A 444,198-nucleotide genomic window follows, 5' to 3' on the forward strand; every position below is an offset into this window, starting at 1 on the left:
GTCGAACGCCTCGGGCGCGTCCTCAGGCCGAATACCCAACCGGTTCATACCGGTGTCGATCTGCAGGCCGCAGGTCCCGCCGCCCGCCGCCCTCCAGGCCTGGATCTGCGCGGGATGGTTCAGCACGGGCCGCAGGTCAGCCGCCTTCAGCATCGCCGCATCGTCGCCGTGGCAGCCGTCGAGCACATAGATGACGGGACCGTCGGCGCCCAAGGCCGCCCGCAGCCGCACGCCCTCCGCCGCCCGCGCCACGAAGAAGGTCCGCGCCCCCTCGGCCATCAGCCGCGTCGCCACAGCCTGTGCGCCCAGTCCATAGCCATCCGCCTTGACCACCGGATGCACCGGCTGGCCGCTGACGGCCTCCAGCGTGTGATAGTTGCGCGCCAGGGCGTTCAGATCGACGGAGAGGACGGCGGGGGCGGTCATGTCGCCCTTATGATCCAAGTTCGGCGTGATGGAAGAGGGAGGCGGGCGCAATCGATCACCCATCCTTCTGAAGGCTGCAATCTCACAACATAAAATTCTACCCTGGCGCGCGTTGAGTATCATTCAGGTTGTTTTGCCGAGCGATGAGCATATCGTCGGCTGGCTCAGCCAATCCGGTGAGCTTTTGGAGTCGAAGCCATGCAGAAGTTTTCGTCTGCCGCAGCGCGTCTTGCTGCGGGTTCGGTGATCGCCGCAGCAGCCTTGGTCGGTTGGTCGACCGCCGGCGCCCAGACAAGTCAACCGACGAGCTATTATCAGACCGCCCAACAATGTATTCGCGACGGCATCGCCTATTGCACGGCCACCTATCCAGTAGGTGCGGACCGCCAACAGTGCATCGCCGACATTCGCGCGGCCTGTAACGGCTCCTGACCACGAAATGTCCGTCGCTCCGCATCGGCGGGGCGGCGGACATAGGTGCTACTCGTAGCTGACCTCTTCATAGCCGTGCGCTAGGTTGCCGAAGCGGACGGTGTCGGCGTCGAAGGCCAGTTTGACGATGCCGATCGGGCCGTGGCGCTGCTTGCCGATGACGACCTCGGCCTGACCTTGCAGACGGTCCATGTCCTGCTGCCATTGCAGGTGTTCCTCGGTCCCCTCACGAGGCTCGGCCCGGCCCAGGTAGTAGCTTTCGCGATAGACGAACATCACGCAGTCGGCGTCCTGCTCGATCGAGCCGGATTCACGAAGGTCGGACAGTTGCGGGCGTTTGTCGTCGCGCTGCTCGACCTGACGCGACAGCTGCGACAGGGCGATGATCGGCACCGACAGTTCCTTGGCTAGGGCCTTCAGCCCGCCGGTGATTTCGGACACCTCCTGCACGCGGTTCTTCTGGCCGCCGCTGTTGCCGGTCGTGACCAGTTGCAGATAGTCGACGATGATCAGGTCCAGCCCATGTTCCATGCGCTTCAGGCGGCGCGCGCGGGCCGCCAGCTTGGAGATGGACAGGCCGCCGGTGGCGTCGATGTAGAGGGGGCTTTCGCCGATCTCGACCGCCGCGTCGCGCAACTTGCCGAAGTCGGTGGCGTCGATCTCGCCCTTGCGCAGCTTGTCCGAGGACACGCCTGACGCGTCGGCCAGAATACGCATCGCCAGCTGTTCGGCGCTCATTTCCAGCGAATAGAAGGCGACGACGCCGCCGTTGACCGTCTTGCGGCCCTCCGGTGTCGGCTCCCACTGATAGGCGCGCGCCACGTTGAAGGCCATGTTGGTCGCGAGCGCCGTCTTGCCCATCGACGGACGGCCGGCGAGGATCAGCAGGTCGGACGGGTGCAGGCCGCCCAGTTTGCGGTCCAGATCGTTCAGGCCGGTGGCCAGACCGGCCAGCTTTCCTTCGCGCTGATACGCTTCGGCCGCCATCTGAACGGCGCCGGACAAGGCGTTGGAGAAGCTGACGAAACCGGACGAGGGCTTGCCCGTCTCGGCCAGCGAATACAGGGTCTGTTCGGCCTGTTCGATCTGCTCGTCGGCGGGCGTCTCCGGATTGGGCGCCTCCTTGATCATGTCGCCGCCGATGCGGATCAGGTCGCGGCGCAGGGCCAGGTCATAGACGACGCGGGCGTAGTCGGGCGCGTTGGCGGCGGGCGGCGCGCGGTCGACCAGATCGGCGAGATAGCGCAGGCCCCCGAACTCCTGGAACGCCGGGTCCTGCTTGAACCGCTCCATCAGGATGGTGGGCTCGGCTAGCAAGCCTTGGCGGATATGGTCCTCGATCGCGTCGAACAGCCGCTGGTGGAAGGGTTCGTAGAAGTGCGAGCCGCGCAGCCGGTCGTTCAGCCGCTCGAAGACGGCGTTGTCGAACATCAGCGAGCCCAGCAACGCCTGCTCGGCCTCCAGATTGTGCGGCATCGAAGTGACGCCGCCGGAGTCCAGCGGAGACGACGAAAAGGGCATGGGGGCGAAGGCGTTCATCGATTAACGCTTTAGCCCTCTCACGCCCCTGCGTCAGACGCGGACGCCGCCTGGACCGTGGACAGATCGTCCCGCCTTGGGGACGAACCGAAATTCCTTAATCGGCGGGGGTCAGGAGCAGGGATAGTCGTGCGCCATCCATTCGCGGAAGGCCTGGGTCACGCTGATGTTGCGACGGCTCTGCGGAATGGCGTTGAAACGGCTCAGGATGGCGTTGGGCGAGACGCTGACCTTGTCGGGCATGCAGGTCGCGGGCTGACGGCCGGCGGCCTTGTCCTGGTTCTGTTCGGCGCGCACGGTGCGAACGGCGGTGCGGAACTCGGCCATCAGGCGACGGGTGTCCGAGCGCAGCAGGGCGGTGGGATTCTGAGGAATGGCGTTGGCGGTCGTCAGGAATTCCTGAACCGTCATGGCGTTGGCCGCGCCGGCGAAAAGCGTCAGCGCCAAGACGCCGGCTGCGATCGATCTGGTCTTCATCTGGTCCCCTCCAAAGCCCCCTCTGGCAGCGCCCAGGTTGAACGGCGATATGTGTCGCAACTGGGGCAAAGCGGAACGGTCAAGCTGAAGATTTCGTAATGCGAACAAGGAAAAGGGCGCTCTGAGGAGCGCCCTTGCCCGGCTGGCGTTCAGCCCGACCTCACCATTTCAGGCTGAGGCGCGCATAGCCGTAGCGGCCGTTGAAACCGAAGGGCGAATAGTAGGGGAAGCCCAGAACGCCGTTGGAGTTCAGCGACGCCGGGACGAAGTCCGGATATTCATCGAACACATTGTCCACGCCGATCGCCACGCCCACGCGCTCGGTCAATTGGAACCGGCCTTCCAGATCCACGACCGTCTTGGCCCCGGTGCTGTAGTCGTTCGCCGCCGTCGAGCCGGGTTGCAGCACGTCTCCATAGTAGGTGGCGCGAACCGTGGCGCCCCACCTGTCCCGGCTCCAGTCCGCCGACGCCGAGACCTTGGTGTCGGGCGTGCCGTCTTCGATGGTCAGGATGCGTTGGCGCGCGAACAGGGTCGGGACCGGGTTCAGAACCGAGGAGGACGTCGGCACGCGGTTGACAGACACATCGTTGAAGTTCGCCGCGACGGTGAAGTCGAAATCGCCGAGCGTATCGGTCGGAAGGCGATAGCGTCCAACGATGTCCACGCCTTCGGTCGAGGTCGAGACCCCGTTCAGGAAGAAGCGCGCGGCCTGGACGCCTTGCGGATCCAGCAGGCTGGCGACCTGGCCCGAGAACGTCCGGTTGATCAGCTCCGACAGCACGATCTGGTCTTCGATGTCGATCTTGTATGCGTCGACCGTCAGGTCGAACCGGCCCAGACGCACCACGGCGCCCACCGAGTAGTTGGTCGAGGTCTCAGCCTTCAGCGGACGCGCGCCAAGAGCCGTCGCGACCGCGCTGGTGGCCGGGAATGTGCCGGTTTCGACGACGGCGCCGTTCTGGATCACCGAGGCGGTGGAGGTGAAATACGACTGCTGCAACGACGGCGCGCGGAAGGCGGTCGAGACCGAACCGCGCAGGGCGAAGCTGGGTGTGAAGTCATAGCGGGCCGACAGCTTGCCCGTCTGGGTGTCGCCGAAATCGGAGTAGTCCTCGAACCGAACGGCGCCCTCGACACGCAGCTTGTCAGTCAGGGGGATTTCAATGTCGGCATAGGCGGCGAAGTTGTCGCGATCAACATCGACGGCGTTCGAGGGCTGGAAGCCGACGAAGCCCTGGGCGCCGCCGGTCAGGGCGGTGTTGGCGCCCAACGGCCCGCGGTTGTAGCTTTCAGGCTGGCCGGCCTCGATCTTGTAGTTTTCCCAGCGCTGCTCCAGGCCCCAGGCGAAGTTCAGCGGGCCGCCGGACAGACCGACCTCGAACTCACGGGTGAAGTCGGCGCCCAGCACCAGTTGATCGTAGATCAGGCTGCCGGAATCGAAGCTGCTCGGCGAAGTCGCGCCGTAGGTGGAGTTCAGCGAATCCTCGGTGCGGAAGTCCAGGGCGTTGCGGCCATAGGTCAGGCTGATGTCCGTGTTCCAGCCCGCCAGTTCGCCGCGCAGGCCGCCGGCCAGTGAAGCGTCTTTCGAATTGATGGCGACCTTCGGCAGGAAGCCGTTCGGGTAGATCGAGGCGACATTGTTGACGTTGTCGGACAGGCGAGGGAAGGCGGCGCCTTCGCTGTCACGGTCCTGATAGCCGGCCCAGCCATAGGCCTCCCAGCCGTTGCCCAGCCCCTTGCCGGCGTTGGCGAAGACAGTCCACTGCTCCACATCCGGGTCGCCGAACCGGGCGGTGATCGCGCCGTTCGCCGCCGCGCGGGGGTCATAGTCCGAACGGTTGGTCGACTCGCGGTTCAGATACTCCGCCGACAGGGTCAGAAAGCCGTCGTCGCCCAACGAAAAGCCCTGCCAGGCCGAGGCCGTGACGGTGCCGCCGTCGGTCTCGTCGCGTTCGCCGCGCGCGGTCTTCACCGTGGTGAAATACTGGCCGTAGGTCACGCTGGCGCCGCCGCCGCTGGAGGCCTCCTTCAGGCGCAGGTTCACCACCCCGGCGATGGCGTCCGAGCCGTACTGGGCCGAGGCGCCGTCACGCAGCACCTCCACCCGGTCCAGAGCGCCGGTCGGAATGGTGTTCAAGTCGACGGCGGCCGACCCGCGCCCCACCACGCCGTTGACGTTGACCAGGGCCGAGGCATGGCGACGCGTTCCGTTGACCAGCACCAGCGTCTGGTCCGGCGACAGGCCGCGCAAGGTGATCGGGCGGATCGAGTCCGAGCCATCGTTGGCGGACGGCCGCTGGAAGGTCAGCGACGGCACGGCCTGGGCCAGGGCCGTGGCGAACTCGGTCGTGCCGCGCGTCTGCAACGCCTCGGACGTCACGACATCGACGGGCGCCAGGGTGTCGAGACGCGAGCGGTTCTGGACCCGCGTGCCGGTCACGACAATGTCGTCCACCTGCGCCGCCTCATCGGCGACGGGTTCGGCGTTTTGAGCAAAGGCCGGGGCGGCGCTCAGCAGGGCGAAGGTCGAAACGGTTGCGAGCAGGGCCGGTGCGGCGGCCCGTTGGGAAAGAGAGCGCATTGAGAGATTTCCTAAAGTCTGTTTTTGGCGCGAGCGCGCATCGCCGCCGCTGACCGCGACGGGCTTTTTATGATCGGCTTGGGATTGGGTATGGCGTGCGGTCTCAGCCGCAACATCGCGCGACGACGCGCCGAACAGCCTCTGAATCTGACAATATCATTATCACCATCTCCGACCGCAGGGCGGGGAGGCCCAGCGGTCATGGCGATATCAGGGCGAAGATGCGGCGGGTCAATCGACGCAGGCGGCCATGTTTTATTGCGGCAGTCAGTAGGAAATCTATTGACACGCAAAATGGGGCGCTCCGAAGAACGCCCCATTCGAGTGGGATATCAGTTGGCTTAGAAGTTGTAGCTCAGACGGCCGTAGAAGAAGCGGCCGTTGAAGCCGTAAGGCGAGTAGCTCGGGTAGCCCACCGAACCGGTCGCGCCGTTGATGTTGGTCGGCGTGGCGGTTGGATATTCATCGGTCAGGTTGTTCACGCCGACAGCGAGCGACACGCCGAACGGTAGGGTGTAGCGGCCCTCCAGATCCACCAGCAGCGCGTCGCCCGTTTCGTAGTCCAGGGTAGCGTTGTTGTTGGCGACCAGAACGCTGTCGTAGCTGGTGCCCTTCAAGGTCGCACCGAAGTCGCCCAGCGACCAGTCCACGCTGGCGACAATCTTCTGTTCCGGCGTGCCTTGCTCAAACGACAGTTTGGAAGAGCGGTCGAAGAGGAAGGCGTCGGACGGGGCAATGGCGAGGTTGCTGGGAACCGCTGGCGTCTTGGTCACTTCGGTGGAGTTGAAGTTGCCCGCCAGTGTGAAATCGAACCGCCCGAAATCCTGCTGCGTCCGATAGCGCGCCACGACATCGACGCCGCTGGTCGAGGTGTCCACACCGTTAAGGAAGAACCGCGCGCCGGTCACGCCGAACGGAGCGAGCAGAGCCTGAATGGCAGCCGTGGATTGCGCCGTCTGGCTGGGCCGCGACACGCCGAGCGTCTCGGAATAGATGATCCGGTCAGCGACATCGATGCGGTAGGTGTCCACCGTCAGTTCGAAGCCTTCATGTCGGAAGACCGCGCCGAGCGAGTAGTTGGTCGAGGTCTCGGGCTCCAGCGGCTTTGAGCCCAGGGCGATCGCGATAGGATCGTCGACCCGGTACGAGCCGTTCTGCTGCAGCACCACGCCGCCCGCTGTGGCGACAAGGTTGGTGGCGATGTAGCTGAAGTACTGTTGCTGAAGGGCTGGCGATTTGAAGCCAGTCGATATGGCGCCACGCAGGGCGAAGGCCTCGGTGAAGTCGTAGCGTCCCGAAATCTTGCCCGTGAACTGATCGCCGAAATCGGAATAGTCCTCGTAGCGCCCGGCCAGACCGACACTGAACTGCTCGGAGAATTTGCCCTCCAGGTCGATGTAAGCGCTGATGTTGTTGCGATCGACATCGACCGCATTGGATGGCGCAAAGCCAGGGAAGCCCTGCGATCCGGCGCCGCCGGCCGTGACGGGGCCCTTGTTGTAGGATGTCGGCTCGCCTGCGGTGACGTTGAAGTCCTCGCGTCGGTATTCGACTCCGAAGGCGACGTTGAGCGGTTCATACAGGTTCGCTTCGATCTGTTTGACCGCATCCACGCCGATGGTCAGTTGACCGTAGCTGAGGCCGCCGGCGTCGAACTGGGTCTGAGACGCGGCGCCATAGGAGGCGTTCAAGGAGTTCAAGACGCGATAGTCCAACTCGTTTCGGCCGTACCCGACCGAGATATCCCAGTCGAAGCCGGCGGCGGGGCCTTTCAGGCCGCCGTATATATTGTAGTCGTCGATGTCGGCGGCGATGATTGGCAGGAAGCCATTGGGATAGATGGCGGTGACGTTGTTTGAGTTGTTGAAGGCGCGGGCGGTCGCCGCAGCCTCGGACTTGCGCTTCTGATAGCCGCCGAAGGCGTAGGCTTCCCATTCGCCGCCAAGCGGTTTTCCGGCGTTGAAATAGCCGGTGTAGGCTTCGGTATAGGGATCGCCGAAGCGACCGATGACTGTGGTCGCACTGCCTCCGTTGACGGCGGTGGTCGCGGCGTAGTCGGAGCGATTGGTGGGCTGGCGTTTCTGGACTTCGCCCGAAAGGGTCAGGAAGCCGTCGCCAAACAGGGGCAGGCCGACCCAGCCGGCGAGCGAGGTCTGTTCGCCGTCGCGGCGGCTGTGCTCGCCGCGCGCGGTCGTGAAGTCGGTGTCGTAGATGCCGTAGTTGGCGGTGATGCCGCCGCCGCTCGACGCCTGGCGCAGACGCAGATTGATGACGCCGGCGATGGCGTCGGCGCCATATTGCGCCGAAGCGCCGTCACGCAGGACTTCGACCGAGCCAAGGCTGATCGACGGAATCGTATTCAGGTCGAAGGCTGTGGAGCCACGGCCAAGCGCGCCGTTGACGTTCACCAGGGCGCCGACATGGCCGCGCTGACCGTTGATCAGGACAAGGGTCTGGTCAGGAGCCAGACCGCGCAGGGTTGCCGGACGAACGTGATCCGAGCCGTCGGAAATGGCGGGACGAGGGAAGTTGATGGACGGGGCGGTGGCGGCGAGGGCGGCGGCCAATTCTGTGCCGGTGCCCTGTTTCGCCAGAGTTTCGCCGGTGATGACATCGACGGGCGCGACGCTGTCGAGCCGGCTGCGCCCAACGGTGCGCGTGCCGGTGACGACGATCTCATCGACATCGGTGGCTTCACTTGGCGGAGGGGTTGTCTGGGCGAACGCCGATGAGGCGATGAAGAGCGCGCTGGTGGAGGCAAAGGCCAATAGGGCCTGACGACCGTATCCGATTTTCATTGATAGTCCCCGACGATGCACGACAGCCCTCTGTGTCGGCGCTCGGCAGGCCGCCATGCCGTCGCCCTCGGCCGGCGTCTCGGAAAGCGCAATAATCTTGCGCATATAATCGAAACGCAGGCCTCGATTGCAGGCTGTGACCGCAATGTGACTACGTCAAGCAAGCTTAATGTCTAGATGTCCGTTTGGGAGATCAATGATTTGGATTTGTTGTAATCTTGTCATAGGTCGATGTGACGATCGGCCGTGGGGTGGCTGATCACATCACGCGCAGCAAAAAGGGCGCGTCCCTTGCGAGACGCGCCCGTGATGTGTTTCGCGATCCGGTCGGATCAGGCTTCGTCGCCGAAGCCTTCTTGTTGACCGGCGCCGCCTTCGATCAGTTCCTGGGCCGATTGCTCGGCGGCCTGGCGCTCATCGTCGAACTGGCTGCGGATCACGTCCTCGCCCTTGGCTTGGCGCTCGGCCTCGTCCATCGAGCGGGCGATGTTGATCTTGACCGTGGCGCGGACCTCGGCGTGCAGGCGAACCGGCACTTCGTGGACGCCCAGGCTCTTGATCGCCGTGTTCAGGACGACCTGCGAACGCTCGACCTTGCCGCCTTCGGCCTGGATGGCCTCGGCGACGTCGCGACCGGCGACCGAACCGTACAGGTGACCGGTTTCACCGGCCTGACGGATCATGACGTAGGTCTGGCCGTCGATCTTGTCGGCGACCTTCTGTGCGTCGGCCTTGTTCTTCTCGTTGCGCTGCTCGATGGCGGCGCGGTCGAGTTCGAACGCCTTCAGGTTGGCGGCGGTGGCCCGGCGGGCCTTGTCGCGCGGCAGAAGGAAGTTACGGGCGAAGCCGTCCTTGACGGACACGACGTCGCCGATGGCGCCGAGATTCTCGACGCGTTCAAGCAGAACGACCTTCATCTCACTTCACCACGTAAGGCAGGAGGGCCAGATAGCGAGCGCGCTTGATGGCCTTGGCCAGTTCACGCTGCTTCTTCTGGGAGACGGCGGTGATGCGCGAAGGCACGATCTTGCCGCGTTCGGAGACGTAACGCTGCAGCAGCTTGACGTCCTTGTAGTCGATCTTCGGCGCATTGGCGCCCGAGAACGGGCAGACCTTGCGGCGACGATAGAAGGGGCGGCGGCCGGCGGCGCCGGAGCCCGCCGGTGCGCCCGGGGTCGGGGCGGTGGTATCGGTCATGTTCCGGGTTCCTTATTCGGCGTCGGCGGCGGCGTCGTCGCGCGGGGTGCGCTCGCGCTCACGCTCGCGTTCACGCTCGCGGCGGGCCAGTAGCGGCGACAGTTCCAGGTCGAGTTCCTCGACGCGGACGGTCAGCCAGCGCAGCACGTCTTCGTTGATCGACAGCTGACGCTCGACTTCGGCCATGGCGGCCGGAGGGGCGTCGACGGCCAGCAGCGAATAGTGAGCCTTGCGGTTCTTCTTCACGCGGTAGGTCAGGTTGCGCAGACCCCAGTATTCGATCTTGGCGACCGAGCCGCCACCGGCGACGATCAGATCCTTGATGGTGTCATTCAGCGCTTCGGCCTGTTGCGCCGAGATATCCTGGCGCGTCATGACCGTGTGCTCGTAAAGAGCCATGCGGTAGTCTCCCTTGTGGGCGTCGGCGCGGAAACGACCGGGTAAGTCGGTCTCCACGATGGCTCCTGGCGCGGCGGCCGGACCGAACGTCCAACCCTTTGGTGCTCCGCGACAGGACCGAAGCCCTGGAAAGGCGGGGCCTATAGGGGAAAAGGGGCGAGGAAGCAAGGATGGCCGCAGACGCTTGTGGCGCCCCGCGACCCCGCTTAAACCAGCCCCATGCCGAAGCTGACGTCCGCGGTCGATCCGCAAAGCCAAAAATACAAGTCCCTGCACGCGCACAACAGCGCCTTGGTCGCCGAGCTGCGCGACCATGTGGCCAAGGCCGCGCGCGGCGGGTCCGACAAATCTCGCGAGCGTCACGTCGCTCGCGGCAAGCTGTTGCCGCGCGACCGCGTCGAGCGCCTGCTGGATCCCGGCTCGCCCTTTCTGGAGATCGGGCAACTGGCTGCGCACGACATGTATGACGGCGAGGCCCCGGCGGCCGGCGTCATCGCCGGCATCGGCCGGGTTTCGGGCCGCGAGGTCATGATCGTCTGCAACGACCCGACGGTGAAGGGCGGCGCCTATTTCCCCATGACGGTGAAGAAGCACCTGCGCGCCCAGGAAATCGCCGAGCAGAACCGTCTGCCGTGCGTCTATCTGGTGGATTCCGGCGGGGCCAATCTGCCGCACCAGGCCGAGGTGTTTCCCGACCGCGACCACTTCGGCCGCATCTTCTTCAACCAGGCCCGGATGAGCGCCAAGGGCATCGCCCAGATCGCCTGCGTCATGGGCCTGTCCACCGCCGGAGGGGCCTATGTGCCGGCCATGTCGGACGAGACGATCATCGTCAGAAACCAGGGCGCCATCTTCCTGGCCGGGCCGCCCCTGGTGAAAGCCGCAACCGGCGAGGTCATCTCGGCGGAGGAGCTGGGCGGGGCGGAAACCCACGGCCGTCGCTCGGGCGTGGTCGATCATGTCGCCGAGAACGATGAGCACGCGCTGGAGATCGTGCGCTCCATCGTCGCCAATCTGAACACGACCAAGGCCGTCGAGATGGATGTGCGCGAACCGCGCGCGCCCGCCTTCGACGCGGAGGAGCTGTACGGCCTGATCCCAGACGACGTGCGGGCCCCCTATGATGTGCGCGAGGTCATCGCCCGGCTGGTGGACGGGTCGGAGTTCGACGAGTTCAAGAGCCTGTACGGCTCGACCCTGGTGTGCGGGTTCGCGCGCATCTGGGGCTATCCGGTCGCCATCCTGGCCAACAACGGCGTCATCTTTTCCGAGAGCGCCCAGAAGGGCGCGCACTTCATCGAACTGGCCTGCAAGCGCAAGATTCCGCTGCTGTTCCTGCAAAACATCAGTGGCTTCATGGTCGGCGGCAAATACGAAGCGGGCGGCATCGCCAAGGACGGCGCCAAGCTGGTGACGGCCGTGGCCTCGGCCGAGGTGCCCAAGTTCACCGTCCTGATCGGCGGCAGCTTCGGAGCCGGAAACTACGGCATGTGCGGCCGGGCCTATTCGCCGCGCTTCCTGTTCACCTGGCCCAACAGCCGGATCGGGGTCATGGGCGGCGAGCAGGCCGCCAGTGTGCTGGCCACCGTGCACCGCGACGCCGAGACTTGGTCCCCTGACGACGCCGAGGCCTTCAAGGCGCCGATCCGCCAGAAGTATGAGGACGAGGGCAATCCCTATTACGCCACCGCCCGCCTGTGGGACGACGGCGTCATCGATCCGGCCCAGACCCGTGATGTGCTGGGCCTGGCCATCAGCGCCAGCCTGAACGCCCCCATCCCGGAGACGACGTTCGGCCTGTTCCGGATGTAACCTATTGGTCCGCGCCTCGTTGTGAGCGGACACGCAGTTTGGAGACCCCCATGGCCGATCAACCGACCGAAGCCGACCTCAACGCCCTGGACGTCACCGACGCCGAGGCGGCCGAGATCAACAGCATCGCCCAGCCGCTGGTGCCCGATGCGGCGCCGGACGCCGACGATGATCTGGTGCAGATCGATTCGACCACCGACGGCGTCGTCTTCGTCACCATCAACCGTCCGCAGAAGAAGAACGCCTTCGACGCGGCGACCATCTCGGCCCTGCACGAGGCGTTCGAAACGCTGCACGGCGCGGACCGGGTGCGGGCCGTCTTCATTCGGGGGGCGGGCGGCACCTTCAGCGCCGGGGCCGATCTGAACTGGATGCGCGACGCCGCCGGCTGGTCCGAGAGCGACAACCGCGACGACGCCATGGGCCTGGCGAAAATGCTGAAGGCCCTGCACGACATTCCCGCCCTGACGGTGGCGGTGGTCGAGGGCAACGCCATGGGCGGCGGAGCGGGCATCGTCGCCGCTTGCGACATGGCCGTGGCGGTCGAGGGCGCGCGCTTCGCCTTCTCCGAAGTCAAGCTGGGTCTGATCCCGGCGACCATCGCCCCCTATGTGATCGAGGCCGTCGGCGCGCGCCGCGCCCGCCAGTTGTTCCTGACCGCCAACGCCTTCGACGCCGACTACGCCGCCCATGCCGGCCTGATCGACTTGGTCCTGCCCGAGGGATCGGTGGACGAGTTCATCTCGATGCTGAGCGACAGCCTGACCAACAATGCGCCGGGCGCGATGGGCGAGGCCAAGCGTCTGGTCAACGACATCGCCCACCACAAGATCGACAACGGTCTGATGGATGAAACCGCCAAACGCATCGCCCGCGTCCGCGTATCAAACGAAGGCCGCGAGGGCGTCGCCGCCTTCCTGGAAAAGCGCAAGGCCAGCTGGACGGTTTGAATGCGCTGATCGGCCGCCGGAAACGGCGGCCGATTTCAGGCGTAGTTGAAGCTGATCGAAATCCGGTCGGCCTTGGCCAGATTGGTCGGCACCTCGTGCCGCAGCCAGCTTTCCCACATCAGCACCGTGCCTGCCTGAGGCTGCAGATAGACGAACGGCCGCTCGGCCTCGCTCGCGTCATCGGTCACCGACGGGCGGGCCATCATGAAGGGCAGGCGGGGATCTTCCAGCTTCAGCGATGAGGCGCCGTCTGGCACGGCGATATAGACGGTGCCCGACAGGAAGGCGTGCGGGTGGATGTGACCTGTATGGCCGCCGCCGGGCTTCAGGATGTTGACCCACAGATTGTCGAGGCGGGGTTTGCGCGCCAGGTCGAAGTTCAGGGCCTTGGCATAGGCGACGGCATGGCGATCCAGGTGACGCTTCAGCTCGGCGAACTCGGGGAACCGCTGCGGCAGGTCGTCCAGCGAGCCGTAGGAGGTATAGCCGCGATAGGCGTTGGCCTTGCACCACCGGCGGCCGGCCTCGTCCTCCACGGCCATCATCCGGATGACGTCGATCAGCTGTGCGTTGAAGTCGGACCAGCCACGCCCTTCGGCGAGGGAGGCTTCATAGACCTGGGTGACGAAGAGGGGGCGCAGGGGCATCGGAGGGGCTTAACGCCTGCCGCGTCGCGTGAGAAGGGTCGTGCTCTGCCTCTCGCCTGATGCGCACGATCCGGCTAAGACCGCTTCATGTTCAAGTCCGTCCTTGTCGCCAATCGCGGCGAAATCGCCTGCCGTGTCTTCCGCACCGCCAAGCGGATGGGGATTCGCACCATCGCCGTCTATTCCGAGGCGGACGCCAACGCCTTGCATGTGCGCGAAGCCGACGAGGCGGTGCTGATCGGTCCGGCGGCGGCGCGCGAATCCTATCTGGACGGCGCCAAGGTGCTGGCGGCGGCCAAGGCGACCGGCGCAGAGGCGATCCACCCCGGATATGGCTTCCTGAGCGAGAACGCCGACTTCGCCGAGGCCGTCGCGGCGGCGGGCCTGATCTGGATCGGGCCGGACCCGTCCTCGATTCGCGCCATGGGCCTGAAGGACGCGGCCAAGGCGCTGATGATCCAGGCCGGGGTGCCGGTGACGCCAGGCTATCAGGGCGCGGACCAGTCGGAGGAAACCCTGACGGCCGAGGCGGCGCGGATCGGCTATCCGGTGCTGATCAAGGCGGTCGCGGGCGGCGGCGGCAAGGGGATGAAGCGGGTCGATGATCCGGCCGATTTCGCCGCCGGTCTGGCCAGCGCCAAGCGGGAAGGGGCGGCGGCCTTCGGCGACGACCGGGTTCTGATCGAACGCTACATCACCCGCCCACGCCACATCGAGGTTCAGGTGTTCGGCGACAAGCACGGCGAGGTCGTGCACCTGTACGAACGCGACTGTTCACTGCAACGCCGCCATCAGAAGGTGATCGAAGAGGCCCCGGCGCCGGGCATGAGCGATGACGTGCGCGCGGCCGTGACCGGGGCTGCGATCAAGGCGGCCCGGGCGGTCAACTACGTTGGGGCTGGGACCATCGAGTTCATCGCCGACGCCTCGGACGGGCTGAAGGCGGACGGCGTCTGGTTCATGGAGATGAACACCCGGCTGCAGGTCGAGCATCCCGTGACCGAGAGCGTGACGGGCGTCGATCTGGTCGAATGGCAGTTCCGCGTTGCCGCGGGCGAGCCGATCCCGTTGAAGCAGACCGAGATCCAGCTGAACGGCTGGGCCATGGAGGCGCGGCTGTATGCCGAGGATCCGGCCAACGGCTTCCTGCCCTCCATCGGCAAGCTGGAGCATTTCGTCATGCCGGACAGCATCCGCGTCGACACCGGCGTGGAGCAAGGCGGCGAGGTCAGCCAGTTCTATGACCCGATGATCGCCAAGCTGATCGTCCATGAGGACACGCGCGAGGCGGCGGCGGCGCGTCTGGCCGAGGCGGCCGGCGAGGTCGAGGTCTGGCCGGTCAAGGCCAACGCCGGCTTCCTGAAACGCTGCCTGGAGCATCCGCGCTTCGTCGCGGGCGACGTGGACACGGGCTTCATCGCGGCGGAGGAGGCGGCGTTGCAGCCGCAGCCGTCCGACGAAGCGACGCTTGCGGCCCTGACCCTGATTGCGGAAGCGGCGGCGGATGCGGTCGAGGCGCGTTCGGACCGGTTCAGCCCTTGGGGCGGCCAGCCGGGTCTGTCCTATGGCGTGCGCCTGAATGCGCCGGCGCAGACAACCGTCTGGGCCCATGTCGACGGTCAGGGCGTGTCCGCTGCGGTGACGCCGGTCGAAACGGGCTGGCGCGGTTCGCAGGGCGAACTGGCCCACGTCGGGTTCGATCAGGTCCAGGCCGGGGATCGCCTGTTCGGCTATCAGGCCGTCGACGACGGTTTCGTCCTGTTCGTCGATGGCGAGGCGCGTCGCGTCACCCCCTATCGCGCCGCCGTGGGGTCAGGCGCGGGCGCGGTGTCGGACGGTTCCCTGCGCGCGCCCATGCCGGGCAAGATCGTGGCTACGCCGGTCAAGGCCGGCGATGCGGTGACGAAGGGCCAGCCGGTCGTGGTATTGGAAGCCATGAAGATGGAACACGCCCTGACCGCGCCGTTCGACGGCGTGGTGGAAAGCGTCGCGTCTCTTGGCGACCAGGTCGTCGAGGCGGCCGTGCTGGCGGTGGTGAAGGCGGACTAAAGCCCCACGCCGCCGATCGGGCGCGTCACGACCGTGTCGCCCCATAGCGCGATCAAGCCGAGCGCCGGACGCATCACTCTGGATTCGCGGATCGTGTTGAACCAAGCATCGTGCGAGGCCTTGCTCATCCAGACCTCTGTGACGAGCAGGGCGTCGGCGTCATTCACATCGTGCGCCACGACGTAGCTGTGGCAGCCCGGTCGCTTCACATTGGGATCCAGCAGGCAGAGGCCCAGTTCGTCGCGGCGGCCGGGATGGGCCGTCAGGCGGGTAATCAATCCGTACATACTGGTCCTAAAGGCGCTGGGCGAACTGAGCGGCGCGAGCCGATGGTTAGCCCTCTAAGATTAAGAATCTGGCCAATGCGTTTAAGGGGCACTACGTGGTCGCCATGCCGCTTCACATGATCAAGCTGGGCGTCGGGGTGCCGGACGTCGAATGGCTGGAAACCCGCGCCGCCAAGGGCGGGCCGCTGGTGGTTCATACGCGAATGACACCGAAACGGGCGACCGAGATCGAGGACGGCGGCTCGCTTTACTGGGTGGTGAAGGGAACGATCGTCTGTCGACAGCCGGTGCTGGACATCACAACCTTGGGCGAGGGCAAGCAGAGCCGATGCGAGATCACGCTCGAACCCAAAGTCATTCGCACCGCGCCCATGGCCCGGCGACCCTTCCAGGGTTGGCGATATTTCGAGCCAAAAGATGCGCCGGTCGATCTGACCGACCTCGACGCTGGCGAGGCTCCGGAAGAACTGGTGCGTCAGCTGCGCGAACTGGGCGCCTGGTAGGCCAAGCCCTCAACGTTTTTGGGAGTTGACCCCGGCGAGTCGGCGTGGCCTGTGCCGCGTCCGATGATCGCGCTCAGCCCCCAGACCCGTACCGCCTTCCGCGACCTGCTGAACCTGGCATGGCCGGTGATCCTGGCGCGCATCGGCATTATGACCATGGGGCTGACCGACGCCATCGTGGTGGGCAACTATTCCAGCCAGGAACTGGCGTTCCATTCTCTGGCCTGGGCGCCGACGTCGATCGTGGTGACGACGGCGGTGGGCCTGATGCTGGGCGTGCAGGTGATGACGGCGCGGATGCTGGGCGAGGGGCGTCGGCACGCGGTCGGCTCGGTGCTGCGTCGCGGCCTGACCTATTCGTTGCAGATCGGCGTCGTGTCGATGATCGCCCTGATCGCCATTGGCCCGTGGGGACTGGGCAAGCTGGGGCTGGAGGACGGTCTGGCGGAGGGCGCGGGGCCTGCCCTGGTCGTGTTCGCCCTGTCCATGCCCTTCTATCTGATCTCGGTGACAGGCCAGTTCTTCCTGGAGGCTCTGGGCCGGCCCAAGCCCGGCATGGTGGCCATGTGGGTGGCGAACGGGGTCAATCTGGCGCTGAACATCGTACTGGTCCCGGACCTCCTCGGCTTCGGCTTCGACGGCGCCTTCGCCTCGGCCTGGGCGACGTTCGGGGCGCGGGCGGCGCTGGCGATCTTCCTGGTGATCTACATCCTGCGTCTGCCCGAGGCGCGGGCGCTGGGCATCTTCGACAAGCCCGAGCGCGATCCCAAGGCCGCGCGCGAGCAGGTCAAGGTCGGCCTGGGCGCCGGGGCCTCCTATTTCATCGAGGTCGGGGCCTTTTCGGGCTTCACCTTCTTCGCCGGTCAGATCGGCACGGCCGAGACGGCGGCCTGGGCGGTGGTTCTGAACGTCTCGGCGATCGTCTTCATGCTGCCGATGGGGCTGTCGTCGGCGACGGCGGTGCTGGTGGGCCGCAGCTATGGCGCTGGCGACGGGCGAGGGGTGATGCGCGCCGGGCTGGTGGGGCTGGGCGTCGTGACGGCCCTGACATTGGTTGTCGCCCTGCTAGTCTGGCCCAGCGCCCATCTGATCGTCGGCGCCTATAATCGCGATCCGACCCTGCTGGCCATCGCCGCGCCGGCCCTGGTGCTGGCGACCCTGTTCTTCGTCGCGGACGGTATTCAGGTCGTGGCGGCCCAGGCCAACCGCGCGGCGGGCGACGTCTGGTGGCCCACCATCATGCATTTCGCGGCCTACGGCGCGGTGATGATGCCGCTGGGCTGGGTGCTGGCGCATCAGATGGGCGTCAACGGCCTCGTTTGGGCCGTGGTGATTGCCAGCCTGGCGTCCTCGACCCTGCTGACCGGGCGTTTCATCCGTATTGCGCGCCGTCTGCCGCAAGGCGTTTGAGGAAACCGCGCCGCCGCTCTATATCCCTGCGCTTCCCCGAACACCTGGACGATCATGGCTCGCATCCTCATCACCTCGGCGCTGCCCTACATCAACGGCATCAAGCACCTGGGGAATCTGGCGGGCTCGATGTTGCCGGCCGACGTCTGGGCGCGGTTCAAGCGGGCCCAGGGGCATGAGGTGCTCTATATCTGCGCCACGGACGAGCATGGCACCCCGGCCGAGCTGGCCGCCGCCGCCGCCGGACAGGACGTGCGTACCTATTGCGACGAGCAGCACGAGATCCAAAAGGCAGCCGGCCAGGCGTTCGGCCTGAGTTATGACTGGTTCGGCCGCTCGTCGAACCCGCAGAACCATCGCCTGACCCAGCATTTCGCCGAGGCGCTGGAGAAGAACGGCCTGATCGAGGAGCGTGTGGATCGGATGATCTATTCGATCGACGACGCCCGCTTCCTGCCCGACCGCTATGTCGAGGGGACGTGTCCGCACTGCGGCCATGTCGGCGCGCGCGGCGACCAGTGCGACAATTGCGGACGCCTGCTGGACCCGACCGACCTGATCGATCCCTATTCGTCGGTGTCGGGCTCCAAGAATCTGGAGGTGCGCGATACGCGTCACCTCTATCTGCTTCAGACCAAGATCGAGCCGGAAATCCGCGCCTGGGTCGACGGCAAGACGGGCTGGCAACAACTGGCCAAGTCCATCGCCTACAAACATCTGGACGAGGGGCTGATCGACCGGGGCATCACCCGCGACCTGGCCTGGGGCGTGCCGGTGACCAAGGACGGCTTCCCGCGTCCCGGAATGGAGGACAAGGTCTTCTACGTCTGGTTCGACGCCCCCATCGAGTACATCGCCGCGACCGAGGAATGGGCCGAGGCGACGGGCGGGTCGTGGCATGACTGGTGGCGTCTGGACGGGGGGGCTGAGGACGTCCGCTATGTCCAGTTCATGGGCAAGGACAACGTCGCCTTCCACACCGTCAGCTTCCCCGCGACCATCATCGGCTCGGGCGAGCCGTGGAAGACGGTGGATCAGCTGAAGGCGTTCAACTGGCTGAACTGGTACGGGGGCAAGTTCTCCACCAGCCAAAAGCGCGGCGTCTTTATGGATCAGGCGCTGGAGCTGCTGCCGGCCGACTACTGGCGCTGGCGCCTGACGGCGTATGGGCCGGAGCACGCGGATTCGGCCTTCACCTGGGAGGATTTCCAAGCCTCGACCAACAAGGACCTGGCCGATGTGCTGGGCAATTTCGTCAACCGCATCGTCAAATTCGCGGAATCCCAATTCGACGGCGTGGTGCCCGAAGGCGGCGAGGCCGGACCGGTCGAAATGCAGCTGGAGGCCGATATCAAGGCAGCCGTCGCCGAGGCGACCGAACAGCTGGAGGCGATGGAGTTCAGAAAGGCCGCCGTCGCCATCCGCGCCGCCTGGGTGCTGGGCAACGAGTATCTGCAGGTCGCGGCACCCTGGACGGCGCTGAAGACCGATCGCGACCGCGCGGCGGTGGGGGTGCGCACGGGTCTGAATCTCGTCGCCTTGTTCGCGCGTCTGGCCGCGCCGATCCTGCCCTTCACCGCGCCCAAGATCGCGGCGTCGGTTGGGGTGGACGACCTGAGCTGGCCAAGCGCCGACGAGGGTCTGCTGAACCGTCTGCCGGTCGGCGGCAAGGTCGAAGCTCAGGGCGTCTTGTTCGCCAAGATCGAGGACGCCCAGGTCGCGGAATGGTCCGAACGCTTCGGCGGCGCGGACGCCTGATCCGAAGGGAATAAGCGATGACGCCGACCCTGACGCCCCTAACCGACGAAGCGCGCGCCGTCATTCGCGAGCGGCTGGCGCGCACGGGGCGGGCGCAGATCGACGGCGTCTTGGCTGTGACTGACGCGCAAGCGCTCCACGACGCGGCGACGGCCGCTGGCTACAACGTCGTGACGCGACGCGGGACCGGCCATGTCGATCTGCCCGCCGCCTGGCTGGCTTCTCTGACGCCGGATCAGAAACAGGCGCTGGGTCAGGCGGTGCAGGTCTCGGCCCAGGCCGACTTCCAGTATCTGTACGACAATCATCCGATCTACGATCTGGTCCAGGCGGGGCAGGCGGCGCCGGTGTGGGCCGATCTGTTGGCCTTCCTGAACGGCGAGGCCTTCCTGGGCTTGATGCGGGACGTGACAGGCGAGCCGCGGCTCGCCTTGGCCGATGCGCAACTGACCCGTTATCGCGCCGGCCATTTTCTGACCGAGCATGACGATCACGCCCAGGGCAAGAATCGCTTCTTCGCCTATGTGCTGAACCTGACGCCGGTCTGGCGGATCGAGTGGGGCGGTCTGCTGGCCTTCCATGGCGCCGACGGCAATGTGGCGGAGGCCTTTACGCCGCGCTTCAACACCCTGAACCTGCTGAAGGTGCCGACGCCTCATTCGGTGACGCAGGTCGCCCTGTCGGCGGCGGCGGACCGGATTTCGGTCACCGGCTGGCTGCGCGGTCGCTGATCAGCCCTGTTCGGCGAACACGACCGGAAGCCCCGCCGCATTCCAGGCCTGGATGCCGCCGGTCAGGTTGAACAGCGGCTGGCCCTCGGGGCCGGTCGGCCCGACGAAGGCGCAGACCTGGTGGCTGCGGCCGCCCTTCAGGCATTGAACGATGATCTTCTTGTCGGCCGGAAGGTCCAGCGCCTCCCATGCGGCGGGCATCTGACTGAGCGGGGCCAGGATCGCGCCGTCGATGCGGGCGGCGGCGAACTCGTCCGGCTCGCGCACATCGATCAGCACTGCTTCGCCGGCCTGCAGCCAGGCGGCGGCCTCTTCGACGGTGACGGTGGCGACGATCATGGCGCGACCGTCGGTTCTGCGGGCGCCGGCGTCGGGCTGTCCTCGGTGCGCTTCTGGCCCAGGTGTTTGGCCGCTTCCTCGGGACCGATCTCAAGGAAGGCGGGGGCCGAGGCGTTGAACTCGTCCATATGGCCGGTGCGGACCACCACCTGACGGGCGCCGTCCCAGATCATATGCAGGGCGACATACAGGACGACGACGAGACCGATGTAGCCGATCCAGCTGAAGCGGTGCAGCAGCTTGGCGATATAGGTGGCGGCGACGCCCATCAGGGCGATCGACAGCACCAGGCCGAAGACCATGATCCAGGGGTGTTCGTGCGCGGCGCCGGCGACGGCCAGCACATTGTCCAGCGACATGGTGATGTCGGCGACCATGATCTGAATCAGGGCGGCGCCGAAGCTCTTGCGCTTGATACCCAGTTCCTCGGGCGACGGACCAGAGCCGTGCTCGATGCTCATAGCCAGTTCGAGTTCCTTCTCAGCCTCGGCCTGGTCGTGGGTCGCCTGCTCGCGCAGTTCGCGCCACATCTTCCAGCACACCCAAAGCAGCAGCAGGCCGCCGGCCAGCAGCAGGCCGACCAGAGCCAGAAGCTGCACGGTGATCAGCGCAAAGCCGATTCGCATGACGACGGCGGCGGCCAGGCCGATCAGAATGGCCTTCTTGCGCTGGTCCTGGGGCAGGGCGGCGGCGGCCAGGCCCACGGCGACGGCGTTGTCGCCGGCCAGGACAAGATCCATCAGCAGGACCTGGCCGAGGGCCGTGGCCTGGCTGGCGAGTTCGGGAGACGAGAGGAATTCCATTTCCGCTCCTTAGCCTCGGTGCGGCGTTCTGTCAGCCGCGTTGCGCGCGCGCCGCTTCATAAAGCGCGACCGCCGCCGCATTGGACACGTTCAGGCTCTCGAATCCGCCCGGCATGGGGATCTTGGCCAAGACGTCGCAATGTTCGGCGACCAGGCGACGGATGCCGTCGCCTTCGGACCCCATGACCAGAACGGTCGGCTGATGATCAAGCGCCTCCTCCAGCGTCTGTTCGCCCGTTCCGTCCAGGCCGACCGCGCGCCAGCCCAGATCGGCCAGCCGCTCCAGCGCACGGGACAGATTCGTGACGCGCGCATGGGGCAGGCGTTCGGTGGCGCCGACGGCCGCCTTGGCCAGGGCGCCCGCGAGGGCCGGAGCGTGACGGTCCTGAACGATGATGCCCCGCGCGCCGAACGCCAGGGCCGATCGGAAGATGGCGCCGACGTTCTGGGGGTCGGTCAGCTGATCCAGCATGACGATGACGCCCTCAGCCGGCTCGGCCAGCTCTTCCAGCGACACGCCTTCCAGCGGCTGGACCTTGAAGGCCAGTCCCTGATGCACGGCGCCGGGGGGCAGCATCCGGGTCAGGGTCTGGATATCGACCACCTCGATCCTGTGACCGTTTGCGAGAGCATTGTTCTCGATCTCGGCGGCGCGCTCGGCTGTGGCCAGCAGACGACCCATGCCGCGACGGGCGGGACTCGCCAGAGCGGCCAAAACCGGATGTCGGCCCCACAGAAAATTATCGGCGTCCGACTTGCCCCGATCGGGCGAACGGGGCTGGCGAGGGGTTTCCTCGCGCCGGCCAAACCCTTGCGCAGCGGGCTTTTGGCCCTTGTCGCGGGGGCCATCGGGACGGTTTCCGAAGACCGGTTTTTTACCGCTTTTACGGTCGTTGCGTTCTGATTTCGACGACACTATAAGACGCCCTCCGATTTGGAGCCCCAAGGGCTTTCGGGTCTGGGCGCCCCCTCTATCCTAGAGGAGGCGACAAGCCGAAGGCTTTTGTTTCGTCCCGCTTCTTTATGGGCGGAAACGAGGGGTCCGACGGTTCGACAAGGCGCGCTGGGGGAATGTCCCGAGTGGCAAAGGGGGGGGACTGTAAATCCCCTGCGTAAGCTTCGAAGGTTCGAGTCCTTCTTCCCCCACCACGCGCCTTGACGGATACGACGGATCAGGACGACGGAGAGGAACCGGCTGCGGCGTTCCGAAAGAACTTCCGCAGTCTCCGCGCGGGTATAGCACAATGGTAGTGCAGCAGCCTTCCAAGCTGAGGATGTCGGTTCGATCCCGTCTACCCGCTCCAGGTTTTTAAAAAGATCAGCATCGCGCCCCTCCGCTGACGGACCCGGGCCATCAGGAGTTTGGCCATGGCCAAGGAAAAGTTCGAACGGACGAAGCCGCACTGCAACATCGGCACGATTGGTCACGTTGACCACGGCAAGACGACGTTGACGGCAGCGATCACGATGACGCTGGCGAAGGCCGGCGGCGCGAAGGCGATGAACTACGCCGACATCGACGCTGCGCCGGAAGAGAAGGCGCGCGGCATCACGATCAACACCGCGCACGTGGAATATGAGACGGCCAACCGTCACTATGCCCACGTCGACTGCCCCGGCCACGCCGACTATGTGAAGAACATGATCACCGGCGCCGCGCAGATGGACGGCGCGATCCTGGTGGTGTCGGCCGCTGACGGCCCGATGCCGCAGACCCGTGAGCACATCCTGCTGGCCCGTCAGGTCGGCGTGCCGGCCCTGGTGGTCTTCATGAACAAGGTCGACCTGGTCGACGATGAAGAGCTGCTCGAGCTGGTCGAGATGGAAGTGCGCGAGCTGCTCTCGTCGTACCAGTTCCCCGGCGACGACATTCCGATCACCAAGGGTTCGGCCAAGGCCGCGACCGACGGCGTGAACCCGGAAATCGGCGAACAGCGCGTTCTGGCCCTGATGGAGACCGTCGACGCCTACATCCCGCAGCCGGAGCGTCCGGTCGACCTGCCGTTCCTGATGCCGGTCGAAGACGTGTTCTCGATCTCGGGCCGCGGCACCGTGGTCACGGGCCGCGTCGAGAAGGGCATCGTCAAGGTCGGTGAGGAAGTCGAGATCGTCGGCATCCGTCCGGTCCAGAAGACGACCTGCACGGGCGTGGAAATGTTCCGCAAGTTGCTGGACCAAGGTCAAGCGGGCGACAACGTCGGCGTGCTGCTGCGCGGCACCAAGCGTGAAGACGTCGAGCGCGGCCAAGTGCTGTGCAAGCCGGGCTCCATCACCCCGCACACCAAGTTCCTGGCCGAAGCCTACATCCTGACCAAGGAAGAAGGCGGTCGTCACACCCCGTTCTTCACGAACTATCGCCCGCAGTTCTACTTCCGCACGACGGACGTGACCGGCATCGTTCACCTGAAGGAAGGCGTCGAGATGATCATGCCGGGCGACAACGCCGAGCTGAACGTCGAGCTGATCACGCCGATCGCGATGGACCAAGGCCTGCGCTTCGCCATCCGTGAAGGCGGCCGCACCGTCGGCGCCGGCGTCGTGGCCAAGATCGTCGAGTAAGAAGACATCCTTTCGGCCTAACGCGCTCACGCGCTGCATGAGGCCCGTTGGATACAGAGTAGCGTAACAGAACGGCCTCCGGAGCGATCCGGGGGCCGTTTTGCTGTGGGGGCGACCACAGGCGCCCGCAACGGGCCTGCCGTTCGGGCGTTAGGATCGTCTGCCCAAAAGCCAAGGTCCACGATGCGTCTGATCTCGTTGCTAGCGTGCCTTGTCGCCCTGTCGGCCTGCGCCACCCATCCCGGCAAGGTCGATCAGGTCCGGTTCGCCAAGGACGCCCAGCCGGTGTTGGCGACGACCGAATCCGGGACGGTGCGCGGCGTCGATGGGGCGGGGACGCGAGCGTTCCTCGGCGTGCCGTTCGCGGCGCCGCCGGTCGGCGAACGGCGCTGGCGCGCGCCGCAGCCGGTCGCGACATGGCAAAGTGTTCGGGATGCGACGCGGATCGGTGCGGACTGCACCCAGGCGATCGGGCGACGCTCGATCCTGGGCGGCGGCGGCGGGATCGTCGTCGGGTCCGAGGACTGTCTGTATCTCAACATCTATGCGCCAGGCGGAGACGCGGCCGAGGCGCGGCCCGTGATGGTCTATATTCCGGGCGGCGCCTTCACCGTCGGGGCGGGCGCCAACTACGACCCGTCGAAACTGGCGCGCGAGCAGGGTCGGGTGGTCGTGACGATGAACTATCGGCTCGGCGCGCTGGGCTGGCTGGCGCATCCGGGGTTTCAGGCGACTGGCGAAGGCTTCGGCGGCAACTTCGGCCTGATGGACCAGCAGGCGGCGCTGAAGTGGGTGCATCGCAACATTGCGGCCTTCGGCGGCGATCCCGCCGACGTCACCCTGTTCGCTGAGAGCGCCGGGGCCTGGACGGCCTGTTACCTGATGGCGTCGCCGCAGTCGCAAGGACTGTATCAGCGCGTCATCATGCAGAGCGGCGGGTGCCTAGAGCCGTCGTCCCTGGTCAGGGCGCAGGATGCGGCCCAGTCGGGGCCGATGTTCAGCGAAAGGCTTGGCTGCACCGGCGAGGATCAGATCGCGTGCCTGAAGGCTCTTCCGGCCTGGCGGCTGTCGCGGGCGGCGTCATTGAGGGCGGGCATCAACGGGCCGGGATCATGGGGCCCGGTGCACACGGACGCCACTGTGCCGGAAAACCCGGCGGTCGCGATCCGCGAGGGGCGGTTCACGCGCGTGCCCGTCCTGGTCGGGACGAACCTCGATGAGGGGCGGCTGTTCGCCAACGAGGTGCAGGACATGGATCGCTATCAGAAGGAGACGATCTGGATGTACGGCGATCAGGGCGAGCGGGTGCTGAAGCGCTATCCGGTGGGTGAGGACGGGCCCGCCTACGCCATAGCTGCGAACTTCACGGACCAGAGGTTCGCCTGTCCGTCACAGGCTTTGCGACGACTGCTGGCCCAGCATGTCCCGGTGTGGGGCTATGAGTTCGCCGATCGCGAGGCGCCGTTCGTCTTGCCCGACTGGATTGTCGGTCTGGACCTGGGCGCCTATCACGCCAGCGAACTGGCCTATGTGTTTGGAACGCGCTGGGTGTTTGCTGATCCCAAGCGGTTCACGCCTCAGCAGAAGGCGTTGTCTGAGCGGATGCAAAGGCTGTGGGCGACGTTCGGACGTTCGGCCTTCGCCGCCGAATGGCCCCGCGTCGAGGGTGCGGGGCCGGTGCGGGTGTTCAAGCCGGAGGGCGATGTGATGGACGACGGCTTTTTCGAACGCCACCACTGCGACTTCTGGGACGGGACGCCGTTCGGCGCCGTTCACTAGATAAAGCGGACGGTGACGCCCGGCTTGACCTTGTCGGCCAGCATCCAGGCGTCCCAGTTGGTCAGGCGCACGCAGCCGTGCGAGGCCGTCTTGCCGACCAGATGCGGGTCCGGCGTGCCGTGGATGCCGTAGCTGGGCTTGTTCAGATCGATCCACACGACCCCCACCGGATTGTTCGGGCCGGGTTTGACGACGACCTTCTTCTTGCCGTCGCCATAGCTGAGTTTCGACGGGTCGTAGGTGTAGTCCGGGTTTCGCGCCACGCCATTGACCTTGACCGTGCCAGTCGGGGTGGGATTGTCGCCGCTGCCGATTGTGGCGGGGAAGTAGGCGATCAGCTTGCCGTCGGCGTCGAACGCCTTGACCGAACCTTCGCTCTTGTCGACGTCGATGTGGTCCACGTCCGCGCGCAGGGGCGCTGTGTTGACGGCGGGGACAAGCAGGCCCTGGCCCACGCGATTGAAGTCGGCGCCGGGGTTCATGGCGCGCAGCAAGGCCTCGGTGACGTGGAAGCGCTCGGCCAAGGCCTCGACGATATTGGCGTAGCCCATGTGGGCCGCCTGACCCTGAGCTTCCAGCTCCGTGGGGACGACGCCGAGGTAGGGTCCGGCGATGTCCTGCTGGGTGATGGTGTAGGTGGTGGTCACCGCGCCCGGTCCGGCGGCGGCGCGCAGTCTTCCCATCACGTCGGCGTTCAACTCGCCATTCACAGTCATGCCGTTCGCTTCCTGAAACGCCGAGATGGCCTGGCGCATGTTCGACCCCGCCAGGCCGTCGATCGCGCCGGGCGAGAAGCGGGCGCGTTCCAGAAGAACCTGGGCGCGGATCAGGGCGGGCTGCGGCTGCTGCTGGGCGGCATTCGGGCTGGCCGGCTGGCCCTCTTGTGCGGCCGGCGGCGGCGCATAGGCGGTGTTTTCGATGGCGTCTCGGGAGAGCGGGCCGGTTTGGCCCACTTGCGCGGCCTCGGCCGTCTGCGCCGCTGGGGCGGCTGTGTTCTCTTCCTTCGGCGAACAGGCGCCCAGAGCGAGAACAGCGAGTGCGGCGAGGTAGGCGGTACGATTCATAAGAGACTTTCGAGACGGTGAGTGCAGGCGGTCGGTGTTCAGTTGGGTTCGCCGGTCGCGGGGTCGGTTTCGGTTTCGCCGGAGTTGGACGAATCCTTTGAACCCTTGGGCTCGGTCGCCGGGCGCGGCGGCTGGCCGTCGGCGTCCGGCCGCAGGTTCTCGTTCTCGACGGCTTTGCTGTCAGGGCGTTGATCGGTCATGGTCTTCTCCTTGGGTCACTCAAACGCGCCAGGGCGACCGCGGCTCCTTCAACGTGCATTCACCATGACGGTGAACCCTGATGAAACGCGCATAGGGCAGGGTGCGATGTGGAACGGACCTTGCTGCGTAAGGCCCCGAGAGGATGCGTATGGCCGGAATGCTGCAGGTCGAGATCATGGACGCGGCGGCGATGGATGCTGCCGCCGTCGCCCTGTGGCGTGCGTGGACGGCTGGCAATCCCGTTCTGGCCAGCCCCTATTTCCGCTGGGACTATGCCGAGATCGCTTCGCGAGTCTGCCCCGGCGCGGCGATCGCCGTGTTCCGACGGGACGGTGAGATCGTCGGCTTCTTCCCGCATCAGCGACGCGGCGGAGCGGTGCAGCCGCTGGGCGCGCCCATGAACGACTATCACGGCGTGATCGCCCCGGCGGACGAGACGATCACGCTGGAAGAGGTGGCGCGGCTGTTGAACGCCAAGCGGCTGAACGTGCCCGGCTGGATCGGCGCGGGCGAAACAGGCCAGGCGCGCGAGACGGTGCAGGTGGCCATGCCCGAGGCGGGCTATGACGATTGGTACGCCGAGCGTCGCAAGACCTTCGGCAAATACTTCAAGGACAAGGAGCGGGCGCGCCGCAGCCTGGAGGCCGAACTGGGGCCGATCCGGGTGGAGCGGGGTCTCAGAGATCCGGCGCTGCTGGATCATCTGATCGCGCTGAAGGCGGCGCAGTATCGGCGCTCGGGCCTGCATGACATCTTCGCCTGCGGCTGGACGCGGGATCTGCTGCACGCTCTGATGAGCGAGCCGCGAGAAGGATTCGGCGCCTCGATGGCGGCCATGCATGCGGGCGACAAGCTGGTGGCGATCGAGTTCTCGCTGCACGCCGGGCGGCATTACCATTTCTGGTTCCCGGCCTATGAGCCAACGCTTGCGCGGTGCTCGCCGGGCATCCTGCTGAGCATGGACACAATGCGGCTGGCGGCGGCCGAGGGCTTCCGGGTGTTCGACTTCGGCTTCGAGGGCGAGACCTACAAGAAGTATTTCGTCAACGCGCGCCAGACGGTGCGCGAAGCCGTGGTGATGCAGCCGGGCGTGACCCAGGCGTTGGGCGACATCACGGTGGCGGCGCTGAACAGGGCGGGCGGACGCGGCGAGGCGGTGCGGGCGTCCCTGCGTCGGCGCTGGGCCACGATCGAAGCTTGCGAGGCGACGCCGGTCGGGCGGCTGAGGGGCGCGGCGGTCGCCGCACGGTCGGCTGTCCAGAAGGCGGCTGCGAAGAAGAAGACGCCGGCGCGCGTCGCCCACGTTTGAGGACATCGGCATGACCCAACGCCGCACACGCTATCCGGGCCCGATCGCCGAGGCCAAGACCCACGCCCACACCCTGATCGAGCAAGGGTTCGCCGAGGACGCGGCGCTGGCCGCCGTGCTGGATCGCTATCCGGCCGAGCTGTTCGACATCAACCTGTATGACTACGACGAGGAGGGGCAGGTGTCCTTGCGCACCGGCGCGCGCGGGCGGCTGTCAGGTGAGGAGTTGCTGGAGGCGATCAAACAGGGTCGGCTGTGGGTCAATCTGCGCGGGGTCGAGACCGGCTGGCCCGAACTGTGGGCGGCGGCGATGAAGGATTTCGCCGCGATCCAGGCGACCTATCCGGGGATGCGGGCGGTGCGAAACGCGGGGCAGCTGATCCTGTCGTCGCCCAAGGCGCGGGTGCCCTATCATTTCGACGCGGCGGGCGTGGTGCTGTTCCATCTTCGTGGGCGCAAGCGGCTGTTCGTCTATCCCGGCGACGAGAGGCATCTGCCCGAGCGGAATATGGAACAGGTGGTCGCGCGCCAGACGACCGAGGAACTGCCTTACACGCTGGCGTTCGAACAGGATGCGCAGGTCATGGATCTGGAGCCAGGCCGCGCCCTGACTTGGCCGCTCTATGCGCCGCACCGGGTGGAGAACCTGGACCGCTTCTGCGTCAGCCTGTCGATGGATTTCCAGACCTGGCCGTCGCGGTTCCGCAACGGGGCGCTGTTCACCAATGCGGTGATCCGCAGCCGGGGCGGGCGGCCGCGCTTCACCGACGGCATGACCACGCCGGAGCTGGCGGCGCGCTGGGCCGCGTCGCTGGCGCTGAAGAAGGCGGGCGCAATAAAAAGTAAGATCGCCAACTTCGAGCGCGACTTCGAGCCGGAGATCGGCGCGGCGGACGGCGCGGGCGCGCTGAACGCGACGTCATAAGCTCGGGGCGTTAATTCGAGTTCATGACCTCGAGTTAAAATGACTTGGGCGCGGGCGGCGCGCACCTTCTCCTCACATTTGGGAAGGGAACACCGCTCATGAAAACCGCACTGATCGCCGCCGCCGCCGTCGCCACCCTGACCGGGTTTGTCGCGGCGCCCGCTTCGGCCGCCGAGGTCGAGATCCGCAACGCCGTCGCCCGTGTGGTGGTCATCGTCGAGGATCGTCAGGATATCGGGGTCGAGGTCACGCAAGGCCAGACGCGCTTGCCGGCCATTCAGGTTCGCCGCGACGGCAATGACGTCAAGATTGACGGCGGCCTGCGCCGTAACGGCATGTGGGGCGGCAACAGCGCCATTCGCGGCTGCAACTCCGGCCGCAGCGATGCGGGCCAGCCGGGGCAGGGCGCGACCGTCGAGGTGCGTGACCTGGGCCGCATCCGCCTGGAAGACGCGCCTCTGATCGTCGTGCGCACGCCCCGCGCGGTGGATGTCAGCGCCAGCGGCGCGGTCTTCGGCTCGGTCGGACGTGGCGCGCGATCGGTCGAGTTGGACAATGGCGGTTGCGGCAACTGGAACGTGGCCAATGTGGACGGCGATCTGGAACTGGGCCTCGGCGGCTCGGGCGCGATCCGCGCGGGCACGTCACGATCGCTGAACGCCAGCGTCGGCGGATCGGGCTCCATTTCCGCCGGAGCAACCGGAGCCCTGAAAGCGGCCGTCGGCGGATCGGGCAATGTCGAGGTGGCCAGTGCCGGCGGACGCAGTGAACTGTCCATCGGCGGCTCGGGTGGTGTGAACGTGCGGCAGGGCCGAATGGACAAGCTGTCGGTCGCCATCGGCGGCTCGGGCGATGTTCGCTACGGCGGCGCAACGCGCGACCTGGACGTTGCGATCGCCGGATCGGGCAGCGTCCGCGTCGCCTCGGCCACGGGATCGGTTTCTCGCTCCGTCGTCGGATCGGGAACCTTGCAGATCGGGCAGTAAGACCCGAGCGACGAGAAGGCCTCCGGTCGTGGAACCCCGGGGGTCTTTTCCGGCCAAACAAAAAGCCCCGGCGGATCGCTCCGCCGGGGCTTTTCGCATGGATCAGGTCCGAGACGCTTAGAAGACGTTCAGGACGCTGGAGATGGCCGAGACGCCCAGGTTGGCGCCGGCGCGGTCACGCGCTTGCAGACCGCCGCCGAACGAGTAGCGCAGGCCGACCGACCAGGTGTCGACGTCCAGCGAATCGATGTCGGCGCGGGTGTAGGCGGCGCCCAGCGAGAACGGGGTGTTCTCGAACTCGTATTCGGCGCCCACGCCGTAGGTCCAGGCGTCGGTGTCGCCGCCCGAGAAGTCGACGTTGTTGTAGGCGACGCCCGCGTTCAGGCGCAGGTTCGGCATGACGTAGAAGGCGGCGTCGGCGCCGACGGTCCAGATGTCGGCGTCCACGTTGTCAGCGGTCGTGTAGGCGACTTGGCCGGTCAGGGTGGCGTTCGACAGATACTTCTGCGCTTCAGCGCCGACGGTCCAGATCGGCTCGTTGCCGCTGCCGATGCCGTTGGCGGCGACAAAGGCGCCGGCGCGAACGTCGGAGGACCACATCTTGGTCAGGTGAGCGGCGGCGGCGCCGGTGACGTCTTCTTCGCCAAAGGCCTTGGTGTAGTCGATCGCGCCGTTCAGGGTCACGGTCCAGTCCTGGGCCGGCAGGGCGACCGAGCCGTCAACGGTCCAGACGTCGGCGTCGACATCGTCGCCGGCGACTTCGATCGACGGGTTGGAATAGGTCACGCCGACCGAACCGATGGCGTCTTGGGCGAAGGCCGGGGCGGCGAACAGAGCGGCGGCGGCCGTGGCGAGGAGGATCGTCTTCATTTTTCTTTTGTCCTTAGCAGTCTGCACCCGGATGGGGGTCCGGGGAGGGGCGCTGCTATCAGCCTAAGACGAAGCGGAGCAATAAACCGACGTTCGATTGGCTTGGGATGGCAAGGTTGTTGCGCAACAGCCACGCGTTGCGGCCAGAATGTGTCACGACTTGGCGATCTGTGGGGCAAGTCGTTAATCGCGCGCCGCAGTCGCGCTCATGCACTATAAAGAGGCGTCCGACGCCGCCGGCGTCACCGACGAATGTGTCGTCGCGCCGTGCGCAGCCCTCGAGGAAGACCGCGTCGAAATCCTGTGTCAGCCCGGGTTTGCGCGCTTGACGAAATCAGAATCGATAGGCATAAGCCACCACTCTTGTTGGACCGGCTGTGCAGTTCGCTGCAAACGCGGTTCGCAAGAACGACCTAAGTCACTGTTCTTTGCAGCTTCTTGGGATATCAACGGCCTTCGCGGGCGACTGCGTGGGCCGATCGTTTTTGCGGATTTGCGTTCCCTGAGGGCTTTTTGCCCGAAGGCCTTCGGTCTTTGAAATGGTTCACAGGGACGCGGTCCTCCGACCGCATTGGAAGTAAGCACCGATATGGATCAAAGCATCCGCATCAGGCTCAAGGCCTTTGATCACCGCGTCCTCGATTTTTCGACGCGCGAGATCGTTAATACCGCCAAGCGCACCGGCGCGACCGTTCGCGGTCCGATTCCGCTGCCGACCCTGATCGAGAAGTTCACCGTGAACCGCTCTCCGCACGTCGATAAGAAGTCGCGTGAGCAGTTTGAAATCCGCACGCACAAACGCGTGCTCGACATCGTCGACCCCACCCCGCAGACCGTGGACGCGCTCATGAAGCTCGACCTGTCCGCCGGCGTGGACGTCGAGATCAAGATTTAAAGTAGAAAGAGGCGGGATCCGATGCGCACGGGCGTGATCGCCAAGAAGCTGGGCATGACCCGCGTGTTCGCCGATGACGGCGCGCACGTACCGGTCACTGTGCTGCAGCTCGACGGCTGCCAAGTCGTCGGCCAACGTACCCAGGAGCGTGACGGCTACGTCGCTCTCCAGCTGGGCGCTGGCACGAAGAAGGCTAAGAACACCAACAAGGCTCAACGCGAGACCTTCGCCAAGGCGGAAGTCGAACCGAAAGCCTATGTGACCGAGTTCCGCGTCGATGCGGACGGTCTGCTGGACGTGGGCGCCGAACTGTCGGCCGAACACTTCCTGGTGGGCCAGAAGGTCGACATCCAGGGCGAGACCATCGGTAAGGGTTTCGCCGGCGCCATGAAGCGCTGGAACTTCGGCGGCCTTCGCGCCACCCACGGCGTTTCGGTCTCGCACCGTTCGCACGGTTCGACGGGTAACCGTCAGGACCCGGGTCGCACGTTCCCCGGCAAGAAGATGGCCGGCCACTACGGCACCGAGACCGTCACCACCCAGAACCTGACCGTCGTCCGCGTGGACGCCGAACGTGGCCTGATCCTGATCAAGGGCGCTGTCCCCGGTCACGACGGCAGCTACGTCAAGGTTCGCGACGCCATCAAGAAGACTCGCCCGGCCGACGCCCCGTTCCCCGGCGCGCTGAAGTCGAGCAAGTCTGCTGCTCAACCCGCTTCGACCCCGGCTGAAGAAGCCCCCGTCGAAGCGACCGAAGGCGGTGAAGCGTAATGAAACTCTCTGTCATCCAACTCGACGGCAAGGCTGCTGGCGACGTGGAACTGTCGGACGCCGTCTTCGGCATCTCGGACATCCGCGGCGACATCCTGGCCCGCACCGTCAACTGGCAACTGGCCAAGCGCCGCGCCGGTACGCACAAGGTTCAAACCCGCAACGAGAACTCTCGTACGGGTAAGAAGATGTACAAGCAAAAGGGCACCGGCGGCGCTCGTCACGGTTCGCGCCGTGCACCGCAGTTCGTCGGCGGATCGCGCGCCTTCGGCCCGATCGTTCGCGATCACGGCTTCTCGCTGCCGAAGAAGATCCGCGCGCTGGCTCTGCGTCACGCCCTGTCCTCCAAGGCCAAGTCGGGCGACCTGATCGTGGTCGACACCGTCTCGGTGAAGGAAGCCAAGACCGCTTCGCTGCGTGAAACGCTCGGCAAGCTGGGCTGGACCAAGGCTCTGATCATCGCGGGTCCCGAAGTCGATACGAACTTCGGCCTGGCCGCACGCAACATCCCGCACATCGACGTGCTGCCGAACGCCGGCCTGAACGTCTATGACATCCTGCGGGCTGACAAGCTGGTGCTGACGAAGGCCGCCATCGAGGCCATCGAAGCCCGCTTCAGCGATAAGGAAGCCGCGTAATGGCCGCTCAACCTACCGCCAAGCACTACGACACCATCCTGGCCCCGGTGATCACCGAAAAGGCCACGATCCTGTCCGAGCAGAACAAGGTCGTCTTCCGCGTCGCCGACACGGCGACCAAGGACGAGATCGCCGCTGCGGTCGAAAGCCTGTTCAAAGTCAACGTCCTGAAGGTCAACACCCTGGTTCAAAAGGGCAAGACCAAGCGCTTCCGGGGTATCCTGGGTCGCCGGGTCGACATCAAAAAAGCGATCGTGACGCTGGCTGACGGCCAGTCGATCGACGTCACCACGGGGCTCTGATCAGATGGCCTTGAAACATTACAATCCGACCTCGCCGGGCCGTCGCGCCCTTGTGCTGGTTGACCGTTCGGAACTCCACAAGGGCCGTCCGGAAAAGTCGCTGACCGAAGGCCTGACCAAGTCGGGCGGACGCGGGCAGGGCGGTCGCATCGCGGTCCGCTTCCGTGGCGGCGGCGCCAAGACCCTGTATCGCAAGATCGACTTCAAGCGTCGCAAGTGGGACATGGTCGGCACGGTCGAGCGTCTGGAATACGATCCGAACCGCACGGCCTTCATCGCGCTCGTGACCTACGAGGACGGTGAAAAGACCTACATCATCGCGCCGCAACGCCTTAAGGCGGGCGACACGATCGTGGCGGGCGAAAAGACCGACGTAAAGCCGGGCAACGCCATGCCGCTCCGTTCGATGCCGGTGGGTACGATCATCCACAACATCGAAATGAAGCCGGGCAAGGGTGCCCAGCTGGCCCGTTCGGCCGGCGCCTACGCCCAGCTGGTCGGTCGCGATCAGGGCTACGCCCAGATCCGTCTCGGCTCGGGCGAACTGCGCATGGTGCTGGACGGCTGCATCGCCACGGTGGGCGCGGTTTCGAACCCCGACCATATGAACCAGAACCTGGGCAAGGCCGGTCGTAAGCGTCACATGGGCTGGCGTCCGCACGTTCGCGGCGTCGCCATGAACCCGATCGACCACCCGCATGGTGGTGGTGAAGGCCGGACCTCTGGTGGTCGTACCCCCGTCACGCCGTGGGGTAAGGACACCAAGGGCACTCGTACCCGCAAGAACAAGGCTACGGACAAGTACATCATCCGTACCCGCCACGTTAAGAAGGCTCGCTAAGAATGGCCCGCTCCTCCTGGAAAGGCCCGTTTGTCGACGGGTATCTGCTCAAGAAGGCCGACGCCGTTCAATCGTCGGGCCGCAAGGACGTGATCAAGACCTGGTCGCGCCGCTCCACCATCCTGCCGCAGTTCGTCGGTCTGACGTTCGGCGTCCATAACGGTCAGAAGCACGTGCCCGTGTCGGTCTCGGAAGAGATGGTCGGCATGAAGCTCGGCGAGTTCGCCCCGACCCGGAACTTCCCGGGTCACGCGGCGGACAAGAAGGCCAAAAGGAAGTAACCGATGGCCCAGACAAAAAACGAGCGTCGGGTCGCCCCGACCGAGGCCCGCGCCAAGCTGGTCAACGTGCGTATCAGCCCGCAAAAGCTGAACCTGGTCGCCGCTTCGATCCGCGGCATGCCGGTCCAGAAGGCGCTGAACGAGCTGGAATTCAGCCGTAAGCGCATCGCTGGCGACGTCCGCAAGGTCCTGTATTCGGCGATCTCGAACGCCGAGAACAACCACAACCTCGACATCGACAATCTGGTCGTCGCCGAGGCCTTCGTGGGCAAGAACCTGGTGATGAAGCGTTTCGCGAGCCGTGCTCGCGGTCGTTCGTCGCGCATCCTGAAACCGTTCAGCGAGATCACCATCGTGGTCCGTGAAGCCGGCGAGGCCGCCTGATGGGACAGAAAATCAATCCGGTCGGTCTGCGCCTCGGCGTGAACCGCACGTGGGACAGCCGCTGGTTCGCCGCCGGCGCCGACTATTCCCGCCTGCTGCACCAGGACCTGAAGCTGCGCGAGTGGCTGCGGGAACGCCTGGCCGCCGCCGGCGTGTCGCGCATCATCATCGAGCGCCCGCACAAGAAGTGCCGCATCACCATCTACGCCGCCCGTCCGGGCGTCGTGATCGGCAAGAAGGGCGCTGACATCGAGAAGCTCCGCAAGGACATCTCGGCGCGCACCGAGGGTGAAGTTCACCTGAACATCATCGAAGTCCGCAAGCCGGAAACCGATGCGCAGCTGATCGCCGAGAACATCGCGCAGCAGCTGGAGCGCCGCGTGGCCTTCCGTCGCGCCATGAAGCGTTCGATGCAGTCGGCCATGCGTCTGGGCGCCAAGGGCATTCGTATGAATGTCTCGGGTCGTCTGGGCGGCGCCGAAATCGCACGTATGGAATGGTACCGCGAAGGTCGCGTGCCGCTTCACACGCTGCGCGCCGACATCGACTATGGTTTCTACGAAGCCAAGACGACCTACGGCATCATCGGCGTGAAGGTCTGGGTCTTTAAGGGTGAAGTGCTGGAGCACGATCCCATGGCGCAGGACAAGCGTTGGGCCCAGGAAGCTTCGGGTCCGTCCTCGAACGAAGGCCGCGAACGCGGCGGCCCCCGTGGCGACCGCGGTCCGCGTCGCGACCGGGGACGTGAGAACTAAGTCATGTTGCAACCGAAGAAGACCAAATACCGCAAGGCCTTCAAGGGCCGGATCCATGGCTCGGCCAAGGGCGGTTTCTCGCTGAACTTCGGGTCGTATGGCCTGAAGACGCTGGAGCCGGAACGCATCACCGCGCGTCAGATCGAAGCGGCTCGCCGCGCGATCACTCGCCAGATGAAGCGTCAGGGCCGCGTCTGGATCCGCGTCTTCCCCGACCTGCCCGTCACGGGCAAGCCGGCCGAAGTCCGGATGGGTAAGGGCAAGGGCGCCGTGGACCACTGGGCCGCGCGTTGCCACCCAGGCCGTATCCTGTTTGAAATCGACGGCGTGCCGGACGATGTCGCCCGCGAAGCACTCCGTCTCGGCGCCGCCAAGCTGCCGGTCCGCACCAAGGTCGTGACCCGTATCGACGCCGGCGTCGCGCATGTGGAGGCTGCCGCCTAATGACCAAGATCGCCGATCTGCGGTCGCAAACGACCGACCAACTGTCCGACGAGCTGCTGAAGCTCAAGAAGGAACAGTTCAACCTGCGCTTCCAGGCGGCCACCGGCCAAATGGAAAAGACTCACCGCGTTGGTGAAGTCCGCAAAGACATCGCTCGCATCTCGACGCTTCTGCGCGAGAAGCGTGCGGCCTCGTAAGGAAACGAATATGCCCAAGCGAATTCTTGAAGGCGTGGTCGTGTCCGACAAGGGCGAGAAGACTGTCGTTGTGAAGGTGGAGCGCACCCTGCTTCACCCGCTTCTGAAGAAGACCGTCCGGTCATCCAAGAAGTACCACGCGCACGACGAAGCCAACGCGCTCAAGGTCGGCGACATCGCTCGCATCGTCGAGTGCGCCCCCAAGTCCAAACTGAAGCGCTGGGAAGTCCTTTCCAACGCCTCCGCCTCGTAATCAGAAGGATCTGATCTTATGATCCAGATGCAAACTAACCTGGAAGTGGCCGATAATTCGGGCGCCCGCCGGGTCATGTGCATCAAGGTGTTGGGCGGCTCCAAGCGCCGCTACGCCTCGATCGGCGACACAATCGTCGCCTCCGTGAAGGAAGCCATCCCACGCGGCCGTGTGAAGAAGGGCGACGTCGTTCGCGCCATCGTCGTGCGCACCGCCAAGGACATCCAACGCAAGGACGGCTCGGTCATCCGCTTTGACAAGTCGGCCGCCGTCATCGTCAACAAGCAGAACGAGCCTGTCGGCACGCGGATCTTCGGCCCGGTTCCTCGCGAACTGCGCGCCAAGAACCACATGAAGATCATCTCGCTGGCTCCGGAGGTCCTGTAACATGGCCGCCAAGATCAAGAAGGGCGACCGCGTCGTCGTCCTCACCGGCAAGGACAAGGGCCGCACGGGCAACGTGCTGAAGGTCCTGCCCACCGAAAACCGCGTCCTCGTCGAAGGCATCAACATGGTTCAGCGCCACACGCGCCCGAGCCAGGCTGACCCGCAGGGCGGCATCAAGAACAAGGAAGCCTCGCTTCACCTGTCGAACGTCGCGATCGCCGACGCCAACGGCAAGGCGACCCGCGTCGGCTTCAAGATCGATGGGGACAAGAAGGTCCGCATCGCCAAGACGACGGGGGACGTCATCTGATGGCTACCGAAAAGTACACCCCGCGCCTCAAGGACGAGTATCACGCTCGCATCCGCCAGGTGATGAAAGAAAAGTTCGGCTACACGAACGAGATGCAGGTGCCCAAGCTGGACAAGATCGTCCTGAACATGGGCATCGGCGAAGCCGTCGCAGACTCCAAGAAGGCGAACACCGCCCTCAAGGATCTGACCGCCATCGCCGGTCAGAAGGCCGTCGCCACCAAGGCCCGTAACTCCATCGCCGGCTTCAAGCTGCGCGAAGGCATGGTCATTGGCGGCAAGGTCACCCTGCGTGGCGACCAGATGTACGAGTTCCTGGACCGGTTCATCACTATCGCGCTGCCGCGCGTGAAGGATTTCCGTGGTCTGAAGGGCACGTCCTTCGATGGTCGCGGCAACTACGCCACGGGTCTGAAGGAGCACATCGTGTTCCCGGAGATCAACTACGACCAGATCGATCAGATGTGGGGCATGGACATTGTCGTCTGCACCACGGCCAAGACCGATGAGGAAGCCAAGGCTCTCCTCACCGAGTTCAAGTTCCCGTTCGTGAAGAACTGAGCGGGAAGGGAAGAGCACAATGGCTAAGAAAAGCGCCGTAAACCGCAATGAAGCCGTCAAGGCCCTGGTTGCGAAGTATGCCGCGAAGCGGGCCGCCCTCAAGGCGACCGCCAACGACGAAAACCTGCCGCTGGAGGAGCGCTTCGACGCGCGCCTGAAGCTGGCCGAACTGCCGCGCAACTCTGCGCCGAGCCGCATTCGCAACCGCTGCGAAGTGACGGGTCGTCCGCGGGCGTTCTACCGCAAGCTCAAGATGAGCCGGATTGCGCTGCGTGAACTGGGCAACCTGGGCCAGATTCCCGGCCTGACGAAGTCCAGCTGGTAAGGGGAGCGAACAGACATGATGATCAACGATCCCCTGAGCGACATGATCGCTCGCATCAAGAACGCGGCGACCCGCAAGCGTTCCAAGGTGCTGACCCCGGCTTCCCGTCTGCGCCAGCGCGTCCTCGACGTGCTGCAGGACGAAGGCTACATCCGCGGCTACAACCTGGTTCAGAACCCGGGTGAGTTTCCGCAGTTCGAGATCGAGCTCAAGTACTTCGACGGTCAGCCCGTCATCGCCGAGATCGCGCGCGTGTCCAAGCCGGGCCGCCGCGTCTATTCGGCGATCGGCGATCTGAAGCCCGTCAAGAACGGCCTCGGCATCTCGATCCTCTCGACTTCGAAGGGCGTCATGTCCGACGCTTCCGCCCGCGACGCTAACGTCGGCGGCGAAGTCCTCTGCAGGGTCTACTGATATGTCCCGTATTGGCAAGAAAACCATCGCCGTGCCGAAGGGCGTGACTGTCACGCTCGACGGCCAGAACGTCACCGTCAAGGGACCCAAGGGCGAGAGCGCCTGGACCGTCGCCGACGAGATCGAAGTCAAGCAGGAAGGCGACGAACTGTCGCTGACGCCGCGTTCGGACACGCCTCGCGCTCGCGCGATGTGGGGTCTGTCGCGCACCCTGGTCGACAACATGGTCGTCGGCGTCACCACGGGCTTCGAAAAGTCGCTGGAGCTGGTCGGCGTGGGTTACCGCGCCGCGATGAAGGGCGACGCCCTTTCGCTGCAACTCGGCTTCTCGCACGAAGTCGATATCGCTCCGCCGGCCGGCGTCAGCTTCGCTGTGCCGAAGCAGACCGAGATCAAGATCTCGGGCGCTGACAAGCAAGCCGTCGGTCAGATCGCCTCGGTCATCCGCAAGCTGCGTCCGCCGGAGCCCTACAAGGGCAAGGGCGTCCGTTACGCGGGCGAGAAGGTCCGTCGCAAGGAAGGCAAGAAGAAGTAAGTCATGGCTCTTTCTCTTCGACAACAAGCCAAGCGTCGCTCGGAGCGCACGCGTCGCCGCCTGAAGGCTGTCGCCAACGGTCGTCTGCGTCTGTCGGTCTACCGTTCGGACAAGAACATCTCGGCCCAGATCATCGACGACGCCCAGGGCGTGACCGTCGTGGCTGCCTCGTCGCTGGAAGGCGGCAAGGGCAAGCGCGGTTCGGACACGGCTGCTGCCGCCGCGATCGGCAAGCTGATCGCCGAACGCGCCATCGAGAAGGGCGTCAAGGACGTCGTCTTCGACCGTGGCGAGTACATCTATCATGGACGGGTGAAGGCGCTGGCGGAAGCCGCGCGTGAAGCCGGCCTGAACTTCTAAGGGACGCGACAGATGGCGCAACAACCCCAACGCGGCGGCGGCGGCAACGATCGCAACCGTCGTGACAACCGCAACGGTCCCGCTGCTGATGGTCCGGATTCCGACATCGTCGAGAAGCTGGTGCACATCAACCGCGTCGCCGCCACCGTCAAAGGCGGCCGTCGCTTCAGCTTCGCAGCCCTGATGGTCGTCGGCGACGGCAAGGGTCGCGTCGGCTTCGGTCACGGCAAGGCGCGCGAAGTGCCGGAAGCCATCCGCAAGGCGACTGAAGAAGCCAAGAAGACGATGATCCGCGTTCCGCTGCGCGAGAACCGCACCCTGCACCACGACGGCAACGGCCGTTGGGGCGCCGGCAAGATCATGATGCGCGCCGCCCCTCCCGGGACCGGCGTCATCGCGGGCGGTCCGATGCGCGCCGTGCTCGAAACCCTCGGCGTCCAGGACGTCGTGGGCAAGTCGACCGGTTCGTCGAACCCCTACAACATGATCCGCGCGACGTTCGAAGCGCTGAAGGTCCAGTCCTCGCCCCGTCAAGTCGCGTCCAAGCGCGGCAAGAAGGTCGCGGATCTGATGGGCCGCCGCAACGACGGCGCCTCGGCGCCCGAAGCCGTGGAGTCCTAAGTCATGGCTGAGAAGAAAACCCTCACCGTCAAGCAGACCGGTTCGCCGATCCGCCGCAAGAACAACCAGCGCGCCACCCTGGTCGGCCTCGGTCTGAACCGCCTGGGTCGTGAATCGACCCTGGAAGACACGCCTTCGGTTCGCGGGATGATCGCTAAGGTCGCCCACCTGACCGAGATCGTCGAAAAGTAAGCCGTTTCGCCCTCTCCCGCACCCGGGGGAGGGCGTTTCTGCACTTGCGAATACCCAGAGGGTCGCCTATCAGCGGCCCTTCATTTTTTCCAAGCCGAGTCCGGATGATGTCCGGGCGCTAGCACCCGAAAGGATCAGGCACATGAAACTGAACGAAATCCGCGACAACGAAGGCGCCCACAAGAAGCGCATGCGCGTCGGGCGTGGCCCCGGTTCGGGCAAGGGCAAGACCGCTGGCCGTGGCGTCAAGGGTCAGAAGTCGCGTTCGGGCGTCGCCATCGGCGGCTTCGAAGGCGGCCAAATGCCGCTGTACATGCGTATGCCCAAGCGCGGCTTCAACAACGCCAATGCTCTGAAGCTGGCTGAAGTGAACCTGTGGCGCCTGCAAGACGCCGTCGACGCCGGCAAGCTGGACGCCAAGTCCGAACTGAAGGGCGACGCCCTGGTCGCCGCCGGCGTGATCCGTCGCGTCAAGGACGGCGTGCGTCTGCTGGGCACCGGCGAGCTGAAGCAAGCGCTGAACCTGGTCGTCTGGTCTGCCACCGCCGGCGCCAAGAAGGCCATCGAGGCCGCTGGCGGCTCGGTCGTCGAGCAACGCATCGAAGCCGAAGCCAAGGCCGCCGCGCGCGTCGAGAAGCGCAACGCCGCCAAGGGCAAGGCTCCGGCTCCCAAGGCGCCGCGCGGCGACGAGAACAAGATCTCGGCCCGTACCAAGCGCACCGCCGCCAAAGCCTAAGTCACGCGTCGTCGCGGCGATTAGGTCGTGACCTGATTACATCTGCGACGACGAAAGAACGGAAGCGGCCCTCGCATGAGGGCCGCTTTCCGCCTATCTGACGACTCAATCAGTCGTGGGGACGCATAATGGCTTCGGCCGCAGAACAACTCGCCGCCAATATGAATATGGGCTCGTTCGCGAAAGCGACCGAGCTGCATAAACGCCTGCTGTTCACGCTGGGCGCGCTTCTGGTCTATCGTATCGGAACCTATGTGCCGATCCCGGGCATCAACTCGCAGGCCTTCCTGCAGTTCTTCCAGAACCCGGACGGTCAGCGCGGCATCTTGGACATGTTCAACATGTTCTCGGGCGGCGCGGTCGAGCGTATGGCCATCTTCGCGCTGAACGTGATGCCCTACATCTCGGCCTCGATCATCGTGCAGCTGATGGGCACAGTGTATCCGCCCTGGGAGAAGCTGAAGAAGGAAGGCGGCGAAAGCGGCCGCAAGCAGCTGAACCAGTACACCCGCTATCTAACGGTGTTCCTGGCGCTGGCGCAGTCCTTCGGTATCGCGGCGGGCCTGAACAGCACGGCCGGCCTGGTCGACAACCCCGGCATCTTCTTCATCATTTCGACGGTCGTGACCCTGACCGGCGGCACCATGTTCCTGATGTGGCTGGGTGAGCAGGTGACGGCGCGCGGCGTCGGCAACGGGATCTCGCTGATCATCTTCGCCGGTATCGTGGCGGTCCTGCCGTCCACCATCGCCCGCCTGCTGGGCCTGGCCCAGCAAGGCCAGATGTCGGCCTTCGCCCTGCTGTTCATCGCCATCCTGGCCGTGGCCACCGTGGTCTTCATCGTCTTCATGGAACGCGCTCAGCGCCGTCTTTTGATCCAGTATCCGAAGCGCCAGGAAGGCAACCGCATGGCCGGCGGCGAGCGTTCGTTCCTGCCGCTGAAGGTCAACACCGCCGGCGTGATCCCGCCGATCTTCGCCTCGTCGCTGCTGATGCTGCCGACGACGGTGGCGACAATGACGGCCAACGCCGACCTGCCCAGCTGGATGAGCTGGCTGCCGCTGGTGACGGCGCAGCTGACGCACGGCCAGCCGCTGTTCATGGCGCTGTATGCAGCCCTGATCGTCTTCTTCTGCTTCTTCTACACCTCGATCACCTTCAATCCCGAAGACACGGCCGAAAACCTGCGTAAATACGGCGGCTTCCTGCCGGGCATCCGTCCGGGCAAGCGCACGGCGGAATATCTGGACTATGTCCTGACCCGCCTGACCGTGATCGGCGCCGCCTACATCACCGCGGTCTGCCTGCTGCCGGAGTTCATCGTCAGCCAGTTCGGCAACAGCCTGTACTTTGGCGGAACGTCTATCTTGATCGTCGTCTCGGTCACCATGGACACTGTGGCCCAGATCCAGTCCCAACTGCTGGCGCACCAGTACGAAGGCCTGATCAAGAAGGCCAAGCTGCGTGGTCGTGGCGGTCGCGGCGCTCCCACGCCCGTTCGCCGCTAAGTCTTAGGTTGTCAGACGCCCAGGGGAGGGCTGAAGCATGAACTTGATCCTGTTCGGACCGCCAGCGGCGGGCAAGGGCACCCAGGCCAAGCGGCTGGTGGAAGAGAAGGGCATGGTCCAGCTCTCCACCGGCGACATGCTGCGCGCGGCCATCGCCTCGGGCTCGGAGCTGGGGCTCAAGGTCAAGGACGTGCTGGCGCGCGGCGATCTGGTCACCGACGAGATCGTCATCGCCCTGATCGAAGATCGCCTGACGGAGGCCGAGGCCGCCGGCGGCGCCATCTTTGACGGCTTCCCCCGCACCGTGGCCCAGGCCGAGGCGCTGGACGAGATGCTGGCCAAGCGCGGTGTTCAGATCGACGCCGTCGTCCGCCTGAAGGTTGACGACGCCGCCCTGACCGAACGGATCGCCAAGCGCTTCGCCGAACAGGGCCGTCCAGACGACAATCCCGAATCCTTCAAGGTCCGGCTCGAGGCCTACAATCGCAACACCGCGCCTCTGCTTCCCTACTACGAAGCCCAGGGCAAGTTGACAGAGGCCGACGGCATGGGCTCGATCGAGTCCGTCGCCAAGGCGATCGACGAGGCCCTGGCCTGATTTGCGTTTTCGGGCGTTGATCGCCTGATGACTGAGTTGGACGATCCTAAACCCCAAAAGACCCGCCTGCGTCGCTGGCGCATGGCGGGCATATTCGTCGGCGTCGCCGTCGCGGAAATCGGCTTGTTCCTGTGGCTGGGACAGGTGAGGGGCCCGGCGCCGACGCCCGTGGTTGAGCCACCGCCGTTCGAGGTCGTTCTCTACGACCCGCCGCCGCCGATTTCCGCCGAACCCCCGGCGCCCGAGACGGGCGGCGGCGCCCCCGCTGCGCCATCCGTCATTCACACGCCGCCGCCTCCGCCCAAGGAACGCCCCCGCGAAGTTCCCGCCCCGCCTGTCAAGGTGCCGGAGCCTGCGCCCGTCGTCGGGATCGCACCGTCGCCGGCGCCGCAACCCGGCTTCGGCCAGGGCGGGCAGGGGACAGGCAGCGGATCCGGCGTCGGCTCTGGATCCGGCCCCGGCAGCGGCTCGACCGGACCGCGTCTGGTCACAGGCCCCACCATCGGCCAGATTCGCGCCAACCATCCGCCGGGCGCCCGCAGCCGGTACGGCCGGGTCGAACTGTCCTGCGTCATTCGCCTGGACAGCCGGCTGGACGGTTGCCGCGTCGTTCAAGAGACGCCCCCCGGCCTGGGCTTCGGCGTGGCCGGCCTGCAAGTGTCGGGCTATTTCCGCTTTCAGCCCCCGACCGAAGACGGTCGCCCCGTCGACGGGCAGCGGGTCACGGTCGGTATCGATTTCGGCCGCCCGCCGAACAGAGGTTGACGGCTGCAACTGTGGATTTCATGTTGGTGACCTGGAGGGAAGGTCATGGTCGTCACACCGTCTGTGTTCCAAGCTCGACGCACCCGGTGGATGGCGATCGTCCTGGTTACGGCAGTGCACATTGCCGCTTTTTGGTTGTTTGCGCGGACGAGGACTGAAGTCAGCATCCCGGTCTCGCCTCCAATCTTCAACGTCGTTCTCTTGCCGCGTGTCGATCTCGGCAGCCAGCCAGATGTTGGCAAGACAGGCGGCGCTGCGACAGCGCCGTCTCGCACGCACAAGCCGCCAGTCCCGCACAAAGTTGAGCAAGAGCTTGAACAGGCTCGTATCCAAGCCGACGAGCAACCTCATGTGATCGGTTTGGCTAACATTGAAAGCGAGCAGCCGGGGCTGGGGCAGGGCGGAAGCGGTGATGGCAGGGGCGCAGGTGTGGGTGATGGTGACGGCGGCGGAGGCCGCACCGCTCCAATCTTGATCCAAGGCCCCGCCAACGCTGCGATATCGGAGGCTGTATCGCGAGCATCGCTTTACGAATCAACCGGGGCTCATGTGGTGCTACGCTGCCAGCTAAGGCTGACGGAGAGATTAGAGCGGTGCCGCGTGGTGGGGGAGCACCCCCGTCCATCCGGCTATCGACGTGAGGCGTTAGCGCGGGCGCGCGAGTTCCGGATCAAGCCTCCCACGAGCAGCGGGCGCGCCTTGGATCGACAAGCAATGACGATCGCCTTGGCTTTCCCCGCGCCGCCAAAGGACGCCGACAAGCCCTCTGGTTGACGCCCGGTGAATCATCTGTATAAGGGCGCCTTCCCGCGAAGGGCGCCACGCTCCTGGTTTGTTAACCGGAGCGTTTGTTGCGTCTGACTAACGCGTATCTGGAGAATTTCGTGGCCCGTATTGCTGGCGTCAACATCCCGACCAACAAGCGCGTAGAGATCGCGCTTCAGTATATCCATGGCATCGGCCCGGCCGCCGCCAAGGACATCACCGAAAAGGTGGGCATCGAGCCCGCCCGCCGGGTGAACCAGCTGACGGACGCCGAAGTCCTGTCGATCCGCGAAACGATCGACAAGGATCACACTGTCGAGGGCGACCTTCGTCGCGAGACGTCGATGAACATCAAGCGTCTGATGGACCTGGCCTGCTATCGCGGCCTGCGTCACCGCAAGGGCCTGCCGGTCCGCGGCCAGCGCACCCACACGAACGCCCGCACCCGCAAGGGTCCCGCCAAGCCGATCGCCGGCAAGAAGAAGTAAGATAGACACATGGCCAAGGAACCGGGTCGCGTAAAAAAGCGCGAGCGCAAGAACATCACCTCGGGCGTCGCCCACGTGAATGCTTCGTTCAACAACACCATGATCACGATCACCGATGCCCAGGGCAACGCGATCTCGTGGTCTTCGGCGGGTCACATGGGCTTCAAGGGTTCGCGTAAGTCGACCCCTTACGCCGCTCAGATGGCTGCGGAAGACGCTGGCAAGAAGGCCCAGGAACACGGCGTGAAGACGCTGGAAGTGAACGTTTCGGGTCCGGGCTCTGGCCGTGAATCGGCCCTGCGCGCGCTGCAGTCTGTCGGTCTGACGATCACGACCATCCGCGACGTCACTCCGATGCCGCACAACGGTTGCCGTCCGCCCAAGCGTCGTCGCGTCTAAGCGACACCGCCTAAAGCACCCCCATCTCCGTCCGCTCCATCATGGCCTCGTCGACAAGGCCGGAGCAGGCGAAACCCGTTCGAGGGACAAAATGATCGAAAGAAACTGGCAAGAGCTGATCCGTCCCGAGAAGCCCCAGATCGAGACCGGTTCCGATGCCCAGCGCAAGGCGCGCCTGGTGGCCGAACCCCTCGAGCGTGGCTTCGGCGTGACGCTCGGCAACGCGCTCCGTCGCGTTCTGCTGTCCTCGCTGCAAGGCGCGGCCGTCACGGCCATCCAGATCGACGGCGTCGTTCATGAATTCTCGTCGCTGGAAGGCGTGCGGGAAGACGTGGTCGACATCGTCCTGAACATCAAGCAACTGGCGCTGCGCATGCACGCCGAAGGCCCCAAGCGCATGACCCTGCGCGCCACGGGCCCCGGTCCGGTGACGGCCGGCCAGATCGACGTGCCGGCGGACATCGAGGTTCTGAACCCCGACCACGTCATCTGCACGCTGGACGACGGCGCATCGGTGCGCATGGAACTGACCGTCCAGAACGGCAAGGGCTATGTCGCCGCCGAGCTAAACCGTCCGGAAGATGCGCCGATCGGCCTGATCGCCGTCGACGCCCTGTATTCACCGGTCAAGAAGGTGGCTTACCGCGTTGAGCCGACCCGTCAGGGGCAGTCGCTGGACTACGACAAGCTGTTGCTGGAAGTCGAAACCAACGGTGCGGTCACGCCGGTTGACGCCGTGGCCTATGCCGCGCGCATCCTGCAGGACCAGCTCCAGATCTTCATCACCTTCGAAGAGCCCAAGAAGGCTGTCGAGCAGTCGGACGGCAAGCCCGACCTGCCCTTCAACCCGGCGCTGCTGAAGAAGGTGGATGAGCTGGAACTGTCGGTTCGTTCGGCCAACTGCCTGAAGAACGACAACATCGTCTACATCGGCGACCTGATCCAGAAGACCGAGGGCGAAATGCTTCGCACCCCGAACTTCGGCCGCAAGTCGTTGAACGAGATCAAGGAAGTTCTCACGACGATGGGCCTCAGCCTCGGCATGGACGTGCCGAACTGGCCGCCCGAAAACATCGAAGATCTGGCCAAGAAGTTCGACGACCAGATCTAAGTTCAACCCTCCGCCCGTCTCCTTCGGGAGAATGTCGGGGCGGTTAGAAGATTACGGTTCCAGGTCCGCTTGAGGATACCGGTTCCGGAGTAGGAGAGACCCAGATGCGCCACGGCGCCGCCCATCGTAAACTCGGTCGCACGAGCAGCCACCGCACCGCCATGTTCGCCAACATGGCCGCCTCGCTGATCAAGCACGAGCAGATCACCACGACCCTGCCCAAGGCGAAGGAACTGCGTCCCTTCGTCGAGAAGCTGGTCACCCTCGCCAAGAAAGGCGACCTGCACGCGCGTCGTCAGGCCATCAGCCAGGTTCGCGACGTGCCGCAAGTCGGCAAGTTGTTCGAAACGCTTGGCCCGCGCTACAGCGAGCGTAACGGCGGCTATATCCGCATCATGAAGGCTGGCTTCCGCCACGGCGACAACGCCCCGATGGCCGTCATCGAGTTCGTCGACCGCGACGTCGAAGCCAAGGGCAAGGACTCCGGTCCGGTCCTGGCCTTCGAAGGCAACGACGAAGACTAAGATTTGGTCGTTTGACCAAACGCCGGAAGGGCGGTCGGAGCGATCCGACCGCCCTTTTGCTTTGCGTGGAAACCGGACATGAGGTCTGAATGACCGTCGCCATCGTCGATTTCCGTCCCGATCACGCCCCCGCCTGGGCGCAGTTGAACACCGCCTGGCTGGTCGAGGGCGGCTTTGCGATCGAGGCCAAGGATCGGGTCGCGATCGATGATCCGCAGGGCGTCTTCCTGGACAAGGGCGGGCGCATCTTCATCGCGGAGAGGGATGGGGAGCCCGTGGGCTGCTGCGCCATGGTACCGACCGTCGACGCGGTGGAGGTCTGCAAGATGACGGTCACGCCCGCCGCGCGCGGCCTGGGTTTGGCGCGACGCCTGCTGGACGCCTGCGAAGCGGCGGCATGGCAAGCGGGCGCTGCTCGGCTCTATCTGGAAACCAACAGCGCCCTGAAGCCCGCGATCGCTCTGTATGAAAGCGCCGGCTTCATGCATCTGCCGCCACGCCCCACGCCCTATGCGCGCGCTGATGTCTTCATGGAGAAGTGGCTTTAGCCGTCCCAGAACGCAGCGATCGCCATGCCCCATATGAGCAGAATGCACAGGCCGTAGGCGATCTGATCATGAAGCGAGCGGCGGGGCGGTTTGGGCGGTGGGTTCGGATTCGGCATCGCCAAGCTTGAAGCCGATAGGCGAAGGCAGCGAAATCGATTAAGCGGGTGGCGGTCTGTGAGGAGAGGTCACATGTCGGGTCGCGCGTCGCCGCCGCTGAATGCGCTGCGAACCTTCGAAGCGTTCGCGCGTCACGGCAGCATGACCCGTGCAGCAACCGAGTTGTGTGTCACTCACGGTGCTGTCAGCCGTCAGATCGCGGCCTTGCAGGCTTCGCTGGGCGTGGCTCTGGTGGCCGGGCCACGCCATGCGCTTACGTTGACGGAGACTGGCGCTAAGCTGGCCGAGAGCCTGACGCCAGCGTTCAGCGTGATCATGGACGCGGTCGATGGGGCGCGGCAGGGTGCGGTGCGGGCGATCGAGATCTCCTGTCTGGGGACGTTCGCCCTGAAATGGCTGATCCCACGTTTGCCGTCCTTATTGGAGGCCCATCCTGACGTGCGCGTGAGGCTGTCGGAATCCTATGCGCCTGTCGATTATCGGCGCGACCGCTTCGACGGCGCCATCCGCATCCTGGAGCCGGATCAGGTCCATGCGCGAACCGAAGCGACACCCTTTTTGGCTCAACATCAGGGACCTGTCGGATCGCCATCCATGATGGCTCAGCTGCAGACGATGGAAGCCTTAACTGGCGCGCCGCGGCTGCATTCGGCGACCTTCCGTCGGGCTTGGTCGGTCTGGGCTGAACTGGCCGGCGTGACCCTGCCGCCGGCGGCGATGGAGCGAGAATTCGCGCACAATCATTCGCTGGTGGAGGCGGCGATCGCTGGCCTTGGCGTGGGGATTGCGCCCTGGGCTTTCGTGGCGCCGGACGTAATGGCAGGCCGGTTGGCCGCGCCGTTCGGCTTTGTCGAGCGACCGTCCCGGTTCGTCTTTCTGCGGCCGGAAGGCCGCAAGGACGCGGCGGTGGACGCCTTCCGCGACTGGCTCGTTGCGGAAGGCGCGCGTAGTCCGTCGCCGCCTATTCCTTGGACAAATCCTGGCGGTTGAACCAAGCGACGGCGGCGGCGAAGGGGACGCCGATCCAGAAGGCCAGGCTGAGAACGCCCTTGAGTACGGCATGATCGGGTAGTTGCGCCGCCGATGCGCCGCCTTCGATAGCGGCCTTCAGCAGGTCGGTGGCCATGCCGGGTGACAGCAGAGGCAGAAGCCAGCCGTCTGGCGTCACGCCCATCGGCAGCAGCAGTTGGGGCAGGAAGAACTGGGCCACGCCGATCACCAGCGGCGCAAACAGGGCCGCCAACAACGAGCGCGTCACCACGGCCGCCAGGAGGCCGAGCATGGTGAACTGCAGGATGCGCGCCCAGGACGTAAGGGTCAGAAGGCCGAAGTCCGCCGCCGCTTCGCCGTTCATCGAGAAGGTGAGGGGGCGGCCGAACACCGCCGCCTGGATCACACTGGCGATCACGTCGGAGATCAGGGTGGCGATGGTCGCCAGCACGATCACCAGACCCACCACCGCGACCTTGCCGGTCAGCAGGTTCGGCCGGGTGTTGCGCGCGCTGATCAGCCGCCAGGTTTCCCAGCGGTAGTCGCCGGCGTAGATCGTCGCCGCGCCGATCAGGACGAACATCAGGATGGCCGGATTGGCGAAGTCGCCCGCGCTCTTGACCAGGGCCATCCCCAGATCGAGCGGGCCGCCCTTCATCATGTCCGGCGGCAGCTTGCCCGCCAGTTTCGCCTCATTGGCCTTGGCGACGACGAAGCCCAGGGTGGCGAGGATTACACCCATGATCGGGATGAACAGCACGCTCCAGAACAGGGCGGTGCGGTTCTTGGATAGGCGGTAGGTTTCGGAACGGATCGCGTCAGCTAGCACGGTTTTGCTCCTGCACGCCGGTCCAGCCGGTTTCGCTCATGAAGACGTCTTCCAGGTCCGCGCCGATCCAGCGGGCCTCTTCGATATCGACTCCGCCCTCGACCAGAGCCTTGATGGCGGCGGCGGCTTCGCTACGCGGCACGGCGGCCACAAGTGCATCGCCCTCCAGCGTCGCGCGCTCGCCCAGCACGGACATGGCCTTCGCCAACGGCGTGACCGACAGGCGCAGACGCTCGCCCGAGGCGGTCAGATCGGAGACGCGGCCCTCGGTGATCACCTTGCCCTTGTTGAAGATGGCGACGCGGTCGCAGACGCGCTGGACCTCCTGAAGCTGGTGGCTGGCCAGGATGACCGTCACGCCGTCGTGGTCGGCCAGGCTGCGGATCAGGGCGCGCATCTCCTGGATGCCGGGCGGATCCATGCCGCTGGTCGGTTCATCCAGGATGACCAGGTCCGGCTTGGTCATCAGGGCGGCGGCGACGCCCAGGCGTTGCAGCATGCCGACGGAAAAACCCTTCACGCGGCGATTGGCGGCCTCGGTCAGGCCGACGCGTTGCAGCCAGTCAGCGATCTCGGCCGAGGACACGCCGCCATGGGCGCGGGCCAGCCATTCCAGCACCTGGCGGGCGGTCATGAACGGCGGAAAGCGCGGCGTCTCGATCATCGAGCCCATGCGCCGCATCGAGGCCGGATCGCCGATCCGACCGCCCATCACAGTGGCCTCGCCCTCGGTCGGACGAATCAGACCCAACAGGGTGCGAAACAGCGTCGATTTGCCCGCACCATTGGGCCCCAGAATGCCGTAGACCCCGCCGCGCGGGATCGACAAGGTCAGGCCGTCCAAGGCCTTTACCGTCCCGTAGGTCTTGGTCAGGCCGCGAATGTCGATGACGGTTTCCATACGCCAAGCTTGGCGAGTGAACGCCGGTCGCACAAGCCGTCGCGTGGCTGTCGTCCATTAAGTTTAGGCAATGGTTCAGTATCGCCTTGGAGTAAGCTCATGTCTCGTTTCGTCGCCGCCAGCCTGGCCGTGGCCGCCGCCTTCGCCGTCGCGTCCTGCGCCGGGGCCCCGCAACCCGCCCTTACATCTCCGATTGTCGAGCAGGCCGCGCAGACGACCCGTCCCGATCTGGTCATCCTGGTGTCGATCGACGGCTTCTCGCCGGACTATTTGGGTAAGGGGCAGACGCCGGTGCTGGACGGACTGGTCGCCGACGGCGCGTTCGGCCCGATGCGGCCGTCGTTCCCCAGCGTGACCTTCCCCAACCACTATACGCTAGTGACGGGCCTGCACCCGGACCATCACGGCGTGGTCGGCAACCGGTTCACCGACACGCAGCTGGGCGCTTTCACCATGGCCAGCAAGGAAAGCGGCTTCTGGGATCAGGGCGAGCCGATCTGGGTCACGGCCGAAAAGGCGGGCGTGCGCACCGGCACCATGTTCTGGCCGGGATCGGAGGTCGAGATCCACGGCGTGCGGCCCAGCCAGTGGGCGCCGTTCGACCAGGGAATGCCGGGCGATGCGCGCGTGGATCGTCTGCTGTCGTGGCTGGACCTGCCGGTGGATCAGCGGCCGAAGCTGGAGACGCTGTATTTCGACATCGTCGACACCGCCGGTCACCGCAACGGCCCTGATGCGCCCGAGACGCGCGCCGCCGCGGCATCGGTGGACGCCTCGATGGCACGGTTGATCGAGGGGCTGAAGGCGAGAGGGCTTTATGATCGCACGATGCTGGTCGTGGTGTCGGATCACGGCATGGCCGCGACCTCGCCGGACCGGGTCGTGTGGATCGACGACATCATCGATCCGGCGGCGCTGAAGATCGGCTATGGCGGAGCGGTCCTGACCGCTGATCCGGCGCCAGGCCGCGAGGCCGAGGTGCAGCAGAAGCTGGTTGGACGCCATCCGCATATGGAATGCTGGAACAAGGCCGATGTGCCGGCGCGACTGTTCTATGGATCCAACCCCCGTGTGGCGCAGATCGTCTGTCTGGTCGAGACTGGCTGGTTGACGGCGACGCGGGATCGGCCGGTGACGCGAGCGGGCGGCGCTCACGGTTATGACAATCAGGCGCCGGAGATGGCGGCGATCTTCATCGCCCATGGGCCGGGCGTGGTCGCCGGGCGTCGGCTGACCGATATGGACAGTGTCGATGTGCAGCCCTTCCTGGCGCGGATGCTCGGGATTGCGGCGCCGGCCGGCGACGGGCGGGCGCAAGACACCTTGCCCGTCACCATGCCCTGATGGGGTGATTGGCGAGCCGACGATTTGAGCGCACACTGGTCGCCAAAGGGAGAGGGGCGAAGATGCGCAAGAGTCTGTGGGTCGCGACGGTTTCGGTCGCCTGTCTGATTGCGCCCGTGGCGGTCGCCGACGCCACGGCGACGGCGGCGACCCTGGCCCTGATCACCAATCCGCAGGTCTGCGGTCGGGTCGGCGCCGTCGGCGATGTCCAGTCGACACGCGACATGGTCATGGCCCCGGGCTTCGGCGACGAGGGCTTCGCGGTTGATACGCAGAACCCCGAGGCCCAGGCCTGGTTCGACCATGGCGTGCGGCTGCGCTGGGCGTTCGAGCATTCGGAATCGGTGCGGGCGTTCAGGAAGGCGAGGCAGTTGGACCCGTCGTGCGGCATGTGCGCCTGGGGCGAGGCTTGGGCGATCGGGCCGAACCTGAATGGCGGCGGCGGCGATCCCGAATCGATCGCTACAGGCCTGCGCGTCGCGCGTGACGCGCGGCGTCTGGCCCGCGACGCCACGCCGATGCAGCGCCAGATGATCGACGCCCTGATCCAGCGCTATTCCGGCAAGGAGAAGACCCGCGCGCTACGCTTCGCCCGCGCCATGGACCGGATCGCAAAGCGTCACGCCGACGACGTATCGGTCGCCTCGATCACCGCCGACGCCTGGATGCTCCAGCCCGAGGGCGAATGGTGGGACAAGGACGGCAAGGCGACCGATCCGGCCGTCACCCGCGCCATGGCGATTCTGGAGCACGCCCTGACGGTCAAGCCGAACGATCCGGGCGCCATTCACCTGTACATCCACCTGACCGAATGGTCGGACGATCCGCACAGGGCGCTGGCCTATGGCGAGCGGCTGGCCCTGCTGGCGCCGGGCGCCAGCCATCTGGTGCAGATGCCGTCGCACACCTTCTATCGGGTCGGGCGCTACAAGGATGCGATGATGTCCAACGTCAACGCCGTGGCGCTGGACAAGAGTTACGACCAACTGGTCGGCCCGCCCGGGGGGATACGCGGCATGCGGCTGCATGCCCACAACATTCATTTCGGCATGGGCGGCGCCCTGATGGCGGGCGGGGCCGAGCGGGGGCTGGAGCTGGCCGACTGGTATATGGCGACCTATCTGCAGCTGGCGGGACCGCCCGAGGCGGGCGAGGACGGCTATGTCGTCTATCGTCAGGTGATGGCGGCGGACGCCTATGCGCTTTACGGCCGGTTCGGATCGGACGCCCAGGTCGCGGCGCTGGCCGAACCAGACGTGGGCCGTCCGCTGATGCGGGTCGGTTGGCGCTATGCACGGGGCGAGGCGGCGGCGCGGCGCGGCGATGCGGCGGCGGTTCGGGTCGAGGCCCAGGCCATCGCCGGCCTGCTGGCGGACAAGGCGTTCAAGGGCCCGATGGCGGATCGTCAGACCGGTTTCGCCGAACTGTTCCAGAATGTGCTAGAAGGCCGCGCGGCCATGATCGATCAGGACTATCCCGCCGCCATCGCCGCCTATGGGCGGGCGGCGGCGATCCAGGCCATGGCGCCCGAGGGCGGCGATCCGCCAATGATCTGGTACCCGACGCGCCGAAGCCTGGCCGCCGCCATGCTGGCGTCCGGCGATGCGGCCGGGGCCAAGGCCAAGATCGGCGAGCTGCTGAAGGATTGGCCGAACGATCCCTACAGCTATTACGTCCTCTACCGCGCCGAGCAGGCGCTGGGCGACGAGACAGCGGCCAATGACGCCCTGCGTCACGCCGGCGTCGAATGGATCGGCGGGCAGATGAGTTTGGCCGAGGCCTGAAGCCTCGGCCGCAGGTTGGTCAGCGCTTCGCCGCTTCGATCAGTTTGCCGATCTCGGCCGGGTCGATGCCGGGGCTGGCCTTGCCGTTGACGAAGAAGGTCGGCGTGCCGCGCAGACGCAGGGCGGCGGCCGTGGTGTGAATGTCGGCGATGTGGCGGGTGGTGTCGGGCGCGGCGATCGCGGCCTTGGCGCGGGCCATGTCCAGGCCGTGCGCCGCCAAGATGGCGTCGATCGCTTCGATCGATAGCGCCCGTTCGGTCATCAGGGCGTCATAGACCTCCAGATACTTGCCCTGCTGGTGCGCGGCGAGGGCGGCGCGGGCGGCGTATTGCGAGGTGATGTCGTCGCCGCGGTCCAGGATGGGCCAGTCCTTGAAGACGAAGCGGACTTCCGGATGGGCGGCCATCAGGGCGCGATAGTCGTGGGCCACGGCCTTGCAGCCGGGGCAGCGGAAGTCGAAGAATTCGATCACCGTGACCTTGGCGTTCGCTGGACCGAAGGCCGGATCGCGGGCGTCGGGCGCCAGGAGGCCGGCGTTGGCGGCGGCGGCCTGGTTCGTCTCCTCGACGGCGGCCTCGGCGTCCTTGGTCTGGAGCGCCATCTGCGCCTCCTGCAAGACCTCGGGATGCTCCAGCAGATACGCACGCACGTTCGATCCGCCGGTCAGATAGGGCGCGGCTGAAAAGCCCAGGGCGATGACCGACAGTCCCAGGGCCAGATAGCCGGCGCGGCCGCCGCTGAGCCATCCTGGCTTGGCGGTCTTGGGTTCGGGCGCAGGCGTGGGGGCGTCGTCGGTCATTCAGGCTCGCAGTCGGCGTAAGGGGTCAGTTGAGGGTGGCGGGCCGGCGCGCGGCGTCACGGCGGTCCAGGTCGTTGAGGTCGTCGGGCGTGGCGCCCGAGGCCAGGACGATATCGACGGCGCGGCGCCATTCGATCGAGCCCGGATCCAGCATGGAGCGGGCGCGCAGGGCGAATTGGGTGGCCTGTTTCTCGTCCCCGCCGGCGAAATAGTATTCCGCCGAGGCCAGGCGCGCCTCGCCCTCCTTGCCTTGCGAGGCATAGGCCTGGGCCAGCAGTCGCCAGGCCATGGTGTTGTCCTTCTCGGCGACGACGGCGTGTTTCAGCTGATCGATGGCCTCGTCCAGCTTGGCCTTGTCGTTGGTCTCGATCAGGGCGTGGGCCAAGTTGACGCGCAGCAGGGGGGCGTCGGGCTTCAGGCGGACCGCCTCGCGGTGGGCGGCGACGGCCTCGGCCGGGCGACCTTCCTCGAACAGGATCTGGCCCTTCAGTTCCTGGAAATAGGGGTTGTTCACGTCGCCGGCGATCAGCGCATCCACCGCCGTCAGCGCCTTGTCCGTCTGGCCGTCGCGATACCAGGCGATGGCCCGCGCATAGCGGCCGGGCAGGGAGTTGTCGGTTGACGGATAGTCGCGCAGGGTGGCGTTCGGCGCATCCATGAAGGCGTGGATCTTGGCCAGGATCAGCGCGTGCTGCGCCATACGCTCGGGGCTGTCGCGATGGTCGTAGTGCGGCTGCTCCTGCACGTAGCGACGCAGGCTCTCAATCCGGTTCGACGACAGGGGGTGGCTGCGGAAATAGGGATAGCGGCGGGCGTCGGAGAAGACCTCCTGCGAGCGGAAGTTCTCGAAGAAGGACACCAGCCCGGCGCCGGATTCGCCGGCCGCCTCCAGCGCCCGCGCGCCCGAGATGTCGGCCTCGCCCTCTTGGCTCTGCATGTAATGCAGCGCGCCCAGAGCGCCGAAATACTGGCTGGAGCCCAGCAGGGCCACGCCTGCGTCCGGCGCGCCGGCGGCGATCGCCAAGGCGCCCAGCGCCATGGTCATGAACATCGGCTGTTTGCCGGCGTTCTCGGCCCCGTCGCGCAAGGTGTGGCGGTTCTTGATGTGGCCCGCCTCGTGCGCCATCACGCCCAGCAGTTCACCGGGCGTCTTGGTGCGCAGGATCAGGCCGGTGTTGACGCCCATGATCCGCCCGCGTGTCGCAAAGGCGTTCAGGTCGTTGTCGTTGACCAGCAGGACTTCGATGTCGTTCGGGTTCAGCCCCATGGCCACGAAGACCGGGTCGGCCCATTCGCGCACGATGCCCTCGACCTCGGTGTCGCGGATCAGGCTTTGCGCGGAGGCCTGGCCGGCGACGGAAACAGCCATCAAGGCCGTCGCCGCCGCCGCCAGAACGCGGGATGCAGATCGAGGAAGCCATCTCATGGCTCTACTCCAACAACGACCGGCCCCCGCCTGTATCCAGACAGTCTAATCGTGACCGATCAGCGGCGCCACCACCCGCGCTTGGGCTTTTCGGGCGGTGCGACGATCTGGTTCGGGTCTTCGGCGATGATGGCCTGAACGTCGATCTCCGGCGTGGGGGCGACGAAGGGCTCGGCCAGGACGGCCTCGGTCACTGGAACCGCGGTCGGGGCGGCGACCGGGGCGACCTCCGCCGGTTCGGCGGCCAGCGCCTCGTGCGGGGTCACGTCCAGCTCGGCCGGTGCGCCTTGGACCGTCGCCTCGTTCGGCTCGATGGCGGTGTCGGGATGCGGTTCGGCCGCGATCTCGACATTGGCGCTGGCCGACTTGCGGCGCACGCGACGACGCTGAGGCTCGGGCGCGATGGCCGGGGCGGCTGTCTCGACGGCCTCGGTCGGCTCGACCATGACGGCCATCGGCGTCTCGGGCGAGCCGTCGGGCGGCATGCCTTCGTTGGTGGCGCGGTTCTCGACCTTGATCTCGTGGCTGACGGAACCGTCACCACGGCCGCGACCGCGACGACGACGACGGCGCGAACGGCCGCCTTCCTCGCCGGAGCCTTCGCCAGGAACGACGTCCAGGCCTTCGCCCTCGGACTGAGCAACAGCAGGGCGTTCAGCCCGCTCGGGGCGCTCGCCGCGTTCCGGACGACCTTCCGAGCGGCCAGGGTTCAGCGGGTCGAACCAGACATAGGGGTCGTCCAGCGACGGCGTGCGGCCGCGAACCCAGGTGTAGACGTCGCGCTCGCCATCCTCGCGGACGCGGCGACCGCCACGGCGGCCACGGCGACGACGGCGGCCGTTTTCGTCTTCCTCATCGTCCGAGGCGTCGTCGGCGCTGACCGTATCGACGGCCTCGACGTCGGAGGTCTCCTCGTCGCGACGACCGCCACGACGGCGACGGTTGCGCCCACGACCACGATCGCGACTGCCTTCGTGACGCTCCGAGCGTTCGCGCGGTTCGTCGTCGTCGCTGTCTTCGCGATCCAGGGATTCGACCGTGTCGTCATCGTCGTCGACGATGATCTCCTCGTCGTCTTCCTCATCCTCGTCTTCGTACAGCGAGGCGTCGAAGTCGTCGTCGAGGTTGGGCATCTCGATCTCGGGCGCGACGAAGTCCTCGTTGGTCTCGGTGCGCTCGATATTGTGTTCGCCCTGACCCAGGCTGTCGTCGATCTGGACGATGACGTTCAGGCCGCGACGTTCAAGCAGCGACTGCAGATAGGCGCGCTTGTGGTTCAGGATGTACAGGCCGACGGCGGTGCAGACCTTCAGCACCACGACGCCTGCGCCGTTCTTGCCGGCCTCGATGTCGACCGCGCGCAGGGTCATCAGGGCGGCGGATTCGGCAGAGCGGATGCGGCCCGTGCCCTGGCAGTGCGGGCAGGCTTCGGTCGCACCCTCGATCACGCCCAGTCGGCGACGCTGGCGGCTGATCTCCATCAGGCCGAAGGGCGAGATACGGCCCATCTGGATGCGGGCGCGGTCGGAGGACAGGGCCTCCTTCAGCACGCGCTCGACGGCGCGGTTGTTCTTGCCTTCATCCATGTCGATGAAGTCGATGACGACCAGGCCGGCGAGGTCGCGCAAGCGCAGTTGGCGGGCGGCTTCTTCGGCCGCTTCCATATTGGTCTTGAAGGCCGTCTGCTCGACGTTGCGTTCCTTGGTGGCGCGACCCGAGTTGACGTCGATAGCCACCAGGGCTTCGGTCTGGTTGATGACCAGATAGCCGCCGGATTTCAGCGGCACCACCGGTTGGTGGATCTGCGTCAGCAGTTCCTCGATGCCGTTGGCCGCGAACAGGGGGCGCGAGCCGCGATACAGGTGAACCTTCTTGGCCTGGGCCGGCATCAGCACGCGCATGAAGTCGCGCGCTTCCTTGAAGCCCTCGACGCCCTCGACCTGAATGCCGTCGAAATCCTTGTCGAACATGTCGCGCACGGCGCGGCGGACCAGGTTCTCTTCCTCGTAGATCACCGAGGGGGCGTGAGAGGCGAGGGTGGTCTCGCGGATCGTTTCCCACAGGCGCAGCAGATATTGATAGTCGCGCTTGATCTCGGCCTTGGTGCGCTTGGCGCCCGCCGTGCGGATGATCAGGCCCATGCCCTTGGGCACTTCCAGGGCCGAGACGGCGCTCTTCAGGCGACGACGGTCAGAGGTGTTCGTGATCTTGCGCGAAATGCCGCCGCCCTTGCCGGTGTTAGGCATCAGCACGCAGTAGCGGCCGGCCAGCGACAGCCAGGTGGTCAGGGCCGCGCCCTTGGCGCCGCGCTCGTCCTTGACGACCTGGACCAGCAGGATCTGGCGGCGCTTGATGACGTCCTGGATCTTGTAGCGACGCATCAGGCGGCGCTTCAGCCGCTCTTCGTCGGCCAACGCCGATTCGGGATCGACATCGTCGCCGGTCGATTCGCGGTCGAGATCGTCCTCGTCCTCGTCGTCGTGCGCCTCGGCCATGATGGCTTCGCGGTCGGCGACGGGGATCTGGTAGTAGTCGGGGTGGATTTCGTTGAAGGCGAGGAAGCCGTGGCGATTGCCGCCGTATTCAATGAAGGCGGCCTGCAGGCTGGGCTCTACGCGGGTGACCTTGGCGAGGTAGATGTTGCCGCGAAGCTGGCGCTTCGCACGGGATTCGAAATCGAATTCCTCAATCTTGCGCCCGTCCACGATGGCGACCCGGGTCTCCTCGGGATGCGCCGCATCGATCAGCATTGTCTTTGACATGGAAAGTCTCTCTCTGGCGCGCGCAGGCCGACCGTCCCGGATCTCCGGACAGGGTCATGGCGGCTCGCCGAATGAAGGTGAGGGCCGGCGCGCGCGACATCCCCTCGCCGAGAACGGCGAAGAAGGCTTGATCAAGCCGTTGGGGAACGCAGGCGGAAAGGCCCATTAAGTCGTCGGTCCTGAACCGGGCGCGCCAATCCCTTGGGAAGGCCGCGTCCCTGGTCCGCTCTTCGAACCATCGGCCAGGCCGGGGCGGTTCTAGGATTGGTGAAAGTCAACGCCGCGAGGAGGGCGCGCCAAGATCCGCAAAGGCGAAATCGGCGCGATCGGTTCGCGAGCGGTCACAGCATAGTCATGCAACGGGAGAATTAAAAGGCGCTCGCCTTAACCCCCTGAATACGAGCCTCTGTCATGATGGGGTTCAAGTAGGCTTAAACCGGGTTCGCCGACGCAGATGAGCGGTCGCGTTTTGACAGGTCTGATGCGCTGGGGCGCGAAGGAGTGGGCGATGACCGCCCTGGCCTTCGTGGTCATCTGCATGGTCGGTCTGTCCGCAACGCGCGGTTTCGCCTGGGGCGCGCAGGGCGATGTGCTGGCGGTGCGCTTCGGCGCTGATGGCGATCGGACCCGCGTCGTCATCGATCTGAACAAGACGGCGCAGGGTCGCGTCATCGACGCGGGCGGCGAAGGCCGGGTGGTGCTGGCCCTCAGCGGTGTTGCGCCAGGGCGTGGTCTGAACGGTGGCGGTTCGGGTCTGGTGCGCTCCTATGAGGTCACTTCGTCCGGCGGTTCGTCACGTGTTCAGCTGGAACTGGCGCGCGGCAGCGAGATCGAACGGCGCTTCCTTCTGCCGCCCGGCGACGGCGTCAGCCATTATCGTTATGTCGTGGACCTGAAGGCGACGGGAGCCGCCGCGCGCGCCTCGACCACGCCGGCGCCGCGCGCCAGCGCACCACCGCGTCGCGCCGAACGCCCCCTGATCGTCATCGACGCCGGCCATGGCGGCAATGATCCGGGCGCCAGCGGCGCGAGCGCGCAGGAAAAGCAGGTCACCCTTGCCGCCGCCCTGGCGTTGAAGGCCGAGCTTGAGAAGAACGGCCGCTATCGCGTGCGCCTGACCCGGACCGACGACCGCTACGTCGATCTCTATCGCCGTGTTTCCATCGCGCGTCAGGCCGACGCCGATCTGTTCATTTCCTTGCATGCCGACGCCGGCGCCGATCCGGCGCTGCGCGGGGCCAGCGTCTATACCTTGTCGGAGCAGGGCGCCGGACGGGCCGTGCGCGAGTTCACACGTGGCGACAACTGGCACCGCGAGCTGCATCTGCCGGGCCGTGATCCGTCGGTGGATCGCATCCTGCTCGACATGACCCAGCGCGCGACCCAGAACCGCTCGGCCCAGTTCGCGCGTGTCCTGCTAACCCATCTGGAGGGCTCGGATCATCCTCTGCTTCGCCGCAGCCATCGCGATGCGGGCCTGGCTGTCCTGTTGGCGCCCGACGTGCCGGCTGTCCTGCTGGAAATGGGCTTCATCACCAATCCCGAGGACGAGCGGCTTCTGACCGACGAGCGCGCGCGCCGTCGCTTGATGAAGTCGGTCGCGGACGGGATCGATCGCTATTTCCGCGAGCCGTCGAGCCCGATGATGGCCGCCGCGAACAGCCAGGCCGCCGGTCAGCCCTGATTCGGCGCAACCAAGCCGGCCGTCGCCGGTTTCGGCACCATGAAAAAAGCGATTGTCACAGGCGGATCAGGCCTGATCGGAACGGGCGTCTGTAAGGCCCTGCTGGCTAAGGGATGGGAAGTCGCCTCCTTCGACCTGAAGCCGGGCGATGGCGAGGCCCGTCATATCGACTGCGATCTGGGCGATGAGGACTCGGTCAAACAGGCGTTCGAGACCCTGGGCTGGTCGTCGCTGGACCTGCTGGTTAACAACGGGGGCATCGCCGATCCGGTGAACGGCCCGCTGGCTGAGCTGTCTCTGGCGGACTGGCGCAAGACCATCGACAGCCATTTGACCGGCGCCTTCCTGATGACCCGCGCCGCCATTCCGCTGCTGAACGAGGGCGGCGCTATCGTGAACATGATCTCGACGCGCGCCTTCATGTCCGAGCCGCACACCGAGGCCTATGCGGCGTCCAAGGGCGCGCTGTTCGCCCTGACCCACGCCCTGGCGATCAGCGAAGGCCCTCGAATCCGCGTCAATGCCATCGCGCCCGGCTGGATTTCGGACGGCGATGATTTGCGTTCTGTCGATCACGAACAGCATCCGGTCGGCCGCGTCGGCCGCGCCAAGGATATCGCCGGGGCCGTGCTCTATCTCGCCGACGCGGGCTTCGTCACGGGCCAGGTGCTGACCGTGGACGGCGGCATGACGCGCAAGATGATCTACGCCGACTAGACCGTCAGGCCAGGCCGGCCTTCTTCAGCGTCTTCCAGGCCTTGATCACGCGTTGCAGCTTGGCCTCGGCGCTGCGGTCGCCGCTGTTGGTGTCGGGGTGAAACCGCTTCAGCAGCTCATGATACTGGGCCTTGATCTTCGCCTTGTCCGCGCCCGGATCCAGATCGAGGTCGGCGAGGGCAGCGCGTTCCAGCTTGCCGATGCGGCGATCCTCGGTCGCGGACTGCGGCGCTTGATCGCCCTTGCGCCCGAACAGGCCGAAGCTGTCGCGCCATGAGCCGGCGCCGGTGGTGTTCGACGTGCCCATCTTGGCGGCGAAGGCGGCGGCCTCGCGCGTGAACTTGCCGGCCTGCATCTCCCAGGTCGGGCGACCGCCGGTCATGGCCTCGTTTTCCTGAGCGGCGCGGATCTGGCCTTCGGTCATGCCGGCGTAGAAGTTCCAGCCCTTGTTGTATTCGCCGGCGTGCGGCTGGCAGAACTCATAGAAGTCGTTCAGACGCTCGCGCGACTTGGGCGCCTTGGCCGCAGCAGCCCGACGGCAGTCGGGCCACTGGCACGGCTTTTCGCCCGGCTTCAGGTGCAGGACGTCGGCCTTCGCCGCCTCTTCCTCGGGCTTGGGCGGCTTCACACGAATGTCGGTGAAGCGCGGCTTGTATTGAAAGGAGGCGGACATCAGTCGAAGTGTAAGCCCGATTGGGACAGCATCAAGGAATCGATCATGTCTGAAGGCCCGGTGGCGACGATTATTCGTGCAAAACTGACGGCAGGGCTGTCGCCCCTGCGTCTGGAGGTCGAGGACGACAGCTGGCGCCACGCCGGTCATCATCATGAAGGCGGCATGGACGCCAAGCCTGGCGGCGAAAGCCACTTCAATCTGGTGATCGTGTCCGCCGCTTTCCAGGGGCAGTCGCGGCTGGCGCGACAGCGCGCGGTCAACGCCCTGCTGAAGGACGAGATGGCCGGACCGGTCCACGCTCTTTCGATCAAGGCGCTGACGCCGGAGGAGGCTGGCTGAGCGAAAGAACTGCGTTCACATCGTCTTAGAACCTTCGTCTTAGCGTCATCCGACCAAACAGAACGTGGGGATCTGGGCTTATGGTGGAATCAGACGGCGTCGCGAAGGCGCTCGAAGGCGAGCAACGCGCCGGAGACGCGGCCCAGGCGCTGACCGCCATCCTGCAGACGCAGTATCTCCGCTACATGATCATCGCCTCGTGGGGCGTGGGTCTTCTCGGCACCGTCGGCTTGTGGCCAGCGCTTCTCTGGTTCGGCGGCACCCTGGCGGCCGGGTCGCTGCGGGGAATTGTCGAACATCGCCTGAGCCATCGCGTCGGCACCAACTGGGGCGTGATCTTCCCGATCGTGGCTACGGTGACGACCGGCGCCTGGGCTATTGCGCCTTTGATGGCCTGGTTCTCGCCCACCGAGTTCGGACGGCCTCTGGCCCTCGCCCTGCTGATTTCCGGCTATGTGCTGGTGTTCGCCCAGCTTCGCAGCTCGCCGCGTCAGGCCCTGATCATCTCTTCGCCTTACGGCGCGGCCGCGACGATCATTCTGTTCAGCCTGTGGGGCACCAACGCCTTCTGGTCGATGCTGGCGGTCCTGCCGTTCACAGCTGCGGGTCTGTTCGTGCTGGTGACCATGACCCTGCTGCGCGAAGACCGCATCCGGGCCTTCCAGTCGCACCAGGCGCATCTGATCGAGGAGCTGGAAGCGGCCCGCGACAAGGCCAACGCCGCCAATGACGCCAAGTCGAACTTCCTGGGCGTGATCTCGCACGAACTGCGCACTCCCATGAACGGCGTGCTGGGCGCGGCCCAACTGCTCAGCGCGACACGACTGGAGACGACGCAGCGCGAATATCTGTCGATCATTCGCAACTCCGGCGACAATCTGTTGTCGCTGCTGAACGACATTCTCGACATGACCAAGATCGAGGCCGGCAAGATGAACTTCGAGGTCGTCGATGTCGCCGTCGACGGTCTGAACAAGCGCATCACCGGCCCCTTCGAGGCCCAGGCCGAAGCCAAGGGCTTGACGTTCGTCACGACCGTGGAAGGCGACATCCCGACGGTGGTGCGCGGCGATCCGCTGCGCGTCTGCCAGGTGGTGCAGAACCTGTTGTCCAATGCGGTCAAGTTCACCGAGGCCGGCGAGATCCACTATCTCGTGCGCGGACACCGCGTGTCGGATCAGCGCGTGCGGTTCGAGTTTGTCGTCCAGGACAGCGGCGCAGGCATTGCGGCGGCCGATCTGGAGCGGTTGTTCATGCCCTTCACCCAGGTCGACACCTCGTCCACGCGCCGCTTTGGCGGCACGGGTCTGGGCCTAACTATCGCACGGCGCATGGCCAATATCATGGGCGGCGACATCACCGTGACGTCCAAGCTCGCCGAGGGCTCGTGCTTCACCTTGGAAATCGAGGCCGAGGTCGTGGAATGGGCCAAGTCCGTCGCGGCGGCCGAGGTTCATGCCGAGATCGAAGGCGGCGAGTCGCTGCGCGTCCTGGTGGTCGAGGATCACCCGGTGAACCGCATGATCTTGGAGGCCTGGATGAGCTCGGCCAGCCACGTCACCTCGACGGCCGAGAACGGCCAGATCGCAGTCGATATCGCCAAGGACCAGCCGTTCGACCTGATCATCATGGACGTGAACATGCCGGTGATGGACGGACTGACCGCGACCCGCATGATCCGAGAGGGCGGCCAAAACGCCGGCACCCCCATTGTGGTCCTGTCCGCCTCGGCGCGTCATGAGGATCACGCGGCCGGTCTTCAGGCCGGCGCCGACGCCTATCTGAACAAGCCGATCGATTTCGGCGCCCTGGCCGCCCTGATGGGGCGCGTCGGCGGCGGTCGCGACGCGGTCGCGCAGATGGCTCTGCCGTCGTCGGAGACCTCGGTCGCCGCCTGATTGCGGCGATCCTGTGTTCCCGACATGAACCTGGGCCGATGACGCCGGTTCAGGTGCGCCTCAGTCGCCGTGCTCCATAACTGCATCCAAGCCGATGGTCTTCGGCGCAGATGGAGACACGATCATGAAAAAGATCCTGACCACCGCAATCGCTTCGGTCATGGCCGCCGGCGCGCTGGGTGCCGCTGGCGCAGCGTCGGCCCAGCCCATGCCGCCCCACGGTCCGCATGGCCCCGCCGCACGCCACGGTCCGGGTCCTGACCACTACGATCGTCGGGACTATCGCCAGGATCGCCGCGACTACCGCCGCGAGCTTCGTGAGGATCGTCGTGACTATCGCCAGCAGCAACGCGCCTATGAGCGCTGGCAGCGTGCGGAACGTCGTTACAACGCACCGCGCTATGTTCCCCCGCGCGGCTATGCGGTTCGGACCTGGAGCTATGGTCAGCGGATGCCGTCCTACTACCGGACCAACGCCTATGTGGTGAATGACTATAACCGCTATGGCCTGCGTGCGCCGCCTCGTGGCTACCAATACGTCCGCAGCGGTAATGACGTGGTGCTCGCCGTCGTCGCCGGCGGCCTGATCACCGCCGTGATCGCCGGACTGTTCAACTGATCCATCAGGGATTTGATATGCGCCCCGGAGGGAAACCTCCGGGGCGTTTTTCGTTCTGAAGAGGACGGAGACGCCTCCGGCGCCCAAGATGGATGACGATGCGCGCCTTCGCCGAGCTTCTGGACCGCCTGTCCCTGACGGCTTCGCGCAATGCGAAGCTGGTGCTGGTGCGCGACTATCTGAGAGCGACGCCCGATCCGGATCGGGGTTGGGCGCTGGCGGCCCTGACCGGCGACCTGACGTTCGACGCGGCCAAGCCGGCCATGATCCGAAAGGCGGTCGAAGGCCGGGTCGACAGCGTGCTGTTCGGCTGGTCCTACGACTATGTGGGTGATCTGGCGGAGACGGTGGCCCTGATCTGGCCCGTGACGCCTGACCATCGGCCGAACCGCGAGCCCGAGTTGGCCGAGGTCGTCGAGGCGCTAAGGACCGCCACGCGGACGGAGGTGCGCGGTCTTCTGGAAAGCTGGCTGGATGCGCTGGAGCCGAAAGGGCGCTGGGCGCTGCTGAAGCTGATGACCGGGGCCTTGCGCGTGGGGCTGTCGTCGCGGCTGGCCAAAACGGCGGCGGCCATGATGCGCCCGGACGCGGTGATGGCGCCGCCTTCGCCGGAGGGCGACGAGGAGCAGATGACGCTGGAGGCGTTGGACGCCTCGGCAATCGAGGAGGTCTGGCACGCGGTCGAGCCGCCCTACGCCGACCTGTTCGCCTGGCTGGAGGGCAGGGCGGAGCGGCCCAGCCCGGATGCGCCCGGCCGTTTCCGACCCGTCATGCTGGCGGTCGCCATCGATGAACCGGTCGATCTTCCCAAGTTGTCGCCGGCCGACTACGCCGCCGAGTGGAAGTGGGACGGCATACGGGTTCAGGCGGTGCTAGAGGGCGAGGTCCGCAAGCTCTATTCGCGCACCGGCGACGAGATTTCGGCCGCCTTTCCCGATGTGATGGAGGCCTTGGCGTTTCAGGGCGCGATCGATGGCGAGCTGATCGTCTGGCGCGACGGGGCGGTCGCGCCGTTCGGGGACCTTCAGCAGCGACTTAATCGCAAGTCGGTGGACGCCAAGGCGATGCAGGCCTTTCCGGCGGCGGTGGTCGCCTATGACCTGTTGGCCCAAGACGGCGAGGATCTGCGCGGCCTGCCGCTGCGCGAGCGTCGGGCGCGCCTGGAGGCCCTTGTCAATGGTCATACCGGCGAGCGACTGCATCTGTCGCCGGTGGTCGATTATGCCGATTGGGATCAGTTGGCGCGGTTGCGAGCCGATCCGCCGGTTGGGGCGGCGGCAGAGGGGCTGATGCTGAAACGCTGGGACAGCCCCTATCTGGCGGGGCGACCCAAGGGGCCGTGGTTCAAGTGGAAGCGCGACCCCCACGTCATCGACGCCGTCCTGATGTACGCCCAGCGCGGGCACGGCAAGCGCTCCAGCTTCTATTCCGACTACACCTTCGGCGTCTGGACGCCGGAGGGCGCGCTGACGCCGGTGGGCAAGGCCTATTTCGGCTTTACCGACGAGGAGTTGAAACAGCTCGACAAGTTCGTGCGCGATCACACCATCGACCGATACGGGCCGGTGCGGTCTGTGCGAGCCGAGCGGGACTTCGGCCTGGTGCTGGAGATCGCCTTCGAAGGACTGAATCGCTCGACCCGGCACAAGTCCGGCGTGGCCATGCGCTTCCCGCGCGTCAGCCGCATTCGCTGGGACAAGCCGGCGCGAGAGGCCAACACCATCGACGACGTAATGGACCTGCTGGACGCTATCGAAAGCGGCGGCGGACGGATCGCCAAGGCCTGAAATCGGGCTTTCGGGGGTTCCAATCGTCGCGTCAAGCGTTAGACCCGACCTCATGTCTCTGCCTCTTTCCAACGAAGTCGCCGACGCGGTGGCCGCGGGCCGTAAGGCCGTTTCGATCGATGCCGCCGTGATCGCCAAGCTGACCGACATGGCAGGTGATTTCGCGATCAACCTGACGATCGCCATCCTGATCTTCGTCCTCACCGTCTTTGCGGCGAAATGGGCGGCGCGCGGGGCGCGCAATACGCTGTCGAGGGTCAAGGGATTCCGCCACGATCCAACGGTCCTGAGCTTCGCGGTCCAGGTCGTGCGGGTGGTGGTCTTCATCATCGGCATGATCGCCGTGCTCCAGCGCCTGGGCGTTCAGACGACCTCGATCATCGCCGTGCTGGGCGCGGCGTCCTTGGCGGTGGGTCTGGCGTTGCAGGGCACGTTGTCGAACGTGGCGTCGGGTATCATGCTGCTGGTGCTGCGGCCCTACCGGGTCGGCGACGTCGTCGATGTCGGCGGGATGAGCGGCACGGTGCAGCGACTGGACCTGTTCACGACCCAACTTTCCAACGCCAACAACCACAAGATCGTCATTCCGAACTCCAAGGTTCTGAGCGACCCGTTGACCAATCTGACCGGCCAGCAGACGCGCCGGATCGAGATCAACTTCACGGTCGGCTATGGCGACGATCTGAACCAGGCGCGTTGCGTGCTGGCGGATATGGCCGCCGCACACGACAAGGTGCTGCACGATCCCCATCCCTGGACCGGCGTGACGGGCCTGCTGGACAGCTCGGTGCAGGTGACGCTGCACGCCTGGGTCAAGGTCGGCGACTGGTGGCAGACCCAGGCCGACCTGATGCAGGGCGGCAAGGAGGCGCTGGACGCCGCCGGGATCGAGATTCCGTTCCCGCATCAGGTCGCCGTGCCCTATGGCGATGAGGATGTGGTTCCGGTCGTGCGCGTCCGCACGGTCGATGACGATAATGCCGAGCTGAAGGCGACGAACCGTTGATGCGTTACGATTTCGGCTCCGACAACACCGCCGGCATGGCGCTGAGCGCCATCGAAGGCCTGGTGCGCGCCAACAAGGGATTCGCGCGCGCCTATGGCGCAGACGAGGTCACCGCCCGCGCCGCCGACCAGATTCGCCAGCGTCTGGATGCCGACGCCGAGGTGCGTTTTGTTTTCAGTGGGACGGCGGCCAACGCCATCGCTCTGTCGATGCTGGCCCAACCCTATGAGGCGGTGCTGGCTCACCATGCGGCGCACATCTGCACAGACGAGACGGGGGCACCGGGCTTCTTCGGTCACGGCGTCGGCCTGATCGGGCTGCCGGGGTTCTCGGGCAAGATCGATCCGCTGGCCTTGCAGGCGCAGTTGGGCGAACCCGAAGTCGGGCATCGTCAACCGCCCGCCGCCCTGTCGCTGACCCAGGCCACGGAATATGGCTCGGTCTACACCGAGGAAGAACTGCGTCACCTGATCGAACCGGCCAAGGCGCTGGGCTATGGCGTCCACATGGACGGAGCGCGCCTGACCAATGCCGTCGCCGCCGGTTTCGATTTGAAGGACATTCCGCGCCTGGGCGTGGACGTGCTGGTGTTCGGCGGGGCTAAGGCGGGCGCCAACTGCGCCGAGGCGATCGTGCTGTTCGACAAGACCCTGGCGCGGCGACTGGACAATCGGCTCAAGCAGGCGGGCCAGACGTCATCCAAGACGCGTTTGTTGTCGGGTCCGATGCTGGGCTTGCTGGAAAGCCGCGATTGGGAGTCGGGCGGCGCCCACGCAAATCTAATGGCGCAGCGGTTGGCGGCTGGCATCGCGGGGCGGTCGCCCTTCGTCCTGGCCCATCCGGTGGAGGCGAACGCCGTCTTCGTGCGGATGCCGCCAGAGGCGCATGCCCGCCTGAACGAAATGGGCTGGGCCTGCTACGCCTTCGATGACGGCTCGGTGCGCTTCGTCTGTTCGTGGGCGACGCAGGAAGCGGCTGTGGACGAGTTGATCGATGCGGTCGCCGGTCTGGGCTGAGCGACTAATCCCCGTTCGCGCGCCAGCGTGGCCTTTCCCCGGTCGCATTGGCTTTCCATATGCGGATCATGGCGATACGAGGCGAACGCTCCGGCGGCAGGCGTGACCCGATGGTCAAGGCGCAGCAGGCAGGGAGCCCACAGGACAAGACGGACGGACCCCCGACGCTGACGGCGCTGGCGGATTTGGCGCGGCTGGTGGTCCGATCAGGCGCGCCGCACCTGAGATTGCGGCTGATCTCGGCCATCCTGCTGACGCTGGCGGGCAAGGGACTGGGCGTCATGGCGCCGCTGGTGCTGGGCGCGGCGGTCAACCGTCTGGCGGCGGGGCAGGGTGCGGCGACCGCCGTCGGCCTGGGCTTTGCGGCCTTCGCCATCGGCTGGACCGTCGTGCGGTTCCTGTCGGCGGCCTCACCTCTTATCTCCGACGTCGTATTCGCGCCGGTGCGCGCCGCCGCCCAGCGCGCGACGGCGGCCGAGGCCTTCGCTCATGCGCTGAGCCTGTCGCTGGATTTCCACCAGACCAAACGCTCAGGCGCCCTGTCGCGGACGATGGACCGGGGATCGCGCGCGGTCGATTTCCTGCTGCGCATCCTCGCCTTCAACCTGGTTCCGACGGGGGTGGAGCTGGTGCTGGCGGCCGGGGTGCTGGGGGCCAAATACGATTGGCGTTTCGCCGCCGTCGCGGTGGTCGTGGTCGTCATCTACACCGCCGCCACCTTCGCCATGTCCAACTGGCGGCTGGAGCATCGCCGGATCATGAATGCGGCCGATTCCGAGGCCGCCGGCGTCTCGGTCGACGCCCTGCTGAACTATGAGACGGTGAAGTCGTTCGGGGCCGAGACGCGCGCGGCCCAGACCTATGACCGGGCGCTGGGCGACTATGCCGAGGCGTCGCTGAAGGCCAACAGTTCGCTGAACATGCTGAACGGGATGCAGGCCCTGGTGATGAACCTGGGGCTGGGCGTCATGGCGGTGATGGCTGGGTTCGAGGCGGCGGCCGGAAGGATGGGGCCGGGCGACGTGACAGCGGCGGTGCTGATCATGATCTCGCTATATGCGCCGCTGAACATTCTGGGCTTCGCCTATCGAGAAATCCGTCAGTCCTTCATCGACATGGAGGAGATGCTGAAGGTGACGCGACAGACGCCGCAGGTCGCCGATTCGCCGAACGCCTTCGCCCTGCCGCGGCCGGTCGATGCGCGCGGCGCGTCGGTCGCGTTCGAGGCCGTCGGCTTCCGCCACGACGCCCGGGCCAATGGGCTAGAGGACGTCAGCTTCTACGCCGCGCCGGGCACCACGACGGCGCTGGTCGGGCCCTCGGGCGCTGGCAAGTCCACCATTGTCAAACTGGCGCTGCGTCTGCTCGATCCGCAGGAAGGGCGCGTGCTGATCGACGGCCATGACGCACGTGAGGTGACCCAGGCCTCGCTGCGATCAGCGGTGGCGCTGGTGCCTCAGGATGTGGCGCTGTTCAACGACACCCTGGCCGCCAACATCGCCTTCGCCCGGCCCGAGGCGGATGAGGCGGAGGTGTGGGCGGCTGCGGAGGCGGCGGAACTGGCCGACTTCATTCGCGGCTTGCCGGACGGCATGCAGACCAAGGTCGGCGAGCGGGGCCTCAAGCTGTCGGGCGGCGAACGTCAGCGGGTGGGCATCGCCCGCGCCCTGCTGGCCGATCCGTGCATCCTGATCCTGGACGAGGCGACCAGCGCGCTGGACAGCCGAACCGAGGCGGCGATTCAGAAGACGCTGCGCAAGGCCAGGAACGGTCGCACGACCCTGGTGGTCGCACACCGGCTGTCGACCGTGGCGGACGCGGACCAGATTCTGGTGCTGAAGGCCGGGCGGATCGTCGAACGCGGCGGTCACCACGAACTGGTGGCCCGACAAGGCGGGGAGTATGCGGCGCTGTGGCGCAAACAGACGCGCGGCGGCAAGACGCCTCAGATGGCCGACTGATCGGCGGCCGGGAGCTTCTTGCGTAGAACCTCATGCAGGTTCGTCAGGATGGCGGTCCGCGCGGCCTGCTCTTCCGGCGGGAGCGCCAGCAACAGCTTCATCGCCTGGGCATGGACCGTGGCGATGCGCCAGTCGAACCCGCCCTGGCGCGGCGCGGCGTCCAGCAGGTCGCATAGGCCCTTGGCCGCCGTGCACAGGTCGTCCATCTCGAACGGGCTGGCCGCATCGATGATCTGGCTTGAGGCGGAATAGGCCAGATCCAGCCGCATGGGCTCGATCAGGTTCGGATCGGGCTTGGCCAGCAGGGCCGCGATATTGTCGCCGATGATGGCGCGGGCCTGATCCTGAAGTCCGTCCAGATTGGCGCGGGCCTGGGCCAGGGCGACCCCGACGCTGACACCGCCGGGGCGATCCAGCATCTCTGCCAGGCGAGACTTGCGCTGAGTGTGGGTGATGACGGTCATAGGGCCAGACTCTCCATCCCCTTCGCCTTGCGAATCATGTCGGCGCGGCGTTCCACGCCTTCATAGCCGGTGTGTCGGAACCGGCGATCCGGGCCCAGATAGTCGCCGACCTCCAGGAAGGGCCGGCTGTCGCGCGCCACCCACAGGATGCGCTCCAGCAGAAGCGCCGGGCTGAAGGGCTTGGTGACGACGAAGTTGGCGCCGCAGTCCCGCGCCTCGGCGACGCGCCCGCGACGAATGTGGCTGGCGGTCATGATGACGGGGGTGAAGGCGTTGGGATTGGGGCCGGAGCGGCGCAGCCAGCGCACCAGTTCGAACCCGTCGATGTCGGGCATGTCGGTGTCGACGACCAGCAGATCGACGGGTTTGTCGGTCAGCAGCTTCTTGGCTTCCATACCCGTGCCGCACGCATAGGTCGGGCGGATGCCGAAACCGGTCAGGGCGTTGGACGTCAGCGTCAGCGAAAACGGCGAATCGTCGACGATCATCGTGATCGCGCCAGCCAGATTGAAGACGGCGCTTTCACGCAGGGACTCGCCGCCGCTCATGGCGCAAAGGCCCCAGTCTGTCGCGCCGCTGAACTCATGGCCGGTCGCAAACCTCGATGCCCTTGAACGAAGCGCCGAGCTTGGCAGACGAGGGTGGATGCTGCGTTAACGCTGGTCGCCGGAGCGACCGGGCGTCAGAGGGCGCCGATGGCGTAGAAGCGATCCGCGCGACGCTTCTTGATCTGCTGGGGCGTCAGGCCGTCGAAGCCCTTCAGTTCTTCGGCCAGAACGTCGCCGACATTGGCCATGGCGGCGTCGCGATCGGTGTGGGCGCCGCCGACAGGCTCTTGGATCAGGCGGTCCACGATCTTCAGCTGCATCAGGTCAGGGCCGGTGATCTTCATCGCCATAGCAGCATCCTTGGCCCGCGCGCCGTCGCGCCACAGGATGCCGGCTGCGCCCTCGGGCGAGATCACCGAATAGATCGAGTGTTCCAGCATCAGCACGCGGCTGGCCGCTGCGATGGCGATGGCGCCGCCCGAACCGCCTTCGCCCGTGATGGTGGCGATGGAGGGCACGCCCAGGGTCAGGCAGCGCTCGGTCGAGCGCGCGATGGCCTCGGCCTGGCCGCGCTCCTCGGCGCCCAGGCCCGGATAGGCGCCGGCGGTGTCGATGAAGCTGAGCACGGGCAGGCCGAACTGCTCGGCCATGTCCATCAGGCGCACTGCCTTGCGATAGCCCTCAGGCCGGGCCATGCCGAAGTTGTGGGTGATGCGGGTCGCGGTGTCGTGACCCTTTTCGTGGCCCATGATGACGACTGGACGACCGCGGAACCGGGCCAGGCCGCCCAGGATGGCCTGATCGTCGCCGAACTGACGGTCGCCGTGCAGTTCGTTCCAGTCGGTGAACAGGCTTTGGACGTAATCGATGAAGTGCGGCCGCTGCGGATGGCGCGCGACCTGGGTCTTCATCCAGGGGTCGAGGCCGGCGTAAGTCTTCTTGCGCAGCTGCTCGGCCTTTTTGCGCAGGCCCTCGATCTCATGGTCGATGTCGCCCGAGGTGTCGGCCAGCAGCGAAAGCTCCTCGATCTTGGCTTCCAGATCGGCGATCGGCTTTTCGAAGTCGAGATAGTGCGTGGCCATCAAGGCGTCCGGGAACTGCAAACGGGCGAAAGCGCCCTTGGGGAAGGCGCGCGAACCTAGAGAGGTCAACGCCGCCGGGCAAGCGGGGGTTCAGAACGCTTTGGGCAAACCGGCCTGTTTGAGGACGGTGTTGGCGGTGTGGCGGCTCTTCGAGCGCGGCACGATGACGGCGTGCGGCTGGTTCGGGTGTCGCCATTTTTCGTGACTGCCCTTGGCGTTGACGACACGACGCCAGCCGGCGGCGGAGAGGAGGGCGGTCAGTTCGGGGTAGAAGTCCTTGGGCATTTTGTGTCTGCGACCTCAGTGGCTAGGTCTTATCAGACCACCATTTGGCCTACAGCGCGGGGCGGTTCGAATAGCCAAGTATCTATGCCGCGATGACGTCAAACCCGCCCACTGCTTCAAAGCGAACGGGAACTTCGCCGTGGATTCCGAGATTTTCCGCCAGAAGCTCAGGCGCGAAATGGCGCGCGAGGTTCTCGAACTCTCCGAGCGTCGCCGTTTCCAGCACCAGCCCAACAATGTTCGACTCGCTGCACCAGACCCCTGCCTCGGGATCCCAGATCGCCTTGACGTAGAACTCTTCAGCCATAGCCGGAATATGCGCTGTCAGTCGTCGCGCGCCAAGGGGTGGTTTTGTTGGACGACCTGGGCCAGGCGATCGGTGGCGACGTGGGTGTAGATCTGGGTCGTGGCGATATCGACATGGCCCAGCAGGGTCTGGACGACGCGCAGGTCCGCGCCGCCTTCCAGCAGGTGGGTGGCGAAGGCGTGGCGCAGGACGTGGGGGCTGACGCGGGCGGAGTCGATGCCGGCCGTGATGGCGGCCTCGTCCAACAGTTGGGCGAAACGGCGCGGGGTCAGATGGCCAGTGCGGCCGGAGGAGGGAAACAGCCAGGGACTGTCGGGCGCCTCGGGCTTTCGCCCATCCTTGCCCTTGAGCTTGGCGTCGCGGGCGGTCAGCCAGGCCTTGATGGCCTCGCGCGCGGCGGTGTTCAGGGGCGCGAGCCGTTCCTTGCCACCCTTGCCGCGCACGATCAGATAGGCGGGGTCGCGGCGGATGGCCTCGACCTTGAGCCCCAGCAGTTCCGACACCCGCAGGCCGGAGGCGTAGGCCATCTCGACCAGGGCGACCAGGCGCAGACCCGCCGCCGCGTCACGGGCGGCCGAGGCGGCCAGCAGGGCGTCGATCTCGGCGCGGCTCAACACCTTGGGCAGGGACCGGCCCTGTTTGGGGGCGTCGAGGCGGCGCGAAGGGTCGTCGGTGCGCCACCCCTCGGCCAGGGCGAAGCGATAGAACTGACGCGCGGACGAGCGGCGACGGGCGGCGGTGGCCGCCGACAGGCCGCGCCGCGACAGGTCGGCGAACCAGGCCTCGACCGCTTCGGCGTCGGCCTTCATCAATCCGCCGGTATCCGACAATGCCATCTCCGCGTCCGCCAGATCGCGGCCATAGGCGGACAGCGTATGGGGCGAGGCGTCGCGTTCGACAGCCATCATTTCCAGAAAGGCCTCGATCTGGGGCGTCATGCGGTGATCCACAGCCTGAACGACTGGCGCAAGGTCAGGCTTGGTGTAGAGGTTTTCTGGATCATGCCTGCCCGCGCCGCCGCCTTCGCCTTCCTCTCGACCGACCGTTCCGCCGGAGCCGCCGGATGAGGCGGCGCGCGAATCCGGGTCCGACCCGCACCATAGCCCTGGTCGGCCTGATGGGGGTGGGCAAATCGTCGGTCGGGCGTCGGCTGGCCAATCGGCTGCGACTGCCGTTTGCGGACGGGGATGTGGAGATCGAGGCGGCGGCCGGGATGACGGTGTCGGAAATCTTCGCCGCCCTGGGCGAGGCCGAGTTCCGGGCAGGCGAGGCGCGGGTGATCCGCCGCCTGCTGGAGGGGCCGCCCATCGTCCTGGCGACCGGCGGCGGGGCGATGATGAACCCGGAGACGCGGGCGCTGTTGAAGGCCAAGGCCGACACGGTTTGGTTGAGGGCGGATCTGACGGTCATCGCGGAGCGGGTGGCGCGCCGCGACACGCGGCCCCTGCTGCGGGGCAAAGATCCGCTGGAGGTGCTGACGGGCCTGGCCGAGGCGCGCTATCCCATTTACGGCGAGGCCGATGTGACCGTGGACGTCGGGCAGGGCTCGCACGGCCAGGCGGTGGACGCCATTCACAAGAACCTGCGCCGACACTGGCGCCAGAGACGACGCACGGAGACTCCGCAATGACGATCATTCCGGTCAGCGGCGGGGCCTTTGCCGCCTATGACGTGGTGGTGAGACGCGGGCTGCTGGCGCAGGCCGGCGCACACATCGCACCGTTGGCAAAGGGGCGGACGGTCATCATCACCGACGAGACGGTGGCGGCGATCCACGCCCAGACCCTGACCGCGTCGCTGACGGCGGCGGGCGTGACCAGCGAGATCGTGGCGGTGCCGGCAGGCGAGGGCTCCAAGTCCTTCGCCGAGCTGGAACGCGTGCTGGACCGGCTGCTGGAGATCGGTCTGGATCGCAAGGACGTGGTCATCGCCCTGGGTGGTGGTGTCGTCGGCGATCTGGCCGGCCTGGCGGCGGCCCTGTTCATGCGCGGCATCGACTTCGTGCAGATTCCGACGACCCTGCTGGCCCAAGTCGATTCGTCCGTCGGCGGCAAGACAGCCATCGACACGCCGCGCGGCAAGAACCTGGTCGGCGCCTTTCATCAGCCGCGTCTGGTGCTGGCGGACATCGACGTGCTGGCGACGCTGCCGGAACGCCAGGTGAGGTCCGGCTGGGCCGAGGTGCTGAAGCACGGGCTGATCTGCGACGCGTCGTTCTTCGACTGGCTGGCGGGCGAGGGGGCTGCGGGCGCCAAGGGCGACCCGGCGGCGCTGGAACGGGCGGTGATCCGCTCGGTCGAGATCAAGAGTGCGGTGGTCGGCGAGGACGAGAAGGAGGCGGGGCGGCGCGCCCTGCTGAACCTGGGTCACACCTTCGGCCATGCGATCGAGACCGAGGTCGGCTTCGACGAAGGGGCGCTGGCGCACGGCGAGGCGGTCGCCTTGGGCTGCTGCATGGCCTTCCGCTATTCGGCGCGCGAAGGACTGTGTTCGGCCGCCAATGTCGAACGGGTCGAGGCGGTGGTTGCGGCGGCTGGGCTGCCGACGCGGCTGGATCAGGCGGGATCGTTCGCGGCCGATCGTCTGCTGGCCCTGATGGCGGGCGACAAGAAGGCCGAGGGCGGGGCGCTGACCCTGATCCTGGCGCGCGGCATCGGCCAGGCCTTCGTCGCCAAGGGCGTGGATGCGGCCAAGGTGCGGGCCTTCCTGATCGAGGAGGGCGCGACCGCATGATGCGGATCGGCGCGGAGCCGCTGGAGGATCGTTTCGTGCGGCTGGAGCCGTTCGAGGACGGGCTGAAGGCCGAGGTGCAGGCGGCGCTGGACTGCGACGCGGCCGCCTGGAACATCATGGTCGCCCCGGCCTATGGCGCGCATTTCGAGGGCTGGTGGGACAGCGCCCTGGCGGCGATGCAGGCCGGTACACGGATCGCCTATGCGGTGCGGCGACTGTCCGATGGGGCGGTGGTCGGGACGACCAGCCTGTATGAGATCAACCCCGCCTATCGCCGCTGCGAGATCGGCTCGACCTTCTATCGACCCGAGGCGCGGGGCGGCGCGATCAACCCGGCCTGCAAGCGGCTGTTGCTGGGGCATGCCTTCGACGCGGGCGCGGTGCGGGTCGAGATCATCACCGACGCCGTCAAGGTTCAGAGCCAGGCCGCCATCCTGAAACTAGGCGCCAAGGCCGAGGGCGTCCTGCGCAAGCACAAGATCACCTGGACCGGCCGGGCGCGCGACACCGCCATGTTCGCCGTCATCGACGACGACTGGCCCTCGGTGCGCGACGGGCTGGATCGGCGACTGGCGGCGTTGGTCTAGGCCCGCATCTCCTCGATCAGACCCGCGATCAGGTCGGCGGCGGGCATGGCGCGCGCTAGCGGGGCGCCTTGACCCGCCCATTGGGCGCCGAAGCCGGTCTCGCCAGCGGCCTTTGCGGCGGCGTTCAGGGCCTTGCCCGCATCATAGGCGACCGGGTAGTCCGGGATGACCGCCGTCGTCTGCTCGCCCCACTCGGTGAAACGATTGCGCAGACAGCGGGCAGGGCGGCCCGAGACGGCACAGGTCATGGTGGTGTGGTGCGCGGCGTCGCTGCTCAAGGCGGCGCGATAGCCCGCGTCGGCCGCGCTTTCTGGACAGGCGATGAAGGCGGTGCCGAGCTGAGCCGCGACGGCGCCGAGGTCGAGGGCGGCGCGGACGCCTCGCCCATCCATGATGCCACCGGCAGCGATGACTAGAAGGCCGGCGCGCATCACCAGAAGACGCGTTAGGGCCAGCGTCCCCAGGCGGCTGTCGTCGGCGTCGGGATCGAACATGCCGTGATGACCGCCGGCTTCCCAGCCCTGGGCCACGACAGCGTCCATGCCGGCTGCTTTGCAAGCCAGGGCTTCGTCGAGGTTGGTGGCGGTGGCGAGCAGCAGGCAGCCGGCGGCCTTCAGGGCGCGGATGCGGGCGACGTCGGGCAGACCGAAGTGGAAGCTGACCACGGCGGGGGCGTCTGCGACCAGTCGGGCAAGCATGGCGTCGTCGTCGGCGAAGCTCTGGTAGATCGTGTTCAGCGCGACGGGCGGGACAGCGCCGAAAGCCTCGAACTGCGGGGTCAGAGCTTGAAGCCAGGCGGTTTCGACAGCGGCGTCCCGGCGTGGCGTGGCATGGACGAAAAGATTGACGTTGAAGGGGCGGTCGGTCAGCGCCCGCGTCTCGGCGATCATCCTGCCCGCGCCGTCCGTGTCCGTCGCGCCGACGGCGATGGAGCCGAGAGCGCCAGCGTTGCAAATGGCGGCGGCCATTCGGGGCGTCGAGACGCCGGCCATCGGCGCCTGGATGATCGGAGCGGTCAGGCCGAGCTGTTCGATCAGGGACATGAGGTTGACGTATGCAGCCGCGCCGCCTCTCGCAACGCGATCAGTCGACCGCGCGGCATTCCGTCGGCTGGCGACCCTCGACAGACCAGGTGGCCAAAACGCCCTTGCCGCGCAGTTCGACGTTGGAAGCGCGGTACCAGATGCCGTCGGCGGCGCGCTCCTGATACAGATCGATGGCCTCGCCGGACGAATTGCGGATTGTGGCCATCTGGCGCGGGTTGTCGAAATCGACCGACAGGCGCTCGCCGTTGTCGCACAGATAGACGGTGTGGACGACGCGGTTCAGGGTGCGGTCCTGGATTTCGGCGCCGGTGCGCTGGCGGGCGGTCTGAGCCTGGATGGCGCGTTCCTTGACCTCGTCGCCGGTGCGCGGAGCCTTGTCGGGATCGGCGCCGCAGGCGGTGAGGAGGGCCAGGGCGGCTAAGCCGCTGAAGACGATCGACTGCGGCAGATCCGGTTTGAACAAGGTCTTTTCCCTCCACGGCCCCGCCCAACGGCGCAGCTTTTCGCGGCGTTCTAACGTGCGCCGCCTGTCGCCGTTCCCCGTCGCAGACGGAAGAACGACTTGAGCAGGCTGGACGCCTCGTTCGCCAGAAGGCCTGAGTCCGTGCTGGGACGCCAGTGGCAGGTCGGCTGTTCGAACAGACGGGGGCCGTGGATGACGGCGCCGCCCTTGGGATCGTCGGCGGCCCAAACGACCCGGCCGATGCGGGCATGGCTGATGGCGCCGGCGCACATGGCGCAAGGCTCCAGCGTCACATAGAGGGTCAGGCGGGTCAGGCGGTAGTTGTCCAGCGCCGTCGCCGCGCGCCGCATGGCGACGATCTCGGCATGGGCGGTGGGGTCGCGGGCCGCAATCGGACCATTGGCGCCGGTCGAAATTACCTCACCTGAGGCAGGATCGACAAGAATTGCGCCCACGGGCACCTCTCCTGCGTCCGCCGCCGCTTGCGCTTGGTCCAGCGCCATGCGCATGAACCGCTCATCATGGTCCGCCATACAGACGACAACGACAAGAAGCCCCGCGCCCGTCAAGACGAACGGTCGCCCCGGCCCTTTAAATCCTCCGGTCCCCGCAAGAGCGGCGACGGGACGAGATCATTCGGCGACAAGCCGCGCGGCCCTCGCGAAGACGGCGCCATGCGGTTCGGCGACAAGGCCGACCGCCCCCGCAGCGACAAGCCCCGCAGCGACCGGCCCCGCACCGACAAGCCGCGCAGCGACGGGGGCGGCAAGGACGGCAAGTCCAAGACGCCGGACACGCCCCTGCGCGCCGAGCGAATCGCCAAGACCATGGCCCGCGCCGGCATCGCCTCGCGCCGCGAGGTCGAACGGCTGATCGGCCTGGGCAAGGTCGCGGTCAACGGCCGCATCCTGGACACGCCCGCGACCCTGGTGACGCGCGACGACGTGATCACCGTGGACGGCAAGCCCATCGGTTCGACCCAGGCGACGCGGGTCTGGCGCTATCACAAGCCGGCGGGCCTGTTGACCAGCCATAGCGATCCGACGGGACGACCGACGGTGTTCGACGCCCTGCCGGCCGGTTTGCCGCGCGTGATTTCGGTCGGACGGCTGGACCTGGCGACCGAAGGGTTGCTGCTGCTGACCAATGACGGCGAGCTGAGCCGGGCGCTGGAGTTGCCTTCGACCTCGCTGGTGCGTCAGTACCGGGCGCGGGCGCGGGGCAAGATCACCCAGGAGCAGCTGGACGCGCTGAAGGACGGCGTGGTCGTGGACGGCGTGTCCTATGGTCCCATCGAGGCCAAGCTCGACAAGGCCAAGGAGTCCAAATCCGAAGACGGCAAGGCGCCGGCGAACCTGTGGATCTCGGTATCGATCACCGAGGGCAAGAACCGCGAAGTCAGGAAGGTGCTGGAGTCCGTCGGCCTGACGGTTAACCGGCTGATCCGCCTGGCCTACGGCCCGTTCCGCCTCGACGTCCTGCCCATCGGCTCGGTGGAAGAGGTCGGGCCGCGCGTGATCCGCGAGCTGCTGGCCGACTATATCCGGCCCGAGAACCTGCCGACCGGCAATACGGTCGAGACGCCCGCGCCCATCCCCGGCCGTCGGGTCTCCACGCCCATCGTCAAGGGCCGGTCGGGTTCGGCCATGTCGGACCCGTCGCGCAAGCCCAGCCGCGTTCGCGCCGCCGAGACGGCCCAGGCGGACGCGGTCGAGCGCCGCGAGCGTCCGCCCAAGAAGGAAGGCTGGGCCAAGGCCGCGCCCAAGTTCGAGCATTCCAAGAGCTTCAAGCCGCGCGAACGCACCGCGCCCGCCGGTGATCGTCCGGCGCGTGAGGATGGAGATCGGCCAAAACGCGCCTTCAAGCCGCGCGACGACCAGTTCATCGACGACCGGCGCGGCAAGCCCGGCGCCAAGCCGGCGGGACGCGCCGGCTCCGGCCCCCGCGCAGGCGGTCCCGGCGGAAAGCCGGCCGGCGGCCGCGACTTCAAACCTCGCACAGGCGGCGGCAAACCGGCCGGTCCGTCCGGAACGAGCGGACGCGGGCCAGGCGGCAAGCCGCGCACGCCCCGCTGAGGCTCGCCGCCGAGGACTGAGCGATGACGATCTCGACCGGGCGGTGCCTGTGCGGCGCCGTCACCTTCACCGCGACGCCGAACGGCGGGATGCACGCCTGCCACTGCCCGACCTGTCGGCGGCAGTCGGGCGGCATCCTGTTCAGCGTGGACTGCGGCGACAGCGTCGCGGTCACGGGCGAGGTGGCGACCTATGTGTCGTCCGACTGGGCGACGCGGCAGTTCTGTCCCGCCTGCGGGACGGGCCTGTTCTGGCGATCCAACGACGGGGCGATCACCATGGTCTCGGCCCAGGCGTTCGACGATCCGTCGGTCTTCGCCCTTGAGGACGAGTTCTGCATCGAGAGCAAGCCGGCGACCTATGCGCTGGCGGGCGAGCGGCCGCGCCTGACGACGGACGAGCTGTGGGCGCAGTTCGCGCCGCCGCAGGATTGACGACAAGGGTTGCGACAGGGGGAATGGCGATGACGACGACAGCGGACCTGAGCCCGGCGAAGGGCGATCACAGCCTGGAACGGCTGCTGCTGTTCTCGGACGGGGTGTTCGCCATCGCCATCACCCTGTTGGCCATCGAACTGCATGTGCCGGAAGGCTGGGACGGACAGTGGGCCAGCCTGTGGGCCGAGCGGTGGCCGATGTTCAGCGCCTTTGCGCTGAGCTTCGCCATCATCGGCGTCTTCTGGAACACGCACAGGCGAGTGTTCGCCCGCATGAGCGGCTTCAGCAACGGGGTGATGCTGTTCAACATGCTGGCCTTGGCCGGGGTGGTGTTGATGCCGTTCGCCACGACCCTGTTGTACGAGCAGCCTCGCAACGGCGAGGGGGCGTGGATCTATCTGAGCCTGGTGGCGCTGATCGGCGTGATGCATGCCGGCGCCTATGGCTGGGCCGCCTTCGTGACCGATGCGATCCGGCCGCGACCGCATTGGGCGGTGCGCGCCACGGTGGTCGTGACCCATGCCCTGATGCCGGGGCTGGCCTGCGCGCTGAGTTTCTTTCTGATGGCCAGAGGCGTGGGGCTGCTGGCGGCCGTGACGGCGCTGGCGCTGGGTCTGTTGATCGCCGGCCGGGTCTGGGTCGGACGGCGCTTTGGCGGAGCCGCCTGATGCGGATCGTCGCGGGCAGCCTGAAGGGCCGGGCCATTGTCGCGCCGGAGGGGCAGGGCACGCGCCCGACCTCGGACCGCGCGCGCCAGGCCGTGTTCAACGTGCTGGAACACGCCGCCTGGGGCGAGAGCCTGCAGGGCGCGCGGGTCATCGACCTGTATGCCGGGTCGGGCGCCCTGGGGTTCGAGGCGGTCAGCCGGGGCGCGGGCTTCTGCCTGTTCGTCGAGACGAACGACGGGGCGCGCGGCGCGATCCGCGAGAACGCCGACGCCTATGGGCTGATGGGACGCACGCGGGTGCATCGCCGAAGCGCGACGGACCTGGGCGTGCGGCCCGGCCCGATCGCCGAGGCGTTCCACCTGGCCTTTCTGGACCCGCCCTATGGCAAGGGGCTGGGGGAGCAGACGCTGGCGCGGCTGATCGAGGGAAGCTGGCTCAAGCCCGGCGCCCTGGTGGTGTTCGAGCGCGGGTCTGACGAGCCGGAGATCGACACCCCCGGCTATGAGCGGCTGGACGCGCGCGACTATGGCGCAGCCAGGGTGCTGTTCCTGAAGGTTTCGCCGACAGCCGAGTGAGTGGCGACGCTGCCCGTCTCCCAACGGGAGAGGGGAGGGTTACAGTTTGGCGACCAGGCCGCGCGCGGCCGCCGTCACCTCGGCCCAGGTGATTTCGAACCCGTCGTCGTCGCCGAAATAGGGGTCGGCGACGGCCTGACCCTCGCGGCCGGGGACGTGGTCGAGCAGCAGGCTGAGCTCGGCGGTCGCATCGTCGGGCCGCAGACGGCGCAGGTTTTTCAGGTTCTCGTGGTCCAGGGCGATCACATGGGTGAAGCGGCGAAAGTCCGCCTGCGTCACCTGCCGCGCCTTCAACCCCGAAATCTCGACCCCATGCCGCCGCGCCGTCGCCTGCGCCCTCGGGTCCGGCGCCTCGCCCGCATGCCAGTCCCCGGTCCCGGCGGAATCGACGATCAGGTCGAGCCGGAGCCGCTCCGCCTCGGCGCGCAGCGCGGCCTCGGCGAGGGGGGAGCGACAGATGTTGCCGAGGCAGACGAAGAGTATGGAGGGCATGGGTTTGAAAATTGCTTAGAGTTTTAACGAACGTGATAATCGCGCTTTCGGCAGCACTTCCACAGCAGATAGGTAGAGCTCAATTTCGTCCGCAATGTCATCTACAGGCATTCCGATCATTGCGAGATCAAGGATGTGCTTTCTTCGTTTGTCTGAAAGGTGATCCCACCAGTCAATGTTAAAGGCCAAGTTTTCTGCATTCGAAACGGACCATCGTAGTATATTGCTAGGATTTCCAATCAATAAGTCTTCTAGCTCTGAGGACAGAAGGTCCATTAGATCTTGGTCTGTAGATGATATTACGAATCCCGATTTTCCATCAAAATTTACCGAAGAGAACGAAACGCCTTTTAATATTTCTTCTGACCAGTCCTGTATTTTATCTCCAGCAAAGGAAAATTTCGGAGTTGCCGAAAAGGAGCCGACGAAAGGGAGTTGGTTTTCGAATTCAATAAAATAGAATGATATTGATGAGAAATCTTTGGCAATCCAGTATGCATTAAGCTGGTCGCGACTGGCTTCTAATTCCTTTTCGGCCATTGACGCGCCGAAGTTCATGTCGGCGGCCTGCTGCTGTGCGAGAAATTGATCAGACTTTCCACGACCAGAATCAATTATACTGAGTATATGTTCGCCGAACTGCATAGACTTTTTCGCATGCAGCTCGCTGCATACATTTCGATAGTGAAGCAAGAAGCAGTTTTCCCGTGTGATCTCAAATTTGCCATTCTCAATGGGCGAGAAAAACGCATTGTCGTGATGCGCGCAAAATCCGGGAAATACAGAAACTGTTGAAATGCCTTTCTTCTGGGGAATAAGTTTCCCCATATTTTCGACTAATCGATCTCCGGCACCCTTCATGCTGTAAACTTCGCCATTCTTAGCAATAGTTTTCAGAGGACCAGATTTTTGTATCGTGTGCGAATTTATGATCTTTCCAGAACAACCTTCCGGTGAATTTGGATGCAGGCAGCCTATTTTCTTCCGAAACTGCTTAGCCAATATATCAAGAGCTTGTTTTGGATTGGCTTTTTTCTGTTTTTCTCGGTTTTTGTGGCATTCACTATACGGCTGCCCGGATAGACACCAGCATAACTCTTCATCGGTCGGATGAGCACGGGGATGGAGCGTAGGAGGTAATTCCATGGTTTGTCCCAATTAGTCGTGCTGCTCACCGCCGCCCGAACAGCTTCTCCAGATCGTGCAGCTTCAGCTCCACATAGGTGGGGCGGCCGTGGTTGCACTGGCCGGAGTGGGGGGTGGCTTCCATCTGGCGGAGAAGGGCGTTCATCTCCGGCGCCGAGAGGACGCGGCCTGAGCGGACGCTGCCATGGCAGGCCATGGTCCCGCAGATGGCGGCGAGGCGTTCCTTGAGCGACAGGGCCTGGCCGTGTTCGGACAGGTCGTCGGCGATGTCGCGGATCAACCCTTGCACGTCGGTGTCGCCCAGCATGGCCGGGGTCTCGCGCACCAGGACGGCGCCGGCGCCGAAGGCCTCGACGATCAGGCCCATCTCGGCCAGTTCCTGAGCCCGCCCGGCGACGCGCTCGGCCTCGGCAGGGTCTAGATCGACCACCTCGGGCGTCAGCAGGGCCTGGCGGGTCACGGCCCCCTCAGCCATCTGGGCCTTCATCCGCTCATAGACCAGGCGCTCGTGCGCCGCGTGCTGATCGACGATGACCAGGCCGTCGCGGGTCTGGGCGACGATATAGTTGGCGTGGAGCTGACCCCGCGCGGCGCCCAGGGGGTAGTCGAGGGGGTCGGCGGGAGCGGGGTGAGGAGTGAGTCGTGAGTCGTGAGCGGACGGGTCGCGCGCGGTCGGCTGCTGGGGCCATGACGGGCCGTCCCACGACGGTTCGACGCGGGCGCTGCGTTCGTTGAGGCCGGGCAGGATCTGGGCGGCGGCGGCGGGCTGGGACCAGCCGGTCCAGCCGCTGAAGCCTTGCGCCGACGGGGCGCTGGGGCTGTAGGCGGGGCCGGATGCGACGCCGGTGTGGGGCTGGAAGCCGGACAGGGCGTCGGCGGCGACGGTGGTGCTGGCGCGGTGGCCGGCGGCGTGGAGCGCGTGGCGCAGGGCGCCGACGATCAGTCCGCGCACCAGGGCCGGATCGCGGAACCGGACCTCGGCCTTGGCCGGGTGGACGTTGACGTCGACATAGAGCGGATCGATGTCGAGGAAGAGGACGGCGGCCGGGTGCCGGTCGCGCGCCAGGAAGTCGGCGTAGGCGCCGCGCAAGGCCCCCTGCAGCAGACGATCCTTCACCGGGCGGCCGTTGACGAACAGATACTGATGCGCCGCATTGCCGCGCGAATAGGTGGGCAGGCCCGCATAGCCGGACAGGCGCACGCCGTCCCGCTCTTGATCGATCAGCAAAGCGTTGGCCTCGAAGTCGCGACCCAAGAGGGCGGATAGGCGCTTGAGCCGGCCTTCATCGCCCGGATGTTCGGCGGGCAAGCGTAGGGTGACCTTGCCGTCCAGCGACAGGGTGAAGGCGACGGCCTCGTGCGCCATGGCCTGGCGCTTGATCTCTTCGGAGATGGCCATAGCCTCGGACCGTTCGGACTTCATGAACTTGAGCCGGGCGGGGGTGGCGTAGAAGAGGTCGCGCACCTCGACCCGCGCGCCGTGCGAGCCGGGGAAGGGGGCGGGGGCCAGGGGACGCGTCTCGCCGCCCTCGACCGTGATGGCCCAGGCCTCGGTCTCGTCACGGGACCGGGTGGTGATCGACAGCCGGGCGACCGACCCGATCGAGGGCAGGGCCTCGCCCCGGAAGCCCAGGGTGTGGATGCGCAGCAGGTCCACGTCGCCGGCGTCGTCAGGCTCCAGCTTGGACGTGGCGTGGCGTTCGATGGCCAGGGGCAGTTCGGCTTTCGGAATGCCCTTGCCGTCGTCGGCGATCAGGATGCGCGACAGGCCGCCGCCGTCGGCCTGGATCTCGATATTGCGACCGCCGGCGTCCAGGGCGTTCTCGACCAGTTCCTTGATGGCGCTGGCCGGCCGCTCGACCACCTCGCCGGCGGCGATGCGGTTGACGGTTTCGGGGGAAAGGCGGCGGATGGGCATGAGCAGGCGAAGATAGGGCGCGGGGAGGATTCGCGCCATGCACGATCCTTTCCCTCTCCCGTTGGGAGAGGGTGGCCCGAAGGGTCGGGTGAGGGTCGGGCGGTGGGCTAGTTCGCAACACCGCGACCCTCACCCTTTCACGCGAAGGCCGATCGCTGGCGCTCTCGGGCGCTCAAGCCCTCTCCCAACGGGAGAGGGATCAATCCGCCGCCTTGGACTTGGCGGCCTTCTTCGCCGGAGCCTTCTTGGCGGCCGGTTTCTTGGCGGCGGCCTTCTTGGCGGGCGCCTTCTTCTTGGGCGCGGCGCCGGCCTTGGCGGCCAGAAGAGGCAGGGCGTCTTCCAGGGTCAGGTCTTCGGGCGCCGTGCCCTTCGGCAGGGTGGCGTTGATCTTGCCGGACTTGACGTAGGGACCGAAGCGACCGGCCATGACGTGGATCGACTCGCCCGTTTCCGGGTGGGCCCCCAGGTCCTTGAGCGGGGCCGTGGCGGCGCCACGACCGGGACGACCGGCGCGCTTCTCGGCCAGCAGGGCCACGGCGCGGTTCAGGCCGACCTCGAACACCTCGTCGATGTCCGAGACATTGGCGTAGGTCCCGGCGTGCAGGACGAAGGGGCCATAACGGCCCAGGCCCGCCGTGATCATCTTGCCGTCCTCGGGGTGGACCCCGACCTCGCGCGGCAGGGCCAGCAGGCGCAGCGCCTGGTCCAGCGACAGGGAGGCGGGCGACCAGTCCTTGGGCAGGGACGAACGTTTAGGCTTGTCGCCCTCGGGCGGGGTGATTTCGACATAGGGGCCGAAACGGCCGATCTTCAGTTGGACCGGCTGGCCCGTCTCCGGATCGATGCCCAGTTCGCGGTCGCCGCTCTCGGCCGAGCCGTCCTCAGCCGACGGGCTGGCGACGGGGCGGGTGTATTTGCACTCGGGATAGCGGTCGCAGCCGATGAAGGCGCCGAAGCGGCTGGTCTTCAGGCTGAGCTGGCCCTGGTGGCACAGGGGGCACTCGCGCGGATCGGTCCCGTCGCCCTTGTCCGGGAAGATGTGGGCGCCGAGGCTTTCGTTCAGGGCATCTAGGATCGCCGTGGTGCGCAGCTCGCCGGCGGCTTGCGTCGCGGCGTGGAAGTCCTGCCAGAAGTTGCGCAGCAGCACCTTCCAGTCCAGCTGACCGGCCGAAACCTCGTCGAGCTGGGTCTCCAGAGCGGCGGTGAAGTCGTATTCGACCCACTTCTTGAAGAACTGCTCCAGGAAGGCCGTGACCAGCCGTCCCTTATCCTCGGGATAGAAGCGGTTCTTGTCGACGCGGACGTATTCGCGGTCGCGCAGGGTCGATAGGGTCGAGGCGTAGGTCGAGGGGCGACCGATTCCCAGTTCTTCCAGCTTCTTGACCAGGGTGGCTTCCGAATAGCGCGGAGGCGGTTCGGTGAAATGCTGGTCGGTGCGGATGGCGTCGACCTTGGCCTTGGCGCCTTCCTTGAGCGCGGGCAGGCGGCTGGTGTCGTCGCTCTCGTCGTCTTCGGCGCCCTTCTGCTTTTCGTCGCGGCCTTCCTCATAGACGGCGAGGAAGCCGTCGAAGGTCACGACCTGGCCGGTCGCGCGCAGACCCGTCTGGCCGTCGGTGGTCTCGATGTCGACGGTGGTGCGGTCCATCCGGGCCGCCTCCATCTGCGAGGCGACCATCCGCTTCCAGATCAGTTCATACAGGCGCTGAAGATCGGACTCGAGGCGCAGACTGTCGGGATGGCGCGCGATGTTGGTCGGCCGGATCGCTTCGTGCGCTTCCTGAGCATTCTTGGCCTTGGTCTTGTAATAGCGCGGTTCTTGCGGGACGAAGGCCGGACCGAACGCCTGGCTGATGACCTCGCGCGCCTGGGCTATGCCCTCGGGCGTGGTCTGGACGCCGTCGGTCCGCATATAGGTGATCAGGCCGCCGGTCTCGTCGACCCCCTCATACAGTTTCTGCGCCGCCTGCATGGTGCGCTGGGCCGAGAAGCCCAGCTTGCGCGCCGCCTCCTGTTGCAGGGTCGAGGTGGTGAAGGGCGGGGCCGGATTGCGACGGACGGGCTTCTTCTCCACCGCATTGATGGTGAAGTCGCCGGCGGCGATGGCCGCGCGGGCGGCGGAAGCCGTGGCCTCGTCCTTGATGTCCAGACGCTGGATGCGCTTGCCGGCGTGCTTGACCAAGCGAGCGGTGAAGGGCGGGCTGTCGGCGTTCAGGTCGGCCTCGATGGACCAATATTCCTGAGCCTTGAACTTCTCGATCTCCATCTCGCGATCGACGACGATGCGCAGCGCCACGGATTGGACGCGGCCGGCCGAGCGCGCGCCCGGCAGCTTGCGCCACAGGACCGGCGAGAGGGTGAAACCGACGAGGTAGTCCAGCGCGCGGCGAGCCAGATAGGCCTCGACCAGCTCCATGTCGATCTGACGCGGATTGGCCATGGCCTCGAGCACGGCGGACTTGGTGATGGCGTTGAAGGTGACGCGTTCGACGTGGGTGTCCTTCAACGCCTTCTTCTTGTTCAGCACCTCCAGCACGTGCCAGCTGATGGCTTCCCCTTCGCGGTCGGGGTCGGTCGCCAGGATGACGCGGTCGGCGCGCTTGGCGGCCTCGGCGATTTCGGACAGGCGTTTGGCGCCCTTGGCGTCGGCCTCCCAATGCATGGAGAAGTCGTCGTCAGGCAGGACCGAGCCATCCTTGGACGGCAGATCGCGGACGTGGCCGTACGAGGCCAGGACCTCATAGTCCGAGCCCAGATACTTATTGATGGTCTTGGCCTTTGCGGGGCTCTCGACGATGACGAGGTTCATAACGGTCCGGTCTCGGGAAGGGGCGCGAACGTGGTTGGAGCGGAGCCGTGAGTCAATCGCACCTGTCGTCTTACACCCTAGGGTAGTTGCGTTTTAATACGGCCCGGTTAGATTGCAGGCCTGACAACGGAGACGATCATGGCGACGGCGCAACCTCAATCGGCCTGCGAAACGGATCGCCAGGCGCATATCGAAGCGGCGGCCTTTCCGACGCGGGAATATATCGGCGCCATGGCGCTGGAAATGGCGCGGCTGGCACGGGACGAGGGCGACGTGCGGCTGGCCGGCTTGCTTGAACAGGCGGCGAGCGTTGCAGGTCATCCGCAGGCCTAGAGCGAAGCTAGGCCGCCGGACAGTAGATCAGCGCGGCCGGTCAGGCTGAGCTCCAGCAGAGCGGCGGCGACCTGCGACACCGGGGCGTTCAGGGCGCGGGCGATCTCGTCGCGCGGCGTCGGGGTTGGCGACAGCAGGGCGGCGACGCGGTCGAGGAAGGCGTCGTCGATGTCGCCGTCGAATCGCATCGGATCGGCAGGCGGCTCGCGCAGGGTGCGCAGGGTGTTGAAGGCGCGGTCGATGTCCTCGATCCCCTCGCACAGAATGGCGCCCTGGCGCAGCAGTTCATTGGGTCCGCGCGCGCGGGGATCCAGGGGCGATCCGGGCACGGCGAAGACATCGCGACCCTGTTCGGCGGCGAGACGGGCGGTGATCAGCGAGCCGGACCGGACCTCGGCCTCCACCACTACGACGCCGCGCGACAGGCCCGAGATGATGCGGTTGCGGCGCGGGAAATCGCGCGCCTGGGCGCGGGCGCCGACCGGGCTTTCGGAGACGACGCAGCCTTGTTCCGTCAGGCGGGCGTAGAGGTCGGCGTGTTCGGACGGATAGATGTCGTTCACTCCACCGCCAAGGACCGCAACGGTCCCGGTCGCTAGGGCGCCTTCATGGGCGGCGGCGTCGATGCCGCGCGCCATGCCTGAGACGACGACATGACCGGCCTGACCGAGTTGCTGCGCCAGACCGCGTGCGATCCGCTGACCGCCCGCCGAGGCGATGCGGGCGCCGACGATGGCGACCGAAGGCTGGTTCAGCAGATCGACGCGACCGCGCGTCCACAGGATCGGCGGCGGCGGATCGAGCGCGGCCAGCATCTCGGGATAGTCGGGATCGCCCAGCACCAGCAGGCGGGCGCCGATGGCCTCGCCGGCGGCGATCTCGCGTTCGACCGTCTCTACGGGGGGCGGAACGGAGGCGGAGCCGGATTTGCGCACCAGATCGGGCAGGGCGTCCAGCGCACTGAGGGCCGAGCCGTAGCGGCCGATCAGTTGAGCGAAGGCGACGGGGCCGATGCGGTCGGTGCGGGCGAGCCGAAGCCGGGCGAAGCGTTCGGCCGGGTCCAGGCTCACGCCTTCTTGGCCCCGATGCGCGGTTCCTCGCCCTTCAGCAGCCGGGCGATGTTCTGGTGATGTCGAACCCAGATCAGAACGGCGGCGAAGACGGTCAGGGCGAGGATGGGAAGGCTGACCGGCAGGCCGACGACGGCGAGCGGCAGAAGCGCCAGCAGAGGCGCGGTCGCTGATGAGATGAGCGCCGCCAGCGACGAATAGCGGAACAGGAAGGCGCAGAGCAGCCAGACCGCGCCCGCCATCAGACCCAGCGGCCAGGCGGCGGCCAGCAGCAGGCCGTAGAAGGTGGCGACGCCCTTGCCGCCCTTGAAGCCCAGCCAGACGGGAAACAGGTGGCCCAGGAAGGCCGCGCCGCCGGCGATGGCGCCGGCTAGTTCGCTGCTGAACAGATGACGGGCGATCAGCAGGGCGACCGCGCCCTTGCCGGCGTCCAGCAGCAGGGTGGCCAGGGCCAAATCCTTGCGGCCGGTGCGCAGGACATTGGTCGCGCCGATATTGCCCGAGCCGATGTTGCGCACGTCGCCGGCGCCGGCTGCACGTGTGATCACCACGCCGAAGGGAATCGAGCCGAGCAGATAGCCGCCCAGCGCCACCAGCGCCAAGGTCCCGAGAAACGGGGCCACTAGATCCTGCACGTTGATTCGCTCCCCGCGTGTCGTTGCGGCAAAATGCGTCGCGGGGCGGTCGGGAGCAAGGGCGATCCGACCTCTTGACCCGATGATCGGCGCAGCGTTTGGTCCGCGCGTCTTTCCGGAGCCGATCCATGACCCGTATTTCCGCCGCCGCCGCGACCCTTCTGCTGCTTTCGACGACAGGTTGCGTGGGTGCGCCGCCGATGGCGCCTGCGCCGTCATCGGGGCCGGCGATGGCGGCCTATTTCGACTGCGTGCGGGACGGCGGCGTGGCGATCTCGGCGCACCGGGCGGTTTCGGCGCTGGACCAGCCCGAGAATTCCATCGCCGCCATCGAGGCGACAGGCCGAGCGATCCCCAATGCGATCCTGGAACTGGACGCTGTCCTGACCAAGGACCGGCAATTGGTTCTGATGCACGACGACACCATGGACCGGACGACCACGGGGCGCGGGCGGGTCGCGGACCTGACGCTGGCCCAGGTGAAACAGGCGCGGCTGAAGGCGTCGGACGGCGCCCTGACGCGCGCCGCGCCGCCGACGCTGGGCGAGGCGCTGGACGCCGCCGGACGCGTGGAGGCCATCGCCAGCATCGACCTGAAACCCGCGGACGGCGAGACCACGGTCGATCTGGCGCGAGCGGTGATCGATCAGGTGCGTCAGTCGCGGGCCGGAAACCGGGTGATCCTGATCACCTATAACGACGCCGACGCGCGGGCGGTGGCGGCCATGGCGCCGGAGATGATGATCTCAGCCGGGCTAAGCGGTGTGGAGGATCTGAGCGGGCTGAACCCGGCGCAGATCCTGGCCTGGACCGGCACGCGCGAGGAGCGTCCTGCGCTTTGGCGCGCCCTGCGCGAGGCCGGCGTCGAGGTTCAGTTCGGCACACTGGGCGCCGAGGGCGTGCGCCGTGACGACCGCTACGCCTCCGACGGGGACGTATCGGAATACCGCGATCTGGTGCGCCAAGGCGTCACCGTGATCGCCACCGATACGCCGCTGGCCGTCAAATCGGTGCTAGGCGCCGAGGTGGCCAAGGCCGCGACGTGCGCGCGGCCGCGCTGATCTGTGCCTTAGAAGACCTTGCGACCGCCCACCCAGGTTCCGATCAGCTTGCCCTGAAGCCGGCGGCCGTCGAAGGGTGAGTTCTTGGATTTGGAGTGAAGGGCGTCGGCGTCGATGATGACGGGGGCCCCGGCGTCGAACAGGATGACGTCGGCCGGCGCGCCCTCGGCCAGGACGCCCGCGTCGAGGCCGAGCAGGGCGGCGGGGCCTTGGGTCAAGGGACGCAGGACGTCGAGCAGGTCCAGACCGTCTTCGTGATGCAGGGTCAGGGCGGCGGGCAGCAGGGTCTCCAAGCCGATGGCGCCGGGCGCGGCCTCGGCGAAGGGCCGGCGCTTGTCCTCGGCTGGGGCGGGGGCGTGGGCGGAGGTGATGACGTCGATCAGGCCTTCGCGCACGGCTTCGATCAGGGCCTGGCGGTCGGCCTCCGAGCGCAGCGGCGGGTCCAGCCGGTAGAAGGTGCGGTAATCGCCGATGTCCACCTCGTTGAAGCACAGGTGGTTGATCGAGACGCTGACGGCGACCTCCAGCCCCTTGGCGCGGGCGCGGGCCAGGGTGTCCAGGGCGCCCTCGGTCGAAATCTGATCCACCAGGAACCGCGCGCCGGTCTGTTCGACCAGGGCCAGGTCGCGCTCCAGCCCGATCCGCTCGGCGATGGCGGGGCTGCCGGACAGGCCCAGGCGCGTGGCCAGTTCGCCGGAGGCGGCGACCGCGCCTTCCGTCAGCCAGGGGTCGGCCGGGCGGCACGCGATCAGGGCGTTGAAGGCGGCAGCGTAGCTCATCACCCGTTGCAGGGTCCGGCTGTTGACGATGACCTTGTCGCCGTCGGTGAAATAAAGGGCGCCGGCCTCGTCCATCAGGCCGATCTCGGCCATGCGCTGGCCGTCCAGAGCCTTGGTCGCGGCGCCGGCGGCGCGGACGTTGACGAGGTTCAGGGCCGCGCCGCGCCGCTGGATGAAGTCGATCATGGCCGGGTCGTCGACGGCGGGATCGGTGTCGGGTTGGACCACGATGGTGGTCACGCCCCCAGCGGCGGCGGCCAGGCTGGCGGACTTCAGCGTCTCCTTGGGCTCGGCGCCGGGTTCGCCGGTCTTGACCCGGATGTCGATCAAGCCGGGCGCGAGGCACAGGCCGTCAGCGTCGATGATCTGATCCGCCGCCAGGTCCGGCGTCGGGCCGTGGATCACGCGGCTGATGCGACCGTCCTGGATTAGCAGACCGCCGGGGCCGTCGTAGTCGGACGCGGGGTCCAGCAGACGGGCGTTGATGATGGCAACGGTGGTCATCGGGCGTCTCCCCAACGGGCGGAGAGGGAGGCCAACACGGCCATGCGGGCGGCGACGCCCATCTCGACCTGATCCTGGATCAGCGAGACGTCCAGGTCGTCAGCCACGTCGGAATCGATCTCGACGCCGCGGTTCATGGGCCCGGGGTGCATGACCCGGGCGCAGGGATTGGCCCAGGCAAGCTTCTCGCGATCCAGACCCCAGAAGCGGAAATATTCGCGGGTCGAGGGGACCAGGGCGCCGGCCATCCGCTCCAGCTGAAGCCGCAGCATCATGACCACGTCGCAGCCTTTCAGACCCTCGCGCATGTCATGGAAGACCTCACAGCCCCAGCGGTCGGCGTCGCCAGGCACCAGGGTCGGCGGGCCGATCAGGCGGACGCGCGCCCCCATCATCTGCAACAGGGCGACGTTAGAGCGCGCCACGCGGCTGTGAGTGATGTCGCCACAGATGGCGACGGTCAGGCTGGTCACATCGCCGAATGCGCGGCGCATGGACAGCAGATCCAGCAGAGCCTGGGTCGGGTGTTCGTGGCGGCCGTCACCGGCGTTGACGACGGCGCAGCCGACCTTCTGGCTCAGCAGTTCGGCCGCGCCCGAGGCCGAGTGGCGGATGACTAGGATGTCGGGCTTCATGGCGTTCAGAGTGACCGCCGTGTCGATCAGGGTTTCGCCCTTCTTCACCGACGAAGAGGCGACCGGCATGGTGACGACGTCTGCGCCCAGGCGCTTGGCGGCGATCTCGAAGGAGGAGGAGGTGCGGGTCGAGTTCTCGAAGAACAGGTTCACGACCGTGCGGCCGTGCAGCACGTCCAGGGCCTTGGACGACTGGCGATTAAAGTCCACGAAGGCGTCGCCCAGATCCAGCAACTGCGGCGTCACATACGGATCGAGGTCCGATGCGGCCAGGAAGTGCGGTTTGGGGAACGGAACCAGCCGGTCGCGGATGGTCTGATCGGTGACTTGAGCGGGCTGGGTCATCGAGACGCGGCTATAGGCGTGACTCGCCCTGAACGCCAGTCAGGTGAAGTGGAACAGGGCCAGCAGGATGGGAATGACCACGGCGCTGCCCACGGTGGTCAGGGCGATGACGCCGGCGATCAGGGGGGCGTCGCCGCCCATTTGACGCGCCAGGATGTAGGAGGCGGCCGAGCCGGGCGCGGCGCCGCAGATTAGGGCGATGCCCTGCGCCAGGCTGTCGCCGCCCAACGCCCAGGCGATGAACCACATCAGCGGCGGCATGACACCTAGTTTGACCAGGCTGACGGCGGCGATGGTGGTGCGGCGACGTTTGACCTCGGCGAAGGACAGTCCCGCCCCGGCGACGATCAGGCCCAAGGGCAGGGCGGCGGCGCCCAGCAGGTCCATCGCATCCGACAGGCCCGGGATCAGCGGCACATGCATTAGATTCAGCGCCAGGCCGATCAGGCAGGCCAGCAGGATCGGATTGGCCAGCATCGACTTGATCAGCCCGACAACCGACGGCTCGCGCCGCAGAGATCCCCATTTCGCCAACACGGCGACGCAGGCGATGTTGGTGACGGGAATGATGAAGGCGATGGCGACCGCGGCCAGCGCCGTGCCTTCCGAGCCATAGACCGACTGGATCACCGGCACGAAGACGAAGCTGTTCCAGCGGATCACGCCCTGAAAGACGCTGGTGTAGGCCGGGCCGTCCAGGGTGATCAGAGGCTTGGACGCCAGGGTCGCGGCCGCCACGATCAGGGTCGCGCCCACCGCCGCAGCACCCGCCACGGTCGCGCCGCCGCCGGCGAGGTCGGCGTGCCAGATCGCGGGGATCAAGAAGCTGGGGTAGAAGATGTTGATCGACAGCTTCTCGATCGGCCGCCAGGCCTCGTCGGGCAGGAAGCCGGACTTTCGCAAGCCGTAGCCCAGGGCGATCATCAGAAAGACCGGCAGGACGCCGGCGATCAGGGCCGTCAAACCCAGGTCGCCTGGTCCCGAACCCGATCCAGCGCCCCTTGCAGAATCCAGGCGGCGGCGGTGCGGTCCACGACCTGGGCGCGGCGTTTGCGGTTCAGATCCAGATCCTCGATCAGGAAACGCTCGACCGCGCTGGTGGACAGGCGCTCGTCCCAGAAGGCGATGTTGACGGGCCGCAGCCGCTCCAGGTTGCGGGCGAAGGCGCGGCACGACTGGGCGCGCGGACCTTCCGTGCCGTCCATATTGGCGGGCAGGCCGATGACCAGGGCCGAAACCTTGCGATGCGCCATCAGTTTGAACAGGTGTTCGGCTTCCTGCGTGAACTTGGACTTGCGGATCAGCTCCAGCGGCGAGGCGATCAGCCGGGTGGAATCCGACACGGCGACGCCGATGGTCTTCTCGCCCAGATCCAGCCCCATCCACGGCGTGTCGGGCGGGCAGGCGGCGGGTAGGTCGAGGAGGTCGAGGACGGGCACGGCCTGCGGTTAGGACTGGCGCGCACCGAAGTCAAAGGCGATGGTGACAATGATGGACAGGAAGGACGATGACATGCGCATAGCGACAGCGGTGATGACGGCTTTCGGGCTTGTGCTGAGCGGTTGCGGACAGTCCGACGCGCCGGCGAAGACCCCGGCCGCACAGGATACCCAGACTGCGGCAGCCGCGCCGACGCCGGCCGCCATCACACGCGCGGTCACGCCCCCGACCACCGAGCCGGTCGGGCCTGCCGAACGGCGCGCGGCCGCTGCACGCGAAGAGATCGGCACGGCGGCCGATGTGTCGCAGTTGCAGGCCCTGCCGGATCAGAACGCCAAGGTCTTCAGCCTGTCGGGCGGCGATCCGGCGGTGAATGGTCTGGTGACCTATTTCGCCCTGTTCGGCGGTTCGGCCGAGGGCTGGCGCGCCTATCCTTTAGGCGACTACGCTGAATGGAAGGTCGTCGAGGCAAGGGCCGGTCGCGTGGTCCTGGCGGTGCGTCAGGACACGGCGGGGCCGAACGGCGACATCCTGAAGGTGGAGCGGACGGTTCAGATCGACTTCACCCCGAGCGGCGAGACGCCGCCGGACGCGGTGTCCGTCAGCACGTCGCAGTGACATCACGCCTGACGACGGGCGGCTGATCCTTGTGAATCCCAGTGCGGGCGGCTAATCCGACCGCTTCGTTTTCATTTTGTGTGTTGGAGGGCCGCATGGCCATCGACGCTGCGACGGTGCGCAAGGTTGCGCATCTCGCCCGCATCAAGACCCCCGAGGACCGGCTGGAGCCGCTGGCGCAGGAGCTGAACGGCATACTGGCCTGGATCGAGCAGTTGGATCAGGTGGATGTCGAAGGCGTGGAGCCGATGACTTCGAACGTCGCCCAGCCGCTGCGCCTGCGCGACGACGTCGTCACCGACGGCGCCAAGGTCGATGCGGTCCTGTCGAATGCGCCCAAGTCGGCGGACGGCTTCTTCGTCGTGCCCAAGGTGGTCGAATAGTCATGAGCGACCTGACCAAATTGACCCTGAAGGGCGCCGTCGACGGGCTGAAGGCCAAGGACTTCACCTCGGCCGAAATCACCCAGGCCTTCCTGACCACGATCGAAGCCGCCAATCCGACCCTGAACGCCTATGTCGAGGTGACGGCGGACAAGGCCATTGACATGGCGCGCGCGTCGGACGCCCGTATCGCCTCCGGCAAGGGCGGGGCGCTGGAAGGCGCGCCGTTGGGGATCAAGGACCTGTTCTGCACCGAGGGCGTGCAGACGACGGCAGGTTCCAACATGCTGCGCGGCTTTGTCCCCCCCTATGAATCGACCGTCACCGCCAATCTGTGGCGCGACGGGGCGGTCATGCTGGGCAAGCTGAACATGGACGAGTTCGCCATGGGCTCGTCCAACGAGACCTCGGCCTTCGGCCCGGTCGTGAACCCGTGGAAGTCGACCGGCTCGAACGCCGAGCTGACGCCGGGCGGTTCGTCGGGCGGTTCGGCCTCGGCCGTGGCGGCCGACCTGTGCCTGGCCGCGACGGCGTCGGACACCGGCGGGTCGATCCGCCAGCCGGCCGCCTTCACCGGCACGGTCGGGATCAAGCCCACCTATGGCCGCGCCAGCCGCTTCGGCATGGTGGCCTTCGCCTCGTCGCTGGACCAGGCCGGGCCGATCACCAAGACGGTCGAGGACGCAGCCTTGCTGCTGCAATCCATGTGCTCGTTCGACGCCAAGGATTCGACCAGCCTGGACATCGCCACGCCCGACTGGACCCAGTCGGTCGGCAAGTCGGTCAAGGGGCTGCGTATCGGCGTGCCGCGCGAATATGTCGTGGACGGGATGCCGACCGAGATTCAGGCCCTGTGGGACCAAGGCGTGGCGTGGCTGAAGGACGCCGGCTGCGAGATCGTCGAGATCAGCCTGCCGCACACCAAATACGCCCTGCCGACCTATTATATCGTGGCGCCGGCTGAGGCCTCGTCGAACCTGGCGCGCTACGACGGGATGCGGTTCGGGCATCGGGCGGAGGACTTCAAGTCGCTGGACGACCTGTATGCGACCTCGCGCGCCGAGGGCTTCGGCAAGGAGGTCCAGCGTCGCCTGACCATCGGCGCCTATGTGCTGTCGGCTGGCTTCTACGACGCCTACTACGTCAAGGCGCTGAAGGTGCGTCGCCGCATCGCCGAGGACTTCGACAACGTCTGGGGCCAGGTGGACGCCATCCTGACGCCGTCGACGCCGTCGGCCGCCTTCGCGCTGGGCGACAAGCAGATCGACCCGCTGACCATGTATCTGAACGACGTCTTCACGGTGACGACCAATCTGGCCGGACTGCCGGGCATTTCGGTGCCGGCGGGCGTTGACGCCGGCGGCCTGCCGCTGGGGCTTCAGGTCATCGGCAAGGCGCTGGACGAGGCGACGGTCTTCCAGGTCGGCGCCGCGCTGGAACGGGCGGCGGGCTTCACGGCCAAGCCGGGCAAGTGGTGGTGAGCATGAGCGACAATACCAAGACCATCAAAGGCCGCACCGGCGATTGGGAAATCGTCATGGGGCTGGAAATCCACGCCCAGGTGGCGTCGAAGGCCAAGCTGTTCTCGGGCGCCGCCGTCGGCTTCGGCGCGGGACCGAACGAGCAGGTGTCGCTGGTCGATGCGGGCTTTCCCGGCATGTTGCCGACGCTGAACAAACACTGCGTCGAACAGGCGGTGAAGACGGGCCTAGGCCTGCGCGCGCAGATCAATCGCCGCAGCCAGTTCGACCGCAAGAACTACTTCTATCCCGACCTGCCGACCGGCTATCAGATCAGCCAGCTCTATTACCCCATCGTGGGTGAAGGCGTGGTCGAGGTGGAGGCCGAGGACGGCAGCTTCTTCAACGTCGGCATCGAGCGCCTGCACTTGGAGCAGGATGCGGGCAAGCTGATCCACGACCTGTCGCCGACCGAAAGCTACGTCGACCTGAACCGGGCCGGCACGGCGCTGATGGAGATCGTCTCGCGTCCCGACCTGCGCACGCCGGACGAGGCGGTGGCTTATGTGAAGAAGATCCGGACCATCCTGATCTATCTGGGCACCTGCGACGGCGACATGGAGAAGGGCAATCTGCGGGCGGACGTGAACGTGTCGGTGTGCCGGGCAGGCAACTACGACAAGTTCAAGAAAACGGGCGACTTCAGCTATCTGGGGACGCGCTGCGAGATTAAAAACGTCAACAGCTTCCGCTTCATTTCTCAGGCGATCCAGTATGAGGCGCGCCGCCAGATCGAAATTCTGGAGGACGGCAGTTCGATCACCCAGGAGACGCGCCTGTACGATCCGACGGCCGGCGAGACGCGCTCGATGCGGTCCAAGGAAGAGGCGCAGGACTATCGCTACTTCCCCGATCCCGACCTGCTGCCGTTGGATCTGGAAGAGGCCTGGATCGCCGAGATCAAGGCGTCGCTGCCCGAGTTGCCGGACGACAAGCGCAAGCGTCTGATGGCCGACTATGGCTTATCGCAGTACGACGCCATCGTGCTGATCTCGGAACAGGCGAAGGCCGACTACTTCGAAGCCGCAGCGAAGGGTCGGGACGCCAAACTGGTCTCCAACTGGGTCACCAACGAGGTTTCGGCGCGCCTGGCCGCCGAGGGCAAGGACTTCAGCGAGAATACGCTGCCGGCGGCGCACGTCGCGCAGCTGGTGGAGTTGATCGAGACGAATGTCATTTCGTCCAAGATCGCCAAGGAGGTTTTCGATCACGTCTGGAACGGCGAAGGCTCGCCGGCCGAGGTGGTCGAGAAGCACGGCCTGAAACAGGTCACGGACACTGGCGCCATCGAAAAGGCTGTGGACGAGATCATCGCCGCAAATCCGGACAAGGCGGCGGCCGTCGCCGAAAAGCCCCAGGCCATCGGCTGGTTCGTCGGTCAGGTCATGAAGGCCACGGGCGGCAAGGCCAATCCGGCGGCGGTCAACGACATCCTGAAGGCCAAGCTGGGCCTGTAGGGCGAGGCGTCGAACGAAAAGCAAAGGCCCCGCGGAGCGATCCGCAGGGCCTTTTCCATTTCCAGGCTCAGGCCGACGGCGGGACGGGCGGCGCCGGCGGTGCGGGGGGAGCCGGAGGCGCGGGCGGGACGGGGGCGTCCGGGTCGGTTGGCGCTGGCGGAGCAGGCGGGGCAGGCGGCGCAGGCACGGCGGGATCGATCGGCGGCGGGGCCGGATGGTGCGGAGTCTGATGATCGACCGGCGGGGGCGGCGGAGGCGGCGGCGCGCTGGGCGCTTGCTGGGCGGTTGCGGCGCCGGCCAGCAGCATCGAGGCGGCCAGGGCGGTCAGTGCGATCTTCATCGGGACATGTCCTTCGGTTGAAACGCCATCCGGAAACGCTTCCGGACGTCATCGTGAATGGCGACGAAGACCAGCGTCGGAGCGCATCGCGGCCGATTTTCGTCCGGCGGGTCTCAAGTCGTTTCAAGCGCTGATTGCTGAAGCTGATCTCGGCTGAACGGCGTTTGTGGCGCAGCTGAGGGCTTCGAATACCTGGCGATCCAATGACGCATGACAAGATGTCGCACCGGAACAAGGTCACGGGAAGGTCACGGTTCGCAATCCTTTAGCGAAGCGGGGCAATAAAAAAGCCCGACGGCGCGGGGCCGTCGGGCGGATGTGCAAAATCGTCAGGCTGTTACCAGCGCCAGGCGTCGCGGACGACGTCGATAATATAGCCGTCGTATTCGTCGATCAGATACAGAGTGTTGTCGACGGAAACCCAGCGCGTGCCCTCGGGCGGATAGCCCAGGCCGTAGGTGCGCCAGTCGTTCAGCTGATAGCGCCAGAAGGCATCCGGCAGATACTGGCCGACCGACCACGACCGACCCCAGTAGGAGCGCGGCACGCTGTAGTAGCCCCAACCCGGCGCGAAGTAGAAGCCGACGCGCACGCCGTTGTAACCCCTGAAGCGCCGATCATTGCGCCACCAGTCCGAGCGGTGGTTGCGATAGAAATCCCGCCGCCATTGATCGCCGTTGAAGCGCTGGCGGAACTCGCGGTGCTGACGGTCGCGGTCACGACCGTTGTTCCACCCCGAGCCTGGACGGTCGGGACGGTTCCAGCCGTTTCCAGGACGGTCGGGGCGTTGACCGCCAGCATTTGGGCGGTCGGGCCGATCGGGTCGGTTCCAGCCGCCTTCGGGCCGGTCGGGACGCTGGCCGCCGGTATTCGGACGATCGGGTCGGTTCCAGCCGCCTTCGGGCCGGTCCGGACGCTGGCCGCCTGTATTCGGACGATCGGGCCGGTTCCAGCCGCCCTCGGGTCGGTCCGGACGCTGGCCGCCGGTATTCGGGCGATCGGGTCGGTTCCAGCCCCCTTCGGGCCGGTCCGGACGCTGGCCGCCGGTGTTGGGGCGATCAGGCCGAGACCATCCGCCTTCGGGACGATCCGGACGTTGGCCGCCTGCATCGGGACGTTCGCCACCCGACGGGCCCTCGGGACGGGGCGTATCGTTTGCGGGTCGGCTGGGACGTTCGGGGCGAGGCTCGCGCGGTCCGTCTTCACGACCCATCTGCGGACGCTCGGGCCGGTTCATGCCGCGGGCGCGGCCTTCACGCTGAGGCCGTTCCTGCTGAGCCTGGTCCTGTTCCTGGGCGAGGGCTTGCATCGGAGTTGCAAGCGGGCCGGCGACGGCGGCGATGGCGGTGAAAGCCATCAGGAGGCGTTTCATGGTCTTTGGTTCCTGCACGCCGGGTCTCCGGCGGCTTGAGGCAATCATCGATCGGTGGCGATGAACCCAGGCTGAACACTGTTCGCAATCAAGGGACTGTCGGAAAAAGCAGAACCCCGCAGGCAAGACCTGCGGGGTTCGATCGTCCGGTTATGGCGGGGCTTAATAGACGCCCGAGAGGACGCTGGCGATCAGACCGCTGGCCACGGCGATCAACAGGATGTCGTTGCCGGCGTGGACGTAGCGATAACCGCGCGGCGCTTCGCGAAGACCGTAAACATAGGGGTCGCGGACGTAGTAGCTGCGATACTGCGCCGGCAGATAGCCGCCGGTGCGCCAGCGATAGCCGCTGTAGCGCGGCTCGACCCGGTAGTAGCCGTAGCTGGGCGCATACCAGTAGCCTGAGCGCGGACCGTTGTAGCCACGGAAGTCCGAGCGGCCGCGCCACCAGTTGCTGTTGTTGCGGTCCCAGCGGTCGTTGCGCCAATCGCGACGGTCATCCCGGCGTTCGTCGCGATAGTCACGACGGTCGTCGCGGCGATCACGACGATAGTCTTGGCGGCTGTCATAGCGACCGTCGCGCCAGTCGCGGCGATCTTCACGGCGTTCCTGGCGGAAGTCGCGGCGGTCGTCACGGCGATCCTGACGATACTCGCGGCGGTCGCGGTCCTGGGCCTGAACGAGCATCGGCACGGCCGTGGTCGACAGGGCGAGGGCGACGACGGCGGCCTTGGTGAGGCGGTTCATCTTCGTGCTCCATTCTGGGCCGCCGACGGATGTGCCGACCCGACCCGTTAATGATGAGCAAGGTCGGATTTCGCGCCTGAATGCCCGCTGAACGATCGCGTCAGGTTTGCGGAGCGCTGATCGTGTGCGGAGTTGAGGCGTAAACGAGAGATTTCCGAGAGATTTCCGAGGTCTGAATCCCGTTGAAAGTATTCATTTCTGCTTTACTGAAAAGTCCGTGCGAGGCTTTACACCGTTAACTTTAACTTCAAACCACCGGTATTTGATGGCGTCTCAGAGGCGGGCCCAGAATGGCGCCCGATCAGGAGATACGGTGATGAACGCGCAAGAAATGGCGCACGACCTGCAGGCCAACGATGAAGGTCTGCCGCTGCCGACCCCGGACATGTCCGGCGACGACCTGTTCAAACTGGGCATGATGTATTCGGCCGGATCGGGCGGTTGCCCGATGGACCGGGTGTCGGCTCACATGATCTTCAACCTGGCGGCCATGAAGGGTTCGATCGAGGCGCGCGTCTATCGCCGCGAGATGAGCCTGGAGATGGAGCGTGAGGAGATCGCCGAGGCCCAGAAGGCCGCGCGGCGCTACATCGATCAGGGCGTGGTTCGGCTGGTCGCCTAAACGACCATCTAGAACTGGGCGTAGCCGTTGCCGTTCGATCCGTTGATCGAATAGCTGAAGCCGATAGGCAGGGCGGCGCGCACCTGGGTGAAGAAGGCTGCCAGTTCGCCCAGCGTCGAACGCGGCACGAAGACGATGTCGCCACGCCGCAACGGCACGACCTCGCCGCGACGCGGACGCAGGTCCACCACCCGCATCATGCGTGATCCGCCGGGGCCGCGACGAATCAGGGCCACGCTGTCCTGACGCGACGTCGGGGCGAAACCACCGGCCTGGATCACCGCCTGATAGGCGTCCAGACCGCCGATCATTTCGAAGACGCCCGGGTTGCGCACCTCGCCATCGACCCAGACGCGGATCGGGCCGGCCTGGCGCAGGGTGACCTCGACAACAGGGCGCACCAGCTGGGTAGCATAGGCCGCAGAGACGACCTGCTGAAGCTGGGGCAGGGTGCGATCCGCCGCCATGACCGATCCGATCAGGGGCAGGGCGATGCGACCATCAGGACCGACCTTGAGCGTGCGCGTCAGCTCCGAGGCCGTCGGCGTCGCCACCTCAATCTCGTCGCCGGGATACAGCAGATATTCCGGCTCCTGGTCCGTCCAGGGGGCGAAGGGCAGGCCGGCGAGCTCGTCGTAGGGCGACCGGTCGGCGCGCCGAGGATCGGGAACGCCGCCGGCACCGCCGCAGGCCGCCAGCGAGGCGGCGATGGAGGCTGAACCCAGGGTCAGCAGAAACAGGCGGCGATCGGTCAGCATGGGAATCGGTCGGCCTCGACGAGGGATATCAGGCAACCTCGCCGGTTATGGGTAATCATCGGTTAACGCCGGTGGGCGAAGGGTGACGACAACACGCCTTTCAAGGGATTCGGCCCGCCCGATGCGCTCCACCGCACACGTCACCACAAGGCCGCGCTACGGCGTTCTGGACGTGATCGGCCTGTTGTTCCGCGAACTGCTGCTGATGATCGTCGTCTTCGTGGTGATCCTGGGGCTGGGGTTCGCCGCCGCCATGACGCTGAAGAAGAGCTACACCGCCACCGGCTCGGTCTTCGCAGGCGTGGGGCAGGAATACGTCTATCAACCGCGCGTCGGCACGGCCGAGCGGGGCCAGGCGCCCCAGGGCGACGAGGTCGCCAACTCCGAAGCCGCCATCCTGGGCTCCAGCGCGGTGCGTCAGAAGGTGGTCGAGGCGCTGGGTCCCGCCGCCATCCTGGGCGAGCCGCCCAAGGGCAGTCCGCAGGCCGCACGTTCCGCTGCGCTGAAAGCCGTCGGCGGCGGCCTGGGCGTCGCCACGGCGCCGGGCAGCGCGGTCATCCACCTGACCTACAAGGCCGACGATCCCGAACGGGCGGCCCGGGTGCTGAACACGATCATCGAGCAATATCTGATCTATCGCCGCGAAGTCTTCCAGGACAAGACGCCGGCCATCGCCAGCCAGCGCATCGCTTTCGAGGATGAACTCGGTAATGCGGATCGGGCTTATGAGGCTTTCCTGGCGTCCAATGATATCGGCGACTTCACCGCGGCCAAGGCGACGCTGGCGGCGACCTATCAGACGGTCTTCACCGACCGGATGTCGACCCAGAGCCAGCTGAACCAGACCGCTCAGCGGCTTAACACCCTGGTGGCGCAGCAGGCGGGAACGCCGGCGGAGGTGGCACTGCAGCAGGATCTCAACATCTCGGCCCAGGACCAGGTGCTGCAACTGCGCACCGAGCGCGAGCAGTTGTTGTCGCGCTATCAGCCCGACGCCCAGCCGGTGAAGGACATCGAGGCGCGGATCAATCAACTGCAAGCCTATGTCGCGACCGGCACGGCCGTTGGGGCGAAGGAAGTCCGCACCGGGCCGAATCCCGTCTGGACCGAGCTGGAGACCACGCGGATCAACACCCGGGCCGAGCGCGACTCGCTGGCGGCGCGTCTGGCGGTTCTGGACCGGCAGCTGGCCGATATCCGTTCGCGGCAGGCGCGGTTGACGGCGCTGGAATCCGAGAACACGACCCTGGCGGGCAATCGCGAAGTGCTGAGCGCCTCCATCCGGGAATTCCAGCAGCGCGAGACGCAGAGCCGCGCCGACAACGCCCTGGTCGCCGCCGGCGCCGACAACGTCACCGTCATCGAGCGCGCCCAGCCGCCGGCGACGGGCAAGAGCCTGAAGATCCCGCTGCTGGCGGCGGTCTTTTTGTTTGCGGGCTTCACCGCCCTGTGTGTCGGCCTGCTGCGCGTGTTCACGCGGCGCGGCTTCACGACTCCGGCCTCGGTCAGCCGCACGCTGGACATGCCGGTCTTGGCCGTCGCGCCGGCCAAGGCGGCCTAGCGAAACTCGTGCTAGGCTGAGGGCTTAGGGAGCGCCTTGGCGATTCGATGGTCGATCTGACTTCAGAAATGGCGGGCCTGTGGGCGGCGCTGGGACCGGCGCCGGCGCACCGCGCGCGCGTGATCCAGTTTGCCTCCGCCGCGACCGGCGAGGGTGTCTCGACCGTTGCGCGAGAGTTCGCCCGATTGGCGGCGGTGCGGGCGCGCAAGCCCGTCTGGCTGATCGACGGCGATCTGGCGCAACAGGGGCAGTTGGAGACGGTGTCGGCCGAGCCGGATCGGTTCGGGCAGGTCGGAAAGGCCGCGCAAGGCTCGCCCGACGGCTCAAGCTTCTACGCCGTGACGCCGCGCGTGACCGGGCGCGACGGCAAGCCGGTGCCGGATTCGCGACTGCTGACGGCGCGGTCCTGCCTGGGCGGCCGCCTGTGGGTGACGCATTTCCACATGGAAGCGCTGCGGTCCGGGCACCGGGTCGAGGCCGTCGGCGAGCCCCGATATTGGGAGGCGCTGCGGCCCCACGCCGACACCATCGTGATCGACGCGCCCGCCGCCGATCGCAACGACATGGCGATCATCTTGGCGCCCTTCGTGGACATGACGGTGTTGGTGATCGCGGCCGAAAGCACGGCCGCCCATGCCCCGGTCATCCTGCGCGACGAGATCGAAGCGGTGGGCGGCAAGATCGCCGGCGTGGTCATGAATCGCTCGACCTACAAGGCGCCGGGCTTCCTGCGGCGATTGATGGGCTAAAGCCTTCCGAAGCGCTTTTTCGGCGTCCGCTTTCGTACATTCGGCAAGAAAATGAAGCATTTGCGGCGAAGCTCGGCGTGGATGCGGTGCCTTTCCGCGTCTTGCGCATTGTGTGGCCATGACAAAGTCCGTCGCATTCGTCGGAGCGGGGCCGACGACGCTCTACGCTCTTCATGCCCTGCTGTCTCAAGGCACCGTTTCGGCGCGGGTGACGGTGTTCGAGGCGCGCGAGACGGCCGGTTGCGGCAGCCCCTACAGCCCGGACTGGAACGACGCGGCGATGCTGTCCAACATCGCCAGCATAGAGATCCCGAAGTTACAGGACACGTTGGCCGACTGGCTGTCGGCACGAACGCCCGCCGAACTGGCAGAGCTGGACGTGGATGGGGCGTCGCTCGATGAGCGCACCTTCGTCCCACGCGTCGCCCTGGGACGATATTTCGAAAATCAGTTCGCCGCCCTGGTTCAGCAGGCCCGCGCGATGGGCGTCGTCATCGATGTGCGGACGGGATGCCGGGTCATCGACGCTGCGAACCGCAAGGACGGTATCGAGCTGACCTACACGTCGCCGCCGTCGCGGAAGGTCGCCAAGGCTGTATTCGACCACGTGGTTCTGGCGACGGGTCACCAGTGGCCGTCGCGGCCGGACGCCCAGCCCGGATATTTCCTCAGCCCCTGGCCCGCATCTGACCTCGCGGATGTTCCGGCGACGCAGATCGGCATTCGGGGGTCGTCGTTGACGGCCATCGATGCGGCCGTCGCCCTGGCCACGTCGCACGGGGACTTCGTTCGACAGGATGATCGGCTGATCTATCAGCCCGCGTCCGATACCGAAGATTTTCACATCGCCATGATGTCGCGAAAGGGACTGTTGCCCGAGGCGGATTTCTATTTTCCGCTGCCGCATCGCCCGCTGACCTATTGTACGCCCGAGGCTGTCGCTGCGGCTGCGGCGTGCGGTCCTGACGGGCTGCTGGACGCCGTGTTCGACCTTTTTCGAGCCGAACTGATCCATCTGGATCCGGACTACGCCGCCGAGACGGGACTGCATGACGCGACGCTGGAAACCTTCGCCGAGAGCTATTTCGCGCGGCGGGCATCGGTTGATCCCTTCGTCTGGGCCGCCGCGAACCTGAAGGAGGCGCAGGCGAACCATGCCGCAGAGGTGACGGTGGCCTGGCGCGACGGCATCCTGCGCATGCATGAAATCGTCGCCGTCATCGTGCCCCATCTGGACAGCATCCAGTTCGAGCGGTTCAGCCGCGCCTTCAAGCCGATCTTTGTCGATATCTACGCCGGTGTGCCGCACGAATCGATCGAGCGGATGCTGGCGCTGCACACCGCCAGACGGCTGGATGTCATCGCGCTGGGCGACGACCACGATGTCGATACGCGTTGTCCCCAAGGCGGCGCGCGGGTGACGATCGGCGACACGACGCGCCACTTCCCGATCTTCATCGAGGCGACGGGGCAAGCGGCTCTGAGCGGCATCCAGTTTCCTTTCCTGTCCTTGTTGGAGCAAGGGATCGTGCGTGATCAGGTTGCGAATGACGCGCCCGATGTCATCCGGGGGATTGCGGTCGATGACCTGTTTCGGCCGGTCGACGCACCTCTGCCGATGGATCGGCTGTTCTGTCTCAGCCTGCCGTTCATCATGGGGCGGCATCCCTTCGCGCAAGGGATCACCAGTTCGCACGAAATGGGCGGGATCGTCGGTCGGCGACTGGCGTTGATCCTGAATACCGCAAAGCCTGCGGTCGATCTTGCCGATACGGCGGCCTGACGCGAGGACGAATGAAGCTGTTTGCGATCTACATCGGCGGAGAGCACCCCGGCGCCAATATCGAGGTGCACGATATGCGGTTCCTCGTCGCCCCCACGATCGAAGTGACGAAAGACGCCTTGCTGGCGCAGTGGTGGGGACGTGAAGGGACGCTGCACATCGACTGCTGGTCTGAGATTTCGCAGGCAGACGGCTATGAGGTCAGTCTTCTGCCCACGCCCTATCAGGGCAAGGAGAAGCTCTATTACGTCAACCTGGGCGGCTACGACGGCGTGGCGTTCGCCGAGCAGCACCGCAATGTCTTCGTCGTCGCCGATAGCCTGCCGGCGGCCAAGGCGCGCGCTATCAAATTGGCCAGGGGTTGGACGGACGCGCACCGGGACGAGATGTATGAGGCCGAACAGGCGTTTGCGCTGGACGACGTTGCGGGCGGCGAACGCCTGTATATTCACCTCAAGCCCAGCCTTATGAGGGGCGATCCTGACTTCACCTGCCGCTACATGCCAATCCCCTGATCAGGCCCTAAGGCGCTTCAGCATCGCCGCGCCGTAGAGTTTCGGCTCGAAGCCTTTCGTCCAAAGGACCTTGCCGAGACCACGCGCGCAGCGGTCATAGGTGTGGGCGCGGTCGGGACGACGAAGGAGGGCGGACATCAGGGACGCGGCGCCCCAGACACCGGCTTGGGCCAGACCGACCAGCATCCATTTGATGACGCCGGGCCAGTCGCGACGGTCGGCGGCCATCTGGCTCGGGCTCTGGCCATAGGCGAAGGCGCGGGTGAGGGCGTAGTTCAGCGTGGCGCGGTGGGGCGGGGCGAACTCATCCACCCAAGCGTCGGCGGCCCAGCCGAAGCGGCCGCCGCGCGCCGACAGGGCGGTGAACAGCCGGTCGTCCTCGCCGCCCGTCTCGTTCATGGCGACATCGAAGGGGGCCTCGCCGGGCAGGGCGGTCGCGCGCACCATCAGGCTGTTCCCGCAACCGTGGATGTCGTCGGTCAGGCCGGTCTCGCGCGGGCCTTCGCGGCCGAAGAACCGCTCCAGATAGGCGGTGGTCCAGCCGGTGTTGTCCGGCACGCGCCCGCGAATGGGGCCGAAGACGACATCGGCGCCGGTCTGGCCTTGCGCGTCCAGCATGGCACTGAGCCAGCCGGGGGAGGCGGCCTCGTCGTCGTCGAGGAAGGCGATCAGGGAAGCGTCCGTGGCGGACAGGCCGACGTTGCGTGCGGTCGCCACGCCGGGGACGGGGGCGTGGGCGTAGGACAGTGGGACGGGCGCCTCGGCGCGCAGTCGCTCGATCAGGGCGGCGGCGGACCCTTCCGGGTCGTTGTCGGCGATGACGATGGCGGCGACGCGGTGCAGCGATCCGGTCTGGGCGAACACCGAACGCAGAGCCCGCTCCAGGCTGTCGGGGCGGCGCAGGGTCGGGATGATGACGGCGACATCGCGCATGGTCAGACAGCGTCCGCATAGACGGCGGCGCGGTAGAGCCGCAGTGCAAAGGCGCGGGCCTTGACCGGCAGGGCCGTCGTCAAGGCGGCCTGTTTCATAAGGCGACGCGCCAGCAGCAGGGCGGGCAGGCGTTTCAGGGCGCGCGCCGCCTTGTAGCTGGGATAGGTCCGGACGATGGCGGGGTGCAGGGCGACGACGCGGGCGAAGTTGGCGGCGCCCTGATCGAACTTGCGCGCCAGATCCTCGACCGTGTCCAGGCCCATATGGGTGGCTGGATTGTCGACATGGACGACGGGAAAGCGGCGCGAGACACGCATGGCCCACTCCACATCTTCCCAGCCCCACCCGCTGAAACCGGGATCGAAGGATTCGGAGGCGAAGACGTCGCGGCGGACCAAGAGGTTGGAGGTATAGACGTATTTCTCGGGCGTCAGGGCGCGCTGCGACGCCGGCAGGCATTCCGAGGCGCCGGACAGGGCTCGGTGAACGGCGAACCGCGCGTCGGTCGGCGCTTGATCCAGCGAGAAGCCGCCGAAAGCCACGGCGGGCGCGTCCTGGGCCACCAGTCGCAGCCAGTTTTGCAGGAAGACCGGCGTGTCGGGCCGCATGTCGCTGTCGAGGAACAGATAGGACTCACCCCGCGCGGCGGTGGTCAGGCGGTTGCGGCCCCTGGCGCGGCCCTCGTTGGCGGCAAGGGTGATCAGGCGGACGGGCAGTCGCAACGTACTGATCGTCGTTTGCAGCTGCTGGGTCAGGTCGGAGTCGGCCGTGCCGTCGTCCAGCAGAATTAGCTCGACGGCGCCTGCGAGGGCGGAGGCCTCGGTGTCCAGTTGGCGCAGCAAACCTTGCGGTTCGTCACGCAGGAAGGGGATCAGGACCGAGATCGTCGGCGTCGCCTGCGACCAGGCGGCGTTGTCGTGGACATAGGCGCTCATGCCGTCACGCTCCGACGCGCGCGGATCAGGCGCAACAGCACGTCACGCACCCCGGCGGCGTTCAAGGTCAGGGCCACGGCCGCATAGACGACCCCACCCACGCTCGCGTCCAGCATCAGCTCCACGAAACCGCCGATGGGCGGCAGCATCCAAACGATTGCGGCCATGACGGCGGAGGCGATCCCGCAGCGGATCAGCGCCTCCCAAGGCATCGGCAGGGCGATGGCGCGGCGGCTGAGCAGGATGCAGGCGATCAGGCCGATAGCGAAGCTGGCGGTGGTGGAGACGGCCGCGCCGGTCACGCCCATGCGGGGGATCAGCACCAGGTTCAGCGCGACGTTGCACAGGGCCGGGATCGCCATCGTCACCAGCAGCAGGCCGGTCTTCTTGCCCAGGGTGAAGCCGAAGCCGAAATAATAGGCGATCATGCCCGACAGAAAGGACGAGGCGGCGATCCACGGCGTGACCAGGGCGGCGGCGGCGCGCAGATCCTGGCCGATCATCAACTCCGCCAGCGGCCTCGCGACCAGCGACAAGCCGACGGCGGCGGGCAGGCCGATCAGGATCAGGGTCGAACCCTGCTCGATGGCCGTCTGACGCAGCGCCTCACGCCCGCCGCGCTCCAGCGCCATGACCATGGCCGGCGCCCCCGCCGCGCCCAGCCAGATGAAGATGACGTCCAGTGTCCGGTTCGCCAGGCTGTAGCTGGCGTGATAGGCGCCGACCGCCGCCGCATCCATGAAGGCGGCCAGCAAGAACCGATCGGTCGAGGCCAGCACCAGCGCAAGCGTCAGCGACGCCGCAATGGGATAGCCATAGAGGGCGTAAGCCTTCAGCCGCGTGCGATCCACGGTCCCGCCCGTCGACTGACGCAACTCGCCCGGCAGGATGAAGGGCAGGGCGAACAGGGGGGCGATGGCCAGACCCAGCAGAGGCGAGGCCGCGCCGGCGCCGGCGAGCGCAAATCCTGCGCCGACTAGAAAACCCAGTATGGCCACGCCGATGTCCACGGCGGCGGATTTCGACACCTCGCCCGCCGCGCGATACCGCTCCTGCGCCAGTTTGGCGAGGTTGCGCACCGGCGCGCCGGCCAGGCCGAAGGCGACGGCGATCTTGAACGCGGGCGTCAGGGGCGCCAGCCAGACGATCAGGGCCGCGATGGGCGTGAAGACGGCGATGATGGCGAAGGAGGTGCGGTACAGGCTGGCGAAATGGGTCGCCAGACCCTCAGGCGTGCGCTCGGCCGCCCAGAACCGCGCCATCGACGCCTCCAGCCAGGTGAAGGTGACGGTGTGCGCCAGGGTCGTGACCGAAAAGGCCAGGGCGTAATGGCCGAAGTCATCGGCGCTGAGCAGGCGCGTGAAGACGAAGATGGTCAGGAAACCGACCACCCCCTGGACGATCTGGGCCGGCAGATAGCCCCAGACGCCGCGCCAGAACATGCGCTTCTCGCTCAACGCACGGCCGCCCGGTCGCCCAGCAGGACGGGGATAGTGACGGCGATGACCCACAGGTCCAGCCAGAAGGACTGGCGTTCGATATATTCGATGTCCAGCTGCACGCGCTCGCGCACCTGGGCCTCGGTGTCCACCGGCCCGCGCGAACCCTTGATGGCGGCCCAGCCGGTCATGCCGGGCTTGATGCGATGGCGGTGGGCGTATTCGGCGACCAGCAAGGCGGACTCGGTCTCGCCGGTCTTCATGCCGATGGCGTGGGGCCGGGGGCCGACTAGGGACATCTCGCCGGACAGGACGTTGAAGATCTGGGGCAGCTCATCCAGGCTGGTGGCGCGAATGAAACGGCCCACGCGGGTGACGCGGTCATCGTCGGCGCAGACCTGTCGGCTGGCGGTGGCGTCGGCGGCGGCGTGGCGCATCGAGCGGAACTTCCACACGACAATAGTCTCGTGATTGAACCCATGACGACGCTGGCGGAAGAAGACGGGGCCACGGCTGTCCAGCTTCACCGCCAGTGCGACCAAGGACATGATGGGGGCAGCAACCACCAGGGCTGCAGCGCCGATTACCAGATCCTGCATCCGCTTGTTGAAGGCCCGGCGGTCCGGGTCGGCAGGACCATCCAGAGACGCAAGCGGCGCATTCGCCAGCCTGTTCAGCAGTCCATCGCGACCCAGTTCTGAATCAACCAGGACCGTCAGCGGATTGGGCAGGGCGTTCAAGGTCTGCGTCAGGTCGCGCACGCGCTGGCCGGCCTCGGGATCTATGGCCAGCACGATCCGGTCGACATAGGGCGTCAGTCGGTGGGTCAGCAGGGCCTTCGCGTCGCCCAGCACCGGTACGCCGGCGACGCTCTCTGGCGATCTGGCCAAGCGGTCGTCGAACACGCCGAGCACATTCATGTCGCGCCGCTCCAACGCCTGTTCGATCAGACGTCGCGCGTTTCGGGTCGCACCGACGATGACGATGTTGGGCGACAGCACGCCCAGCCGACGCCACCGTGCAATGACGACCAGCCACAGGCCGTGCAACAGCGCCAAGGCGGCCGTCGTCGTCAGCGCCCAAGGCGCAATGACGTCCAGCGCCGGGCGGTCCAGCAGCCAACCCAGAACGAGCGCCACGCCGGCCGAGACGACTCCCACGCCCACAACGCCCGCCATGTGCAGAGGCCAGGGCGTGTCGCGTCCGAATCGATAAAGCTGAAGCGCGCGCATCAGCTCGAGCACCAAAACGGCGCCGACGACCACGGGCGCGGCGTCGCCGACCGTGATCGAGGCCAGACCCGTCGGCTGGATCGCCAGGACCGCGCTGAAAGCCAGGCCGCACACCATCAACACGTCGATCAGCCGGAAATAGTGCGCCGACAAGCGCACGGACGATCGCTCGCGCGCATTCAGCCAGATCTCCGGCCGGAACGGCCCGCGCGACGGCCGGCTCTTGAGCGGCGTGTCGGCGGCGAGACTGGCGGGACGGTCGAGCAAGAGGCGATCCAGGAGCGATCCGGGGGGCGAATGATGGCCGCGATATTGCCGCTGTGGCCTCTATGTCGCGTTAACGTGGACGCTTTCTCTCGAACCGGATTGCGCGACGCATCAGCCTCCGCTATCGACGCCCTCGCAGGAGACGTGGCCGAGTGGCTGAAGGCAACGGTTTGCTAAATCGTCGTACCCCGTAAGGGGTACCGAGGGTTCGAATCCCTCCGTCTCCGCCATTCCTCTCAGAATATAGGCCGATCAGCAGACGCCCACGGTGCGGCGGGGCAGAGGCTTCGTGCGTTATGTTGCCATTGAAAACGACCGCCGGGGACGCCTAGCTGAACAAACTCCACCAGGGCTTCCAGGGGGTCAGGTGGTGTTCGTGGTGGCGGCCGAAGTGGAAGCAGGTGAGCAACGACAGGACCGGGCCGAAGGGGCTGGTGCGGGCGTTGTGGTTGTCGGGGAAGGCGTCGTCGGTGTGCCTATGAGGCAGCCAGGTGCCGAATGTGAAAAGCTGTAGCGCCGAGAGCAGGGCGGGCGCGGCCCAAAAGACCAGAAGATTGGGTATACGGGCGCCGAGGATCAGCACCGCAACGGCCACGAGCACCGTCAGAACGGCCAGTTCTCGCCAGCCGAAATAGGTGCGGAAAAAGCCGTAGAACCAGGGCAGGAAGGCGCTAGGGGAGTCGGCGTGAAAGTCGGGATCGTCCGCCGTACCGGGCGCAGCGTGATGGGCGTGGTGTGCGGTCTTCAAAGGCGCGAACCGAAAGCCGGCATAGAGGGCCAGCGCCAGGCTGCCGATCGCCGTGTTCAGCCGTGGGCGTCCCGGGGCCAGCGAGCCGTGCATGGCGTCGTGGGCGACGATGAACAGGCCGACGGACAGCCAGGTCTGGACGGCGACGATCAGCGGAACGGTCAGGACGCTCCAGATCGTCCAGCGATGAAAATAGACGCCGTAGATATGCAGGGTCAGCCAAGCCGCCGCGATCAGGCCAGCCAGCGTCAGACCGATCAGGGCCTGGTTCGGGACGACCCGTGACATTGGCGTGACGGCGGACATGGCGCGACACTTAGCGCATCGCGGCCCGGTAAGCATCCTGTTCGCTTGCCGCATGCCTCCGCGCGTGCCACCTGTCTGGAATGCAGGTCGACGCCTCTGACACTTCCGCGCCGGACCTTTTGCTGGTCGGCGGCGGCCTGGCCAATGGTTTGCTGGCGTTGCGGCTGTCGCAGGTCCGCCCAGATCTGGACGTGCGAATCGTCGAGGCGGCGCAGACCCTGGGCGGGGTCCATACCTGGTCCTTCTTCGACAGCGACCTGACGCAGGCGCAGCGCGACTGGATCACGCCCTTGGTTGTGCATCGCTGGCCGGAATACAGCGTCCGTTTTCCCCAGTTCCAACGCGCGCTATCGACCCCCTATTGCAGCGTCACGGCCGAACGGTTCGCGGCGGTGGTCGAGGCGGCCTTGCCCGGAAAGGTCATGCTGGGCGCGCCGGTCGCCTCGGTGTCGCCGACCGAGGCGGTGCTGGCTGATGGACGGCGTCTGAGCGCCAAGGCGGTGATCGATGGGTGCGGGCCGACCGCGACGCCGGATCTGGCGCTAGGTTTTCAGAAGTTCGTCGGGCTGGAGGTGCGGCTGGCGGCGCCGCACGGTCTGACCATGCCCATCGTCATGGACGCCTGCGTCGATCAGGCCGGGGGCTACCGGTTCCTCTACACCCTGCCGTTCGATGATCGCACGCTGCTGATCGAGGATACGCGCTACACCGACGGCGATGCGCTGGATCGCGCGGCGTTCCGGCAGGGCGTGCTGGATTACGCCCACGCGCAGGGCTGGGAGATCGAGACGGTGCTGCGCGAGGAGGACGGCGTCCTGCCAGTGGCGCTTGACGGGGACATCGCCGCGCATTTGTCGCGGATGGGGGCGACGGCGCTCAGCGGCCTGCGCGCCGGGCTATTTCACCCGACCACCGGCTATTCCCTGCCAGACGCGGTGCGGCTGGCCGACCGGTTGGCGCGGGATTTCGAGCCGGCGACGATCGCCGAAGACATCCGCCGCCATGCGCATGACGTATGGGCCGGACGAGGCTTTTATCGGTTGCTGAACCGGATGCTATTCCGTGCGGCGCGGCCTGATGAGCGATACAAGGTGCTGGAGCGGTTCTATCGTCTGCCCCAGCCTTTGGTCGAACGCTTCTACGCTGCGGGATCCACACTCGCCGACAAGGCGCGGGTTCTGAGCGGAAAACCCCCGGTGCCGATCGGCGCCGCACTGACCTGTCTGGTCGAAAGAGGACGTGCGTGATGCGGGCTGCTGTAATCGGATCGGGCTTCGGAGGCTTGTCGCTGGCCATACGGCTGCAGTCGGCGGGCATCCAGACCACGGTGTTCGAGGCCCGCGATCTGGAGGGCGGCCGGGCATATGTGTTCAAGGACAAGGGCTATACCTTCGACGCCGGTCCCACCGTCATCACCGACCCGTCAGCGCTGGAGGAACTGTTTGAGGCCAGCGGGCGCAAGCTGTCGGACTATGTCGAACTGCTGCCGGTCGCGCCCTTCTATCGGCTGTGCTGGGAAGACGGCGACGTCTTCGACTACGTCAACGATCAGGACGAGCTGGATCGCCAGATCGTGGCGCGCAATCCGGCCGACAAGGAAGGCTATCGCAAGTTCCTGGCCTATTCGCAGGACCTGCTGAAGGAAGGCTATCTGAAGCTGGGGGCCGTGCCGTTCCTGGACTTCGCCAGCATGGTCAAGGCCGCGCCGGAGCTGATGCGGCTTCAGGCCTGGCGGTCGGTCTATGACAAGGTCGCCAGCTATATTCAGGACGAGCACCTGCGTCAGGCGTTCAGCTTCCACTCCCTGCTGGTCGGCGGCAATCCATTCGCCACCTCGTCGATCTATGCATTGATCCATGCGCTGGAGCGGCGCTGGGGCGTGTGGTTCCCGCGTGGCGGCACCGGAGCCCTGATCCAGGCCATGGTGCGTCTGCTCAAGGATCTGGGCGGGGAAGTCCGGCTGAACAGTCCCGTTCAGCGCATCACCATGGCGAACGGTCGTGCGACCGGCGTGGTGGTGAACGGCGAGACGCTGGCCTTCGACATGGTCGCCTCCAACGCCGACGTGGTTCACACCTATCAGCGCCTGCTGGGTCAGGAACCGCGCGGTCAGAAGGAGGGCGCCAAGCTGGCGTCGCGGCGTCACTCCATGTCGCTGTTTGTCATCTATTTCGGCCTGAAACGCGTCCACCCGGAGGTGCGACACCACACGGTGCTGTTCGGGCCGCGCTATCGCGAGCTGATCGCCGAAATCTTCAAGGGGCCGGACCTGCCCGATGACTTCTCGCTGTATCTGCATGCGCCGACGCGGACCGATCCGTCACTGGCGCCGGAAGGCTGCGACGCCTTCTATGTCCTGGCGCCCGTGCCGCACCTGGCCTCGGCGGACATCGACTGGGCGGTCGAGGGACCGCGCTATCGCGACCGGATCCTGGCCTATCTGGAAGAACGTTACATCCCCGGTTTGACGGCGGACCTGGATACCTGCCGGATCTTCACGCCGGTCGATTTCCGCGACCAGCTGAACGCGCACCAGGGTTCTGCCTTCTCGCTGGAGCCGATCCTGACCCAGAGCGCTTGGTTCCGGGTGCATAACCGCGACGACCAGATTCCCAATCTGTATTTCGTGGGCGCCGGCACCCATCCTGGCGCGGGCGTGCCGGGCGTGGTCGGCTCGGCCAAGGCCACGGCCGTCCTGATGATCGAGGACGCGAGGCAGCCGGCATGAACGACGCCGTCCTGGATCACAGCCGCCAGTCGATGGAGCAGGGGTCCAAGAGCTTCGCCGCCGCCGCGCGCCTATTCCCGGCGGCGATCCGCGACGACGCCTGGATGCTGTATTCCTGGTGCCGGCACTGCGACGACGAGATCGACGGACAGGTGTTGGGCCACGGCGCGGTCGGCATCGATCCGGTGCTGGCCGGCGAGAAGCTGGACGAACTGCGTTTGCGCACCGCCGCCGCCCTGGCCGGTGAGCCGCAGACGGACCCGGTCTTCACCGCCTTCCAACGCGTGGCCATGCGTCATGGCATTCCGGCTGACGAGGCGATGGACCTGTTGCAGGGGTTCGAGATGGACGTGGTCGGCCGGCGTTACGATACGCTGGAGGACACGCTGGACTACGCCTATCACGTCGCCGGCGTCGTCGGGGTGATGATGGCGCGGATCATGGGGGTGGACGATGCGCCGACCTTGAGACGCGCCCAGGACCTGGGGCTGGCGTTCCAGCTAACGAACATCGCTCGCGACGTGGTCGAGGATGCGAAGGGCGGACGCGTCTATCTGCCCGGCGCCTGGCTGGATGAGGCGGGCGTGCCGCGCGATCAGGTCGATCAGCCCCAGCACCGCGCGGCTGTGGCCAAGACGGCGCAGCGTCTGGTGGCGGCCGCCGAGCCCTTCTACGCCTCGGCGCGGTGGGGTTTGCGCGATCTGAACCCGCGTTCGGCCTGGGCCATCGCGACGGCGCGCGGCGTCTATCGTTCGATCGGCCGCCACGTGTCGCGCGCTGGGGTGAGCGCCTGGGACGGGCGGACGTCGGTCGACAAGGCGGGTAAACTGATGCTGCTGGGGCGCGGTGGCCTGATCGCCCTGTGGTGCAAGACGCTGGACGCTTGGCGCGAGCCGCCGCCGCGCCCGGCGTTATGGACCCACGTCTGACGATCAGCGAGCCGCGCGCCGCCGCTCCAACATCAGGGCGACGCCCAGGCCGCCTGCGCCCAGGTTGGCCATGACCGCCCAGGCGGCGATGACCGTCGAAGTAAATTCGCCCCGCCAGATCACGGCCTGATAGGCCTCGATGGCCCAGGCGTGGGGCGTGATCCAGCCGAGATTGCGGAAGGCCTCGGGCATCAAAAAGCGCGGCGCCATCGATCCGCCCAGAGCGGCCAGCAGCAGGACGACGAAGGTCGTCAGCGGCTGGGCCTGCTCACGCGATCGACACGCTGCTGTCAAAGCAAGGGCCAGGCCGGCGGCGCAGAAACCGACCGCCAAGGCGGTCATCGCAGCCGCCGCCATCTGCCAGGGCGCGAGGTCGGGCAGCTTGACCCAGGCGGCGACGAACACAGCCGCCGACTGCATCACGCCCACCGCCGTCAGCCAGACGGCCCGCCCGCCAAGGATGGGCGCAAGGCCGCCGCGGGCCAGGGCCAGGCGTGATTGGAGGCCGGACCGCCGCTCGTCCAGCCCGCCCATGGCCCCGTGCATGGCGGCGAAGAAGACGAACATGACGCTGACCGCGCCCGCATAATAGGTCGCCTGCACATCACCCTGGGGACCGATCTGGAGGGTCTGAACGCGCGACGCGGGTCGTGCGACCTGACCCGACAGGGCGGCGGCCATCGGCTCCAGCCGCGCCTGAAGCGCCGACGCCGCCACGTCCCGGCCGGCGGCGGAAACGATCACCAGCTTCGGCGGTCCCTGCGTCGAGGGACGGATCAGTATGCCCGCGTCGGCGCGACCGTCGATGACGGCGCGATCGAAGGCCTCGCGATCGTCGACGACACGAAGACGATCGCCTATGTCTTTCGACACCGCCTCGCGGATCGCTGCCGTCGCGGGCGTGCGCGACGCGTCGTGCAGCACGACGGTGGTGTCGATGTCGCCGCGCGCGCCCGCGCCGAAGATCGCTGCGAACAGCAGATAGACCAGGGGTGGCAACAGTAGGGTCAGGATCACGCCGGCGCGGTCGCGCCAAAACCCTCTCGCCCAGGCGCCCGCCACCGCCATCATGATGGAGCCTGCGACAGCTGTGCGACCAGATCGTCCAGGCCGGGGCGGCGCACGGCGACCTCGCCATCCTCCCCATCGACGACGGCGGCCAGCATCTGGGCGATGGCCAACGCGTCCTCGCAGAGCCGCCGCCACTCCAGCCCGTCCTCGGACGCTGTCAGCCCCGCCTGGGCGAACCATTGGGCGGCGGGGTCCGATGCCGGTCGGGTCAGGCGAATGCTGAGCAGCCGGGCTGAGCCGAACGCGCGATGAAGCAGGGCGTGCGGCGCGCCTTCCGCCAGAAGCCGTCCCTGCGCCAGGACGCCGATCCGGTCGGCCGTATCGGCGACGAAGATGGCGTCATGGCTGATCAGAAGGCAGCCGGCGCCCGCCTTTGCGGTTTCGCGCAGGGCTATGGACAGCACACTGCGGGTCGCCGCATCCACCCCTTCAGTCGGTTCGTCTGCGATCAGCAGGCGCGGTTGCCCGACCAGGGCGGCGCTGAGGTTGGCTCGCCGTTTCCAACCGCCGGACAGGGTGCGCACCGGCTGGTCCGCGCGCGGGCCGCAGCCGGTCAGGTCTAGCGCGCGGTTCACAGCGGCGCCGCGATCACGCTTGGGCACGCCGCATAGCCGCGCCATCACATCGACGTTCTCGCGCGGCGACAGGGCCGGGAACAGGGCGCTGTCCTGCGGCGCCAGCCCGATGCGCCCGCGTGGTCCGCCGCCTTCGCCCAATACGACACGCCCGCGACGAGCGGGCAGCAGACCCGAGGCGACGCGCGCCACCGTGGACTTGCCCGCGCCGTTCGCCCCGAGCAGGGCATAGACCTCGCCCACAGCGATGCTGAGGCTGAAGTCACGCAGCACGGGTCGGCCGTCGTAGCCCGCATCGATCCCGCTCAACGACAAGGCCGGCGTGACCTCAGACCCCAAGTTCGGCCTGCTGGAAAAGGTCCAGGACATAGAGGGCCAGGGGGCTGTCATGGCCGACCGCCTCGACCGCCTTGGCCAAGGATTGCCGCACCGCCGCGCGGGTTCGGCATTCGCCCCACAGATCGACGAAGGTGGTGGTGTCGTCGTCCTGACCCACGTCCTTGCCGACGGCGTCGACGGTCGAACAAACATCCAGCAGATCGTCGCAAAGCTGGAAGGCGAAGCCGATCGCCTCGCCGAAGACCGACAGCCGCGCCAAATCCTGCGCATCGCCGCCGCCGAGCAGACCGCCGCCGCGCACGGTGGCGACGAATAGGGCGCCGGTTTTCAGGTCATTGATCTGGCGCAGTGCAGTTTCATCGCGATCCCGTGCGTCGTCGCGCAGGTCGCGCATCTGACCCTCGGACAAGCCGTCGAAGCCGATCGCCTGCGTCAAAAGGTCCAGGGCCGCCAGACGCGTTTCCGCCGACGCCGGGGTCTGCAGCACCAGACGCGTCGCCTGGTTCAGCAGGGCCACGGCCGCCAGAACGGCCGTATCCTCGCCGTGGCGACGGTGCAGTGTCGGCTGGCCCCGACGCAACGAGGCGTCGTCCATGCACGGCAGATCGTCCAGAACCAGCGACGCGGCATGAACCATCTCCAGCGCGCAGGCATAGTCCAGGGCGTCTTCCGGATCTCCGCCGACATGCGCCGCCGCCAGCATGGCCAGCACCGGCCGGACGCGTTTTCCCTGGCCCAGCAAGGCCTCGCGGGCCGCCGTAGACAGCAGGCCGTCGTGCGCCGGAGCCAGCTCAGCCAAGCGCGACTGAACCAGAAGGCGCAGATCGTCGGGGTCGCAGGATGCGTCCGCCAGGGGCGGTTGGCGCCGGATGCCGACGATCGCCATACAGATCTCCCATACTCGCCGGCGTCGCGTTGCGACCACGCGCCGAACCTTTATGATGCCATACGGCATCACGACCGCGTCGGATGCAACCCGCCAGGAGCCGTTTGCGATGTCCACCGACGCCGATGCCTTGATCCGGCGCAAGGACGAACACATCGACCACGTGCGGGCCGGACGAGGCGTCAGCCAGACGACATCGGGTCTGGACGCCGTCCGTTTCGCTCATGACGCCCTGCCAGATATCGATCACGACGCGATCGATCTGGCGACGCGCTTTCTGGGGCGGCGGGTCGCCTTGCCGTTCCTGATCAGTTCGATGACCGGCGGGCCATCGCGGGCCGAGGCGATCAATGCGCGGCTTGCGGAGGCCGCCCAGGCTCTGGGCGTCGTTCTGGCTGTCGGCTCGCAGCGTGTGGCGCTGGAGACGGACGGCGGTTTGGGTCTGGGGCTGGATCTGCGACGCCGGGCTCCGGATGCGATGATCCTGGCCAATCTGGGCGCCGTGCAGTTCGCCCTGGGCTATGGCGTGGACGAGGCGCGGCGGGCCATGGAGATGATCGGCGCCGACGCCCTGATCCTGCATCTGAACCCGTTGCAGGAAGGCGTTCAGCCCGAGGGCGATCGCGACTGGCGTGGCGTGGCGCGAGGCATCGAGCAGATTGCGGCGGCTTTCCCGGGCCGTCTGATCGTCAAGGAGACCGGCGCCGGCCTGTCCGGCGCGGTGGCGCGTCGTTTGGCGGACATGGGCGTCGCCGCGCTGGACGTGGCCGGGGCGGGGGGCACCAACTGGGGCCTGATCGAGGGTGCGCGAGCGACGGGAGGTCGGGCGGAAGCGCTGGCCGCGCCCTTCGCCGGCTGGGGCGTGCCGACGGCGCGCAGCCTGGTAGACTGCGCCCAGGCCGCGCCGGAACTGGATCTGATCGGGTCGGGCGGCATCCGCGACGGTCTGGATGCGGCGCGCGCGATCCGGCTGGGCGCCTGTCTGGTCGGCCAAGCGGCGGGCGTGCTCGAGGCGGCGCTGACTTCGACCGGGGCCGTGGTGGGTCATCTGGATCTGATGGCGGCCCAACTGCGGCTGGCCTGCTTCTGCACCGGGTCGGCGGACCTTGCCGCCCTGGCTCAGGCGCCGTTGCTGGAAGCGCCGCGCTTCTGAGACAGTTCGGCCTTCAGCGCGCGCGCCGACCGCACCCACAGGAAGCCGAACGACACGCAGCCTTCGCGCGTCCGCACTGCGTGATGCAGTCGGTGGGCTTGAATGCGTCGCGTCCAGAACCCCGAGCGTCCGACGATTCCCGTCGGAAACCGGCGATGCACCAGTCCGTCGTGAAAGAAGAAATAGATCAGTCCATAGGCTGTCACGCCCATGCCGATCGGCAGCGCCCAAGGCCACAGATGCAGACCCAAGGCGACGAAGACGATGGCCGGGGCGGCGAACACCACGGCGAACAGGTCGTTTTTTTCCAGCACGTCGTCGTGCGGCTCATGATGGCTGCGGTGCCAGGTCCAAAGCAGGCCATGCATGACATAGCGATGCATCGCCCAGGCGAAGACCTCCATCCCCAGGAAGGTGGCGAGGAACAGCAGGATCATCGTCGGCCAGGACATGACCCATCATAGGCGCTTTACGGACCGCGCGTCACGACTTGACCCGGCGCGACGTTTCGCCGTCTGTGCGCCCATGTTGAAGGACCTGTTCGTCACCACCCTCGCGCTCAGCCTGATCATCGGCGTGCGCTATCTGCTGGTCGGTGTCGTGACCCATGGCTTGCTGTGGGGCGGAGCGGGACGGGGGCGTCAGCTGAACCACAGGCCGCCAGCGGCGAAACGCATCCGCGCCGAAGTCATCGCGTCCTTGATCGCCTGCCCGATCTACGCCTTGCCGGCTGCATTCGTCATCGAACTCTGGAAGCGCGGCGGGACGGCGATCTATGACGATATCCATGCCTGGCCGCTATGGTGGCTGCCCGTCAGCTTCATCGTCTACATGCTAGCCCACGACGCCTTCTACTATTGGGTTCACCGCGGACTGCACTATCCGCGCGTCTTCCCCTGGGCCCATGCCGAGCATCATCGGTCGCACGATCCCAGCGCCTTTGCTTCCTTCGCCTTCGATCCGGCTGAAGCGATCGCCACAGCCTGGTTCCTGCCGGCCCTGACCCTGTTCATTCCTATTCATTGGGGCGTAGCGCTGGCGCTGCTGACTCTGATGACCGCCACGGCCGTGCTGAATCATGCGGGTCGGGAGGTCTGGCCCGCGTCCTGGCTGAAACGCGCCCCCCTGCGCTGGATGATCACCGCCACCCACCACGACGCGCACCACAAACGCTTCAACGGCAACTACGGCCTGTATTTCCAGATGTGGGACCGATGGGCAGGCAGCGAGATTTCTTCCGCTCGAAGGAAGAGAGGCTGAGACGCCACCGCTTTGAACCAGGATTGTCGGGCGTCCTCAGCGGAAGTCAGCGGGTTTTAGGCCATGCCGCTGCAGCTTGTCGTACAGCGTCTTTCTCGGAACCTGCATTTCGGCGAGCACTGCGGATATGTCCCCACAATGGGACTGTAGCGCGTCGCGCAGCAGTTCGGCTTCGAATCTGTTGACGCGGTCGGGAAGGCTCAGGCCTTCATCGGGCGGGCGGGTCGTGTCGTCGAGCGACAAGGCGACGCGTTCGGCGAAATGCGCCAGTTCGCGGATATTGCCGGGCCAATCGGCCTCGACCAACAGGCGTCTTACGCTGTCGCTTATAGAGGGGGTGTCGACGCCGTGGCGGTCCGCAGCGCGACGCAGGAAGTGGGCGAATAGCAGGGGAATATCTTCTCTCCGTTCGCGCAGAGGCGGTACGCGGAGTCTCACCACGTTCAGACGGTAATAGAGGTCTTCGCGAAAGGCGCCCCCGCGCGCGGCTTCGCCCAGATCGATCTTTGACGACGCCAGGACACGCAAATCTAAGGCGCGGGGCTCATTGGCCCCGATGGGATGGACCTCGCGTTCCTCCAGGACCCGCAAAATCTTGACCTGAACGGCCAGAGGCATGCTCTCGACCTCGTCCAGAAACAATGAGCCGTTGTGCGCCCGTTCGACGTGTCCGACCCGTCGGCGCAAGGCTCCGGCGAAGGCGCCGAGTTCGTGGCCAAACAGTTCGCTCTCGATCAGCCCGTCGGGCAGGGCGCCACAGTTGACGGCGACGAACGGCGCCAATCGTCGCCGGCCGCCGTTGTGCAGGGCGCGCGCAACGGCCTCCTTTCCTGTCCCGGTTTCACCTTCGATCAGCACGTCCATCCGGGCGTCGGCGATCTGAGCGATGGTGGCGCGGAGGGCGGTGATGGCGCGAGACGAACCGGCCAGGGGCAGTTCCTGTCCGCTGTCGGAGGCCATAGCCAGCAGGCGACGGTTTTCCAGCACCAGGCCGCGTTTTTCCAGCGCGCGGTTCATGCTGTCCTGAAGGCGCTCAAACGGAAAGGGCTTGGCGACGAAGTCGTAGGCGCCGTCCTTCATCGCTGCGACGGCGTCGGTGATATCGCCATGGCCAGTGATCATGATGATCGGCAGGGCCGCGTCCAGAGCCTGGAGGCGGCTGAGCAACTGGCGGCCATCAAGGCCGGGCATCCGCAGGTCGGTGATGACAACGCCCGGGAAATCGGCGTCAATCGCTCTCAATGCAGGTTCGGCCCCCGGAAAAGGGCGGACGTCGTAACCTTCCAAGGTCAGGCGCTCGACCAAGGCATGGCGGAAATCGGCGTCGTCCTCGATCAGAGCGACGGCAGTGGGGCGAGCGAATTCCATCACGCGATCCTAAGCGTGGCGACAAAGGTCGCTCCGACGTCCTCGTCGACCAAGTCAAGCTCGCCGCCGAAACCGGCGACCAGATCTCGACAGATGACCAAACCCAAGCCGAGGCCATTTGCGCGTGTGGTGACAAAGGGCGTGAACAGTTGGGCGCGCACAGCGGGAGGGACGCCAGGACCATTGTCGGAGATGCTCAATCGAACACGGTCCTTATCGCGCGAGACTTTCAGCGTTAGTCGCGGCCGATCGCAGTCTTCCAGCGCTTCTGAAGCGTTCTTGACCAGATTGACGATCACCTGTTCCAAGCGAAAGCGGTCGGCGCGCACTGTGACGTTTGCGTCGCCTTCGCGGATCAATTTGACGCCGCCCTCGTCCAATCGGCCGCGCGTCAGCAGCAAGGCCCCGTAGATCGCGTCCTCCAGGCGGACGATGCCGATTTTGGGATCTGACTTTCTGGAAAAGACACTTAGGCCCTCGGTGATGGCGCCGATGCGCTGGGTCAGGTCGCTGATCCGCGCCAACGCGCCACGCGCCTTGGCGGGCTCGTCGCGGTCAAGCAGAACGCCGGCAGTCTCTGCCTGGGTCTGGATGGCGGCGACGGGTTGGTTGATCTCGTGCGCCACGCTGGCGACGATCTGCCCCAGGGCGGCGAGTTTGCTGGCTTGAACCAGCTCGTCACGCAGCAGTTCGCGTGCGGTCTCGGCTCGGCGGCGTTCCTCGATCTGACGATTGAGGGCGGCATTGGCGTTACGAAGCTCGTGGGTCCGTTCGTCGATCAGCCTTTCCAATTCCAGCCGCGCCTCTTCCTCGGCACGAGCGCGGACAAGGGCCTGATGCCGACGACGCAGGAGCACGACGATGACGCCTGCCAGCAGGGTGACGATCAGGGCCGCAAGCGCCCGCGCGGTTGCGACGGCCGTCCCAATGGATCCGCGATCCGGCGACAGCAGGTGCAGAGTCCAGCCGGGCGTCTCCGTTGGGATCGCCGCATGCATCCAGCGCTGCTCGCGGCCATCGACTGGAGCCTGGATCAGACGCGGTCGATCATTGGGGGGCGTGACGAAGGGGAGGGGGCGCAACGCCTCGGGTTGAAGCGTCTGATCGGTCAATGTCAGCCGCCGTCGACGTTCGTCCAGCGCTTCTGTGGTGCGGAAACGCCATGCGGGCACGCTGGTGATCAGCACGACGCCGCCGGGATCGACAACATAGGCCGGCTCACCTGACGCGCGCCATTCGGCCTCGAGAGTGGCGAACTCGACCTTGACCACAACGACGCCCACGGCGGAGCTGCTCGACCCGTCAACGCGCCGCGCCAGATAGAGCCCGGGTCGGCCGGACACGGTGCCCAAGGCGAAGAACTCCGCCTGGCCCTGGCGCATGGCGTTGATAAAATAAGGGCGAAACCCATAGTCGGCGCCGACGAAACTGGTCGGCAGGCGCCAGTTGCTGGCGGCGCGGGTCCGGCCGTTGGCGTCGATGATATAGATGGCGGCGGCCCGTGTCTGACGCGCCAAAGTCTCCAGTTTAAGGCTGACAGGATCGCCCTTGGCAGTCTGCGGGGCGCTCAGCAGGGCAGCGATGTCGGGATCGCTCGCCAACGCTAGGGGCAGGGAGCGGTGCTTTTCCAGTTCGCTGCGTAGCACGGCCGCGTGCAAGGCGGCGGCCGCCTCTGTCTGCCGAGCCAGTTCGATCTGAGCGTCACGCCGAGCCACCTCGCCCGCCCCGAAAGCCGCCAGGACGGCGATCGTGAACCAAGCTCCCGCCGTTATCAGCCAACGGGAGCGCCAAGGTTTTCGAGCCGAGCCTATGACAGGTGAATGCTGCACATTCCTAGTGTGCGGATAATCGCACGTAAGGGCTAGTCGCCTGGGTGAAAAACCGCACAGATATCTCGATAAACACTCCGGCTTTCATAGAAAGTGCTTGGTTATCATAAAGATGGAGACGTTCGATCAATCGCTTTCGCGATGATGGTTCTCGTTGGAAGCTCTATCCAACGGAGCGTGGCGAAGATCGCGCCCATCGAGGAGACTGCGGGATCACCCCCGCACATCAGGAGCCCTTCGTGATCTCAATACCGTCAGAGGCCGCGCCGGTCGTTCGCCGGCCGTTCTATCGCCACCTGTATTTCCAGGTGCTGATCGCTATCGCGCTCGGCGCTCTGATCGGTCATTTCTGGCCGACATTCGGCGAAAGCCTGAAGCCGCTGGGCGACGGATTCATCAAACTGGTGAAGATGGTCATCGCGCCAGTCATCTTCCTGACCATTGTGACCGGCATCGCCGGCATGCGCGATCTTGGAAGCGTCGGTCGCGTCGCCGCCAAGGCCTTCGCATACTTCCTGGTCTTCTCGACTCTGGCTCTGATCGTGGGCCTGATCATCGCCAATCTGGTGCGTCCGGGCAATGGTCTGAACATCGACCCGGCGACGTTGAACGCCGGCGCCGTCGAGCAGTATGCGGCGGCCGCGCACGAGAGCACGATCGTCGGCTTCCTGATGGGCGTCATTCCCGACACGCTGGTCAGCGCCTTCTCGACCGGCAACATCCTGCAGGTTCTGTTCGTGTCGATCCTGTTTGGCCTCGCCCTGGCGTTGGTGGGAGAGCGGGCCCAGCCTGTGGTCGATCTGTTCGAGACGCTCAGCCTTGCCGTGTTCAAGCTGGTCGCCATCGTGATGAAGGCCGCGCCCATCGGCGCCTTCGGAGCCTTCGCCTTTACGATCGGCGCCTACGGCATCGCATCGATCGCCAATCTGGCCGCCTTGATCGTGACCTTCTACGTCACTGCGATCATCTTCGTCGTGGGCGTGCTGGGGCTGGTGGGCGTCGCCAACGGCTTCAACATTCTCAAGCTGATCCGTTACCTTAAGGAAGAGCTTCTGCTGGTGCTGGGCACTTCCAGTTCAGAGGCGGCCCTGCCCAGCCTGATCTCCAAGATGGAACGCGCGGGCGCCGCCAAGTCGGTCGTCGGCCTGGTCGTGCCGACCGGCTATTCGTTCAATCTGGACGGCACCAACATCTATATGACGATGGCTGCTCTGTTCATTGCTCAGGCGCTGAACATCGAACTCACCATCTGGCAGCAGATCACGCTTCTGCTGGTCGCCATGCTCAGCTCAAAAGGCGCAGCGGGCATTACGGGCGCAGGCTTCATCACCTTGGCGGCGACCCTGTCGGTCGTGCCGGATGTGCCAGTCGCAGGCATGGCGCTGATCCTGGGCATCGACCGCTTCATGAGCGAATGCCGGGCCCTGACCAACTTCATCGGCAACGCCGTGGCCACTATCGTCGTGGCCCGCTGGGAGAACGCGCTGGATCGCGACGCCCTGAAGGCCGCGCTGGGCGGACATCCCTTGCCGGTGGCGGCGCTGCCTGACCCTGCGGCGGGGCCTGGAGACGATCTGGTTCTCGCCAAGGACTGACGGCGAGGACGACTTTTGAATGACGGGACCGCCGACATAACGACGGCCCGGGAGGAGGAAACATGAAGATGCAATCCAAGTTCGCACTGATGGCGGGCGCGGCCTCGGCTGTCCTGCTGATCTCGGCGGGAGCGGCTCTGGCTCAGGACGCCACGCCTCAGTCCACGCCAGCGCAGGAGGGCGAGGCGGCGCAGGTCGAGGACATCGTCGTCGTCGGCTCTCAAATCCGCGGCGCCTCCACCACGGCGGCTCTACCGGTAACCGTCGTCACGCAGGAAGAAATAATCGCGACCGGCGCCGTCAGCGGCGATGATCTGCTGCGGTCCATTCCCCAGATGGGTGATGTGCTGTTCTCCAGCGCCAACAATCCTCAAACCTCGAACGCAGCGCGAGGCGACGTCAACTCGGTCAATCTGCGCTCGCTGGGCGTGGGCAACACCCTGGTGCTCTTGAACGGACGTCGGATCGTTCAGCACCCTACCAGCCAAGGAACGTCAGACACCGGCACGGTGCCGGTGCTCAGCTACAACTCCAACGCCATTCCGGTCTCGGGGTTGGAGCGGTTAGAGGTTCTGCTGGACGGCGCCGCCGCCATCTATGGCGCGGACGCCGTTGCGGGCGTCGTGAACACTGTGCTTCAGCAGGATTTCGATGGCTTGGAGATGAAGGCCCAGTACGGCGGTGCGGAGGGCACGCATCGCCGAGAGTTCACCTTCGGAATGTTCGCCGGCAAGGATTTCGAGCGGGGCAATCTGTCGGGCTTCCTCGACTACACCAACCGCACCGCCCAGCAGGCCAGCGACGAACCCTATACCGCCTCTGACGACCGCCGCAGCCTGTTCGCCAACGTGCCGGGCTATGAGAATTCGACCGACACCGACGGGCGCTCTTCCTATACAGCCTGGGCCAACTTCCAGACGCCGTTCCAAGTCCGTCGGGGCACAACGGCCCTGACGACCGGCGCCGGCGCCTTCCACAATCAGCCTTCCAGCTTCGGCTGCACCGCGCCGGTTGGGGGTGATGTTTGCCTGGCCAGCGGCAATATCAGCTACAGCGGCGCCGGCCGCGAGTTGCGCTATGACGCGGCGCGGGGCACCACCCAATCGCCGGATATCGAACGGTTGAACCTGTTCGTGTCGGGTCACTACGATCTCGACAACGGCGTCACGGCCTTTGGTGAACTCGGCTATTACACGGCATCGACCCAAAACATTCAGCCGCCGACCATCCTGCTGAACCCGCTCTGGATCCCAGCCAGCAACTACTGGAATCCGTTCGGTCCCGTCACCTTTGCCGACGGCACGCGCAATCCCAATCGTCTCGCTGGCCTGACAAACGTCCCCACAGCCGGGACGGCCGTTAAGCTGGTTCGGTATCGCTTCAACGATCTGGGCGCCCAGGTGGTGGATGTCGACAACTGGCAGTCCCGCTTCTTGGGCGGCCTGCGGGGCGAATGGCGCGGCTTCGATTGGGAAAGCGCGCTGCTGTATTCGGAAGCCGAGGCCACCGACAGCTCGAACGCCGTCAATCTGACCGCGCTTCAGGCCAATCTCGCCCTGTCGACGCCCGACGCCTACAATCCTTTCAGCGGCGGATGTGTGAACGACACCAGCTTTGGCGACTGCACGCCCAGTTCTCAGGCCGCGATCGACGCCATCACGACCGACCTGACGCGGGTGTCCAAGACCACGCTTGCGCTGTGGGACTTCAAGGTCAGCCGTCCCGATGTCTTCACCCTGCCGGGCGGACCTGTCGGTATGGCCCTGGGCGTCGAGGCGCGCCGTGAGACCCAGCGTGACGACCGCGACGCCGATTTGGACGGCACCAACGTCTTCCGCGACAGCGTGTCGGGCGAGATCAGCCAGTCCAACATCGCTGCGGTCAGTTCAAACCCCGATACCTACGGCAAACGCGAGGTCTATTCGGCCTATGTCGAGTTTGCGGTGCCTGTCGTTTCGCCGGAGATGAACATCCCGCTTGTTCGCAGTCTCGATTTCCAACTGGCCGGTCGATACGAGCACTATTCCGACTTCGGCGATGTGGCTAAGCCCAAGATCGCCATGGCCTGGGATTTGGTCGAAGGCGTCCGCGTCCGAGGCTCCTATTCCGAGGGTTTCCGCGCCCCGAACCTGGAACAGACCAACGCGGCGCAGTACGGGCGTCTGTCCACCAATAACGATTACATCCGCTGCGAGGCCGATCTGCGCCTGGGTCGGATCACCAACTTCAATCAATGTTCGCAACCCGCCAGCGCCTCGCTGCTGGTATCGGGCAATCCCGAGCTTCAGCCCGAGGAAAGCAGGAACCAGTCCATCGGCCTGGTTTTGCAGCCTTGGTTCATTCCCGAGCAGTTTGGCCGCTTCACCTTCACGCTGGACCGCTGGAAGATCGAGCAAGAGAAGATCGTCGGTCTGCTGGGCGCGCAGTCGAACGTCGTGCTGGACTACCTGAACATCCTGAACGGCACGCGGAACGACAACGTCAACCGGGCGGCGGTGACGGCCGACGACATCGCCTTCTTCCAGGGGAGCGGAATCACTCCCGTCGGACAGATCGTCTCGGTCGAAGACCAGTTCATCAACCTGCTGCCGCAGACGGTGGAGGGTCTCGACATCGGTCTTCAGTGGCGACTGCGCGGCACGCCCTGGGGCAACTTCCGCGCCAGCGTGAATGCGGCGCATCTGACGAAGTTCGACCGTTCTCCCGGCCCTTTGGTCGAGTCGCTGTTCGCGGCGCGTGAAGCCGGTCAGATCAACGCGAATACACCGCTGCCGATCTCTCAGACCCTGCTGGCTCGCAACGGCCGGCCGGAATGGCGGGTGACGGGCTCGTTCACCTGGTCGCAAGGGCCATGGCAGGTGGGCGCATTCACCCAATACAACAGCGCCGTCACCGAAACCGGCTTCCTCAGCGCCCAGGGCGATCCCTGGCAGGTCGATAGTCAGATCACTGGCAATCTGTATGGTCAGTATGAGTTCGGCGACAACGCTGGCTTTGCGTCCGGCACAACGGTTCGCCTGGGGGCTCGTAACATCACTGACGAGCAGCCGCCGTTGACTTCATCGGGCTATCTGGGTGCGCTCTACAATCCCTACGGCCGCTACTGGTACGCCAACATCTCCAAGACGTTCTAAGAGGGGAGAGGCGCGATGACCGACCGTCTCGTTCGATCTCTGGGTGCGCTGGTCGCAGCCTGGGCAGGCATCGCGCCGATGACGCAGGCGCAGGAAACGCAGACGGCCGTCACGGCGGTTGTCGATCCTGCGCCCGCGCCAGCCGATTGCCCGGACTTCGTGCCGCAGCAGACGCGGTGCTGGTCGGGCAGGGCGGTTAAAGGCGGCTATTATTGGATCGCCGTGCCTCAGGACTGGAATGGCGCCCTGATCGTTCACGCGCATGGCGGACCCCGCACCAGCGCACCAGAACCAAACGATCCGCTGGAGGACATGGAGCGGTTCTCCATGACGGTGAAGGAAGGTTTCGCCTGGGCGGGCTCGACCTATCGCCGTGGCGGCTATGGCGTACGGATGGCGGCGGAAGATACGGACGATCTGCGCCAGATTTTCTGGAATGCCTTCGGCAAGCCACGTCGAACTCTGGTGCATGGCCAGTCCTGGGGCGGCAACGTCGCGGCCAAGACGGCTGAGCTCTACGCCCGCGATGCCGAGGGACAGGTCATGTGGGACGGCGTCGTCCTGACCAACGGCGTAATCGGCGGCGGGACTCGCACCTACCGCTTTCGCGCCGATTTGAGAGCGGTTTATCAGTTCTACTGCAACAACCATCCGCTTCCGAACGAGCCCCGGTATCCGCTTTGGCAGGGGCTGCCGCTAGAAAGCGATCTAAACCGGGCGCAGTTGGCGGAGCGGGTCAAAATCTGCACGGGCGTGGGCCTGCCGCTTGCTGAGAGGTCGGCTGAGCAGAAGCGCAATCTGGCGAATATCCTGGCCGTGACGGGCGTGAACGAGGAACAGTTGGTTCCGCATCTAGCCTGGGCGACCTTCCTGTTCCGCGACATGGTTTTGCGCCGTCTTGACGGGCTGAACCCCTTCGACAACAGCCGTACGGTCTATCAGGGTTCGCACGACGACGAGGCGTTGAACGCTGGCGTTCAGCGTTTCGCGGCCGATCCGATGGGTGTGGCGCGCTTGGCCTACGACGCCGATCTCAGCGGTCTGATCGTGGCGCCGACGCTGACGATCCACGCCAAGAACGATGCGACAGCCTTCGTCTCCAACGACGCGCTTTACAGGGAGACGGTCGCCGCGGCGGGACGATCGGACCTATTGGTCCAGACGTTCACAGACGAGTCCGAACATAGCCGCCTATCGCCGCCAGAGTACGTCGGTCTTTTCCAGGCGATGATGCGCTGGCTGGACGAGGGCGTGAAGCCGACGCCCGCTGACGTTGCCAGGCTGTGTCAGGTGGCGGCTCCACGCTACGAGGACGGCTGTCATTTCGACACCACCTTCAAGCCGTCGACGGACAGCCGCGCCAACTGAAGCTGCCGCTGCACTTCACAACGATCCGCCCCAAACGCAACACGGCCCGCAGGCGACTGCGGGCCGTGTCTTTCTGTGGGCGACCTAAACGATCAGGCCGTCTTGGCGCGGTCTTTATCTGAGGAGCTGCGGGCCAGTTCGCGATTTAGCCACAGTGCCACGAGGGTGCAGATGGCGCCCGACAGCAGATAGGCGCCGGCGGCGATCAGGCCGAATTGGCTGGAGATCCACAGGGCCGCGAGGGGCGCAAAGCCCGCGCCGAACAGCCAGGCCAGGTCCGAGGTCAGGGCGGAGGAGGTATAGCGGTTGGTCAGGCTGAAGCTGGACGCCACGGGGCCAGAGGCTTGCCCGAACGACAGGCCCAGCAGGATGAAGCCGGAGATCATGAAGGTCAGCTCGCCGACCGGGCCGCCGTTCAGCAGTTGCGGCGCAAAGCCCGAGAAGGCGGCGATGCCGGCGGCTGTGATCGCCAGCAAGGTGCGGCGGCCGTAGCGGTCGGCCAGAATGCCCGAGGCAAGGATGGCCAGCAGACCGAAGACCGCGCCCACCATCTCGATCAGCAGGAAGCGCACCGGCGTTTCCTTTGTGAACAGGAACACCCAAGACAGCGGGAAGACGGTGACCATGTGGAACATGGCGAAGCTGGCCAGCGGGGCGAAGGCGCCGATGGCGATCTTCGGGCCTTCGTCGCGCAGCGCCTGAGTGATCGGCGTGGGCTGAAGCTCGCGCGTCTCAAACAGCTTCTGGAAGGCCGGCGTCACCACGATGCGCAGGCGCGCGAACAGGGCCACGACGTTGATCGCAAAGGCCACGAAGAACGGATAGCGCCAGCCCCAGTCCAGGAAATCGGGCGCCGACAGCGTGTTCAGGAAGAAGGCGAACAGGGCGGAGGCCACCAGCAGGCCGATGGGCGCGCCGAGTTGCGGGATCATGGCGTACCAGCCGCGCTTCTTCTCCGGTGCGTTCAGCGCGAGCAGCGAGGCCAGACCGTCCCAGGTGCCTCCCAAGGCGACGCCCTGGCCGATACGGGTCAGGGCCAGCAGCACCGGCGCCCACATGCCAATGCTCTCATAGCCGGGGATGAAGGCGACCGACACGGTGGATGTGCCCAGCAGCAGCAGGGCGGTCGTCAGCTTGGCGCCGCGCCCGAACTTGCGGTCGATGGCGATGAACAGGACGGTCCCCAGCGGCCGAGCCAGGAAAGCCAGGGCGAAGACGGCGAAGGAGAGCAGGGTGCCGCCCACCGCGCCCGCATAGGGGAAGATCAACTGCGGGAAAACGACCACCGAAGCGATGGCGTAAACAAAGAAGTCGAAAAACTCGGAAGTTCGGCCGATAATGACGCCGATGGCGATCTCGCCGGCGTCAACCTTGCCATGGCCCGTGTGAAGGGCGGCGGCGTCGCGTTCCAGCGACTCTGACGAAGGGGTCGTCGAGGCGGACATGGGCTTGGTCGCTCCGTGTGAGACTGAATTATCGGCCGTACGGCAGGTCGCCGCATTATGACCGGGCGCCCTTTGCGATGAAAGCGGCCTCGTGAGGATAGGACATATTGCCCAATGTCGTTCCTGATTGAAGCTGAGTATCCCGCCGCCTACGAACGCCAACCGTCGCGGCGCCTCCCCCTCGCCCGACGCTTTTCGATTGGATCCGCCTTGCGCCGTCTGCGCCTTCTTTTGCTCGCGCCCATCGTGGCCCTGCTGTCGGCCTGCAACCTGGTCGTCCTCAACCCTGCCGGCGACGTCGCGTCCCAGCAGGGCGATCTGCTGATGATCTCGACCCTGCTGATGCTGATCATCATCGTGCCAGTGATGGGTCTGATCGTCTTCTTCGCCTGGAAGTATCGGGCGTCGAACAAGGAGGCCGAGGCCGACTACCGTCCCGATTGGGACCACTCCACGTCACTGGAGTTGGTCATCTGGGCCGCGCCGCTGATGATCATCATCTGCCTGGGCGCCCTGACCTGGGCCGGCACCCACCTGCTGGACCCGTATCGTCCGATCGACCGGATCAAGCCGGGCCAAGCCGTCGAGGAGAGCGTCGAGCCGTTGCAGGTCAATGTCGTCGCGCTCGACTGGAAGTGGATGTTCATTTACCCGCAGTACGGCGTCGCCACCGTCAATGAGCTGGCCGCGCCGGTTGACCGTCCGATCCGTTTCCACATCACCTCGTCCTCGGTGATGAACAGCTTCTACATTCCCGCCCTGGCCGGTCAGATCTACGCCATGCCGGGCATGGAAACGAAGCTGCACGCCGTTATCAACCGTCCGGGCGAATACGAAGGCTTCTCGGCCAACTATTCCGGCGACGGCTTCTCGCACATGCGCTTCGCCTTCCACGGTCTGGATCAGTCCGGGTTCGACCAATGGATCGCCGGCGTGCGCCAGGACGGCCAGACGCTGGACCGCGATCGCTATCTGGAGCTGGAAAAGCCCAGCGAGAAGGTGCCGGTCATGCGCTTCGGCGCCGTGGATGGCGCGCTGTGGGACGCGATCCTCAACATGTGCGTCGAGCCGGGCAAGATGTGCATGGGCGAGATGATGGCCATCGACAAGCAGGGCGGCCTGTCCATGGCGTCGGTGCGCAACACCATGCCGCTGGTCTATGACAAATACGCCGGTCGCGGAAAATCGCCCGCCTACTTCGGCTCCAACGACAGCTACGTCATGACGATCTGCACCCCGCTGCAGGCCGAGGCCGCCGCCGCCGACCGCATGCGCCGCGCCGAGCTAGATACGGTCGCCGGACCGACCAGCTTGGAGCGCCTGACCGGGCAGGGGTTGTCGCCCGGTCAGACTCCGATGGCCTCGCTGACGACGCTGGCCCGCAATCCCTTCGCCACGGGGCCGGTTCCGACCGACGTCCGTTCCGCCCCCAACGCCTGAGCGAACACAGTCGATGAACGCTGATCAACTCATTCCGCTAATCTTCGGGCGCCTCACGCTTGAGGCTCTGCCGTTGCACGAGCCGATCCTGGTCGTGACCATGTCGGTCGTGCTGCTGGGCGGTCTCGCCCTGTTTGGCGCCCTGACCTATTTCAAGCTGTGGGGCTATCTCTGGAAGGAGTGGTTCACCACCGTGGACCACAAGAAGATCGGGATCATGTACATGATCCTGGGTCTGATCATGTTCGTGCGCGGCTTCGCCGACGCCATAATGATGCGCCTGCAACAGGCGATGGCCTTCGGCGGGTCCGAGGGTTACCTGAACGCGCACCACTATGACCAGATCTTCACCGCCCACGGCGTGATCATGATCTTCTTCGTGGCCATGCCGCTGGTGACGGGCATCATGAACTATGTCGTGCCGCTGCAGATCGGCGCGCGCGACGTGTCCTTCCCCTTCCTGAACAACTTCAGCTTCTGGATGACCACGGCCGGCGCCATCATCGTCATGGCCTCGCTGTTCGTGGGCGAGTTCGCGCGCACCGGCTGGCTGGCCTATCCGCCGCTGTCGGGCATCGGTTACAGTCCCGGCGTCGGCGTCGACTATTACATATGGGCGCTGCAGATCGCGGGGGTGGGGACGACACTGTCCGGCATCAACCTGATCGCGACCATCGTGAAGATGCGCGCGCCCGGCATGGGCATGATGAAGATGCCGGTCTTCACCTGGACCTCGCTGTGCACCAACGTACTGATCGTGGCGTCCTTCCCGGTCCTGACCGCCGTCCTGGCCCTGCTGACGCTGGACCGTTACGTCGGCACCAACTTCTTCACGAACGACTTCGGCGGCAACCCGATGATGTACGTGAATCTGATCTGGATCTGGGGTCACCCCGAGGTCTACATCCTGATCCTGCCGCTGTTCGGCGTCTTCTCGGAGATCGCCTCGACCTTTTCGGGCAAGAAGTTGTTCGGCTATACCTCCATGGTCTACGCCACGGTCGTCATCACGATCCTGTCCTACCTGGTCTGGCTGCACCACTTCTTCACCATGGGCTCGGGAGCCTCGGTGAACAGCTTCTTCGGCATCACGACGATGATCATCTCGATCCCGACGGGCGCGAAGATCTTCAACTGGCTGTTCACGATGTACCGCGGGCGCATCCGGTTCGAGCTGCCGATGATGTGGCTGGTCGCCTTCATGCTGACCTTCGTGATCGGCGGGATGACGGGCGTGCTGCTGGCGGTGCCGCCGGCCGACTTCGTGCTGCACAACTCGCTATTCCTGGTGGCCCACTTCCACAACGTCATTATCGGCGGCGTGCTGTTTGGCCTCTTCGCGGCGATCAACTTCTGGTGGCCCAAAGCCTTCGGCTTCAAGCTCGACAAGAAGTGGGGTCTGATCAGCTTCTGGTGCTGGGTGCCCGGCTTCTGGCTGGCCTTCCTGCCGCTGTACGTGCTGGGTCTGATGGGCGTGACGCGCCGGATGCGGGTGTTCGACGATCCCTCGCTTCAGATCTGGTTCGTCATCGCCGCCATCGGCGCCGGCGTCATCGCCCTGGGCATCGCGGCCATGTTCATCCAGTTCGCCGTGTCGATCATCAACCGCGACAAGCTGCGCGACACAACGGGCGACCCGTGGGGCGGCCGCACGCTGGAGTGGGCGACCTCGTCGCCGCCGCCGGCCTACAACTTCGCCGCCACGCCGTACGTCCATGACGCCGACGCCTGGTGGGACATGAAGAAGCAGGGCTATCAGCGTCCGCTGAACGGCTACAAGGCGATCCACATGCCCTCGAACACCGGGGCGGGGATCATCATCTCGGGCCTGTGCCTGGTGATGGGGCTGGCCTTGATCTGGTACATCTGGTGGCTGGCCGCCATCAGCTTCATCGGGGTGCTGGCCGTCTCGATCGGCCATACCTTCAACTACAAGCGCGACTATTACATCCCCGAGGATGAGGTCCGCGCGACAGAAGAGGCGCGCACCCGCGCCCTGGCCGGAACGGAGGCCTGATCATGAGCGCGACTGCGACCGAGATCGACCGGACCGTCTTCCACCTGGAAGAGGAGCCGCACCACGAGGAAGGCTCCAGCACCATGCTGGGCTTCTGGCTCTATCTGATGAGCGACTGCCTCATCTTTGCGATGCTGTTCGCCGTGTTCGGCGTGCTGGGCGGCAACTACGCCGCCGGGCCGGGGCCCAAGGAACTGTTCGACCTGGAACTGGTGGCGATCAACACCGCCATGCTGCTGTTCTCGTCGATCACCTATGGCTTCGCCATGCTGGCGATGGATCGAAACAACCAGCGTCAGACGCTCGTTTGGCTGGCGATCACCGGCCTGTTCGGCCTGGCGTTCCTGGGGATCGAACTCTACGAGTTCGCGCACCTGATCCATGAGGGCGCGACGCCGCAACGCAGCGCCTTCCTGTCGGCCTTCTTCACCCTGGTGGGCACCCACGGCCTGCACGTCACCTTCGGCATCATCTGGCTGGTGACGCTGATGGTTCAAGTCAGCATGAAGGGCCTGATCCCCGCCAACAAACGCCGACTGATGTGCCTGTCCATGTTCTGGCACTTCCTGGACGTCATCTGGATCGGCGTCTTCACCTTCGTCTATCTGCTGGGCATGCTGCGATGAGCGCCGACATGAACGACCATTCGCCGGAGTCTCACGAGACCGACCACCTGGGTCACGAGGGGCACAATCACGGCTCCTTCAAGAGCTACATGATCGGCTTCGTGCTGTCAGTGATCCTGACGGCCATCCCGTTCGCCCTGGTCATGACCGGCGTCCTGCCGACCCAGGCGACGGCCCTGATCGTTATGGGCTTCGCCGTGGTGCAGATCGTGGTGCACATGATCTACTTCCTGCACATGAACTCCAAGTCCGAGGGCGGCTGGATCATGCTGGCGCTGATCTTCACGATCATCGTGGTGGTCATCGCCCTGTCGGGTTCGCTGTGGGTCATGTACCACCTGAACACCAATATGATGCCCATGACGCACGACATGGCTCAGATGGGCGGCTGAGGTCGAGATCACGAACCCGTCCTCAGTGCCGGCCGGCGGCAAGGCCAGACGTTCGCTATCCTTCCGCATGGCGGTCGTGGTCGCGGGCCTGGCGCTGTTCGTCGGCTTTCTGGCGCTGGGCGGGTGGCAGGTTCAGCGCCTGGCCTGGAAGACCAATCTGATCGCCCAGGTCGATGCTCGCGTTCACGCGGCCGCCGTCCCATCGCCTGGCCCGACCCAATGGGCCGGCGTGACGCGCGACAAGGATCAGTACCGCCGTGTCGTTGTTCGCGGTCGATTCCTGCACGACAAGGAAACCCTGGTTCAGGCGGTGACCGACGCCGGCGGCGGCTTCTGGGTCGTGACGCCTCTGGTCGACGACCGGGGCTTCACCGTCCTGATCAATCGAGGCTTTGTGCCCGCTGGCCGACGCGATCCGGCCGTTCGCGCCGATGGTCAGGTCGGGGGGGCGCAGAAGGTGACCGGACTGCTCCGGATCACCGAGCCCAAGGGCGGCTTCCTGCGCGCCAATGATCCCGCCGGTGATCGCTGGCGGTCGCGCGACGTCGCGGCGATCGCTGCGCGGCGCGGCCTGACGACCGTCGCGCCCTATTTCATTGATGCGGACGCCAGTCCGAACCCGGGCGGATGGCCGCGCGGAGGGCTGACGGTGATCCGGTTCGCCAACAGCCATCTGGTCTATGCCCTGACCTGGTTCGGCATGGCGCTGCTGACCTTGGTCGGTCTGTGGCTGTTCCTGCGCGACGGCAGGCGCAACCGGTCGTGACGACGACAACTGTACAAAGGCTGCTGGGCCTGGGGCTCAGAGGTGGTGTCGCGACCCACGGCGGGGCCAACCGCCGCAACATGCTGCTGCTGATCCAGTTGCGCTGGCTGGCGGTCGCCGGGCAGGTGGCGACGATCCTGCTGGTCCAGTACGTGATGCGGATCCCGCTGCCGGTGCTGTGGCTGTTGGCGGCGCCGGCGGGTCTGGTGCTGGTCAATCTGGTCAGCGCGCCGTTGACCGTGCGCACGCAGGAGGTCGAGGATCAGGCGCTGATGATCGCCCTCCTGGCGGATGTGGCGGCCCTGACCTGGCTGCTGTTCCTAACCGGGGGCGCGGCCAATCCGTTCGTGGCGCTGTATCTGCTGCAAGTCGTTCTTGGGGCCGTGCTGCTGGCGCCGGTCTATGCTTGGGCGCTGATCGCCATCACCAGCCTGTGTTTCGCCGGGCTGGGCCTGCATTCGCGGCCGTTGAACCTGCCGCCGGCGCGCGAGGATTCGCTGCTCAGCCTTTATCTTCAGGGCAGTCTGATCTGTTTCGTGCTGATGGCCGTGCTGTTGGTGCTGTTCGTCACCCGGATCAGCCAGAACCTGCGCGAGCGCGACGCCTCCATGGCCGCCCTGCGACAGCAGACGGCCGAGCATGATCATATCGTCCGCATGGGCCTGCTGGCGTCGGGCGCAGCGCATGAGCTGGGAACACCATTGGCTTCGCTGTCGGTGATCCTCAGCGACTGGAAGCGGATGCCGGCCCTGACCCGGGACGCCGACCTGGCCCAGGACATGACGGTGATGCGGGCCGAGGTCGAACGCTGCAAGGCCATCGTCACCGGCATCCTGATGTCGGCCGGCGAGGCGAGGGGACAGGCGCCCGAGCGCACGACCTTGCGCGCCTTTGTCGCCGATGTGGTGGCCAGTTGGAGCGGCGACGGTGTGGCGGTGCAGATCCGCGACGAACTGGCCCAGAACCCGTCCATCATCGCCGACCCGGCCCTGCGTCAGGTGCTGGGCGTGCTGTTCGACAATGCGGTCGAGGCCGGAGCGAGCCGCATCACCGTGACCACGACGCGCACGGACGAAGATTTCGGCATTGTGGTCCGCGACGACGGACCGGGCTTTCCGCCGGCGATCCTTCAGGCCTGGGGCAAGCCCTACAACTCGACCAAGCCCAGGCCCGGCGCCGGTCTTGGGCTCTTTCTACTTATGAATGTGATCCGGTCGCTGGGCGGAAGGGTAGAAGCCTCCAATCCCCCGGCGGGCGGCGCAGAAGTGCGTCTCACCCTGCCGCTTTCGGCGTTGGCCCCGACACACGAGATCGCGCATGACCGATGACGCCAGATTGCTGCTGATCGTCGAGGACGACGAGTCGTTTTCGACCACCCTGCGACGCTCGTTCGAACGGCGTGGCTATATGGTCGTCAGCGCCGCCAGTCCCGACCAGATGACCGAGGTGCTGAAGACGCATCGCCCCGGCTATGCGGTCGTCGATCTGAAGCTGGGCGGGCATTCCGGCCTGACCTGCGTCGAGGCTCTTCACGCCTTCGACCCCGAGATGAATATCGTCGTCCTGACTGGCTTCGCCAGCATCGCCACGGCGGTCGAGGCGATCAAGCTGGGCGCCCGGCACTATCTGGCCAAGCCCGCCAGCACCGATGACATCGAAACCGCGTTCGGCCGGGCGGACGGCGACGCCGAGACGCCGCTGGGCACGCGCCCCACTTCGATCAAAACGCTGGAGTGGGAGCGGATCCACGAGACGCTGGTGGAGACCGACTTCAACATCTCCGAGGCGGCGCGGCGGTTGGGCATGCACCGCCGCACCCTGGCCCGGAAGCTGGAAAAGCGCCGCGTCACCTAGTCCAGTTCGGCCGCGATCTGGTCGGCCAGCGCCCGCAAGGTCGCCGTATCCGCCATCGGCGCATGGCCGTGACCCTTCATCTCACGATCGGCCCAGCGCGGCACGATGTGGAAATGCAGATGGAAGACCGTCTGTCCGCCCGCCTCGCCGTTGAACTGCAGGATCGACAGGCCTTCAGGCTTCAGCGCTTTCTCGACCGCCTTGGCCGTGCGTTGCAGGGCGGCGGTCATGCGGGCCAGCACCTCGGGCTCGATCTCCAGCAGATTACGCGCCTGGGAGTGTTTGGCGATGATCAGGACGTGGCCTTCCGACTGGGGAAACACGTCCATGAAGGCCAGGACGTGGTCGTCCTCCCACACCTTCACCGACGGAATGTCGCCGCGCAGGATCTTGGCGAAGATGTTGTTGGTGTCATAGGCGCCGTGCAGGCTCATGAGCGGTCTCCGTGCGGTTCGAACCTTCGATAGCAGCGCTGTCCACGGAGGGGGAGCCTTCGCCCACGCCATGCATTATGGTCACGCTTGAACGTAACGAGGCACGTCATGATCCGTTTCATCATCCAGGCGCTGGTCACTATGGCGGGCCTGTGGCTGTCCGCCCAGGTCGTGCCGGGCGTGGACTTCACCAGCACGGGGTCGCTCATCGCCGCCGCCATCATTCTGGGCCTGGTCAACGCCTTTGTGCGGCCGATCCTGGTCGTGCTGACCTTCCCGATTACCGTCGTGACCCTTGGACTGTTCCTGCTGGTCGTGAACGCCGCAATGATCGGGCTGACCTCCATCTTGCTGGACGGCTTCCGCGTCGACGGCCTGTGGGCCGGCATCGGTGCGGCCATCGTGACCGGCGTCGTCAGCTGGATCGCCGGCGCCTTCATCGGCGGGGAAGAGGGGCTGGGTTAACTTCTCCAACAGCTCGACATGGTGATGCAAGCCCGAGAAGATTCAAAACCTCAGTTCGGCCGGTCTGGGCTTGCTTCCTGACGCCCGCGGAAAAGCATATCTGTCGTCGCGCGGGCCCTTTGTTCGATAAGTCGCTGACGGTCGGGATCGGGGTGGGGCTCCTGCGTGGTCGCCCAGCGTGCTCCGGCCGGCGCCGCCAAATCACGGCATACGCTCAGCGCAAGGCCCCGCTGGTAGGCGTTTGCATTACGCTTTCGGCGATCGGCTTCCCCAGTGACACTGGCCGTTTCGACGGGCGTGAACGTATTTGACTTCCATTGCGCCGGCGGGACCGGCACAGGGCGACCGTTCTCGATAATCCGGATGGAACTGGGCTCTTCCCAGATCGTGTAGGCCGCAAATGGCTCGATCGTGTCCACATGCTGCACAAGACCACAAATAACCCGTCCGCCGTTTCGAACGTCACGAGCAGTGTGCTCGAGGATGACTGCGGAAGGTCGCTTTTCGAAGACTGTCTGAAGGATGGCCTCGTCCGATGGTCGGGGCGGACGAGCGGTCTCCGTAGCCGAAGCCTGGCTAGCCATGATCACGATAGACATCGCCGCCAGAAACATAGGCTTACCCCACCTTCACCCGCGTCGCCGCCTCGGGCAGATCCTCGCCGAAGGCGCGCTGGTAGAACTCAGCGATGGTCGGGCGTTCCAGCTCGTCGCACTTGTTCAGGAAGGTCAGGCGGAAGCTGAGGCCTAGGTCGTCGTTGAAGATCTGGGCGTTCTGGGCCCAGGTGATGACGGTGCGGGGCGACATGACAGTCGAGATGTCGCCGTTCATGAAGGCGTTGCGGGTCATGTCGGCGACGCGGACCATGGCGGCGATCCGGCGGCGGCCTTCGGCGTCCTTCCACTCGGGCACCTTGGCGGCGACGATCTCGGCCTCCACGTCGTGATCGAGATAGTTCAGCGTGGTGACGATGTTCCAGCGGTCCAGTTGGGCCTGATTGATCTGTTGCGCGCCGTGATACAGGCCCGTGGTGTCGCCCAGCCCGATGGTGTTGGTCGTGGCGAACAGGCGGAAATGGCGGTTCGGGCGAATGACGCGGTTCTGGTCCAGCAGGGTCAGGCGACCCTGGGCCTCCAGCACGCGCTGGATCACGAACATCACGTCGGGCCGGCCGGCGTCATATTCGTCGAAGACCAGGGCGATGGGGCGTTGCAGCGACCAGGGCAGGATGCCCTCGCGGAACTCGGTGATCTGCTTGCCGTCCTTCAGGACGATGGCGTCCTTGCCGATCAGGTCGATCCGGCTGACGTGGCTGTCCAGGTTCACCCGCACCAGGGGCCAGTTCAGGCGGGCGGCGACCTGTTCGATGTGAGTCGACTTGCCGGTGCCGTGATAGCCCTGGACCATGACGCGGCGGTCGAAGGCGAAGCCGGCGCAGATGGCGATCGTCGTCTGGGGATCGAACCGATAGGCCTCGTCGATCTCGGGCACATGGCTGTCGCGCTCGTCGAAGGCGGGCACGGTCATGTCGCTGTCCACGCCGAAGGCTTCGCGCAGGGTCACGCGGCGATGCGGTTCGAGCGTCAGCAGGGGATCGGGGGAGGCGTCGAGCGGGGAGGTCATGGACCTCATCTAGAGGCGCGGCGCGCGCGGCTCAACACGCGCGCGGCCCTCGGCGTCGGTTATTTCGCGCTCAGGCGAACATCGACGTTATTGCGGGTGGCGTTGGAGTAGGGGCAGACCTGGTGCGCCTTCTCGATCAGGTCGTCGATGACGGCCTGGTCCAGGCCGTGGTCGGTCACGGTCAGGTCGACAGCCAGGTTGAAGCCTTCACCCTTGAGGTTCTTGCCGAAGCCGACGCCGGCGGTGACCTTGGTGTCGGGGCTGACGGGCGTGCCGGCCTTGCCGCTGACCAGACGCAGGGCGCCGAGGTAGCAGGCGGCGTATCCGGTCGCGAAGAGCTGCTCCGGGTTGGTGCCGTCGCCGCCCTTGCCGCCCATCTCGGTCGGCGTCGACAGTTTGACGTCGATCTTGCCGTCGTCGGTGGCCGAACGGCCGTCTTCACGGCCTCCGCCAGACGCCGTCGACTGGGCGCGATACAGAACTTCCATGGCAGGCTCCTTGGGTTGGGATGCTTGAGATGGGAGCCTAACGGCGGACGGGAAGGGGGCGTTGCATCGCAGCTCTAGCCATCGACCGGCGACGCGGGCTAAAGCACCTGCTGGGGCGCGTCGTCGGAGTACGCAGTGAAGATTGCCGAACGCTGGTTCGTGTGGGCGGGCATGGTTCTGCTGGGCGGCATCGCCCTGGCGGGGTTGGTCGTCGCCGTCTATGCCGCGTGGCTGTTCCACGACCTGCCTGATGCGTCGGAGCTGGCGGACTATCGCCCGCCGACCGCGACGCGCGTCTATGCCGGCGACGGCACCCTGATCGGCGAGTTTTCGGACGAGCGCCGGATCTATGTCTCCTACGACCAGATTCCCCAGCCGGTGATCCACGCCTTCCTGGCGGCTGAAGATCGCAACTTTTTCCAGCATGGCGGCATCGATGTGGGCGGCATCGGTCGCGCGTCGCTGAAGAACGTCTTCAACCTGGCGTCGGGACGCCGGCTGGAAGGCGGTTCGACCATCACCCAGCAGGTGGCCAAGAACGTCCTGCTGACCAACGAATCCAGCCTGAACCGCAAGCTGAAGGAAGCCATCCTGGCCAATCGCCTGGAGGCGACCCTGTCCAAAGAACAGATTCTCGAGCTGTACCTGAACGAGATTTTCCTGGGTTATCGCTCGTTCGGCATCGCTTCGGCGGCCTACAACTACTTCGGCAAGTCGCTGGCGCAGCTGACGCCCGACGAAGCCGCCTTCCTGGCGTCCCTGCCCAAGGGGCCGAACAACTATCACCCCAAGCGTCACCCCGGCGCGGCCAAGGGCCGTCGTGACTGGGTGCTGGGCGAGATGGAACAGAGCGGCTGGCTGACGCCTGAACAACTGGTCGAGGCCCGCGCCAAGCCTCTGGTCACGCGCGATGCGCCCCAGCGGTCGGATTACAAGGACGCCGACTTCTTCGTCGAGGAGGCGCGGCGCCAGGCCGCAGCCAATCCCCAGTTCGGCGAGCAGCTGCGCGCCGGCGGCTTCTATATGCGCACGACCCTGGACCCCACGCTGCAGACGGCGGCGCGCCGGGCCCTGATGCAGGGGCTTGAGAATTATGACCGTCGTCACGGCTGGCGCGGCGGGTGGGGCACGACCGACTTCGCCGACGGCTGGCAGGCGGTCGCGCTGAAGGAACAGGCGCCGCCCGAGCGCCGCAGCTGGCAGGCCGCCGCCATCGAAAGCGTCAGCGGCAACACGGTCCGCATCCGCACCGCCCGTGACGACAAGTCCGGCACGCTGCTGGCGTCGGACGCGGCCTGGGCCAACGCCAATCGTCAGCTGAAACGCGGCGAACTGATCTTCGTGGAGCCGCAGGGCGGCCAGTTCGCCCTGAAGCAGGTGCCGCGCGTCAACGGGGCGCTGGTCGCCATCGAGCCGCAGTCCGGCCGCGTGCTGGCGATGGTCGGCGGCTATTCCTATGCGCTGTCCAGCTTCAACCGGGCGACCCAGGCGCGGCGCCAACCGGGTTCAGCGTTCAAACCGTTCGTCTATGCGACAGCGTTGGAGGGCGACTTCACCCCGGCCTCGATCGTGCTGGATGCGCCGATCAGCTTCGCCGGAGGGCCGAACGGCCAGCGCTGGACGCCCGAGAACTACAGCCGCCAATACTATGGCCCTCAGACGCTGCGGCGCGGGCTGGAACTGTCGCGCAACGTGATGACGGTGCGGTTGGCCCAGTCGGTCGGGATGAAAAAGATCGTCGATCAGTCGGCCAAGATGGGTCTGCCGGGCATGACGCCGAACCTGTCGGTGTCGCTGGGCGCTGGCGAGGTCACGCCGCTTGAGATCACGGCCGCCTATTCCGCCTTCGCCAACGGCGGGCGGCGGGTGACGCCCTATCTGATCGACTATGTGCAGGACCGCGACGGCGAGACCATCTTCCGCGCCGACAATCGCAGCTGCCGCGAATGCGGACGGGGCTTCTCGGGTCAGGAATCCCCGCGCCTGCAGCAGCGCGGCACCCAGGTCATCGACCCGATCACCGCCTATCAGATGAGCTCCATGCTGGAAGGCGTCGTTCAGCGCGGCACCGCCGCCAGCGCGCGCGGCCTGGGCCCCTGGGTCGCGGGCAAGACCGGCACGACCAACGAATATCGCTCGGCCTGGTTCGTGGGCTTCACCACCGACATCGTGGTCGGCGTCTTCATCGGCTTTGACGACAACCGCTCTCTGGGATCCGGAGAAGCCGGCGCGTCGGCCGCCGTGCCGGTCTTCACGGAGTTCATGCAGACGGCGTTGAAAGAAAGGCCGGCTCGCCCGTTCGTGCGGCCCAAGAACGCCATCTTCCGGACCGTCAACGGCATCGAGGAGGCCTTCCGCCCCGGCACCGAACGCCAGGCCCCGCCGCCACGCCCGACCGGGCCGGCTCAGCCCGTCGGACCGCAGAACTACTATGAGGTGATCCGCCGCGAGCAGGAGGCCGCCAGCGGCGCGCCCGCCTCGTCGCCCGCGCCCACCGCGCCGCCGCCGCCCAAGAAGGCGCCGGCCGAGGACTTGAGCGGATTGTACTGAGGCTCTAGGTAGGCCTTTCGAACGGCGCGTCCTCGTGGCGCGCCGTTTTCCATTAATCCTGCCCTGTCGCGCGTCCTGCGGACCGCGCTGCTTCAGGGCGTTGTGTCGCGGAGATTGCGATGAGACCGGATGTCGAGGCCATGAAGGCCGACATCGAGCAGAGCGTCGCTCTGCTCAGGAGGCGTCTTTGACTGGGATGTCGCTTTAAGAAAGCTCGATGAGCTGAATGCGCGGGTCGAGGATCCGACACTGTGGGACAAGCCCGACGAGGCCCAGGCCGTCAGCCGCGAACGCTCGCAGCTGGAAGGCAAGATCAACACCGTCAAGGCGATGGAGCAGGACCTCGAAGATGGGGTGATGCTGGCCGAGATGGCGGACGAGGAGGGCGACGAGGGCGCGCTGGAAGACGCTCGCGCGTCACTGCGCGGCATCAAGGAACGCGCCGCCCGCGCCGAGCTGGAAGCCCTGCTGTCCGGGGAGGCTGACGGCAATGACGCCTATCTGGAAGTGAACTCCGGTGCCGGCGGCACCGAGTCGAACGACTGGGCCGGCATGCTGCTGCGGATGTATTCGCGCTGGGCGAAGGCGCACGGCTACGAGGTCACGATCGAAGCGCACGAAGAGGGTGAACAGGCGGGGGTCAAGTCGGCCACCATCCTGATTGAAGGCCCCAACGCCTATGGCTGGCTGAAGTCGGAATCGGGCGTGCACCGCCTGGTTCGCATCAGCCCCTATGACGCGGCGGCCAAGCGTCACACCAGCTTCGCCTCCATCGGGGTGTCGCCGGTCGTGGACGACGCGATCGAGATCGATATCAATCCCTCGGACGTGCGCACCGACACCTATCGCGCCTCTGGCGCGGGCGGTCAGCACATCAACAAGACCGACTCAGCCGTGCGCCTGACGCACACCCCGACCAACACCGTCGTGGCGTGCCAAGCGGGCCGGTCGCAGCACCAGAACCGCGAGATGGCCTGGAAGATGCTGCGGGCGCGCCTGTACGAGCTGGAACTGCAAAAGCGTGAGGCGGCGGCTCAGGCGCTGGCCGACGCCAAGACGGACATCGGGTGGGGCCACCAGATCCGCTCCTATGTCCTGCAGCCCTATCAGATGGTGAAGGACCTGCGGACCGAGGTTGAGACCTCGGACACCCAAGGGGTGCTGGACGGCGACCTGGACGCCTTCATGGGCGCGGCCCTGGCCCAGCGGGTCGGCGAGACCCGCGGATCGAGCGTGGACTGACGGAAAAGGGCGGCTCCGATGAGCCGCCCTTTTTGTTTTGGGCTATCGGTCTTGCGGCCGACTTGAGCCCGTTCGCATTCGACGCGATCAGGCGGCGGTCTTGTCCGCCTTGTCAGCCTTCGGCGCGGGGGCTTCCAGCATGGCGGCGCCGGGGGTGTCGCGCTTGGCCTGGTTGCAGCGGCCCTGGAACCAGGCGCCCTGGTCGATGGCGAGCTGTTCTTGGGTGATGTCGCCCTCGACGCGGGCGGTGGCGTGAAGCTTGACCTGTTTGGCGACGATGGCCCCCGAGACGCGGCCGCGCACGTCAAGGACGTCGGCATGGACCGTGCCCTCGACCGAGCCGCCTTCGCCGATCACCACGCGCGAGACGCGAACGTCGCCCTTCAGCGAGCCGTCGACCTGAAGCTCGCCGGCGCCGGAGATGTTGCCTTCGTATTTCACGCCGGCCGACAGGGTCGACAGGTTGCTGGACCGGGCCGCCGGACGGGCCGGTTCGGGCGCGCGCGGCGCAGGCGTCGTCGCCGGCAGGGACGGCGTGCTCGCTGTCGTCGGCGTGGGCGTGGTCGGTTCGGGCGCCGGGGGGATGCCCAGGCCGTTCGATCCGCTGTCGTAGGATTTGCTCTTGGTGAACATGGTGCGCTCCGCATCTGCCAGCCAAGGCCGGCCAAGCCCCTATTAGCCCCGACGCCCACTAGGCCGTGGAGGAGGGGCCAAGGTCAAGCATCGCTTCCGAACGGCGCTCGCTGATCACAGGGCCCTGGCGGCCTCCAGCACGGCGGCGGCGTGGTCGGCGACCTTCACATTGCGCCAGGCCTTGGCGACCCGGCCCTCGGCGTCGATCAGGAAGGTGGCCCGCTCGATGCCCATGTAATCGCGGCCATAAAGCTTTTTCTGCACCCAGACGCCCCAGGCCTCGCAGGCGGCGCCGTCCTCGTCGGAGGCGAGGGTGACGGCGAGATCGTATTTGGCCTTGAACCTGTCGTGCTTCTTCACCGTGTCCTTGGACACGCCTATGACCGGCACGCCCAGAGCGGCGAAGTCGGGCGCCAGGGCGGTGAAGTCCTGCGCCTCGCGCGTGCAGCCGGTCGTGTCGTCCTTGGGATAGAAATAGACGACGGCGGGTTTGCCCTTCAGGGCGGCGAGGGTGACGCGGCCGCCGCCGTCCGTGGGCAGGTCGAGGGCGGGCGCGGGTTGGCCTTCGGCGGCGGACATCAGACGGGCCTCACCAGAACGATCTTTTTCTTGCCGGCCGCCAGTTTGATGACGCCGTCCTTGAGGTCGGCTTCGGTCAGCAGTTGGGCGCCGTCGGACACGGCGGCGTCGTTGAGGCGCAGACCGCCGCCCTGGGCCAGGCGACGGGCCTCGCCGTTGGAGGCCGTCAGGCCAGCCTTGGTCACGACAGCGGCGATCATGGCGCCGTAGACCTCGGCCGACGGCAGTTCGACGGTCGGCAGGTCGGCGGACAGCTGGCCTTTTTCGAAGTTGCTTTCGGCGGCGGCGCGCGCCTTTGCAGCCTCGTCCGCGCCATGCAGCAGGGTGGTCGCCGCATCGGCGAGGGCCTTTTTGGCGTCGTTGATCGCCGCGCCTTCCAGCGCTTCGTATTGCGCGATCTGTTTCAGGCTCAGGTCGGTGAACAGGCGCATGAAGCGGCCGACGTCGGCGTCCTCGGCGTTACGCCAGAACTGCCAGTAGTCGTAGGGGCTGAGTTGTTCGGCGTTCAGCCAGATGGCGCCCTGAGCGGTCTTGCCCATCTTGCCGCCCGACGCCGTGGTCAGCAGCGGCGTGGTCAGGCCGAAGGCAGCCTTCTGATCCACGCGGCGAACCAGATCCACGCCCGAAGTGATGTTGCCCCACTGGTCCGAGCCGCCCATTTGCAGGGTGACATTATGGCTGCGGTTGAGCTCCAGGAAGTCCACCGACTGCATCAGCATGTAGTTGAACTCAAGGAAGGTCATCGGCTGTTCGCGCTCAAGGCGCAGCTTGACCGAGTCGAAGCTCAGCATCCGGTTGACGGTGAAGTGGGTGCCGAAATCCCTCAGGAACTGGATGTAGCCGTAGCCGGACAGCCAGTCGTCATTGTTGACCATGACCGCATCGGTCGGTCCGTCGCCGAACGTCAGGAACTTGGCGAAGACCGTCTTGATGGTGTCGATGTTCGACTGGATCGTCTCTTCGGTCAGTTGCGGACGCGACGTGTCCTTGCCGGTCGGGTCGCCGACCTTGGTCGTGCCGCCGCCCATCAGGACGATGGGCTTGCCACCCGCCTGCTGAAGCCGGCGCAGCATCATGATCTGGATCAGGCTGCCGACGTGCAATGACGGCGCAGTGGCGTCGAAGCCGATATAGCCCGGCACCACGCCCGCGGCGGCCGCCTCGTCCAATTCGACGGGGTGGGTGATCTGATGGATGTAGCCGCGCGCCTGAAGCGTGCGCAGGAAGTCGGATTTGAAGGCGTGTTCGGTCATGGTGAGGCTGGGTTAGCAGGGATGACGAGGGTCGTCTTCCCCTAGTCGAGGCGGCGTCGGCTGTTCAGACGGCGCGGATGAAAAACACCGTCTAAAGTGTCTAATTCGTCTAATCTCGGTCGGCGCGAAACTGCACGGCGACGCGAAAACGTGTGCAAAAAGCAAGATGGTGCAATTTCAGGCGGAGCGGCTTTGGGCATGGCTCGCCCATTGTACGACCGTTTTGCAGAGTGACAGGGTAAGCGCTGCTGCTTCGTCTCAAAACCTTGTTTTGTCGGGGTATATCTGGCGGAAATACTAAGGCTAGTGTGACTTTTGAGCGTGGCCGCTACTTCAATCCGTCCTGCGCTAACGTGTAGGCGACCACGGCGTTGGCGTGGCCGTGGCCCATGCCGTGCGCGTCCTTGAGAATGGAAACCAACTCCATGTGCCGGGCGGGATAGCCGTCGCGCACAATCTGCTGCCAATGGGAAATAGGATGGCCGTAGGTCTTCTCGATTGAGGGGAAGTATGACGCCGGACCCTTCACGGGATTGTCGGGCATGAGGTTCTCCGTTTCCAGAACCGATACTATCGCAACGCGCGGTGAGCGTCACGGCGATGCATGAGCGTTGACCGTGCGCGTTGCTTCGATACGAAGGCTCTATGCGTCTGCCTCTGATCCCGCACCCGACATCCAGCCCGGCCGGGCTGACGCTGGAGGTCGAGGCGCGGCGAGCCGGGCGGGTGTTGAGCCTGGAGTATATGCTGGCCGGACCGGTGGATGGGGTGTGGCGGCCGGAGACGGCGGCGCGGGTGCGGACGGATGGGCTGTGGCAGGCAACCTGTTTCGAGGCGTTCGTTCGCACCGAGGCGGGCGGCTATGTCGAATACAATCTGTCGCCGTCGGGGGCGTGGGCGGCCTATCGGTTCGACGGCTATCGCGAGGGGATGCGGGATCTGGAGATGCCCGCGCCGTTCATCGTGACGCGGTCGGCGCCCGGACAGTTCGTGCTGACGGCGGACGTGACGTTGCCGGAGGATGCGGTCGGGGCGGCGGGGTTGGCGGCGGTGATCCGGGGCGTGGACGGGGCGATCGGCTATTGGGCGCTGGCGCATCCTTCGGATAAGCCGGACTTTCATCATCCCGACTCGTTCGCGCTGGACCTGACATGAACTTCGGCCTCGACCGCCTTTTGTCCGACGACGCCCTGAGGGCGCAGCTTAAGGGACGGCGCGTGGCCTTGCTGGCGCATCCGGCGTCGGTGACGACGGACCTGACCCATGCGGTGGACGCGCTGGCCGCCTGTCCCGAGATCCGGCTGACCGCCGCCTTTGGCCCGCAGCACGGGATGAAGGGCGATCTGCAGGACAATATGATGGAGAGCCCGGATTATCGCGATCCGGTGCACGGCTTTCCCGTCTTCAGCCTGTACGGCGAGGTGCGGCGGCCGCGCGACGAATGGATGGCCGAGTTCGACGTGCTGCTGGTCGATCTGCAGGACCTGGGCTGCCGAATCTACACCTATGTGACGACCCTTCTGTACGTGCTGGAGGCGGCGGCGAAACACGGCAAGTCGGTCTGGGTGCTGGACCGGCCCAATCCGGCGGGACGGCCGGTCGAGGGGATGACGCTGAAGCCCGGCTGGGAAAGCTTCGTCGGGGCCGGGCCGATGCCGATGCGGCACGGGATGACGATGGGCGAGTTGGGCCTGTGGTTCATCGACCAGTTCAAGCTGGATGTGGATTATCGGGTGGTGGAGATGCAGGGCTGGGCGCCCGAGGCGGGGCCGGGCTTCGGCTGGCCGCTGCTGGACCGGTCATGGGTCAATCCCAGCCCGAATGCGCCGAACCTGTCGATGGCGCGCGCCTATGCGGGCACGGTGATGCTGGAAGGGGCGACCCTGTCAGAAGGGCGGGGGACGACACGGCCGCTGGAGCTGTTCGGAGCGCCGGACATCGATGCCCGGGCGGTGATCGCGGAAATGCAGGCGCTGGCGCCGGATTGGCTGGGCGGCTGCATCTTGCGCGACATGTGGTTCGAGCCGACCTTCCATAAGCACGTCGGAAAGCTGTGCAGCGGGGTGCAGATCCACGTCGATCACCCTGGCTACGACCATGCGGCCTTCAAGCCGTGGCGGGTTCAGGCCCTGGGCTTCAAGGCGATCCGTCGGTTGTATCCCGACTACGATTTGTGGCGGGATTTTCCCTATGAGTATGCGTTCGGCAAACTGCCCATCGACGTGATCAACGGCGGACCGGGGTTGCGGGAATGGGTGGACGACGCGGCGGCGACGCCAGGCGATCTGGATGCGGCGACGCAGCCGGACGAGGCGGCGTGGGAGAAGGCCCGGCGACCGTTCCTGCTCTATTGACGGCCATAACCAAAATCTATTGCGCATCTGCAAATAAGTGATTGGGCTTATTTGGTGCGGTGCGGTAGGGAGGGCGTCTCCCAACCACCTTGCATTGGATTTTGCGCATGGCCCTCATCAACACGACCATCAAACCCTTTACGGCCGAAGCCTATAAGGGCGGCAAATTCCTGACGGTCACGGACGCCGACGTCGCGGGCAAGTGGGCGATCTTCTTCTTCTATCCGGCCGACTTCACCTTCGTGTGCCCGACCGAACTGGAAGACCTGGCTGACCACTACGCCGAGTTCCAGAAGCTGGGCGTCGAGATCTATTCGGTGTCGACCGACACGCACTTCTCGCACAAGGCCTGGCACGACTCGTCGCCGGCGATCGGCAAGATCGAATACACGATGCTGGGCGATCCGTCGGGCCTGGTGACCAACAACTTCGACGCCATGCGTCCGGGCGTGGGCCTGGCCGACCGCGCCACCTTCCTGGTCGATCCGGACGGCGTGATCCAGTTCACCGAGACGACGTCGGAAGGCATCGGCCGCAACGCCGCCGAACTGCTGCGCAAGGTCAAGGCCGCCCAGTATGTGCGCTCGCACCCGGGTGAAGTCTGCCCGGCCAAGTGGGAAGAAGGCGAAGCCACCCTGGCCCCGTCGCTCGACCTCGTCGGCAAGATCTAAGACTGACTACGCCTATCGGGTCCGGCCTTCGGGTCGGACCCACCCGGCCGCCTCCCAAATGCGGGACGCGGACCTTATCGCGCAGGCCTCGCCGGGATCGGCTCGAAGGCGGCGCGTTACCCTGAAATTCGAGGAGCATCCGATGCTAGACGCCAATCTGAAATCCCAGCTCGAAGCCTACCTCAAGAACATCGTCCATCCCGTCGAACTGGTCGCCTCGCTGGGCGCGGGGCCCAAGTCGATCGAGCTGAAGACCCTGCTGGAGGAGATCGTGTCGGTCTCGCACGGCAAGGTCGAGATGGGCCGCGACTATGACGACGAACGCCAGCCCAGCTTCCTGATCCGGCGCAAGGGCACGGACATCGGCGTGCGGTTCGCGGGCATTCCGCTGGGCCACGAGTTCACCTCGCTGGTGCTGGCCCTGCTGCACGTCGGCGGCCATCCGTCCAAGGCGGCGCAGGAGGTGATCCAGCAGGTCAAGGACCTGGACGGCGACTATGTGTTCGAGACCTATTTCTCGCTGTCGTGCCAGAACTGCCCGGACGTGGTGCAGGCGCTGAATCTGATGAGCGTGATTAATCCGCGCATCAAACACGTCGCCATCGAGGGCGGCCTGTTTAAGGACGAGGTCGAGGAACGCAAGATCATGGCCGTGCCGACGGTCTTCCTGAACGGCGAACTGTTCGGTCAGGGCCGGATGGAGCTGGAGCAGATCGTCGCCAAGCTGGATTCCGGCGCCGAAGCCCGCGCGGCCGAGCGTCTGAAGTCCAAGGATCCGTTCGAGGTTCTGGTGGTCGGCGGCGGGCCGGCCGGGGCAGCGGCCGCCATCTATACGGCGCGCAAGGGCATTCGCACGGGCGTCGTCGCCGAACGCTTCGGCGGACAGGTGCTGGACACGATGGCGATCGAGAACTTCGTCTCGGTCCCTTACACCGAAGGACCCAAGCTGGCGGCCCATCTGGAGCAGCACGTCCGCGAGTATGAAGTGGACCTGATGAACCTGCAGAAGGCGGCCAAGCTGATCCCGGCCAAGGTTCCAGGCGGCCTGCACGAGGTGGTGCTGGATAATGGCGCCAGCCTGAAATCACGGACCGTCATCCTGTCGACGGGCGCACGCTGGCGCCAGATGAACGTGCCGGGCGAAGAGCAGTACAAAAACAAGGGCGTGGCCTATTGCCCGCACTGCGACGGGCCGCTGTTCAAGGGCAAGCGGGTGGCGGTGATCGGCGGCGGCAACTCAGGCGTCGAGGCGGCGATCGACCTGGCGGGCATCGTGGCCCATGTGACCCTGATCGAATACGACAGCGAGCTGCGGGCCGATGCGGTGCTGCAGCGCAAGCTGGCGACCCTGCCGAACGTGCGGATCGTGACCTCGGCCCTGACGACTCAAGTGCATGGCGACGGCGAGAAGGTGACGGGCCTGTCCTACAAGGACCGCAACTCCGACGCCCATCACGACGTCGATCTGGAAGGCATCTTCGTGCAGATCGGTCTGGTCCCGAACACCGAATGGCTGCACGGCGCGGTGGGCCTGACCCCGCGCGGCGAGATCGAGGTGGATCACCGCGGCGAGACCTCGCAGCCGGGCATCTTTGCGGCGGGCGACGCGACGACCGTGCCCTATAAGCAGATCGTCATCGCCATGGGCGAGGGGTCAAAGGCGGGTCTGTCGGCCTTCGACTACATGATCCGCACCGAACCGGCGAAAGAGGCGGTAGTCGAACCGGCGTGATCGCTTAACGGTGGGGGCAGCCGGGCCAGCAGCAGGGGCGGCGCTTGCCGTCGATCAAGCTCGCCCGGCCCCAATCCAGCCGTTTGCGCCGGGTGTCCGCCTTCTTGGCGGACTCGATCCAGCAGATCCATTCGTTGCGGGCTAGGGGTGTGATGTCGCCCCAGGTCGCCAGAGCGTCGGGCGCGGCGACCAGCGACGCGCGCAGGTCGTCCGGCAAGTCGTGAACCACGCCGCCCGGGATGTCGGTCGCATCGACCATGCCTATTTGTCTCAGCGACAAGCCTTGTCAGCAACGGCAATTTAGAACCGCCGTGCGAGACCGACGCCAAACTCCACATCCGGGCTGTCGTCGTTCAGGCCGAAGTTGAGGCCGAAATCCAGCTGGGCGTCGGGCAGGGCCGGGGGCGACCAGACGGCGGTCAGGTCGAAGGTGGAAGGCGTGGTCGGCGCGACGGGATCATCGTCGCGGCTGATCCAGACCTCGGCGCCCAGATCCCATTGGCCGAAGCCGTGTCCGACGCCGGCGACCATCGTATAGGCGCCGTGGCGGCCGTCGCCGTCCGCATCCGAGACCCAGTCGATCTCGGGCGACAGGCTCAGGGTCCAGTCGTCGTTCAGCGGGATGGAGACCGGCAAGATGACGCCGCCCTCGAAACCGTCGGCGCGAATGTCGCGCGCACCCGTCGGCGCGGTGATGAAGCCGGAAATCGCAACGGACAGGCCCGAGCCGTCGGGGTTCTTCAGCGAGTGGCGCAGGCCGATACTGAGATCGCCGACGCCCTCAGCCACTTCACGGTCGCCTGTCGCGCGGTCGAGGATCCGTTCGCGGTTCCAGGTCGTGAGCCCGAGCTGAAGCTCAGTCAGGCCGGTCAGGCCATAGCGCACGAACAGGTCGCCGGCGTCCCAGGTGTCGGTCCGTGAGGCGTCGTCCGTCTGACGCGCGCCGTCGAACAGGCCGAGTTCGACCTGCCAGCGGCCCTTGTCGAGGATGCAGGTCGGGGTGCCCTTGCCGGGGCGATCGGCGCAGAAATCGCGCTCTGGCGCAGACTGAGCCGCCACCACAGTGGGCGAGGCCAGGCAGGCGATCAAGGCGATCAGAAGGGGCGGGCGCATGGCGGATCTCGCAGCGATGTCTCGCCTGATCATGCCGCCCGCGCCTTAATCAGCCGTGACGCCAAGCCGAATAACAGGCCGGATGTCAGGCCGGCTTTTCTTCCAGACGCTTGTCCAGATAGGCGCCGACGCGGGTTTCGACGGCGCTCATGTGGTCCTGCCAGAAGTGGCTGGCGCCCTCTTCCAGTTCGTAGTCGATGATGATGCCCTTTTGGGTGCGCAGCTTGTTGACCACGCGCTCGACCTCGACCGGCGGGACGATGGTGTCGGCCGTGCCGTGCAGGAACAGGCCGGACGCCGGGCAGGGCGCCAGGAAGCTGAAGTCATACATGTTCGACGGCGGCGAGACCGAGATGAAGCCGTCTGTCTCGGGGCGACGCATCAGAAGCTGCATGCCGATATAGGCGCCGAACTGATAGCCGGCGACCCAGGTTTGGCTGGCGCCGGGATTATTGGCCTGGAGCCAATCGAGGGCGGTGGCCGCGTCGGCCAGCTCGCCGATGCCCGAATCGAACTCGCCCTGCGACTTGCCGACGCCGCGCGAGTTGTAGCGCAGGGTCGCAAAGCCGCGCTGTTGGAACAGCTGGTGCAGGGTGACCGCGACCGGGTTGTTCATGTGCCCGCCCGCCTTGGGGTGCGGATGCAGGATCAGCGCGATCGGGGCGTTCGGGCGCTTGCCCGGGGAATAGCGGCCTTCGATGCGACCGGAGGCGCCGGGCAGGATGACTTCAGGCATAGGGGCTCTGGAATCCGTTCAACTGTCATTTCGCGAGTGCGTAATACTTGACCGCGGAGGTGGGACTTTCTAAGTCCCTCCGCAAGCGCGCCGCCTTTGCGAAGGCGCGGGTTCTAGCACAGGAGCCCCGAAAAGCGCGCAATTTTTGAAGGTGCGAAATGCGTCTGTCGACCAAGGGACGATACGCCGTGATGGCGATGGCCGATCTGGCGAAGAACGGACGCGGCGAGAGCGGTGAAATCCGGGCGGTTTCGCTGGCCGAGATCGCCGCGCGCCAGGAGATTTCGCTGAGCTATCTGGAGCAACTGTTCGCCCGTCTGAGGAAGAGCGAACTGGTCAAGAGCGTGCGCGGGCCGGGCGGCGGATACCGTCTGGCCAAGGCGGCGCACGAGACGGTGGTCGCCGAGATCGTGCTGGCGGTGGATGAGCCGATCCGGGCGACGCGGTGCGTGGCGCATGGCTCCCCCAAGGGCTGCATGCTGGCCGGCGAACGCTGCATCACCCACAATCTGTGGGAAGACCTGGGCGACGAAATCCATCGCTATCTGGCCGGCGTGTCGCTGGAGGATGTGGTGATGAACCGCACGGGCCAGCGTCGGCGCAATGTCGAGGCCTCGGCCGTGGGGGTGGCGGCATGAGCGGCGTCTATCTGGACTACAACGCCTCGGGCCTGGTGCGGCCGGAGGTGTTGGAGATCATGGCCAGGGCCCTGGCCGACAACGGCAATCCGTCGGCGGTCCATGCGGCCGGCCGGCGGGCGCGGGCGCGGGTCGAGACCGCACGGGCGCAGGTCGCGGACCTGGTCGGGGCCGATCCGACGGCGGTGGTGTTCAACTCGGGCGGCACCGAAGCCAATGCCCAGGGCATCGCCAGCGCCCTTGCCGCCGGATGCGAGCGATTGATCGTGTCGGCGACCGAGCATCCGTGCGTGGCCGAAGCGGCCGCGAATGCGGGCGTAGCCGTAGAGGTTCTGCCGGTCGATGCGAACGGGGTGGTCGATCTGGACTGGCTGGCGGAGGCGCTGAGCCGCCCGGGCCGGGCCGTGGTCGCCATCCATCATGCGAACAACGAAAGCGGCGTCATCCAGCCGATCGCCGAGGCGGCGGCTCTGGTGCGGGCGGCGGGCGGCTGGCTGCACGTTGATGCGATCCAGTCGGCGGGCAAGATCGCGGTCGATATGCGGGCGCTGGATGCGGACACCCTGACCCTGTCGGCGCACAAGCTGGGCGGGGCGCAGGGCGTCGGCGCCCTGATCTTCAAGGAAGGCCTGTCGGGCGTGCGGATACTGCACGGCGCGGGGCAGGAGCGGGGCCTGCGCGCCGGAACCGAGAACGTGCCGGGCATCGCCGGGTTCGGCGTCGCAGCGGATTGCGCCGCGCGGAACCTGGAGACGATGGCCTCGCACGTCGCCTGGCGCGATGCGGCCGAGGCGAAGGTCAAGGACGCAGGCGCGACCATCATCGGCGGCGGCGTGGCGCGGCTGCCCAACACCCTGTTCATGGCGGTCGAGGGCTGGGACAGTCCGCAGCAACTGATCAACCTGGACCTGACGGGCGTCATGGTGTCGGCCGGCTCGGCCTGTTCGTCGGGCAAGGTCAAGCCATCCAAGACCATCAGCGCCATGGGCCTGACTGCGCTGGCGACCGGGGGCGTGCGCGTCTCTGGCGGCTGGGGCACGGTCGAGGGCGACTGGGCAGGGTTCGCCGACGCCTGGGTCGCCGCCTACAACAAGCACAAGACGCGCGCCGCCGAGCGCGTGAGAGAGGTCGCCTGATGGCCGCCGTCAAGGAAACCATCGACGCCGTCGCCGCGCTGGAGAAGTACGAGCACGGCTTCACGTCTGACATCGAGACGGAATATGCGCCCAAGGGACTGAGCGCCGAGATCGTGCGCTTTATTTCCGAAAAGAAGGGCGAGCCGGAGTGGATGCTGGAATGGCGTCTGGCCGCCTATGAGCGCTGGCTGGCGATGGAGGAGCCGACCTGGGCGGCGGTCCGTTACGAGCCCGTCGATTATCAGGACCTGTTCTACTATGCGGCGCCCAAGGCGAAGGAGGGGCCCAAGTCGCTGGACGAGGTCGATCCCGAGATCTTGGAAATCTACAAGAAGCTGGGCATCCCGCTGAAAGAGCAGGAGGTGCTGGCCGGGGTGCAGGGCGCGCCAAAGGTCGCCGTGGACGCCGTGTTCGACAGCGTGTCGGTGGTCACGACCTTCAAGGAGGAACTGGCCAAGGTCGGCGTGATTTTCATGCCGATTTCCGAGGCCTTGCGAGAATATCCTGATCTGGTGCGGCAATATCTGGGATCGGTGGTGCCGGTCTCGGACAACTATTTCGCGGCGCTGAACAGCGCGGTCTTTTCGGACGGCTCGTTCGTCTACATCCCGCCGGGCGTCAAATGTCCGATGGAGCTGTCGACCTATTTCCGCATCAATGCGAGCCAGACGGGCCAGTTCGAGCGGACCCTGATTATCGCCGACAAGGGGGCTTACGTCTCCTACCTTGAGGGCTGTACCGCGCCCATGCGCGACGAGAACCAGCTGCATGCGGCCGTGGTCGAGATCGTGGCCCTGGACGACGCCGAGGTGAAATATTCGACCGTCCAGAACTGGTATCCGGGCGACGCCGAGGGCAAGGGCGGCATCTACAACTTCGTGACCAAGCGCGCCGACTGCCGGGGTGATCGGTCCAAGGTGTCGTGGACACAGGTCGAGACCGGCTCGGCCGTGACCTGGAAATATCCGTCCTGCGTCCTGAAGGGCGAGGAGAGCTCGGGCGAGTTCTATTCCATCGCCATCACCAACGGGCATCAGCAGGCCGACACCGGCACCAAGATGATCCACCTGGGCAAGAACTCGAAGTCGCGGATCATCGCCAAGGCGGTGTCGGCGGGTCGGTCGGACTCGACCTATCGAGGCCTGGTCTCGGTGCATCCGAAGGCGACGGGCGTGCGCAACTTCACCCAGTGCGACTCCCTGCTGATCGGCAAGGAGTGCGGCTCGCACACCATCCCCTATATCGAGGCGCGCAACGGCTCGGCCCAACTGGAGCACGAGGCGACGACGACGCGCCTGTCGGACGACCAGCTGTTCTACGCCCAGCAGCGGGGGCTGTCGCAGGAGGAGGCGGTGGCCCTTCTGGTCAACGGCTTCGTCCGCGACGTGATGCAGAAACTGCCGATGGAGTTCGCCGTCGAGGCGCAGAAGCTGGTGGCGATCAGCCTTGAAGGCTCGGTTGGATAATCAAGAAGAAACAATGCTTAATATCAACAACCTCCACGTCTCTGTTGGCGAAAGGCCGATCCTCAAGGGCCTGACGCTCGACGTTCCCGCCGGCGAGGTTCACGCTATCATGGGGCCGAACGGGGCCGGCAAGTCGACGCTGGGCTACGCCCTGTCGGGACGGCCGGGCTATGAGGCGACGGAGGGGTCTGTCGAATGGGCGGGCGAGGACCTGCTGGCGCTGGACCCGGCCGAGCGGGCGGCCAAGGGCGTCTTCCTGTCGTTCCAGTATCCGATCGAGATCCCCGGCGTGCCGGCTCTGACCTTCGTGCGGACGGCGCTGAACGCGCAAAAGCGCGCGCGGGGCGAGGAGGAGGTGGCGGCGCCCGCTTTCCTGAAGCTGGTTCGCGAGGCGTCAAAGGCGCTGAAGATGGACTTCGACATGCTGAAGCGGCCGCTGAATGTCGGCTTCTCCGGCGGTGAGAAGAAGCGGATGGAGATCCTGCAGATGGCTCTGCTGGAGCCGTCGCTGCTGATCCTGGACGAGACCGATTCCGGCCTGGACATCGACGCCCTGCGCATCGTGTCGGAAGGGGTGAATGCGCTGCGTCGTCCCGACCGCGCCATGCTGGTCATTACGCACTATCAGCGCCTGCTCGACTACATTAAACCGGACCGGGTGCATGTGCTGGCCGGCGGTCGGATCGTGGCCTCGGGTGGACCGGAGTTGGCGCTGGAGCTGGAGGCGGAAGGGTACGACAAGTATCTGCCGCAAGCTGCATGAGCGTGGCCTTCGCCATCAACCTGACCGACGCTGAGACCTATCCGTCAAGGCGCACGGAGGCGTGGAAATACAGCGACCTGAAACGCTATCTTCGCGCTGCGCCGGAGCCGTCGGGTACGGCTGAGGTCGGGCCGCCGGGACCGTTTTATGATCTGGGCGGTGAGGCGATCGTCTTCGCGAACGGGCGCGCCGTGGGCGTGACCGACTTCATCGCCTCGGGGGATCGGACGCTGCGGCTGCGCTATGTGTCGGACGCCGTCGGCACGGGCCACACGGCCAGCGCGCGGGTGTCGGCGCGCGCCGGCGCCAAGCTGCTGCTGCTGGAAACGCACGAGGGCGCGGGCTCGGCCTATGTCGCACACAATACGCTGGAACTGGACGTGGCGGCCGGGGCCGAAGTGACGCGCGTCGTCCTGGTCGAGGAGCCTGAGGACGCCATCTCCATCGCCGAGGCCCATGTAAAGGTCGAGGCGGGCGGCGTCTATCGCCAGACCATCGTCACGACCGGCGCCAAGCTGCAGCGGATCGAGACGCGCATCACCCACTATGCCCAGGGTGCGCAGGTTCAGGCCGACGGCCTGTATCTGCTGAACGGATCGCGCCATGCGGACCTGACCAGCATGGTGCGCCACGTCGAGCATGACGGCGCGACCTCGCAACTGATCAAGGGCGTGGCCCGCGATACGGCGCGCGGCGTTTTCCAGGGCAAGATCGTGGTCGAGCGCGGCGCCGACGGCACCGATGCGCGCATGGGCCACCACGCCCTGATCGCCTCCGAGCGGGCCGAGATCGACGCCAAGCCGGAACTGATCATCTATGCCGACGATGTGCAGTGCGCGCACGGCAATACGGTGGGGACGCTGGACGAGAGCGCCCTGTTCTACATGCAGCAGCGCGGCATTCCGGCCGAGGAGGCCCGCGCCCTGCTGACCCAGGCCTTCCTGATCGAGGTCATCGACCGGATCGAGCATGAGGGCGCGAAAGAGGTGGCGCGGGAATGGCTGACGGCGCGGTTGTGAACACCTTTGATCCCTATGCCGTGCGGGCGCAGTTCCCGATCCTGTCGCGACAGGTGAACGGCAAGCCGCTGGTCTATCTGGACAACGCGGCCTCGTCGCAGAAGCCGCGTGCGGTGATCGACGCACTGGTGGAGACGATGGAGGGCGGCTACGCCAACGTCCACCGGGGCCTGCACACCCTGTCGAACGAGGCGACCGAAGCCTTCGAAAAGGCGCGCGAGATCGTCGCCCGCTTCCTGAACGCCGAGAGCGCCGAACAGGTCGTCTGGACCAAGGGCGGGACCGAGGCGATCAATCTGGTGGCCAATGGGCTGGGCCTGTCGATCCAGCCGGGCGACGAGATCATCGTCTCGGAGATGGAGCATCACTCCAACATCGTGCCCTGGCATCTGCTTCGCGAACGGCGCGGGGCGGTGATCAAGTGGATTCCGGTCAAGGACGACGGCTCGCTGGACATGGCGGCCTATGCTGCCCTGCTGGGGCCGAGGACGCGGATGGTGGCGGTCACCCACATGTCGAACGTGCTGGGGACCATCAATCCGGTCGCCGAGATCAGCCGCCTTGCCCATGCGGCCGGGGCGCAGGTGCTGATCGACGGGTGCCAGGGGGCGGTCCATGCGACGCCGGACGTTCAAGCCATCGGCTGCGACTTCTATGTGTTGACCGGGCACAAGCTGTTCGCCCCGACCGGCATCGGCGCCCTGTACGGCAAGGCCGAGGCGCTGGAGGCGCTGCCGCCCTATCAGGGCGGGGGCGAGATGATCGAGACGGTCGAGCAGGACCGCGTGACCTATGCCCGGCCGCCGCACCGGTTCGAGGCGGGAACGCCCCCGATCCTGGAGGCCATCGGCCTGGGCGTGGGGTTGGAATGGCTGGCGCAATACGATCGGGCGGCCGTACAGGCGCATGAGCATGCCCTTTATCAGCACGCCGTCGACCGACTTCAGGGTCAGAACTGGCTTCGGATTCTGGGCCAGGCCGAAGGCAAGGGCGCGATTTTGACCTTCGCCGTCGAGGGCGCGCACGCCCATGACGTCGCCCAGATCATGGATCGTTACGGGGTCGCGGTGCGGGCCGGTCTGCACTGCGCCGAGCCGCTGGCGAAAAGAATGGGGGTGACGTCGAGCACCCGCGCCTCCTTCGCCCTATATAACACCGTGGAGGATGCCGACGCCTTCGTGGATGCGCTGATCAAGGCGCGGAACTTCTTCGTATAAGCCGATGACAGATCAACCGATTCAAGACAGCGACGCCTTCAGGGACGCCTGGGACGAGCCCCAGAAGAGCGCCCTTTCGCAGGCCGAGTTGGACACCCTGACCGATCAGCTGATCGAGGCGCTGAAGACGGTCTATGACCCGGAAATCCCGGTCGACATCTATGAACTGGGCCTGATCTACCGCGTGGACGTGAACGACGATCGCGACGTGGTGGTGGACATGACGCTGACGGCGCCCGGGTGTCCGGTCGCCGGCGAAATGCCGGGCTGGGTCGAGACGGCGGTGGAGAAGGTTGAAGGCGTGCGCAGCGCCAAGGCCAATCTGGTGTTCGATCCGCCGTGGGACGCCTCCAAGATGAGCGACGAGGCCAAGCTGGCCCTGAATATGTTCTGATGGGCATGTTCTGATGAGCGAGCTTCAAGCCACATCCCGTCCACGTCGCCCACGCCCCAAGGCCGTCACCCTGACGGACGCGGCCGCCGAGCGGGTGCGTGAGATCCTGGATAATGCCGAGAACGATCACATCGGCCTGAGGATCGGCGTCAAGAACGGCGGTTGCGCCGGACAGGAATACACCTTCGCCTATGCCGACGAGATCGGGCCGATGGACGAGGTGGTCGAGGACAAGGGTGTCACCATTCTGATCGAACCTCGGGCCGTGCTGTTCCTGATCGGCACCGAGATCGACTATGAGACGACGCGGCTGGCGTCCAAGTTCGTGTTCAACAATCCGAACCAGACCGACGCCTGCGGCTGCGGCGAGAGCGTGACCATCGTGCCGGTCGCCGCCGACTGAGGTAGGTCCTGATCTGATGGGCTACTGAGACACTAACCGACGCGGCCCTTGACGATCCCGACGAAGCCGTCGCCTGGACGCGGCGGTCGTTGGCGTGGCGGTGGGGAAGACGCCGAAGCGCGCTACTTCGTCGGCGCCTCGATCAGCACGGCCGGCGTCACGGGTTGACCCGTGGCCTGGGCGACGAGTTCGGCGGTGCGGGTCTCGGTGACGGCTTCGAGGCGAGCCAGGAACTCGTCCTTAGGAAGGCCGACGGGGATTGGGTCGAGGAACTCCAGCGTCGCTGTGCCGGGGTGTTTTTCGTACTTTTCCTCGGGCCAGAAGAGGCCGAGGTTGGTGGCGAGCGGCACGACCGGAACGTCGAAGTCGCGGTACATGTGCCAGACGCCGGAGCGATACTTGAACTTCTTGCCGACGGGCGCGAGGTGCCCCTCGGGATAGATCAGGATCTTGCGGTTCTCGGCGCGGGCCTCGGCGGCGCGCATGGCCAGCGCCTTGCGGGCTTCGTGGCCGCCGCAGGAGTTGACCACGATGGCGCCCAGCTTCTTCAGCACGCCGCCCAGCAGGGGAAACTTTTCCAGGTGATCGCCGGTGACGAAGGCGATGTCGTCGAACTGGTCATAGGTCGCAAAGCCGTCGCCCCAGCTTTGATGTTTTGAGGCGATGATGAAGGCGCCCTCGGGCAACCGATCCTTGCCGCGAACATCCAGTTTGATGCCGGCGAAGATCGCCATGGCCTGAACCATCCGCTTCACATAGCGGCGGATGACCCAACTGGCCGGGCCGCGACCGGGGGCAAGCGCGGCGAAGGCGGCGGTCAGCCCATAGCCGATCGACAGGATCCAGTAGACGACATTGAAGGCGAAGCTGCGCATGGGGCGACTATGGCAGAAAGCTTGGCCTTGTCAGACCCTAAGCCGCCTTTTCGAGCGATGACGCCGGCGTGACGCAGTTTCGGCCCGCGCGTTTAGATTCGTACAGGGCGGCGTCCGCGCGTTCCAGCAGGCTGGCGGCGGTTTCGCCCTTTCGACGCTGGGCGAAGCCAGCAGAGACCGTGACTGAGCCCAGGTCGTCGTTGGTCGAGCGACGGCGCAGCGCGCGTGACGCCACGTCGTTCCGGATGCTTTCCAGCGCCGCCATCACGACGCCGGCGCCTTCACCGGGGAAGATGATGGCGAATTCCTCGCCGCCGAACCGGGCTGCGAATCGGGTCTTGCCGCAGATGTTGGACAAGACGGTGGAGACATAGCGCAGCACCTGATCGCCGGTCTGGTGGCCCCAGGTGTCGTTGAACCGTTTGAAATGATCGATGTCGAGGATGGCCAGGCTGAGCGGCGCGCCGTCGTCGTCAGCGCAGGCGGCCTCAAGCCGTTCATCAAAGGCCTTGCGGTTGGCCAAATTGGTCAAGGCGTCGGTCATCGCGTCGCGGCGCACCTGTTCCAGGTTTTCGCGCAGGCGGATGACTTCCTTGTTGGACTTTTCCAGACGCTTTTCGAGGATCGCCGTTTCGCGGCGCACGCGGTTGGTCGCGGTCGAAAGGCCGCCGACCAGATCCTTCAGCGAAGACGGATCGTCGACAGTTTCCATGCATTGCGAGGCGTCGGCGAGGGTTTCGCCATAATCGTGCTGGGTCTTGTGCGCCATGGCGATGGCGCTGGCGACGCTGGCCAGTTCGCGGTCCAGCACGGCGCCGACGTCGCGAATCTGATCCGGCAGGCGACCGCGCGGCAGGAACTCGGCGGCCAGCATTTCTGACGTCTTGTCTGTGATGACGGCGGACTGCGCCAGAAGACGGCGGATCTCCTGGGCCAGGGGACCGTCGGGGTCGCTGATGTAATGCAGCCAAAGCTCGAAGTTCAGCGGAGTGGGCCACACGCCGGCCTTTTCCATTTCGCCGATGACGTTGCGCGCCAAAGCATAGGCTTGAGGAGCTCTCAGCGCCGTCTCGACCTTTTTCGACATTCTTGTTCCCCTGGGCTCCTGTTCTGGAGCTGTGTCGGGGCGCACACTACGGGATGTTCCGTAATGCAGGGTAAACGACGCGGCGTTTCACCGCGCCGTTGTGTACGAGTTCAGGCGCGGATAACGACGGGCCGACGCAGGAAAGCAGGGATGTCGTCGCCGAAGCCACGCACGCCCTGGCGCTGAGTGTCGCCCTTGTCAGCCTTGCGATCGCCGCGGCGATCGGATTGCAGCAGGTGCGGCTCACGATCTGCACGGTCGGGACGTGGGGCGCGAGCCGTCTCGACGGGTTCGACGGTCGCCTCCGCCTCGACTGCGGCGGCGACAGGAGCCGCGACTTCGACCGGCGTCTCGGCGCGGGCCTTGCGGCGGCTGCGGCTGCGGGGCGCTTCGGCCTCTTCAGACGAAGACGCGGCGGTGACGGGGGCGATGTCGCCAGGCTCGGCGGACGGGGTGGGCGCGCTGCTGGTGCGCGACCGGCTGCGACCGCGTTCGCCCGTGCGTTTGTCGTCGCGGCGCGGGCCGTCCTTGATGGCGGCGAAGTCGATGCCGTCCAGAACCAGCTCTTCCGGATCCTTCTTGATCAGCTTCAGGACCTTATCCAGCGACTTGTCGTCGGCCGGGGTCACGATCATGAAAGCCTGGCCCAGCTTGCCGGCGCGGCCGGTACGGCCGATGCGGTGGACGTAGTCGTCGGCGTGGTGCGAGACGTCGTAGTTGAAGACGTGGCTGACGTCCGGGATATCCAGGCCGCGCGCGGCGACATCGGAGGCGACCAGAATCTTCAGTGCGCCCGAGCGGAAGTCCGCCAGGGTCTTCATCCGGTGCGACTGATCCAGGTCGCCATGGATCGGCGCGGCGTCGAAGCCGTGGGTCTTCAGCGACTTGGCGACGATATCGACTTCGGATTTGCGATTGCAGAAGACGATGCCGTTACGCACGTCCTCACGGCCGACCAAGGCGCGCAGAGCGGTCCGCTTCGCCTTGGGGTCCGAGGTCGGGATGCGGACGATATATTGGGTGATGGTGTCGGCGGTCATCGCCGGACGCGAGGCCTCAATCCGGGTCGGATCCTTGAGGAAGGCGGTCGTCAGGCGCGTGATCTCCGGCGGCATGGTCGCCGAGAAGAACAGCGTCTGGCGACGCGGCGGCGTCAGTTTGAAAATGCGTTCGATGTCGGGGATGAAGCCCATGTCCAGCATCCGGTCGGCTTCATCGACGACCATGATCTCGACGCCGGTGAGCAGCATCTTCCCGCGTTCGAACAGATCCAGCAGGCGGCCGGGCGTGGCGATCAGGACATCGACGCCCTTGTTCAGCGCCGCGACCTGATCGCCCATGGAGACGCCGCCGATCAGCAGGACCCAGCTGAGCTTGGTGCCCTTGGCGTATTTGGCGAAGCTCTCGGCGACCTGGTCAGCCAGTTCGCGCGTCGGCGCCAGGACAATGGCGCGCGGCATGCGGGCCCTGGCGCGGCCGGTGGACAGGCGGTCGACCAGGGGCAGGGTGAAGGCGGCGGTCTTGCCGGTGCCGGTCTGGGCGATGCCCAGAACATCACGTCCGGCGAGGGCGACGGGGATCGCCTGTTCCTGAATGGGCGTGGCGGTCGTGTAGCCGGTGTCGGCGACGGCCTGAAGGGTCGTGGGCGAAAGGCCCAGTTGGGAAAATTCGGTCATGAATCCTTGGGAGAGAAAGCGTCTGCGTGCATAGCAGCGACGGAACCGCCCCTCTTTGGGCGAGCGGGCGGCGCGGATCGCAGACCTGTCCCGAGGCTGGGGGGCATATAGAAGCCCCTGCGCAGAAGTCAAGTATTCCTGGTTTTTCGCTCTGTCGGCCGCAGGCCGTAATTGCGGCTCGCAAACGAAAATCGCCGGACGGCCGTGCCGTCCGGCGATCTGCTGGATCAGAGAGGAAGTGCGATCAGCGCTTGCCGAAGATCATATCTCCCAGCTTGGCGAAGAAGCCCTTTTCCTCGGGCTTGGCGGCGGGCCCCGGGGCCGGCCTGGGGGCTTCGACCGGCTTGGGAGCCGGAGCCGGCGTAGGCGCGGACGCCGCAGCGGCGGGGGCAGCGGCGGGCTTGGGCGCGGTGACGGGGTCCGCAGGCTTGGGCGCCGCTGCGGCCGGCTTGGCGACAGGCGCAGCCTTCGGGGCGGCGGCGGGTTTCGAAGCGGCGGCTTTGGGCGCCGCAGGTTTGGTCGCTGCGGGCTTCGCCGCAGTCGTCTTAGGCGCGGCCGCTTTCGGAGCAGCGGCCTTCACTGCCGCCTTGGCGGCGGCGGGTTTGGGTGCAGCAGCCTTGGGCGCTGCTTTCGGAGCAGCCTTGGCGGCAGGGGTGGTTTTCGGCTTGGCTGCGGCCTTGGCGGCGACGGGCTTGGCGGCGGCCTTGGGGGCCGCGGTTTTGGGCGCCGCAGCCTTGGGCGCGACAGCCTTCGCGGCGGCGGCCTTCGGCGCAGCGGTTGCCGGCTTGGCAGCGGCCTTGGGCGCTGCGGTTTTCTCGGCGGCGGTCTTCACAGCGCTCGACTTCGGCGCGGCTTTAGGCTTGGAAGCGGCGGTCGCCGGCTTTGGCGACGCTGGTTTAGACGTAGACGGTGACTTGGCCATGTATTCCCCGACCCCTCGGTTTGATAAAAACGCGGCGGCGACGGGCGTTCAGCACCGGATCGCTACGATTCGCCATATTACCGGTGTTTGAAAAATGTCCGAGTCCGCACTTCAGATAATCGCACGCGGCCCGCGCGCCGCCGCAGAGGCCGCCGCAGAGGCCGTAGACGCCGATCCGCGACTGGAAGGCGCGACCTATTCGATCCTGGAAGAGGACGAGGACAATGACGTCTGGCGCATCGACGCTTTTCCCACGACCGATGACGAGGTCGAGGGGCTGAAGGCGGTGCTGGCGGGCTATCCGGTGACGGTGCTGGTCGAGAAGCTGGCGGACGCCGACTGGCTGGCTATGTCGCTGTCGGGCCTGCCGCCCGTCGAGGCCGGACGGTTCTTCGTCTATGGCGCGCACGATCAGGGCAAGGTGCCCGACGGCCGCGTCACGCTGAAGATCGACGCCGGCGCCGCCTTCGGCACGGGCCACCATGGCACGACGGTCGGCTGCCTAGAGGCGTTCGACAAGCTGCTGGAGACCGAAAGCTTCGAGAAGGTGCTTGACGTGGGTTGCGGCACGGGCGTGCTGGCGATCGCGGCGGCCAAGACCGGCACGCCCATCGCGGTCGGCACCGACATCGACGAGCCCTCGGCCCGGATCGCCAATGAGAACGCCGAGATCAACGAGGCCAAGTGCGACTTCTATTTCGCCGATGGTCTCAGCGATCCGCGCATCGCCCAGCATCAGCCGTATGACTTGGTGTTCGCCAACATCCTGGCCGCGCCGCTGGTGCATCTGGCGCCCGAGATCGCGGCTGCGCTGAAGAGCGGCGGGGTCGCGATCCTGTCGGGCCTGTTGCGCACGCAGGAGGAGCGGGTGCTGGAGGCCTATCTGCCGCTGGGCTTTACGGTCGAACAGACCATCCATCACGACGCCTGGAGCGCCCTGCAACTGCGCAAGGGCTGAGGATCGATCATGCGCCAGACTTTCGATGAGACGACCGACCCGTCCTTTGGGGCCAAGCACCTGCCGCTGCTGCGCGCCGAAATGGCCAAGCAGGGGCTGGACGGGTTTCTGATCCCGCATGAGGACGAGCATCAGAACGAATATCTGCCGGACGCCAATGAGCGGCTGGCCTGGGCGACCGGCTTCACCGGGTCGGCCGGGGCGGCGGTGGTGTTTCAGGATCGGGCCAGCATGTTCACCGACGGTCGTTACACCGTTCAGGTGAAGGCCCAGACCGATCCGGCCCTGTTCGAGCGGCGCGACCTCAACGACGTGGCGGCCTATCTGGAGACGGCGGCGAAGGGGGCGGTGATCGGATACGATCCACGTCTGCACAGCCCGGATGCCCTGGTCGCCCTGAAGGCTGCGGCGCAGAAGGCGGGGGCTGAGTTGCGCGCCGTCGACGCCAATCCGCTGGATCTGGCCTGGGGCGCCGATCGTCCGGCCCAGCCGACGGCGCCGGTCGTGCCGCATGAGGACGCCTATTCCGGCGAAAGCCATGCGGCAAAGCGGGCGCGGATCGGCAAGGCCGTGGCGGACGCCGGCGCAGACGCGGTGGTGCTGACGGCGCCGATGTCGATCGCCTGGCTGTTCAATGTGCGCGGCGGGGACGTGATCCGGTCGCCCCTGCCGATCGGTCAGGCCATCCTGGCGGCGGACGGGAAGGCGCGGCTGTTCCTGGACCCGGCCAAGGTGACGAACGCGTTGCCGGCCTGGCTGGGCGACGATGTCCGCATCGAGGCGACCGAGCAGCTGCCGGCTGCGCTGGACGGGCTGTCGGCCCGAAAGGTCATGATCGATCCGTCGCTGTCCTCGGCCTGGTATTTCGACCGGCTGGACGCGGCAGGCGCGACGGTGGTGCGGGCGATGGATCCCTGCGCCATTCCCCGGGCGGCCAAGAATGCGGTGGAGATCGAGGGCAGCCGTCAGGCGCATACCCGCGACGGGGCGGCGCTGAGCCGGTTCCTGCACTGGGTCGACACCGTGGTGCAGGAGACCCTGCCGGACGAGCGCGAAGTGGTTGAGGCGCTGGAGCGATTCCGCGAGCAGACCGGGGCGCTGAAGGACCTGAGTTTCGACACCATCGCCGGGGCCGGGCCGAACGGGGCCTTGCCGCATTACAAGCCGGTGGGCGCCAGCATTCGCAAGGTCGAGAAGGGCTCGCTGCTGCTGGTGGACGGCGGCGGTCAGTATCTGGACGGCACGACCGATGTGACCCGCACCATGGCTGTGGGCGAGCCGAGCGAGGACCAGCGCCACAAGTTCACGCTGGTGCTGAAGGCGCATATCGCCATGGCGACGATCCGTTTCCCGGCCGGGACCAGCGGAATGGCGCTGGACGCCATTGCACGTGCGCCGATGTGGGCGGCGGGGCTGGATTACGATCACGGCACCGGCCACGGCGTCGGCAGCTATCTGGGGGTCCACGAGGGGCCGCAGCGGATCGCGAAATGGGGCACGCCCCAGCCGCTGCTGGAAGGGATGATCCTGTCCAACGAGCCCGGCTATTACCGGGAAGGCCATTGGGGCATCCGCATCGAGACCTTGCAGGTGGTGACGCCGGCGGTGGTCCCCGAGGGCGGCGAGCGACCGATGCACGGGTTCGAGCAGCTGACGTTCGCGCCGATCGACCGCAAGCTGATCGCAGTCGAGATGCTGACGCCGGACGAGCGGGCCTATATCGACGCCTATCACGCCGAAACGCTGGCCAAGGTCGGGCCATTGATGGACGGCGAGGCGCTGGACTGGCTGAAGCGGGCCTGCGCGCCGCTGTGAGCTAGAGCACCGGAACCCGTCGCCTCAGGTGGGTGACGGGGACCGTCAGTTCGGCCAGCGCGGCCTTCATCGCCTCGTAGCCTGTGGAGACGGGGCCGTCGTAGGTCTTCCAGTCGCGAATGTCGCTGCCGGCGACCTGAGGCAGGACCAGAATGTCGGCGTCGGCGCGCGACTGCGTCATCTCGGCGTCGGTGGTGATGGTCGCCGAGCGCATCAGGATGGAGACGATGGGCGGGCCGGCCTTCCAGGCGCCGGACAGGACCCATTTCCACCAGGACGGCGGATTCTCCAGCGCCTGGGGATCGACGCCGCGCGTCTGGGACATGTCGACACCGATGATCGGCCCGCTGTTCAGCTGGCGCATCACGCTGGTGGGAAAGTTCTTCAGAACGGCGCCGTCCACCAGCACCTGACCGTCCATCACGACCGGCGGCAGGACGCCGGGAATGGCGATGGAGGCGCGCATGGCCCGCCGCATCAGGCCCGTGCGATGCGCCTCGATCCGGCCCGAGGTCAGGTTCGAAGAGACGGCGAAGAAGGGCAGGGCCAGGTCCGCCAGGTCGATGTCGCCGTAGGCCTGTTCCAGCAGGCGGGCGACCTTGCGGGCGCGGGACATGGCGATGATCGGCACCGCGAGGTCCGACAGCGGGTCGGACTCGACGAAGGCGCGCCGAATCTCGAAATCCAGGCGTTCGAAGGACCAGCCCAGGGCCGGGCCGGCGGCGACGACCGCGCCCATGGAGGCGCCGCCCGCGAAGTCGATGGGGACCTTGGCCTCTTCCAGCGCCCGGATCGCGCCGATGTGGCAATAGGCCCGCGCGCCGCCGCCGGACAGAACCAGGCCGACCGCCGTGCCGGTGACGACGCGGGCGATGCGCTCTGCGTCTGTGGCCAGTCCTTCGACGCAATGGAACCAGCGATCGGGCTGTAGCGCATCCAGCCAGACGCGCGTGTTGGCCGGGTGATGCATGCGCGGATCGCGCAGCAGGATTAGGTCGGTCAGGCGGCGGCCGTCGCCGAAGCCCTGGCGGCGCGGCACGGCGGACGGCGGAGCCAGAAGGCCGCTGCCGACGATGAACATCCGGTCCACCTGACGCGCGCACAGGCTGGCCCAGGCGGGCTGATCCTGTTCGGCGACATAGAGGACATAGTCGTGGTCGCCCTCCACCCGGCTGAACCATTCGGACGCCGAGGCCAGGGCCGACTGGTCGATGACCTGACAGGTGAAGCCCATGGCCTGGATGGCGGCGGCGATGCGTTCGACGAAGGCGCGGATTGGCCGGGGACGGGCCGAGACGAAGCCGAAGACGCTGGGCTCGGATGCGCCGGCGGTGCGTTCGCGGGCGCGGTGGATCATCAGCCGCGACAGCTCGACCATCAGGTCCGGTTCGGTGCGGGCGGCCTCGAAGAAGGCTTCGCGCGGCAGGGCCAGGATCTCGCTGTCCCGCAGGGCGACGACGGTGGCGGTGTGCGGCGTGCCGGCCAGCATGGCCATCTCGCCCACCGGCTCGCCCGCCTTGACCACGCCCAACATGTGCGGCGGCTGATCCGCCTCCATCCGAAACACGCCCAGTCGGCCGGAGCGGACCAGATACAGGGTGTCGGCCGGATCGCCTTCGGTGAACAGCGGCTCGCCGCCGGTCAGCGCAAACCAGCTGGCCCGGTCGACCATGCGACCTTCGAAGATTCGCGCGAGCGAGGTCGCCAGCGTGTCGGGGCGAAGCGTGGCCATGATCCGTTTGTAGGCGCGATTCTCAAGCGGGTGAATTGGGATGTTTGGGCGTGCGACGGCGCCCTCGCGCGATCGCAGCGAAGTCTGGAGGGCTGGGCGGAGCGCCGGGCCTTCGCCCGGAGTGTGAGTTTGTAAGTACCGTTTCGACGAAGGGTGTGACGCTCCGCGCGGGGGGTTGGCCTGCAAGCTCGGGGCGCCGAGCGGTGGCGGTCTTATCGCCTAACCCCATAAGCCTGCGACGGGCGGGTCGGAGCAGCGATCCCCGATCCCCGGTTCGGCCGAGTATCCCCCTCGACCCTGCGACGCGACTGCGGACGCCGGGGCGATTCCCCGACCGATCAGCCCCGGCGCCGCGATGGGGTCTCACCATCGCCCCCGTTCCCTCCGCTCTCGCCGCCGCAAGGTCGCAGGCCTTACGAGCCCTCCATGCGACGAGACGGATGTATTATGGGGCCGTTTGAGCCCGTGGATGGGAGACGGGGGACATAAATCGGCAAGCGATTGAAATCGCTGCGGATGAACCAGCGGCATTGCGATGGCTGAGCATCGTCTCCTCCCCATTTCATGGGGAGGTGGCTCGAAGCGTAGCGGAGAGACGGAGGGGCTCTTCAGCGCATCCCGGCGCCTAAGCGGCGTCAAGAACCCCTCCACCGCTTCGCGGTCCCCCTCCACACGCGTGGGGAGGAGACATTAAGCTTCTCGCGTTGCCCGATTCCGCGTGGGCGGGTAGAGCGTTCGGCTTCTCCCGCCCAGCCGAAGTTTCAGACCATGCACGACATCAGAGCCATTCGCGAGAACCCCCAGGTTTACGTGGCGGGCTGGTCGTCGCGCGGGGTGGATGAGGCCGACGGGCTGGTGGCGGACATCCTGCGGCTGGACGGCGAACTGCGTCACGCCCAGACGACGGGTCAGGACGCCCTGGCCAAGCGTAATGCAGCCTCCAAGCTGATCGGCGCCGCCATGGGGCGCAAGGACATGGCAGAGGCGGATCGCCTCAAGGCCGAGGTCGAGGCGCTGAAAGGCGACATCGCTGCGGCGTCCGAGGTCGAGGCGCGCGTCGGCAAGGAGCTGCGCGACCTGCTGGCGGCGCAGAAGAACCTGGCGGCCGAGGATGTGCCGGACGGCGAGGACGAGGCGGCCAATGTCGAGGTCTCGACCTGGGGCGAGCCGCGTCGCACCGGTCCGGCCAAGGATCACGCCGACCTGGGCGAGGCCCTGGGGATGCTGGACTTCGAGGTGGCGGCGAAGATGTCGGGCGCGCGGTTCGCGGTGCTGAAGGGGCAATTGGCGCGGCTGGAACGGGCCGTGGGCCAGTTCATGCTCGATATGCAGACGGACCAGCACGGCTATCTGGAAGTGAACCCGCCGTATCTGGTGCGCGACGAGGCGATGTTCGGGACCGGGCAGTTGCCGAAGTTCGAAGAGGATTTGTTCTCTGCTGGTACGCCGGATTTCGATCGGTGGGGTGCTGAACTCGGCGAAGCGCTGGTCTTGGCTCAAGAAGACGGCCGCGACGTCGATGAGGCAGTCGGAGAAGCCTTTGCTCAAGTTGAGTATGGCTGGAAAAATGACCGTCGCTTCCTAATCCCAACGGCCGAAGTCTCCCTGACCAATCTCGTGCGCGAGACCATCCTGTCCGAGGACGAGCTGGCGACGCCGATGCGGATGACGGCGTTGACGCCGTGCTTCCGGGCCGAGGCGGGGTCGGCGGGGCGCGATACGCGCGGGCTGATCCGCCAGCACCAGTTTTCGAAGGTCGAGATGGTGTCGATCGCGCGGCCGGAAGACAGCGACGCCGAGCATGAGCGGATGACGGCCTGCGCCGAGGCGGTGCTGAAGGCGCTAGAGCTGCCGTTCCGGCGGATGCTGCTGTGCAAGGGCGACATGGGCTTTTCGGCGCAGAAGACCTTCGACCTGGAGGTCTGGCTGCCCAGCCAGGGAACCTATCGCGAGATCAGCAGCTGCTCGAACTGCGGCGACTTCCAGGCCCGGCGCATGGATGCGCGGTTCAAGCGCGCCGGCGAGAAAAAGACGGAGTTCGTCCATACGCTGAACGGCTCGGGCCTGGCGGTCGGCCGGACGCTGGTGGCGATCATGGAAAACTATCAGCAAGACGACGGGCGGATCGCCGTGCCGGCGGTGTTGCAGCCCTATATGGGCGGTCTGCAGTTCGTGGGCGGCTGATGCGTATTCTTCTGACCAATGACGACGGGATCGAGGCCGAAGGCCTGGAATGCCTCGAGCGGATTGCGCGCACGCTGAGCGACGACGTTTGGGTGTGTGCGCCCGCCGTCGAACAGTCGGGCAAGGGGCGGGGGATCACCCTGACCGAGCCGCTGCGGGTACTGAACCTGGGCGAGAAGCGGTTCGCGGTGACGGGCACGCCGACCGACTGCGTCGTGCTGGCGGTCAACGACCTGATGCCGGAGAAGCCCGATCTGGTGCTATCGGGCGTCAATCGCGGGCACAATATCGGCGAGGACGTCAGCTATTCCGGCACAGTGGCGGGCGCCTTGCAGGGGATGGCGTTCGGCATCCGCTCCATCGCCCTGAGCCAGAGCCTGGAGCGGTTCCACGACGAGGTGGTCGCGCACTGGGAGACAGCGGAAGCCTTTGCGCCTGCGATCATCAGCCGCCTGCTGGAGCAGAAATGGGCGAACGGGGTGGTGATGAACCTGAACTTCCCCAACCGGCCGCCCGAAGCCGTCGATCAGGTCGAGGTGACGACCCAGGGCTTCCGCAATGTCGGCGAGATGCATGCGGTGCGGCGCACGGACCTGCGCGGGCGGGACTATTACTGGATGAGCTTCCGGGGGGAGAAGCAGGAGCATGCCGAGGGCACGGACCTGCGGGCCATCGAGGAGGGGCGGATCTCGGTCACGCCGCTGCATATCGACCTGACGCACATGACCAGCGTGAATGACCTGAAGAAGGTGCTGGGCGGGGCGCCGCCGAAGAGCGTGGCGACCGCCGCATGAATCTGCACGACGACCGGGCCGGGCGGCTGATCCTGTCGCTGCGGCAGCAGGGGGTCACGGACCCGCGCGTGCTGAAGGCGATGGAGAGCATCGACCGGGCGGTCTTCGTGCACGAGAAGTTCCTGGATCAGGCGTGGGAGGATCAGGCCCTGCCGATCGACTGCGCCCAGACGATCAGCCAGCCCTATATCGTCGGCCTGATGACCCAGGCGCTGGAGGTGCAGGCGCGCCACCGGGTGCTGGAGATCGGCACCGGCAGCGGATACCAGTGCGCGGTGCTGAGCCGGCTGGCGCGCTATGTCTATTCGGTGGAGCGGTATCGCAGCCTTCTGGTCGAGGCCGAAGCCCGACTGCGGGTGCTGAAGATTGAGAACGTCATCACCAAGCACGGCGACGGCGGCCTGGGTTGGGCCGAACAGGCTCCGTTCGACCGGATCATGGTCACGGCCGCGTCGCCGACCGAGCCGACCGAACTGCTGAAACAGCTGAAGCCGAACGGGGTGCTGGTCGCGCCGGTGGGGCGCACGTCGGTGCAGATGCTGCATCGCTACGTCGGACAGGGCGACGGGTCGTTCCACCGCGAGAGCCTGACGGAAGTGCGTTTCGTTCCCTTGGTCGAGGGGACGGCGAAGGAGGGGTGACAGCTGTGGGTTGAGCCTGCATGGTTCACCGATGGTCCGCCTGAAGCTCGCAACAGCAATCCTGATGTTTTCCGCGTCAGTAGCCAGCGCGCAGACTTGGCCGGTATGTTTCGATGTGGACGAGAATCTATCGTCCGAGGGCTACGCAAGTTTGCGTTCTGCGAATGCAGCGTTTGACCAGGCGGCCGACTGGCGCGCCTCCGCCACTCTCTTCCGACAAGCTGACTATAGGGCTGACGATAGCGTCGCAGTCGAGCGGACGAACACAGCCTTTATCGAAGCGGTTCGGACCGGTTTTCCGCCGACGATAGCTGTAGTGACGGCCTACGAACCCTTGCCTGAAGGGTGTCTCGCGATTGAGGTGAAGCACCACGACAGACTGCAACCGCCCACACTCTGGCACTATCATGGGGTTTTCTTCGAGAGCGGTAGCACAGTCGTCGATCGAAAATGGGATTTCCGGCTTCGCCTTTACGCCGCAACATACCGACCCGGAACTCGCGTCATTCTGCAAGGGTATGCGGATACACTTGGTTCACCTGAAGCCAACTTGGCGCTCAGTCGCAAACGTGCAGAGGCGGTGGCGGATGCTTTCATTCGGTTGGGCGTTCGGGCCGAGGACATTGAGGTCACGAGCTTTGGAGAAGCCAACTTGATGAGACCGTCATCAGATGAAGCATCGGAGTCTATGAATCGCCGTGTTTGGATCGAGATGCGCGAAGCGGCACCCCGTTAACCTTCGCGCCCCAATTCCGCGATGATTGCGGGGTTGGCTTATGGGGCGCGAGCGGGCACACCGGGCGGGCGAGTTTAACCACGAATGGGAGCAGCCGGTGGCGATGATTTCGGGCTGGATGAGGGCGGTTCTGGTCGCGGGGGCGGCGTTGAGCACGGCGGCCTGCATCAGCTATCCTTCGGAGCCGCGCTATTCGACGCATGCGAACCCGGCGCCGGCCTATGGTCCGGGGCAGGGCGCCTACCCGCAGCAGCCGACCTATCCGAACGCCGGCCAGAATTCGAACCAGCCCTATCGGCCGGCTCCTTACGAATCGCCGCCGCCCGCGACGGCGCCGATTGGTCAGGTGGACGGCGGAGCCTTGCCGCCGACGGTCAATGTCGGTCCGAGCCAACCGACCTATCTGCCTCCGGCGTCGCAGCCGCCCGCCTATACGCCGCCGTCCTATCCGTCGTCGTCGGCCCCGGTGCGTCCGGGCGCGGCCTATATCATCCAACCGGGCGACACGATTTCGGGCGTGGGACGTCGGTTCCAGACCCCGGTCCAGACGCTGATCGACCTGAATGGCCTGGGGCCGCGCGGGGCGATCACGACGGGCCAGCGAATCATCCTGCCTGAAGCGGCGGTGGATACCGGCCGCGATCCTTACGCGACCGGCGCCTCGCCCGTCGGCGTGCTGGTGCCCAACAACGGCGCCGTGCCGCCGCCCCCGCCGCCGCCCTCGGGCAATGCGGCCCTGCCGGTCCAGACGCGTCCTGTCGAACAGACCAACGCCGCCGGCGCCGCTGCCGGTCAGCCGAACCTGCTGTGGCCAGTGCGCGGCGACATCGTGCGGCGTTTCGGCCCGGTCGGCATGGGCGAGCGGAACAACGGCATCAACATCGGCGCCTCGGCCGGCGCGACGGTCAGCGCCTCTGCGGCCGGGCGCGTGGCCTATGTCGGCAGCGATCTGGTAGGACAGGGGCTGACGGTGCTGATCGTGCACGCCAACGGCTGGCGCACGGTCTATGGCCATCTGGGTTCGGCGACGGTCAAGGACGGGGACGACGTTCGCGCGGGCCAGCAGATCGGCACCGTAGGTCTGACGGCCGGCGACGGACGCCCCTCGATCCACTTCGAGACGCGTCAGATGCGCGGCGATGATCCGGTCGCGGTCGATCCTTTGACAGTGTTGCCCAGGTAGCGCTTTCGCCGCGTTGCATTCCACGAAGCGGAGCCCTAGGTTCCGCGCCTCGTTTTTGATGGGCGCCGATGACGGCCGCCCCCTATCTTTTTGCGGAGACTACCATGGGCGCTGAAGGCGGCTTGACGGCGCAGTTGATCGGGTTTGCGCCCATCATCGGTATTTTCATCCTGTTCTACTTCCTGCTGATCCGTCCGCAGCAGAAGCGCGCCAAGGAGCACGCGACCGCCATCGCCGCCGTCAAGCGTGGCGATACCGTCGTCCTGGGCAGCGGCATGATCGGCAAGGTCACCCGCGTCGAAGAGGCCGAGGTCAACGTCGAGATCGCCCCCAGCGTCAATGTGCGCGTGGTCAAGGCCATGATCGCCGAGGTGCGCAACCGCACCGCCATCGCCGCCAACGATTCCAAGGCCTGATACGCTCGCGTATCCGCCGATACCTGGACCGCCCTCATGATTCAGCTGTCGCGCTGGAAAGTCATTCTCGTCGTCGTCGCGGCCGTTCTCGGCTGTCTGCTGGCGTTCCCGAACCTGTTGTCGGATCAGCAGCGCGAAGCGCTGCCCGGCTTCATGCCCAAGAACAAGCTGAATCTGGGGCTGGACCTTCAGGGCGGTTCGTACCTGTTGCTGGAAGTCGATGTGCCGGCGATGCGCGAAAAGCGCGTCACCAACCTGATCGAGGACGTTCGGGTCACGCTGAACGGTGCGGGCGTCGCCACCAACGGCTTCCAGCGTGAAGCCGGCGGCGTGGTCGTCACCCTGGCCAATCCGGCCCAGGGCGATGCCGCGTTCAAGGCGCTGCAACAGCTGGGCGGTCAGGTCGGACCGGGCGGCCAGGCGGAACGCACTGCGACGCGCCTGGGCGATAACCGCATCCGCTTCGCCTATACCGACGCCGCGCTGAACGGCATGGGCGCGACGGCCGTGGACCAGTCGATCGAGGTCGTGCGCCGCCGGATCGACAGCCTGGGCACGCGCGAACCCTCCATCACCCGCCAGGGCGCCGATCGGATCGTGGTCCAGGCGCCGGGCGAGAGCGATCCGAGCAAGCTGGAAGAAGTCATCGGCCAGACGGCGCAGCTGACCTTCCAGATGGTCGATGTCGAGAATTCGGTTCAGGACGCCCTGGCCGGCCGTGTGCCGCCCGATTCCGAACTGCTGCAAGGCGAGGACGGCACGCCCTATCTGGTTAAGAAGCGCGTGCTGGTGTCGGGTGAGAACCTGACCCGCGCCGGCGTCGGTTCGGACCAGAGCGGCCGCCCGGCCATCGACTTCCGCTTCGACGGCGCCGGCGCCCGGCGCTTCGGCGAAGCCACCGCCGCCAACCTTCAAAAGCCCTTCGCCATCATCCTGGACGGCAAGGTCATCTCGGCCCCGACGATCCAGAGCGCGATCACCTCGGGCTCGGGTCAGATCACCGGCAACTTCTCGATCCAGGAAGCGGCGACGCTGGTGAACCTGCTGAACGGGGGCGCCCTGCCGGCGCCGCTGAACGTCGAGGAGCGCCGCACCGTGACGGCCGAACTGGGCGCGGACGCGGTCGCCGCCGGCGCCCTGTCGACCGCCGTCGGCTTCGCCATCATCGTGCTGTTCATGATCCTGGCCTACGGCCTGCTGTTCGGCGGCGTGTCGGTGGTCGGTCTGGTGCTGAACGGCGTGCTGATCGTGGCGGCTATGTCGTTGACGCAGGCGACGCTGACCCTGCCAGGCATCGCCGGTCTGATCCTGACCTTCGCGGTCGCGGTGGACGCCAACGTGCTGATCTACGAGCGGATGCGTGACGAGGCCCGGGCGGGACGCAGCGTCATCGCCTCGATGGACGCCGGCTTCAACAAGGCCATGGGCACCATTGTCGACGCCAACCTGACCACCCTGGTCGCGGCGGGCATCATGTTCGTGTTCGGCGAGGGCCCGGTTCGCGGGTTCGCCTGGACGCTGACCATCGGTGTGTTCACCTCGGTCTTCTCGTCGGTCCTGGTCGCCCAGGTCCTGCTTGGCTACTGGCTCAAGACGGCCAAGCCCAAAAAACTGCCGATCGCGGAGTGATGGCGATGCGTGGATGGCCCCTCATCAAACTGCTGCCGCAGAAGACGAACTTCCACTTCGTCAAGTATGCGCGGTTCGCCGGCGTTCTGTCGGTGATCCTGTGCGTCGCGGCGATCGTGTCCTGCTTCTATCCCGGCCTGAACATGGGCATCGACTTCCGGGGCGGCGCCTCGATGGAAGTGTCCAAGCCGGCTGGTCAGACGATCGAACTGGATCGGGTCCGTGAGGCCGTGAACGGCCTGAACCTGGGCGACGTCCAGGTTCAGGGCATCGCACGCCGCGACACCAATGTCGATGACGGCTCGACCGCCATTCTTCGCTTCCAGGTGCCGGAAGGCCGCGATCAGACCCAGGTGGTCAACCAGGTCGAGGGCGCCATCAGCGGCGCGGTCGGTCAGGTCAACTATTCGGGCGTCAGCGTCGTCGGCTCCAAAGTGTCGGGCGAGCTGTTCACCTCGGGCCTGTTGGCTCTGGGCGTCGCGATCGGCCTGATGTTCCTCTATATCTGGTTCCGGTTCGAACCGCAGTTCGGGTTCGGTGCCGTGGTCGGCCTGCTGCACGACGTGATCCTGACGTTCGGGCTGATCGTGCTGTTCAAGCTGGAGTTCAGCCTGAACATGGTCGCCGCCGTCCTGACCGTCATCGGCTATTCGATGAACGACACCGTCGTGGTGTTCGACCGTCTTCGCGAGAACCTGCGCAAGTACAAGACCATGCCGCTGCGCGACGTGATCGACCTGTCGCTGAACGAGACCCTGTCGCGGACCATCATCACCGGCGTGACCGCCGTCATGGTGCTGGCGGCCCTGGCCATCTTCGGCGGCGAGGCTCTGTTCGGCTTCTCCATCGCCCTGATGTTCGGCATCATCATCGGCACCTATTCGTCGATCTATGTCGGCGCGCCGATCATCCTGCTTTGGGGCGTCAAGCGCGGCGCCCTGGCCGACGACGCCAAGCCGGTGAAGCTGGGCATGGCCAGCCGGCCGTAGGTCGAGCGCCATCGTCGAAAGTTGGGCCGTCCCGGCATCGCCGGGGCGGCCTTTTCCTTGAACGGCGTCCGTGCAAGGCTGAGCCTATGAAAGCGCTCGTCTATACCGCCGCCGCCCTCGCTCTGACCGGCGGACTGACCGCCTGCACCGACAGCAAGCGTGCGCGCAACGACGCCACCTGGGGCGACAAGCCGGCGGACATCACGTGCTGGACCTATGGAGTGGAGAACTTCAAGGGACGCTCGACCGGCAAGGTCGAATATGACGACGGCGGCCGGATCTCTTTCGTCGATGCGTCGAACAACCGCTACACCACGATCGATGGCGATTGCCGCGTGGTCTATATGCAGCCCAGCAAATAGGGCCGGATGGCGGGCGGAGGCCTGAACCTCCGCCTTGCGTCGATCAGCGCAGCGAGGCCGTGAAGCGCTGGATGCGGGTGCAGGCTTCTTCCAGCACGGCGTCCGAGGTGGCGTAGCTGATGCGAAAATAGGGGCTCAGGCCGAAAGCCTCGCCCTGGACCACGGCGACGCCCTCGGCGTTCAGCAGTTCCGCGGCGAAGGTGGAATCGCCATCGATGGCGACACCCGTCTCGGTCGTCTTCCCGATCAGTCCGGCGATGGACGGATAGACGTAGAAGGCGCCCTCGGGCGTGGCGCATGTGACGCCAGCCGCCTGGTTGAGCATCGAGACAACGAGGTCACGGCGCTTTTCGAAAGCGGCCTTGCGCTCAGGGATGAAGTCCTGCGGGCCGTTCAGCGCCTCGACGGCCGCCCACTGGCTGATGCTGGACGGGTTGGACGTGGTCTGGCTGGCCACCTTGCGCATCAAATCGATCAGCGGCTTGGGGCCGCCGGCGTAGCCGATGCGCCAGCCGGTCATGGCGTAGGCCTTGGACACGCCGTTGACCGTCAGGGTGCGGTCGATCAGCTCCGGCGCCACCTGGGCGATGGTGGTGTATTCGAAGTCGCCATAGACGAGGTGCTCGTACATGTCGTCTGTCAGCACCCAGACGTGCGGATGGCGACGCAGGACCTCGGCCAAGGCTTCAAGCTCGGCGCGGGTGTAGGCGGCGCCGGTCGGGTTGGACGGGCTGTTCAGGATCAGCCACTTGGTGCGGGGCGTGATCGCGGCTTCCAGCACAGCGGGCAGCAACTTGAAGCCGTCCTTCTCCTCGCCAACCACCGTCACGGGCTCGCCGCCGGCCAGCAGCACCATGTCGGGATAGCTGACCCAGTAGGGCGCAGGCACGATGACTTCGTCGCCGGGGTTCAGCGTCGCGACCAGGGCGTTGAAGATGACGGGCTTGCCGCCCGGCGCGACGTGGATGTTGGCCGCTGTATAGTCGAGATCGTTCTCGCGCTTGAACTTGGCGACGATGGCCGCCTTCAGCTCGGGCATGCCGTCCGCGTCGGTGTATTTGGTCTCGCCGCGGTTGATCGCGTCGATGGCGGCCTGTTTGATGTTTTCGGGCGTATCGAAGTCCGGCTCGCCGGCGCCCAGGCCGATCACGTCGCGGCCTTCGGCTTTAAGCTTCCGGGCCTGCGCGGTGACGGCGATGGTGGCCGAGGGCTTGACGCGGGCGAGGGCGGAAGATTGCAGGCTGGACATGAACTATCCCGTGGTTTTGGAAGTTTTTGCCGGGGAGGCGGGGTTGTTTACGCGGCGTCGCCTCTCGGGACAATGCGCGGATGCTCGCTAATGCAGAGATGGGATGATAAGCGGCGGCTCTGATGCGCTGGATCATCGATTTCCTGTCGAACATGGAGGCGCGTCGCTGGCGCGCCGTGCTGGCGACGGCCTTGCTGCTGGGCGCGATGATCGCCCTGTTCGCTGTGGGCAAGAGCCAACTGGGGCTAGAGGCCGAAGGGCGGCTGGAAGACTGGCTGGCCGGATTCCGTCAGGGGCCCTGGGGGCTGGTGGCCGCTATCGTGGTGTTCACGATTTCGGCCTTTTTCGGCGCGCCGCAGTTCATCCTGATCGCCGCCTGCGTCGTGGCGTTCGGACCGTGGTTCGGCTTCCTCTACAGCTGGATCGCGACGGTCGTGTCGGCGGGCGTGACCTATTGGCTGGGACGCGGACCCACGGCGCGGCTTCTGGCGCGGCATGGCGGCAAGACGGTCGGACGGCTGACGCGGTTCGTCGGCAAAAATGCCTTCTACGCCAGCTTCATGATCCGCAACGTGCCGTCGGCGCCGTTCATCGTCGTCAACATGGCGTTCGGGGCGGCGAGGGCGTCGTTTCCGGGCTTTCTGGCGGGGTGCGCGCTGGGGGTATTGCCGAAGACCGCGCTGGTCGCTTTCTTCGGCGGATCCTTCATGACGGCGGTCAGCGGCGACGGGATCTGGACCTCGGCCATATTGGCTGGCGTGGCGCTGGCCTGGCTGGCGCTGATGCTGTTGGTGCGTGAACTGGTCAAGCGGCGCGAGATCGCGCGCGGCGACTGAGGGAATTTGCTTAGCCTGCTATTTAGACTCCGTTCATCCAGAGGTTGCATGGTGTTGCTTTGGAGGCGTCGCCATGGATGTCCGTATTCTGAAGACGCAGCACGGCCGGATCATTCGACTGGCCAGCGCCCTGGGCGGGACCGCCGCCATTATGAAAACGTCGGACGATGCGATCCGCGCCCGTGAGGTGATGCGTGCGCTGAATACGGCTCTGACCGAGCATCTCGCGATCGAGGACGGCGAACTTTATCCCGTCCTGATGCGGTCCCAAGATCATTCGGTTCGCGACCTGGCGCAGCACTATGTTGAGGACATGGGGGCTCTGAGCGGCGTTTGGGCGCACTATTTCGAAGAGTGGTCACAGGCCCGCATTCTGACGGATCGGGAGCGTTTCGCCGCTGTAACCAAGGGGTTGATCGGCGCCTTGGCGCATCGGGTCGCCCGCGAGGAGGACACGCTGTATCCCACGATGGAGGCGGCGGACGCCCTGGCCGTCGTTCCGAAGCGCGACGGCAGGCCGACATCCTGAAGCCGGTGTCCACAGGCGTAGTGCCTCGATAGCCCTCTCCATATGACGACACTGTCATCGGGGCTTGTATTCCCGGTTTCATACGGGCAAACCCGCCGCTAGTAGGCGTGGCGAAGACGATCAGGAACTGTCCGGCGTGGGGATGTCAGGGCAGTTGGGGCGTCGCCAGGTCGACTGAGACATCTAGACGCCCTGCCAGCTAACAACGGTATCGATTCCCATGAGCTTCTCCCTTTTCGGCGCGATCTCCAACGACATCGCGATGGACCTGGGCACCGCCAACACCCTGATCTACATGAAGGGCAAGGGCATCGTCCTGAACGAGCCGTCGGTCGTGGCGCTGAGAAACGTCGGTGGGCGCAAGGTCGTCCACGCCGTGGGGATTGAAGCCAAGCAGATGCTGGGCCGCACGCCGGGCCACATGGAGGCGATCCGCCCCATGCGCGACGGCGTCATCGCGGACTTCGAAGTCGCCGAAGAGATGATCAAGCACTTCATCCGCAAGGTTCATAACCGCAAGGGCTTCGTGAACCCCAAAATCATCGTCTGCGTGCCGTCGGGCGCCACGGCGGTCGAGCGCCGTGCGATCAACGACAGCTGCCTGAACGCCTCGGCCCGCCGTGTGGGTTTGATCGACGAGCCCATGGCGGCCGCGATCGGCGCCGGCCTGCCGATCCACGAGCCGACCGGCTCGATGGTCGTCGACATCGGCGGCGGCACGACGGAAGTCGCCGTCCTGTCGCTGTCGGGCATCGTCTATTCGCGTTCGGTCCGCGTCGGCGGCGACAAGATGGACGACAGCATCATCAGCTACATGCGCCGCAACCATAACCTGCTGATCGGCGAAACGACCGCCGAGCGCATCAAGAAGGACATCGGCACCGCCCGCATCCCGGCCGACGGCGAAGGCCTGTCGATCGAGGTCAAGGGCCGCGACCTGATGCAGGGCGTGCCGCGCGAGGTGCGCATTTCGGAGCGTCAGGCGGCGGAAGCCCTGGCCGAGCCCGTCACCCAGATCATCGAGGCCGTGAAGGTCGCGCTGGAAGCCACGCCGCCGGAACTGGCCGCCGACATCGCCGACAAGGGCATCATGCTGACGGGCGGCGGCGCCCTGTTGCGCGGCCTGGATGTCGAAATCCGCGATCACACCGGCCTGCCGGTGTCGGTCGCCGACGATCCGCTGTCGTGCGTGGCCATCGGCTGCGGCCGCGTGCTGGAGCACCCGCGCTGGATGAAGGGCGTGCTCGACTCCGCGCTTTGATCCGTCCGTTGCGGCCAGGTGAAAGCTTGGCTGCAAATCCTTGTGTCGCCTGCGTGATCACGGTTCCATTCCGGCCTTGATTTTGCGATAGGCAGGCTCAGCGGCAGGGGGCGTCCTGCCGATTCCAACCCCTTTGAGTGGAAGGTCGCCCGTGGCGTTTCGCGACGGCCCTTTTGAAAACATCAAGGTGCCGCTGGCGTGGACCGCCGCGGTCGTCGTCGTCGTGGCCGTGATCGGCGCGATCGTCCTGTTGCTGGGCGACCGGACGACGTCCGAGGGCGGCTCGACCATGGGCGCGGCGCGCGGCGGTTTCGAAGCGGCGGCCGGGCCGGTCGGCGGGGTCTTCGCCGCGCCGGTGCGTTGGGCCGGGGCCGCGCGCGACTATGTCGGCGGCTATTTCTTCGCCATCGGCGAGAACCGCCGCCTGAAAGCCGAGATCGCTGAACTGCGCGGCTGGCGCGACGAAGCGATCGCACAAAAGAACATCAATGGCCGCTATGAGGCCCTGCTGGGTCTGCGCACCGAGCCGCCGGTGCCCATGGCCACGGGGCGGGCGATTTCGGAATCGCGGGGTCCCTTCTCCAACGCCAAGCTGATCGACGTCGGTTCGGCCAAGGGCGTGCGGATCGGTAATCCCGTTGTGACGGAACATGGACTGGTTGGTCGGGTGACGGGCGTGACGGGCGGCGTCAGCCGTGTCGTGCTGCTGACGGATGTGGCGTCGCGCACCCCTGTAATGATCGAGCGCACCGATGCGCGCGCCATGCTGACCGGCGACGGCGGCGACAGCCCGCGTCTAGAATTCATTCGGGGATCAGGTTCCATCAAGGCGGGCGACCGCATTCTGAGTTCGGGAGACGGCGGCGGTCTGCCGCGTGGTCTGCCGATCGGTGTCGCCGCCAAGGGTGTGGACGGCGCCTGGCGGGTCAAGCTGTTCAGCGATCACGGCGCGATCGATTATGTCCGCGTGCTGTTGTTCCAGAGCTTTGGACAGCTGGTCAGCCCGAACGCCTTGAACGCGCCGCCGCTTGCAGGCCTGACGACGGCGCCGGAGCCGAGCGCGGCCGAGGTCGGAGCGATCCGTGACGCCGCCGCCCGTCGCGCGGCGGCGCAGCAGGCCCAGGCCGAACGGGCGCGTGCTGCGGCTGCGGCTGCGACGCCAGCGCTAACGCCTGCGCCCGTCGCTGCGCCGACGGCGGCCCGTCCGGCCGTGACGTCTGCGAGGCCTGCGGCTTCGACCCCGTCGCCTGCACCGACTGCGCCCAGCCCTGCACCGGCGCCCGCTCCGGGAGGCGCGGCGTGAGACGGCCCGTTGCGGTTCGCGTTGTCGGGCCTCTGCAGTGGATCGTCTATCCGGCCCTGCTCGTCCTCGCCGCGACGGTCGTTCTGGGCACGCCGCTCCAGCTGTTCGGTCTGCATCTGCCCGAGCCGGTCATCCCGATGATCCTGGCCTTCGCCTGGCCCTTGATCCGGCCGTCGATGCTGGCGCCGGCGGTATTGTTTCTGATCGGCCTGTTCCTTGATCTGTTCTGGAATACGCCGCTGGGGCTGTGGGCGCTGTGTCTGATGGGCGTCTATGGAACGGTGCTGCTGTCACGCAATCTGCTGGCGGGGCATGAGGGGATGATCCGCTTCGGGGCCTATGCCGCCTGTACGCTGGGCGCCTTCTTTCTGGCCTATCTGGTGGTGACCATGCGGGCGACGAACGCGCCGGCGATCCTGCCGCTCGTCGGACAGGTCGTGCCGACGCTGCTGCTGTTTCCGATCGCCAACTGGATGCTTGAGCGATTCGACGACGGAGATATTCGGTTCCGATGAGCGGCGAGCCCTCCATCTTCTTTGCCGATGTGAATGAGCGTCAGGGGTCCTTCCTGCGGCGCACCTTCGTGCTGGGCGGGGCGACGGCGCTGGGGATCACCGCGCTGATCGGACGGCTGGGCCAGCTGCAGGTCGTTCAGGCTCAGGAATATGCGACCCTGTCGTCGCAGAACCAGTTCAACTTTCGCATGGTCCCGCCGCCGCGCGGCCTGATCAAGGACCGCAACGGCGTCGTCATCGCCGGCAACCGCCCCAGCTTCCGTGTGCTGGTGGTGCGCGACGAGACCAAGGATCTGGACCAAACGCTGGACCTTTTGGGACGGCTGCTGCCCGACACGCTGGAGCGCCGTCGCGCGATCATCCGCGACGTCAATGCGGCGTCCAAGTTCAACCCGGTGCCGGTCAAGAGCGACCTGACCTGGGAGGAGTTCGCCAAGGTCAATCAGTACGCCAACGAACTGCCCGGCGTGATGGTCGATATGAACGAGGCGCGGTACTATCCGTTCGGCGGATCGTTCGCTCACGTCATCGGCTATGTGGCCAAGGTGTCGGATCGGGACGTCAAGGCGATCCGGGACAAGGGCGAGCAGCCGCCGGCCCTGCTGTTCAATCCCAGCTTCCGCATCGGCCGCCAGGGCGTGGAAAAGGCTCTGGATACGTCGCTGCGCGGAGAGCCGGGCGGCAATAGGGTCGAGGTCGATGCACGAGGCCGCGTCGTCGCCGAGGACATCGGCGGGTCGCGGCCCGCCGTGCCGGGCAAGGAAGTCATCCTGACGCTGGACGCCGATGTTCAGAACCGGGCGCTGGAAGTGTTTGGCGACGAGTCGGGCGCCTGCGTCGTCATGGACGTGCGCAACGGCGACATTCTGTGCATGGTCTCGGCGCCGTCGTTCGATCCGAACCTGTTCGTCGGCGGGGTGCCCACCAAGACCTATCGCGCGCTGGCTGACTATGAGCGCAAGCCGCTGCTGGACAAGACGCTGAACGGCACCTTCCCGCCGGGATCGACCTTCAAGCCGACCACGGCGCTGGCTCTGTTGGAAGCCGGCGTCGATCCGAAGCTGACGGTGTTCTGCTCGGGTTCGTATCGGACGGGCAACCGAACGCAGCGATGCTGGGGGCGGCATGGCACCCAGAACATGCACGACGCGATCAAGAACTCCTGCGACGTCTATTTCTACGCCATGTGCAACCGCGCGGGCGTGGACAATATCCGCAAGGCCGGGCTGGCGCTGGGCTTCGAGCACGAGTTCGACATCGGCGTCGGCAACCAGCGCAAAGGCCTGTTGCCGTCCACGGAATGGAAGGCGCGAACCTTCCCGCGCGATCCGGTCTGGCATCCTGGGGAGACGACCTCTGTGGCTATCGGGCAGGGGGCGATCACGGTGAACGCCCTGCAGCTGGCGGTCATGACCTCGCGTCTGGCGAACGGGAAAAAGCAGCTTCAGCCGCGCCTGATCAAATCCATCGGCGGCGTCGAACAGCCCAGCGGAGCCGAGGCCCCGGACCTGCCGTTCGATCCCGCCCACGTCGAATATGTGCGCCAAGGCATGATCGCCGTGGCCAATGACCGATCCGGCACCGCCTATCGCCAGAGCCAGTTGGGCCTGGGCGACATCCAGATGGCCGGCAAGACCGGCACGGCTCAGGTCCGAAACTACGGCTCCGGCTCGCGCAAGAGCAATATCTGGGCGCTGAAGGACCACAACCTGTTCGTGGCCTTCGCGCCGGTGGATGCGCCGCGATATGCGGTCGCCATCATCGTCGAACACGGGGGCAAGGGCGGAGCGACCGCCGGCGCGCCGCGCGCGCGTGAGGTGATGCGCACCGTGCTGCTCAAGGATCCGGACATGCGGGCCCGCATCGAACGGCCGCTGCCGCCCGAACCGACCGGCGACGCCATTGTCGAGGACGGCGTGGTCGGCGCCGCGCCCGAGCCCGATGTCGTGGCCCCGCCGCAGCCGAGCCGCCCTGCGCCGTCTGCGACCAGCGGTCCGCGACCCTATCTGTCCGAGCCCGGCCGTTGACCGCGTCGGCTCTTTCACGTCCTGGCGAGCGCGAACGCGTCTCGACCAAGCTGGGCCAGATCGACTGGCGGCTGACGGCCTTGCTGTGCGTGGTGTCCGGCACCGGTGCCCTGATGCTGTATTCGGTGGCCGGCGGATCCTGGTCTCCGTGGGCGATGAAGCACCTGATCCGGTTCGGCATGTGTCTGGCGTTGATGCTGATGCTGTCGTTGATCAGCATCCGATATTGGTTCGCCCTGGCCTATCCCATCTACGGGATGGCGCTGTTCATGTTGGCGCTGGTGGAGACGCCTCTGGGCTATACAGCCTTGGGCGCCACGCGATGGCTGGACCTGGGCTTCACCCGCATCCAGCCGTCCGAGATCATGAAGATCGGCGTCGTGCTGGCCTTGGCGCGCTGGTATCACGGGGCCTCGGCGAAGGAAGCGAGTTTCCATTGGAAGCTGATCTTCCCGGTCGGGATCATCGGCTTGCCGTTCTTGCTGGTCGCGCACCAGCCGGACCTGGGATCGGCCATGCTGATCGGTTTGACGGGGGCGGCGATCATGTTCGTCGCCGGGCTGAGCTGGCGGATCATCCTGCCGCTGATCATCGCCGCCGCCGTGCTGGTGCCGCCCTATGTGATGTTCGGCATGCACGACTATCAGCGCCACCGGGTGCTAACCTTTTTGAACCCCGAGGCCGACATGTCGGACAAGGGCTATCAGATCGTTCAGTCCAAGATCGCCATGGGCTCGGGCGGGCCGTTGGGGCGCGGGTTCGGCCTGGGCAGCCAGAGCCAGCTGGAGTTCCTGCCCGAACGCCAGACCGACTTCATCTTTGCCGCCTTCGCCGAGGAGTTCGGCTTTGTGGGCACCTTCACGTTGTTGGCCTCCTATGCCGCCATCATTCTGATCTCGCTGAGGATCGCCTCGTTGTCGCACAGTCACTTTGGGCGATTGGCGGCGTCGGGCGTGACGGCGACATTCGCGCTCTATGTGCTGATCAACGGGGCGATGGTGATGGGGCTGGCGCCGGTCGTGGGCGTACCGATGCCGCTCTTGTCCTACGGCGGCACGGTGATGCTGACCGTCATGATCGGCTTCGGTCTGGTGATGGCGACGCGGGTTCACCGCTACGCCGAACTGCCCAAGGGCCACGGCCTGATCTGACGTTACGTCAGCTAAGTGATCGGCATTCAGGTTTCGCTTTCTAAGGCGGGGATTTCCTGGATAAGGTCGTTCCCAACGATGTCTCGCATCGGTTTCGGCCGGTCAGCGACGCACGCCATGGGAGACGAGGAATGACCGATCTGGAGCAATTCCGCGCCGAGACGCGCGCCTGGCTGGAGGCGAACTGCCCGGCCGAATGTCGCGGGCCGATGGCCGACGACGAGATGATCTGGGGCGGGCGATATCCCACCTTCAAGACGCCGGCGCACAAGCTGTGGCTGGAGCGGATGGGCGCGCGGGGCTGGACGGCGCCGGAATGGCCCAAGGAATACGGCGGAGGCGGCCTCAGCCGGGAGGAGGCCAAGGTGCTGGCCTCCGAACTGCGACGCATCAAGGCCCAGCCGGCCCTAGCCAGTTTCGGCGTCTGGATGCTGGGCCCGGCGTTGCTGGCCTTTGGGACCGACGAGCAGAAGAAGCGCTTTCTGCCGGAGATCGTGCGCGGCGAGATCCGCTGGTGCCAAGGCTATTCCGAGCCGGGCGCGGGATCCGATCTGGCGTCCATCCAGACGCGGGCCGAAGATCGGGGCGACCACTGGATCGTCAACGGCCAGAAAATCTGGACCTCCTACGCCGACAAGGCCGACTGGATCTTCTGCCTGGTGCGCACGGACCCCGAGGCGCCCAAACATCTGGGCATCAGCTTCGTGCTGTTCGACATGAAGACGCCGGGCGTGACGACGCGGCCGATCACACTGATTTCAGGCAAGTCGCCCTTCTGCGAGACCTTCTTCGACGACGTGCGGGTGGAGAAGGAAAACCTGGTCGGCACGCTGAACCGGGGCTGGGACGTGGCCAAATATTTGTTGGCGCACGAGCGGACCATGATCGGCGCGATGGGCGAGGTCGGCGGCGGGCGGCCTGTGGGGCAGGTGGCGCTGGACGCCATCGGCGCCGATGAGGCGGGGCGGCTGGACGAGCCGATGCTGCGCGCGCGGATCGCGGACCTCGAGATCGACGCCGCCACCTTCCGCCTGGCGATGGAGCGGGTCGGAGATCAGGTGAAGGCCAAACAGGCGCACCCGGCCATCGCCTCCATGCTGAAATACTATGGCTCCGAGCTGAACAAGCGGCGCCAAGAGTTGCTGATGGCGGCGGGCGGGGCCGATGCGCTGGAATGGGAGGGCGAGCGGTCGCACGACGGCAAGGCGGCGCGCGACTGGCTGCGGACCAAGGCCAACTCTATCGAGGGCGGCACCAGCGAAGTCCAGCTAAACATCATCGCCAAACACCTGCTGCAACTGCCGGGAGCGTGAGACGATGCCGCTGATCCTGACCGAAGAACAGACGATGTTGCAGGACGCCGCCGACGGCTTCCTGAACGAACAGGCGCCGATCGCCCATCTGAGGAAACTGCGGAATGAGCGCGACGCCGACGGCGTGTCGCGCGACCTGTGGCGGGCGTTCGGCGAGATGGGTTTCGCCGGCGTCATCATTCCCGAGGCGATGGGCGGCATGGGGCTGGGGGCTGTCGAGGCGGGCGTGATCGCCGAAAGCCTGGGGCGCACCCTGACGCCGTCGCCGTATCTGGGATCGTCGATCCTGTCGGCCAAGGTGCTGATCGAAGGCGGGTCGCAGGCGCAGCAGGCGTGGTTGCCCAGGATCGCGGCGGGCGAGGCGATCCTGGCGCTGGCGGTGGACGAGGGCGCGAAACATGCGCCGTCGCGGATCGCCACGCGAGCCGAGCGGGCGGGCAACGGCTTCAGGCTGAACGGGGCCAAGGCCTTCGTTCTGGACGGCCATGTGGCGGACGCCCTGATCGTCGTCGCGACGGCGGACGAGGGGACGACACTATTCCTGGTCGATCCGGCCACGGCGGGCGTCGAGATCGAGCGCACGGTGATGGTGGATGCGCATAATGCCGCGCGGATCACGCTGACCGATGTGGCGGTCGACGCCGATGCGGTGATCGGGGCGGTCGGGGGCGGGGAGACGCTGCTGGACGGCGCGCTGAACCTGGGGCGGGCCTGCGCGGCCTCCAGCCTGACGGGCGCGGGCGATCAGGCGTTCAAGACGACGATGGATTATCTGCGGACCCGCAAACAGTTCGGCAAGCTGATCGGCGAGTTCCAGGCGCTGCAACACAGGGCCGCGCATCTGTTCTCGGAACTGGAGCTGGCGCGTGCGGCGACGATCGGCGCCCAGATCGCGATCGACGAGGGGCGCGAGGACGCGCCGCTGGCGGCCTCCATCGCCAAGGCCAAGGCAGGGCGGGTCGCCGAACTGGCGGTGCAGGAGGCGGTCCAGATGCACGGCGGCGTCGGCATGACCGACGCGTTCGACGTCGGACTGTTCATGAAGCGGGTGCGGGTGCTGAACGAACTGCTGGGCGACGCCGGTTTCCACGCCGAACGGGTGGCGCGGGCGCAAGGGTTCTAGGGTCGGGATTCTAGACCGCCTTTTCGCTCCACAGGTCCAGATCCGCCTCGCGCCCGATCAGGGCCAGGCCGGCGGCGATGGATTCGAACTCGCCGCCCGTCTCGATCCGCTCGGCGCCGAAGCGGTGTTGGAACAGCGCCCGCACGGCCGGCACGAAGGAGGTGCCGCCGGTCAGGAAGACGCGGTCGATGGCGTCGGGCGCCAGGCCGCTGCGGGCCATCGCCTGATCCACCGCCCCTTCGATGGCGGCCAGTTCCGGCGCGATCCAGCGTTCGAAATCGGCGCGGGCGACCGGCTTTTCGATATGGACGCCCCCGGCCTGGAACAGGAAGGTCGCCTGGTCGTCGGCCGACAGGGCCATCTTCAGCGTGGAGACGGCGCGGTACAGGTCATGGCCGTGATTGTCGTCCAGCACCTCGATCAGGCGCTCGATCTTCTCCGGCTCCAGCGCGGTGCGGGCCAGGGCGCGGATGTCGCGCATGTCGCGTGATGCGCGCAGCAGGGCCAGCTGATCCCAGCGGGCGAAGGCGGAATAATACCGCTGGGGAATAGGCAGTTGTTTGCCGACCGAACTGTACAGCCCGCCCTTGCCGAGTTCGGGCGAGACCAGCTGGTCGATGATCCGGTAGTCGAAGGCGTCGCCCGCCACGCCGACGCCCGAGCGCGCCAGCGGCGTCGAACGCAGGCCGTCGGGCGTATGTTCGAACCGGATGATGGAGAAGTCGCTGGTGCCGCCGCCGAAGTCGGCGACCAGAACCGTGGCGTCCTCCTTAAGCTGGCGCGCGAAGTAGAAGGCGGCGCCCACCGGCTCGTGCGCATAGCGGATGTCGGTGAAGCCCAGCCGCTGAAACGCCGTCTGATAGCGCGACAGGGCCAGGGTTTCGTCCGGATTGCCGCCCGCAAAGGTGACGGGACGGCCGACGATGACGGCGGGCGGTGTGTCGGACAGTTCGTCACCCGCATGGTGACGCAGGCGCAGGAGGAAGGCGGCCAGCAGGTCCTCGAATGCATAGCGCCTGTTGTCGATCCGGGTCTCGGTGAAGGCGGCGCTGGCGGCGAAGGTCTTGAACGACTGGATGAAGCGGGTCTCCAGCGGGTCCTCGACATAGGCGGCGATGGCCCAGGGCCCGGCCTCGACCACGCGCTCGGGCGGCTGGCCGTCCACGCCCGGATGGGTTTGGAAACTGAGCGCCGAGCGGAAGGTGGTCGTCTGGCCCTCGACCGCTTCAAAGGTCACAAGATGGGCGAGGCCGTCCGCATCGGTCAGGGCCACGACCGTATTGGTCGTGCCGAAATCGATCCCGATCGTCATCGGTTTCGTCGCCGTCATGGCAGGGCTCCAGGCAGGGGAGCCGGGTTCCTAACGGCAGACGGGGCAATAGCAAGGGCTAAGCGAGGTATAGTGGCGGAAGCGGTGGGATTCGAACCCACGGACGGCTCTCACCGTCGCTGGTTTTCAAGACCAGTGCCTTAAACCACTCGGCCACACTTCCTTGCCGCCGCAGCGGAGGCGGACGCCATAGCAGGCGAACGGGTCATTAACCAAAGCGGAAATGTCTTCGGTCATCCTGTTTTCGTATTTTTTGCGAGGCGGGTCGATGACGTTTGGACAGGGAGTGCGCGGCGCGCTGATCCTGGGGCTGTTCTCGGTGCTGGCCGCCTGTTCGACGGCGGGCGGCGTCGATGTCGGCGGATTGCGCGGCGAGGCGCGCCTGCCCGTGGTCAAGGATCCGGCCCCGATCGTGTCGGGCACGATGCGCCCCTATCAGGTGCGCGGGCGCTGGTACACGCCCAAGGAACAGCCGGATTATGAGGAGGTCGGGATGGCGTCCTGGTACGGCGACGCCTTCAACGGGCGGCCGACCTCGACCGGCGAGCGGTTCGACATGCATGCCCTGACGGCGGCCCACAAGACCCTGCCTCTGCCCGGTCTGGTCGAGGTGACGAACCTGGAGAACGGGCGGCGGCTGGTGGTGCGCATCAATGACCGGGGGCCGTTCGTGGACAGCCGGATCATCGACCTGTCCCGCGAGGCGGCGAGCGAATTGGGGATGCTCTCGCAGGGCGTCGGTCGGGTGCGCGTGCGCTACCTCGGCCGGGCGCCGCAGCAGGGCGGGGGCCCGCTATTGCGGGCCTCGGTGCCGACGCCGCGCGGCGCGGTCCCGGCCAGCACACCCGTCAGCGTGGCCGCCATTGCGCCCGCTCCAGTCGCGGTTGCCGAGGTAACGACCTTTTGGGTTCAGGCAGGCAGTTTCTCGGATCAGGTCGAGGCCGGACGAATCGCCGACAGCCTGAGCGGCTGGGTGCGGGCCGATCGGGGCGCGGGGCGGTTCAATGTGGTGGTGGGCCCTTGGGACAGCGCCAATGCGGCCGAGGCGGCGCGTCAGTCGGTCGTGGCGCGGGGTTATGCGGGCGCCCTGTTGATATCCGGCAGCTGATCGCGCGGGCGGGCTTGCGCCGGGCGGCGTCGGCGCGCCATGAAGGCGCGTGACCCGTGGACAATTCATAAGCTTCGAAGGCGGCGAGGGCGCCGGCAAATCGACCCAGGTCGGGCGGCTGGTCGCGCGGCTGCAGGCGGTGCTGGGCGAGCGCAAGGTGGTGCGCACGCGTGAACCGGGCGGCTCAAGGGGCGCGGAGGTGATCCGCAATCTGGTGGTGGCCACGGACGCGGAGCCGTGGTCGGCCATGACCGAGACCTTGTTGATGTACGCCTCGCGCTCGGACCATCTCGAGCGGACCATCCGCCCGGCGCTGGCGGCCGGCGACTGGGTGGTGTGCGATCGGTTCGCCGATTCCAGCCGCGCCTATCAAGGCGCAGGCGGCGGCGTGGCGCAAAGCTTCATCGAACAGATCGATGCGGGCGTGGTCGGGGACGACCAGCCGGACCTGACCCTGGTGTTCGACCTGCCAGTCGAGGTCGGCCTGGAGCGGGCGTTCGGGCGCGGCCTGTTCGAGACTCGGTTCGAATCCAAGGGTCTGGAGTTCCATCAGCGGCTGCGCGAGGGCTTTCTGAGGATCGTCGAGGCCAATCCGCAGCGTTGCGTGCTGATCGACGCGGTCGGATCGCTGGACGAGGTCGAGGCGCGAGTCTGGCAGGTTGTACAGGACCGGCTGCTGTGAGCGATCACCCGCGTGACCGGTTCGACCTGATCCCTGATGCCGCGGCGGAGACGGCGTTTCTGGACGCCTGGGAACGGGGGCGGCTGCACCACGCCTGGCTGTTGTGCGGGGTCGAGGGGACGGGCAAGGCGACCTTCGCTTATCGGGCGGCGCGACGGCTGCTGGGCGCGTCGGCCGATCCGGGTTCCGGGCCGCTGGGCGCGCGGCGCGATGATCCGGTCAGCCGGCTGATCTCGGCCCAGTCGCATCCGGACCTGCTGGTGCTGGAACGCTTGGTCGAAGGGGGCAAAACCAAGAAGTCGATCTCGGTCGATCAGTCGCGCGAATTGCCGGAGTTCTTTTCAAAGAGCCCGTCGCAAGCCCAGTTTCGGGTGGCGATCATCGATGCGGCAGACGACCTTAATCTCAACGCCGCCAACGCCTTGCTGAAGGTTCTTGAGGAGCCGCCCGAGCGTGGCGTGCTGTTTCTGGTCACCCATGCGCCGGGGCGGTTGCTGGCGACGATCCGATCGCGGTGCCGGCGGCTGAGCTTTCCGATCTGGGCGCCGGATCGGCTGGAGACCCTGGTGCGCAACCGGACGGGCGCAGAGCATGAGGACGCCAAACATGCGGCGATCATGGCGGGCGGATCGCCCGGCGCGGCCCTGGCCTTGGCTTCAGGCGCGACGTTTGAGATGGACCAGCTGGCGCGGCGCTGGGTCGAGGGCGATATGGACCGGGCCGAAGCCCTGGCCATCGCCGACCGGTTCCGCGGCGCCGAGGGGCAGGAGCGATTCGAGACGCTGATGGACCGGCTGATCGCGGCGGTGCGTATGCGCGCCTTGCAGAGCGCGCCGGGCGCCGGCAATCGCTGGGCCGAACTATGGGAGCGACTGCAGCCCCTGCCGGAGCGGGCGGCGGGATTGAACCTGGACAAGGCCGATGTGCTGGCCGGGGCGCTGGCGGACCTGAAGCGGGTTCAAGCCCAGCAGGAGCGGACGGGCTGATGCTGATCGACAGTCACGTGAACCTGCACGCGCCGCAGTTCGACGAGGACCGGGACGCCGTGATCGCGCGCGCGAGAGAGGCGGGCGTCGGGCTGATGGTGGAGATTTCCGACAAGCTGACGACCTTCGAGGCGACCCACGGGATCGCTATGGCGAACCCCGCCATCTGGTGTACGGTCGGGGTCCATCCGCACGAGGCCAAGGATGCGGCGGACCTGACGGCGGCGACCCTGATCGAACTGGCCCAGCGGCCCAAGGTGGTCGGGATCGGCGAATGCGGTCTGGATTTCCACTACGACTTCAGCCCGCGCGAGGTGCAGGCGGCGGTGTTCCGGCAGCATGTGGCGGCCGCGCGCGAAACCGGTCTGCCGCTGGTGATCCATACGCGTGAGGCGGACGATGTGATGGCGTCGATCCTGCGCGAGGAATATGCAGCAGGGCCGTTCAAGATGTTGATGCACTGCTATACGAGTGGTGCGGAACTGGCGAAAATCGCTGCTGAAATGGGCGCGTGGTTTTCGGTTTCCGGCATCGCGACCTTCAAGGCGGCCGAGGATGTGCGGGCGGTGATCCGCGACATGCCGGGCGACCGGATCATCGTCGAGACCGACTGCCCCTATCTGGCGCCCATTCCGCATCGGGGGCGGCGCAACGAGCCGGCCTACATCGGTCATGTGCTGGACAAGCTGGCCGAAATCCGCGGCTGGAGCGCCGAGGAAGCGGATCGCCTTACGACCGAGGCCTTCTTCGGCCTCTTTGACCGGATACCCAGACCCGCATGAGTTTCGAAGTCGTCATTCTGGGCAGCGGGTCATCGGGCGGGGTGCCGCGTGGGGACGGGGACTGGGGCGCCTGCGACCCGGCCGAGCCCAAGAATCGGCGCACGCGCTGTTCGATGCTGGCCAGAAAGACCGGCGCCGAGGGGGTGACCACTGTCCTGATCGACACATCACCGGACCTGCGCGAACAGATGCTGGCCAGCGGCACGAAGCATGTGGATGCGGTGCTCTACACCCACGATCATGCGGACCAGACCCATGGGATCGACGACCTGCGCACCTTCGCCGCGCGGGCCAGGAAGCGGATACCGGCGTGGATGGATGCGGCGACGCATGGTTCGCTGACGCATCGGTTCGACTACATCTTCGAGAGCAAGTTCGGTTATCCGCCGCTGCTGGACGGACGGATCATTCCGCCGCATGGCACGGCCTGGTCGGTCGAGGGCGCGGGCGGCTCGATCCCGGTCACGACCTTTGATCAGGCGCACGGGCCGATCCGCTCGGTCGGCTATCGATTGGGCGATGTCGCCTATTCCAGCGATGTGTCCGATCTGGACGAGGCGGCCCTGGCCGCGGTGGCCGGGTGCAAGCTCTGGATCGTCGATGCGCTGCGTTATGCGCCGCATCCGACCCATGCCCATCTTGACCAGGCCCTGGCGTGGATCGCCGCCGCAGACGTAGAGCGTGCGGTGCTGACGAACCTGCACATCGATATGGATTACAAGGCGTTGTCGGCGCTTGTTCCCGAAAACGTCGAGGTCGGATTCGATGGCTGGAGCCGAGTGATCGGCTAGCTTGCGCCGGCCTTGTGGTTTTTCCAGTCGAATAGCTCTTCCAGCACCTGCACCGCCTGACCGCGTTCCGACGTCAGATCAGGATCGCGGTTCATGATCAGCCGCGCATCGTCGGCGGCCGCCAGCATCAGACTGCGGTGGCGGATCGGGTCGGCGAAACGATAGGCGGGAAAACCGCTCTGTTTCAGGCCCAGGGGATCGCCGCCGCCACGCAGGCGGAAATCTTCCTCTGCGATCTCGAAGCCATCCTCGGTGCGACGCAGGGTTTCGAGCCGCTCTTTCGCCGTCTCGCCGAGGGCGCCGTCCTGACCGCCGTACAGCAGGATGCAGGAACTGGCCTTTGATCCGCGACCGACGCGGCCGCGCAACTGGTGCAACTGGGCCAGGCCGAAACGGTCGGCGTGTTCGATCACCATGATCGAGGCGTTGGGCACGTCCACGCCGACTTCGACCACCGTGGTGGCGACGAGAACCGGCAGGCGGCCGTCGGCGAAGTCGGCCATGACGGCCTCGCGCTCCGCGCCCGGCATCTGGCCATGAGCCAGGCCGACCTCGACGCCCAGCAGGCGTCGCAGATCGTCGGCGCGATCGACGGCGGCCGCCAGGTCGATGGCCTCGGATTCCTCAACCAAGGGACAGATCCAATAGGCCTGGGCGCCGCTCTCGACGGCGGTCTTCAGGCGGGCGGCGACCTCGCCGATACGGGCCAAGGGCAGGACGGCGGTCGTGACGGGCGTGCGGCCGGGCGGTTTCTCCATCAGGCGACTGACCTCCAGCTCGCCGTATTGCGTCAGCTCCAGCGTGCGGGGGATGGGGGTGGCCGACATGGTCAGCAGATGCACGGCCCCCAGGCGCGGGTCGCCCTTGGCTTGCAGTCTCTGGCGTTCGTTCACGCCGAACCGGTGCTGTTCGTCGATGACGGCCAGAGCGAGGCGGTCGAAGCGAACGGCGTCCTGGAACAGAGCATGGGTGCCGATGGCGACCTGGGCGTGACCCGAGGCCAGGTCAGCCAGTTTCTCGCGCCGTTGTGCCGGGGTGTCGCGGCCCGTGAGAAGGACCGCGGCGACGCCGGCTGCATCCAGTATGGGGCCGAGCTTCTCGTAGTGCTGGCGCGCCAGGATTTCGGTCGGGGCCATGAGTGTGGACTGGAAACTGCTGGCAGCGGCGTCGGCCAGCGCCAGGGCGGCGACGGCGGTCTTGCCCGAGCCAACATCGCCTTGCAGCAATCGGCCCATCTGCTGGCCCGACGCCAGATCACGACGGATTTCGGCGATGGCCTGGGCCTGGGCGTTGGTCAGCTGGAAAGGCAGAGCCTGGAGAAGGTGTTCGGACGCTGCGCCGGGGGCGATGACGGGGGCGGGCCTGATCTCGCGGGCGCGGCGACGACGGGCCAGAGCCAACTGATGGGCCAGGAACTCGTCATAGGCCAGGCGCTGGCGGGCGGGGGCGTCGGGCGACAGGTCCGTCTCGGCTGTGGGTGCATGCAGCGCGTCCAGAGCGGCGCGCCAACCCAGCCAGTTCTGTTTCTTCAGCCAGGCGGGATCCTGCCATTCCGGCAGATCGGGGGCGGCAGGCAGGGCGGCCTGGACCAGTTTGCGCAACTGGCGCGAGGTCAGGCCTTGGGTCGCCGGATAGACGGGTTCGGAGGCGGGGATGTCAGCCGCCTTGTCCAGCGTAACGATGTCCGGGTGGACGATCTGGACCTCGCCGTTGAAGCGTTCGACCTTACCCGAGACCAGCCGGGTCTCGCCACGCGGCAACAGCCGGTCGATATGCTGGGGCGAACCGCCGAACCAGACGAGATGCACGAAGCCGGTCGGATCGCTGGCCCGGACCTTCAGCGGCGCGCCGGGGCGGCTGGGCGTGAAGAGGCGATCGATGGTCACGGTGAAGACGCCGACCTCGCCATCGATGGCGCTGGCGGCCTCAGCAGGGCGGCGCACGATGACGCCGGACGGGCTGAGGAACAGCAGATCGCGAACCAGCGGGCCCGCCACCTTTTGCACCAGAGGCAGGACGCGAGGGCCCACTCCCTTAAGGGTCGAGACCTCGGCGAACAGGGGGAAGAGAATCTGCGGACGCATCGCCGTGAACATAGCGTGACCATGACGGGTGGCGAAGTGCGTTCAGGAACGCTATCTGCGCTTCTTCCATTTGAAGACGCTAACGCTCTCCACGCGGTGGCTCGCTGCTTGAGCGTCTTCCCACTTTGCCGGGCAAGGATTCTTGTGGCCGAAATCGACGCGCGTTCCGAAAGCGAAATGACCCCTGAGCAGATGACGCCTGAGCGCAGGCAGCGGCTGGGACGCATTCAGTTCCGCGCCTGGCGGCGGGGCTTTCGCGAGGCCGACATGGTGCTGGGTCCGTTTTCCGATCAGGTTGCGCCGACCTTCACAGATGCGGAACTGGACCAGTTCGAGCGGCTGATCGACGAGGAAGATCAGTGGCTTTACGGCTGGATCATCGAGCGTGATCCGACGCCGCCCGAGTTCGAGACGCCGGTGATGGCCAAGGTGCGCGCCTTCATGCGCGCCCACGTCGCGGCCGAAGTCGGCAAGGGAATCGGCTGATGGACGCCAAGGTCGAATACCGAACCGACGCCGACTTGGGCGGCGCGCCCGAGGGGTTGGACGCGCTGATCGTCGCCGAACGGATCAAGGCCGGCGGCGGCGTCGGCCTGTTCGTCGCACGCGACTTTCAGAGGTCGGGCAGCTTCGTTCAGGCGTTTCAGTTCTTCTCGAAAGATATTGAAGTCCTGGATTATCCTGCGTGGGACTGTCTGCCCTATGACCGACTGAGCCCCACGGCGGGAATCGCCGCGCAGCGGATGGCGACGCTGACGCGGCTGGCGATGCGCAAGCCTGGCGATGCGCCGGTTCTGGTCGTGACGACGGTGTCGGCGGCCATGCAGCGCACGCCGCCCAAGTCGGTCACGACACAGGCCGGGTTCGAAACCAAGGTCGGACGCGATCTCGATATCCAGGCGCTGGAGCGATATTTCGCCGCCAACGGCTATGTTCGGGCCTCGACCGTGTCGGAGCGTGGCGAGTTCGCGGTGCGCGGCGGGGTCGTCGATGTCTATCCGCCCGGCTTCGAGGAGCCGGTCCGGCTGGACATGTTCGGATCCGAGCTGGAATCGATCCGCACCTTCGATCCCGAAACGCAGCGGTCGACCGGCCAGATGACGTTCGTCTCCCTCGCGCCGGTGTCGGAGGCGCTGCTGGATGCGGCGGCCATCTCGCGCTTCCGCACCGGCTATCTGAACCTGTTCGGCGCGCCGGGCGACGACCCGCTGTATGCGACGATCAGCGAGGGCGCGCGGCGTCAGGGCATGGAACAGTGGCTGCCGCTGTTTTATGAGACCTTGGACAGCCTGTTCGACTATCTGCCGGACGACGCGGCGATCTTCCTCGACAACCAGGTCGAGACGGCCCGCGCCGAGCGATGGGATCTGGTCGCCGACGCCTATGATGCGCGCGCCGAGGCGGCCAAGGCCAAAGGACAGGCCAGCGCCAATCGCGCCTTGCCGCCAAAGCGGCTCTATCTGGACGCCGGAGACTGGAACCAGGCGCTGGCGGGTCGCGTCGTGCGTCGTTTCACGCCCTTCTCCACGGGAGGCGAGGATGCCGGCGGACGGTTGGGCCGGACCTTCGCCGCCGAGCGGGCGCAGGACAGCGTCAATCTGTTCGAGGCGGTGGCGGCCCATGCGGCGGCGCTGAAGGCCGACGGCAAGCGGGTGCTGTTCGCCTCCTGGACCGAAGGATCGTCGGAGCGGCTGGCGACCATGCTGGCCGACCATGGGCTGGATCACATCGTCGCCGTGCGCGACTGGGCCGACGTTCAGGCGGCGCCGAAGGACCTCTATCTGCGCGGCGTCCTGCCGGTTGAGCATGGCTTCGTCACCGACGCCGTGGCGGTCATTTCGGAGACCGACATCCTGGGTGATCGGCTGGCGCGACCGCGCAAGAAGCGCCGCGCCTCGAACTTCCTGGCGGAGGCGTCGGCCCTGACGACGGGCGATCTGGTGGTTCACCTGGATCACGGTATCGGCCGGTATGAAGGGCTCAAGACGCTGGAAATCCAGCAGGCCCCGCACGACTGTCTGGAACTGTTCTACGCCGGTGAGAGCAAACTTTATCTGCCGGTTGAAAACATTGACCTTCTGACCCGATACGGCTCGGACTCCGAGGGCGTCCAACTGGACAAGCTGGGCGGCGCAGGCTGGCAGGCCAGAAAGGCCAAGGCCAAGGAACGTCTGCGCGCCATGGCCGAGGGGCTGATCGCCCTGGCCGCCAAACGGGCGCTGCGCGAAACCGATGCGGTCACGCCGCCGCCGGGCCTGTTCGCCGAGTTCTGCGCGCGCTTCCCCTATGAGGAGACCGACGATCAGCTGAACGCCATCGGCGATGTGCTGGAAGATCTGGGCAAGGGCACGCCGATGGATCGCCTAATCTGCGGCGATGTCGGTTTCGGCAAGACCGAGGTGGCGCTGAGGGCCGCCTTCGTCGTCGCAATGACGGGGCAGCAGGTGGCGATCGTCGCGCCGACGACCCTGCTGGCCCGCCAGCACTACAAGACCTTCACCGAACGCTTCGCCGGCTGGCCGGTCAAGGTGCGTCAGTTGTCGCGGATGGTGGGGTCCAAGGAGGCGACGGAGACGCGCGCTGGGCTGAAGGATGGCTCGGTCGAGATCGTCGTCGGCACCCATGCGGTGCTGAGCGAACAGGTCGGCTTCCGCGACCTGGGCCTGGTCATCGTCGATGAGGAACAGCACTTCGGCGTCAAGCACAAGGAGAAGCTGAAGACGCTGCGCGCCGACGTGCATCTCTTGACCCTGACCGCCACGCCAATCCCGCGCACGCTTCAGATGGCGCTGTCGGGCATCCGCGAGATGTCGATCATCGCCACCCCGCCGGTCGATCGCCTGGCGGTGCGGACCTACGTCACGCCGTGGGATCCGGTGCTGGTGCGCGAGGCTCTGCTGCGCGAGAAATATCGCGGGGGTCAGGCCTACTACGTCGCGCCGCGCCTGAAGGACCTGCCCGCCATCGAGAAATTCCTGCGCGAACAGGTGCCCGAGGTGAAGTTCGTCGTCGGCCACGGCCAGATGAGCGCGACCCAGTTGGAGGAGGTGATGAGCGCCTTCTACGACGGGGAATATGACGTCCTGGTCTCGACTACGATTGTCGAGAGCGGGCTGGATATCCCGACGGCCAATACGCTGATCGTGCACCGCGCCGACATGTTCGGTCTGGCGCAGCTTTATCAGATCCGGGGGCGGGTCGGCCGGTCCAAGGCGCGCGCCTTCGCCTATCTGACGACCGATGCGGTCAAGCCGATGACCCTGTCGGCCGAGCGGCGGCTGCAGGTTCTGCAGTCGCTCGACAATCTGGGCGCCGGCTTCCAGTTGGCCAGCCACGATCTGGACCAGCGCGGCGGCGGCAATCTGCTGGGCGACGAGCAGTCGGGCCACATCCGCGAGGTCGGCGTCGAACTGTACCAGCAGATGCTGGAAGACGCCGTGGCGGAGCTGCGTGAGAAGGGCGAGGGACAGGCGGTGGATCGCGGTTGGTCGCCGTCGATCAATGTCGGCGCTTCTGTCCTGATTCCAGAAGATTACGTACCGGACCTGAACGTGCGCCTGAGCCTCTATCGTCGTCTTTCCGACGCCGAACAGGCCGAGGATCGCGAAGCCTTGGCCGCCGAACTGATCGACCGTTTCGGGCCACTGCCGGATGAGGCGCAGCAACTGCTGAAGATCGTCGGCATCAAGTCGAACTGCCGCAAGGCCTGCATCGAGAAGATCGACATCGGCCCGCGCGGCGCGGTGCTGACGTTGCGCGACAACAGCTTCCCCAATCCGGCGGGACTGGTCGGGCTGATCCAGAAGAACCATGCCTTCTGGAAAATACGGCCGGATCAGAAGATCGTCGTGTCGGGCGATTGGCCGACGGCGGAGGAGCGTCTGAAGGTGGCCGAGCGGATCACCGCCGATCTGGCGCGGGTGGCGGGGGCGTAAAGCCCCTCAGCGCGTCTTTTCGAACAGGTCGGCTGAGGCGCGCTCAAGCAGGGCGGCGGCGCTTTCGTCGGGGCGCATCTCGGCGGCGCCGACGTCGAACTCGGCGACGAAGGGCGACCGGTCCGGACCGGCGTCGAAGGCGGTGCAGCCGATCACGGCGGCGATTCGCTCTGCGGCCAGACGCGCCGGTTCAGCGTGGGTTGCGGGCAGGGCAAGAGCGAAAACCTCCTTGGCCAAGCGGGCAGGGGTGTCCTCGACACGGACAAGGCGCGAAACCATGGCCCCGATCTGCGGCATGGCGCGATCCAGCCAACCGCCCTGACGCGCCCAGGTGACGGACTCGGTTTCGCGCACCCTCAGGACGCAGACGGATAGCGGGCGCTTGCGCGCGCGCGAGGCCTCGGCGACGCGGCCCAGGTGGCTGGCGAACAGTTCGGGCGTGAACAGGCCTGTTTCCGGATCCATCACGTCCAGGCTGCGCACCGAGTCCAGCGTCTTGCGAATGCCCAGGTGGATGCGGTGCGCGCCGGCGAGGGCCAGGATCCGCTCGGCCGTTTCGCCCTCGGGCGTGTCGGCGGAGGCGACGTCTGCGAAGCCGCGGTTGAACAGTTCAGCCAAGCTGATCTCGTTCCTGCCGCGCAGATAGAGCATCAGCGGGATATGATAGAGGCGCGTGTTGCGCTTCATGCCCGCCGCGATCGACAGGGCCGGCGCATGGTCTTCGGCGCCCCACAGAACGGCGGCGTCGAACGGGCTTTCGTGCAGATAGTCGAAGGCGGTGTAGGGCGTCGGCGCTGCGACCACCTCGACCCCGGCCGCGGTCAGGGCGTTCGACAGGGCGAGAAAGCGCCGGTCGGCGACGCCGGCGGCCAGAACGCGCAAGGGCCCATCGTCGTCGGTCCTTTTGTCCAAGCCGACCCCGCGCGTGGCGAAGGTGGTGACGCGCAGCCGATATTCTTCTTCGGCGATGGCGGCCCGGCCCAGCTGCTCCAGACGCAAGGCGGCCTGGGCCGGATGCGGCGGCGTGGACATGGTCAGATCCGCACCCTTCACCGAATCAGGGCGGGCGCCGATGACCACGATGGGCAGGCGGCGCGGCTCGGCGGCGGCGCGAAGGCGAGACGCCACATCGGCGTCGAAGGTGTTGATGTCGATGACGGCGGCTTCGAGCGGAAAGTCCTGAAGCGTCATCTCGGCCGAGATCACGTCGCGGGCGGTCACCGTCGTCCAGCCCAGCGCATCCAAACCCGCAGCGAGCGGCCCGATCCGGCCATCGTCAGCCGCCAGGATCAATACGCGCGCGTCGAAAGCCAAGCCCATCGTCTCCAAAAGTCGCCGCGCCAATAGCCGGCCGGAAACGCGCGGACCATAGCGACGAGGGTATTAAGGATGCAATGTCGCCCGGCCAAAGGCATGCGGCCGGATCCCGAATGATCGTCCTCACGCGGATGAGACTTTCGCCACAGACGAATTCCGCTAGGTTCCGCCGCTTGTGCAACGGTTGTGGGGACCGATTTGAGTGAGCAACTGACACGGTCGGTCCTGAAAGCGCCCGGGTTCTGGGGTGGGCTGGCCGTGCGAGCGTTTACCCGCAGCTGGGGGCGCGACGTCATGCTCTATACGGGCGGCGTGTCCTTCTTCGCCCTGCTGGCCGTGTTTCCGGCGATCGCCATCCTGATCGGCTTCTACAAGTTGGGTCTGTCGATCAGCGAAGTCAGCGCCCAGGCGACCGCCTTGTCGGACCTGCTGCCCAAGGCGGCGCAGACCATTTTTCAGGGCGAAATCACGCGTTTGAGCAATGCATCGGCGCGGACGGTGTCCGCTCAGAGCGCCTTCGCCCTGTTCGTCGGCGCCTACGCCGCGCACCGGGGTTTCAAAGCCTTGTTGGCGGGATTGAACCTGATCCATGATGAGACCGAGCCGCATGGCTTCTTCAAGTTCAATCTGCTGGCCTTCTTCGTGGCCATCTTCGCCTTTGCGCTGTTTACTGTCGTGTCGGGCGCGGTCGTGACCGTGCGGATCATGGCGCATGCGTCGTCGTCGGCCGCCGGCCTGCCTGGGCGCAGCGGCATGGCGCCGCTGGATGCCTTCCTGCCCGCGATTGGCTTGGTGATCGGACTGACGCTGCTTTACCGCTACGCCATGAGCCACAGGGCGCCGGTCGCCTGGCTGCCGGCGACGGCGGGCGGTCTGGTGGCGACCTTGATGTCGGTCGTGTCGTCGTGGCTGTGCGCCATCTATGTCGAGCAGATCGCGCCGCTGGGGGCCACCTATGGATCGGTCGGCGCCGTGGTGGTGCTGCTGATCTGGCTGTCGTGGAACGTCAACGCCATCTTCTACGGCGGCGCGTTCGCGACCGAGATGGAATTGGCCGCCAAGGCGCGCACGGTCGCTGACACGCCGCCGGCCGATGTCGTCAATCTGTCGGAGCGTCGGGCCGGCCGCCGGTTTCGATCGTAATGCGAAGAAGGCCGTCGCCGTCCTCGACTTCGATCACGCGGCCGCCTTTCTGTGACATTAGAAACGGCACATCGATCCGGGCCATCGGATCGGTGGCCAGCAGCACGATCCGCGCGCCGGGCGAGGCGGTTTCCAACGCCTTCATCAGCTTCAGGCTGGGAACAGGGCAGCGGTGACCCCTGGCGTCTATGACGACAGAATCGCTCACGCGAGCCGATCCGCCAGCAGTTCCAGCGCCACACGAACGCTGGCTTGGCGAATGTCGTCGCGGCCGAGGTCGCCGAACCGCTCGACACGGTGAACGACGCCTTGTGGGCCTGACGCCGCGAAGTGGACCAGACCCACGGGTTTATCGACCGATCCGCCGCCCGGTCCGGCCACGCCTGTTACGGACACAGAGACGGAGGCGCGCGAGTGCGCCACGGCGCCCTCAGCCATCGCCACTGCGACGGCTTGCGACACGGCGCCGTGGACGGACAGGCTTTCCAGCGACACGCCCAGCATCTGGGCCTTGGCCTCGTTGCTGTAGGTGACGAAGCCGCGATCCAGGACCGCTGACGAACCGGGGATGGCCGTGATCGCAGCGGACACCAAACCGCCCGTGCAGCTTTCGGCCGTCGCCAGCATCAGGCCGCGTTCGCTGGCCGTTGCGACAATCTGTTGCGCCAGGTGTGCGATATCTTGGGAAAACATGGTCTTTTCATAGGCCGCGAACCCCGCTCTAACCAGAGGCATGACCGAGGCTATCGATCCGTTACGCCCCGCAGCCCCGACATCGGATCGCATCGCTCCGATCCTGTTCGCCGTCGCCATCTTTACATCGGCCTGCCTGGTCTTCGTCGTTCAGCCGATGGCGGCCAAGCTGCTGTTGCCGACGCTGGGCGGATCGCCTTCGGTGTGGAACGCGTCGATGGTGTTCTTCCAGACCGCGCTGCTCGCCGGATATGGCTATGCGCACCTGCTGCAACGTTTGGCGACGATGCGGGCGCAGGTCGGGGTTCACCTGGGTCTGCTGATCGTGGCGGCGTTTTTCCTGCCCCTGCAGATCAGCGGCCTGTTGGGTGATCCCGAGCCGTCCCAACCGGCGATGTGGCTGCTGGCGACGCTGGCGGTGTCGATCGGCGCGCCGTTCGCGGTTCTGTCGGCGACCGCGCCGCTGCTTCAGGCCTGGTATGCGCGCGTGCGGGCCGGACATGCAGACGGCCAGAATCCCTACGTTCTCTATGCCGCCTCGAACCTGGGCAGCTTCCTGGCCCTGCTGGCCTATCCGGTCTTGATCGAGCCGCTGGCCAGCCTGTCGGGTCAGCGCCTGGGCTGGAGCGTCGGCTATGGGGTGTTCGTGGTGATGGTCGTGGGGCTGGGCGTTCAGGTCTGGCGACGACGCGAGATTGGAACGGCGGAGCCCGCGCCACTTGAGGCCAGCCCGCCGATTGCTTGGCGCGAAAAGGGGATGCTGGTTCTGCTGGCCGCCGCACCGTCCAGTCTGATGCTGGGGGTGACGGCGCATCTGACGACGGATGTGGCATCGGCGCCCTTTCTGTGGGTCATACCGCTCGCGCTCTATCTGCTGACGTTTGTCATCGCTTTCCAGACCCGGCCGGCTGCTTCGCCAGCCATCGGCCTTGGTTTGCAGGCGGCGGCGGCAGCGGCCTGCGCCGCCCTGATTGCGTTCCGGACAGGCGAATGGCTGCTGGTGTTCACCATCAATCTGGCGGCCTTCTTCTTTACCGCACTGATGTGTCACCAGCGGCTGGCGGCGCGGCGGCCGGCGCCGGATCGTCTGACCGAATTCTATCTGTTGCTGTCGCTGGGCGGCGTAGTCGGCGGACTGTTCAACGGCCTGATCGCGCCGGCCGTTTTCGACATGGTGTGGGAATATCCGCTGGTGCTGGTGGCGGTCGGATTGCTGCGGCCGTGGAGCCGTCGCGAGATCAGGCCGTGGGAGATCATCTGCTGCGTCGCCGGCGTGGTCATCGCACTGTTGGGGCCGCTGTCGATGGAGGCGGTCCGCTATGCGCCCGACATTCGCGCGGCCATCCCGGACGCCGAACTGGTGCGGATCGCGCAAGCCATCCTGGGGATCGCGACCCTGTTCGCCTTCCTGGTCCGCGATCGGGCGGTGATGTTCACGATCGTTTTGGCCGCCATCGTATGGTCCGGCTATCATCTGGCGCGCGGTTATGACTGGGCCCTGTCGGAACGCAGCTTCTTTGGCGTGATGCGGGTGGCCAATATCGACGATCCGCTGATGGGCGGGCCGGTCCATGTGCTAATGCACGGCACGACTTTGCATGGCGCCCAGGCCCAGGCGCCGTCGAACCGCTGTCAGCCAACGCTCTATTATGCGACTTCGACGCCGCTGGGGCAGGCGATGCTGCAGATGCAGGCACGTCGGCTGGACGGCGCGCGCGTCGGCGTTGTGGGGCAGGGCTCGGGCGCCATGGCCGCCTACAAGCGCGCCCAGGACCAACTGACCTTCTTCGAGATTGATCCGATGGTGGATCGGCTGTCGCGCGACCCCCAATGGTTCAGCTTCATCAATGGCTGCGCCGATGGGCCGGTACGAACGGTTCTGGGGGATGCGCGCCTGACGATGGATCGCGAGCCGGCGGGATCCTACGACCTGCTGGTCATCGACGCCTTCTCGTCCGACGCCGTGCCGACGCATCTGCTGACGGTGGAGGCGATCCGCGGCTATCTGCGGCTGCTTGCGCCCGACGGCGTCGTGGTGCTGCATCTGTCGAACCGGAACCTGGAGATCACCCTGCCGGCCGAGGCGGCGGCGCAGGCGCTGAAGGTTCCGAACCTGCACCAGGTCTATATCGAACAGTCGGGCCAGGGCGACATGGCCGAGGCCTCGACCGAAGCCCTGCTGATCGGCAGGAGCCCGGCGGCGCTGGAAGGCTTCAGAGACGATGCGCGCTGGCGCAAGCTGTCGCCGACGACGGTGCGTCCTTGGACGGACGACTACGTCAATCTGTTCGGATCGCTGGTGCGTCAGATGAAGATGGCGGCGCGCTAGACGACTGGCGTTTCCACAGTCGCCACGGCCTGTGCGGCCAAACCCTCGCCGCGTCCGGTGAAACCAAGTCCTTCGGTCGTGGTGGCCTTGACGCTGACGGCGTCGAGCGGAAGGTTCAGAAGTCCGGCGATCCGGTCGCGCATGGCTTGGCGGTGCGGCTTCACCTTGGGTCGTTCGCAGATCAGGGTGACGTCGACATTGACGATGCGGCCGCCGCGCGCCGCGACCAGTTCGGCGGCATGGATCAGGAACTGATCTGACGAGGCGCCTTTCCATTTCGGATCCGTCGGCGGGAAATGGTCGCCGATGTCGCCCGCCGCGATGGCGCCCAGGATGGCGTCGGTCAGGGCGTGGAGACCGGCGTCCGCGTCGGAGTGGCCAATCAGCGTTTGATCGTGCGGCACCTCGATCCCGCAAAGCCAGACGGACCCGCCGGGCCCCCAGCGATGCACGTCATAGCCGGATCCGATCCGGGTCTGATAACGCTGCGCTTGGGGCAGCAGAGCTTCGGCCATGGCGAAATCCTCGGGATAGGTCAGTTTCATCAGACGCGCATCGCCCTGAACCAGGGCCACCGCGCCGCCGTTGCGCTGTACGACGACGGCTTCGTCGGTAGGGACCTCGGCGTCCGACCAGGCCGCATAGGCGGTCTCGATCACGCCCCGGCGGAAGGCTTGAGGCGTCTGGGCGCGCCACAGACCGTCGCGATCAACCACGTCGGTCATGATTTCCGCCTCGCCACGCCGAAGGCTGTCGGCGACAGGCAGGGCGGGCAGGGCGCCGTTCGAAGTTTCAAGGGCCGACAGTAGACGGTCGATGACGGCGGCGTCCAAAAGCGGACGGGCGGCGTCATGGATCAGCACTGGCTGATCCGTTCCACAGGTCAGGGCTGCAAGCCCGGCGCGGACCGAATCGGCGCGGGCGGCTCCACCGACGACGGCTCTCCAACGCGGCAAACCGGACAGCACCTCGGCCACACGGTCAAGGGCGTCAGGGGCGATCACGACGATCAGTTCGTCGGCGCCGGCGTTCAATAAGGCCTCGGCAGGCCAGCGCAGCACGGGCTTTCCACCTAGGTCCCGCCACTGTTTGTCGCCGCCGGCGCGCGAGCCGGAACCGGCCGCGACGATGATGCCCGAGAATGTCATGGCGGCCTTGATAGTGCGCGCGGCGACGGGGCGAAACCATCAAAGCGCCGCGGTCGTGCTTGACGAGGGTGGCTGCGATGCGGCGAAAGATAGAAATGCCCAAGACCTTGCAAATCGGCGATGTGACCGTGCCCGGCCAGGTGCTGATGGCGCCGATGACCGGCGTGACCGACCTGCCGTTCCGCGTGCTGGCCTGCAGACTGGGCGCCGCCTATGTCGCGACAGAGATGGTGGCGGCCAAGGAACTGGCGCGGGCGCGGCCGGACGTCGTGCGGCGCGCCGCCGTGGGAGCCGGTCTGCCGCTGACCGTCATCCAGCTTGTTGGGCGTGATCCCGAACAGATGGGCGAGGGGGCGCGGATAGCGGAAAAGGCTGGGGCGGACATCGTGGATCTAAACTTCGGCTGTCCGGCCAAGGAGGTGACAGGCTCGGCCGCCGGTTCGGCTCTGATGCGGACGCCGGATCTGGCGTGTCGGATCATGGAGGCGGCGGTCAAGGCGACCGATCGGCCGGTGACAGTCAAGATGCGCCTGGGCTGGGACGACGAGAGCCGGAACGCCGCCGAGTTGGCCCGCCGTGCGGAAGCGATCGGCGTCAAGGCCGTCACGGTGCATGGCCGCACGCGAAAGCAGTTCTACACCGGGCAAGCGGATTGGGATGCAGTCGGGACGGTGAAGGCGGCGGTCGGCATTCCCGTCATCGTCAATGGCGACATCATCACCGCCGATGAAGCGCGCCAGGCCTTGGCGCAGTCGAGCGCTGACGGATTGATGCTGGGACGCGGCGTCTATGGTCGGCCATGGCTGGCGGCGCATCTTGAGCGGGCGCTGATCGACGGCGTGGCGCTGGAGGAACCCGGACCGAAAGAGCGTCTGGCGATCGTGATCGAGCACATGCGGGCGTCGGCCGAGTTCTACGGCCTGCCGCTGGGTCTGAAGATGTTCCGCAAACATCTGGGTTGGTACATCGAACAGGCGCCTTGGCCGGCCGATCCGCAACACCGTCGTGAGGCCAAGGCAAGAATTTGCCGCTTGGATGATCCGATGGCCGTCGAAGACGCGATGCACGAACTGTGGCGGCCGGATTTGCCTCGGTTGGGTAAGTCTGCTGTTGAAAATGGGCCACAGGTGTTGGAGACTGCTGTGGCATGACGGATACGCCTTTAGCACGCACCGCTTCGCCCGACCTTGCGTCGGACGACGGGTCGTTCTGGGGGTGGGTCGATAGCGAACGGGCGCGGACCGGCTTCGGACTGGCGTTCTTTCTGGCTGTCGCGATCACGGCGGCGGCCATCTGGCTGGTGGCGGTCGCGCCGGGCGCCACATCGGGGTCGGCGCGCGGATCGAGCAGCCAGATCGCGCTGATCGTTCTGGCCGCCAATCTGCTTTTGATTTCCGGCTTGGCCATCATCGTCGGCCGGCGCGTGCTGACCTTGGTGCGCAGCACCGACGAAGCGGGTTCACGCCTTCATTTGAGGTTCGTCGCCCTGTTCTCGATGGTGGCCCTGGTCCCGTCGGTGCTGATCGCCCTGGTGTTCGGCGTTCTGGTCAATCGAGGCGTAGACCAATGGTTCAGCCAGAACGTCCAGGCCTCGGTCGAGAACGGAGCGATCGTGGGCCGCGCCTATATCCAGGACGTTTCGGCCGCAATGGATGCTGATCTGGTCACCATTTCGGATCAGTTGGGAAGCGCGAGAAGCCTGTTTGCTGATCGCATTCAGTTTAACGACGCCCTAGGCCAAGTTGGGGACATCTTCGGCTATCCCGCCATCTATATTCTGGATGGCAAGGGCGAGGTGCTGGCTCGCGCTGAAAAGACAGGCGCGCCTCCCTATCTTGCGCCGCCGCGCGATGAACTCGCGGCCGCAGCTGAAGGCGGGCAGCCTCCGCAGACCGTCACGCAGCATCCAGACGCCGTCCGGTCGATCATCGCCCTGCCAGCCTATGGCGACGCCTATCTTTATCTGGTGCGTCCGCTTCAGGACGGCCTTGTGGCGCGAATGAACACGTCGGTTCAGTCGATCCAGGCTTATCGGGAAGCTCAGGAGAGCCGCGCCCGTATACAGTCGGCCTTCATCCTCAGCTATCTGGAAACGGCGCTGCTGGTGCTGGTCGGGGCGGTGTGGCTGGGAATGTCGGCGGCCAGCAGCATCTCCGCGCCGATCGGTCGGCTGGTGAAGGCGGCGGGACAGGTCGCGGGCGGCGACTTCACCGCTCGGGTCGACAGCGACGGCGCCCCAGCCGAGATCGCTACCCTGTCGGACGCCTTCAACCGCATGACCGGCGATCTGCAGGCGCAGCAGGCGGCGTTAAAGGCCGCGAGCGACGAGGCGCATGATCGTAGCCGCTTCATCGAGACCGTTCTGTCTGGCGTCAGCGCCGGGGTCATCGGCCTGGACAAGCGTGGGCGAGTGTCGGCGATAAACGACAGCGCCCTGCAACTGCTTCACATCGACGACGCCGAGGTTCTGGGCCATGAACTCGCGGCCCTGTCGCCAGAGCTGAGCGATCTGGTGCGGCGCGCCGAGGCCCATATCGAGGAAGACATCGACGTCAGCCGGGGCGGAGAGACGCGGCGGCTGCGCGTTCGGATCGAAGGTGGCTTGGGTGGCGAGATGGTCCTGACCTTCGACGACATCACCCGCTTGGTGACGGCCCAGCGAAACGCGGCTTGGCGCGACGTGGCCCGTCGCATCGCCCATGAGATCAAGAACCCGCTGACGCCGATCCAGTTGTCGGCCGAGCGGTTGAAGCGGAAATACCGCGCGCGGATCGGCGAGGATGTCGAAATCTTCGACCGGTGTACTGACACCATCATCCGCCAGGTCGGAGACATCGGTCGCATGGTCGATGAGTTCTCGTCCTTCGCCCGCATGCCGGCGCCGCGTTTCGCGCCCGAGAACCCGGCCGAAATGCTGCGCGAGGCGGTGTTCGCCCAGCGGGTCGCCGCGCCGGACATCGTCGTCGACATCACCGAGCCTCTGCCCAAGGCGACAATGCAGGCCGACGGCCGCATGGTGGGGCAGGCGCTGATCAACATCCTTAAGAACGCGGGCGAGTCGGTTGCGGCGCACCGGCTCGCGGCAGGCGAGGCGGCGGCGTCGGATCGTGCGGGCGTGATCGCGTCGCTGACAGTCGAAGACGGCGTCGCGACCTTCGTGATCGAAGACGACGGCGTGGGTCTGCCGGCGCGCGACCGCGATCGCCTGACCGAACCCTATGTGACTACGCGCGAGAAGGGCACGGGCCTGGGCTTGGCCATCGTCAAACGCATTTGCGAGGACCATGGCGGCGAGCTGAAGCTGGCCGACGCCCAGACCCTGCGCGGCGCACGCGTGTGCATGATCTTCCCCCTGAAACCCCACGGTGAAGGCGGCGAGGGCACGGAGCGCAAGCTCCAGACCCTGGCCGCCGAATAGCGAGGCAAGATGCGACCAACCGGTTCCGACATTCTCGTTGTCGACGACGAGGCCGATATCCGCGACCTGGTGTCCGGCCTGCTGGAGGACGAAGGGCATGCCGTGCGCGTGGCCGCCAACTCCGACGAGGCCCTGGCCGCGATCCGGGCGAGGAAGCCGTCGCTGGCGATCCTGGACATCTGGATGCAGGGCGGCGGGCTGGACGGGCTGGAGCTGCTGGAGGTCGTCAAGGAACTGGATCCTGATCTGCCGGTCGTGATGATTTCCGGTCACGGCAATATCGAGACGGCGGTGACGGCGCTGAAGCGCGGCGCCTATGACTTCATCGAAAAGCCGTTCAAGTCGGATCGGCTCGTCGTCGTGGTCGAACGCGCTATCGAGGCGGCGACGCTAAGGCGCGAGAACCGCCGCCTGCGCGCGGCGACCATGACGCCGTCGGGTCTGATCGGCCGATCACAGGCTGCGCAGGCCTTGCGCAGCACCATCGCCAAGGTGGCGCAGGCCAACAGTCGGGTCCTGATCGCCGGACCGGCCGGCTCGGGCAAGGAACTGGTTGCGCGTCAGATCCACGAAGCCAGCCCGCGCGCGCGCGCCGAGTTCGTCGCGATTTCGGCCGCTGGAATGACGCCGGAACGTCTGGATGTCGAACTGTTCGGCGAGGAGGGCCAGGACGGCCGTCCACGCAAGATCGGCGTGTTCGAGCGCGCCCACAATGGCACGCTGTACCTCGATGAAATCAGCGACATGCCGCGCGAGAGCCAGAGCCGCATCCTGCGCGTTCTGGTGGACCAGCGGTTCCGACGTGTCGGCGGAGAGCAGGACGTGCAGGTCGATGTCCGCGTCGTGACGTCGACCTCGCGCGATCTGAAGGCCGAGATCGCAGAGGGACGTTTCCGCGAAGACCTGTTCCACCGTCTGAATGTGGTGCCGATCCGTGTCCCGCCGCTGTCGGAACGGCGCGAGGACATCGCCGAACTGGTCGAATATTTCGTCGACACGATCAGCGCCTCGCAAGGGCTGCCCAAACGCATCGTCGGGGACGATGCGGTGGCGGTGCTGCAAGTCCACCCGTGGCCCGGAAACATTCGCCAGCTGCGCAACAATATCGAGCGTCTGCTGATCCTGGCGACCGGCGATCCGGCGGAAACGATCACCGCCGACATGCTGCCGCAGGAGGTGGCGACCTCTAACGGCGGGACGGCGAACCTGGGCGGCGAGCGCACCATCGCCCTGCCGCTGCGCGAGGCCCGCGAGGTCTTCGAGCGGGAGTATCTGGCGGCGCAGATCATGCGGTTCGGCGGCAATATCTCGCGCACCGCCGCCTTCATCGGCATGGAGCGATCGGCCCTGCATAGAAAGCTGAAGTCGCTGGGCGTCTCGCCAGCGCGCGGCGGCGATGAAGAAGAGCCGGCCTGATGTCACGCGTCGCCTATGTGAATGGCGCGTATAGCGCGCATGGCGAGGCCGTGGTCCATATCGAGGATCGCGGTTTCCAGTTTGCAGACGGCGTCTATGAGGTCTGGTCGGTCTTCGACGGGCGGCTGGCCGATTTCGAAGGTCATATGAGCCGCCTTCACCGCAGTCTGAGCGAACTGAAGATCGACATTCCGATGAGCGCCGGCGCCTTGGGCGTCGTTCTGCGCGAGACCGTGCGGCGCAATCGTGTGCGCAACGGCATGGTCTATCTGCAGATCACACGCGGCACGGCGCCGCGCGATCATGGCTTTCCGACCGATATTGCGCCCAGCGTGGTCGTGACGGCCAAGTCGATTGATCCGGCGCGAAATCAGCGTTTGGCGCAGAACGGCGCGGCGGGCGTCACCCAACCCGATGTTCGCTGGGGGCGTTGCGACATCAAGACGGTCGGCCTGTTGCCGAACGTGCTGGCCAAACAGGCGGCGCGCGAGCGCGGAGCCTACGAGTGCCTGATGTATGACGACATGGATCTGATCACCGAAGGCGCATCGACCAATGCGTGGATCGTGGATGAGGACGGCAGGCTGAGAACGCGGGACATCCAAGCCAATATCCTGCGGGGCGTCACGCGAGCAGCCGTCCTCGAGCTCGCCGCCGCCGAGGGTGTCGAACTGGAAGAACGGGCCTTCTCGGTCGATGAAGCGAAACGGGCGCGCGAGGTGTTCGTCACCGCCGCCAGCGCCTTCGTTATGCCGCTGGTTTCGCTGGACGGCGTGAAAATCGGTGACGGCCAGCCCGGCCCGGTGGCGACCCGCCTGCGAGAACTCTATCTTGAACAGGCGCGTCGAGGGGCCATTTAGGGCGTTGCCCGAGCGGCCGGGCGGCGGTTAAGGTCGCGGTTGGCTGCATCGGCCCCGCCGCTCCCACGGCGACGAACAACGAAGAACAGGAAAAACCTGCCATGTCGCAAGACAAACGTCAGAACCTTCAGGACACCTTCCTCAACTCGGTCCGCAAGACCAAGACGCCGCTGACCATCTTCCTGGTCAATGGGGTCAAGTTGCAGGGCATCGTGACCTGGTTCGACAACTTCTGTGTCCTGCTGCGCCGCGATGGCCAGTCCCAGCTGGTGTACAAACACGCCATCTCAACCATCATGCCGTCCGCGCCCGTGCAGCTGTACGAGCCCGACGCCGAAGAAGACTGATTGACCCAAAAACTGATCGACCACACCGTCCCGCTGATCCGGGCGGTCGTCATTCACCCCGACCGACGCTCGGACAGTCCCCGGCTGGCGAGCGAACGGCTGGAGGAGGCCGCGGGCCTTGCCCGCGCGCTGGACCTCGACGTGCGCGCCGAAGAGATCGTGCGGCTTCGCAGCACCACGCCTGCGACCCTGTTCGGCACGGGCAAGGTCGAGGAACTGGCCGCGCTCGTGCGCGCCGCAGACGCCGAGGCTGTCATCATCGACGACGCCCTGACGCCGGTGCAGCAGCGCAATCTGGAAAAGGCCTGGGAGGTGAAGGTCATCGACCGCACGGGCCTGATCCTGGAAATATTCGGACGTCGCGCGCGGACCAAGGAAGGTCGGCTTCAGGTCGAACTGGCGCGGCTTGACTATGAGCGGTCGCGGCTGGTGCGGACCTGGACCCACCTTGAGCGGCAACGTGGCGGCACCGGTTCGACCGGTGGGCCCGGCGAAACCCAGATCGAGCTGGACCGGCGTCTGATCGCCGACCGCATCGTCAGGCTGAAGTCCGAGTTGGAAGAGGTGCGACGCACGCGCGGCCTGCACCGCAAGCAGCGTCAGAAGGCGCCGTTCCCGACCATCGCCCTGGTCGGCTACACCAACGCCGGCAAGTCGACGCTTTTCAATCGGCTGACGGGGTCGGAGGTCTTCGCCAAGGACCTGCTGTTCGCCACGCTGGACACGACCCAGCGCACTATCCGGCTGCCGCAAGGGCGGCCGGCCATCGTGGCGGACACCGTCGGCTTCATTTCCGACCTGCCCCACGAACTGGTCGAGAGTTTCCGCGCCACGCTGGAGGAGGTCGGCGAGGCCGATCTGATCCTGCATGTCCGCGACATCGCCTCGCCCGACAGCGCGGCCCAGGCCAAGGACGTCGAGGCTGTGCTGAAACATATCGAGACGCCAGAGGGCAAGACGCGCCGGGTGCTGGAGGTCTGGAACAAGATCGACCTGCTGGACGACGAGGCGCGCGAGACCGTGCTGGGTCAGGCCGAACGGTTGGCGAAGGACGGTGAGGCGGTCGCCGTCTCAGCCTGGACGGGGGAGGGGATCGAGCCTCTGCGCCAGATCATCGCCGGCCTGATCGACGATGATCCCGAGACGCAGCTGACGCTCGAGCCGCATCAGGGCGACGCCCTGGCGTGGCTGTACGAACATGGGCGGGTCACGGCGCGCGATGCCGACGAGCTTGGCCGTACTCACGTCACAGTGCGGCTGCACCCTGCGGCGCTCGGGCGATTTGAGCGCCTGTATCCCGACCTGACCGACTGAGTTTTCATGCATCTGATCGAAACCGTCCTGCTTCTGCTGTTGGCCGTGGTAGTGTCGGGTTCGATCGCGCGGATCACGCGCATCGCCTTGCCCTTGGTTCAGATCGGGCTGGGCGCCGCCATCGTGCTGATCACGGGCAAGACGGTCGATCTTGAGCCCGACATTTTCTTTCTTCTGTTCCTGCCGCCGCTGCTGTTTCTGGACGGCTGGCGAATTCCCAAGGAAGACCTGTTTCGCGACCGGGCGGTGATCCTTGAGTTGGCGCTGGGGCTGGTGCTGTTCACCGTCGTCGGTCTGGGTTTCCTGATCTGGTGGATGATCCCGGAGATGCCGCTGCCGGTGGCTTTCGCCCTGGCCGCCATCCTGTCGCCGACCGATCCCATCGCGGTTCAGGCGATCGCGGCACGAGCGCCGATCCCGAAGCGCCTGATGCACATTCTGGAAGGCGAGTCGCTATTGAACGATGCGACGGGCCTGACCTGCATGCGGATCGCGGTCGCCGCCGCGACGACGGGAGCGTTTTCGATCGGTCATGCGGTCGGGACGTTCGCCTGGCTGGCTCTGGTCGGGGTCGCCGTCGGCGTTCTGGTCACCATGGCCATCAGCTACGCCAAGAGCTTTGTCAGCCGACGCTGGGGAGAGGACGTGGGCGCGCAGATTCTGGTCAGCCTGCTGATCCCGTTTGCGGCCTATCTGGTCGCGGAAGAACTGCACGCGTCCGGCATTCTGGCGGCGGTTGCGGCCGGGGTGACGATGAGCTTCACCGAGCGTGGGGGCATCGCCGGCCAGTCGATGGCGATGACGCGGATCCGGCGCAGCGTCGTGTGGGACACGGTTCAGTTCGTCGCCAACGGCATCATCTTCGTGATCCTGGGCGAACAGATGCCCTCGATCCTGTCGCGCGCGGCCGAGGTGGTGGCGGGCACCAGCCGGCCCGAGGTCTGGTGGCTGGCGGTCTATGTGTTCGGCATCGTCGCCACCCTGGCGGCGCTGCGGTTCGTCTGGGTCTGGACCTCGCTGAAGCTGACCCTGTTTCGCCGCCGCCATCGTGGGCCGCCGGCCAAGGTCGGTCTGCGGCTGACCATGGTGATGTCTCTGGCGGGCGTGCGGGGCGCGATCACTCTGGCGGGTATCCTGACCCTTCCATTCGCCTTGGGCGACGGATCGCCGATGCCGTCGCGGAACCTTGCGATCTTCCTGGCGGCGGGTGTGATCGTGGTTTCGCTGGTGCTGGCGACCTTCGCCTTGCCCCGGTTGCTGAAGAACGTCGAACTGCCGCCGGAGCCGTCGCACGAGCAGGAAGAGGATCGCGGCCGGGTCGCGGCCGCTTCGGCCGCCCTGCGCGCCATCGAGGACGCGTCGCACGCCATGGCGGAGGGCAAGCCCAACCCCGACCTCTATTCCGACATCGCCGGCCGGATCATGGAGACCTATCGCCAGCGGATCGAGACCCACACCCGCACGGACGAGGAAGACGCCGCCCGCACGCGAAAGATGGACGATATCGAGCGTCGTCTCTGGCTGGCGGGGCTGGCCGCCGAGCGCGAAGAACTGCGGCGGCTGCTGAGGGCGCGTCAGCTGGATGAGGTGACGGCCAAGAAGCTGTTCCGTGACGTCGATCTACAGGAACTGCGCTACCTCTGAGGCTCAGCGATCCATGAAGGCGGAGACGGCCGCATAGCTGTCGGCGATGCAGTGGGCGCCGCGGGCCGTCAGGCGCTCGGCATGGCCGTCGCGAACATGGCCGCCCGCCGTCAGCCCCACGACCGTCATGCCGGCCGCGACGCCGGCCGTGACGCCCGGCTCGCTGTCTTCGATCACCAGGACGCGGGACGGATTGACGCCCATCGTCTGGGCAGCGTGCAGGAAGATGTCGGGGTGGGGCTTGCCGCGCTCGACCACCAGGCCAGTAAAGACCGCGCCGTCGAAATGATCCGTCAGGCCGAATAGGTTCAGGCCTACGCCGATCCAGTCGGGGCCGCTGGACGAGGCGATGCAGCGAGGCTCGGTCCGGGCGGCGACGAAGTCCAGCAGACCGGGCACGGGCTCAAGCTGGTGTGGCGCGCGCTGGCGACAGGTCGCAAACCATGTGGTGTGGAAGTCGGCAGGGCAGGCACGACCCAAGGCCGCCTCGACGACCGGCCGATTGTCACGCCAGCGCTTGCCCGTATAGGCGGCCAAGACGTCGTCGAGCGAGGTCGGCAGGCCGATGGCGGTCAGTTGCTCGGCCATGACGGTGCTGTTCAGCACCTCGCTGTCGGCGACCACGCCGTCGTAGTCGAAAATGATCAGGTCGTAGGTCACGCGCGGTCGCTCAGGCTTCAGGCGCGGCCTTTTCGGCGACCTTTGCGGCCTCCCAGAGGCGGTCCATCTCGGCCAGGTCCGATTGGTCGGGTGTGCGGCCGTCCTTCGCCAGCTCGGCCTCGATGAAGCCGAAGCGACGTACGAACTTGGCGTTGGCGGCGCGCAGGGCGTCTTCGGGTTCGACGTCCAGCTTGCGCGCCAGGTTGGCGACGACGAACAGAAGATCGCCCAGCTCTTCGCGCGCCTTGGCCTTGTCGCCAGCGGCGATCTCGACGCGCAGCTCCTCGACCTCTTCGGCCAGCTTGTCGAACACCTCGTCGGTGGAAGGCCAGTCGAAGCCCACGCGACCGGCGCGCTTTGTCAGCTTGGCGGCGCGGGTTAAGGCGGGCAGGCCGACCGGCACATCGTCCAGCACGCCCGGCTTCTTGCGGTCCTTGCGCTCGGCGGCCTTGATGGCTTCCCAGGCGACGGTCTGTTCCTTCGAAGAGCGCTGGGCTTCGTCGCCGAAGACGTGGGGGTGGCGACGTTCCAGCTTGTCGGAAATGGCCGTGACCACGTCGTCGAAGGCGAATAGTCCCTGTTCCTCGGCCATGCGGGTGTGGAAGACGACCTGGAACAGCAGGTCGCCCAGTTCGCCCTTCAGCTCGTTCAGGTCGTTGCGCTCGATGGCGTCGGCAACCTCATAGGCTTCCTCGATCGTGTAGGGGGCGATGGTGGCGAAGGTTTGCTCCACGTCCCACGGGCAGCCGCCGTCGGGATCGCGCAACCGCTCCATGACGCCGAGCAGGCGGTCGATCGGTCTCAACGGCGGGCTCCGTCACGAGCTTCCAGGGCGAGGCGGATTTCATCGTGCCGCCTCGGCGTCAGGGGATAGCCCTTCAGCACCCAGGCGGCGGCGGCCAGCAGCAGGCCGGGGACCAGAATGAACAGGATCTGGAGCGTCAGCAGTGAAAAGTCGCTGTTGCCCATCGGGCCCGGCACCGCCTTGAAGCCCACACCTTGGAGGATCAGGTAGGGGATCAGCGCGACCACGTGGCCGATCTTGGTCGTCGCGGACAGGATGGAGAACATCAGTCCGGTGCGATCCACGCCCGTCTCCAGCCGCACCTCGTCGCCGGCGTCCGCCATCATGGCGCGCAACAGGAACAGGCCGGCCGCATAGGGCAGGCCGGCGATGAACATGGCGCCTGCCGTCAGCATGAAGTTGCCGCCGGGAACCAGGGTGGCGGCGATATAGAGGGCCGCGAAGATCAGGCTGGCGATGGCCAGGGCCTTGTCCTTGCCGATCCGCGTGGCCAGCCAGGCCCAGATGGGCGCGCCGCACAGACCGGCGACGAAATAGAACAGCATAAACAGGCCGGCCTGGCTGTGGTCATAGCCCTTGATCTGTCCGAAGAAGAAGAACAGCAGCGAACCCGTGATGCCGGGCGCGACGCCCAGCAGCAGGTCGGCGATCAAGAGCTTCCGGACCGTGGGCATCTTCAGCAGGCCCAGATAGGCGCTGGCGCCGCCATGCGGCTGATCGCCCGCATTCACGGGCTCGGGCACGGCGACCATGGCCAGGCCGATGGTGACGGGAAGGGCGATCAGGATGGCCCAGCCCATGATGCGCACGCCGTCGGAATAGTTTCCGATGCCGGTCTGAACCACCACGGTCGGCAGCACCAGAATCAGGATCACGCCGATGATGTTGAACACCTGCCACCAGCCATAGACCCGGCTGCGCTGGTCATACTGCGGCGCAAGCACGGCGGCCCATCCCAGCTGACCAAGCGTGCCGATCGAGAAGCCGAGATAGAGGACCAGCAGCCAGCCGAAGAGATAGGCCGGCCCGGCGCCGGGCTGGACCACGACGAACATCATAAAAGCCGACAGCATCAGGATCGGCGTCGAGATCGCCATCCACGGGCGATAGCGACCGAACCGCGTCTTGGTCTTGTCCATGCCCCAGCCGATGAAGGGGTCGAAGACGATGTCGATCAGGCGCACGGCCATGAAGACGGCCGCCACGACTCCCAGCTCCAGGCCTACATAGGTGGCGTAGAATTCCGGCAGGGTGACGGGCAGGGCGACGCCAAAGGCCGCCAGCGGCAGGCACGGGCCGGAAAAGGCCGCGAGCACGGCGTTGGAACGGCGGGGTGCGGTCGGCGCGGCGGTGGACATGCGTCGGTCCGAAAGGCGCGGCGCGAGTCGGCCGCGCGTCACCATGCCAGCGATCGGTGACGCATGCACTTGTGAGATCGACCGGCTTGGGGCTTCCTGTGGGACATGTGGCGAAGCCTTTTTGCGTTCCTGTCAGTTTGCTTCGTTCTGACGTTCGCCGGCGGCGCGCGGGCGGCCGGGCCGTGCCACACCAATGCTGACGGTTGGCAGGCGCAGGGGCTGGCGAACGCGGCGTCGGCCTACGGCATGGAATGGGCGCCGTTCGGGGCGGCGGAGTGGGGGTGGCAGGCCTATCTGCCGCTGATCCAGCGCGAACTGCATACGACCTGCGGACCCGGCACGCCGATCTTCGCGTCACAACTGGCGGGGTTTCAGCAGACGCACGGCCTGACGCCGACCGGCCTGTTCGATGCGGCGACATTCCAGGTGTTTCGCGGCCTTTGGCAGGAGCGGCGGCCGTTCGTCATGGCGCGCGTCGGCGGCGCCTGTCCCGAGCCGCCGCCGATCAATCAACTGGGCTATCTGGTCGAGTCTGAAGAGCATGCCGACCGTCTGACACGTCTGCTGCGCCGCGACGTGCTGGACGCCTATCGTCGGCTGGTCGCGGCCGCGCGGGTGGAGGTTCCGGAGGTGGGGGCCGATCCAGAACTGCTGCAGATTTTCTCCGGCTTCCGCGATCCCGAGGCGGACGCGGCGCGCTGTGCGCAGCAGGGCAACTGCGACGGCCTGCGCCGCGCCGTCTGTTCGCCTCATCGGACGGGCACGGCGGTCGATCTTTACGTCGGCCAAGCGCCGGGTCTGGGTGTCGATTCCACCACCCCTGCCAGTCGCGAATATATGGCGCGGTCGGCGACCTATCGCTGGCTGGTGACGAACGCTGGGCGTTTCGGCTTTGTGCCCTATGTCTATGAGCCGTGGCACTGGGAGTATGTGAAGCCTTGGGATCCTTCGTTCGCGCCCTGACCGAATCTGAGAAATCGCTCGCGCGAGAGGCCTTCGGGGCCGCGATCGACCTGGCGCCCGTTCGTTTGATCGGTTGGCCGTTCCGCCGCGCGTTCGTGGCTGGACGCTGGTTCGGGCGAGACTGGATCGTATGGCCGCAAGCGCAGCTCGTCTCAGACTTCGCGGCCGCGCCGGATCGTATGCAGGGCGTTCTGGTCCACGAGCTGACGCACGTTTGGCAGGCCCAGCAGGGCGTCAATCTGCTGTTTGCCAAGCTGAAAGCTGGGGACACCTCCGCCTCATACGCCTACCGCGTGGAACCGACCTGCCGGTGGGACGCGTTGAACATCGAGCAGCAGGCGATGGTGATGGAGCACCGTTTCCATTGTCGCCGCGGTCGCCCCACGCCGGGCGACAACACCTTTTACGACACCGTCTGTCCATTCGAGACGTGATTTGAGGTCGGGGACTTGCGGAAGGACCGGCAGCGCGCCAAGTTAGCAACGGTCGTTGTTGCGAATGACGACCCTTGCCATTCAACGGAGCCTCCTCGATGCCGAAAATCCTCGTCCTCTATCATTCGACCTATGGTCACCTGGAAACCATGGCCGAGGCGGTCGCCGAAGGCGCGCGCGAGGTCGAAGGCGCCGTCGTGGACATCAAGCGCGTGCCGGAAACCGTGCCGGAAGAGCTGGCCAAGGCCTCGCATTACAAGCTGGATCAAAAGGCGCCGATCGCCAAGATCGACGATTTGAAGGACTACGACGCCATCATCATCGGCGCCGGAACCCGCTTCGGTTCGGCCGCGTCGCAGATGCGCGCCTTCCTGGATCAGGCCGGCGGCCTGTGGTTCTCGGGAGCCCTGATCGGCAAGGTGGGCGGGGCCTTCACCGCGACGGCGACACAGCACGGCGGTCAGGAGACGACCTTCCAGGGCTTGCACAACTTCTTCATGCACCACGGCATGCCGGTAGTGGGTTTGCCCTATTCCTTCCAGGGGCAGATGACGCTGGACGCCATCCACGGCGGCTCGCCCTATGGCGCATCGACGATCACGGGCGGCGACGGCTCGCGTCAGCCCAGCGACGTCGAGCTGGACGGCGCCCGGTTCCAAGGCAAGCATATCGCCGAGCTGGCCAAGAAGCTGCACGGCTGATCCGATGCGTCAGCCCGCCGTCTTCTTCGGCCACGGTTCGCCCATGAACGCGCTTGGCGGTCCCTATGGGGCGGCCTGGCGTGCGCTGGGCGAAGCGATCGGCAAGCCCAAGGGCGTGGTGATGATCTCCGCCCACTGGGAGACGCGCGGGCTGGGCGTGACGGCGCAGGAGAAGCCCGAAACCATTCATGACTTCGGCAACTTCCCGCGCGAACTTCATGAGATGCAGTATCCGGCGCCCGGGTCGCCGGCCTTGGCGGCGCGGGTGTCTGCGCTGACCGGGGCCGTCCAGACGCGAGCGTGGGGCCTGGATCACGGGACCTGGTCGGTGCTGTGCCATGTGTGGCCTGAAGCGGACGTTCCTGTGGTGCAGTTGTCGCTGAACCGCGATCTGACGGCGCGCCAGCATTACGAACTGGCCAAGGCGCTGAAACCGCTGCGCGACGAGGGGATTGTCATCGCCGGCTCGGGCGATTTCGTTCACAATCTGCGGACCTGGAAACGCGAGGACGGGGCCGAACCCTACGCCTGGGCGACCGGCTTCAACGAAGCGGTTAAGGCGGCGTTCGAACGGAGCGACCATGAGGCCCTGATCGATTGGGTGAGTCTGGCCGAGGACGCGCAACTGAGCGTGCCGACCGACGAACATTTCCTGCCGGTGCTTTATATCGCCGCCCAGCAAGAGCCGGGCGAGGCGGTCAGCTTCTTCAACGACCGCATCGACGGCGGCTCGATCTCGATGACCGGCGTGCGGATCGGCTGATCACGCCGCCTTCTCGGCCTCGACCATCTTCTGGATCGACACATAGTCGGTCTTGCCGGTGCCCAGGACAGGGACCTCGGCGACCTTGACGATCTTTTTCGGCACAATCAGTTCAGGCGCACCGTTGGTTCGCGCCCATTCGGCCAGAGGCGCGACCTCAGCGTCTGCGTGATCAGTAACGAGCACCAGCTTCTCACCCTTGCGGCTGTCCGGGATCGACACGACGGCGTGGCGCTGATCCGGCCAGACGGCGCCAGCGATCCCTTCGACGGCGGTCAGTGAGACCATCTCGCCGCCGATCTTCGCGAAGCGCTTGGCGCGGCCGCGGATGGTGACATAGCCATCGTCGGTTACATCGACGATGTCGCCCGTGTCCAGCCAGTCATCGCCGATCGGATCCCACGTCAGAGGCTCGGCCGAGGTGACATAGCCGCTCATGACGTTGGGCCCGCGCAGCATCAGGCGACCGCCTGCGTCGATGCCCTCGACCGGCTCCAGCTTCCAGTCGATGCCGGGAAGCACCTGGCCCACCGTGCCGGGCGTATTGCGGTCGGGATGGTTGACGGCGATGACAGGCGAGGCTTCGGTCGCGCCGTAGCCTTCCAGCAGTTCGACGCCGCCGAACTTGGTGTTGAACAGGGTGCGGGTTTCCTCGCGCACCTTCTCGGCGCCGGCGACGACGAACTTCAGCGTCGAGAAGTCGTTCGGTTCGGCGACGCGGCCGTACTGGTTCAGGAAGGTGTCGGTCGCGAACAGGATCGAGGCGTTCACCTGAGGCAGCAGGTCGGTGATCTGTTTGGCGTGCAACGGCGAAGGATACTGGAACGCCTTTAACCCCTGCAGCAGCGGCAGGATGACCCCGCCTGTCAGGCCAAAACAGTGGAAGGTCGGCAAGGGATTGAACATCACCCAGTCCGGCGACAGGTCGATATGGGCCGCCACCTGACGCGCATTGGCGACGAGGTTCTTCTGGCTCAGCACCACGCCCTTGGGTGTGCCGAAACTGCCGGAGGTGAACAGGACGACGCCCGGCGCGTCCGGATCCGTCTTCACGCGAAATCGCTTGGGCGCCGCGCCGGCGGCGAGGCCGTAGAGCTTGTCGGCCAGACCGATGGTCTTGCGCACGTCGTCCAGCCAGACGACCTCGGCCACCGCCTTCAGTTCGACGATCAGGTCGTCCAGCTTGGCCTGGTCGATGAAGCGTTTGGCGGTCAGCACCTTCTTGACGCCCGAGGCCTTGATCGCAGCCTTCAGATTGGCCTCGCCGGCGGTGAAGTTCAGCATCACCGGCACACGACCGTGGGCGTGCAGACCGAAGAAGGTGACAACGACGCCCATGGACGACGGCAGCAGGATAGCGACCCGCTCGCCCTTGTCGGTCATATTGGCAATCTTGCGGCCCAGCACGAAGGCGGCGCGGATCAAGCCGGTGTAGGTCAACGGATGCCGGTCCTGATCCTCCAGGATTTCCTTGTCGCCGAACCGCGACCGCGCATCGATCAGGGCGTCGATCAGGGGCGAGTCGTAGAGCGATGGATCCAGGGGCTGGCGCAAGCGCGTCTCCTACGGAGGACGCGGGCGGCCCTCTCTGTTGTTCGGGCGACTGTCATTAATGACGCCGCCGCATCTTGAAAAGATGCGTAACGTCGCGTGAGTTCCGATGCGCGATCACGCCTGCGGCAAGTCTGTTACCCGGTGTGCCTTGCCTAAACGGCCTCAAAGTCCGAAATACCGGCCATGGTCACCCTGATCGACACCCTTCAGCGCAAGCCGTCCGAGCTGCGTCACCCCGAAAAGCAGAACCGGCCCGAGTCGGTCGTTCTGAAAAAGCCCGACTGGCTGCGGGTCAAGGCGCCGGGCTCCGGTCAATACAACGCCACCAAGGAGATCGTTCGCTCCAAGGGGCTGGTGACGGTCTGTGAAGAGGCGGCCTGCCCCAACATCGGCGAGTGCTGGAGCCAGAAGCACGCCACCCTGATGATCATGGGCGACACCTGCACGCGGGCCTGCGCCTTCTGCAACGTCAAGACGGGCTTGCCCCAGCCGCTGGATCCGGAAGAGCCGGGCAAGGTGGGCTTGGCTGTCCAGCAGATGGGCCTGAACCACGTCGTCATCACCTCGGTCGATCGCGACGATGTAGCCGACGGCGGTGCGGCCCACTTCGCCGAGGTGGTGCGCCAGATCCGCATCCAGGCGCCGGATACCACGATTGAGATCCTGACGCCCGACTTCCTGCGAAAGGATGGGGCGGCCGCCGTGATGATCGACGCCAGGCCCGACGTCTTCAATCACAACCTGGAGACCGTGCCGCGCCTGTATCTGAAGATCCGGCCGGGCGCGCGCTACTTCCACAGCCTGCGCCTGTTGCAGATGGTCAAGGAGCGGGACCCGAACCAGTTCACCAAGTCCGGCATCATGGTCGGCCTGGGCGAGACCAAGGAAGAGGTCATGCAGGTGATGGACGACATGCGGTCCGCCGGCGTCGATTTCATCACAATCGGCCAGTACCTGCAGCCGACGCGCAAACACGCCGCGATCGACCGGTTCGTGACCCCGGAAGAGTTCAAGGCCTATGAGGCGATCGCCCGGGCCAAGGGCTTCCTGATGGTGTCGTCCAGCCCGCTGACGCGTTCGTCGCACCACGCCGGCGACGACTTCGCCCGGCTGAAGGCGGCGCGCGAGGCGCAGCTGCGCCGCTAAGTCCCGCATGGCCGTACACCGCGTCACGCGCATTCTTCCCTATGCGCCCGAACAGCTTGCCGATCTGGTCGCCGATGTGCGCGCCTATCCCGACTTCGTGCCGTGGGTGACGTCGATGCGCGTCTGGAACGCGCGCGAGGAAGGCGAGGGCGTCGGCTTGCAGGATGCGGAGGCCAGCGTCGGGTTTTCCTTCCTGAAAGAACGGTTCTCCACCTGGGTCCGGCATGATCGCAATGCGCCCAAGGTCGAGGTCGGCTTGCTGCGCGGACCCTTCAAGCACCTGAAGAACCGTTGGGAGTTCTTTCCCCATCCGGACGGCACGCGGCTGGAGTTCATGATCGACTTCGCCTTCAAATCACGGATGCTGGACATGATGCTGTCGGCGAACTTCGACCGTGCGGTGGAAAAGCTGATCGGCTGTTTCGAGGCCGAGGCGAAACGGAGATACGGCGGCCGATGAGTTTCGATTTCGACGCGACCGTCGTGGGCGCCGGGGCTGTGGGCCTGGCCTGCGGTCGGGCGCTGTCGAAACGGGGGCTGACGGTGCTGGTGCTGGAGAAGGAAGGCCACATCGGCCAAGGCGTATCCTCGCGTAACTCGGAGGTCATTCACGGCGGCCTCTATTACCCGACCGGATCGCTGAAGGCCCGCTTCTGCGTCGAGGGACGCCGAGCCCTTTACGACTTCCTCGCCAGCCGCAAGATCGACCATTGGAAATGCGGCAAGCTGGTCGTGGCGACGCAGGAATCAGAGGTCGAGCGGATCGAGGCGATCTTCGAACAGGCGACGGCGAACGGCGTCGAAGGGCTGGCGCATCTGACCGGCGCCCAGGCGCGGGCGCTGGAGCCGGAGCTGAACGCCTACGCCGCCATCCTGTCGCCCGAGAGCGGCCTGTTCGACAGCCACGGCTATATGTTGGCTCTGCAGGGCGAGATCGAGGATGCGGGCGGGTCGGTCGTGGTCGCAGCGCCGTTCGAGGGCGCAGAAGCGCTGACGGGCGGCGGCTTCACGATCCGTGTCGGCGGGGAGGGGGCGATGCAGGTCACCAGTCGCCTTCTGGTCACCGCGCCCGGACTGTCGGCCCAGGCGGTGGCGGCGTTGATCGAAGGCTATCCGCCCGGCGACATTCCCGCCGCGCATTTCGGCAAGGGCGTCTACTTCCGTCTGACGGGCAAGGCGCCGTTCGATCGGCTGATCTATCCGCCGCCCATCCCCGGCGCGCTGGGCACCCACTATCGCAAGGATCTGGGGGGGCAGGCCGTGTTCGGGCCGGACCTTGCCTATGTCGAAACCGAGGACTACTCGGTCGATCCCGCCAAGGCCGAAGAGTTCGCCACCTACATCCGGCGTTTCTGGTCGGGTCTGCCCGACGGCGCCCTGACGCCGGACTACGCCGGCATTCGGCCCAAGCTGCATGGGCCGGGCGAGCCGCAACCGGACTTTCAGCTTCATGGCCGCGAACATCACGGCATCGATGGCCTGATGGCCCTGTTCGGCATCGAAAGCCCCGGCCTGACCAGTTCGCTAGCCATCGGTGAAGCGGTGGCTGACTCACTGACGGAAGCCGCATGACCGAGCGCGAAAAGATGCTGGCGGGCTTGCCTTACGATCCGGGCGATTCCGATCTGCGCGATGGTCGCGCCCGCGCCGTGGCCCTGACCGTCGCCATCAACGCTGAGCCGGATCGAGACCGGCGCGGCGCCCTGGTCAACGAACTGGTCAATGCGGCCGACGGCAAGGCGATCATCATGCCGGGCTTCTTCTGCGACTATGGCGTCAACATCCATTTGGGCGCGCGGGCGTTTGCGAACGCCAACTGCGTGTTCCTGGACTGCGCCGAGATCCGTATCGGCGACAACTTCCAAGCCGGGCCGGGCGTGCAGCTTCTGACGCCGGAACATCCGTTGGACGCGGTCGCCCGCCGGGGCGAGGAGACGGCGCGGCCGATCGTCATCGGGGATGACGTCTGGATTGGCGGCGGCGCGATCGTTCTGGCGGGCGTCACCATCGGCGATCGTTCGGTGATCGGCGCGGGATCGGTCGTGACGAAGGACGTGCCGTCCGACGTGGTGGTGGTCGGCAATCCTGCGAAGATCGTCCGGCGTCTGACGCCTGCTTAAACGCCTTGAAATCGTCGCGCGGTTCATGCATAAGCCGCGCCTCGCGTGGCGGTCCTGAGGGCCGCCGCTATTGTTTTCGCGCTAGACGGAGCTCGGCTCTGGGCGGCGCCCGACTTAGAAGATTGAGACGGACATGGCCGTTCCGAAGCGCAAAGTATCTCCCTCGCGTCGCAACATGCGCCGCGCCCACGACGCCCTGACCTCGAACGTCTACGTCGAGGACAAGGACACCGGCGAGCTGAAGCGCCCGCACCACATCGACCTGAAGACCGGCACCTATCGCGGTCGTCAGGTCATCACGCCGAAGGAAGACTAGTCTTTCAGGCGATCCCGACTTCGGTCGGATGACGATTTCGACGGCGCGCGGTGACCCGCGCGCCGTTTTCGTGCGTTCAATGCGGTGAAGCTTCCACTGGAGACGCCGCATGATGATTCGTTTCACCGCCGTCAGCGCCTGTGCGCTGCTGACTCTTGCCGCCTGCAATCGAGCAGAGGAGCGCGTCTCGGAGCCCGCCGCAGCGCCGGTCACTTCGGCGAGCGAGGCCCCCGCAACGCCCGCCGCCGATCCGAATGCGTTGACGACCGAAGGGCTGGGGCCGGTGCAAATCGGCATGACGCGCGCCGAACTGGTGAAGGTCTGGGGCGAGGACTCTCAACCGAACGCCGCCGGCGGCGCCGAGCCCGAAGTCTGTGACCAGTTCCATCCGGCCAAGGCGCCGGCCGATGTTCAGGTGATGGTCCAGAATGGCGTGCTGACGCGAATCACCCTGGCGCGCGGTGCGACGACCAAGACCGATCGCGGATTCGGGGTGGGCGATACGGCCATGGCGATCAAGCAGGCCTATGGCGGCGCGGTCTTCGCCCAGCCGCACAAATATCAGGAAGCGCCGGCCGAGAATCTGTTCGTGTGGTCGAAGGGCGGATCGACGACCTATGTCACCGATCCGTCGGCGCGCGGCGTTCGATATGAGATCGGCAGCGACGGCAAGGTGATGATGGTCCATGCGGGCGATCCTTCGATCCAACTGGTCGAAGGCTGTTCCTGACGTCCGGCGACGATGTCGGCATTGGCGTTTGGCGGGTAGGCGGCTAAACCGTCTGACCTCCCTTGCCCCTTGAGCCAAAGAGCCGAGCCATGACCGACATCGCCGACATCGTCGCCCGCCAGATCCTCGACAGCCGGGGCAATCCGACGGTCGAGGTCGATGTCACGCTGGAAGACGGTTCGTTCGGCCGCGCCGCTGTACCGTCCGGCGCGTCTACGGGCGCGCACGAAGCGGTCGAGCTGCGTGATGGCGACAAGGACATGTGGGGCGGCAAGGGCGTCCAGAAGGCGGTCGACGCCGTCAACGGCGAGATTTTCGACGCCCTGTCCGGCATGGACGCCGAGCAGCAGCGCCGGATCGACGAGGCGATGATCGAACTGGACGGCACGCCCAACAAGGGCCGTCTGGGCGCCAATGCGATCTTGGGCGTGTCTCTGGCGGTCGCCAAGGCCAGCGCCCTGTCGGCCAATCAGGAACTGTATCGCTATCTGGGCGGCGTTTCGGCCCGCGTCCTGCCGACCCCGATGATGAACATCATCAACGGCGGCGCCCACGCAGACAATCCGATCGACATCCAGGAGTTCATGATCCTGCCCACGGGCGCCGAGACGTTTTCGGACGCCGTGCGCATGGGCGCCGAAATCTTCCACGCCCTGAAGAAGCAACTGAAGGACGCCGGGCACAACACCAACGTCGGCGACGAGGGCGGCTTTGCGCCGAATCTGGCGTCGGCCGATGAGGCGCTGAGCTTCATCACCAAGGCGGGCCAGGCGGCGGGCTACCTCGCGGGCGAGGACTTCCACCTGGGCCTCGACGTCGCCTCGACCGAGTTCTTCAAGGACGGCAAATACGTCATGGCCGGCGAGGGCAAGACCGTCGATTCCGAAGGCATGGCCGCCTACTTGGTCGATCTATGCGAACGCTTCCCGATCGTGTCGATCGAGGACGGCATGGCCGAGGATGACTTCGACGGCTGGCGCCTGCTGACCGAGCGTCTGGGCGATCGGGTCCAACTGGTCGGCGACGATCTGTTCGTGACCAATCCGGCGCGTCTGGCTGCGGGTATCGGCGAGGGCCTGGCCAACTCGATCCTGATCAAGGTCAACCAGATCGGCACCCTGTCGGAAACCTTGGACGCCGTCGATATGGCCCACCGCGCGGGCTATACCGCCGTGATGAGCCACCGGTCGGGCGAGACCGAGGACTACACCATCGCCGACCTGGCCGTGGCGACCAACTGCGGGCAGATCAAGACCGGCTCGCTGGCCCGCTCCGACCGGGTGGCGAAGTACAACCAGTTGCTCCGCATCGAGGAAATGCTGGGCGATCAGGGCGTCTATTTCGGCGACGGCATGCTGCTGAAATAGAAAATGGAATTGTCGGCGGAGAATCAGCGTTTTCCGCCGACAATCTTACGGTCAAGCTACATTTCGTTAGGCATTTTCGGGCACGGTTTCTGAACTGTGTTTTCGCGCTCAGAAGGAGCGTCTCAAGTGCCCGAACGGATGAAACCTTACCGCCTGTCCCTCGCCCTGTTGCTGCTTCTGGCCTATCTCGGGGTGCAGGCGCTGACGGGCGAGCGCGGACTGTTGAGCGGCTCGTCTCGCGACGCCCTGCTGGGGCAACGCGAGGACCAGTTGGCGCATCTGACCGAGCAACGCCGCGATCTTGAGACTCGAGTTCGCTATCTGCGCACCGACAGCCTGTCTCGCGACCTTCTGGAAGAGCGCGCGCGCGCCGTCCTGGGTTTCTCCGACCCGCGCGACTATGTGATCCGCGTCTCGGCCCCGGCCGCCCAAGGCTAAGCCACCTTCACCACTTGAACTATTGTTACAGGGCGACCCGCACCCCTTTGCGTTACCGGAAGGAAGGCTGCTAAAGCCCCTTTCCGTAACGATAAGAAGGCGTCGGTTCTCGGCGCCTAGCCGGGAGATACCGGATGGCGAAAGCCCCAGCCAAATCCGCTCAGACGACCACGCCTGACAAACTGCCCAACACGCCGACGGCGTCCAAGGAAGACCTTCTGCGCTTCTATCGCGAGATGGTTCTGATCCGCCGTTTCGAGGAGCGTGCGGGCCAGCTCTACGGCATGGGTCTGATCGGCGGCTTCTGCCACCTGTACATCGGCCAAGAGGCCGTGGCGGTCGGCGTCCAGGAGAGCGTCAAACAAGGCCACGACAAGATCATCACCGGCTATCGCGACCACGGCCATATGCTGGCCGCCGGCATGGATCCCAAGGAAGTCATGGCCGAACTGACCGGCCGCAGCGGCGGTTCGTCCAAGGGTAAAGGCGGATCGATGCACATGTTCGACGTGCCGACCGGCTTCTACGGCGGTCATGGCATCGTCGGCGCCCAGGTGGCGCTGGGCACTGGCCTGGCCTTCGCCGGCAAGTATCGCGGCGACGATTCGGTGGCCTTCGTCTATTTCGGCGACGGCGCCTCGAACCAGGGGCAGGTGTACGAAAGCTTCAACATGGCGCAGTTGTGGAAGCTTCCGGCCATCTACATCATCGAGAACAACCAGTACGCCATGGGCACGAGCATCGAGCGCTCGTCCTCGACGACCGAACTGTATCAGCGCGGCGCCAGCTTCGGCATTCCGGGCGAGCAGGTCGACGGCATGGACGTGCTGGCCGTGCGCGACGCGACGGCCCGTGCGGTCAAGCGCGCCCGCGAAGGCGGCGGTCCCTTCATCCTGGAAGTGAAGACCTATCGCTATCGGGGTCACTCGATGTCTGACCCGGCCAAATACCGGACCAAGGAAGAGGTCGACGAGGTCAAAAAGACCCGCGACCCGATCGATCACCTGAAGATGCTGCTGTCGGCCGCCAATGCGACCGAGGACGAGCTCAAGGCCATCGACAACGAGATCAAGGCGATCGTCGCCGAAGCTGTTCAATTCGCCCAAGAGAGCCCGGAACCCGATCCGTCCGAGCTCTACACCGACGTCTACGTGGAGGCCTGATCCGTGACCGACATTCTGATGCCGGCGCTGTCCCCCACGATGGAAGAGGGCACGCTGACCAAGTGGCACATCAAAGCGGGCGACAGCGTGTCGGCCGGCCAGGTGATCGCCGAGATCGAAACCGACAAGGCGACGATGGAAGTCGAGGCCGTGGATGAAGGCGAAGTGCTGGAAATCCTGGTCGCCGAAGGCTCCGAGAACGTGAAGGTCAACACGCCGATCGCGCGTCTGGCCGGCGAAGACGGCGCAGCGACGCCTGCGCCCAAAGCCGCTGAAGCCGAGACGCCCAAGGCGACGGCAGAAGGCAAGACCGGCGATCCCGAAAAGGCCCCGGCTCAGGCTGCGGCGCCCAAGGTCGAACTGCGCGACCCAGAAATCCCGGCCGACGCCAAACTGGTCAAGACGACCGTGCGCGACGCCCTTCGTGACGCCATGGCCGAAGAGATGCGCCGCGACGATCGCGTCTTCCTGATCGGCGAGGAAGTCGCCCAGTATCAGGGCGCCTACAAGGTCAGCCGCGACCTGCTGCAGGAGTTCGGCGATCAGCGCGTCGTCGATACCCCGATTACCGAGCACGGCTTCGCCGGTCTGGGCGTCGGCGCCGCGATGTCGGGCCTGAAGCCGATCGTCGAGTTCATGACGTTCAACTTCGCCATGCAGGCGATCGACCACATCATCAACTCGGCCGCCAAAACGCTCTATATGTCGGGCGGTCAGATCCGCGCGCCTATCGTGTTCCGCGGTCCGAACGGCGCCGCCTCGCGCGTCGGCGCCCAGCACAGCCAGGACTATTCGGCCTGGTATGCTCAGGTGCCTGGTCTGAAGGTCATCGCACCCTATGACGCGGCCGACGCCAAGGGCCTGCTGAAGGCCGCCATCCGTGACCCGAACCCGGTCGTCTTCCTCGAACACGAGATGATGTACGGCCTGGAGTTCGATGTGCCGGAGGTCGAGGATTATGTCCTGCCAATCGGCAAGGCAAAGGTCCGCCGCGTAGGCAAGGACGTCACCATCACCGCCCACAGCCGCATGGTCGGCTTCGCCCTGCAGGCCGCCGAGAAGCTGGCCGAGGAGGGTATCGAGGCCGAGGTGATCGACCTGCGCACTCTGCGCCCCCTGGATCACGAGACCATCGTCGAGAGCGTCAAGAAGACGAACCGCCTGGTCTCTGCCGAAGAGGGCTGGGGTCCGATGGGCGTCGGCGCCGAGGTCGTGGCCCGTGTCATTGAGCACGCCTTCGATTATCTGGATGCCCCGCCGCTGCGCGTGCACCAGGAAGACGTGCCGCTGCCCTACGCCGCCAATCTGGAAGTGCTGTCGTTGCCGGGCGTGGACAAGATCATCGCCGCCGTGAAACAGGTGATAGCATGACCGAGGCATCGGAGTTCATGCTGACGACGCCAGACAGCGTCGCTGCTGACCCCGCAGCCATTGAAGTCCTCCGGATGTGGTGGTCGAAAGACGAGCCGGTGATGTCCGTCAAACCGGCCTTCAACGATCCCATACAGTTCGGTCGGCTGCTGGCCTATGCGGCGCGACACATGGCGCATGCTTATGCCGTGCGTCATCAACACGATGAAACCGCGGCCTACCACCGCATCCTCGAAGGTCTCAGCGAAGTGGTGAAGGCGAATGACGTCCGCACTGTCGCCGAACCGATCGCGCCAACCGGGGGGAACGCCTGATGACCGACATCCTGATGCCGGCCCTGTCTCCGACGATGGAGGAGGGCGTTCTGGCCAAGTGGCACGTCAAGGTCGGAGACGTCGTGTCCGCCGGAGACGTGATCGCCGAGATCGAAACCGACAAGGCAACGATGGAAGTCGAGGCCGTAGACGAGGGCGAAGTCACCGACATCCTAGTCGCTGAAGGCACGGAAGGCGTGAAGGTCAATACGCCCATCGCCCGCCTGAAGGACGAGGGCGGCGCGGCCGCACCCAAGCCGGCCGAAAAACCCGCCGCCAAGACGGAAGAAGCGCCCAAGGCCGAGGCCGCTCCGGCTACTGCCGAGGCGCCCAAGACAACTACGCTTGCCGCTCCGGCGCCTGCCGCGCCGAAGTCGGACAGCGGAGATCGCATCTTCTCGTCACCGCTCGCTCGCCGCATCGCCGCCCAGAGCGGCGTCGATCTGAAGTCGATCAAAGGGACCGGTCCGCACGGTCGCATCGTCAAGCGCGACGTCGAGGCCGCCGGCAAGGCACCGGCCCAACCGGCGACCGCCTCTTCGGCGTCGCCCGCCACGACCGCAGCGGAGCCGCGCAAGGCGCAGTCGCTGGCGCAGATGGGCATTCCGGACGGCAGCTACGACCTGATCCCGCTGGACGGCATGAAGAAGGCCGTCGCGCGCCGCATGGTCGACAGCGTCCAGAACGTCCCGCACTTCCCGCTGTTCATCGACTGCGAGATCGACCAGCTGATGGCCGTGCGCGCCAAGGTCAACAAGATGCTGGAGCCGCAAGGGATCAAGGTCTCGGTCAACGACTTCGTCATCAAGGCCGCCGCCCTGGCGTTGAAGATGGTGCCGGAGGCGAACGCCTCCTACACGCCCGAAGGCATCGCCATGCACCACAACGCCGATGTCTCCATGGCGGTGGCGATCGACGGCGGCCTGATCACCCCGATCATCAAAAAGGCCGAAACCAAGGGTCTGGCGCAGATCGCGACCGAGTCCAAGGACCTGGCCAAGCGCGCCCGCGACCGCAAGCTGAAGCCGGAAGAGTTCCAGGGCGGCACCTTCTCGGTGTCCAACCTGGGCATGTTCGGCATCAAGCAGTTCACCTCGATCATCAATGAGCCGCAGGGCTGCATCATGAGCGTGGGCGCAGGCGAGCAGCGCGCGGTCGTCAAGAACGGCCAAGTCGTGCCGGCCACGGTCATGACCGTGACCCTGACCTGCGATCACCGCGTGGTCGATGGCGCGACCGGCGCCCGCTTCCTGCAGGCGTTCAAGCCGCTTATCGAAGATCCCGTCGCGATGCTGGCCTAAGGGGAGGGTGAGGTCATGACCTCGGTCTATGACTTCTCCGCCCGCGCCATCGACGGCACGGACGTTTCGCTCGATCGCTTTCGCGGTCAGGCGTTGCTGATCGTGAACACAGCGTCCAAGTGCGGCTTCACCGGCCAATACGACGGTCTGGAAAAGCTGCACCGGGCGTTCGCTGATCAGCCGTTCGAGGTGTTGGGCTTTCCCTGTAACCAGTTCGGCGAGCAGGAGCCGGGCAGGGCGGCGGAAATCGCCGCCTTCTGCGCCACCAGTTTCGACGTGACCTTCCCCCTGTTCGACAAGGTGGAGGTCAACGGACCGAACCGACATCCGCTTTACGCCTGGTTGACCGAACAGAAGCGCGGCTTTCTGGGCTCCAAAGCCATCAATTGGAACTTCACCAAGTTCCTGACCGACCGCGAGGGCAGGGTGGTCGCCCGCTATGCTCCGCAGACTGAACCCGAGGCCATCAAGGCCGACATCGAGAAGTTGATCTAATGGCTGCTGAATTCGATCTCGTCGTCATCGGCTCGGGCCCCGGCGGTTATGTCGCGGCCATTCGCGCCAGCCAGTTGGGCCTGAAGGTCGCTATTGTCGAGCGCGAGAACTTGGGCGGGATCTGCCTGAACTGGGGCTGCATCCCGACCAAGGCCCTGCTGAAGTCGGGCGAGAAGTTCGAGAGCCTGAGCCACCTGAAGGAGTACGGCCTGTCGGCGTCCGGCGCGTCGTTCGACTTCGACGCCATCATCCAGCGCTCGCGCGGCGTGGCCAAACAGCTGAATCAGGGCGTCGGCTTCCTGATGAAGAAAAACAAAATCGAGGTGATCGAGGGGTCGGCCAAGCTGGAGAAGGGCGCCGCCGCGCCCAAGGTTGTGGTCGCTCTGAAAGCGGGCGGATCGCGCGCCTTGGAGGCCAAGTCTGTGATGCTGGCCGTCGGCGCCCGTGCGCGTGCCCTGCCGCAGATCGGACTGGAAGCCGATGGCGATCGCATTTGGGCCTATCGCGAGGCCATGGCGCCGAAATTCATGCCCAAGTCGATCGTCGTGATCGGTTCGGGCGCCATCGGCATCGAGTTCGGCAGCTTCTATCGCGCTTTGGGCTGTGACGTGACCGTGGTCGAGGCCGTGGATCGCATCATGCCGGTCGAGGACGAAGAGGTCTCTAAGGCCGCTCAGAAGTCGTTCGAAAAGCGCGGCATGAAGTTCAAGCTGGGCGCCAAGGTCACCAAGGTGAGCAAGGACGCCAAGGGCGTGAAGGTCGCCGTTGAGATCGACGGCAAGGCCGAGACCATGGAGGCCGAGGTCTGCATCTCCGCCGTCGGCATCACCGCCAACACCGACGGCATCGGCCTGGAAGAACTGGGTTTGGAAATGGACCGCGGCCACGTCAAGATCGACAGCCACTGCCAGACCAACGTCAAGGGCCTTTACGCCATCGGCGACTGCGCCGGCGCGCCCTGGCTGGCGCACAAGGCTTCGCACGAAGGCATCCACGCCGCCGAACATATCGCCGGCTACAAGACCCCCAACGTCCATTCGCCCATCGCCGGCTGCACCTATGCCCAGCCGCAGGTCGCCTCGGTCGGCGTCACCGAACAGGCTGCGCGCGCCGAGAAACGCGACGTGAAAATCGGCCGCTTCCCGTTCCGCGTGAACGGCAAGGCGATCGCCTCGGGCGACACCGACGGTTTCGTCAAGGTGATCTTCGACGCCAAGACCGGTGCCCTGATCGGCGCCCACATGATCGGCCACGAGGTCACCGAAATGATCCAGGGATATGTCACCGCCATCACCATGGAGGCCACGGAAGAAGACATTCACGGGATCGTCTATCCGCACCCGACGATGTCGGAGGCCATGCACGAAGCGGCGCTGGACGCTTATGGGCGTGTGATCCACATCTAAGGCAGAGACCGAAACGGCCCCGGAGTGCTCCGGGGCCGTTTCTCGTTTCAGGAAGGCAGCGTCAGCGCTTCTTACCCAATTCCGCCGCGATATCCTTGGTCATGCGCCCAACCTTGCGGTGGGCGGCGGTGATCTGGTCCTTGGTCACGCCCCAGCGTTTCATCCAGTATTCGACCGACTGACGTTCCGACAGATCGATGCGATCCTTGTCGATGAAGCCGCGCTTGTCCTTGAGGCCCGCCATCTTTGGCTCCATTCGTTGCGTTAGAGCGCCGGGTTAGGCCTTCTCGACAAAGCTGTCGATCACGCGCTTCTCCCCGGCCTTTTCAAACTCGACCAGCAGTTTGTTGCCTTCCATGGCGCGCACGTTTCCGTAGCCGAACTTCTGGTGAAAGACGCGTTCGCCCTTTTTCCAGCCTGAGCTGGATTTGGGATCGGCGGTGGCGATCAGTCGGCCGTCGCCTTCGATGACGGCCTTGCGCGCGGGAGTCTTGGCCGGGGTCTGGGCGGCGGTGAAGGATTGGGCGCGTTTCCAGCCGGGGGAGGAATAACCGCTGCCGAAAGAAGGCGTGTCGTCCCAGCGGCTTTTGGCCTCCTTCATGCCGGTCGATGCGCCGTAGTAGCCGGTGTCGGATTGGGGATCGACGTGGGCGATGGGCAGTTCGTCAACGAAGCGGCTGGGCAGTTGGGAGGTCCAGCGTCCATAGACCAACCGGTTGGCGGCGAAGGAGATGCGGGCGTCCTGCTTGGCGCGGGTGACGCCGACGTAGGCCAGGCGACGTTCCTCCTCGAGGCCTTTCTCGCCCTTTTCGTCGATGCTGCGCTGGCTGGGGAAGACGCCTTCCTCCCAGCCCGGCAGGAAGACCAGCGGGAACTCCAGCCCCTTGGCGCCGTGCAGGGTCATGATCTGCACCGCGCCTTCGCCGTTGGGATCGTCGCTGGTCGCGCGCTCCAGATCCATAACCAGAGAGACGTGCTCCAGATAGGCCTGCAGCGTCTCGAACTGCTGCATCGACTGGGTCAGTTCCTTCAGGTTCTCCAGGCGGGTCTGGCCGCTGGTGCGGTCGGCCTTCTGCATGTCGGTATAGCCGCTCTCCTCCAGCACCGTCTCCATGACCTGCCAATGGGGCGTGGTCTCGGACAGTTGGCGCCAGCGGTCGATGTCGCGCACGAAGTTGGATAGGGCGGTGCGCGTACGGGCCTGAAGCTCGTCGGTATTGATCAGGCCCCTGACGGCGGTTAGGGCCGACAGATCGTGCTGGCGGGCCAGTTGCAGGATTTTCTGCACGCTGGTGTCGCCGATGCCACGTTTGGGCACGTTGACGATCCGCTCGAAGGCGAGGTCGTCGTCTTCCGACACGATCAGGCGCAGATAGGCGTGGGCGTCACGGATTTCGGCGCGTTCGAAGAAGCGAGGCCCGCCGATGACGGTGTAGGGGATGGCCAGCATGACCAGCCGTTCTTCAAAGGCGCGCATCTGGAACGAGGCGCGGACCAGAATGGCCATGTCCCTGTATTTCAGGCCCGGTTCGCCGGCGTGGGGACGGCGCGCCGTCTCGATCTCGTCGGCGATCAGCCTCGCTTCGGCCTCGCCGTCCCAGACCCCGCGCACACGCACCTTGTCGCCGCTGTCGTCCTCGGTCCACAGGGTCTTGCCCAGCCGGTCGCGGTTGGCGGCGATCAGGCCGGACGCTGCGCCCAGGATATGGCTGGTCGAGCGATAGTTCCGCTCCAGCTTGACGATCTTGGCGCCGGGGAAGTCGCGCTCGAAACGGAGGATGTTGTCTACCTCGGCCCCGCGCCAGCCATAGATCGACTGATCGTCGTCGCCGACGCAGCAGACGTTGCCGGTCGAGGCCGTCAGCAGCCGCAGCCACAGATACTGGGCGACGTTGGTGTCCTGATACTCGTCCACCAGGATGTAGCGGAAGCGACGGCGATATTCCTCAGCCAGGTCCGCATGCTGCGACAGGATGGTGATGTTATGCAGCAGCAGATCGCCGAAGTCGCAGGCGTTCAGGCTGCGCAAGCGCGCCTGATAGGCGGCATACAGACCCTGGCCCTTGCCGTTGGCGAAGTCCTCGCCCGGCGGCAGCTTGTCCGGCGTCCAACCGCGGTTCTTCCAGTGGTCGATCAGGCCGGACAGCGACTTGGGCGTCCAGCGTTTGGTGTCGATGTTGGCCGCTTCCAGCAGCTGTTTCAGCACCCGTTCCTGGTCGTCGGTGTCCAGGATGGTGAAGCTGGATTTCAGCCCGACCAGTTCGGCGTGGCGACGCAGGATCTGGGCGGCGATGGAGTGAAAGGTGCCCAGCCAGCGGAGGCCTTCGGCGGAGGGGCCGATCAGATGGGAGATTCTTTCGCGCATTTCGCGCGCGGCCTTGTTGGTAAAGGTGACGGCCAGCAGCTCCCACGGCTTGGCCCGCCCCGTCGCCAGAATGTGCGCCAGTCGTGTCGTCAGGACGCGGGTCTTGCCCGTGCCCGCGCCGGCCAGAACCAGAACCGGCCCCTCGGTCGTCTCGACCGCTTCGCGCTGCTCCGGATTCAGCCCTCTCAGATAATCGCGCGGCGCCTCGCCCTCGGGCGCACGGGCGCGCGCGAGGTCGGAAATGCGGGGGGCGGGAAGATCAGTCACAGGCGCAAAACTATCCGTCAGTCAGAATCGAAACCGGAACATAAGGGGACCGCGCGGCAAAGTCAGGGCCGTCGCCACAATGAAACCTTGGAACCGCGCGGCGGAGGGTCGGTTCCTAGTTGCGATGCAGCACGATGCTCACAACCACAGGCCGTCAGGCCGAAAGCCGCGGGGCGGAAAGGCGGGATGGATCGCCTTTACCCTGGGCATGGCTGCGATGTTCGTGGTCATGGCGATCTGGGTCGCGCTTGTGGAGACGGGTGAGAATCCCTCAGATGAGGTGCAGTTCATCGCCCGATCGGATGCGATTGACCAAAGGTCTGACGCAGGCGCCCGTCGTCGAGCCGACTAGGTCTACTTACCTGGAATCCGAGGTCTCAGGTCTGGCGTCCATGATCCGCCACCCAATCCAGCGCCAGCAGACGACAGGCGGACGCCAGGGGCCGTCTCCCGCGGTTGGCGTCGATCTCGGCCAGCAGTTGGGCCTTGCTGAGGCTGCGGGCAGCCGCGATCCGATCCAGCACGGCCCAGAACTCCGGCTCTAGCGCCACCGACGTGGCATGGCCGGCGAGGGCGACCGAACGTTTGCTGAGGCTGCTCAACGCGCGGACTTCAGCACGATCTCGGCCGAGGCCGGCGCGCCGTTCGTCAGGATCGCGTGGCGGGTGTCTGTAACGAAGACCAGAGCGCCGGCCGCGTCTCGGATCTCGGCGCGCGCGGCATAGGTGTGGCGCGGATCGATCTGAGACGTGGGAAAGCCAAGGGTGACGCGATAGGGCGGGGCGCCGGTCAGCGACTCGCTGGTCTCGGCGAGAACCTTGGCGGGTGCGTCGGCCAGACTGACATCCTCAACCCTGACGGTCAGGACATGGCCGGGCGGCAGCATGATCCGTTCGCGATAGGTGGCGGTCACGTTTACGACCGTCGTTCCGGTCGTCATGTCCGGCGTGGCGGCGCAGGCAGCCAAGACCAGAGCGGCGGGCAGGATCAGGGGGGCGTTTCGCATGGCGATCTCCTTCGAGGCGCCCAGTGTGTCACACTCAGGCGCAAGACGTGAGGGCGCGTGGCGTTAGGGCGTGTTATGCGGGCCGTCCATCGTCGGAGATCAACCTTTGAGCCGCCCCTTTGCGATCGCTGCGATCGCCATCTGCGCCCTGATCTGGGGCACGACCTGGTACGCGATCACCCTGCAGTTGGGGCCGGTTGATTCCATCGTCTCGATCGTCTGGCGGTTTGGTCTGGCGTCGGCGGTCCTGTTCGCCTTCTGCGCCGTGACGCGCCGGCCGCTGCGTCTGACGCGCAGCCAGCATCTGGCCGCCATCGGCCAGGGCGCCTTCGTCTTCGCGGTCAGCTATGGCTTCGTCTATGCCGCGGAAGGGCAGGTGGCCTCGGCTGTGGTCGCGGTGATCTTCGCCGCCCTGGCCTTTGTGAACCTGATCCTGTTTCGGCTGCTGGGCGGACAGAAGGCGGCGCCAGCGGCGTGGATCGGCGCAATACTGGGCGTCATGGGCGTCGGGGTCTTGTCCTACGGCCAGATCACGGCGGCCGGCGCTGGGCTCAATCCGGGGCTGGGCGTCCTCTTCGCCCTGACCGCTGTATTGGCTTCGGCGCTCGGCAACTGGTTCGCCTGGAAGGGACAGCAGGCGGGCGCGCCCGTCATGGCCGCCACCTCTTGGGCGATGGCCTATGGCACAGCGATGTTGGCGCTGTACGGCATGGCGACCGGCGTGACGTGGCGGATCGAGCCGACGCCGGACTATGTCCTGTCGCTGCTTTATCTCTCGCTGTTCGGGTCGGTGATCGCGTTCGGCTTGTACTTCACCATCGCGCGCCAACGCGGCTATGCCCTGGCCAGCTACATCTCGGCTCTGACGCCGCCCATCGCCATGCTGGTGTCGGTGCTGTTCGAGGGGGCGCGGTTCGGCTGGAGCGCCCTGATCGGACTGGCGCTCGTGCTGGCAGGGCAGGTCATGCTGATCCGCGCGCCCAAGGCCTGAGCCGTCAGTCGCCGTTTTTCGGCTCCAGCTTCTGACCGTCCAACTGCTTATCGGCGCGATGACGCTCAAGAGCGGACAGGATCTTCTCGGCCTTGGAGCGTCCATGGACCAAGCGGTTGGCGGCGGCCAACGCCTTGTCTTCGGCCTTGGCGCGGGTCTTTCGCGCCCGGTTCAGATTGATGATCTCGCCCATGACTACGCCTTGGGCTTGTCGGCGGGGGGCGTATCCGCCGGCGGGTTGGCCGAGGGCTCGGGCGCCAGCACAGCCGGCACCTGAGACTCCGAGATCGTCGTCTGGGGGATGAAGGGCTGGTCCGCCGGGCGCTCGCCCAGCCGGGTCCAGGCATCGGCGCCGCGTCCGCGCTGGCGACCCAGTTCGAACATGGCCGTCATGGTCTCCTGATCGAACTTCAAGCTGGAGGCGGCGACATTGTCTGGAATGGCCGACAGCGCCATGTCCAGCCCATTGCGCCGCGCGAACGCCGCCGTCACCGCCAAGTGGATGCGCAGCGATGACTTGCTCATGCTGTCATAGGTCCGCGCCAGGATCCCCGACAAGCGTCCCGGCGTAACGCCGTCGTTGCGTCCGACCTGACCATTGACGATCACGTAGAGGGCGCCGACGCGGCCTTCGTCCTTTGGGCGGGTCCAGAGCATCAGGTCTTCAGGAATAGCTAGGAACGGCGTGTTGACGCCGCCGTCGACGTGCATTTCCAGAACCACCTTGTCGTCGTCCTGAAGCCCGGCGATCAGCACAGGAGGAAAGACGCCGGGAATGCTGGCTGAGGCGACCAGCACCTCCTTGAACAGCTCGCGGGCGTTCTCGTCGCCCTGGGTCGCCAGAAGGCCCATGTCCCAGATGACGGTTTCCTCGCTGTCCAGATCGGTCGTCGCCACCAGCAGCCGGCGACCCTTGGCGTGCTCGCGCGCGACGGCCTGCATCAGTTCAGGGGTGACGTTCTCGTCCACCAGATTGCGCAGGACCTGTGACGAGAACAGGCTCGGGTTCAGGAAGGCGGCGAAACTGCGCCAGCTCAGCAAATTGCTGGCGGCGCCGCTGGTATAGGCGTGCTGAAGTTCGTCGTCCCAATCCGATCCAAGAAAGGCGAACGGAGCGGCAAGCGCCCCCGTGCTGACGCCGGTGACGACATCGAACGCGGGGCGATCGCCCTGTTCGGTCCAACCGACCAGAAGCCCGGCGCCGTAGGCCCCGTTTGCGCCGCCGCCAGACAGCGCCAGGATCGACGTCGGTTTGTCGGGCCGAAGTCGCTGACCGATTTCCTGAGTGAAGGCCTGCAAGCGCGCGCTGTCGCTGGCGCGGATGCGAGGGTCTTCCGCCTTGACGAGCGTGCCGTCGGTGATGCGGAGGGGGCCGGTCGGGCGATCCAGCGTTCCGCACGCCGACAAGGCCAAGGCCATGAGGACGCCGAACAGGCCTGATCCAATCCGCCGCATATCTCGAGTTCCGGTTCCGTGTGAACGCCGGCTTCTACCGCGTCCTTGGCAATCCTGTCATCAAGGCGATGAACAAGCGTCGCCGTTTGAAACCGTCGCAGGCCGGGTGTGTTCTCATCGGCAGGACAAACCAAACTCGTGGAGATACACATGGTTGACGTTTCGCTCATCAAGGAACACCTCGAAGTCGTAGGCTCGGACGGAGGTCACGTGGGCCGGGTCGATCACGTCCTGGGCGACCAGATCGAACTGGCGAAGCTGGATTTCGCCGGCGGCTTCAAGCACCACATGATCCCGGTCAGCTGGGTCGAACGGGTCGATGACAAGCACGTCCATCTGAGCCTGACCCAAGACGACGCCAAGGCGCGCTGGACAGAAAAGCCGCATTAAGGCGGATCTGACGCCGATTTAATGAAGGCCCCGCTGCACAAGCGGGGCCTTTTGCTTATCTGAGATACGTCGCATTGGGCGACATTGGAGCCTGTCTTGATGCGCCTGATCCTGAATATCCTCTGGCTCATCTTCGGCGGCTGGATTTCCGGGCTGCTGTGGCTACTGGGCGGCGCGATCCTCGCGCTGACCGTCGTCGGCCTGCCGTGGACGTTCGCGGCGTGGCGCATCGCCAGCTATTCGTTCTGGCCCTTCGGCCGCGAGATCGTGTGGCAGGACACGCATCCCGTCGCAGGCTGCGTCGGCGTCGTTTTGAACGTCGTCTGGTTCGTCGTGGCCGGCTGGTACATCGCCCTGACGCACCTGCTCATCGCCGTGGCGGAGTTCGTCTCCATCATCGGCATTCCGTTTGCGCTGAAGGATCTCGAACTGGCCAAGTTGGCGCTGGCGCCGGTCGGACGCACCATCCGCGACAAGGCCTGACCCAAACGAAAACGCCGACGTCAGACGACGTCGGCGTTTCACAAATATCGATCTTGGATGGGGTCAGCCCGGCGAGATCATCTTCTCCGGCCGCACGGCTTCATCGAACTCCGCGTCCGTCAGATAGCCGCCGCCGACAGCCTCTTCGCGCAACGTGGTGCCGTTCTTGTGCGCGGTCTTGGCGATCTTGGCGCACAGATCATAGCCCAGCTTGCCGTTCAGAGCGGTGACCAGCATCAGCGAGTTGTTCAGGCCGCGCGCAATATTGTCCTCGCGCGCCTCGATGCCGACGACGCAGTTGTCGGTGAAGCTGATGGCCGCGTCGGCGACCAGGCGCACCGACTGCAGGAAGTTGTAGGCCATCACGGGGTTGTAGACGTTCAGCTCGAAATGGCCTTGCGATCCCGCGAAGGTTAGGGCGGCGTTGTTGCCGAACACCTGGACGCAGACCTGGGTCAGGGCTTCGCATTGGGTCGGATTGACCTTGCCCGGCATGATCGACGAGCCTGGCTCGTTTTCCGGCAGCGCCAATTCGCCCAGACCTGAACGCGGGCCGGAGCCCAGGAAGCGGATGTCGTTGGCGATTTTGAACAGGCTGGCGGCGACCGTGTTGATGGCGCCGTGGCTGAAGACCATGGCGTCGTGGGCGGCCAGGGCCTCGAACTTGTTCGGGGCCGTGGTGAAGGGCAGGCCGGTGATCTCGGCGATCTGGGCCGCAACCTTCTCGGCGAAGCCGATGGGCGCGTTCAGACCGGTGCCGACGGCGGTGCCGCCCTGCGCCAGTTCCATCAGGGCCGGCAGGGTCTGTTCAATGCGCTTGATGCCGTTCTCGACCTGTTGCGCATAGCCGCCGAACTCTTGGCCCAGCGTCAGAGGCGTGGCGTCCTGGGTATGGGTGCGGCCGATCTTGATGATGTGGGCCCAGGCCTTGGCCTTGGCGTCCAGCGCGGCGTGCAGATGTTTCAACGCCGGGATCAGGTCGTTGACCACCTGTTCGGCGCAGGCAACGTGCATGGCCGTGGGATAGGTGTCGTTGGACGACTGGCTCATGTTGACGTGGTCGTTGGGGTGAACCGGCTTTTTGGAGCCCATCTCGCCGCCCAGAATCTCGATCGCGCGGTTCGAGATCACCTCATTGGCGTTCATGTTCGACTGGGTGCCCGAACCCGTCTGCCAGACCACCAGCGGGAAGTGGTCGTTCAGCTTGCCTTCGATAACCTCATTGGCGGCCTTGATGATGGCGTCGGCCAGGGCCGGATCCAGCTTGCCCAGGTCACGATTGGTCTCGGCGGCCGCACGCTTGACGATGCCCAGGGCGCGCACGACCGGCAGGGGCTGCTTCTCCCAGCCGATCTTGAAGTTGCCCAACGATCGCTGCGCCTGAGCGCCCCAGTAGCGATCGGCGGCGACTTCGATGGGGCCGAAGGTGTCGGTCTCTGTGCGGACGTTGCTCATGCGCGTAAATCTCGTCTCTCAGGCGTGGCGATGGGTTGCGCGGCGGTGTAGCACGAGAGCCATGCAGGGCAAGAAGAGCGCGGATATGAGACGAGGGTTGATCGCCGTGGCGGCGCTGTCGGCGCTGGCCGGCTGCGCGACTGTGAAGCCTGAACCCACAATGCCCCGGGTGGCCCTCGATACGACAGCCGGCTCGATTGTCTTGGCGCTGAATGCAGCCGCCGCGCCGATCACGACATGCAACTTCATCGGCTACGTCGTGACCGGTGATTATGATGGGGGCACGTTCTTCCGAACGGTCAACCGCGATACCAATACCGCCAGCCGCTATCCCATCGACGTGATCCAGGCGGCGACGCCACGCGGCAGCGACGACGCATCGCGACAACCGATTACTCTTGAACGGACACGAGACACTGGCCTGCGCCATACGGCCGGCGCGGTGTCCATGGCGCGGGACGGACCGGACAGTGCGACCTCCAGCTTCTTCATCGTCACCGAGGAGACGCCGAGCCTGGACTTTGGCGGAGGGCGGAATCCAGACGGGCAGGGCTTCGCCGCATTCGGAGCCGTGGTCGAAGGGCTGGATGTGGCGCGGCGGATCCAGCGGATGCCCGCGAACTCTCAGGAGCAGCTTACGCCGCCCGTAACGATCCGATCCGCGCGTCTGATGGATGCGGCGCCGGCCGTCTGTATGAAATCGATGCAACCGTGACCGCCGGCTGGATCGGGACCGGCAAGGTCAGGGCGCGTGAGGACGGCGATGCGGTCGAGATCGTTATCGACGGCCTGACGACCCAGGCCAAATACTACAAGCCGCTGGTCTATGAGTTCATGCGCAAGGAATGGCGCGGAGCCAGGCCGTCATGGGGCGACCATGTCGTCGAAATCCGCATGGAGCATGTCGGCGAGCCGCCCTGGATGGACCTCGACAATCTGGCCAAGGCCTTGCTCGACTCCATCAAAGGCTATCTGTTCCACGACGACGCTCAGGTCGCGCGGCTGCTGGTCGAAAGACGCGAAGGCGAAAGAGAGCGGATCCTGATCCGCTCCTATCCACGCAAGGACTGACGGCGGCTATTTCTTGCGGAACTGGTCCAGCGAAACGACCTTGGGGCCGTCCGAAATCGGCGGCATGTCCTGGGGCGGGGTCGGCTCGTCTTCGACTTCGTCCAAAAGCTGCGGGTCTTCGAACTGCAGCAGAAATTGGACGCTGGGATCGTAGAAGCGCGTGATCGCGGAATAGGGAATGACCAGGCTCTTGGGCATGCCGCCGAAGCGCAGCTTGACCGAGAAACGCTCAGACTCGACGCGCAGGTCGTCGTACTGGTGCTGCAGAACGACCGTCATCTCTTCCGGATATTTCGCCAGAATGTCAGGGGCCACGCTGACGCCGACGGCACGTGTCTTGAAGGTGATATAGAAGTGGTGGGCGCCGGGCAGTCCGTCGGCCAGCACGCGTTCCAACGCGGCGCGCATGACGCCGCGCAGGGCTTCCTGCGCCAGCTGTTCGTACCGCATCTCATCGACCGGAGGGGCCTGGTCGCTCATCGTCACCTCACATCAGAGCGCGACTGATAGCGGCGCAGGGCCGTAGGCGAAAGGTGTCATGAAGGTAAAGCGCCGGGATTCTGGCGCCAGGCTCCCGATCATCTTTTGGAAAGTGCCGGGGGTTCTGTTGCCAGGCCCCCCGACGGGCCCCGCCCAGGGATCTGAACCCCTAGGACTTAAGATTCGAAATCACTCGAACCGCATTACGCGGCGAGAGCGACTTCTCCAGCGAAGTTATCGTTCGCAGTTAGAAAATGGCCCGATACGGTGGGCCAGGACGAGCGAAAGCAATCCTCTTTACACGTCCGTCGATGCTAGTCGGCCCCATGCTGCCTCCGCCGATAACGCGGGGAGAAAGTTGGTGGAGCCGCCGGGAATCGCACCCGGGTCCGGTCCGCTTATTACAAGCGCGTTTATCGCTATAGTCCGGCCGAAACCGGACCAGAGGAATATAGGCGCAGCCGTGACGCATTCCAAGCGCCGGATTGCACTCAGGCGCGGCTCCACTCCGGCGTCTGGTTTCGGAACCACGTCAACTGACGTTTGGCGTAGTTGCGGGTAGCTTGTTTAAGGGCGGCGATCGCGTCGTCGCGGGCCAGATCGCCGGACAGGTAGGCGGCCAGTTCTCTGACCCCGACCGCCTTCATGGCGGGCAGGGCGGGGTTCAAGCCACGGTCCAAGAGGGCTTGGACTTCGTCTATCGCTCCCTGATCGATCATCAGATCTACGCGCTGGTCACAGTTTGAATAGAGTTGCTGACGCTCGGGCTCTCTGACCCATCCGGTCCATGAGCCCTGCGCCAACAAGGGCTGGGTGTCGGCCTTCCAGGCGCTCAGCGCACGACCGCTGGCGATGAAAACGCTCATGGCTCGAACCAGTCGCTGTCGGTCTCCCTGTTCGATGGCCTGCGCCGCCTCAAGATCGATCTGGGCCAGGCGCCGGCGAAAAGCTGACTCGCCGAGCGCCGTGTAGTCGGCATCCATCTGATCGCGCACCGCGCTCGGCACCGCGGGAATATCGGCCAAGCCTCGTGTCAGACTGGTGAAATAGAGGCCGGTCCCCCCCACCAGAATGGCCGGGCGGCCTTGATCGCGAAGATCGTCGAGCAACGCCATCACTGCGCGGCTCCAGCGTCCTACCGACCAGGCGTCGGCCGCGTCTGCGACGCCATACAGTCGATGGTCGGCCTGGGCTTCATCTTCAGCCGAGGGGCGGGCCGTCAGGATGCGCAGGTCGGCGTAGAGTTGCTGGCTGTCGGCATTGATGATCACCGCACCCGTTTCGCGCGCCATCTTCAGCGCCAGCGCCGACTTGCCGGAAGCGGTTGGGCCGGCGATCAGGGTGATTGAGGGCGGCTGGGACAAATCGTGGCTCGCGGGACGGGTTCGAGGGCGATAGAACGCGCGCATCATCGCCTGCAAGTCCCTTGGAGACCGCCTTGGTCGAACGCTCCGCCGTCATCGCCGCCCTCGACGCCATCATCGATCCGGTTTCCGGCCAGGGGTTGGTCGCCGCCGGTCTGGTTCAGGGCCTGGTCGTGGCTGAGGATCGCGCGGGGTTTGCTCTGGAAGTCGATCGCACTCAAGCAGCCGCCTACGCCCCGGTCCGTGACGCGGCGGAGGCTGCGCTGAAGGCCATTCCCGGCATGGCGCGCGTTTCGGTCATTCTAACCGCCGAGACTAAGCCGGTTGCTGCGCCGCGCACGGCGAGCCTGTCAAAGGCGGCGGTCGATCAGGGCCGCGCCAAGGCGCCCGTCCCGACCGATCGTCCGGCCCATGTCCGCCGCGTCCTGGCCGTCGCCAGCGGCAAGGGCGGGGTGGGCAAGTCCACGGTCGCCGTAAATTTGGCCGCTGCGCTTTCGGCGCGCGGGCTATTGGTCGGCATTCTCGACGCCGATGTATATGGGCCGTCGCTGCCGACCATGCTGGGCATCAGCGGTCAGCCCGCCTACGATGACGGCGCCATCGTGCCGCACCTCGCCCACGGGCTGAAGGCCATGTCGGTCGGCCTTTTGACCAAGTTGGACGACGCCATGATCTGGCGTGGCCCCATGGCGTCGCAGGCCATCACGCAGATGCTGACCCAGACGCGTTGGGGAACGGCTGATGCGCCGCTGGACGTGCTGGTGGTCGATCTGCCGCCGGGCACGGGCGACGTCCAGTTGACCCTGATCCAGAAGACGCCGCTGGATGGAGCGGTGATCGTGTCGACGCCGCAGGAAGTCGCTCTGGCCGATGCGCGACGTGCCCACACCCTGTTCCAGCGTGTCAATGTCCCGACGTTTGGCCTGATCGAGAACATGAGCGGACCAGTCTTTGGTGAAGGCGGGGGGAAGACCGAGGCCGAGCGCCTGTCCATCCCGTTTTTGGGCGCCTTGCCGCTGGACGCCGCCTTGCGAGAGGGCGGCGATACCGGACGACCGCCTGTCGCAACCGATCCTCACGGCGAAATCGCCGGCCGCTTTGTCGAAATAGCCGCGCGCGTCTCGGCGGCGCTCGGGCTTTAGAAAAAGCCGAGGCGGGGGGTTTTCAAACGCAACCCTGTTCGCCACCTTGGATGCTACAGATATCCAAGGAATTCCAATGAGCCTCGACGCCCTGTTCAGCCCTTTCACGATCAAGGGGCTGACCCTGCCCAACCGCATCGTCATGGCGCCCATGACGCGGTCCTTCTCGCCGAACGGCGTCCCGACCTCCGACGTCGCCGCCTATTATCGCCGCCGCGCCGAGGGCGGAGTGGGTCTGATCGTCACCGAGGGCACGGTCGTCGAGCGTCCGGCGGCGCGCAACGACGCCAATGTTCCGGTCTTCCACGGCGAAGCGCTGCCGGAATGGAAGTCCGTGGTTGAAGAGGTTCATGCCGCCGGCGGTCTTATCGCGCCGCAGATCTGGCACGTCGGCTCGGCGCGGGGACGCGGCGATGACTGGGCGCCGCTGGGCAAGGTGGATAGCCCGTCGGGCATGACCATGCCGGGGAAGACCAAGCTGGAGCCGATGACGGAGGAAGATGTCGCAGACACGATCGCCGCTTTCGGCCGGTCGGCCCGCGCTGCACGAGACCTCGGCTTCGACGCCGTCGAAATCCACGGCGCCCATGGCTATTTGATCGACCAGTTCTTCTGGGGCGGCCTAAATGCGCGCGAGGACCGCTGGGGCGGACCGACCATCGCGGACCGCGCCCGCTTCGGCGCCGAGGTCGTGAAAGCGGTGCGTGAAGGCGTCGGCGACGACATCCCCGTCATCCTGCGCCTGTCGCAGTGGAAGCTTCAGGATTACACGGCCCGCATCGCCGAGACGCCGGAGCAGATGGTCGAGTGGCTGACCCCGCTGTCGGACGCCGGCGTCGATGTCTTCCACTGCTCGCAGCGCCGCTTCTGGGAGCCGGAATTCGAAGGCTCGGACCTGAACTTCGCCGGCTGGACCAAGAAGCTGATGGGCAAGCCCACGATCACCGTCGGGTCCGTCGGCCTGGACGGCGAGTTCATCGCGGCCTTCGGCGGCGAGGGTTCAAAGCCCGCCTCGCTGGACGGTCTGCTGCGCCGTCTGGAGAACGAGGAGTTCAACCTGGTCGCCGTCGGCCGCGCGCTGCTGGCCGATCCTCAGTGGGTCGCCAAGATCCGCGAGGGTCGTGAAGACGAGCTGCGCAACTTCGAGCGTTCGGACCTGATGACCCTGTCCTGATCGGGAAACGTCGAGCCGGTTATGCCGGCTCGACGATCACGCCAGTGCCGTAGCACAGCACCTCGGTCACGCCCGGCATGATCTCCGTCGCGTCATAGCGGACGGCCAGGATGGCGTTGGCGCCGTGGGCCTGGGCGTGTTTGACCAGTTCGTCATAGGCTTCCTGACGCCCGGCCTCAGCCAGCTTCACATAGGCGCCGACGCGGCCGCCCAGCATGGACTGGACCCCGCCGATGGCGTCGGAGATGGCGTTGCGAGAGCGCACCGTGACACCGCGCACCAGGCCGATGTGGCGCGTCACGCGAAAGCCGGGCAGGTCGTTGGTCGTGGTGACGTACATCTGTTTCTCCTAGCGGCGTTCCAGCACGCGGAAGGTGAAGGCATGATCGTCCTTCTCGCCTGCCGGGTGCGATTCTGACGATACCTCGACCCAGGCGGTTTCGTCGAATGCCGGAAAGACGGCGTCGCCTTCGGGAGAAGCCTCGACCTCGGTGATGTACAGGCGCCTGGCGCGGGGCAGGGATGCCTCGAACAAGGCGGTGCCGCCGATGATGCAGATTTCCTCGACGCCATCGTCCTCGGCGGTTTCGCGTCCGATCTCGATGGCCTCGTCCAGAGTGGCGCAGACCAGCGCGCCCTTGGACATGCCGTCGCTTTCGTAGGATTCGTCACGCGTCAGCACGATGTTCAGCCGACCCGGCAGAGGCTTCAGCGGCAGGCTCTCCCAAGTCTTGCGGCCCATCAGGCAGGGCTTGCCCACGGTGATGGCCTTGAACCTCTGCAAGTCGCTGCGGAGCCGCCAGGGCAGGTCGCCGTCGCGACCGATGACGCCATTGCGTCCACGCGCGACGACCAAGGAAATGATGGGCTGGGGCAAGAACCTTGACCGTATCGATGCGTTGAAGTGACCCATCCAATGAACGCGAGCCCCGTTGTGAGCAAGTATCTCCCCGCCATCCTGGTCGGTTTCCTGGTCGCGTTCGTCATCAGCGGCGGGCTGGCGTTCTTGTTCTCATCGGCCGGAGCCGACGCCGGCTATCTGCCGATGATGGTCGGCGCATTCTTGGGCGTGTTCACCGCCTACATCATGGCCAATCTAGCGGGCACAAAACTGGGAAAGTCGGCGACGGCGGAGCAGAAGCAGGCTGCACTGGCGTTTCGCCCTCAGTTTCACGACCGGGCTCTGCTGATCGTCTATCGCGAAGGCTTCGTGGGCAAGGCTGCCGGCATGGACCTGTCGGTGGACGACAAGTTCGTGGCCCAGCTGAAGAGCCCGCGCTTCACCGCGATTTCGGTATCGCCGGGCGGCCACCAGCTGTCCATGGCATTCGGCGGCCTGGCGGGAAAGCAGAACAAGCCGACGCTTGAGGGATTCATCGCTGCGCCCGGCGACGTGATCGCGTTTCGCGCCACGATGCAGATGGGCATGATGAAGAACCGGATCGTGGTCGAGCGCATCGAAACGGACGACGCCCTGGTCGCGCGATTGACGCCGATGATCATGATTGCGCCAGAGATCTAGGCTTCGGTCTGAGACTCCAGCCACTTCAGCCATTTGCGCTGCATGGCTTGCTCAAGGTCTATGTCCGCCCGCGCGCAGTAGATCAGCAGCATCCCCAGCACATCCGCCGCCTCGTCGCCCAGCGCCAGGGCGTCAGGCGCGCCTCGTGCGCGGCCTGTCAGCCGCAGGTGCTCGGCGGTCAGCTCGCCAAATTCCTCCTGCAGTTTGAGCAAGGCCCAATCGCGGTCGCGGTCGATATCGTGTTCGGCGGCGTAGATGTCGGAGATGCGAAGAACCGACGCGGTCAGATCGCGCAGATCCATCTGTTCAGCGACGCTCGACGCTGACGCCGTCCGCCGCGAAGGCCTGAAGGCGCGACCGGGCGTCGGCGTCGTTCAGCGCATAGGCGTCGAGGAAATCCTCCGTCGCCCGGATGATCTGATCAAACTGCTCGCCTTGCGCCGTCCCCGGCAGCTGGTGGTCAGCGCCCGCGAAGATCATGAGAGTTTTGTCGCCGGCCGGGCTGTTGTCGAACGGCGCGCGATGATCGCGCCAATCGCTGACGAAGCCGGGCACCAGATCCTGATCGCCGGTGATCACCAACAGCGGACGGTCAACAGTACGGTAGCTGTCGGGGGTGACGAGGCCGGGGATAGAGCCGGCCGAGGAAAAGGCGATCACGCCTTTTACCGCCGGGTCGCCTGCGGGGCCCGCTGCCGTGACGGCGCCGCCCTCGATCACGGACATCAGAGAGCCGAACGAATGCCCCGCCACGATCAGCGGCTTGTCCGAATGCGCATGAGCGGCGATGCCGCGTGCGACGCCCAGGTCGATCAGCCTGGTCGAGAAGGCGGCGCGATTGTCATATTTCTCATGTTCGGGATGGCGCAGAGAATCGACGTGAAGCGGTGCGATTACCGTGAAGCCATGCAACGCCCAAGCCGACAGAATGCGGGCATAGGCCGTCGGCGAGCCGTTATAGCCGTGACTGAACACCACCACGCCGCGTTCGACCGGGGCGGTCCAGATGCTGATCGGTATGGCCCGACCGTCCGGCGCCGGAACCCTGATTTGGACCGGCGTGATCTCGGCGGCTTCGACGGCGGATGAGACCGGCTGGGCGATCGCCGACGCTCCGGGCGTCGCGAGCAGAACGAGACCAAGAGAGAAAGCGCGGATCATCGTGAACGACCTTAAACGGCGACGGCCGCCTTGATATGCGGCCAGGCCTCGTAGCCTTCGAGTGTGAAGTCCGAGAGGTCGAAGGCGAACAGGTCGGTCTTGGGCGCGATCTGCATGACAGGCAGAGGCAGGGGCTCGCGGGTTAGCTGAAGCTCAGCCTGTTCGAGGTGGTTCAGATAAAGGTGAGCGTCGCCAAAGGTGTGGACGAAGTCGCCCGGCTCCAACCCTACCACCTGGGCCAGCATCATCGTCAGCAGGGCGTAGGAGGCGATGTTGAACGGCACGCCCAGGAAGACGTCGGCGCTGCGCTGATACAGCTGGCAGCTGAGCTTTCCGTCGGCGACGAAGAACTGGAAAAGGCAGTGGCAGGGCGGCAGCGCCATGTCGTCGACATCGGCCGGGTTCCAGGCAGTGACGATGTGGCGGCGGCTGTTGGGATTGGTCTTCAGCCCGTGAACCAGTTTCTCGATCTGGTCGATGACTCGCCCGTCCGGCGCGGTCCAGGACCGCCATTGTTTGCCGTAGACCGGACCCAGCTCGCCCTCGGCGTCGGCCCATTCGTCCCAGATGCGGACGCCGTTGTCCTTTAGATAGGCGATATTGGTCTCGCCGCGCAGGAACCACAGCAGTTCGACGATGATCGACCGCAGATGCAGCTTCTTGGTCGTCAGGACCGGGAAACCCTTGGACAGATCGAACCGCATCTGGCGACCGAAGACGCCCAAGGTGCCGGTGCCGGTGCGGTCGTCGCGACGGACGCCATTGTCGAGGATGTCGCGCAGCAGGTTCAGATACTGCCGCTCGGGATGATCGGCGGGCGCCGCAGCGATGCGAGCCTGAAGTTCAGCGATGGCGACCTGAGCGTTCATGGCGTCAGCTTCCACCCGAATCGGTTTTTCGCCAATCGGCCGTCGCCGCTCGCCATCGGATCGTTGTGGATCGAATTAACCCCCGAAGCCGCCTTCGTCGAGGAAAGCCTGTTCTTCAGGCTTGGTCTGGCGGCCTAGTGCGGCGTTACGGTGCGGGAAGCGGCCGAAGCGGACGATGATGTCGCGGTGCAGCTTGCCCCATTTCTCCAGCTCTTCGTCGCCCGCGACCAAGGCCATGTAGCGGTCCTGGTCCTCGATCCGTTCGGAGTGCTCGAAGGGCAAAAGCAGGAAGTTCATGAAAGCCGGCTCGACCGCCAGGTGCAGATCGCGCGCCACCGCCTGATTGGCGAACATCAGGGCCAGCGGGTCTGTGGCGAACTGATGCGCCGTACCGCGAAAACTGTTTCGGGGATACTGGTCCAGCAGGATCAGCATCGCCAAGGCGCCCCGGGCCGTGTCCATCCAGTCGTCCAGTTCGCGGCGCGCGGCGGCCCAGTGCAGGGCGCGGCCTCGGTCGCGGAAGTCGGCGTCGAACGCCTCGTTCTTGGCGAACCACTTTTCGGGTCCAGCCTCTTTCCAGAAGGCGACGACGTCGGATGGGGTTATGAAGGCGGTCATGACCCAGACCCTACCCAATCCGCTGCCTGTCTTCCACGACCGCGACTGCGACCTTTCGATCATTCGCGGCAAGCGCGTGGCCATGATCGGTTACGGCAGCCAGGGCCGCACCCATGCGCTGAACCTGCGCGATTCGGGCGTGACCGAAATCGTGGTGGGTCTGAAAGCGGACTCCAAGACGCGAGACCTGGCGCGCGCCGACGGGTTTGAGGTGATGACGGCCGCACAGGCCGCGTCGGGCGCCGACGTGGTCGCCGTCATGACGTCAGACGAGGCGCACCGCGATCTGTGGCGCGACGAACTGGAGCCGAACGTGCGGCCGGGCGCGGCCCTGGTCTTCGCCCACGGCCTGTCGGTGCGATTCGGCCTGGTCGAACCGCGCACGGATTTGGACGTCATCCTGGCCTCGCCCAAGGGGATCGGGCCGCGCATCCGCGATCTGTACGAAGCCGGGGAGGGGGTCTTCTGCCTGTTTGGCGTGCAGCAGGACGCGACGGGCAGCGCGCATGCCCTGGGCCTGTCCTATGCGGCGGCGCTGGGCTGCGGGCGCAAGGGCATTCTGGAAACGACGATGCGCGACGAGTGCGAGAGCGACCTGTTCGGCGAACAGGTGGTGCTGTGCGGCGGCATCGCCGAACTGATCGACGCGGCCTTCATGAAGCTGGTCAACGCTGGCTATCCGCCCGAAGTGGCGTGGTTCGAATGTTTCTATGAAACCAAGCTGGTGACCGACCTGATGTACGAACGCGGCATCGCGGGCGCCTTCGCCAAGATTTCGAACACGGCGGAATACGGCGCCTATCTTACCGGGCCGAGGGTTATCGGAGACGAATCGCACCAGGCGATGGGTGAGGTGCTGGCCGCGATTCAGAGCGGGGCGTTCGTGCGGCGGCTGATGGCCGACTACGACGCGGGTTCGCCCGACCTGACCGCGCGCCGAAAGGCGCTGGGCGTGAAGACCATCGAGTCGGTTGGAGCGCATCTGAATGCGGTGGCGCGCCAGGCGATGGAGAGCGCGGCGAACGACGACTAACGCGGACATGACGGCAGGCGAAGGCCCGCTGTCGCATCGTCGATTATTCTGAGGAGAAGATGGTCGGAGTGAGAGGATTCGAACCTCCGACCCCTGCGTCCCGAACGCAGTGCTCTACCAGGCTGAGCCACACTCCGACCGTGGGGGCTGGCCTGGCGGCGTCGCCCCGAAGTGAGGACGCGGCTTATAGCCATGGGTTCGATGGGCCGCAAGCGCCCATTTCGACCCATCTTCACGGTAAGCGAAAATAGTCCTGAAAGAGGGTGTTGCATCCCAAAACGGCTTGGCGTATCTGACCGCCTCCGCCGCACAGAGTGCTTCGGAAACGCCGGTCCTGCTGGGGAATGGTGTAATGGTAACACTACGGTTTTTGGTACCGTCATTCTAGGTTCGAGTCCTAGTTCCCCAGCCATCCGCCGACAAAGGTCGGCGCCGCCGAACCACTTTACAGCTTCAGCATTATCATCTGCGCCAGGGCTTCCGTTCGGATGCCCGGCTACCTAGCTTGACCGCAGACTATTGCTGAGGAGAACGATGATGGTCACCGCCAAAGAAAAGCGCCTGGCGCCCCTGAGGACGCCGACGAGCCTGTCGGAGGAGGCGACCCAGAGCATTTCCGCCGCTCTGACCGGGCTGCTGGCCGATACGTTCGCCCTCTACATCAAGACCAAGAACTTCCACTGGCACGTCTCGGGCCCGCATTTCCGGGACTATCATTTGATGCTGGATGAGCAGTCGGCGGAAATCCTGGCCATGACCGATCCGATGGCCGAGCGGGCGCGCAAGATCGGCGGGACCACGCTGCGCTCTATCGGTCAGATCGCCAAGGAATCACGCATCGCCGACAACGATGCCGATTACGTCGATCCGCTGGATATGCTGGCCGAGCTTCGCGACGACAACGGTGAACTGATCGGCCGGATGCGCGAGGTGCATGACTTGTGCGACGAGCATAACGACGTCGCGACCGCCAGCTTGCTGGAGAACTGGATCGACGAGAGCGAGAAGCGCGTCTGGTTCCTGTTCGAATCGGGTCGTCGCGGTAACGGCTGAGGAACCGCAGCGCTTGCGCCGTCTTATGTATCGTCGATAGTCGATTATGGACGGCGCAGGAGGGGCGTGTGAAGCAGGGTGCGGTGATCTGCGGCTTGGCTATTGTGGGAGTGCTGGCGGCCTCGCCCGCCTCAGCCGATATGTCCAAGGCGTTCGGCAATACGATCGTGTCTCACTATCCGAACGGACAGTGGGTCAGGCACTATTTCGATCCGGATGGACGCTACACCTCGCAGTTTTCGGACGGGCGACGTGTGGCGGCCCGCTGGTCGGCAGAGGGTGACAAGATTTGTCTGAGCGGGTTCAGCCCGCGCCAGATTCTGCCGCGGTTCTGCAGCCGGATGGTCGAGGCCGATGTCGGCGACACCTGGCGCGCCCGCGATCCCTTGGGACGCTCCATTCGCAACGAACTGGTCGCCGGGCGTCGCTGAGGCCTTGCCCTGAGCGGCGTCACCCTCTAGACGCGACCGCCTACCCGATGCGGATGTGGCGGAACTGGTAGACGCACTGGATTTAGGTTTCTGCTCATCCAGCATCTTTCACATTGTTTTCGCTAGAGATTTTTGAGACTTCCGCCTCGGTGTGGTGGGATTTGTGCCCTAGAGCCGCAAGCACGTCAGCGTCTGAGACGTGGGCATAGCGAGCGGTCGAAGTGATGCTCTCGTGCCCAAGAAGCTGCTTCACCACAGCGAGATTTCCTGAGGCCTTTAATGCCCTGGTAGCGGCGTGGTGACGTCTGTCATGAACCGGCCGCGCGTCGACGATCTTGGCCGCCCTGAGCGCGGCTTGGGACGCGGCTTGGTGCCCTCTGGGTGTGATGGCTTGGAGCTTACCGTCCGGCTTCTGTCGAAACCAAACCGTGGCGAGATCGGCATCCCTGGCACGACCCATCCTCGCCTTCATGTCTGAGAGGTCGTCGGGCAGGAGAGGGAGGTAATGTGTGCCGCCGTTCTTGCGGGCCCGAAGCGCGACCCGTCCTCCCACGACGTCAACGGCGTCTAGCGGGAAGAAGGCCTCGGTCAGCCGGACGCCGTAGCGAGTGATAAAGTCGAATAGGGGGCGATGCCATTCCGGCAAACCCGCGCGCCAGGTTTCGATCTCATCGCCGCTGAAAGTGCGAGTGCGACCCTTGGGCTCCTTCAGACGCAGATCGCTCCATGGGATCTCGCGGACCTTGAGCTCAAGATTTCGTCGAGCGAAGCGCAGGATCGGCCGAAGAGTCGTGTCGATCAGGTCGCGGTTGACTGTGCCGTTGGAGGGCAGCTTACCTTGGCGAGTGGTTTCCACGCGGCGCCGGCTGATTGCCGCCTGAACCTCGGCCGCGCCGAGGGTGGAGATCAGAGCGTCGCCGTCGAAATGTCGCAGCATTATGTTCAGTCTAAACGCGACGGTGGCCTCGGCCTTGGTGCCCGCCACCTTGGCATTGAACCACTCCACTGAAACGTCCTTCAGCGTTTGCTCTTGGAGCGCGTCAGATGATCCCAGGGCAAGATCTCGGCGGAGGCGTTCGAGATGCTTTTGGGCGTCACCCTTTTTGGTGCAGCGCGTCGTCCCCCGATATCGCTGACTCGCGAACTGGAAGTCGTAATGCCAGGTCTCGCCGCGACGATAGAGGGACATGTTTCGCCTCGCGTGTAGTTGTCGAGGTCGTCAGAGCGGATGCGCCACTGGCGGCCGGTTTTGATCGCCGGAATAGATCTGGCGTTGATAAGGTTCAGGATGACGTGACCCCCTGAAACTCCTCCAGGAATAGCTAGAGTCCGCCCAACGAAGGACGGACAGAATGAAGCGATCGAGGTTCACGGAAGAGCAGATCATCGGGATCCTGCGGGAGCAGGAGGCCGGTGTGACGACGGCGGAGGTGTGCCGGCGGCACGGGGTCAGTTCGGCGACCTTTTACAAATGGAAGGCCAAGTTCGGCGGGCTCGATGTGTCGGAGGCTCGGCGGCTGAAGGCGCTCGAGGATGAGAATGCCCGGCTGAAGCGGATGCTGGCGGACGCGATGCTGGACAACGTGGCGCTGAAGGAGCTGCTGGGAAAAAAGTGGTGACGCCCGCCGGCTATCGCGAGGCGGCTGGCCATCTGCAGGCCGCCTACGAGATGAGCGAACGGCGGGCGTGCCGTGTGCTGGGTGTTGATCGGACGAGCGTGCGCTATCAGGCGACGCGCCCGAACGACGGCGCCCTGCGCGACCGGCTGAAGGCCCTGGCCCAGGAGCGTCGCCGGTTCGGCTATCGCCGCCTGCACGTGCTGCTGCGGCGCGAGGGCCATGCGGTCAACAGGAAACGGGTCCAGCGGATCTATCGCGACGAGCAACTGACGGTGCGCCGGCGGGGCGGCCGGAAGCGAGCGATGGGCACGCGGCGACCGCTGGACCTGCCGCTGGCGCCCAACCAGCGCTGGTCGCTGGACTTCGTCGCAGACCAGCTGACGGACGGGCGGCGCTTCCGCATCCTGACGGTGATCGATAACTGTACGCGCGAGTGCCTGGCGCTGGTGGCCGACACCTCGCTGTCGGGCGCGCGGGTCGTGCGGGAGTTGGACGCCGTCATCCGGCAGCGAGGGCGGCCCGACACCATCGTCAGCGACAACGGCACGGAGTACACCTCGAACGCGGTCCTGGCCTGGGCCGACGACACCGGCGTCGGCTGGCACTACATCGCGCCGGGCAAGCCCCAGCAGAACGGCTTCAACGAAAGCTTCAACGGGCGGCTGCGTGACGAGCTGCTGAACGAGACGCTGTTCCGCTCGCTGCCGCACGCTCGCGCCGTGCTGGAGGCGTGGCGACGCGATTACAACGAGCAGCGTCCGCACTCGAAGCTCGGGTGGCTGACGCCGCAGGCTTATGCAGAAGCGCTCACCGGACACATCGGCCGGCCTGCTGCGCTGGTTGATGGCTGCGCAGACCGGCCTCTTGCCAACCCAGCCGATCACAGCTCAGATCACCAAAGGACTCTCGTTATGGCTGGATGAGAAACGGGGGTCACGTCAAGGACTGTCTTTTCGGAAAGCCGGAGCGTGGCGCAAACTTCCCTCAAGGTCAGTAGGGTGGAGGAGATGGCTGCTATTGATGTTGACATCAGCCACCTCCAACCTTTGAGGTTGCAACTGGATGTGCAGCACGTCTCGGTCCGGAACACAGCCTGCAGATCGGGCGCTCGCTCCGCCACAACAGCTTGTCACCAAGCGCCCTTAGATCCACGACGGACCACGCTTCAGCTCTATTATCTCGTTGAAGGCGGTCGATGATCCCAAGTCCAGCAGCCGAGTTTTTTGCGTAGTTGGCTAGCTAAAAATGTTCGCTCCCTGCCGACGTGGCGCGTCGGATCCGGACTATTTCTTGTGACGTCCGTCCGTTTGTGACTCATAGCCGACGTTTAAAAGGTCTGCTTGTAGGGCTCTGGTCAGCAGAGGGCCGTCAGTAAGATTGCGGCTTGTGGATCGTAGCATGGCCACTGTGACGCAAGTGGGTCTTGTCGAGGTCAGCAATCAGCTCTGCACCCTTCTCTTTTCCGACCAACTCGATCAACGCATCGAGCTTAGCCTCCATTCGATCATCGTTCTCTTTGGAAGATGGTGACCCGACATAGAGAAAATAAGCCAAGCCGACGACCTGCCAGAGAAGTTGCAGAAACTCTGACTGCCAGTTCTCGAAGGTGTCGCGACCCATTTCGACCAGATAGGGCGAGAGACGGACAGCTTGCCCATGAGAGGTCTGGTCATCCACATAGGCGAGCCAGCCGAAGCCCCAATGAAGGGCGATCGAGACCGTGAAGAAGGCCAGTGTAATCCAGGCGTAGGCATACTTCTTCAGCATGACCTGGCTCCATCAATCCTGCGTCGGTGAATCCGAGGGTTCGTTCGGTCCGGTCTGCCCTTCGAAATCACGGGCGTCCGTTCGGCCCTCCTGCAGCCTTCGCGTCGCAAGGTCCGGACCCGGCTGGCCGCCTGGCCCAATGCCGCCCGCCGCCCGCTGCTGTTCCGCCGGCGTCGTGTCAAGACGCCGACCTTTTGCGACGCCCGGCGGCAACGCGGCTTCGGCTTCTTGATCCGATTTCATCAGGCTCGAAGCTCTCTTTCGACGTCGCTCGCCAAGTTTCCCACCTTCTCGACGGCCCGTCGAAGCTGATCTTCGGTGACCCCGAACTTTTCGGCCCAATCCCGAGCCTCATAGTTTTCGCTCAGGCTGATTCGCTGGCGATCCGGGTTGCCGGTCTGGGTTTTGTCGTCTGTCATGGGCGCCTCCTGAAGAACCCGAAACAGCGGGCGAGCCGTTCCGTTTCCTGTGTCCAATATCGGTCGGTGGGCCGGGCCGAAGATCGGATCCGGTTCGGCGACTGCAAAGCGGACAAGCCGCTGGCGAAGCGCAAGACCTCACTCAGCCCGTCAGATGCGGCAGGGACAGGACCACAAGCAGGGTCGTCACCACAGCGCACGCGAACACAGAGATCCAGGCGAGTAGCCGATCGAAGCGGTTGTTCGATAACCGTGCACGGCGGATTTTCGGACCGGAGAACAGCGCCATTCCCCGAGAATGACGCAGCGACGCCCGCGCTTCTCTAACGCAGGTTAGCGGCGAGCATTTTTGGCGACCCGTGTTCGTAGGGCTTTGCGGCTGTGCAAATGAAGCCCGCTAAGTTTAGGGTGAAGGCGGACAGATGAGGCGAACATCATGATCGACCCCTTCATCCGCAAGCTCGAGTATGGCGCCGATCTGACCGATCAAGATCGGATCGATCTCCGCGACGCCGTGCTGGATGTCTGCACTTTTAAGGCAGGAGAGGATATCTCGTCGCAGGGCGAAGTCCCCCGAAACGTGCACGTGGTGCTTGAGGGCTGGGGCTGTCGCTATAAGATGCTGGAGGACGGTCAGCGTCAGGTCATGGCGATCTTCGTTCCAGGCGACATGTGTGATCTGCGTGTGCAGATCCTGACCGAGATGGATCATGGGATCGGCGTTCTGACGGACGCCAGGGTCGCGCAAATCTCTCCGGCTCGTATCAATGCCCTGACAGACAATCCGAGGATCAACCTGGCGCTCAACTGGGCGACGCTGGTGGACGAGGCCACCCTGCGCGAGTGGCTGGTGAACATCGGCCAGCGCCCCGCGGATCAACGCCTGGCGCATCTGATCTGCGAGCTCCATTTCCGGCTCCGCGCTGTCGGTTTCGCCGATGAAGCGGGCTTGGACCTGCCGCTGACGCAGGCGCAACTCGCCGACATCACCTCCATGAGCCCAGTGTACATCAACCGGACGCTGATGACGTTGCGCGGCGCCGATCTGATCCGCACAGAGGGGCGGTTCGTAGAAATTCCGAACTTTGATCGCCTCGCCGAGTTCGCGGGCTTCGAGCCCAGCTACCTGCACCTTGGAGGCACCAAGCCAAACGCCCAGGTCTGAGATGCGATATTTTTTCGATACGGTCGATCCCAGCGGCGCCCGCCGCGACGGTGTCGGCATCGACTGTCCGTCCGACAACAGCGCGCGCCGTCTAGCGCGAAAGGCGCTGGGCGAAATGTTCTCGGAGTCCCATAATGAGGGCGACGAGACGTATGAGATTTCGGTCAGGAATAACGCGGGAGCGACGGTGTTCGCTGGGACCTTGGCCTACAGACGAGATTAAACGTCCGTGTGAGGATCGCCCATCAACGCTCGGGTCGCCGCCATTAGCGATGGCGTCGTCGGCCGAGGGCGTGTGCACCGGCTTCGCAGTCAAAGCCATGTGATTGCGGCTGGCTTTCCGTGCTCGACATGCAGCCGCGCCCTTCGATCGCCCAGCCAGATGCGCTCAACGGTGATCGCGTCCCATCCCGCCGGCAAGATCACCACCCGTCTCGGCCATGTCTCTGGCGCGCCGCGCGCTTCCAGCCCCGTCAATCCGTAGACAAGCCCCATCAACATGCCCGCCAGATTGGCGAAGAACGGACCGGCCGCCGTTTCGCTGTCGGGATGGTCCGGTCGATACTCGAGACATTGATGGAAACGGCCGGCGTCATAGGCGGCGTATCCAGCCTCGAACAGTTGAAGGGCCAAGGCGCGGTCGCCGGCCAAGGCGGCCCACGTCGCGTAGAGGGCGGGAAACATCGGCGCCCCGACATAGTCCCGCCAGTGGGCCAGATAGAGATCGAGAGTTCGGCGCATCGTCTCCGGATTGGCTTGATAACCGCCCGGGAACAGTCCGGCCAAAGGCGATGGGGTGGCGCCCTTGGGTTCATCGATGCGGAAGCCGTCGTGCGCCGCAATCGCTCCGTCTGAACGTAGCGGCAGATACAGGGTCTGACGAATGGCACGCCACGCCGCATGGGGCGGTCGTCCAAGCACCTCCGCAGCGCCTATCGCCCGCGACAGAACATCGTCGGCCAACATCAAGGTGAATGCGTCATTGTCCGGCGGGCTTGGGACCTCAGCCGGTCCTGTAGCGCGCATTAGCTCATAGCCGCGCTCTGTCAGGCTCAATCGACTGACGATCCAGTCTGCGACGCCTTCAAGCACGGGCCAGGCCTTTTCCCGCAGGAAGGCCTCATCGCCTGTGGCGTCGGCGAACAGGCTGAACGCGCGCGCCACATGCAGCGTCCCATGATCCTCATGCGCCGCCCCCGACCCGCCGCCTGGCGTCGCTTCTTGGCCGGACAAGGGGGCCGCCTCCCACGGGAACTGCAATCCTTGACGGCCGGACAGACGCGCGTTCGATGCGGCCGCCGCGAGACCGCGCGAGCGGAAGTCGAGCAAGGCGCGCGCGGCGTCGGGTTGGCTCAGGATCAGGGGCGGCACACAGAAGGCGTCGATGTCCCACATGACGTGGCCGAAATAGTAGGAATAGTCCCGCCACGCGGCCAGGCCGAAGATCGAGGTCGCGGCCGGCGAGGTGGGGTGGACGGAGCTGTTCAGATAGAAGAAGGCCGCATCGATTAAGGCCTGATGCGCTGGATCGGCGCCCGTCACGACGATCCGGCCACGCCATAGCTCACGCCAGGCGTCGCGGTTGCGGATGCGAAGGATCTCGAACCCGGTCTGCGCAGCGCGCGCCACCCGACGTACGGCCTCTTCGTCGGGTCGCGCATGGATCAGCGAGGGAACAAGGGCCGCCATCTGCCGCAGACGCGCACCGCCTTTGCCGATCTGGCCCAGATCGTAGGTGGTTTGCAGCGGTCCCGACGCATCCCAGCGTGTCACTTCGCGCTCGGCGGCCGGATCCGTGTCGGTCCACAGCGCAATCCCGCAGGTCGACAGGTCGCCCTCTGTCGACCACAGCAGGGAGCCGTCGCAAGCGGGGTCCGTATCTCCGGGCGTGTCCGTCCGACGCCGCACGACCCGCCCTCTGACATCGGCGGTCGAGGTCCGGGCGCGCAGGCGGATTTCGCACGGCGCATCGGGCCGCACGGTGACCTCCTGCATGACGACGGCCGGCGCAGTGCGGCTGGCGAAGGTGACGACCTCGATCTCGGCGCTAACGTCGCTCATCCGCGCGCGCCAGCGGCTGGTCAGTTCAGCGGTCGCAAAATCATAGGCCTGCCTTAAGTCGCTGACGCACCAAGGCTGGTCCGACAGCCAGACGCCGTTGATGCAGATGTCGGCTTCCAGCGGATAGGGGACAGGGACGCCCGCCTCTATGCGGCGTTCAGGATCCTGGCCGACGACGCCGTTGACGATCGTCATGCCCGGCGAGAGCGCCATTTCCCGCACGCGCAAACCGATCAGGCCGTTGGCCACATAGGCGGGAAGCGCGCCGTCTCTAGCGCCGTGTTCTACAGGCGGGCTGATCGGTCTCCAGTCCGTGGCGGGCTCGCCAGTCGTCATTCCTGCCTCACTTGAAATTGGCGCTCAAAGACATGGACATCCGCCTCGACGGGTCGCATGACGCGGCCTAGTGATCTCTCAGGTTCGGTGCAGTCATCAGAGGTGCCCATTCGGCGATCCCCCCTCAGTCTAGCCACGGAGCGAAGAAGGAACGGAAGTCGGTCTGCAGCCGAGCCTGCCGAGCGGCATCGGTCGTGTCCGCTCCACCAAACGTTTTCGGTTCACTGCTGTCAGCGTCGTGGACGGAACGTCCGGACCTCGACGAGCCCATCGATCTGTACCTCGTGAATGGGAGGAGACACATCAAACCCCAAACCGAGCCACAGTTTCCTGTGTTCGCTTTCGGCCAATCGGTTTCAGTGAAAATCCGATCAAGGGCGAAGAGCGAAGGGCGAAGCGCGAATTCTCTCGAACGCTCTTATCCAAGTCTTATTCGCTGTAGGCGATTGTCGTCATGATCGCGTTCGCGGCTTGTCGCGAATCCAGGCGAGTATGCTGGACGACGATAGGGTGTTGCGAGCGGATGACACTGGCGTAGTCCGTATCGCGAGGCGCCGGCTCCGGATCGTGGAGATCGTTAAAGCGAACATGTTTGGTCCGCTGCCCGCCGATCACCAGTCGGTAGGGACCGACCGGGGCGCGATCTTCGAAGAAAAGCGTGATCTCGACCTCCGTCGGCCTGTCTCCGGGATTGAGGATGCAAGCTGTCTCATGGCTGATCATCGCCGGACTCGGGCCCGAGCTATCGCTCGGAATATAGCCTTCGGCGATCACCCATACCCGTTTTCCGATCTCGCTCATAAGACGTTATCCTTTTGTCTGCGATCAGGTTGGCCCGGCCCCATAGCGCGATGATGTTGCGGGTTGTTCCCGTTTAAGCGGGCAAACTCGTCTGTTCGGGCAAGCGATGCGATCTGATCGGCGGCGCGTCTCAAACTCGCGTGGCGATCCGACAGGCGCTTCGTGAAACATTGGGCATTGTCGCGCTATTCGCATCAGCAAGCACGTGAGCGATCTCGAGAATGTGTTTCGCCTATGCGGCGCCCGGACTCGTCGCACATTGGCGCAGATGCCCCCGATCACCACGGGCGGCCAGCGCGTTTTCCAGTCGCTCAGCCCGCCTGTCGCCGAGCCAAGCGAACCTCGATCCGGCATCGCCAGCTCAACTGGAAACGCTTTTGCTTCCGCCGCCAGCGCGCCGCACGGATCGCCCACGATAAGAACGTCGTCCCAAGATTCTCCATCGCAGCCGCAGCCAATCTCGGTACGGGGCCGTCACCACCCTTGTCAAAGTCGTGAATAGAATGCGTAGGGCTGATCCGAGAACGGCGGTTCGAGAAACTCGACCCGGTGCTCGAACGATGAAGGATCAAGGCGCGTCTCAGCCTTCCGACAGAGCCGCCCTCAACACCTCTTCGTTGATCGGCTTGGTCAGGGCGGCGTGGGCGCCCAACCCTGAGGCCATCTTCAGGATCGGACCTGAGCCGAGGCGGCCGCCGCCGGTGATGGCCACCACCCGCATGGTGTCCCGGAGATGGCGGGTTTCAAGGATGAAGTTCAAGCCGTCGCGGTCGGGCATCAGGATATCGACGACGACGGCGTCGGGCTCCCATGCCCGCACGATTTCGAGACCCTTGTCGACCGAAGCCGCAGTCACGACTTGGTAATCCATGCGCTTCAGCATGTCTTCCAAATGGCCCATCATCAGGGGGTCGTCTTCGATGACGCAAACTTTCACGGTCAACCTTCGGATGTATCTGCCTTTGCGTTTAAACCGGTGACCTCAGCCACGCGTCAACCTGGAAAGCGGCGCTACCAGCTTGTGGTCTCTCTAGCGGCCGCCATATTCGGCGTTCTGCTGATCATGACCGGGGTAGAACTCAAGCGGGAGTTCGCCAGCGCCGGGGCCTTGCGGGCGGCGGTGCAGCGGTCCTACGACACCCGCCTCCAGATTCAGTCGGTGTTCTCGCTGATGCAGGACGCGGAGACCGGCCAGCGGGGGTACATCATCACCGGCAACGCCAGTTTCCTCGAACCCTACGATCACGCGCTGGATCGTCTTGATAGCCAGATGACGGCGCTGGGCGGCCTCTACGAAGGCAATGCCGAGCAGACCGGGAACTATCGGAACCTGTCACGCCAGATCGCCCGGAAGCGGCAGGTCATGCAACGCTCGATCGGCCTGCGGCAAGGCGGTGACGCCGCGGCCGCCTCCGCGCAGGTCTCGACCGGCGAGGGCAAGGCCGCCATGGACGATATCCGCCGGGTGGTGGATCACATGACCCGATACGAGGCCAACCATCTGGCCCAGCTGTCCGACAGGGCCCAAGGCCGCACGGCGCGAACCGAAATCCTGGTGGTGGCCCTGTTCCTCGCGCTGGTGCTGACAGCAGCGGGCGCGGCGTTTCTGGTCTGGCGCTATCTGGCCACGCGCGGCGCACTGCTGGAACGCCTGGAGGCGGCCGCGGCGCGGCATGCCGCCACCCTGGACAGCGCCTTCGACGCCATCATCACCCTGAACCCCAGCGGCAGCATCGAGACGCTCAATCCGGCGGCCGAACGGATGTTCGGCTGGCGCGCGGAAGACCTGGTCCGGCGCGACGTTGGCGTCCTGATCGATCTGGCGAATAACGGCGAAGGCTCGTTCCTGGACCGTCTGGGCGCCAGCCAGGGCGCCTTGGCCGACGGTCTGCTGCGGGAGCTGAACGGCAAGCGGCGGGACGGGCAGACCTTCGCGGCCGATGTGGCGCTCGGCGCCATGGACCTGCCGACCGGGCGACATGTTGTGGCGGTGGTGCGCGACATCACCGAGCGGCGGCGGGTGGCCGAGATGAAGGACGCCTTCGTCTCGACGGTCAGTCACGAACTCCGGACGCCGCTGACCTCCATCGCCGGGTCGCTGGGCCTGCTGGCCGGTGGAGCCGGGGGGGAGCTTCCGGACAAGGCCGCGCGCCTGATCGGCATCGCCCATTCCAACAGCCAGCGGCTGGTGCGGCTGATCAACGACATCCTGGATGTCGAGAAGCTGGAGTCCGGCAAGCTGATCTTGGCCATGTCGCCGCTCGACCTGAGGGAGATCGCCGCGCGGTCGATCGACGGCGTTCGGGGTTACGCGGATCAGCTCGGCGTCTCGCTGAGTCTCGGCGAGGGTGATCCGGCCCCGGTGCGGGGCGATGCGGACCGGCTGATCCAGGTGGTGACCAACCTGCTGTCCAACGCGGCGAAATTCTCGCCCGCCGGCGGGGAGGTCGCGGTGACTGTCAATCCCGAGGCCCGGATCGCACGCCTCAGCGTCACCGACCACGGTCCAGGCATTCCGGAGGCCTTCCGCTCGCGCATCTTCGGCAAGTTCGCTCAAGCGGACTCGACGGACACCCGGGCCAAGGGCGGGACGGGGCTGGGCCTCGCCATCGCCCGTGAGATCGCCGAACGCCACGGCGGACGGCTGTGGTTCGAGTCCGCCGAGGGAGACGGCGCCACCTTCCATCTGGACCTCCCGCTCGATCTGCCTGAACAGGCCAGCAGCCGGGGCGTGGGCCGCATCCTGATCTGCGAGGACGATCCGGACGCCGCCAGGATCCTTGCCGAGATGGTGGCGCAGGAGGGTTATGACGCCGACGTCGCCGCCACCGCCCGCGAGGCCCTGACCATGGCCCAGGCCGGGCGCTATGCGCTGGGGCTGGTCGACCTTCATCTGCCGGACGCGGACGGCGTCAGTCTGATCCGGGCTCTGAAGGCCGGCGAGGACACGCGCGCCATGCCCGTGATCGTGGTGTCCGGCGACGTCGCCCGCGGCAAGGTGAGGGGACGGTCGCTCGAGGTGGCGGACTGGATGGAGAAGCCGGTCGATCCATCGCGTCTGCGCCTGGCGGTGCAGGCCCTCGCCCGGGCGGACGCCAAGCCGGTCGTGCTGCATGTGGACGATGATCGCGACATTCTGGAGGTGACGCGACAGGCCCTGACCTCAGTCGAGGTTCGCGGCGTCGAGAGCCTCGCCGAGGCGCGTGAGGCCCTGCAGGACCGCCGTCCGGACCTCGTGATCCTCGATCTGGGGCTGCCGGACGGGCATGGTCTGGACCTGCTGCCGGAACTGACAGATGAGGAGGGGCGAACCATCCCCGTGGTCATCTATTCCGCGCAGGATACGGACCGTCAGGCGGCGCCGGCGGTTCAGGCGGTGCTGACCAAGTCTCGGATGTCCCTGACCCAGCTGGCGCGGACAGTTCGTCGCCTGACCCGTAGTTCCGGAGGCTGCTCATGAGCACCGCACTGACCGTTCTTCATGTCGACGACGAGGACGACATCCGCGAGGTGGCGGCGTTCGCGCTGGAGCTGGACCCGGGCATAAGCCTGGCCTCGGCGGCCTCCGGACAGGCGGCGCTGTCGGTTCTGGACGGCGGCCTGCGCCCGGACGTCATCCTTCTGGACGTGATGATGCCTCACCTCGACGGGCCCGGCACGCTGGGGCGTCTGCGGGAGCGGCCCGAGCATGTGCAGACCCCGGTCATCTTCATGACCGCGCGGGCGCAGTCAGGTGAGGTTGATCACTACCGGGCGCTTGGAGCGCTCGACGTCATCATCAAGCCGTTCGATCCGATGACCCTGGCCAAAGACGTGCGGGCCATTCTCGCGGCCCGGCGATGACGGACATCCTCCCGGCCTTGCGGGCGCGCTTTCTGGAGCGTTGCGCCGGTGATGTGGTGCGGCTTGAGGACCTGCTGGCGCGCGATGACCTCGGCGCTGAAGCGCTAAGCAGTCTGGTGCACAGCTTGTCGGGCGCGGCGGGCACCTTCGGCTTTCCGGAGATCAGTCTGGCCGCCGGCGCGGCGGACGACGCGTTCGCCGCGGGCGGGACACCGTCACCCGACGAAATCCATCACCTGATCCGGACCTTGGAGGCGGCGCTGGTCACACCGGAGGGCTGAAGCCCCGGCGGGTCATCGTTCCCCACGATTGGCTACGGCGCAGGTACTGCCAGACGCCGCGCAGGCGCCAGAGGTTGTTCAGCTGGCGGTAGCCGAAATTCTCAAGCACCGCGATGCCGGTCAGCAGCAGGAGGTCCCGGGCGCGCGGGAACCTGCGCAACTCGGATTCCTCGAGCGCCAGCGCGCCGACCGAAATCACCACGCCGAAGGTGAAGCTGACCGCCAGGAAGGCCAGCAGGTACTCGAGCGACAGCAGGCCCAGCACCCAGAAGGCCGGAATCAAAATGTAGCCCAGCATCTCGACGATCGGGCCCAGCACATCCACGAGGAAGATGTAGCCGAAGCCGACGGGCCCCAGTCGGCCGTAACGGGGTCGGAACATCACATCCCAGTGCCGCTCGAAGGTTTCCAGCGCGCCGCGATGCCAGCGGGCGCGTTGACGGCCCAGCACCCTCAAGTCCTCGGGCGCCTCGGTCCAGCAGACAGGCTCCGGCACGAAGGCCACCCGGTACGGGCGGCCCTGGTTGCGCATCAGCCGGTGCAGCTTGACCACCAGCTCCATGTCCTCGCCGACCGTCCCGTGGGTATAGCCGCCCGCCTCGATTACGCGCGCCCGCCGGAACAGGCCGAAGGCGCCGGAGATGATGGTCAGGGTGTTGATCCGACTCCAGGCGAGCCGGGCCATCAGGAAGGCGCGCAGGTATTCCACCGTCTGCAGCAGGGCCAGCAGGTTGCGGGGCGGGCGCACCTCCAGAACTCGCCCGTCGCGAATGACGCAGCCGTTCGCGATCCGGACGGTGCCGCCGACGGCGACCGTACGCTCCGGGTCCTCCACAAAGGGACGGACGGCGCGCAGCAGGGCGTCAGGCTCCAGCAGAGAGTCGGCGTCCATCGAGCAGAAGATGGGCGCCCGGGACACGTTGATCCCGGCGTTCAGGGCGTCCGCCTTGCCGCCGTTTTCCTTGTCCACCACGATCAGGCGAGGCTGGTGCGTCGCCGCGTAGACGCCCCGGATCGGCTGATGGTCCAGCGCCTGGTCATAGTGCCGTTGGACGAGCTTCAGCTCATACGCGTCGATCAGCACCTGCAGGGTGGCGTCCTTCGACCCGTCGTTGATGACGATCACCTCGAAGCTGGGATAGCGGAGCGACAGCAGGGAGCGCACGCTCTGAACGATCGTCATCGCCTCGTTGTAGGCGGGCGCCAGCAAGGCGATCGGGGGCGAGGCTTCCGCATAGCGTCGCCACAGGACCGCGGGCCGGGGAATCGGGAGACGGGTCGCCAGCGCCCGGGCCGCCAGCAACAGCTGGAACATATAGATGAGGTTCTGGGCCACCCCCGTTCCGATGACGAACAGGGCGATGGAGCGGGCGAAACCGACCATCAGGACGGCGATCTCGTGGGTCACGACGTCGCCTCCGAGAGGCCGCGTTCCGCCAGAACCAGCGAGGCGGCGCGCCGCATGAGGTCCTGATCGGCTCGGGCGGCGATCCGCAGGCTGGCGACGCCCTTGTCGCCCAGCATGGTCAGTGCCTCGCCGGCCCGGAACCGCACCCACCAGGCGGGATCGGCCAGGGCCTGGACCAGAAGGGGCGCGGCCTCGAGCAGGCCGATGCGTCCGGCGGCCTCGCATGCGGCGGACCGGACTTCCCAGATCTCGTCTTCCAGCGCGGTCATCATCGCCGGCGCGGCTGCGGGATGGCCGAGCACGCCCAGCGCGCGGATGGAGGCGATCCGGAGTTCGAGCTCAGGCGCAGCCGCGTTGCGCATCAGGGGTTCGACGGCGCGGTAGTCGCCCGCTGCACCCAGAGCATCCGCCAGAAGGGCGCGGTTCGCCGCCGGCGCGGTCGACAGCATGAAGGCGTCCAGCGCCTGGGCCGGCGCGGCCTCGGCCGCGCGCCGGATGACCGGTTCGTACAGCAGCGAGTCCTGCAGCCCACCCGCGGCGATGTCGTTCAGCAGAGCGTTCAAAGGCGGGGCCGCATCCAGATCAAGCAGCGAGATCAGGATGGCGACCCTCAGGTCGCCGTCACGCGAGCGTTGAAGGACGCCTCGCAGGGCGTCCACCGTCGCCGTCTCGGGAAAGGCGCAGAGGGCCTCGGCCGATGCGATCCGGCCGGCCTTGCTGCCGCGATCCAGACGCGCCCGCAGCCGGTCGGGGACGCCCATCCCGACCAAAACCTCGATCAGCCGTTCCCGCTCCGCGCCACGGATTAGACCCAGCACATCCAACACGGCCTCGGCCATTAACCGCGCGCGGCGCCGGTAGGGCTTCAGGCGCATGAGCGCTTCGAGGTCGCCGCCGAGGATATCGAGGAATGCGGTGCGTACGCGGGCCTGGTCCGCGGCGCGACGGGCGTCGCCGCGTTCCCGGAACAACCGGGCGATGATCAGCCCGAACATCCACGCGACCGCCGCCAGCCCCATGACCAGCGAACCTGCCCACAGGAGACCCAGCAGGCTCACCAGAAGCGCCAGCCAAGCCCGAGGCTGATCGCCTCGCGGTCATAGGCCCCGCGGTCCTCCTTCAGGACGCCGAAACGCAGACTGGTCCGGTCCGTCAGATCGACTTCGCCGCCGAGGCTGACGGCGCTGACGTCGACGGTCACGCCTTCGCTGGTTTCCGGTGCATCAGCGTGATCCAGACGGAGCCGCACACGGTCGGTGGCCGCCCACTGGACGCTGACGGCATAACCGTCCCGCCGTTGATCGGTTTCGTCCCAGACATTGATCCAGCGCGCGGCCAGCCGTAGGCGGCCATCGGCCAGCTGGGCGGCCAGACCGGGCTGCAGGCTGTTCACCGTCCCGCTGGCGAAGCGCGCGGTGGAGGCGTCCAGCGTCGCGCTGATCCCGCCGCTCAGGGGGACGTCGGCGCCCGCCCGCAGCGAGGCTTCCGGCCGGTAATCGGCCTCCACCGCAGCGCCCAAGGCCACATAGACGCCGCCGGCTCCGATCCGGTGGTCCAGGCGCCCCTCAAGGAAGACGTCGTCCTGACCGAACCGTTCGGTCCACTCGGCCGCGGCGCCGAAGCTCCACCGGTCATTCAGCGTCCGCACCGCGCCCAGGCGGGCCTCGCTCCAGTCCGGAAGGCCTGCGCCGAGGCGGCTGCGGGAGACGTCGAAATCCACTCTCCAGACGGCCGGCAGCCCGAGCGTCGGCCTCAGCGCGCGGACATCGGGACGGTCCGGCGCGGCGGCCAGCGCCCGTCCCGCCTCGACCCGGGCCTGTGCGAGATCGCCCCGGCGTTGCGCGGCACGGGCCAACCCGACGCGGGCGTCGACATAGTCCGGTGCGGCGTAAAGCACCGCAAGGAAATCAGCCTCGGCCTCCGCAGTCCGATCCAGCGCCAGCAGGGCAAGCCCGCGGTTCAGGCGGGCGTCGACGTCGCCGGGACGGGCTTGCAGGACGCGATCCAGCTTCTCGACGGTCGCGTCATAGCGTCCTGCCCGTCGATCCGCGACCGCCGCTTCATACAGCGCCGTCGCGTCAATACGGACGTCAGCCGGGACGTCTTGAAGGAACATTCCCCTGCTCCATCTGCGCCGTCGTAAGCAGCCGTCGGATACGTTGCACCAGCTCGTCGGGAATGAAGGGCTTGGCGAGATAGTCGGCGGCGCCCAGTTGCAGCCCGCCGACCACATCCTGTTCGCGCTTGAGGGCGGTCAGCATGATCACTGGGATATCGCGCTCGCTGGCGCCCGCCTTGAGCCTGCGCAGCACCTCGAACCCGTCCATCACCGGCATCATGGCGTCCAGAACGATCAAATCGGGCGCATGATTTCTGACCATGTCGAGAACCTCGCCGCCATGTTCGGCGGCGAAAATCTGGTGATCTTCCGCCGCCAGCTTGTGCTGCAACAACGCCCGCAGCAACGGGTCATCATCCGCAATTAGGATGCGCGCCATCACTCACTCCACAATTGGCCCGCCCGAACCTGGCGGCATGATAGAGTCAGGAGTGTGAATCAAGCCCTAGGGAAATGGGAAACAATGCTCGCATCTCAGATGCGAGCCTTCTCAGCCAAGCTTAGCCGGCAGGGCATCGTCCAAGCCGCCATATGCCGCATCGGCGTGGCACGAGGTTCTTGCTGGGTGCGATGTTGCGCAGAGAGCGTCTGTCCAGTCGATTTCGACTTACCCGGAGACTCGCTTATTGGCGGCGCGGCAGAAGACGTTGCGCGTCCGTCGTGCCGACATCAGAAGCCTCGCCTACCTGTTTCGCCTCAGGGGCTCGGCGGCGACGTTCGTCTTTACAGAAGGGAAGCCGCAGTGGTTTTGTCACCACGTTTTGCCTCATGGGTCTGGATTGCGACGGCGGCTCGGACAAAAACGCTGAGCTGGGATCGATGTCGATGCGAGAGGCGGCCGCCTTGGCGGTGAAAATGTCCCGCAAAACTACGATTTCAGAATGAAATGTTGCGACTCTGTTCGAACGTCCGACGCTCGGCGACTAGCGGATGTTAGCAGCTGACGATGTGAGAAGACGCGGTTCCCAGCGGCGACCTCTGAACGATTCGCCGCCCGACGCGCGATCCAACGAGGTCGGTTTAGAAAAACTCTGTCGCCATCGGCAGGTCTTCGCCCTAGCGTGTCGCCGCTGCAATCGAAGGCGGATCAGCCGCCGGGTCAGCGAGAGGAAACATACAATGCGCATCTTGTACATCGCCGCTGCGGCCGCCTTGGCCTTGTCGGCCTGCTCCGAGCGGACCGAGGAAAACGCAGCCGCGACTGCGGAAAACGCGGGCGACACGGTCGCCTCGGCGGCTAGCGACACAGCAGCGAATGCGGACGCCGCCGCCGACACGACTGCGGCTGCGGCCCGGGACGCGGCAGCTAACGCCGATGCCGCCGCCGATACCGCAGCGCGCAAGACCGATGCGGCCGCTGACGCTGCGGCCCGGACCCAGTAAGAGAAACGTCGCGACGCTCCGGATGCCTAGCGGGGGCGTCGCGACATCTTCAATATGATGTAAGCTGTGCGACCGGCTCACCGGGCGATTTTGGTCGGGAGACACGGACATGCTGGAAGTCGGAACCACCTGCTGGCGTGCCGAAGTCGCGCCCCGCGCCGCGCTGCTGGTGGACATGGAGCCCTATCTGGCGGCCGCAAAGGCGGCGATGAGCCAGGCGAGTCGGACCATCCACTTCCTGAACTGGGCCTTTGATCCCGACACTGTCCTTGATCACAAGCCAGCGGACGGCTCTGGTCCGCAAACAATCGGCCGCTTCCTCAAAGAGCTGTCGCAAGCCCAGTCAAATCTGGAAATCCGGATCCTGTGCTGGAAGTCGCCCCTAGCCGTTGCGGCCACGCAGCGCTTCTTTCCCTGGCGCAGCCGTCGCTTCTTCGCCGACACGCGCGTCGATTTCCGTCTGGACGGAACCTTGCCGCCAGGCGCTTCCCACCACCAGAAGGTCATCATCGTGGATGACGCCGTGGCCTTCTGCGGCAGTTGCGACATCGGTCCCGACCGATGGGATAGCCCCGAACATCTCCACCCCGACCCGCGTCGGGGGAAGACCGATAAGGGAACGCCCTGCTACGATTGCCGCCATGAGGTCATGGCGATGGTCGATGGTCCTCCGGCGGCCACTCTGGGTGCCCTTTTCCGCGAACGGTGGGCGAGAGCGACGGGAGAGCCGCTTGCCGCCTGGGCTGAAACCGTTTGCGACGTCTGGCCGGACGCTGTGAAGCCCGATCTGGAAAACGTTGAGATCGGCGTGTCTCGAACCCAGGCCCCGTGGAAAGATTTTCCAGAGTTGAGGGAGGGCGAGGCGGCCACATTGGCCGCGATCGCCTCGGCCAAAACGGACCTCTACATCGAAAACCAGTATTTCACCTCGCCCATCGTGGCGGAGGCCATCGCCCAACGGCTCGATGAAGCCGACGGTCCCGAGGTGATCCTGGTGTCGACCCGGCATTCGCCAAGCTGGTTTGACCAGATGACCATGGACAAGACACGTTCGGCCTTCCTCAAACGGCTTGAAGACGCGGATCGGCATGGGCGGTTCAGCGCCTATAGCCCAGTCACCCGCAACGGCCGGATCATCATCGTCCACGCCAAGCTTGCCGTTGTCGACGATCGGTTCGTTCGCATCGGGTCCAGCAACGTCAACAACCGATCTCAAGGCTTCGATAGCGAATGCGACCTGACCCTGGATGCGGGGTCGGATCCCGAAGCGTCAGGAAGAACGCGCGTCGGCCGGTTTCGTAACCGACTGATCGCCCACTGGCTGGGGTGCGAAGAGAGGCAGGTCACCCGGGCGATTTTGGCCCGAGGCGGCATCAGTGCCGGCATCGAACATCTGCGGGACGAAGGTTTTGGTCGTCTCCGTCCGCTTCGATCACGCCGTCACGGCGCCTTCTCCCGGTTCGTCGCCGAACACCATCTAGGCGATCCAATCTCGGCTGCCGACAGCTTGCGACCGTGGCGCCGACCGGCGCAGATGCGACACAAGCTGGCCGCGGCGGCGCATCGGCTGGTCCGCGCCCACATTCCGGCGCCGGAGGTGCGGCCCGGCGGTTCGGTCGAACCAAGCCTCGTCCAGGACTAGTGCCTTGCGCAAGCGATAGCTCACGTTCGGAGCTGATGGGTCAGGACGCAAAACAAGGTTCACGGGATAAGCCGTAGAAGATTTGCGTCTCGCCCAGACCGGAGCGCTCTGACAGGGGGCAGCCCGGGCGGATTAGAGCAAATTCCCAGCCCAACAGGCACGATATGGCGCTTGGCGACGTCCGGATGCTCGCCCTTTCCAAAAGGCGCGCCGACGTTGGCAACGGCTTCAAGCGCGCTGAGCTGATCGGATTTCGACACAATCGCGGGCTCGATCAGCGGGCGCGGCATTCGTCCGCAACGGATGGAAGCGGACGTCAGGTCGCCACGCCTTCGTGGGCAAGCGTCGCCAACAACGCAATTAGTCCTAGGCCGTCGTCCTTTTTAAGGAGGGTCTCCACTCGAGGCGTCAGCTTGGCGAGATTGACCCGGGCCATCGACCAGTTCGGGAGAAGCCGCCGTTCCGAGCCGCCGCGCAAGAGGATGGTCAGCTCCGTGTGCCGTGGATCCCGTTCCAGCAACCTTACAAGCTCGTCAAGGGCGGAGGGCGGGCCTTCCAGAAGCTGGACGTACGTCAGCTGGGAAAAACCTAGCGCTCCTGTGACGTGTAGCCGCGCGTTCCTTGGAACCGAGGACCGGAAAATCGGGTCCAAGGCCACCTCTGGCAAAATCCCAACAGACCGACTGCGGTATATTAGACGATCGATCAATCTCCGACTTCCTTGCAATTGGCGTCCCAGATCGCGCGGTCAATGCGCCGCGTGATGAGAATCCAGGGCCAGTTCATCGATAAATCCGACGAGCTGAGCCAACGTAAACGGCTTGGCCAAACGAGGCAGGTCGGCGAGACCACGACCGGGCGTAGGGTGGAGGTCAGCGTAGCCCGACACCAAGGCCACGGCCGCCGTCGGCCGCAACTCCCTAACCCGTTCTGCAAGCTGGCTGCCCGACAGCCCGGGCATGACTTCATCCGTCAACACGAGGTCGATCTCGGGGTGTCTCTGAAAGATCACCATGGCCTCGTCGCCGGAGTTCGCCGCCAGAACGTTGTGGCCCAATTCGTCCAGCATCGCGACGGTGTTTGTGAGAACCAGAGGATCGTCATCGACGGCCAGCACGACAAGCCGCTTGCACGTTTCCTGTATCGCCTCGGTAACAGGCGATCCTGCTGTCGGAAACTCGGCAGTGGCTAGTGGCAACCACAGGTCGATACGGGTTCCCTTGCCGACCTCGCTATGGATCTCGATCCAGCCTCCGGACTGTCCTGCCAATCCCTGCACCATCGAAAGCCCAAGGCCGGTGCCCTTGCCTACACCCTTGGTCGTAAAGAACGGCTCGGTCACCTTGGCGGCGATCTCCGCTGGCATCCCGGTACCGTTGTCGCTCACGCTTAGTCGCACGAAGCTTCCAGCGCGACGTTCGCCTTCCGTCTTCGAAACGCTCACCTGATCGGCTGTGATGGCGATTTCTCCACCATTCGGGAGCGCGTCACGAGCGTTGACGACGAGGTTGAGCAACGCCGTCTCAAGTTGATACGGGTCGGTCTGGGCCCTCGGCAGAACCTCAGCGAACCGCATCTGCACATCGACATTTGGACCGATAGAGCGGCGGATAAATTCGCTCATACCCCTCACGAGGTGCGGGATGTCCACCGCTTCCAGTTTGAGTTCCTGCTTGCGTGCAAAGGCCAACATCCGTTGGGTGAGGATCGCGCCGCGCTCTGCGCCCTGAATGGCGTTCTCTAGCAGGGGCGTTGTTCGAGGGTCGTGCGGCAGCCGTTTCCGCAGCAGGTCGAGGCTTCCCAGAATGGCAGCCAGGAGGTTGTTGAAGTCGTGGGCGACGCCTCCGGTCAGTTGACCGATGGCTTCCATCTTCTGCGATTGGTAGAGCGCTTCACGCGCCGTCTCGAGTTCGCGTTGTGCGTTGGCGCGCTCGGTTATATCGCGGGTAATCTTGGCGAACCCGATGATCTCGCCGTCGTCGGCCGTGATCGGATCGATCACGACGTGCGCCCAAAAGCGCGTGCCATCGCTTCGCAGACGCCAACCTTCCTTTTCGAAATGCCCGGTCGCACGGGCGATACTCAAAGCCTCAGCCGGAGCCCCGGCGCCGACCTCCTCGGGACGGTAGAACCGCGAAAAATGTTCGCCGATAATCTCGTCCGGCTTGTAGCCCTTGATGCGCTCGGCCCCGGCGTTCCAGCTGATCACCTTGCCGCCCGGATCCAGCATGTAGATCGCGTAATCGGTAACGCCTTCAACGAGGATACGGAATAGTTCCTCGCTCTGGCGCAACGCTCTCTCGGCCGCTCGCTGCTCCGTCAGATCGCGGGTGATTTTGGCGTACCCGACAAGCTCGTTGCCGCGCCGGACCGGATCAATCACCACATGAGCCCAGAAACGGGTGCCGTCCTTGCGGAGCCGCCAGCCTTCAGCCTCGAACCGCCCCGCTTCGGAAGCAACGGCAAGGGCACGCTCCGGTCGGCCGGCGTCTCGGTCCTCCGGCGTATAGAACTGCGAGAAATGGGAGCCGAGAACTTCTCCAGCGGAGTACCCCTTGAAACGCTCCGCTCCCGGGTTCCAGCTAATCACATGGCGTCACATGCCGTCCTTGAGTCCATCTCCGGCGTCAATCATATGGGCTTCTTGGAGCGGTCGGGGCATTACAACAGCAGGACCATTGACTTCATCGCCGCCCGCTGCGGGAGAACCAAGGCCGGTTGAATCCACGGATCGGCAGTGAGGGCCGCTTAGGCTTGGACCGCGCCTGCGACCACCCGCGTCTTTGGGGAGGAAACGGCCACTGCGGCCGTCTAGCGGGCATTCTATCGAACCCCCGGAGGCGGCCGCTTCAACGTCTGTTATGGGTCGATTTCAGCCATAGGCGTCGGCGCTAAAAGCGGACGTTGGCTCTAGGGCGGAATGCGGTCGCGGGCGTCGTCCACCAAGGATAATCAGCCGACTTCGTCGGGGTCGTTGGAGATCGGAAGTGCAGCAATACCGATCACATGACTGCCAGCGTCGCGGGCTTTCAGCTGGAAATACGATATTCGCCACACTGAGTGTCGTGTTTGCCGAAGCCGGTGAATGACGGCTTCTGGCGCTTTTAAGAGGTCCGCACGGATAGCCACTTCTGACTCATTCGGGGCCTCGGGAATGTCTGCGTCGGTCGACGTCCGCGGCCAGATCGGAACGACGGTTCTAACCGGAAGCGCGCTCAAATCCTCTAGGCGACGGTGCAGTCCGATGTTCAAACGGGCTTCCTTTATTCGGCGTCTGGCGCGAGCGTCAGTCCCTGTGCGCCAAGGCATAGAGCCGGCGATGTTCGGGATAGGCCGCTTCGTGCATTCCGAGGCGTTCGATCACGCTCGACCAGAGCCACGAGGGCGCATCCAGCGCTTCGGATCTCCATTTCATAACCGTCTTGCGCCACGCCGCTCTTTCGGTGTGGTCAAGTTGGCGCCCATGAGCCTGGCCGACCACGCAGCCAAGATAGCGCGCCATGGCGGCGGCGCGCGCGGGTTTGGTGCACGTCAGTTCAAGCTTCAGATCCTGCAGCGCCAGTTCTCGCAAGACGACGGCCCGGCCCGCGATCGGCCCCACCACCATTCGCTCGCCAAGGTGCGGAGACAGCGCCTTTGCGCCGGCAACGACGCGAACGGCATTCGCCCGCGGCATGGCGACGCCGGGCGCGCGAGGTGCAGCCGCTTCGACCGCCTCCTTGACATCGACAAGCGCCATCTACGGATTGACGGATCCGATCCGCACCAGGACGGCGTATCGAAGCCGGCCGAGCGAACTGCACCCCTTCATCCAATAGGCGGCGTCGATGATGGCGACCGTGCGGTCAGGATTGTCGGCGCCGCCTCACTTGTCCAGCCGGGTCAGGAGATCCTTGGCGTCGGCGCTTTCAATCAACGCTCGACGAGCTTTTCGTTCGGAGGGCTTGATCGGCCAGAACCGCTTGCCCAGCGTGATTTTGGACTGCGGCCCGGACAGCCGTTCCTCGGCCAGTTGGGGCCAGCGGCGCTAAATCGATCGTTTCAACAGAGTTCGGATCGCCCGGCGGCTTCAGAGTGTCGGTGGAGCCGTCGTCAGGATTCATTTCGAGACCCTGATCATAGCCCTGCATAAGCTGCTCGAGCATCCGAGCGGTCGGAACGCCCGGGAGGTTGGAGTCCCTTGCTGCGGAGGCCAGCGACAGACCCAACCGGATAATGTCGTGCGCCGGGTTCCCGATGACCGTCTGGTCAAAGTCGCGAATCTGCACATCGACCTCGCCCTTGACGTCGGCGAGCGGATCCAGATTGCTCAGGTGGCAATCGCCGCAGATCCAGATCGGCGGCCCTTGAGGTACCCTCGCCGGCGAGGCGTCCAACCAGTCGTAGAACTGCTGGGTGCTGCCCGCACATAGGCGTGGGCGGATCGCGCCATCTTCAGTCGACGGATCAGTTTGAGGCTGGCCGCGCGCTCGGAGACGGAGGTTTAGGGTGACGAAACATTGGGCATTCTTTCGCCATTCGCGAGGCGAGCGCTTGGTTCATCTCAGACACCCGCTTTCAAAGGCAGCTGACTCAAAGGCGACGTGGAACAACGGCCCGGCGTCGATGACGCCGGGCCGTTCTGACTCATCCCACTCGGCTCAGCCGAGCCAAGAGACCGGCTTATCGATAGCGGGCGCGTTCCTCGAGAATCTGCTCAGACGTGTAGGGCTTGGCGTCGGCATCGAAGCCAGACCAGCCCGATTGGCGATAGGCTTCACCGCGCGTGGCGGCGTCGTAACCGCGGCTGCCGTCCAGGATGGCTTGAATTTGCTGCGCCTCGTCGCCGTCGGCCTTGACGCTGACGAGCGTACCCCCACGACGAACGCCTTCCGAATAGACGTTCGCTTCTTCGTCGCTGTGACCGGATTCCTTCAGTGCGCCGAGCAGGCCGCCTGTCGCGCCGCCGGCTGCGGCGCCGACCGCCGCCCCGACCGCCGTCGAAGCGAGCCAACCCGCGGCGACGACTGGGCCGAGGCCCGGAATGGCGAGCATGCCGAGGCCCGCAAGGACGCCCGCGCCGGCGCCGAGCAGACCGCCGGTGGTCGCCCCCTTGCCGGCGCCATCGGCGACATCGTTTTCGCCGTCGCCATTACGATCGCCTAGAGGGCCGGCCTTGTGATCGCGGGATCCGGAGTGCCAGTTATCGGCGTTGTTTGACACAATGCTGATCTTGTCGTGGTGAACGCCGGAGGACTCGAGCTTCGAGACGGCGTCCAGGGCTTCGGTGTGGCTGTCGAACAGCCGGGTGACGGTGGTCATGATGGGTCCTTGGGATTGTTTGAGAGAGGTGGAAATCAGGCTGCGATTATTGGGGCGACACGACGCCCTTGTAATCGACCGAAACGGTGACGGGTTCGCCGCCCGAGCGGGTGGCCTGGCCCTTCCATATGCCCTGGTCGTCCTGCATTAGGGGGCCGGAGACGACATAGCCTTGTTTCTCGATCGCTTCTTTCGCCTGACCTTCTGTGAAGGAGTTTGCGCCGGGCGTCAGAGCCGTCTTGTCGGATGTTTCCTGGGTATCGACGGCTGGGTTCATCGGCGCTTCGGCGGTGGAAACGGCCGGGCCTTCGACAGGCGCTTCGCTCCGCTCGTTGTTTCCGCAGGCGGTCAGAAGGACGGCGGTCGCCGAGACGGCGAGGGCGGCTTTCAACATGGGGTTTCCTTTCAAAGTGGTCCACTGAAAGGGGCCGCGGGCCGGCTTCGTTCCCAATGCCAAGGTTGTTGGATTCGGAAAGCTCGGGCCGTTGGCTGCCGCTGTTCGGTGCTGGGTCAAGCGGGCGCTCGTGAGGAAGGGCCAGCCCGACTATCGAAAATCGCGCGTCTTCGGTCTGATCGTGTCGAGATGGAGATCGGGGATGTAGATGTCCCGGACCTTGATCGTGCGAGGAGGCGCGTCGCGCGCATCCGGCGACCCGCCGCGATGGAATTCGTCGCCGCGCCCGTGGGGCAGGGGGAAGGCTTTGCCCCGGTCGCCGACTGAGGCGAGCAGGGCCGATGCGTCGTGAAGTTTGGTCGCGACGATGTGGACGACCTCGCCTTCGCGCTGAACTTTGCCATCTACGACCAGCATGGAGGCCGACAGCACAATGCGACGCTGTTGTTCGTAGAGGCTGGGCCAGATCACCAGATTGGCCACGCCGGTCTCGTCCTCGATGGTGATGAACATGACCCCCTTGGCGCTGCCGGGCTTCTGTCGGACCAGCACGAGGCCCGCGACGCGCGTCAGCCGACCGTCGCGCATGGCCGTCCCATCGGCGCAGGTCATGACGTGCCGGGCCTGCAGATCGTCGCGCAGGAAGCTCAGCGGATGATCGCGCAGGGTCAGGCCGATGTGGCTGTAGTCCTCGACCACTTCCCGTCCGGGCGTCATCGGCTTGAGGCCCGGATCGGGCTCCAGGATTTCCGGCTTCTGGTTGTGGGCGTCGGCGGCGGCGAACAGGGGGAGCGGGGCGTCACGCAGCCCTTTGATGGCCCACAGCGCGTCGCGGCGGTCCAGGTGCAGATCCGGCCTGAAGGCATCCGCCTCCGCCAGGCGGACAAGGCTGGCGACCTGGGCGCCGGCGCGTCGCCACAGGTCATCGACAGAGCGGAAGGCGCCGTCCGTCCGCGCCGCCAGGAGGCGAGCGGCGTCGCCATTCACCAGGCCGCGCACCATGCGAAGGCCCAGCCGGACGGCGAAGCGTCCATCCTCGCCTGCCGGCTCCAGAGTGCAGTCCCAGCGGCTGGCGTTGACGCAGACGGGCCGGATCTCGACGCCGTGCTGCTGGGCGTCACGGACGATCTGCGCTGGCGCATAGAAGCCCATGGGCTGGGCGTTCAGCAGGGCGGCGCAGAAGACATCCGGGTGGTGGCATTTGAGCCAGGAGGAGGCATAGGCGATCAGGGCGAAGGAGGCCGCATGGCTTTCCGGAAAGCCGTAGGATCCGAAGCCCTCAAGCTGGCTGAAGGTCTTCTCGGCGAAGGCGGCGTCATAGCCGCGCTCGACCATGCCGCTGATCAGCTTGTCCTTGAAGTGGCTGACCCCGCCGGTGAACTTGAACGTCGCCATGGCCCGGCGCAGCTGGTCGGCTTCCGAAGCGGTGAAGCCGGCGCATTCGATCGCAACCCGCATCGCCTGTTCCTGGAACAGGGGCACGCCCAGGGTCTTGCCCAACACCTTCTCAAGCTCGGGCTTGGGATAGACGACGTCCTCCTTACCCTCTCTGCGGCGCAGGTAGGGATGGACCATGTCGCCCTGGATCGGCCCGGGACGGACGATGGCGACCTCGATGACCAGATCGTAGAAGGTGCGGGGCTTGATGCGCGGGAGCATGGCCATCTGGGCTCGGCTCTCGATCTGGAAGACTCCGAGCGTGTCGGCCTTGCGGATCATCGCATAGGTCTTGGGGTCCTCGGCCGGAATGGTGGCGAGGTCGAGCGCAATCCCCTTGTGCTGGGCCAGGAGGTCGAAGCCGCGCTTCATGCAGCTGAGCATGCCGAGCGCCAGCACATCGACCTTCATGAACTTCAGGACGTCGATGTCGTCCTTGTCCCATTCGATGACCTGGCGATCCTTCATCGCCGCCGGCTCGATCGGGACCAGGTCGTCCAGGCGGTCGTGGGTCAGGACGAAGCCGCCGGGGTGCTGGCTGAGATGGCGCGGGGCGCCGATCAGCTGGCGCGACAGCTCCAGCGCCAGGCGAAGCCGCCGGTCCTCCAGATTGAGATTGAGGTCCGCCACATGCTTGTCCTCGACGCCCTCGCTGGAATAGCTCCAGACCTGGGACGACAGGGTCTTGATTAGGTCTTCGCTCAAACCCAGCGCCTTGCCGACGTCGCGCAGGGCGCCGCGCGAGCGATAGCGGGTGACGACGGAGCAGAGAGCCGCATGGTTGCGGCCGTAGGTCTCGAAGATCCACTGCATGACGACCTCGCGCCGCTCGTGCTCGAAATCGACATCGATGTCCGGGGGCTCGCGACGCTCCTGGCTGACGAAGCGCTCGAACAGCAGGTCGTTGCGGCCCGGGTCGATCGAGGTGATGCCCAGCACGTAACAGACGGCGGAGTTGGCGGCCGAACCCCGTCCCTGGCACAGGATGTCCTGGCTGCGGGCGAAGCGCACGATCGAATGGACCGTCAGAAAATAGGGGGCGTAGTCGAGCTGGCCGATCAGATCGAGTTCGTGCCGAAGCGTCTTGCGCACCCTGTCCGGCAGCCCTTCCGGATAGCGGTCGGCGGCTCCGGCCCAGGTTAGCTGTTCCAATGTCTGCTGTGGCGTCATGCCCGGCGTCGAAACCTCGTCGGGGTATTGATAGGCCAGCTCATTCAGCGAGAACCGGCACCGATCAGCGATCGCGACCGAGCGGGCAAGCGCCTCGGGATAGGCCTTGAACAGGCGGTGCATCTCTTGGGGCGGCTTCAGATAACGATCCGCATGGCGTTCGCGCCGGAAGCCCAGTTCGTCGATGGTGCAGCCGTGCCGAACGCAGGTGACCACGTCCTGCAACAGGCGTTGGTCCGGGTGGTGAAAGAGGACGTCGTTGGTCACGACGGTCGGCACCCCCGCCTGGGCGGCGAGGTTCGACAGGTCGTGCAGTCGCAATGCGTCCCCTGGGCGTCGTCGCAGCGTCAGGGCGAGATAGGCGCCCGCAGGAAAGGTCGACTGCAGCCGTCGCAGATTGGCGGCGCAGGCTTCGTCCGCCTCATCTGGAACCAGGATGGCGATCAGACCCTCCGACCAGTCCTTCAAGTCCGACCAGTCGAGGTGGCATCTGGCCTTGCCGGCGCGGCGCTTGCCCAGGGAGAGCAGGCGCGTCAGTCGGGAATAGGCGGGCCGGTCGGTCGGATAGACGAGCACGCCTGTCCCATCGATCAGATCAAGCCGGCAGCCGACGATCAGGCGCACGCCGGAGGCCTTGGCCGCCTCATGGGCGCGCACGATCCCGGCCAGCGAGTTGCGATCGACGATGGCCAGGGCGTCCAGCCCGCACAGCCGGGCCTGTTCGAACAGCAGCTCGCAACTGCTGGCGCCGCGCAGGAAGGAGAAGTGCGAAGTGGCTTGAAGCTCGACGTAGGACATAGGGATTGAGCGGCTGTTCGATCTCCCCGACAGCACTCCGGCAAGCCGATTGGCAAGCGTGGCCTTGGACAAATGTTTTCTTTTTGTTCTGGTCTTGATATGCACGGCGCATGTCCGGCGTCGCCACCCGCAAGATCGTCCATGTGGACATGGACGCCTTCTTCGCCTCCGTCGAACAGAGGGACGATCCTTCGCTGCGAGGCCGGCCCGTGGCGGTCGGTCATGCGGCGGCGCGCGGCGTGGTCGCCGCCGCCAGCTATGAGGCGCGGCGGTTCGGGGTGCGATCGGCCATGCCCTCGACGACCGCCCAGCGGAAATGTCCGGACCTCGTCTTCGTCCCGCCGCGTTTCGACGTCTATCGCGCGGTGTCGGCGCAGATCCATGCGATCTTCGCCGACTACACCGACCTGATCGAACCCTTGTCGCTGGACGAGGCGTATCTTGATGTGACGGCCGATCGGCGAATCCTTGGGACCGCCTCGGCGACGGCGGAGGAAATCCGGCGGCGGATCCTCGAGGAGACCGGCCTGACGGCCTCGGCGGGCATTTCCTACAACAAGTTTCTAGCCAAGCTGGCGTCGGACCAGAACAAGCCGAACGGCCAGTTTGTCGTAGCGCCCGGCCGCGGCGAGGCCTTCGTCGAGGATTTGCCGGTCAGGCGCTTCCATGGCGTTGGGCCGGTGACGGCGGCCAAGATGGAGAAGCTGGGGATCCGCACCGGCGCGGATCTGCGCCGCCAACCCCTGGCCTTTCTCCAGCACCATTTCGGCAAGTCCGGGCCCTGGTATTACGCCATCGCCCGTGGCGAGGACGATCGGCCGGTCAATCCGGACCGGACCCGCAAATCGAGCGGGTCGGAAACCACCTTCGCCTCCGACCTCACCGAGCCCGAGGCGATCGAGGCCGGAGTGGTGGCGATGGCGGACGAGGTCTGGGCCTGGTGCGAGATAGCGGGCAGTCGCGGACGGACCGTCACTGTCAAGGTCAAATGGGCCGACTTCCAGCAATCGACCCGCAGCCGGTCCCTGTCCGAGCCCGTGGCCTCTCGCGAGGCCTTGCGCGACCTCAGCCGGCTGCTGGTCCGCTCCCTCTATCCGCCGACCCGGGGCGTGCGGCTGGTCGGGGTCAGCCTGTCCAATCTGGAGACGACGGGCGCGGCCGCGAACCAACTGGCCCTGTCGTGACCAGACCCGCGCAGATCGACCTGTTCGGAGAGGCGCCTTGCCTTGCGCCGGTCGTGGCGGGGTTCGATTATTGGGCCGACGTCCTGTCGGCGCCCGAACAGGCCGCGCTGGTCGCTGCGCTCCAGACCCTCGCGTTCAAGCCCTATGAGCATCTGGGCTACCTCGGCCATCGCCGGATTGCGGCCTTTGATCGAGCAGCCGACGGGGCGGGATGGCCGGCGTTCCTCTCGCACTTGATGGCGCCCTTGGCGGGCCGGCTCGATCTTGACGGCGCGGCCTTTGTCCAGGTTCTGGTCAATGAATATGCGCCGGGCGCCGGCATCGGCTGGCATCGCGACCGCCCCGTCTACGGCGAGATCCTGGGCCTTTCCCTCTTGGCGCCCTGCGTGATGCGGCTGCGCCGTCGCGAGGGGGCGGGCTTTCTGCGTCGAAATGCGCCGCTGCCGTGCGGCTCGGCCTATCGATTGTCGGGGGAGGCGCGCGCGGACTGGGAGCATTCGATCACGCCGATGACGGCCTTGCGCTATTCTATCACCTTCCGGACCCTGGCCGCCTGACGGTCGATGGCGCGGCCGGCTGGCATGAAAGGGTCCGGATCGGCTTAGTCAGCGAGGTCGATCCAGGCCGGCGCATGGTCGCCGGCGCCCTCGACGCCGCGGACCGCGCGATCGACCCCGGCGTCGGTCAGGCGTTCGGCTGCAAGTACGTTGAGCAGCAGGTGGTCGATCCGCAGACCGGCGTCGCGCGACCAGGCCTCTCGGAAATAGGACCAGAAGGTCCAGGGCGGCGGATCGTGCGGAAAGCGCTCGCGCAGGGCGTCGGTCCAGCCCTGGTCGAGCAAGCTCTGGAAGGCGGCGCGGCTCTCGGGTTGGAGCAGGGCGTCGGTTTTCCATGAGCGGGTATTGTAGATGTCGGCGTCGGTCGGGACGACATTGTAGTCGCCGCAGAGAACGACCGGCGCCTCGGTCGAATATAGCGACGCCGCGTGAGCGGTGAGCCGTCGGGCCCAGGCCAGCTTATAGTCAAACTTGGGCCCGGGCCTGGGATTGCCGTTAGGCAGGTAGAGGCAGCCGATCAACACGCCATTGACCGCCGCCTCGATATAACGGGCCTGGCGGTCGTCGGCGTCGCCAGGCAGCCGGCGTCGGGTCACGACCGGCGCGCCGATCCGGCTGAGGATGGCGACGCCGTTCCAGCGCGGTTCGCCGACCCAGACCGCGCTATAGCCGGCCGCCTCGAGCTCGGCCGCCGGGAACTGCGTGTCGGCCGCCTTCAGTTCCTGCAGGCAGACCACGTCCGGCTGGGCCTGTTCCAGCCAGCCGAGGAGGTTGGGCAGGCGACGATTGACGCCGTTGATGTTGAAGGTGACGAGCCGCATCCCGTCACGGCGTCCGCAAGGCCGCCAAGGCGGCGCGCACATGGGAGGCGAGGGCGTCAGCCATCTTTCCTACGCCGGCGGCGTTGGGATGGATCCGGTCCGGTAAGACATAGGCTGGGTGCAGCGCGACACCGTCCATCAGGAACGGCATCAGGGGCGCGTTCGCCGTTCGAGCGACCTCGGGGTAGACTGCGTCGAACGCCCAGGCGTAGGCGCCGAACCAGGGCGGCGCCCGCATGCCGCACAGCAGAACGGGGATGTTGCGCTGTTGGAGTTTGTCGATGATCGACAGAAGGTTATCCCTGACGTGATCGGTCGGGACCAGCTGCATCATGTCGTTGGCGCCCAGGGCGACGACGCAAAGATCCGTCTGGGCCGGCACGTCCCGATCGAGCCGTCTCAGACCGTCCGTTGTCGTGTCGCCGGACACGCCTGCGCCGATGATGCGAACCGGGGGCGTGTGGGTCGCCAGTCGCGCCGCCAGTTGTCGCGGCAAGCTCTCAACCGGCTTGAGGCCGTAGCCGGCGGTCAGGGAATCGCCGAGAACCGTTAAGACCTGCTCAGTATTGCCCACAGGCGGCGCTCCCGTCAGCGTCTGATGTAGCGAGTGGGCCGAAACCGGATCTGGAGCGGTCGGCGAGCAGCGGGTTCAGCGTCATGGCCTACCCAAAAGCTCGCCGAACCTGTCGTGTTCCTGCCAGATCGCCTGAAAAACGATCCCGAGCTCCGGCCGTGATGCGCTGAGACGTCTGGCGGTCCATCGTCGTCACGGCAGTGAGATTCGAACGAAGGCCCTTGATCAGCCGTGCGGCTTCAGCACGACCTTCGTCCATTCGTTCGGATTGTCGTGGAAGTTCTTGTAAGCCTCTGGCGCCTGCTCAAGCGGCAGGCGATGGCTGATCAGATCCGTCGTGTCGATCTTGCCGTCCATGACGAGCTCAAGGAGCTGGGGCAGGTATTTCTGCACATGGGTCTGGCCGGTCTTGATCGTCAGACCCTTCTGCATGAGGGCGCCGATCGGCAGCTTGTCGCCGATTCCGCCATACACGCCGGGGATCGATACCCGGCCGCCCTTGCGACACGCCATGATCGTCTCGCGGAGGACATGTTGGCGATCCGTGCCCAGCTTCGTTTCCTGCTTCACCGCATCGATGATGTTGTCGGGCGAAAAGCCATGCGCCTCCATACCGACCGCGTCGATGCAGGCGTCCGGCCCGATGCCGGCGGTCATCTCCATCAGGGCTTCGCGAACCTTGACCTCATGATAGTTGAGCACTTCCGCGCCGTTCGCCTTGGCGAGCTCCAGTCGGCGTGGATGATGGTCGATGGCGATGATGCGGCCGGCGCCCATCAATATGGCGCTCTTGATGGCGAACAGGCCGACCGGGCCGCAACCCCAGATCGCCACCGTGTCGCCGGGCTCGATCTCCGCGTTCTCGGCCGCCATCCAACCCGTGGGAAAGATGTCGGACAGGAACAGGACCCGCTCATCCTCGATCCCGTCCGGCACCACGATCGGGCCGACGTCGGAATAGGGGACGCGGACATATTCCGCCTGGCCGCCCGCATAGCCGCCGGTCAGATGCGAATAGCCGAACAGCCCGGCAGCCGGGTAACCGTAGGCGATCTCGGATGCGTCGGACTTGTCGGCGGGATTGGAGTTGTCGCAGGCCGAGAACTGCTGCTTGCCGCAATGGAAGCAGGAGCCGCAGGCGATCACGAAGGGGACGACGACCTTTTGGCCGACCTGAAGGCTCGTGTTGCCACGGCCGATCTCGACGACCTCGCCCATGAACTCGTGGCCGAGGATGTCGCCATTGGACATGCCGGGGATCACGCTATCGTAGAGGTGCAGGTCTGATCCGCAGATGGCGGTCGCCGTAATCTTGATGATCGCATCGCGGGGATTGACGATCTGGGGATCGGGGACCGTGTCCACCTGAACATTGTGTTTGCCGTGCCAAGTCAGGGCGCGCATGGGAATTCCTTCCTGGATCAGAAATGACGGTCGGCGCGCGGCGCCGCGTCGGGAGCCTTGGACGTCGAGATTTCGCCCGTCTCCATCAGCTGTTTGAAACGTCGCAGCTCGCGCCGGGCCTGGACCCGGGGCTCGCGCTGCATCACCTTGGCGACCAGTTTGCCGACGGCGCCCGCCGGCGGATCGTAGCTGATCAGAACACGGACCTCGGTGCCTCGGCCGAAGGCGTTGTCGCAAAACGCGATCCAGCCCTCGTGATCGACATCGCTGTCCTCGGTCGACCGCCAGGCGATGTATTCGCCGGGACGATCTTCGGTGATCTCGCTGACAAGCTCGATCTCCGCACCGGCCGGACCTGCAACGCTCCAACTTGATCGGAGGTCGTCCAGAAGATCCACCGACCTCACATTCTCCATGAAACTGGGCAGGTTTCGGAAGTCGCGCCAGTAGTCATAAAGCCGTTGACGAGGCTGGTTGATCATGACGGCCCGGATGCTGGTGGCGTCATAGGCGCCTTCCACATAGTCGGCGTCGTGGAAGGCTGGGGATTGGACGTCGGCGTCTGTCGAAAGGGGGGCGGACATCGTTGATGCCTCCTTGATGTTGGACGGTCGGGATCAGGCGGCTCAAGACTGGGGCGCGCCAGCGTAGCGTTCGAACTCTTCGGCGTAACGCGAGGCCAGACGGACCTGGTGGTCACCTTTGGCCTGCAGGGTCAGGAACCAATCGCTTTCTTCCTCGAACATATGGGTGAGAACGGCGCCTTCGATGTGGGTCCATTTTTCCAGCCAAGCGGGCTTCGAGGGCGCGATGTTTTCAAGCTCCGCCATCTGAGCCTTCGTGGTCGTCTGCTCGAGATAGGCGTGGGCCGCGTGCATCTTTTCGCCGGCCTGACCGAGGGCGGGATAGAGGACCAGCTCCTCGGCTAGCGCATGGCCGTTCAGCACCACGGCGAGGGCATCGCGCGCGGCGTTTCTTTCGACAGCGGTCTTGGCCGTTCGGCCGCAGGCGAAGGCGGCGCGGATGGCGTCGTGATGATCGAGCACCAGCGAAAGCCAATCTCCCGCCTGGGAGGCGGCGCGGGCCTTTTCCGTCGCCCCCTTGCGCGTCTCGTCGTCAGGCTGCGGGGTGACGGCGGCGAGCGCCTTGTCGATGAGGGACATCAAACCTCCCGTGAAAGAGGGTTCAAGAGCCGTTGGGAGTTGTCCGTTCCGCCTGTCCAATAACGGGCACAACAGGTGTCCAGCTCGACAGTAAAACGATCCAAGGTCCGAAAACCGACCTTTGGAACAGCACTCGGAATGGCCCGGTTAGCTCGGCTTCAACCAAGGAGCCAACCATGTTCATGCATAACAAGCGCCTGATGTATACGGTCAGGGTAGCCGAACCGAACCCGGGTCTCGCCACCCTGATGCTTGAGCAATTCGGAGGGCCGCAGGGCGAGCTCGCCGCCGCCATGCGCTACTTCACACAGGCTTTGGCGGACGAAGATCCGGGCCGCAAAGACATGCTGCTCGACATCGCCACGGAAGAGTTAAGCCACCTCGAAGTCATCGGCTCGATCGTGTCCATGCTGAACCGGGGCGTGAAAGGCCAGATGGCTGAAGCCGCGATGGAGGAGGCGGATCTGTACGCCTCGCTGAACAGCGGCGGTGAAAGTCATACGACGTCCATTCTCTATGGCGGCGCGCCGGCCCTCATCAACTCCGCCGGTGTCCCGTGGACCGCCGCCTACATCGACTCGATCGGCGATCCCGCCTGCGACCTACGCTCCAACATCGCCGCCGAGTCCCGAGCCAAGATCGTCTATGAACGTCTGATCAACTGCACGGACGATCCCGGCGTGAAGGACGCGTTGAACTTCCTGATGACGCGCGAAGTGGCGCATCAGAAGTCCTTCGAGAAGGCCCTCTACGCCATCGAGCCGAACTTCCCGGCAGGCAAGCTGGTCGGCTTGCCTGCCTTCGCTGACAAATACTACGACATGTCCCAAGGAGAGGGCGATGCCCGCGGTCCCTGGAATGAGGGTGAGCAATGGGAGTTCATCGACGACCGTGAACAGCAGGGCGCCGTGGACGGCGGCGACGGCTCCGCCAGCGTCTCACTGGGCGAACGGGACGCCGCCGCTGTCCAGGCCTTCGCGGCCCGAACAGCCTCTGACGCCGACAGCAATCCTGTGACCGGCGCTGATCTAGGGGCGGGACCTGGGGCAGGGACCACGACCGAACTGATCGAGGACGAAGGCGTCAGTTAACCCATGTAAGTGCGCTACGCCCGGAAAGTCGCAGGATGCGCCTATGCTCGATCCTGCGACACCGTCCGGCGAAACCTCGCCATGTCTAGAGCCGCGCGAGGAAATTCTTTCGTTGTGGCGGGCGTTTGATCCGCTCTCCTTCGAAAGTCGCAGTCGCGCGCTACGCCTGGGAGAGATCATTCCCGTCGTGTCGGGCGGACCCTATCGTCCGGATGGCGAGATCGCTGTCGTTCTCGACGGTTGTCTTCTTCTTGATGACGGGAAACGAGGAACCCATTGCGGCGTCGCTGCGGCGGGCGATCTGATCGACATCGCAGGGGGAAGCCCAGGGCTCTGGCTGTCGAACGGCTTGGTTTACCGGGCACCCGTTGCGGCTTTCTGCCGGGAGGCGGGTGAGGAAGGCGTTCAATTTCTGCTTTCAGGCGGCGTCAAGCGATTGAAGGCGATGGAGACGCGTTTGAGGTGCGCCATGTCGCATGGGTCGATCTCTCGCGTCGCCAGCTTTCTTCTGGATATTCATCGCGCTACCGGTGGCTTTGAGATCGCTCTGTCACAATCGAATATCGGAGCGTTGCTGAGCCTGCGCCGATCCAGCATCAATCAGGCGTGTCAGAGCCTTCGCGCCGCCGGCGCCCTACGCACCGTGCGGGGACGAATCCTTTTGAAGGATGAGGCCGTTCTCGCGAGCGTGGCCTGCTGTCACTATCGTCCGCGGTCTCCAGCGTTCGCCGAAGCCATCGCGGCCGAGGCGGCCTAGATCAGGCCGTCACCGGTCTCGGACCGGTGCGCCGAATACATAGATGCCGGCATGGACGAGCTTTGCGATCAAGTCGGGCGAGAGGAGCGACGGGGCTGAATCGACGTCGGCGATCCACCGACCATCGCACCACAGGGCGACAGCCTGACCCATCGCTTTTGCGCGCTGAGACGCCTGGGCCATGGCGTCAGCCATCTCGTTTGAGATGAGGGTCTCAGGCTCTCCGCCATCACGGTAGCGGATCTGATAGCGCAGAACGGGAGGATGGACGGTCATGCCACCCAGGCCTCCAGCACCTCTCGGCATTCGGCAGTTTCGACCTGTAGACTGAAGCGGTCGCTGTAGAGCGCCAAAAGGTGGTCGTGAGGCTGATCAGCCGAACTGCAGACCCCGTCGCTGACCACCACGATACGATAGCCCAGATCGATGGCTCCGAGCACGGTCGAGAGAACGCAAACGTCAGTTTCCGCGCCCGTTACGACGAGCGTATCGACGCCCTGATCTTTGAACGCCTTGTGGAGGTGTGTGCCTGACCAGGCGGAATAGACCGTTTTGTCAATGATCTGCGCAGGCGGCGCGAACCGCTGAAGCGGAAGCGCCAGATCCAACATCGCCGGATCGAGAGCGTTCTTCGTCATGGTCGACCAACGCCGCCAATAGTCGCGCCAGGCGCCCCCCGCCTCATCGGGCGTTGCGGCGGGGATGAATCGGGTGAACCACAGCCTTTCAGGCCTTGCAGAACATAGCGCCTCGATGGCCGGAAGGGTTTTGGCTGCCCAAGGCGTATGCCATTCGGTCCCTTCCACGAACATGCGTTGCATGTCGATGCAAAGGTGCGCCGTTGTTTCCGGAATGCGCGTCTTCAGGCCGTGTGTCACGGCCTGAGCCCCGGCGTCTCTTCACCGCAGTGGTGTTCGCTCTCGCCCAGCTCGACTTCGGTGCGGGAGAAGACCTCCTCCTGTCCCGCGTCGAGTATTTCGTCCTCGGGGCCGCCTAGACCGCCCTGCGCCAAGCCGCGCGTATCATCAATCTTGTCCCTGTGTGGCGTATGTCGGGTCATGTCGCCTTCTCGCCGGATCAAAAGACAACCAATCCTGGTGCGTCCGCTGAGTTTCATAGGTCCGATTTTGGACAGGCTTCTAGCCTGTCGAGAGTACCCCCGACGGCGCGTCGGACAGCCCTTTACATGGGTTAGTGCAGGCATGCCGGGTTTGGGGGAACGCGGGGCATGGATGAGGACCTGCCGCCCCCGATCGATTCGCCATCCGATGCGCCAGGCTGGCTGGGAGAATTCGTCGCGCTGTCGTCTCGCGAGCGTTCGGCGCTGGCCGGGCTTCTCGAGCCGGTCCAGCATTGGCCTCGCCACCATGTGTTGCGTCATGAGGCGGCTGAACCTTCGCATCTCTATCTGCTGACTCAGGGCTGGGTCGCATCGTCCATCGCGCTTGCATCGGGCAAGCAGCAGATTGTGAAGGTCCATCTTCCGGGCGATCTCCTAGGAGCGCCGAGCCTGTGCCTGACGACAACGGTCGACTGCCTGACCGCCATGACGCCCATCGCTGTGCACGCGATATCGAGGTCCAGGCTGATAGCGACATTTGAGGCCTATCCGCGGATTGCGCTTTCGCTCTTTCTGAGCGCGCAGAAAGAGCGTGTCGCGTTGATGGAAAGTCTGGCCGTGGTTGGTCAGGCGCCCGCACACGTTCGCATCGCCGCCACGCTGACCAATCTGTTCGATCGATTGTCCGAACGCGGCGATGCGCCGGGCGGCATGTTCCATATGCCTTTGACCCAGCGCGATCTCGGCGACCTGATCGGGATCACGCCGGTGCATGTGAACAGAACCCTTCGCGAGATGGATCGCCTGAATCTGATCAAACGGTCCGACCAGACGATTTCCCTGCTCGATGTTGATCGGCTTCGCCGTATCGCTGGGCTGCCCGTCAGGCGCTATGTGTCCGGTCCCAACCGGATCGCGAGCGTCTGACGCCGCAGGCGCGGAGATGGAGGCGCAGCGGCCGCGCGCTAATGAGCTTCGGATAGATTTAGGCCGTCCGCCGTCTCGCGATCGGCGCGCCGCTTGAGGACCTAGACAGCTTCAGATCGAGATAGGAGGCGTCGAAGGCGACGCGCTCGGTCAGCGCCGTCCAGTCGTCGATCGACACCTGACCATTCCGCCATCGCACCAGGCCCGTGTCGCGAAGGACCTTGAGCGAGCGGTTCACGTGGACGCTCGACATCCCCAGCATGTCCGCTAGGTCCGATTGGGTCAGAGGGCATTCGAAGGTGTGGTCTTGGGCGAGGGCTACGGCTTCCAGACGGAGGTAGAGTTCACAGATCAACTGGCCCAGTCGTGTCCCTGCGTCTCTGCGTCCCAGCGCCACCAGCCACTGCCGGTGGATGGCCGCATCTATCAGCGTTTCAAGCCAAAGCGCTCGCGCAAGGCGAGGGGCGTGTTCCGTCACGCGCCTCAAGTCGGCGTGCTGGACAACCGCAACGGTGACGTCAGACAAGGCTACCAGGCTGTGATCCATCGTTTTCAGAAGAAAGCCATGCAGATCGATGAAGTCCCCGGGAACGCTAATCGCTGTGATCTGACGACCGCCGTCCGCCAGGGTCGAGACTCGGCCGACAAATCCCGAGAGCAGCAGCGTACTGAACGTGGGTCGACTGCCCTCTTCCACCAAGGCTTCGCCGGCTGCTGCGCGACGGCGCCCACTTAGGAGGCCTCCAAGCCGTCCGCGATCGTCGTTCGAGAGGTCGCCGAGGCGATGAAGCTTGGCATCGATGAGCGATTCCACGGACGTCATCCTTGCGAACAGAGGCGTCGGGACGCTGCGGCCCTTGTCACAGGATCAACGCGACGTAGCCGAGGACCGGCTCGCATGAGGGTCATCCGTCCTTGGCGCCGAATTCGACGAAGGCGGCGCGTATCGTCTGTTCCTCGTCATCGGTTTCTGCAGACACGACGACTTTGACACGGCCGGCGATCGGCACGTCCGACCGAGAGTCGACGCTGGGGCTGTCGCCTTCGACGTCTCCGCCCGAAGGCCTGTCTCCAACCGTGTTCGCCTCGCCTTCAGGAGCGACCTGAATGGCGTCTCGTTCCATGCCATGGGTTTGGACAAGCCGTTCGACCACGAGTTCGGCGTCTCTACGTGTTGCGAATGTGGAGGCGACAAGGTTGGTCATGGTTGGGTCCTCTTAGTTCGTCCACTGAACGCGCTGCGTAGTTTATCGCTCCAAAGCTGACTGCTCTCCGCAGCCCTCGCGCGATTGCATCGGATCATCTCGACCAAATGCTCTTGGTTCTGCTGGCTTCAAAAGCCGAACGCCTCCCATCTGCTTGAGACCATTATCGCACACAGGAACGAATAGCCTCGGCATAGCTTTGACCTTCAGGCTTTACGCCATGAACCGATCCGAGGGGGATCGGGTAGTCGATCACGGCGGTACGGATGCGCATCGGCGTCATCGCACATCTCAAATATCCGATCGCAGAACCCTTCGCCGGCGGGCTGGAGATGCATACCCATCTGCTCTGTCGCCAACTGCGGCTGAACGGCCATGACGTCACGCTGTTTGCAGCGACCCTGTCCGACCCCGAGTTGGGCCTGGAGGCGATCTGCGACCAGACGGAAATCGCCAAGGTCGGGACTGCGGAGGCAGGCGACGTCGCCTTCTTCCGAGAGCATCACGCCTATCTGTCGTTGATGAGCCGGCTTCGACGCAGTGCGTTCGACGTCATACACAACAACAGCCTGCACTATCTGCCGGTCTCGATGGCCGAGACCTTGCCGATGCCGATGGTCACCACGCTCCACACGCCGCCATTTTGCTGGCTGGAAAGCGGTATCCGCGAAGCGAGCGCGCCCTTCGCGCGGTTTGTCGGCGTTTCCGAGGCGATGCGGGAACAATGGAGCGCAGTGCGGCCGATCGATCAGGTCATTCTGAACGGGATCGACCTGGAGCGCTTTCCGTGGCGTGCGCGTCACGACGACTCTGGGCATTTGATCTGGTATGGGCGGATCGTGCCCGAGAAGGGTCTGCATCTGGCGCTGGACGCGGCGACATTGGCGGGTGTCGCCCTGCGATTCGCGGGGCCTATCCTAGATCAAGCCTATTTTGATGCCGAGATCGCTCCGAGGTTGACGCGCGAAACCACCTATCTCGGCCACCTCGACCACGAAACGCTGTCTAAGGAGATCGGGCAGGCGGCCGCCTTCGTCTGCACGCCGCGCTGGGACGAACCCTACGGGCTGGTGGTGGCTGAAGCGCTGGCTTGCGGCACGCCCGTCGCCGCGTTCGCGCGCGGCGCCATTCCCGAGATTCTGACTCCCGACTGTGGCGCCTTGGCCCGTCCGGACGATGTGCAGGATCTGGCGCGCGCGATCGCCCGGGCGGTCGGCCTGTCTCGGTCAGCCTGCCGCGCGCGCGCCGAGGCGGCCTGCGATGTGCGCCGGATGATCACCGCCTATGAAAAACTCTATGGCGAGATGATTCAGGCGGCTGCGGCAGGGCAGATGCAGGCCAATGACGCGCTGGAAGATCGGCTGATCGCATGACAGGCGAACCTGCCTTCTGCGTTTGCGTGCCCGTGCGGAATGAGGAACGGCGTCTTCCCGTGCTTCTGGCCGCTCTGGCCGCGCAGGATCTTCCGGGCAGAATTTCGGTCGCGCTCTGCATCAATAACTCCACGGACAGTTCGCTCCCTCAGGCCCAGGCCGCGGCCGATCGGTGGAAGGATCGACTCGACATCGTCGTCGATCTGCAGACCTTTCCAGAGCATCGCGCCCATGCCGGCGCGGCGCGGCGTGCGGCCATGTCCGTCGGTCTCAAGCATCTCGGAGATCGATCCGATGGCCTACTGATCTCGACGGACGCCGACACGCGGCCGCCGTCGAACTGGCTGTCCGCCAATCTCGCAGCCATCGCGGATGGAGCCGATCTGGTGGGTGGACGGCTGGTGCTGGATGACGCGGAACCGATCTCGGCGGATGTCGCGGCTTTGCGTCGACTATGGGACGCCTACTGGCGCGAGGTTCGCGCGATCGAGGACGAAATCGACCCTTCGCCGCATGATCCGGCGCCTCGCCATGGCGATCACACCGGGGCCAGCCTCGCCATCAGGGCGGCGGCCTACCTGTCAGCCGGCGGCGTGCCGGAACAGCCGACGGGCGAGGATCGGGCGCTTGTGATCGCCGCTCAAGCGCAGGGGGCCAGGCTTGTGCATCCCTTGGCGGTGTGGACCCGAGTGTCGGCACGTACGACGGGCCGCGCCGCCGGGGGGATGGCGGAGGCTATGACCCGCTTGTTCGATCAGGCGCGGAACGGCGGTCCGATCATGGCGCCGGACTTTTCGCATTGGCGACAGCGGGCGAGATGGCGCCGGGATCAGCGTCACGACGCGGCGAGCGCCAGGCGGCTGTCGGCATTGGAAACCCAGCTGCCCGCCATGCCGCTCGACATGGATTTACGAGGTTGGGCCAACGACGTTGCGAGAGCCGCAGCGTGAGGGCTCCGATCGGATACTATGTCCATCACCAGGGCGACGGCCACCGCCAGCGTGCGCTGGAAATCGCCGCCGCTGCGCCCGAGCGATTTGTCCTGCTTGGAACGGGACTAAAAGGGCGAATCGAAGACATCGCCTGCGTGGATCTGGAAGATGACAGGCCCCACGAGGGAGACCGCTTCTCCGGCCGTGACGAAGCGCCTGTCCGGCCCGAGGCGCTGCATTACGCCCCCTATCACCATGCGGGCGTCCGGGCGCGAACCGCCCGGTTCGCCCAGTGGATCAGCGACGCCAAGCCGGCCTTGATGGTGATCGATGTGTCGGTCGAGATGGCGATGCTGGCCCGGCTGTGTGCGACGCCTGTGGTCTATGTCCGTCTCGCGGGGGATCGATCGGACCCGGCGCATCTGGACGCCTTCCGCGGCGCAGAAGCCTTGCTTGCGCCCTTCCATGAGCGGCTGGATGGACCGGTGGCGAGAGAGGTGCGCGACAAAACGCATTACTTCGCCCCCCGGCGCTATTCGGGACCGAAACGTGGAGCAGGCATCCTGGTCGTTCATGGTCGGGGTGGCGATCCGGTGGATGGCGCCAAGCTGGCGGCGGCTGCAGAAGCTACGCCCGATCAAGTGTGGACCGGGGTCGGGCCGATCGAGCCGCCGCCGATCATGCCGCCGAACCTGAAGCTGGCAGGCTGGATCGACGCTATCGGCGACGAGATCGAAAAGGCGGAGATCATCGTCGGAGGCGCGGGAGACGGCCTGCTGAACGCGGTGATTTCGGCCGACAAGCCCTTTGTCTGTCTTCCCGAGCCTCGCGCCTATAATGAGCAGATGGCAAAGGCCGAACGGTTGGCGGCGCTAGGCGCCTCGATCGTCCTGGCGCAGTGGCCGCAGGCGCAGGAATGGCCGAGCCTCCTTAGGTCAGCACTCTCACTATCGCCCGCTGATCGGCGGCAGATCAGCGGGCAGGGACTCGGCGCCGCCGGACCCTGGCTTGTCGACCTCGCATCAGAGCTTGAGGCACGCCGATGACAGCCTTGGAAACAACGCCGACCGCGTCATCGCCTCTAGAACTTGAGGTCAGGTTGGCGGCGCTGGGCGCGCGCTACGACGCTGCGCCGCGATATCCCGCCGACAGTCTGACGCTGCTCGCCTCGGAGGGTTGGGGGCGGCGGTTCGCTCCGGTCCAAAGCGGCGGAACGGCCTATGACGAACCAATCCATAAGGCCTTGGCCTTGATGGACGCCCTACGCAGTGTGGGACGGTCGGATCTCAGCGTCGGCCGATTGTTCGAAGGGCACGTCAACGCCCTGGCGCTGTTCGACTGGTACGCGGACCCGGCCCAGAAGGCTTGGCTCGGCAAGGTCCTGGCGCAGGGCGCCTGGTTCGGCGTCTGGGCGACGGAACCGCCGCCCGGCGTTCGTCTGGTCGGCGCTCGTCTGCAGGGCGCCAAGATGTTCGCAACGGGCGCGGGCGGACTGGACTATGCAATCATCACCGCTCAGCCGGAACAGGGCGAACGCGAGTTGATCGTCGTGCCGGCGAACGCGCCTGAGAGGGCCGATCTGAGCGGCTGGCGCGTCCGCGGCATGCGCGCGACGACCAGCGGGCGCTATGAGGTGACCGGGTTGACTGTCGATGCCGATCAGCGGCTCGGACGTCCCGGAGACTATGATCGCGAACCGCGCTTCACGGCGGGGGCCTGGCGGTTCACGGCGGTGCAGTTGGGCGGCGTCGAGGGCCTGGTCATGGCGATGCGCGACGCGCTGTCCGACGCCGCCCGCGCCGATCCCATCCAGCGCGCGCGCTTTGCCGATGCGGTCGTTGCGGCGCGAACGGCCTGGCTTTGGGTCCGCGAAGCCGCGATCCGCGCGGCGTCCGAAGCGCCGGACGCCGGGGATTTCGCCCGCGCCACGCGCGGCGTCGTCGAACGCAGCGCCCTTGATGTCATGGAATTGGCGGCGCGGGCGGTCGGGACGCGCAGCGCCTTCGACGGCGAGCGCATCGACAAGATCACCCGTGATCTCAGCCTCTATCTTCGGCAGGCCGGACCCGACTATGCGAAGGACCAGGCGGCCAAGACCTGGCTGGATCGCGATCTCTGGGGCGAAGGCGACGCCCTATGGTGAGCGAGAAAACCGGCCGGCTAGCGACCCTGGCGCTGGAGCGTTCGCCTTGGCGATCCGCGCGGTGGCTGATCATTGCCCCGCATGCCGACGACGAGACGCTGGGCGCCGGAGCCTTGATCCATCAGGCGGCCGAGGCTGGGCGGTTGGCGGGCATCGTGATCCTGACCGACGGCGCGGGTTCGCACGATCATTCGGACGCGGCCTCCCGTGCGAGGCTTATCCGGACCCGACGCCTGGAGGCAGGGCGCGCCGTTCGACGGTTGGCGGGGCCTGCGGCTGCGGCGCCGGTGTTTCTGGATTGGCCCGACGCCCAGCCCGCTTCTGCCGGCAGCATGATGTTCGAAGCGACCGCGCGTCGTCTCGCGGCTTTGTGCCGCGAGCGGCGCGTCGATGCGATCGCTGTCACGGGTCCGGACGATCCCCACTGCGATCATCAGGCGGCGGCCCAGCTTGCCCGCCGTGCAGCCGGTATGGCCCGCCGGTCGGTGGTCGTGTTCGATTATATCGTGTGGGGGGCGCCTCCATCCGGGTCGAAGCTGCGGATCGCGACGCGACCTCTGAAGGCCGGCCTGAGGGCCTATGCCTTGTCGGCCCACCAGAGCCAGTTGACGCCGATGTTCGGCGAAGGGTTCCGGCTCCAGAAGGCGAGGGGGCTGCGGTACGCCTCGGACACCCTGTATCGGCGCGACGCCTATGGCTGAACGCTCGCTTACCTCCGCCTATTTCGAAGGCATCTTCGCCGGTGACGCCGATCCGTGGGGTCTGGCCTCCAGCCCCTATGAGGCCGCCAAGTTCGATCGCACCATCGCCGCTCTGTCGGCGCGGCGAGCGGCTTTTGCGCTCGAGGTCGGCTGTGCGGGCGGCGTCCTGACCGAGCGGCTGAGCGCGGTCTGTGATCATCTGTTGGCGATCGACGTCAGTCCGACCGCTCTGGAGCGGGCGCGTCAGCGTCTGTCGGGGCGGCGGAACGTCCGGTTCGAGGCCGCAGCCTTCCCTCGGGACTGTCCGATTCTGGACGGGCTGGATCTCGTCGTCCTGTCCGAAGTCGCCTATTACTGGAGCGACGCCGATCTGGACCTGGCGGCGCAACGCATCTCCGACGGCCTGGTCGAGGGCGGGCGCGTCCTTCTCGTGCACTGGACCGGCGAAACCGACTATCCCCAGACCGCCGACGACGCCGTCGAGCGCCTCTGGCTCGGATTATCGGACCTCATGCAAGTGGATCTCGCCGAACGGCATCCGAACTATCGGCTGGATTTGTGGAGCCGGCGATGACGAGGCTGTCCGCTCTGACGCTGGTTCGCAACCGGCAGGCGCATCTGGACCGATTGGTCGAGGGATTGATGCTCAGCGCCTCGCCGCCCGACGAACTGATCGTCGTCGACATGAGCGATGCGCCCGTGAGGCTGCCGCCGGTGGGTTTTCCGGTCCGCGTCGAACGTCTGGCGGGCGACGCCCTGCCTCTGGCCGCCGCCCGAAATCTGGCGGCCGCCTTGGCATCAGGCGATATCCTGCTGTTTCTGGACGTGGATTGCATCGTGTCGTCGGCAGTTTGCGGCCGGATGCAGGCGGTGCTCGCCAAGCATGACGCCGTCGTCTGTCCGGAGGTGCTCTATCTACCCGCCGGAGCCGTTCGGCCGGGCCCCCTGTCGGAAACCGATCTGAGAGCGGCCGGCCGGCCCCATCCCGTGCGCCCCTTTCCGCAGGAAGGCGAGAGCCTGGAGCGCAATCCCGGCCTGTTCTGGTCTCTGGCTTTCGCGATCCGTCGCTCGACCTTCCATCGGATCGGCGGATTCGACGAGACCTATGTCGGCTACGGCGCCGAAGACACGGACCTGGGGTTTCGCATCGCGCGAGAGGGCCTGCCGCTGCTCTTCGCCGGCGGTGTGCCCGTCTTCCACCAACATCATGACGGCTATGATCCGCCCCTGCAGCATTTCCGCGCCCTGATCGCCAACGCCAAACGCTTCCACGCCGCCTGGTCGATTTGGCCGATGGACGGTTGGCTGAAAGCGATGGCGGATCTCGGACTGGTCGACTGGTCGTCGGATGAACTGACCATTTGCCGGGACCCAACGCCGGCAGAAATCGCCGCTGCACAAAAAGATCCTGCAAATCCCTTTTAGGACTACGGTCTTTCAGAGCGCAGGCTCGCCGTACGAATGAAACTCAACAAGCCGACGCAGTTCAGTGTCCGTCTTCTCTAGTGAGGAAGCGATCTTGATCAGGCGACCCACGCATCGGACCGCTACTGCGAAGTTGGCTGGGTCGCTGGGCTCGTGGCTTTGACCGAAACGTGCGCTTCAACGCCGTCAGTCTTGCCGCTCAAACCCGGTACCTCATCGAGCTGGCGAAGGCTGGTGAAACGACCTCTTTCCTCACGATAGCGAACGATTTCGAACCCGTGGCCGCGCAACATCTCAATCCCGTCTAACGCGTCGGCGCTGGCGGTGTTCAGGTCGATCATCTCTCGTTTTCCGTAGCTGTGCCCGCCGGCCGGTGTCCGAGGGCGAAGTCGATGGCTTCGATATCGACCTTCAGCTTCACCAGATCACGGACGCGCTCGTGGTCGCCGGACGTCGCGGCGGCCCCGGCGGTCGACCACACTTTGGTTGTCAGCTGCTCGCGGATGGCCAGAAGCTGTGCGGCCACGGCATCGTTGTCTCGGGTCATCGACACTATTTCAGGTCGGCGATCGCCTCGCCGGCCTCTTCTTCCTCGAGAAGAGCGGCGTTGTCGGCGTTTGCCGACAGGCGCACCCGATTGCCTTCAACCTCGGCGACCAGACCGCCCGAGAGGTAGTGGTGGTGATCACTATGCGATCCGCTGTCGGCCTTGGTGAGCTTGATGCGATCGCCTTCGACCTTGTCGACGGTGCCGAGATGGACGCCGTCGGCGCCGATCACTTCCATATGCTCTTTGATGTTCGAGAGGTCGGTCATGGTGCGTCTCCGTTTTACCTACGCCATCAACGAGGCGCGACGCGCGGCGTTCCAGAGACGAAAGCGGCGTAGCGGGTAATGCGGCTGCAGTACGTGCGGCTGCGCTGGGCGCTGAGCACTGGCGAGAGGTTCACCGATAAGACCGGCGGCTAGCCCGCACCATTTCCTCGACCCAGTTCATGAGCAGAGTGGCGTAAAGCCGCTGATGGGCGGGATCGCGCATCGCATGGGTCGCTTCGGCGATGATCCTGTGGCTGAACGAGTTCGCGTCCTTGAAGGCTGCCTGATACGAGGCGATGACTTCGGGCGGAATGCGATCGTCCTTGCCCGACTGCACGATGAGAACGTCGCCCTCGAACGCGGCGCAGGCCGAGAGCGCTTTGTCTTCCCGCGGCGTTCGCAGTTGCTGTCGATAGGCGCGCACCGCGTCCTTATCGAGCTTGGCCTTGGGCACGTCCCAATGCGCGTCCGGATAAAGGGCCGGGACACGCAGCGCCAACCAGCGCACGTCACGGATGCTCGTCAGCAGAGCCGACAAATAGCCTCCGTAGCTCGTGCCGATCACGCCGATCGCACCGGGATCGATCAGCGGCTGGGACGCCAAATAGTCATAGGCCGCGGTGACGTCGTCCAATCCGTTCTGCCGGGTGACCTCGTCTCGGCTCGCATCGCTTTCGGCATGGCCTCGAAGGTCGAAAGTGAAACAGATGCAGCCCAGTCGAGCCAGATCCTCGGCCAGGCCCAGGTCTTCTTCCTGATCGCCGCCCCAGCCGTGGACAAACAGAAAGCCCGGCACGGGGGCTTCCGGCGTCAGAAGCGTGCCGGTCAGCTTCTGTCCGTCGACAGACAGTCGGACCCGCCCTTCCTCGACGTCGTCAGGTTCAGTCACGCTGTCCTCGTCACATATTTCGTCATCGGCCCGACCTTGGGGTCCTCACCCCGGAAATAGACCACATCCTCCGGTCCGACATCGGCGAGGCCATACACTTCGACCGTGGCGGTTTCGACCGAAGTCAGCGCCGGCGAGGCCGCGAAGGCTTCAAGCGCGGCGATCTCGGCGCCCGTCGCGCCGCCGACCCGCCAGGACTGCTCCAGCACGCCCACACGCCTTCGCCCGCGTGCATCCTTGCCGGCGAGGACATCGTAGTTCCGGCGGGTCAGGATCAGGTCCGGATAGGCGCGCTGGGCGGCGTCGTCGAACAAAGCGGCGCAACGCACCGCTTCCACCGCCTCGGGGGTCAGTCCGAGGTGGGTCAGTCGATCGAGATCGCCTCTCACGCACCTCAATCGGGATCCGCCGTACACCTCGCGTCCCCTGTGGTCGGTTGTTTCCCGCTGATCGCCGACATAGCTGATGCGCAGTCCGCCGACCGACAGGGTTCCAACGCTGTAGGTTTCGACGCCGAGCAGGTTTTCCTCAAGGACGACGCCGAAGGCGGCGATTTGCGCTTCGTCCTGATCGGCGATGACGGCGACGAGCGCCTCAGGCGTTTCGACGACCGTCTGGCCCAGCCCTGCTTTGGCCAGGACATCCTTGACGCGGACAGGCCCGGTCTCGAGGAGGCGTCGACCAGCTTCGATCGCGTCGGCGACGGAGAAGGCGGTGTAGCCTTCCAGAGCCGCATCGCCCAGACGGTCGGCCATGGTGTTGGACCAGCCGACCGGGCAGGTCGCGGACCGATCGATCAGGCCGTGCGTGATCGCCTTGGTTGCGATGAAGCGGTGTGGAACGCGGCCGCCCAACAGATTGCCAGCGGTGAAGACCGTGCGCGAGGTCATGTCTTCTCCGATCAGGGTGTCGCGAGGCACCAGCAAGACGTCGGGTCCGACGTCTTCCGCGTCTTCAACCACATCAATGATCGGGAGCCGCAGAAGGCGCGCCAGGCGAGAGACCAACATCGCTCTGGACGCCTGATCGTGCAGATTGCCCGGATTGTGCCCGTCCGGATCGAACAGCGCGATGCCGGCAAGGGCGGCCGCATTGGTGAATGAAGGCATCGGGGCGACGCCCGATGGATTGACGATGGTCATGGCGGTCAGCGCTCCCTGCCAAGGGTCAACCCCAAGAGCGGGCAACGGTTCAGCACGCAAACCCTTCTTTTTGCGGGCCCCCGAAGTCGTCGTCGGGAAGACAGGCCGACGCCCGACGGGGCAGAAATCAGGATTGGAAACGTCCTATGCCTGCACGGCTTTACCACTGTAGAGGTGCGTTTTCGCACACAGGAACGGTGACCCAGGGGGCGTCGTTGCCCACCCATGAGCGACTTGACAGCCAATATCGTGGGTACAGCGGCGGCGGTCTGCTCGATCACGAGCTTTGCGCCCCAAGCCCTCAAGATTTGGAAAGAACGCGACGCGTCTTCGGTCAGCCTCAAGACCTATTCGCTCACCGTCACCTGTTTCATCCTCTGGGTTGTCTATGGCGTCATGACCCGAGCCTGGCCGGTGACTGTGTCGAACAGTTTTGCCTTGGTCATGGCGGCCTGCGTCCTGATCATGAAGTGGCGGTTTCGCGATGGCGATCCTGACGAGCACTAGGCTGCTTCTACCGGCTATCGCGTATCCTTCGCCTTGCCCGTGCCTGTCAGAAATGGCCCGGTACGACCGGTATTGCTGAGGCGAGCCATGCAGACGTGCTAGTTGTCCGATCAACAAGCGGCAGCCATGGACGATCGGTCAGCCATTCCGAGACAGCGCGGACCGTTCGAGATCGACATTGACCCCGGTCAAAAGGCGTCAGCCGAAGAGCCCGTGCAGCCACCAGCTGAGATCGCCGGTCAGAGGCTGTTCGCCATCGCCGCGTCGAAAGACCCAGAAGCGGTGGCCAGCCTCGTCCTCCAGCTGGAAATAGTCGCGCACCGCATCACGTTCGCCGTCGCGCCGCCACCATTCGCCAAAGATCCGCTCAGGGCCGTCAGCGCGCCTGACGCGATGACGAACGCCGCGCCAGCTAAAGGCGACCGGCGGCTGATCGGGCAGAAGCGCTACGGCCTCGATGGCTTCGGGTTGGGCGAGCAACCGGGAAGGGCGCGGCCAGCGTCGCGTCCAGGTTTCCGGCACCGGCGGCGCGGTCGGCGGCAGTTTGCGGATCGAGCGTTCCGGCACGTCGCTCTGCGCGGGGGCCAGTCGATACAGGTTCTGCGGGCCGAGACGATTGGCGAGCAGATCGACGAGATCGCCGATGTCCGGCGTCGCCGGGCCGCCCAGATCGCCGGAACTCGGCGACCAGTCCAGCGGTAGGACGACCGGTGCGGCCAGAACCATGGCCTCCACGCCGAGGCCAGGATCAATGGTTTCGATCTTGTCACAGAGCAGGCGGGTGAGCCGCCCGACATCGCGGACAGCGCGCGCCAGGCCGACGCGGATGGCCTCGGTCCGGTTGTCGATCCGTTCAAACCGCAGGTCGAGCCGGGACGCGCCAAGCCCCTGAGCCTCGAGCGCCTCGCTCAGGGCTTCCACCAGTTTGAGCGTGTAGCGGGCCAGGGTCTCGGGCGCGCCGATCGGCTCGGCGAAGACCCGCCGGACCTGGATCAGCTCCGGGGCGTCGATCGGGGTGATCGGCTCTTGGGCGCGTCCGTAGGCCTGATCCAGGCGACGGATCAGCTCCGGTCCGAAGCGCAGGGCCAGAGACGCGCGAGGCTTGGCCTCCAGTTCGCCTATGGCGTCGATCCCCAGACGCCCCAGGCCATCGACCATGTCGGCGGGCAGGCGCAAGGCGCGCAAGGGCAGGCGACGGATGGCAGGCCCCCCGCGCGCGACGACGATCGTCGGTTCGGCGAGGTTGCGGGCCAAGGCATGGGCGGCGCCCCACGTGTCGGCGAGGGCGGCGTGGGCGCCCAGGCCGACAGCGGCGGTCTGGGCGATCAGATCCTCGAGCAGGCCCTCATCGCCGCCGTAGCGATGACCGGCCCCGGTGACGTCGAGCACAAGGCCGTCCGGCGGGTCGGCGGCCACGATCGGCGCATAGCGGCGCAGCGCCCAGAGGGCGAGCTGGTCCAGGGCGGCGGCGTCCCCGGCGGGGTCGAAGGGATGGACGACGAGATCGGCGACCAGGGCCCGGGCCTGGGTCGCGGCCATGCCGGGATGCAGGCGATGGGCGCGGGCGGCAAGGTCGGCGGCCATCACCACGCGTTTGCGGCCCTGGCGTCCGACCAGGACCATCGGCGTGTCAGGCGACGGCGCGTCGGGTCCAAGCCGGCGTCGCAGCCGATCGGTCGGCCAGGTGGGGAGGTAGAGCGAGACGACCCGTCTCATCGCAGGCTTCCAGTTCGAAATCCGCACAGGCTCCGGCGCGGCAACGGATCAGCTCGACAAACCAGCGCGGGCGGCCGACGCCGGGCACGGGCAGGGGGGTGGAGGGCAGGGCGGTGACCCGCCAGCGGGTGGCGGCGGCGGTCGGCTGGCCGAAGTCCGCCGCCTCGGCCTGACGACGCCATCTTCGGACCGCCAGACCGAGCGAGCCCGTGTCCTCGGCGACCAGCTGCAGCCGCCTCGACGCCGTCATGGACAGACGGGCGACTTCGCCCACGACGGCGCCGAAGCCGCCGTGACGCAGGCCGTCCTCGAAGGCGGCCAGCAATCCGGCCTCGTCGCCGGCCTCCACATAGATGACCCGGTTCGAGGATAGTCCCGCCTGCTCCAGCGCCGGCGCGAACAGGTCCGGGCGTGTTACGCACCAGAGCACCGGTCCCTGGGTGCGCGCTGCGACACCGGCCGCAAACAGAGCCGCGACCGCGCCGTCGATGGCCCCGTCGCCGCCGCCGGCCACCTCATGCAGCGCGCCGAGCGGCAGGCCGCCGGCAGGCAGCCGGCGATCGAGCGCGGCCAGGCCGAACGGCAGCACGCCGCCAGGCGGCCGTCGACCCGCCTCGATGCGTGCGATCTCCGCGCGGAGCGCCTGGAAGGATGGGGAGGCGGCGGACATGTTCTCTTGAAACCGAACGCGAACTGAACGTTCCTCATTTGTTCTTATTCGAGCGTGTGAGAGTCAAGGCGGATCGCGACGGCGTTGTGGATCGCCCTGTGGGCGGCGCCATCCCGGTTCGCTGTGCGTTGTCCCGACGATGACGCAGCCCCTCCGATACCCCACCACGCCCGACGGCCGCTATTTCGTGGTGCGAGGCCGGCTGTGGCGGTGCTCCAATCCTGCTCTGTCGGCGGAGGCGAGGGACGATCTGGTGCATGATCTGATGTCGGCGCGCCGGGCGGTGCGGACGGCCCTGGCGGCTGGGGATACGGACGCTTTGGCCGGAGCGCGGCGCAGCGTCGACAAGGCCAAGGTTGGATTGGGGGAGCGGGGCCCGGTGTGGTGGACCGACGGCTCGCCGGATCTCAATCGGCACATGGCGCGAAACACCCCCTATGCAGACTGGTTCGCCAGTCTGGGCGAGACGGGCAAGTGACGACAGCTCTCGACCGTTTTGTCCTAGCTCAAGACCCCGTGTTCGAAACGGCGATGGCCGAGCTCGCGACGGGTCGCAAGACAAGCCACTGGATATGGTTCGTCTTCCCCCAGGCCCGGTCGTTGGGACGGTCTTCGACGGCTGCCTTCTATGGCATCGGATCGCTCGCGGAGGCGCAAGCCTATCTGCTGCATCCCGTTCTAGGGGCGCGTCTCATCCGCGCTGCCCAGAGCGCGACCACGGCGCCGGCGACCTCATCGCATCAGCTGTTCGGATCGCCCGACGATCTCAAATTCCGATCATCGATGACGCTATTCGCCGCCGTGGCGGCCGATCCGACCGTGTTCGACGCGGCGCTCGCACGCTGGGGCCTTTCGCCTGATCCGTTGACCGCAGACCTTGTATCGATCGCCAGAGCGGGACCGGATCGTCTTTAATCAAATATCGGCCGCTTTACGTGGCCTAGGCGTCGATAACTGACAAAGCGCCGTCGGGCAGCGGGCGCTGAAGCGCCTTGGCCGTTTCCCACGGCGCGGTCATCCAGGCCTCGATCTCGTCGGACTGCGTCAGGATCACCGGCATGGCCTTGGGGTGAACCGCGCCGACCTCGGCGTTGGGGTCGGTCGTCAGAAAGGCGAAGACATCGATCGTCTCCATGCCGGTCTTGATCTTGCGGACGCTGGTGTGGGCTTGGAGGTGGATGCCGGCGAAGAAGGCGAGCGGCTTGGGTTCGTCTCCCGCAAGCTTGAACCAGACGGGTTGGTATTTTCCGGCCGCGTCACGGCCCGGTTCGCTGAAGGCGGTGAAAGGCACCAGACATCGCGATGCCGGCGACAGATGTGGGCGCCAATGGCTGGAGCTGGTGTTGCGGACGTTGGTCGTGCCGCTGCCGGGTTCGAATTCGAGGATTTTCTGAATGTCCACCTCGCCGCCTTTGGCGCGCAACTTGTCGGCGCGCTTTGTGGCATTGTCGAAGATCATCTTCTGGGATGACGGCATGCCCCAGCGCGCCGAAGCCAGAATTCGCTCTGCGCCCTCCCAGCGCACGATCGGCGCCGGATAGTCAGGATAGAAATCGCCCGGCGCGAGGTTGCCGACGGTCGATCGCATGGCGTTCGCCGCGTGCAGTATGGCCTGGGGCCCAGAGCGCTGGCGGTAGAGGTTGCACATCAAGCTCTGGCCTTTTTCAGATCGGCAGCCAGGGATTTGCGGTCCGCCTCATAGGTCGCCTCCGCCTCCTGACGCGCCTGGTTCAGCGCGGCCTGTCGTTCTTCGAAATCAGCCATCTCGGCCTGACGGCGTTCGTCCAGATCGGCCAACGCCGTCTTCAGCTTTTCGATCTTGGCGGCCTTCGCCCTGGACGGTCCCGGAGGTTTGGCGGGCTTGGCCTTGCCGATCTTGCCAACATCGATAGTGAGGCCCCGCTCGATGACCTCGCCAGGAGAGGCCAGGGCGGCCTCGTAATCCGGTCCGCCGGTAAGCTGGCTAGCCAGGCCGGTGGCGAACAGATCCTGTTTGGAACCCCAGGCCTCCAACGCCTTGGGTCGCGACGTGGTGGCGACTGTGAAGGCATGGAAACCGTCGGACCAGGTGAAGACCTTCAGCTTGGCCGCCATGTCAGTCGATCAGTCCGCGACGTTGCATGTCTATGATGATGGGATCGGTCAGCGAAGCGATGACCTCCATGTCAAAGGCGTCCTCCGCTTCCGTCTCATCGGCAAACGAGCGTGGTTGGTTCTGGCGTAGGGTTGAAAGCCGCCAGGACGACTGGACCACCTGCTGCCGTGCCAGATGCTCGATGCGTTGAAGGCGAACGCCGGCGCGTGATCTGATGAGGGTCTTGCGTGTCGCCATCAGTCGGTCCTCCCAGCCGAACCCTGACACGCAGGTCGGCGAATGTGGAGTCGCGACTGTGCATGGGACTAGTCTGCGTAAGCGCACAACTTGTACGGCGCCAGATGGGTCTGCCGTCCCCACCCGCGACATTTGTTCCACCCATGGCCACGCTTGAAAATCTTCCATCTTTCACGAGCGCCTAAAGGCGAGCGAAGCCCAGCGTTCACACAAATCAAATCGTTGGCAAAACGATTCCACCCAATGGGGGCCGATAGGAAAATCATCCTGTGCAGGATGATGCACACATTACGCACACCTGTGTAGGGTACAAGTCACTGTATTCTATTGTGAAAACCCGGGCGCAAAATAGGTCAGAAGTGACCCACAACGTCGCTATGTCTATTTACCATGCCAAATCAGACATTTAAGTGGGTTGCCGACAATCCATATCTACTGGAGAAAATCAGTGGCTACGCGACGCCCCCGCATTCAAGCTTACATCGAATATGACGTTTACCGTCGGGCGGAAAACCAAGCCAAGCGGCTGGGGAAGACCATGAGCGAGCACGTCTCGGACGCGTTGGTCGCCTACTCACCTGACATGACGGAGTGGTCTGCCAAGCAGGCCGGCTATCAGACAATGATGACCTTAAGCCTCACGCTTGCGATGGCGAAAAGGACGATGAGCGAAAGTGACATTCGGCAGGCGAGAGAAGTTGCGGGCCAAGCTGCCGAGATCGTGTTCGGTCGGTTGGGAGAACGTCCTTTCCATCCCAGATCAGAAATCCCAGAAGATGATCGTATGGCGGCCCTTTTTGAGGCTTTCAGATTTGACTGAGTTCGACGAAGCCCGACTGCTTCGCGAAAGGGCAGGGAGCCGCATCGAATAGCTGATCGGGCTGGCGTGTTCCGGCGGCGCATTCTCTTTCATTGCCATCGGACCCGCTTCTGGCTGGGCCGGTGTGTGTCATTGGCTGGCCGTGGCTGTGGTGGTGTGTTCTCGAGACAATAGGCCAGCACGGCCTGGGGTACGCGGGTATTCGGCGAATCGGGCTCAGGACCGAAGTCGTCCCGCTTCATGCGCCAGTATCCGGGGCTGTGCTGCCAGGACCTGACGCGATGGAACCATTGCACCTCAGCAGGGGGCCGGCTTCTCAGGAACAGATCGTCGGCCGATGGCAGGTAGGCTTCCCAGCCTCGCTTCTCGGTGAGCCAAGTATGGGCCGCCCCCATGAACCGCCCGTCTTGGTCCTTGGCGTCAGGGGAGGCCGCCACGAAAGCACCGACGGCGATCCGGAGCGACAGAGCAGGGGTTCCCTCGCTCACGATGCTGGCCACGGCTTCGCGGATCTTGGACTTGTTCGATCTGCTCGCCGAGCCCTTCGGCATCATCGCGAAAATGCGGTCGGCTTCGCTCTCCTCGTCACGAGACAGCGCAGCACTTCTTTCAAAGAGTTCTCTCAAAGGGTTAGGCGGAACTGGAGTTCCGGTCTCTCTGGAACTGGAGTTCCGGTCTTGAGGGGTAAGGGCGGAACTGTGGTTCCGGTCATGACTGGAACTGGAGTTCCGGTCTTTTAGGATCAGTCGGTACCTATCGGGCCGATGGAAACCTCCCGTCTGGATATCGAGATGCCCTTGGGTGTGGAGGATCTTGAGCAGCTTTCTGATCTGACGATCGGACACACCGGCCATCTCGCCGAGGGTGGCTTGGCTGGGCCAGGCATCGCCGGTTTCGCGGTTCAAGTGGCGGGCGATGCCGAACGCGACCGCGAAAACTGTGGCGCTTAGCTCACCATCATCCTGCACCTGCTCCAGCCACGCGAGCTTGTTGGCGGTGAAACGGTCAGACATGAGCAAGTCGCACCGTGAACGCTTGCGGAACAGAGTGTGGGGGATTTTGTGACGCGGTCCCTCCGGATTGTGTCGCACAGACCCTGTTTGTTCCGGTTCGTTGGCTCTTGCCGCAACGATGAAACGCCCCTAGAAGGCCCGTCCTACCTCGATGCGGATGTGGCGGAACTGGTAGACGCACTGGATTTAGGTTCCAGCGCCGAGAGGCGTGGAGGTTCGAGTCCTCTCATCCGCACCAGACAAAAAAGGCCCCGGAGCGATCCGGGGCCTTTCTTTATTCTTGGCCTATCGCCCTTGCGGGCTACTTGACGCCGATAGGTGGGCCTGCCGCGCTTGGTGCGACAGGCCCGGTTTGGTCTTAGCTGATTGGCGGCACGGGCGGCGGCGGGACGTCGCGGTCCGTTTCGTGAACCTCGACCAGACCGCGACCCAGGTGGCTCTTGCGATAGCCATACAGGAAGTAGATCACCAGGCCGATGCCGCCCCAGATCGGCAGCACCATCTTGGCGTCGTGCGGCAGATTCCAGAACAGGAAGGCGCAGCCGAACGCCGACAGGGGCGCGAACACCCAGATCAGCGGCGTACGGAACGGACGGCGACGGTTCGGATCCTTGACCCGCAGCACCAGCACCGCGATCGACACCATGAAGAAGGCGAACAGGGTGCCCGAGTTCGAGATGTCGGCCAGCTGACCGACCGGGAACAGGGCGCCGGCGATGGCGACCGCGATGCCGGTGGCGGCGGTCACGATATAGGGCGTCTTCCACTTGGGATGGATCTTGGTTAGTCCTTCCGGCAGCAGACCGTCGCGCGCCATCACGAAGAAGATGCGGGTCTGACCGAAGATCATCATCAGGATGACCGACGGCAGGGCCAGCAGGGCGGCGGTGCCAAGGGCGTTGCCGATCTGGGGGTGACCAACGACGCGCAGAACGTGAGCCAGAGCCTCGTTGGAGCAGACCAGCATTTCGGCGTTGGAAGGCAGGGCGCAGGCGGCGACGAAGGCAGGCGAGCCCGGCTGAACAGCTTCACCGGCGGCGCCCAGAACTGGCTGAGCGCCGATGGCGCCGGCGGCGCCGAGCGCGACCAGCAGATAGAAGACCGTACAGATGGCCAAAGAGCCAATCAGGCCGATGGGTACGTTGCGCTGTGGGTTCTTGGTCTCTTCGGCTGCCGTCGAAACGGCGTCGAAGCCGACATAGGCGAAGAAGATTGAGGCCGCGGCGCCGACGATGCCCATCCCCGAGTATTGGCCGAAAAGGCCATTGGGAGCGAACGGCGACAGGTTAGCCGACTTAATGACAGGCAGGGTGATGACGATGAAGACCGTCAGGGCGACGACCTTGATCGCGACCAGGATTGCGTTGACCCGGGCCGATTCCGTGGTGCCGACCATCAGCAGAGCCGTCACCAGCAAGGCCACGACAATGGCGGGGATGTTGACGATCCCGGCCGAGAAGTCAGGCGTGGGGATGAAGCCGTTCATCGACCAGGTCGGCCCGGCGGACAGGAGGTCGGGGAAGTCGAACTTGAACCCGTTCTCTATCAGCCCAAGCACATAACCCGACCATCCGACCGACACGGCGGAGGCCGCCACGGCGTATTCCAGGATCAGCGCCCAACCGACCGTCCAGGCCAGCAGTTCGCCCATCACGGCGTAGGTGTAAGTGTAGGCTGAGCCCGAAACCGGGGCCATCGAGGCCAGTTCGGAGTAGCAGAGCGCTGCGACCGCGCAGACGGCCCCGGCGATGACGAAGCTGATCATCATGCCCGGTCCGGCTTTTTGGGCGGCCGAAGCGGTCAGGACGAAGATCCCGGTGCCGATGATGGCCCCGATCCCCAGAAGCGTCAGTTGAATAGGACCAAGCGACCGGTGAAGCGACTTCTTCTCGGCCGTGGCAAGGATCGCGTCGAGCGACTTAACGCGCCACATAAAATACCCCCACGTTTTGATGCAGCCCCTCGGCTGCTTGGGGCGGACGCTAGCGACGGATGAGGCGGCGCGCAACGCGCATGACGGGGTGGTTAAGGCGCGACGACGCTTTCGTGATCACACGTCGGCAGGCTAGAGGCGACGCATGCTGCCCATCCACGCCGTTCTGGAACCGCTGAAAGCCGCTCTGAGCGCGGGCAATACGGCCGTGCTGGCGGCGCCGCCGGGGGCGGGCAAGACGACGGTCGTGCCGCTGGCCCTGCTGGATCAGCCCTGGCTGGAGGGCAAGGTGCTGGTGCTGGAGCCGCGACGCCTGGCCGCACGGGCGGCCGCCGACCGGATGGCTGCGACCTTGGGCGAACAGCCAGGCGGGACGGTGGGCTATCGCACCCGGCTGCAGAGCCGTATCGGGCCGAACACGCGGATCGAGGTGATCACCGAGGGCGTCTTCACGCGAATGATTCTGGACGATCCGGGGCTGGACGGCGTGGGCGCGGTCTTGTTCGACGAGTTCCATGAACGCAGCCTGGACGCCGACCTCGGGCTGGCGTTGGCGAGAGACACGCAAAAGCTGCTGCGCGAGGACCTGCGGCTGCTGGTCATGTCCGCGACGCTAGATGTGGTCGGGGTCTCGCGCCTGCTCGACGGCGCGCCGATGATCGAGGCCGAGGGACGGGCCTGGCCGGTCGAGACCCGGTATCTGGGCCGCAATCCGTCCGAACGGTTCGAAGAGGCGGTGGCGCGCGCCTGCCTGACAGCGCTGGGCGAGGAGACGGGGTCGGTGCTGGTCTTCCTGCCAGGGCAGGGTGAAATCCATCGGGTCGCTCGGCTTGTGAACGAGCGGCTGCGGCTACCGAACATCGATGTCGTGCCCCTGTACGGCGGACTGGACCGGGCCGAACAGGACCGGGCTATCGAACCGGCGGCTGTGGGGCGGCGCAAGCTGGTGCTGGCGACCTCGGTCGCGGAAACCAGTCTGACCATCGAAGGCGTGCGGGTCGTGATAGACGGCGGCCTGTCGCGCGTGCCGCGATTCGAACCCTCCAGCGGTTTGACCCGGCTGGCGACGGTCAAGGTCAGCCGATCCTCCGCGGAACAGAGGCGCGGCCGGGCCGGGCGCACCGAGCCGGGCGTTTGCTACCGCCTGTGGGATGAGGAACAGACGCGCGGGTTGGTCCCGCATCAACGGCCGGAAATCCAGGAGGCGGACCTGACCGGGCTGGCCCTGGACCTGGCCCGGTGGGGCGCACGCTCGGCGGAGGGGCTGGCCCTGCTCGACCCGCCGCCGGCTGGAGCCTTGGCCGAGGCGCGCAAGGTGCTGACACGGTTGGGGGCGCTGGATGCCGATGGCGGACTGTCGAAACACGGGCTTAGGCTGACCAAGATTCCGCTGTCGCCGCGGCTGGGCCATATGGTGGCCGTGGCGTCCGACGCCGGCGACGCGATGACGGGCGCACGGATCGCGGCGGTGTTGAGCGAGCCGGGTCTGGGCGGATCGAGCGTCGATCTGGCGGATCGCCTGATCGGGCTGGAGCGCGATCGGACGCAGAAAGCGCGCGATTCGATCAAGCTGGCGGAGCGCTGGGCGCGCGCGGCGGGCGGCAGATCGGGACGGACGATCGATCCTGGACTGCTGCTGGCCGAGGCCTTTCCCGAGCGGATCGCAAGGGCGCGGGGCAAGACGGGTGAATACCTTCTCGCCAGCGGGCGAGGGGCCGTGCTGGAGGCGACCGACCATTTGGCGCGTGAGCCTTGGTTGGCGATCGCCGATCTTGGCGGCGGCGATACGCGCGACCGGGTGCGACTGGCGGCGGCGCTGGCGGCGGACCGGATCGACAGCGATTTGGCGGGCCTGATCTCGACGGAGGACCGGCTAGCGCGCGAACCGTCGGGGCGGTCGGTGATCCGGCGCTCGCGGCGCATCGGGGCCATCGTGCTGGACGAAAAGATTGTCGGCGCGCCGGATGCGAAGACCCTGACTGCCGCCCTTCGGGCCGAGATCGAGGCGGATGGGCTGGGCGCGCTGAAATGGGGCGAGCAGGCGTCGGGACTGCGCGCACGGCTGGCCTTTCTACACGCGCGCGACACAGCCTGGCCTGATGTGTCGGACAATGCCCTGCTAGCGGCGCGTGAGGACTGGCTGTGGCCTTTGCTGGACGGGGCCCAGTCGCTGGAGGGGATAGCTGACGCTCGTCTGGCCGAGGCCCTGCGCGGACTGATCCCTTGGGACCTACAGCGGCGGCTGGACGAGCTGGCGCCCCCGCGTCTGGTCACGCCGCTAGGCTCGGCGGCCATCGACTACGCCGCCGAGGGCGGGCCGCGCGTGGATATTCGCGTGCAGGAGCTGTTCGGCGTGACGACGCATCCGACTGTCGGCGGCGTGCCGTTGACCCTGGCGCTGTTGTCGCCGGCGCGACGGCCGGTGCAAGTCACCAAGGACTTGCCGCGCTTCTGGTCGGGCTCTTGGGCGGCGGTGCGGGCGGAAATGCGCGGCCGCTATCCCCGTCATCCGTGGCCGGAAAATCCCGCCGAGGCGCAAGCGACGAACCGGGTCAAGCCGCGCGGTACCTGATCGCCTTGACGCGGCGGCCGGGAAACGGGCATCGCTGGGACAACCGGGAGAAGAAGATGTCCGACGTCCTGCCGAAGAACTCCACCGGCCGCGTGCTGTTCGCCAGCCTGATCGGCACGACGATCGAGTTCTTCGACTTCTATATCTACGCCACGGCGGCCGTTTTGGTGTTCCCGACGCTGTTCTTCCCGGGCGAGGATCCGGGGACGGCGCTTCTGTCGTCCTTCGCGACCTTCTCCATCGCCTTCTTCGCGCGGCCCATCGGCGCCTTGGCCTTTGGGCATTTTGGGGATCGGGTGGGACGCAAGGCGACGCTGGTCGCGGCGCTGATGACGATGGGCCTGTCGACCGTGGCGATAGGCCTGTTGCCGACGCACCAGCAGGTCGGCCTGCTGGCGCCCCTGCTTCTGGCCCTGTGCCGGTTCGGTCAGGGGCTGGGCCTGGGCGGCGAGTGGGGCGGGGCGGTGTTGCTGGCGACAGAGAACGCGCCGCCCGGAAAGAAGGCCTGGTTCGGCATGTTTCCCCAACTGGGCGCGCCCATCGGCTTCATTCTGTCCACCACATCCTTCATCGTCCTGACATCGACGATGAGCGAGACCGCGTTCGAGGGCTGGGGCTGGCGCATCCCGTTCTTGGCGAGCGCCGTACTGGTGTTCGTCGGCCTGTGGGTGCGGCTGAAGATCACCGAAACGCCCGAGTTCCAGAAAGCCGTGGATCGCGACGAGCGCGTGAAGGCGCCGGCCGTGACCCTGTTCGCCCATCACAAGGCGGCGCTGGTTCTGGGCACCTTCAGCGGCGTGACGACCTTCACCCTGTTCTATTTGATGACCGTCTTCGCCCTGGGCTGGGCGACGACGGGAATGGGGCTGGCGCGGGCCGATGTGCTGCCGATCCAGTTGATCGGCGTTCTGTTCTTCGCCGCCTTCATCCCCGTGACAGCCTTGCTGGCGGATCGATACGGGCAGGTCAGGGTGCTGATCGCCTCGTCCGTGGGAATCGGCTTGTTCGGCTTTCTGTTCGCGCCGCTGTTCGGGGGCGGTCTCAGCGGCCTGCTGATCTTCTTTGCGCTGGGGTTCGCCCTGATGGGCTGCACCTATGGCCCCATCGGTGCCGCCATGGCGCGGCCGTTCCCGACGGCGGTGCGCTACACCGGCGCGTCGATGGCCTTTAATCTGGCGGGCATCCTGGGCGCATCGCTTGCGCCTTACATTGCGCTGAAGCTGGCCGAGCGATTCGGGCCGGGAGCCGTCGGCGGCTATCTGGCGATTTCGGCCCTGGTCACCATCGCGGCCCTGTGGGGCATGGGCCGGGTGGCGCCGGAGGAGAAGCGCTAGGCTTCGTCCGTCGCGGCATAGACCATGATGCCAGTGGCGATGGCCAGGTTCAGGCTGTCGGCCCGGCCGCGCATCGGGATTTTGACGTTGACGTCGCAGGCGGCGGCCAGGTCGTCAGTCAGTCCTGCCTGCTCATTGCCCATCAAGATAAGCGACGGCTGTTGCATGACGGCTGAACGATGGCTGACCTTGGCGTCCAGTCGTGTGCCGACGACGCTGCCGGGCCAGGTCTTGCGCCAGGCCAGGAAGGCCTCGGGCGTCGTCTTGGTGATCGAGACGGCGAAGACCGAGCCCATGGTCGCGCGCACGGCCTCGACCGAATAGGGATCGACGCAATCGCCGATCAGGATGACCCCGCCGCAACCGGCCGCGTCCGCCGTGCGGATGATGGTGCCGAGATTGCCGGGATCGCGCACCTGCTCCAGCGCGACCCAGCAGGGCGCCGAGGCGGGGTTCAGGCTGTCTAGCGGCGCATAGGCCTGTTCGAACACGCCGAGCACGGTCTGCGGATTGTCGCGGCGGCTGATCTTTTCAAGGATGGCGTGGGTGACGACGATAATGTCGCCGCCCGCCTTGAGCGTTGCGGCTTTGGCGCGATCCAGCAGCGAATGAGGACGGGCGTCCTCGCCGACCAGCAGCATCCGGGGCGCGCGCCCCTGGTCCAGCGCCTCGCCGATGAATTTCAGACCTTCGGCCAGGAAGGTGCCGGTCAGGTCGCGTTCCTTGCGCATATGCAGGGCGCGGACGCCCTTGACCGTGTCGTTGGTCAGGGAGGTGATGACGCGTTCGGTCATTGGCTCCACCGCGCGAAGAAGGACAGGCCGATGGCGCGGGCGTCAGGGCCGTCTTCGGACAGGGCCAGTTCGCCCCAGTCGACCCGGCCGCCACGATCCTGGGTCGCCTCGACCATAAGATGCGCCAAGGACAGGCCGGAAACGCGGGCCGCGTAGGCGTTCAGCAGCAGGAAGTCGGCATCGTCCGCCAGCAGAGAGGCGCAGTCCTTGAGCAGGCCCGGCATATCCTCGAACAGGCGCCAGACTTCACCCGTAGGGCCGCGCCCGTATTTCGGCGGGTCCAGGATTATGCCGTCATACTTCGAGCCGCGACGAACTTCGCGCGCGACATATTTGCGGGCGTCCTCGACAATCCACCGAATTGGATGCTGGGCCAGTCCCGACTGTTCGGCGTTCTCGCGGGCATAGGCGACAGACTTCTTGGAGGCGTCGACGTGAGTGACCGCTGCACCCGCGGCTGCTGCAGCCAGGCTGGCGACGCCGGTATAGCCGAACAGGTTCAGGATCTTCGGCGCGCGGCCGGCCGAACGTGTGAAGTCACGCACCCGTCCGTCCAGCCATTCCCAATTGGCCGCCTGTTCAGGGAAGAAGGCGAGGTGGCGGAATGGGGTGAAGCGGCCGGTGAACTTCACATCGCGCCATCTCAAAGGGAAGGCGTCGATGGGGCCGTACTCGTCGAACCGCCAGCGACCGCTGTCTTCTTCTTCCTGCTGCGGATCGAATGTCGCTGTGGCGTCGTCGAAGGCGGCCGGATCGCGGGGCGACCAGAAACACTGCGGCTCGGGCCGGACGACGGTGTAGCGGCCATAGCGCTCCAGCTTCTTGCCGTCGCCGCTGTCCAGCAGGGCATAGTCCGACCAGCCGGAGGTCACGAGCGTTTCGGGAGTTTTGGAAAGGACGGGCGCCATCGTCGGGCTGATAGGCGCTCAGGCCGCCTCGCGTCCAGCGTCCAGCGCCACGACCGTCAATTCCGGCATCTGATCGTCGCGATCGTGCGGGGTCTTGTCCCAGACGTGCGGTTCGACCGCCAGCCGCCAGGCTGCATGGACAAAGGCGAGGCTGAGCAGCGCCCAGTATGCCGGCGCAGCCAGCACATCGCCCAGCCGATAATCGAGCCCGGCGCGTCGTGCTCCGACCGCGCAGCTCTTCCAGGCGGCGATGACGCCCAGGGCCAGCACGCCTAGCGAGCCTCCGGGCAAAGGCGGCAAGACGCCGGACAGAGCCCAGACGGCGATAGCCAGAACCAGCCAGGCCAGCGTCGGGGCATGGGCGGCCGCCGAAAGGATCGCCGCGCCCAAGGTCATGACCAGCGACAAGATTCCGCGCCGGCCCAAGGCGTTGGGACGCCGCGTATGCACGCCCCAGGTCTGCATATAACCCTTCAGCCACCGGGCGCGCTGGGGCAGCCACCGGTCCATCGCGCCCGGCGGCGTCTCCCACGTCGGACTGTCGATGACGCCGAGCTTCCAGCCCATCGACCACAGGCGAAAGCCCAGGTCGGCGTCCTCGGTGACATTGTGCGCATCCCAGCCGCCTGCGCCACGCAGCGCCGTCATGCGGATGTGATTGCTTGTGCCGCCAAGCGGAAAGGGCAGGCCGAGCCGCGCCATGCCCGGCAAAGTCACTTCGAACAGGGCCGCATATTCAAAGGCGAACTGCCGATCCAGAAACCAGGAGCCAGGCTTGCCGGATCCTCGGATGCGAAGCGGCGCCTGAAGACAACCCAGCCGGGGCTGGGCGACGAAACGCGCCGCCGCCTGGCGAAGCTGTTGCGGATGCGGTCGGTCCTCTGCGTCATAGATGGTGACCAGATCGCCCCGCGCGTGACCCAAGGCGTAGTTCAAAGCACGCGGCTTGGTCTGGGGGCTGCCCGGCGGTGCGATCAGGATTTTCAGCCACGGCGGTTTGGGCGTCGCCTGGGCTGCGGCCAGTGTGACCTCATCATGCGCCTCCAGCACGATGAACGCCTCCAACCTGTGCGCCGGATAGTCGATCCGGCCGAGGTTGGCGATCAACTGCGAGGTCACAGCCGCCTCATCATAAAGCGCCGCCAGAATGGTGTAGCGCGGCCATTCGATCGGACGCGGAACAGGCGCGGGGCGTCGCAGGCTGGCGATACCGATGACGGCCTTCCACAGCGCGCACACAACGAACGCGGCTTGGAACAACACCAGGGCGACGGTGAGAGCGGTTTGGGGCCAGCGGATTAGCGCCACGGCGGATGTCAGCGTAAGCAGGATCAAGGTCGTGACCTGGAAACCGCTCCACGTGCGTCGTGAGGCGCCATTTCTGCGGGGCCTGATCCCCGGATGCGCCCAATCCTTCACCGCATCCGCCCCCAAAGCGCCACAACCCCTAATCGCTATTTGAAACAACCTTGTTCTGCAAGTCGGTTGGCGTCCGGGACGGATTGTCGCTATTCAGGGCGCCTCACCCGGAGCAGCGGCTTGTCTGAACTTTCGAACGCCTCGCGCACGACCCGAAAGCCCAAGGGCGAAGGCCATTCGCGTAGGGGCGAAATCCTGGCCGCGGCCGAGCGCATCTTCGTCGAGCACGGCTATGAAGGCGCGACGATTCGCAAGATCGCGGACGAGGTCGGGCTGTCGTCGACGGCGCTCTACATGCATTTCCCAGACAAGGGCGCGATCCTGCAGGAAATCTGCCGTGACGCCTTTGCGCGGCTGATCGCATCCAATGCCGCCGTCGCCGATGAGGCCGCGCCGCCCGAGCAGCGGCTGCGGCGGATGATCGAGGGCTACATCGACTTTGGTTTCGCCCATCCCAACGCCTATCGCCTGATCTATCTGACAAGACCGGTCGAGGCGCGAGAGGGCGCCCAGGACGCGGCGCGCGAGCTCGGCTCCAGCCTGTTCACGACATTGGAAGCGACCGTCGGCGACGCCGTGACGGCCGGACGCATGAAAGGCGATCCCGCCACGATCGCCCAGGCGATCTGGGCTGCGGCGCACGGGATCGTGTCGCTCATGATCACAAAGCCCTACTTCCCGTGGTCTGATCGGCAGGCGCTGGTTCGCACGACTTTGGACGCCCTATTCGCCGGTCTGATCGAAGGATGAAGCGTATCTGCGTCGCCTTGGCGGCTCTGGCGTTCAGCAGCAGCGTGGCTGAGGCGCGGCCCTTGCGGATCATGGCGCTGGATCAATGCGCGGATCAATATGTGCTGGCCTTGGCGCCGGACGCGGACCTCGCGCTGTCGCCCCGCGCCGACGATCCGGACGCCTGGCTGCGTCAGCAGGCGGTCGGTCACAAGCGTTTGCGTCCGACACTTGAGGCCGCCGTGGGTTTTCAGCCTGACGTCGTGGTGCGCTACTGGGGCGGCGAGCCGCGCCTACTGTCCGCGCTGACGCAGCGCGGCGTCAAGGTGGTCACAATCGATGATGCGATTGATCTGGAGGGCGTACGACGGAATATCCGGACTGTGGCGCGGGATTTGGGACAGGCTGAGCGCGGACAGACGTTAGAGCGACAGATGGACGGGAAGTTGGCCAAGGCGGCGTCGGTGAAGCGCGCGGCTGAGGCGCCGGGGGCGGTCTATCTGACCTCGGGGGGCTTCACCGCGGGGCCAGGCACGCTGATGGATGCGATGATGCGGGCGGCCGGATTTAGAAATCTGTCGGCTGCGCCCGGTTTTGGCGCACTCAGCGTCGAGCGGATCGCGATGAATCCGCCGGTGCGATTTGTGCTTGGCTTCTTCGATCAGTTGCGCGCCGACCTGCGCGGACCGGGGCGGCATCCGGTTGTCGCGCGAGCGGCCGAGGGCCGAACGGCTTCGCGCCTGCCTGCCGCGACCTTGACCTGCCCCGCGTGGTTCGCCGCCGACGCGGTCGAGATGATGGCCAAGGGGCGGCCGTGAACAGAACGGTTCGGCTGTGCCTGGTTCTGATCGGCTTGATCGTCGCGGCGCTGGCCCTGGCGGTGCTGGCCGGCGAGACGGCGTTCAGCGTCGATCAGTATGCGGCTGCCTTCAGCGATCCGACATCCGGCCCGGCCGAGGTGCTGTGGCAGGTGCGAGCGCCGCGCGCGGTCTGCGCCCTGATCGTCGGCGCGGCCCTGGGGTTGGCGGGCGCAGTGATGCAGGGGCTGTTGCGTAACCCGCTGGCTGATCCCGGCGTGCTGGGCGTGTCGGCGACGGGGGCGCTGGGCGCGGCGCTGGCGATCGTCCTTGGCGCTGCGGCTGTGCCGGGACTGATCGAGCTTTCGGCATTGGCGGGCGCGGCGTTGGCAGGCGGACTGTTGATCGCGGCGTCCAGAGCCATGCGGGCCCCGGAGGCCCTGATCCTGTTCGGGGTGGCGGTGTCCAGTTTCGCAGGCGCGGCGACGGCCTTGATCTTCAACCTGTCGCCGTCGCCGATCGCCTCGGCCGAGGTCATGTCCTGGCTGCTGGGATCGGTGCAGAATCGAAGCTGGGTCGATGTGGCCTGGGTGACGCCGGCCGTTGTCGTCGCGGGGGGCTTTGCTGCCTTGTCGGGCACAGGTCTACGGATGCTGACCCTGGGCGACGAGGGTGCGGCGGCGTCGGGCTTGAATATGGGACGGTTGCGGGCCTTCGCCCTGATCGCGGCGGCCCTGGCAACAGGGGCGGCGGTGGCGGTGGCGGGCGTCATCGGGTTCGTGGGCCTGGCGGCGCCGCATCTGATCCGCGCGGCGGTGCGCGGCGATGCGAAGCGAATCTTGGCGCCCTCGGCGCTGGCGGGCGGGCTGATGCTGATCGTCGCGGATCTGCTGGCGCGACTGACGCCGACGGATCAGGAACTGAAGCTGGGCGTGTTCACCGCCCTGATCGGCGCGCCGCTGTTCGCCCTGATCGCCTGGCGGGCGGCGCGGGAGTGGCGGCTGTGAGCTTGCTGTCGCTGGAGACGGTTCAGGCGCGGCTGGGCAAGGCCGTCGTGCTGGATGGGGTGAGCCTGTCGGTCGCGGCGGGCGATGTCGTGGCTCTGTGCGGTCCGAACGGCGCGGGCAAGAGCAGCGCCATCCGCGCCGCTGTGGGCCTGCTCGAGACGACCGGCGGACAAATCAGGTTGGGCAACTCGGACATCGTCGATCTGTCCCATCGCCAGCGGGCGGAACGCGTCGCCTATCTGCCGCAGGAACGGCGCATCGCCTGGAATCTGCCGGCGGTGGAGGTGGCGGCGCTCGGCGCGCCTTTCCTGTCAGGCGCGGATGCGCTGGCGCGCGCGCGAGCCGCTCTGGACGAAGTCGGCGCCGGTCATCTGGCGGACCGCGGCGTTGCAGAGATGTCAGGCGGCGAGCGTGCCCGGGTTCTACTAGCGCGAGCCCTTGTCGTCGATGCGCCGCTGCTGTTGGCCGACGAGCCGATCGCGGGGCTGGACCCGGATTCGCAGCGTCTGGTGCTGGAGCGCCTGAGGGCGCGCGCTGACAATGGGGCAGGGGTGCTGGTCAGCCTTCACGACCTGACCTTGGCTGCAACCGCGGCGGATCGCATTGTCGTACTGGATCAAGGGCGGGTGGTCGCGGACGCCCCACCGATCCAGGCTCTATCACCCGCCATCCTGCGCGAGGTGTTTGGGCTGGACGGCGCGTGGATCGAGGGGCCGAACGGACCGCTGTTGGCGGCCCGCCGGTCTCAGTAAGCGATATAGGGCCGCGCGCCGGCCGCCGATCCGCGCGAAATGTCGGCCGACGGCGTCAGCGGCGCTGTGCCGCCGTTCAGGCGCGCCTTGTAGACCGCCATGTTCTCCATCACCCGCATCATATAGTTGCGCGTCTCGGTGAAGGGCGCGCACTCGATGAAGTCGATGGTCTTGATCGCATCGCCGCGCGGGTCGCCGCATCGGGCGATCCACTGGCTGGGGCGTGCCGGCCCGGCGTTGTAGCCAACCGTCGCCAGCAACATGGAACCGTTATTCGCGGCCATCAGCTCGCCCAGGTGATAGCTGCCCAGGGTCATGTTGTAGTCGGGATCCCACAACTGCTCGGCGGAATAGCTCATGCCCAGACGGCGGGCGACGCCCGAGGCCGTGGACGGCAGAAACTGCATCATGCCGCGCGCATCGGCGCCGGAGCGGGCGCGGGGATCGAAGCTGGATTCCTGGCGTGTGATCGCCTGGGTGAATTCCAGCGGCGCGGCGCCGACGACCTGGGGCGGGATGCGGACCGGATACATGCGCTCGGGCATGACGAAGCCCCGCTGGCTGGCGGCGCGCCCCACCATCATGGCGGTGAAACCCTCGCCATAGCCGCGCGACAGATCCATCAGCAGGGCCAGGTCGTTGATCGTCGGCAGGTCATTGTCGAGCTGATAGGCGAAGACGCGGAGCAGGCTCATTTCGCCGGTCTCGCCCAAGATGCGCGTGGCGCGGACGATCTCATTGCCTTCGAAGCGGGCGATGTCCGCTTGGGACGGCACAGGCTCGCCCGGCAGCTGAAGCGTGGTCATGCCCGCCTTCTCGGCCGCCAGCTGGCCGTAGAAGGTCTGCCAATGCTGAGCGCCGTTGCGATAGTAGGCGAGGGCGGCGTCGCGTTCGCCGCGCGCCTCGGCGGCGCGACCCAGCCAATAGAAGGCGCGGCCCTGAGTGATCGGCGTGGATGAGGCGGTGCGCAGAGCCTCGAAATGGCGGGCGGCGACCTCGGGCTGGTTCAGCTTGGTCAGGGCGACCCAGCCGGCGAAAAACTCGGCGTCCACCATCCGGTCGCCGGATGTGAAGCCGTGACCGTTCATGGCGTCATAGGCTGCGCGCCAGTTGCCCTGTTGCAGGGCGTCCAGGAAGTAGTTGCGGCGCTCGCTCCACAGGGTGTTGTCGCCGGTCGTATGGCCCGGCGCCGGCGGAAGATTGGCCAGCAGCGCAAAGCCTTCGGACTGGCGATTTTGCGATCGCAGCAGGCGAACACGCTCCAGCACGACCGCCGGATCGGCCGCCTGGGCCGGCGTCAGATTGGCGATGACAGCGTCGGGGCTGTAGGCCGAACGAAGGGTCATCACCGTGTTGGCGATGGCGGCGCGATCGGGCGAGACCAGATTGATCATGCTACGCGTCGCCGGTCCGTGCGGACCTAGCAGCAGCATATTCAGCCGCGCCTCGTGATCGGCGGGGGTCAACCAGGAGCCCCATTGGCTGAGGATACGCGACTGCGGCGCGTCATCGAAGGAGCGGGTGCGCCACCAGTCGCGGACGAGGGCGCGGGCCTCATCCTGGCGGCCGCGCTGCTGCAGCGCGGAGGCGTAGGCGATGGCCCCCTCGACCGTCGTCGGCTTTCCGTCAGACATTAGGGCCAAGGCGGCGTCCACGCCCATGCCGGACCGGTCCAGCACCTTTTCGGCGGCGGCGCGTCGCGATTCGCCGCGCGGCCATCCCGCCAGATCGGCCTGACCGCGCGCGAGGTCCGAGTAGGGCAACTGCTCGCCCGAGGTGTCGATCAGCGCCCATTCGACCAGCTTGCGAGCCGAGGCGTCCCTGATCTGCGACATAGCGGACTGGGCGCCGAACACATCGCGCGCACGGGCCGCCGCCAGCCCCTGACGAAACAGCGCCGTGTCCTGATCGCTCAGCACGCGGCCCTGATAGGTCGCCGAATAGCCGGGGACGGACGAGGACGCCGAAGCATAGGGCACAGGCTGGGTAGGCAGGACGTCCTGCGGGTTCGGCGCAAGGACGGCGAGGGCCGCCGCCAGACTGGTCGCGATCATGATCTGTCCTGTTCCCATTCAATCCCGGTTGCGGCGGAGCCGCTGGCGACCTAACGTCCCGCGCTCATTGCAAAGGCGATGAACATCCGTCCATCGTCACTCCCCACGCAGGCCAGCTTAGTCTCATGAACGCCCCCTTGTTCAAGGGCGTGATCACCGCCCTGATCACACCACTTCGTGACGGAAACGTGGACGAAGCCGCATTCGCCAAACTGCTCGAGCGTCAGATCGCCGCAGGGGTTCACGGCGTCGTCCCGATGGGCACGACGGGCGAGGGCGCCAGCATGGATCTGGATGAGCACAAACACGTCATCGAACTGTGCGTGCGTCTGACGGCCGGGCGCATCGCCGTCATCGCCGGTACCGGATCGCCTTATACCAAGGAGGCCATCGACCTGACCCGCCACGCCAAGACGGTGGGCGCGGATGGGGCTTTGATCGTGACGCCCTATTACATTCGCCCGTCCCAGGCGGGCATGGCAGCCCATTTCGAAGCGGTGGCCGACGCGGTTCAACTGCCGATCCTGCTTTACAATGTGCCGGGCCGCACGGGGGCCGATTTGTCCAATGAGACAGTGGCGCGGCTGGCGGCCCACGCCAACATCGTCGGCATCAAGGACGCCACGGGCGACATGAGCCGCGTCAGCTGGATGCGCGCAAACATCGATGGCCAGTTCGACCTGATCTCGGGCGACGACCCCAGCTATCTCGGCTACCACGCCCATGGCGGCGTCGGCCTGATCTCGGTGGCGTCCAATGTCGCGCCCGAGGCCATGGTCGCCTTGCACAATGCGATGACCGCCGGAGATTATGCGACAGCACGCGACTGGCAGGACCGACTGATTAGTTTGTGCAAGGCGCTGTTCCTGGACAACTCGCCCGCGCCGACGAAATACGCCTTGGCCAAGCTCGGCTTATGCAACGAGGAGGCGCGTCTGCCGCTGTCGCCGACCTCCGATGCGGTCAAACCTTTCATCGACCGCGCCATGGCGGCGGCGGGCGTCATCTGATGGCCCCCAAGCCGCAATCGAAATCCAAGGTCATCGCCGAAAATCGCCGCGCGCGGTTCGACTATTTCCTAGAAGACAATATCGAGGCCGGGATCCAGCTGCTGGGCACCGAGATCAAGGCGCTGCGCGACGGCCGGGCCAATATCGCCGAAAGCTATGCGGCGGTGGAGGGGCGCGAGATCGTGCTGATCAACGCCGATATCCCGCCGTACAAACAGGCAAACCGCTTCAACCACGAGCCGCGCCGACCGCGTAAGCTGCTGCTGCACAGAAAGCAGATCGACAAGCTGATGGGGGCGGTCCAGCGCGACGGTCAGACCATCATTCCGCTGAAGCTCTATCTGAACGATGCAGGCAAGGCGAAGCTGGAGATCGCGCTGGCCAAGGGCAAGAAGCTGCACGACAAGCGCGAGGCTTCTGCCGAACGCGACTGGCAGCGCGATAAGGCCCGCCTGATGCGTGACAAGGGCTGAGGCTCAGGCCTCGATCAGGGTTCGGGCGCGCGCGAAGATGTCCTCGAACATCTGCGGCGTCAGGCGACCGGTGTTCGTGTTCAACCGGGAGCAGTGATAGCTGTTCAGAATGACGTAGCCGCCGGCTTCGCCCTGCGCCCCGTGGCCCGCCGGCATCGCTGACGCTGGCCGTCCGAACGCTTTCAGGATGTTGCGGCGCGAGACGTCGCCCAGCGTCACGATCACCTTCAGATTAGGCAGCAGTTTGAGCCGGTCGATCAGGAAGGGACGGCAGGTCGTCTCCTCGATCGGCAGAGGCTTGTTCCCGGGCGGGGCGCATCGGACCGCATTGGTGATCATGCAGTCCGTCAGCGTCAGGTCATCGTCACCGTTCGGATCATAACGGCCATTCGCAAAGCCGGCCTTCTTCAGCGTATCGTATAGCAACCAGCCGGCGTGATCGCCGGTGAAGGGACGTCCCGTCCGGTTGGCGCCGGTTCGGCCGGGCGCGAGGCCGGCGATCAGCAGACGCGCATTCGGATCGCCGAACGAGGCGGCCGGCCCGTTCCACCAGTCTGGATTCTGGCGCGCATTCTCCTGACGATAGGCGACGAGGCGAGGACATAGGGGGCAGTCGCGGGGCGGTTCGGGCGTCAAGGTCATTGGGCGGCCTTCGGGCGGCCGAAGTCGGCCATCAGATCGTTCAGGTCCAGGAAGGCGTCGGCCTGACGACGCAGTTCGTCGGCGATATGCGGCGGCTGGGTCTTCTGGGTCGAGATGACAGTCACCCGCACGCCCCTGGCCTGGATCGCCTGAACCACTCGCCGGAAGTCGCCATCGCCGGAGAACAGCACAGCATGGTCGATGTGCGGAGCCAGCTCCAGCATGTCCACCGCGATCTCGATGTCCATGTTGCCCTTGATCCGACTGTGGCCGCTATTGTCCGTGAACCGCTTGACCGGCTTGGTGACGACCGAAAAGCCGTTGTAGTCGAGCCAGTCGACCAGCGGCTTAACCGGCGAGAATTCTTCGCCCTCGACCACGGCCGTATAGTAGTATGCGCGGGTCAGGATGGACCTCTCGCGGAACCAGTCCAGCATCCGCCGGAAGTCCATGTCGTGCTGCAGGGCGCGGGCGGCGGAGTAGAGGTTCGAGCCGTCGATGAAGATCGCCAGCCGATCGGTGGGATGAAACATGGTCGAAGCCGTAGAAAGAGATGAAAAATCGGATCGCGCAGTCGCCGTCGGAATCGATGACGGGTTTGACCTGAATGACGCAGTCATCGTGGCCCTGGGCTGCAATGACAAGGGGGCATGGTCGTCCTGCACCGAAGCGCTGGAGGCGGCGATCGCGCGTTTTCGCAGCGAAGGGATTGATGTCGTCGCACGCTCGTCGTGGTGGTCGTCCCAGGCCTGGCCCGATCCGCACGATCCAGCCTTTCTGAATGGCGCGGTCATCGTCCGCACAGAACACGATCCGCATGCGCTGATGGCGGCGCTCGGCCGGATCGAGGATGCGTTCGGCCGCGAGCGGTCGGTGCGCAATGCGCCGCGGACGCTGGATTTGGACCTGATCGCCTACGGACGATTGAGCGGTGATCTGCAGGGATTAATCCTGCCTCATCCCCGCGCGGCCGAGCGACGGTTTGTCATGGGCCCCATCGCCGAGATCGCGCCGGCATGGACGCATCCGCATGGCGGGGCCGCGAGCGATCTGGCCGCTTCCACCTCCGTCGGCGCCGACGCCCGCCCGACCTGACGCCCAACTTCCGCCCCTGTGGCGTTGCAAAAAGCCGTCCTCATCTGTATTTGACGCGGTTCTCCCCCGCGTTCGAGGAATTTCATGGCCCGCGTCACCGTCGAAGACTGCATCGAGAAGGTTCCGAACCGCTTTGGTCTGGTGCTGATGGCTGGCCACCGCGCCCGCAGCATCGCCAACGGCGCCGCCCTGACGATCGACCGCGACAATGACAAGAACCCCGTTGTCGCTCTGCGCGAGATCGCCGACGACACCGTCGTGCCGGACGAACTGCGCGAGACCATCATCACCACGCTGCAACGCGTCGATGAGCGGACGGAAGCCGAGGACGAGGCGGAAACGGTCGCCCTGCTGGCCTCGCCGCAGCACATGAACATGGCCGAGGCGGAACTGATCCGCGCCCTGCAAAGCGACCGCGACGGCGGTCAGGAGGAGCGGTACTGACGTCCGAGGGAGCCCCTGGCGTCACTATCCTGCCGGCGCGGACTGAGACGGTTCCGCCGGCGCCCCAAGCTGCAAACAAAAACGACCCTCAGACGGCGCTCGTCGATCCGTCGCCCCAGCCCAAGCGCGCGCCGATCCTGCGTCAGTTTGAGCTGATCGAGGCCGTCAAGGCCTATGACCCTACCGCCGACGAAGCGCTTCTTAACCGCGCCTACGTCTATGCGATGAAAATGCACGGTTCGCAGTTGCGAGCCTCGGGCGATCCCTATTTCGCCCACCCGATCCAAGTCGCGGGGATCCTGACCGACTATAAGCTCGACACCGCCACCATCGTCACCGCCCTGTTGCATGACGTCGTCGAGGACACATCGGCGACACGCGACGACATCGCCGGCATGTTCGGCGAAGAGGTCGCGGTCCTCGTCGAGGGCGTGACCAAGCTGTCGCGGCTGGAGCTTCAGGCGGAACACACGCGTCAGGCCGAGAATCTGCGCAAATTCATCCTGGCCATCAGCCGTGACGTGCGGGTCCTGCTGGTCAAGCTGGCCGACCGCTTGCACAATATGCGAACGCTCCAGTTCGTGAAGCCGGAGAAGCGCGAGCGGATCAGCCGCGAGACGCTGGAAGTCTATGCGCCCCTGGGCCGGTCGATCGGTATCCACTCGATCGCGTCCGAGCTGGAAGAGCTGGCTTTCACCCATCTGAATCCAACGGCCAAGACCGCCATCGAGCGGCGGCTGGAGGCGTTGAAACTGGAGCACGGTCGCGCCATCGACGGCGTGGCGAGCGAGGTTGAGCGCGTTCTGTCCGAGGCGGGCCTGAAGGCCAATGTCTATGGCCGGCAGAAGACGCCCTATTCGATCTGGCGCAAACTTCAGCGCAAGTCGGTCGGCTTTTCGTCCCTGTCGGACATTTACGGCTTCCGCGTCATCGTCGAGGCGGAGGACGACTGCTACCGCGCGCTGGGTGTGATCCACCGCGAATGGCCGATGGTGCCCGAGCGGTTCAAGGATTTCATCTCGACGCCTAAGTCGAACAACTATCGCTCGTTGCACACGACCGTCGTCGGCCCCCGGGGCCTGCGGATCGAGATGCAAATCCGCACCGAGGATATGGACCGGATCGCCGAGGACGGGGTCGCCGCCCACTGGCGTTACAAGAACCATTCCTACGGCTTCGACCGCGAGGCGATGGAACAGGGCGGCGGGCGTGACCCGCTTCAGAACCTGCGACACTTGGTTCAGGTGATCGAGCACGGCGAGGGCGGCGAGGACTGGGTCGAGCACGCCAAGCTGGAAATGTATCTGGACCAGGTTTTCGTCTTCACGCCGAAGGGGCAACTGGTCACCCTGCCGCGCGGGGGAATGCCTCTGGACTTCGCCTATGCCGTCCACACCGAGGTCGGCGACACCGCCGTCGGCGTCAAGGTCAATGGCGAGTTGAAGCCCATGCGCACGCCACTCCAGAACGGCGACGTGGTCGAGATCATCCGCGGCTCCAAGCGCGAAGTGCCTGCCGACTGGCGCAGTCTGACGGTCACGGGCCGCGCGCGTTCCGCCATTCGCCGTCATATCCGCACCTCCGAGCGCGAAGAGTTCATCAAGCTGGGTCGCGTCGCGCTGGATCAAACCCTGGGCCGGGTCGACAAGGCCCTGACCGACGTGTCGCTGAAGCCGGTTCTGGAACTGCTGGCGGTCGCGAGTGACGACGATCTGTTTGAAGGCCTGGGTCGCGGGCGGTTATCGCCGACGACGGCGGCCGAAATCCTGTTCCCCGCGCTGAAGGGGCGGCTGAAGGCCGGGCCCGAGAAGCAGCGCATCGAGGGCGAGAAGGCGCGGCTGTTCGTGCGCGGCGGGGGGCTGACTCCCGGCGTGTCGGTACACTTCGGTCAATGCTGCACGCCCGTTCCGGGCGACCGGATCGTCGGCATTCTGGAGCCCGAATCTGGCCTGACCGTCCACACCATCGATTGCCAGACCCTGGCCGCCTTCGCCGATGACGATTCGGTCTGGCATGACCTGCAATGGACGCCTCAGGCCGAGACGGACGCGGTCGCCGCCGCCCGTATTCGCGCGACGATCCGCAATGCGCCGGGCGTACTGGGTCAGGTCACGACCCTGATCGGCGAGGCCGGCGGCAACATCATCAACCTGTCGATGGCGCACCGTCAGCAGGACTTCTTCGACGTGGACGTGGATGTCGAGGTCGAAGACGCCAAGCATGCGACCATGATCATGGCGGCGCTGAGGGCCAATCCGTCGGTCGATTCCGTCGAGCGCGCGCGGGGCGAATGAGCGACCCGATAAAACCGAACGCGGCGCAGATGGCCTCGCCGTCCTATCGCATGGCGGCGATGGATCAGGACTTCCTGCTGGGCGATTCGATGCGCGGCGTGCGGTTCCTGATGGAATACGCCAAGCCTGAGGAGGCGTTGAGGGCCTGGGGCGTGCGCTCGACCCTCGTCGTCTTCGGCAGCGCGCGCGTCCGTGAAGGGCACCGTTGGTATGACGAGGCGCGCGCCTTTGGTCGACTGGCGTCCGAGCGGGGCGGAGCCTTGCGAGGTCGCGTCGGCGAACCCCGCGACAATGTCATCGCCACCGGCGGCGGCCCCGGCATCATGGAAGCGGCCAACCGCGGGGCCATGGACGCGGGCGCGCCGTCCATCGGTTTCAACATCACCCTGCCGCATGAGCAGGAGCCGAACGCCTATTCGACGCCGGAGCTGACGTTCCGCTTCCACTATTTCGCGATGCGCAAGATGCATCTGGCGATGCGCGCCAATGCGCTGGTGGTGTTTCCCGGCGGCTTCGGCACCTTCGACGAGATGTTCGAGATGTTGACGTTGCGCCAGACGAAGAAGGCGCCGCCGGTTCCGGTCGTTCTGGTGGACAAGGCCTACTGGACCTCGGTCATCGGTTTCGACGCCTTGGTCGAGCATGGAATGATAGCCGCGTCCGACCTGGACCTGATCGGTTTCGGCGAGGACGCGGAGGGCGTCTGGGCTGAACTGCTCGCGCGCGGGCTGCGGCCGAACGAAAACATCGAATGAAGCGTCGCCGCAGGGTTCATCCGCGCGCGATCCGGGTCTAGAACCCTGTCATGAACACTGAAGACGTCCTCAACGAGTTTCGCGACGCCGGCGCCCTGCGCGAAGGCCATTTCGTCCTGTCGTCGGGTCTGCACAGCCCGGTCTTCCTGCAGAAGAACTTGGTCTTCATGGATGGCGCGCGATGCGAGCGGCTGTGCAAGGCGCTGGCGGACAAGATCACGGCCACGGTCGGCCCGGTCGATGTCGCCATTTCACCGGCCGTAGGCGGCATCATCCCCGGGTACGAGACGGCCAAACACCTGAAGGTCCGTTCGATGTATGTCGAGCGCGAAGGCGGGGCGTTCAAACTGCGTCGCGGCTTCTCGGTCGAGCCGGGTGAAAAGGTGGTCATGGTTGAGGACATCGTCACGACCGGGCTGTCGTCGCGCGAATGCATCGCCGCCATCCAAGCCGCCGGGGGCGAGGTGATCGCCGCCGCCTGTATCGTCGATCGCTCGGGCGGCAAGGCGGATGTGGGAGTACCGCTGATCGCCCTGGCGTCGCTGGACGTGCCTGCCTACCCAGCCGACGCTCTTCCGCCTGAACTGGCCACGCTTCCGGTGGAAGATCCCGGCAGCCGCAGATTGTTGAAGTAGAGCCATGCGAGAACGGGTCAGGCTGGGCGTCAACATCGACCACGTCGCCACGGTGCGAAACGCACGCGGCGGCACACACCCCGATCCTGCGCGGGCGGCCGAGGCGGCGCTGGCGGCCGGGGCCGACGGAATCACCGCTCACCTGCGCGAAGACCGCCGCCACATTACCGACGCCGATATCGACGTGCTCAGCGCCCTGTGCGCCCGCGCCGGCAAGCCGCTGAACCTGGAAATGGCGGTGACGGACGAGATGCTGGCCATCGCTCTGCGCCACCGGCCGCACGCCGCCTGTCTTGTGCCGGAGCGGCGCGAAGAGGTCACGACCGAAGGCGGTCTGGCGGTCGCCGGTCACGAAGGACGGATCGCGCCTGTGGTCAAGGCGCTGGCAGACGCCGGCATCCGGGTCTCGCTATTCATCGAACCGTCGGAAGCGCAGGTCGAGGCCGCCGCCGCCGTCGGCGCCCAAGTGGTCGAGTTCCACACCGGCCGCTACTGCTACTTGACCGATCCGGCAGAACGGGAGGTTGAGTTCGAACGTCTCGCCGCCGCCGCTGCCCAGGCCGACATCCTGGGGCTGGAGGTCCATGCAGGCCACGGGCTGGATTACGACACGGCCCCGCGCATGCTGGCGATTCCGGAAATCCGCGAGCTGAATATCGGCCATTTCCTGATCGGCGACTCGATCTTCATAGGCCTGGACGGGGCGATCCGCCGGATGCGGGCCGCGATGGATGCGGCCAAATGATCATTGGCGTCGGCGCGGATCTGTCGGACATCCGTCGTATCCAGGCGTCTCTTGATCGGTTTGGGGATCGCTTCAAGGCCCGCTGCTTCACCGAGTTGGAACGCACCCGCTCGGATCGGAAGCCGGACCCGGCCTGGAGCTACGCCAAACGGTTCGCCGCCAAGGAGGCCTGCGCCAAGGCCCTCGGCACCGGCATGCGCGCAGATGTCTATTGGCGCGACATGGGGGTGGTGAACCTGCGATCGGGTCAGCCGACGATGGCGCTAACCGGCCATGCGGCCGAGCATCTGGCGCGTCTGACTCCAGCCGGACACGAGGCGAGAATTCACCTGACGCTGAGCGACGAACATCCCTATGCGCTCGCCTTCGTGGTGATCGAAGCCTTGCCGCAGTCGTAATCAGGTTATAGGCGTGCGCGATGACCGCGCGGACGCGGCGAGGATGCCTGATCGCATGAGCGAAGACCAAAAGCCCGACGACGCCAATCGCGACGCCACCCCCGAAGAACGATTTGCGGCCTCGGAGGCGGACGCTCCGGTCAAGTCGGTGCAGGAGCCGACGACGGCGACCCAGAAGGTCTATGCCAAGACGCCCAAGGGCGGTGACAAGGCGACCTCGGCGGCCAGCGAAACCGGCGAAATCTTCAAGACCATCGTCTTCGCCCTGCTGATCGCGATGGTGCTGCGCATCTTCCTGTTCCAGCCCTTCACCATCCCGTCGGCCTCGATGGAGCCGAACCTCTACGAAGGCGACTATATCGTCGTCTCCAAGTGGTCGTATGGCTTCTCCAAGCACTCGATCCCGTTCAGCCCGCCGCTGTTCGATGGACGGATCATGGGTTCGGTGCCCAAGCGTGGCGACATCGTTGTGTTCAAACTGCCGCGCGATAACAAGACCGACTTCATAAAGCGCGTGATCGGCCTGCCGGGCGACCGCATCCAGATGATCGCCAACAAGCTCTATATCAACGACAAACCGGTGCAGGACGTCGTGGTCAGCGAGCAGGAGATCAACGACATCTTCGGGCCGCGTCCTGTGACCGAGGTCCGCGAGACCCTGCCGGAAGGCAAGAGCTTCATGACCCAGGACTTCGGTCCCGGAAACGACTTGGACGACACCCCCGTCTATGAGGTCCCGGCCGGACACTACTTCATGATGGGCGACAACCGCGACAACTCGATCGACAGCCGTGTCGAACAGTCCAGCGGCGTGGGCATGGTCCCGGCCGAGAATCTGGTCGGCAAGGCGCAGATCATCCTGTTCTCGTGGAAGCCCGGTTCGTCGCTGTGGAACCCGGTCAGCTGGTTCAACGTGCGGCTCGACCGGTTCTTCAACGTCCTTCACTGATGGCCAATCTGAGAGCCGAAGCGGTCGCGGCGCTGGAAATGCGCCTGGGACACAGGTTCAAGGACAAGGCCCTGCTGGAGCGCGCCCTGACCCATGCCAGCGTGGGTGAGGGAGCGCCGGTCGGCATCCACGGTCCACGCGACAACGAGCGGCTGGAGTTTCTGGGCGACAGGGTGCTGGGTCTGCTGGTCGCCGAGCGCCTGTCGGCTCAGTTTCCGACGGCGGATGAAGGCCAACTCTCGTCCAGCTTGCACGCCTTGGTCGACAAGGGCGCCTGCGCCCGCGTGGGCGAAGCCCTGGGCGTTGGGCCCGCGCTGCGGCTATCGCCCGGCGAGACCAAGACCGGTGGGCGCCGCAAGGCCGGCGTAATCGCCGATGCGGTCGAGGCCATATTGGCGGCGGTCTATCTGGACGGCGGGCTGGATGCCGCCAAGGCCGTGTTCGAACGGGCCTGGTCCGACGAACTGTCGGCGCCGCCATCCCGCACCGTGACCAATCCGAAATCGGCGCTTCAGGAATGGGCGCAAGGGTTGGGCAGGCCGCTGCCGACCTATCGCGTCGCCGATCGGACGGGTTCGGATCATGCGCCCACATTCACCGTCGAAGTGTCCGTGCAGGACGTGCAGCCCTTGACCGCGCAAGGGCGTTCGCGTCAGGAGGCGGAAAAGGCGGCCGCAACGGCTCTCCTCAAACGTGAAGGCGTCATTTGACCGATATCGAAAACCAGCGCGCAGGCTTTGCCGCCATCATCGGCGCACCCAACGCCGGCAAGTCCACGCTGGTGAACCGGCTGACCGGGTCCAAGGTGTCGATCGTTACGCAAAAGGTGCAGACGACGCGCTTTCCAGTGCGCGGCATCGCCATGGAAGGTGACGCCCAGATCGTGCTGGTGGACACGCCCGGCATCTTCACACCACGTCGTCGCCTGGACCGGGCCATGGTCGCCTCAGCCTGGGGCGGCGCGGAAGATGCGGACATCGTCGTTCACCTGATCGACGCCCAGTCCCACATCAACGCCGAAGGCCGCGAGGGCACGGCGGCCGATCGTCGCTCGGCCGAGGACACCGAGACCATCATCGCCAACCTGCAGGCCACCGGGACCAAGGTTGTTCTGGCGCTGAACAAGATCGACGGTATGCGCCGCGACACCCTGCTGGCCCTGTCGCAGAAGCTGTTCGAAAGCGGCGTCTATTCCGAGGTCTATATGATCTCGGCGGCCAATGGCGACGGCGTCGAGGACCTGAAGCAGCGTCTGGCCCTGTCCATGCCCAAGGGGCCGTGGCTGTATCCTGAGGATCAAGCCGCCGACGTGCCGGTGCGGGTTCTTGCGGCGGAGATCACGCGCGAGAAGGTCTATCTGCGCGTCCATGAGGAGCTGCCTTATTCGGCGGCGGTGGAGACGACCAGTTTCGAGGATCGCGCCGACGGCTCGGCTCGGATCGAACAGACCATCTATGTCGAGCGCGAGAGCCAGCGGCCCATCGTGCTGGGAAAGGGCGGCCAGACCCTGAAATGGATCGGCCAGAAGGCGCGCGAGGAGCTGAACGAAATCCTGGGCCGCCAGGTCCACCTCTTCCTGACCGTCAAGGTCGATCCGAAGTGGCAGGACAGCCGCGCCCTCTATGCCCAGTTCGGTCTGGATTTCGACGTCTGAGTTCCTGTGTTTGATGTGCCGCGTACCGCCGGGGGGCATCCCCGGCTCGTTCTGGGCGTCCTTGGGGCGCTGATCCTCGGCGGCGCGGTCTGGGGCGGGATCGCCACGGCCGTGGCGCCAAAGACCGATGTGGAACTGGCGACCGAGCGCGCCGATGCCCCGCCGCGACCACCCGTGGTCGTAGTTCAGGACTTGCCGCAGCTCGCGGCGCGCCTAGATCGCGAAGCTGCTTCAGGCCGCTTCATGGGCGCGGTCCTGGTGTCCAGGGGCGACAAGGTCCTGTTCCGCCAGGTCTATGGCAAAGCCAACTACGAGCAAGACCAGCCGCTGGCGCTGGGTTCGCGCTTCCGTCTGGCCTCGATCTCGAAACAGTTCACGGCGACGGCGATCCTGAAGCTTCAGGACGAGGGCAAGCTGAGCGTCTCCGATCCCGTCTGCAAATGGATCCAGCCCTGTCCGCAGGCCTGGGCACCGATCCGTATCAGCCATCTGCTGTCGCATACGTCGGGCATTCCTGATCTGATGGCGCGGCCCGGTTGGGGCATGCGCCGCACGACGCCGGCGACGCTGGACGAACTGACCGAGGATTCGAAACGGTTCGGTCTTCAGTTCGAGCCGGGCGCCAAGGTTCAGTACGACAACGCCGGTTTCAATCTGGCCGCCGCCATCGTCGAAAAGGCCAGCGGCAAGCCCTTCCAGACCTATATGCGCGAGACCTTCTTCAAGCCTCTCGGCATGAAGGATAGTGGTCTTGATCTCGATGGCGGCGATCACGGCGTCATCATGGGCTACGCCAACTTCCCCGGCGGTCTGGCGGCCCAACCGAACGCCAACACCTCTATCGTGGCGGGCGCCGGCGCGGTCTATTCGACGCTGGACGATCTGCTGGTCTGGCAAAGGGCGCTGCACCGCGGCGGCCTGCTGACCCCCGCTAGCTATCAGCAGATGCTGGCTGACCACGCGCCGGCCGACACCAAGCCGAACGAGCGCAGCCATCCGCGTCGGGACTGGGGTTTCGGCATCTTCGCCAATCGCCTGGGCGATCAGGTGCGGCCCAGCTTCCAGGACCGCCAAATCTACCACACCGGCAGCTGGGGCGGATTCCGCAACCTGATGCTCTATCAGCCGGACGCCGACGTGACGGTGATCGTCCTGTCCAACAACTATCACCTGCGTGACCAGGTCTTCTTGATCAGCCAGCAGGCGATGGCCGAGGCCTTGGGCCACGAGTTTCCAACCACGCTGGCGCGCTGAGACGTCCGACGGTTTCCCGGCGAGGAGAACAGGAGTAGAACGGGACCATGATCGCTCTTCTTGCCGCTCTCGTCCTTTCCGCTGCGCCGACGCAGGCTGCGGGCGATCCGGTCGTCGAGGCGGGCGCCGTTCTCGACCGAATGCACGCGGCGGCGTCGCGTGCGGACGGCGACGCCTATTTCGGTCTATTCACGCCCGACGCCCGGTTCATCGGCACGGATGCGACCGAGCGCTGGTCGCTGGCTCAGTTTCGCGCCTACGCCACGCCCTATTTCTCACAAGGGAAAGGCTGGACCTATCGCCCGCATGACCGGGTAGCGACCCTGGCGCCGGGCGATTGCCGCTGCATCGTCTGGTTCGATGAGCTGCTGGATAACGACGCCTACGGACTGACGCGAGGCTCAGGCGTGCTGCGCCTGACCCACGACGGCTGGAAGATCGAGCAATATGTGCTCAGTTTCACCGTGCCGAACGACAAGGCCAAGAGCGTGGTCGGGCTGATCGCCGAAGGTCCGGCGGACTGATGGACTTCCACGAAGAGGCGTTCGTCCTGTCGGCGCGCAGCCACGGCGACACGGGCGCCGTGGTCGATCTGCTGACCGAGAACCACGGCAGGCGTTCGGCCTATGTGGCGGGCGGAGCGTCGCGCAAGATGAAGCCGTTCCTGCAGGCGGGCGCGCGGGTCGTGGCCGACTACCGCGCCCGCACCTCGGATCACCTCGGCGCGGTGCGGCTGGAGCCGGTAGGCGAGGGGCCCAGCGCCCTGTTCGACGACGCCCTAGCGCTGACCGGACTGGCGGCGGCGGCAGGCGTGACCCAAGGGGCGTTGCCGGAGCGTGAGCCGCATCCCGGCGTCTTTCTTGCGTTCGAGGCGCTGATGGCAGCGTTCGAAATGCCTGCGGTCTGGCCTGCGATTTTCGTGCGGTTCGAGGCGGGCCTCCTGGAAAATCTTGGCTTTGGCCTGGACCTGTCGAAATGCGCCGCGACCGGAACGGCCGACGACTTGATCTACGTCAGTCCTCGCACCGGCCGGGCGGTCAGTCGCGACGCCGGCGCCCCCTATGCCGACAAGATGCTGACCCTGCCGCCCTTCATGCTGGGCGCCCAATCCGGTCTGATCGAGGGCGACGTCAGAGCCGGGTTCGACCTGACCGGGCATTTCCTGGAGCAGTTCGTCTTCCACCCGCAGAACAAGCCCCTGCCGCCTGCGCGCGTGTGGATGCTGGACAAGCTCGGCGACGCCGGTCGGCTCTAGCCGAAGGTGAAGGCGAAGACCTGAACGCCGGGATCCAGGAACTCGATCTCGAACGTCTGTTCGCGCACCGCGCCCGCCTGACGGACCAGTTGGTATAGCCGCTCGCCATCGACCCGGCCAAGGCCTTGGGCGTCGATGTCGCTGCCGGCGTTCGCGCCCGGCGCCGCGCCATCGATCCGGACGCGGAATCGGACCGGTGCGCCCGGCTTGCTGGGCCCCATGACCAGATGGAGATCGCGCGCCTTGAAGCGGAAGGCGATACGGCCGCCGGCCGCCTGCAGGTCGGCATGCTCACGCGTCACGCGCCAGCGGCCCGACAGGCTCCAATCGTTCAGTTTCAGCGGCGCGGCGACATAGTCCTTGATCACGTCGTTGGCCAGGCCGCCGGGAGAGCGGAAGTTCGCCGCGCGGCCATAGCCGACGTACGTCTCTGGCGATTCGACCTGGGCCATGTCGGCGGCGGCCTCCGCGCCCTCAGCCTGGACTGTGACGACATTGCTGGCGACGTTCGCGGCGCCCGCTTCCTTCAGAAGTTGCTGAATCACGCGTTCGGAGCCCGCATAGTCCCCTTCGCCGAAATGGTGGTGACGGATCTGCCCCCTGGCGTCGATGAAGTAGTGGGCGGGCCAGTACTGGTTCTTGAACGCCCGCCAGATGGCGAACTCATTGTCCATGGCGACAGGATAGGTGATTCCAAGGCGCTGGACGTTCTGGCGGACGTTGGCCTCGGACTTCTCAAAGGCGAACTCGGGCGTGTGCACGCCGATCACCACCAGACCCTGGTCCTTGTACTTCTCAGCCCAGGCACGGACGTAGGGGATGGAACGGATGCAGTTGATGCAGGAGTAGGTCCAGAAATCGACCACCACCACCTTGCCCTTCAGCTGCTCGGTCGTGAGCGGCGGGGTGTTGATCCAGGTCGTCGCCCCGGTCAACGGCGGCATCACCCCTTCGACCGGCAGATTGGCCAGATCGGCCGGGGCCTGGTTCGTCGGCATTCCGCGCCCGATCCCGCCCAGCAGCGCCTGTTCGATCCGGCCCGTGCTGGCGGCCGAAATCCGGGTCAACAGTCCCGTGTCCGCACCCAGACCGATGACGACCACGCCGATCAGCACCAGCACGCCCAGGCCGCGCCTTACCCATTCGCCGACGCCCAACGCGCCCTTCATGGCCTTTAACACGCGACCACCGACCAGCAGGGCCAGACCCAGTGATGTCGCCGCGCCTGCTGCATAGGCCAGCAGCAGAACCGTCGTGCCGACGCCGGCGCCCTGAAGCGCTGCGCCTGTCAGGATCACGCCCAGAATGGGTCCGGCGCACGGCGCCCAGAGCAGCCCTGTCGCGACGCCGAGCAGCAGGGACGAGCGCACGTCGCCTTGATCGCCACCCTGGCGCTCGGCGCGATCGGTCAGCCAGGACCCCGCCGCCACGAACGGCCGCATCAGGCGATCGCCCACGGCCGGAAACAGCAGGCTGACGCCCAGCACCGCCATGACGGCCAGGGCGATCCAGCGCCCGACCTCATTGGCCCGCACCGCCCAGCCGCCGCCCAGCGCCGCCAGCGTCGCCACGCCCGCAAAGGTCACGGCCATCCCGACCAACAAAGGCAGACCGTTGCGGATGAACGGCCGATCCGCCCGCGCGAAGACGAAGGGCAGAACCGGCAGGATGCAGGGACTGACGATGGTCAGAACGCCGGCGAGATAGGACAGCAGGAATAAGATCATGGCGCGGCCTGACGAGGGTGTGTCTCTCACATACGCACGGCGGAGCGGTTTGGTGACTCCCCGGCGCGCTTATCCCCCAATCTGACGCCTAACGGGCTAGACTTCCCGCTTCCGATCCCCGATTCGCAGAGCCATGACGATCCACGCCCCGCCGCCGGAAGGCGGCCGCATTATCGACGAGCCGATGGAGACGGCCCTCAGCCGCCGCTATCTGGCCTACGCCCTGTCGACTATTACGAACCGCGCGCTGCCGGACGTGCGTGACGGGTTCAAGCCCGTGCATCGGCGCATCCTGTACGCCATGCATCAGATGCGGCTGAACCCGCAGGCGGCGGCGCGCAAATGCGCCAAGGTCGTCGGCGAGGTGATGGGCGGATACCACCCCCACGGCGACGCCTCGATCTATGAGGCCCTGGTGCGCCTGGCCCAAGATTTCGCGCAGCGTTATCCGCTGGTCGACGGTCAGGGGAACTTCGGCAATATCGATGGCGATAGCGCCGCGGCCATGCGCTACACCGAGTGCAAGCTGACGCCGGCCGCCGTGCTCCTGCTGGACGGGATCGATCAGGATTCGGTCGATTTCCGCGCCACCTACGACGATCAGGACGAGGAGCCGATCGTCCTGCCAGCCGGTTTCCCCAATCTGCTGGCCAACGGCTCGTCAGGCATCGCCGTCGGTATGGCTACCTCGATCCCGCCCCACAATGTCGGCGAACTGATCGACGCCTGTCAGGCCTTGCTGGAGCGGCCCGAGACGACGACCGAGGAACTGGTGCGCCTGGTTCCCGGCCCGGATTTCCCGACCGGCGGCGTGGCCGTCGAAGGTCATGCCTCGATCCTGGACGCCTACGAGACGGGGCGGGGCGGGGTGCGACTGCGGGCGCGCTGGGAAACAGAGGATCTGGGTCGTGGCGTGTGGCGGATCATCGTCACCGAGATGCCGTACCAAGTGCAGAAGTCGCGCCTGATCGAGGCGCTGGCGGACCTGATCGAGCACAAGAAGGCGCCGCTGCTGGGCGACGTGCGCGACGAGTCGGCCGAGGACATTCGCCTGATCCTGGAGCCGAAGAACCGCACTATCGAGCCTGAAATGCTCATGGAAAGCCTGTTCAAGCTGTCCGATCTGGAGGTCCGCTTCCCGATCAACATGAACGTGCTGGACGCGAGCGGCACGCCGCGCGTCATGGGTCTGAAAGACTGCCTGCGCGCCTTCCTGGATCACCGACGCGAGGTGCTGAACCGTCGTTCGCAATGGCGGATCGCGCGGGTCGAGAAGCGTCTGCACCTGCTAGAAGGCCTGCGCATCGTCTTCCTCAACCTCGATGAGGTGATCCGTATCGTCCGCGAGGAAGAGCAGCCGAAGGCCGTCTTGATCGCGCGCTTCGGTCTGACGGAGGTTCAGGCCGACTTCATCCTCGACACCCGACTGCGTCAGTTGGCGCGTCTGGAAGAGATGACGATCGAGAAGGAATTCAACGCTCTGTCCGAAGAACTTGCCAACCTGAAGGCGCTGACGTCGTCAGAAGGCAAGCAGTGGAAGGCGATCTCCAAGGAACTGGAGGCCGTGCGCAAGGCGCTAATCTCGCCGCGCCGCACCACGATCGCCGAGGCGGTGGATACGTCCGCCTTCGTCGCGCCCGAGGCCTTTATTCCGCGCGAGGCGATCACCGTCATCCTGTCGGAACGCGGCTGGATCCGCGCCGCCAAGGGCAAGGTCGAGGATCCGTCGGAGCTGAAGTTCAAGGAAGGCGACCAACTCGCCTACCTCGTCCCGGCCTATACGACCGACAAGCTGCTGGTGGCGGCGTCGGACGGGCGCATCTTCACCATAGGCGCGGACAAGCTGGCGTCCGGACGCGGCCATGGCGAGCCGCTGCGCCTGATGATCGATCTGGACGAAAAGGCCGAGATCATCAACGTCCTGGCGCACCAGCCGGGCGGCAAGCTGCTGATCGCATCAAAGGCCGGATACGGCTTCATCGCACCGGAAGACGACACCCTGGCGCAGAAGCGCGGCGGCAAGCAGGTGCTGAACGGCGAAATGCTGGCGGTGCTGCGGGTGACCGGCGATCACGTTGCGACCATCGGCGAGAACATCAAGACTCTGATCTTCCCTGTTGCCGAACTGCCCGAGATGGGACGCGGCAAGGGCGTGAAGCTGCAAAGCTTCAAACAGGGCGGCCTCGCCGATATCGCAGTCTTCAACGCCGAAAACGGGCCGGAATGGGCCGACGGCGGCGGACGTCGTCGCAACTGGCCCGACTGGAAAGACTGGCTGGGCAAACGCGCCGGCGCCGGTCGCCAGGGCCCCAGAGGCCTGCGGAAGTTCAGATAGGCGGCCCGCCCGTCGGTTCTAGAACAGGACCGACGGGTTCATGATCCGCTTGGGATCGATGGCGCGGCGGATGGCGGCCATGGTTTCGATCTCGAGCGGGGACTTGTAGCGCTTGACCTCTTCGGTCTTCAGCCGGCCCAGCCCGTGTTCAGCCGAGATGGAGCCGTCGTAGGTTCCGACAACATCGTGAACCACTTGCGAGCCTTCCTTCCAGCGGCTGATGAAGGCGGGGATGTCCTGACCGACGCCCGGCAGAATGTCGTAGTGCAGATTGCCGTCACCGACATGGCCGAAGACCGAGATGCGGGCGCCGGGATGGAAGCGTTCGACGGCGGCCGAGGCTTCGTCGATGAAATCGGCGATGCGGCTAATGGGGACGGAGACGTCGTGTTTCCAGCCGCCGCCCTCGGGCTTCAGAGCCGCCGAATGTTCTTCACGCAGACGCCAGAAGGCGGCGCGCTGTGCGTCGTTCTGGGCGATGGCGGCGTCGGTGATCAGGCCTTCCTCGAAGGCGACCTCGAGCAACGCCTCCATCTGGGCCTCGGCGCCGCCGGGCGTGCCCGAAGCGATCTCGATCAGGACATACCACTCGGGCGCCGAGTCCAGCGGCTCGCGGGTGTCGGGAATGTTCTTCAGCACCAGTTCCATGCCGAGGCGCTTCATCAGTTCGAAGGCCTCCACCCCGCCGCCCGTCTCGGCCTTGGCGCGGGCGAGCAGTTCGACCGAGGCGGCGGCTGTTTCCAGCCCGACCACCGCTACGGCGCGCGAGCGCATGATGGGGAAGAGTTTCAGCGTGGCGGCGGTCACGACACCCAATGTGCCCTCGGCGCCGATCAGCAGCTGTTTCAAGTCGTAGCCGGTGTTGTCCTTACGCAGCCGCTTCAGGCCCCGAAAGATTTCGCCGTTGGGCATGACCGCCTCAAGGCCCAGCACCAAATCGCGCATCATGCCGTAGCGAAGAACCTGGGTGCCCCCGGCGTTGGTGGAGATGACGCCGCCAATGGTGGCTGAGCCCTCAGCTGCAAGACTGAGCGGGAAATAGCGGCCGGCCGCTGTCGCCGCCTGCTGCGCCTCAAGCAGGGTCAGGCCGGCCTCGACCGTCATGGCGTCGTCCAGCGGGGTCACGTCGCGGACGGTGCGCATCTTGCGGGTGGAGAGCAGGACTTCGCCGAAGGGGATCTGGCCGCCGACCAATCCCGTGCCGCCGCCTTGGGGCGTGATCGCCACGCCTTCCCGCGCGCAGATCGTAACGACGCGCGCGACCTCTTCCGTCGAACGCGGGGTCAACAGGATCGCCGTATTACCCGTCCAGCGATTGCGCCATTCGGTCAGATGCGGCGCGATGACATCAGGATCCTGGGTCCAACCGCCCGGACCGAGCGCGGCCTTCAGTTCGTCAATCACGGCGGCGGAGGGGGCGGGCGTCTGCATGCCCCCTTTTGTCAGGCGTCGCCTTGCGTTGGAAGGGCCGCGAGGGCCCTCAGACGTCGAGTTCTTCTTTCACGAACTGGGCGTTTTCCTGAATGAACTGGAAGCGGGCGTCGGCGCGCTTGCCCATCAGGCGCTCGACCAGGTCTTCGATGCTGGCCTCGGCGTCGGGCACCGTAATGCGCGCCAGGGTTCGCTTCTTGGGATCCATGGTGGTCTCCTTAAGCTGGGAGGCCATCATTTCGCCGAGACCCTTGAACCGGCCGATCTCGGTCTTCTTGCCCTTGAAGACTGTGGCCAGCAGTTCGTCCCGGTGGGCGTCGTCGCGGGCGTATTCGCTCAAAGGGCCGGCGCTGATGCGGTAGAGCGGCGGAAGAGCCATGAAGACCCGGCCCTGGCGAATGGTCTCGGGCATGACGCGGTAGAAGAAGGTGATCAGCAGCGCCGCGATGTGCGCGCCGTCCACGTCGGCGTCGGTCATGATGACGATCCGCTCGTAGCGCAGGTCGTCGATATTGAACCGGTTGCCGGGTTGGACGCCCAAGGCCAGGGCCAGATCGGACAGTTCGACGTTGGCGCGCAGCTTGTCAGCGGTGGCGGACGCGACGTTTAGGATCTTGCCGCGCAGGGGCAGGATGGCCTGGGTCGTGCGGTCGCGCGCCTGTTTGGCCGAGCCGCCGGCCGAATCGCCTTCGACGATGAAGAGTTCGGTGCCTTGAGCCGACTGACGGCTGCAGTCCGACAGCTTGCCGGGCAGGCGCAGCTTGCGGGTGGCGGCGGCGCGCTGGACTTCCTTGTCCTTACGGCGACGTAGCCGATCCTCGGCGCGATCGACGACGAAGCCGAGCAGGGCGTTGGCCTGTTTGGGGCTCTCGGTCAGCCAGTGGTCCAGCGGGTCGCGCAGCAGCTGCTCCACGATGCGCGCACCCTCGGGCGAGGACAGACGGTCCTTGGTCTGGCCCTGAAACTCGGGATTGCGGATAAAGACGCTGATCAGGGCGCCGGCATTGGCGATGACGTCCTCGGCCGTGATGATCGCGGCGCGCTTCTCGTTGGTCAGTTCACCGTAGGATTTCAAACCCTTGACCAGGGCGGCGCGGAACCCGGCCTCGTGCGTGCCGCCATCGGGCGTGGAGACGGTGTTGCAGTAGGACTGGATGAAGCCGTCCGATTCACCAAAGCCGATCGGCGACCAGGTAACGGCCCATTCGAATGCGCCCGCTTCGCCTTGACGCTCGGCGCGGCCGGCGAAGGCGGGGGTGACGGTTTCCAACTGACCGATACGGTCGATCAGGGCATCGGCCAGGCCGCCGGGGAAGTGCAGGCTGGCTTGGGCGGGCGTGGCGTCGGTGATCCGCTCCGGCGCGCAGGTCCAGCGGATCTCAACGCCGCGGAACAGATAGGCCTTTGACCGCGCCATGCGGAATAGACGAGCGGGCTTGAAGGCCGCGCCCATACCGAAGATTTCGTCGTCGGGCTTGAAGCGGATCAGGGTGCCGCGCTTCTTAGACGGGCCGATCTGCTGAATCGGGGCCAGGACGTGGCCGCGGCTGAAGGCCTGTTTCCATTCGAAACCGTCGCGCCAGACCGTGACCTCGACGCTTTCGCTCAGGGCGTTGACGACCGAGACGCCGACACCGTGCAAACCGCCTGAGGTTTCATAGGCTTTACCGGAAAACTTGCCGCCAGAGTGCAGCACGGTCATGACGACTTCCAGCGCAGACTTGCCAGGATGTTTGGGGTGAGGATCGACCGGGATGCCGCGACCGTCATCGCGCACCGACAGATAGCCGTCGGCGTCCAGATCGACGGTGATCAGCTTAGCGTGCTTCGCCACCGCCTCGTCCATGGCGTTGTCCAGGACTTCGGCGAACAGGTGGTGCAGGGCGCGCTCGTCGGTGCCCCCGATATACATGCCGGGGCGTTTGCGAACGGGTTCAAGCCCTTCCAGCACCTCAATGGATGAGGCGGAATAGCCGGTGGCGGCCGCCGTCGTGGCCGTGGACTGAACAGGCGGGGGCGCAGGCGTTGAGACAGCAGTGGGCGCAGCCGCAGGCGGGGTCACCACAACAGGCTTGGGCGGCTCGGGTTTGCGAGCTTCGGGTTCGTCGTCAAAAGCGAAGAGGTCGGCGGCCATTCACATAGTCTGAGGCGATTCGGGACCGGGTCTGGTAGGCCCGTGAGGCCGGTCGAGCAAGCGGCGCACGAACCGGGGCCGGATCGAAGGTCACGGAGCGGGCCATAATCGCCAACATCAGGATCCACGGCAGGTTAGCGTGGGTCAGCAGGACGCTCTCTGACAGGCTCAAAGCGGTGAAGGCGGATAGATAGGCGATGCTCCAATAGCCTTCGCGCGCACCGAGCCCGTTCGTGCGCGCGATGACGAAGATCGCAGAGAGCGCCATGATGGCCCCTACCGCCACCGCACCGGGCCAGCCCAGTTGCACGAGCAGATCGATCCAGCCGTTGTGGGCGGAGGGGACGGGCCATTGGGTCTCGATGCGGATTTCGCGCGCAGGGATCGAGTCCACGCCCCAGAAGGCGCTGAAGCCATATCCGGTCCAGGGGCGCTCAGCGACCTTCCGCATAAGGGCCTCCCAGATCAGGGTGCGGCCTGTCAGCGACGGGTCCTTGCCCAGCGCTTCCAGGATTGCAGCGGAGTCGGAGTTCCACAGCCAGGTGGCGGCCGCCGCAACGATGACGGCAAGCCAGATGCCGATGACGGTGATGACGGTGCCGCCTTGTTTCAACGCCCACCACCCACCGATCATGCCTAGGCCCAGGCCCCAGCATAGAAGCGATGTCTTGGATTGGGTGGCGAGCACCAGGAGCGTGGTCAGGCCCAATGTCAGCAGGCAGATCCAGAACCGATGGCTGCGTCCCGCGATATGATCGGCGGCCAGGGTCGCTGCGGCGGAGACGGCGCCCACCACCATGACCAGCCCCATCTGGTTCTTCTCGTACCAGAGGCCGCGCCACAGGCCGGCGTTGTCGAACTGGTGCACCCCGACCTTCGGATAGCCGAACACCATGATCAGGCTGCCGATCGCCATCACCAGACAGGTGTACATCAGGACGCGCGGCAGGGCGTCGTTACGGAACCGGGCGCCCAGATAGATAGCGAAAGCGCTGTTAATCGCCATGGCGATGACGCGGCGCTCAGTGACCTCGGGGTCGATGGACCAGTATTTCGAGACGAAACACAGGGCGACCAGGGCGAACATCATCAGCCAAGCGGGCCAGGCGCGTATGACCTTGTCGAAGCGAAAGACGATCAGGCCGGCGATGACGGCATAGACCGGCAACCAGATGAACCGCAGGATCGGCGTCTCGACCTGGGTCGGCGCGATGACGGGCGCAATAAGGGCGCCGGTCAGCATGAAGACGACGAAGCCAGCCGCCCACTGTTCCCACAGCGGCGGAGAATCATCCGGGATATGAACGGGCGGTTCACGCACGGGCGCACAGTCCTTTGCGGCGCTTAAGGAACCGTGAGCGCGGCGGTGAAGGCGGCGAGACCTCGTTCCAGATCGGCGATCAGTTCTGAGGGGTCTTCCAAACCGACATGCAGTCGGATCAGTTCGCCCTCAAGCACGGGCGGATGGCAGCGGTAGTCCATCTGATGGGTCTCGTGGGTGATCAGGCTTTCGAACCCGCCCCAGGAATAGCCGAGGCCGAACAGGGTCAGGGCGTTCAGCAACGCCTCGCCCGCCGCCTTGTCGCCGCCCTTCATAATCAAGCCCATCAGGGACGCCGCGCCGGTGAAATCACGCCGCCACAGGTCATGGCTGATCGAGTTGGTCAGGGGCGGGTAGAGCACGCGGGAGACCTCTGGCCGACCGTGCAGCCACTCCGCGACGATCAAAGCCGACCGCGCCTGTTCGGCATACCGCAGCGGCAGAGTCCGCAGGCCGCGCAGCGCCAGCCAGGCGTCGTCGGGCGACACATGCCAGCCGAGATCCTCGATCGTGTCGCCGATGGCTCTCAGACAGGCGGGATCGTTCGAAGCGATGCTGCCCATCAGCACGTCCGAATGACCGCCGACATATTTGGTGACGGCCTGAACGCTGACATCCACGCAATGGGCCAGCGGACGATAGGCCAGGCCGGCGGCCCAGGTATTATCGACCACCGTCAGGACACCTCGCGCGCGGCAGGCCTGGGCCACGGCGGTGACATCGACCATCTCGAATGTGAGAGAGGCTGGCGACTCCATCAGCACCAACCGCGTGCGTTCGCCGATGGCGGCCAGAACAGCCTGCGCGTCTGCGTCTGCGGGCAAAAAGCGGGTCGTGACGCCGCGGGTCGATTGATAACGGCTCAGGAACCGGCGCGTCGGACCATAGACGGCGTCCGTTGTGACCACCTCGTCGCCCGGTCTCAAAAGCGCCAGCAGCGGAACTGTGACGGCCGCAAGGCCCGACGGAACGAGGAAGGCCCCCTCCGCGCCCTCCAGATCGGCCAGGGCGCGGCGAAGATCGCGGGCGGCGCTGGTCCCGCTGAGGCCATAGGTCGGCCCGTCGGTCTCGTCGCGCATGACGGCCGCGCTATCGCTCAACATCGTCGAGGCGCGTTCGATCGGCGGATTGACGCCGCGCCGGCCCTGGCCGCGTCGCGTGGCGGCGGCGATCAGGCGGGTGCGGTCCGAATGCGGCGACATGGCCCCTCCGATGGGTTGCGGATCGAGCCCTAAAGGCCTCTAAAGCCAGCGGGGCGCAAGCGGCGAGGGACTGGAACGCGATGCGGTGCTGGATGATCGGAGCGATGGCGGCGGTGCTGCTGACGGCGGCTTGCGGGCGCAAGGACGCCAATCCTGCGCCGGAAACCAGCCCTGTCACGTCCGCGCAAGCGTCCTCGACTGCGGTCGCGAAAAGCCCGACGCTGGCCGCCATCAAACGCCGCGGTCGCTTGAACTGCGGCGTGCATCAGGGGTTAGTCGGCTTTGCCTACACCGACAATCGCGGCCAGTGGCGCGGCTTCGACGTGGACTTCTGTCGCGCGACGGCGGCGGCTGTGCTGGGTGATGCCGACGCGGTGCGGTTCGTGCCTCTGTCGGCGTCCGATCGTTTCACGGCGCTGAACGACGGCCGCATCGATGTGCTTTGGCGCAACTCGTCCTGGACCATGAGCCGCGACGCGGGCGAGGGGTTCGTCTTCGCCGGCGTCAACTATTACGACGGCCAGGGCTTTCTGGTTCGGCGTTCGCTGAACCTGAACAGCGCGACTGAACTGACGGGCGCGCGGGTTTGCGTTCAATCGGGTTCGACGTCCCAGGCCAACGCTGCCGATTATTTCCGGTCTCGAGGCATCGAATATCGACCTGTCGTGTTCGAGACGGAGGAGGCGGCGCGCGACGCCTATGGTCGCGAGGATTGCGACGCGTTCAGCGCCGACATCTCCGCGCTAGCCGCCGCGCGGACTGTGCTGACCAATCCCAACGAGCATGTGATCCTGTCCGATGTGGCGTCCAAGGAGCCGCTGGGGCCGGTAGTCAAGGCGGGCGACGAACGCTGGGCCTCGACCGTCCGCTGGACCCTAAACGCCCTAATGCTGGCCGAAGAACTCGGGGTCACCAAGGCCAATGCCGAAGATCAGTTCAAGACGACGACGGACCCACGCGTGCGACGTCTTTTGGGCGCCGAGGGCGAGTTCGGACCCATGCTGGGGCTGTCGAACGCCTGGGCCAAGGACGCCGTGGGTGCGGTCGGAAACTATGGCGAAATCTTCGAGCGGAATTTGGGATCGCAATCGGCGCTCGACCTGGCGCGCGGTTTGAACGCACAATGGAACGCGCGCCCGGCCGGCTTGATCTATGGCCTGCCGATCCGATAAGCGCCGACGCTTGCATCGCTTCCTGGGGGACAGATGACCGAGACGAAACGCGGCGGCCTTGCGCTGCACTGGCTGATGTTGATCGGTTTCGCGGTCGGTCTGATCGGAGGATTGCTGGTCAATCTGACGCTGGGAGCGGATACGGCCTGGGTGGTCTGGCTGACAGACAACGTCACCGGACCGCTGGGCCAGATCTTCCTGCGCCTGCTGTTCATGATGGTGATCCCGCTGCTGTTCTCGGCCCTGGTGGTCGGGGTGGCCGAGATGGGCGATCTGAGCTCGCTTGGACGGGCGGGAATCAAGACCCTGTTGTTGACCATTCTGGTGTCCAGCATCGCTGTGGTGATCGGCCTAGTGATGGTCAATGTGTTCCAGCCCGGAAGGGGCGTGGACCCAGTTCTCGCTCAGCAACTGCTGGACCAGGGACGTGCCGGCGCGGCCGGTATCGTCAGCGGCGCGCCCGAAACCATCCAACTGGGTGATTTCTTCCTGGATCTGATTCCGTCGAACGTCTTCACCGCTGCCTCCGAGAACCAGATCCTGCCGGTGATGGTGTTCGCTCTGTTCTTCGGCATCGGCCTGGTGATGGCCAAGTCGCCTGCGACCGACCGCTTGCAGCAGGTCATCGAGGGCATGTTCGAAGTGACGATGAAGCTGATCAACCTCTTCATCAAACTGGCCCCCATCGCAATCGCCTGCTTGATGTTCAACCTGGCGGCCCTGTTCGGCTGGGACCTTCTGGTGCGCCTCGCGGCCTATGTCGGCGTCGCGGTGGGCGCGATGGCGATCCACATGTTCGTCGTCTATCCGCTGGTGATCTGGATCCTTGGCGGCCGGTCGCCGATCGCCTTCTTCAAGGGAGTGCGCGAGCCAATGGTGGTGGCCTTCTCGACCGCTTCATCCAACGCGTCTTTGCCGGTGTCGCTGAAGGCGGCCGAGCAGGAGCTGAAGCTGCCGCGCAAGATCGCCCGCTTCGTCCTGACGGTCGGTGCCACCGCCAACCAAAACGGCACGGCCTTGTTTGAAGGCGTGACGGTGCTGTTTCTGGCTCAGTTCTTCGGCATCGACCTGACGATCACGCAGCAGATCATCGTCATGCTGGTCTGTATCCTTGGCGGTATCGGTACGGCGGGCGTGCCGGCCGGTTCGCTACCGGTCGTGGCGATGATCCTGGTGATGGTGAAGGTACCGCCGGAGGGCATCGGCCTGATCCTGGGCGTGGATCGCTTCCTGGACATGTGCCGCACAACCCTGAACGTCACGGGCGACCTGGTTCTGGCGACTGTCGTTTCGCGCGGCGAGGAAGACGAGCCGATCGACGCCGACGATGTCGTCCCCGTGGCGCCGCCGGCCTGATCTCAGCCGGTTTCGACGGGGGTGTCCGTTCGGGCGCCCCATTCAGCCCAGGAACCGTCATAAAGCCGCGACGAACGACCGAGTTCAGCCATGCCCAGCGTCAGTATTGCGGCGGTCACTCCGGATCCGCAGGTCGTGATCACGGGTCGGCTGATATCCACGCCAGCGTCCGCAATGGCCTGCGCCAAGGCCGCGCCACGCTTCATAGTGCCATTGTCGTTTAGCAAGCGACCATAGGGGAGATTGCGCGCGCCGGGCATATGGCCGCTGCGAACACCGGCGCGAGGTTCGGGCGCCGCACCTTTGAAACGCGGTGCGGCGCGCGCATCCACGACCTGGGCGTCCTGGGCCAAGGCCGCGCGCACGTCATCCAACGAGGCGACAGCATCGAGCGTCATCTTGGCATGGAAGTCTTTTGCATCTGCGACTGAAGGCCCGGAGACGGTTGGCAGGCCGTCGTCACGCCAGCGCGGCAGGCCGCCGTCGAGCACCTGAACCCTCGTCGCGCCCATCGTCTTCAGCAGCCACCAGACGCGCGCCGCCGAGAACAATCCGGCTGTATCATAGACGACGATCTGGTCGTCGACGGAGAGGCCCAGCGTCCCGACCGCCGCCCCAAAGGCCTCTGGCGTCGGCATCATGTGGGGCAAAGCGCTGTCGCGATCCGATATCGCATCCAGATCGAAGAAGACTGCGCCAGGGATATGGGCCTGTTCGAAATCGGCGCGCGCGTCGCGGCCGTCCAGATGCCAACTGCTATCGACGATCCGCAAATCGGGCGCGCCCAATCGCGCGGCAAGGTCCGTCGTGGAAATCAGCGGACTCATGGGCGAGACAGGCTCAGTTGGATGACGTCGGTGCGGCGAGAGCGGAAACCGGCCTCGCAATAGGCCAGATAGAAGCGCCAGAGCCGGCGGAATCTTTCGTCAAAGCCGGAAAGCTTGCTGATTTCGCCCCAGGACGCCTGGAAACGCTCATCCCAAAGCTTGAGCGTCGCAGCGTAGTCGAGGCCGAACCGTTCCACCGACTGCCATGACAGTCCGGCTTTCGACACGACCGGCGCCAGCCGTTCTTCGGAGGGCAGCATGCCGCCGGGGAAGACGTACTTTTGAATAAAATCTGTCCGGGCATTGTATTCGTCGAACAGGTCGTCCTGGATCGTGATGATCTGCAGTCCGGCCTTGCCGCCGGGCCGAAGGACGTCGTGGACCTTGCCGAAATAGGCGGGCCAGTACTCCATGCCCACAGCCTCGAACATCTCGATGGATGCCACTCGATCAAATCGGCCCTGCACGTCGCGGTAGTCGATAAGCTGAATATCGGCGCGGTCGCTCAGTCCCGCGTTGAACATGCGCTGGCGAGCGAAATAGTGCTGCTCTTTGGAGATCGTAATCCCAGTGACGTCGGCGCCGATCTCGCGCGCCGCAAACTCGGCGAAGCCGCCCCAGCCGCAGCCGATTTCGAGCACCGACATGCCCGGCCGAAGATCCATCATTCGGGCCAAGGCGGCGTATTTCTCGCGCTGCGCCGCCTCCAGTGCCTCACTATCGCGGCTGAAGCGGGCCGATGAGTAGGTCATCGTGCCGTCCAGCCACTGGGAATAGAAGGCGTTGCCCAGATCGTAGTGGGCGTGGATATTTTTCTTCGACCCGGTCTTGCTGTTACGATTGGTGCGGTGGCTCAGCCAGTTGACCACCCACATGATCAGGTTGCCGTCGAACAGGCGCCGGATGTGATCGTAGTTGTCCACCAGGGTTTCGAGCAGACCGGCCAAGTGCGGACTGTCCCACTCGCCCGCGATATAGCCTTCGGCGAATCCGATATCGCCGGCCGCCAGGACGCGGCGTGCGAACCGATAGTTGCGCACGGTCATCATGCCGCTGGGGCCCGGCTGCTTGCCTTGAAGCACATGGGTCTCGCCATTGGGCAGTTGCACCGTCAAGCGCCCGAAGGTCCAGTTGGCGGCCAGAAGCCGCAACAGCATGGCGAACACGCGCGGTGTTCGGCTGGCGACGGCTTCGATATCGGCGTGTGCGACGCTCATCTTTTGACTTTCAACGCGGAATATAAGGGGGGTCAATCACGGTCGCTGTGGTCGTCGCCACGGCCGGAAACGGTCTTCAGGGCGGCGAGCGCCCGGGCGCGACCCTTCTCGTGTTCGACTATCGGCTTGGGGTAATCGCGCCCTAGAACGATTCCGGCGTCGCGCAGCACTTCAGCGGGTGCCGTCCAGGGCGACTGAAGCCAGCGGTCGGGCAGGCGGCGAAGTTCCGGCACCCACCGACGGACATAGCCGCCGTCGGGATCGAACTTTTCACCCTGCGTGATGGGATTGAAAATGCGGAAGAAGGGGGAGGCGTCTGCGCCCGAGCCTGCGACCCACTGCCAGTTCTGCACATTGCTGGCCCGGTCGGCATCCACCAGCGTGTCCCAGAACCAGGCTTCGCCTTCGCGCCAGTCGATCAGCAGATGTTTGATCAGGAAGGAGGCGACGACCATCCGAACCCGATTGTGCATCCACCCTGTCGTCCAGAGCTGGCGCATACCGGCGTCCACCAACGGGTATCCGGTCCGCCCCTGTCGCCATGCATTGAGGCTCGCGTCGTCTTTGCGCCAGGGCATGGCGTCATACTCGGGACGGAAGGCGCGCTCGGTGATGAAGGGAAAATGGTGCAGCAGGTGCGCCGAGAACTCGCGCCAGCCGATCTCAGAAATGAATTTGTCGGCTTCCGCCGATGATACCTTGCCGTCTTTCGCCGCCTGTCGGGCGCGGTCAATCGCCCGCCAGGGGCTGATTTCGCCCCAATGAAGATGCGGCGACAGGCGGCTGTTGGCGCCCTGCCGGTCGGGAAAGTCGCGATCCTTGGAATAGCTCTTCAGGCCGGATGATATGAACTTGGACAAGGCCTGCGAGGCCCCGTCTTCCCCTGGCGTCCAGTCGAATCCTTTGGACCAGTCCGGACGGTGGGGGTGCAGCTTCCAGCCGTCGAGGTCGTCAGACTGAACCCTTTTGGGCGTCTGGATTTGGCGCGGTCCCGTTGTGTGAGCCGGGGCCTCGGCCGTGGCCAAGAGGGCTCTCAGGAACGGGGTGAAGACTTTGTACGGCTGGCCTGATCCATTCAGCACAGCGCCGGGGCGGCAGAGCAGGGCGCCGTTGAAGCCAAGGCATTCGACACCGTCCGCCTTGAGCGCGTGGGCGAGTTCGGCGTCATGCTCAAACGCCTCAGGTTCGAACAGGCGGTTCATGAAGACAGTGTCGGCATCGGTTTCGCCGATCAGCGCCTGAAGCTGGTTCAGAGCATTGCCCTGGCGCAGAATCAGGCGTGAACCGCGATCCTGAAGCGCCGCATCCAGCGCCCTCAATGACTTGTCGAGCCACCAGCGCGACGCGGCGCCCATCGGCCGCTCGAAATGCTCGTCCCGAATATAGACGGGCAGGATTGGTCGCCCCGTCTCCGCCGCGTGGTTCAGGGCAGGATTGTCATGCAGTCGCAGATCGCGGCGGAACCACAGGATGACAGGTTTGGTGGCCACGCGGGCGAACTCCGTGATAACTTGCGCTCTTCCCTTCAGAGCGCCACCTGATGGCCCAATAGCTGCGGCAAAAGCCGCATCCACAACACCGAACGTCGAAAGAGCCGCCTCGTGAGCCGACCCAACGCTGTCATTACGTTGTCCGAAGGTCTTCGGACGCCTGTCGTCATCGGCGGCGGCGCAAGAATCGCTTTCATCGCCGGTCCTTGCCAGATGGAGAGCCGGCAGCATGCGCTGGAGACGGCCCATGCCCTGAAGGAGATCGGCGAGCGGTTGAACGTCGGCATCATCTACAAGACCAGTTTCGACAAGGCGAACCGGACCAGCGCCAGCGCCGCGCGTGGCATCGGTTTGAAAGACGCCATGCCGATCTTCGCGGAGATTCGCGAGGTCACAGGCCTGCCGACCCTGACAGATGTTCACTCCGAGGTTCAGTGTGGTCCGGTCGGCGAGGTCGTCGACGTGCTGCAGATTCCGGCCTTCCTCAGCCGCCAGACCGACCTGCTGCTGGCGGCCGCCGCCACCGGCAAGGCGATCAACATCAAGAAGGGTCAGTTCCTGGCCCCCTGGGACATGAAGAACGTCATCGCCAAGGTGGTCGGCGCCGGCAATCCCAACGTCATGGCCTGCGAACGCGGCGCCAGCTTCGGCTACAACACTCTGGTCAGCGATATGCGGGCGCTTCCGGTGCTGCGCGAGATCGGCTGCCCCGTCGTGTTTGATGCGACCCACAGCGTTCAGCAGCCGGGCGGGCAGGGCGCGTCGTCGGGCGGTCAGCGCGAGTTCGTGCCGGTGCTAGGACGCGCGGCGGTGGCCGTCGGCGTCGATGCGGTCTTCATGGAAACGCACCAGGACCCGGATAATGCGCCGTCGGATGGCCCAAACATGGTGCCGCTGAGCCAGTTCGAGGCCCTGGCCGCCGAACTGATCGCCTTCGACGACCTGGCCATCAAGATCGGGGCCAAGGCGCCGGTGGCGCAAGCCGCCTGAATCCTCTAGGTCGGACCCATGTCTGACACCTTGGATCTGGGCGCCCTGCAAAGCCTGTTGGAGCGCGTGCGCGGCCTGAAGATCGCCTGCGTCGGCGACCTGATGCTGGATCGCTACGTCTATGGCGAGGTCAGCCGCATCTCGCCCGAGGCGCCGATCCCTGTACTCCGCACCAGCCGCACCGTCGCCATGCCAGGCGGCGTCGGCAACGTCGCGCGCAATATTGCGGCTCTGGGTGGTGTGGCGCGGCTAGGCGCCGTGATCGGCGACGACGCGGCTGGCGCGGAACTGACCGCTCTGATCGCCGCCGAGCCGCACATCGAGGACGTCGTGGCGAGGCCGGCAGGCGCGTCCACAATCGTAAAGACACGCTTCGTTTCGGGCGGCCAACAGCTCTTGCGTTTGGATGACGAGGCTGCGCCGACCGCGATCCACGATTCGGACGCGTTTACTGATGCCTCGGTCTACTTGCTCTCAGACTACGCCAAGGGTGTCGTCAGCGATGCGCTCCTGGCTTCGGCGCTGAACGCGGCGAAGAAATCTGGTGCGCCGGTCGTCGTCGATCCAAAGGGAAGGGATTTCGACCGCTACGGCGCCGTCGATGTCATCAAGCCCAATGCGTCGGAACTGGCCGGCGCCACCGGCCTGCCGGTCGGTACGGACCCCGAGGTCGAGACGGCGCTGGCCGCCTTGCTGGCCGCCACGACCGCCAAGGCGATCATCGTCACCCGTGCGGGCAAGGGGATGAGCCTGGCGCGGCGCGGTGAACCCGTGAAGCACTTCCCGGGCCGGGCGCGCGAGGTCTTCGACGTGTCTGGCGCCGGCGATACAGGCCTGGCCGCCATTGGGTTGGCGCTGGGCGCGGGTGCGTCGCTGGAGATGGCGGTCGAGTTCGCCATCCTGGCCTCTGGCGTGGTTGTCGGGAAGGCCGGGACGGCTGTTATCACACCCGCCGAGCTGATCGAAGCCGAGCTGAGCCAGCACGCCACCGCTGCGGTATCCAAGGTGACGCCGATCGACGAACTGGCGGTCGAGGTCGAGGGCTGGCGACGTCAGGGCCTGAAGGTCGGTTTCACCAATGGATGTTTCGACATCCTGCACCGCGGCCATGTGGCCTATCTGGCGCAGGCGCGCAGCTGGTGCGATCGTCTGGTCGTGGCGCTGAATACCGACGCATCGGTCAGGCGACTGAAGGGCGAGGGGCGACCGGTGAATGATCTGGATAGTCGCGCCGTCGTCATTGGGGGGCTGGCCAGCGTCGACCGCGTCACCAGCTTCAATGATCCGACGCCGATCGCCCTGATCGAACGGCTGCGTCCTGATGTTCTGATCAAGGGCTCGGACTATACGCGAGAGGGCGTCGTGGGCGGCGATCTGGTCGAAAGCTGGGGTGGGGAGGTCAAGCTGGCGGATTTCAAGGACGGCTATTCGACCACACGAACGATCGAGAAAATGACAGGGAGCGCGCAGTGACGCCGAGAATGATCGTCGTGACCGGTGGCGCCGGTTTCATCGGCTCGAACATCGTTGCGCGGCTGACGGCGGAGACCGCCTATGATGTGGTTGTCTGCGATCGACTGGAGACGGCCGATTTGGCCAAGTGGAAGAACCTGGCCAAGCACGCGATCGCTGACTTCTGGTCGCCCGAAGAGTTGTTCGAGCAGCTGGAGCGCCATGCCGAGCGAGTTGAGGCCGTGGTGCATATGGGCGCGATCTCTTCGACGACCGAGCCCGACGGCAACCTGATTCTGCGGACCAACTTCACCCTGTCGCGCGACCTATGGGACTGGTGCGCAATTCGAGGCTCGCGGATGATCTACGCATCTTCCGCTGCGACCTATGGCGACGGCAAGACGGGCTTCAACGACGATGACGATGCAGAGTCAATATCTCAGCTTCGTCCGCTAAACGCCTACGGCTACTCGAAAATGCTGTTCGATCAGTATGCGGTCCGGCAGGCGGATCGGGGTCAGGCGCCGCGACAGTGGGCGGGACTGAAGTTCTTCAACGTCTATGGCCCGAACGAAGCGCATAAGGGCGGAATGAAATCGGTCGTGGCGCAAATCTGGCCCAAGGTTGCGGCAGGCGAGACCGTGACCCTGTTTCGGTCGCACAATCCGAACTATGCGGACGGCGGCCAGATGCGCGACTTCGTCTATGTCGACGATGTGGTCGATATCATCGAGTTTTTGCTCCAGTCGCCGCAGGTCTCGGGCATCTTCAATGCCGGATCGGGCCAGGCGCGGTCGTTCGCCGATCTTGCGCGCGCCACCTTCGAGGCCGCCGGCAAGACGCCGTCCATCGACTATGTCGATACGCCCCTGTCGATCCGCGACCGCTACCAATATTTCACCGAAGCCCGCATGGATCGTATCCGCGCCGCAGGCTTCGAGGGGCAGTCCACGCCGCTGGAAGAAGGTGTGAGACGCTACGTGCAGGACTTCCTCGCGACGGCCGATCCGTACCGCTGATGCGTCGGCTGACCTTCAGGCAATGGGTCGGATATGCAGGTTTCGCCGCCGTCTTCGTGCTGACGGCGGCCGTTGCGGTGTGGAGCGGCGACATTCTGAGGGCAGGTCTGGACCCGCAGGTGCCCTTCCAGACCTACAAGCCTCCGCCCGCGCCCGACTATCGAAAGACATCCTCCTGGGCGCTGATCGACCAGGGCGCGCCCAACCAAGCGGCGGTATTCTTCGTCATGCCGACCACTTTCGATGGCGGGGCCGAGTGGAATGGGCCGATCGACGATGCGCGGGCCAACGCCTATATGCGGCGGGTCGTCCTGCCCAACTATGCGTCGCCCTTCGCCCGAGAAGGCAGGGTCAGCGCGCCGCTTTATCGCCAAGCCAGCCTGTATACGCGGCTGACCTTGCGTGATGACGCGCGTGAAGCGCGCGCCTTCGCCTATGAGGATGTGAAAGCCGCCTTCGACTTGTGGCTACAGCAGCATCCCGCCGGCCCCATTGTTATCGCCGGGGTGGAACAAGGCGGAGAGCTGACGGCGCGTCTGGTTCGCGACCAACTCCGCACCGATCCGGCGTTGAGGGACAGGCTTGTCGCCGCCTATCTGATCGAGACCCTGGTCGGGCGCGAGATGTTCCGGCAGGCGATCTCGCCCTGCGATGCCGTCGATCAAACAGGATGTATCGTGGCCTGGGCGTCGGTGCAGGAGAGCGACGAACCGGGCGCGCGGCGAAAGCTGAGACGCGCTCTGGAATGGGATGATCGCGGCGATCTGGTGAACCTGTCCACTGACCCAATCTGCGTGAATCCGGTAACGGGTGCTGCGAGCCAGCCGCGTGCTGCGGCGCGTCAGCACAGTGGCGCGACCAATGCGACCGGCTTGGAATGGGGCGCCCGACCGGCCCTGACTGGCCGGCTGATCTCCACCGAATGCCGTGGCGGCTTGTTGTGGCATAGCGCGCCGGACGCCGATTTCTTGACGGCTGGCGGCAGTTGGGCGGATCGGCGCAAGATCGTCCCCTACAATCTTTTCTACGGCGACATCGAGCGTGACGTCAGCGTCCGTCTCGCGGCCTGGCGGGCCAAGCACGGCCTTTAAGGTGGCCGTCCTCTCGGTTTGTCTGGCGCCGCTCGCGCGCAGCGGGTAGGCTTGCCGCGTCAGGGAGGGATCTGAATGGACGTGACCACCATCTTCGCCGGCGTCGTGCTGCTGCTGGCCATCGTGCTGTTGATCAGCGTGATCAAGATCGTGCCGCAAGGCCGTGAATTTACGGTCGAACGCTTCGGCAAGTACACCAAGACGCTGAGCCCGGGCATCGGCTTCCTGACCCCATTCGTGGAGCGGGTAGGCCGCCGCATGAACATGATGGAACAGGTGTTGGACGTGCCGACCCAGGAAGTCATCACCAAGGACAACGCCATGGTGAAGGTGGACGGCATCGTCTTCATTCAGGTAATGGACTCCGCCCGCGCCGCCTATCGCGTTGATGATCTGCCTTATGCGATTTCGCAGCTGTGCATGACCAACCTGCGGACCGTGGTCGGTTCGATGGAACTCGATGAGGTGCTGAGCCAGCGCGACAGCATCAATACGCGCCTGCTGCATGTCATCGACGCAGCGACCGAACCGTGGGGCGTCAAGGTCAATCGGATTGAGATCAAGGACCTGACCCCGCCGACCGACATCACCAACGCAATGGCGCGTCAGATGAAGGCCGAGCGTGAACGTCGCGCCGTCATCACCGAGGCTGACGGCGAGAAATCCGCCGCCATCGCCCGCGCTGAGGGCGCGAAACAGGCCGCCATCCTTCAGGCCGAGGGCCGCAAGGAAGCCGCCTTCCGCGACGCCGAGGCGCGCGAGCGCGAGGCCGAGGCCGAGGCGCGCGCCACGGCTATGGTGTCGGAAGCCATCGCCCGCGGGGACGTCAACGCCATCAACTATTTCGTGGCTCAGAAATACGTCGAGGCCTTCGCTGAACTGGCCCGCAGCCCGCAACAGCGCACCGTCATCGTGCCCGCCGAAATGGGCGCCCTGGTCGGCACCATCGCCGGAATCGGCGAGATGGTCAGCCTGGCCAAGGATCAGAACTCGGCCGCGACGCCTCCCGTGCGGCCTGCGCCGCCCCGCCGTCCCGCCGGGGGCTCCGTTCCACCCTCGGCCTGATCCAAGGAGGCTGACCGATGATGTCGCTTGCTGATCTCTATGCCGCCCAGCCCTTCTGGATCTGGTTGGCGATCGGGGTTCTGCTGCTGGCGGTCGAGGCGATGTTCTCGACCGAATGGCTGCTGTGGCCCGCGGTTTCGGCCGGCGTCGTCGCGGTCATGACGGCGGCTGGGGTCCGGCTGGGGCTGCCGGGCGAGGTCGCCGTGTTCGCTATTCTGACGGTCATCGCCACCCTGCTGTCCCGTCGTCTGATCTCTAAAGCCAATCCCGACGGTCCCGACATCAATGACCGCGACAGCCGTTTGGTCGGCCAGCGTGCGCGGGTGGTCGAGACATTCGTCGCGGGCCGCGGTCGCGTCTTCATCTCCGGCGCCGAATGGCCGGCCGAGATTGTGGGCGAGGCGCCGGTCGAAGGACAAGATGTCGTCGTGATGCGCGTGAACGGCTCTTTGCTGACGGTGCAATCACCCGTCTGAACGCAACGGTCGCATCGGCGTTCGTCAGGCATGACAGAACCCCAGAACGCCGTCACTGACGGCTTGCCGACACCCAGGCGCTATTGGGCCGTCGTGTCCATCGGCTTGGGCATCACGCTTGCCGTTCTGGATGGCGCGATCGCCAATGTCGCCCTGCCGTCGATCGCGCAGGATCTTCAGGCGTCCTCGGCCGCCTCGATCTGGATCGTCAACGCCTATCAGATCGCCATCGTAGTCGCCCTCTTGCCACTCGCGTCGCTAGGCGAGATCGTCGGTTATCGCCGCGTGTCGCAAGCCGGTCTGGCCGTCTTCACCCTGGCGTCCATCGCCTGTGTGTTCGCCAACTCCATCGAGACGCTCAGCCTCGCACGCGTTGTTCAGGGCTTCGGAGCGGCAGGCATCATGAGCGTCAACGGGGCCCTGGTCCGTTACACCTATCCACAGCGACTGCTGGGTCGTGCGGTCGGGATCAACGCGGTGATCGTGTCGCTGGCGGCGGCGGCGGGGCCGACCATCGCCAGCGCTATCTTGGCTATTGGACACTGGCGCTGGCTCTTTGCGCTGAATATACCCATCGGCCTGTTGGCGGTGTCGCTGGCGGGTTTCACCCTGCCGCACAACCGACTCCAGCCGCGAAAGCTGAACTGGCTCGGGGCCGCGCTTAACGCTGCCGCATTCGGCCTGCTGATCACAGGCCTTCAATCGCTGGCGCACGGTGAGGCGGCCGTTCTTGGCTTCGGTCTGACAGGGGCAGGGCTCGCAGCCGGGATTTTGCTGATTCGCCACGAGCGCTCACGGACGTCGCCGTTGATACCGCTCGACCTCCTGGCGCGACCGATGTTCAGCCTGTCGGTCGCCACCTCGATCATATCCTTCACCGCCCAGATGATGGCGTTCGTCGCCTTGCCGTTCTTCCTCCAGGGCACATTGGGGCTTACGGCGGTCGAGACTGGCCTGCTGATGACCCCTTGGCCACTGGCGACCATGATTGCCGCGCCGCTGGCCGGCCATCTGTCTGATCGCTATTCGGCGGGCGTGCTGGGGGCCATCGGCCTGAGCCTGTTCGCCTGCGGCCTGATGGCGCTGAGTTTCCTCAATGCCGATTCGACCCATTTCGACATCGTGTGGCGCATGGCGCTTTGCGGCGCGGGCTTCGGATTTTTCCAGTCGCCCAACAATCGCGCCATGTTGTCGGAAGCGCCGAAGAATCGCGCCGGGGCAGCGGGTGGAACCCTGGGCATGGCGCGGGTCGTCGGGCAATCCCTGGGCGCCGTGGTGGTGGCCTTTCTGCTGTCGGCCGCGCCGATCAACGGCGTTAGGCATGGGTTTCAGATCGCGGCCGTCACGGCTCTGTTTGGTGCGGTGATGAGCGGGTCGCGAGTCCGCCGACGTCCAGCCGAGCCGGACAAGGAAGTGGAGGCGGTCTAGCGCCGGGGCAGTTCCGCGACCCCGCGATTCGCCAGTTGGTCGGCGCGTTCGTTCAGTTCATGGCCGGCATGACCCTTCACCCACCGCCATTTCACGTCGTGACGCAGGCGGGCCGTGTCCAGCCGCTGCCACAAGTCTGCGTTTTTCACAGGCTTTTTGTCGGCCGTCAGCCAACCGCGCGCCTTCCAGCCGCGCATCCATTCGGTGATACCCTGCATGACGTATTTGCTGTCGGTATGCAGTTCGACCTTACAGGGCCGTTTCAAGGCTTCCAGCGCCATAATGGCGGCCATCAGCTCCATGCGGTTGTTGGTCGTGTTGGCCTCGCCGCCCCACAGTTCCTTTTCGTGACCGCCGCCGGCCTGAAGCACGGCGCCCCAGCCTCCGGGGCCCGGATTGCCCTTGCAGGCGCCGTCGGTGTGGATGATGACGTGATCGGAGGGACTCATGGTCGCGCAGACCTACAGCCTCCCTTGGCGCGGGGCCATCACTGCGCCTATATGCGGGTCGAATAAGAGTGGATGGGATCGGATGACCGATCCCCGCGAGGAGATTAGCCATGGGCTCCATGAGCATCTGGCATTGGGCCATCGTCATCGTCGTCATCGCGCTGCTGTTCGGTGGCCGGGGCAAGCTGTCGGGCATCATGGGCGACGCCGCCAAGGGCATTCGCGCCTTCAAGGACGGCCTGAAGGACGAAGACAAGAAGGACGGTCCGCACGAGGGCGTCAGCTCGCTGCCGCGCACCGAGGCGGAAAAGGAAGAGCTGAAGCGCTAGTCGTCGTCTGTAAGGGCTGACGCATGGGCGGGCTCGGCCCCGGTATCGGGGGTTTCGAATTAGTGGTGATCGGTCTGGTGGCCCTGCTTGTGGTGGGGCCAAAGGATCTGCCTGTCCTGATGCGTCGCGTCGGTCAGATGGTGGCCAAGGCGCGCGCCATGGCCAATGAGTTCCGATCCAGTTTCGACGAGATGGCGCGTCAGTCCGAACTGGACGACCTGCGCAAAGAGGTCGAGGCGCTGCGGACGGGGCAGGGGGCCGTGTATCCCCTGGGTGCCGAGGCGGACGCCGCCTTCAAGGACATCAACGCCGGATTGACCGGGCCGACTGCGGCGGTTGCCCTGCCTGCGCCCGAAACGGAGGCGCCGGTGATGACGCCTGCGGCAGATGAATGGCCGGATACGCCCGCGCCCGTTGAGCCCGTTACGACGACGAAATCCAAGCGAGCGGCCCCCAAGGCAAAGACGGGGGCGGCGGTCGCCGGATCGGCGACCGCCAAGCCTCGCTCAGCCGCCAAACCGAAGACCGCCGCGCCGGCGGCCAAGGCCAAGCCTGCAGCCGCCAAGCCCAAGACCTCGCGCAAGAAAGCCGTTGACCTGTGACGCCTTCCGATCGTGACGAGGCCGAGATCGAGGCGTCGCGCGCGCCCCTGATGGATCACCTGATCGAGCTGCGCGGGCGGCTGCTGATCTGCGTCGTGGCCTTCTTCTTGGCCTTCATCCTCTGCTTCGCCTTCGCCAATCAGATCCAGATTGCGCTGATCAAGCCGTATCAGGCCGCCGTGGCGATCCATGCCGCCGCCCTGTCGACCGGCGGTCACGCCAATCCGATCGAACTGATCGCGGTGATGACGGGGATCAAACCCTATCCGCCAGGGAGCGCCGCCGTTGTCCAACTGATCGCCACGGCGCCGCTGGAACAGCTCTTCACCAAGATGAAGATCGCGGCCTTTGGTGCGGCGGTCCTGACCTTCCCGGTCATGGCGTGGCAGATGTACCGGTTCGTGGCGCCGGGTCTTTATCGCAACGAGCGCGGGGCGTTTCTGCCGTTCCTGATCGCCGCGCCTGTGATGTTCTGCCTCGGCGGGGCGCTGGTCTATTATGTCATGCTGCCGTTCGTGATGCTGTTCTCGCTGAGCCAGCAGGTGGCCACCGACGGCATATCTGTGGCGCAAACCACCAAGATTTCCGACTACCTCAGCCTGGTGACCTCGCTGCTGCTCGCCTTCGGTCTTTGCTTCCAGCTTCCTGTGGTGACGACGCTGCTGGGCCTCGCCGGTCTGATCAGTTCCAAGGTCATGGCAGCCGGTCGTCGCTACGCCATCGTGGCTGTGGTCGTGGTCGCGGCCGTGGTCACGCCGCCCGATCCGATCAGCCAACTGATGCTGGCGGTGCCTTTGGTCATTCTCTACGAGATTTCAATCTGGTGCGTGCGACTGATCGAGCTGCGCCGTAAGAAGGCCGACGATCTGGAAGCCGAGATCGCTTAGGCGCACGTCCGCGTCTCGATCGCTGCTGTAAGCAGCGAGGCCATGCAAAAAGGGCCGGGGAGCGATCCCCGGCCCTTTGTCTTTACTGCGATCAGGTGATCAGCAGCTGTAGTACATGTCGAACTCGACAGGGTGCGGATGCAGTTGCAGACGCATCACCTCTTCCATCTTCAGTTCGATGTAGCTGTCGATGAAGTCGTCATCCATGACGCCGCCCTTCTTGAGGAAGGCGCGGTCCTTGTCGAGGTTCTCGAGCGCTTCACGCAGCGAGCCGCAGACCTCGGGGATCGAGCCGCGCTCTTCCGGCGGCAGGTCGTAGAGGTTCTTGTCGGCGGGCGCGCCCGGATCGATGCGGTTCTCGATCCCGTCCAGACCGGCCATCAGCAGGGCCACGAAGGTCAGATAAGGATTGCCCATAGGGTCGGGGAACCGGGCTTCCAGACGCTTGGCCTTGGGCGAGGAGACGTGCGGGATGCGGATCGAGGCCGAACGGTTGCGGGCCGAATAGGCCAGCTTCACCGGGGCTTCATAGCCGGGGACCAGACGCTTGTAGCTGTTGGTTGTGGAGTTGGCGAAGGCGTTGATGGCCTTGGCGTGCTTGATGATGCCGCCGATATACCACAGACATTCCTGCGACAGACCAGCGTACTGGTCGCCGGCGAACTGGGGCTTGCCGTCCTTCCAGATCGACATGTGGACGTGCATGCCCGAACCGTTGTCCGCAAACATTGGCTTGGCCATGAAGGTCGCCGACTTACCGTAGGCGTGGGCCACATTGTGGATCACGTACTTATAAAGCTGCAGGCGGTCGGCCATGGTCAGCAGGTCCGAGAACTTCAGGCCCAGTTCGTGCTGAGCCGGAGCCACCTCGTGGTGGTGCTTCTCAGGCTGAAGGCCCAGATCGCGCATGACGCCCAGCATTTCGCCGCGCAGGTCCTGTCCGGAATCGACCGGATTGACGGGAAAATAGCCGCCCTTGGGTCCAGGGCGATGGCCCATATTGCCTTCGGAATACTCAGCGCCGGTGTTGGCCGGCAGCTCGGTCGAATCGTAGCTGTAGCCGGTGTCGTGCGGCTGGGTGGACCAACGCACGTCGTCGAAGATGAAGAACTCGGCTTCTGGTCCGAAGAAGACCTGGTCGCCCACGCCCGACGACTGGACGTAGGACAGCGCCTTCTTGGCCATCGAGCGGCTGTCGCGGTTGTAGGGCTCGCCGGTGTCCGGGTTCAGCACGTCGCAGAACAGGAACATCGTCTTCTGCTGATAGAAGGGATCGATATAGGCCGTGGTCAGGTCCGGCTTCAGCAGCATGTCGGACTCGTTGATGGCCTTCCAGCCGGCGATCGACGAACCGTCGAACATCGTGCCTTCGTTCAGGAAGTCCTCGTCGACCAGATCGACGTCGAAGGTGACGTGCTGCAGACGGCCGCGCGTGTCGGTGAAGCGGACGTCCACATATTGGACCTCCTCATCCTTGATCTCCTTGAGGATCTTGCTGGCGCTCATTCTCGGAAAGTCCTGTTCTTGTCGTTTGGGGAGGGACCGGACAGCGACCCGAGGGCCGAAGGCCGGGGAGGGTAGTCAGGTCAGACGGCTTGGGCTCCGGTTTCGCCGGTGCGGATGCGGATCACCTCGGCGACATCGGACACGAAGATCTTGCCGTCGCCGATCTTGCCTGTGCGAGCCGAGGTCTGAATGGCCTCGACAACCGCGGGCGCGAGGTCGTCGGCGACGACTACCTCGATCTTGATCTTGGGCAGAAAGTCGATGACGTATTCCGCGCCGCGATACAGTTCGGAATGACCCTTCTGGCGACCATATCCCTTGGCCTCCAGCACAGTCATGCCTTGCACGCCCACGTCCTGGAGCGCCTCTTTGACGTCATCCAGCTTGAAGGGCTTGATGATGGCTTCGATTTTCTTCATGGCGACCCTGGAGCGGCGCACGGAATGCAGCGGCGCTCGGGCGCGAATGGGACACAGCAGGGCCGCTCAAAGCAAGCGATTTTCGCAGGCTGGCGAAGGATAATCGGAACGCGGATGATAGAAACCAACGACCCGGCGATCTGGCGCAATTTTCTGCCTTGGCCGAGCTCGGAAACGCACAAGCATGCGCGTGGACGTTTGGCGGTCGTTTCAGGAAAGGCGCATCACACCGGCGCTGCGCGGCTTGCAGCTCATGCGGGTCTCAGGATGGGCGCTGGGGTCGTGCGAATCCTTTGTCCGCCAGATGCAGCGTCGGTGATCGCGCCGGCTGTGCAGGCGGTGATGTTGACGCCTTTTTCTTCACCCGAGAACTTAAGTCGAGAAGCCGCCGGCAGCGACGCCGTCGTGATCGGACCAGCCGCAGGCCTAGACGATGCGACGATCGCGAACATTCAGGCGCTGGGCTCGACCGGCGCCATTTTGGTGATCGACGCGGATGGTCTGTCGGTCTTCAAAGGTCGGACTGCGGAACTATTCGCGGTGTTGGATCGTGACGATATCCTGACGCCGCATGAAGGTGAGTTCGAGCGACTGTTCCCGGGCCTGCTTGCGCAAGGACGCGAAACGGCCGTTCAAGAAGCGGCGCGAGCGGCCCAGGCGACGATCGTCTTGAAGGGCGCTCAGACGCTGATCGCATCGCCTGACGGCCGCATCCGCCGAAACGAAAACGGCTCACCGTGGCTGGCCACGGCCGGAACCGGTGATGTCCTGGCGGGCATGATCGGCGGATTGGCCGCACAGCGCATGGACAGCTTCGATGCCGCTTGCGCCGCGGTCTGGCTTCATTCCGACGCCGCAGAACGCTTTGGTCCCGGACTGACCTCGGACGACCTCTACAATGTTTTGCCGAAGGCGTTGTTCGAGCAGTGGAGTATCGAAAATTGAAAATGACATTTGAGTGTCGGTCCCGCAATTCTGGATCAATGAAAATCTCTAGATCCTGGCAAGATACTCACATCACGCGGATGGCGATGGGGAGGATGGCGGGGTGTCTGGGGATGGGCGACGACGTCGGCGCGGGCGAGTTGAACGGCGGTGTCGTGCTCTTGTGACAGGCGGGACAATTCGCTGGAGCGGTCGATGACGCGGCGGGCGACCAGGTGGACGACGCCTTCGGGGCTCTTCTCCACCACGCCCTCGACCGCCATCAGGCGGGCGGCCATGACCTCGCGGCGGAACTGCTCGAACATCCGCGCCCACAGGACAACGTTGATGATGCCGGTTTCGTCTTCTAGGGTGACGAAGATGGCGTTGCCCTTGCCGGGGCGTTGACGGACCAAAACCACACCGGCGACCCTCACCAGGGCGCCACCGCGTCGGGCGTCGGTCTGCGCACAGTTTAGCAGTCCTTCCGCTTCGAAGATCGGGCGCAGGATCGCCATGGGATGCGCCTTCAGCGACAGGCGAAGGGTCTGGTAGTCGGCGGCGACATGCTCGCCCAGCGGCATGACCGGCAGTCGGGCGTCGGGTTCGGCGCCGAGCTCGCGCGCATCGGCGGCGGCGAACAACGGCAGCGGCGCGTCGTCGGGCAAGCGTCGTACGGCCCATAGGGCTTCACGCCGATCCAGCCCCAAAGATCGGAAGGCGTCGGCGTCGGCCAGCTTGCGCATGGCGGCAGACGACAAAGCGGCGCGGCGGGCCAGAGTTTCGATGTTGGACAGGGAGAAGGCGCGGGCGGCGGCGAGCGCCTCTGCCCAGTCTTCGCGGAAGCCCTCAATCTGGCGCAGGCCGATCCGCAACGCCGGCGTTCTGTCCGAACCTTCCAGACTGTTGTTCCAACCACTGTAAGAGACATCGACCGGCCGCACCTCGACGCCGTGTTCGCGGGCGTCGCGTACGAGCTGGGCCGGGGCGTAGAACCCCATCGGCTGGCTGTTCAAAAGGGCGCAGGCAAAGGCCGCCGGATAGTGGTGTTTGATCCACGACGAGACATAGACCAGTTGGGCGAAGGAGGCGGCATGGCTTTCCGGAAAGCCGTAAGAGCCGAAACCCTTGATCTGATCAAAGCAACGCTGGGCGAAGGTCGGGTCATAGCCGCGTTCGATCATGCGGCCGACCATTCGATCCTCATAGTTGTGGAGGGTGCCGTCGCCCCGGAAGGTGCCCATGGCCTTGCGCAGACCATTCGCTTCCTTCTCGTTGAACTCGGCCGCGACCATGGCGACCTTCATCGCCTGTTCCTGAAACAGGGGAACGCCCAGGGTCTTCTTCAGCACCTGCTCCAGTTCGTCGTGGGGGTATTGCGGTCCCGGCTTGGAATACTCCGGCTCCTCGAGCCCATTGCGGCGGCGCAGATAGGGGTGAACCATGTCGCCCTGGATCGGACCGGGTCGGACGATCGCCACCTGAATCACCAAATCGTAGAGGCGGCGTGGCTTCAGACGGGGCAACATGTTGATCTGGGCGCGGCTCTCGACCTGGAAGACGCCGATGGAGTCGCCCTTGCACAGCATGTCGTAAACGGCCGGATCGTCGCGCGGGATCGTATGCAGCGCCCAATCGTCCCCGTGATGAGCGCGGATCAGGTCGAACGCCTTGCGGATGCAGGTCAGCATGCCAAGCGCCAGCACATCGACCTTCATCAGGCGGAGTGCATCGATGTCGTCCTTGTCCCATTCGATGAAGGTGCGATCCGGCATGGCGGCATTGCCGATAGGGACCAGTTCGTCCAGCCGGTCCTGGGTCAGGACGAAGCCGCCGACGTGCTGGGACAGGTGGCGGGGAAAGTTCAACAGCCGCATGGCCAGCTTCACCGCACGCTGGATCATAGGATTGGCGGGGTCCAAACCAGCCTGTTTGACATGGCGTTCGCCGATCTCACTGCCCCAACTGCCCCATTGGCTGGAGGCCAGACGGGCAGTCACGTCCTCGGTCAGACCCAGCGCCTTGCCGACGTCACGGATGGCGCTCTTGGGACGATAGCGGATAACGGTGGCGGCGATGCCGGCGCGCGCGCGGCCATAGCGAGTGTAGATGTGCTGGATGATCTCCTCGCGCCGCTCGTGCTCGAAATCGACGTCGATGTCGGGCGGCTCGCCACGGTCGGTGGAAAGGAAGCGTTCGAACAGCAGGTCGGATTCCGCGGGGTCCACCGCCGTGATGCCCAGTACGTAACAGACAGCCGAGTTGGCCGCCGAACCTCTACCCTGGCACAAAATCCGCTTGTCGTTCGCCACACGCACGATGTCGTAGATCGTCAGGAAATACGGCGCGTAGCCGGCCTTTGCGATGAAGATCAGCTCTTTATCCAGCAGCGCCTTGACCTTGTGGGGCACGCCGTCGGGATAGCGCATCTCGGCGTGCCGCCAGGTCAGTTGTTCCAGCCAGCCCTGCGGCGTCTCATCAGGCGGGGTCGTCTCTTCAGGGTACTGGTAACTGATGTCGCCCAGATCGAAGCCGATGCGAGACAAGACGTGCTGGGTCTCGACCAGCGCCTCGGGCGCATCGCGGAACAGGCGGGCCATTTCGGCGGGCGGCTTCAGCCAGCGTTCGGCGTTGGCGTTCAGACGTCGGCCTGCATCCTCGATCGTCACGCCTTCGCGAATACAGGTCAGCACGTCCTGCAAATCGCGTTGGATCGCGTCGTGATAGAGAACATTGTTGACGGCCAGTAGCGGTGCGCCGCTCCGCTCTGACAGTGTCTTCAGCCGCGACAGTCTTCGACGGTCGTCGCCTTTCCGCCCCATCACCGCGCCCAGCCAAACCGCGCCGGGTGATGCATCGGTCAACTGCGCCAAGACCTTGTCGACGCCGTCTAACCGTGCGTCCGGCATGAGGATCAGCAGCAGATCCTCGGAGGCTGCGAGCAGATCGCGCAGTCCGATCTCGCACTGCCCCTTAACCGCCCGTCGATTGCCCAGAGTCAGCAGTCGCGTCAGTCGTCCCCAGCCGGCGCGCGTCTCAGGATAGGCGATGATGTCGGGCGTCCCGTCGTTGAAGACCAGACGCGCGCCGGTCGCTAGTTTGAAAGTCGCGGCCCTATCCTTGACCATCTGTGACAGGGCTGGATCGTTCAGCGGATCCTCGACATAGATCACTTCGCCGGGCCCGCCGCCGTCGCGCACGACATCGGGCGGCGACAGGCCGTCCTCGCGGATGGTCCGCAACGCGCTCCAGGCCCGCACCACGCCGGAGACCGTGTTGCGATCGGCCAGACCCAGCCCCGAATGCCCTCTCAGGATCGCGGTCAGCACGAGATCCTTCGGATGCGACGCCCCGCGTAGGAAGGAAAAGTTGCTGGCTGTGGCCAGCTCAGCATAGGCGGGCGCGGTCATGCGAACAGGCCGTGGACAAACCAGCGCGGTTCGTCGGTCTCGCCATACAGGCCCTGACGGAACAGCCAGAAACGCCGACCCTCGCGGTCCTCGACGCGGTAATAGTCGCGGGTCTTCTGATCCGGCGCGCGCCACCATTCGCCGCCGATCCGCTCCGGCCCTTCGGCCAAGGCCACCTCATGCAGAACCCGGCGCCATCGGAAACGCAGGGGCGAACCGTCCGGCACCTCCGCCAAGGTTTCCACCGGCTGGGGCGGGTCGAACATCTGAAAGGGCCGCAAGGGCGGATCGTCGGGATCGAGATCAGGCCATTCATGGGCCGTTCGCAGCGCCTTCATCGTCGCCGGAACCATCCGTCCGGCGCGCTCGGGGATGTGCGACCCTAGCGGTTCGAAACTCAACACCGCCTCGGGCCCCAGTCGAGCCGTCAATCGGTCGATCAGACGACTGAAATCCTCGCCGTCGAGGCGGTCGCCGTTGAGGCCGCACTGAACCGGTTTCAACGTCTGGGTTTCCAGAACCGATAGCCGCATCTGATCGAAACCGAAGCCGGGATCCAGCGGGCTTGCCAAGGCCGCCAAACGTTCGCGAAACAGAAGCAGCACCGTGTCCACATCGCGTGTCGGACGACCCGTTCGTGCGACGACGCGCCGAATCTGACCATCGACTCGATAGAAGCCGGCCTCGAACGCCCGCCCGCCCTGGCCCGCTTGGTCCAGGCGATCGGCGGTGTCGATCAGCAGGTCGGACAGGACGCGCTCCACGTCCGCGTCGGTGATTATGGGTTCGAAAAAGACGCGGTCCACGACGATGGGGGGCGGCGGTCGGTGCGGGGTGATGCGGACATCTTCGTCGCCGAGCACACGAGCCAGATGTGCGGGAAAGTCCGTCCCAAATCGGGCCGCAAGAGGCGCGCGCGGCCGGTCGTCCAGATCGGCGATCCTCTTCAGCCCGGCGCGCTGCAGCGCCTGGGCGTCACGCTCCGGCAACTCTAGCGCCGTGATTGGCAGCTGGCGCACCGCCTGTCGATCCTCGCCCGACGCGAACAGGCCACCCCGCGCGAAACGGGCCAGGGCGCGCGCCGCCTGGGGTGTGGACGCCAAGGCGCTGCGCATCTCCAGGCCGATGCGACCCGCACGCTGATGCGCGGCGCGCACCAAGCCAGCCTCCCCGCCGAACAGATGGGCGCAACCGGTGACGTCCAACAACAGACCGTGCGGCGCATCCTCGGCGATCATCGGAGTGAAGCGGCCGAAGTCTTCCAGCACCCGCAGCAGCAGGTCAGAATCCGCCTCGGGCCTATGGATGATGGTGCGCAGGGACGGCGTTCGCGCCTTCGCGTCAGCCAGGGTCAGTCCGGGCGTCAGCCCCGCCCTTGCCGCCGCCGGATCGACGGCCGCCAGACGCAGAGCGCCGCCGACCTTCTCGACCAGAACGACCGGCGCGGGATCAGGTCCAATTTCAGGCCCAATCTCAGGCGACGCGTCGCCCGCTATCGCCCCACGCCTCAGCCGGTCGCTGGGCAGCCACGGGAACCATAGCGCCAGATAGCGGCGCCGGTTCGCGGAACGATCGGGCGTCACGATCCCACTCCAAGATCCAGTTTTTCACTTCGCCCCCACCGCGCCGCCGCAGCAGGGTAAGTGAGAAAGACGGATGACCAGGCGCGCCTCCGGCCAGAGAGGTGGAGGCTGTTGCCTTCACAGACCATCTTGTCTCTGCCGCACTGGGTGATGGCTCGGCTCCAGCACGCACACAGAAAAGCGTTGCGCCTCCCAACTTGGCTGCCAGAGCAAGGCGTCGACTCGAGTTCAATGAGAAGGCTTTAGAATTGCCCCAGGCGCTAATAACAACAGATCCGACAGGAGGTGATTTTAGTGATTCCTCACCAATAATGAGGAGACTTTTTATATTTGGGGCTTTGACTAGCAAAACTTTAGATGAATCGATTCCCATTTCTTCAATACCAACGCCATAGGGAGTCCCATGTTCTGAAGCCATCATTGCATCCAATGCCCAGACAACACGCTGTCCATTTGCGGAAAGCATTCCGACCGCCAAAGCAAAGGCGTTTACCGCAACTGCGTCTGCGGCATTGGCTGCACAGAGTTCGTGAATCGCTTCCTGCTTAAAAACTCCAGAGAGCAGTTCAGGTATCTGTTTTGAATGACAAATTTCTGGACAGCCTTGGTCCAAGGCCCTGAGTCGCTGCCGGACAAGAGATATACGTTCAGCTCTGCACATGTTCTCCATTTGTTCTTTTTTGCATTATGCAGAGAGCCTTTGTCAAGCCGCTATGTGGCGGCCAGATCGAGCATGACGCGCGCGTCAGACCAGATCTGAACCGATCGCGGGACACAAAACGTCGTGCATCCGTTCATCACCCGATGCCTCGATAAGGATCTTCATGGCCCACAAAACGCGTGAATTACGATCAACGGTGAACAAGGACGGGGTTCTAACGCTGTCGCTTGCGGAGATTGTGCTGGATGATCCGGCCTCCGACGAAATCATTGTCCGTATCGAGGCGGCGCCCATCAATCCCAGCGATCTCGGTTTGCTGCTTGGGCCGGCGGACGCAACCTCGGTCCGCAAGGACGCGTCGGACGGCATCCCGCAGCTTAGACTCGATATTCCACCGGCGCGGATGGGCGGCATGGCCGGCCGGATCAACCAGTCGCTTCCAGTCGGCAACGAAGGGGCAGGGACCGTCATCGCCGCCGGTGACCAAGCAAAGGACTGGATCGGGCGTCGGGTTGGTGTGATCGGGGGCGGGATGTACGCCGATCTTAGAAAGATCAGGACGCGCGACGCCCTACCGCTTCCCGAAGGTGTGACGGCCGCCCAAGGCGCAGCCTTGACAGTCAATCCCATGACGGCGCTCGGATTCGTCGAAACCGCTCGGGCCGAAGGACATTCCGCGATCGTCCATACTGCGGCCGCATCCAGCCTGGGCCAGATGCTCCAGCGGATTTGCGCTCAGGACGGCGTGCAACTCGTCAATATCGTGCGTTCTGATGATCAGTTGCGACTGCTGAAGGACGCAGGGGCGACCCATGTCCTGAACAGCCGCGAAGATGATTTTCGAACACAACTCATCGACGCCGTCACTAAAACCGGGGCGACGATCGCGTTCGACGCTATCGGCGGCGGATCTCTTGGTGGCGACATCATGCGGGCTATGGAACGTGGCGCAGTCAACCGTATGACCGAATACAGCCGATATGGCTCGTCAACGTTCAAGCAACTCTACGTTTACGGCGCACTCGACACTTTGCCGATGGTTCTGGACCGTCTTGCTTTTGGTTTCCAGTGGAGCGTGTCCGGCTGGCTGCTTACACCTTTCATGCAGAAGGCTGGACCCGAGACGGTATCGCGCATGCGTAAGCGCGTATTTGATGAACTCACCACCACGTTCGCGACGCGCTACACTCGTACAATCGGTCTTGCCGAAGCGTTAGAGCCAGAAATCCTTCGCGCCTACGAGCGTAAGGCGACAGGCGAGAAGTTCCTGATCGATCCGACTTTGAATTGATGCAGATTGATAAACGAATAGGCTTTTACGCAATCAATCCGACCGAAGAACCGGCGCCGGGCGTCGCGAAAGGGCATGCAGGGCCGCCGCACCGCCACCCAGAGTCGCAACGCCCGTGGCGCTGGTAAGAAGAAGAACGACGCCGGGCCAGTCCACGCTCCAGCTTGCCTTGAAGGCGAGGGTCACGACCGGCCACGCGCCGGCGGCGCCGAGAAGGAGGCCGGCGAGACCGGCGATCGCGCCGACCAGGCTGTACTCCACGAGATAGGCGCTCAGAATCTGGGCGTGGGAACCGCCCAGCACCTTGAGCACGGCAGCCTCGCGCGCCCGCTCACGCACGCCCGCCGCAATGGCCCCGATCAGGACGAGCAGGCCCGCGAGACCGGCGACGGCCGCGGCCCCGCGAATGGCCAGGGCGAGACGGTCGAACAGGGTGGCGGCGGCCTCGAGCTGTTCTCGGACGCTGATGATGTTCACCTCTCGAAAGTCTGCGCCCAGCGCCTGGGTCAGGGCGTGTTCTTCGGCGGGCGAGGCGCGGGCGATGGCGACGCTGCGCGGATTGGCGCCTTGGATGGCGGCTGCGTTCAGGACGAGCAGAAAGTTGGTCCCGAACCCGCCCGGCTCGGTCCGACGAAGGGCGGCGATGCGCACATCCATCTCGCGGCCCAGCAGTTGCAGGGTCAGGCTGTCGCCCACCCTGAGATCGGCGGCCTTGGCCAGATCCCGAGAGAGCGCGATCTGAGGCGAACCGGCATAGTCGGCGGCCCACCATTTGCCGGACACGACATTCGCATCGTCCGGCGCGCCGGCTAGGGCGGACAGGAGAATATCCTGATCGAAGGCCCAGCGTTCGCCTTGAGGCAGGGCGTCCACATCGACCGGCGCGCCCTTCAACCGCACGATCCGCCCGGTCAGGAGGGGAAGGCGCCGATAGCGATCCGGTCCGGGCGTCGCCATCACCTTCGCCACCGCCGCATCGAACGCCGCGCCGCGATCAGCGGGGATTTCCGTGAAGACGACGGATGGGGCCGATCGTGGTGCGACCTCGGTGATCTGACTCAGCAGGCTGGATTGGATCAGGACGACCATGGCCAGAAGCGCGACGCCCAGGCCGATGGCGGGGGAGGCGGTGCGCGCCGCCGAGCGCGGCCCGGCGAGATTGGCAAGTCCCAGCCGCACCGCCCCGCCGGCGTGTCGTCTCAAACGCCCGGCCAGGAAGGCCGCCGTACGGCCGAGCGCCCACAGAAGGGCGAAGGCGACGACCGTGCCGCCGATCAACGCCGCCGCTGCAAGCTTGGACGGCGCAGACCAAAGGGCCAGACCCGCCAATCCCATAGCGGCCAGGACAGCGAAGACCAGTTCGACGCCGAGAACCGGTCGGTCGGTAAGCTGGCGACGGAACAAGGCGGAAGGCGGTGTGGCGCGGGCGCGGGCCAGGGGTGCGAGCGCGAAGGCGGCGGCCGCCAGAAGGCCGAATGCTCCGGCCTTGACCAGTGGTGCCGGATAGACCGCGAAGAGGGCGGGGATGGGCAGGCTGTCCTTCGCCAGCACGCCGATGACCAGCGGTGCGACGGCCCCGATCAACAGCCCGATAGCGACCCCGACGGCGGCCAACACGCCGATCTGGATCAGATAGATGTCGCGGATCAGCCCGCCCTCGGCGCCGAGTGCCTTCAGCGTCGCGATCGACGGTTTGCGCCCCTCAAGATAGGCCGAGACAGCGCCCCCGACGCCGAGCCCGCCGGCCACCAGGGACGCAAGACCGATGAAGCCCAGGAAATACTCCAACTGATCGATCAGCCGTCCGGCGCCGGCGGCGGCCTCCGACCGATCCCGGGCTTCGAGCCGGCTCTGCGGAAACCGTTTTTCGACGCCAGCGATGGCGGCCTTGGTGTCGACGTCGCCGGGAAGGGCGATGCGCACAGCCTCGCCGAACAGGCCACCGGGCGCGAGCAGGCCGGCCTGTTCGACGGCGGGGACCGTCGTCACCACGCGCGGCCCGAGCACAAAGCCCCGACCCAGGCGGTCGGGTTCGGCCAGCAGGACGGCGCGGGCGACGAACCGCGCGCCGCCGACGGTGAAGGTGTCGCCGAGCTTGAGATTCAATCGGTCCAACAGGCCCTGTTCGACGACGGCCCCCGCCAAACCGTTCTCGACGCGCAAGGCCGTAGCCAGATCAGGGGCGCCCGACAGTTCGACCGCGCCGACCAAGGGGTAGGCGGCGTCGACCCCGCGCATATCGACCAGACGACGCTGACCGGTTCCGGTCTCGGCCATGCCGTTGGCTCGCACCGAATAGGCGACGGGCCCCAGGGCGGCGAAGGCTGCGCGTTGGTCGGGGCTGAACCGGCCCTGGTCGAGGCTGAAGACGACGTCGCCGCCGAGAATTTCGCGCGCTTGACTGGCCAGCCCCTGGCGGAAGGCCTCTGCGGTCGATCCGGAGGCGGCGATCGCCGCCACGCCCAGCGCCAGACAGGCCAGAAAGATTCTAAACCCCGCAATTCCTGAACGGAGTTCGCGGCGGGCGAAGCGGAGGGCGAGCCTCATGCAGAGGCCTGCGCCGGGGCGACGACCCGGCCGTCGCGCATCGTCACGATCCGGTCCGCGCGCGCGGCGAGAAGGTCGTCATGGGTCACCATGACCAGGGCGGCGCCGCTGTCGTGGACCAGGTCGAACAGCAAGTCGGCGACTAGGGCGCCGTTGGTCCCGTCCAGATTTCCGGTCGGTTCGTCAGCGAACAGAAGCTCGGGCCCGACCGCCAGGGCGCGGGCCAGGGCGACGCGCTGCTGCTCGCCGCCGGACATCTGGTGAGGATAGTGCGACCGCCGGGCGCCGAGGCCGACCCGCTCCAGCCAGCTACGCGCCAAGGCCACAGCCCCCGGCCTGTGGGCCAGCTCCAGCGGCGCGGACACATTCTCTTCGGCCGTCATATTGGGCAGGAGGTGGAAGCTTTGAAAAACCAGAGCGGCGCGCCCCCGACGCAGGCGGGCGCGGCCGTCCTCGCCCAGCGCGGCCATATCCTGACCGAACAGCATGGCCCGGCCCCGGGTCGGGGTTTCCAGCCCTGCGGCGATGGAGATCAACGACGACTTGCCCGATCCGGAGGGACCGACGATGGCGACCGTCTCGCCCGGCGCTACGACCAGGTCCACGCCGCGAAGGATTTCCACGGGTCCTGCCGCCGAAGGTAGGGTGAGGACGACGCCGTCGAGGACGAGCGGAGCGGCTGAAGCCATCGATATGTCGCCTGCTGGATTGGGAGGAGGAAAATCGGTCCCTATATGGGGGTGCAGATCATGACTCCAAAGCCCCCTTCGCCCATGCCGTTCATCCGCCGCCGCACGCTCTTGACCGGAGGGGTGGGGCTCGTCCTTGCCGGATGCAGCGCCTCAAAAGAGGACGCGTCAGAGGCGCCGGCTGAGCCCTCGGTGTCGCCTTCACCCACGGCCGCACCTTCGGACGGACCCGAAAAAATTGTGACCCTGTTGGGCGATTCCATCACAGCCGGCTTCGGCCTGCCTTCGGCCGAGGCTCTGCCTGTGCGGCTGGAAGAGGCGTTGAGGGCAAAGGGGCTCAGGGTGAGGGTTCGCGGCGCCGGCGTGTCGGGCGACACGACCGGCGGCGGGCTGGCTCGGGTCGGCTACAGCGTCCAGGACGACACCGACCTGTGCATCGTCGCCCTGGGGGGAAATGACATGCTCCAGGGCGTGGATCCCAAAACGGTTCGGGCCAATCTTGAGGCGATCATCGCCTCGCTGAAGGCGCGCGATATTCCCGTCCTGCTCGCAGGGATGAAGGCCCCGCCTCAATACGGCGCCTACGCCGTCGAGTTCGACAGCATCTTCGCGGACCTGGCGCGCAAGGAAGATGTTCCAACCTATCCCTTTCTGCTGGAGGGGGTGGCCCTGGATCGCCGTTACAACCAGCCTGACGGCATCCACCCCAACGCCGAAGGGGTGCGCATCATCGCCGACGGATTGGCGCCGGTCGTCGCAAAAGCGCTGTCTGGGGGGTAAGGCAGGCGGCGAAGGTCATGGGATCGCCCTTGAACCCCCAGTCTCCCATCGCCATTTCGGGTTTGCCCCTCCTGGGCGTTTCCTCCCAAACCGACTTTCGGCCTCGTCGCCCTGCGCGACGGGGCCTATTTTTGTCCGAAACGACTCACGTCCGAGCGCCTTATGCCCAAAGCCAACGACACCGTGCATCTGCGCTTCACGCTGAAGGGCGAAAGCGGCCCATTCTGGCAGACGAATGCAACGATTGCTTCAGTCGGCAGTGGAACTGCTCTGCTCGACGGCCTGGATCGCCAAATCGCCGCGCGCATCGCCGATCTCCGCCGGGCAGGAGAGGGGCGTTGGACACTCGACTTAGAGGTGCGGGCGCGGCCGTGATTGTGAGTGTGCTGAAAATCTGAGATTCCAACTATCTGTTTTATAGCAGTATCTGTGCTCCGATATCTGAGATTCTCATTGTGCGCTTCGAGGAAGCTCGGTTCATCGGCAAGTGGCCCAGAGACGCAGTTACGGGGTGGGCGATAGCGACAAATGTTGCGCGTCTACGCTGGACGGGACATTTTCCGCCCAGATTGCGTAGGGTTCTCTAATGGCTGGCAGTTTCGACACAATGCCGGACCCCATCTCCGACTATGCTGCCGCTGTCGCTCGGTACGGGGAGACACTGGGCGTCCCAACATCTCTGGCGAAGATCGATACAATCCTCGATATGATCGCTGGCGACGCTGTTGACGTTTTCGGGTCTAAGGATGCCGCAAGGCAGTTCCTCGCCAACGCACCGATCCACGACGGAAAAGTCGCGAGAGATGTCGCGCTTGAGATCGGGATCAGCCGGATATTGTCTCGTATCGATGGTCTGAGGTTTGGTGTCTTTAGCTAGAAGGTACTACCTCGTTAGAAACCAGTCTGCTCGATGACCGTATAGCGCTCATCGTTATGCGACCTGGCGAGGTCCTAAGTGCGTCCTCGAGTCCCTCAGCGACTTGATTGAAGTACGAAACTGACGGGACGTGATCGCGCTGCTTCTCGTTTAAGAGCGCTAAGCTGGCCGCTCGCTTGCCCGGATATGCCAACCAGCGGAAACCTAGTGATTGGAGGAGGTCTGCTTTCGTCGCCTAAGTGTCTTCACGACCACCATCTACGTTTCGACCGGAAGCTGCTCCACTGGAAGCGGGCAGTCTGCGGGAGACGCCTCCTCCGAATCGTTCGAATAACATTGGGATGATAACAACGCGGGGTCGAGAATGGACGATTATAGACCGCTAACGGTGGGGGACTACGCAGCAGACGCGGCCCGAACGGATCGCGGTATCGAAGGCCAATCGCTGGCCTTTCCTCTTCTTGGTCTGGTCGGCGAAGTGGGAAGCCTCCTTAGCGAACTGAAGAAAAAACAACGCGACCCTGCCTCCTACCGCAGCCATTCAGACGCCGTGACCGAGGAGTTGGGAGACGTTCTTTGGTATCTCGCGGCGGTGGCGCGACGAGGCGGAGTGGCCCTCAGCGCTGTCGCCGCCCATCTATATCGACGAGATGCGCAGTGGAGGGGCATCGACGATCCGGCGCTGACCTTTGAGGCGCTTCAGCCCCACCCGATCGCGCCGGGAGGCGAGCCGACCGCCAACTTCGAGGAGACGCTTTTAGATCTCGCCTCGGACGTCGGCCTCCTGATCGGGGATTTCCAGGCCGGCCGCCTTGACGTGGATCAGGGTCTTTTGCCCATGCGTCTGGCGGCGATCCTGACTCGGCTGTTGCGGGCGTCGCGCGAGGCCCACCTGACCCTGGAGGTGGCGGCAGTCAAGAACACCTACAAGATCTTCGACCGATGGCCGGAGACGCGGGCTTACCCCGAGCCCTTCGACGCCGACGCCGATCCCGACGAGCAACTGCCGCGTCGGCTGGAGGTCGAGGTCTATGAGAAGCGGGTCGGGGACAAGGACTATGTCTTCCAGCGCTGCAACGCCCTGTTCATCGGCGACCGTCTGACCGACAATTCGCTGGAGCAGGATGACTACCGGTTCCACGACGTCTTCCACTACGCCTTCGTCGCCGTGCTCGGCTGGTCGCCGGTGACGCGGGCTCTGATGCGGCTGAAGCGCAAGAGCCAGCCGCAGATCGATGACGCCGAGGACGGAGCCCGGGCGATCCTGATTGAGGAAGGCGTCTCGACCTGGGTGTTTGGCCAGGCGCAGCGGCTGAACTATTTCGAAGGAGTCGGGATCGGCAAACTTCCCCTAGATCTGCTCAAACAGATCAAGCAGTTCGTGGCCGGCTACGAGGCGGACCGTCTCCCGCTGTGGCTTTGGGAGGAGGCGATCCTTCAGGGCTATGAGGTCTTCCGATATCTGCGTCAGCACCGACGCGGACGGGTAATCTTGGATTTCGAGACTCGGTCTTTGCGTGTAGAGGCCCTCGCATCATGACGCCCACCGCCTTTGTCGATGCGCTCCAGAGCGCCTCCCTGCCCAATGTGTTCAATCCCTGGCGCGACCAGTGCGCCGTCTGCGACCGGGCCGACGCTCCCTCGCTGCGCCGGGAAAACCTGCGTCTCTTCCTCGAGCGCGCGGTCGAGGTGGACGGCGCGACCCTTTGGATCGGACGAGATCTCGGCTATCGGGGCGGCCGCCGGACCGGCGTGCCCCTGACCGACGAAGTTCATCTCGCCTCGGCTTCGGCCCTGATGGGCGACATCGCCCTAGTCAGAGCTACCGAAGGACCGGTCATGGCGGAACGGACGGCGGCGGTCGTCTGGAGCGTTCTGCGGCGGGTGCAACGCCCGACCATGCTGTGGAACGTTTTCCCCTTCCATCCGCATCTTGCCCAAGACCCAATGTCGAACCGGCCGCATACTCGCGCGGAGCGGGATGCGACATGGCCCTTGCTGGAGGCCCTAATCGAGATGGTCCAACCAGCCCGGATCGTGGCCATCGGCCGGGACGCCAGCCAGGCCCTAACGAATCTCGGCGTCGCCTCCGATGCGGTGCGTCATCCCAGCTATGGCGGTCAGGCCGAGTTCGTGGCGGGCATGCACGCGCTATACGAGGTCGCAGACGCCCAGCTCAGCTTCGCCGGGCTGGAGCCGCCCTCAGCGCTCAACTAGGGCGTCGCAGGCCGCCAGCATGGCCTTGATAGCTGTGCGCGGCGCGGTTTGCTTCGCATCGTTGCGAGGCTGATCGATGATCGCGTGCGACGACAGGACGGTCAGGGCGCCGACCTGAAGCCCCGCTTCCTGGGCCACGAAGGCCATCAGCCGCCCCAGGCCGATTAGGTTCCCCAGCAGCTTCTCGATATAATAGTGATTGCGGTACATCACCGTCAGATGCAGCCGATCGCCCGCGGCGCTCCGTTCGGGCTTGAAGCTGGCGTGGCTCAGGCACTGACCGCCGTAAGGGGACCGGTCGACGTCGCGCAGGGGGTCAAAGACAGAGAGCTCGAACTTGTTGAGCGCCTTGACCGAGGGATCCTTCAGACGATCGACGATGTCGGCCAGCTGATTGAAGGCGACGCCTCCGCCCGGACGCGGCAGATTGATCATCCGCTCGAAGTAATAGCCCGACCAGCGGTCTCCGCCGCGCGCCGCGGCGGGAAGGACATGGTCCCTAAACCGATCATAGAAGGCCGGTGATCCGTGCCGGCGATGGAGGGCGGCGGGAAACAGGGTGTTGGCCACCGTCTCGATCGGCTTGGCGTCCCACTGTCTGAGGAAGTCGTCCACGATGGTCACCGCGGGATCGCCGAGGGTGGCGCGCGCCAGGGGATCGGCGACGTCGATGATGACGTTCTGGGCCTCGTGGCCCGGACGATCATCGACCGTCTGGACTGCGGCGCGCCACGCGCTGAAGCAATCAGGCTGCGACGGAATGGGGAGATACATGATCGTCCTCTTCGAGAAGGGCGGCCCCGTAGAGACGGGGCTCGACATATGTCCGGGTCAGCCAGGCGTGACCGGCGACACCCCAACCGGCGCCCCAGCTGTTCCGGACCAAGAGGACCGGGGTGTCGGCGATCTCGCCATGGCCAACCGCCAGCACGGCATGGCCCAGTGCTGGATCCCCGACCTCGCCGGGCACCGGTCGGACTACCCCCGCGGCGTCCGGTCTGTAGAAGCTGGCGGAAAGCCTCAGCAGGATCAGCACCGGCCGCCCGGACTGGAGGGCGTCGATGATTTCCGCCCAGCCGAAGGGCAGGGCCTGTCCCTTGCGGGTGAACCGGACGCCGTCCGCCGGCGGCGTGCTCCAGGCGTCATTAGCGGGCGGCGTCGGGACATATGGCCAATGTTCTTCGGCGGGCTGGCCATCCTCGCGCAGGGCGTCCAGCATGAACCCCAGACCCGCGCCGGAAGACGGGGGGCGACCCGCGCGCTTTTGGGCGTGGTGGAAGGCCGCCTCGCAAGACAGGGGCGTCCAGCCCGGACGCACCGCGGCGTGAAGATCACTGGCGGCGAAGGCCAAGCAGGTCGGCCGCGGACCCTGGTCGCGAGCCGGTCCGAGACGGTGGCGTAGATCCGTGCTGATGTCCAAGGCCGCCATCCTTAAGCCGCCGCCAGCCAGCGGCGGCGTTCGGCGCGGGAAAGGCCGGACGCTTCGGGGCCGGAGAGGTCGAAGGCCACGGTCAGGGCGGCGATCGGCGGTTCCTCGAGCCAGGGACGGCTCTGGCGCAGATCCAGCGCCCCCTCGACCTCCTCGCCGTCAGGACCCGCCAGGACCTCGCGTTCCACTTGATCGCCGACACTGTCCCGAGGGCCGACGAACCGGGTGTCACGCAGGACCACCAGGCCGCTGGCCTGAAGGGTGTCGAAATCCCAAAGATAGCCAGCCGACCCCAGTTCCCGGACCCGGATGACGAACAGGTCCCCGCGGCTGCCGTCGATCCGTCCGCCCTGATCCTTCTCCGTCAGAAGCCAGACATCGCCGTGATAGGACGGCGGGGTGAAGTCGCCGAGGAGCTCGACCTTCAAGGTCCGAGGTCTTGTCGCAAGAATGGTCTGGCGCCGTCCGGCGTCGAGCAGGTCGTAGCGCTCCAGGGTGCGCGTCATGGCCTCGAAGCTCACGCCGAGACGAAGCGCAAGCTGATAGACAACCTGCGGGCGTTCGAGATCGACGGCCCGCCAGCCCTGCCGAGCGCAGTGGGCCGTGATCAGCCAGCGTGGCATCAGCAGGGCGGCGGCGAAGGCGTCGGCCTCCGTCTCCTGGAAGCCGGGGCTGAGATCGCGACCTGGCGCGCGCCGCAGGACCTGGGCTTCGTCGTCGAGGCTGGGCTGATGCCGGAGAGTGGAATGGCCGAGTTCATGGGCCGCGGTGAAGCGCTGGATGCTGAGCGGGCGTTGGGTGGTGATCATGATCCCCGGAATAGGAACGTTGACGAAGGCACCCAGCAGCCCGTCGAGGGGGCGGACCATCAGGGGAGTGTCGAGCGCCGCGATCAGATCAAACACATCCACGGCGCCGGGTTCGGCTTCCAGCCGGGCGCGAAGATCAAACTGGCGATGCAACCGGCCGGCGGCCGCCACCCCGTTCCGGACGGCCTCCTGATAGGTCCGCGCCATCCGTCAGTCCGTCTTCCGGGCGCGCGCCAGTAGAAACTCGGTGAAGCGGCCCAGCTCCTCCCGGTCTCTTTGCGATAGGTCGGCCGCCTGGCGCGCCAGATGTGCCACATCGGGCGGCAAATCAGGCGGTCCCTCGATTCCGGTAAGATAGCCCACTGATTGCCGGTAGAGCCGCGCTAGGCGGGTGAGTTCGATCGCTTCCACGCGCCGCTGTCCACTCTCGATACCGGTCAGCGCCGTGCGGGGCAGCTTGAGATGCGCGGCCACCTCTTCCTGCTTCAGACCGAGATATTCCCGCGCTTCGCGAAGCCGTTCCCCCAGACTGCGCCGGGCCTGTTCGTCGTCGTCGATCATGCGCTGGCCGGATGGGTTTTCTTCCAGGCCGCCTCAAGCCGGGGCATCATATGGTCCAAAGCAGCCTGGATGGAATCGTAGCCGCCGGTCTTGACAATATTCTTGGGCTCGAACCCGAGAATGTCCTCTAGCGCCAAGGTCACGTCGACGACTGTCAGGGAATCTAGCCGAATCTTGGTGGTAAGCAGGGTTATCGGGTCGGCGGGAGGCGTTACGCCCTGCAGGGCAAACTCGCTTTCCGCCAGTGAGGTCAGCTCCGCCAAGAGGCAGGCGCTCACCGCCTTGACGGGAAACGGCTTGGTCTCCGGCTTGTCCTTGATCTGTGTCATGGCTGATCCTCCGACATTCGACCAATGTAATGTTAGAATATCGAACATACAACCCGCGTGTCGGCAATGGCGATGGAAGATCGGAGAGTCGGCTTAATTTCTCCATTACACGGCGCAGTCATCGACTCGGCGACCGCCTCGGCTCTTGAGAGGGCCCGGTAGGCTGTGCAACTTCGTTTCCTCGGCGAAGGCCAGCGCCTACCGCTCGCGCATAGGCAGACTCGATGAGCGAGAAGGACCATAGCGCGTTTTGCCTAAGCAGCGTTCAGCGCGGCCTTTTACGGTACGGTCGGACAATCTGCCCCATCGTCGCCCCATTGCCGAAACTCCGCGTTCGACGTATGCGGAGATTCTCGGGGTATTCTATTGTCTCACCTTGCTCGCCAGTTTTGCGTCGGACTTGCCGTGACCCTTATGGTCGCGCTGCAGGCCTTTGGCGCGATCAGCGCCGAGCACAAGATCGAGCACGCGGTCCAATTCCCCGGCGTCGCCTATGTCGAAATCGCCGCCGATGATCACGATCACGATCATCAAGTCGTCGACGCCAGCCCCGGCGACACGCTTGTCGATGCGAACGACGGCGACTTCGACGGTCAGCCGATCAAATCGCACCACCACCATGGCGGCGCTGACCAGCACCTGGTCATCGGCGACGAGCTGCCGCCGATCGACGCCTCCATCGCCTATGTCGTGCGCCTGGGTCCGACCCCGGAATCCGTCCCGCCGGGCGCGTTGATCGACGCCCCGCAACAGCCTCCAAAACAGAACGCCTGATCGCCTGAAGAGCTGATCCTGCGCGGCCGTGCGGCCGTGCGCGTCCTGTTGGAGAAATTCCTTGATACCTTCCATGTCCGGCTCCGCCGGATGGCGGGGGCGAGGCGCGGCCATGTCCGCCCTTGCTCTCGTCCTGGCGGCGACCGTATCGCTGCCTTCACCGGCGTTCGCCCAGGCGACGCCGTCCGCCGAGGCCGTCCAGGCCTCGCCTGTCCTGTCGCTCGAAGAGGCGCTGCGGCGCTCCATCGTCGCCGACCCGGCGCGTGCGGGTTACGAAGCGCGACTGCGCGCTGTCGAAGCCGGCGTGCGCCAGGCCGGGGTGCGCCCCAATCCGACGCTCGGACTGATGGTCGAGAACCTGCCAACGTTGGGCGGGGGCGACATCCTCGACCGCACCGAGACCACCCTGACCTATGAGCAGAGGATCGAGCGCGGCGGGGACCGTCCTGCCCGTTCCAGCCTGGCGCGTAGCGAAGGCCTGTTGGTCGCCGCACAGGCGCGGGTCGCCCAACTGGATCGTCTGGAACGGGTGCAGCGCGCCTGGTCCGACGCCATGGCAGCTCAGGCCCAGGTCGAGATCGCCAGAGAACGGCTCACCATGGCGGAGCGCTTCCAGAACGAGGTGCAGCGGCGGGTCAACGCCGCGCGCGATCCTCTGTTCGCCGGAGCCCGCGCCGAGGCTGAACTGGCCCAGGCCCAGATCGAGTTCGATCAGGCCGAGGTCGCCGCGCGCATGGCGGCGATCATGATCGGCAAATACTGGGACGGGACGGTCAACTTCCGTCTGGATCCGACCGCCTTCGAAGACACCAGCGCATCGCGCGTGGTCGCCGGCGAAGTCGCGGAAGCCGATCTTGACGTGTTCCGCGCGCGCCAGGCTGCGGCAGTCGCCCAGGTGCGGGTGGAGGAGGCGAGAGCCGTCGCAGATCCCACCGTCAGCGTCGGCGTTCGCCACTTCTGGAACAACGACCTGTCGCTGGTCGTCGGCGGATCCATCCCCTTGCAACGCTACGACCGGAACCAGGGTGCCATCGACCGCGCCAGGGCAGAAGGCATAGCCGCGCAGGCGGATCTCGGCGCGAGACGGATCGAACTGGATCGCGAAATCGCTCGCCTCCAGGTCCTGCTGCTGTCCCAGGCCAACGAGGTCCGGCGCATCAGCGAAGAGACCCTGCCGCAGGCGGAGCGGGCCGTGACCCTGGTCCGTGACGGGTTCGCGCGCGGCGGCTTCACCTACAACGACGTCATGGCCGCACAGACGGCCCTTCTGCAGAGCCGAGCCCGTCGCGTGACGGTGCTTCAGGCCTTCCACAACGACCGCGCCCGCCTTGATCGCCTGACCGGCGCGCACGCCGACCTGCTCGGCATGGAGACTCCACAATGAGACAGATCAGAACTCCGCTCATCGCCTATGGCGCGGCGGTATCGGCCTTCGCCTTGGCCTTGGCCTCATGCGGCGGCGGCGCCGAAAAGGCGGCGCCCGAGAGCGAGGCGGAAGCCGCTGCGGCGGCCGACTACGAGCGCGGACCCCATAACGGTCGTCTGCTCCGTGACGGTGATTTCGCTCTGGAGGTGACCATCTACGAGGAAGGGCCGGAGCCCCTGTTCCGCCTCTATCCCTATGTGAACGACAAGCCGGTCGATCCGCGCCAGGTCCAGGTCACCATGGCCCTCACGCGCCTGGGTCCGAAGGTCGATCGCTTCATCTTCGCCCCGGAGAACGACTACCTCGCCAGCCCTGGCGTGGTATTCGAACCGCACTCCTTCGACGTGGCGGTCAACGCCGTGCGCGCCGGGAAGCGGTCGAACTGGACCTACCAGTCCTACGAGGGCCGCACGATCATCTCGTCCCAGGCCGCTCAGGCGGGCGGGGTGACGACGGAACGGGCCGGCCCCGCCGTGCTGGGCGAGACCTTGCCCCTGTCGGGTCGGGTGGAGATCACGCCTGAAGGTCAGGCGGAGGTGTTTGCGCGCTATCCGGGCCGCATCGTTTCGCTGAACGTTCAGCTCGGCCAGCGGGTGTCGCGCGGACAGGTTCTGGCGCGGGTCGAATCCAGCGAGAGCCTGCAGACCTATTCGGTGACCGCGCCGATCTCGGGCGTGATCACGACGAAGAACGCCAACCCCGGTCAGATTACCGGCAACGGTCCGCCGATGCTGACGATCGGCGATCCGACGCGCCTTCATGCGGAGTTCTTCCTCTATCCGCGCGATGCGGAGCGGGTGCGCGTCGGGCAGCGGGTCGAGCTCAAGAGCCTGGCCGGCGAACACACGGCGACGGGCGTGATCGAAGCGATCCTGCCCTCGGACGACGTGCTCAGCCAGACGCTCGTCGCCCATGTGGAGCTGCCCTACCAGGGCGGCGTCTGGCGGCCGGGGCTCGGCGTCGAGGGCGTAGTTCAGGTCGGGGCCGGTGAAGTGCCGCTGGCGGTCAAGACCAAAGGGCTCCAGCCCTTCCGCGACTTCACCGTGGTCTATGCCAAGGTCGGCGACACCTACGAGGTGCGGATGCTCGAACTGGGGCGTCGTACCGATGAGTGGACCGAGGTTCTCGGCGGCATCGAGCCCGGCACGACCTATGTCGTCGACGGCGCCTTCCTCATTCGCGCGGACATCGACAAGTCCGGCGCGAGCCACGATCACTAGGGGGCGCGCGCATCATGCTTGAAAGCATCATCGCGCTGTCGATCCGGTTCCGCTGGGTCGTCATGGCGCTTGTCCTGGTCGCGGCGGCGGTCGGCGTCTGGAGTTTCCAGAAGCTGCCCATCGACGCGACGCCGGACATCACCAATGTCCAAATCCAGATCAACACGGAGGCGCCCGGCTATTCGCCGCTCGAAGCCGAACAACGCATCACCTTCCCGGTGGAGACGGCGATCGCCGGCGTGCCGGGCCTGTCCTACACCCGGTCGGTCTCGCGCTACGGCCTGAGCCAGGTCACGGTCGTCTTCGAGGACGGTACGGACGTCTACCGGGCGCGGCAACTGGTCAATGAACGGCTTCAGACCGCCATCGGTCAGTTGCCGCCGGGCCTGTCGCCGGAGCTGGGGCCGATCGCCACCGGCCTGGGCGAGATCTTCATGTACACGATCGAGGCCGAGCCGAGCGCGCGCAAGCCCGACGGTTCGCCGTACACCCCGGAAGATCTGCGCACGCTTCAGGACTGGGTCATCCGTCCGCAGATGCGCAACACGCCCGGCGTCACCGAGGTCAACACCATCGGCGGCTTCGTGCGCGAGTATCACGTCACCCCGCGCCCCGAACGGCTCGCCGCCTATGGCGTGACCATGAGCGAAGTGGTTGAGGCGTTGGAGCGCAACAACGCCAATGTCGGCGCCGGCTATGTCGAACGCTACGGCGAGCAGTGGCTGATCCGGGTGCCCGGTCAGGCCGCGACGCAGGAGGATCTGTCCAACGTCGTGATCACGACGCGCGGCGGCGTGCCCATCCGGGTCGCGGAAGTCGCGGAAGTCGGGCTGGGAGAGGAACTGCGCACCGGCGCGGCGACGGAAAACGGCAAGGAGACGGTGCTGGCCACCGTTCTTATGCTGGCCGGTGAGAACAGTCGGGTCGTGGCCCAGGCGGCGGCGGCTCGACTGGAGGAGGCGTCCAAGGCCCTGCCCAAGGGCGTGGTCGCCTCGCCGGTCTATGACCGCACCAATCTGGTCGAACGTGCTGTCGCCACCGTCGAGAAGAACCTCGTCGAGGGCGCGCTTCTGGTTATCGTCGTGCTGTTCCTGCTGCTCGGCAACATCCGCGCGGCCCTGATCACGGCGGCGGTCATTCCGATCACCATGCTGCTGACCATCACCGGCATGGTCCAGGCCGGGGTGTCCGGCAATCTGATGAGCCTCGGCGCTCTGGACTTCGGTCTAATCGTCGACGGCGCCGTCATCATCGTCGAGAACTGTCTGAGGCGTTTCGCCGAGGCGCAGCATCACCACGGTCGACTGCTGACACGCGACGAGCGGTTCAAACTGGCGGCCGAGGCCTCCAGCGAAGTGATCCGTCCGTCCCTGTTCGGCGTGCTGATCATCACCCTGGTCTATGTGCCGATCTTCGCCCTGGACGGGGTCGAAGGTAAAACCTTCCACCCCATGGCCATCACCGTGGTCATCGCCCTGACCGGCGCCCTGATCCTGTCACTGACCTTCGTTCCGGCTGCGGTCGCAATGTTCGTCACCGGCAAGGTTCAGGAGAAGGACAGCTTCCTGATGCGCTGGGCGCGTGTGGGCTATCAGCCCGCGCTCGACTTCGCGTTGAAGGCGCGTGTGCTGATGATCGGCGCCGCCGTCGCTCTTGTGGCGATTTCGGGCGTGGTCGCCTCGCGGATGGGTTCGGAGTTCGTGCCGAACCTGGACGAGGGCGACATCGCCATGCACGCCCTTCGTATTCCCGGCACGAGCCTGAGCCAGGCCATCGAGATGCAGACCGCGCTCGAAGCCCGGCTGGCCAAGTTCCCGGAAGTGGAGCGGGTTGTCGCCAAGATCGGCACCGCCGAAGTGGCCACCGACCCGGTGCCGCCTTCGGTCGCCGACACCTTCATCCTGTTGAAGGACCGCGACGAATGGCCGAACCCCAGGAAGCCGAAACTCCAGCTTGTCCGCGAGATGGAAGAGGCGGTGAATGAAATCCCCGGCAGCAAGTACGAGTTCACCCAGCCGATCCAGATGCGGTTCAACGAACTGCTCTCCGGGGTCCGCGCCGATGTGGCCATCAAGGTTCACGGCGACGACCTGGATCAACTGGTGGCGCTCGGCTCTCAGATCGAGGAGATCGTCGGCGCCATTCCCGGCGCGGCCGATCCGCAGTCCGAACAGGTCACCGGCCTGCCGATGCTGCAGATCACGCCGAACCGGGCCGCCATCGCGCGTCTGGGATTGAGCGTCGATGACGTCCAGTCGGTGATCGCGACCTCGATGGGCGGCACGACCGCCGGTCAGATCTTTGAAGGCGACCGTCGCTTCGACATCGTCGTGCGCCTGCCCGAAGATCTGCGATCCAACACCGACGCCATCGGCCGCATCCAGGTGCCGCTGCCGGCGGCGGACGGTCAACCGCGCGGCTTCGTACCTCTCAGCGAGATTGCCACGATCGGGCTCGAAACCGGTCCGAACCAGATCAGCCGAGAAGACGGCAAGCGCCGCATCGTCGTCACCGCCAACGTCCGTAATCGCGACCTGGGCTCCTTCATCGGAGAGGCCCGCGAGCGGATCGAACGGGAGGTGGAGCTGCCGGCTGGATACTGGGTCACCTATGGCGGCACCTTCGAACAGCTGATCTCCGCCGCCAAACGGCTTCAACTGGTTGTGCCGGCGGTGCTGCTGCTGATCTTCGGTCTGTTGTTCGCCCTGTTCCGCTCTTGGAAGGACAGCGCCATCGTCTTCTCCGGCGTGCCTCTGGCCCTGACCGGCGGCGTGGCGGCCCTGGCGATGCGTGGTCTGCCCATGTCGATCTCGGCGGGCGTCGGCTTCATCGCGCTTTCGGGCGTGGCCGTGCTGAACGGGGTGGTGATGGTGACCTTTATCCGGTCGCTGATCGCCGAGGGGCAGCCTGTGCCTCAAGCCATCCGGGAAGGGGCGCTCACCCGCCTTCGCCCGGTGCTGATGACCGCCCTGGTCGCCAGCCTCGGCTTCGTGCCGATGGCGCTGAACGTGGGCGCCGGCGCGGAAGTGCAGCGTCCGCTGGCCACCGTGGTCATCGGCGGCATCGTCTCCTCGACGGTGCTGACGCTGCTGGTCCTCCCGGCCCTCTACAGCCTCGTTCACGGTCGCACGCCTTCGGGTGAGCGGTCAGGGCGCGGGCTTCTGGATCATCTGCCGTTCCGCAACGGGCGCCGGAACGTCTGATGACCGCCGCGCTTCCTGAAAAGCGCGGCGGCGGGGTCGGCGGGATTCCCCCAGTCGCGCCGACCCATGCCTTTCCCGAACGGATGCCGGTCCTGACCAGCATCCGTTTCTGGCTCGCCCTCGGCGTGGTGCTGTTCCACTATCAGCTCAACATCGTCGCCGAGGGCGGGATGGGCGTCAGCCTGATCGAGCGTGCTCGCCTCGCGGTCGATTTCTTCTTCATCCTGTCGGGCTTCGTGCTGTCGCACGTCTATGGCCGTCAGGTGCGCGACGGGACGTTCCACTATGGACGCTTTTTGACCGCACGCATGGCCCGGATCTATCCGGCGCATGGCCTGATGCTGGTGCTGATGGTCGTGATCGTCAGCGTCGCCGTGGCCCTGGGCCAGCCGTTCGACAGCCAGAGCTATTCGTTCGCCGGGCTCGTCGCGGCGGCGGGCATGATCCACGCCTGGTTGCCCGCGTCTGTCCCGAACGAATGGAACGGGCCGTCCTGGTCCCTGTCCGCCGAATGGGCCGCCTATCTGGCCTTTCCGGTGTTCGCCTGGATCGGTCTTCGTTCCGGCCGCAATCCCTGGCTCACCCTGGGGCTTGCGATCGCAGGCTTCGTCGCACTGGACGCCTTCTATCGCTGGCGTTTCGGCGAAATCCTGACCCATGCCGAGCTTGTTCTCGGCGTGCTCAGGATCGCACCGGAGTTCCTGTACGGCGTGGCCCTTTATCAGCTCGGCGCCCGGCTGAAGCTCTCACCGACAGTCACTCGACTGGCGGCGGGGCTCAGCGTTGTGACCCTGTTGGCCATGATGCACTTCGCCGCCGACGAGCGGCTGACCGTCGCGGTGGCGGGTCTGGTCATCCTGACCCTGGCCTTGCTGGCGCGCACGGACGCGGCGTTCGCCGCGCACCCCTGGGCGGTGGAGGCGGGCGAGGCCTCCTACGCTCTCTATCTCGTCCACCTGCCGCTTCTGATCATCTGGAAGAACGGCATGGCTCTGCTGCACGGCGTCGACAGCACCTATCGTCTCCCCTTGTGGGAAGCGGCGGTGTTGCTGGCGCTGACGATCGGCGCGGCCTTCGCGCTTCACGCCTTCTGGGAAAGGCCCGCTCGGCTTTGGCTGAGATGGTCGATCCGAAAGGGCGCCGACGATCGCGGCACAATCCCTCCCACATCGAAAGAGAAATCATGACGTCAATCGCGCGTCACGACCCCCGGTCGTGGCTCCGATCGCCCTGGACCCTCGCGCTCCTCGTGATCGGATTCCTCTTCATGGAGGGCCTGCTCAGCCAGGTCCTCGCTCACGGCGTCGCCGAAGGCGACAAGGGCTATATCCAGGAGACCTCGGGCTTCCTGTTCTGGCCGTTCGTCTATCTCGGCGCCAAACATATGGTCACCGGCTACGACCACCTGCTGTTCCTGTTCGGCGTGATCTTCTTCCTCTACCGGATGAAGGACATCAGCATCTATGTGACCCTGTTCGCCATCGGTCACTCATCCACCCTGCTGCTCGGCGTCCTGACCAATATCAGCGTCTCCAGCTATGTAGTGGACGCCATCATCGGCCTGTCGGTCGTCTACAAGGCGCTCGACAATATGGGCGCCTTCCAGAGATGGTTCGGCTTCCAGCCCTCGACCAAGGGGGCGACCCTGATCTTCGGTCTGTTCCACGGCTTCGGCCTGGCGACCAAGCTTCAGGACTTCCAACTCTCGCCTGACGGCCTGTTCCTCAATCTGGTCGCCTTCAATATCGGCGTCGAGATCGGGCAACTGCTCGCCCTGGGCGGCATCCTCATCCTGATGGGCTTCTGGCGGCGTTCGAACAGCTTCTGGGAACACGCTTATCTGACCAACGTCGTGCTGATGACCCTCGGCTTCCTCCTGACGGGCTATCAGCTCGTCGGCTTCTTCGTCATGTGATCGGAGACCTTCCATGTACAACGCAAACCGTCCCGCCCGTTCCGACCTGCCTTCGACCGGGCAGTTGCTCAAATCGACCGGCATCGCCGCCGCCGTCGCCTCCGTGCTTCTGGTCACCATCGTCATGCCGTCCGAATACGGGGTCGATCCGACCCGCGTCGGCTCCATTTTCGGCCTGACCGAGATGGGTCGTATCAAGGTTCAACTGGCAGCCGAGGCCGAAGCGGACGCCGCCGCCGACGCCGCCGCCGGATCGGGGCTTTCCGCCGCGCCGCCGCTCGATGTGGCGACACCTGCCGCCGGGGCGACCGCTCCCGCAGCCAGTCCTTCGCCGACTGCGCCGGCCGTCCAACCTGCGCCGACCGCCGAGGTGCGGACCGATGAAACCGTGCTCACGCTCGCACCCGACCAGGGCGCAGAGATCAAGTTGGTGATGGTCGAGGGCGCCAAGGCGCGGTTCACCTGGACCAGTAGCGGCGGCAAGATCAACTTCGACACCCACGCTGACCGTCCAGGCCTTTCCTACCACGCCTACGGCAAGGGCTCGGCGCAGCAGCAGTCGGGCGAACTGACCGCCGCCTTCACCGGCGCCCACGGCTGGTTCTGGCGTAACCGCACCGGTGCGCCGGTGACCATCACCCTGCAAACCCAGGGCGCCTATACGGAGATCAAGCGGGTCGTGTGACCTGACTTGTATGACGTGCTGATCGAAGGCGCGTCATGGGTTCTGGTGGAGCGTTGTCCTGCTTGCGCTCCACCAGCGCCTCATGATTTCGGCCAACGCCGATGCTGGTCGTCGATGACGACCGGGTGGGCGTGGACCACGCCGCCGTCCTTGAGCCTTACGCCCTCGGCAAGGTGAGGATCGTCCGTCGTCAGTCCATCGTGGCTGTGCACCACATTCAACGGGTCATGCGCCGGCCAAACGACAAGGCCCAGCACGAGACCGGCGGCGCACAGCGCCGAGAGGACGAGGAAGGCCGCCGTCGGGTTCGCTTCGGCCGAGACGAGACCCGCCACCGGATAGGCGATCAGCCAGCAGGCGTGCGACAAGGCGAACTGTGCGGCGAACAGGGCAGGTCTGTCCCCGGCGCTCGACGACCGGCGAAGCGCGCGACCGGCCGGCGTGATGGTGAGCGAGTAACCGAAGCCCATCACGATCCACAGTCCGATCAGGATCGGATAGGACCGGGCAATCAAGGCCCCCGCCAGAAGCACACAGGTCATGATGCCGGCCCCCATCAGCATGGCGGTGCGGTCCTTCAGTCGATTGAGGATACGGGGCAGGACGACGGCCGCCGTCATGGACCCGGCCCCGAACGCCGCGAGCGCCCAGGCCGTCGCCTGCTGGGGCAGGTCGAACACGGACTGTACGATGACCACAGTGTTCACGAAGACCATGGCCCCACCCGCCGCCGTGGCCAGGCTCACCGCGAGCAGGCCACGCAGCCGAGGCGTGAAGGCGAACAGCCGCACGCCGCCGGTCAGTCGCTTGAGGAACGGCAGGGGCTGGGCTGATGACGGACGGGGCAGAAGCGCCGTCACCACGAAGCCTGCCGAAAGCACGAAGCCGATCGCCGTTCCGACGAAGAGGTTGTTGTAGCTGATGACGGCCAGCAGCAGGGCGGCGACCACAGGGCTCGCCACGCTCTCCAGATCGGCGGCGAGACGCGAGAGCGACAGGGCCTTCGTATATTCGGCCTCGTCCGAGAGAAGATCGGGGATCATGGCTTGGAACGCCGGTGTGAAGGCGGCAGAGGCGACGTAAAGCACGGTCATCAGGGCGTAGACCTGCCAGGCCTGTCCGACGAAGGGCAGGGCGACCGCCACGCCCGCGCGAACGAGATCCAGACAGACCAGCAGCGTCTTGCGCGGCAAGCGCGCCGCAAGGGCGCTCGCGAACGGCGCGACGCCGATATAGGCGATCATCTTGATGGCCAGGGCGGCGCCGAGGATTTCGCCCGCGTTCGCGCCCGCGAGGTCGTGCGCCAACAGTCCCAGGGCCACGGTCGCCATGCCCGTCCCCAGCAGGGCGGCGACCTGAGCGATGAAGAGGTGCCGATATGCGGCGTTTCGAAGCGGAGAGAACATCTTTCAATGCCTGACTGACAGGGGTAAATGTTACGGCGTAACATTGGAGAATATCGTTGTCGGAAGCCCTCACGCCTCGTCGTTCTGAAGACGTCCTGGGCGCCGGCTTGTCCGTGGTGTGCCTGCTCCACTGTTTGACGGCGCCGGTGCTGGCGAGTGTTCTTCCGTTGGTCGGCCTGGCCACGACGGAGTGGCTGCATGGGCTTTTCGCCCTAGTGGCGGCGACGTTCGCCTATCTGTCGATCCTGCGTCGCCCAAGCGTCGAGATCGCTGTCAAAGCCGTCGCCGTACTGGGAGTGGGATCCCTGGTGTTTGGTGCGACGGAAGTCGCGGGCCATGGCTGGACCGTCTGGAGCACTGTGTTCGGCTCTATCCTCCTGATCTCCGCCCACATCGTTTCGATGCGTCGCATGTGAAGCTGATCGCCGGTCGGTCAGCGTGATTTCATCTTGCCGTATCCCCTCCAGGGGGATAGGTCAAATTCCATGGCTCATGTTTCTCACGCATCCCACCCGGACGTCATCAAGCGGCTCAAGCGCGCCGAAGGTCATTTGCGGACTGTGATCGGAATGATCGAGGCGGAGCGGTCGTGCCTGGACCTGGCGCAGCAACTGCACGCGATCGAGAAGGCCGTCGCCGCAGCCAAGAAGACGCTCATCCACGACCACATCGACCACTGCCTTGCCCACGCGGCCGAGGGCGATCCCGCCGAGGCGCGTCAGGCCATGGGCGAGTTCCGGGAAATCACGAAGTATCTTTGAAGGGCGTCTAGGCGACGGATCTTGATATTGTGGAAATCAGCACGGTGCGCTCGCGAATGCCTGCTGCGGCGCTTAGCCGGTTGACGTGACCCCCTGAAACTCCTCCAGGAATAGCTAGAGTCCGCCCAACGAAGGACGGACAGAATGAAGCGATCGAGGTTCACGGAAGAGCAGATCATCGGGATCCTGCGGGAGCAGGAGGCCGGTGTAGCGACGGCGGAGGTGTGCCGACGCCACGGGGTCAGCTCGGCGACCTTTTACAAATGGAAGGCCAAGTTTGGCGGGCTCGACGTGTCGGAGGCTCGGCGGCTCAAGGCGCTCGAGGATGAGAACGCCCGGCTGAAGCGGATGCTGGCGGACGCGATGCTGGACAACGTGGCCCTGAAGGACCTGCTGGGAAAAAAGTGGTGACGCCCGCCGGCTATCGCGAGGCGGCTGGCCATCTGCAGGCCGCCTACGAGATGAGCGAAAGGCGGGCGTGCCGTGTTCTGGGCGTCGATCGGACGAGCGTGCGCTATCAGGCGACGCGCCCGGACGACGGCGCTCTGCGCGACCGGCTGAAGGCCCTGGCCCAGGAACGTCGACGGTTCGGCTATCGTCGCCTGCACGTGCTGCTGCGGCGCGAGGGCCATGCGGTCAACAGGAAACGGGTCCAGCGGATCTATCGCGACGAGCAACTGACGGTGCGCCGGCGCGGCGGCCGGAAGCGAGCGATGGGCACGCGGCGACCGCTGGACCTGCCGCTGGCGCCCAACCAGCGCTGGTCGCTGGACTTCGTCGCAGACCAGCTGACGGACGGGCGGCGCTTCCGCATCCTGACGGTGATCGATAACTGTACGCGCGAGTGCCTGGCGCTGGTGGCCGACACCTCGCTGTCGGGCGCGCGGGTCGTGCGGGAGTTGGACGCCGTCATCCGGCAGCGAGGGCGGCCCGACACCATCGTCAGCGACAACGGCACGGAGTACACCTCGAACGCGGTCCTGGCCTGGGCCGACGACACCGGCGTCGGCTGGCACTACATCGCGCCGGGCAAGCCCCAGCAGAACGGCTTCAACGAAAGCTTCAACGGGCGGCTGCGTGACGAGCTGCTGAACGAGACGCTGTTCCGCTCGCTGCCGCACGCTCGCGCCGTGCTGGAGGCGTGGCGACGCGATTACAACGAGCAGCGTCCGCACTCGAAGCTCGGGTGGCTGACGCCGCAGGCTTATGCAGAAGCGCTCACCGGACACATCGGCCGGCCTGCTGCGCTGGTTGATGGCTGCGCAGACCGGCCTCTTGCCAACCCAGCCGATCACAGCTCAGATCAACCTAGGACTCTCGTTATGGCTGGATGAGAAACGGGGGTCACGTCACGGTCTGAGCGGAAGTAAGGGTAGGACGCCTCACCCGTTGAACTAGTCATTGTAGTCCGATTGGGCCTGAGTGGATGCGTCTTTGGATTGTATTTACCCGGCCGATCTAGTTGTGCTCTCGAACAGGGAGAGGCTCGATGAAGTTGACGTCCGGTACTTCGGTCCAACTGCTTGGTGGGTGGCTGGTTGGAGCCTCAATGCTTCTGGCGCTTACGTTTATCCTTTGGGGTGTGAGCATCGGACATTCGATGGAGGCCGTCAGGGTGTCAGCCCTAGCCTTGGCGCCTATGGCGGTTGGCTTGGCGATGTATCGCTTTGACATCCGAAAGACCCTCTCAGCGATCTGATGCGCCTGGAGTGGGGCTGTAAGCTTATTTGTTGTGGCCCGGTGGGTTCTTGAAACTGATCGAGGACGCTGGATATCACCTGCTGCCGAGCTTTCCAGCTGCAGCACTTCTTGCGATTGCTCTATAAAGCGTGCTGCGAGAGACGCCTAAGGACGAAGCGACCCCTTCCATAGTTTGATCAGGGTGGCCGAGAAGCAGCTTAGTCTGCTTCAACTGCCTTTCGGACAGGATAGGGCGGCGCCCGCCTTGCTTACCCCGAGCGCGAGCGGCCGCTAGTCCGGCCATCGTCCGCTCGCGAATAAGGTCCCGCTCCATCTCTGCCAATGCAGCCATCATATGGAAGAAGAAGCGACCAGCAGGGGTTGTTGTGTCGATACCATCAGTAAGGCTTCGAAACTCGACACCGCGTTCTCGTAAGTTTCGCACGAACTCTACGAGTTGACCAACAGTCCGCCCTAAACGGTCGAGCTTCCACACGATGAAGACGTCGCCCGAGCGCGCATGGGATAGCGCGTCCCGTAATGCTGTTCTTTCCGAGCGTACCCCCGAGGCCGCTTCTGAGAAGACTCGCTCGCAGCCAGCCTTTTCGAGAGCGTCGATCTGGAGGTCGAGTTTTTGATCCGGGGTGGACACCCGCGCGTAACCTAACAGCATGTGTCAGAACTCATTGGCGCTCATAGAAGTGACCCATTGAATCAGCGACAGGGTTTTGACACAAGTCGCGCGTTGTAATGGCTGAGCGCGGCTAGACGGCCAGTCGCCATGTCAGAAACGGTCGTTTTTGACATCTCCCGCAGACAGACTGGCCAAGCTTGAGTCCTAGCTTGGGTCTTAGATCACAGGGGAGGGGCATTGATTCAAAGCGCTGCTGTCACCCGACCGCAACGGAGCCTACTTCGTCTTGCGCTCTTCATCTTCGAGGCGTTTGATGCGCTCGGCGAAAACCTTCTCGAAGATTATGCGCAGGCCTTTGAGCGCCAGGCCGCCGAGTAGGAAGGCAGTTATGCTCGTAGCGGCCATAGCCAGAAACCTCAGAGATAAATCATCCATGCGGCGGATCCTCCGAACGTCCGGTTTACACCATAATGCGCGAGGCAACCGTTGAAGACCATCTTGGTGTTCGCGCCCAACACAGATGATATGTGGTGCCACCGCCTAGAGTCGGCCCCAGCACGGTCAGTTTCCGGCGCAGGTGAATCGATGGACTAATCCAGATTGAGTCGGAGACCACTCTGACTCCAGGGATATCCAACAGCATCCCAGCTCGCCCGCATACCGGGGGTGGCACCCTGGCATTGGACTTGACGCCCACGCCCGTCGAAAATGTCTTGCCGAGCACGATTTTAGCAGCAACCTTTCAAAACCTTGGGTTTCAGGTTCCTAGAGACGCCGAATGTCGGTCGACCTGCTAGACGCCGAAGAGCCAGACGAACCGGACGCCGCGTGGCGTGCCGCCGCTGAAGCGCGGCACGTGCTCCTGCCGTTGGCGCAGATGGGCAGGAAGCGCCGAGCCGCGGTCGATGCAGCTGCAGCGCAACTGAATATTTCCACGGCTAAAGCCTACCGGATGATCGCCCTTTTGAAGGAGGATGATCGGGCATCTGCGCTTCTGCCCGAAAAGCGCGGAAGATCGCCGGGATCCTCAATGTACGATGCCGCAGTCGAGGCAATCATTTTGGAGGTTCTCCAGAAGGATTACATGTCCGGACAGCAGCCGCGCGTAGCCCACGTCTTGGCAACGGTTCGCGCACGCTGCCGAAAGGCCGGTTTAAAACAGCCTGGACGCAAGGGGCTGATGGCGCGCGTACAAGCGCTGGATTTGCACGACCGCCTAAAGGCGCGTCGAGGAAAGAATGCCGCCGAAATCGCAACGCCCCGACCAGGTGAATTCGTCGCCGAACGGCCAAACCAAGTCTGGCTCATCGACCACACCGAAGGCGACATCATACTCGTTGATCGCCGTTTCCGCCTGCCTATCGGTCGTCCCACCGTCACGCTGATCATCGATGCGTACACTCGCATGTGCGTGGGTTGTTACGTCAGTCTGGGCAAACCTTCTCGCATCCAGTCCGGCATGGCGCTGCTCCGAGCATTTCTTCCCAAGGAGGGGCTCCTAGAGCAAGCAGGGCAAGATTGGGACTGGCCGTGCCAGGGGTTTCCCGAAATCGTTCACTCCGACAACGGTTCAGATTTTCGGTCGGACGCCTTCAGGCGCGGCCTCATCACCTACGGCATCACCCCAAAATTCCGGCCCGTCAGGGAGCCCCGATACGGCGCACTGATCGAGCGCTACATTGGGACAACAATGGGTGAACTGCACCTCGTGCCCGGAACAACCTTTTCCAATGTGTCCGACCGTGGCGAGTACGACAGCGAAGCGAAAGCCGTTATGTCGCTGGACGGCTTCGAGAGGTGGCTGTTCCTTCAGATAGGCCGCTATCACATCTCGCCGCATCGAGGGATTGGCGGCTTCACCCCCATATCTCGCTGGAAAGAGAGTGTGAACGCAGGGTTCCGGCAAAAGGACGCGCCACCGGGCGCAGCCGTGGACATCATGCTCGCCTTCTTGCCAAGCGATCGTCGCAAGCTGCGCAATACCGGGATCCATTTCAAAAGCCTTCGCTATTGGTCGGCCTGGTTGGGCGCGGCGGTACGGCGCGGCGGAGTTGCAGTCGATCTCAGATACGATCCCAGAGATATGTCCTTCGTGTGGGTCGAGTGGGAAGGGCGATGGGAACGGGTCCATCTGTACAAGCGCCAGGCGCCGTTCACATTGCGCGAGCATGAACTCGCTCTAAAGGCCCTCCGTGAGGCGGCGGTGGCGACAGTGGACGAGGACATGATCCATGCCAAACGCGAGGAAAGCGAGGCGCTAATCGCTTCCGAGGCCGCAACCACCAAGCGAGCTCGCCGGCGCCTCGAGCATGGGGAACGCTCTTTGGAAGTGGCGCAGACCATCTACGGCGAACCCGAGCCAGCCAAACCGATCATCACCGATCTGGTCTTCTCTAAGCTGGCCAAATCGAAACGGATCGTGGAGGAATGGTGAGCTCCCTGCCTGCCGGCTCCCCAACGAACGAGTTGCACCGTCTCGACGACATTCTCCGAGACAGATGGCTTTCGAATCCGGTCAGCGACGCAGCATTGGAGAGGGCCCTGATGGCTCTCCTCAGCGCGGGGCGCATCCGTCCCCGCGCCCTTTTGTTCACCGGTCCGCCGAACTCCGGAAAGTCGGCTCTTCGTCAGAAATTAATGATGGAGATGGGCAGGCTAGGAACGCTTCCTGGACGCGGCCGACCGCCGGTCACACTGGAGATTGAGGCGCCCACAGAGGCAGGCGAAGGCAGGTTTTACGAAGCGATCCTGGAGGCCGGTCACCGCTACATTCCAAGCGGCGCAGCGCGCACCTTACTCCGCGCCGTCAACTCCTTCTTTGAGGACTTGCGACCGGATGCGCTTCTCATCGACGAAGCGAACAACCTGAGCGTCTTTACGGGTGTCCGCGGGGCGGTGTGCCTGAATGCAATCCGTCGCCTCTGCAACGTCCACAAGGTCTCGCTTCTTTGCTTTGGCACCCCGCCTGCCAAAATGGCGTTCGAGGCTGATGAGCAGCTGGAAAACAGGTTCGAAATCGTCGAACTCGCTCCTCTCGCACCGGCTGATTTTGTGGAGTTCGTCACGTTGCTCTCAGAGGCGATGCCGCTTCAATTCACTGCGGAGTGGACCTCTCAGATGCTCGATATGGCCTACGAATTAACGGGAGGATATGTCGGGCGCGCGGCTTATCTAATCAAGGAATCTGCAATCGAAGCGGTCCGCATCGGCACGGAGCAAATCACCGCAGAGATCATCCAGGCCCCTGAACTTGCTACCCGACTGGGTGCCCTTGATCTAGCGCGTCGCTACGCAGGCCGGCGGACGCGAGGTCCTCGCAAGAGATGATTGAGCCATACACAGACGAGGCGGTGAGCTCTTGGGTCCGTCGGATGGAACTGCGCGGCCTGCTGCCGCCAGGATTCAACGAAGCTCCGAGCGACGACCTTGCACCATCGCCTCAATTAATCGCGGCAGCGCGAAACCTGGGGGAGGGGGCCGGCTTGGTTCTTGAGCGATCAGGCCTCCATCGACACTGGCGCCACGCGGATGTCGACGATCTGATGGAGAGATCCGATTATTGGCAAGGCAAGGCATGTCGCGAGTGTCTTGAAGAGGATGCCCGGCAAGGAAGGGACCAATATCTGCGCCGGGAGTGGCTATTTGTGTGGCGGACGACGTGTTCCCGCCACGGCCTTCCTCTCCATGCGATCATATCCTCCGTCCTCGCCCCAGTGATCGTCGCCGGCGAGCGGACGAGACGAGTGAAGCTGCTCCGTGAAGTCGATCTTCGCAGCGACCCATTCCTCAAGCCGGGGAGGGCGACGCCATGGCACTCCAGGAAAGTGCCGCCGGCATATGTCATCGTCTTTGAGGAGGCATGCATGGCTGCCCTGGGGGGAGCGCCCTTGGATCATTTCTGGTGCTGTGGGCCTCGATGGACGAAGGCGCGGACGACATTCCTCGACCTAGCCGACCTCCTATTATCGCCTGGGAAGAGCGATCAAGAACAACCAGTTCGAATGCTGCCCAACGGGATCGAGACCCCATTTTGGGGCAACCTCCGCTTTGGCCTCAAAGCGATGCGATCACTTTCGCCGGCTTGGCAATCCAGTTGTATGCACGCGCTCGCCACCGTGCTTGCTGACCCCTCTCGGTTTGAACTCGTCGTTGAGCACAGTTTTTTTGGCGGGTATCTGGGCGGCAGGGCCTCAGCTCGACGGCAAATTGGTCCGTTGGGACAATTGGCGCTTAAAGACCCTCTAGCTATTGTCTTCGCAAGCGCCGCAGATTCCGATCTGCATCGGTTTCTCGAAGGTGCTGCTCGGTGGCCTAGTCCGTTTCTTCTTCGGGCCAGAACTGCGGCCGCCATCGCTCTTACGCTGACGTAGCTCCCTAGACGGCGGACTCCAGCTTTGCGATTCTGCACATCGCAATGGAGAAAAGCTTGACCGCCAAACTAACCACGTCGTCAGACACCCGCTTTAGAAATATGTCTTTGCGCATGCCGCGAAAGGCACACGACGCCATTAAAGCCTTGGCACGAGATCAGTCTGCGCGCGCGTCGGATCTCTACATGGAGATAGTACAGGGTTTCGTCTTAGCCGAGCTTCCAGGGCGCAGACATTTCTTTGCGGTCGAGAACGACGCGCCGGCCGTCACAATATCCGTATCCGCATCATTTGCAGCTTTGGTTCGCGACACGGCAAGCAGCAGGAAAGTCAGTTCGAACGAACTGATCTACACCGCCGTCGCTCTGCACCTCGAACGCGATGGTAGCGCCGAAAACATTTGAGGCATCGAGTCTCATATTTACGGCACAAGAATCGCAGATTTACGGAACAGAACGGGCCAGAAACCCTAGAGTCTCAGCATTATGGAAAACTCACAGTGATGGCACCACATGGCCCGTTCTATTTCATATAATATATCTTAGGCGATAAAGCGAATGCGTCGCTCAAGGCCGCAAACGGCTCTCTTGAGCTTGGCGTTGAATAGTCATTGGCATGCCTGCCGGTTCAGGCTGCTGTGTCAGAGTGACCCCCTTGAGCCATATCGTCAGGGCTTCCCAATGGATCGCCGCGACCACTTTGAACGTCATCAGTGGGATCGCTGCTGTCGCGGCAGCGATGTTGCGATCCTCTAGGCGTTCCCGCTCGGCCGCCATAGCGGCGGTGATCAGCACGCCTTCGGCATCTAGCCCATCGATGGTCATGTCGAGGCGATCGCCCGGCGTATGACCACGGAACTGGTAATCCATCTCCATGCCCATAAACGGCGACACATAGAGCGCCTTGGCCGCGCCCTGGCGAATAACGCCTGCGGCCTGATCTTCGATCGGGATCGGAATGACATAGGAGTGGCGGATGCCGAAGGTGCTGGTCACCTCGTACACCATGGCGGCCAACCGTCCGTCGGGCCAATGGCAATAGTAGATGCTGATCGGGTTGAAAACGTATCCGAGGACGCGTGGCATGGTTAACAGGCGGACAGTTCCGCCCTTTAAGTCGATGCCGGCTTGAGCCATCCACGCATCCACCTGAGGACGCAGCGCGCCAGAACCGTCTCCGTAATCCTTGTCATGAAAGGACAACAGATTGAATCGATTGCGCGAAAACAGGCGCAGGCGCGCGTCCACATCATCGATTTCCGACAGGTCGAGCAGGAGCCAGAAGACGCGATAGTTCAGCTTATGGATCTTGGGGCGAAGGCGTCGGTGCATGACCCGGCCGCGATAAAGGGCCGAGCTGAGTGTCACGCGGCACGTTCCAGTTGTGCGCCCATAGGCGTCGTCAAATGAATGCGCCCGCTTTCGTTCGCGACGGACCAAGGGCGACGCACGCCGCCGAGTTGTTCGGCGACGGCGAGGCCGGATTGCAGGCCATCCTCGTGGAAGCCCGCGCCGAAGTGGGCCCCGCAGAACCAGACGCCCCCCTGCCCTTGCAGGCTCCACAACTGCTTTTGAGCCTGTATGGCGGCGGGATCGAAGATGGGGTGCTCGTACAGTTCGCTGCGTAAAATCGTGTCGGCCCGCGGCGGACGTGGCGGGTTGAGCGTCACGAAAAGGTCGTCGCCCGGCAGACCTTGCAGGCGGTTCATCCAATAGGTGACGCAGAGGCCGTCGTCCGCGCCGATATAATTCCAGCTGGCCCAGGCGCGACGACGATGCGGCATCAGGCTGGCGTCGGTATGCAGGACGGTCAGATTTCGGCTGTACCGGAAAGCGCCGAGCAGCGCCTTCTCCCGCGCCGTCGGTTCGGCCAGCATCGCCAGAGCCTGATCGGCATGGGACCCAATCACAACCTGGTCGTAGCGCTCGATTCCGCCTTGGCTGTCGTGAACGAAGACGCCTTGATCGCTACGCCGCACGGAAGTGACGCCGTGGTCCAGCCGAATGTCTTGGATGGCACGAGCGAGATGTTCGACATAGACGCGGCTGCCACCCTCGACGGTGCGCCACAGCGGCCGCCCCACCAGTTTCAGCAGGCCGTGATTGCCGCAGAAACGGATGAAGGACTCGGCCGGATAGTCCATCAGCGTATGCGCCGGCGATGACCAGATCGCGGCGGCCATAGGCAACAGGTGATCGTCGCGGAACGCCTCGCTGAACCCTTCCCGCTTTAGATAGTCACCGAGCGTCAGCGAGGAATCGGACATCGCAGCCAAATCCTTTGGCGCGTCGCGATAAAAGCGCAGGATTTCGCTCAGCATCGACCAGAAACGAGGACGCAGGGCGTTGCGACGCTGAGCAAACAAGCCTGGCGCGGCATATTCGAACTGTCCGTCATCCAGTGAGACAGCGAACGACATATCCGTCGCGCGTGTCGGGATCCCCAAATGCTCGAACAGGGCGATCAGATTGGGATAGGTCGCGTCATTGAAGCAGATGAAGCCAGTGTCGACCGCAATGTCGCCGGAAGGCACACTGGCCATCACCGTATTCGAATGCCCGCCCAGGCGGTCGCCATTTTCGTAAAGCGTCACGTCATGGCGTTTCGACAGAAGCCAGGCCGAAGACAGCGCGGCGACGCCAGATCCGACCACAGCGATCTTTTGACGTTCGGCAGAGGGCGTCGCGGACGACAGAGGCATGAAAACTCCGAAAGATACGCCGCAGCGCAATCGCTAGGGCATGAACGGATTACGGGTCGCCGTCATGTTCGGATCGCGATTGATCCAGACATTTCCGCTGAGCGTATTAGTGTTCATGCATGCCGAGCCGTTATCCTTCGCATCAACGCCATATCGGTCAAACCGCGTGAAGGCGCTCGACAGCTTGCCTGATCCGCTGTTGCACGACCGGCTGATCGAACAGATCGCTCTGAGGCGCGATCGTGAAGCCTTTGCTGCACTCTTCGCCTATTTCGCACCGCGGCTGAAGGCCTGGCTGATCAAGTCGGGCGCGACGCCCGGCGCGGCCGAGGACTTTGCTCAGGACGCCATGCTGACCGTGTGGCGCAAGGCCGATCTGTTTGATTCGTCCAAGGCGCGCGCCGCCACGTGGATTTTCACCATCGCTCGCAACCGTCGGCTTGACATGCTGCGCCGTGACGCGCGTCCCCTGCCGACGCCCGAAATCGAGCTGGCGGGGGACGACGTCCGCCGGCCCGATGAACTGCTGTCGATGTCGCAAGACGCGGATCGCGTGCGCGACGCTCTGGCGCGGCTCAGCGCCGACCATGTCGAGGTTCTGCGTCTGGCCTTCTTCATGGACAACTCTCATTCCGAGATCGCCAAACATCTCGGCCTGCCGCTCGGCACCGTCAAATCCCGTATTCGTAACGCCATGACCAAGCTTCGTTTGATCCTCGCGCCGTCTGAAGAGGCCGCGCGATGAAACCTCAGCGCAATCCGTCCGAGGAACGTTTGCTGGCCTATGCGGCCGGCACGCTCAGCCCGCCCGAGGCTGTGGTGATGGCGGCGCATCTGGCGATGCGGCCGGCCAATGACGCCTGGGTGCGCGACCTGCAATCCGTCGGCGGCGAGTTCTTGAACGAGACGCTCCCCTCCCCCTTGTCGAATGATGCGCTCGCCTTGGCGATGGCGCGGATCGAGACGGATGCCGGCAAGGCCAGACACAGCCCGCCGTTGAACGACATGCCCGAGCTGCCCGAGCCGCTGCGACGCTATGCGTTGGGTCCATGGCGCTGGGTCGGGCCTGGCATGCGTGTGCGCGACGTCCATGCGCCGCGGGATGGGGATTGCCGTGTCATTCTTCTGAAGATCGAATCGGGTCGTGAGACGCCAAAACACACGCATGGCGGCGTCGAGCTGACCTGCGTCATCTCCGGCGCCTATGCGACCGAAACCGAGCGGTTCGATGTGGGGGATTTCGAAGAGGCGGATCCGGAGGTGCTGCACCAACCTCGTGTAGTGTCGGACGAGCCGTGCCTGTGCGTCGTCGCGCTTGACGGTCAGATCCAACTGGATGGATGGGTCGGCAAACTGATCCAGCCCTTCGTTCGCCTGTGACCGCTCTCGCGACCATTTGGGGTGTCGCCGCCCTATTTCTCGTTATCGTTATGTCTACGGCCTGGCTGGTTCAGAAACGAACGGGCCAAGGCGGTTGGGCGGACGCATTCTGGTCGCTTGGACTGGGAGTGGCTGGCGTCGGCGTCGCACTCTTCCCGATCGACGGCGCCGCTCCGTCGTTGCGCCAGTATCTTGCAGCGCTTCTGATCGGCCTTTGGGGGTTGCGGCTGGGGTCCCACATCGCTGCTCGCGCCGCCCATGAAGAACGCGAAGACGCTCGCTACGCGCGTCTGCGAGAGGACTGGGGCGCCGGTTTTCAGGTCAAGATGTTCGGCTTCCTTATGTTGCAAGCCGGAGCCGCCGCCTTCTTGGCGCTCAGTGTGATGGCGGCGGCACGCAACCCGGCGCCGGGCCTGACGCTCCAAGATGCTGTCGCGACAATGGTCTTTGTCGGAGCCCTAGTTGGAGAAGCCGTTTCCGATCGCCAGCTGGCGGCCTTCAAACGCAACCCGGCCAACAAGGGTGGAATCTGCGATGTCGGTCTGTGGGCCTGGTCACGCCACCCGAATTATTTCTTCGAATGGGTGAGTTGGTGCGCCTGGCCTGTGTTCGCCATCAATCTGAGCGGTGAATGGCCCTGGGGTTGGCTGGCGTTGACAGGACCAGCCTATATGTACTGGCTTCTGACCCAGGTGTCCGGCGTGCCCTTGCTGGAAGAGCATATGCGACAATCAAGACCAAAGGCGTTCGAGGCCTATGCCGCCCGCACCAGCGTCTTCTTCCCTCGCCCGCCCCGGCGATGAAGCGATCTCAGTCCGTCTGGGCTGTCCCCAGATGCGTTTCGCCGCGCTCGCGGGCCATCTCCATCTGCCTGTGACGCTCGACATATCGCCGACGCTGGACCTCGTCGCGGGCGTTGTGACAGCGCTCGCAGCATACGCCTTCGACATAGTGAGGCGAAGCACGACCCGCCTCGTCCACTGGCAGACGACATGCCCGGCACAAGGTATGAGGACCTTGGCTTAGGCCGTGCCCGACCGAGACGCGTTCGTCAAAGACGAAACACGCTCCATGCCATAGGCTCTGATCCTCATCCACCGTCTCAAGATAGCGAAGGATGCCGCCCTCCAGATGGTGGACGTTCTCCACACCCTCAGCCTTCAGGAAGGCCGTCGATTTCTCACAGCGAATGCCGCCGGTGCAGTACATGGCCACGCGCTTGGCGCCGGTCTGCTCAATCAGCGCGCGACCTTCGCTCCGGAACCAGTCGGGAAAATCGCGAAAGCTACGGGTATTGGGTTGGACGGCCCGTTCGAACGCGCCGATCTCGCCTTCGTAGTCGTTGCGCGTATCGATCACCAAGGTCTCGGGATCGGCGATCAGCGCGTTCCAGTCCGTGGGCGTAACGTAGACGCCCGCCTGATTGGGAGGGTCCAGATCCGGCTGTCCCATGGTGACGATCTCGCGTTTGACGCGCACCTTCATCCGGTGGAAAGGCACGGCGTCTGTCCAGGCGTATTTGGGCTCCAGCGTCTCGAAGCCTGGCATGGCGTGGATCGTGGACAGCACCGCTGCGATGGCCGCCTCCGATCCGGCGATGGTGCCGTTCAGACCCTCCGGCGCGACGAGCAGGGTTCCCCTCACCTGCCCAGCGTTGCAGACCGTTTGAAGTGTCTTGCGTACGGCTTCGGGGTTGGCCACCGGCGCGAACCGGTAGAGTGCGGCGACACGGACGGCTTGATCGGACGAGGTCTGATGGTCGGTCATGGATCAGCCCCTCGAAGGCGCCGGAGGTGGCGCGCCCAGCAGGACTCGAACCTGCAACATCCCGCTTAGAAGGCGGGTGCTCTATCCGGTTGAGCTATGGGCGCTCTGGCAAGACGTCAGGCGTCAGTGCGTCCAGGACTGTTTGCGGTTGGTGGCGAAATTGTCGGCATAGGCCTTGATGATCACCGGCGGATCGTTCGGCTCGTGCAAGCGGAAGGCGATGCCATGACGCTCGGCATATTCGATCGCCTCTTCCTTCGAGTCGAAGCTCAGACGAACCTGACCGTTCATGTCGGTGGAGCTGGTCCAGCCCATCAGCGGATCGATGGTGCGCGCCGACGCGGGTTCGAATTCCAGCCGCCAGTCGCGGCTCTTGGCCTTGCCCGACTGCATCGCAGTTTTGGCCGGGCGGTAGATGCGAGCCAACATGGCGAAATCCTCAGTGACGGCGGGGTCTGTGACCCTGCCATAACGCGCGCTGGACATATGATCCAGCGGCCTTCCGTTGGTCGGGGCGAGAGGATTCGAACCTCCGACCCTCTGGTCCCAAACCAGATGCGCTACCAGGCTGCGCTACACCCCGGACCGAACGGAGCGCTCTATTGGCACTTCGTGACGCGATCCGCAATCAAGGCTTGAAATAAGGATGTAAAACTTTGTCGCCGGGCTTGGCGTTGATTTCGGCCGCCCGCCCTGCCCGCAGTTCCAAGACGCCGTTGGCGGCGCCATTGGAAGGGATCGGCGCCTCGGAGAACGGCGTGGCGTGCGAGGCAATGGAGACGATCCGGCCCTGCGGATCGATATAAAGGATGTCCAGCGAACTGGGCGTGTTGCGCATCCAGAAGCTTTGCTCGCTCGGCGCTTCTCCCGGCCATTGGAACAGCATCCCACGGTCGGCCTCGAGCGGCGGGCGGAACATCAGCCCCCGTTGACGTTCGAGCTCTTCGTCAGCGATCTCGACCCAGAACTGATGTTCGCCCGAAGTGGTCACGACAGCCAGCTTCTGCAGCGGCTCACCATTGGGGCCGACCGGCGCCTTGGCCGCGCATCCGGCGAGAGCGAGCATAACCAAGCCCCCCATTGCAAAACGTCTCGTCGCCTTGATCATACGCCTCTCCTGGGCGCTGAATCAGTCGCCCGTTCTGATGTCTGCAACCACCAGACCTTTGGGCCCGTTGGCAAATCGCACCCGCACGGCATCGCCAGGAATCAGATCATCCAGGCCGCAGCGACGCAGGGTTTCGATGTGGACGAAGATATCGCCCGGCTCACGATCACGCACGACGAATCCGTAGCCCTTGGTCCGATTGAACCATTTGACCAGGGCGGTCTCCAGCTGTTCATCACTTTCGGCGACCGGCCGCGGCGGCGGCGAAGTCACGGGTCGACGCACGGCGGGCGTCGCTTCGCCCTCGCCCAGGTCATGGATCTCGATCGTCTGCCAACCCTTGGCGCGTTTGACGCAGTCGCAGGTGATGGTCGCGCCTTCGTCGGCCGCATCACGGCCGAGATCGCGCAGGCTGCTGATATGCAGCAGGACATCTCTCGTTTCGGTCAGGGTCGGATCGTCAGGGACGATGAAACCGTAGCCCTTGACGGCGTCGAACCACTTCACGCGCCCAGTGACGCGAACGGTCTGCGCCGTTTCCGTCTCTCTAAAGTCAGACACTTAAAAACCCCCGCCCGCGCCTCCAGCGGACTCGTTTTATATTTAACACCGTTCCGCGAAATTTTGAAAAGCGGAAAATGCGCGTCTATGCAGAAGCTTGCGTTTGGGTGAGCGCAGACGCGCATTGCAAGCGCTGGCGAATGACCGCCCGTCTCTTGTGCTATTTGAGCTAGGCTGCTTGCCGGGAGCCTGAAAGGCTCAACCATAGTCCTGCCCGCGTGGCAGTCCCTAGGGGAGTCGAACCCCTCTTTTCAGGTTGAAAACCTGACGTCCTAACCGATAGACGAAGGGACCGCTGCGCGGGAGAGCCGGCGATATAGCCGCGCCCTCGGAGCGGTGCAAGCGTGGATTTTCAGTTTTTTGGAGCCGCCGTCAGATCATTCGAGGATCGGCGACATCCTCGATCTCGAACTGCACGCCCTTGCGCCCATTCCAGTCGTCAGCCTTCAGCCGGCCCACGATGCTCAGCCCGCCCTGCCCCGACAGCAAGGCTTGGCCCGTCGGCAGATCGGCGCAGCGCCAGGCGATGGCCTTGACCGAAGCGCCATCCGGACCGATCAGCCGGCACCGCACATGACCGCCGTTCATGGCGACGGGTTCGCGGGCTTGAACGCCGCTCAGGGCGAAGCTGGGTTCCGGGTTGGCGGGGCCGAATGGGGCCAGACGCTCAAACGATTCGAACAGATCGCGCGTCGCCGCCGCCGGGTCGATCAGCGCGTCGATCTCCAGCACGTCCTGGGCGACCGCTTCGACCCTTTCGGTAGCGAGTCGCTCGTTCAGGAAGGCGGTCAGCTCGGACACGCGCGCACCGTCCATCGTCAGGCCTGCCGCCATGGCATGACCGCCGCCAGCGAGCAGGATTCCGCTCTCCCAGGCCGCCTGGATCGCGCGGCCCAGGTTCATGCCTGGCTGTGACCGGCCTGACCCTTTTCCGAGACCGGTCACGGGATCGACGCCGATGACGATCACCGGCTTGCGCCAGCGCTCGCGCAAACGGCCGGCGACGATCCCGACGACGCCCGGATGCCAGTCCTCGCCCGCGACCACGACGACCGCGCTCTCGTCGGCATGGGCGCCGGTCGCCTCGACACGACGAACGACCGCCTCGGTGACGGCCCGCTCGACATCGCGCCGCGATAGATTCAGTGCATCGAGTTCGATGGCCAGGGCCTCGGCCTCGGTCGGATCATCCGTCGACAGCAGCCTTGCGCCGAGGTCGGAGCGACCGATGCGTCCTCCCGCATTGATGCGCGGTCCCAGGATGAAACCGGCATGATTGCTCTTGGCCGGTCCCGGTTCGGCGCCCGCCGCCGCCAACAGCGCGCGCAGACCCGGATTGCGCCAGTCGCTCATGACCTTGAGACCAAGGCCGGTCAGCGCGCGATTGAAGCCGGTCAGACCGGTCACGTCGCAGATGGCGCCCAGGGCCGCCAGATCCAGCCACTGACGAATGTCCGGCTCGGGCCTCTCGGCAAACAGACTACGACGCCGACCTTCACGATTCAGCGCCGCCAGAAGCACGAAGACGACGCCTGCCGCCGCCAGATTTCCCTGACCCGAGTTGCACCCCGGCCGGTTCGGATTGACGACCGCCAGCGCCGTCGGCGGCTCGGTGCGCATCAGGTGGTGATCGATAACGACGACGTTCAGGGCGATGGCGGCCGCATGGGCCAGGGCTTCGTTCGCCGCCGCCCCGCAATCCACCGTGATGACCAGGTCTGCGCCCGACGCCTTCAGCGTATCGAAGGCCTTGGCGCTGGGACCGTAACCTTCGGTCATCCGGTCTGGAACATAGATCGAAAGCGTATGCCCCATCGCCCGGAACCAACGCACCAGCAGCGCCGCGCTGGAGGCCCCGTCCACGTCGTAGTCGGCGAACACATGAATGTTCGCCTTGGCCTGAAGCGCGTTCAGGATCGCATCGGCCGCTGCGTCCATATCTATAAAGCTGGACGGGTCGGGAAACAGGGCGCGCAGGGTCGGGGTAAGGAAATCTTGGCCCTGGTCGGCGCGAACGCCCCGCGAGGCCAAGGCCCGGGCCAGCGGTTCTTCCAGGTTCAGGGTCTGCATGTGCGCGCGCGTCGTTGCGGCGTCGGCCGGACGTTGACGCCAGGCGCGCCCGGACAGGGATCGAGACACGCCGAGGAATGCGTTCAGAGTCTTTGCGCCGCTGTCGTCTGCCATCAGCGCATTATCGCGGGATTCTGCCTCCCGCGCGACCGGTCATCGCGTCGGGCGGCGGTCGAGCGGCGGCGGAGCCTTGGCCCTGTCACGCAGGCTTTGAGCGAAGGCCTCGATATCCGCCTGGGTTCGGACGGCGTCAGGCGACACCGGAACGGCGTTCACGGCCGCGCGTGTTTCGGCGGCGAGCGCCTCGGCGTCGCCGAGCGTCCAGTCGATGCGTGCGATCTCGCTGGTCAGCGTCGCGCTATCGCCCTGGAGGCGCTGCACATTCGACGCGACCTGAGTGACCGGCGGCAGATCGGTCGGCGCGGCCGGAAAGTCCTCCCAGCGCGGATAGCGCCGATTGGCGTCGACTAGTTCCTGGATACGTGGCGCAAGCGGCGAGACAGCCTCCGTCTTGGAGGCGGATGCGCCGACACAGCCGCTTAGTGGCGTCGCGATCGCGGCTGCGGCGATCAGGATCATCTTTTTCGAGTGCGACGCGTTCATTTCCTTGATGGTCTTATGCCATCATCGCGGTGCGCGGAAGGGTGGATGAACCAGCCTTTGGCGCAGGACGCGAAGGACGATCATGGCCAGGACTCCCAAAACGCCGACAGACGCCCCCGACCGCCCCGCACGCAAGGCCGGACGTCCGACGTCCGCCAAGCCCCGCCCGCCTCGCCAGCCCAAATCGAAATCTGCGGAAGCCCAGGAAGCGGCACCTGAACCCCGTGCAGAGCCGGCGCCTGAGCCGACTGCTGCGACGCCCAACCAGGCCGAGTTGATCGAAACCCTGTCGATGAACTTGGCCAAGGCGGCCATGATGGCCCAGAGCGCGATCGCCGAGGCGGCGCTGACCCAGGCCGATCGCCCGGCCGCCCTTTCCGCCGATCCCTTCAACGTCGCGCCAGCCATGACGTCAGTCATGACCAGCTTGGCCGCCCAGCCCGACAAGATGATTCAGGCCCAGGCTGACCTGTTTGGCCGCTATATGCAGCTCTGGTCATCGACGGCGCGTCAGGCGGCCGGCGAGACGCCCGATCCCGCGCCAGCCGACAAGCGGTTCAAGGACCCGGCCTGGTCCGAAAACCCGATGTTCGACATGATGCGGCGGTCGTATCTTCTGACGTCGGACTGGATGAACGGCCTGATCGCCGGGGTCGAGGACGTCGATCCGACGCTCAAACGTCGCGCCCAGTTCTTCACCCGTCTGCTGACCGACGCCTTCTCGCCGTCCAACTTCCTGGCCTCTAACCCCGTTGCGCTGAAAGCCTTGGCGGAGACCAGCGGCGAATCACTGGTCAAGGGCATGCAGAACTTCGCCGCCGATCTGGAACGTGGCGGGGGATCGCTGCGCATCAGTCAGGCCGACTATGGCAAGTTCGTCGTCGGCGAGAACGTCGCCACCGCGCCGGGCCAGGTCGTCTGGCGCGACGAGTTGTTCGAACTGATCCAGTACGCACCCTCAACTGAGAGCCAGCACGAAATCCCGCTGCTGATCTTCCCGCCCTGGATCAACAAATTCTACATCATGGACCTGCAGCCGGCGAACTCGCTGATCCGCTGGCTGTCGGCGCAGGGCTTTACGGTCTTCGTCTGTTCCTGGGTCAATCCGGACAGGGACAAGGCTGGCTTCGGCTTCGACGACTATCTGGAAAAGGGCATCTATCGCGCGGTCGAGAAAACGCTGGAGCAGGCGGGAACCAAGCAACTGAACGCCGTGGGCTATTGCATCGGCGGCACCCTGCTTGGCGCTGGTCTGGCGCATATGGCGGCCAAGGGCGACGAGCGCATCGCCGCCGCTACCTTCTTCGCCGCTCAGCATGACTTCGCCGAGGCCGGCGACCTGCTTCTGTTCACCGACGAACACTGGATCGCGGAGATCGAGCGTCAGATGGATGCGGCGGGCGGCGTCCTGCCGGGCGCAGCCATGGCGGAAACATTCAACGCCCTGCGGTCCAACGACCTGATCTGGTCCTTCTTCATCAGCAACTATCTGCTGGGCAAGGATCCGCCCGCCTTCGACCTGCTGTTTTGGAACGCCGATCAGACCCGCATGCCCAAGACCCTGCATCTCGATTATCTGCGTCAGATGTATGGAGCCAACGCCCTGGCCAAGGGACAGTTCGAGATCGGCGGCGTGACAGCGGACCTGTCGAAGGTCGAGATCCCGCTCTATTTCCAGGCCAGTCGCGAGGATCACATCGCGCCGATGAACTCGGTTTATCGGTCCGCCAAACTGTTCGGCGGCAAGGATGTGACCTTCACCCTGGCCGGGTCAGGTCACATCGCCGGCGTCATCAACGCCCCGGCCGCAAAGAAGTATCAACACTGGACCAACCCTGCCCTTCCCGCGACCTTGGCCGAATGGCAGGCGGAAGCCATCGAACATCCCGGCAGCTGGTGGGAGCATTGGTCGGCCTGGCTCGGCGCGCGTTCCGGCAAACAAATCCCCGCCCGCGACCCGGCAAAGGGACCACTCAAGCCCATCGAGCCGGCGCCGGGCAGCTATGTGAAAGTGAAGTCTTGAACCGTCTCGAACCCAACGCCCTGCTCGCCGTCAGCACAGGCGTCGCCTTGATCCTGCTGATCATGACAGCCAGCCTGTTCGGAGAACCGGGCACCACGGTCAAATATGTGATCTCGGCCGTCATCTGCGCGGCCGCCTTCGTTCTGCTCAACGAACGAATGGCGCGCGCGATGAAACGACCGGTCGCTCAGCCGCTGATCCACGTCAGCACGCCGAGTATGGCGGTTTGGGCCGGACTGTTTCCATTAATCGTCATCGCCATGGCCTGCGCGCCCGTTTTCTTCGCCGGTCACGACTATGGGCTGCTGGTGATCATCGCCTCGGTCATCTTCGGCCTGACCGTCGATTCAGCCGTCCGCGCCCGTCGCGCCTAGGCCGAGACGAACTTCAGCGCCACGCCGTTGTTGCAGTAGCGCAGCCCCGTCGGACGCGGACCGTCGTCGAACACATGCCCCTGGTGTCCCAGGCAGCGGGCGCAATGATATTCGGTGCGTGGAATGCCGATGGCCAGGTCACGCTTCTTGCCGATATTGGCGGCGATCACGTCATAGAAGCTGGGCCAGCCGGTGTGGGAATCGAACTTCCACTGCGATCGGAACAGCGGCAGATCGCAGCCCTTGCACACGAACGTCCCGCGCGCGTGCTGATCGTTCAACGGGCTGGAATAGGGACGCTCCGTCCCCTCGTGCCGCATCACGCGCCAAGAGGCGTCGCCTAGGCGTCGTCGCCAATCCGCATCGGACACCCGACGATAGGGCGAGGCTGCGTACTGCCCCTCCCCGGCTTCGGACGTCTCTGGCGAACAAGCGGACAGGGCGAGCGCGCCGGCGCTCATCAGAAGGCCCCGGCGATTCGGAATCAGGGACTGGGTCATGTCCCTGATACGACGCACGCCGCCGAATGGTTTCAGACCTCAGATCAGGCCGGTCGCCTCATCCAGGCCCAGCATGATGTTCAGGTTCTGCACCGCCGCGCCCGACGCGCCCTTGCCCAGATTGTCGAGCAAAGCGACCAGCCGCGCCTGCTCGCCATTGCGATCGCCGAAGACATGCAGACGCAGGCGATTGGTGCCGTTCAGGCCTTCGGGCTCGATGCCGGTCATGGCTTCGCTCTCCTCCAGGTCGGCGACCTCGACGAACCGCTGGCCGTCGTAGGCCTCGACCAGGGCGCCGTGCAGCCGTTCGACAGAGGGGGTTTCCGGCAGGGCCGCCAGATGCAGCGGAACCTCGACCAGCATGCCCTGTCGATAGTTGCCGACCGCCGGCGTAAACAGCACGTCTCGGCTCAGACCTATGTGTTTGGTCATTTCGGGCACATGCTTGTGCCTCAGCGTCAGACCATAGGCGCGATAGGCGGTCGTGGCGCCCCCGCTGTCTTTTGGGGCGGCTTCGAACTCGGCGATCATGCCCTTGCCGCCGCCGGAATAGCCCGACACCGCATTGACCGTGACCGGATAGTTGGCGGGCACCAGACCCGCCTTCACCAGCGGCCGCATCAGGCCGATGAAGCCCGTGGGATAGCAGCCGGGGTTCGACACGAACTGAGAGCGCGCGATCAGCGCACGTTGCCCGGCATCCATTTCAGGAAAGCCATAGGCCCAGCCGGGCGCGACCCGATAGGCGGTTGAGGCGTCGATCACCTTGACCGACGGGTTTTCGATCATGGACACGGCTTCCCGCGCCGCATCGTCGGGCAGACACAGGATCACCGCATCGGCGCCGTTCAGGGCCTCACGCCGCGCATCCGCATCCCGACGACGCTCGCCCAGCAACAGCAGTTCCAGATCCGGGCGCGCTTCCAGCCGCTCGCGGATTTCCAGCCCCGTGGTGCCGGCCTCGCCGTCGATGAAGATGGTGTGGGTCATTTGTCTCTCCCGTCCCTTCTCCGCTTAAGGAGCAAAGGCGCAAGAAAAAGGGCGCTCCGGGTCTCCCCGAAGCGCCCCAAATCCAAACCGCGTAAACGCGATTAGCGCTTCGAGAACTGGAAGCTGCGGCGAGCCTTGGCGCGGCCGTACTTCTTGCGCTCGACGACGCGGCTGTCGCGGGTCAGGAAGCCGTGCGGCTTCAGGACCTTGCGCAGTTCCGGCTCGAAGTGCGTCAGGGCGTGCGACAGGCCGTGGCGGATGGCGCCGGCCTGGCCCGACAGACCCGAACCTTCGACGGTGCAGATCACGTCATACTGCGTGGCGCGGTCCGAGACGGTCAGCGGCTGAGCGATCATCATGCGCAGCACGGGACGAGCGAAATACTGCTCCTGGTCCTTGCCGTTGATGGTGATCTTGCCGGTGCCGGGCTTCACCCAGACGCGAGCGATGGCGTTCTTGCGCTTGCCGGTCGAATAGGCGCGGCCTTGGGCGTCCAGCTTCTGGACATAGACGGGCGCGTCGTTCTCGACCGAAGAGCTCAGGCCCTTCAGGGCGTCGAAGCCGGTGGCGGTTTCGGTGTTGGTCACGTCGGTCATGCTCAGACGCTCCGGGTGTTCTTGGGCGACGCCGACTTGAAGTCGATCGTTTCCGGTTGCTGGGCTTCGTGGTCGTGCGCGGCGCCGGCGAACAGGCGCAGGTGCGTCATCTGCTTGCGGGCCAAGGGGCTTTCCTTGGGCAGCATGCGCTCGACGGCCTTTTCAAGCACGCGCTCGGGGAAGCGGCCGCCCAGAACCTTCTCAGGCGTGGTCGACTTGACGCCGCCCGGGTGACCGGTGTGGCGATAGTAGATCTTATCGGTGTTCTTCTTGCCAGTGAACACCACCTTGTCGACGTTGGTGACGACGACATAGTCGCCGCAATCGACGTGCGGGGTGTAGTCGCCGCGGTGCTTGCCGCGCAGACGGTTGGCGATGAAGGTCGCAAGGCGGCCCACCACGACGCCTTCGGCGTCGATGTGGATCCACTTCTTCTCGACCTCGGCCGGCTTCAACGAAGCCGTAGTGCTCTTCAGCATGAGGGGGTTCCTGGAGACGAAAATCGGGTCCGGCCCCCGAGGGAACCGAATGAAGGCGCGCTAATACAGGAGACGATTGGTCGCGTCAACGCACTAGACAACATCGCATTTGCCACAACGCATTGTTTTAACGAAGTTTTTCAAATACGGTATTAAAATACCCGACGCGAAGAGGCTAGGCAGCGTTACGGCGTAACATAAAACGTCATCAAAGGATGATTATAGGCGGGCATCGCAAAGACGACAGCTTTGGAGTCCCTTCATGATCCTTCATCGTCGCGGTCTGATCGCCACGGGCGCAGCCGCCGCCTTCTCGGGACTGGCGCGTCATGCCGCCGCTCAGACGGCGGGTGAAGAGACCTACGTCAACGAGGTCCATGGCTACGGCCCGCTGCAGCGCGATCCCAATCGCCTGCTCGATCTGCCCGAAGGCTTTTCCTATCAGGTCGTGGCCCAGAGCGGCGATACGATGGACGACGGCCTGTTCGCTCCCGGACAGCCCGATGGCATGGCCTGTTTCCCGCTGGAAGGGTCTCGCGTGGCCCTGGTCGTCAATCACGAGCTGAAAGGCTCCAGCGGCCTGCATCGCAACCTCGGCCCCGGCGGCCTTCGTGAGGAACGGCTTGACCTGCTGGACGCCACCAAGGGCTATGACACCTATAAGAATGGCCGCCCCCTGCCCGGCGGTTGTTCCACCATCATCTATGATCTGGCGACCCGCCGGATGGTCAGCCGACATCTGACGCTGGCCGGCACCTCGACCAACTGCTGCGGCGGCCCTACGCCGTGGGGCAGCTGGCTGACCTGCGAGGAGACGCTGGAGACGCCGGCCGACGCCGATGTGACCAAGGCCCACGGGTGGGTGTTCGAAGTGCCGGCGACCGCGACTGGCCTGGTCGATCCCGTGCCGCTCAAGGCGATGGGCCGGTTCGATCACGAGGCCGTCTGCGTCGATCCCCGCACTGGCGTCGTCTATCTGACCGAAGACGACAACGCCGGCCTCTTCTATCGCTTCATTCCCAATGCGCCCGGCAAGCTGATCGAGGGGGGCCGGCTTCAGGCGATGGCCTGGAAGGGCGCGCCCTCGGCCGACACGCGCAATCAGGATGGTCGCTCCTGGGCTGTCGGCGACTGGAGGGGGATCGAATGGATCGATCTGGACGACGTCGAATCTCCTAATGGCGACCTGGCCAAGCGCGGTCACGCGGCCGGCGCGGCCTGGGTTGCGCGGGGCGAAGGCGTTTGGTGGGGCGATGACGAGCTGTATTTCACAGCGACCTCGGGCGGACCAATCCGACGCGGTCAGGTGCTGCGCCTAGTTCCCGGCGTGGACGGCGCCGACGATCGTCTTCAGCTGTTCGTCGAGAGCACTGACCCAAAGACGATGAACATGGCCGACAACATCACCGTCGCGCCTTGGGGCCATCTGATCCTGTGTGAGGACAACTATTCCTCGGACGTCCGCAACCACCTGAAAGGCGTCACGCCAGAGGGCAAGGTCTATACGATCGGCCGCAACGTCTTCACCGGCAACTCCGAGTTCGCCGGTTGCTGCTTCTCGCCGGATGGCGAGGTGCTGTTCGTCAACATCATGTACCACGGCATGACCCTGGCGATCAGAGGCCCATGGTCCTCGGTCCGGACATGAAGATGCGCGGCTGAGCCCGCAGCACCAACCAAAGGTTCACGGTGGCCGTCGCCAGCACGATCGCGGCGCCCGCCTGGTGCAATACGCCAAGCCACACTGGAACCGCATGCACCAGGGTCACGATCCCCAGCAGAGCCTGGAACCAGATCACACCCGCAAGCGTGAAGGCGCCGAGCCCCATTCCCTCCGCTACGCGCCACCGCCAGGCCTGGAAAGCATAGATGCTGACGGCGATCAGCAGACCATAGGCGACCAGTCGGTGATTGAACTGCGTGAGCGCCTGATCATGCAGGAAGGCGGCCGCGCCCAGGCTCCAGTCGGCCGGCGGCAAAACGGCGCCGTTCATCAGCGGCCAGTCGGTATAGACCAGCCCCGCATGACCGCCCGCAACCAGGGCGCCCAGCAGACATTGCAGAAACACCGCGCCCAGCAGCAGGCCGGCGCCCCTGGCCCAACCCGACGGCGGGCGGCCGTGATCCTCGCCGTTCCAGGCCTCCAGCCCCGTCCAGATCAGGGCGGCGAACAGCACAAACGCCAGGCCCAGGTGCGTCGCCAGACGCTCCGGCGCGACGCTAACCCGCTCCGACAAGCCGCTGGACACCATCCACCATCCGATCAGCCCCTGAAGGCCGCCCAGGGCCAGGAGCAGAACACAGCGCCAGATCAGACGGTTGGGCATGGCCCACTGGTGGAATACCGACCGCGCCGGCGCCAGACGGCACAGCAGAAAGACGATCAGCGGCAGGGCGAACACCATACCCACCAGACGCCCGATCAGCCGGTGCAGCCATTCCCACCAGAAGATGCCCTGAAACTCGCCCAGGCTCATGCCGGCGTTGACCTGCGCGTACTGCGGGATCTGCTTGTACTTCTCGAAGGCCTCGGCCCACTGCGCGTCGTTTAGAGGCGGAATGGCGCCCATGATGGGCTTCCATTCCGTGATCGACAGGCCAGAGCCCGTCAGCCGCGTGATGCCGCCGATCACCACCATCAGGAAGACGACGGCGGCCGTGGCGAACAGCCACACGGCGACGGCGCGGTTACGATCTGGATTTCCGAAACGGTTCATTCGACGCCTGACACTGACCCGGATATGGTGTCGCGTCGAACAAAGACCAGACGCGACCGGTGCGGTATGCCCGCCCCAAGCGACAAGATCGAGTCGGATTGAGTTAACGGCGCTGTCGCCGCAGGAGATCAGGGTTGCAATACGCCGATATCGCCGCCGCCGTCGCAGGCGGCCTGCTGCTGGCCTGGATCGCGGACCTTCTGACGGGCCGGCGCGGCTTCGGCGGCACAAGCCTTGTGTCCGGGATCGGCCTGGCCTGTGGATGGTTTCTGGCGGTCCGGGTCTTCGCGGTCAGCACCATGGACAGCTGGGTCTGGGTGCCGTGGGCGCTCGTGGGGTCGGGCATTTGTCTCGTGGCCTTCTTCCTGTTCCGGAACAAGCGCTGATGCCGCCGCGTCTGCGTCGCTTCGTCGCCGCGATCGGCGTGCTGCTCTTTCTCGTTTTCTGGGTCTGGGGCCTGATCGCCCTGCGCGGAATGCTGCCGCCGTCGCAGTGGATCGACTTCCTGTTCTTCGGCATCGGCGGGACGGCCTGGGGCCTGCCTCTCATCCCATTGCTGCGATGGGCCGAGCGCGGCTGAGCGCCGAACCTCCCCCCAGATACGGCGATGGGGCCGCCCGCAAGGACGACCCCACCATCATCATTCTTTTTCAAGAATGGTCGGAGCGACAGGATTCGAACCTGCGACCCCTTGACCCCCAGTCAAGTGCGCTACCAGGCTGCGCCACGCTCCGAAGGCGCTCCCTATAGACGGGGGGATCGCTGTCCGCAAACGCTAAAACGACTTTTCCACCTACCGTGAAAGAACGGCGTCCAGACGCGCTTTGGCCTGCTCCAGATCGGCCAGAACCTGATGCAAATTCGAGGTTTCGGCCGGCGCGACGTTGGAAGAAGCGGCTGAGATCGTGACATCGCCGTCGTCGATCAGTGCGGCGACCTCCGCCCCGATCAGCTTTTTCAGCCCCTGTTCCTTGTGCAGACGCTGGACGCCGCGAATCGTCAGCCCATCGTCGTGCAGCAGGCGTTTGACCGCCTTCAGCACCGCGATATCCTGAGGCCGATAGAACCGCCGACCGCCGGCCCGTTTCACAGGCGTGACGAAATCGAACTTCGTCTCCCAAAACCGCAGGACATGCTGGGGCGCACCGACCTCGTCGGCCGCTTCGGAAATGGTTCGAAAGGCGTCGGCGCTCTTGGCCACCGCGATCAGGCCTCGACGACGGCGTCGTGAACCCGGCTTTTCATGATCTGTGAGGCGCGGAAGCTGATGACCCGGCGCGGATTGATCGCCGCCGGTTCGCCCGTCTTGGGATTGCGGCCCATCCGTGCGCGCTTCTCACGCACCTGGAAGACGCCGAAGCCGGACAGTTTCACCGTCTCGCCGCGTTCCAGCGATTCGACGATCAGTTCCAGGGTGCGCTCGACCAGGCTGGAGCATTCCTGACGCGACAGGCCGACCTCTTCATGTACGGCTTCGCACAAGTCGGCGCGCGTCACGGTCTGTTGGCCTGCCATCTTATCCCCGCTGTCATGCGATCCGCTCGCATCCATAGGGGCGCAAAGCCCCCGAAAAATCAATGCCTCGATGTCGATTAGAGCCGAAGCGCGCAGGCGCCCCAGGTCAGGCCGCCGCCCATGGCCTCAAGCAGCACCATATCGCCCTTCTTGATCCGTCCATCCTGGATCGCAGCATCCAGCGCCAGCGGGATCGAGGCGGCCGAGGTGTTGGCATGGGTGGCGACGGTGGAGACCACCTTGTTCTCGTCCAGACCCAACCGGTCGCCGACGCCCTTGATGATTCGCTGGTTGGCCTGGTGCGGCACGAACCAGTCGACATCCGCGATCTGGATGTTGGCGGCGGCGCAAGCGGCGGTGATGCCCTCTGCGATATTCACGACGGCATGACGGAAGACCTGGTTTCCGGCCATGCGCAGATGGCCAACGGTCCCCGTGGTCGCCGGGCCGCCATCGACATAGAGCAGATCGGTCTTGGATCCGTCAGCGCGCAAGGCGAAGCCCAGCATGCCTTGGTCGTCCGATGTCCCCTGCCCTTCGCGCGGTTCCAGCACCACAGCGCCGGCCCCGTCGCCGAACAGGACGCAGGTGGTCCGGTCGGTCCAGTCCATCAGCCGCGTCATCTCCTCGGCCCCGATCACCAAGGCGCATTTCGACAGGCCGCGCGCCACGAATCCGTCGGCGACGCTGAGCGCATAGACGAAACCGGAGCAAACGGCTTGCACGTCGAAAGCTATGCCGACGCCTGCGCCCAGCTTGGCCTGGACGATCGACGCGACGGCCGGGAAGGTCATGTCGGGCGTGGTTGTGGCCACGATTATCAGGTCGACGTCGGACGCCGCCTTGCCCGCGTCGGCGAGCGCCTTCCTGGCGGCCTCGACCGCCAGATCGCTGGTCGGCTGGTCGTCGCGCGCCTTGTGACGCTGCTTGATGCCGGTGCGCTCCTGAATCCACTCGTCGGAGGTGTCGACGAACTTGGCCAAGTCGGCGTTGGTGACGATCTCATCCGGCAGGTAAGAGCCGACGCCGGTCACGGCGCTGCGGGTGACGGTCACTGGAGGTGTTCTCCCACGGCTGCGGCGGGCTTGGCGGCATGGTCGAACACTGCGTCCAGCTTGCCCAGGTTGTCCCCCACCTTGCTCATATAGTCGCTGCGGGCCAGATCGACAGCGATGCGGATCGCATTGCCGAACCCCTTGGCGTCAGCGCCGCCATGGCTCTTCACCACGATACCGTTCAGCCCCAACAGGGGGCCGCCGTTGATGGCGCTGGGGTCGATCTTCTGGCGCATCTTCTTCAACGCCGGCATGGCGATGACGGCGCCCAGCTTGGATTGCAGATTGGAGGTCAATGCCTCTTTCAACAGCGCCGAAATATAGCGCGCCGTGCCTTCGGCGGTCTTCAACGCGATATTCCCGGTGAAACCGTCGGTGACGACCACGTCTACCGTGCCCTTGGCGATATCGTCGCCCTCGACGAAGCCGTGATAGTTCAGGTCGAACGGCCCATCGCGCAGGATGGCGTGCGCCTCCTTGACCTGTTCGTTGCCCTTCATTTCCTCGGACCCGACGTTCAGCAAGCCGATGGTGGGGCGGGCGATGCCGCGCACTGCGGACTGGAAGGCTTCGCCCATGATGGCGAACTCGATCAGCTGCTCTGCGTCGCTGCCGATGTTGGCGCCGACGTCCAGAACCGCCGTATGGCCCTTGAAGGTGGGCCAACTGGCGACGATGGCCGGACGCTCAAGCCCGGGCGCAGACATCCGCAGAATCAATTTCGAGATCGCCATCAGGGCGCCGGTGTTGCCGGCCGAGACGACGCCGCCGGCCTGACCCGTCTTCACCGCCTCGATGGCGTTCCACAGGCTGGAGCCCTTGCCGCGGCGCATGGCCTGGGCCGGCTTTTCGTCCATGGCCACGACCTTGTCGGTGTGGCGGATCTCGCAGAGGTCCGCCGGCAGCCCGCAACGCGCCAGTTCCGGAACAATCTTGGCCTCATCGCCATGCAGCAGGAAGCGAACTCCCTCCCCGTCATGGGTCCGGATATAGCTGCGGATGCCGGGAACGACGACGGAGGGCCCGTGATCGCCGCCCATGGCGTCAAGCGAGATCGTAACTGGGGCTGGCAAATGGACCTCTTGTGGCCGCGTCGTCTTGTCGCGCGACGCTTGGCAGGATGCGCTGGACGATAGCGCCGACGCCGGGGGATGCAACCACCCGGCCCCTACGTCAACCTCAGCCTTGGTCGTCTTTGGATTTGAGCGCCTTCAGGGCCGCGAACGGAGAAATCTCCGTCGGCTCCTCAGGTTGCACGAACTCCGCGCCGCGCTTGCGCGGGAACGGATCAAGCGACAGCAACAATTGCTCGACCGCATACTGGCCCAGGTCGATCTTGCCGTCCTCGATCACGTCGGCGTCTTCTTCATCCAGCGTGACCTCGATCTCGTCGGTTTCCTCGGGCTTGGCTTCGACAAGCTGAATGGAGAACCGGCGATCCACATCGACCGGCAAGGGCTCCAGCGTCAGGCCGCAGGTCTGCACCGCATGTGCGGTCACCCTGCCCTTCATCGTCCATTCGCTGGTCGACGGCGTCGGCTTGATCTCCAGATCGACGGCGAAGTCGTCCAGCCCCTGAAGATCGAGGCTGCGGGCGATTCGCTTGCGAGTGTCTGCATCCGGCTCCAGCCGGCGGCTCAGGCCCGCGCCGATCTGATTGACCCGCACCGTTTCGCTGTAGGGGAGCGTCGCGCTCATCTCGTTCAAACTTCCGCCCAGGCCGGCGTCGCCAGCACCTTGTTGAAATCCTGCGCCGCCAAGGCCGCGCGTGTCGTCAGCGCATAGCGCGCCAATGTGTCCGCATGGGGCGCTTGCGGATCCGCATAGACATTCTTCGCCATCGCCTCCGCCAGAGCCGCCGCATCGCCAGCGCGCAACGGCTGCTCATAGGCGTTCATCCGGCCGTAAAGGGCTTCGCCCAGCTTGCGCATCTTCTTGCCGACGGCGACGTCGCCCACGCCTTCTTCGCGCAGGACGTGATCCAGCGCCGAGACATAGACGTCGAAGACCGCCTGAGCCGCATCCTGGCCCTGAGCCGTGTTCTCATCGCGCAGCCGCAGCACGAGCATCAGCACATGCAGCGTGTAGAGCTCGAATCGCGCGTCGATGCGGTCGTCGACCGCCAGGCGCGTGTAGAAGGCCGGATTGCGGGCCTGACTGACGGCCTTGGCGTAGAGATCGTCGCCGAGACGGACGCCGGATCGGGGTTTGAACAGGTTTTTCAGCATGGGTTCCAACGGCCCCTTTTCCGCCGCGCCGTTGAACTAGGACGCAGGTCCGTCTAGGTCAAAGACCTTGTTCTCTCGCAGGCGCCCGACCATGTCCCGTTTCGTCCCGCTTTTCGTCGCTGTTTCGCTGGCCGGCCTGTCCGCCGCCTGCGCCCCGACCATCGGCTCCAACGGCTTCCAGGCCATCGACGCCAAGCCCCAGGACGTGGTCGCCGGCACCGACACCAAGGAGACCGTCCTCGCCAAGCTGGGTTCCCCTTCGACCACTTCGACCTTCGAGCCGGATCAGGTCTGGTACTACATCAGCCAGACGACCGAGAAATACACCTACAACCTGCCCAAGGTTTCGACGCGCACGGTGACCGAGATCACCTTCGTCCCGCAGGGCGATCAGGTGGCGTCGGTGCGCACTCTCGGCCTGACTGATGGCGAGCAGATCGCCATGAACCGCAACGAGACGCCGACGCGCGGTCGTGAGCTGACGGTTCTGGAACAACTGCTGGGCAACGTCGGCCGTGGCCAACTGCCCCGCACCGAAGACGACACCCCTGGCCAGCGCCGCCCCGACTAAGGCGGCTCATCTCCCCAAACAAAGACGCCCCGGAGATCGCTCTCCGGGGCGTTTTCGTAATGGCTGTGGTTTAGCCTAGCCGATGGTCCCGCTCGCCAGCACCGCCAGCAGCAGCAGGGCGACGATGTTGGTGATCTTGATCATCGGGTTCACCGCCGGACCGGACGTATCCTTATAGGGATCGCCGACCGTATCGCCGGTCACGGCCGCCTTGTGGGCTTCCGAGCCCTTGCCGTGGACGACGCCGTTCTTGTCGGTGAAGCCTTCCTCGATCACCTTCTTGGCGTTGTCCCAGGCGCCGCCGCCTGACGTCATCGAAATGGCGACGAACAGGCCGGTGACGATCACCCCCATCAGCATGGCGCCGAGAGCCGCAAAGGCGTTCGCCTTGTCCGAAATGCCCAGCACCGCGACGAACAGGACGATCGGCGACAGCACCGGTAGCAGAGACGGCACGATCATCTCGCGGATTGCCGCCTTGGTCAGGATGTCGACCGCCCGGCCGTATTCCGGCTTCACCTCATAGGTCATGATGCCGGGGTTCTCGCGGAATTGGCGTCGAACCTCCGCAACGACCGATTCGGCCGCCCGTCCCACCGCCATCATCGACATGCCGCCGAATAGGAAGGGCAGCAGCCCCCCGAACAGCAGCCCGACGACGACGTAGGGATTGGTCAGATCGAAGCCGATCTCCCCCATGCCCGCGAAGAAGGGATAGTCCGCCGGGTTGGCCGAGAAATACTGCAGGTCCGACGTATAGGCGGCGAACAGCACCAGCGCGCCGAGGCCCGCCGAACCGATGGCGTAGCCCTTGGTCACGGCCTTGGTGGTGTTGCCCACGGCGTCCAAAGCATCCGTCGAATGCCGCACGTCGCTGGGCAGACCGGCCATCTCGGCGATGCCGCCGGCGTTGTCGGTCACGGGTCCGAAGGCGTCCAGCGCCACGATCATTCCCGCCACGCCCAGCATGGTCGTGGTGGCGATGGCGATGCCGAACAGGCCGGCCAGCTGGAAGCTGGCCACGATGCCGACGATGATCGTCAGCGCGGGCAGCGCCGTCGCCTCTAGCGAGACGGCCAGGCCCTGAATGACGTTGGTGCCGTGCCCGGACACCGAGGCGTTGGCGACCGATCGCACCGGACGGAAGCCGGACCCGGTGTAGTATTCGGTCACCACCACGATCGCCGCCGTCACCGCCAGACCGACCATGCCGGACCAAAACAGCGCCATCGGCTGAATTTCCAGACCGCTGGCCGTCACGATCGGCCCAGTCACCATCTGGTCGATCACCCACCAGACCGCGCCGATGGACAGGACGCCGGTGACGATAAGCCCTTGATAGAGGGCGCCCATGATGTTGTTCGACTTGCCCAGCCGCACGAAGAAGCTGCCGATGATGGAGGTCACGATGCACACCGCGCAGATCGCCAGCGGCAGCACCATCATCAAATCCACATAGGGCTGCCCCCTGAAGAAGATCGCGGCCAGCACCATGGTCGCGACAGTCGTCACGGCATAGGTCTCGAACAGGTCGGCCGCCATGCCGGCGCAGTCGCCGACGTTGTCGCCCACATTGTCGGCGATGGTCGCGGCGTTGCGAGGGTCGTCTTCGGGAATACCCGCTTCGACCTTGCCCACCATGTCGCCGCCGACGTCGGCACCCTTGGTGAAGATGCCGCCGCCCAGGCGCGCGAAGATCGAGATCAGCGAGGCGCCGAAGCCCAGCGCCACCAGCCCGTCGATCACTTCGCGGCCCGTTGAGGCCAATCCCAGATGCTGGGTCAGCACAATGTAGTAGCCTGACACCCCGATCAGGGCACCGCCGGCTACGAACATGCCCGTGATGGCGCCCGAGCGGAACGCCAGGTTCAACCCCTTGGACAGGCTTTCGGACGCGGCCTGCGCCGTGCGGACATTCGCCCGCACCGAGATCAGCATTCCGGCATAGCCGGCCGCACCAGATAGGACAGCGCCGATCAGGAAGCCGATGGCGGCATAGATTCCGATCAGGAAGTAGGCGGCGATCAGGATCACGATCCCGACGATGCCGATGGTCAGATATTGCCGCTTCAGATAGGCCGAGGCGCCTTCCTGGATCGCGGCGGCGATCTCTCGCATCTTGTCGTTGCCAGTGCTCGCCTTCATCAGCACGGCGGTCTGCGCGGCGCCATACAGCACCGCCAGCACACCGGCCGCGAAGACCAGCGTAAGTGAGTTCGTCATTGGCGTTTCCATGCCCTTGCAAACAGGCGCGCAGGCCTTGGCGCGGTCGGGCGTTATCGCCTCTGTCCGCCTTCCGGTCCCCCCGCACGCGGCGAACGCGTCAGTGCGTTCTTTGGGATTTGCCTAGGGAGCCTGTCATGGCGGGCGGAGTGACGCAACAGCGGTCGGTCAGCCCGTTCAGCGGGCGGTCTGCATGCCCGTTCGGCGACGCGGCGACTGGCTGACGACCTCGACGCGTCGGACGGAGCCGCGACCTGAGATCGCCGCAGACGCCGCCACCAGCGAGGCGGACAGGGCCCGCTCGTCCAGCCGTGTCCAGTCGCCGGGCACGGTAAAGGGCGTCTTGTGCGCCGCGCGAACGACGGCGTCGCGGAAGAAGGCTTCCTTGGGCTTCATCTGCTCGACGGTCTTGCCGGCGCCGAGTTCGAGCCTGAGGGCGACGAACACGTAGTTCCGCAAACGCCCGCCCTCGATGACAGGCAGGCCGAGGCCTGCGATGCTCAGGGCCGCTGGCGCCGACTCCGTTTCGCTGCCGGAGGCGGCGGCGCGACTGGCGGCGGCGCCAGTCAGGGCGGCGGTTCCGGCGGCGATCAGGGTTCTACGGTCCATGACGACATCCTGCCGGACGGGCGTTAGGATTCCCTTGCTGCGTCAGCTGTGGGTCCAGCCGTTCCTAACCATCGGCACGGGCTGACCGTCGTAAAGGACCGTCAAGCCCTGACCTGCGGTGACTTGGCCGATGCGGGTCAGACGGATCAGCCGGCGCTCGGCCTCGCGCCGCAGGGCGTCTTCGTGGCGCGGATGGGCGGTGAAGGCGATCTCGTAGTCGTCGCCGCCACTAGCCAGGTCTTCCAAAGACAGCTGCGGATCGACCCGGTCGTCGAACCAGGCCTGGGCCGCTGCGGACAGGGGCAGAACGTTCAGATTGACCGCCACGCCGACCCTGCTGGCCCGCGCGATGTGGGCCAGGTCGGCAGCCAGGCCGTCCGACACATCGACGGATGCTGTGGCGAACTCGCGCACGATGTCGGCGAAGTCGGTCCGGGGCGTCGGCATCCGGTAGTGGCTGACCAAGGCCTCCATCCGCTCAGGCGACAGAGCCAGTTGTCCTTGCGCCGCCTTGAGCCCCAGAAGCCCGTCCCCGATCACGCCGGTGACGAAGACGAGGTCGCCGACCTGCGCGCCTGCGCGAGAAACGACTTTGCCCGTCGGCGCCCAACCCAGGGCCGTCAGAGAGAAGGACAGCGGGCCAGGAGTCTTGACCGTGTCCCCGCCGAGCAGATGAACGCCGAACCGCGCCTGATCCTCGGCCAGCCCGGAAGCAAAGGCCTCGCGCTCGGGCCAGCCGCAGCGTTCCGACCAGAAGCAGGCCAGCAGATAGCCGAACGGCTCAGCGCCCTTGGCGGCAAGGTCCGACAAGTTCACTCGCAGCAGCTTCCTGGCGATCGTGTCCAGCGGATCGTCGGGCAGAAAATGCACGCCCTCGACGATGGCGTCCTTGGTCAAGACGAGGTCACAGCCGGGGCGTGACGGCAGCACCGCCACATCGTCGGCCAGCCCCCTGCCCCATTCGGGATGGGCCAGGGGCTTGAACAGCCTCTCGATCGTCTCGAACTCGCCCGCGACGTCGAGCGCCGGCATTATTTGCGCATGTCTCTGGATACGCCGTCCAGCGCCGCGTTGACGAAGCGCGCCTCGGCGTCGTCGAAGAAAGCCTTGGCCAGTTCGACATATTCGTCGATCACGACCTCGCGCGGCGTCTCGGGATGCTTGATCAGCTCCCAGGCGCCCGACCGCAGCAGGGCGCGCAGGGTGGCGTCGATCCGCTCAAGCTTCCAGTTGGAGGCCAGACGCGCCTTGATGGCGGCGTCGATGTCGCGCTGGCTTTCGATCACGCCGCGCACGATGTCGGCGAAATAGGCCTCGTCGGCCTCGGCCAGGGCCTCGCCCTCGATGTCGGTGTCGAAGCGGAAGTTCGAGAATTCGGTGATCACCGTCTCGACGCCCTCGCCCGCAAGTTCCATCTGATAGAGCGCCTGGACGGCGGCGAGACGCGAGACGGTGCGGGCGCGACGCTGTTTGGAGCTCAGATTGGGCTCGGCGCGCTGCTTTTCCGCTTCGGCGAGTTGTTCGAGGACGGCTTTGACGCTGTTCGGTTCAGTCATGCGCCGACGCCATGACGCAACCGCTTCTTCAATGCAATGAGGTCCAGGCACGCCTTGGCCGCGCCGCCGCCCTTATCCCCTTCCGAAAGACGGGCCCGATACCAGGCCTGGTCTTCGTCTTCGGTCGTCAGGATGCCGTTGCCGATGATGACGCCCTTGACGCCCAGCGCCATGATGCCGGCCGCCGACTGATCGGAGACGATCTCGAAATGGTAAGTCTCGCCACGGATGACCGTGCCCAGAGCGACATAGCCGTCATAGCGGGGCGCGGTCGGGAAGCGGCCGGCCTCCTCGGCCAGGGCGATGGCCGGCGGCACCTCCAGCGCGCCGGGCACGGTGATGACGTCGAAATCGGCGCCACGCGCCTTCAGCGTCTCCTTTGCCCCTTCCAGCAGGGCGTCAGCCAGGTCGTCGTAGAAGCGCGCCTCAACAATCAAAATACGGGGGGCTTCGGTCACGCCTTTATTTCTCCATCCATGTCGCGCCAGCCGACGATGCGCAGGCCGTAGCCTTCAAGCGCGGTCGGCTCGGGTCGCGTCGAACTCATCACGATCATGTCCCTGACGCCCAGGTCCAGCAGGATCTGAGCCCCCACGCCATAGGCGCGCAGCGATCGATCCATCGCCGCCGGCTTGTCCGCGCCCGCCAGCCGTTCGGCCAGCGAGTTCAGCGACGGATCGCGCAGGAAGACGACGACGCCGGGGCCGTCATGGTCGGTGATCTGTTTCAGGGCGCTGGGCACATAGTCCTGGCGCGCCTCGACGTGGCCCAGCAGGTCGCAGGCGAAGTCCACCTGGTGCATCCGCACCAGCGTCGGTTTGGCCGGATCGATGCGCCCCTTGACCAGGGCCACATGCTCGGCGCCCTCGATGGTGTTCTTGTACAACATCAGGCGGAACGGTCCGCCGTGAACGCTCTCGAACGGCGTATCCATGATCCGTTCGACGAAGCGTTCGGTGCGGCGACGATAGGCGATCAGGTCGGCGATGGTGCCGATCTTCAGCCCATGCAGCTGGGCGAAGGCGACCAGATCCGGCATCCGCGCCATCTCGCCGTCGTCCTTGATGATCTCGCAGATCACCCCGGCGGGCGTCAGGCCGGCCATGCGGCTAATGTCCACCGCCGCCTCGGTGTGGCCGGCGCGGACCAGAACGCCGCCGTCGCGCGCGACCAGCGGGAAGATGTGTCCCGGCGAGACGATGTCGTCCATGCCCTTTGACGCGTCGGTCGCCACATGAATGGTGCGCGAGCGGTCGGCCGCCGAGATGCCGGTCGTGACGCCGTCCTTGGCCTCGATCGAGACGGTGAAGGCGGTCTTCATGCTCTCGCGGTTGTCTGCGGCCATTGGCGGCAAACGCAGTTGCTGGGCGCGCTCGGCCGTCAGGGCCAGGCACACCAGCCCGCGCGCCTGGCGGATCATGAAGTTGATCTGGTCCGGCGTTGCGAATTGCGCGGGGATGATGATGTCCCCTTCGTTCTCGCGATCCTCGGCGTCCACCAGGATGTAGGGACGGCCGTTGCGGGCGTCCTCCAGAATGTCCTCGATGGGACTGATCGGGCTGTCGTTCATGTTCGCGGCCAATTGCATCACGCGGTCTCCTGCCATCGCGCGAGGTATCGCGCCAGCATGTCGATCTCCAGATTGACGGGATCGCCCACTTTCAAGCGGCCCAAGGTCGTCACGTCCCAGGTGTGCGGGATGATGTTCAGCGAGAAGACCTGACCCTCGACGGCGTTTACGGTCAAAGACACGCCGTCCACCGTGATCGACCCCTTGGCGGCGATATAGCGATGCAGGGGCGCGGGGGCCTCGACCTCGATCCGGTGCGATCCGCCTTCGGGCGTGATCGAAACCACCCGCCCAAGACCGTCGACGTGGCCGGACACGACATGGCCGCCCATTTCGTCGCCCAGCTTGGCGGCCCGCTCCAGATTGACGCCGTCGCCGGTCTTCCAGCCGCCCAGGGTGGTCTTGGACAGGGTCTCGTTCGATACCTCGACGGCGAACCAGCCCCCCCGTGCATAGTGGCCCTTTTCGGTCACCGTCAGGCAGCAGCCCGCGTTGCTGATGGAGGCGCCCAGATCGATGCCGTCGGTGTTCCAGGCGGTCTCGATCTCGTAGCGCCGGTCGCGATCGGTCTCGCGGACCTCGCGGACGCGGCCGATGTCGGTGACGATGCCGGTGAACATTTGGACTCTGGACCCCTTGGGAGAAAAATACCGTCTAATTCGTCTAATCGTCTAAATTGGACGGCGTCAGAGATGGGCGTAGCGTTCCCACAGATCGTCCCCGACGGGCTCGACGCCCAGGCGACGGAACTTGGGGGCGTCGGCCAGCTTTGCAAGAGCGAGGGCGGCGACACAGGGCCGCCCCTCACCGCCCAGCAGGACTGGGGCGCGGAACCATTCCAGCACATCGACGGCATCGGCGCGCAGGAAAGACGCCGCGACCTGGCCGCCGCCTTCGATCAGAAGCGAGGTTGCGCCGGCGGCTTCCAAGGCTTTCAGCACGGCTGGGATGGTCGGACGACCGTCCTCGGCGGCGACCTGCACCACCTTGGCGGCGCCGATCGTGCGCGGTTCTGCGGCGGTCAGGATCAGGGTGTTTTCGCCGGCGACCTTCGCCGCCTGCGGCGTGCGCAGCCGGCTGTCCAGCACGACGCGCAAGGGCTGATCCACGCTGCGTCCCGGCAGGCGGGCGGTCAGTTCAGGATCGTCGTTCAGAACCGTCTCGACGCCGACCAGGATCGCGTCGTGGGCGGCGCGCAAACGGTGACCCTCAAGCCGCGCCGCTTCGCCGGTGATCCACTGGCTCTCGCCCGAGGCCGTGGCGATCCGCCCGTCCAAGGAGGTCGCCAGTTTCAGCGTGACCCGCATCAGGCCTTGCCGGACGGTTCGTCGAACCCTTCGTCGCCCAAGAACTTGGCGAAGTCGCCGGTGTGGCGGAAATCCTTGTAAACCGAGGCGTAGCGGACATAGGCCACCTCATCGACGCCCTTCAGCGCCTTCATGATGAAGTCGCCGACAGTGCTAGACGGGATTTCGGTCTCGCCCAGGCTTTCCAGTTGGCGGACGATCCGGTTGACCATCTGCTCGACCTGATCGGCCTGGACCGGGCGTTTGCGCAGCGCCACCCCCAGCGAGCGTTCCAGCTTGTCGCGATCGAAGGGCGTGCGCCGTCCATTGCGTTTCAGGATGACCAGTTCGCGCAGCTGCACGCGCTCGAACGTCGTAAAGCGCCCGTTGCAGTTCGGGCAGGACCGGCGGCGTCGAATGGCCGAGCCGTCGTCCGACGGCCGACTGTCCTTCACCTGGGTGTCCTGATGACCGCAAAAAGGGCACTTCATCAGGCGCTTATCCGTAGATCGGGAAGCGGTGCGTCAACTCTCGCACCTGGGCCGCGACGCCCGCGACCACGGCCGGATCAGCTTCGTCGCCGCCATTCATCGACGAGACGACGTCGGCGATCCAGTGGCCGATCTGCTTGAACTCTTCCTCGCCGAAGCCGCGCGTGGTGCCGGCCGGGGTGCCCAGGCGGACGCCCGAGGTGACGGTGAACGGGGCGGTGTCGAACGGCACGCCGTTCTTGTTGCAGGTCATCAGCGCCTTTTCGAGCTCATGCTCGGTCGCCTTGCCGGTCACGCCCTTGGGCCGCAGGTCGACCAGGGCCAGGTGGCTGTCGGTGCCGCCCGAGACGATGGCCAGGCCGCGCTCGATCAAGACGCCGGAAAGAGCCTGGGCGTTTTTGACGACCTGTTGGGCATAGCCCTTGAACTCGGGCTTCAGCGCCTCGCCGAAGGCCACGGCCTTGGCGGCGATGACGTGTTCCAGCGGGCCGCCTTGCAAGCCGGGGAAGACGGCGGAGTTGATCTTCTTGCCCAGATCGACGTCGTTCGAGAGGATCATGCCGCCGCGCGGACCGCGCAAGGTCTTGTGCGTCGTCGTGGTGACGACGTGGGCGTGCGGGACCGGGTCCGGATAGGCGCCGCCGGCGATCAGGCCAGCATAGTGGGCCATATCCACCATCAGATAGGCGCCGACGCTGTCGGCGATCTCGCGGAAGCGCTTGAAGTCGATGTGGCGGCTGTAGGCCGAGGCGCCCGCCAGGATCAGCTTGGGCTTCTCACGCTCGGCCATTTCGGCGACGTGGTCGTAGTCGATCAGATGGGTGTCTTCGCGCACCTTGTAGGTCACAGGGCGGAACCACTTGCCCGACTGGTTCGCGGGTGAACCGTGCGTCAGGTGTCCGCCGCAGGCCAGATCCATGCCCAGGAAGGTGTCGCCAGGCTGCAGCAGGGTGAAGAAGACCGCCTGGTTCGCCTGGGCGCCCGAGTGCGGCTGGACGTTGGCGAAGGCGGCGCCGAACAGTTGCTTGGCCCGCTCGCGCGCCAGATCCTCGGTCACGTCGACGAACTCGCAGCCGCCGTAATAGCGACGACCGGGATAGCCTTCCGCGTATTTGTTGGTCAGGACAGAACCCTGCGCGTCCAGCACCGCCTGAGAGACGATATTCTCTGAAGCGATCAGCTCGATCTGCTCGCGTTGACGGCCCAGCTCGCCCTGAATGCCCTTGAAGACATCCGGGTCGGCGTCAGCGAGCGTCTTGGTGAAATAGGCGTCGTGGGTGAAGGCCGTCACTCTGGAATCCCCGGAAATCAGAAGCTGGCCTATCTATCCCCAGCCGCGCGCGACCACAACATCTTGTGGTCAGCCTTTGCCCAGAGCCCGCCTCAACTTGGCGATCGCCACCCTTTCGACGGACTTGGGTTCGTTGACTGGACCCATCGCGCTGACCTCCCGGCCCGTCGCGACATGGACGGCCGAGCATTTGAGGTAGGGGCCGTTTCGGGTGAATTCGACGATGACCTCTCCGAGGTCGTCGCCCGTCGTCATGCGGCGACGGGTCGGCGCGCCACGTTACAGTGGGCGAACAGCTTGTCCATCGCCTGGACCAGATGATCCATCATGGCGTCGGTGTGGTTCGGCGACGGCGTGAAGCGTAGGCGCTCGGTCCCCTTGGGCACGGTCGGATAGTTGATCGGCTGAACATAGACGCCGTATTCGTCCAACAGCATGTCCGAGATCATCTTGCAGTGGACCGGATCACCGACGTGCACCGGGACGATATGGCTCTCGCTTTCCATCACCGGGATGCCGGCGGCGGCGAAGCGGGCCTTGAGCGTCGCGGCGCGTTCCTGATGCTGGACGCGCAGTTCGGGGTGGGCCTTCAGGTAACGCACGGAAGCCAAGGCGCCGGCGGTCAGGGCCGGCGGGAGCGAGGTGGTGAAGATGAAGCCCGAGGCCCAACTGCGCACCGCATCGATGATCATGGCGTCGGCGGCGATATAGCCGCCCATCACGCCGATCGCCTTGCCCAGGGTGCATTCGATGATGTCGATCTGATCCAGCACGCCGTCGCGCTCGGCGACGCCCGCGCCGGTTTCGCCATACAGGCCAACCGCATGGACCTCGTCCAGATAGGTCAGGGCGCCGTATTTCTTGGCGAGCGCAATAGTGCCGGCCAGATCGGCGATGTCGCCGTCCATCGAATAGACGCTCTCAAACGCGATCAGCTTGGGCGCATCGGCCGGCGCAGACGCCAGCAGGGCCTCCAGATGCGCCAGATCGTTGTGCATGAAGACGTGACGCTCGCCGCCGCCGTGACGGATGCCGGCGATCATCGAGGCATGGTTCAGCGAATCGGAGAAGGTGATCAGGCCCGGCAGGATCTTCTGCAGGGTCGACAGCGTCGCCTCGTTGCCGACATAGCCCGAGGTGAACAGCAGCGCCGCTTCCTTCTGGTGCCAGTGGGCCAGCTCCGCTTCGAGATCGACGGCGGAGCGGGTCGTGCCGGAGATGTTGCGCGTGCCGCCCGCGCCGGCGCCCACCGCATCGATCTCGTTATGCATGGCGTCCAGCACGACGGGGTGCTGGCCCATGCCGAGATAGTCGTTGGAGCACCAGATGACGACGTCCTGTTCGGAGCCATCCTCGCGGCGACGCACAGCCTGCGGAAACTGACCGCGCACGCGCTTCAGATCGGCGAAGACGCGATAGCGTCCTTCGCTGCGAACCTGCTCCACCGAGCTATTAAAGGCGGCCTTATAGTCGAACAAACTACGCGTTCTTTCGCTTATGGCGATGTCTTTGCGTTGTTTGCTCTCCCGAAGCGGGCTTGTCCATGTCCGCCGCATGGACAAAACGCCCCAAACCCTTAATTGATAACGGTTCTCAGTATCGAGATCGATCAGCCCGGCTTGCGGAAGCGATAGACGAACTGGTCCGTCTTGCCGCGGATCTTCTCGTCGAAGACGTTCAGGCTGTGGTCGTCTGCCGGATTGGCGACGGCCTGGCTCTCGCCCTCGAAGACAAAGCCGGCCGCCTCGACCTCGCGCTTCAGATAGTCGCCTTCGATGCGGTGCAGGGTCTGGACCGCCGAGATGCCCGTGCCGGGCGCGGCTTCATGGTCGATCAGAATGTAGCGGCCGCCGGGCTTCAGCGCCGCGAACACCGCCGCGTTCATCTTGGCCACATCGGTGTTGAAACCGGGGATGTGGAAGTCGTGGTACTCTTGGCTCATGAAGATCATGTCCAGCGGCTCGGCGAAGGTCATGGAGTCCAGCAGGCCGTTGACCCGCGTCACGTTCGAATAGGCGGCGACAAGCGCATCGGCCCCGGCGTTCTCGCGCGCCATCGTCCGCTCGGGCACGAAGGCGTAGACGCGGCCGGTCGGGCCGACCACGTCGGAGAACAGACGCGTGAAATAGCCGGCGCCGGGGCGAATGTCGGCGACCTTGTCGCCCGGCTCGAGTTGGGCGAAGGCGAGAATGTCGGCCGGATGGCGCAGCGGATCACGCGCGACCTCTTCGGCCGGACGTTTGGGATCGGCGACCGCATCGGCATAGAGACTGGAATAGCCCGCCGGCTGCGCGTCGGCCGCCGGGGCGACGACGGTCCGCTCTCCGCCGTCCGAGTCGATGATGATGCAGCCGGACAGACCTGCCGCCAGAACCAGGGCCGTTGCACCCGCCGCCAATTTCCCGATCATCATCGTCTCCATCGATTTGTCGCGATAGGCTCGCATTTCGCCGATCCGCGCAAGCCGTCATCACGCACGAAACGATCCGACGCATCACGCGATTTGCGCACCGGTCGTTGCGGCGCTAGTCCGACGCTGGATTTTCCAAGGTCTCGCCATGCTTCCCTATCAGCCCGCCCCCTTCCCGCTTGCCCGTCCGCGCCGCCTGCGGTCCAGCCCGTGGGTACGGCGGCTGGTGGCGGAAACGACCCTGACGCCGGCCGATCTAATCTGGCCGCTGATCGTCCATGACGGCGCCGAGGATCGCGTCCCGGTCGCCTCCATGCCCGGCGTGTTTCGGCTTTCCTCCAAGGCAGCGGCGGCGGCGGCGGTCGAGGCGCGCGACCTCGGCATTCCGATGGTGGCCCTGTTCCCCAATGTCGACGGCGCGATCAAGGATGCGGTCGGCACCGGCGCGACCGACCCCGACGGCCTGATCCCCGACTGCATCAAGGCGATCAAGGACGCTGCGCCCGAGATCGGCGTCATGACCGACGTCGCCTTGGACTGCTACACCGACCATGGCCACGACGGGGTGATGGAGGGCGACCGCATCGCCAACGACGCCTCGCTGGACCGTCTGGCCGAACAGGCCTTCATCCACGCCCACGCCGGCGCCGATGTCGTGGCCCCGTCGGACATGATGGATGGCCGCATCCAGGCGGTGCGAGAGGCGCTGGAAGCCAACGGGTTCCAAGACACGCTGATCCTGTCCTACGCCGCCAAGTTCGCCTCGGCCTTCTACGGCCCCTATCGCGATGCCGTGGGCTCTTCGGCGATGCTGAAGGGCGACAAGAAGACCTATCAGATGGATTACGCCAACTCCGACGAGGCGCTGAAGGAGGTGGCGATGGATCTGTCAGAAGGCGCCGATGCGGTGATGGTCAAGCCGGGCATGCCGTATCTGGATATCGTCCGGCGCGTATCCGAGACCTTCCGCGTGCCGACCTTCGCCTATCAGGTGTCCGGCGAATATGCGATGATGCAGGCCTCCATCGCCAACGGCTGGCTGGATCAGGACCGTGCGATCCTTGAAACCCTGCACGGGTTCAAGCGCGCGGGGTGCGCGGGCGTGCTGACCTATTTCGCACCGCAGGCCGCACGGCTGCTGGGCTGATGGGCGTGGAGATCCGGCCGATCACGAAGGCCGACTGGCCGGGCTTGTGGCCGATCATCGAGACCGTCACTCGCGCGGGCGAGACCTATACCTATCCGTTGGACATGGACGAGGCGCAGGCGCGCGCCATGTGGACCCCGCCGCCGCCCGGCAGCACCTTGGTTGCGGTTGAGAACGGCCAGGTGCTGGGCGCCGCCAAGATCATCCCGAACCAGCAGGGAAACGGCGCCCACGTCGCCAACGGCAGCTTCATGGTCGCGCCCGTAGCGCGCGGGCGCGGCGTGGCCCGCAGTTTGGGCGAAGCCGCGCTGGCTTTTGCGCGGGATGCGGGCTTCCAGTCCATGCAGTTCAACGCCGTGGTCGAAACCAATACCGTCGCCGTGGCGCTGTGGAAGAAGCTGGGCTTCGAAATCGTCGGCACGGTTCCTGAGGCGTTCGATCACCCGACGCACGGCCCGGTCGGCCTGCACATCATGCACCGCCGGCTCTAGGCGTCAGTCGCGGGGTTGCAGTCGCGCCGCGAGGCTGGACGTGTCCCAGCGGTTTCCGCCCATGGCCTGAACCTCGGCGTAGAACTGATCGACCAGGGCAGTCAGGGACAGGCGCGCGCCGTTCGTGCGCGCCTCGTCCAGCACCAGACCCAGGTCCTTGCGCATCCAGTCTACGGCGAAGCCGAAGTCGAACTCGCCCTTGGCCGCCGTCTTCCAGCGATTGTCCATCTGCCAGCTTTGCGCGGCACCCTTGGACACGGCCTCATAGGCGGCGTCGGTGTCCAGTCCTGCGACCTGAGCGAAGTGGACGGCCTCGGCTAAGCCCTGGACGACGCCGGCGATGGCGATCTGGTTGACCATCTTGGTCAGTTGGCCCGAGCCGGCCGGTCCCATATGTTTGATCGCCTTGGAATAGGCCTTCACCACGGGCTCGACCGTCGCCAGGGCGGCGACATCCCCGCCGGCCATGACGCTGAGCTGTCCGTTCTCGGCGCCCGCCTGGCCGCCGGACACCGGCGCGTCGATGAACGACCGCCCCTGCCCGTTCGCCAGTTCAGCCATTTCGCGCGCCACCTTGGCCGAGGTCGTAGTGTGATCGACGATCACGGCGGCCTCCGACAGATGCGGCAAGGCCTCGGTCACCACGGCCCGCACGTCGTCGTCATTGCCGACGCACAGGATGAACAGGTCGACGCCCCGGGCCGCCTCAGCCACCGTCGCCGCCGCCTTGCCGTCCGTCGCCGCAGCCCAGGCCTCGGCCTTTGCGACAGTACGATTGAAGCCGGTCACGTCGTGGCCCGCCTCGACCAGATGACGGGCCATCGGGGCGCCCATGACGCCCAGGCCGGCGAATGCGATCTTCATGACAGCCTCCTTGATCCTGCCGTCGGACTAGGCCGCGCCGCGCCGGGGTTCAAGGTCAACGCCCGGTTAACCTTGGCCAGCACACAATGGGACACCATTCGTCGGGGTGCGCGTCCATGTCCGTGAGCGATCGTCCGATCCTCATCAAGAAGGTCAAGAAGGTCTCCGGCGGAGGCCACCACGGCGGTGCGTGGAAGGTGGCCTATGCGGACTTCGTGACCGCCATGATGGCCTTCTTCCTGCTGATGTGGCTGATCAACACCACCGACCCGGAACAGAAGCGCGGCATCGCCGAATATTTCGCCCCCGCCAGCGTGTCCGAGACGACGTCGGGTTCGGGCGGCATTCTGGGCGGCACATCGCTGGGCGATGATGGCGTCAAGAGCGCCGGCTCGCAGTCGGTGCTGGAAGAACTGGCGCCCGAGGCGCCCGCGACCGATCAGACGGGTTCCAGCCTGTCGTCCGCCAGCGACTCGGCTCTCCAGGCCGAGATCCAGAAGCGCGAGGCCGCCGAGTTCGCCAGCGCCGCCGAATCACTGCGCCAAGCCATGCAGTCGATGCCGGAACTGGCCGAACTGTCGAAACAGCTGATCGTGGACCAGACCCCCGAGGGGCTGCGCATTCAGCTGGTCGATCAGGAGGGCCGGTCGATGTTCGACAACAACTCTGCGCGCCCGAATG

General features: G+C 65.6%; 457 protein-coding genes, 11 tRNA genes, 1 other RNA gene and 1 pseudogene (2 of these 470 running past the window's edge). 262 read left to right on the plus strand and 208 right to left on the minus strand.

The window, feature by feature from the left end; all coding sequences use genetic code 11:
• On the minus strand, nt 1-426 hold the 5' end (the start) of the coding sequence (alr, locus tag A4249_RS03755; RefSeq protein WP_066554756.1) for an alanine racemase. The gene continues 615 nt to the left of window position 1, outside the view; only the first 426 of its 1,041 coding nucleotides appear in the window; it begins with the start codon at nt 424-426; the stop codon falls past the left edge of the window.
• 198 nt (nt 427-624) lie between these two features.
• Between alr and A4249_RS16500 the strand changes: the two genes are divergently transcribed.
• A complete protein-coding gene (locus A4249_RS16500) occupies nt 625-858 on the plus strand; it encodes a hypothetical protein (protein ID WP_156494626.1) in 234 nt (77 codons plus the stop codon).
• Nucleotides 859-906: 48 nt separating this feature from the next.
• Here A4249_RS16500 and A4249_RS03760 read toward each other — a convergent pair whose 3' ends face one another.
• From A4249_RS03760 to rpsF, 7 genes are all read right to left on the minus strand, one after another.
• Complete coding sequence (locus A4249_RS03760; RefSeq protein WP_066551169.1) at nt 907-2,397, minus strand: replicative DNA helicase; 1,491 nt, start codon at nt 2,395-2,397, stop codon at nt 907-909.
• Nucleotides 2,398-2,508: 111 nt separating this feature from the next.
• Nucleotides 2,509-2,874 (minus strand): hypothetical protein, encoded by a 366-nt coding sequence (locus tag A4249_RS03765; RefSeq protein ID WP_066551171.1) that lies wholly within the window; start codon nt 2,872-2,874, stop codon nt 2,509-2,511.
• 160 nt (nt 2,875-3,034) lie between these two features.
• Nucleotides 3,035-5,458, minus strand: a complete 2,424-nt coding sequence (locus tag A4249_RS03770) for a TonB-dependent receptor plug domain-containing protein (RefSeq protein WP_066551174.1) — start codon at nt 5,456-5,458, stop codon at nt 3,035-3,037.
• 341 nt (nt 5,459-5,799) lie between these two features.
• A complete protein-coding gene (locus A4249_RS03775) occupies nt 5,800-8,256 on the minus strand; it encodes a TonB-dependent receptor plug domain-containing protein (protein WP_066551176.1) in 2,457 nt (818 codons plus the stop codon).
• Between the two features lie 332 nt (nt 8,257-8,588).
• Nucleotides 8,589-9,173: a 50S ribosomal protein L9 gene (rplI, locus tag A4249_RS03780; protein WP_055754943.1), complete on the minus strand. Its 585-nt coding sequence runs from the start codon at nt 9,171-9,173 to the stop codon at nt 8,589-8,591.
• A 1-nt stretch (nt 9,174) separates the two neighbouring features.
• Nucleotides 9,175-9,453, minus strand: coding sequence for a 30S ribosomal protein S18 (gene rpsR, locus A4249_RS03785; RefSeq protein ID WP_008259463.1), 279 nt, complete (start codon nt 9,451-9,453; stop codon nt 9,175-9,177).
• 12 nt (nt 9,454-9,465) lie between these two features.
• Nucleotides 9,466-9,852 (minus strand): 30S ribosomal protein S6, encoded by a 387-nt coding sequence (gene rpsF / locus A4249_RS03790; RefSeq protein ID WP_026108635.1) that lies wholly within the window; start codon nt 9,850-9,852, stop codon nt 9,466-9,468.
• A gap of 219 nt (nt 9,853-10,071) precedes the next feature.
• Between rpsF and A4249_RS03795 the strand changes: the two genes are divergently transcribed.
• Nucleotides 10,072-11,664: a carboxyl transferase domain-containing protein gene (locus A4249_RS03795; protein ID WP_066551177.1), complete on the plus strand. Its 1,593-nt coding sequence runs from the start codon at nt 10,072-10,074 to the stop codon at nt 11,662-11,664.
• A gap of 50 nt (nt 11,665-11,714) precedes the next feature.
• Nucleotides 11,715-12,614: an enoyl-CoA hydratase-related protein gene (locus A4249_RS03800; RefSeq protein ID WP_066551179.1), complete on the plus strand. Its 900-nt coding sequence runs from the start codon at nt 11,715-11,717 to the stop codon at nt 12,612-12,614.
• Between the two features lie 35 nt (nt 12,615-12,649).
• On the opposite strand, the gene A4249_RS03805 is transcribed toward A4249_RS03800, so the two are convergent.
• A complete protein-coding gene (locus A4249_RS03805) occupies nt 12,650-13,261 on the minus strand; it encodes a TIGR02466 family protein (RefSeq protein ID WP_066551180.1) in 612 nt (203 codons plus the stop codon).
• Nucleotides 13,262-13,348: 87 nt separating this feature from the next.
• Here A4249_RS03805 and A4249_RS03810 point away from each other — a divergent pair, with 87 nt between their 5' ends.
• Nucleotides 13,349-15,310: an acetyl/propionyl/methylcrotonyl-CoA carboxylase subunit alpha gene (locus tag A4249_RS03810; protein ID WP_066551185.1), complete on the plus strand. Its 1,962-nt coding sequence runs from the start codon at nt 13,349-13,351 to the stop codon at nt 15,308-15,310.
• Here A4249_RS03810 and A4249_RS03815 read toward each other — a convergent pair.
• Nucleotides 15,307-15,597, minus strand: coding sequence for a putative quinol monooxygenase (locus A4249_RS03815; protein WP_039247635.1), 291 nt, complete (start codon nt 15,595-15,597; stop codon nt 15,307-15,309). The two genes, A4249_RS03810 and A4249_RS03815, sit on opposite strands and share 4 nt — an antisense overlap.
• A 104-nt stretch (nt 15,598-15,701) precedes the next feature.
• On the opposite strand from A4249_RS03815, the gene A4249_RS03820 reads away from it, so the two are divergent.
• The 4 genes from A4249_RS03820 to A4249_RS03835 are packed head-to-tail and all read left to right on the plus strand — an operon-like array spanning nt 15,702 to nt 19,999.
• A complete protein-coding gene (locus A4249_RS03820) occupies nt 15,702-16,100 on the plus strand; it encodes a DUF1489 family protein (protein ID WP_045810585.1) in 399 nt (132 codons plus the stop codon).
• Between the two features lie 51 nt (nt 16,101-16,151).
• Nucleotides 16,152-17,510, plus strand: a complete 1,359-nt coding sequence (locus A4249_RS03825; protein ID WP_231868765.1) for an MATE family efflux transporter — start codon at nt 16,152-16,154, stop codon at nt 17,508-17,510.
• Between the two features lie 54 nt (nt 17,511-17,564).
• Nucleotides 17,565-19,268 carry a methionine--tRNA ligase gene (gene metG, locus A4249_RS03830; protein ID WP_066551192.1) on the plus strand — a complete coding sequence of 568 codons (1,704 nt, stop codon included), beginning with the start codon at nt 17,565-17,567 and terminating at the stop codon, nt 19,266-19,268.
• 17 nt (nt 19,269-19,285) lie between these two features.
• On the plus strand, nt 19,286-19,999 hold the full coding sequence (locus A4249_RS03835) for a 2OG-Fe(II) oxygenase (protein ID WP_066551194.1): 714 nt from the start codon (nt 19,286-19,288) through the stop codon (nt 19,997-19,999).
• Here the strand turns inward: A4249_RS03835 and A4249_RS03840 are convergent, their stop codons facing one another.
• From A4249_RS03840 to rlmB, 3 genes are read right to left on the minus strand one after another with little or no spacing between them, the layout of a single operon-like run.
• Nucleotides 20,000-20,338, minus strand: coding sequence for a rhodanese-like domain-containing protein (locus A4249_RS03840; RefSeq protein WP_066551196.1), 339 nt, complete (start codon nt 20,336-20,338; stop codon nt 20,000-20,002).
• Nucleotides 20,335-21,141: a TerC family protein gene (locus A4249_RS03845; RefSeq protein WP_066551197.1), complete on the minus strand. Its 807-nt coding sequence runs from the start codon at nt 21,139-21,141 to the stop codon at nt 20,335-20,337. Before A4249_RS03845 ends, A4249_RS03840 begins: the two co-directional genes overlap by 4 nt.
• Nucleotides 21,142-21,172: 31 nt before the next feature.
• A complete protein-coding gene (rlmB, locus tag A4249_RS03850) occupies nt 21,173-22,057 on the minus strand; it encodes a 23S rRNA (guanosine(2251)-2'-O)-methyltransferase RlmB (RefSeq protein ID WP_082854048.1) in 885 nt (294 codons plus the stop codon).
• 149 nt (nt 22,058-22,206) lie between these two features.
• On the opposite strand from rlmB, the gene A4249_RS03860 reads away from it, so the two are divergent.
• The 4 genes from A4249_RS03860 (at nt 22,207) to A4249_RS03875 (ending at nt 25,479) form a co-directional block, all read left to right on the plus strand.
• Nucleotides 22,207-22,290, plus strand: a tRNA-Tyr gene (locus tag A4249_RS03860).
• A gap of 81 nt (nt 22,291-22,371) precedes the next feature.
• A tRNA-Gly gene (locus A4249_RS03865) sits at nt 22,372-22,445 on the plus strand.
• A 64-nt stretch (nt 22,446-22,509) separates the two neighbouring features.
• Nucleotides 22,510-23,700: an elongation factor Tu gene (gene tuf, locus A4249_RS03870; RefSeq protein ID WP_055753383.1), complete on the plus strand. Its 1,191-nt coding sequence runs from the start codon at nt 22,510-22,512 to the stop codon at nt 23,698-23,700.
• Nucleotides 23,701-23,883: 183 nt separating this feature from the next.
• Entirely contained in the window at nt 23,884-25,479 is a 1,596-nt protein-coding gene (locus A4249_RS03875; protein WP_066551203.1) for a carboxylesterase/lipase family protein, read from the plus strand.
• Here A4249_RS03875 and A4249_RS03880 read toward each other — a convergent pair.
• Both A4249_RS03880 and A4249_RS16735 read right to left on the minus strand, forming a co-directional pair.
• On the minus strand, nt 25,476-26,543 hold the full coding sequence (locus A4249_RS03880) for a L,D-transpeptidase family protein (RefSeq protein WP_066551205.1): 1,068 nt from the start codon (nt 26,541-26,543) through the stop codon (nt 25,476-25,478). The two genes, A4249_RS03875 and A4249_RS03880, sit on opposite strands and share 4 nt — an antisense overlap.
• Nucleotides 26,544-26,581: 38 nt before the next feature.
• The gene (locus tag A4249_RS16735) at nt 26,582-26,743 is read right to left on the minus strand and encodes a hypothetical protein (RefSeq protein WP_165117191.1); all 162 of its coding nucleotides are present in this window, start codon (nt 26,741-26,743) and stop codon (nt 26,582-26,584) included.
• A gap of 149 nt (nt 26,744-26,892) precedes the next feature.
• Here A4249_RS16735 and A4249_RS03885 point away from each other — a divergent pair, with 149 nt between their 5' ends.
• The 3 genes from A4249_RS03885 to A4249_RS03895 all read left to right on the plus strand — a co-directional run bounded on the left by A4249_RS03885 (nt 26,893) and on the right by A4249_RS03895 (nt 29,964).
• Entirely contained in the window at nt 26,893-28,053 is a 1,161-nt protein-coding gene (locus A4249_RS03885; RefSeq protein WP_066551207.1) for a GNAT family N-acetyltransferase, read from the plus strand.
• Between the two features lie 10 nt (nt 28,054-28,063).
• Nucleotides 28,064-28,978: a transcriptional regulator gene (locus A4249_RS03890; RefSeq protein WP_066551209.1), complete on the plus strand. Its 915-nt coding sequence runs from the start codon at nt 28,064-28,066 to the stop codon at nt 28,976-28,978.
• A 98-nt stretch (nt 28,979-29,076) separates the two neighbouring features.
• On the plus strand, nt 29,077-29,964 hold the full coding sequence (locus A4249_RS03895) for a GIN domain-containing protein (protein ID WP_055753388.1): 888 nt from the start codon (nt 29,077-29,079) through the stop codon (nt 29,962-29,964).
• A gap of 117 nt (nt 29,965-30,081) precedes the next feature.
• On the opposite strand, the gene A4249_RS03900 is transcribed toward A4249_RS03895, so the two are convergent.
• Nucleotides 30,082-30,834 (minus strand): porin, encoded by a 753-nt coding sequence (locus A4249_RS03900; protein WP_066551211.1) that lies wholly within the window; start codon nt 30,832-30,834, stop codon nt 30,082-30,084.
• A gap of 589 nt (nt 30,835-31,423) precedes the next feature.
• Between A4249_RS03900 and rpsJ the strand changes: the two genes are divergently transcribed.
• The 30 genes from rpsJ to A4249_RS04050 all read left to right on the plus strand — a co-directional run bounded on the left by rpsJ (nt 31,424) and on the right by A4249_RS04050 (nt 48,848).
• A complete protein-coding gene (gene rpsJ / locus A4249_RS03905) occupies nt 31,424-31,729 on the plus strand; it encodes a 30S ribosomal protein S10 (RefSeq protein WP_003164367.1) in 306 nt (101 codons plus the stop codon).
• A gap of 21 nt (nt 31,730-31,750) precedes the next feature.
• The gene (gene rplC, locus A4249_RS03910; RefSeq protein WP_066551212.1) at nt 31,751-32,500 is read left to right on the plus strand and encodes a 50S ribosomal protein L3; all 750 of its coding nucleotides are present in this window, start codon (nt 31,751-31,753) and stop codon (nt 32,498-32,500) included.
• The gene (gene rplD, locus A4249_RS03915) at nt 32,500-33,138 is read left to right on the plus strand and encodes a 50S ribosomal protein L4 (protein ID WP_017506058.1); all 639 of its coding nucleotides are present in this window, start codon (nt 32,500-32,502) and stop codon (nt 33,136-33,138) included. Before rplC ends, rplD begins: the two co-directional genes overlap by 1 nt.
• Complete coding sequence (locus A4249_RS03920) at nt 33,138-33,440, plus strand: 50S ribosomal protein L23 (protein WP_008260292.1); 303 nt, start codon at nt 33,138-33,140, stop codon at nt 33,438-33,440. Before rplD ends, A4249_RS03920 begins: the two co-directional genes overlap by 1 nt.
• A 4-nt stretch (nt 33,441-33,444) precedes the next feature.
• Nucleotides 33,445-34,281, plus strand: a complete 837-nt coding sequence (gene rplB, locus A4249_RS03925) for a 50S ribosomal protein L2 (protein WP_055753391.1) — start codon at nt 33,445-33,447, stop codon at nt 34,279-34,281.
• Between the two features lie 2 nt (nt 34,282-34,283).
• The gene (gene rpsS / locus A4249_RS03930) at nt 34,284-34,562 is read left to right on the plus strand and encodes a 30S ribosomal protein S19 (protein WP_017506055.1); all 279 of its coding nucleotides are present in this window, start codon (nt 34,284-34,286) and stop codon (nt 34,560-34,562) included.
• A 3-nt stretch (nt 34,563-34,565) separates the two neighbouring features.
• Nucleotides 34,566-34,946 carry a 50S ribosomal protein L22 gene (gene rplV, locus A4249_RS03935; RefSeq protein WP_017506054.1) on the plus strand — a complete coding sequence of 127 codons (381 nt, stop codon included), beginning with the start codon at nt 34,566-34,568 and terminating at the stop codon, nt 34,944-34,946.
• On the plus strand, nt 34,946-35,701 hold the full coding sequence (rpsC, locus tag A4249_RS03940; protein WP_017506053.1) for a 30S ribosomal protein S3: 756 nt from the start codon (nt 34,946-34,948) through the stop codon (nt 35,699-35,701). Before rplV ends, rpsC begins: the two co-directional genes overlap by 1 nt.
• A gap of 3 nt (nt 35,702-35,704) precedes the next feature.
• Nucleotides 35,705-36,145: a 50S ribosomal protein L16 gene (gene rplP, locus A4249_RS03945; RefSeq protein WP_017506052.1), complete on the plus strand. Its 441-nt coding sequence runs from the start codon at nt 35,705-35,707 to the stop codon at nt 36,143-36,145.
• Nucleotides 36,145-36,342 (plus strand): 50S ribosomal protein L29, encoded by a 198-nt coding sequence (rpmC, locus tag A4249_RS03950; protein WP_008263673.1) that lies wholly within the window; start codon nt 36,145-36,147, stop codon nt 36,340-36,342. Before rplP ends, rpmC begins: the two co-directional genes overlap by 1 nt.
• Before the next feature lie 10 nt (nt 36,343-36,352).
• The gene (gene rpsQ, locus A4249_RS03955; RefSeq protein ID WP_017506051.1) at nt 36,353-36,595 is read left to right on the plus strand and encodes a 30S ribosomal protein S17; all 243 of its coding nucleotides are present in this window, start codon (nt 36,353-36,355) and stop codon (nt 36,593-36,595) included.
• An 18-nt stretch (nt 36,596-36,613) separates the two neighbouring features.
• A complete protein-coding gene (rplN, locus tag A4249_RS03960; RefSeq protein ID WP_003164378.1) occupies nt 36,614-36,982 on the plus strand; it encodes a 50S ribosomal protein L14 in 369 nt (122 codons plus the stop codon).
• 1 nt (nt 36,983) lies between these two features.
• Nucleotides 36,984-37,292, plus strand: coding sequence for a 50S ribosomal protein L24 (rplX, locus tag A4249_RS03965; RefSeq protein WP_066551214.1), 309 nt, complete (start codon nt 36,984-36,986; stop codon nt 37,290-37,292).
• On the plus strand, nt 37,292-37,852 hold the full coding sequence (rplE, locus tag A4249_RS03970) for a 50S ribosomal protein L5 (protein WP_017506049.1): 561 nt from the start codon (nt 37,292-37,294) through the stop codon (nt 37,850-37,852). Before rplX ends, rplE begins: the two co-directional genes overlap by 1 nt.
• A 19-nt stretch (nt 37,853-37,871) precedes the next feature.
• The gene (rpsN, locus tag A4249_RS03975; RefSeq protein ID WP_055753393.1) at nt 37,872-38,177 is read left to right on the plus strand and encodes a 30S ribosomal protein S14; all 306 of its coding nucleotides are present in this window, start codon (nt 37,872-37,874) and stop codon (nt 38,175-38,177) included.
• Between the two features lie 15 nt (nt 38,178-38,192).
• The gene (rpsH, locus tag A4249_RS03980; RefSeq protein WP_008262310.1) at nt 38,193-38,591 is read left to right on the plus strand and encodes a 30S ribosomal protein S8; all 399 of its coding nucleotides are present in this window, start codon (nt 38,193-38,195) and stop codon (nt 38,589-38,591) included.
• A gap of 1 nt (nt 38,592) precedes the next feature.
• Entirely contained in the window at nt 38,593-39,126 is a 534-nt protein-coding gene (rplF, locus tag A4249_RS03985) for a 50S ribosomal protein L6 (RefSeq protein ID WP_055753394.1), read from the plus strand.
• Nucleotides 39,127-39,129: 3 nt separating this feature from the next.
• The gene (rplR, locus tag A4249_RS03990; protein WP_008259637.1) at nt 39,130-39,486 is read left to right on the plus strand and encodes a 50S ribosomal protein L18; all 357 of its coding nucleotides are present in this window, start codon (nt 39,130-39,132) and stop codon (nt 39,484-39,486) included.
• A gap of 12 nt (nt 39,487-39,498) precedes the next feature.
• Nucleotides 39,499-40,107 carry a 30S ribosomal protein S5 gene (gene rpsE, locus A4249_RS03995; RefSeq protein ID WP_055753395.1) on the plus strand — a complete coding sequence of 203 codons (609 nt, stop codon included), beginning with the start codon at nt 39,499-39,501 and terminating at the stop codon, nt 40,105-40,107.
• A 3-nt stretch (nt 40,108-40,110) separates the two neighbouring features.
• Complete coding sequence (gene rpmD / locus A4249_RS04000) at nt 40,111-40,299, plus strand: 50S ribosomal protein L30 (protein ID WP_066551216.1); 189 nt, start codon at nt 40,111-40,113, stop codon at nt 40,297-40,299.
• Nucleotides 40,300-40,441: 142 nt separating this feature from the next.
• Nucleotides 40,442-41,035, plus strand: a complete 594-nt coding sequence (gene rplO, locus A4249_RS04005; protein ID WP_055804617.1) for a 50S ribosomal protein L15 — start codon at nt 40,442-40,444, stop codon at nt 41,033-41,035.
• Between the two features lie 128 nt (nt 41,036-41,163).
• Nucleotides 41,164-42,543: a preprotein translocase subunit SecY gene (gene secY / locus A4249_RS04010; RefSeq protein ID WP_017506043.1), complete on the plus strand. Its 1,380-nt coding sequence runs from the start codon at nt 41,164-41,166 to the stop codon at nt 42,541-42,543.
• Nucleotides 42,544-42,580: 37 nt separating this feature from the next.
• On the plus strand, nt 42,581-43,141 hold the full coding sequence (locus A4249_RS04015; RefSeq protein ID WP_017506042.1) for an adenylate kinase: 561 nt from the start codon (nt 42,581-42,583) through the stop codon (nt 43,139-43,141).
• 27 nt (nt 43,142-43,168) lie between these two features.
• Nucleotides 43,169-43,906 (plus strand): energy transducer TonB, encoded by a 738-nt coding sequence (locus A4249_RS04020; protein ID WP_066551218.1) that lies wholly within the window; start codon nt 43,169-43,171, stop codon nt 43,904-43,906.
• A gap of 884 nt (nt 43,907-44,790) precedes the next feature.
• The gene (gene rpsM, locus A4249_RS04025; protein ID WP_026108555.1) at nt 44,791-45,159 is read left to right on the plus strand and encodes a 30S ribosomal protein S13; all 369 of its coding nucleotides are present in this window, start codon (nt 44,791-44,793) and stop codon (nt 45,157-45,159) included.
• 9 nt (nt 45,160-45,168) lie between these two features.
• Nucleotides 45,169-45,558 (plus strand): 30S ribosomal protein S11, encoded by a 390-nt coding sequence (rpsK, locus tag A4249_RS04030; RefSeq protein WP_013268944.1) that lies wholly within the window; start codon nt 45,169-45,171, stop codon nt 45,556-45,558.
• A 91-nt stretch (nt 45,559-45,649) separates the two neighbouring features.
• A complete protein-coding gene (locus A4249_RS04035; protein WP_039248576.1) occupies nt 45,650-46,669 on the plus strand; it encodes a DNA-directed RNA polymerase subunit alpha in 1,020 nt (339 codons plus the stop codon).
• A 104-nt stretch (nt 46,670-46,773) separates the two neighbouring features.
• Nucleotides 46,774-47,193 carry a 50S ribosomal protein L17 gene (gene rplQ, locus A4249_RS04040; protein WP_055804627.1) on the plus strand — a complete coding sequence of 140 codons (420 nt, stop codon included), beginning with the start codon at nt 46,774-46,776 and terminating at the stop codon, nt 47,191-47,193.
• A gap of 89 nt (nt 47,194-47,282) precedes the next feature.
• Complete coding sequence (locus A4249_RS04045; protein WP_066551220.1) at nt 47,283-47,741, plus strand: GNAT family N-acetyltransferase; 459 nt, start codon at nt 47,283-47,285, stop codon at nt 47,739-47,741.
• A gap of 189 nt (nt 47,742-47,930) precedes the next feature.
• Nucleotides 47,931-48,848: a LysR substrate-binding domain-containing protein gene (locus tag A4249_RS04050; RefSeq protein WP_066551222.1), complete on the plus strand. Its 918-nt coding sequence runs from the start codon at nt 47,931-47,933 to the stop codon at nt 48,846-48,848.
• Here the strand turns inward: A4249_RS04050 and A4249_RS04055 are convergent.
• Together A4249_RS04055 and A4249_RS04060 are read right to left on the minus strand one after the other, a co-directional pair.
• Nucleotides 48,820-49,677 carry an ABC transporter permease subunit gene (locus A4249_RS04055; protein ID WP_066551224.1) on the minus strand — a complete coding sequence of 286 codons (858 nt, stop codon included), beginning with the start codon at nt 49,675-49,677 and terminating at the stop codon, nt 48,820-48,822. The two genes, A4249_RS04050 and A4249_RS04055, sit on opposite strands and share 29 nt — an antisense overlap.
• Nucleotides 49,667-50,578 carry an ABC transporter ATP-binding protein gene (locus A4249_RS04060; RefSeq protein WP_066551226.1) on the minus strand — a complete coding sequence of 304 codons (912 nt, stop codon included), beginning with the start codon at nt 50,576-50,578 and terminating at the stop codon, nt 49,667-49,669. Before A4249_RS04060 ends, A4249_RS04055 begins: the two co-directional genes overlap by 11 nt.
• A gap of 99 nt (nt 50,579-50,677) precedes the next feature.
• On the opposite strand from A4249_RS04060, the gene A4249_RS04065 reads away from it, so the two are divergent.
• Both A4249_RS04065 and A4249_RS04070 read left to right on the plus strand, forming a co-directional pair.
• Nucleotides 50,678-51,922, plus strand: coding sequence for an alkaline phosphatase family protein (locus A4249_RS04065; RefSeq protein WP_066551228.1), 1,245 nt, complete (start codon nt 50,678-50,680; stop codon nt 51,920-51,922).
• A gap of 62 nt (nt 51,923-51,984) precedes the next feature.
• Nucleotides 51,985-53,706, plus strand: a complete 1,722-nt coding sequence (locus A4249_RS04070; protein WP_066551229.1) for a hypothetical protein — start codon at nt 51,985-51,987, stop codon at nt 53,704-53,706.
• 19 nt (nt 53,707-53,725) lie between these two features.
• Here the strand turns inward: A4249_RS04070 and A4249_RS04075 are convergent, their stop codons facing one another.
• Genes A4249_RS04075 through A4249_RS04085 form a run of 3 tightly spaced genes read right to left on the minus strand, consistent with a single transcriptional unit; the run spans nt 53,726 to nt 58,693 of the window.
• On the minus strand, nt 53,726-54,505 hold the full coding sequence (locus A4249_RS04075) for a DsbA family protein (protein ID WP_066551230.1): 780 nt from the start codon (nt 54,503-54,505) through the stop codon (nt 53,726-53,728).
• Nucleotides 54,506-54,530: 25 nt separating this feature from the next.
• Nucleotides 54,531-55,931 carry a M48 family metalloprotease gene (locus A4249_RS04080; protein ID WP_066551231.1) on the minus strand — a complete coding sequence of 467 codons (1,401 nt, stop codon included), beginning with the start codon at nt 55,929-55,931 and terminating at the stop codon, nt 54,531-54,533.
• Nucleotides 55,932-55,990: 59 nt separating this feature from the next.
• Nucleotides 55,991-58,693, minus strand: a complete 2,703-nt coding sequence (locus A4249_RS04085; RefSeq protein ID WP_066551233.1) for an Rne/Rng family ribonuclease — start codon at nt 58,691-58,693, stop codon at nt 55,991-55,993.
• Between the two features lie 508 nt (nt 58,694-59,201).
• On the opposite strand from A4249_RS04085, the gene A4249_RS04090 reads away from it, so the two are divergent.
• Both A4249_RS04090 and A4249_RS04095 read left to right on the plus strand, forming a co-directional pair.
• Entirely contained in the window at nt 59,202-60,377 is a 1,176-nt protein-coding gene (locus tag A4249_RS04090; protein ID WP_197458452.1) for an N-acetylmuramoyl-L-alanine amidase family protein, read from the plus strand.
• Between the two features lie 39 nt (nt 60,378-60,416).
• Nucleotides 60,417-61,094, plus strand: a complete 678-nt coding sequence (locus A4249_RS04095; RefSeq protein WP_066551237.1) for an SDR family oxidoreductase — start codon at nt 60,417-60,419, stop codon at nt 61,092-61,094.
• A 4-nt stretch (nt 61,095-61,098) separates the two neighbouring features.
• Here A4249_RS04095 and A4249_RS04100 read toward each other — a convergent pair whose 3' ends face one another.
• Nucleotides 61,099-61,767, minus strand: coding sequence for a J domain-containing protein (locus A4249_RS04100; RefSeq protein ID WP_066551238.1), 669 nt, complete (start codon nt 61,765-61,767; stop codon nt 61,099-61,101).
• Between the two features lie 45 nt (nt 61,768-61,812).
• On the opposite strand from A4249_RS04100, the gene A4249_RS04105 reads away from it, so the two are divergent.
• The 7 genes from A4249_RS04105 (at nt 61,813) to A4249_RS04135 (ending at nt 70,396) form a co-directional block, all read left to right on the plus strand.
• Nucleotides 61,813-62,109, plus strand: coding sequence for a BolA family protein (locus A4249_RS04105; protein WP_039247647.1), 297 nt, complete (start codon nt 61,813-61,815; stop codon nt 62,107-62,109).
• Nucleotides 62,110-62,189: 80 nt separating this feature from the next.
• A complete protein-coding gene (locus A4249_RS04110; protein WP_066551242.1) occupies nt 62,190-64,007 on the plus strand; it encodes a response regulator in 1,818 nt (605 codons plus the stop codon).
• Nucleotides 64,008-64,131: 124 nt separating this feature from the next.
• Entirely contained in the window at nt 64,132-64,626 is a 495-nt protein-coding gene (locus tag A4249_RS04115) for an RcnB family protein (RefSeq protein ID WP_066554762.1), read from the plus strand.
• A gap of 98 nt (nt 64,627-64,724) precedes the next feature.
• Nucleotides 64,725-66,413, plus strand: coding sequence for a cisplatin damage response ATP-dependent DNA ligase (locus tag A4249_RS04120; RefSeq protein ID WP_066554765.1), 1,689 nt, complete (start codon nt 64,725-64,727; stop codon nt 66,411-66,413).
• Nucleotides 66,414-66,465: 52 nt separating this feature from the next.
• Nucleotides 66,466-67,419, plus strand: a complete 954-nt coding sequence (locus A4249_RS04125; protein WP_066551244.1) for a mechanosensitive ion channel family protein — start codon at nt 66,466-66,468, stop codon at nt 67,417-67,419.
• Nucleotides 67,419-68,435 carry a threonine aldolase family protein gene (locus tag A4249_RS04130; protein WP_066551246.1) on the plus strand — a complete coding sequence of 339 codons (1,017 nt, stop codon included), beginning with the start codon at nt 67,419-67,421 and terminating at the stop codon, nt 68,433-68,435. The genes A4249_RS04125 and A4249_RS04130 overlap by 1 nt, the downstream gene beginning before the upstream one ends.
• A 110-nt stretch (nt 68,436-68,545) precedes the next feature.
• The gene (locus A4249_RS04135; RefSeq protein ID WP_066551248.1) at nt 68,546-70,396 is read left to right on the plus strand and encodes an ABCB family ABC transporter ATP-binding protein/permease; all 1,851 of its coding nucleotides are present in this window, start codon (nt 68,546-68,548) and stop codon (nt 70,394-70,396) included.
• Here the strand turns inward: A4249_RS04135 and A4249_RS04140 are convergent.
• The 6 genes from A4249_RS04140 to A4249_RS04165 all read right to left on the minus strand — a co-directional run bounded on the left by A4249_RS04140 (nt 70,381) and on the right by A4249_RS04165 (nt 74,020).
• Entirely contained in the window at nt 70,381-70,860 is a 480-nt protein-coding gene (locus A4249_RS04140; protein ID WP_066551250.1) for a chemotaxis protein CheE, read from the minus strand. The two genes, A4249_RS04135 and A4249_RS04140, sit on opposite strands and share 16 nt — an antisense overlap.
• On the minus strand, nt 70,857-71,408 hold the full coding sequence (locus A4249_RS04145; protein WP_039247653.1) for a response regulator: 552 nt from the start codon (nt 71,406-71,408) through the stop codon (nt 70,857-70,859). Before A4249_RS04145 ends, A4249_RS04140 begins: the two co-directional genes overlap by 4 nt.
• Nucleotides 71,409-71,542: 134 nt before the next feature.
• Nucleotides 71,543-72,490: an acetyl-CoA carboxylase carboxyltransferase subunit alpha gene (locus A4249_RS04150; protein ID WP_066554768.1), complete on the minus strand. Its 948-nt coding sequence runs from the start codon at nt 72,488-72,490 to the stop codon at nt 71,543-71,545.
• A 90-nt stretch (nt 72,491-72,580) separates the two neighbouring features.
• Nucleotides 72,581-72,775: a type II toxin-antitoxin system HicA family toxin gene (locus A4249_RS04155; protein ID WP_066551252.1), complete on the minus strand. Its 195-nt coding sequence runs from the start codon at nt 72,773-72,775 to the stop codon at nt 72,581-72,583.
• 82 nt (nt 72,776-72,857) lie between these two features.
• A complete protein-coding gene (locus A4249_RS04160; RefSeq protein ID WP_066551253.1) occupies nt 72,858-73,082 on the minus strand; it encodes a DUF1902 domain-containing protein in 225 nt (74 codons plus the stop codon).
• Between the two features lie 17 nt (nt 73,083-73,099).
• On the minus strand, nt 73,100-74,020 hold the full coding sequence (locus tag A4249_RS04165) for a site-specific tyrosine recombinase XerD (protein WP_066551254.1): 921 nt from the start codon (nt 74,018-74,020) through the stop codon (nt 73,100-73,102).
• A 3-nt stretch (nt 74,021-74,023) separates the two neighbouring features.
• On the opposite strand from A4249_RS04165, the gene A4249_RS17025 reads away from it, so the two are divergent.
• From A4249_RS17025 to A4249_RS04180, 4 genes are read left to right on the plus strand one after another with little or no spacing between them, the layout of a single operon-like run.
• A complete protein-coding gene (locus tag A4249_RS17025; protein ID WP_257722454.1) occupies nt 74,024-74,149 on the plus strand; it encodes a hypothetical protein in 126 nt (41 codons plus the stop codon).
• Nucleotides 74,146-74,712, plus strand: a complete 567-nt coding sequence (locus A4249_RS04170) for a shikimate kinase (RefSeq protein ID WP_066551255.1) — start codon at nt 74,146-74,148, stop codon at nt 74,710-74,712. Before A4249_RS17025 ends, A4249_RS04170 begins: the two co-directional genes overlap by 4 nt.
• Complete coding sequence (aroB, locus tag A4249_RS04175) at nt 74,709-75,815, plus strand: 3-dehydroquinate synthase (RefSeq protein ID WP_066551259.1); 1,107 nt, start codon at nt 74,709-74,711, stop codon at nt 75,813-75,815. The genes A4249_RS04170 and aroB overlap by 4 nt, the downstream gene beginning before the upstream one ends.
• A complete protein-coding gene (locus A4249_RS04180) occupies nt 75,815-76,402 on the plus strand; it encodes a GNAT family N-acetyltransferase (RefSeq protein ID WP_082854222.1) in 588 nt (195 codons plus the stop codon). The genes aroB and A4249_RS04180 overlap by 1 nt, the downstream gene beginning before the upstream one ends.
• Here the strand turns inward: A4249_RS04180 and A4249_RS04185 are convergent.
• From A4249_RS04185 to tadA, 3 genes are read right to left on the minus strand one after another with little or no spacing between them, the layout of a single operon-like run.
• Nucleotides 76,399-77,445 carry an NAD(P)H-dependent flavin oxidoreductase gene (locus A4249_RS04185; RefSeq protein WP_066551263.1) on the minus strand — a complete coding sequence of 349 codons (1,047 nt, stop codon included), beginning with the start codon at nt 77,443-77,445 and terminating at the stop codon, nt 76,399-76,401. The two genes, A4249_RS04180 and A4249_RS04185, sit on opposite strands and share 4 nt — an antisense overlap.
• Before the next feature lie 40 nt (nt 77,446-77,485).
• On the minus strand, nt 77,486-77,911 hold the full coding sequence (locus A4249_RS04190) for an MliC family protein (RefSeq protein WP_082464998.1): 426 nt from the start codon (nt 77,909-77,911) through the stop codon (nt 77,486-77,488).
• A gap of 50 nt (nt 77,912-77,961) precedes the next feature.
• On the minus strand, nt 77,962-78,420 hold the full coding sequence (gene tadA / locus A4249_RS04195; protein WP_066551265.1) for a tRNA adenosine(34) deaminase TadA: 459 nt from the start codon (nt 78,418-78,420) through the stop codon (nt 77,962-77,964).
• Nucleotides 78,421-78,432: 12 nt separating this feature from the next.
• Between tadA and A4249_RS04200 the strand changes: the two genes are divergently transcribed.
• The 4 genes from A4249_RS04200 to rsmD are packed head-to-tail and all read left to right on the plus strand — an operon-like array spanning nt 78,433 to nt 81,666.
• Nucleotides 78,433-79,986 carry a pseudouridine synthase gene (locus A4249_RS04200; RefSeq protein ID WP_066554770.1) on the plus strand — a complete coding sequence of 518 codons (1,554 nt, stop codon included), beginning with the start codon at nt 78,433-78,435 and terminating at the stop codon, nt 79,984-79,986.
• A 23-nt stretch (nt 79,987-80,009) separates the two neighbouring features.
• Nucleotides 80,010-80,420: a GFA family protein gene (locus A4249_RS04205; protein WP_066551267.1), complete on the plus strand. Its 411-nt coding sequence runs from the start codon at nt 80,010-80,012 to the stop codon at nt 80,418-80,420.
• 29 nt (nt 80,421-80,449) lie between these two features.
• Nucleotides 80,450-81,091, plus strand: a complete 642-nt coding sequence (locus A4249_RS04210; RefSeq protein ID WP_197458453.1) for a TMEM175 family protein — start codon at nt 80,450-80,452, stop codon at nt 81,089-81,091.
• Nucleotides 81,091-81,666, plus strand: a complete 576-nt coding sequence (gene rsmD / locus A4249_RS04215) for a 16S rRNA (guanine(966)-N(2))-methyltransferase RsmD (RefSeq protein WP_066551271.1) — start codon at nt 81,091-81,093, stop codon at nt 81,664-81,666. The genes A4249_RS04210 and rsmD overlap by 1 nt, the downstream gene beginning before the upstream one ends.
• 39 nt (nt 81,667-81,705) lie before the next feature.
• Here the strand turns inward: rsmD and A4249_RS04220 are convergent, their stop codons facing one another.
• The 4 genes from A4249_RS04220 to topA form a co-directional block, all read right to left on the minus strand.
• The gene (locus A4249_RS04220) at nt 81,706-82,158 is read right to left on the minus strand and encodes a low molecular weight protein-tyrosine-phosphatase (RefSeq protein ID WP_066551273.1); all 453 of its coding nucleotides are present in this window, start codon (nt 82,156-82,158) and stop codon (nt 81,706-81,708) included.
• A gap of 15 nt (nt 82,159-82,173) precedes the next feature.
• Nucleotides 82,174-83,304: an SEC-C metal-binding domain-containing protein gene (locus tag A4249_RS16505; protein WP_156494627.1), complete on the minus strand. Its 1,131-nt coding sequence runs from the start codon at nt 83,302-83,304 to the stop codon at nt 82,174-82,176.
• Nucleotides 83,305-83,329: 25 nt separating this feature from the next.
• Complete coding sequence (mutL, locus tag A4249_RS04225) at nt 83,330-85,222, minus strand: DNA mismatch repair endonuclease MutL (RefSeq protein ID WP_066554772.1); 1,893 nt, start codon at nt 85,220-85,222, stop codon at nt 83,330-83,332.
• Nucleotides 85,223-85,421: 199 nt separating this feature from the next.
• Nucleotides 85,422-88,028 (minus strand): type I DNA topoisomerase, encoded by a 2,607-nt coding sequence (gene topA, locus A4249_RS04230; RefSeq protein WP_066551275.1) that lies wholly within the window; start codon nt 88,026-88,028, stop codon nt 85,422-85,424.
• A 138-nt stretch (nt 88,029-88,166) separates the two neighbouring features.
• Between topA and A4249_RS04235 the strand changes: the two genes are divergently transcribed.
• Nucleotides 88,167-88,361 carry a hypothetical protein gene (locus tag A4249_RS04235; RefSeq protein ID WP_066551277.1) on the plus strand — a complete coding sequence of 65 codons (195 nt, stop codon included), beginning with the start codon at nt 88,167-88,169 and terminating at the stop codon, nt 88,359-88,361.
• Here A4249_RS04235 and dprA read toward each other — a convergent pair.
• Nucleotides 88,358-89,431 carry a DNA-processing protein DprA gene (gene dprA / locus A4249_RS04240; RefSeq protein WP_066551279.1) on the minus strand — a complete coding sequence of 358 codons (1,074 nt, stop codon included), beginning with the start codon at nt 89,429-89,431 and terminating at the stop codon, nt 88,358-88,360. The genes A4249_RS04235 and dprA overlap by 4 nt on opposite strands.
• Complete coding sequence (plsY, locus tag A4249_RS04245; protein ID WP_066551281.1) at nt 89,428-90,066, minus strand: glycerol-3-phosphate 1-O-acyltransferase PlsY; 639 nt, start codon at nt 90,064-90,066, stop codon at nt 89,428-89,430. Before plsY ends, dprA begins: the two co-directional genes overlap by 4 nt.
• A gap of 128 nt (nt 90,067-90,194) precedes the next feature.
• On the opposite strand from plsY, the gene A4249_RS04250 reads away from it, so the two are divergent.
• Nucleotides 90,195-91,127, plus strand: coding sequence for a glycerophosphodiester phosphodiesterase family protein (locus A4249_RS04250; RefSeq protein WP_066551282.1), 933 nt, complete (start codon nt 90,195-90,197; stop codon nt 91,125-91,127).
• 8 nt (nt 91,128-91,135) lie between these two features.
• Here the strand turns inward: A4249_RS04250 and pyrC are convergent, their stop codons facing one another.
• From pyrC to ruvX, 4 genes are read right to left on the minus strand one after another with little or no spacing between them, the layout of a single operon-like run.
• The gene (gene pyrC, locus A4249_RS04255; RefSeq protein ID WP_066551283.1) at nt 91,136-92,410 is read right to left on the minus strand and encodes a dihydroorotase; all 1,275 of its coding nucleotides are present in this window, start codon (nt 92,408-92,410) and stop codon (nt 91,136-91,138) included.
• Nucleotides 92,407-93,390, minus strand: coding sequence for an aspartate carbamoyltransferase catalytic subunit (locus A4249_RS04260; RefSeq protein WP_066551284.1), 984 nt, complete (start codon nt 93,388-93,390; stop codon nt 92,407-92,409). The genes pyrC and A4249_RS04260 overlap by 4 nt, the downstream gene beginning before the upstream one ends.
• Nucleotides 93,391-93,429: 39 nt before the next feature.
• A complete protein-coding gene (locus A4249_RS04265) occupies nt 93,430-94,353 on the minus strand; it encodes an AEC family transporter (RefSeq protein ID WP_066551286.1) in 924 nt (307 codons plus the stop codon).
• Nucleotides 94,350-94,829: a Holliday junction resolvase RuvX gene (gene ruvX, locus A4249_RS04270; RefSeq protein WP_017506485.1), complete on the minus strand. Its 480-nt coding sequence runs from the start codon at nt 94,827-94,829 to the stop codon at nt 94,350-94,352. The genes A4249_RS04265 and ruvX overlap by 4 nt, the downstream gene beginning before the upstream one ends.
• 73 nt (nt 94,830-94,902) lie before the next feature.
• Here ruvX and A4249_RS04275 point away from each other — a divergent pair, with 73 nt between their 5' ends.
• From A4249_RS04275 to gatB, 4 genes are all read left to right on the plus strand, one after another.
• Nucleotides 94,903-95,448: a hypothetical protein gene (locus A4249_RS04275; RefSeq protein WP_156494628.1), complete on the plus strand. Its 546-nt coding sequence runs from the start codon at nt 94,903-94,905 to the stop codon at nt 95,446-95,448.
• A gap of 95 nt (nt 95,449-95,543) precedes the next feature.
• Nucleotides 95,544-95,831: an Asp-tRNA(Asn)/Glu-tRNA(Gln) amidotransferase subunit GatC gene (gatC, locus tag A4249_RS04280; protein WP_039247681.1), complete on the plus strand. Its 288-nt coding sequence runs from the start codon at nt 95,544-95,546 to the stop codon at nt 95,829-95,831.
• 2 nt (nt 95,832-95,833) lie between these two features.
• Nucleotides 95,834-97,312: an Asp-tRNA(Asn)/Glu-tRNA(Gln) amidotransferase subunit GatA gene (gatA, locus tag A4249_RS04285; protein WP_066551290.1), complete on the plus strand. Its 1,479-nt coding sequence runs from the start codon at nt 95,834-95,836 to the stop codon at nt 97,310-97,312.
• A gap of 2 nt (nt 97,313-97,314) precedes the next feature.
• The gene (gene gatB / locus A4249_RS04290) at nt 97,315-98,808 is read left to right on the plus strand and encodes an Asp-tRNA(Asn)/Glu-tRNA(Gln) amidotransferase subunit GatB (protein ID WP_066551291.1); all 1,494 of its coding nucleotides are present in this window, start codon (nt 97,315-97,317) and stop codon (nt 98,806-98,808) included.
• A gap of 67 nt (nt 98,809-98,875) precedes the next feature.
• Here gatB and A4249_RS04295 read toward each other — a convergent pair whose 3' ends face one another.
• The 3 genes from A4249_RS04295 to A4249_RS04305 form a co-directional block, all read right to left on the minus strand.
• Nucleotides 98,876-99,148, minus strand: coding sequence for a hypothetical protein (locus tag A4249_RS04295; protein WP_066551292.1), 273 nt, complete (start codon nt 99,146-99,148; stop codon nt 98,876-98,878).
• Nucleotides 99,149-99,485: 337 nt separating this feature from the next.
• Complete coding sequence (locus A4249_RS16890) at nt 99,486-100,520, minus strand: RcnB family protein (RefSeq protein WP_231868766.1); 1,035 nt, start codon at nt 100,518-100,520, stop codon at nt 99,486-99,488.
• A gap of 162 nt (nt 100,521-100,682) precedes the next feature.
• Nucleotides 100,683-101,267: an RcnB family protein gene (locus A4249_RS04305; RefSeq protein WP_055753440.1), complete on the minus strand. Its 585-nt coding sequence runs from the start codon at nt 101,265-101,267 to the stop codon at nt 100,683-100,685.
• A gap of 316 nt (nt 101,268-101,583) precedes the next feature.
• Here A4249_RS04305 and A4249_RS04310 point away from each other — a divergent pair, with 316 nt between their 5' ends.
• Entirely contained in the window at nt 101,584-101,889 is a 306-nt protein-coding gene (locus A4249_RS04310) for a hypothetical protein (protein ID WP_066551293.1), read from the plus strand.
• A gap of 8 nt (nt 101,890-101,897) precedes the next feature.
• Here A4249_RS04310 and A4249_RS04315 read toward each other — a convergent pair whose 3' ends face one another.
• On the minus strand, nt 101,898-102,647 hold the full coding sequence (locus A4249_RS04315; RefSeq protein ID WP_066551294.1) for a polysaccharide biosynthesis/export family protein: 750 nt from the start codon (nt 102,645-102,647) through the stop codon (nt 101,898-101,900).
• 121 nt (nt 102,648-102,768) lie between these two features.
• On the opposite strand from A4249_RS04315, the gene A4249_RS04320 reads away from it, so the two are divergent.
• From A4249_RS04320 to A4249_RS04335, 4 genes are all read left to right on the plus strand, one after another.
• Nucleotides 102,769-104,208 (plus strand): GumC family protein, encoded by a 1,440-nt coding sequence (locus tag A4249_RS04320; protein WP_066551296.1) that lies wholly within the window; start codon nt 102,769-102,771, stop codon nt 104,206-104,208.
• Between the two features lie 47 nt (nt 104,209-104,255).
• Nucleotides 104,256-104,957, plus strand: coding sequence for a hypothetical protein (locus A4249_RS04325; protein WP_017506474.1), 702 nt, complete (start codon nt 104,256-104,258; stop codon nt 104,955-104,957).
• A gap of 118 nt (nt 104,958-105,075) precedes the next feature.
• Nucleotides 105,076-106,740, plus strand: coding sequence for an FAD/NAD(P)-binding protein (locus A4249_RS04330; protein WP_066551298.1), 1,665 nt, complete (start codon nt 105,076-105,078; stop codon nt 106,738-106,740).
• 11 nt (nt 106,741-106,751) lie between these two features.
• On the plus strand, nt 106,752-107,255 hold the full coding sequence (locus tag A4249_RS04335) for a DUF1543 domain-containing protein (protein WP_066551300.1): 504 nt from the start codon (nt 106,752-106,754) through the stop codon (nt 107,253-107,255).
• Here A4249_RS04335 and A4249_RS04340 read toward each other — a convergent pair whose 3' ends face one another.
• Genes A4249_RS04340 through A4249_RS04355 form a run of 4 tightly spaced genes read right to left on the minus strand, consistent with a single transcriptional unit; the run spans nt 107,256 to nt 112,061 of the window.
• The gene (locus A4249_RS04340) at nt 107,256-108,188 is read right to left on the minus strand and encodes a glycosyltransferase family 2 protein (RefSeq protein ID WP_066551302.1); all 933 of its coding nucleotides are present in this window, start codon (nt 108,186-108,188) and stop codon (nt 107,256-107,258) included.
• A 2-nt stretch (nt 108,189-108,190) separates the two neighbouring features.
• Entirely contained in the window at nt 108,191-109,123 is a 933-nt protein-coding gene (locus A4249_RS04345; RefSeq protein WP_066551304.1) for a glycosyltransferase family 2 protein, read from the minus strand.
• Nucleotides 109,120-110,565 carry an oligosaccharide flippase family protein gene (locus A4249_RS04350; RefSeq protein WP_066551306.1) on the minus strand — a complete coding sequence of 482 codons (1,446 nt, stop codon included), beginning with the start codon at nt 110,563-110,565 and terminating at the stop codon, nt 109,120-109,122. The genes A4249_RS04345 and A4249_RS04350 overlap by 4 nt, the downstream gene beginning before the upstream one ends.
• An 11-nt stretch (nt 110,566-110,576) precedes the next feature.
• The gene (locus tag A4249_RS04355; protein WP_066551308.1) at nt 110,577-112,061 is read right to left on the minus strand and encodes an exopolysaccharide biosynthesis polyprenyl glycosylphosphotransferase; all 1,485 of its coding nucleotides are present in this window, start codon (nt 112,059-112,061) and stop codon (nt 110,577-110,579) included.
• A gap of 138 nt (nt 112,062-112,199) precedes the next feature.
• Here A4249_RS04355 and A4249_RS04360 point away from each other — a divergent pair.
• Nucleotides 112,200-112,291: transfer RNA gene (locus tag A4249_RS04360), tRNA-Ser, on the plus strand.
• A 98-nt stretch (nt 112,292-112,389) separates the two neighbouring features.
• On the opposite strand, the gene A4249_RS04365 is transcribed toward A4249_RS04360, so the two are convergent.
• Nucleotides 112,390-113,115, minus strand: a complete 726-nt coding sequence (locus tag A4249_RS04365; RefSeq protein WP_231868767.1) for a fatty acid desaturase — start codon at nt 113,113-113,115, stop codon at nt 112,390-112,392.
• Between the two features lie 80 nt (nt 113,116-113,195).
• Between A4249_RS04365 and crtY the strand changes: the two genes are divergently transcribed.
• The 3 genes from crtY to A4249_RS04380 are packed head-to-tail and all read left to right on the plus strand — an operon-like array spanning nt 113,196 to nt 116,772.
• The gene (gene crtY / locus A4249_RS04370) at nt 113,196-114,362 is read left to right on the plus strand and encodes a lycopene beta-cyclase CrtY (protein WP_066551312.1); all 1,167 of its coding nucleotides are present in this window, start codon (nt 113,196-113,198) and stop codon (nt 114,360-114,362) included.
• Nucleotides 114,362-115,843 carry a phytoene desaturase gene (locus A4249_RS04375; protein ID WP_066551314.1) on the plus strand — a complete coding sequence of 494 codons (1,482 nt, stop codon included), beginning with the start codon at nt 114,362-114,364 and terminating at the stop codon, nt 115,841-115,843. Before crtY ends, A4249_RS04375 begins: the two co-directional genes overlap by 1 nt.
• Complete coding sequence (locus tag A4249_RS04380; RefSeq protein ID WP_066551316.1) at nt 115,840-116,772, plus strand: phytoene/squalene synthase family protein; 933 nt, start codon at nt 115,840-115,842, stop codon at nt 116,770-116,772. The genes A4249_RS04375 and A4249_RS04380 overlap by 4 nt, the downstream gene beginning before the upstream one ends.
• 3 nt (nt 116,773-116,775) lie before the next feature.
• Here the strand turns inward: A4249_RS04380 and A4249_RS04385 are convergent, their stop codons facing one another.
• From A4249_RS04385 to A4249_RS04395, 3 genes are read right to left on the minus strand one after another with little or no spacing between them, the layout of a single operon-like run.
• The gene (locus A4249_RS04385) at nt 116,776-117,843 is read right to left on the minus strand and encodes an ABC transporter permease (RefSeq protein WP_066551319.1); all 1,068 of its coding nucleotides are present in this window, start codon (nt 117,841-117,843) and stop codon (nt 116,776-116,778) included.
• Entirely contained in the window at nt 117,840-118,727 is an 888-nt protein-coding gene (locus tag A4249_RS04390) for an ABC transporter ATP-binding protein (RefSeq protein WP_231868768.1), read from the minus strand. The genes A4249_RS04385 and A4249_RS04390 overlap by 4 nt, the downstream gene beginning before the upstream one ends.
• A gap of 19 nt (nt 118,728-118,746) precedes the next feature.
• Nucleotides 118,747-119,643, minus strand: coding sequence for a polyprenyl synthetase family protein (locus tag A4249_RS04395; protein WP_066551323.1), 897 nt, complete (start codon nt 119,641-119,643; stop codon nt 118,747-118,749).
• A gap of 109 nt (nt 119,644-119,752) precedes the next feature.
• Here A4249_RS04395 and fni point away from each other — a divergent pair, with 109 nt between their 5' ends.
• The gene (fni, locus tag A4249_RS04400; protein WP_066554777.1) at nt 119,753-120,796 is read left to right on the plus strand and encodes a type 2 isopentenyl-diphosphate Delta-isomerase; all 1,044 of its coding nucleotides are present in this window, start codon (nt 119,753-119,755) and stop codon (nt 120,794-120,796) included.
• On the opposite strand, the gene A4249_RS04405 is transcribed toward fni, so the two are convergent.
• A complete protein-coding gene (locus A4249_RS04405) occupies nt 120,763-121,248 on the minus strand; it encodes a sterol desaturase family protein (RefSeq protein ID WP_066551325.1) in 486 nt (161 codons plus the stop codon). The two genes, fni and A4249_RS04405, sit on opposite strands and share 34 nt — an antisense overlap.
• Between A4249_RS04405 and A4249_RS04410 the strand changes: the two genes are divergently transcribed.
• Complete coding sequence (locus A4249_RS04410) at nt 121,247-122,056, plus strand: sterol desaturase family protein (protein WP_231868769.1); 810 nt, start codon at nt 121,247-121,249, stop codon at nt 122,054-122,056. The genes A4249_RS04405 and A4249_RS04410 overlap by 2 nt on opposite strands.
• Before the next feature lie 36 nt (nt 122,057-122,092).
• On the opposite strand, the gene A4249_RS04415 is transcribed toward A4249_RS04410, so the two are convergent.
• The gene (locus A4249_RS04415) at nt 122,093-123,424 is read right to left on the minus strand and encodes a sigma-54-dependent transcriptional regulator (protein WP_066551329.1); all 1,332 of its coding nucleotides are present in this window, start codon (nt 123,422-123,424) and stop codon (nt 122,093-122,095) included.
• Nucleotides 123,424-125,139, minus strand: coding sequence for an ATP-binding protein (locus A4249_RS04420; protein ID WP_231868770.1), 1,716 nt, complete (start codon nt 125,137-125,139; stop codon nt 123,424-123,426). The genes A4249_RS04415 and A4249_RS04420 overlap by 1 nt, the downstream gene beginning before the upstream one ends.
• Before the next feature lie 356 nt (nt 125,140-125,495).
• Here A4249_RS04420 and A4249_RS04425 point away from each other — a divergent pair, with 356 nt between their 5' ends.
• From A4249_RS04425 to A4249_RS04435, 3 genes are all read left to right on the plus strand, one after another.
• On the plus strand, nt 125,496-126,848 hold the full coding sequence (locus tag A4249_RS04425) for a dicarboxylate/amino acid:cation symporter (protein ID WP_156494746.1): 1,353 nt from the start codon (nt 125,496-125,498) through the stop codon (nt 126,846-126,848).
• Nucleotides 126,849-126,910: 62 nt separating this feature from the next.
• Nucleotides 126,911-129,982, plus strand: coding sequence for a TonB-dependent receptor domain-containing protein (locus A4249_RS04430; protein WP_066551333.1), 3,072 nt, complete (start codon nt 126,911-126,913; stop codon nt 129,980-129,982).
• 15 nt (nt 129,983-129,997) lie between these two features.
• Nucleotides 129,998-131,350, plus strand: a complete 1,353-nt coding sequence (locus A4249_RS04435; protein ID WP_066551335.1) for a hypothetical protein — start codon at nt 129,998-130,000, stop codon at nt 131,348-131,350.
• Nucleotides 131,351-131,442: 92 nt separating this feature from the next.
• Here the strand turns inward: A4249_RS04435 and A4249_RS04440 are convergent, their stop codons facing one another.
• Nucleotides 131,443-132,795, minus strand: coding sequence for an MFS transporter (locus A4249_RS04440; RefSeq protein WP_066551337.1), 1,353 nt, complete (start codon nt 132,793-132,795; stop codon nt 131,443-131,445).
• Nucleotides 132,796-133,005: 210 nt separating this feature from the next.
• Between A4249_RS04440 and cyoA the strand changes: the two genes are divergently transcribed.
• The 7 genes from cyoA to A4249_RS04475 all read left to right on the plus strand — a co-directional run bounded on the left by cyoA (nt 133,006) and on the right by A4249_RS04475 (nt 139,890).
• Complete coding sequence (gene cyoA, locus A4249_RS04445; RefSeq protein ID WP_066554781.1) at nt 133,006-134,235, plus strand: ubiquinol oxidase subunit II; 1,230 nt, start codon at nt 133,006-133,008, stop codon at nt 134,233-134,235.
• Nucleotides 134,236-134,248: 13 nt separating this feature from the next.
• Nucleotides 134,249-136,252, plus strand: a complete 2,004-nt coding sequence (cyoB, locus tag A4249_RS04450; protein WP_066551339.1) for a cytochrome o ubiquinol oxidase subunit I — start codon at nt 134,249-134,251, stop codon at nt 136,250-136,252.
• A gap of 2 nt (nt 136,253-136,254) precedes the next feature.
• Nucleotides 136,255-136,878, plus strand: a complete 624-nt coding sequence (gene cyoC, locus A4249_RS04455; RefSeq protein ID WP_039248366.1) for a cytochrome o ubiquinol oxidase subunit III — start codon at nt 136,255-136,257, stop codon at nt 136,876-136,878.
• Nucleotides 136,875-137,270 carry a cytochrome o ubiquinol oxidase subunit IV gene (gene cyoD, locus A4249_RS04460; RefSeq protein ID WP_082465001.1) on the plus strand — a complete coding sequence of 132 codons (396 nt, stop codon included), beginning with the start codon at nt 136,875-136,877 and terminating at the stop codon, nt 137,268-137,270. Before cyoC ends, cyoD begins: the two co-directional genes overlap by 4 nt.
• Nucleotides 137,271-137,337: 67 nt before the next feature.
• On the plus strand, nt 137,338-138,036 hold the full coding sequence (locus A4249_RS04465; protein WP_066554785.1) for an SURF1 family protein: 699 nt from the start codon (nt 137,338-137,340) through the stop codon (nt 138,034-138,036).
• Nucleotides 138,033-139,364, plus strand: coding sequence for an ATP-binding protein (locus A4249_RS04470; RefSeq protein WP_082854052.1), 1,332 nt, complete (start codon nt 138,033-138,035; stop codon nt 139,362-139,364). Before A4249_RS04465 ends, A4249_RS04470 begins: the two co-directional genes overlap by 4 nt.
• Entirely contained in the window at nt 139,354-139,890 is a 537-nt protein-coding gene (locus A4249_RS04475) for a response regulator transcription factor (protein ID WP_055804853.1), read from the plus strand. The genes A4249_RS04470 and A4249_RS04475 overlap by 11 nt, the downstream gene beginning before the upstream one ends.
• Here A4249_RS04475 and A4249_RS04480 read toward each other — a convergent pair.
• Nucleotides 139,887-140,324 (minus strand): HIT family protein, encoded by a 438-nt coding sequence (locus A4249_RS04480; protein ID WP_066551341.1) that lies wholly within the window; start codon nt 140,322-140,324, stop codon nt 139,887-139,889. The two genes, A4249_RS04475 and A4249_RS04480, sit on opposite strands and share 4 nt — an antisense overlap.
• A 108-nt stretch (nt 140,325-140,432) precedes the next feature.
• Here A4249_RS04480 and A4249_RS04485 point away from each other — a divergent pair, with 108 nt between their 5' ends.
• Nucleotides 140,433-140,789: a phage holin family protein gene (locus A4249_RS04485; protein WP_066551343.1), complete on the plus strand. Its 357-nt coding sequence runs from the start codon at nt 140,433-140,435 to the stop codon at nt 140,787-140,789.
• Between the two features lie 618 nt (nt 140,790-141,407).
• On the opposite strand, the gene cobS is transcribed toward A4249_RS04485, so the two are convergent.
• Both cobS and A4249_RS04495 read right to left on the minus strand, forming a co-directional pair.
• Nucleotides 141,408-142,412, minus strand: coding sequence for a cobaltochelatase subunit CobS (cobS, locus tag A4249_RS04490; protein WP_066551345.1), 1,005 nt, complete (start codon nt 142,410-142,412; stop codon nt 141,408-141,410).
• A 59-nt stretch (nt 142,413-142,471) separates the two neighbouring features.
• Complete coding sequence (locus tag A4249_RS04495; RefSeq protein WP_066551347.1) at nt 142,472-142,900, minus strand: organic hydroperoxide resistance protein; 429 nt, start codon at nt 142,898-142,900, stop codon at nt 142,472-142,474.
• A 135-nt stretch (nt 142,901-143,035) separates the two neighbouring features.
• Here A4249_RS04495 and A4249_RS04500 point away from each other — a divergent pair, with 135 nt between their 5' ends.
• Entirely contained in the window at nt 143,036-145,450 is a 2,415-nt protein-coding gene (locus A4249_RS04500) for a penicillin-binding protein 1A (RefSeq protein WP_055753461.1), read from the plus strand.
• A 119-nt stretch (nt 145,451-145,569) separates the two neighbouring features.
• Nucleotides 145,570-146,692 (plus strand): peptide chain release factor 2 gene (prfB, locus tag A4249_RS04505; protein ID WP_099052186.1). Its coding sequence is split into 2 segments (ribosomal slippage): nt 145,570-145,638 and nt 145,640-146,692, totalling 1,122 coding nucleotides; the frame shifts between segments, so codons are not numbered across the junction.
• Nucleotides 146,693-146,779: 87 nt separating this feature from the next.
• Here the strand turns inward: prfB and A4249_RS04510 are convergent.
• The 4 genes from A4249_RS04510 to A4249_RS04525 form a co-directional block, all read right to left on the minus strand.
• Nucleotides 146,780-147,325 carry a bactofilin family protein gene (locus A4249_RS04510; RefSeq protein WP_082854053.1) on the minus strand — a complete coding sequence of 182 codons (546 nt, stop codon included), beginning with the start codon at nt 147,323-147,325 and terminating at the stop codon, nt 146,780-146,782.
• 114 nt (nt 147,326-147,439) lie between these two features.
• Nucleotides 147,440-147,904, minus strand: a complete 465-nt coding sequence (locus A4249_RS04515) for a peroxiredoxin (protein ID WP_066551348.1) — start codon at nt 147,902-147,904, stop codon at nt 147,440-147,442.
• Nucleotides 147,904-149,157 carry a tyrosine--tRNA ligase gene (gene tyrS / locus A4249_RS04520; RefSeq protein WP_066551349.1) on the minus strand — a complete coding sequence of 418 codons (1,254 nt, stop codon included), beginning with the start codon at nt 149,155-149,157 and terminating at the stop codon, nt 147,904-147,906. Before tyrS ends, A4249_RS04515 begins: the two co-directional genes overlap by 1 nt.
• Nucleotides 149,158-149,485: 328 nt before the next feature.
• On the minus strand, nt 149,486-149,701 hold the full coding sequence (locus tag A4249_RS04525; protein WP_066551351.1) for a DUF4287 domain-containing protein: 216 nt from the start codon (nt 149,699-149,701) through the stop codon (nt 149,486-149,488).
• A 101-nt stretch (nt 149,702-149,802) separates the two neighbouring features.
• Between A4249_RS04525 and A4249_RS04530 the strand changes: the two genes are divergently transcribed.
• The 4 genes from A4249_RS04530 to ahpF all read left to right on the plus strand — a co-directional run bounded on the left by A4249_RS04530 (nt 149,803) and on the right by ahpF (nt 153,914).
• Nucleotides 149,803-150,312 carry a DOMON-like domain-containing protein gene (locus A4249_RS04530; protein WP_066551353.1) on the plus strand — a complete coding sequence of 170 codons (510 nt, stop codon included), beginning with the start codon at nt 149,803-149,805 and terminating at the stop codon, nt 150,310-150,312.
• Nucleotides 150,309-151,511, plus strand: a complete 1,203-nt coding sequence (locus A4249_RS04535; RefSeq protein ID WP_066551355.1) for an exo-beta-N-acetylmuramidase NamZ family protein — start codon at nt 150,309-150,311, stop codon at nt 151,509-151,511. The genes A4249_RS04530 and A4249_RS04535 overlap by 4 nt, the downstream gene beginning before the upstream one ends.
• A 107-nt stretch (nt 151,512-151,618) precedes the next feature.
• Nucleotides 151,619-152,182, plus strand: coding sequence for an alkyl hydroperoxide reductase subunit C (gene ahpC, locus A4249_RS04540; RefSeq protein WP_017504020.1), 564 nt, complete (start codon nt 151,619-151,621; stop codon nt 152,180-152,182).
• Nucleotides 152,183-152,324: 142 nt separating this feature from the next.
• Complete coding sequence (ahpF, locus tag A4249_RS04545; RefSeq protein WP_066551357.1) at nt 152,325-153,914, plus strand: alkyl hydroperoxide reductase subunit F; 1,590 nt, start codon at nt 152,325-152,327, stop codon at nt 153,912-153,914.
• Nucleotides 153,915-153,918: 4 nt separating this feature from the next.
• On the opposite strand, the gene A4249_RS04550 is transcribed toward ahpF, so the two are convergent.
• The 3 genes from A4249_RS04550 to A4249_RS04560 form a co-directional block, all read right to left on the minus strand.
• Entirely contained in the window at nt 153,919-154,173 is a 255-nt protein-coding gene (locus tag A4249_RS04550) for a YdeI/OmpD-associated family protein (RefSeq protein WP_066551359.1), read from the minus strand.
• Nucleotides 154,174-154,214: 41 nt separating this feature from the next.
• Nucleotides 154,215-155,027, minus strand: coding sequence for a transporter (locus tag A4249_RS04555; protein WP_066551361.1), 813 nt, complete (start codon nt 155,025-155,027; stop codon nt 154,215-154,217).
• An 85-nt stretch (nt 155,028-155,112) separates the two neighbouring features.
• Nucleotides 155,113-155,763, minus strand: coding sequence for an alpha/beta hydrolase (locus A4249_RS04560; RefSeq protein ID WP_017504016.1), 651 nt, complete (start codon nt 155,761-155,763; stop codon nt 155,113-155,115).
• Between the two features lie 158 nt (nt 155,764-155,921).
• On the opposite strand from A4249_RS04560, the gene A4249_RS04565 reads away from it, so the two are divergent.
• The 8 genes from A4249_RS04565 to A4249_RS04600 are packed head-to-tail and all read left to right on the plus strand — an operon-like array spanning nt 155,922 to nt 162,799.
• Nucleotides 155,922-156,401, plus strand: a complete 480-nt coding sequence (locus A4249_RS04565) for an Rrf2 family transcriptional regulator (protein WP_017504015.1) — start codon at nt 155,922-155,924, stop codon at nt 156,399-156,401.
• Nucleotides 156,398-157,537, plus strand: a complete 1,140-nt coding sequence (locus A4249_RS04570; protein ID WP_066551363.1) for a cysteine desulfurase family protein — start codon at nt 156,398-156,400, stop codon at nt 157,535-157,537. Before A4249_RS04565 ends, A4249_RS04570 begins: the two co-directional genes overlap by 4 nt.
• Nucleotides 157,537-159,003 (plus strand): Fe-S cluster assembly protein SufB, encoded by a 1,467-nt coding sequence (gene sufB / locus A4249_RS04575; protein ID WP_066551369.1) that lies wholly within the window; start codon nt 157,537-157,539, stop codon nt 159,001-159,003. The genes A4249_RS04570 and sufB overlap by 1 nt, the downstream gene beginning before the upstream one ends.
• Before the next feature lie 13 nt (nt 159,004-159,016).
• Nucleotides 159,017-159,766: a Fe-S cluster assembly ATPase SufC gene (sufC, locus tag A4249_RS04580; RefSeq protein WP_066551371.1), complete on the plus strand. Its 750-nt coding sequence runs from the start codon at nt 159,017-159,019 to the stop codon at nt 159,764-159,766.
• Nucleotides 159,763-160,785 carry a Fe-S cluster assembly protein SufD gene (sufD, locus tag A4249_RS04585; RefSeq protein ID WP_066551373.1) on the plus strand — a complete coding sequence of 341 codons (1,023 nt, stop codon included), beginning with the start codon at nt 159,763-159,765 and terminating at the stop codon, nt 160,783-160,785. The genes sufC and sufD overlap by 4 nt, the downstream gene beginning before the upstream one ends.
• A complete protein-coding gene (locus tag A4249_RS04590; protein WP_066551374.1) occupies nt 160,764-162,002 on the plus strand; it encodes an aminotransferase class V-fold PLP-dependent enzyme in 1,239 nt (412 codons plus the stop codon). The genes sufD and A4249_RS04590 overlap by 22 nt, the downstream gene beginning before the upstream one ends.
• A gap of 4 nt (nt 162,003-162,006) precedes the next feature.
• The gene (locus A4249_RS04595) at nt 162,007-162,396 is read left to right on the plus strand and encodes an SUF system Fe-S cluster assembly protein (protein WP_039247388.1); all 390 of its coding nucleotides are present in this window, start codon (nt 162,007-162,009) and stop codon (nt 162,394-162,396) included.
• Between the two features lie 13 nt (nt 162,397-162,409).
• Nucleotides 162,410-162,799, plus strand: coding sequence for a HesB/IscA family protein (locus tag A4249_RS04600; protein WP_066551375.1), 390 nt, complete (start codon nt 162,410-162,412; stop codon nt 162,797-162,799).
• A 122-nt stretch (nt 162,800-162,921) separates the two neighbouring features.
• On the opposite strand, the gene A4249_RS04605 is transcribed toward A4249_RS04600, so the two are convergent.
• The 4 genes from A4249_RS04605 to A4249_RS04620 all read right to left on the minus strand — a co-directional run bounded on the left by A4249_RS04605 (nt 162,922) and on the right by A4249_RS04620 (nt 167,269).
• Nucleotides 162,922-163,674, minus strand: coding sequence for a lysophospholipid acyltransferase family protein (locus tag A4249_RS04605; protein ID WP_066551376.1), 753 nt, complete (start codon nt 163,672-163,674; stop codon nt 162,922-162,924).
• 37 nt (nt 163,675-163,711) lie between these two features.
• The gene (locus A4249_RS04610; protein ID WP_066551377.1) at nt 163,712-164,761 is read right to left on the minus strand and encodes a GGDEF domain-containing protein; all 1,050 of its coding nucleotides are present in this window, start codon (nt 164,759-164,761) and stop codon (nt 163,712-163,714) included.
• 110 nt (nt 164,762-164,871) lie between these two features.
• Nucleotides 164,872-166,437, minus strand: a complete 1,566-nt coding sequence (locus A4249_RS04615; protein ID WP_066551378.1) for a DEAD/DEAH box helicase — start codon at nt 166,435-166,437, stop codon at nt 164,872-164,874.
• Nucleotides 166,438-166,681: 244 nt separating this feature from the next.
• Nucleotides 166,682-167,269: a hypothetical protein gene (locus A4249_RS04620; RefSeq protein ID WP_066551379.1), complete on the minus strand. Its 588-nt coding sequence runs from the start codon at nt 167,267-167,269 to the stop codon at nt 166,682-166,684.
• Nucleotides 167,270-167,453: 184 nt separating this feature from the next.
• Between A4249_RS04620 and A4249_RS04625 the strand changes: the two genes are divergently transcribed.
• A complete protein-coding gene (locus A4249_RS04625; protein ID WP_066551380.1) occupies nt 167,454-168,317 on the plus strand; it encodes a 50S ribosomal protein L11 methyltransferase in 864 nt (287 codons plus the stop codon).
• Between the two features lie 9 nt (nt 168,318-168,326).
• Nucleotides 168,327-170,132 (plus strand): aminopeptidase P family protein, encoded by a 1,806-nt coding sequence (locus tag A4249_RS04630; RefSeq protein WP_066551381.1) that lies wholly within the window; start codon nt 168,327-168,329, stop codon nt 170,130-170,132.
• A 1-nt stretch (nt 170,133) separates the two neighbouring features.
• Here A4249_RS04630 and A4249_RS04635 read toward each other — a convergent pair whose 3' ends face one another.
• Nucleotides 170,134-171,864, minus strand: coding sequence for a patatin-like phospholipase family protein (locus A4249_RS04635; RefSeq protein WP_066551382.1), 1,731 nt, complete (start codon nt 171,862-171,864; stop codon nt 170,134-170,136).
• 768 nt (nt 171,865-172,632) lie between these two features.
• On the opposite strand from A4249_RS04635, the gene serS reads away from it, so the two are divergent.
• From serS to A4249_RS04675, 9 genes are all read left to right on the plus strand, one after another.
• On the plus strand, nt 172,633-174,048 hold the full coding sequence (serS, locus tag A4249_RS04640; protein WP_066551383.1) for a serine--tRNA ligase: 1,416 nt from the start codon (nt 172,633-172,635) through the stop codon (nt 174,046-174,048).
• On the plus strand, nt 174,048-174,842 hold the full coding sequence (surE, locus tag A4249_RS04645) for a 5'/3'-nucleotidase SurE (protein WP_045810750.1): 795 nt from the start codon (nt 174,048-174,050) through the stop codon (nt 174,840-174,842). The genes serS and surE overlap by 1 nt, the downstream gene beginning before the upstream one ends.
• Nucleotides 174,839-175,483, plus strand: coding sequence for a protein-L-isoaspartate(D-aspartate) O-methyltransferase (locus A4249_RS04650; protein WP_045810751.1), 645 nt, complete (start codon nt 174,839-174,841; stop codon nt 175,481-175,483). Before surE ends, A4249_RS04650 begins: the two co-directional genes overlap by 4 nt.
• Before the next feature lie 31 nt (nt 175,484-175,514).
• A complete protein-coding gene (locus A4249_RS16245; RefSeq protein ID WP_082854055.1) occupies nt 175,515-176,219 on the plus strand; it encodes an OmpA family protein in 705 nt (234 codons plus the stop codon).
• A 103-nt stretch (nt 176,220-176,322) separates the two neighbouring features.
• Nucleotides 176,323-177,402 carry a peptidoglycan DD-metalloendopeptidase family protein gene (locus A4249_RS04655; protein WP_055804954.1) on the plus strand — a complete coding sequence of 360 codons (1,080 nt, stop codon included), beginning with the start codon at nt 176,323-176,325 and terminating at the stop codon, nt 177,400-177,402.
• Nucleotides 177,403-177,506: 104 nt separating this feature from the next.
• The gene (yajC, locus tag A4249_RS04660; RefSeq protein WP_017504795.1) at nt 177,507-177,818 is read left to right on the plus strand and encodes a preprotein translocase subunit YajC; all 312 of its coding nucleotides are present in this window, start codon (nt 177,507-177,509) and stop codon (nt 177,816-177,818) included.
• Between the two features lie 36 nt (nt 177,819-177,854).
• Nucleotides 177,855-179,447, plus strand: coding sequence for a protein translocase subunit SecD (secD, locus tag A4249_RS04665; RefSeq protein WP_066551384.1), 1,593 nt, complete (start codon nt 177,855-177,857; stop codon nt 179,445-179,447).
• Nucleotides 179,447-180,436 carry a protein translocase subunit SecF gene (gene secF / locus A4249_RS04670; protein WP_039243629.1) on the plus strand — a complete coding sequence of 330 codons (990 nt, stop codon included), beginning with the start codon at nt 179,447-179,449 and terminating at the stop codon, nt 180,434-180,436. Before secD ends, secF begins: the two co-directional genes overlap by 1 nt.
• 86 nt (nt 180,437-180,522) lie before the next feature.
• A complete protein-coding gene (locus A4249_RS04675; protein WP_066551385.1) occupies nt 180,523-180,798 on the plus strand; it encodes a hypothetical protein in 276 nt (91 codons plus the stop codon).
• A gap of 43 nt (nt 180,799-180,841) precedes the next feature.
• Here the strand turns inward: A4249_RS04675 and A4249_RS04680 are convergent, their stop codons facing one another.
• Nucleotides 180,842-182,047 (minus strand): pyridoxal phosphate-dependent aminotransferase, encoded by a 1,206-nt coding sequence (locus A4249_RS04680; RefSeq protein WP_066551386.1) that lies wholly within the window; start codon nt 182,045-182,047, stop codon nt 180,842-180,844.
• Between the two features lie 122 nt (nt 182,048-182,169).
• Between A4249_RS04680 and A4249_RS04685 the strand changes: the two genes are divergently transcribed.
• From A4249_RS04685 to A4249_RS04725, 9 genes are all read left to right on the plus strand, one after another.
• On the plus strand, nt 182,170-182,883 hold the full coding sequence (locus A4249_RS04685) for a TVP38/TMEM64 family protein (RefSeq protein ID WP_066624641.1): 714 nt from the start codon (nt 182,170-182,172) through the stop codon (nt 182,881-182,883).
• A 73-nt stretch (nt 182,884-182,956) separates the two neighbouring features.
• A complete protein-coding gene (locus A4249_RS04690; RefSeq protein WP_066551388.1) occupies nt 182,957-183,412 on the plus strand; it encodes a hemerythrin domain-containing protein in 456 nt (151 codons plus the stop codon).
• A 220-nt stretch (nt 183,413-183,632) separates the two neighbouring features.
• Nucleotides 183,633-184,673 carry a rod shape-determining protein gene (locus A4249_RS04695; protein ID WP_017504801.1) on the plus strand — a complete coding sequence of 347 codons (1,041 nt, stop codon included), beginning with the start codon at nt 183,633-183,635 and terminating at the stop codon, nt 184,671-184,673.
• A gap of 151 nt (nt 184,674-184,824) precedes the next feature.
• Nucleotides 184,825-185,976, plus strand: a complete 1,152-nt coding sequence (mreC, locus tag A4249_RS04700; protein ID WP_066551389.1) for a rod shape-determining protein MreC — start codon at nt 184,825-184,827, stop codon at nt 185,974-185,976.
• Entirely contained in the window at nt 185,973-186,491 is a 519-nt protein-coding gene (locus A4249_RS04705) for a hypothetical protein (protein ID WP_066551390.1), read from the plus strand. The genes mreC and A4249_RS04705 overlap by 4 nt, the downstream gene beginning before the upstream one ends.
• The gene (mrdA, locus tag A4249_RS04710; protein ID WP_066551391.1) at nt 186,488-188,518 is read left to right on the plus strand and encodes a penicillin-binding protein 2; all 2,031 of its coding nucleotides are present in this window, start codon (nt 186,488-186,490) and stop codon (nt 188,516-188,518) included. The genes A4249_RS04705 and mrdA overlap by 4 nt, the downstream gene beginning before the upstream one ends.
• Nucleotides 188,515-189,669, plus strand: coding sequence for a rod shape-determining protein RodA (rodA, locus tag A4249_RS04715; protein ID WP_066551392.1), 1,155 nt, complete (start codon nt 188,515-188,517; stop codon nt 189,667-189,669). Before mrdA ends, rodA begins: the two co-directional genes overlap by 4 nt.
• 131 nt (nt 189,670-189,800) lie before the next feature.
• A complete protein-coding gene (locus A4249_RS04720) occupies nt 189,801-190,982 on the plus strand; it encodes an acyl-CoA dehydrogenase family protein (RefSeq protein ID WP_066551393.1) in 1,182 nt (393 codons plus the stop codon).
• Between the two features lie 4 nt (nt 190,983-190,986).
• Nucleotides 190,987-192,105, plus strand: a complete 1,119-nt coding sequence (locus tag A4249_RS04725) for an acyl-CoA dehydrogenase family protein (protein WP_066551394.1) — start codon at nt 190,987-190,989, stop codon at nt 192,103-192,105.
• A gap of 10 nt (nt 192,106-192,115) precedes the next feature.
• Here the strand turns inward: A4249_RS04725 and A4249_RS04730 are convergent, their stop codons facing one another.
• Both A4249_RS04730 and A4249_RS04735 read right to left on the minus strand, forming a co-directional pair.
• Nucleotides 192,116-193,435, minus strand: a complete 1,320-nt coding sequence (locus A4249_RS04730; protein ID WP_066551395.1) for an Hsp70 family protein — start codon at nt 193,433-193,435, stop codon at nt 192,116-192,118.
• A gap of 73 nt (nt 193,436-193,508) precedes the next feature.
• Nucleotides 193,509-193,598, minus strand: a tRNA-Ser gene (locus A4249_RS04735).
• Nucleotides 193,599-193,703: 105 nt separating this feature from the next.
• Here A4249_RS04735 and A4249_RS04740 point away from each other — a divergent pair.
• The 5 genes from A4249_RS04740 to A4249_RS04760 are packed head-to-tail and all read left to right on the plus strand — an operon-like array spanning nt 193,704 to nt 197,784.
• Nucleotides 193,704-194,543 carry a septal ring lytic transglycosylase RlpA family protein gene (locus A4249_RS04740; RefSeq protein WP_066554793.1) on the plus strand — a complete coding sequence of 280 codons (840 nt, stop codon included), beginning with the start codon at nt 193,704-193,706 and terminating at the stop codon, nt 194,541-194,543.
• 49 nt (nt 194,544-194,592) lie between these two features.
• Entirely contained in the window at nt 194,593-195,225 is a 633-nt protein-coding gene (gene tmk, locus A4249_RS04745) for a dTMP kinase (RefSeq protein WP_066551396.1), read from the plus strand.
• A complete protein-coding gene (locus A4249_RS04750; RefSeq protein WP_066551397.1) occupies nt 195,222-196,211 on the plus strand; it encodes a DNA polymerase III subunit delta' in 990 nt (329 codons plus the stop codon). The genes tmk and A4249_RS04750 overlap by 4 nt, the downstream gene beginning before the upstream one ends.
• Complete coding sequence (locus A4249_RS04755) at nt 196,211-196,993, plus strand: TatD family hydrolase (RefSeq protein WP_066551398.1); 783 nt, start codon at nt 196,211-196,213, stop codon at nt 196,991-196,993. The genes A4249_RS04750 and A4249_RS04755 overlap by 1 nt, the downstream gene beginning before the upstream one ends.
• The gene (locus tag A4249_RS04760; protein WP_066551399.1) at nt 196,990-197,784 is read left to right on the plus strand and encodes an MBL fold metallo-hydrolase; all 795 of its coding nucleotides are present in this window, start codon (nt 196,990-196,992) and stop codon (nt 197,782-197,784) included. The genes A4249_RS04755 and A4249_RS04760 overlap by 4 nt, the downstream gene beginning before the upstream one ends.
• Here the strand turns inward: A4249_RS04760 and recG are convergent.
• Nucleotides 197,781-199,868: an ATP-dependent DNA helicase RecG gene (gene recG, locus A4249_RS04765; protein ID WP_066554794.1), complete on the minus strand. Its 2,088-nt coding sequence runs from the start codon at nt 199,866-199,868 to the stop codon at nt 197,781-197,783. The genes A4249_RS04760 and recG overlap by 4 nt on opposite strands.
• Before the next feature lie 144 nt (nt 199,869-200,012).
• Here recG and A4249_RS04770 point away from each other — a divergent pair, with 144 nt between their 5' ends.
• Both A4249_RS04770 and mfd read left to right on the plus strand, forming a co-directional pair.
• Nucleotides 200,013-200,354, plus strand: a complete 342-nt coding sequence (locus A4249_RS04770; protein ID WP_082854057.1) for an FAD assembly factor SdhE — start codon at nt 200,013-200,015, stop codon at nt 200,352-200,354.
• Entirely contained in the window at nt 200,354-203,803 is a 3,450-nt protein-coding gene (mfd, locus tag A4249_RS04775) for a transcription-repair coupling factor (protein WP_066551400.1), read from the plus strand. Before A4249_RS04770 ends, mfd begins: the two co-directional genes overlap by 1 nt.
• 6 nt (nt 203,804-203,809) lie before the next feature.
• Here mfd and A4249_RS04780 read toward each other — a convergent pair whose 3' ends face one another.
• Entirely contained in the window at nt 203,810-205,117 is a 1,308-nt protein-coding gene (locus A4249_RS04780; protein ID WP_066554799.1) for a diguanylate cyclase domain-containing protein, read from the minus strand.
• Between the two features lie 297 nt (nt 205,118-205,414).
• Here A4249_RS04780 and A4249_RS04785 point away from each other — a divergent pair, with 297 nt between their 5' ends.
• Nucleotides 205,415-206,263, plus strand: coding sequence for a YihY/virulence factor BrkB family protein (locus tag A4249_RS04785; RefSeq protein WP_442854496.1), 849 nt, complete (start codon nt 205,415-205,417; stop codon nt 206,261-206,263).
• Here A4249_RS04785 and A4249_RS04790 read toward each other — a convergent pair.
• Both A4249_RS04790 and A4249_RS04795 read right to left on the minus strand, forming a co-directional pair.
• Entirely contained in the window at nt 206,220-206,471 is a 252-nt protein-coding gene (locus A4249_RS04790; RefSeq protein WP_066551401.1) for a sulfurtransferase TusA family protein, read from the minus strand. The genes A4249_RS04785 and A4249_RS04790 overlap by 44 nt on opposite strands.
• Entirely contained in the window at nt 206,468-206,956 is a 489-nt protein-coding gene (locus A4249_RS04795; RefSeq protein ID WP_066554802.1) for a CinA family protein, read from the minus strand. Before A4249_RS04795 ends, A4249_RS04790 begins: the two co-directional genes overlap by 4 nt.
• A gap of 40 nt (nt 206,957-206,996) precedes the next feature.
• Between A4249_RS04795 and A4249_RS04800 the strand changes: the two genes are divergently transcribed.
• Nucleotides 206,997-209,285, plus strand: a complete 2,289-nt coding sequence (locus A4249_RS04800) for a spermidine synthase (protein ID WP_066551402.1) — start codon at nt 206,997-206,999, stop codon at nt 209,283-209,285.
• On the opposite strand, the gene A4249_RS04805 is transcribed toward A4249_RS04800, so the two are convergent.
• Nucleotides 209,282-210,433, minus strand: coding sequence for a bifunctional 2-C-methyl-D-erythritol 4-phosphate cytidylyltransferase/2-C-methyl-D-erythritol 2,4-cyclodiphosphate synthase (locus A4249_RS04805; protein ID WP_066551403.1), 1,152 nt, complete (start codon nt 210,431-210,433; stop codon nt 209,282-209,284). The two genes, A4249_RS04800 and A4249_RS04805, sit on opposite strands and share 4 nt — an antisense overlap.
• 95 nt (nt 210,434-210,528) lie before the next feature.
• Here A4249_RS04805 and dusB point away from each other — a divergent pair, with 95 nt between their 5' ends.
• From dusB to A4249_RS04840, 7 genes are all read left to right on the plus strand, one after another.
• Entirely contained in the window at nt 210,529-211,584 is a 1,056-nt protein-coding gene (dusB, locus tag A4249_RS04810) for a tRNA dihydrouridine synthase DusB (RefSeq protein ID WP_066551404.1), read from the plus strand.
• Nucleotides 211,581-213,851: a sensor histidine kinase NtrY-like gene (locus tag A4249_RS04815; RefSeq protein WP_066551405.1), complete on the plus strand. Its 2,271-nt coding sequence runs from the start codon at nt 211,581-211,583 to the stop codon at nt 213,849-213,851. Before dusB ends, A4249_RS04815 begins: the two co-directional genes overlap by 4 nt.
• A gap of 9 nt (nt 213,852-213,860) precedes the next feature.
• A complete protein-coding gene (gene ntrX / locus A4249_RS04820; RefSeq protein WP_066551406.1) occupies nt 213,861-215,267 on the plus strand; it encodes a nitrogen assimilation response regulator NtrX in 1,407 nt (468 codons plus the stop codon).
• Entirely contained in the window at nt 215,267-216,127 is an 861-nt protein-coding gene (locus A4249_RS04825) for a D-amino-acid transaminase (protein ID WP_066551407.1), read from the plus strand. Before ntrX ends, A4249_RS04825 begins: the two co-directional genes overlap by 1 nt.
• Before the next feature lie 101 nt (nt 216,128-216,228).
• Nucleotides 216,229-216,474, plus strand: a complete 246-nt coding sequence (gene hfq, locus A4249_RS04830) for an RNA chaperone Hfq (protein ID WP_003164861.1) — start codon at nt 216,229-216,231, stop codon at nt 216,472-216,474.
• Entirely contained in the window at nt 216,475-217,788 is a 1,314-nt protein-coding gene (hflX, locus tag A4249_RS04835; RefSeq protein WP_066551408.1) for a GTPase HflX, read from the plus strand.
• 6 nt (nt 217,789-217,794) lie between these two features.
• A complete protein-coding gene (locus A4249_RS04840; protein ID WP_066551409.1) occupies nt 217,795-219,432 on the plus strand; it encodes a Na+/H+ antiporter in 1,638 nt (545 codons plus the stop codon).
• Nucleotides 219,433-219,435: 3 nt separating this feature from the next.
• Here A4249_RS04840 and A4249_RS04845 read toward each other — a convergent pair whose 3' ends face one another.
• The 3 genes from A4249_RS04845 to A4249_RS04855 are packed head-to-tail and all read right to left on the minus strand — an operon-like array spanning nt 219,436 to nt 222,255.
• Complete coding sequence (locus tag A4249_RS04845) at nt 219,436-220,092, minus strand: HAD family hydrolase (protein WP_066551410.1); 657 nt, start codon at nt 220,090-220,092, stop codon at nt 219,436-219,438.
• 10 nt (nt 220,093-220,102) lie between these two features.
• The gene (mazG, locus tag A4249_RS04850; RefSeq protein ID WP_066554810.1) at nt 220,103-220,867 is read right to left on the minus strand and encodes a nucleoside triphosphate pyrophosphohydrolase; all 765 of its coding nucleotides are present in this window, start codon (nt 220,865-220,867) and stop codon (nt 220,103-220,105) included.
• Nucleotides 220,868-220,893: 26 nt separating this feature from the next.
• Nucleotides 220,894-222,255, minus strand: a complete 1,362-nt coding sequence (locus tag A4249_RS04855; protein WP_066554808.1) for an MFS transporter — start codon at nt 222,253-222,255, stop codon at nt 220,894-220,896.
• A gap of 105 nt (nt 222,256-222,360) precedes the next feature.
• Between A4249_RS04855 and A4249_RS04860 the strand changes: the two genes are divergently transcribed.
• The 4 genes from A4249_RS04860 (at nt 222,361) to ygiD (ending at nt 225,116) form a co-directional block, all read left to right on the plus strand.
• Nucleotides 222,361-223,218 (plus strand): D-alanyl-D-alanine carboxypeptidase family protein, encoded by an 858-nt coding sequence (locus tag A4249_RS04860; protein WP_066551411.1) that lies wholly within the window; start codon nt 222,361-222,363, stop codon nt 223,216-223,218.
• A 179-nt stretch (nt 223,219-223,397) separates the two neighbouring features.
• Entirely contained in the window at nt 223,398-223,652 is a 255-nt protein-coding gene (locus tag A4249_RS04865; protein WP_231868772.1) for a hypothetical protein, read from the plus strand.
• A gap of 98 nt (nt 223,653-223,750) precedes the next feature.
• Nucleotides 223,751-224,353 carry an NAD(P)H:quinone oxidoreductase gene (gene wrbA, locus A4249_RS04870; RefSeq protein WP_066551413.1) on the plus strand — a complete coding sequence of 201 codons (603 nt, stop codon included), beginning with the start codon at nt 223,751-223,753 and terminating at the stop codon, nt 224,351-224,353.
• Between the two features lie 4 nt (nt 224,354-224,357).
• Nucleotides 224,358-225,116 (plus strand): 4,5-DOPA dioxygenase extradiol, encoded by a 759-nt coding sequence (gene ygiD, locus A4249_RS04875; RefSeq protein WP_082854061.1) that lies wholly within the window; start codon nt 224,358-224,360, stop codon nt 225,114-225,116.
• On the opposite strand, the gene A4249_RS04880 is transcribed toward ygiD, so the two are convergent.
• Nucleotides 225,117-226,670: an AMP-binding protein gene (locus tag A4249_RS04880; protein ID WP_066551414.1), complete on the minus strand. Its 1,554-nt coding sequence runs from the start codon at nt 226,668-226,670 to the stop codon at nt 225,117-225,119.
• Between the two features lie 183 nt (nt 226,671-226,853).
• Here A4249_RS04880 and lipA point away from each other — a divergent pair, with 183 nt between their 5' ends.
• The 14 genes from lipA to lpdA all read left to right on the plus strand — a co-directional run bounded on the left by lipA (nt 226,854) and on the right by lpdA (nt 238,837).
• A complete protein-coding gene (lipA, locus tag A4249_RS04885; protein WP_066551415.1) occupies nt 226,854-227,816 on the plus strand; it encodes a lipoyl synthase in 963 nt (320 codons plus the stop codon).
• A gap of 7 nt (nt 227,817-227,823) precedes the next feature.
• Nucleotides 227,824-228,276 (plus strand): type II toxin-antitoxin system RatA family toxin, encoded by a 453-nt coding sequence (locus A4249_RS04890; protein WP_066551416.1) that lies wholly within the window; start codon nt 227,824-227,826, stop codon nt 228,274-228,276.
• Nucleotides 228,273-229,388: an NAD(P)/FAD-dependent oxidoreductase gene (locus A4249_RS04895; protein ID WP_066551417.1), complete on the plus strand. Its 1,116-nt coding sequence runs from the start codon at nt 228,273-228,275 to the stop codon at nt 229,386-229,388. Before A4249_RS04890 ends, A4249_RS04895 begins: the two co-directional genes overlap by 4 nt.
• On the plus strand, nt 229,385-229,936 hold the full coding sequence (locus tag A4249_RS17085; RefSeq protein ID WP_066551418.1) for a sugar O-acetyltransferase: 552 nt from the start codon (nt 229,385-229,387) through the stop codon (nt 229,934-229,936). The genes A4249_RS04895 and A4249_RS17085 overlap by 4 nt, the downstream gene beginning before the upstream one ends.
• 133 nt (nt 229,937-230,069) lie before the next feature.
• Nucleotides 230,070-230,252 (plus strand): 50S ribosomal protein L32, encoded by a 183-nt coding sequence (rpmF, locus tag A4249_RS04905; protein ID WP_026108365.1) that lies wholly within the window; start codon nt 230,070-230,072, stop codon nt 230,250-230,252.
• 109 nt (nt 230,253-230,361) lie between these two features.
• On the plus strand, nt 230,362-230,982 hold the full coding sequence (locus A4249_RS04910) for a hypothetical protein (RefSeq protein WP_066551419.1): 621 nt from the start codon (nt 230,362-230,364) through the stop codon (nt 230,980-230,982).
• An 89-nt stretch (nt 230,983-231,071) separates the two neighbouring features.
• On the plus strand, nt 231,072-232,349 hold the full coding sequence (eno, locus tag A4249_RS04915) for a phosphopyruvate hydratase (protein ID WP_039243670.1): 1,278 nt from the start codon (nt 231,072-231,074) through the stop codon (nt 232,347-232,349).
• A gap of 138 nt (nt 232,350-232,487) precedes the next feature.
• The gene (locus A4249_RS04920; protein WP_017504845.1) at nt 232,488-232,787 is read left to right on the plus strand and encodes an FtsB family cell division protein; all 300 of its coding nucleotides are present in this window, start codon (nt 232,488-232,490) and stop codon (nt 232,785-232,787) included.
• Nucleotides 232,788-232,921: 134 nt separating this feature from the next.
• Nucleotides 232,922-233,950: a pyruvate dehydrogenase (acetyl-transferring) E1 component subunit alpha gene (gene pdhA, locus A4249_RS04925; protein ID WP_066551420.1), complete on the plus strand. Its 1,029-nt coding sequence runs from the start codon at nt 232,922-232,924 to the stop codon at nt 233,948-233,950.
• 3 nt (nt 233,951-233,953) lie between these two features.
• Nucleotides 233,954-235,321 carry a pyruvate dehydrogenase complex E1 component subunit beta gene (locus tag A4249_RS04930; RefSeq protein WP_066551421.1) on the plus strand — a complete coding sequence of 456 codons (1,368 nt, stop codon included), beginning with the start codon at nt 233,954-233,956 and terminating at the stop codon, nt 235,319-235,321.
• Complete coding sequence (locus A4249_RS04935) at nt 235,318-235,635, plus strand: DUF5076 domain-containing protein (RefSeq protein WP_066551422.1); 318 nt, start codon at nt 235,318-235,320, stop codon at nt 235,633-235,635. The genes A4249_RS04930 and A4249_RS04935 overlap by 4 nt, the downstream gene beginning before the upstream one ends.
• Nucleotides 235,635-236,936 (plus strand): pyruvate dehydrogenase complex dihydrolipoamide acetyltransferase, encoded by a 1,302-nt coding sequence (locus A4249_RS04940; RefSeq protein ID WP_066551423.1) that lies wholly within the window; start codon nt 235,635-235,637, stop codon nt 236,934-236,936. Before A4249_RS04935 ends, A4249_RS04940 begins: the two co-directional genes overlap by 1 nt.
• A 15-nt stretch (nt 236,937-236,951) precedes the next feature.
• Nucleotides 236,952-237,431 carry a glutathione peroxidase gene (locus A4249_RS04945; protein WP_066551424.1) on the plus strand — a complete coding sequence of 160 codons (480 nt, stop codon included), beginning with the start codon at nt 236,952-236,954 and terminating at the stop codon, nt 237,429-237,431.
• Nucleotides 237,431-238,837 (plus strand): dihydrolipoyl dehydrogenase, encoded by a 1,407-nt coding sequence (gene lpdA, locus A4249_RS04950; RefSeq protein WP_066551425.1) that lies wholly within the window; start codon nt 237,431-237,433, stop codon nt 238,835-238,837. The genes A4249_RS04945 and lpdA overlap by 1 nt, the downstream gene beginning before the upstream one ends.
• Before the next feature lie 61 nt (nt 238,838-238,898).
• Here the strand turns inward: lpdA and A4249_RS04955 are convergent, their stop codons facing one another.
• The 4 genes from A4249_RS04955 to A4249_RS04975 form a co-directional block, all read right to left on the minus strand.
• Entirely contained in the window at nt 238,899-239,081 is a 183-nt protein-coding gene (locus tag A4249_RS04955) for a DUF3606 domain-containing protein (protein ID WP_055753752.1), read from the minus strand.
• A gap of 33 nt (nt 239,082-239,114) precedes the next feature.
• The gene (locus A4249_RS04960) at nt 239,115-241,469 is read right to left on the minus strand and encodes an ATP-dependent helicase (RefSeq protein WP_066551426.1); all 2,355 of its coding nucleotides are present in this window, start codon (nt 241,467-241,469) and stop codon (nt 239,115-239,117) included.
• 377 nt (nt 241,470-241,846) lie between these two features.
• Entirely contained in the window at nt 241,847-242,071 is a 225-nt protein-coding gene (locus A4249_RS04970) for a ribbon-helix-helix domain-containing protein (RefSeq protein WP_066551428.1), read from the minus strand.
• Nucleotides 242,068-242,475, minus strand: coding sequence for a YbaY family lipoprotein (locus tag A4249_RS04975; RefSeq protein ID WP_066551429.1), 408 nt, complete (start codon nt 242,473-242,475; stop codon nt 242,068-242,070). Before A4249_RS04975 ends, A4249_RS04970 begins: the two co-directional genes overlap by 4 nt.
• A gap of 106 nt (nt 242,476-242,581) precedes the next feature.
• On the opposite strand from A4249_RS04975, the gene A4249_RS04980 reads away from it, so the two are divergent.
• The gene (locus tag A4249_RS04980) at nt 242,582-243,466 is read left to right on the plus strand and encodes a DMT family transporter (RefSeq protein ID WP_066551430.1); all 885 of its coding nucleotides are present in this window, start codon (nt 242,582-242,584) and stop codon (nt 243,464-243,466) included.
• Between the two features lie 4 nt (nt 243,467-243,470).
• Here the strand turns inward: A4249_RS04980 and A4249_RS04985 are convergent, their stop codons facing one another.
• Together A4249_RS04985 and A4249_RS04990 are read right to left on the minus strand one after the other, a co-directional pair.
• On the minus strand, nt 243,471-243,659 hold the full coding sequence (locus tag A4249_RS04985; RefSeq protein WP_066551431.1) for a DUF4169 family protein: 189 nt from the start codon (nt 243,657-243,659) through the stop codon (nt 243,471-243,473).
• 2 nt (nt 243,660-243,661) lie between these two features.
• On the minus strand, nt 243,662-244,921 hold the full coding sequence (locus tag A4249_RS04990) for a patatin-like phospholipase family protein (RefSeq protein ID WP_066551432.1): 1,260 nt from the start codon (nt 244,919-244,921) through the stop codon (nt 243,662-243,664).
• A gap of 150 nt (nt 244,922-245,071) precedes the next feature.
• Between A4249_RS04990 and A4249_RS04995 the strand changes: the two genes are divergently transcribed.
• A complete protein-coding gene (locus tag A4249_RS04995; protein ID WP_039243689.1) occupies nt 245,072-245,311 on the plus strand; it encodes a DUF2171 domain-containing protein in 240 nt (79 codons plus the stop codon).
• A gap of 96 nt (nt 245,312-245,407) precedes the next feature.
• Nucleotides 245,408-245,794, plus strand: a complete 387-nt coding sequence (locus A4249_RS05000; RefSeq protein ID WP_066551433.1) for a YccF domain-containing protein — start codon at nt 245,408-245,410, stop codon at nt 245,792-245,794.
• Between the two features lie 63 nt (nt 245,795-245,857).
• Here A4249_RS05000 and fumC read toward each other — a convergent pair whose 3' ends face one another.
• Nucleotides 245,858-247,249 carry a class II fumarate hydratase gene (gene fumC, locus A4249_RS05005; protein WP_066551434.1) on the minus strand — a complete coding sequence of 464 codons (1,392 nt, stop codon included), beginning with the start codon at nt 247,247-247,249 and terminating at the stop codon, nt 245,858-245,860.
• 61 nt (nt 247,250-247,310) lie between these two features.
• On the opposite strand from fumC, the gene A4249_RS05010 reads away from it, so the two are divergent.
• Together A4249_RS05010 and A4249_RS05015 are read left to right on the plus strand one after the other, a co-directional pair.
• Nucleotides 247,311-247,964, plus strand: coding sequence for a peptidylprolyl isomerase (locus A4249_RS05010; RefSeq protein WP_197458457.1), 654 nt, complete (start codon nt 247,311-247,313; stop codon nt 247,962-247,964).
• Nucleotides 247,940-248,320 (plus strand): RusA family crossover junction endodeoxyribonuclease, encoded by a 381-nt coding sequence (locus tag A4249_RS05015; protein ID WP_231868802.1) that lies wholly within the window; start codon nt 247,940-247,942, stop codon nt 248,318-248,320. Before A4249_RS05010 ends, A4249_RS05015 begins: the two co-directional genes overlap by 25 nt.
• 6 nt (nt 248,321-248,326) lie before the next feature.
• Here the strand turns inward: A4249_RS05015 and A4249_RS05020 are convergent, their stop codons facing one another.
• The 3 genes from A4249_RS05020 to miaA form a co-directional block, all read right to left on the minus strand.
• Nucleotides 248,327-248,800: an SspB family protein gene (locus A4249_RS05020; RefSeq protein WP_066551436.1), complete on the minus strand. Its 474-nt coding sequence runs from the start codon at nt 248,798-248,800 to the stop codon at nt 248,327-248,329.
• 111 nt (nt 248,801-248,911) lie between these two features.
• Nucleotides 248,912-249,281, minus strand: a transfer-messenger RNA (tmRNA) gene (gene ssrA / locus A4249_RS05025).
• A gap of 10 nt (nt 249,282-249,291) precedes the next feature.
• The gene (miaA, locus tag A4249_RS05030; protein ID WP_231868803.1) at nt 249,292-250,092 is read right to left on the minus strand and encodes a tRNA (adenosine(37)-N6)-dimethylallyltransferase MiaA; all 801 of its coding nucleotides are present in this window, start codon (nt 250,090-250,092) and stop codon (nt 249,292-249,294) included.
• 146 nt (nt 250,093-250,238) lie between these two features.
• Between miaA and A4249_RS05035 the strand changes: the two genes are divergently transcribed.
• Both A4249_RS05035 and A4249_RS05040 read left to right on the plus strand, forming a co-directional pair.
• A complete protein-coding gene (locus A4249_RS05035) occupies nt 250,239-251,306 on the plus strand; it encodes an Mrp/NBP35 family ATP-binding protein (protein ID WP_066554814.1) in 1,068 nt (355 codons plus the stop codon).
• Nucleotides 251,307-251,382: 76 nt separating this feature from the next.
• Entirely contained in the window at nt 251,383-252,480 is a 1,098-nt protein-coding gene (locus A4249_RS05040) for an NADH:flavin oxidoreductase (RefSeq protein ID WP_066551438.1), read from the plus strand.
• A 19-nt stretch (nt 252,481-252,499) separates the two neighbouring features.
• Here the strand turns inward: A4249_RS05040 and A4249_RS05045 are convergent, their stop codons facing one another.
• Entirely contained in the window at nt 252,500-252,820 is a 321-nt protein-coding gene (locus tag A4249_RS05045; protein WP_039243695.1) for a YbjQ family protein, read from the minus strand.
• A 9-nt stretch (nt 252,821-252,829) separates the two neighbouring features.
• Nucleotides 252,830-253,357, minus strand: a complete 528-nt coding sequence (locus tag A4249_RS05050) for a dihydrofolate reductase (protein ID WP_156494632.1) — start codon at nt 253,355-253,357, stop codon at nt 252,830-252,832.
• A 57-nt stretch (nt 253,358-253,414) separates the two neighbouring features.
• Here A4249_RS05050 and A4249_RS05055 point away from each other — a divergent pair, with 57 nt between their 5' ends.
• Nucleotides 253,415-254,002: a hypothetical protein gene (locus A4249_RS05055; protein ID WP_066551440.1), complete on the plus strand. Its 588-nt coding sequence runs from the start codon at nt 253,415-253,417 to the stop codon at nt 254,000-254,002.
• On the opposite strand, the gene A4249_RS05060 is transcribed toward A4249_RS05055, so the two are convergent.
• From A4249_RS05060 to A4249_RS05075, 4 genes are all read right to left on the minus strand, one after another.
• Nucleotides 253,999-254,304 (minus strand): phosphoribosyl-ATP pyrophosphohydrolase, encoded by a 306-nt coding sequence (locus tag A4249_RS05060; protein ID WP_066551441.1) that lies wholly within the window; start codon nt 254,302-254,304, stop codon nt 253,999-254,001. The genes A4249_RS05055 and A4249_RS05060 overlap by 4 nt on opposite strands.
• A gap of 4 nt (nt 254,305-254,308) precedes the next feature.
• A complete protein-coding gene (locus tag A4249_RS05065; protein WP_066551442.1) occupies nt 254,309-255,163 on the minus strand; it encodes an alpha/beta hydrolase family protein in 855 nt (284 codons plus the stop codon).
• Nucleotides 255,164-255,174: 11 nt separating this feature from the next.
• Nucleotides 255,175-256,032 carry a thymidylate synthase gene (locus A4249_RS05070; protein ID WP_066554815.1) on the minus strand — a complete coding sequence of 286 codons (858 nt, stop codon included), beginning with the start codon at nt 256,030-256,032 and terminating at the stop codon, nt 255,175-255,177.
• A gap of 75 nt (nt 256,033-256,107) precedes the next feature.
• Nucleotides 256,108-256,650: a DUF924 family protein gene (locus A4249_RS05075; RefSeq protein ID WP_066551443.1), complete on the minus strand. Its 543-nt coding sequence runs from the start codon at nt 256,648-256,650 to the stop codon at nt 256,108-256,110.
• Here A4249_RS05075 and ilvC point away from each other — a divergent pair.
• Nucleotides 256,649-257,683: a ketol-acid reductoisomerase gene (gene ilvC, locus A4249_RS05080; protein ID WP_066551444.1), complete on the plus strand. Its 1,035-nt coding sequence runs from the start codon at nt 256,649-256,651 to the stop codon at nt 257,681-257,683. The genes A4249_RS05075 and ilvC overlap by 2 nt on opposite strands.
• 60 nt (nt 257,684-257,743) lie before the next feature.
• On the opposite strand, the gene A4249_RS05085 is transcribed toward ilvC, so the two are convergent.
• Nucleotides 257,744-257,820, minus strand: a tRNA-Pro gene (locus tag A4249_RS05085).
• A gap of 201 nt (nt 257,821-258,021) precedes the next feature.
• Here A4249_RS05085 and A4249_RS05090 point away from each other — a divergent pair.
• The 3 genes from A4249_RS05090 (at nt 258,022) to A4249_RS05100 (ending at nt 259,167) form a co-directional block, all read left to right on the plus strand.
• Nucleotides 258,022-258,095 (plus strand) — tRNA-Gln (locus A4249_RS05090).
• A 122-nt stretch (nt 258,096-258,217) separates the two neighbouring features.
• Complete coding sequence (locus tag A4249_RS05095) at nt 258,218-258,736, plus strand: Dps family protein (protein WP_066551445.1); 519 nt, start codon at nt 258,218-258,220, stop codon at nt 258,734-258,736.
• A 68-nt stretch (nt 258,737-258,804) separates the two neighbouring features.
• Nucleotides 258,805-259,167, plus strand: a complete 363-nt coding sequence (locus tag A4249_RS05100) for a hypothetical protein (RefSeq protein WP_231868773.1) — start codon at nt 258,805-258,807, stop codon at nt 259,165-259,167.
• Between the two features lie 94 nt (nt 259,168-259,261).
• Here A4249_RS05100 and A4249_RS05105 read toward each other — a convergent pair whose 3' ends face one another.
• Nucleotides 259,262-260,356: a tyrosine-type recombinase/integrase gene (locus A4249_RS05105; protein WP_066551446.1), complete on the minus strand. Its 1,095-nt coding sequence runs from the start codon at nt 260,354-260,356 to the stop codon at nt 259,262-259,264.
• A 163-nt stretch (nt 260,357-260,519) separates the two neighbouring features.
• On the opposite strand from A4249_RS05105, the gene A4249_RS05115 reads away from it, so the two are divergent.
• Nucleotides 260,520-261,709, plus strand: a protein-coding gene (locus A4249_RS05115) for an IS3 family transposase (protein WP_156494575.1) whose coding sequence is annotated in 2 segments (ribosomal slippage) — nt 260,520-260,778 and nt 260,778-261,709 — 1,191 coding nt in all. Because the reading frame shifts where the segments join, the coding sequence is not laid out codon by codon here.
• 445 nt (nt 261,710-262,154) lie between these two features.
• On the opposite strand, the gene A4249_RS05120 is transcribed toward A4249_RS05115, so the two are convergent.
• Together A4249_RS05120 and A4249_RS16250 are read right to left on the minus strand one after the other, a co-directional pair.
• Nucleotides 262,155-262,553 carry a DUF6766 family protein gene (locus tag A4249_RS05120; RefSeq protein ID WP_197458458.1) on the minus strand — a complete coding sequence of 133 codons (399 nt, stop codon included), beginning with the start codon at nt 262,551-262,553 and terminating at the stop codon, nt 262,155-262,157.
• A 242-nt stretch (nt 262,554-262,795) separates the two neighbouring features.
• A complete protein-coding gene (locus A4249_RS16250) occupies nt 262,796-262,972 on the minus strand; it encodes a DUF3606 domain-containing protein (protein WP_082064521.1) in 177 nt (58 codons plus the stop codon).
• Nucleotides 262,973-263,408: 436 nt separating this feature from the next.
• On the opposite strand from A4249_RS16250, the gene A4249_RS05130 reads away from it, so the two are divergent.
• Both A4249_RS05130 and A4249_RS17145 read left to right on the plus strand, forming a co-directional pair.
• On the plus strand, nt 263,409-264,137 hold the full coding sequence (locus A4249_RS05130; protein ID WP_066551448.1) for a Crp/Fnr family transcriptional regulator: 729 nt from the start codon (nt 263,409-263,411) through the stop codon (nt 264,135-264,137).
• 1 nt (nt 264,138) lies between these two features.
• Nucleotides 264,139-264,360 (plus strand): DUF6894 family protein, encoded by a 222-nt coding sequence (locus A4249_RS17145; protein WP_055805167.1) that lies wholly within the window; start codon nt 264,139-264,141, stop codon nt 264,358-264,360.
• Nucleotides 264,361-264,449: 89 nt separating this feature from the next.
• Here A4249_RS17145 and A4249_RS05140 read toward each other — a convergent pair whose 3' ends face one another.
• From A4249_RS05140 to A4249_RS05150, 3 genes are all read right to left on the minus strand, one after another.
• Nucleotides 264,450-266,534 (minus strand): glycoside hydrolase family 65 protein, encoded by a 2,085-nt coding sequence (locus A4249_RS05140; RefSeq protein ID WP_055805170.1) that lies wholly within the window; start codon nt 266,532-266,534, stop codon nt 264,450-264,452.
• A gap of 429 nt (nt 266,535-266,963) precedes the next feature.
• The gene (locus tag A4249_RS05145; protein WP_055805174.1) at nt 266,964-267,335 is read right to left on the minus strand and encodes a sensory rhodopsin transducer; all 372 of its coding nucleotides are present in this window, start codon (nt 267,333-267,335) and stop codon (nt 266,964-266,966) included.
• 580 nt (nt 267,336-267,915) lie between these two features.
• Entirely contained in the window at nt 267,916-268,272 is a 357-nt protein-coding gene (locus tag A4249_RS05150) for a response regulator (protein ID WP_197458459.1), read from the minus strand.
• 126 nt (nt 268,273-268,398) lie between these two features.
• Between A4249_RS05150 and A4249_RS05155 the strand changes: the two genes are divergently transcribed.
• The 3 genes from A4249_RS05155 to A4249_RS05165 are packed head-to-tail and all read left to right on the plus strand — an operon-like array spanning nt 268,399 to nt 271,459.
• On the plus strand, nt 268,399-270,795 hold the full coding sequence (locus A4249_RS05155; protein ID WP_197458460.1) for a CHASE3 domain-containing protein: 2,397 nt from the start codon (nt 268,399-268,401) through the stop codon (nt 270,793-270,795).
• On the plus strand, nt 270,792-271,178 hold the full coding sequence (locus tag A4249_RS05160; RefSeq protein WP_055805184.1) for a response regulator: 387 nt from the start codon (nt 270,792-270,794) through the stop codon (nt 271,176-271,178). Before A4249_RS05155 ends, A4249_RS05160 begins: the two co-directional genes overlap by 4 nt.
• Complete coding sequence (locus A4249_RS05165; RefSeq protein WP_066551451.1) at nt 271,175-271,459, plus strand: Hpt domain-containing protein; 285 nt, start codon at nt 271,175-271,177, stop codon at nt 271,457-271,459. Before A4249_RS05160 ends, A4249_RS05165 begins: the two co-directional genes overlap by 4 nt.
• Here A4249_RS05165 and A4249_RS05170 read toward each other — a convergent pair.
• The 4 genes from A4249_RS05170 to A4249_RS05185 are packed head-to-tail and all read right to left on the minus strand — an operon-like array spanning nt 271,443 to nt 275,365.
• Nucleotides 271,443-272,867 (minus strand): glycosyltransferase family 2 protein, encoded by a 1,425-nt coding sequence (locus A4249_RS05170; RefSeq protein WP_197458461.1) that lies wholly within the window; start codon nt 272,865-272,867, stop codon nt 271,443-271,445. The two genes, A4249_RS05165 and A4249_RS05170, sit on opposite strands and share 17 nt — an antisense overlap.
• Entirely contained in the window at nt 272,864-273,925 is a 1,062-nt protein-coding gene (locus tag A4249_RS16510; RefSeq protein ID WP_066551452.1) for a HEAT repeat domain-containing protein, read from the minus strand. Before A4249_RS16510 ends, A4249_RS05170 begins: the two co-directional genes overlap by 4 nt.
• Nucleotides 273,922-274,983, minus strand: a complete 1,062-nt coding sequence (locus A4249_RS05180) for a YaiO family outer membrane beta-barrel protein (protein ID WP_055805194.1) — start codon at nt 274,981-274,983, stop codon at nt 273,922-273,924. Before A4249_RS05180 ends, A4249_RS16510 begins: the two co-directional genes overlap by 4 nt.
• Complete coding sequence (locus tag A4249_RS05185; protein ID WP_055805198.1) at nt 274,958-275,365, minus strand: response regulator transcription factor; 408 nt, start codon at nt 275,363-275,365, stop codon at nt 274,958-274,960. The genes A4249_RS05180 and A4249_RS05185 overlap by 26 nt, the downstream gene beginning before the upstream one ends.
• Nucleotides 275,366-276,105: 740 nt before the next feature.
• Between A4249_RS05185 and A4249_RS05190 the strand changes: the two genes are divergently transcribed.
• A complete protein-coding gene (locus A4249_RS05190; RefSeq protein WP_066551453.1) occupies nt 276,106-276,369 on the plus strand; it encodes a hypothetical protein in 264 nt (87 codons plus the stop codon).
• A 109-nt stretch (nt 276,370-276,478) separates the two neighbouring features.
• Nucleotides 276,479-278,011: a phospholipase D-like domain-containing protein gene (locus A4249_RS05195; protein WP_066551454.1), complete on the plus strand. Its 1,533-nt coding sequence runs from the start codon at nt 276,479-276,481 to the stop codon at nt 278,009-278,011.
• Between the two features lie 316 nt (nt 278,012-278,327).
• Here the strand turns inward: A4249_RS05195 and A4249_RS17150 are convergent, their stop codons facing one another.
• The 8 genes from A4249_RS17150 to A4249_RS05225 all read right to left on the minus strand — a co-directional run bounded on the left by A4249_RS17150 (nt 278,328) and on the right by A4249_RS05225 (nt 287,111).
• Complete coding sequence (locus A4249_RS17150; RefSeq protein WP_442854497.1) at nt 278,328-278,669, minus strand: BLUF domain-containing protein; 342 nt, start codon at nt 278,667-278,669, stop codon at nt 278,328-278,330.
• 90 nt (nt 278,670-278,759) lie between these two features.
• Entirely contained in the window at nt 278,760-280,601 is a 1,842-nt protein-coding gene (locus A4249_RS05205; protein ID WP_066551456.1) for a hybrid sensor histidine kinase/response regulator, read from the minus strand.
• Nucleotides 280,602-280,963: 362 nt separating this feature from the next.
• Nucleotides 280,964-281,263 (minus strand): hypothetical protein, encoded by a 300-nt coding sequence (locus A4249_RS16740; protein ID WP_197458463.1) that lies wholly within the window; start codon nt 281,261-281,263, stop codon nt 280,964-280,966.
• A 34-nt stretch (nt 281,264-281,297) separates the two neighbouring features.
• A complete protein-coding gene (locus A4249_RS16745; protein ID WP_197458464.1) occupies nt 281,298-281,750 on the minus strand; it encodes a DUF2252 family protein in 453 nt (150 codons plus the stop codon).
• A 169-nt stretch (nt 281,751-281,919) separates the two neighbouring features.
• The gene (locus A4249_RS16755; RefSeq protein WP_197458465.1) at nt 281,920-282,387 is read right to left on the minus strand and encodes a DUF2252 family protein; all 468 of its coding nucleotides are present in this window, start codon (nt 282,385-282,387) and stop codon (nt 281,920-281,922) included.
• Between the two features lie 286 nt (nt 282,388-282,673).
• The gene (locus A4249_RS05215; protein WP_066551457.1) at nt 282,674-283,312 is read right to left on the minus strand and encodes a hypothetical protein; all 639 of its coding nucleotides are present in this window, start codon (nt 283,310-283,312) and stop codon (nt 282,674-282,676) included.
• Nucleotides 283,313-283,358: 46 nt separating this feature from the next.
• Nucleotides 283,359-283,706 carry a hypothetical protein gene (locus A4249_RS05220; RefSeq protein ID WP_066551458.1) on the minus strand — a complete coding sequence of 116 codons (348 nt, stop codon included), beginning with the start codon at nt 283,704-283,706 and terminating at the stop codon, nt 283,359-283,361.
• A 150-nt stretch (nt 283,707-283,856) separates the two neighbouring features.
• Nucleotides 283,857-287,111 carry an error-prone DNA polymerase gene (locus tag A4249_RS05225; protein WP_066551459.1) on the minus strand — a complete coding sequence of 1,085 codons (3,255 nt, stop codon included), beginning with the start codon at nt 287,109-287,111 and terminating at the stop codon, nt 283,857-283,859.
• Nucleotides 287,112-287,221: 110 nt separating this feature from the next.
• Here A4249_RS05225 and dinB point away from each other — a divergent pair, with 110 nt between their 5' ends.
• Nucleotides 287,222-288,295, plus strand: a complete 1,074-nt coding sequence (gene dinB, locus A4249_RS05230; RefSeq protein WP_066551460.1) for a DNA polymerase IV — start codon at nt 287,222-287,224, stop codon at nt 288,293-288,295.
• Nucleotides 288,292-288,852, plus strand: a complete 561-nt coding sequence (locus tag A4249_RS05235) for an alpha-ketoglutarate-dependent dioxygenase AlkB (protein WP_082854065.1) — start codon at nt 288,292-288,294, stop codon at nt 288,850-288,852. Before dinB ends, A4249_RS05235 begins: the two co-directional genes overlap by 4 nt.
• 44 nt (nt 288,853-288,896) lie before the next feature.
• On the opposite strand, the gene A4249_RS05240 is transcribed toward A4249_RS05235, so the two are convergent.
• The 5 genes from A4249_RS05240 to A4249_RS05260 form a co-directional block, all read right to left on the minus strand.
• Nucleotides 288,897-289,673 carry an exodeoxyribonuclease III gene (locus tag A4249_RS05240; RefSeq protein WP_066551461.1) on the minus strand — a complete coding sequence of 259 codons (777 nt, stop codon included), beginning with the start codon at nt 289,671-289,673 and terminating at the stop codon, nt 288,897-288,899.
• A gap of 4 nt (nt 289,674-289,677) precedes the next feature.
• Complete coding sequence (locus tag A4249_RS05245; protein WP_156494634.1) at nt 289,678-290,247, minus strand: arylesterase; 570 nt, start codon at nt 290,245-290,247, stop codon at nt 289,678-289,680.
• 225 nt (nt 290,248-290,472) lie between these two features.
• Nucleotides 290,473-291,651, minus strand: a complete 1,179-nt coding sequence (locus A4249_RS05250; protein WP_066551463.1) for a zinc-dependent alcohol dehydrogenase — start codon at nt 291,649-291,651, stop codon at nt 290,473-290,475.
• A gap of 17 nt (nt 291,652-291,668) precedes the next feature.
• Nucleotides 291,669-292,235, minus strand: a complete 567-nt coding sequence (locus tag A4249_RS05255) for an SRPBCC family protein (RefSeq protein WP_066551464.1) — start codon at nt 292,233-292,235, stop codon at nt 291,669-291,671.
• A gap of 42 nt (nt 292,236-292,277) precedes the next feature.
• Nucleotides 292,278-292,814 (minus strand): hemerythrin domain-containing protein, encoded by a 537-nt coding sequence (locus tag A4249_RS05260; RefSeq protein ID WP_055805638.1) that lies wholly within the window; start codon nt 292,812-292,814, stop codon nt 292,278-292,280.
• 176 nt (nt 292,815-292,990) lie between these two features.
• On the opposite strand from A4249_RS05260, the gene A4249_RS05265 reads away from it, so the two are divergent.
• Both A4249_RS05265 and A4249_RS16265 read left to right on the plus strand, forming a co-directional pair.
• Nucleotides 292,991-293,905: a manganese catalase family protein gene (locus A4249_RS05265; RefSeq protein ID WP_055805641.1), complete on the plus strand. Its 915-nt coding sequence runs from the start codon at nt 292,991-292,993 to the stop codon at nt 293,903-293,905.
• A gap of 43 nt (nt 293,906-293,948) precedes the next feature.
• On the plus strand, nt 293,949-294,662 hold the full coding sequence (locus tag A4249_RS16265) for a Crp/Fnr family transcriptional regulator (RefSeq protein WP_082854066.1): 714 nt from the start codon (nt 293,949-293,951) through the stop codon (nt 294,660-294,662).
• Nucleotides 294,663-294,671: 9 nt separating this feature from the next.
• Here the strand turns inward: A4249_RS16265 and A4249_RS05275 are convergent, their stop codons facing one another.
• The 3 genes from A4249_RS05275 to A4249_RS05285 are packed head-to-tail and all read right to left on the minus strand — an operon-like array spanning nt 294,672 to nt 295,722.
• Nucleotides 294,672-294,938 (minus strand): hypothetical protein, encoded by a 267-nt coding sequence (locus tag A4249_RS05275; RefSeq protein ID WP_066551466.1) that lies wholly within the window; start codon nt 294,936-294,938, stop codon nt 294,672-294,674.
• Nucleotides 294,935-295,540: a cysteine hydrolase family protein gene (locus A4249_RS05280; RefSeq protein WP_055753675.1), complete on the minus strand. Its 606-nt coding sequence runs from the start codon at nt 295,538-295,540 to the stop codon at nt 294,935-294,937. Before A4249_RS05280 ends, A4249_RS05275 begins: the two co-directional genes overlap by 4 nt.
• A complete protein-coding gene (locus A4249_RS05285; RefSeq protein ID WP_055753674.1) occupies nt 295,537-295,722 on the minus strand; it encodes a hypothetical protein in 186 nt (61 codons plus the stop codon). The genes A4249_RS05280 and A4249_RS05285 overlap by 4 nt, the downstream gene beginning before the upstream one ends.
• Nucleotides 295,723-295,890: 168 nt before the next feature.
• Here A4249_RS05285 and A4249_RS05290 point away from each other — a divergent pair, with 168 nt between their 5' ends.
• A complete protein-coding gene (locus A4249_RS05290; RefSeq protein WP_082854067.1) occupies nt 295,891-296,649 on the plus strand; it encodes a Crp/Fnr family transcriptional regulator in 759 nt (252 codons plus the stop codon).
• A gap of 58 nt (nt 296,650-296,707) precedes the next feature.
• Here A4249_RS05290 and A4249_RS05295 read toward each other — a convergent pair whose 3' ends face one another.
• Together A4249_RS05295 and A4249_RS05300 are read right to left on the minus strand one after the other, a co-directional pair.
• Nucleotides 296,708-297,463 carry a Crp/Fnr family transcriptional regulator gene (locus A4249_RS05295; protein ID WP_231868774.1) on the minus strand — a complete coding sequence of 252 codons (756 nt, stop codon included), beginning with the start codon at nt 297,461-297,463 and terminating at the stop codon, nt 296,708-296,710.
• Between the two features lie 91 nt (nt 297,464-297,554).
• Complete coding sequence (locus A4249_RS05300) at nt 297,555-297,803, minus strand: hypothetical protein (RefSeq protein WP_082854068.1); 249 nt, start codon at nt 297,801-297,803, stop codon at nt 297,555-297,557.
• A 317-nt stretch (nt 297,804-298,120) separates the two neighbouring features.
• On the opposite strand from A4249_RS05300, the gene A4249_RS05305 reads away from it, so the two are divergent.
• The 7 genes from A4249_RS05305 to A4249_RS05335 are packed head-to-tail and all read left to right on the plus strand — an operon-like array spanning nt 298,121 to nt 304,428.
• Nucleotides 298,121-299,227 (plus strand): glycosyltransferase, encoded by a 1,107-nt coding sequence (locus tag A4249_RS05305; RefSeq protein ID WP_066551469.1) that lies wholly within the window; start codon nt 298,121-298,123, stop codon nt 299,225-299,227.
• 59 nt (nt 299,228-299,286) lie between these two features.
• The gene (locus A4249_RS05310; RefSeq protein ID WP_231868775.1) at nt 299,287-300,177 is read left to right on the plus strand and encodes a glycosyltransferase family 2 protein; all 891 of its coding nucleotides are present in this window, start codon (nt 299,287-299,289) and stop codon (nt 300,175-300,177) included.
• On the plus strand, nt 300,174-301,205 hold the full coding sequence (locus A4249_RS05315; RefSeq protein WP_066551471.1) for a glycosyltransferase: 1,032 nt from the start codon (nt 300,174-300,176) through the stop codon (nt 301,203-301,205). The genes A4249_RS05310 and A4249_RS05315 overlap by 4 nt, the downstream gene beginning before the upstream one ends.
• Entirely contained in the window at nt 301,202-302,302 is a 1,101-nt protein-coding gene (locus A4249_RS05320) for an acyl-CoA dehydrogenase family protein (RefSeq protein WP_066551472.1), read from the plus strand. Before A4249_RS05315 ends, A4249_RS05320 begins: the two co-directional genes overlap by 4 nt.
• A complete protein-coding gene (locus A4249_RS05325; RefSeq protein ID WP_082854069.1) occupies nt 302,296-303,003 on the plus strand; it encodes a PIG-L deacetylase family protein in 708 nt (235 codons plus the stop codon). Before A4249_RS05320 ends, A4249_RS05325 begins: the two co-directional genes overlap by 7 nt.
• On the plus strand, nt 302,996-303,577 hold the full coding sequence (locus tag A4249_RS05330; RefSeq protein ID WP_066551473.1) for a class I SAM-dependent DNA methyltransferase: 582 nt from the start codon (nt 302,996-302,998) through the stop codon (nt 303,575-303,577). Before A4249_RS05325 ends, A4249_RS05330 begins: the two co-directional genes overlap by 8 nt.
• Nucleotides 303,574-304,428, plus strand: coding sequence for a glycosyltransferase family 2 protein (locus A4249_RS05335; protein WP_066554828.1), 855 nt, complete (start codon nt 303,574-303,576; stop codon nt 304,426-304,428). The genes A4249_RS05330 and A4249_RS05335 overlap by 4 nt, the downstream gene beginning before the upstream one ends.
• 122 nt (nt 304,429-304,550) lie before the next feature.
• Here A4249_RS05335 and A4249_RS05340 read toward each other — a convergent pair whose 3' ends face one another.
• The 5 genes from A4249_RS05340 to A4249_RS05360 form a co-directional block, all read right to left on the minus strand.
• Entirely contained in the window at nt 304,551-304,769 is a 219-nt protein-coding gene (locus A4249_RS05340) for a helix-hairpin-helix domain-containing protein (protein ID WP_066551474.1), read from the minus strand.
• The gene (locus tag A4249_RS05345; RefSeq protein WP_156494636.1) at nt 304,766-304,975 is read right to left on the minus strand and encodes a hypothetical protein; all 210 of its coding nucleotides are present in this window, start codon (nt 304,973-304,975) and stop codon (nt 304,766-304,768) included. Before A4249_RS05345 ends, A4249_RS05340 begins: the two co-directional genes overlap by 4 nt.
• A gap of 5 nt (nt 304,976-304,980) precedes the next feature.
• The gene (locus tag A4249_RS05350) at nt 304,981-305,244 is read right to left on the minus strand and encodes a DUF2171 domain-containing protein (RefSeq protein ID WP_055805667.1); all 264 of its coding nucleotides are present in this window, start codon (nt 305,242-305,244) and stop codon (nt 304,981-304,983) included.
• A gap of 130 nt (nt 305,245-305,374) precedes the next feature.
• Nucleotides 305,375-306,133 (minus strand): alpha/beta hydrolase family protein, encoded by a 759-nt coding sequence (locus A4249_RS05355; protein ID WP_066551476.1) that lies wholly within the window; start codon nt 306,131-306,133, stop codon nt 305,375-305,377.
• Complete coding sequence (locus A4249_RS05360) at nt 306,130-307,275, minus strand: DUF3182 family protein (protein WP_066551477.1); 1,146 nt, start codon at nt 307,273-307,275, stop codon at nt 306,130-306,132. Before A4249_RS05360 ends, A4249_RS05355 begins: the two co-directional genes overlap by 4 nt.
• Before the next feature lie 225 nt (nt 307,276-307,500).
• Between A4249_RS05360 and A4249_RS05365 the strand changes: the two genes are divergently transcribed.
• Nucleotides 307,501-307,782, plus strand: coding sequence for a SemiSWEET family sugar transporter (locus tag A4249_RS05365; protein ID WP_055807903.1), 282 nt, complete (start codon nt 307,501-307,503; stop codon nt 307,780-307,782).
• Nucleotides 307,783-307,980: 198 nt separating this feature from the next.
• Here A4249_RS05365 and A4249_RS05370 read toward each other — a convergent pair whose 3' ends face one another.
• Nucleotides 307,981-309,405, minus strand: a complete 1,425-nt coding sequence (locus A4249_RS05370; protein ID WP_231868776.1) for a Y-family DNA polymerase — start codon at nt 309,403-309,405, stop codon at nt 307,981-307,983.
• 7 nt (nt 309,406-309,412) lie between these two features.
• A complete protein-coding gene (locus A4249_RS05375) occupies nt 309,413-310,168 on the minus strand; it encodes an ImuA family protein (RefSeq protein WP_066551479.1) in 756 nt (251 codons plus the stop codon).
• 139 nt (nt 310,169-310,307) lie between these two features.
• On the opposite strand from A4249_RS05375, the gene A4249_RS05380 reads away from it, so the two are divergent.
• Nucleotides 310,308-310,646 carry a hypothetical protein gene (locus tag A4249_RS05380; protein ID WP_066551480.1) on the plus strand — a complete coding sequence of 113 codons (339 nt, stop codon included), beginning with the start codon at nt 310,308-310,310 and terminating at the stop codon, nt 310,644-310,646.
• Nucleotides 310,643-311,083: a DUF1810 domain-containing protein gene (locus A4249_RS05385; RefSeq protein ID WP_066551481.1), complete on the plus strand. Its 441-nt coding sequence runs from the start codon at nt 310,643-310,645 to the stop codon at nt 311,081-311,083. The genes A4249_RS05380 and A4249_RS05385 overlap by 4 nt, the downstream gene beginning before the upstream one ends.
• Nucleotides 311,084-311,108: 25 nt before the next feature.
• On the opposite strand, the gene A4249_RS05390 is transcribed toward A4249_RS05385, so the two are convergent.
• Genes A4249_RS05390 through A4249_RS05400 form a run of 3 tightly spaced genes read right to left on the minus strand, consistent with a single transcriptional unit; the run spans nt 311,109 to nt 312,500 of the window.
• Entirely contained in the window at nt 311,109-311,816 is a 708-nt protein-coding gene (locus tag A4249_RS05390) for an SOS response-associated peptidase (RefSeq protein WP_066551482.1), read from the minus strand.
• Nucleotides 311,816-312,262 (minus strand): hypothetical protein, encoded by a 447-nt coding sequence (locus A4249_RS05395; RefSeq protein ID WP_066551483.1) that lies wholly within the window; start codon nt 312,260-312,262, stop codon nt 311,816-311,818. The genes A4249_RS05390 and A4249_RS05395 overlap by 1 nt, the downstream gene beginning before the upstream one ends.
• A gap of 1 nt (nt 312,263) precedes the next feature.
• On the minus strand, nt 312,264-312,500 hold the full coding sequence (locus A4249_RS05400; protein ID WP_055753653.1) for a hypothetical protein: 237 nt from the start codon (nt 312,498-312,500) through the stop codon (nt 312,264-312,266).
• Between the two features lie 538 nt (nt 312,501-313,038).
• Here A4249_RS05400 and A4249_RS05405 point away from each other — a divergent pair.
• Nucleotides 313,039-313,320, plus strand: coding sequence for a hypothetical protein (locus A4249_RS05405; RefSeq protein ID WP_039245048.1), 282 nt, complete (start codon nt 313,039-313,041; stop codon nt 313,318-313,320).
• A gap of 89 nt (nt 313,321-313,409) precedes the next feature.
• Here the strand turns inward: A4249_RS05405 and A4249_RS05410 are convergent, their stop codons facing one another.
• A complete protein-coding gene (locus A4249_RS05410) occupies nt 313,410-314,333 on the minus strand; it encodes a helix-turn-helix domain-containing protein (RefSeq protein ID WP_066551484.1) in 924 nt (307 codons plus the stop codon).
• A 153-nt stretch (nt 314,334-314,486) separates the two neighbouring features.
• Between A4249_RS05410 and A4249_RS05415 the strand changes: the two genes are divergently transcribed.
• A tRNA-Leu gene (locus A4249_RS05415) sits at nt 314,487-314,571 on the plus strand.
• Between the two features lie 120 nt (nt 314,572-314,691).
• Here the strand turns inward: A4249_RS05415 and A4249_RS05420 are convergent.
• Nucleotides 314,692-316,266, minus strand: a complete 1,575-nt coding sequence (locus A4249_RS05420; protein ID WP_066551485.1) for an amino acid permease — start codon at nt 316,264-316,266, stop codon at nt 314,692-314,694.
• Nucleotides 316,267-316,411: 145 nt separating this feature from the next.
• Here A4249_RS05420 and hrpB point away from each other — a divergent pair, with 145 nt between their 5' ends.
• Both hrpB and A4249_RS05430 read left to right on the plus strand, forming a co-directional pair.
• Nucleotides 316,412-318,838 (plus strand): ATP-dependent helicase HrpB, encoded by a 2,427-nt coding sequence (hrpB, locus tag A4249_RS05425; protein WP_066551486.1) that lies wholly within the window; start codon nt 316,412-316,414, stop codon nt 318,836-318,838.
• 56 nt (nt 318,839-318,894) lie between these two features.
• Nucleotides 318,895-320,172 (plus strand): MFS transporter, encoded by a 1,278-nt coding sequence (locus A4249_RS05430; RefSeq protein ID WP_066554835.1) that lies wholly within the window; start codon nt 318,895-318,897, stop codon nt 320,170-320,172.
• On the opposite strand, the gene A4249_RS05435 is transcribed toward A4249_RS05430, so the two are convergent.
• Genes A4249_RS05435 through A4249_RS05445 form a run of 3 tightly spaced genes read right to left on the minus strand, consistent with a single transcriptional unit; the run spans nt 320,169 to nt 323,209 of the window.
• A complete protein-coding gene (locus A4249_RS05435; protein ID WP_066551487.1) occupies nt 320,169-320,966 on the minus strand; it encodes a TrmH family RNA methyltransferase in 798 nt (265 codons plus the stop codon). The two genes, A4249_RS05430 and A4249_RS05435, sit on opposite strands and share 4 nt — an antisense overlap.
• The gene (locus A4249_RS05440) at nt 320,963-321,874 is read right to left on the minus strand and encodes a class I SAM-dependent methyltransferase (RefSeq protein WP_066551488.1); all 912 of its coding nucleotides are present in this window, start codon (nt 321,872-321,874) and stop codon (nt 320,963-320,965) included. Before A4249_RS05440 ends, A4249_RS05435 begins: the two co-directional genes overlap by 4 nt.
• A gap of 18 nt (nt 321,875-321,892) precedes the next feature.
• Nucleotides 321,893-323,209: a glycosyltransferase family 2 protein gene (locus tag A4249_RS05445; RefSeq protein WP_066551489.1), complete on the minus strand. Its 1,317-nt coding sequence runs from the start codon at nt 323,207-323,209 to the stop codon at nt 321,893-321,895.
• A gap of 204 nt (nt 323,210-323,413) precedes the next feature.
• Here A4249_RS05445 and A4249_RS05450 point away from each other — a divergent pair, with 204 nt between their 5' ends.
• The 4 genes from A4249_RS05450 to A4249_RS05465 are packed head-to-tail and all read left to right on the plus strand — an operon-like array spanning nt 323,414 to nt 326,578.
• On the plus strand, nt 323,414-324,043 hold the full coding sequence (locus tag A4249_RS05450; protein WP_066551490.1) for a TetR/AcrR family transcriptional regulator: 630 nt from the start codon (nt 323,414-323,416) through the stop codon (nt 324,041-324,043).
• Entirely contained in the window at nt 324,040-324,840 is an 801-nt protein-coding gene (locus A4249_RS05455; protein WP_066551491.1) for an ABC transporter substrate-binding protein, read from the plus strand. The genes A4249_RS05450 and A4249_RS05455 overlap by 4 nt, the downstream gene beginning before the upstream one ends.
• Nucleotides 324,837-325,826 carry a FecCD family ABC transporter permease gene (locus A4249_RS05460; protein ID WP_082854070.1) on the plus strand — a complete coding sequence of 330 codons (990 nt, stop codon included), beginning with the start codon at nt 324,837-324,839 and terminating at the stop codon, nt 325,824-325,826. The genes A4249_RS05455 and A4249_RS05460 overlap by 4 nt, the downstream gene beginning before the upstream one ends.
• Nucleotides 325,823-326,578, plus strand: coding sequence for an ABC transporter ATP-binding protein (locus A4249_RS05465; RefSeq protein ID WP_066551493.1), 756 nt, complete (start codon nt 325,823-325,825; stop codon nt 326,576-326,578). The genes A4249_RS05460 and A4249_RS05465 overlap by 4 nt, the downstream gene beginning before the upstream one ends.
• Here A4249_RS05465 and A4249_RS05470 read toward each other — a convergent pair.
• Nucleotides 326,572-328,632 carry a lytic transglycosylase domain-containing protein gene (locus tag A4249_RS05470; protein ID WP_197458466.1) on the minus strand — a complete coding sequence of 687 codons (2,061 nt, stop codon included), beginning with the start codon at nt 328,630-328,632 and terminating at the stop codon, nt 326,572-326,574. The two genes, A4249_RS05465 and A4249_RS05470, sit on opposite strands and share 7 nt — an antisense overlap.
• Nucleotides 328,633-328,757: 125 nt before the next feature.
• Between A4249_RS05470 and dapA the strand changes: the two genes are divergently transcribed.
• Together dapA and smpB are read left to right on the plus strand one after the other, a co-directional pair.
• The gene (gene dapA / locus A4249_RS05475) at nt 328,758-329,642 is read left to right on the plus strand and encodes a 4-hydroxy-tetrahydrodipicolinate synthase (protein ID WP_066551495.1); all 885 of its coding nucleotides are present in this window, start codon (nt 328,758-328,760) and stop codon (nt 329,640-329,642) included.
• Entirely contained in the window at nt 329,642-330,115 is a 474-nt protein-coding gene (smpB, locus tag A4249_RS05480; RefSeq protein ID WP_055809902.1) for an SsrA-binding protein SmpB, read from the plus strand. The genes dapA and smpB overlap by 1 nt, the downstream gene beginning before the upstream one ends.
• 3 nt (nt 330,116-330,118) lie before the next feature.
• Here smpB and A4249_RS05485 read toward each other — a convergent pair whose 3' ends face one another.
• Nucleotides 330,119-330,757: a uracil-DNA glycosylase gene (locus A4249_RS05485; protein ID WP_066551496.1), complete on the minus strand. Its 639-nt coding sequence runs from the start codon at nt 330,755-330,757 to the stop codon at nt 330,119-330,121.
• Nucleotides 330,754-331,290 carry a LabA-like NYN domain-containing protein gene (locus tag A4249_RS05490; protein WP_017504890.1) on the minus strand — a complete coding sequence of 179 codons (537 nt, stop codon included), beginning with the start codon at nt 331,288-331,290 and terminating at the stop codon, nt 330,754-330,756. Before A4249_RS05490 ends, A4249_RS05485 begins: the two co-directional genes overlap by 4 nt.
• Between A4249_RS05490 and folK the strand changes: the two genes are divergently transcribed.
• From folK to recO, 13 genes are all read left to right on the plus strand, one after another.
• On the plus strand, nt 331,289-331,852 hold the full coding sequence (gene folK, locus A4249_RS05495) for a 2-amino-4-hydroxy-6-hydroxymethyldihydropteridine diphosphokinase (RefSeq protein ID WP_066551497.1): 564 nt from the start codon (nt 331,289-331,291) through the stop codon (nt 331,850-331,852). The two genes, A4249_RS05490 and folK, sit on opposite strands and share 2 nt — an antisense overlap.
• Nucleotides 331,853-331,936: 84 nt before the next feature.
• The gene (gene rpoZ / locus A4249_RS05500; RefSeq protein WP_017504892.1) at nt 331,937-332,296 is read left to right on the plus strand and encodes a DNA-directed RNA polymerase subunit omega; all 360 of its coding nucleotides are present in this window, start codon (nt 331,937-331,939) and stop codon (nt 332,294-332,296) included.
• A gap of 224 nt (nt 332,297-332,520) precedes the next feature.
• A complete protein-coding gene (locus tag A4249_RS05505) occupies nt 332,521-334,590 on the plus strand; it encodes a RelA/SpoT family protein (protein WP_066551498.1) in 2,070 nt (689 codons plus the stop codon).
• The gene (locus tag A4249_RS05510; protein WP_066551499.1) at nt 334,587-335,345 is read left to right on the plus strand and encodes a TIGR00730 family Rossman fold protein; all 759 of its coding nucleotides are present in this window, start codon (nt 334,587-334,589) and stop codon (nt 335,343-335,345) included. Before A4249_RS05505 ends, A4249_RS05510 begins: the two co-directional genes overlap by 4 nt.
• A 50-nt stretch (nt 335,346-335,395) precedes the next feature.
• Nucleotides 335,396-335,980: an orotate phosphoribosyltransferase gene (gene pyrE / locus A4249_RS05515; RefSeq protein ID WP_066551500.1), complete on the plus strand. Its 585-nt coding sequence runs from the start codon at nt 335,396-335,398 to the stop codon at nt 335,978-335,980.
• A gap of 4 nt (nt 335,981-335,984) precedes the next feature.
• Entirely contained in the window at nt 335,985-336,725 is a 741-nt protein-coding gene (locus A4249_RS05520; RefSeq protein ID WP_066551501.1) for a pyridoxine 5'-phosphate synthase, read from the plus strand.
• Nucleotides 336,722-337,123, plus strand: coding sequence for a holo-ACP synthase (acpS, locus tag A4249_RS05525; RefSeq protein WP_066551502.1), 402 nt, complete (start codon nt 336,722-336,724; stop codon nt 337,121-337,123). The genes A4249_RS05520 and acpS overlap by 4 nt, the downstream gene beginning before the upstream one ends.
• A gap of 55 nt (nt 337,124-337,178) precedes the next feature.
• Nucleotides 337,179-338,072, plus strand: coding sequence for a signal peptidase I (lepB, locus tag A4249_RS05530; protein ID WP_066551503.1), 894 nt, complete (start codon nt 337,179-337,181; stop codon nt 338,070-338,072).
• The gene (gene rnc, locus A4249_RS05535) at nt 338,072-338,782 is read left to right on the plus strand and encodes a ribonuclease III (RefSeq protein WP_066551504.1); all 711 of its coding nucleotides are present in this window, start codon (nt 338,072-338,074) and stop codon (nt 338,780-338,782) included. The genes lepB and rnc overlap by 1 nt, the downstream gene beginning before the upstream one ends.
• The gene (gene era / locus A4249_RS05540) at nt 338,779-339,726 is read left to right on the plus strand and encodes a GTPase Era (protein ID WP_017503839.1); all 948 of its coding nucleotides are present in this window, start codon (nt 338,779-338,781) and stop codon (nt 339,724-339,726) included. The genes rnc and era overlap by 4 nt, the downstream gene beginning before the upstream one ends.
• A 15-nt stretch (nt 339,727-339,741) precedes the next feature.
• Nucleotides 339,742-340,980: a serine hydrolase domain-containing protein gene (locus A4249_RS05545; RefSeq protein ID WP_231868778.1), complete on the plus strand. Its 1,239-nt coding sequence runs from the start codon at nt 339,742-339,744 to the stop codon at nt 340,978-340,980.
• Between the two features lie 47 nt (nt 340,981-341,027).
• Nucleotides 341,028-341,504, plus strand: a complete 477-nt coding sequence (locus A4249_RS05550; protein WP_066551506.1) for a nuclear transport factor 2 family protein — start codon at nt 341,028-341,030, stop codon at nt 341,502-341,504.
• Nucleotides 341,504-342,235: a DNA repair protein RecO gene (gene recO / locus A4249_RS05555; RefSeq protein ID WP_066551507.1), complete on the plus strand. Its 732-nt coding sequence runs from the start codon at nt 341,504-341,506 to the stop codon at nt 342,233-342,235. Before A4249_RS05550 ends, recO begins: the two co-directional genes overlap by 1 nt.
• Here recO and A4249_RS05560 read toward each other — a convergent pair.
• Complete coding sequence (locus tag A4249_RS05560) at nt 342,232-343,962, minus strand: cytochrome c biogenesis protein DipZ (protein WP_066551508.1); 1,731 nt, start codon at nt 343,960-343,962, stop codon at nt 342,232-342,234. The genes recO and A4249_RS05560 overlap by 4 nt on opposite strands.
• Nucleotides 343,963-344,095: 133 nt before the next feature.
• Here A4249_RS05560 and parC point away from each other — a divergent pair, with 133 nt between their 5' ends.
• Nucleotides 344,096-346,297: a DNA topoisomerase IV subunit A gene (parC, locus tag A4249_RS05565; RefSeq protein ID WP_066551509.1), complete on the plus strand. Its 2,202-nt coding sequence runs from the start codon at nt 344,096-344,098 to the stop codon at nt 346,295-346,297.
• An 18-nt stretch (nt 346,298-346,315) separates the two neighbouring features.
• Here parC and A4249_RS05570 read toward each other — a convergent pair whose 3' ends face one another.
• The 4 genes from A4249_RS05570 to metC are packed head-to-tail and all read right to left on the minus strand — an operon-like array spanning nt 346,316 to nt 352,385.
• Entirely contained in the window at nt 346,316-347,728 is a 1,413-nt protein-coding gene (locus tag A4249_RS05570) for an FAD-binding oxidoreductase (protein ID WP_066551510.1), read from the minus strand.
• Between the two features lie 49 nt (nt 347,729-347,777).
• Nucleotides 347,778-349,862, minus strand: a complete 2,085-nt coding sequence (locus A4249_RS05575) for a DNA topoisomerase IV subunit B (RefSeq protein WP_066551511.1) — start codon at nt 349,860-349,862, stop codon at nt 347,778-347,780.
• Entirely contained in the window at nt 349,837-351,183 is a 1,347-nt protein-coding gene (locus A4249_RS05580; RefSeq protein ID WP_066551512.1) for an O-antigen ligase family protein, read from the minus strand. The genes A4249_RS05575 and A4249_RS05580 overlap by 26 nt, the downstream gene beginning before the upstream one ends.
• 23 nt (nt 351,184-351,206) lie before the next feature.
• Nucleotides 351,207-352,385 (minus strand): cystathionine beta-lyase, encoded by a 1,179-nt coding sequence (metC, locus tag A4249_RS05585; protein WP_066551513.1) that lies wholly within the window; start codon nt 352,383-352,385, stop codon nt 351,207-351,209.
• 80 nt (nt 352,386-352,465) lie between these two features.
• On the opposite strand from metC, the gene A4249_RS05590 reads away from it, so the two are divergent.
• Together A4249_RS05590 and A4249_RS05595 are read left to right on the plus strand one after the other, a co-directional pair.
• Nucleotides 352,466-353,557 carry an amino acid ABC transporter substrate-binding protein gene (locus A4249_RS05590; protein ID WP_231868779.1) on the plus strand — a complete coding sequence of 364 codons (1,092 nt, stop codon included), beginning with the start codon at nt 352,466-352,468 and terminating at the stop codon, nt 353,555-353,557.
• 33 nt (nt 353,558-353,590) lie between these two features.
• The gene (locus A4249_RS05595; protein WP_066551514.1) at nt 353,591-354,913 is read left to right on the plus strand and encodes a dicarboxylate/amino acid:cation symporter; all 1,323 of its coding nucleotides are present in this window, start codon (nt 353,591-353,593) and stop codon (nt 354,911-354,913) included.
• A 2-nt stretch (nt 354,914-354,915) separates the two neighbouring features.
• On the opposite strand, the gene sseA is transcribed toward A4249_RS05595, so the two are convergent.
• The 3 genes from sseA to A4249_RS05610 are packed head-to-tail and all read right to left on the minus strand — an operon-like array spanning nt 354,916 to nt 358,447.
• Nucleotides 354,916-355,740: a 3-mercaptopyruvate sulfurtransferase gene (gene sseA, locus A4249_RS05600; protein ID WP_066551515.1), complete on the minus strand. Its 825-nt coding sequence runs from the start codon at nt 355,738-355,740 to the stop codon at nt 354,916-354,918.
• On the minus strand, nt 355,737-356,957 hold the full coding sequence (locus A4249_RS05605) for an SAM-dependent methyltransferase (protein ID WP_066551516.1): 1,221 nt from the start codon (nt 356,955-356,957) through the stop codon (nt 355,737-355,739). Before A4249_RS05605 ends, sseA begins: the two co-directional genes overlap by 4 nt.
• Before the next feature lie 32 nt (nt 356,958-356,989).
• Entirely contained in the window at nt 356,990-358,447 is a 1,458-nt protein-coding gene (locus tag A4249_RS05610; protein WP_082854073.1) for a cryptochrome/photolyase family protein, read from the minus strand.
• A gap of 111 nt (nt 358,448-358,558) precedes the next feature.
• Here A4249_RS05610 and kdsA point away from each other — a divergent pair, with 111 nt between their 5' ends.
• The 7 genes from kdsA (at nt 358,559) to A4249_RS05645 (ending at nt 365,968) form a co-directional block, all read left to right on the plus strand.
• Entirely contained in the window at nt 358,559-359,437 is an 879-nt protein-coding gene (gene kdsA / locus A4249_RS05615) for a 3-deoxy-8-phosphooctulonate synthase (protein WP_026108227.1), read from the plus strand.
• An 18-nt stretch (nt 359,438-359,455) separates the two neighbouring features.
• Nucleotides 359,456-360,910: a D-glycero-beta-D-manno-heptose 1-phosphate adenylyltransferase gene (rfaE2, locus tag A4249_RS05620; RefSeq protein ID WP_066551517.1), complete on the plus strand. Its 1,455-nt coding sequence runs from the start codon at nt 359,456-359,458 to the stop codon at nt 360,908-360,910.
• A gap of 8 nt (nt 360,911-360,918) precedes the next feature.
• Complete coding sequence (gene rfaD, locus A4249_RS05625) at nt 360,919-361,908, plus strand: ADP-glyceromanno-heptose 6-epimerase (protein ID WP_066551518.1); 990 nt, start codon at nt 360,919-360,921, stop codon at nt 361,906-361,908.
• Nucleotides 361,908-362,999 (plus strand): DUF3089 domain-containing protein, encoded by a 1,092-nt coding sequence (locus tag A4249_RS05630; protein WP_066551519.1) that lies wholly within the window; start codon nt 361,908-361,910, stop codon nt 362,997-362,999. Before rfaD ends, A4249_RS05630 begins: the two co-directional genes overlap by 1 nt.
• A gap of 75 nt (nt 363,000-363,074) precedes the next feature.
• Complete coding sequence (locus tag A4249_RS05635) at nt 363,075-364,064, plus strand: SPFH domain-containing protein (protein WP_066551520.1); 990 nt, start codon at nt 363,075-363,077, stop codon at nt 364,062-364,064.
• A 17-nt stretch (nt 364,065-364,081) separates the two neighbouring features.
• On the plus strand, nt 364,082-364,540 hold the full coding sequence (locus tag A4249_RS05640) for an NfeD family protein (RefSeq protein ID WP_066551521.1): 459 nt from the start codon (nt 364,082-364,084) through the stop codon (nt 364,538-364,540).
• Nucleotides 364,541-364,570: 30 nt separating this feature from the next.
• Nucleotides 364,571-365,968 (plus strand): MFS transporter, encoded by a 1,398-nt coding sequence (locus A4249_RS05645; protein ID WP_066551522.1) that lies wholly within the window; start codon nt 364,571-364,573, stop codon nt 365,966-365,968.
• Here A4249_RS05645 and rnhA read toward each other — a convergent pair.
• Nucleotides 365,965-366,417 carry a ribonuclease HI gene (gene rnhA, locus A4249_RS05650; protein WP_066551523.1) on the minus strand — a complete coding sequence of 151 codons (453 nt, stop codon included), beginning with the start codon at nt 366,415-366,417 and terminating at the stop codon, nt 365,965-365,967. The genes A4249_RS05645 and rnhA overlap by 4 nt on opposite strands.
• 110 nt (nt 366,418-366,527) lie before the next feature.
• Between rnhA and A4249_RS05655 the strand changes: the two genes are divergently transcribed.
• The 3 genes from A4249_RS05655 to tatC are packed head-to-tail and all read left to right on the plus strand — an operon-like array spanning nt 366,528 to nt 368,235.
• Nucleotides 366,528-366,746 carry a twin-arginine translocase TatA/TatE family subunit gene (locus A4249_RS05655; RefSeq protein WP_017503863.1) on the plus strand — a complete coding sequence of 73 codons (219 nt, stop codon included), beginning with the start codon at nt 366,528-366,530 and terminating at the stop codon, nt 366,744-366,746.
• 23 nt (nt 366,747-366,769) lie between these two features.
• Nucleotides 366,770-367,348 carry a Sec-independent protein translocase protein TatB gene (gene tatB / locus A4249_RS05660; protein WP_066551524.1) on the plus strand — a complete coding sequence of 193 codons (579 nt, stop codon included), beginning with the start codon at nt 366,770-366,772 and terminating at the stop codon, nt 367,346-367,348.
• A complete protein-coding gene (gene tatC, locus A4249_RS05665) occupies nt 367,345-368,235 on the plus strand; it encodes a twin-arginine translocase subunit TatC (RefSeq protein WP_066551525.1) in 891 nt (296 codons plus the stop codon). Before tatB ends, tatC begins: the two co-directional genes overlap by 4 nt.
• Before the next feature lie 99 nt (nt 368,236-368,334).
• Here the strand turns inward: tatC and glnA are convergent, their stop codons facing one another.
• Nucleotides 368,335-369,741, minus strand: coding sequence for a type I glutamate--ammonia ligase (gene glnA, locus A4249_RS05670; protein WP_066551526.1), 1,407 nt, complete (start codon nt 369,739-369,741; stop codon nt 368,335-368,337).
• An 80-nt stretch (nt 369,742-369,821) separates the two neighbouring features.
• On the minus strand, nt 369,822-370,160 hold the full coding sequence (locus tag A4249_RS05675; protein WP_008261682.1) for a P-II family nitrogen regulator: 339 nt from the start codon (nt 370,158-370,160) through the stop codon (nt 369,822-369,824).
• A gap of 114 nt (nt 370,161-370,274) precedes the next feature.
• Between A4249_RS05675 and A4249_RS05680 the strand changes: the two genes are divergently transcribed.
• Nucleotides 370,275-371,105 carry an NAD(P)H-hydrate dehydratase gene (locus A4249_RS05680; RefSeq protein ID WP_066551527.1) on the plus strand — a complete coding sequence of 277 codons (831 nt, stop codon included), beginning with the start codon at nt 370,275-370,277 and terminating at the stop codon, nt 371,103-371,105.
• 35 nt (nt 371,106-371,140) lie between these two features.
• Here the strand turns inward: A4249_RS05680 and A4249_RS05685 are convergent, their stop codons facing one another.
• Nucleotides 371,141-374,494: an error-prone DNA polymerase gene (locus A4249_RS05685; protein ID WP_066551528.1), complete on the minus strand. Its 3,354-nt coding sequence runs from the start codon at nt 374,492-374,494 to the stop codon at nt 371,141-371,143.
• Nucleotides 374,491-376,077 (minus strand): Y-family DNA polymerase, encoded by a 1,587-nt coding sequence (locus A4249_RS05690; RefSeq protein ID WP_231868780.1) that lies wholly within the window; start codon nt 376,075-376,077, stop codon nt 374,491-374,493. The genes A4249_RS05685 and A4249_RS05690 overlap by 4 nt, the downstream gene beginning before the upstream one ends.
• 824 nt (nt 376,078-376,901) lie before the next feature.
• Between A4249_RS05690 and A4249_RS05695 the strand changes: the two genes are divergently transcribed.
• Nucleotides 376,902-378,029 carry a zinc-binding dehydrogenase gene (locus tag A4249_RS05695; protein WP_066551529.1) on the plus strand — a complete coding sequence of 376 codons (1,128 nt, stop codon included), beginning with the start codon at nt 376,902-376,904 and terminating at the stop codon, nt 378,027-378,029.
• Nucleotides 378,030-378,062: 33 nt separating this feature from the next.
• On the opposite strand, the gene A4249_RS05700 is transcribed toward A4249_RS05695, so the two are convergent.
• A complete protein-coding gene (locus A4249_RS05700) occupies nt 378,063-380,576 on the minus strand; it encodes an ABC transporter permease (RefSeq protein ID WP_066551530.1) in 2,514 nt (837 codons plus the stop codon).
• Nucleotides 380,573-381,265 (minus strand): ABC transporter ATP-binding protein, encoded by a 693-nt coding sequence (locus A4249_RS05705; protein ID WP_066551531.1) that lies wholly within the window; start codon nt 381,263-381,265, stop codon nt 380,573-380,575. The genes A4249_RS05700 and A4249_RS05705 overlap by 4 nt, the downstream gene beginning before the upstream one ends.
• 240 nt (nt 381,266-381,505) lie before the next feature.
• Between A4249_RS05705 and A4249_RS05710 the strand changes: the two genes are divergently transcribed.
• From A4249_RS05710 to A4249_RS05730, 5 genes and pseudogenes are all read left to right on the plus strand, one after another.
• Complete coding sequence (locus A4249_RS05710; RefSeq protein WP_231868781.1) at nt 381,506-382,045, plus strand: arylesterase; 540 nt, start codon at nt 381,506-381,508, stop codon at nt 382,043-382,045.
• Between the two features lie 162 nt (nt 382,046-382,207).
• A complete protein-coding gene (locus A4249_RS05715; RefSeq protein WP_066551533.1) occupies nt 382,208-382,420 on the plus strand; it encodes a hypothetical protein in 213 nt (70 codons plus the stop codon).
• 866 nt (nt 382,421-383,286) lie between these two features.
• Nucleotides 383,287-383,499 (plus strand): annotated as a pseudogene (locus tag A4249_RS17095) (hypothetical protein); the annotation flags it as partial.
• A 33-nt stretch (nt 383,500-383,532) separates the two neighbouring features.
• A complete protein-coding gene (locus tag A4249_RS05725) occupies nt 383,533-384,462 on the plus strand; it encodes a hypothetical protein (protein ID WP_231868782.1) in 930 nt (309 codons plus the stop codon).
• Nucleotides 384,459-385,139, plus strand: a complete 681-nt coding sequence (locus A4249_RS05730) for a uracil-DNA glycosylase (RefSeq protein ID WP_066551536.1) — start codon at nt 384,459-384,461, stop codon at nt 385,137-385,139. The genes A4249_RS05725 and A4249_RS05730 overlap by 4 nt, the downstream gene beginning before the upstream one ends.
• Here the strand turns inward: A4249_RS05730 and A4249_RS05735 are convergent.
• From A4249_RS05735 to A4249_RS16515, 6 genes are all read right to left on the minus strand, one after another.
• Nucleotides 385,125-385,913, minus strand: coding sequence for a hypothetical protein (locus tag A4249_RS05735; RefSeq protein ID WP_066551537.1), 789 nt, complete (start codon nt 385,911-385,913; stop codon nt 385,125-385,127). The two genes, A4249_RS05730 and A4249_RS05735, sit on opposite strands and share 15 nt — an antisense overlap.
• Nucleotides 385,885-386,559, minus strand: a complete 675-nt coding sequence (locus A4249_RS05740; protein ID WP_231868783.1) for a C1 family peptidase — start codon at nt 386,557-386,559, stop codon at nt 385,885-385,887. The genes A4249_RS05735 and A4249_RS05740 overlap by 29 nt, the downstream gene beginning before the upstream one ends.
• Before the next feature lie 11 nt (nt 386,560-386,570).
• Nucleotides 386,571-387,548 carry an ImmA/IrrE family metallo-endopeptidase gene (locus tag A4249_RS05745; RefSeq protein WP_231868784.1) on the minus strand — a complete coding sequence of 326 codons (978 nt, stop codon included), beginning with the start codon at nt 387,546-387,548 and terminating at the stop codon, nt 386,571-386,573.
• Nucleotides 387,549-387,587: 39 nt separating this feature from the next.
• Complete coding sequence (locus tag A4249_RS05750; protein WP_066551539.1) at nt 387,588-387,938, minus strand: helix-turn-helix domain-containing protein; 351 nt, start codon at nt 387,936-387,938, stop codon at nt 387,588-387,590.
• Entirely contained in the window at nt 387,935-388,267 is a 333-nt protein-coding gene (locus tag A4249_RS05755) for a hypothetical protein (RefSeq protein ID WP_082854077.1), read from the minus strand. The genes A4249_RS05750 and A4249_RS05755 overlap by 4 nt, the downstream gene beginning before the upstream one ends.
• Nucleotides 388,268-388,630: 363 nt before the next feature.
• Entirely contained in the window at nt 388,631-389,116 is a 486-nt protein-coding gene (locus A4249_RS16515) for a hypothetical protein (protein ID WP_156494637.1), read from the minus strand.
• 37 nt (nt 389,117-389,153) lie between these two features.
• Here A4249_RS16515 and A4249_RS05765 point away from each other — a divergent pair, with 37 nt between their 5' ends.
• The 6 genes from A4249_RS05765 to A4249_RS05790 all read left to right on the plus strand — a co-directional run bounded on the left by A4249_RS05765 (nt 389,154) and on the right by A4249_RS05790 (nt 397,490).
• Entirely contained in the window at nt 389,154-390,425 is a 1,272-nt protein-coding gene (locus A4249_RS05765) for a TolC family protein (protein WP_231868785.1), read from the plus strand.
• The gene (locus tag A4249_RS05770; RefSeq protein WP_066551542.1) at nt 390,422-391,687 is read left to right on the plus strand and encodes an efflux RND transporter periplasmic adaptor subunit; all 1,266 of its coding nucleotides are present in this window, start codon (nt 390,422-390,424) and stop codon (nt 391,685-391,687) included. The genes A4249_RS05765 and A4249_RS05770 overlap by 4 nt, the downstream gene beginning before the upstream one ends.
• 14 nt (nt 391,688-391,701) lie before the next feature.
• Nucleotides 391,702-394,890: an efflux RND transporter permease subunit gene (locus tag A4249_RS05775; protein WP_066551543.1), complete on the plus strand. Its 3,189-nt coding sequence runs from the start codon at nt 391,702-391,704 to the stop codon at nt 394,888-394,890.
• The gene (locus A4249_RS05780) at nt 394,890-396,077 is read left to right on the plus strand and encodes an acyltransferase family protein (protein WP_066551544.1); all 1,188 of its coding nucleotides are present in this window, start codon (nt 394,890-394,892) and stop codon (nt 396,075-396,077) included. Before A4249_RS05775 ends, A4249_RS05780 begins: the two co-directional genes overlap by 1 nt.
• A gap of 62 nt (nt 396,078-396,139) precedes the next feature.
• A complete protein-coding gene (locus A4249_RS05785) occupies nt 396,140-396,805 on the plus strand; it encodes a HupE/UreJ family protein (protein WP_335621858.1) in 666 nt (221 codons plus the stop codon).
• A gap of 13 nt (nt 396,806-396,818) precedes the next feature.
• Nucleotides 396,819-397,490, plus strand: a complete 672-nt coding sequence (locus A4249_RS05790) for a transmembrane anchor protein (protein WP_066551546.1) — start codon at nt 396,819-396,821, stop codon at nt 397,488-397,490.
• 80 nt (nt 397,491-397,570) lie between these two features.
• On the opposite strand, the gene A4249_RS05795 is transcribed toward A4249_RS05790, so the two are convergent.
• A complete protein-coding gene (locus tag A4249_RS05795; RefSeq protein WP_066551547.1) occupies nt 397,571-398,896 on the minus strand; it encodes an MFS transporter in 1,326 nt (441 codons plus the stop codon).
• A 56-nt stretch (nt 398,897-398,952) separates the two neighbouring features.
• Here A4249_RS05795 and A4249_RS05800 point away from each other — a divergent pair, with 56 nt between their 5' ends.
• The 3 genes from A4249_RS05800 to A4249_RS05815 all read left to right on the plus strand — a co-directional run bounded on the left by A4249_RS05800 (nt 398,953) and on the right by A4249_RS05815 (nt 400,991).
• Entirely contained in the window at nt 398,953-399,312 is a 360-nt protein-coding gene (locus tag A4249_RS05800) for a MerC domain-containing protein (protein ID WP_164952719.1), read from the plus strand.
• Between the two features lie 69 nt (nt 399,313-399,381).
• Nucleotides 399,382-399,657, plus strand: a complete 276-nt coding sequence (locus A4249_RS05805; protein WP_066551548.1) for a metal-sensing transcriptional repressor — start codon at nt 399,382-399,384, stop codon at nt 399,655-399,657.
• A gap of 144 nt (nt 399,658-399,801) precedes the next feature.
• Nucleotides 399,802-400,991, plus strand: a protein-coding gene (locus A4249_RS05815) for an IS3 family transposase (protein WP_165906610.1) whose coding sequence is annotated in 2 segments (ribosomal slippage) — nt 399,802-400,054 and nt 400,054-400,991 — 1,191 coding nt in all. Because the reading frame shifts where the segments join, the coding sequence is not laid out codon by codon here.
• 440 nt (nt 400,992-401,431) lie between these two features.
• Here A4249_RS05815 and A4249_RS16275 read toward each other — a convergent pair.
• A complete protein-coding gene (locus A4249_RS16275; RefSeq protein WP_082854080.1) occupies nt 401,432-402,010 on the minus strand; it encodes a recombinase family protein in 579 nt (192 codons plus the stop codon).
• Between the two features lie 237 nt (nt 402,011-402,247).
• Nucleotides 402,248-402,406: a hypothetical protein gene (locus tag A4249_RS16520; RefSeq protein WP_156494638.1), complete on the minus strand. Its 159-nt coding sequence runs from the start codon at nt 402,404-402,406 to the stop codon at nt 402,248-402,250.
• Nucleotides 402,407-402,749: 343 nt separating this feature from the next.
• Between A4249_RS16520 and A4249_RS05825 the strand changes: the two genes are divergently transcribed.
• The 3 genes from A4249_RS05825 (at nt 402,750) to A4249_RS16525 (ending at nt 406,745) form a co-directional block, all read left to right on the plus strand.
• Nucleotides 402,750-404,405: a Mu transposase C-terminal domain-containing protein gene (locus A4249_RS05825; RefSeq protein ID WP_066551550.1), complete on the plus strand. Its 1,656-nt coding sequence runs from the start codon at nt 402,750-402,752 to the stop codon at nt 404,403-404,405.
• Complete coding sequence (locus A4249_RS05830; RefSeq protein ID WP_066551551.1) at nt 404,399-405,298, plus strand: TniB family NTP-binding protein; 900 nt, start codon at nt 404,399-404,401, stop codon at nt 405,296-405,298. Before A4249_RS05825 ends, A4249_RS05830 begins: the two co-directional genes overlap by 7 nt.
• Before the next feature lie 1,099 nt (nt 405,299-406,397).
• On the plus strand, nt 406,398-406,745 hold the full coding sequence (locus A4249_RS16525) for a hypothetical protein (protein WP_156494639.1): 348 nt from the start codon (nt 406,398-406,400) through the stop codon (nt 406,743-406,745).
• A 162-nt stretch (nt 406,746-406,907) separates the two neighbouring features.
• On the opposite strand, the gene A4249_RS05835 is transcribed toward A4249_RS16525, so the two are convergent.
• Nucleotides 406,908-407,708 carry a DUF1365 domain-containing protein gene (locus A4249_RS05835; RefSeq protein WP_082854081.1) on the minus strand — a complete coding sequence of 267 codons (801 nt, stop codon included), beginning with the start codon at nt 407,706-407,708 and terminating at the stop codon, nt 406,908-406,910.
• Nucleotides 407,705-409,042, minus strand: a complete 1,338-nt coding sequence (locus tag A4249_RS05840; protein ID WP_066551552.1) for an NAD(P)/FAD-dependent oxidoreductase — start codon at nt 409,040-409,042, stop codon at nt 407,705-407,707. Before A4249_RS05840 ends, A4249_RS05835 begins: the two co-directional genes overlap by 4 nt.
• Before the next feature lie 184 nt (nt 409,043-409,226).
• Here A4249_RS05840 and A4249_RS05845 point away from each other — a divergent pair, with 184 nt between their 5' ends.
• Genes A4249_RS05845 through A4249_RS05855 form a run of 3 tightly spaced genes read left to right on the plus strand, consistent with a single transcriptional unit; the run spans nt 409,227 to nt 411,225 of the window.
• On the plus strand, nt 409,227-409,787 hold the full coding sequence (locus A4249_RS05845) for a sigma-70 family RNA polymerase sigma factor (RefSeq protein ID WP_231868786.1): 561 nt from the start codon (nt 409,227-409,229) through the stop codon (nt 409,785-409,787).
• Complete coding sequence (chrR, locus tag A4249_RS05850; protein WP_066551554.1) at nt 409,784-410,422, plus strand: cadmium/peroxide/UV radiation responsive anti-sigma factor ChrR; 639 nt, start codon at nt 409,784-409,786, stop codon at nt 410,420-410,422. The genes A4249_RS05845 and chrR overlap by 4 nt, the downstream gene beginning before the upstream one ends.
• Before the next feature lie 50 nt (nt 410,423-410,472).
• Nucleotides 410,473-411,225: a DUF1295 domain-containing protein gene (locus A4249_RS05855; protein ID WP_156494640.1), complete on the plus strand. Its 753-nt coding sequence runs from the start codon at nt 410,473-410,475 to the stop codon at nt 411,223-411,225.
• A 7-nt stretch (nt 411,226-411,232) separates the two neighbouring features.
• On the opposite strand, the gene trhO is transcribed toward A4249_RS05855, so the two are convergent.
• From trhO to A4249_RS05900, 9 genes are all read right to left on the minus strand, one after another.
• Entirely contained in the window at nt 411,233-412,189 is a 957-nt protein-coding gene (gene trhO, locus A4249_RS05860; RefSeq protein WP_066551556.1) for an oxygen-dependent tRNA uridine(34) hydroxylase TrhO, read from the minus strand.
• Nucleotides 412,190-412,216: 27 nt separating this feature from the next.
• Nucleotides 412,217-412,293: transfer RNA gene (locus tag A4249_RS05865), tRNA-Arg, on the minus strand.
• Between the two features lie 19 nt (nt 412,294-412,312).
• Nucleotides 412,313-412,618, minus strand: a complete 306-nt coding sequence (locus A4249_RS05870; protein ID WP_066551557.1) for an ETC complex I subunit — start codon at nt 412,616-412,618, stop codon at nt 412,313-412,315.
• 77 nt (nt 412,619-412,695) lie between these two features.
• Nucleotides 412,696-412,772, minus strand: a tRNA-Pro gene (locus A4249_RS05875).
• A 45-nt stretch (nt 412,773-412,817) separates the two neighbouring features.
• The gene (locus A4249_RS05880; RefSeq protein ID WP_197458468.1) at nt 412,818-413,297 is read right to left on the minus strand and encodes a DUF192 domain-containing protein; all 480 of its coding nucleotides are present in this window, start codon (nt 413,295-413,297) and stop codon (nt 412,818-412,820) included.
• Nucleotides 413,298-413,318: 21 nt separating this feature from the next.
• The gene (locus A4249_RS05885; RefSeq protein WP_045811719.1) at nt 413,319-413,858 is read right to left on the minus strand and encodes a cold-shock protein; all 540 of its coding nucleotides are present in this window, start codon (nt 413,856-413,858) and stop codon (nt 413,319-413,321) included.
• 219 nt (nt 413,859-414,077) lie between these two features.
• A tRNA-Glu gene (locus A4249_RS05890) sits at nt 414,078-414,152 on the minus strand.
• A gap of 78 nt (nt 414,153-414,230) precedes the next feature.
• The gene (recJ, locus tag A4249_RS05895) at nt 414,231-416,042 is read right to left on the minus strand and encodes a single-stranded-DNA-specific exonuclease RecJ (RefSeq protein ID WP_066551559.1); all 1,812 of its coding nucleotides are present in this window, start codon (nt 416,040-416,042) and stop codon (nt 414,231-414,233) included.
• 39 nt (nt 416,043-416,081) lie between these two features.
• Nucleotides 416,082-416,507, minus strand: coding sequence for a hypothetical protein (locus tag A4249_RS05900; RefSeq protein ID WP_197071091.1), 426 nt, complete (start codon nt 416,505-416,507; stop codon nt 416,082-416,084).
• Between the two features lie 106 nt (nt 416,508-416,613).
• Here A4249_RS05900 and phaC point away from each other — a divergent pair, with 106 nt between their 5' ends.
• Together phaC and A4249_RS05910 are read left to right on the plus strand one after the other, a co-directional pair.
• A complete protein-coding gene (gene phaC, locus A4249_RS05905; protein WP_156494641.1) occupies nt 416,614-418,554 on the plus strand; it encodes a class I poly(R)-hydroxyalkanoic acid synthase in 1,941 nt (646 codons plus the stop codon).
• On the plus strand, nt 418,551-418,928 hold the full coding sequence (locus A4249_RS05910) for a hypothetical protein (protein WP_066551561.1): 378 nt from the start codon (nt 418,551-418,553) through the stop codon (nt 418,926-418,928). The genes phaC and A4249_RS05910 overlap by 4 nt, the downstream gene beginning before the upstream one ends.
• Here A4249_RS05910 and msrB read toward each other — a convergent pair.
• The 4 genes from msrB to rplM form a co-directional block, all read right to left on the minus strand.
• Complete coding sequence (gene msrB / locus A4249_RS05915; protein WP_066551562.1) at nt 418,925-419,428, minus strand: peptide-methionine (R)-S-oxide reductase MsrB; 504 nt, start codon at nt 419,426-419,428, stop codon at nt 418,925-418,927. The genes A4249_RS05910 and msrB overlap by 4 nt on opposite strands.
• 39 nt (nt 419,429-419,467) lie before the next feature.
• Nucleotides 419,468-420,418 (minus strand): N-acetyl-gamma-glutamyl-phosphate reductase, encoded by a 951-nt coding sequence (argC, locus tag A4249_RS05920; RefSeq protein WP_066551563.1) that lies wholly within the window; start codon nt 420,416-420,418, stop codon nt 419,468-419,470.
• Nucleotides 420,419-420,519: 101 nt separating this feature from the next.
• Nucleotides 420,520-421,014 (minus strand): 30S ribosomal protein S9, encoded by a 495-nt coding sequence (gene rpsI, locus A4249_RS05925; RefSeq protein WP_017503896.1) that lies wholly within the window; start codon nt 421,012-421,014, stop codon nt 420,520-420,522.
• Nucleotides 421,015-421,016: 2 nt separating this feature from the next.
• A complete protein-coding gene (gene rplM, locus A4249_RS05930; protein WP_017503897.1) occupies nt 421,017-421,493 on the minus strand; it encodes a 50S ribosomal protein L13 in 477 nt (158 codons plus the stop codon).
• A gap of 262 nt (nt 421,494-421,755) precedes the next feature.
• Between rplM and A4249_RS05935 the strand changes: the two genes are divergently transcribed.
• Nucleotides 421,756-423,141: an alkaline phosphatase PhoX gene (locus tag A4249_RS05935; RefSeq protein ID WP_066551564.1), complete on the plus strand. Its 1,386-nt coding sequence runs from the start codon at nt 421,756-421,758 to the stop codon at nt 423,139-423,141.
• On the opposite strand, the gene A4249_RS05940 is transcribed toward A4249_RS05935, so the two are convergent.
• Nucleotides 423,110-424,210, minus strand: a complete 1,101-nt coding sequence (locus A4249_RS05940; protein ID WP_066551565.1) for a COX15/CtaA family protein — start codon at nt 424,208-424,210, stop codon at nt 423,110-423,112. The genes A4249_RS05935 and A4249_RS05940 overlap by 32 nt on opposite strands.
• A gap of 134 nt (nt 424,211-424,344) precedes the next feature.
• Between A4249_RS05940 and A4249_RS05945 the strand changes: the two genes are divergently transcribed.
• Nucleotides 424,345-424,596 (plus strand): hypothetical protein, encoded by a 252-nt coding sequence (locus A4249_RS05945; RefSeq protein WP_017503900.1) that lies wholly within the window; start codon nt 424,345-424,347, stop codon nt 424,594-424,596.
• The gene (locus A4249_RS05950) at nt 424,596-424,790 is read left to right on the plus strand and encodes a DUF2842 domain-containing protein (protein WP_017503901.1); all 195 of its coding nucleotides are present in this window, start codon (nt 424,596-424,598) and stop codon (nt 424,788-424,790) included. Before A4249_RS05945 ends, A4249_RS05950 begins: the two co-directional genes overlap by 1 nt.
• Nucleotides 424,791-424,867: 77 nt before the next feature.
• Here the strand turns inward: A4249_RS05950 and A4249_RS05955 are convergent.
• The 7 genes from A4249_RS05955 to A4249_RS05985 all read right to left on the minus strand — a co-directional run bounded on the left by A4249_RS05955 (nt 424,868) and on the right by A4249_RS05985 (nt 429,008).
• Nucleotides 424,868-424,944: transfer RNA gene (locus A4249_RS05955), tRNA-Pro, on the minus strand.
• Nucleotides 424,945-425,003: 59 nt separating this feature from the next.
• Entirely contained in the window at nt 425,004-425,411 is a 408-nt protein-coding gene (locus A4249_RS05960) for a MerR family transcriptional regulator (protein WP_066551566.1), read from the minus strand.
• 5 nt (nt 425,412-425,416) lie between these two features.
• Nucleotides 425,417-425,725: an integration host factor subunit alpha gene (locus A4249_RS05965; RefSeq protein ID WP_026108237.1), complete on the minus strand. Its 309-nt coding sequence runs from the start codon at nt 425,723-425,725 to the stop codon at nt 425,417-425,419.
• Nucleotides 425,726-425,802: 77 nt separating this feature from the next.
• Nucleotides 425,803-426,780 (minus strand): beta-ketoacyl-ACP synthase III, encoded by a 978-nt coding sequence (locus A4249_RS05970; protein ID WP_066551567.1) that lies wholly within the window; start codon nt 426,778-426,780, stop codon nt 425,803-425,805.
• On the minus strand, nt 426,777-427,820 hold the full coding sequence (gene plsX / locus A4249_RS05975; RefSeq protein WP_066551568.1) for a phosphate acyltransferase PlsX: 1,044 nt from the start codon (nt 427,818-427,820) through the stop codon (nt 426,777-426,779). The genes A4249_RS05970 and plsX overlap by 4 nt, the downstream gene beginning before the upstream one ends.
• 139 nt (nt 427,821-427,959) lie before the next feature.
• Nucleotides 427,960-428,478 (minus strand): YceD family protein, encoded by a 519-nt coding sequence (locus A4249_RS05980; protein ID WP_066551569.1) that lies wholly within the window; start codon nt 428,476-428,478, stop codon nt 427,960-427,962.
• 5 nt (nt 428,479-428,483) lie between these two features.
• The gene (locus A4249_RS05985) at nt 428,484-429,008 is read right to left on the minus strand and encodes a ubiquinol-cytochrome C chaperone family protein (RefSeq protein ID WP_066551570.1); all 525 of its coding nucleotides are present in this window, start codon (nt 429,006-429,008) and stop codon (nt 428,484-428,486) included.
• Between the two features lie 91 nt (nt 429,009-429,099).
• Between A4249_RS05985 and A4249_RS05990 the strand changes: the two genes are divergently transcribed.
• Complete coding sequence (locus A4249_RS05990; protein ID WP_017503908.1) at nt 429,100-429,579, plus strand: outer membrane protein assembly factor BamE; 480 nt, start codon at nt 429,100-429,102, stop codon at nt 429,577-429,579.
• 75 nt (nt 429,580-429,654) lie between these two features.
• On the opposite strand, the gene A4249_RS05995 is transcribed toward A4249_RS05990, so the two are convergent.
• From A4249_RS05995 to A4249_RS06055, 13 genes are all read right to left on the minus strand, one after another.
• The gene (locus tag A4249_RS05995; RefSeq protein WP_066551571.1) at nt 429,655-431,802 is read right to left on the minus strand and encodes a sodium-translocating pyrophosphatase; all 2,148 of its coding nucleotides are present in this window, start codon (nt 431,800-431,802) and stop codon (nt 429,655-429,657) included.
• 177 nt (nt 431,803-431,979) lie between these two features.
• Nucleotides 431,980-432,411, minus strand: a complete 432-nt coding sequence (locus tag A4249_RS06000) for a hypothetical protein (protein ID WP_045811165.1) — start codon at nt 432,409-432,411, stop codon at nt 431,980-431,982.
• A 42-nt stretch (nt 432,412-432,453) separates the two neighbouring features.
• A complete protein-coding gene (gene thiL / locus A4249_RS06005) occupies nt 432,454-433,443 on the minus strand; it encodes a thiamine-phosphate kinase (protein ID WP_066551572.1) in 990 nt (329 codons plus the stop codon).
• Nucleotides 433,443-433,967 carry a transcription antitermination factor NusB gene (nusB, locus tag A4249_RS06010; protein ID WP_066551573.1) on the minus strand — a complete coding sequence of 175 codons (525 nt, stop codon included), beginning with the start codon at nt 433,965-433,967 and terminating at the stop codon, nt 433,443-433,445. Before nusB ends, thiL begins: the two co-directional genes overlap by 1 nt.
• Complete coding sequence (gene ribH / locus A4249_RS06015; RefSeq protein ID WP_017503913.1) at nt 433,964-434,425, minus strand: 6,7-dimethyl-8-ribityllumazine synthase; 462 nt, start codon at nt 434,423-434,425, stop codon at nt 433,964-433,966. Before ribH ends, nusB begins: the two co-directional genes overlap by 4 nt.
• On the minus strand, nt 434,422-435,555 hold the full coding sequence (gene ribB / locus A4249_RS06020) for a 3,4-dihydroxy-2-butanone-4-phosphate synthase (protein WP_197458469.1): 1,134 nt from the start codon (nt 435,553-435,555) through the stop codon (nt 434,422-434,424). The genes ribH and ribB overlap by 4 nt, the downstream gene beginning before the upstream one ends.
• On the minus strand, nt 435,555-436,157 hold the full coding sequence (locus A4249_RS06025; protein ID WP_066551574.1) for a riboflavin synthase: 603 nt from the start codon (nt 436,155-436,157) through the stop codon (nt 435,555-435,557). The genes ribB and A4249_RS06025 overlap by 1 nt, the downstream gene beginning before the upstream one ends.
• 66 nt (nt 436,158-436,223) lie before the next feature.
• Nucleotides 436,224-436,844: a RibD family protein gene (locus A4249_RS06030; protein ID WP_066551575.1), complete on the minus strand. Its 621-nt coding sequence runs from the start codon at nt 436,842-436,844 to the stop codon at nt 436,224-436,226.
• The gene (nrdR, locus tag A4249_RS06035; RefSeq protein WP_039245113.1) at nt 436,844-437,314 is read right to left on the minus strand and encodes a transcriptional regulator NrdR; all 471 of its coding nucleotides are present in this window, start codon (nt 437,312-437,314) and stop codon (nt 436,844-436,846) included. The genes A4249_RS06030 and nrdR overlap by 1 nt, the downstream gene beginning before the upstream one ends.
• 7 nt (nt 437,315-437,321) lie before the next feature.
• Nucleotides 437,322-438,605, minus strand: coding sequence for a serine hydroxymethyltransferase (glyA, locus tag A4249_RS06040; RefSeq protein WP_039245111.1), 1,284 nt, complete (start codon nt 438,603-438,605; stop codon nt 437,322-437,324).
• Nucleotides 438,606-438,674: 69 nt separating this feature from the next.
• Nucleotides 438,675-438,860 carry a DUF6898 family protein gene (locus A4249_RS17155; protein WP_066551576.1) on the minus strand — a complete coding sequence of 62 codons (186 nt, stop codon included), beginning with the start codon at nt 438,858-438,860 and terminating at the stop codon, nt 438,675-438,677.
• Nucleotides 438,857-440,083: a 5-aminolevulinate synthase gene (gene hemA, locus A4249_RS06050; RefSeq protein ID WP_066551577.1), complete on the minus strand. Its 1,227-nt coding sequence runs from the start codon at nt 440,081-440,083 to the stop codon at nt 438,857-438,859. Before hemA ends, A4249_RS17155 begins: the two co-directional genes overlap by 4 nt.
• Nucleotides 440,084-440,214: 131 nt before the next feature.
• Nucleotides 440,215-441,051, minus strand: a complete 837-nt coding sequence (locus A4249_RS06055) for a class I SAM-dependent methyltransferase (protein WP_066551578.1) — start codon at nt 441,049-441,051, stop codon at nt 440,215-440,217.
• A gap of 112 nt (nt 441,052-441,163) precedes the next feature.
• On the opposite strand from A4249_RS06055, the gene hemB reads away from it, so the two are divergent.
• On the plus strand, nt 441,164-442,162 hold the full coding sequence (gene hemB / locus A4249_RS06060; protein ID WP_066551579.1) for a porphobilinogen synthase: 999 nt from the start codon (nt 441,164-441,166) through the stop codon (nt 442,160-442,162).
• Nucleotides 442,162-442,653, plus strand: a complete 492-nt coding sequence (locus A4249_RS06065) for a GNAT family N-acetyltransferase (protein ID WP_066551580.1) — start codon at nt 442,162-442,164, stop codon at nt 442,651-442,653. The genes hemB and A4249_RS06065 overlap by 1 nt, the downstream gene beginning before the upstream one ends.
• Nucleotides 442,654-442,656: 3 nt before the next feature.
• On the opposite strand, the gene A4249_RS06070 is transcribed toward A4249_RS06065, so the two are convergent.
• Nucleotides 442,657-443,517, minus strand: a complete 861-nt coding sequence (locus A4249_RS06070; protein ID WP_066551581.1) for an NAD(P)-dependent oxidoreductase — start codon at nt 443,515-443,517, stop codon at nt 442,657-442,659.
• A 116-nt stretch (nt 443,518-443,633) separates the two neighbouring features.
• On the opposite strand from A4249_RS06070, the gene A4249_RS06075 reads away from it, so the two are divergent.
• A protein-coding gene (locus A4249_RS06075) for a flagellar motor protein MotB (protein WP_055753623.1) crosses the window boundary here: on the plus strand, nt 443,634-444,198 show its 5' portion. The gene runs 326 nt beyond the window's last position; the window shows 565 of its 891 coding nt (coding positions 1-565); it begins with the start codon at nt 443,634-443,636; its stop codon lies beyond the right edge, outside the window.

Source organism: Brevundimonas sp. GW460-12-10-14-LB2 (genome assembly GCF_001636925.1).
Classification (GTDB): Bacteria; Pseudomonadota; Alphaproteobacteria; order Caulobacterales; family Caulobacteraceae; genus Brevundimonas; species Brevundimonas vesicularis.

Bases quoted from the DNA above. Each gene is read 5' to 3' on its own strand.
- A4249_RS05730 (WP_066551536.1), top strand. From the start codon at position 384,459: ATGACGCCCACCGCCTTTGTCGATGCGCTCCAGAGCGCCTCCCTGCCC.
- A4249_RS05630 (WP_066551519.1), top strand. From the start codon at position 361,908: ATGCGTCGGCTGACCTTCAGGCAATGGGTCGGATATGCAGGTTTCGCC.
- rplD (WP_017506058.1), top strand. From the start codon at position 32,500: ATGAAACTCTCTGTCATCCAACTCGACGGCAAGGCTGCTGGCGACGTG.
- sufC (WP_066551371.1), top strand. From the start codon at position 159,017: ATGCTTAATATCAACAACCTCCACGTCTCTGTTGGCGAAAGGCCGATC.
- A4249_RS04045 (WP_066551220.1), top strand. From the start codon at position 47,283: ATGACCGTCGCCATCGTCGATTTCCGTCCCGATCACGCCCCCGCCTGG.
- smpB (WP_055809902.1), top strand. From the start codon at position 329,642: ATGGCCCCCAAGCCGCAATCGAAATCCAAGGTCATCGCCGAAAATCGC.
- A4249_RS03765 (WP_066551171.1), bottom strand. From the start codon at position 2,874: ATGAAGACCAGATCGATCGCAGCCGGCGTCTTGGCGCTGACGCTTTTC.
- A4249_RS05705 (WP_066551531.1), bottom strand. From the start codon at position 381,265: ATGGCTTCAGCCGCTCCGCTCGTCCTCGACGGCGTCGTCCTCACCCTA.
- A4249_RS05140 (WP_055805170.1), bottom strand. From the start codon at position 266,534: ATGACGACTGGCGAGCCCGCCACGGACTGGAGACCGATCAGCCCGCCT.
- A4249_RS04295 (WP_066551292.1), bottom strand. From the start codon at position 99,148: ATGAAGATCGCACTGACCGCCCTGGCCGCCTCGATGCTGCTGGCCGGC.
- rnc (WP_066551504.1), top strand. From the start codon at position 338,072: ATGGCCAATCTGAGAGCCGAAGCGGTCGCGGCGCTGGAAATGCGCCTG.
- A4249_RS05455 (WP_066551491.1), top strand. From the start codon at position 324,040: ATGAAGCGTATCTGCGTCGCCTTGGCGGCTCTGGCGTTCAGCAGCAGC.
- A4249_RS05675 (WP_008261682.1), bottom strand. From the start codon at position 370,160: ATGAAGAAAATCGAAGCCATCATCAAGCCCTTCAAGCTGGATGACGTC.
- A4249_RS05570 (WP_066551510.1), bottom strand. From the start codon at position 347,728: ATGCAGACGCCCGCCCCCTCCGCCGCCGTGATTGACGAACTGAAGGCC.
- sufB (WP_066551369.1), top strand. From the start codon at position 157,537: ATGGCCGCCGTCAAGGAAACCATCGACGCCGTCGCCGCGCTGGAGAAG.
- rplO (WP_055804617.1), top strand. From the start codon at position 40,442: ATGAAACTGAACGAAATCCGCGACAACGAAGGCGCCCACAAGAAGCGC.
- rpmC (WP_008263673.1), top strand. From the start codon at position 36,145: ATGACCAAGATCGCCGATCTGCGGTCGCAAACGACCGACCAACTGTCC.
- A4249_RS04465 (WP_066554785.1), top strand. From the start codon at position 137,338: ATGGCGGTCGTGGTCGCGGGCCTGGCGCTGTTCGTCGGCTTTCTGGCG.
- rplN (WP_003164378.1), top strand. From the start codon at position 36,614: ATGATCCAGATGCAAACTAACCTGGAAGTGGCCGATAATTCGGGCGCC.
- plsX (WP_066551568.1), bottom strand. From the start codon at position 427,820: ATGGGCGGCGATCACGGGCCCTCCGTCGTCGTTCCCGGCATCCGCAGC.
- A4249_RS05870 (WP_066551557.1), bottom strand. From the start codon at position 412,618: ATGTTGGCTCGCATCTACCGCCCGGCCAAAACTGCGATGCAGTCGGGC.
- A4249_RS03760 (WP_066551169.1), bottom strand. From the start codon at position 2,397: ATGAACGCCTTCGCCCCCATGCCCTTTTCGTCGTCTCCGCTGGACTCC.
- rplX (WP_066551214.1), top strand. From the start codon at position 36,984: ATGGCCGCCAAGATCAAGAAGGGCGACCGCGTCGTCGTCCTCACCGGC.
- A4249_RS05010 (WP_197458457.1), top strand. From the start codon at position 247,311: ATGCAGGGCAAGAAGAGCGCGGATATGAGACGAGGGTTGATCGCCGTG.
- A4249_RS16520 (WP_156494638.1), bottom strand. From the start codon at position 402,406: ATGGATGATTTATCTCTGAGGTTTCTGGCTATGGCCGCTACGAGCATA.
- A4249_RS05980 (WP_066551569.1), bottom strand. From the start codon at position 428,478: ATGAGCGCGACGCTCCCCTACAGCGAAACGGTGCGGGTCAATCAGATC.
- rpsC (WP_017506053.1), top strand. From the start codon at position 34,946: ATGGGACAGAAAATCAATCCGGTCGGTCTGCGCCTCGGCGTGAACCGC.
- rpsN (WP_055753393.1), top strand. From the start codon at position 37,872: ATGGCTAAGAAAAGCGCCGTAAACCGCAATGAAGCCGTCAAGGCCCTG.
- ribB (WP_197458469.1), bottom strand. From the start codon at position 435,555: ATGCAATTGGCCGCGAACATGAACGACAGCCCGATCAGTCCCATCGAG.
- rplF (WP_055753394.1), top strand. From the start codon at position 38,593: ATGTCCCGTATTGGCAAGAAAACCATCGCCGTGCCGAAGGGCGTGACT.
- A4249_RS04560 (WP_017504016.1), bottom strand. From the start codon at position 155,763: ATGCCTGAAGTCATCCTGCCCGGCGCCTCCGGTCGCATCGAAGGCCGC.
- A4249_RS04760 (WP_066551399.1), top strand. From the start codon at position 196,990: ATGAGTTTCGAAGTCGTCATTCTGGGCAGCGGGTCATCGGGCGGGGTG.
- A4249_RS04955 (WP_055753752.1), bottom strand. From the start codon at position 239,081: ATGGCGGGCCTCAAGGACAAGCGCGGCTTCATCGACAAGGATCGCATC.
- A4249_RS17155 (WP_066551576.1), bottom strand. From the start codon at position 438,860: ATGACGACGGGCGACGACCTCGGAGAGGTCATCGTCGAATTCACCCGA.
- A4249_RS05735 (WP_066551537.1), bottom strand. From the start codon at position 385,913: ATGTATCTCCCCATTCCGTCGCAGCCTGATTGCTTCAGCGCGTGGCGC.
- A4249_RS04825 (WP_066551407.1), top strand. From the start codon at position 215,267: ATGTCACGCGTCGCCTATGTGAATGGCGCGTATAGCGCGCATGGCGAG.
- crtY (WP_066551312.1), top strand. From the start codon at position 113,196: ATGCAGGTCGACGCCTCTGACACTTCCGCGCCGGACCTTTTGCTGGTC.
- A4249_RS05165 (WP_066551451.1), top strand. From the start codon at position 271,175: ATGACGGACATCCTCCCGGCCTTGCGGGCGCGCTTTCTGGAGCGTTGC.
- ahpF (WP_066551357.1), top strand. From the start codon at position 152,325: ATGCTAGACGCCAATCTGAAATCCCAGCTCGAAGCCTACCTCAAGAAC.
- A4249_RS05715 (WP_066551533.1), top strand. From the start codon at position 382,208: ATGCCCAAAGCCAACGACACCGTGCATCTGCGCTTCACGCTGAAGGGC.
- A4249_RS03835 (WP_066551194.1), top strand. From the start codon at position 19,286: ATGACGCCGACCCTGACGCCCCTAACCGACGAAGCGCGCGCCGTCATT.
- A4249_RS05900 (WP_197071091.1), bottom strand. From the start codon at position 416,507: ATGATCCTGATCGCCGCAGCCGCGATCGCGACGCCACTAAGCGGCTGT.
- A4249_RS04415 (WP_066551329.1), bottom strand. From the start codon at position 123,424: ATGGAATTCGCTCGCCCCACTGCCGTCGCTCTGATCGAGGACGACGCC.
- A4249_RS05775 (WP_066551543.1), top strand. From the start codon at position 391,702: ATGCTTGAAAGCATCATCGCGCTGTCGATCCGGTTCCGCTGGGTCGTC.
- A4249_RS03815 (WP_039247635.1), bottom strand. From the start codon at position 15,597: ATGTACGGATTGATTACCCGCCTGACGGCCCATCCCGGCCGCCGCGAC.
- rpmF (WP_026108365.1), top strand. From the start codon at position 230,070: ATGGCCGTTCCGAAGCGCAAAGTATCTCCCTCGCGTCGCAACATGCGC.
- A4249_RS04755 (WP_066551398.1), top strand. From the start codon at position 196,211: ATGCTGATCGACAGTCACGTGAACCTGCACGCGCCGCAGTTCGACGAG.
- dusB (WP_066551404.1), top strand. From the start codon at position 210,529: ATGCCCAAGACCTTGCAAATCGGCGATGTGACCGTGCCCGGCCAGGTG.
- A4249_RS04125 (WP_066551244.1), top strand. From the start codon at position 66,466: ATGTCTCTGCCTCTTTCCAACGAAGTCGCCGACGCGGTGGCCGCGGGC.
- cobS (WP_066551345.1), bottom strand. From the start codon at position 142,412: ATGACCTCCCCGCTCGACGCCTCCCCCGATCCCCTGCTGACGCTCGAA.
- cyoB (WP_066551339.1), top strand. From the start codon at position 134,249: ATGAACGCTGATCAACTCATTCCGCTAATCTTCGGGCGCCTCACGCTT.
- A4249_RS04485 (WP_066551343.1), top strand. From the start codon at position 140,433: ATGATCCGTTTCATCATCCAGGCGCTGGTCACTATGGCGGGCCTGTGG.
- A4249_RS04740 (WP_066554793.1), top strand. From the start codon at position 193,704: ATGACGTTTGGACAGGGAGTGCGCGGCGCGCTGATCCTGGGGCTGTTC.
- A4249_RS05435 (WP_066551487.1), bottom strand. From the start codon at position 320,966: ATGACCGAACGCGTCATCACCTCCCTGACCAACGACACGGTCAAGGGC.
- A4249_RS03920 (WP_008260292.1), top strand. From the start codon at position 33,138: ATGGCCGCTCAACCTACCGCCAAGCACTACGACACCATCCTGGCCCCG.
- A4249_RS05105 (WP_066551446.1), bottom strand. From the start codon at position 260,356: ATGTCCCTCTATCGTCGCGGCGAGACCTGGCATTACGACTTCCAGTTC.
- rplR (WP_008259637.1), top strand. From the start codon at position 39,130: ATGGCTCTTTCTCTTCGACAACAAGCCAAGCGTCGCTCGGAGCGCACG.
- A4249_RS04635 (WP_066551382.1), bottom strand. From the start codon at position 171,864: ATGGCCACGCTTCGCCCCGACACGCTGGCGACCTCGCTCGCGCGAATC.
- nrdR (WP_039245113.1), bottom strand. From the start codon at position 437,314: ATGAAGTGCCCTTTTTGCGGTCATCAGGACACCCAGGTGAAGGACAGT.
- A4249_RS05180 (WP_055805194.1), bottom strand. From the start codon at position 274,983: ATGTTCCTTCAAGACGTCCCGGCTGACGTCCGTATTGACGCGACGGCG.
- A4249_RS05470 (WP_197458466.1), bottom strand. From the start codon at position 328,632: ATGATCGCGACCAGTCTGGCGGCGGCCCTCGCCGTCCTTGCGCCGAAC.
- A4249_RS05240 (WP_066551461.1), bottom strand. From the start codon at position 289,673: ATGCGGCTCGTCACCTTCAACATCAACGGCGTCAATCGTCGCCTGCCC.
- A4249_RS04495 (WP_066551347.1), bottom strand. From the start codon at position 142,900: ATGGAAGTTCTGTATCGCGCCCAGTCGACGGCGTCTGGCGGAGGCCGT.
- A4249_RS05375 (WP_066551479.1), bottom strand. From the start codon at position 310,168: ATGTCCGCCGCCTCCCCATCCTTCCAGGCGCTCCGCGCGGAGATCGCA.
- tuf (WP_055753383.1), top strand. From the start codon at position 22,510: ATGGCCAAGGAAAAGTTCGAACGGACGAAGCCGCACTGCAACATCGGC.
- A4249_RS05965 (WP_026108237.1), bottom strand. From the start codon at position 425,725: ATGGCAGGCCAACAGACCGTGACGCGCGCCGACTTGTGCGAAGCCGTA.
- A4249_RS05060 (WP_066551441.1), bottom strand. From the start codon at position 254,304: ATGGATCTGCGCGATCTGACCGCGTCGGTTCTTCGCATCTCCGACATC.
- A4249_RS05045 (WP_039243695.1), bottom strand. From the start codon at position 252,820: ATGTACGTCACCACGACCAACGACCTGCCCGGCTTTCGCGTGACGCGC.
- A4249_RS04085 (WP_066551233.1), bottom strand. From the start codon at position 58,693: ATGTCAAAGACAATGCTGATCGATGCGGCGCATCCCGAGGAGACCCGG.
- A4249_RS04075 (WP_066551230.1), bottom strand. From the start codon at position 54,505: ATGACCGACGACGCCCCCACGCCTGCGCCCGAACCCAAGACCGCCAAG.
- A4249_RS04145 (WP_039247653.1), bottom strand. From the start codon at position 71,408: ATGAGCGGCGGCGAGTCCCTGCGTGAAAGCGCCGTCTTCAATCTGGCT.
- A4249_RS04605 (WP_066551376.1), bottom strand. From the start codon at position 163,674: ATGCGCAGCTTCGCCTTCAATGTCGTCTACTGGATCCTGTCGATCGGC.
- A4249_RS05940 (WP_066551565.1), bottom strand. From the start codon at position 424,210: ATGAACCGTTTCGGAAATCCAGATCGTAACCGCGCCGTCGCCGTGTGG.
- A4249_RS04795 (WP_066554802.1), bottom strand. From the start codon at position 206,956: ATGTTTTCCCAAGATATCGCACACCTGGCGCAACAGATTGTCGCAACG.
- A4249_RS05430 (WP_066554835.1), top strand. From the start codon at position 318,895: ATGTCCGACGTCCTGCCGAAGAACTCCACCGGCCGCGTGCTGTTCGCC.
- A4249_RS04650 (WP_045810751.1), top strand. From the start codon at position 174,839: ATGAATCTGCACGACGACCGGGCCGGGCGGCTGATCCTGTCGCTGCGG.
- A4249_RS05195 (WP_066551454.1), top strand. From the start codon at position 276,479: ATGCTGGAAGTCGGAACCACCTGCTGGCGTGCCGAAGTCGCGCCCCGC.
- A4249_RS05880 (WP_197458468.1), bottom strand. From the start codon at position 413,297: ATGATCAAGGCGACGAGACGTTTTGCAATGGGGGGCTTGGTTATGCTC.
- A4249_RS05750 (WP_066551539.1), bottom strand. From the start codon at position 387,938: ATGATCGACGACGACGAACAGGCCCGGCGCAGTCTGGGGGAACGGCTT.
- rnhA (WP_066551523.1), bottom strand. From the start codon at position 366,417: ATGAGTCCCTCCGATCACGTCATCATCCACACCGACGGCGCCTGCAAG.
- A4249_RS04440 (WP_066551337.1), bottom strand. From the start codon at position 132,795: ATGTCCGCCTCGACGACCCCTTCGTCAGAGTCGCTGGAACGCGACGCC.
- A4249_RS05990 (WP_017503908.1), top strand. From the start codon at position 429,100: ATGTCCCGTTTCGTCCCGCTTTTCGTCGCTGTTTCGCTGGCCGGCCTG.
- A4249_RS05950 (WP_017503901.1), top strand. From the start codon at position 424,596: ATGCCGCCGCGTCTGCGTCGCTTCGTCGCCGCGATCGGCGTGCTGCTC.
- A4249_RS05635 (WP_066551520.1), top strand. From the start codon at position 363,075: ATGGACGTGACCACCATCTTCGCCGGCGTCGTGCTGCTGCTGGCCATC.
- fumC (WP_066551434.1), bottom strand. From the start codon at position 247,249: ATGAGCAACGTCCGCACAGAGACCGACACCTTCGGCCCCATCGAAGTC.
- dapA (WP_066551495.1), top strand. From the start codon at position 328,758: ATGAACGCCCCCTTGTTCAAGGGCGTGATCACCGCCCTGATCACACCA.
- A4249_RS05330 (WP_066551473.1), top strand. From the start codon at position 302,996: ATGGCTGAACGCTCGCTTACCTCCGCCTATTTCGAAGGCATCTTCGCC.
- recG (WP_066554794.1), bottom strand. From the start codon at position 199,868: ATGCGTCCGCAGATTCTCTTCCCCCTGTTCGCCGAGGTCTCGACCCTT.
- A4249_RS04090 (WP_197458452.1), top strand. From the start codon at position 59,202: ATGACCGCCCTGGCCTTCGTGGTCATCTGCATGGTCGGTCTGTCCGCA.
- A4249_RS05995 (WP_066551571.1), bottom strand. From the start codon at position 431,802: ATGACGAACTCACTTACGCTGGTCTTCGCGGCCGGTGTGCTGGCGGTG.
- rpsE (WP_055753395.1), top strand. From the start codon at position 39,499: ATGGCGCAACAACCCCAACGCGGCGGCGGCGGCAACGATCGCAACCGT.
- A4249_RS04380 (WP_066551316.1), top strand. From the start codon at position 115,840: ATGAACGACGCCGTCCTGGATCACAGCCGCCAGTCGATGGAGCAGGGG.
- A4249_RS04130 (WP_066551246.1), top strand. From the start codon at position 67,419: ATGCGTTACGATTTCGGCTCCGACAACACCGCCGGCATGGCGCTGAGC.
- A4249_RS04070 (WP_066551229.1), top strand. From the start codon at position 51,985: ATGCGCAAGAGTCTGTGGGTCGCGACGGTTTCGGTCGCCTGTCTGATT.
- phaC (WP_156494641.1), top strand. From the start codon at position 416,614: ATGGCCAGGACTCCCAAAACGCCGACAGACGCCCCCGACCGCCCCGCA.
- rpsQ (WP_017506051.1), top strand. From the start codon at position 36,353: ATGCCCAAGCGAATTCTTGAAGGCGTGGTCGTGTCCGACAAGGGCGAG.
- A4249_RS05370 (WP_231868776.1), bottom strand. From the start codon at position 309,405: ATGGTCCTGGTCGGACGCCAGGGCCGCAAACGCGTGGTGATGGCCGCC.
- A4249_RS04305 (WP_055753440.1), bottom strand. From the start codon at position 101,267: ATGAACCGCCTCACCAAGGCCGCCGTCGTCGCCCTCGCCCTGTCGACC.
- A4249_RS04530 (WP_066551353.1), top strand. From the start codon at position 149,803: ATGCGTCTGCCTCTGATCCCGCACCCGACATCCAGCCCGGCCGGGCTG.
- dinB (WP_066551460.1), top strand. From the start codon at position 287,222: ATGTCCGGCGTCGCCACCCGCAAGATCGTCCATGTGGACATGGACGCC.
- A4249_RS04275 (WP_156494628.1), top strand. From the start codon at position 94,903: ATGCGCATAGCGACAGCGGTGATGACGGCTTTCGGGCTTGTGCTGAGC.
- A4249_RS03770 (WP_066551174.1), bottom strand. From the start codon at position 5,458: ATGCGCTCTCTTTCCCAACGGGCCGCCGCACCGGCCCTGCTCGCAACC.
- A4249_RS04410 (WP_231868769.1), top strand. From the start codon at position 121,247: ATGACCCATCATAGGCGCTTTACGGACCGCGCGTCACGACTTGACCCG.
- A4249_RS04865 (WP_231868772.1), top strand. From the start codon at position 223,398: ATGCAGGGCGTTCTGGTCCACGAGCTGACGCACGTTTGGCAGGCCCAG.
- A4249_RS05645 (WP_066551522.1), top strand. From the start codon at position 364,571: ATGACAGAACCCCAGAACGCCGTCACTGACGGCTTGCCGACACCCAGG.
- A4249_RS16500 (WP_156494626.1), top strand. From the start codon at position 625: ATGCAGAAGTTTTCGTCTGCCGCAGCGCGTCTTGCTGCGGGTTCGGTG.
- A4249_RS04720 (WP_066551393.1), top strand. From the start codon at position 189,801: ATGACCGATCTGGAGCAATTCCGCGCCGAGACGCGCGCCTGGCTGGAG.
- A4249_RS05520 (WP_066551501.1), top strand. From the start codon at position 335,985: ATGCGAGAACGGGTCAGGCTGGGCGTCAACATCGACCACGTCGCCACG.
- A4249_RS04890 (WP_066551416.1), top strand. From the start codon at position 227,824: ATGGCCGTACACCGCGTCACGCGCATTCTTCCCTATGCGCCCGAACAG.
- rplV (WP_017506054.1), top strand. From the start codon at position 34,566: ATGGCCCAGACAAAAAACGAGCGTCGGGTCGCCCCGACCGAGGCCCGC.
- lepB (WP_066551503.1), top strand. From the start codon at position 337,179: ATGAGCGAAGACCAAAAGCCCGACGACGCCAATCGCGACGCCACCCCC.
- A4249_RS05070 (WP_066554815.1), bottom strand. From the start codon at position 256,032: ATGAACGCTCAGGTCGCCATCGCTGAACTTCAGGCTCGCATCGCTGCG.
- A4249_RS04405 (WP_066551325.1), bottom strand. From the start codon at position 121,248: ATGTCCTGGCCGACGATGATCCTGCTGTTCCTCGCCACCTTCCTGGGG.
- nusB (WP_066551573.1), bottom strand. From the start codon at position 433,967: ATGACTGAACCGAACAGCGTCAAAGCCGTCCTCGAACAACTCGCCGAA.
- A4249_RS05020 (WP_066551436.1), bottom strand. From the start codon at position 248,800: ATGAGCGACCAGGCCCCTCCGGTCGATGAGATGCGGTACGAACAGCTG.
- wrbA (WP_066551413.1), top strand. From the start codon at position 223,751: ATGCCGAAAATCCTCGTCCTCTATCATTCGACCTATGGTCACCTGGAA.
- A4249_RS04595 (WP_039247388.1), top strand. From the start codon at position 162,007: ATGACAGATCAACCGATTCAAGACAGCGACGCCTTCAGGGACGCCTGG.
- rpsI (WP_017503896.1), bottom strand. From the start codon at position 421,014: ATGACCGACGTGACCAACACCGAAACCGCCACCGGCTTCGACGCCCTG.
- A4249_RS04535 (WP_066551355.1), top strand. From the start codon at position 150,309: ATGAACTTCGGCCTCGACCGCCTTTTGTCCGACGACGCCCTGAGGGCG.
- rplC (WP_066551212.1), top strand. From the start codon at position 31,751: ATGCGCACGGGCGTGATCGCCAAGAAGCTGGGCATGACCCGCGTGTTC.
- A4249_RS05805 (WP_066551548.1), top strand. From the start codon at position 399,382: ATGGCTCATGTTTCTCACGCATCCCACCCGGACGTCATCAAGCGGCTC.
- hemB (WP_066551579.1), top strand. From the start codon at position 441,164: ATGCTTCCCTATCAGCCCGCCCCCTTCCCGCTTGCCCGTCCGCGCCGC.
- A4249_RS05755 (WP_082854077.1), bottom strand. From the start codon at position 388,267: ATGACACAGATCAAGGACAAGCCGGAGACCAAGCCGTTTCCCGTCAAG.
- A4249_RS04345 (WP_066551304.1), bottom strand. From the start codon at position 109,123: ATGAGCGCCTATGTCCACGACAACGCCGCCTGGTCGCAGGCGACGCCG.
- A4249_RS05590 (WP_231868779.1), top strand. From the start codon at position 352,466: ATGCGGTGCTGGATGATCGGAGCGATGGCGGCGGTGCTGCTGACGGCG.
- A4249_RS06000 (WP_045811165.1), bottom strand. From the start codon at position 432,411: ATGGACCGTAGAACCCTGATCGCCGCCGGAACCGCCGCCCTGACTGGC.
- tatB (WP_066551524.1), top strand. From the start codon at position 366,770: ATGGGCGGGCTCGGCCCCGGTATCGGGGGTTTCGAATTAGTGGTGATC.
- mutL (WP_066554772.1), bottom strand. From the start codon at position 85,222: ATGCCCATCCGCCGCCTTTCCCCCGAAACCGTCAACCGCATCGCCGCC.
- A4249_RS05400 (WP_055753653.1), bottom strand. From the start codon at position 312,500: ATGGCGACACGCAAGACCCTCATCAGATCACGCGCCGGCGTTCGCCTT.
- msrB (WP_066551562.1), bottom strand. From the start codon at position 419,428: ATGACCCAGTCCCTGATTCCGAATCGCCGGGGCCTTCTGATGAGCGCC.
- eno (WP_039243670.1), top strand. From the start codon at position 231,072: ATGACCGACATCGCCGACATCGTCGCCCGCCAGATCCTCGACAGCCGG.
- A4249_RS04205 (WP_066551267.1), top strand. From the start codon at position 80,010: ATGACGATCTCGACCGGGCGGTGCCTGTGCGGCGCCGTCACCTTCACC.
- A4249_RS04140 (WP_066551250.1), bottom strand. From the start codon at position 70,860: ATGACCGTCATCACCCACACTCAGCGCAAGTCTCGCCTGGCAGAGATG.
- pyrC (WP_066551283.1), bottom strand. From the start codon at position 92,410: ATGACCACCGTTGCCATCATCAACGCCCGTCTGCTGGACCCCGCGTCC.
- A4249_RS03800 (WP_066551179.1), top strand. From the start codon at position 11,715: ATGGCCGATCAACCGACCGAAGCCGACCTCAACGCCCTGGACGTCACC.
- A4249_RS04510 (WP_082854053.1), bottom strand. From the start codon at position 147,325: ATGTTCACCAAGAGCAAATCCTACGACAGCGGATCGAACGGCCTGGGC.
- rsmD (WP_066551271.1), top strand. From the start codon at position 81,091: ATGCGGATCGTCGCGGGCAGCCTGAAGGGCCGGGCCATTGTCGCGCCG.
- ntrX (WP_066551406.1), top strand. From the start codon at position 213,861: ATGCGACCAACCGGTTCCGACATTCTCGTTGTCGACGACGAGGCCGAT.
- A4249_RS05595 (WP_066551514.1), top strand. From the start codon at position 353,591: ATGACCGAGACGAAACGCGGCGGCCTTGCGCTGCACTGGCTGATGTTG.
- A4249_RS04340 (WP_066551302.1), bottom strand. From the start codon at position 108,188: ATGCGCGATGTCGCCGTCATCATCCCGACCCTGCGCCGCCCCGACAGC.
- A4249_RS16245 (WP_082854055.1), top strand. From the start codon at position 175,515: ATGGTCCGCCTGAAGCTCGCAACAGCAATCCTGATGTTTTCCGCGTCA.
- A4249_RS04330 (WP_066551298.1), top strand. From the start codon at position 105,076: ATGACAAAGTCCGTCGCATTCGTCGGAGCGGGGCCGACGACGCTCTAC.
- A4249_RS05695 (WP_066551529.1), top strand. From the start codon at position 376,902: ATGGCCCACAAAACGCGTGAATTACGATCAACGGTGAACAAGGACGGG.
- A4249_RS04730 (WP_066551395.1), bottom strand. From the start codon at position 193,435: ATGACGGCGACGAAACCGATGACGATCGGGATCGATTTCGGCACGACC.
- A4249_RS05290 (WP_082854067.1), top strand. From the start codon at position 295,891: ATGGATGAGGACCTGCCGCCCCCGATCGATTCGCCATCCGATGCGCCA.
- A4249_RS04525 (WP_066551351.1), bottom strand. From the start codon at position 149,701: ATGCCCGACAATCCCGTGAAGGGTCCGGCGTCATACTTCCCCTCAATC.
- ygiD (WP_082854061.1), top strand. From the start codon at position 224,358: ATGCGTCAGCCCGCCGTCTTCTTCGGCCACGGTTCGCCCATGAACGCG.
- A4249_RS04855 (WP_066554808.1), bottom strand. From the start codon at position 222,255: ATGTCCACCGCCGCGCCGACCGCACCCCGCCGTTCCAACGCCGTGCTC.
- A4249_RS05840 (WP_066551552.1), bottom strand. From the start codon at position 409,042: ATGCCTCTGTCGTCCGCGACGCCCTCTGCCGAACGTCAAAAGATCGCT.
- A4249_RS05855 (WP_156494640.1), top strand. From the start codon at position 410,473: ATGTCTACGGCCTGGCTGGTTCAGAAACGAACGGGCCAAGGCGGTTGG.
- sufD (WP_066551373.1), top strand. From the start codon at position 159,763: ATGAGCGTGGCCTTCGCCATCAACCTGACCGACGCTGAGACCTATCCG.
- A4249_RS04655 (WP_055804954.1), top strand. From the start codon at position 176,323: ATGATTTCGGGCTGGATGAGGGCGGTTCTGGTCGCGGGGGCGGCGTTG.
- A4249_RS05305 (WP_066551469.1), top strand. From the start codon at position 298,121: ATGCGCATCGGCGTCATCGCACATCTCAAATATCCGATCGCAGAACCC.
- A4249_RS03805 (WP_066551180.1), bottom strand. From the start codon at position 13,261: ATGCCCCTGCGCCCCCTCTTCGTCACCCAGGTCTATGAAGCCTCCCTC.
- thiL (WP_066551572.1), bottom strand. From the start codon at position 433,443: ATGCCGGCGCTCGACGTCGCGGGCGAGTTCGAGACGATCGAGAGGCTG.
- cyoD (WP_082465001.1), top strand. From the start codon at position 136,875: ATGAGCGCCGACATGAACGACCATTCGCCGGAGTCTCACGAGACCGAC.
- A4249_RS04365 (WP_231868767.1), bottom strand. From the start codon at position 113,115: ATGTCCGCCGTCACGCCAATGTCACGGGTCGTCCCGAACCAGGCCCTG.
- A4249_RS05395 (WP_066551483.1), bottom strand. From the start codon at position 312,262: ATGGCGGCCAAGCTGAAGGTCTTCACCTGGTCCGACGGTTTCCATGCC.
- A4249_RS04210 (WP_197458453.1), top strand. From the start codon at position 80,450: ATGACGACGACAGCGGACCTGAGCCCGGCGAAGGGCGATCACAGCCTG.
- hfq (WP_003164861.1), top strand. From the start codon at position 216,229: ATGTCGCAAGACAAACGTCAGAACCTTCAGGACACCTTCCTCAACTCG.
- A4249_RS05275 (WP_066551466.1), bottom strand. From the start codon at position 294,938: ATGACCGTCCATCCTCCCGTTCTGCGCTATCAGATCCGCTACCGTGAT.
- A4249_RS05225 (WP_066551459.1), bottom strand. From the start codon at position 287,111: ATGTCCTACGTCGAGCTTCAAGCCACTTCGCACTTCTCCTTCCTGCGC.
- secF (WP_039243629.1), top strand. From the start codon at position 179,447: ATGGCGATGCGTGGATGGCCCCTCATCAAACTGCTGCCGCAGAAGACG.
- A4249_RS05345 (WP_156494636.1), bottom strand. From the start codon at position 304,975: ATGACCCGAGACAACGATGCCGTGGCCGCACAGCTTCTGGCCATCCGC.
- A4249_RS05490 (WP_017504890.1), bottom strand. From the start codon at position 331,290: ATGTTTCATCCCACCGATCGGCTGGCGATCTTCATCGACGGCTCGAAC.
- hrpB (WP_066551486.1), top strand. From the start codon at position 316,412: ATGCTGCCCATCCACGCCGTTCTGGAACCGCTGAAAGCCGCTCTGAGC.
- A4249_RS04115 (WP_066554762.1), top strand. From the start codon at position 64,132: ATGAAAAAGATCCTGACCACCGCAATCGCTTCGGTCATGGCCGCCGGC.
- A4249_RS03890 (WP_066551209.1), top strand. From the start codon at position 28,064: ATGACCCAACGCCGCACACGCTATCCGGGCCCGATCGCCGAGGCCAAG.
- rfaE2 (WP_066551517.1), top strand. From the start codon at position 359,456: ATGTCTGACACCTTGGATCTGGGCGCCCTGCAAAGCCTGTTGGAGCGC.
- A4249_RS05390 (WP_066551482.1), bottom strand. From the start codon at position 311,816: ATGTGCAACCTCTACCGCCAGCGCTCTGGGCCCCAGGCCATACTGCAC.
- A4249_RS05340 (WP_066551474.1), bottom strand. From the start codon at position 304,769: ATGATCGACCTGAACACCGCCAGCGCCGACGCGTTAGACGGGATTGAG.
- A4249_RS05790 (WP_066551546.1), top strand. From the start codon at position 396,819: ATGTACAACGCAAACCGTCCCGCCCGTTCCGACCTGCCTTCGACCGGG.
- A4249_RS04080 (WP_066551231.1), bottom strand. From the start codon at position 55,931: ATGAGATGGCTTCCTCGATCTGCATCCCGCGTTCTGGCGGCGGCGGCG.
- A4249_RS05075 (WP_066551443.1), bottom strand. From the start codon at position 256,650: ATGACCGCCTTCATAACCCCATCCGACGTCGTCGCCTTCTGGAAAGAG.
- A4249_RS04170 (WP_066551255.1), top strand. From the start codon at position 74,146: ATGAGGCGGCGCGCGAATCCGGGTCCGACCCGCACCATAGCCCTGGTC.
- rplB (WP_055753391.1), top strand. From the start codon at position 33,445: ATGGCCTTGAAACATTACAATCCGACCTCGCCGGGCCGTCGCGCCCTT.
- A4249_RS04785 (WP_442854496.1), top strand. From the start codon at position 205,415: ATGCTCTATACGGGCGGCGTGTCCTTCTTCGCCCTGCTGGCCGTGTTT.
- A4249_RS05685 (WP_066551528.1), bottom strand. From the start codon at position 374,494: ATGACCGCGCCCGCCTATGCTGAGCTGGCCACAGCCAGCAACTTTTCC.
- A4249_RS04235 (WP_066551277.1), top strand. From the start codon at position 88,167: ATGGCGACGGCGCAACCTCAATCGGCCTGCGAAACGGATCGCCAGGCG.
- A4249_RS05145 (WP_055805174.1), bottom strand. From the start codon at position 267,335: ATGAGCGAGATCGGAAAACGGGTATGGGTGATCGCCGAAGGCTATATT.
- pdhA (WP_066551420.1), top strand. From the start codon at position 232,922: ATGGCGAAAGCCCCAGCCAAATCCGCTCAGACGACCACGCCTGACAAA.
- A4249_RS04165 (WP_066551254.1), bottom strand. From the start codon at position 74,020: ATGACGCCCCAGATCGAGGCCTTTCTGGAAATGATGGCTGTCGAACGC.
- yajC (WP_017504795.1), top strand. From the start codon at position 177,507: ATGGGCGCTGAAGGCGGCTTGACGGCGCAGTTGATCGGGTTTGCGCCC.
- A4249_RS05420 (WP_066551485.1), bottom strand. From the start codon at position 316,266: ATGTGGCGCGTTAAGTCGCTCGACGCGATCCTTGCCACGGCCGAGAAG.
- A4249_RS05260 (WP_055805638.1), bottom strand. From the start codon at position 292,814: ATGTCCCTCATCGACAAGGCGCTCGCCGCCGTCACCCCGCAGCCTGAC.
- A4249_RS05130 (WP_066551448.1), top strand. From the start codon at position 263,409: ATGATCGACCCCTTCATCCGCAAGCTCGAGTATGGCGCCGATCTGACC.
- A4249_RS04920 (WP_017504845.1), top strand. From the start codon at position 232,488: ATGAAACCTTACCGCCTGTCCCTCGCCCTGTTGCTGCTTCTGGCCTAT.
- A4249_RS05250 (WP_066551463.1), bottom strand. From the start codon at position 291,651: ATGCGCGCCCTGACTTGGCACGGCAAACACAATGTTCAGGTGGACACG.
- A4249_RS04570 (WP_066551363.1), top strand. From the start codon at position 156,398: ATGAGCGGCGTCTATCTGGACTACAACGCCTCGGGCCTGGTGCGGCCG.
- A4249_RS04840 (WP_066551409.1), top strand. From the start codon at position 217,795: ATGCATCTGATCGAAACCGTCCTGCTTCTGCTGTTGGCCGTGGTAGTG.
- A4249_RS04185 (WP_066551263.1), bottom strand. From the start codon at position 77,445: ATGTCCCTGATCGAACAGCTCGGCCTGACCGCTCCGATCATCCAGGCG.
- A4249_RS05120 (WP_197458458.1), bottom strand. From the start codon at position 262,553: ATGCTGAAGAAGTATGCCTACGCCTGGATTACACTGGCCTTCTTCACG.
- A4249_RS04200 (WP_066554770.1), top strand. From the start codon at position 78,433: ATGGTCCGCCATACAGACGACAACGACAAGAAGCCCCGCGCCCGTCAA.
- A4249_RS03880 (WP_066551205.1), bottom strand. From the start codon at position 26,543: ATGAATCGTACCGCCTACCTCGCCGCACTCGCTGTTCTCGCTCTGGGC.
- rpmD (WP_066551216.1), top strand. From the start codon at position 40,111: ATGGCTGAGAAGAAAACCCTCACCGTCAAGCAGACCGGTTCGCCGATC.
- A4249_RS04475 (WP_055804853.1), top strand. From the start codon at position 139,354: ATGACCGATGACGCCAGATTGCTGCTGATCGTCGAGGACGACGAGTCG.
- A4249_RS04160 (WP_066551253.1), bottom strand. From the start codon at position 73,082: ATGGCTGAAGAGTTCTACGTCAAGGCGATCTGGGATCCCGAGGCAGGG.
- A4249_RS04220 (WP_066551273.1), bottom strand. From the start codon at position 82,158: ATGCCCTCCATACTCTTCGTCTGCCTCGGCAACATCTGTCGCTCCCCC.
- A4249_RS05320 (WP_066551472.1), top strand. From the start codon at position 301,202: ATGACAGCCTTGGAAACAACGCCGACCGCGTCATCGCCTCTAGAACTT.
- A4249_RS05405 (WP_039245048.1), top strand. From the start codon at position 313,039: ATGAGCGAGCACGTCTCGGACGCGTTGGTCGCCTACTCACCTGACATG.
- A4249_RS05065 (WP_066551442.1), bottom strand. From the start codon at position 255,163: ATGATCCGCGCTTTCTCTCTTGGTCTCGTTCTGCTCGCGACGCCCGGA.
- A4249_RS04325 (WP_017506474.1), top strand. From the start codon at position 104,256: ATGGTCGATCTGACTTCAGAAATGGCGGGCCTGTGGGCGGCGCTGGGA.
- A4249_RS05160 (WP_055805184.1), top strand. From the start codon at position 270,792: ATGAGCACCGCACTGACCGTTCTTCATGTCGACGACGAGGACGACATC.
- A4249_RS05285 (WP_055753674.1), bottom strand. From the start codon at position 295,722: ATGACCCGACATACGCCACACAGGGACAAGATTGATGATACGCGCGGC.
- miaA (WP_231868803.1), bottom strand. From the start codon at position 250,092: ATGGCGCGCGAAACGGGTGCGGTGATCATCAATGCCGACAGCCAGCAA.
- A4249_RS05765 (WP_231868785.1), top strand. From the start codon at position 389,154: ATGTCCGCCCTTGCTCTCGTCCTGGCGGCGACCGTATCGCTGCCTTCA.
- A4249_RS17085 (WP_066551418.1), top strand. From the start codon at position 229,385: ATGACCGAGCGCGAAAAGATGCTGGCGGGCTTGCCTTACGATCCGGGC.
- A4249_RS04685 (WP_066624641.1), top strand. From the start codon at position 182,170: ATGCGCTGGATCATCGATTTCCTGTCGAACATGGAGGCGCGTCGCTGG.
- A4249_RS04515 (WP_066551348.1), bottom strand. From the start codon at position 147,904: ATGTCCGCCGCCGAAGGCCAACCCGCGCCCGCCCTCGACCTGCCCACG.
- A4249_RS04385 (WP_066551319.1), bottom strand. From the start codon at position 117,843: ATGATGGCGGTGGCGGGCGCCTGGGCGAGAGGGTTTTGGCGCGACCGC.
- A4249_RS05680 (WP_066551527.1), top strand. From the start codon at position 370,275: ATGATAGAAACCAACGACCCGGCGATCTGGCGCAATTTTCTGCCTTGG.
- rplM (WP_017503897.1), bottom strand. From the start codon at position 421,493: ATGCTGAAGAGCACTACGGCTTCGTTGAAGCCGGCCGAGGTCGAGAAG.
- A4249_RS04815 (WP_066551405.1), top strand. From the start codon at position 211,581: ATGACGGATACGCCTTTAGCACGCACCGCTTCGCCCGACCTTGCGTCG.
- A4249_RS05550 (WP_066551506.1), top strand. From the start codon at position 341,028: ATGATCGCTCTTCTTGCCGCTCTCGTCCTTTCCGCTGCGCCGACGCAG.
- A4249_RS06065 (WP_066551580.1), top strand. From the start codon at position 442,162: ATGGGCGTGGAGATCCGGCCGATCACGAAGGCCGACTGGCCGGGCTTG.
- A4249_RS16515 (WP_156494637.1), bottom strand. From the start codon at position 389,116: ATGGAAGGTATCAAGGAATTTCTCCAACAGGACGCGCACGGCCGCACG.
- serS (WP_066551383.1), top strand. From the start codon at position 172,633: ATGCACGACATCAGAGCCATTCGCGAGAACCCCCAGGTTTACGTGGCG.
- A4249_RS04095 (WP_066551237.1), top strand. From the start codon at position 60,417: ATGAAAAAAGCGATTGTCACAGGCGGATCAGGCCTGATCGGAACGGGC.
- A4249_RS04615 (WP_066551378.1), bottom strand. From the start codon at position 166,437: ATGACCGAATTTTCCCAACTGGGCCTTTCGCCCACGACCCTTCAGGCC.
- surE (WP_045810750.1), top strand. From the start codon at position 174,048: ATGCGTATTCTTCTGACCAATGACGACGGGATCGAGGCCGAAGGCCTG.
- A4249_RS16505 (WP_156494627.1), bottom strand. From the start codon at position 83,304: ATGGAATTACCTCCTACGCTCCATCCCCGTGCTCATCCGACCGATGAA.
- A4249_RS05155 (WP_197458460.1), top strand. From the start codon at position 268,399: ATGACCGGGGTAGAACTCAAGCGGGAGTTCGCCAGCGCCGGGGCCTTG.
- A4249_RS05380 (WP_066551480.1), top strand. From the start codon at position 310,308: ATGACGCAGCCCCTCCGATACCCCACCACGCCCGACGGCCGCTATTTC.
- A4249_RS05640 (WP_066551521.1), top strand. From the start codon at position 364,082: ATGATGTCGCTTGCTGATCTCTATGCCGCCCAGCCCTTCTGGATCTGG.
- A4249_RS05255 (WP_066551464.1), bottom strand. From the start codon at position 292,235: ATGTCCGCCCCCCTTTCGACAGACGCCGACGTCCAATCCCCAGCCTTC.
- A4249_RS05560 (WP_066551508.1), bottom strand. From the start codon at position 343,962: ATGATCTTATTCCTGCTGTCCTATCTCGCCGGCGTTCTGACCATCGTC.
- A4249_RS04935 (WP_066551422.1), top strand. From the start codon at position 235,318: ATGACCGAGGCATCGGAGTTCATGCTGACGACGCCAGACAGCGTCGCT.
- A4249_RS04725 (WP_066551394.1), top strand. From the start codon at position 190,987: ATGCCGCTGATCCTGACCGAAGAACAGACGATGTTGCAGGACGCCGCC.
- A4249_RS04680 (WP_066551386.1), bottom strand. From the start codon at position 182,047: ATGTCCAGCCTGCAATCTTCCGCCCTCGCCCGCGTCAAGCCCTCGGCC.
- A4249_RS05440 (WP_066551488.1), bottom strand. From the start codon at position 321,874: ATGGCGCCCGTCCTTTCCAAAACTCCCGAAACGCTCGTGACCTCCGGC.
- recO (WP_066551507.1), top strand. From the start codon at position 341,504: ATGGACTTCCACGAAGAGGCGTTCGTCCTGTCGGCGCGCAGCCACGGC.
- ahpC (WP_017504020.1), top strand. From the start codon at position 151,619: ATGGCCCTCATCAACACGACCATCAAACCCTTTACGGCCGAAGCCTAT.
- A4249_RS05605 (WP_066551516.1), bottom strand. From the start codon at position 356,957: ATGAGCGTCGCACACGCCGATATCGAAGCCGTCGCCAGCCGAACACCG.
- A4249_RS05360 (WP_066551477.1), bottom strand. From the start codon at position 307,275: ATGACCATCGTCAATCCATCGGGCGTCGCCCCGATGCCTTCATTCACC.
- rplP (WP_017506052.1), top strand. From the start codon at position 35,705: ATGTTGCAACCGAAGAAGACCAAATACCGCAAGGCCTTCAAGGGCCGG.
- glnA (WP_066551526.1), bottom strand. From the start codon at position 369,741: ATGAGCGCCAGCAAGATCCTCAAGGAGATCAAGGATGAGGAGGTCCAA.
- A4249_RS05510 (WP_066551499.1), top strand. From the start codon at position 334,587: ATGAGCGACCCGATAAAACCGAACGCGGCGCAGATGGCCTCGCCGTCC.
- ilvC (WP_066551444.1), top strand. From the start codon at position 256,649: ATGACCCAGACCCTACCCAATCCGCTGCCTGTCTTCCACGACCGCGAC.
- A4249_RS05655 (WP_017503863.1), top strand. From the start codon at position 366,528: ATGGGCTCCATGAGCATCTGGCATTGGGCCATCGTCATCGTCGTCATC.
- A4249_RS04155 (WP_066551252.1), bottom strand. From the start codon at position 72,775: ATGCCCAAGGACTTCTACCCCGAACTGACCGCCCTCCTCTCCGCCGCC.
- A4249_RS05095 (WP_066551445.1), top strand. From the start codon at position 258,218: ATGATGGTCACCGCCAAAGAAAAGCGCCTGGCGCCCCTGAGGACGCCG.
- lipA (WP_066551415.1), top strand. From the start codon at position 226,854: ATGGTCACCCTGATCGACACCCTTCAGCGCAAGCCGTCCGAGCTGCGT.
- A4249_RS06030 (WP_066551575.1), bottom strand. From the start codon at position 436,844: ATGCGGGTCACGCTGAAACTGGCGACCTCCTTGGACGGGCGGATCGCC.
- A4249_RS05350 (WP_055805667.1), bottom strand. From the start codon at position 305,244: ATGACCGACCTCTCGAACATCAAAGAGCATATGGAAGTGATCGGCGCC.
- rplI (WP_055754943.1), bottom strand. From the start codon at position 9,173: ATGAAGGTCGTTCTGCTTGAACGCGTCGAGAATCTCGGCGCCATCGGC.
- A4249_RS04310 (WP_066551293.1), top strand. From the start codon at position 101,584: ATGAACGCGCAAGAAATGGCGCACGACCTGCAGGCCAACGATGAAGGT.
- rplE (WP_017506049.1), top strand. From the start codon at position 37,292: ATGGCTACCGAAAAGTACACCCCGCGCCTCAAGGACGAGTATCACGCT.
- A4249_RS04800 (WP_066551402.1), top strand. From the start codon at position 206,997: ATGACCGAGGCTATCGATCCGTTACGCCCCGCAGCCCCGACATCGGAT.
- A4249_RS04945 (WP_066551424.1), top strand. From the start codon at position 236,952: ATGACCTCGGTCTATGACTTCTCCGCCCGCGCCATCGACGGCACGGAC.
- rpsK (WP_013268944.1), top strand. From the start codon at position 45,169: ATGGCCAAGGAACCGGGTCGCGTAAAAAAGCGCGAGCGCAAGAACATC.
- folK (WP_066551497.1), top strand. From the start codon at position 331,289: ATGGTCGAAGCCGTAGAAAGAGATGAAAAATCGGATCGCGCAGTCGCC.
- A4249_RS05575 (WP_066551511.1), bottom strand. From the start codon at position 349,862: ATGGCCGCCGACCTCTTCGCTTTTGACGACGAACCCGAAGCTCGCAAA.
- A4249_RS04395 (WP_066551323.1), bottom strand. From the start codon at position 119,643: ATGGCGATCGTCGGCATCCGGCGCCAACCGCCCCTGGCGGACGCATCC.
- A4249_RS05040 (WP_066551438.1), top strand. From the start codon at position 251,383: ATGAGCCTCGACGCCCTGTTCAGCCCTTTCACGATCAAGGGGCTGACC.
- A4249_RS06025 (WP_066551574.1), bottom strand. From the start codon at position 436,157: ATGTTCACCGGCATCGTCACCGACATCGGCCGCGTCCGCGAGGTCCGC.
- A4249_RS04990 (WP_066551432.1), bottom strand. From the start codon at position 244,921: ATGCGGCGGATTGGATCAGGCCTGTTCGGCGTCCTCATGGCCTTGGCC.
- A4249_RS04610 (WP_066551377.1), bottom strand. From the start codon at position 164,761: ATGTCGAAAAAGGTCGAGACGGCGCTGAGAGCTCCTCAAGCCTATGCT.
- rpsJ (WP_003164367.1), top strand. From the start codon at position 31,424: ATGGATCAAAGCATCCGCATCAGGCTCAAGGCCTTTGATCACCGCGTC.
- A4249_RS05780 (WP_066551544.1), top strand. From the start codon at position 394,890: ATGACCGCCGCGCTTCCTGAAAAGCGCGGCGGCGGGGTCGGCGGGATT.
- A4249_RS04940 (WP_066551423.1), top strand. From the start codon at position 235,635: ATGACCGACATCCTGATGCCGGCCCTGTCTCCGACGATGGAGGAGGGC.
- A4249_RS04555 (WP_066551361.1), bottom strand. From the start codon at position 155,027: ATGCGCCCGCCCCTTCTGATCGCCTTGATCGCCTGCCTGGCCTCGCCC.
- mfd (WP_066551400.1), top strand. From the start codon at position 200,354: ATGGACGCCAAGGTCGAATACCGAACCGACGCCGACTTGGGCGGCGCG.
- A4249_RS16265 (WP_082854066.1), top strand. From the start codon at position 293,949: ATGCTCGATCCTGCGACACCGTCCGGCGAAACCTCGCCATGTCTAGAG.
- A4249_RS05770 (WP_066551542.1), top strand. From the start codon at position 390,422: ATGAGACAGATCAGAACTCCGCTCATCGCCTATGGCGCGGCGGTATCG.
- rplQ (WP_055804627.1), top strand. From the start codon at position 46,774: ATGCGCCACGGCGCCGCCCATCGTAAACTCGGTCGCACGAGCAGCCAC.
- A4249_RS05185 (WP_055805198.1), bottom strand. From the start codon at position 275,365: ATGGCGCGCATCCTAATTGCGGATGATGACCCGTTGCTGCGGGCGTTG.
- A4249_RS04695 (WP_017504801.1), top strand. From the start codon at position 183,633: ATGAGCTTCTCCCTTTTCGGCGCGATCTCCAACGACATCGCGATGGAC.
- A4249_RS05795 (WP_066551547.1), bottom strand. From the start codon at position 398,896: ATGTTCTCTCCGCTTCGAAACGCCGCATATCGGCACCTCTTCATCGCT.
- A4249_RS04375 (WP_066551314.1), top strand. From the start codon at position 114,362: ATGCGGGCTGCTGTAATCGGATCGGGCTTCGGAGGCTTGTCGCTGGCC.
- aroB (WP_066551259.1), top strand. From the start codon at position 74,709: ATGACGATCATTCCGGTCAGCGGCGGGGCCTTTGCCGCCTATGACGTG.
- A4249_RS04180 (WP_082854222.1), top strand. From the start codon at position 75,815: ATGCGGATCGGCGCGGAGCCGCTGGAGGATCGTTTCGTGCGGCTGGAG.
- A4249_RS04550 (WP_066551359.1), bottom strand. From the start codon at position 154,173: ATGGTCGATGCGACCGACATCCCGGGCGGCGTGGTTCACGACTTGCCG.
- A4249_RS04050 (WP_066551222.1), top strand. From the start codon at position 47,931: ATGTCGGGTCGCGCGTCGCCGCCGCTGAATGCGCTGCGAACCTTCGAA.
- A4249_RS04350 (WP_066551306.1), bottom strand. From the start codon at position 110,565: ATGTTCTGGCGCGGCGTCTGGGGCTATCTGCCGGCCCAGATCGTCCAG.
- rpoZ (WP_017504892.1), top strand. From the start codon at position 331,937: ATGGCCCGCGTCACCGTCGAAGACTGCATCGAGAAGGTTCCGAACCGC.
- A4249_RS05935 (WP_066551564.1), top strand. From the start codon at position 421,756: ATGATCCTTCATCGTCGCGGTCTGATCGCCACGGGCGCAGCCGCCGCC.
- A4249_RS04020 (WP_066551218.1), top strand. From the start codon at position 43,169: ATGACTGAGTTGGACGATCCTAAACCCCAAAAGACCCGCCTGCGTCGC.
- A4249_RS05265 (WP_055805641.1), top strand. From the start codon at position 292,991: ATGTTCATGCATAACAAGCGCCTGATGTATACGGTCAGGGTAGCCGAA.
- A4249_RS04975 (WP_066551429.1), bottom strand. From the start codon at position 242,475: ATGCGAAACGCCCCCCTGATCCTGCCCGCCGCTCTGGTCTTGGCTGCC.
- A4249_RS04480 (WP_066551341.1), bottom strand. From the start codon at position 140,324: ATGAGCCTGCACGGCGCCTATGACACCAACAACATCTTCGCCAAGATC.
- A4249_RS04430 (WP_066551333.1), top strand. From the start codon at position 126,911: ATGAAGATGCAATCCAAGTTCGCACTGATGGCGGGCGCGGCCTCGGCT.
- A4249_RS05700 (WP_066551530.1), bottom strand. From the start codon at position 380,576: ATGAGGCTCGCCCTCCGCTTCGCCCGCCGCGAACTCCGTTCAGGAATT.
- rpsR (WP_008259463.1), bottom strand. From the start codon at position 9,453: ATGACCGATACCACCGCCCCGACCCCGGGCGCACCGGCGGGCTCCGGC.
- A4249_RS05215 (WP_066551457.1), bottom strand. From the start codon at position 283,312: ATGACCACCGTCACCCGGCTGTTCGACAGCCACACCGAAGCCCTGGAC.
- mazG (WP_066554810.1), bottom strand. From the start codon at position 220,867: ATGGAGCGGTTGCGCGATCCCGACGGCGGCTGCCCGTGGGACGTGGAG.
- A4249_RS04065 (WP_066551228.1), top strand. From the start codon at position 50,678: ATGTCTCGTTTCGTCGCCGCCAGCCTGGCCGTGGCCGCCGCCTTCGCC.
- trhO (WP_066551556.1), bottom strand. From the start codon at position 412,189: ATGACCGACCATCAGACCTCGTCCGATCAAGCCGTCCGTGTCGCCGCA.
- fni (WP_066554777.1), top strand. From the start codon at position 119,753: ATGTCCACCGACGCCGATGCCTTGATCCGGCGCAAGGACGAACACATC.
- A4249_RS04895 (WP_066551417.1), top strand. From the start codon at position 228,273: ATGAGTTTCGATTTCGACGCGACCGTCGTGGGCGCCGGGGCTGTGGGC.
- A4249_RS04590 (WP_066551374.1), top strand. From the start codon at position 160,764: ATGGCTGACGGCGCGGTTGTGAACACCTTTGATCCCTATGCCGTGCGG.
- A4249_RS05825 (WP_066551550.1), top strand. From the start codon at position 402,750: ATGTCGGTCGACCTGCTAGACGCCGAAGAGCCAGACGAACCGGACGCC.
- chrR (WP_066551554.1), top strand. From the start codon at position 409,784: ATGAAACCTCAGCGCAATCCGTCCGAGGAACGTTTGCTGGCCTATGCG.
- A4249_RS16890 (WP_231868766.1), bottom strand. From the start codon at position 100,520: ATGAAACGCCTCCTGATGGCTTTCACCGCCATCGCCGCCGTCGCCGGC.
- A4249_RS04625 (WP_066551380.1), top strand. From the start codon at position 167,454: ATGTCCGAGTCCGCACTTCAGATAATCGCACGCGGCCCGCGCGCCGCC.
- A4249_RS03845 (WP_066551197.1), bottom strand. From the start codon at position 21,141: ATGGAATTCCTCTCGTCTCCCGAACTCGCCAGCCAGGCCACGGCCCTC.
- A4249_RS04110 (WP_066551242.1), top strand. From the start codon at position 62,190: ATGGTGGAATCAGACGGCGTCGCGAAGGCGCTCGAAGGCGAGCAACGC.
- A4249_RS04320 (WP_066551296.1), top strand. From the start codon at position 102,769: ATGCGCTCCACCGCACACGTCACCACAAGGCCGCGCTACGGCGTTCTG.
- A4249_RS04600 (WP_066551375.1), top strand. From the start codon at position 162,410: ATGAGCGAGCTTCAAGCCACATCCCGTCCACGTCGCCCACGCCCCAAG.
- A4249_RS16745 (WP_197458464.1), bottom strand. From the start codon at position 281,750: ATGGCGCTTGTCGATGTCAAGGAGGCGGTCGAAGCGGCTGCACCTCGC.
- A4249_RS04565 (WP_017504015.1), top strand. From the start codon at position 155,922: ATGCGTCTGTCGACCAAGGGACGATACGCCGTGATGGCGATGGCCGAT.
- A4249_RS03875 (WP_066551203.1), top strand. From the start codon at position 23,884: ATGCGTCTGATCTCGTTGCTAGCGTGCCTTGTCGCCCTGTCGGCCTGC.
- gatB (WP_066551291.1), top strand. From the start codon at position 97,315: ATGAGCGACAATACCAAGACCATCAAAGGCCGCACCGGCGATTGGGAA.
- A4249_RS04985 (WP_066551431.1), bottom strand. From the start codon at position 243,659: ATGGGCGAGATCATCAATCTGAACCGGGCGCGAAAGACCCGCGCCAAG.
- A4249_RS04805 (WP_066551403.1), bottom strand. From the start codon at position 210,433: ATGACATTCTCGGGCATCATCGTCGCGGCCGGTTCCGGCTCGCGCGCC.
- sseA (WP_066551515.1), bottom strand. From the start codon at position 355,740: ATGAGTCCGCTGATTTCCACGACGGACCTTGCCGCGCGATTGGGCGCG.
- A4249_RS16735 (WP_165117191.1), bottom strand. From the start codon at position 26,743: ATGACCGATCAACGCCCTGACAGCAAAGCCGTCGAGAACGAGAACCTG.
- rfaD (WP_066551518.1), top strand. From the start codon at position 360,919: ATGATCGTCGTGACCGGTGGCGCCGGTTTCATCGGCTCGAACATCGTT.
- tadA (WP_066551265.1), bottom strand. From the start codon at position 78,420: ATGCGCATGGCGCTGGACCAAGCGCAAGCGGCGGCGGACGCAGGAGAG.
- A4249_RS04335 (WP_066551300.1), top strand. From the start codon at position 106,752: ATGAAGCTGTTTGCGATCTACATCGGCGGAGAGCACCCCGGCGCCAAT.
- A4249_RS05830 (WP_066551551.1), top strand. From the start codon at position 404,399: ATGGTGAGCTCCCTGCCTGCCGGCTCCCCAACGAACGAGTTGCACCGT.
- A4249_RS04060 (WP_066551226.1), bottom strand. From the start codon at position 50,578: ATGGAAACCGTCATCGACATTCGCGGCCTGACCAAGACCTACGGGACG.
- A4249_RS03840 (WP_066551196.1), bottom strand. From the start codon at position 20,338: ATGATCGTCGCCACCGTCACCGTCGAAGAGGCCGCCGCCTGGCTGCAG.
- A4249_RS04035 (WP_039248576.1), top strand. From the start codon at position 45,650: ATGATCGAAAGAAACTGGCAAGAGCTGATCCGTCCCGAGAAGCCCCAG.
- parC (WP_066551509.1), top strand. From the start codon at position 344,096: ATGACGATCCACGCCCCGCCGCCGGAAGGCGGCCGCATTATCGACGAG.
- A4249_RS03895 (WP_055753388.1), top strand. From the start codon at position 29,077: ATGAAAACCGCACTGATCGCCGCCGCCGCCGTCGCCACCCTGACCGGG.
- A4249_RS04675 (WP_066551385.1), top strand. From the start codon at position 180,523: ATGAAAGCGCTCGTCTATACCGCCGCCGCCCTCGCTCTGACCGGCGGA.
- A4249_RS04150 (WP_066554768.1), bottom strand. From the start codon at position 72,490: ATGGCCACGCACTATCTCGACTTCGAAAAGCCGATCGCCGATCTGGAA.
- A4249_RS06070 (WP_066551581.1), bottom strand. From the start codon at position 443,517: ATGAAGATCGCATTCGCCGGCCTGGGCGTCATGGGCGCCCCGATGGCC.
- argC (WP_066551563.1), bottom strand. From the start codon at position 420,418: ATGACCCACACCATCTTCATCGACGGCGAGGCCGGCACCACGGGGCTG.
- A4249_RS04995 (WP_039243689.1), top strand. From the start codon at position 245,072: ATGGTTGACGTTTCGCTCATCAAGGAACACCTCGAAGTCGTAGGCTCG.
- cyoC (WP_039248366.1), top strand. From the start codon at position 136,255: ATGAGCGCGACTGCGACCGAGATCGACCGGACCGTCTTCCACCTGGAA.
- tyrS (WP_066551349.1), bottom strand. From the start codon at position 149,157: ATGACCGAACACGCCTTCAAATCCGACTTCCTGCGCACGCTTCAGGCG.
- A4249_RS04260 (WP_066551284.1), bottom strand. From the start codon at position 93,390: ATGACCCAGCCCGCTCAAGTCACCGATCAGACCATCCGCGACCGGCTG.
- A4249_RS04100 (WP_066551238.1), bottom strand. From the start codon at position 61,767: ATGTCCGCCTCCTTTCAATACAAGCCGCGCTTCACCGACATTCGTGTG.
- A4249_RS04250 (WP_066551282.1), top strand. From the start codon at position 90,195: ATGACCCGTATTTCCGCCGCCGCCGCGACCCTTCTGCTGCTTTCGACG.
- A4249_RS03795 (WP_066551177.1), top strand. From the start codon at position 10,072: ATGCCGAAGCTGACGTCCGCGGTCGATCCGCAAAGCCAAAAATACAAG.
- A4249_RS04910 (WP_066551419.1), top strand. From the start codon at position 230,362: ATGATGATTCGTTTCACCGCCGTCAGCGCCTGTGCGCTGCTGACTCTT.
- A4249_RS03820 (WP_045810585.1), top strand. From the start codon at position 15,702: ATGCCGCTTCACATGATCAAGCTGGGCGTCGGGGTGCCGGACGTCGAA.
- acpS (WP_066551502.1), top strand. From the start codon at position 336,722: ATGATCATTGGCGTCGGCGCGGATCTGTCGGACATCCGTCGTATCCAG.
- lpdA (WP_066551425.1), top strand. From the start codon at position 237,431: ATGGCTGCTGAATTCGATCTCGTCGTCATCGGCTCGGGCCCCGGCGGT.
- rpsF (WP_026108635.1), bottom strand. From the start codon at position 9,852: ATGGCTCTTTACGAGCACACGGTCATGACGCGCCAGGATATCTCGGCG.
- A4249_RS05365 (WP_055807903.1), top strand. From the start codon at position 307,501: ATGAGCGACTTGACAGCCAATATCGTGGGTACAGCGGCGGCGGTCTGC.
- A4249_RS05410 (WP_066551484.1), bottom strand. From the start codon at position 314,333: ATGTCTGACCGTTTCACCGCCAACAAGCTCGCGTGGCTGGAGCAGGTG.
- A4249_RS03775 (WP_066551176.1), bottom strand. From the start codon at position 8,256: ATGAAAATCGGATACGGTCGTCAGGCCCTATTGGCCTTTGCCTCCACC.
- A4249_RS05190 (WP_066551453.1), top strand. From the start codon at position 276,106: ATGCGCATCTTGTACATCGCCGCTGCGGCCGCCTTGGCCTTGTCGGCC.
- A4249_RS04315 (WP_066551294.1), bottom strand. From the start codon at position 102,647: ATGCTGACCGATCGCCGCCTGTTTCTGCTGACCCTGGGTTCAGCCTCC.
- A4249_RS03885 (WP_066551207.1), top strand. From the start codon at position 26,893: ATGGCCGGAATGCTGCAGGTCGAGATCATGGACGCGGCGGCGATGGAT.
- gatA (WP_066551290.1), top strand. From the start codon at position 95,834: ATGAGCGACCTGACCAAATTGACCCTGAAGGGCGCCGTCGACGGGCTG.
- A4249_RS04435 (WP_066551335.1), top strand. From the start codon at position 129,998: ATGACCGACCGTCTCGTTCGATCTCTGGGTGCGCTGGTCGCAGCCTGG.
- rpsH (WP_008262310.1), top strand. From the start codon at position 38,193: ATGATGATCAACGATCCCCTGAGCGACATGATCGCTCGCATCAAGAAC.
- A4249_RS04015 (WP_017506042.1), top strand. From the start codon at position 42,581: ATGAACTTGATCCTGTTCGGACCGCCAGCGGCGGGCAAGGGCACCCAG.
- rpsS (WP_017506055.1), top strand. From the start codon at position 34,284: ATGGCCCGCTCCTCCTGGAAAGGCCCGTTTGTCGACGGGTATCTGCTC.
- A4249_RS16275 (WP_082854080.1), bottom strand. From the start codon at position 402,010: ATGCTGTTAGGTTACGCGCGGGTGTCCACCCCGGATCAAAAACTCGAC.
- A4249_RS16250 (WP_082064521.1), bottom strand. From the start codon at position 262,972: ATGACAGACGACAAAACCCAGACCGGCAACCCGGATCGCCAGCGAATC.
- A4249_RS05485 (WP_066551496.1), bottom strand. From the start codon at position 330,757: ATGACCTTGACGCCCGAACCGCCCCGCGACTGCCCCCTATGTCCTCGC.
- pyrE (WP_066551500.1), top strand. From the start codon at position 335,396: ATGAACACTGAAGACGTCCTCAACGAGTTTCGCGACGCCGGCGCCCTG.
- A4249_RS04860 (WP_066551411.1), top strand. From the start codon at position 222,361: ATGTGGCGAAGCCTTTTTGCGTTCCTGTCAGTTTGCTTCGTTCTGACG.
- gatC (WP_039247681.1), top strand. From the start codon at position 95,544: ATGGCCATCGACGCTGCGACGGTGCGCAAGGTTGCGCATCTCGCCCGC.
- metC (WP_066551513.1), bottom strand. From the start codon at position 352,385: ATGTCGCCGCATTCGGACCGCACCCGCCTGATCGCCGCCGCCACGCGA.
- A4249_RS04135 (WP_066551248.1), top strand. From the start codon at position 68,546: ATGGTCAAGGCGCAGCAGGCAGGGAGCCCACAGGACAAGACGGACGGA.
- A4249_RS04120 (WP_066554765.1), top strand. From the start codon at position 64,725: ATGCGCGCCTTCGCCGAGCTTCTGGACCGCCTGTCCCTGACGGCTTCG.
- secY (WP_017506043.1), top strand. From the start codon at position 41,164: ATGGCTTCGGCCGCAGAACAACTCGCCGCCAATATGAATATGGGCTCG.
- A4249_RS03900 (WP_066551211.1), bottom strand. From the start codon at position 30,834: ATGAAGACGATCCTCCTCGCCACGGCCGCCGCCGCTCTGTTCGCCGCC.
- secD (WP_066551384.1), top strand. From the start codon at position 177,855: ATGATTCAGCTGTCGCGCTGGAAAGTCATTCTCGTCGTCGTCGCGGCC.
- A4249_RS17145 (WP_055805167.1), top strand. From the start codon at position 264,139: ATGCGATATTTTTTCGATACGGTCGATCCCAGCGGCGCCCGCCGCGAC.
- A4249_RS05505 (WP_066551498.1), top strand. From the start codon at position 332,521: ATGAAAATGCACGGTTCGCAGTTGCGAGCCTCGGGCGATCCCTATTTC.
- A4249_RS06055 (WP_066551578.1), bottom strand. From the start codon at position 441,051: ATGCGAGCCTATCGCGACAAATCGATGGAGACGATGATGATCGGGAAA.
- recJ (WP_066551559.1), bottom strand. From the start codon at position 416,042: ATGGCAGACGACAGCGGCGCAAAGACTCTGAACGCATTCCTCGGCGTG.
- A4249_RS05220 (WP_066551458.1), bottom strand. From the start codon at position 283,706: ATGTTGAAAGCCGCCCTCGCCGTCTCGGCGACCGCCGTCCTTCTGACC.
- A4249_RS05335 (WP_066554828.1), top strand. From the start codon at position 303,574: ATGACGAGGCTGTCCGCTCTGACGCTGGTTCGCAACCGGCAGGCGCAT.
- A4249_RS04105 (WP_039247647.1), top strand. From the start codon at position 61,813: ATGTCTGAAGGCCCGGTGGCGACGATTATTCGTGCAAAACTGACGGCA.
- topA (WP_066551275.1), bottom strand. From the start codon at position 88,028: ATGAACCTCGTCATCGTCGAGAGCCCCGCAAAGGCCAAGACCATCAAT.
- mrdA (WP_066551391.1), top strand. From the start codon at position 186,488: ATGAGCGGCGAGCCCTCCATCTTCTTTGCCGATGTGAATGAGCGTCAG.
- A4249_RS03810 (WP_066551185.1), top strand. From the start codon at position 13,349: ATGTTCAAGTCCGTCCTTGTCGCCAATCGCGGCGAAATCGCCTGCCGT.
- A4249_RS04630 (WP_066551381.1), top strand. From the start codon at position 168,327: ATGCGCCAGACTTTCGATGAGACGACCGACCCGTCCTTTGGGGCCAAG.
- A4249_RS05325 (WP_082854069.1), top strand. From the start codon at position 302,296: ATGGTGAGCGAGAAAACCGGCCGGCTAGCGACCCTGGCGCTGGAGCGT.
- A4249_RS04690 (WP_066551388.1), top strand. From the start codon at position 182,957: ATGGATGTCCGTATTCTGAAGACGCAGCACGGCCGGATCATTCGACTG.
- metG (WP_066551192.1), top strand. From the start codon at position 17,565: ATGGCTCGCATCCTCATCACCTCGGCGCTGCCCTACATCAACGGCATC.
- A4249_RS05985 (WP_066551570.1), bottom strand. From the start codon at position 429,008: ATGCTGAAAAACCTGTTCAAACCCCGATCCGGCGTCCGTCTCGGCGAC.